The organism is Cytophagales bacterium, from assembly GCA_033344775.1.
Lineage (GTDB): Bacteria > Bacteroidota > Bacteroidia > Cytophagales > Cyclobacteriaceae > JAWPMT01.
Genome location: JAWPMT010000004.1, coordinates 922,745 through 1,384,117, shown reverse-complemented (window position 1 = coordinate 1,384,117; position 461,373 = coordinate 922,745). Strand labels below are relative to the sequence as shown.

The window sequence follows — 461,373 nt, the reverse complement described above, 5'->3', positions numbered from 1 at the left end:
GATTGATTTTGGAATGAATTTGCAGGAAGCAGGTGATGCACCAAGAATGCGACATGTCGGCAGCTCACAACCCACAGGTTCGGTAATGACCAATGGAGGCACGCTCAACCTGGAGAGTGGGTTTACTTACGAAACCATCAGGGAGTTGCGAAAGAAAGGGCACCGAATCGGAACGGGCGTGGGTATCTATGGTGGTTACCAGGCGATAGGGGTGGATCTGGAATCTAAAGTATATTCCGGAGCTTCGGAATCCAGAAAAGACGGACAGGCAGCTGGATATTAATCTGATTACTAGTTACTTCATCCTTTTCGGATTCTCTGACAAAAACGCACCCCAGCTTTTGAAAGATTTCTGGACTTTGCCACCCTGGAAATAATGGCATACGGCTACCGCCAGGGCATCCGTCGCATCCAGGAGCTTGGGTTGCTCCGTAAACTTCAATAGGTTTTTGAGCATGGCTGCTACTTGCTCTTTGGAGGCATTTCCATTCCCAGTTACGGATTGTTTTACCTTTTTGGGGGCATATTCATTGATAGGAATATCGCGAGAGAGGGCAGCGGCCATGGCCACACCCTGCGCCCGGCCAAGCTTGAGCATCGATTGGATGTTTTTTCCATAAAAAGGAGCTTCCAGTGCCACCTCATCCGGATGATAATCGTCGATAAGACTGACAACCCGGTCGAAAATCTTCTTCAGTTTCAATTCATGTCCGGTATACTTGCTGAGATGGATCACGCCAAATTGGACGAGGGAAAGTTGCGATCCTTTTACGAGGATGAGCCCATAACCCATTACATTCGTGCCTGGATCCAGTCCGAGAATTACTTTATCTTTTGTTGATGCACTCACCGCTACAAATAAACGACTTTCGATGGAAAGAAACGGGACTTTGGTTGCTCAAAGTAGTCGTATTGGCGGGTTGCGTCTATTACATCAGTCAGGCGCTGGGGCATCGGTCCTATGAGGGCGTAGCTTGGCAGGAACTGAAGCGTGGAAGATTATGGCTATTAAGTGGCCTGGTGTTGTTGTTGGTACCGCTCAATTGGTACCTCGAAGTAGTGAAGTGGCGGATTTGTGTAGCACCGCTTACGCAAATCACTTCCAGACAGGCCTTATGGTCAGTATTGCGAGGACTATCGCTCAATTGGGTCATTCCGTTCACTTTGGGTGACTTCATCGGAAGGAGCCTCAATTTGCCAAAGAACAAAGGCGCGATCCGTGCCAATCTGGTCAATCGCTTTGCTTCACTTTGGACCACCTTGTTCATGTTTGCCCTGGCTAGTATGTTCTATTGGCCTGATCACAGTGTATGGACAAAAGCAGGTGTGTTGCTTACACTTATTATGCTTGTATTCGCCATCATCTGGGATAAGCATTATTCGATGATTAATAAATTGAAATTGCTGGCAGTTTCCAGTTTCCGATACCTCGTTTTTAGCCTGCAATTCGGTTTGCTGCTATTCCACTTTTGCCCGGACCTATCGAATACATTATTAATGGCCGGTATTCCGGTGGTTTTCCTCATTCGCACACTGGCACCTTCCTTATTAGGAGCGCTAGGTGTCAGAGAAGCGGCCGTGATCTGGACTTTTGCTGCTTACACAGCACTGCCTGGTAGCTTGTTGGTAGCGAGTTTGTTCCTCTGGCTATTCAATTTGGTTCTGCCATCCCTGGTCGGATTGCTACCCATTCTTGCTTACCGATTCAAACTCACTGCATGATTATTGCGGGCATTATCGCATTGGTTCACATCACGTTGATGTGCTGGCTACGGCTCACCTGGAACCGAATCCCTCGTTTTAACCCCGCGGGAATGGCCAATGTGAAAATATCAGTGATCATTCCGGTTCGTAATGAGGAGTCTAATATTGCTCAATTACTGGAAGATCTGAAAAATCAAGATTACCGACAGGATCATTTTGAAGTGATTGTAGTCAATGATCATTCTACGGATGATACCGTTCAGGTGGTCGAACAAGCCATTTCCGAGATTGATCAACAGTTTCGACTGATCCATTTAGCGGATGCCAAAGGAAAGAAAGCCGCTGCCACCTTTGGAGTTCAAGCAGCTTCCGGAGACTTCATCCTATGTACCGATGGAGATTGCCGGGTACCCAGAACATGGATATCAACCTATGCCGCGTTCATCAAGGCTAAAAGTCCTTATATGGTTTCAGGTCCTGTGAAGATGACCGGGAGTCGATTTTTCGATACGATCCAGGCCATGGATTTCTCTTCACTTCAGGCATTTGGTGCCACCTCCCTTGAGCAGGGGATGGCGTCATCTTGTAATGGAGCCAATATGGCTTACAGCAAGGAAGCGTTCATCGCAGTAGATGGCTACAAAGGGAATGAGAACCTGGCTTCCGGAGATGATGAATTTCTCTTGCAGAAGATTTTTGCTCAGTTTCCCGATAAAGTATTTTTCATGAAGTCACCTGCGGCGATCGTAGAGACCTCACCGAAAAACAGCTTGAAGGGATTTATTCAACAGCGCGTACGATGGGCCAGCAAATGGCGATTTTATCAGGATTTCTGGATGCGAGTCAGTTGGGTATTCACCTACGTGGATTTTATGTCGGTCTTTTTCATTACCATCGCCATGTTGTTTGGGTACCTGGCCTGGTTGCCTGGTTGCCTGATCATTGCTGCGCGGTGGATGGCTGAAATGTGGTACCTGAGAGGTCCGGTCAGCTTTCTCAAGATCCGGGGAAATATACTTCATTTGCTTACGGTCAGCTTTATTTATCCCTTCTATGTGCTGTTCTTGGGTTTTGCCTCTATTTTTGGTGCCTACTCTTGGAAAGGGAGGAGGTATGGGTGACTGAATTGGAATTTGATGTGCTGGACGAATTGTATTTCGTTCTGTCCTACCAACAACTTGTCGAGGCTTGTGAATTAACCGAGCAGGAACTGGTTGTTACATTGGCCACACTCTATGAGAAAGGCTGGGTGAAGGTGCTTCAGACGGTAGATGATGAAGCGACCGAACCTTTGGAACTACCGGTCAAATTTCACACCTATTATTATTTAGCGACCAAGAAAGGATTACACGCCCATAATTTGGGGTAGAAAGCATGGCGAAACAAATCGGCGATATCAAAGATCTGGAACTCCGGGCATTGCTCGAGGTAACTCAGGCCATTAATAATAACCTGGCTGAGAAAGATCTCTATCGTATCTACCGATTTACCCTGCTGGCAGACCTAAAGGTGAAGAAGCTGGCCATGTATGTAAAAGGCGATGTGGATTGGGCCTGCGAGGTGCATTATGGCACCAGTACTGACTGGGATTGTGAATTATTGCCCCAGGAATACCTGGATCAGCAAGAAAAGATCGTCCATGCCGAAGGGCCTTTTTCTGAATTCACTCATGTTTTTCCGGTACTTCATAAAAGCCGACTATTGGCGATCGTATTTACAGGAGGCCTTGGGCAGATTGCTGATACAACGTTTTTGACGGCCCTGACCAACATCCTGATTGTGGCCATTGAAAATAAGAAGTTGGCCAGAAAGCAGTTGGAGCAGGAAGCCTATCGCAAAGAACTTGAAATTGCCAAAAAGGTCCAGAACTTTCTGTTCCCTAAAAAACTCCCGGAATCGACCCGATTGAAAATTGATGCGGTGTACCTGCCACATCAGGATGTCGGCGGAGATTATTATGACTACATCGCACTGGATGAAAATAAGTTCATCGTTTGTATCGCGGATGTGTCAGGCAAAGGAGTACCGGCGGCATTGCTCATGTCCAACTTTCAGGCTTCGCTAAGGACGCTGGTCAGGAAGACTCACGATTTGGAAGAGATCATCAATGAACTCAACCATGCCACTTATGCAAGTAGCAATGGAGAAAACTTCATCACCTTTTTCCTGGGGATGTATGATTATTCGGACAGCTCTTTCAATTACGTAAACTGTGGCCATAACCCGTCCTTGATTTTATTCGATGGCGGCACGCAGGTGCTCGAGGAAGGAACAACAGTGCTGGGTATGTTTGACCCTCTGCCCTTTTTGGAGACCCGCAAAATTGAGAACATCAATGACTTCCTCTTTTTTGGATACACAGATGGACTCACCGAAACCTTCAACCTGGAAGAAGAACAATTTGGTTTTGAGCGGCTGGAAGAATTGCTTATTACTCACCAATCAGAGAACCTGAACATACTGCATCAGTTTCTACTCAAAGCCCTGGATGACTTCAGAGAAGATGCGCCTTATCATGATGACATCACCATGATCTCCTGCCAGGTAAACAATACGACGAAAAGTTAGGTCCGGTATGGTTACCGAAATAGCAGTCTTGAAAGTAAAGCCCGATTGGCATGAAGCCTTTGAGCAGGATTTCAAATTGGCAGGGCAATACATCAGTGCGATCAAAGGTTACAAAGGCCATTCACTGAAAAAGTGTCTGGAAGAGAAAGATCAATACCTGCTCATTGCCCATTGGGAAACACTGGAGGCGCATGAGGAAGGTTTTCGAGGATCGAAGGAATACCAGGAATGGAAAGCATTGCTTCATCCTTATTATGATCCACATCCTACGGTAGAGCATTACGAAGACATCATTCCATTCGAATGAGTACCGATTAAATGAATTAGAACAACTTCTTGTCCGACGAGTGATTTGAAGCAGTAATTATTTATCTCAATTATCGTATCTTGTATAAAGTTGCTTTATGGATATTGAACGAGAAAAAAAGGACATAATAGAGCGAATAAAATCGACAAATGATGCTCATCTGATCTTGGAGATAAAGCAAGTATTAGAAAACGACAGACTGTTAAAAGAATCCATAGAAAGAGGTCTTCAACAGAGCAGAGAAGGAAATGTCTTCACACATGAGGAAGTGATGGAAGAGGTTCGCTTGAGGTTCGGTCTTAATGGTGATTGATGAGAACCTACCCTTTTCGCACGCCATACTTATTGACCCAGGCTTTTTCCGGGCTTACCTGGAGAGTAGATGCCAAAAATGAAAAGAACATCTACCTCACGTTCGATGATGGCCCTCATCCGGAGGTAACTCCTTATGTATTGGACTTATTAGATCAGCATAAGGCCAAGGCGACTTTTTTTGTGGTAGGAGCCAATGTTGAAAAATATCCAGAACTCTTACAATTAGTTCAATCGAAAGGCCATGCAACGGGGAATCATACCCAACATCATCTTTCCGGCTGGAGGACTGCCACTGCAACTTATCGAAATGATGTGGCAACATGCGAGACGGCCATGACGCAAGCCATTGGATCGTCAGACCTAAAGTTATTTCGTCCACCCTACGGTCGGATCACGCCCTCCCAAATACGTTCTTTGAAATCAACACACGAGATTGTGATGTGGAGCATGCTCTCGGGAGATTTTGATCAGGACCTGAATATTACAGCGGCTAAAAAGGCATTGGATCAATCAAAACCAGGTGAAGTGATCGTTTTTCACGACAGTCATAAAAGTCAAGGTAATTTGAAACAATTACTGCCCTGGTTTTTAGAGCGCTTTCATCGCAAAGGGTATAAGTTTGCGACTTTATCACCCCTGAAATGATTGATACCCACGCTCATATCTATTTAGAGCAGTTTAAAGAGGATTTGCCCGAGGCAATGGACCGTCTACGTACCAGTGGCGTCAAGCAAGTGCTCATGCCCAACATAGACCATACTTCCATAGAAGATATGTTGGAAGTGGAACAGCGATACCCGCATACCTGCATCAGCATGATGGGACTGCATCCATGTTCGGTCAACGCTGATTTCGAAAAAGAACTTTATCTGGTCGAGGAATGGCTTGGAAAGCGTGAGTTTCTGGCGGTAGGAGAGATCGGTACCGATTTGTATTGGGACAAGACCTTTTATCCACAGCAGGTGGAAGCTTTCAATATTCAGTGTGAATTGGCCCTTAAGCACGACCTACCCATTGTCATTCATTGCCGCGAGTCCATCGATGAAACGATCGCATTGACCCGTCCATTCAGTGAAAAAGGATTGACAGGAGTATTCCATTGCTTCACCGGTGACCTTGAACAAGCCAATCAAATCACCGACCTTGGTTTCAAATTAGGAATCGGGGGCGTGGCGACGTTCAAGAATGGTGGAATGGACAAGGTATTACCTCATGTTGATATCAAACATTTGGTGCTTGAAACGGATAGCCCTTATCTGGCACCAGTGCCTCATCGTGGAAAAAGAAATGAGCCGGCATATGTGCGATTGGTGGCAGAACGCCTGGTGACATTGAAAGGAATGGCATTTCAGAAAGTGGTGCAGCAAACCACTGCCAATGCTCGTGAGTTATTCAAATTGCCAACCCCAGCCTGATCATGGATTATACCATTCAAAATACAAGGACTTCTCGCAAGGCCTCTGATGTCTCTATATTGATCGTGTACACAGGAGGTACGATTGGTATGGTTTACGATGAAGAAGGATCACTACGGCCCTTCGATATTGGCCATGTGCTGGAAAAGATCCCCGAATTGAGGGAGCTGGATCTGCAGATCACTGTGGTTTCCTTTCCTGATCCCATTGATTCTTCGAACGTCAACGAAGAAGATTGGAAAAATTTGGGACAGATCATCTATGAGAACTACAACCGATACGATGGTTTTGTGGTTTTACATGGTACAGACACCATGGCTTATTCTGCATCGGCATTAAGTTATATGTTCGACGACCTCCAGAAGCCAATTATTTTTACGGGAGCACAGATCCCGATCGGTCAGTTGCGTTCCGATGCTCGGGAAAACATGATCACTGCACTTCAGATCGCCTCGGCTAAAGAAAATGGGGAACCGTTAATCAAAGAAGTGGCCATCTATTTCAATTTTGTGTTATTAAGAGGAAACCGCGCTCAGAAAGTGAGGTCAAGTACGTTTGCCGCCTTCCATTCTGAGAATTATCCCAAGTTGGCGAACTCGGGGATATTCATCGAATATTTTCCGTCCAATATTCTTAAGCCCAAAAAGAAAGCAAAGCTCAAGTTTTGTCCCTATTTTGACCCTAACGTAGTGATATTGAAGATATTTCCGGGGATTACAACAAAGGCCATTAAGCACGTGCTGAATACCCCGGATCTGAAGGGTGTGGTACTTGAAACCTTTGGATCAGGGAATACACCCAACGCGGATTGGTTCCTGGATTTAATCAAGGAGACCGTAGATAAAGGTGTGGTTGTTTACAATGTGAGCCAATGCAGTGGAGGCGAAGTGATCCAGGGTCGATATGCCACTAGTAAAAAATTGGAAGAGATAGGCGTCGTAAGCGGAGGAGACATTACATCAGAGGCGGCGGTGACCAAGTTGATGCATTTACTCGGTAAAGAGTCTGATCAAAGAGAGATCAAACAATTGCTGAAGCGCCCACTTCGAGGAGAAATGGACCTTCAATAAGCGCCTAAAATAATTTCAAAATTTGCATAAGCTCATTTTTCTTGATTTATTTGTCGGAATTAGTGGTCGCATGTAGAGACCTAAATTAGAGAGGTGGCCGAGTGGTCGAAGGCGCACGCCTGGAAAGTGTGTATACCCTAACCGGGTATCGGGGGTTCGAATCCCTTCCTCTCTGCAGGACTTAGATGTGTCAAGAATAATTTAGTTACACAATTACTTACGTTTAAAACTTAACCGAAGACTACCAAACAGATTATGAAAAAGTTAATGACTCTTTTGATGCTGACGGGTGTTTTGGCATTCAACATTTACGCGCAAGATGCCGATACAACCTCAGTTGCTGGAGATTCCACATCAGTGGCAGCTGATTCCGTAGCAGCAGAAGAACCAGAGCCAGAGCCAGCACCAGCACCAGTTCAAGAAGTAGAGGCAGTGGCAGAACCAGGATTCCACCAAGTAGTGAAAGATCAGTTTATCGATGGGGGTCCCCAGTTTATGGGAATCGTATTGATCTGTTTGATTTTAGGTCTGGCCATTTCTATTGAGCGTATCATTACGTTGAACCTGGCTACTACAAACGTTAAGAAATTGCTCGCGAGAGTAGAAGACGCATTGAACTCAGGAGGTATCGAGGCTGCTAAAGATGTTTGCCGAAATACGAGAGGCCCAGTTGCTTCAATCTTCATCCAGGGTTTGATGAGAATGTCAGAAGGCATAGAAATGGTAGAAAAGTCTATCATCGCTTACGGTTCTGTTGAAATGGGCCGATTAGAAAGAGGTATGGTTTGGATCTCCCTGTTTATCTCCCTTGCACCAATGCTTGGTTTCATGGGTACGGTAATTGGTATGATCGACGCCTTCGATGCGATTGCAGAAGCTGGAGACGTTTCTCCTACACTTGTGGCAAATGGTATCAAAGTAGCACTTTTGACTACTGTAGCGGGTCTGATCGTTGCGGTAATCCTACAGTTGTTCTACAACTACCTTATTTCTAAGATCGATTCTTTGGTGAACAGCATGGAAGACGCTTCTATCTCTTTGGTAGACGTTTTGGTAAAGCACAACTTGTCTGCTAAATAATTCTAAATCGTAGATTACTATGGGAATTATTGACATTGGACTTATCTCAGGTTATATCCTGATCGGACTGTGCGCCGTTACGGCGATCATCATGCCGTTGATCCAGTCGTTTAGCGATCCTAAAGGATTGGCTAAATCAGCGATGGGTGTTGGCGGACTTATAGTTGTTTTCCTGATTGCTTACGGTTTGGCAGATCCAAACGCAGAAGGCGCTTCAGAAAGCACTTCCAAAATTGTGGGAGCTGGTCTCATCACAATGTACATGGCGGTATTCATTGCGATTGCTGGCATTTTGTATACAGAAGTTTCTAAACTGATTAAATAATGGCAAGAGGCGGAAGAAAACCACCTGAGGTAAGTTCCGGCTCCATGGCGGATATTGCATTCCTGCTGTTGATCTTTTTTTTGGTCACCACCACGATTGCAAATGACAAGGGTATTACCATGCTCTTGCCTCCTCCACCGGATCCAAATCAGGAGGATTTAGAAATTAAACTTCAAGAAAGAAACATCTTTACCATTCTGGCCAACTCCCAGGATAGACTACTAGTCGAAAATGAGCCTTACACAGGCACAATGGAGGAGTTGAAAGATGAAGTAAAGAAGTTCGTTTTGAACTTTGGAGATCCTTCAGCAGAAGGAGTAGAGGTTTATAATAGTTTGCCTTCTTCATTGAAGTCATTTGTGAACCAAAACGGTAAAAACCCGGAATCATCTGATGATCCGACATCCGGAAACGCCGTAGTTTCGTTTAAAGCTAACAGGGGTACCACCTACGATTTGTACATCAACGTACTGGACGCCATTCAGGGAGCTTACAATGAGATCTACGCGGAGCGTGCTGGTATTACCGTAGAGGAGTGGCTCACACTGGACAGAAGCGACGACATACAAAAAGACATGTATGACAGAGCAAGATTCGGTATGCCAAAAGCGATTTCAATTGCAGAACCTGATTAATCATTATTTAAAAGAGCATTATGGCAAAGTTTAAAAAAGGATCAGGTACTTCTCAGGATATTCCAACGGCTGCATTGCCTGACATCATTTTCATGCTGTTGTTCTTCTTCATGGTGACAACAGTACTTCGGGAAGATGAAATTCTGGTAAAGCAGAAGATTCCAAGAGCGACCCAGTTGACCAAGATTGAAAGAAAATCTTTGGTAAGCTACATATACATTGGTGAGCCGAAAAACACGGCGGTTTATGGTGAAGAGCCAAAAATTCAAACCAATGATGTATTCATCGAGAAGGAAGATGTAATCCAGTTCGTCAATACAGAGAAAGATAAACTCTCTGAGGCGGAACGAGATCAAATCACTATGTCGATGAAGGTAGATATAGACGTTAAGATGGGAATTGTTTCTGACGTTCAGCAAGAGCTTAGAAAAGGTAACGCGCGAAAGTTGCTGTATAGCTCCTTGTTACGATCGGACGGGGATTAATTCCAAACATAAATTATTTAAAAGACCCTTCCCGGAATACCGGGAAGGGTTTTTTATTGGCAATACTTTTTGGGTTAGGAACCGGAGATTAACCCTAAAACCTGTGGAGTAATTGCATTAATTGGAGTTGCCATCTCGCAAGGCCCCGGCGGGGGTCCGCTTGATTCATTTTAGTTTTTTGAACTCATGAGAGCAGAAAAGAATGCGAACGGCCAGTTAAAATTCTATTCGAGCTTTTCGAAACTCCATTAGTTCAATTTCATGAAATAGCGAGTTTATTTTATTCCTGCTCTTTTGAGACAAAAAGCGTTAAAAAATGAATCCTGTCCTGGCGGGGAACCGCTAGATTTTTGGCCCACTTTTCATCGCCGCGTGGCGTACCGTGGAAAGTGGGAAGAAAGGCAGCGGTGCTGAAATAAATTAGCCCACAATGTACAATCCATGAGATACGGTCAAATCTGCAATCTGTAAAATTGCATTCAAAAAGGTTACTCTCTATAAATTCCTCTTGATTCGGAACCTGAATGGTGATAACACGGTTGCATCATAACACTATTACATTGAACAGTGGAATCAGAAGAGGTAGTAATACTTGGAGCCGGATTGGCCGGATTGACATTGGCTTATGAACTGGAAAGTCAGGGCATTGCTTATGTTTTGCTAGAGGCCAGAGATCGCATAGGGGGGAGGGTCCATACTACGACAACAGATTCAGGCGCCACTATCGAAATGGGGGCAACGTGGTTTGCCGATAAGCATGTCCACTTGATGGAACTGATCAAGATATTGAATGTACCCTTTCAGCATCAGTATACAGGCAAACGAGTCCTGTACGATTACGCAAACCCTGGAAGAACTGCTCAGCTCTTCGAAGTGCCAGCGGCCACTGAGGCACAATACCTGTTCACTGATGGCTCGCAATCTTTGATAAGGGCGTTATCGGAAAAACTGGATCCCAATCGCATCTTAACTGATCATCAAGTTCAGCAATTAAGCTTTGATGAAAAAGGAGTGACGGTATTAGTCAATGATAAAGCGCTTCGGACTGAACGAGTCATAAATACTTTGCCTCCTAACCTTTTTGTTAATAAGATAGAAATCTCACCTGCTTTGCCAGAAGATTTGCAAAAAGTGGCCAGCCAAACGCACACTTGGATGGGGGAATCCATCAAGGTTGGATTGGAGTATGCGCAAGCTTTTTGGAGAGGGCATGAAATTGGAAGTTTGCTAAGTCAATTCGGGCCTGCGTCTGAATTACATGATCATCAGCATGAGGGCAAAACTGGAAATATACTCAAAGGTTTTATCAATCCAGACCTACATCAACAAGGTACCAAGGTCAGAGAAGAAAAAGTACTGGAGCAAATGAAGTTCTATTTTGGACCAGAGCTACCAAAAGCAACATACTATGAGAAAGACTGGCAAGATGACCCTTCGACTTTTCATCCTTACCAAGCAGAAATAATGCCACATCAGTACAATGGTCATCCGATTTTCAGACAAAGCTTCTTTGAAGACCGCCTATATTTTGCCGGATCCGAGACTGCCCAGGCTTTTCCAGGCTATCTGGATGGAGCGGTGGAACGAGGGCGACAGGTAGCTAAACAGTTAACATCAGCGATTCATATCGAAGCGTCAGCGTAGTTAGGAATAGATCAATCTGTCTCGCCATCATTCTCTTCATTGATTTCCATGCGAAGCATTTCGGCTTTTCTCTGTAATTCCTCATCATCAGGATGTTCAACTGCATCCATATAAGCGCGTACATATTCAGGATGATCTCTGTAAGCATAGCTGACTATCATCCATCCAGGTATTCTCAGGAGCGCAAAAGCTAATAGCCCCCAGATCATTAGACGCCCAAGTAGTTTTAATTTGAATACACTTTTCTGAACTAAATAGGAGATCAATCCCAGTACGAAAAGAATTAGCGCGGCGATTTGCCCATTATATAGAAGTACGCCGTACCCTGGTAATTGTAAAACTTTGAACATGCATCCCGAGGATAATAAGGATAGAATAAATCCTGCTACAAAAGTCACAAAACCATGCCCTGGCGAGATTTCGCGATAAGCTTCTCTTTTAAATACCTTAGAAAGCCCTATTCCATTGATGTGCCAAAACCCCAATGGAAAGTAGATGATAGATAAAATAGTTAATGATAAGCCCAGCGCATATTCTGCGTCATGAAAGGTCATGAGCATGAAGATCAGACTTACAATTGCGACCGCCCCTAACGTAAATTCAGTTCTCATGTTTATTTACTCATTTGGGTGCAAAACTCTTGGGATCGTCATGATCTCTGTTTGACGTCCGTCAATATAGTAGGTCTTTTCTCCATCAAAAAAGGCTTCCTCTTCCAACATGATCCGAATTTCTTTGTCCCAGTCCTCGATAAATACACCGGCATTCAGTTCGATGGAATAAGCGGTATTGGGATAAAGTGGGTAGTCACCTTTCCCTGGAACACCACCTTGTTGGTCCCACAATCCAATCGTCGGTCCGGCACCATGCCCATGAAAACCAATAGGATGGGTATAGATTACTCCTTTCAGTCCTTCTGCAGCACATTGATCGAGCGTGGCCTTTAAGATCTCATTACCGGTGCGACCTGTTTTAAAATGGGATGTGAGGATGTCTTGTACTCGATTACCCTTCTTAAATGCTTCTACCAAATAGGTAGGTGGGCCGGTTTCTCCTGGCTTCAATACATAAGCATGTTGTTGTGTATCCGTATTGAGTCTTAAGTAAGTAATGCCAAAATCTACATGTAACAAATCGCCTCGAGTGATGATGGCTTCTGCAGGTCGATCAGAGAAAGACCTCTCGTGCTCCGTGGATTCAGGGTCTTTCCGCTGGATGGATACAGAAGGATGAAACCATGCCGAAAAACCAAGTTCACGAATACGATCCCGGTACCACCATACCACGTCATCAGTTGTAGTGATTCCTGGTTGGATCACTTTTTCGGAGAAACCTTCAGCAATGATCTGATGTGCCATGCGAACGATGTTTTGATAAACGATCATTTCCGATTCGGTTCGAGTTTCTAGCCACCCAATGGCCAGGTCTTCCGCATTGACTACCCGCGACTTCATTTTCTTGGGCAAATACTCCATGAATAGATCGTGATGGGTAGCAACCATTCCATCAGCAAGAGCGAAGTTTGATGACTTGTTAATTCCAATTTTTTGAGGGTTTTTCTCCTCGATCATTTCTGCCAGGGCCTTCCACTGATCAGGCTCCGTTTCCTTATCCCAGGCTTTTTTGAACAGCTTCCCGACGCCATACCGAGCCATGGCGAAAGTCTCTAAAGGTTTTCCCTGTCCTGGATCATACACGACCAGGATAGTAGTTCTTCTCGCCGACTGCCAGGTGGAAGGTAGAAAGGTCTTCAATACCGGGTCTTCGTTGTATTCTCGTGAAATGATCACCCACATATCGATCCCACTGCGCTGCATCAACTCCGGAAGTACAGTTTGTACCCGTTCTTCCAACCACTGGTCGATGACTTGCGCGCGTTCACGCATGTTCAGCGTTTTTGGGAAGTAAGAATTTTGAGCTTGAGAAGTGAATACTATCAAAAGCAAGAGCAGTCGGAAGGTCGATTTGATCATGAATACTAATTTTCTTCAAATTGCTAAGAAATCACACAACCCGCAAACAAAAAAAGCAGAGACGATGCTCTGCTTTTCCTATATTATTGATTTGACAGTTCTTATACCGAAGTACCTTCTTCTGTCTTTTCTTCTTTGGTAGCTTCAGACTGGCCGTTACTGCTAGTAACCTCTTCCGTCTCGGTTTTAGGAGCTTCTTCGGTTTCTTCTTCCTTGTTATTGAAATCACCGTCAGTAAACGCTTCGTAGGTCGTTTTCCGATCAAAAGGCCGCTTTCCGATCAGTCTTTCCAGATCACTTTGGAACAAGATCTCTTTTTCCAAAAGCTCCTTAGCGATGGTCTCCAGCTCCTGCTTCTTCTCCATCAAAAGATCTTTCGTCTTCTGATAGGCACCTTCAATTAGGCTTTTGACCTCTTTGTCAATCAACTCTGCAGTGGCATCAGAATACGGTTTTGTGAAGTTGTATTCTGATTGCTTGGAATCATAGAAGGATAAGTTACCTACCTTATCGTTCATTCCATAAACGGTCACAATGCTGTACGCCATTTTTGTGATTCGCTCCAGGTCACTCAGTGCGCCGGTGGAGATTTTGCCAAAGATGATGTCTTCTGCAACTCGTCCTCCAAGCGCCATGCACATTTCGTCCAGTAACTGCTCAGTTTGGTACAGGAATTGCTCTTTGGGCAGATACTGTGCATAGCCCAATGCGGCCACTCCTCGAGGTACGATACTTACTTTCACCAAGGGGTCAGCGTGCTCCAGGTACCAACCGGCTACTGCGTGCCCCGCTTCGTGGTAAGCCACGATTTCTTTTTCTTCAGGTGAAATGATCTTGTTTTTCTTCTCAAGACCTCCGATCACACGATCAATAGCATCCTGGAAGTCTACCATTTCCACTTTTTCCTTATCTCTTCTTGCCGCGATCAGTGCAGCTTCGTTACAGACGTTGGCTATTTCTGCTCCGGCAAAGCCCGGTGTTTGTGCAGATAATTTCTTCGCATCGATTTCCTCATGCAATTTGATCGGCTTCAAGTGCACCTTGAAAATGGCCTCTCTGCCCACGATATCTGGCTTGTCGATACTCACCTGACGATCGAAACGGCCCGGACGAAGTAATGCGGAATCAAGTACATCAGGTCGGTTCGTAGCAGCAAGGATGATCACTCCTGAATCTGTGCCGAATCCGTCCATTTCTACCAGCAGTGAGTTCAGTGTGTTTTCACGTTCGTCATTAGAACCGGGCATCTGACCTCTTCCTCTGGATCGTCCAATGGCATCAATCTCATCAATAAATACGATACACGGTGCCTTCTCCTTGGCTTGCTTAAACAAGTCGCGAACCCTCGCAGCACCAACGCCAACAAACATTTCCACGAAATCCGAACCGGATAAAGTAAAGAAAGGTACCGCGGCCTCACCAGCTACTGCTTTTGCTAACAAAGTTTTACCAGTTCCGGGAGGGCCTACTAGCAATGCACCCTTGGGGATTTTACCGCCCAGTTTGGTGAACTTGCTTGGGTTCTTCAGGAAATCAACAATTTCTTTGATTTCTTCCTTGGCTTCTTCCAGGCCAGCCACATCTTTAAAGGTGATCTTTACTTTGTTTTCAGCATCGAAAAGTGCCGCTCTGGATTTTCCAATATTGAAGATCTGTCCACCAGGACCTCCGCCGCCAGTCATTCTTCTCATAAGGAACCAGAATCCAAAAATGAACAAGAAGAAAATACCGTAGGTGAGTAAGAAGTCTGTAAAATCAGATCGCTCATCAGTTTCATAACCAATTCGCTGTTCTTGAGGTAGCTGCTCAACAATTCTTCTGAAGTCATCCACGAAAACTTTCGTGTCGACCACATTGAATTGATAGTGAGGGCCCTGATTGTTATTGAAAGGATTGCTCTTTTCAAGTTCAATCTTATATTTCGTGTTTTGCAACGCCTCAGGCTTAAGGGTTACCTCTACGAGTTCTTTATTTTTGATCAGCACCACACGTTGAACGTCGTTGCTGAGCACCATTTCTTCAAATCTCCTATCAGAAATTTTTATAGCAGAGGAGTTATTGCTGAAATAGGTGAAGCCAATGATGGATGAAATCAATATGATGATCACCCACATTTGATAGTTACTTCGACCTGGCCCGCCCATCAAACTTCTCTTCTGTCTCGGTTTATCTGCCATTTATTGCTTATTTCTAAAATATCCTTATAAAACGCTTTGAGAGTGATTAAGTTCTCAAACTTCTACCGGGGTGATCATAGCATCGCCCCAAAGTTCTTCAATCGCATAAAAAGTTCGTTTATCCTGACTGAATACATGTGCAACCACATCTACATAATCAATCAAAATCCACTCTCGGTTCTGCTGTCCTTCTTTCTTCCACGGCTTTTGTTTGGATTGCTCGCGTACGTGCTTTTCGATGGAGTCAGAAATTGCGTCAATTTGAGTGTCTGATGTTCCTGAACAAATGACAAAGTAATCGGAAACCGCATGCTTGACATTTTTTAGGTCCATAACCACGATATCGGAAGCCTTCATTTCTGCCATCCCCTCGACCACTAAGTCACAAAGCTTTTTTGAATTAATTTCTTCCTCAACCAGATTTGTCATTCACTAACTTATTTTCGAGCTTAAAATTACTAAAATTATAGTGCATAAATTCTTTGCCAAAACTGCGTTCCTGGGGAAAAATGTAATAAGTCTGCCAGAATGTCATTCTACCAACGATTTATTGATGGACTATGCGAGAATGGGTAAGGTAGAAGAAGGAACAATTGTCATAACTGACTACCAGACTTTAGGTAAAGGGCAGCGAGGAAATCATTGGGAAAGTGAGCCTGGAGCAAATTTGTTGTTTTCTGTCTTATTACGACCACAGTTTCTCGAACCCAGGTCGCAATTTTATATTGGGTTGTGTATGGCAGTGGCCACCGTCAATGCCATTGAAGCCCTTTCAAGCCCTCAGGCTGGCCTGCAGGTGAAGTGGCCGAACGATCTGTACCTGAACGATAAAAAACTGGCAGGTATCCTTGTTGAATCAAGTCTTGCTGGTAGTAAAGTTGATTTTGTGGTGTTGGGTATGGGACTTAATGTAAGACAGATGGACTTTGTCCATCCTGCAGCGACCTCTTTGTTAGCGCAACAGATTGATGTGCAGAAAGATGAATTGTTAGAGGAAGTCTTACTACAACTTGAAAAACAACTCTATGCGTTACAAGAAGGATTTAATTTCATTCATTCAAATTACTATCAACGATTAAGGTGGTTGGGAGAAGAACATGAATTTGAAGCTGAAAATCAACGGTTTCTGGGTGTAATTACCGGTATTGACGAGCAAGGTCGTCTTCAGGTTACCTCAAATGGGCAGGCGTTGATGTTCGATATTAAAGAGATCAAATTTATTTCGTGAAAGCAATTGATTAAGTTTGCGGCCTAATTCAAACGACAATGTCAGAAGTAATAGAAAAATTCAAGGTTAAGGATATTGCCCAGGCAGATTGGGGAAGAAAAGAAATCAAATTGGCTGAGGCAGAAATGCCTGGCTTAATGGCACTTAGAGAGGAGTATGGCGATTCAAAGCCATTGGCCGGTGCCAGAATCGCAGGTTGTTTGCACATGACCATTCAGACTGCTGTATTGATCGAGACACTGACTGCTCTTGGCGCAGAAGTGACCTGGTCTTCTTGTAATATATTCTCTACTCAGGATCATGCTGCTGCTGCCATTGCAAAATCCGGTGTTCCTGTTTATGCCTGGAAAGGAATGAACGAAGAGGAATTCGATTGGTGTATCGAGCAGACTTTGTTTGCTTTTGAAGGTGGAAAACCCTTGAATATGATCCTTGATGATGGGGGAGACCTGACCAATATGGTGCTGGACCAGTACCCTGAATTGGTAAAGGACATCAAAGGACTTTCTGAAGAGACGACTACTGGTGTTCACCGATTGTATGAGCGCATGAAAAATGGAACTTTGCCCATGCCTGCGATCAATGTGAATGATTCTGTGACCAAATCGAAGTTTGATAACAAGTATGGATGTAAAGAGTCGTTGGTAGATGCAATCCGACGAGGGACAGATCTGATGCTTGCAGGTAAGGTCGCTGTTGTTGCAGGATACGGTGACGTAGGAAAAGGATCTGCTGCTTCTTTAAGAGGTGCGGGTGTTCGTGTGATCGTCACGGAGATCGATCCTATCTGTGCACTTCAGGCAGCAATGGACGGATTCGAAGTAAAAAAGATGTCTAATGCGATCCCAAGAGCTGACATTGTAGTAACTGCTACAGGAAATAAAGACATTATCCGGGCGGAGCACTTCGAAGCGCTGAAGGACAAAGCGATCGTTTGTAATATCGGTCACTTCGACAATGAGATCGACATGGCCTGGTTGAACAGTAATCACGGCGCTTCTAAAGTGGAAGTGAAGCCTCAGGTTGACATGTACACGATTGACGGTAAAGATTTGATCGTATTGGCAGAAGGAAGACTGGTGAATCTTGGTGTAGCTACCGGACACCCTTCATTTGTTATGTCCAATTCTTTCACCAACCAGACGTTGGCGCAATTGGAGTTGTGGCAAAATGCTGACAATTACGATAACGCAGTTTACATGCTGCCTAAGCACCTGGATGAAAAAGTAGCTGCATTGCACTTGAATAAGATCGGTGTTGAATTAGAAACACTTTCTGAAGATCAGGCAGATTACATTGGAGTGACTGTGAAAGGTCCTTTCAAACCTGAGTATTACAGATATTAAATCATTTTTTTGTAAGACCCGGATTGATGTTATCGTCCGGGTTTTATTAGTTCTTTCATTAATTCCACGTTCTGTCACGTTGATCAGTGGCTAATTTTGGGGTAATGCCTATTCACACCCGATCTGCTTTTGAATCTTTTGATCGTCTCAATACAGCTTTAGCAACGGGAGAGCGGACTTTTTATACCCGATATGGGGACGGAGATGTGTATCTGCTTAGAGGAGAAGGCATTTACAATCATCAATACGATCCCAAACTCACACAGGAATTAACGGATTCAATTTTGATTGAGGAGCCTGGCTATCTCAAGGCCATGTGTGTCAATTACAATCTGGATCCGGGCATGGAAGCAGGGCTGTTTACCTGGTATCCGGACAATGACGACATGGCTGCTTTTTTGTCAGACAAATTCAGTCCCGATAAAGTCTGGGAATTTGAGCACCACTTTACCTTACCCTATTACGCCATTTTTCAACCTGATGCTTTCATAGAATTTTTTGAAACGCATATTCGGCCGAAAAAGAAGCTTTTTGTCGGAGGGGTGAAGAAAGAAGTAGCGGAACAACTTTTCGGACCCATTGATGAATATGTGCAGACACCTTTAAGAAATGCTTTTGGTAAGTTTGATGAATGGGTGCCTGCAGTATTGAGTAAACTGGATAAAGTAGATCTGGTCTTACCTACCGCCGGTGCTGCCGGCAAGATCCTCAACAAACGACTATGGGAAATGGGCTATGAAGGCAATAGCTTGGACATTGGTGCGCTGATCGATTGGGTGGATGGACGCAGAACCAGAAAATGGATCAAACTCAAAGGGCACAAAATCAATGATGTATTGGTTCCGGAGCATCGCAGGACTTCCTTGCCTTTTAGAACAGCGTACGCCTACCGGGAAGCCTACTACAAAGTCCGCAGGGTCTGGAAAGGATTGAGAGGGAAGTTGTGAAACCTCAATGTGTTCTTTCGTTTAGCGATAGAAGGGTTAAATAAGCACATCATACCGTTTTTGATGACATATATTTCTTTAAGAGTCAGCAAAATAACGGACACGCGGTTAGGGTATCTCTTTCACGCGCTTCCCAGTCTTATCATTCGGAATTCGTTGACCGTTACAGTTTCCCATACAACTTCACATACTTCTGAACCATTTCTTCTACATAAAAATGAGTTACAGAATCAAGCGCATTAGCTTTCAGCTTATTCCTTAAATCATCATTTGATACCACTTCCATGATTTTGTGGGTAAACTCTTCTTCATTCTTTGCGTCACTCAGTAATCCCGTTTCCCCATCAGTTACGATCTCTCGAATGCTTGGTAAATCACTCGCGATTACCGGAACACCTACTTGCATGGCTTGCAATAGGGTAGTAGGAAACCCTTCCGATAACGACGGGAAAAAGAGTACGTCAAGCGCTGTAATCCAGGATTGTATGTTGGCTTGAAATCCTGGGAGAAAGACCCTACTTGAAAGTCCTAACAGATTAATTTGAGCTTGTACGGTCTCTTTTAGCTCGCCATCACCAATCCATAGAAAACAACAATTTTTGTATTTGGCAAGTACTGCCCTGGCTGTCTCTAAGAATACCTCAGGGTTCTTCTCCTCCGTTACCGCAGCTACATAACCAATGACTTTTCTGTCCCTCGTTTCAGGAATGAGTTGGTCTAGCTCAATGGGTACGACAGGTTCTGGTTTTTCAATGGCACTGTGAATGACCTTAATATTTATATCAGGAAGTTGTTTTTGTAAGACATTGGCTGAAGCTTGAGAGACACAAACCACCTGATCGGTTTTTCGGTATTTGAATTTGGAAAAAAAGTTACTGCCAATCGGAAATGAAGTTCGCTTGGTACAAATGACCGGCCTATTACAGCCTAGTAGTTTAGCCAGTATGGCAATGGATTGAGCCTTTGGCGTATGACAATGGATCAGGTCCGCTTGTCGCGCCAGTTTTTTCAAACGAAGTGCCGCTTTGAAATCAAATCCATTCTTAATGGACAGGTCTACTACTTCATGAGTACCCTCCAGGTGTCGGTTTAATTGCCCCCTCTGATCGCATGCAATGATGGAGTCTACATCCTTAGCACCGTAGTTGGTTAGCAATTCTACTTGCCTTTCACCCCCACGCCAGGACAGTTCACTATTGACATGCAATACCCGCATGGTTATCGGATGCGGTATTGAAGACCACCCATGAATGCCAGGAAGTTTCCGAAACCACGTTGGTCAAATCCTACCGCTCCTGTCCAGGTCAACGGAAGCTTTTCCATGTCTTTTTTCAACTCAAGGTAGAGGTATTGAGCATTGATGCCATTGCGAAAGAAATAAGTTCGATCTCTGTTCCAGCTACCGATAAAACCGCCATAAAACCCTGCGTAGGTGCCTTCATTTCTAGTGAAAGTGATCAGCATTTTGTAATCAAGGTCCAGAGGCACAATTTTTCCTTTGAAGCCGATGTGTTGTGCCTGAATTCGATTATTCACAATAAACTCTGCATCGAATGCTCGAATACCATTCAATTCGAATAGTCGGTCAGAGGTCAGGAACAGCGGATTGCCAATGGTAAATCCCTGATAAGTATTGCCTCTGGGAAATCCACGATTATTGTAGTAGGAGTCCCGGCCGCCATACTCAAGGTTGTTGTTGGTTTCGAATCTTATAATATCGAGAAATTCATCAAAAGTCAGGTTATCTCCTTGCGGTGGATTGCGGTCTAGCGCATCTTGACCTAACTCGTCGATGATGAACTGATCGTAATTCTCAATCGCTTGTAACTCTCCAAAATTGTAGCCTACATCGTTGATGATGGGATCGGGCAGTCCCGGTCCACTTTGATGGATTGTATTGATGTTTTCATAAAGAATCTCCGTAAGCCATTGCTGGTTTTTTAGCCTAACCCGAATTCCCAGCATGTAATCTTTATTACTCGCCGACCAATCCTTTATACTCGAGCCATCTGTCCAAGGTTGATGATAATAGAAGTCAAAGTCTGCTTCTGTTGTTTCAAGGCTTAACCCATAGTCGAAAATGCCAAAGTGTGCTCCGGCAGCATTAATTGAATCCCCGTTCACATTAGATGTGGAAGAACGTTGGCCCAGGAAAACTTCCAAATATTTGGTGGATTGCTTTTCACCGTTGAATTCTCCTCCAAAAAGCGCATTGTGCATGAATCCGATGTGAAAATTGATAGGAAGCTTTCGGGTGCGGATACTTGCATACTTTTCATGGTAAAGTGCATTGGAGACAGGTCGATCACTTTCGAGAATACCTTGTGAAAGTGCACCGCGGTATTGTAAATAGCCTTTTGTCCAGGGAACATCCGAATATTCCAGCACACCTAAAGTCACTTTGGGGATCGTGCGTGCATTCCTGCTGGCAAACATATGCCCGGTAGACAGATCGTCTGGGAAGTACTGGTTGTTGATTTCATTGAGGCCCATTTGCAAGGACCAGTTTTTCCATTGCAGATTGACATATGCTTCGTGTATGAATACATCGCTTGTATTGGCGATCCCATCAAACTCTGTAGAGACCTTAAAATTTTCACCGATGGAAAAAGGTCGTTTGATTTCCAGTCTGGAGTAGGCACTGCTTTCACCCGTAGGCAAAAAACCGTATCTATTGAAGGCCATCCAGTGAGGTAATGCTTTATCGATAACAGAAGCAGCCCCCATGGTTTCGACCATGAGTTTCAAGGAATCCTGAGCTTGAACAGCGAACCCGCTGAAACAAGTGAGTACAAACAGGAAAAATTTAATTGTTTTCATACGTGGTATCTTAGCGGTGGCAAACTTACCTAATGTAATTGCTACGACCTTACTTAAGGAACTATTAAGCGCACTTCTCGTACAATCATGTATCAACATGTATTTTGAAAAGAGAGGAAGAAATGCAGGTACTAGATATGGTAGACACACAAGCGACGCTTTCCGATGGAGAGGAAGAGCGTGGTACGAAATATACATACTCCGAAAAGGAGCGGCTTGAAATCTTTAACAACGAATTCATGCCTCACATCGACTCGATGTACAATTTTGCCTACAGGCTCTCATTTGATGATGACGACAGCAAAGACCTGGTACAGGACACTTACTTGAAGGCTTATCGATTTATCAACAGCTTTCAGCGAGGGACCAATGCCAAGGCCTGGTTGTACCGGATCTTGAAAAATAGCTTCATCAATGAGTTCAGGAAGAAAGGAAAAGAACCTTCTAAGGTCGATTATCAGGAAGTAGAGAACTTCTACAACTCAGATGATGTTGACGATACCAGAACGGTAGACCTTCGGGTAGATACGGTGAAAGATATGATCGGTGATGAAGTGACGAATGCACTGAATTCATTGGCCATAGATTTTCGAACTGTGATCATCCTTTGTGACCTTGAAGGGTTTACCTACGAGGAAATGGCGAAGATATTGGACATTCCTATAGGAACAGTACGCTCCAGGTTACACCGGGCGCGAAACCTCCTGAAGGAAAAGCTGAATACGTACGCCTCTTCAATGGGATTTGGTAATAATTGATTAGTTAGATAATGGAAGAAAATAAGGAAGGGAGATCAGAATGCAAGGATTCGTCTGAATGTGAAAAATTTCTGAGTCTGGTCAATTTAATGCTCGATAACGAAGCTAATCAGCAAGAAGAACAATATATATCCGATCACATTGAAGAATGTTCGCCATGTTTCAAGCAATTGGAACTGGAAAAACAACTCCGTGAAACGCTGAAAAGCAAAATAGCGCACAAAGAAGTGCCATCGGAGCTTGTAGATCTCATCAAGACTAAGATAAAATCCTTAGCTTAGCGGCCTTAAAAATTTGAATGGAAGGGATTCCCTTCCATTCACTTTGATAATGGCTATGAGCGAAGGCAAGGCTTTGATCTTTTCAGCACCTTCTGGTGCAGGCAAAACGACGATTGTCAGACACCTGATGTCGATCACTTCGGAACTGGATTTCTCCATTTCTGCCACTACACGGGCGCCGCGCGAAGGCGAACAACACGGAAAAGACTATTACTTTCTTGATGCCGAGGATTTTCGTCAGCGAATTGATTCCGGCCAGTTCCTCGAATGGGAGGAAGTGTATGAAGGCACCTATTACGGTACGCTGAGATCGGAACTGGATAGGATCTGGAATGCAGGAAAGCATGTCGTGTTCGATGTGGATGTAGAAGGTGGGTTGAACCTGAAAAAAGAGCTAGGAGGGCAAGCCATGGCCGTTTTTGTGAAAGTCCGGGATCTTGAGGTACTGCGTGGCAGACTAAAAAAGCGCGGATCAGAAACAGAAGAAAGCCTGGACCGGCGTGTCAAAAAGGCTGCCATTGAAATGAGCTATCAAGATCGTTTCGATTTTGTATTGATCAACGACGACCTGGATCAGGCCAAACAACAAGCAGAAAGAGAAGTGATCACCTTTATTCGATAGCCATGGAAATTGGTTTGTTTTTTGGCTCATTCAATCCCATACACGTTGGACATTTGGTGATTGCCAATGTTGCTTACCAAACGACAGACCTGGATCAGGTTTGGTTTATTGTCTCTCCTCAGAATCCATTCAAAGCGAACAAGAACCTACTGCACGAATTTGATCGCATCGATATGGTACGTGCAGCGATTCATGATCAATACCATTTTCAGGCTTCCGATATTGAATTCAACATGCCCAGGCCCAGTTATACCATCGACACCCTGGTGCGATTATCCGAAAAATATCCCCAACACAAATTTCATCTGATCATCGGAGAGGACAACCTCGCAAGTTTTCCAAAGTGGAAAAACGCGCATATGATCCTCGAGAACTATGGGTTAGTGGTATATCCGCGGATCAATAGCAAACCTTCGGAATTGAAGGATCATGAAAAAGTAAAATGGATCGACGCGCCACAGATCAATATTTCTGCCACATTAATTCGCAAGTTGGTTAGCAAGGGGGGATCCCCGAAATATCTGGTCACAGATCCGGTACTGGAGATCATCGAAGGCCGAAAACTGTTTTTAGATTGATCAAACCAACGACACCCGTGAGGTAGACAATTAGCAGTCATCGTCACTAAAAAACGGTGAATACCTATCATTTATCTAATTTTACGGGCAATTGTTGAGGGTTTGAACCGAATCCTTTGACTTTTTTGAAAATTCACCGATTAAGATATATGAACGCCTTCAAGAAATTATCGCTGGTTTTAACGGGATTGATGTTGTCTTTTCAATCATTTAGCCAGGCTGAGTACACTTTTACGGACGGGACATTCACAGACTCCAGGGATGGTCAAACCTACAAGACCATCAGTTTCAAGCTTGACAAAGGTGGTGGAGTATTCGTTGAGCGAACCTGGTTTGCTGAAAACCTGAATTATAATGTCAAGGGTTCTTATTGCTACAATGATGAGCCTGCGTATTGTGAAAAATTTGGTCGGCTGTACAACTACAAAGAGGCCATAGCGGGTTGTCCGGAAGGATGGCATTTACCTACCATCGATGAATGGGTGCATTTATTCGATCATTTTGGGGGCAGACATCATGCAGGAGAAGTCCTCATAGAGGGCGGCGGAAGCAACATGCACATGCTGTACGGAGGCTTTGGCGAACCTGGCCATATTTTCAAAGACATTACGATCAGTGGCAACTGGTGGGACTCTGAAAGAAAAGGAGGGGAGGCCGCAGGGATCATTACGCTCGAGAAAGATTCTGGGGAAATCTTCCATGAAGTGATCGGAGATTATCACCGACTGAGCAGTCGCTGCGTCAAATTCCACGCGGATTAAAATAAAAAACTCCGTGTCTTTTGATGAGCACGGAGTTCTAAAACCTTTACGTAGAAGGTGCATTAAATCTTATTCAGCATTAGATCGTCATGATATCTTCTTCCTTCTGAGATAGAATATCATCTATTTTCTTGACATGTGCATCCGTCATCTTTTGCACTTCATCTTCAGCGTCTTTGATCATATCTTCGGAAGCTCCATCTTTTAATAACTTCTTCAAGGAGTCATTGGTGTCCTTTCGAGCGTTTCGAACACTGATTTTGCCATTTTCCGCTTCTGCCTTAGCCTGCTTTACCAGTGCTTTGCGTCTTTCCTCTGTCAAAGCAGGGATATTGATCCGGATCAGTTCGCCATCGTTCTGAGGGTTGAATCCTAAATCACTGTTGATGATCGCTTTTTCAATTTCCTGGATCATGTTCTTTTCCCAGGGCTTGATGGAAATGGTCCTTGCGTCAGGCGTGTTGACCGTGGCTACCTGGTTGATCGGGGTAGAATTACCGTAATAATCAACGGATAAGCTGTCCAGCATATTTGGACTTGCCTTACCTGCCCGGATCTTTCCTAATTCTACGACCATGTGAGACACGGACTTATCCATGGATTCCTGAGCATGTTCCAGATAAAAATCTATTTCTTCCATTGCTTATTTGATTAATGTACCAATTTTCTCACCCTCAATCAGTCGATCCAGATTGCCAGGGCGATTCATATCGAAAATGATGATGGGCAGATCATTTTCCTTGCAAAGCGTAAAAGCCGTCATGTCCATCACGTTCAATTCTTTCTGGTATACTTCGTCGAAAGAAATGTTATCATATTTTGTGGCCTTCGGATCTTTTTCCGGGTCTGCAGTATATACACCATCGACGCGTGTACCTTTCAGTACCACTTCTGCTTCTATTTCTATGGCTCTCAAACTTGCTGTCGAGTCTGTCGTGAAGTAAGGATTACCCAATCCCGCACCAAAGATGACGATCCGACCTTTCTCCAGGTGTCTGATGGCTCTTCTGCGAATGAAAGGTTCGCAAACCTTTTCCATTTCAATACCACTCATTAACCGTGTATACATGCCGTTTTTTTCCAGCGAGCTTTGTAGTGCCATGGCATTTATTACGGTGGCCAGCATGCCCATGTAGTCACCCTGTACCCGGTCGATCCCGGCACTTTCGGCCTGAACCCCTCTAAATATATTGCCACCTCCGATAACGATGGCAAGTTCTACTCCTTTATCGTGGACTTTTTTGATTTCCTGTGAATATTGTTCCAGCCGATTCGGGTCAATTCCAAATTGCTGATCGCCCATCAAGGCCTCGCCGCTAAGCTTCAGTAGTAGTCTTTTATATTTCATACAGAACTAAGGAGGAAAATCTCGGCCACAAATATATAATTAGTTGGCACTATGCCTTTTTGTAAAATCAGAATTTGATCAAAGTGTCATTCTTTTGGACCACACTTCCAGGTGTAGCCACAATCTCAGTAACAGTTGCTGCCGAAGTAGCTCTAATGATGTTTTCCATTTTCATGGCTTCCAATATTAATATAGGATCATTCGCTTCGATATCTTGTCCTTCTTTCACCAGGATATCCACAATTGTTCCGGGCATTGGTGCCTTAATTTCTGAAATACTGCTCTTGGCATCTTCCTGATAGCCGATTTTTTCAAATAGATCGGCCAATCTTTCACGTTTTTCAATTTTTATTTCAACACCATCAATATTTAATATTCGGTAGCCGGGTTGTTCTTCGACTACCCATATTTCGAAGGTTTGATTCCCGTTTGAGACCACCGCATGATTGCCTTCGAGAGACAATAACTCCACAGATTGATCAGATTCGAAGATTTTGGCATTTTTTGCCTGAAGATCGACGGTATAATTTTTTTCGTTGATGGTATAGGAATAAGACATGTTTGGATCAATATTATTGAGTAGCTCGGACAAAGATCAAAAATATTTATTGAACTTTTTAATCAGTAATGGATTCAAAATTTGATTAAAATAAAAATCCATATAATTTTGCAATCCCTTTTTCGCACATGTGGAAAAGAGAGTTCTTTGGGGGGATACCAAAGCGGCCAACTGGGGCAGACTGTAAATCTGCTGACTTATGTCTTCGTAGGTTCGAATCCTGCTCCCCCCACGTATTGAGGAAGTAATGATGAGGGTGTTGCTCTGACAAGGAGCTGACACCTGTTCGTAAAGTAAAAAGCGGGTGTAGCTCAGTTGGTAGAGCGACAGCCTTCCAAGCTGTAGGTCGCCGGTTCGAACCTGGTCACCCGCTCAATTTTCGTTCAGGACTTTCATGGTTCCCGAATTTTTGCCTCCTTGATCTGTTCTGTCAGGTCAATGCCATCTTTCTTTATTCCTATTGAATAAGAGGAGGCGATTCCTGCAAGCCGACGTAGCTCAGGGGTAGAGCGCTTCCTTGGTAAGGAAGAGGTCACGGGTTCAATTCCCGTCGTTGGCTCTCAATAGAACGCTATTAGAAAAGAATTATTTAAGATTATAATAGACTAATTTAAAAACCGAGGATTATCAAATATGGCAAAAGAAACCTTTGATCGTTCCAAACCACACGTAAATATCGGTACTATTGGTCACGTAGATCACGGAAAAACTACGTTGACTGCTGCTATTTCTTCAGTACTTGCGGGCAAAGGCCTTGCAGAGCAAAAAGACTTCTCTGCGATTGATAATGCTCCGGAAGAAAAAGAAAGAGGTATCACCATTAACACTTCTCACATTGAGTACCAAACTGACGCTAGACACTACGCTCACGTAGATTGTCCTGGTCACGCGGATTATGTGAAGAATATGGTTACTGGAGCGGCGCAAATGGACGGTGCGATCATCGTTGTAGCTGCGACTGACGGTCCTATGCCTCAAACTAGAGAGCACATCCTGCTTTCTCGTCAGGTAGGTGTACCTGCACTTGTAGTATTCATGAACAAAGTTGACCTTGTTGATGACGAAGAGCTTTTGGAACTTGTTGAAATGGAAATCAGAGAATTGCTTTCTGATTACGATTTCCCAGGTGATGACATTCCTGTTATTCAGGGTTCTGCTCTTGGCGCATTGAACGGCGAAGCTGAGTGGGTAACTAAAGTAGAAGAATTGATGAATGCTGTGGATGAGTACATTCCTCTTCCTGAGCGATTGATCGACAAAGACTTCTTAATGCCTGTTGAAGACGTATTCTCTATCACTGGTCGAGGTACTGTTGCAACTGGTAGAATCGAAAGAGGTGTAATCAACTCTGGAGACGCTGTTGACATCATCGGTATGGGAGCAGAAGATCTTAAGTCTACTGTAACTGGTGTTGAGATGTTCAGAAAGATTTTGGACAGAGGTGAAGCAGGCGATAACGTAGGTCTGTTGTTGAGAGGTATTGAGAAGTCTGAGATCAGAAGAGGTATGATTATCTGTAAGCCTGGTTCAGTAACTCCTCACGCTCACTTCAAAGCAGAGGTTTATGTGCTTTCAAAAGAAGAAGGTGGACGTCATACTCCATTTTTCAATAAATACCGTCCTCAGTTCTACTTGAGAACAACTGACGTAACTGGAGAGATTGTTCTTCCTGATACTATTGAGATGGTAATGCCTGGTGATAACGTCACAATTGAAGTGAAGTTGATCAACCCTGTAGCCCTTGAAAAAGGATTGCGATTTGCGATCAGAGAGGGTGGTAGAACCGTAGGTTCTGGTCAGGTTACCGAGATTCTTGACTAAGAAATAAATAACACAATGACGCTCGGAGATTTTCTTCGAGCGTTTTTGTTGTTTTGAAGTTATTTTTTTCTAAATTTGCAGCCCTTTTGGGGCGCTGTTTTACGGGTGTAGCTCAATTGGTAGAGTAGCGGTCTCCAAAACCGTTGGTTGGGGGTTCGAGTCCCTCCTCCCGTGCATTTATAAAATTATTATGTCGAAGTTAGTAGAGTTCGTAAAAGATTCCTACCAGGAAATGATAAGCAAAGTGTCCTGGCCAAAATACTCTGATCTGCAGAACAGTTCAATTTTGGTGTTGGTTGCTTCAATTATCTTTGCCCTATTTATAGGAGCGATCGATTACGGTTTCGACAATTTGCTTACGTGGTTCTACGACGAGTTCTAATTATAGGTCATGGCTGAATATAAGTGGTACGTCGTTCGAGCAGTAAGCGGACAAGAAAAAAAGGTAAAGACTTACCTTGAAAATGAGATTTCCAGAAGAAAGATGGAGGAAGCCATTCCTCAGGTTCTGATCCCTTCAGAGAAGGTTTATGAAATGAGAAATGGTAAGAAAAGAGTTCGAGAAAGAAACTTCTTTCCCGGATATATTCTTGTTTCTGCCGATTTGACAATTGGAGAATCTCAACATGTAATCACTGAAATACCTGGGGTAATAGGCTTCCTGGGTGCCGGGGGCATGGGTGCTTCCAAAGATCCGGTACCGCTGCGCCAGAATGAGGTGAACCGAATACTTGGAAAAGTCGATGAGATCGAAGAGTATGAGGAGAAATTGGATACTCCTTTTATAGTAGGGGAATCTGTCAAAGTAATGGATGGACCATTCAGTGGGTTCACAGGTACGGTGGAAGAGGTGTTTGAAGATCGCAAGAAGCTTAATGTTACGGTTAAGATTTTTGGAAGGAATACACCTGTTGAGCTCAATTATATTCAAGTAGAAAAACAGGATTAAAAAGACGATGGCAAAGGAAATATCCGGTTATCTGAAATTGCAAGTAAGGGGTGGAGCCGCAAATCCATCACCACCGGTAGGCCCGGCGTTGGGAGCGAAAGGTCTCAACATCATGGAATTCTGCAAGCAATTTAATGCGCGTACGCAGGAAAAGCAAGGCCAGTTGTTACCGGTTTTGATTACTATTTATGCAGACAAGTCTTTTGACTTTGTTATCAAGACCCCTCCTGCAGCAGTAATGATCATGGAGTCCATTAAGTTGAAGAAAGGTTCACCCGAGCCTAACCGAAACAAGGTTGGATCAATCTCCTGGGATCAGATCAAAGAGATCGCTGAAGTAAAAATGCCTGATTTGAATGCATTTGAAGTAGAGTCAGCGATGAGAATGGTAGCTGGTACTGCCAGAAGTATGGGGGTTAAAGTTTCAGGTACAGCTCCTTGGAGCTAAAACAAGACATTGATGGGTAAGTTAACCAAGAATCAAAAAGCGGCTTTAGAAAGATACGATCCTACCAAGGAGTATTCTATAGAAGAAGCTGCCAAGATCGTAAAAGACATTACGTTCACCAAATTTGATGCATCAGTAGACATTGATGTCAGATTAGGTGTGGATCCAAGAAAAGCGGACCAAATGGTTCGTGGAGTAGTATCTCTGCCTCATGGTATTGGTAAAGATGTGACCGTACTTGTGCTTTGTACGCCTGACAAGGAAGAAGAAGCAAAAGCTGCCGGAGCAGATCATGTTGGACTAGATGACTTCATCAGTAAGATCGAAGGTGGCTGGACTGACATTGACGTGATCATCACCATGCCAACTGTAATGGCGAAAGTAGGTAAACTGGGACGAGTATTGGGACCAAGAGGCTTGATGCCTAACCCTAAGTCCGGAACAGTGACCATGGACATTGCGAAAGCAGTAAAAGAGGTGAAGGCCGGTAAGATCGATTTCAAAGTAGATAAGTTTGGAATTATCCACACCAGCATTGGTAAAGCATCTTTCGATGCTGATAAGTTGAAGGAAAATGCATTGGAGATGATCAACACCATCAACAAGCTCAAGCCTTCTTCTGCGAAAGGAACGTATTTCAAATCAATTCACTTGTCCTCTACCATGAGTACTGGTGTGTCAATCGATAAAGCTAGTGTCCCTGGCGCATAAGTTATGACAAGAGAAGAGAAAGCACAGATCATTGCTGAGCTGACGGACAAGCTCAACGAGAATAGCCACTTCTACATTACTGATACGTCAGGGTTGACTGTGGCTGAAGTAAATAAATTTCGAGGAATGTGTTTCAAAGAAGGTGTAGAATACCGGATTGTAAAGAACACATTGATTCAAAAAGCGCTGGAAAATCTCGAGGCGGATTATACAGAGATGTATGACGTCTTGAAAGGAACTTCCGGGATCATGTTCTCCGTGGAGAACGGAAAAGCTCCTGCGAAGATCATCAAGGATTTCAAAAAAGGAGATCCTGAACAGCGCCCTGCGTTTAAGGCTGCTTCCATAGATACAGATATATTTTTAGGAGAAGACCAACTTGAAGCACTTACTAAGATCAAATCTAAGCAAGAGCTCATTGGAGACGTCCTTACCTTATTGCAATCCCCTGCTAAGAATGTTATCGCTGCACTTCAGAGCGGTGAGCAGAAGATAGCGGGTATTGTTAAAACACTTTCAGAAAAAGAATAAAAATTAGAATTTTAAAGATCTAGAATAATGGCGGATTTAAAAGAATTTGCAGAACAGCTTGTTAACCTTAGTGTTAAGGACGTAAACGAGCTTGCTAACATCCTAAAAGAGGATTATGGTATCGAGCCTGCTGCTGCAGCTGCTCCTGTTATGGTAGCTGGTGCTGGTGGAGAAGGTGGCGGAGACGCTGCTGAAGAGAAGACTGAATTCGATGTAATCTTGAAAGCTGCTGGAGCTTCTAAGCTTGCTGTTGTTAAGCTTGTGAAAGAACTTTCAGGACTTGGTTTGAAAGATGCCAAAGAATTGGTAGATGGTGCGCCTAAGCCTGTTAAAGAAGGTGTAGCGAAAGATGAAGCTGAGGCCATTAAAAAGCAGCTTGAAGAAGCTGGCGCTGAAGTCGAATTATCTTAATAACACGACATATTTTCAAAAATAGACCTGGCTCCCAGCCTCAACTGGGATCAGGTCTTTTGCTGTTTGTATATACACAACAGCACAGATTAATTTCTAACAAAAAATTGTAAGCCTTGGCTAACGTTGTAACAACCAATCGGATCAATTTCTCATCTATAAAATCCGTTATAGATTACCCTGATTTCCTAGATGTACAACTTAAGTCGTTTGTCGACTTCTTTCAGTTGGATACTCCGGCTGAAAATCGTGAGACAGAAGGACTTTATAAAGTATTTAAGGAAAATTTCCCCATCACGGACTCCAGAGAAAACTTCGTCCTTGAATTCATTGATTATACAGTGGATCCGCCTAAATACTCTGTGGAAGAGTGTATTGAGCGGGGGCTTACTTATTCTGTGCCTCTGAAAGCAAAGCTGCGACTGCTTTGTAATGATGAGGACAATGAAGATTTTGAAACCATCGAGCAGGAAGTGTTCCTTGGTAATATTCCTTACATGACTGCTAAGGGATCTTTCGTAATCAATGGAGCGGAACGAGTGATCGTTTCACAGCTACACAGATCTCCGGGAGTATTCTTTGCTCAGAGCAAGCACACCAATGGTACGCTGCTCTATTCAGCACGGATCATTCCTTTCAAAGGGTCATGGATCGAATTTGCGACAGACGTGAACAACGTCATGTACGCGTACATCGATCGTAAGAAAAAATTCCCGATCACTACCCTGCTTCGTTCAATCGGATACGGTTCAGATAAAGATATTCTAGATCTGTTTGGCCTTTCTGAGGAAATTGAAGCCAAAGAATCTGAACTGAAAGCCATTGTCGGAAGACGATTGGCTGCAAGGGTTTTGAGAACCTGGACAGAGGATTTTGTGGATGAAGATACTGGTGAGGTAGTTTCTATTGACAGGAATGAAGTAGTTCTTGAGCGGGATTCTATCATTTCTGAGGATGACATTGTGACCATCCTTGATTCAGGATCTAAATCTGTTATCCTGCACAGAAAAGATGTGAACATCACTGATTACTCAATCATCTACAACACCCTTCAGAAGGATAACTCCAACTCTGAAAAAGAAGCGGTTGAGCAGATTTATCGACAGTTGAGAAACACAGAGGCACCTGATGAGCAGACTGCCCGTGACATCATCCAAAGCTTGTTCTTCAGTGATAAGCGATATGACCTGGGTGAAGTTGGTCGATACAGAATCAATAAAAAATTAGGACTGGATGTTCAGTTCGACAAGAGAGTGCTTACTACTGAGGACATCATCCTCATTGTGAAGTATCTGATTGGATTGATCAACAGTAAAGCAGTGGTTGATGATATTGACCACTTGAGTAACCGACGTGTACGTACTGTAGGTGAACAGCTTTATTCTCAGTTCGGTGTTGGTCTGGCCAGAATGGCAAGAACGATCCGGGAGAGAATGAACGTTCGTGACAATGAAGACTTCAAACCAGTTGACCTGATCAACGCAAGAACTTTGTCTTCTGTGATCAACTCCTTCTTTGGTACCAACCAGCTGTCTCAGTTCATGGATCAAACTAATCCACTGGCAGAGGTAACGCACAAAAGAAGAATGTCTGCCTTAGGGCCTGGTGGTCTTTCCAGAGAAAGAGCCGGTTTCGAGGTTCGTGACGTTCACTACACGCACTACGGTCGACTTTGTACGATTGAGACGCCAGAAGGTCCAAACATTGGTCTGATTTCTTCTCTTTGTGTGCATGCGAAAGTGAACCCTATGGGATTCATTGAGACACCTTATAGAGAAGTTGATCAGAAAACTGGAGTAGTAGACATGTCAGGAAATGTAAAATACCTGACCGCTGAAGAAGAAGATACATACAACATCGCCCAGGCAAATGCGCCTTTGAAAGACAGTGGAGAATTTGTAAACGATAAGATCAAAGCAAGATTCGAAGGTGATTTCCCTGTGGTAGGACCAACGGATCTTAAATACATGGATGTTGCGCCAAACCAGATTGTATCTGTAGCGGCATCTATGATCCCATTCCTGGAGCACGATGATGCAAACCGGGCCTTGATGGGATCGAACATGCAGCGCCAGGCGGTACCGTTGTTACGTCCTCAGGCACCAATTGTAGGTACTGGACTAGAGCAGCGGGTTGCTTTGGATTCAAGAACACTGGTTGTGGCTGAAGGCGATGGCGAGATTGTTTATGTAGATGCGGATCAAGTTACCGTGAAGTATGAACAGACGCCAGATCAGGAGTTGATCTCATTCCACGATGACATGGTGACTTACGAGTTCATCAAATTCCGTAGAACTAACCAGGACACTTGCATCAACCTGAGACCAATTGTAAGAAAAGGTCAAAAGGTTGTTAAAGGAGAGCCACTTTCAGAAGGATTTGCGACTGAAAAAGGCGAATTGGCACTCGGTCGTAACCTGCAAGTGGCTTACATGCCATGGCAAGGGTACAACTTCGAGGATGCGATTGTAATCTCTGAGAAAGTGGTTCGAGAGGATATTTTTACTTCCATTCACATCGATGAGTATGAACTGGAAGTACGAGATACCAAACGAGGTGAAGAAGAATTGACTTCAGAGATTCCTAACGTAAGTGAGGAAGCGGTGAAGAACCTCGACGAGAACGGAATCATCCGAATCGGAGCAGAGATCAAGGAAGGTGATATTTTGATCGGTAAGATCACTCCAAAAGGAGAATCTGATCCTACACCTGAAGAGAAACTGTTGAGAGCGATCTTCGGTGATAAAGCAGGTGACGTAAAAGATGCTTCTTTGAAAGCTTCTCCTTCACTAAGAGGAGTAGTAATCGATACCAAGTTGTTCGCTCGTCCTAAGAAAGACAAAGACTTGAGAGCTCGATCTAAGAAAGAGGTAGAGATCCTGAAGAGTACTTATAGCAAGCAATTGTTGGAAGTAAGAGGGCAGATGATCAGCAAGATGACTGCTCTGTTGGAAGGAAAGACCTGTCAGGGGATCAAGCACAAGTTCGGTGAGGAGGTAATGTCGAAAGGCGTTAAGTTCTCCAGAAATAATATCGAGCAGAACCTGTTCCCTCCGAAGAACATCTATAGAGATGAGAGTACTTACAACGTACCTGAAGAGGCGAACTTGATCAGTGACCTGAGCATTGATAGCTGGGTTGATGATTCAGAAGTGACCGAAGGAGGTTCCAAGACCAATGATCAGGTATTAGCCCTTATTAAGAAATTCATTGGTAAACGAAACGAAATTGCTGGAAACTTCAAGCGTGAGCGATTCACACTGGAAGTAGGAGATGAGTTGCCTGCAGGTATCGTGAAACTGGCCAAAGTATACATCGCTAAGAAGCGTAAGCTGAAAGTAGGTGATAAGATGGCGGGTCGTCACGGTAACAAAGGTGTGGTTGCCAAGATCGTAAGAGAGGAAGATATGCCTTTCATGGAAGATGGAACTCCGATGGATATCGTACTGAACCCACTGGGTGTACCTTCGAGGATGAACATCGGACAGATCTACGAAACTGTATTGGCATGGGCAGGATTGAAGTTGGGTAGAAAATACGCTACTCCGATCTTCGATGGTGCTTCCGAAGAAGATGTACAAAGCGAATTGAGAGAGGCTGGATTGCCATCTTTCGGACGTACGTACCTCTACGATGGTTTGACAGGAGATATGTTTGACCAGCCAGTAACGGTAGGTATCGCGTACATGCTGAAACTAGGTCACCTGGTAGATGATAAGATGCACGCAAGGAGTATCGGACCTTACTCGCTTATTACGCAGCAGCCTCTTGGAGGTAAAGCGCAATTCGGGGGTCAGCGTTTCGGGGAGATGGAAGTATGGGCACTGGAAGCATTTGGTGCGGCACACGTCCTTCAGGAGATCCTTACCATCAAGTCGGATGACGTGATCGGTAGAGCGAAGGCCTATGAGGCAATTGTTAAAGGTGAGAACATGCACAAGCCGAACATTCCTGAATCATTCAATGTACTGGTTCATGAATTGAGAGGTTTGGCCCTTGAAATCACCCTTGACTAATCATTTTTAATCACCGTCCGAAAGGACACTTTCGATAGATTTTGAATTATGGCATTCAGAAAAAATAAAAAACTGACCAACGACTTCTCGAAAGTCACCATTAGCCTGGCTTCTCCCGAATCAATTCTGGAGAGCTCTCATGGTGAAGTGACTCAGCCGGAAACCATCAACTACCGGACTTATAAGCCGGAAATGGGTGGTCTTTTCTGCGAGCGAATTTTCGGTCCTGTTAAGGACTGGGAATGTCATTGCGGGAAATACAAGAGAATTCGTTACAAGGGTATCATTTGCGACCGATGCGGTGTTGAAGTAACTGAGAAAAAGGTGCGTCGTGAGCGAATGGGTCATATCGAATTGGTAGTACCAGTAGCTCACATCTGGTATTTCAGATCGTTGCCCAACAAAATCGGTTACTTGTTAGGTCTTCCTACCAAGAAACTGGATCAGATCATCTACTATGAGCGTTACATCGTAATCCAACCCGGTGCAAAAGAAGAAGATGGTGTGAACAAACTCGACTTCCTGACAGAAGATGAGTACCTGGACATCCTGGATAAGTTGCCACGTGAGAACCAAATGCTGGACGATAGCGATCCGCAAAAGTTCATCGCGAAAATGGGAGCTGAAGCATTGGAAATGTTGTTGGCAAGAACGGAACTGGACGAATTGTCGTATCAGCTTCGTCACCAGGCAGCTACCGATACTTCGCAGCAACGAAAAGCAGAAGCATTGAAGCGATTGAGAGTTGTTGAGGCTTTCAGAGATGCCAGAACCCGAATTGAGAACAAACCTGAGTGGATGGTGATCCGAATGGTGCCAGTAATTCCACCGGAATTGCGTCCATTGGTGCCCTTGGATGGTGGTCGTTTTGCGACTTCTGATTTGAATGACCTTTACAGAAGAGTGATCATCAGAAACAATCGTCTGAAGCGACTGATCGATATCAAAGCACCGGAAGTGATCCTTCGAAATGAGAAGAGAATGCTTCAGGAAGCAGTTGATTCCTTGTTCGATAACTCCAGGAAAGTAAATGCGGTAAGATCTGATGGAAACCGCGCCTTGAAATCTTTGAGTGACATGCTTAAAGGAAAGCAAGGACGATTCCGTCAAAACCTACTTGGTAAAAGGGTAGATTACTCTGGTCGTTCAGTGATCGTTGTAGGTCCTGAATTGAAAATGCACGAGTGTGGTCTTCCTAAGTCCATGGCAGCGGAACTTTTCAAGCCTTTTATTATCAGAAAGCTGATCGAAAGAGGGATTGTTAAGACCGTAAAATCTGCAAAGAAAATCGTAGATCGCAAAGATCCGGTTGTTTGGGATATTCTGGAAAATGTATTGAAAGGACATCCTGTTTTGCTTAACCGGGCTCCTACGCTACACCGATTGGGTATCCAGGCATTCCAGCCAAAACTGATCGAGGGTAAAGCGATCCAGTTGCACCCACTCGTATGTACAGCATTTAACGCTGACTTTGACGGTGACCAGATGGCGGTACACGTTCCTCTTGGACACGAAGCAGTATTGGAAGCTTCTCTGTTGATGCTTTCTACGCACAATATCCTGAACCCTGCGAACGGAGCACCTATCGCGGTACCTTCTCAGGACATGGTATTGGGACTTTATTACGTGACCAAAGGAAGAAAGAGCACAGAAGAAGAGCCTGTAGCAGGAGAGGGGATGACCTTCTACAATGCTGAAGAGGTGATCATCGCGCTTAATGAGAAGACCATTTCTAAGCACGCACATATCAAAGTAAGAACCAAGGTTCGAAATGAAGAAGGTGAGCTTGAAGATAAAGTGGTCGACACAGTAGCAGGACGAGTTCTGTTCAATCAGTTCATTCCTGAGGAAGTAGGATACGTCGATGCCCTACTGACGAAGAAGCAATTGCAGAAAACCATTGCATTGGTATTCAAGATCTCCGGAATGGCCAGAACGGCACACTTCCTGGATGATATCAAGCACCTTGGGTTCCAGATGGCCTACAAAGGCGGTCTTTCTATGGGACTTGGTGACATCAACATTCCTTCAGCCAAAGAAGAGTTGGTTGCAGAAGCGAAAGCTGAAGTGGATGTGGTATGGAACAACTACTTGATGGGATTGATCACGGATAATGAGCGATACAATCAGGTAATCGATATCTGGACAAGAACCAATACACAGCTGACATCAACTTTGATGCAGCAGCTGGAAGAAGACAAGCAAGGATTCAACTCTATCTATATGATGATGCACTCAGGAGCCCGGGGCTCAAGAGAGCAGATCAGACAGCTTGGAGGAATGAGAGGGTTGATGGCCAAGCCTCAGAAAAACTTGCAAGGTTCCGTAGGTGAGATCATTGAAAACCCGATCCTTTCCAACTTTAAAGAAGGACTGGATGTAATCGAGTACTTTATCTCTACTCACGGTGCACGAAAAGGTCTTGCAGATACAGCACTTAAAACAGCGGATGCAGGTTACCTGACACGTCGTTTGGTGGATGTGGCGCAAGATGTAGTGGTGAACGAAGAAGATTGTGGTACACTCAGAGGACTGAATGTGTCAGCGATCAAGGACAATGAGGAAGTGGTAGAATCCCTTTCTGAAAGAATCCTCGGTCGAGTTTCTGTTCACGATATCTATGATCCTATTTCTGATGAGTTGATCATCGCATCAGGTGATGAGTTCACCGAAGAGATTGCGGATCAAATTGATACGACAAGCATTGAAGAAGTAGAAATTCGTTCTGTACTGACTTGCGAAACCAAGCGAGGTGTATGTGCGAAATGTTACGGTCGTAACCTGGCAACAGGCAACATGGCCCACAATGGAGAATCTGTTGGAGTGATCGCCGCACAGTCCATTGGAGAGCCTGGTACGCAGCTAACGTTGAGAACCTTCCACGTAGGGGGTACTGCATCTAACATTGCTGTGGATGCTAATATCAAAGCTAAATTCTCTGGTACTGTTGAATTTGAAGAACTCAGAACAGTAAAATCTGTTGATGAGGACGGAAACGACATCCAGGTAGTAATGGGACGTTCCGGTGAAATCAAGATTGTAGACGAGAAGAAACAGCAGATTTTGATCAGCAACCACGTTCCTTACGGTGCCATGCTGAAAGTGAAAGATGGAGATAAAGTAGATCAAGGTGCTGAACTTTGTAACTGGGATCCATACAATGCGGTAATCCTTTCTGAGTTTGATGGTGAGATTGATTTTGATGCAATCATCGAAGGCATCACTTACAAAGAAGAGTCGGATGAGCAGACGGGTCACAGAGAGAAAGTGATCATCGATACCAAGGACAAGACGAAGAACCCTGCCATTGTTGTCAATGGTAAGTCTGATACCAAGTCATATAACATTCCTGTGGGTGCCCACCTTGCAGTGGACAAAGGAGATAAGATCAAAGCGGGTCAGGTACTCGTTAAGATCCCTAGAAAAACAGGTAAGTCCAGAGATATTACAGGGGGTCTACCTCGAGTTACTGAGCTTTTTGAAGCACGTAACCCGTCTAACCCAGCTGTAGTAACTGAAATTGATGGTGTAGTAACCTATGGTGGTATCAAGCGTGGTAACAGAGAGATTTTCATCGAGTCGAAAGACGGTGTGAAGAAGCGTTACCTGGTGCCATTGTCTAAGCACATCCTTGTTCAGGACAATGACTTCATCAAGGCCGGTGAGCCACTTTCAGATGGTGCGATTACGCCAGCAGATATCCTTTCTATCCAGGGACCTACTGCAGTGCAGGAGTATCTGGTGAATGAAATTCAGGAAGTGTACCGACTGCAAGGTGTGAAGATCAACGATAAGCACATTGAGGTAATCGTTCGTCAGATGATGCAGAAAGTGATCATCATTGATGCTGGAGATACCAACTTCTTGACGAATCAAGTAGTGGATCGTTTCGCCTTTATGGAAGAAAACGATGAGATCCTTGATAAGAAAGTGGTTGTAGACGCGGGTGATTCTGAGTCACTTCGTCCGGGACAGATAATCACCAGTAGAAAACTTCGTGATGAGAATTCTAACCTGAGAAGAAGAGACCTTAAGGGTGTAGAAGTGAGAAATGCGGAAGCGGCGGTTTCGAAACCAACACTTCAAGGTATCACGCAAGCATCTTTGGGAACTGAATCATTCATTTCTGCAGCTTCCTTCCAGGAAACGACCAAAGTATTGAGTGAAGCATCTATTCGAGGTAAGTCTGATAGCTTGATGGGCTTGAAGGAAAATGTGATCGTTGGTCATTTGATCCCTGCAGGTACCGGACAGAGGAAATTCGAGAACTACATCGTTGCTTCTAAAGAAGAGTACGACACCATGGTTACTTCCAGAGAGGAGTTCGCTAGAACAAGAGAATACGTTGCCGAATAAACATGGCAGATAAAGACGAAAAGAAGCCCAATCAGTTGAACATTGAATTGACTGAAGAAACTGCCGAAGGCACTTATGCCAATTTGGCAATGATTGCACATTCCAGTAGTGAGTTTGTGATTGACTTCATTCGATTGATGCCAGGTGTTTCCAAAGCAAAGGTGAAATCCAGAATTGTGATCACACCTGAGCACGCAAAGCGATTATTAATGGCTTTGCAGGAAAATGTGGTCAAGTATGAGGCGAATTTTGGTTCGATAAAACAAGCCGAGGAGCCACCAAAATTCCCAATGAATTTTGGTGGCACTGTTGGTGAAGCTTAAATAGAGAAAATTAAATTGGGATAAAAGCTTAGAATCTCTATCTTTGCGTTCCCAAAAAATTGAGGTATAGAAAATAGAATTATAAAATATGCCAACTATCCAACAATTAGTCCGAAAGGGAAGGAAGAAGTTGACGTCTAAATCAAAGTCTCCTGCATTGGACTCCTGTCCACAAAGAAGGGGAGTTTGTACAAGGGTTTACACGACAACACCTAAGAAACCAAACTCAGCAATGAGAAAGGTAGCTAGGGTAAGGTTGACCAACTCAAAAGAAGTTAACGCATACATCGGTGGAGAAGGTCACAACCTTCAGGAACACTCAATTGTATTGATCAGAGGTGGTAGAGTAAAAGACCTTCCTGGAGTAAGATATCACATCGTTCGTGGCGCGTTGGATACCGCGGGTGTGAGCGGTCGATTGCAAGGTCGATCAAAGTATGGTGCTAAGAAACCAAAAGAGAAGAAATAAGAATTTTAGTTTTTAAATAATGAGAAAGGCTAAACCTAAAAAACGATACATCCTGCCGGATCCCATCTATTCGGATACATTGGTCACCAAGTTTGTGAACATGATGATGGAGGATGGTAAAAAAAGTATCGCTTACAGTATTTTCTACGGAGCTGTTAAAATCGTAGAGGAGAAGACAGGTGAGAATGGTTTGGAAACCTGGAAAACTGCTTTGAGTAACATCAGTCCTTACGTGGAGGTGAAAAGCCGACGTGTAGGAGGAGCAACATTCCAAGTTCCAATCGAGGTTCGGCCTGATCGTAAAATCTCTTTGGGAATTAAGTGGATGATTCGTTACGCTCGTACAAGAGGTGAGAAGACGATGAGAGAGAGATTAGCGGGCGAGATCATCGCAGCTTCCAAAGGTGAAGGAGCTGCAATCAAGAAAAAGGACGATACGCACAGAATGGCGGAAGCTAACAAGGCGTTTTCACATTTTAGATTCTAAACTTAATTAAGCTTACCTATCACTAATGGCGAAAAGAGACTTACGCTTTACCAGAAACATCGGTATTGCAGCGCACATTGATGCTGGAAAAACCACCACCACTGAGCGGATCCTGTACTACACAGGAGTTAGTCATAAAATCGGAGAGGTACATGATGGTGCTGCCACCATGGACTGGATGGAGCAGGAGCAGGAGCGTGGTATCACGATCACTTCCGCTGCAACGACCGTATTCTGGCCTTACAAAGGCGATGAATATCACATTAACATCATTGATACTCCAGGTCACGTTGACTTTACTGTTGAAGTAAACCGATCGTTACGAGTATTAGACGGATTGGTTTTCTTGTTTAGTGCGGTTGATGGTGTTGAGCCTCAGTCTGAAACTAACTGGAGACTTGCTGATAACTACAAAGTAGCTCGAATCGGATTCGTTAACAAAATGGATCGCGCAGGTGCTGACTTCCTGAATGTTTGTAAGCAAGTAAAAGAAATGTTAGGTACCAAAGCGGTGCCTTTGCAATTGCCTATCGGAGCAGAAGACACTTTCAAAGGTGTAGTTGATTTGGTAGAGAACAAGGCAATTGTCTGGAACGAAGACGATAAGGGAATGACTTTCGAGGAAGTTGAAATCCCTGCCGATATGGCCGACGAAGTTGAAGAGTATCGAGGAAATCTCGTAGAAGCTGTAGCTGAATACGACGAAGAATTGCTCGAGAAATACTTCGAAGATCCTGATTCAATCACCAGAGATGAAATCGTTGCAGCCTTGAGAGCAGCTACCATCGATTTGGCTTTCGTGCCAATGATGTGTGGTTCTGCCTTTAAAAATAAAGGTGTGCAAACCATGCTCGATTATGTAATGGAGCTGTTGCCATCTCCTCTGGATAGAGATAACATTAAAGGAACTGATCCTGATTCTGAAGAAGAAGTGACAAGAAAGCCAGATCCTACCGATCCTTTCTCAGCGCTTGCTTTCAAAATCGCGACTGATCCATTTGTAGGTCGACTTTGCTTCGTTCGTTCTTATTCAGGAATGTTGGATTCCGGTTCTTATATCTATAATACAAGAACCAGTAAGAAAGAGCGTATCTCTCGTATCTTCCAGATGCACGCTAACAAGCAAAATCAAATTGATCAGCTTCATGCTGGTGACATTGCCGCGGTTGTTGGTTTCAAAGACATCAAAACAGGAGATACACTTTGCGATGAGAAGAACAAATTGGTTCTTGAATCAATGGACTTCCCTGATCCGGTAATCGGATACGCGATTGAGCCAAAGACTCAGGCGGATGTCGATAAATTGGGTATCGCAATCGCGAAACTAGTAGAAGAAGATCCGACACTTCAGGTAGAAACTGATCACGATACAGGTCAGACCATCTTGAAGGGTATGGGTGAGCTTCACCTGGACATCATCATTGATCGATTGAAGCGTGAATTCAAAGTAGAGATCAATCAGGGTGCACCTCAGGTGGCTTACAAGGAGACGATCCGATCTACGGTTGAACACAAAGAAGTTTATAAGAAGCAAACTGGTGGACGTGGTAAGTTTGCCGATATCGTTTTTGATCTTGGTCCTCAGGATGAAGATTACGAAAAGGAAGGTCTCCAGTTTAAGAATGATATTAAAGGTGGTGTAATTCCTCGAGAATTCATCCCTGCTGTTGAGAAAGGCTTCAAAGATGCCATGGCTAATGGTCCTCTTGCTGGATTCCCTATCGATAGCATGAAAGTAAGATTGCACTTTGGATCCTTCCACGATGTGGATTCTGATTCACTGTCTTTCGAACTTGCTGCCCGTCTTGGTTTCAAAGCAGCTGCTGCTAAAGCAAAGCCTGTGATCCTGGAGCCTGTGATGAGTGTAGAAGTTGTAACACCTGACGAGTATACCGGTTCTATCACTGGTGACCTCAACAAAAGAAGAGGTATCATGAAAGGAATGGATACCAAAGGAAACTCACAGGTAGTTAAAGCCGACGTGCCACTTTCAGAATTGTTTGGTTATGTGACGGATCTGAGAACAATGAGTTCAGGACGAGCAACTGCTTCCCTGACCTTCTCTCACTATGATCCTGTTCCTAACAACATTTCAGAAGAGGTGATTGCTAATGTAAAAGGCCAACCTGCCTAAAATTGAGTTGTCATGAATCAGAAAATTAGAATAAAGCTTAAATCTTACGACCACAATCTGGTAGACAAATCTTCAGAGAAAATCGTGAGAGCGGTAAAAACTACTGGTGCGGTAGTAAGCGGACCTATTCCACTTCCTACTGAGAAGGAAAAGTTTACTGTACTACGTTCACCTCACGTGAATAAGAAGTCCAGAGAGCAGTTCCAACTGTGCACCTACAAGAGATTGGTAGACATTTACTCAAACAGTGCAAAAACTGTTGACGCATTGATGAAGCTTGAGCTTCCAAGTGGAGTAGATGTAGAGATCAAGGTGTAGTTTTTACTCCATAAGAGTATACAAAAAGAACCAGCGAGAGTTGGTTCTTTTTTTGTGTCGAAAGACGAACCAAATATTTGGTTTAGGTTGAGGAATTGCTATCTTTGCAGTCCTTTTCCGAAAATGGAAATAGAGGGGTTTAATTAATAATAAAACGCAGAATGCCTGGAATAATTGGAAGAAAAATTGGTATGACCAGCATTTACAACGAGGCGGGCAAAAATATTGCCTGTACAGTCGTTGAAGCGGGACCCTGTGTCGTTACGCAAGTAAAGAATCTGGAAACTGACGGTTATAGAGCTGTTCAGCTTGCCTATGGCGAACGAAAAGAGAAAAATACACCTAAGGCCTTGAAGGGACACTTCGCTAAAGCCAAAACTACACCCAAGCAAAAAGTGGTGGAGTTTAGGAAGTTTAGAGATGAGTTTGCTGAGCAAATTGCCTTAGGAAACACCATCACTGCTGATGAGGTTTTCTCTGAAAATGATTTCGTTGACGCTATCGGTACCTCAAAAGGTAAAGGATTCCAGGGAGTTGTAAAGAGACACGGTTTCGGTGGTGTAGGTCAGAGTACGCACGGTCAGCATAACAGGTTGAGAGCACCTGGTGCGATTGGAGCATGTTCATTCCCAGCTCGAGTTTTCAAAGGATTGAAAATGGCGGGTCGTACGGGAGGAAACAGGGTCAAAGTCTTGAACCTGAAAGTAATGAAAATTTATCCCGAGAAGAATTTGTTGCTGGTGAGTGGTTCCATTCCTGGTGCAAAAAACTCTTTCGTAATACTGGAAAAGTAATCATGAAATTAGCAGTAATTAATTCGAACGGAGAAGATACCGGCAGAGAAATTGAGTTCAAGGACGAAGTTTTCGGTATCGACCCAAATAGTCATGCAGTGTACCTGGATGTGAAGCAATACCTTGCTAATCAGCGTCAGGGAACAGCCAAGACGAAAGAAAGAAACGAAATCGCAGGATCTACGAGAAAGATCAAAAAGCAAAAAGGAACAGGTACCGCACGTGCAGGTTCTTTGAAAAACCCGATTTTCCGAGGTGGGGGAACCATTTTTGGTCCACAACCACGTGATTTTGGCTTCAAGCTCAACAAGAAAGTTAAGCGCCTTGCTCGACGTTCTGTTGTAGCGCAGAAGATCAAAGACAATCAGGTGAAAGTTTTGGAAGATTTCAGCATGGAGTCTCCTAAAACTAAGGAGTTTGCTGGCATCCTGGACAAATTGTCTATTGGTGGCGACAAAGCACTCTTTGTGGTAGCAGTTGAAAATAGGAATGTATCGCTTTCAAGTAGAAATATTCCTAATGCGAAAGTGATCTCTATCGATGAGATCAATACTTATGATTTGATCAATACTGACGTTCTTGTATTCTTCGAGAGCTCAGTAGAAACACTAACTAACCGGTTGAACTAAGAGAAATGGGAGTTCTAATCAGACCACTCGTTACTGAGAAATTTTCTGCTTTGAATGAGCATGGCAAGTATGGATTCGTAGTTGCTAAAAGCGCGAACAAAGTAGAGATCAAGAAAGAGGTTGAGAAGACCTACGGAGTAACAGTAGAGGATGTCAATACCATGATTCATCCGGGAAAAAGTAAGTCCAGATATACCAAGTCAGGTGTTATCAGCGGAAGCTCGCCTATGTACAAGAAGGCTATCGTGAAAGTTGCTGACGGGGACATCATTGATTTTTATAGCGAAATATAATAGATAATGGCGGTTAAGAAACTAAGACCAACCACGCCGGGTCAGCGATTTAGGATAGCTCCTGTCTTTGATGATGTAACATCGGACAAACCAGAAAAGTCGCTGATCAGATCGCATAAAAGCAAAGGGGGTAGGAATAATCAGGGGAGAATGACTGTTCGCAACGTAGGTGGCGGTCATAAGAAGAAACTGAGAGAGATTGACTTCAAAAGAAATAAAGAAGGCATCCCTGCAACAGTTCACTCCATTGAGTATGATCCGGGACGTACAGCTCGAATCGCCCTACTACATTATGCGGACGGTGAGAAAAGATACATCCTGGCTCCTAATGGCCTGGAAGTAGGAACAAAGTTGCTTTCGGGACCTAAAGCGGCTCCTGAATTAGGTAACGCGTTACCTCTTGGAAATATTCCTTTGGGTACGATCATCCACAACATTGAGTTGAAGCCTGGTAAAGGTGGAGCCATGGCACGAAGTGCAGGTTCTTATGCTCAGATAGTTGCGAGAGAAGGTAAGTATGCTACTTTGAAGTTACCTTCCGGAGAGATGAGAATGGTGTTGATCACTTGCTATGCTACCATTGGTACCGTAAGCAACACAGATCACATGAATGTTAGACTGGGTAAAGCTGGTCGAAACAGATGGCTTGGAAAGCGTCCTCGAGTAAGAGGTGTTGCAATGAACCCTGTCGATCACCCAATGGGTGGTGGTGAAGGACGTTCATCCGGAGGTCACCCAAGATCTCGAAACGGCAGATACGCGAAAGGTGAGAAAACCCGTAAGCCGAACAAGTACTCAGATAAATTCATTGTAAGCAAAAGGAAATAATGGCAAGATCGCTTAAAAAGGGACCCTACATAGATTTCAGACTGGAGAAGAAAGTTGATACAATCAATGAGTCTGGAAAGAAGACCGTGATCAAGACATGGTCCAGGAGATCTATGATCTCTCCTGATTTCGTAGGACATACGTTTGCTGTTCACAATGGCAATAAGTTCATCCCTGTTTTCGTGACAGAAAACATGGTGGGCCACAAACTAGGTGAATTTGCACCTACGCGGAACTTTAGAGGTCACATTGCCAAAAAAGATAAAGGTAGAAGATAATGGAAGCTACTGAACAGACCAAAATCAAGAAGTCTGTAAGAATCAGACTTGAGAAAGAAGCTCAGAAGGAGTGGAAACAAGCTAACGCAGGTAAACTTGGTGATGTGAAAGCATCATTGAGAAACGTGCCTACAGCTCCACGAAAAATGAGACTGGTAGCTGACATGATCCGTGGCGAGCGAGTGAATGTGGCATTGAACATTTTGAAGTTCGATCATAAGCATGCATCTAATACCTTAGAAAAGTTGCTTCTAACTGCGATTGCAGACTGGCAACAGCAGAACGAAGAGGTCAAAATCGAAGAGGCTGACCTTTACGTGAAAGAAGTATTTGTGGACAGTGCACGAATTTTGAAAAGGCTTAGAACTGCTCCTCAGGGACGAGCTCATCGTATCCGTAAAAGATCAAACCACATCACAATAGTGGTTGCAGATCGAAACGCGGACAACAGTACAATTTCTAACGAAAACGAAAACGAGTAACGATGGGACAAAAGGTAAACCCTGTAGGATTTAGATTAGGTATCGTCAAAGGATGGGACTCTAACTGGTTCGGCGGAAAGAACTTTTCCGACAAAATCGTTGAAGACCATAAGATACGTGAGTACATCAAGGCAAGGATCCCTAAAGGTGGGATTTCAAAAGTTGTCATTGAGCGTACATTGAAAAGAATCACCCTTACTATTCATACTGCCCGACCAGGAGTAGTGATCGGTAAAGGGGGAGCAGAAGTAGATAAGATCAAAGAAGAGTTGAAGAAGATTACAGGAAAAGACCTGCAAATCAACATCTTCGAGATCAAACGACCTGAGTTGGACGCGGTATTGGTAGGTGAGTCTATCGCCCAGCAATTGCGTGCGAGAATCTCTTATCGTAGAGCGATGAAGCAAGCGATTGCTTCCTCTATGAGAGTAGGTGCTCAAGGTATCAAGATCAAATGTTCCGGACGTCTCGGTGGAGCTGAGATGGCAAGAACTGAGCAGTACAAAGAAGGCAGAATTCCATTGCATACTTTGAGAGCTGATATCGACTATGCAGTATCTGAAGCACAGACTGTATACGGAAAGATCGGTATCAAAGTGTGGATCTTTAAAGGAGAGGTATTCGGTAAGAGAGATCTTTCTCCTAATGTTGGAATGGGTAATAACAGCAACTCTGGCGGGCCAGGAGCTTCTCGTAGAAGAAGAGGTGACGGACCTAAAAGGAAGCGATAACAGACGAAAAGTTTAGGAAATGTTACAGCCTAAAAGAACAAAATTTAGAAAAAAGCAAAAAGGCCGCGTTAAAGGTCTTGCGCAAAGAGGTCATACATTGGCATTCGGAACTTTCGGTATCAAGTCTTTAGAGCCAGGTTGGATTACTAGCCGGCAGATCGAGGCTGCTCGTATCGCGATGACCAGAGCCATGAAAAGGGAAGGGCAAGTTTGGATTCGAATTTTCCCTGACAAACCCGTAACTAAGAAGCCTGCTGAAGTAAGGATGGGTAAAGGTAAAGGAGCGCCAGAATACTGGGTAGCTACTGTTAAGCCTGGTACCATCTTGTTTGAAGCATCAGGAGTAAGCGTTGAGCTTGCAAATGAAGCATTGAGACTGGCGGCTCAAAAGTTACCTATCAGTACCAAATTCATTGTCCGTAGAGATTATCAGGGATGAAAAATTCTGAAATTAAAGCCTTAACTCTCGAAGAACTTAACGGCAAGATCGCTGTTGAGGTAGAGAATTATAATAAGCTAAAGTTTGCACATGCAGTAACCCCGATCGAGAATCCCATGAAGATTCGCGATTCGAGAAGACTGATTGCAAGGTTGCATACTGAATTGTCCAATAAGAAAAATCAACAAGCGGATTGATGGAAAGAAATCTAAGAAAAGAACGAGTTGGGCAGGTGGTTAGCAACAAAATGCAAAAGACCATAACTGTATCAGTAGAAAGAAGAGAGAAACACCCTATTTACGGGAAGTTTATCCGAAAAACTTCTAAGCTTACTGCCCACGATGAGAACAACGATTGTAACATCGGAGATACAGTACGACTTATGGAAACTCGACCTTTGAGTAAAAACAAAAGGTGGAGATTGGTTGAAATCATTGAAAGAGCGAAGTAATGATCCAGCAAGAATCAAGATTAAGTGTAGCGGATAACTCCGGAGCAAAAGAGGTTCTCTGCATCAGGGTACTTGGCGGTACCAAGAAAAGATATGCTTCTATCGGTGATACGATAGTAGTTTCTGTCAAATCTGCTTCTTCTTCAAGTGCAGTTAAAAAAGGTACTGTTTCTAAAGCAGTAGTGGTTCGCACTAAGAAGGAGATCAGAAGAAAGGATGGTTCTTACATCCGATTTGATGATAACGCAGCTGTTTTGTTGAACACCAACAACGAGCCTAGAGGTACGAGGATTTTCGGCCCTGTAGCTCGTGAGTTGAGAGAAAAGCAGTTCATGAAAATTGTTTCACTGGCACCTGAAGTACTTTAAACGATGGGACAAGTAAAAACACACATCCGAAAAGGCGATACGGTAAAGGTGATCGCTGGGAACGATAAAGGTTCTACTGGAAAAGTGCTTGAGATTTTCTTGAGCAAAAACAGAGCGATCGTTGAAGGAGTTAACATGGTAACTAAACATGTGAAGCCTTCTGCGAACAATCCTGAAGGAGGTATCCAAAATACAGAAGCAGCGGTGCACATCAGTAACCTGATGGTGGTTGATCCATCAACCGGCGAGACTACCAGAATTGGTAGAAAACTCAATGACGATGGAAAGCTACAGCGCTATGCTAAGAAATCCGGAAATTTTATATCTGTTTCTGACAATGGCTAATCCAAGATTAAAAGATAAGTATCTGTCGGATATCGTTCCGGCATTAAAAGATAAGTTTCAGTACAAGTCTGTAATGCAGGTTCCTAAGATCGAGAAAATCGCGATCAACAAAGGAATTGGTGCTGCGGTGGCAGATAAAAAACTGATCGACGTAGGAGTTGATGAATTGACAATGATCGCTGGTCAGAAGGCAGTTCCAACCAAAGCGAAGAAATCCGTCTCTAACTTTAAGTTGAGAGAAGGAATGCCTATCGGTGCAAGAGTTACCCTTCGAGGAGATCGTATGTACGAATTCCTTGACAGATTAATGACTGTCGCACTTCCTCGAGTAAGAGATTTCCGAGGTATCAAAGAAAAAGGTTTCGATGGTAGAGGAAACTACACCTTGGGTGTAGAAGAGCAAATCATTTTCCCTGAAATCAGTATTGACAAGATCAACCGTATCTCAGGTATGGACATCACATTCGTGACGAGTGCGGGTTCAGACGAAGAGAGCCTTGCCTTGTTGCGAGCGTTCGGATTGCCATTTGTTAATAAAAACCAGAAAGAAGATTAAGTCATGGCAAGAGAAGCAGTAAAAGCCAGAGAAAGAAAAAGAGAAAAGCTAGTTGCCCGATACGCTGCAAAGCGTAAGGCTTTGAAAGAAGCAGGTGACTATGAAGGACTGGATAAACTTCCAAGAAACTCCTCAAAAGTAAGATTGCACAACCGATGCAAGCTTACCGGTAGACCTAAAGGCTACATGAGAAAGTTTGGAATCTCCAGGGTTACTTTCAGAGAAATGGCATCCGAGGGCAAGATCCCAGGGGTCACGAAAGCAAGCTGGTAATCTTTTTTACTTTTTCTTTCGAATAAAATTTACAATAAACTAACTTTGCACCCCTTTTCGGAGGGGCAAAAGAAAATATTATGGTAACAGATCCCATAGGAGACTACTTGACAAGGCTGAGAAATGCCATTAAAGCGAACCATCGCGTGGTTGAGGTCCCTGCTTCAAATTTGAAGAAGGAGGTCAGCCGTGTACTTCGTGACAAAGGTTATATCCAAAACTTTAAGGTGGAGGAAGATGGAAAACAAGGAGTGATCAAAATTGCTCTTCGTTATAACCCTCAAACGAAACAATCTGCAATCACAAAATTGCAGCGAGTGAGTACACCTGGCCTTAGAAAGTATGCGAATGCAAATGAGTTGCCTCGCGTATTAAATGGTTTGGGAATAGCTGTTTTGTCTACTTCGAAAGGAGTATTGTCAGACAAGGAAGCTAGACGCGAACACGTGGGTGGTGAAGTTCTCTGTTACGTTTATTAATCAGGAGTCATGTCAAGGATAGGAAAAGCACCCGTAAGCATACCCGCAGGAGTTACCGTTGATATCAAAGGAGGTAACGTAACTGTGAAAGGTCCTAAAGGAGAGTTGTCTCAAGATATTGGTGTAGAAATTACAGCTAATATCGAAGATGGTCAGGTTGTGGTTGCAAGACCAACTGAGCAAAAAAGACACAAAGCACTCCATGGTTTGTATCGTTCTTTGATCAATAACATGGTCGAAGGAGTAAACAGCGGATATAAGAAAGAGCTTGAGTTGGTAGGGGTAGGATACAAAGCGGCTTTGCAAGGGAATGTATTAGAGTTAAATCTCGGATACTCTCACAGCATCTATTTGGCGATACCACCTGAAGTAAAAGCAACAGCAGTTACTGAAAAAGGTAAGAACCCAGTCGTAACATTGGAAGGGGCTGACAAACAATTGGTAGGTCAAATGGCCGCTAAATTGAGATCCCTTAGAAAAATCGAACCTTACAAAGGAAAAGGTATTCGATTTGTTGGTGAGCAAATTAGAAGGAAAGCAGGTAAAACTGCAGCTAAATAATCTTAAGAGATGGCAATTTCTAAAACTGAAAGAAGATCCCGGATCAAAAAAGGCATCAGATCAAAAATTTCTGGAACTGCTGATATTCCAAGGGTCTCAGTTTTTAAAAGTAATAAGGCGATTTACGCACAGATCATTGATGACGTATCGGGTACTACCCTTACTTCTTCATCTTCGGTAGAAATCGGAAAAACAGGAGTAAACATCGAAGTATCCAAAGAGGTTGGGAAAGCCCTTGCTGAAAAAGCAAAAGGCGCTAACGTGGAGAAAGTTGTCTTCGATCGTAATGGATATCCTTATCACGGAAAAATTAAAGCATTGGCTGACGGAGCACGCGAAGGCGGCCTAAAATTCTAAATCGGATATGTCGAAAAGCAACATAAAAGCCGTGAAGGCGAGTGAGATTGACCTTAAAGAAAAGGTTGTAGCAATCAAGCGAGTAGCAAAAGTTGTAAAAGGAGGTCGAAGATTTAGTTTCTCCGCTATCGTTGTTGTCGGTGACGGCCACGGTGTAGTGGGATATGGGCTTGGAAAGGCCAATGAAGTAACTGATGCGATCACAAAAGGTATCGATGATGCCAAGAAAAACCTGGTAAGAGTTCCTGTGTTGAAAGGTACGGTTCCTCACGAGGCACTTGGTAAATTCGGTGGCGGTCTCGTCTTATTGAAACCTGCTTCTGCGGGTACTGGAGTAATTGCTGGGGGTGCGATGCGCGCTGTACTGGAAAGTGCAGGTATCCACGATGTACTGGCAAAATCAAAAGGTTCTTCTAACCCACACAACGTGGTAAAAGCAACCTTTGATGCACTGAACAGGATGAGAGATCCCTGGTCTGTAGCGAAGCAAAGAGGTGTTACACTTGATAAAGTTTTTAACGGATAAGAGTAATGGCAAAAGTAGCAATTACACAAGTGCGTAGCACGATCAAACGTCCGTCTAATCAAAGACGCACCATTGAAGCTTTGGGACTGGGAAAAATCAACCGGACCGTAGAAAAAGAATTAAATCCTCAAATCCAGGGGATGATTGACACAGTAGCTCACCTCGTTGAGGTAAAAGAACTTTAAGAATGAGACTAGAAACATTAAAGCCCGCAGAAGGTTCGACTAAAAGTCGAAAGCGAATTGGTAGAGGCCAGGGATCTGGTAGAGGTGGTACTTCCACAAGAGGCCATAAAGGAGCTAAGTCTCGTTCAGGATACTCTAGAAAGATCGGTTTTGAAGGTGGACAAATGCCTCTTCAAAGACGTGTTCCTAAGTTTGGATTCAAGAACAACAATAAAGTTGTAATGAAGCCAATCAACCTTGATACGCTTCAGAAATTGAACGAAGACAAAGGCATCACTGAGATCAACACTACGGTATTGAAGGAAAATGGCCTTGCAGGATCAAATGATGTAATCAAGATCTTAGGTAGGGGAGAGTTGACTGCTGCATTGACAATTACTGCCAACAAATTCTCAGAGTCTGCAAAAGCGGCTATCGAGAAAGCTGGTGGAACCATTACGATCGAAGAGTAGATGAAAAGATTTTTTCAGACCATAAAAAACATCTTCTCCATTGAGGAGCTGAAAATGAAAATCCTAAACACCTTAGGATTTCTTATTATTTTCAGACTAGGGTCCTTCGTGACGCTACCTGGAGTTGATCCGTCTAAATTGAATGCCTCAGCTGAAGGTATTTTCGGTTTGTTAAACACCTTCCTGGGCGGAGCTTTCCTAAAAGCTTCCATCTTCGGATTAGGGATCATGCCTTATATTTCTGCATCCATTGTGTTGCAGCTGATGACAGTGGCTGTTCCTTATTTCCAGAGACTACAGAAAGAGGGCGACAGTGGTCGAAAGAAAATCAATCAAATCACTCGAGTATTGACGATCTTCATCTGTTTGGCTCAGTCTTTTGGTTATTTAACCACTATTCCAGCAGAAGCCATCGTTGTTGCTAACCCATTCTTCTTCAAAATCTCGGCAGTAATCATCCTGACTTCAGGAACGATCTTCTGTATGTGGTTGGGAGAGAAAATTACTGACAAAGGAATTGGAAACGGAATCTCGATGCTAATCATGATCGGTATCATTTCCAGATTCCCAGCAAGTATTGTCGCAGAAGCTTTATCAAGAGGATTAAGCCAGGCGTTGATTCTTGTTATCGAATTAGTAGCCTTGTTCTTTGTAGTACTGGTAACGGTAGCATTGACGCAGGCTATTCGACGGATTCCCGTGCAGTATGCCAAACAAGTGGTTGGTAATAAGGTGTACGGAGGTCAAAGACAGTACATTCCATTAAAAGTGAATTCTGCAGGGGTAATGCCGATCATTTTTGCACAGTCTCTTATGTTCTTACCTTCCATGGTAGCAGGATACTGGGCAGATAGCAGTGATACAGCGAGCTACATTGCCACTACCTTCTCTCAAATTGAGACTTGGCAGTATAACGTAGCGTTCGGTACCTTGATCATCCTTTTCACCTTCTTCTATACAGCAATCACCATCAATCCAAGTCAGATTGCCGATGACATGAAGAGAAACGGTGGATTCATTCCTGGTGTAAAGCCAGGTAAGCAGACTTCCGAATTCATAGATAGAATACTGTCTCGGGTAACCTTACCCGGGTCTGTTTTCCTGGCGGTCATCGCCATCCTTCCTGCCTTTGCAATTATTGCAGGGGTAAGCAGAGACTTTGCAACCTTCTATGGAGGTACGTCATTGCTGATCATGGTAGGAGTGATCCTTGATACGTTGCAGCAGATCGAAAGCTATCTGTTGATGAGACACTATGAAGGAATGATGAAGTCCGGAAAAGTAAAAGGTAGAACTCAAAACGCGGCAGTAGCATAATGGCAAAGCAGCAATCCATAGAACAAGATGGAAAAATTGTAGAGGCTTTGTCCAATGCAATGTTCCGCGTAGAGTTGGAAAACGGTCACGAAGTGATCGCACATATCTCAGGAAAGATGAGGATGCACTACATCAAGATTCTACCTGGAGATAAAGTCAAATTAGAAATGTCTCCGTACGATCTAACGAAAGGAAGGATTGTATACAGATATAAATAAGCCCTTGAGGAAGGTAAAACTGCCAACAGGTCTAAAAGAAACTGAAAAATGAAAGTTAGAGCATCCATCAAGAAGAGAAGTGCAGATTGCAAGGTTATCCGACGCAAGGGTAAACTTTATGTAATCAATAAGAAAAACCCAAAGTTTAAACAAAGACAAGGATAAGACATGGCTAGAATCGCAGGCGTAGATGTGCCAGATAACAAAAGGGGTGAAATCGGCCTTACCTACATTTTCGGAATAGGTAAAAGTAGTGCCCAAAGTATCCTTGCTGAAGCTGGGGTTGATCCAAACAAAAAGATCCACGAGTGGACTGAAGAAGAAGCAGGTAAGATCCGTGCTATCATCGCAGAAAACTACAAAGTGGAAGGTGTACTTAAGTCTGAAGTGCAGCTGAGCATCAAACGATTGATGGATATCGGATGCTACCGAGGTTTGAGACACAGAAAAGGACTTCCTTTGAGAGGTCAGCGTACCAAGAATAATTCCCGAACAAGAAAGGGACGTAGAAAAACAGTTGCTAACAAGAAGAAAGCAACTAAATAATAGTTAAGCATGGCTCAGAAAAGAAAAGATAAAGCGAAGAAGAGAGTTGTGGTTGTAGAACCTGTTGGACAGGTTCACATTCAAGCAACCTTCAACAACATCATCATTTCTATGACCAATCTTCAGGGTCAGGTGATCTCTTGGGCATCCGCAGGCAAAAAAGGATTCAAAGGTTCTAAAAAGAACACTCCTTATGCGGCTCAGGTAGCGGCACAGGATTGTGCTCAGGCTGCTTACGATTTGGGAATGAGAAAGGCGGAAGTATTCGTAAAAGGCCCTGGTGCAGGACGTGAGTCTGCAATCAGAACCATCCAGAACATTGGAATTGATGTGACGATGATCAAAGACGTTACGCCGCTTCCTCACAATGGATGTCGACCACCAAAAAGAAGAAGAGTTTAAAGGTTATATAAGAGAAAGATATGGCTAGATACACCGGGCCGAAAACCAAGATTGCCAGAAAATTCAATGAGCCAATTTTTGGACCAAGTAAAACGCTCCAAAAGAAGGCTTATCCTCCAGGACAGCATGGTCGTGGTAGAAGAAAAAAGCAATCTGAATATGCAATACAGCTTGCTGAAAAGCAGAAGGCCAAGTACACTTATGGCGTATTAGAGCGACAATTCTCTAATATCTTCGACAAGGCGTCAAGAAAGAGTGGTATTACAGGTGAGGTTTTACTTCAGTTATTGGAGTCAAGACTCGATAACACTGTATATCGCTTAGGAATTGCACCTACAAGAAGAGCAGCTCGTCAGCTTGTACTACATAAACACATTACAGTAAATGGAGAGATTGTAAATATCCCTTCTGTCACACTACGTGCCAACGATGTAGTAGGTGTGCGTGAAAAATCAAAGTCACTTGAGGTAGTGTCTAACAGCTTAGCAGCTCATAGTGCACAGAAATACTCATGGCTTGAGTGGAATCCGACCGATTATTTAGGCAAGTTCCTAAATGCTCCTTCAAGGGAAGAAATTCCTGAGAACATCAAAGAGCAGTTGATCGTCGAATTGTACTCTAAGTAATAATTATTAACAATATTTAATTCCTAAGAATATGTCTATTCTAGCATTTCAAATGCCGGAGAAAGTGGTGATGGAAAAGGCAGACGATTTTCATGGTCTGTTTACTTTCAAGCCACTAGAAAAAGGATACGGAGTAACAGTTGGTAATGCGTTAAGAAGAATTCTCCTTTCTTCACTGGAAGGATATGCCATCACTGGGGTGAAAATCCCTGGTGTATTGCACGAATTCTCTTCAATCGAAGGAGTAGTTGAGGATGTTACTGAGATCATTCTGAACCTGAAAATGGTTCGTTTCAAGAAGATCACAGATGTTGTTGATAATACCATTACTGTATCTGTAGCGAACAAGACGCAATTGACTGCTGGTGATCTGGCAGCTGTTACGACCTCTTTTGAGATCCTGAATCCTGACCATGTTATCTGTAACCTAGATAATTCAGCACAGTTCGAGATGGAATTGACCATCGAGAAAGGAAGAGGTTATGTGCCTGCTGAGGAGAATAAGCCCGCAGAGCAGAACTTCGGCTCTATTGCCATCGACTCGATCTTTACGCCAATCAAAAACGTAAAGTACAGCGTTGAAAATACGAGGGTTGAGCAAAAGACTGACTATGAGCAATTGATCATTGACATAGAAACAGATGGCTCTATCCACCCTGAAAATGCATTGAAAGGTGCAGCAAATATTTTGATCCAACACTTCATGTTGTTCTCTGATCAGAACATGATCCTTGAGACACAAGAGAAAGGTGAGCCAGAGCAGGTTGATGAAGAATTGCTTCACATGAGAAAGCTGCTTAAGAGCTCTCTGAATGACTTGGATCTTTCAGTTCGTGCTTACAACTGCCTGAAAGCAGCTGACGTACGAAGCCTGGGTGATTTGGTGTCATTGGAAATCTCTGACATGATGAAATTCAGAAACTTCGGTAAGAAGTCTCTGGCGGAATTGGAACAATTAGTAGCTGACAAAGGTCTGACTTTCGGTATGGATCTTTCAAAATATAAACTGGACGAGGAATAATGAGACACGGGAAGAAATTCAATCACTTGGGGAGAACGGCTTCTCACAGAAGTGCCATGCTATCTAATATGGCCTCCTCGTTGATCAAGCACAAGCGGATCAACACCACAGTTGCTAAAGCAAAAGCTTTACGAAAGTACATCGAGCCTTTGATCACAAAGGCAAAGAATGATACCACCCATTCAAGAAGAGTAGTATTCTCTTACTTGCAGGACAAAGAGAGCGTAACTGAGTTGTTCTCTAACGTTGCTGAGAAAGTAGCAGCAAGACCTGGTGGTTACACAAGAATCTTGAAGTTAGGCGCCAGATTGGGTGATAACGCGGAAATGTGTGTCATGGAGTTGGTAGACTTTAACGAGTTATTGCTTGAAGAAAAAGCACCTGCTAAAGCGAAGACCAGAAGATCAAGAAGAGGTTCTGGTAAGAAGAAGGAAGAAGCAACTACAGCTGTTGAAGATGCAGTGGTAGTGGAAGATGCACCAGAAGCAGAAGTAGAGGCAGAAGCAGAAGCAGTAGTTGAAGAGGCACCTGCTGCTGAGGCTACAGAAGAAGCTCCGGAAGCCCCTGCAGAGGATGCGGAAGGAGAAGAGAAGAAAGAAGGAGAGTGATTTAATCACTTGATCATATTAGAAGGGAACAAGCTATCTTGTTCCCTTTTTTTATGCCTTTTCGTTACTAAGTACTGCAAGTTGCGCTCCTATCATTCCGTATATGTCACCTTTGACCCTTTTCCCTCTTATAAAGGATCGTACATCCATATAGAGAAAGCTTCACGGGTTTTAAGCAAGGCTTTTGGTGAAACAATGTTACTTACACTCAAGGGGCAGCGAAGGCAATGGATCAGGTCCCCTCGAAAACATATAACTTTTGACAAAGAAGAAAGTAATTTCCTTCGACGCGCCACGGCTTTTTCGGAATGGGTGGATGATATTTTGGAGTCGCAATATCAATTACGATTAGGACACTTTAGAGATATCTGGGGAGGGTTACCCTTGCTGGAAAGGCCACATATTGAAACGGTTTTTGAAGTCAATGGCTTACCATCCATTGAGTTGCCTTATCGGTTTCGGCATATTGCCAAGGAAACACTCTACAAAATCCAGGACCTGGAAGATAGGTGCATCCATGAATCGGATCACCTGATTTGCCCTTCGCAAGTGATCAAGTCCCACCTTGAAAAGCGTGGTGTTCAATCGGAGAAAGTTACGGTGATATCTAATGGGGCGGAGCCTGTCAAGTCATTTAAGAGACCCAGGAGTTTACCGGAGAATTATGTGGTTTACTTTGGCGCCTTACAGCCATGGCAGGGAGTGGATGTGGCCATCAAGGCTTTGCAATACTTAAGGGACAAACCTGACTTAAAGCTGGTGATTTGCTCAGCGCATAAAGAAAAATTTGCTCGCCCCTATCAGAAACTAGTGCGGCGTTTGGGACTGGAAGATCAGGTGATTTGGAAACATCAGTTATCGAAACCTAAGCTGTTTCAGATCCTACAACACGCAGTGTGTACCCTGGCACCTTTGACGGAATGCAGTCGTAACCTGGAACAAGGTTGTTCGCCGTTGAAGATATTTGAAAGCATGGCCTGTGGAACGCCAGTGATAGCTTCCGATTTACCTGTAGTGAGAGAAATCATCAATGACAAGCAAGCAAGGTTTGTGCGACCAGATCGTCCGGCCGAATTGGCTCGTGCGGTCCGGGTTCTAGTGGATTACCCGCAGCATGGTATCGAATTGGCTAGTAGTGCCAAAAGTCAATTCGAAAAACAGTACACCTGGGATAAGATAGATCAACAACTTTCTGAGTTTTATCATAACTTACTTGTTGCAGACTTTCTGTAGACAATGACCAACTCTAAACAAGTAAAGGTCTCGCTTTCAGAGGAACTACCAAGATGGCTCAGGATTATCTTTTGAACAGTATGAAGCTTAAGAAGATGTTGTGATGAAAAGATCGATCAACAACTTTCTAAGTTTTATTTTAACTTGAGCCTAGCCGAACAAATACTGCATTAAATGCCGAAAGCCAAGAAAATACGGGCGTCGCTAACTCCAGACCAACTCGCCTTTTATAAACAAAAAATTATCAGTGATACCCGTAAGGTCAAAGAATGGGTCAGCTTCTTTAAAAACCTGACACTTCTTGATAAGCTTGATGATCTTAATCACACCATCTTTAAATGGATCACCATTACGGGAATCGTAGGTATCATTGGTTCGATCATTTTCATGGTTGTTCAAAAAGAGAATTGGATCATTGCCCTGATAGGTCTGTCGATAGCGATAACAGGTTTTGGCTTTTGGAGGATCCGAAAACTTGATGAAGAAGACCTTAATAACTACCTGAGATTATTCTTTTTCCCGATCCTGCAGGTCTTAATGGATAAAGCGGGTGGTAATGCCAGACTTGCGGCCACGTTGGATTTTCGGGATTCTCGGGACACTTCACCCAGGAGGAGTACAGTTATGGGAGGCAGGGAACAGAAATTGTATTCGCCGACTTATATCCTGGCCAGAACACAATTGCTAGATGGTGTCAAGTTGAACTTCGCAATGCAAGATGAAATTAAAGATCAAAATTGGACAAAGACCAACTATCGAGGTAAAGTCAAATACAAATCAAAAACCAAGACCACTCATCATTTACTGATCAGGATGTCTTTCCCTGCAGATAAGTATACTTGGAATGGAGATACTACCGAAGATCTGGTAATCGAACAAAATGGAGAACAATTTGAAGCAAAAAAGAAGGTAAAGATCAAGCAATTGGGGGACGAAGTTTTATCAGTAAAGCATTTCTTTGATGCGATTCAATCCGTTTACGCAAAGTTTACGCCCCAAGGAGAACAACCGGTTCGGGAACGAGAAGGTGATAGCGAGGAAATCTACGATGATGGAGATGCGGTAGTGGCTGCTTATGTGTGGCATGGCGCTTATTTCAACCGGTATGATTACGATTCAATGGATTATCAGGATTCTTCGGATATGTCCTACGAGGACGATGAAGGAACTGTCTTTGATAGCTAATTGGCGGTGAGACTACTCTGGCTTACGGAAAACTATCCGCCGCAACGTGGAGGTATGGCGCAATCGTGTGACCGAATTGTAGATGGCTTGAGGAAGGCTGGATATATCATAGAAGTCATTCATTTTACGAGCCAAAAACAACCGATGGTAAGGGTACAGCAACAAGGGGGAGGACGGACGCCAGTTTATTACTATGAAAGTGAGGCACATACGCTGAATGTCACCTGGACCTATCTCAAAACATTAGGCGATTTTGATTACATCGTGGCATTTGGAGGTTACCTTTCTATGATTGGTGCCCCGATTTTTAAAAAGTGGCTAGGAATTGAACTGATCACTTTTCTTCGGGGCAATGATTTTGATACATCTATTTTTACTCCACGGAAAAGAGACACGCTGGAATATGCGTTGAAGGAATCAAGAAAGGTATTTTCAGTTTCCAGAGAAAAAGCGTGGAAGGTCAATCAGTGGTTGCCAGAAGTTGAAGTGCATTTTGTGCCGAATGGGATCGCAATTTCCGATTGGGATCCTGCTCCCGGAGAGCTGGACTTTGCGCGCAGATGGAAGCAAGAACTATCAGCGCAACTGACCTTAGGTTTTATGGGACAGCTGAAAGCCAAGAAAGGAATAGACTTCTTCTTGGAAGCATTTAGTAAGACCAACCTCAAAGAGCAATTCCATTTCCTGTTCATTGGTGACATTGACCCGGATCTGCTAGAAGACTTGACCCATAATGAAATTCATTTCACACACATGGCCTTTTTGGATCGGTACGAGTTAATGAAACATTACCTCTGTTGCGATGCGGTGATGATTCCCTCATTTTATGAAGGGATGCCCAATGTCATGCTGGAAGCAGGTGCACTAGGCATCCCCGTGATTGCGTCAGCAGTAGATGGTATGAAAGACCTGTTAGAACATAATAAAGATGGCCTCCTATTTAAAGCCGGTGATCTTGACGCCTGTCGCAGGGTACTATATGATTTTGCTGCCCATGAATTTCGAGAAGAAATGGGGAAGGCACTTCAACAAAAGATTCTAAATCAATATACCTCGGAACATGAGACCGAAGAATACATCAAACATTTGCAGTAAATCATTTTGGGCGGCTGTTATCCTCCTTGTTTCCACTATGGGTTGTTCCGGTGAACGTTCGGCGAAACAAACCGCAGGAGTTGCGACAACCACTCCGCGAGAAGAGGCCTCTGCACAACTAGCTGAATATTACATCACTTCTTTAGACAATGCCCTGATCGGTAAAATTGCCCTCGATGAGAATGAAGTACGTGTTGCGATTGAAGGTAAGGAACTATGGGGCATTCAATCTCGGGAGGATAAACGGAAGTACAGGAATAGCTCCGATCAGGTGGCTTTTGTGATCAAGTATTCGGATGCAGGATTCAAACTGAGAGACGCGCAAGAGGAATTGATCTGGAAAGTAAAACATTATGAAGATTACCTTAAGATCAGTGATAATGAAGAAATGCAAAATGCCTTTCGAGTAGGCTTTTCGGATTCAGATAAACTAAAAGTGAAAATAGACGGGGAAGAACAATATGTGGCCATATTTGATCCGAAATCGGCACAATTCAAAATGGGAAATTATAACCTGAGGAATTTTAAAAACTCTCTGGCTTCAGGGATGCTATTGATTGAAGAAATTCCACTCAAGGAGCGCGTGATTTTGGCTGCGGAAGTCTTGAAATCCGGACAGTGATTGTCTTTTATGCGCTCGGGGGAGGTTGGGGTCATTTTACACGGGTTCACTCCTTTATTCAACAAGCAGGTTTTGATGTTCCTAAAAAGGTCATCGTCGCTAACCCAAAAGCAGCTACTTATTTCGATACGGATGAATTGATTGTCGTACCGGAATTGGCTCAAAAGGATGCTGTGGCATTGCGATCCTTTCTTTTAGAAATCTCCAGAAGCAATGACATTGAAAAATGGTACATCGATACGTTCCCTGTGGGAATCCTAGGAGAACTGGAGGTAGGTATTTTTCAAGGGGCTGAAGTGAATTTACTGGCCCGTCGATTGATTTGGGAAAATTATCTCCCAATGATTCAAGCGCCTATTCAATTCACAAATGTCTATCGGTTTGAATCGCTGGAGGCGGAATATCAGGAATATCTAGACAAGCATAGCCGGGCAATTACTTCAGTTGATTTTTCAGCTTCTTCATTCGCGGAAGAAAACAGGCACCCTTTAGGTCAATCAGAGCAACCCATCTGGTTAGTGGTTCATAGTAGTTCGGAAGAAGAATTAGCATTACTGATTGACCATGCGTTTGATCTGGCATTTATAGAAAAGAAACGTCCCCGAATAATTGTTTTATCTGATTTTGAGGCTTCAGTCCCTAAAGGTAGTCACCTGCTTTTAGGTGAAAATCCGAGGGATTGGTATGGTCTCGCTGAGCGAATTTTTACAGCGGCTGGCTTCAATACCTGGTACGAACTGGCCCACTATCGGGAGAAACATATTTGCCTGCCATTCAAACGAAAATATGACGATCAATTCTGGCGTAGCAGGCAGGGATAAGTACTGCAATCGTTGCGGTAAATTATAGCTACGCATCGGCAATTTATTTTATAATTTTGCTCCCCATGACAAAGCACGACCTAAACCCTGAAAGAATCAAAGCAGTGCTATTGCTTGAAGATGGTTCTTTTTTCGAAGGCTATGCCATTGGTAAGATCGGCACTTCAGGTGGCGAGATTTGTTTCAACACGGGAATGACCGGATATCAGGAGATCTACACAGATCCTTCTTATTATGGTCAGATCATCATCAACACCACAGCACATATAGGAAATTACGGTGTTCATCCTGAAGAGGACGAATCAGCACATCCTATGATCAAAGGGTTGGTGGTCAATGAGTTTACTCAAAGACACAGTCGTTTGACCTCTGAGGAGTCATTAGATGACTATCTGAAAAGACATGATACGGTAGGAATTGCGGGTATTGATACCAGAAAACTGGTCCGTCATGTACGCAAGTCCGGTGCGATGAACGCGATCATTTCCTCGGAGCTGGATGAAGTTGAAGCGTTGAAGTCCAAACTTGCGGAGGTACCCAACATGGAGCAATTGGAGTTGTCTTCCAAAGTAACCACTGCAGAACCTTACGATCTCAATGAAGACGCAGATGGGTTGAAAATTGCGGTGTTGGACTTAGGTGTGAAACGATCCATCTTGAAAAACTTCGTCAAAAGAAATTGTAAAGTACGCGTATTCCCTGCCAAAACTTCCTATGAGGACTTGAAGGCCTGGAAACCTGATGGATATTTCTTATCAAACGGACCAGGAGATCCAGGTGTAATGGATTATGCCGTGGATACGGTAAAAGCCATTCTTGATGATGATCAGCCTACTTTTGGTATTTGCTTAGGAAATCAGATCCTGGCACGCGCGGTAGGAATCGGTACTTATAAAATGCACCATGGTCACCGGGGATTAAATCACCCTGTAAAGAATTTGAAAAGAGGCCTGGGTGAGATCACTTCCCAAAATCACGGTTTTGCTGTGAACATGGAAGAACTGGAAGCATCTGGTCGGGCCGAATTGACCCACATTGACCTCAATGATAATACTGTGGAAGGCCTTCGGGTCTTAGACAAGCCGGCGTTTTCTGTACAATATCACCCCGAGTCTTCGCCAGGCCCACATGATTCTACCTACTTATTTGATGATTTTATAAACTTAATAACAGAAAACAAATCATGAGTATCATAGAAAGCGTGCATGCCAGACAGATTCTGGATTCGCGGGGAAATCCTACTGTAGAAGTAGATGTGGTTACTGAAAATGGCATTCTTGGTCGTGCAGCGGTACCATCAGGGGCTTCTACCGGGGAAAATGAGGCTGTAGAGCTAAGAGACGGTGATAAGTCCAAATACCTGGGCAAAGGCGTACTCAAAGCAGTTGAGAATGTGAATGAGATCATCGCACCTGAGATCGTCGGATACTCTGCATTGGATCAGAAACTGATCGATGACCTGATGATCGAACTGGATGGTACTGAAAACAAAAGTAAGCTGGGTGCCAATGCAATCCTTGGCGTTTCTTTGGCAGTAGCTAAAGCGGCGGCAGAGGAGTCTGGTCAGTCTTTGTTCAGATACCTGGGGGGTGTAAATGCGCACACCTTGCCTGTTCCTATGATGAACATCATCAATGGCGGATCGCATTCTGACGCACCGATTGCATTTCAGGAATTCATGATCCGCCCTGTCGGAGCACCTACGTTTTCTGAGGCATTGCGGATGGGAGCTGAGATTTTCCATCACCTGAAAAAGATTTTGAAAGACAAAGGCTTGAGTACTGCTGTTGGTGACGAAGGTGGGTTTGCTCCTAACTTCACTGGTGGTACCGAAGAGGCCCTGGATAGTGTATTGAAAGCCATTGACAATGCCGGATACAAAGCTGGTTCGGACATTACCATTGCAATGGACTGTGCATCTTCTGAGTTTTTCGAAGATGGCCAATACAACTACAAGAAGTTCGAAGGAGATAGCGGAAGTGTAAGGTCTATCGAAGAGCAAGTAGATTACCTGGCTTCACTTACTGAAAAATACCCAATCGACAGCATCGAGGACGGTTGTGATGAGAACGACTGGAAAGGGTGGGCATTGCTTACTGAGAAAATCGGCGACAAGTGTCAGTTAGTAGGAGATGACCTGTTGGTTACCAACGTGAAGTTCCTGAAAAGAGGAATCGAGGAAAAATGTGGTAACTCAATCCTGATCAAAGTAAATCAGATCGGTACCTTGAGTGAGACCCTTGCTGCGATCGAAATGGCCCATAAAGCCGGCTGGACTGCTGTGGTTTCTCACCGTTCTGGTGAAACAGAGGACAATACGATTGCTGATATTGCCGTTGCTACGAATGCGGGGCAGATCAAGACCGGATCACTTTCAAGATCGGATCGTATGGCGAAATACAATCAATTGCTCAGAATTGAGGAGGAATTGGGCGAGATCGCACACTACCCTTCTAAATAGACTTATTGAAACGTCAAAAAATGAGAGCCGGCGTAAGTCGGCTCTTTTTTTTACCTTTATGGCAGCATGAGAAATATTTTAGATCGCATACCATCTTATTTGAAAAATTTTTACGTGCTAACCGCCCTGGTTTTTGTGGTGTGGATGGTATTTTTTGATTCCAATGATTTCATCTCTCAGGTCAAGCTCAGCTCCCAACAAGCTGAATTAGAAGAAGCTAAGTCCTTTTATGAAGAGAAGATCGTAGAAGTAAAGGAAGATCGGGATGCCTTGTTGAACAACAACGAACTGCTTGAAAAGATTGCCAGAGAGAAATATTTCATGCAAAAACCGAACGAGGACGTCTTTATCGTCGTTGAAGAGTGAGGAAATAAAGTGACTTGCACGATTATTGTAGGCCATTCCACATTTTAAAGTAATTCCTAATTTCAGATGAAACGAATCCTATTCCTCGGAGCATTCTTCTTATTGGCATTTTCTTCTTTCAGCCAACAATGGAACATCACGGATAAACTTTATGTCGGTGGTGGTGTTGGTTTGAACCTTAATTCCAATGTGACCAGTTACAGTGTCTCGCCTTATGCTGGCTATAAATTGACGGATCGGCTTTCAGCTGGTTTGCGATTCACCTATCAACACACAAGGTTTTCTCAAACGGATTTTCGCATCAATAGCGTTGGTGTTGGCCCGTTCACCCGTTTTCAAATCAACGAAAAGTTCTTTGCCTACACGGAATACGAATACCTTAACTTCAAGGTGACCAATCCTTCATTGAGTAATGAGGCAGCCAGGGAAGGCTTCAATAGCTTTTTTGTAGGAGGAGGGATGTCTCAACCCATCGGAAGAAATGCTTCTTTCAATGTGATATTCTTGTATAACCTTTTGTACAATGACGGCACTAATTCTCCTTATAATAGCCCGATTGTGATCAGAGGAGGAATTGATTTAGGCTTCTTTAATTGATATAAATTTCTTTCCAGTCACCATAGATCCAATTACCCGGATCAGAACGATTATTGCTTAAGAAGAATGCTTCAAATGCCTGGATCATTTCAAATTTAGAAATGTAGCCATCATCATTTAGGTCCAACAAGGCGAAATTATCCTCGATCTCATCCAGGTTCAGGCCATAGGCTCGGATCATGTTCAGGTACTCTTCCCGAGAGATATAACCATCGCCATCCTGATCAAACAATGAGAAGATATATCGTGCAGTTGTGGAGATGTATCTGGAAGGGCGGGAAAGAACGATATTCATAAAGAAGTCAATCCATTCTTCTCGGGTCAGCGTGGTTTCTTCCTTGCCAATATCTGTGGTGATTTGAATGAATAAGCGGTAAGACCTGGAAGAGAGATTGGTTTTCTGATCGGCACGATTAAATAGGACCAGATTGCTGATACGGTCCGCCACCAGTAGAAAATCCGATGGTTGCAAAACTCCATTACGATCTGTATCCAGCACACTAAAAAAGTAGTGCCATTTTTGTTCTAATAAGCCATCTGTCATCTTTCTGATGGTGGTTAGGTAGGTATAACTGGGTTGTAGGCGCTAAAAGCAACCATCCAAATTATTGATCAGAAAGATAAGAAATAAAGTTTAAACGACAATCGATTGTAAGTTTGGAATCAGGCCTTTTTACAGTGTAATGCCGAATCGTTCTTCAAGCGAATTCAGGTCTTTTACAACGGCTGGTAGCAACTCTATGCCATGTTTACGTCGGTGCGCCTCCATGGCTCTTTCGGGATCACCCGGTACCAATACCTTTTCCTGACCTGGTACAGTCTTAGCGGACCGAAACCTTTTTAACCAGTTGTCCATATGATCTTTAAATTCCTGAACTGGCCGGAATCCATCTACACGTAGCGCGCCAAAGAAATGACCAATGCCCTGCCCAACAGGATCATTAGGTGGGTCGAGGAACGCTACGAAAGGAGGAACCCAGGGGCCGTAATTGGCACCGGAAAGTACAGCGGATAGAATATCCACCATGCCGCCGAGGCCATACCCTTTATGGGAGCCATGTTCTTTATCTCCACCTAGAGGTAAAAGCGAACCTCCGGCTTTTACATCTCCAGGGTCGGTACTGGAAAAGCCTTCTTTATTTTGGATCCACCCGGCAGGAGCCTCATCACCTTTACGTTGGAGGACTTCCAATTTTCCATTAGCGGCGGTTGTGGTTGCCATGTCCAAAACAAATGGCAGCTCTTCGCCGGCAGGGATGGCCGCAGCAATCGGATTGGTACCCAGCAATCGATCATTGGCGAACGTGGGCGAAACCAGAGGACTTGCATTAGTCATGGCGAAACCAATACAATCATCTTCCAACGCCATCATGGCGTGATAACCTGCGATGCCAAAGTGATTGGAGTTTTTAACGGATACCCAGCCACTCCCAACATTCTTTGCTTTAGCAATGGCTAATTCCATGGCTTGGGGCCCAACAACTAACCCAAGCCCTTCGTCACCATTAATGACCGCTGTACTTGGGGTTTCGTGTTCTACCTTAATAGCTGGAGTAGCATTGATCCTTTGTTTGTCATACAGTCGAATGTATCCGATCAATCTGGCAATGCCATGTGAATCAATACCTCTAAGATCTGCATTGACCAGTACTTTGGCCGCGAGGGCAGCGTCTGTTTCGGGACATCCGATTTTGATGAAAACGGAACGAGCAAATTCGTATAAAGTGTCGTAGCTAACCGTCATTATAATTATTCTCCCTGATGAGCCTGAATCATTTGTAATAGAAGTCCTTCTTTCAGCGCAAAAGAAGAGACACGTATTGTATTTAGGTTGAGTGTATCGATCACAAAAGATACGAGAATCGAAGCAACCACTATCATGTCCACCCGCATTTCAATCATGCCAGGTATCTGAAGTCTTTGCTTCCTGTTTTTTTGGACCAATTCCTGGTGTATCTTCCGATAAGCTTCCATGGTAAGCGGAGGCTCAGTTGCTGTACTGGATTGTTGCTGACCATTGGACTGCAGATAAATGTCGCTAAGGGTATCAAAAGTTCCTGAAGAACCAATCAGTACCTCAGGCTTCAATTCTTGGGCCTTTTCAATCAGTTCCTGTAAAGAACGTTCCAGATACTCTTCTAATTCCTGATGAGCGGAGGTGCTTATCGGATCGATTTGATGGAATTTTTCAAATAACCGCTGGCCACCGATCTCAAAACTTTGTTTCCAGAAAATCTCATCGTGAGTGCCAATGATAAATTCGATACTACCTCCCCCAATGTCCATGATCAAAGCCGGATGCTGTCCGATGTTTAGCGCTTCTTTTACACCATTATAAATGAGTTCAGCTTCTTCCAGTCCGGAAATGATCCTTGGGTTGATGGCTGCTTTCCGAAGGATACTGGAGGCCACTGCTGCACCATTTTTGGCATTGCGAAGTGCACTGGTAGCGGTGGCCTGTACATGTTGTACTTGATGTGCATCGATCTTTTTTCTAAAATCGACCATGGCATCTACAGCTCGCTGGTGAGCTTCGGGTGTGATGAAACCTTCATTGATCCCTTTTTCGCCGATTTTCACCGCTTGCCTTTCCCGCAGGATCAATTCATACTTTCCTTTAGTGATCTGAGCAATGATCAAGTGGAAAGTATTGGTACCCATATCAATTACCGCAACTTTCAATGCCGATTAGCCTCCGAATTTTGACCGGCGCAAGATATAAACAAATGTTTAACCCTTCTTTGTCAAGTAGAAAATATCAGGAATCTCTTTTTAGTACTTTTTTCAAAACTGTCATAAACATAGCACGGAAGACTGTAGAAGCTTGTTCTTAGGTCAATACTTGCCCCTATCTTTGAGTCAACAATCATTCCTATGCAATACGAGAAACCCAAAGGCCCCTCTTTTATCGTTCCAACCACGGAAAAAATTGCCCGGCTTGAGCAATTGAATCAGGAAGCGTTGAAAGGTGGGGGAGAGCAAAGAATCCAAAAACAACATGAAAAAGGAAAACTGACTGCCAGAGAACGACTGGAAGTATTGCTTGACGAAGGTACTTTTGAGGAGACAGGAAAACTGGTAAAGCATCGTTCCAGTGATTTTGGCCTGGATAAGCAGCGCATCCTGGGAGACGGTGTGGTGACTGGTTATGGTAAAATCGACGGTCGATTGGTTTATGTCTTCAGTCAGGATTTTACCGTTTTCGGAGGATCATTATCAGAGACGCATGCGGAGAAGATTGTGAAACTCATGGACATGGCCATGAAGAATGGTGCTCCGGTTATCGGGTTGAATGATTCAGGAGGAGCCAGGATCCAGGAAGGCGTGGTTTCTCTGGGAGGGTATGCGGATATTTTCTATCGCAATACCCTGGCATCGGGTTTGGTGCCGCAGATTTCTGCAATCATGGGACCTTGTGCAGGAGGAGCTGTTTATTCTCCTGCGATCACGGATTTTATTTTCATGGTGCAGGACTCCAGTTACATGTTCGTAACCGGACCAAATGTGGTAAAAACAGTGACACAGGAAGAAGTTTCTTCAGAGGCACTTGGTGGAGCGAGTACGCACGCATCCAAAAGTGGTGTCAGCCATTTTACCGCTTCTAATGAAATAGAATGTCTGCGCAACATCCGAAAGCTTATGGGCTACATCCCGTCCAATTGTGATGATGAGCTTCCGGTATTGGACTATCAAGCTGAAAATGAGCTCAGAGAAGCACTTGACGATATTATCCCTGATCAATCCAGTCAGCCTTATGACATGAAAGATGTGATTGGGCATTTGGTCGATGAAGATTCATTTTATGAAGTACATGCTGACTTTGCGGAGAACATCGTAGTGGGTTTTGCCCGATTGGCCGGAAAGAGCGTTGGAGTCGTAGGCAATCAGCCACTTAGCATGGCAGGTGTGCTGGACATAGATAGCAGTACCAAAGCTGCAAGGTTTGTGCGGTTTTGCGATTCTTTTAATATTCCATTGTTGGTATTGGTAGATGTGCCAGGTTTCTTACCAGGAACTGATCAGGAGTGGAACGGTATCATTAGCAATGGTGCCAAATTGTTATACGCTTTCAGTGAAGCAACAGTGCCACGGATCAGCGTCATCACGCGTAAGGCGTATGGCGGTGCTTATGATGTGATGAACTCCAAACACATAGGAGCAGACCTTAATTATGCCTGGCCAACAGCGGAGATCGCGGTGATGGGGGCGCAAGGTGCTTCGGAGATCATTTTCAAAAAGGAAATTTCTGGCTCAGAAGATCCGGCGAAAACACATCAGGAAAAAGTGGATGATTACACGCAGAAGTTTGCTAATCCGTACATTGCTGCAGCCCGAGGATTTGTAGACGAAGTAATTTTCCCAAGAGAGACCCGCCAAAAGTTGATCAATGCCTTTGAAATGTTAGAGAATAAGGCAGATCGTATTCCACGAAAAAAACACGGAAATATTCCTTTATAGTGAAGCATAAGAAAATTGCAATTGTCACCGCCGCCAGTAAAGGAATGGGGGCTGCCGCCGCGCGAGCATTGGCCAAAGATGGTTACCGCCTGGTATTGATGTCTCGAACCGAGGCCATCTATGAGATCGCCGATGAATTGAGCGCACGACCGTTGATGGGGTCTGTCGAAAAAACCGAAGACCTCAAGCGCGCCGTGGACCTGGCCTATGAAAAGTACGGCCGCATTGATGTTGTAGTAAACAATACCGGTCATTCTGCTAAAGGAGAGTTGCTTGAGATCTCGGATCAGGATTGGGCCAAAGGATTTGAATTGTTACTCATGAATGTAATTCGCGTGTCCCGAATGGTCACGCCGATCATGAAAGAACAGGGTGGAGGAAGCTTGATCAACATTTCTACGTTTGCTGCGCAGGACCCTTCTTTGAAATTCCCGGTTTCATCAGTGGCAAGGGCATCGCTAACGGCTTTTTGTAAGCTATTTGCCAGAGAGTATGGTGCATTCAATATTCGGATGAACAATGTTTTGCCAGGGTTCATTTCCAGCTATCCCGCGGATGAAGAGACCATCAATACCATTCCTATGTTACGGCAAGGAAAACCACCGGAAGTCGCAGATCTCGTTGCATTTCTTGCTTCGGATAAGTCTTCCTACATCACTGGACAAGATATTTTGGTGGACGGGGGACTAGTCTGAAGTAAAAGTATCTTATTGAGTGCTAGCGTTCTTCTTTTGATTGAAACAGGAGATGACTTCTTCATGGCTGTATACTCTTCCACTTGCAATGTCATCCTCTCCTTCTTTGATGAATGCTTCATAGGTTGATTGATTTAATGCTTTTACATCGATAGCATAATCCATAACATTTTTAGCTTCCAAAACCTTATCATCTCCAAATTGATGTAGTTGATCTTTGATGCTATTCATTCTGTTTAGTTTATTTCAAATTAACAATTTCTCGGAGTTAGTCAGTACATGATTTTTTAGCAAAAGACGTTAATAGGGTATGAAAGCCATAACAACCTATTTCGTTTTTGTTTTTAGTTCATTTATCATTTCAGCTCAAGACCAACCACCACTTAACCCGGAGCCTAAGGTGAAATTGAAACGGTGGGAAATTGTACTTTCCACCAATGCCAAGTTTGCCCATTCCGATGGAGACAGAGCCCGTCAGGGCAGGAGTGCCTTACAAGTGGGATACCATTTGAATCGTGTGCTTATCGTAGGAGCGGAATCTTCCGTTGCTGCGAATGGCCGATCAGTTTTTGCCCAAGGTTACGTGAAGTTCCGCAAAGGTATCAATGATGATTTCTTTTGGTACGTCCAGGGAGATGCCGGTTATGAGTGGTCTACCTTCACCCGCTCTGATTACGATTTCATCGATGGAGAATTTGTGATAGTATCTGAAAGGGAAGGACGTAGAGATCGTTTCCGATCAGATGTAACCATCGGTTTTGAGTACCTCATCACGAAGCAGTGGGGTATCCTTACCAATCTGAATTTCATGGAAGGTGTAGGAGTAGGAATTCGTCACAACTTTTAAGACAACTCAACCAATGACCAAACAAATTAAATTAAGCAGTCTTTTATTGCTATTCGCGGTTTATGCGTTGGCACAAGCTTCTGAAACTACCCCATTACCCAAATGGGAGATTGTAGCCCTGGGTACGCCGGTATTTAATGATGATAGTTTTGATGAACAGGATGGCGCCCGTTTTTCCTTACAAGTCGGTAAAATCATCAATAGAAACCTATCTATTGGATTGCGTCCTTCCTATGAATTTCATGGGCACCGCGCGATCCGAGGAGCCTTGCAGGTTTATGGTAAATACCGAAAATGGGTCAACCCCAAAACCAATTGGTTTGTACAATCCGAGGTGGGGTATGGATTCGAAGAACGATATTCGGTTCAATTTTCTAGTTTCGGTATTGGGCAGGACCCGAGGATTACCCGTCAGCACCAGGGACTGTATTGGGAGACCCGAATAGATTTTGGGATCGGCCTTGAGTTTCATTTGTTCAAAGGCATTCAGGGGCTTTTGGTCCTGAATTCCGGACAAGGCATTGAAATGGGCTTAAGAAAGACGATTTGACACCAGATCCGGATTAATTAAAAAAAATTTAAACCTTAAAAAACAGAAGCAGCTCTCGGTCGGGAGCTGCTTTGCTTTTCTGGAATTGTGACTACTTTTTTTGCAGTTCGTTTATTGATTTTTTCAGCATTTCAATTTCTTCGGTTTGCTTTGTCAATTGACTGGTTAATGCTGCTGTGTTTTGGCGCATTTCCCTGGCTTCCTTGTCTTGTTGGATCAAGTGTAACGTCAACTCTTCGACTTTCTGTAAAAGCAAGATATTCATCTCCTTGAGGGCTAATCCATCTTGTGCCATTTCTGCGGCGGAAGGGACTTCAGGTAGGTGTTTATGTATTTTGATGAATGCTTCAGTTTCTTCCAAAGAACGCAGGTCGTAATCTTCTTCGAATACGAAATCTGCTCCATTCACATCCTCGAGAATAATTTCTTCTGCTATGATTTTTCCGTCCATCGTCATTTTATCCTGATCAAGGTATAAACGTGATTGTCCATTGATAAACCATTTATGATTATCAGCATTAATTTGATAGACGTCATTGGTAGAATCATCTCCGGTATATTTACCCGAAATGGACCTGAAGTAAGTGGATGCTCTGATACTTCCCAGCACGTCAAGGTCTGCAAAAGGAGTGGTTCTCCCGATACCTACTTTTCCTGACGTAAATAGAACATCCGTATCTGACCGATATGAGAACTTATTTTCACCGAGCGCATTTCTGACGTTGAATATTGTTTCATTGTTACTCAAGGTGCCAACTTCAAAAATCTCATTCGAACTGGAGTTGAAAATGTTCAACGCATCATCTCCTACAGCAGCTGTTTTTATAGAGAGGACATTGTCGGGAGCAGTAGTCCCTAGGCCGAGTTTTCCATCCAGCGTCATTTTATCCTGTTCAAGTGATAAAGGTGATTGACCATTGACAAACCATTTATGATCATTGGCATTAATTTGATAAAGATCATTGGTGGAATCATCTCCGGTATATTTCCCTGAAATGGATCGGAAGTAAGTAGATGCTCTGATGCTTCCCAGCACGTCAAGGTCTGCAAATGGCGTGGTTCGCCCGATGCCCACTTTTCCTGAAGTAAAAAGAACATCCGTATCCGACCGATATGAGAACTTGCTTTCACCAATCGCATTTCTGACGCTGAATATTGTTTCATTGTTTCCTAAGGTACCAACCTCAAAAATCTCATTTGAACTGGAGTTGAAAATGTTCAATGCATCTTCTCCAACTGCAGCCGTTTTTATGGAAAGCACATTATCGGGAGCAGTAGTTCCTAGACCGAGTTTTCCATTCGTCAAGGTCATTGGGTTTTGCCCATTGATGTACCACTTGTGATTCTCCGGATTAATTTGATAGACGTCATTGGTGGAGTCATCTCCGGTATATTTTCCCGAAATCGATCGGAAGTAAGTAGATGCTCTGATGCTACCCAATACGTCAAGATCCGCAAAAGGAGTGGTACGCCCTATCCCGACTTTTCCTGATATATAAAAAACATCTGTATCCGTTCGAAAGGACATCTGCGTAGTTCCTGAGGCATTTCTCAGTGCGAGTATCGTTTCATTATTACTTAGTGTCCCTAAGGTTAGAATTTCATTCGATGCCGAGTTGAAAATGTTAAAGGCATCCTGGCCGACCGTGGAAGTTTTCAGGGATAAAACATGGTTTGGGGTAGATGTTCCGATCCCCACATTCCCAGCATTAAAGTAAAGATCTCCACTGTTAGTTGACCAGCTTTGTGCGAGAAGCCCTGTACTGCATAATAGCAAGAAGAAAATGATATTGGCTTTTTTCATGAAATTGTTTTTTGAAATATTTAGTTCTTTCGGAAAACAGCCGTTAAAGAAGTTGTTAAGATAATCTTCGATGAATTAGTTGTTTCCTCTGTTGTCTATCAAAAATAGGTATAAATCGAAAAGTTAATGTCATCAACTAAACCATTGGATAATTTATTTTATCCATTGAATCACACTTTATGATTCAGGTGTTATCAGCGTTGATTAAATTTCGTACTTGATTAATCTGAAACAAGAACTTAATGGATAATAAAAGCAAGGAATTTCTCTACAACTATCTAAATAACGCTGCGCCTACAGGTTTTGAATCAAGTGGACAACAAATTTGGTTGGACTACCTCAAACCCTACATTCATGAGCATTTTACGGATGTTTACGGTACCGCCGTTGGGGTCATCAATCCTGATCATGAATACAAGGTAGTCATTGAAGGGCACGCGGATGAAATTTCATGGTTTGTTAATTATATCAATGACAAAGGATACATTTATGTCATTCGAAATGGTGGTTCAGATCACCAGATCGCTCCTTCCAAAAGGGTAAATATCCATACCAGGAGAGGTATTGTAAAAGGTATTTTCGGGTGGCCTGCCATTCACGTGAGAAAGGAGAAAGAAGATGCACCAACCCTTAAAAATATCTTCATCGACGTAGGAGCCAGCTCCAAAGAAGAAGTGGAGGAGATGGGCATCCACGTGGGTTCCGTGATCACTTTTGATGATGAGTTGATGGAGCTCAATGAAAAGTATCTGGTGGGAAGAGCCCTGGACAACCGCATGGGTGGATTCATGATTGCCGAAGTAGCCAGAAGGCTGAGCGAGAATGGAGTCGAACTTCCTTTTGGGTTATACATCGTCAATTCCGTACAGGAAGAGATTGGGTTACGCGGTGCCGAAATGATCTCCAGGACCATCGAGCCAAACGTGGCCATTGTTACAGATGTGACACACGATACGAATTCTCCGATGTACGATAAGATCAGGAGCGGTGATATTTCTGCTGGAAAAGGTCCCACCTTGTCGTATGCTCCTGCTGTTCAAAATAACCTGCGAGACCTGATTTTGTCAGTTGCGGAGGAAAAAGAAATTCCATTCCAGCGATTGGCTTCCTCACGTTTCACGGGAACAGATACTGATGCTTTCGCCTATTCGGGAAAAGGCGTGGCATCTGCGTTGATTTCTCTGCCGTTGAAGTACATGCACACTACTGTGGAGATGGTCGATAAAGCTGATGTGGAAAGTGTGATCAACCTGATCTATGAATCCTTGTTGAAAATTGAGAATGGACAAGACTTCCGATACATCAAGTAATTGGCGGGTCAAAGATCAGATGGGGCGTGAGATTGATTTACCTCACACGCCCCAACGTATCATCTCTCTGGTCCCATCGATTACAGAATACCTTGTGGATTTGGGCCTTGGTAGTCGTTTAGTCGGGCGGACCAAGTTTTGCATCCACCCGGAAGGAAAAGTCAAGAGTATCGAACGGATCGGTGGAACTAAGACCTTTAATTTTGAAAAGATAGATGCGCTACAGCCTGACCTGATCATCGGGAACAAAGAAGAAAATTACGAGGAGGGTATCAATCAACTGTCATCGCAATATCCGGTCTGGATGAGTGATATATTGAACCTTGAGCAGAATTTTGAAATGATGGTGGCGCTTGGTGATATAACAGGAAAGCGCGAGGAGGCGGCTTCCTGGATCCGTAGGGTTCGGCAAAATTTTGCTCGATACCATCGGAAATATTCCGGGCGTGTGATCTATATGATCTGGCAAAAACCGTACATGGTTGCTGGCCGTGGTACGTACATCAATTCAATATTGGAATACCTCGGATATGAAAATGTAGTCTTACAGAAACGATATCCGGAAATTGACGAGTACATCCTGCGTAAGCTCCAGGCAGATCGGGTTTTCTTAAGTTCTGAACCGTTTCCCTTCAAGGAAAGCCACAAAGAAGAGTTTAAAACGCTTTTTCCCGGATCACTGACCCAATTAGTGGATGGCGAGGCATTTTCCTGGTATGGAAGCCGACTCGCTAAAGTCGACTTTGAGTTCGGGTAGTAACTTATTTCAAAAATTCCATTGCATGCTTCACCATATCATTGGACCCTACGTAGAAAGGAGCCCTTTGATGAAATGAAGTAGGCTGTATTTCTACAATGCGTTGGTGACCATCCGTTGCCATGCCGCCCGCTTGTTCTGCGATAAACGCCAGGGCATTGCATTCGTAAAGTAATCGTAGCTTTCCGTCAGGAGCTTTGGTACTTCTTGGGTAAATGTAGATGCCACCTTTGAGCATATTTCTATGGAAGTCGGCAACCAATGAACCAATGTATCGAGCGGTCAAACCCTGCTTTTTACAATCTTCCAGGTATTGTATGGTCCCTGCTTCAAACTGATGCCAGGATCCTTCATTGATGGAGTAAATCTTTCCCGTTTCGGGGTAGGTCAATTGATTGTGTGACAATACAAATTCTCCTAATGAAGGTTCCAATGTGAAGCCGTGAACGCCATTTCCAGTGGTGTAAACCAACATCGTAGACGAACCATACAAAATATAACCGGCTGCTACTTGTTCGGTGCCTGGTTGGAGCACATCTTCATCGGTAACCGGCCCACCTACTGGAGAGATCCTGCGATAAATGGAAAAGATGGTTCCGATAGACACATTCACATCAATGTTTGAAGACCCATCGAGTGGATCCATGGCCACCACATATCGGCAGTTGGGATTGAGATGAACTATTTCCTGCTCTTCTTCGGAAATGATCGCACAGGTCATCCCTCCATTTCGCAAAGCACGTGTAAAACGGATGTTGGCAATTACATCCAGTTTTTGTTGGTCTTCACCTTGTACGTTTTTCGCACCATAAGCACCTGCAATGTCCAGTAAACCTGATTTATTTACTTCACGGTTGATAATCTTTCCAGCAAGTGCAATGTCCCTAAGCAGTTGGCTTAATTCTCCTGTTGACTCTGGGTGCTCGTCTTCTTTTTTCTTAATAAAACGATCAAGAGTAGTTCCGATTGGGAGTCCCAGGCTAATTTTGTTCATACAGATATAGAGTTCGTCTCTTCAACTTTTGAAGTGCGAAAATAGGCCAAAATAGTGAAGTAAAACGTTTGCATAGTGCGAATTTTCAAATTCGGCGGAGCTTCCGTCAAGAATGCAGCGGCCATTAGAAACCTGCAGGACATTCTTTCCAATTACGCTGATGAAAAGTTATTTGTTGTGGTATCCGCTATGGGTAAAACAACGAATAAATTAGAGCACCTGGCAAAGCTTGGGTTCGCACAAAAGCCTTATGAAATGGCCATTCATGAAATCGAGCAGGAACATATTGAAATATCGGAGGAGCTATTGGGAGAAGTACCAGCTCCCATTAAAAAGTTGTTTGCATCTCTGGCAAATACGGTAGCCCGAGGGATGGAGTCTTGGCCGGAGTATTACGATCAGGTCGTTTCGCATGGAGAGTTACTGTCAACTTCATTGATCGTTCAATTTCTAAAACGGACGATGCCTGTTGAATGGCTGGATGCGAGGGATTTTATTGCTACTTCGGAACATTATATGCAGGCTAAGGTTGACATTCAGGCAACCAAAGAAAATATTTCAGCCATACTAGCATCAGAAAAAACCTTCCTGACCCAGGGATTCATTGGAAGATCTGCCAATGGAAAATCAACCACCCTTGGAAGAGAGGGGTCTGATTATTCGGCAGCGCTTTTTGCCAACTTTCTGCAAGCAGATGAATTGGTGGTATGGAAGGATGTCCCGGGAATCATGACGGCCGATCCCAAGTTGTCTAGCGAGGTGAAGCAATACGATCGCTTGACTTATCGCCGGGCGGTAGAAATGACCTACTATGGAGCCAAAGTGATCCATCCCAAAACCATGGGGCCGCTGGCGAAAGCCAATATTCCGATGACGGTGCGTTCCTTCCTCGATCTGAATCAAAAAGGGACTTTGATCACTTCCGATGAAGCATTAGCGGAAGAAGTATTACCATCTATGGTTTACAGGTACGATCAGGTGTTAGTTTCTCTACGAATTCCAGATGGCAGTACCATCGATCATTTATTGATGTCGGAGGTCATGCAGGATTTAAGTCAGTTGGAGGTACAGATCAATCTTATGCAGCATTCGGCACTGTCATTTTCTTTTTGTCTGGATGAAGACAAAGCACAATTGGAGAATATGAGAGGACTTCTTGGTCGTAAATACAGCGTGCTGGAAAACAATGGGTTGCATCTGGTAACTTTCATGAATTATGAAAAAGGTAAAGGACAGACCATGCCTGCCATGAAAGAAATATTTTTGGAGCAAAGGACCCGACATCACCATCGTATCCTTTATCGGCCTTAGGTATATTTCCTGATCACTTTTTCAACACCTGTCAAATAAGAGGTGCCAAACAGATTGACGTGTACCAGTAACGGATAGAGGTTGTGAATTTCAACACGTTCCTGAAATCCAGGTGCCAGTGGCCAGGTGCGCTGGTAGCTTGCGTAAAACTCCGGAGAAAAGCCTCCGAACAGATGGGTAAAAGCTAGTTCGATTTCCCGGTTGCCAAAGTAAATAGCAGGATCAATGAGTACTGCTTGCCCATTTGGTCCGCTCAAAAAGTTTCCACTCCAAAGGTCACCATGGATCAAGGAAGGAGGTTCTTCAGGGAGTAATGCTGGTAGTTCGTTATAAAACTTGTGGAAACGCTTGAGGAAATCATCAGAGATGAGTTGATTATCACGAGCCAACGTGGCTTGAGGCTCCAAACGATTTTCAATGAAGAATTCGATCCAATCAGTCTTAAAATCATTTTTTTGAGGCAGTTCTCCAATGTAATTATCAAAGGTCAGGCCGAACTTTTGATTGGCGGGGGTAGTCCGATGAAGTTTGGCCAGGTTTGCCCCCAACTTTTCCCAGAACTCATGGCTTACGGGTTTTGGCTGGATGAACTCCATTAGCAGGTATGCCCGGTTTTCATGTGTCCCAATTTGCAGTACTTCAGGAACATCAAGTGTGCCTGTCTCTCGCAGTATGCTGAGTGAATCAGCTTCTTTTTTGAACTGAATTTCGAATTTGGCCTGATTGTGCTTCAGGAAGAAGTCACCTGCTCGAGAAACTATTTTGTAGGATTCATTGATGCATCCACCGGTCAGCCGCTGTACTTGAAGGATGGAAGTACTTTTTCCCAGGTATTGACAAAGAATGGTACCTGCAAAAGACCTAAGTACTTCCTCACGCATTAGCTAGCATGAAAGAAAGGTTTGATTTCGCGCTGGATAAAAGCGTCGATCGAGCGGTCCAGGATCTGATAAACCTCCTCGAAATCAGACAGGTCTCCGTAATATGGATCGGGTACGGCAGCACCGGCGTGCCCTTCATCATAATCCCGCATCATCAGGATGTTAGTCGTGCGGAATTTCTGTTTGAGATCAGCTTGATTGGAACTGTCCATCGCTATGATATGATCGAATTCCTCGTCATCATTAGCTGAAACTTGTCGTGCCCGATGGCTGGTGAAGATGTTGTTGGATTCAAGTACCTGAAGAGTTCGGTGATCTGGTCTTTCTCCGATATGGTAGGCGGCTGTCCCGGCAGAGTCTGTTTCCACCTTATTTTCCCACCCAAACTCTTCGATCTTATGCTGGAAAATGGCTTCGGCCATGGGCGATCTACATATATTTCCAAGACATACAAATAAAATCTTCATTTTTTTTAAATCGAGGGGTTACCTTTTTATTCCAGGGAGTATTAACCTATGCATAACACAAATTTTATTCATACACCTGTTTGACATCTTAAAAGAAAGTCCCGATCTCAGATCGGGACTTTTCTTTTTTATTTCACTTGAAATTTAGCGCTATCGTGTCTGTGCTTAACGAACACTAATTCCTACGCCAAGTGTCAATGTGTTGTATTCCTGGATAGCATATTCTCCATGAAGGGTCAATACCAATAACTTTAATCGAGCACCAATGTTGGCTCTTGCTCCACTTGAGCTGAAATCAAAACTTACCGGATCAACCAATGGGGCACTTCCTGACTGAATGTCATAAGATCCTCTCAAGGCGAAATCCGTATTGGAGCTGATGAATCCTACGCCGCCATAAACAGTAAGTAAAGCAAGCTTTTTAGAGATCACCGCCTGGAAGGTAGTTCCGCTCACGTTCAATTCACCCATCTGATCAGGATTGTCCGCATCAATAGCGAAGGAAGATTTGATGCTCGTATAACCGATGAAAGCAGACAAGTCGAATGGTAGAAGCTTCATGCCGGGGATCCACTGCTTGAAATCATGCATTACACCAATACCAAATACATTGAATTTGAATTCCTCTCCTGGATCACCAATGGTTTGTTCGGGAACGAATCGCAATTTTAATTCCGTGTTTTTGACCAAACCTATGCCTAATTGGATCATTCCTGAAGGGACAGCATTAGGTAAGCTAGTCTCATCAATTCCTAATCCAGTAGGAGAGGTGATACGAAGTACTTGCGACCCATCATCAGGATCCAGAAAGGTCAGTTCTGGAATTTCGTCAGCGTCCAGATTAGGTCCGAAAATGGTCGGCAGTTGATTGTCCGATGGATTGGATAACCGTACGTTATTGTAACTCGCATCATTAAAGGTAAAAAATCGTGATGCATCAGGGACATACGCCATGTTTACTGTGGCTGTGATATCGAATCCGAATAATTTGTGAGGCTTGGCAGTATTGTACCAGCCACTATTAAGGCCATAACCAAAACCTACAAAGGCAGGCTCCATATAACCTCTAAGCAACGTGTTTGCATCGTCAACTCCACCTTCCAAAAAAGTACCCAGGTCAATTTGACTAAAACCTGAAAAGGAGATAGAAACGAAAGAAAGTATTATTAATAATTTTTTCATGATTTTCAGATTGGCGGTGAATTAAAGATCTCTTGCTTTTAGCGTTACATCAAAATACAGCGTGAAGTCAAAGATCAAGTCCTCTCCACTATCAGGGATATCACTCAAATCGAATACTACGGAAGCATCGATGCGGTCAGAGTTGAATAACTCATTCACGATAGAAGTTCTTTGAGCTTCTGTAAGTGTGATAGGGGTTTTACTCTGGTTGGCCAGTGTATTGGTTTGTCTAAATATTTCTAAAGGAGACCCCCCAACATTGATAGTAATGGTCAACTCATCCAGAGGAACTTCTTCGGAAGCACTGATATTCTGGATCTCGTATGCGAGCTCGTTCACAATGATGTTGTCTTGACCGCCAAGTTCATCTAGCGCATCATCAAAAGCTCCCACTTCATTGAGGTTATAATTGAATTCCTCACTTGGTGGATTTATATCCAGGAGATTGGCGATTTCAGAAGGTACGGTTGGGATTTCTATTGTGACCGGTACTGTCACAGGAAACTCCGTCGATACATTAAAGCCAATTCCTGCATCGCCACAGGACAGCATTAAGATCGCACAGCTTACGGTTAGTGCCATGCGATTAAAAATTCGTAAAGGGTTTTTCATAATCGTTGGTAGTGTCATTAAATGGCTTTTTCATGCCAAGGCGTAAAAATAGGTGCTTGATCCACGCAAACTTTTATTAAAAATCGAATTTTTTTTGGTGATATACTAATTTCCTACGTTAAACCCATACATAGTTTTTGTGCGGATTTTGCTGAAATAACCGCAGAAACGCTGGAAATCTATTTTTTTTGTACCGGTGTACCACTTCTTTTACAATGCATTCATTTCCATTTTTCAATGGGTGATCTTCGTTTGGGGGCAATTCAACTCGAAGGTGAAGCGCTCCATTGAAGGGCGTAAAAGAACAATCCCACAGTTTCAGCAGTTTCGAGCTAACTATAAAGGAAAAGTTTTATGGGTCCATGCTGCCTCTTTGGGAGAATTTGAACAGGGTAGGCCTGTGATGGAAAAATGGCGTGAAAACTTCGCTGATTATGGTATTGTGCTCACTTTTTTTTCTCCATCTGGATATGAAATCCGAAAAGACTATCCGCATGCGGATTTGGTTACCTATCTACCTCTGGATACGCCAGGGAAAGCTAAATCTTTTTTGGAGGTATTGAAGCCGGAAGTTGCTTTGTTCATCAAGTATGAGTTTTGGTTCAATCTGTTGAATGAAGCTGTTAAGCGACAGGTGAAAGTGGTTTTTATCTCTACAATATTTCGAAAAGATCAGGTTTATTTTCATCGAGGGAGTGCCCTGTTTCTTCCTCTTTTACGGAAGATCCAACACTTTTTTGTGCAGAACGAACAAAGTAAGACCTTGTTGGAACAGCATGGTATCGAAGCTGTAACTGTTGCTGGAGATACGAGATTGGATCGCGTGCTGTCAATCAAAGAAACGCCTTTTAGTTACCCATTGATTGAGGAATTTGTTGCTGGAAAACCTGCGATCATCTTAGGTAGTACCTGGTATTCCGATATTGAATTCTTAGCGCCTGTTTTGCCAAAACTTAGAGAGTGTTTCTGCTTGATTTTTGCTCCTCATCACATTGACGAAAGAAGCATTGAGCAAATTGTGGAATTGGATCCTGAAGGGACTACTTTGCTGTCGAAAGGTGATGTCTCAGGTTCATCCCATACCCTGATCATTGATGAAATTGGCTCGCTTGCCAAGATCTACAGATATGGACGTTATGTTTATGTCGGTGGGGCCCTTCATGAGGGATTACACAATATTTTAGAGCCCGCAGTTTATGGGTTGCCGATCTTTTTTGCCCGTCACACAGGCAATGCCAAGTTTCAGGAAGCCCTTGCGATGGAAGTTTCCGGGGGAGCATTAAGTCTCGAAGCACCGGAAGAAATGCTGCAAAAGATCGAACAACTGGAAGCGGATGATGAAGCGTATATATCTACGGGGCAAAAAGCTTCGACCTATGTAGAAGAACAAGCTGGGGCCACAGACCTTATCTTTGACTACCTAAAAGCACTTGCGTGAATGAATGAAGGAATAGTGATGAAGTCGACTGGCTCGTGGTACTGGGTCCGAACGCTGGAAGGAGAGGTCATCAAATGTCGGTTGAGAGGTAAAAACAAACTAGTCGATAAAAAGATTACGAATCCTATTGCTGTGGGAGATCGTGCTTTACTGGAATTCACGGAAACGCAAGACTGGGTGATCAAAAAGATCCTGGATCGATCAAACTATGTCATCCGGGAATCACCCCGCAAGCGTGGACACCATCATTTGATTGCGGCTAATATTGATCAGGCGATGCTCATCACTTCTTTACGACAACCCAAAACTTCGCTAGGCTTTATCGATCGATTTCTGGTGACTTTAGAAGCATTCAGGATTCCGGGTATCATTGTGATCAATAAGACGGATCTGTACAACGAAGCGGAGATGGAGGCGCTGGAACTTACCGCGGCTTTGTATCATCATATTGGTTATCCGACTGTTTTCACTTCTTTTCAGGAGGGAGAAATGGGCCATCTCGATTCCTACTTCAAGGATAAAACTACGCTGTTGTCAGGTCATTCTGGTACCGGTAAATCAACCCTGGTGAATCTAATGATCGATGAAGTACATCAGAAAACCATGGAAGTCTCGGAATTTGCAGATAAGGGGGTACACACCACCACTTTTGCGGAGATGTTTGAATTAGAACAAGGAGGATTCATCATTGATACACCTGGGATTAAAGAGCTTGGTCTGGCAGAGATTGAGCACAGTGAGCTTTCGCATTATTTTCCCGAAATGAGGCAATACATTGGGCAATGTCGCTTCAATAACTGTATGCATACGGGCGAACCCGGCTGTGCTGTCATGGAAGCCCTGGAAGAAGGAGAAATCCCGGAAAGTCGCTTTGAAAGCTACCTCAGTATGCTGGAAAATGATGATAATAGGAGGTGAGGGCTATCCGGAAATGTTTCTGATAAAAGACAATGTTATCTTTTGCGGCTCCTTCGCTGCAGTGAAATAACACCAAACCGTTATCCTTTCATTGGCAAATTCATTACTTACATGAAGTTTTTTGATACGTTCATGAAGTTGTAGGTGAAATAGTCTGGTAATTAGCGGAACTTGTGAGTGTATTACACAAAACCGCATGTTACCGACCAAATCAACTAATGTAATCAAGCCCCCTTTGGTGTTATCACCAAAAGGTTTTTTTGAAAGGCCCTCTTTTGTGTCTCGACAAAAGATTTTATTCCTGCTAAGTCTCTTATTGATAACCAACCTCACCACTGCCCAAACCACCACCCAGAACTACGTCCAGACCCTGACGGCACGAGATACGATCTCTGGTGCACTGATCCATGAGCAGAACTATCCTCAAATGGTGCAAACGGATGTGGTGTACGTCGATGGACTGGGCAGGACCATCCAGGCAGTGATGCAAGGTGCTTCTCCTGCCGGCAAGGACCTGGTGAAGATGCACACCTACGATCCTATCGGTCGGCAGGACAAAGACTACCTGCCCTTTGAAGCGAGTTCGACTTCAGGAGCTTATCAAATTAATGTGGGCGCTGGACAGCAAGGATTCTATGCCAATCCACCTACAGGTGTAGCCACTAATAGCTATCCCTACAGCCAAACCCTGTTCGAAAGCTCACCATTGAACCGACCACTGGAAACCAGCGCTTCTGGTACAGCCTGGAGAAGTTCTTTGCATGGAGGAACACATACGGTAGATTATGCCTATCGATTCAATACAGTCGCTGACGAAATTCGATTGATCACCGTGGATCAGTCTTTAGGTCAGACCATGACGGCCACTACCGATTATGCCGCCAATCAACTTCGAGGCACAATGATTACCGATGAAGATGGCAAAAAGAGGTTGGAGTTTACCGACAAAGCCGGCAAGGTCATATGTAAGATCAATGCAATAGGTACTGCTGATGAGACACATACCTACTATGTCTATGACAATCGCGACCTGCTGACTTTTGTAATCCCACCACAAGCCGTTGTAGAAATAGGTACCAACTGGAACCTTCTCAACGATGCTACCTTCCGCAAGCAATGGCTATTTCGCTATCAATACGATCATCGCAACCGCATGATCGAAAAACAAGTGCCCGGCGCAGAGAAAGTAGAGATGGTCTATGATAAAAGAGATCGACTGGTCATGACCCTGGATGGCAACCGAAGAAATGTAGCGACTGTTTCAGGAACTAATTCGTCTGGCAATGTTGAATATGTGGAAAACGGAGAGCTCATTGTCGAGAACTACCAGGGCAAAAGCTATGTCCGCGCTCCCGGAGCCAAGATTCGATTCAAAAAGCCAGACATCTACATCACCAAGGCACAAGACTTTACCGCAAGAAAAGCCACCAGTGCCATCACCAATGAAAACCAATGGCTATATACCAAGTATGATGCCCTGAACCGGCCTGTCATGACCGGGATCAAATCCTTAGCCCTCAACCGACAGGAGGTACAAACCCTCATTGATACCAACAGCAACTATGACTTCAGTGTGGACTATATCGGAAATGCTAATGGCAACATCCATGGCTATGATGATACCAGCTATCCCCAAGCCTCAGGAACACAAGTACTCACTGTAACCTACTACGACAACTACGATTTTGTGACTGATTTCACCTGGGGAGCCAACTACACCCATTCCGGTCATTATTCAAATACCATAGGACTGGTGACCGGAAGCCTCACCCTGCTATTGGATGATCAAAGTACTTCAACCCAGGCTAAACACCTGAAGTCAGTCACTTACTATGATGACCGATTACGGCCCAAAGCCCAAATGGCAGAAAACTATTTCGGAAAAGTAGATGAGATCGTGACCACTTACAAAAATGACGTAGTGCCACTGGTTGCAAGTACCAAGACAAAACATCGAAAGGATGGATCGACCACTACCGTCGATGAAACATTCACCTATGACCACCGGGATCGGTTACTTACCCATACACATGCTGTTGTAGGAAATGGTACAAAAACGCTGGCTAGCAATACCTACAATGCCCTTGGGCAGTTGATCGAGAAAGACCTGCATGATGATGGGGCACCGGCACAGTCGGTGGATTATCGTTATAATGAGAGAGGTTGGCTCACAACCATCAATGGAGGGTCTGGCACATTCGATGATGGCAATGATCAATTTGGGATGGAATTAAAATACGATGATGCTCCAAATCCTCAGTACAATGGAAATATTGCACAGTGGTTCTGGAAAACAAATGGCGGAGGCCAAAATGAAAACGAGCAATTGTATCAATATTCCTATGATGCCTTGAATAGAATTACTAATGCCGGCTATGGAAGTACAGATAAAAATGGGTATTTTGCTGTAGGAGGTATCTCCTATGATTTGAATGGCAACTTATTGAGCCTGACGAGAAGAAGCGACTTCATTAAAATTGATGAGTTGGACTATTATTATGAAGGGAATCAATTGATTCAGGTAGAAGATAGTCGAAGTGCGACCAAAGGCTTTAAGGATCTGGACTCTCCAGTAGGAACCATAGAGTATACCTATGATGACAATGGCAACATGATTACGGATACCAACAAAGGCATCACCAACATCCAATACAACTACCTGAACCTGCCCCAGCAAGTCACGCTCACAGATAACACCAAGATCCACTACACCTATGATGCGGCCGGCATCAAGCACCGCAAGACAGTAGATGATGGTTCCCCGGAAACAACGACATATTCCAGTGGCTTCCACTACAAAGACAATGCTATACAATTTGTCCAGCATGCCGAAGGCAGGGCCAGATACAACAGCGGTTCATGGTTATACGAATACAACCTCACTGACCACTTAGGTAATGTGCGAGTATCCGTCAATGAATCGGGGAGTGTGGTACAGAGACAAGACTACTATCCTTTCGGCCTCACGTTTAATAGTTCGGCGGATAGTCCAGAAAATCTGTATAAGTACAACGGGTTCGAAGAACAGAAAGAGACAGGATGGTACGATTACTTAGCCCGTAAATATGACCCAGAGCTCGGGCGCTTTACGAGTGTTGATCCGGCAGCTGATCTGATGAGAAGGCAAGGGCCTTACAATTATGCTTTCAATAATCCGATTAGGTTCATTGATCCTGATGGGATGATGCCTCAGGAGTCTGCGGCTTATGATGTTACCAATCAAACAACCAGTGTGAAATCGACGGAATATAATGGTAAACAAGTTACTCAAGTCACTTCAACTTCAACACAGACTAGTGCTGGGGAATTCAAAATCACGAAAAATAATGGTCCAACTCCTGTAGGTAATATCAGAAGAACTATTTCTACAACTACTGTTTATATTAATGGAGACGGTGAAGTTGTAAATAGCGATTTTTCTCAGTCTACTTCAATCAAGAAGGATGGAGAAGACAGTTTTAACGAAATATCTAGTCAAGGAGGCACAGTTGAAGTTAGTAGTGGTACGGTTGAGTTGGATGATGGTTCAACATTTGATGTCGGGCCAAATTTTAGTTCAGATGTCGAAGGAATTGCCAACTTTAACGCAACTAACGATATTGATTTTCCTAGAGCCGCGGCTCAAGATGAACTAGACCAAACAAATACTGCCTTAGGCATAATAGGGTTAACTCCGCAAGGAAAAGGCGCAATTGGTGTTCTGTCATTTATCACTTCACAGACACTGCCAAGTAGTAAAGAAATAGCAAAAGATGGCTTTCAAATACAGTCTTCTCAAGCTGGGAATGTTGGCCCAGTTGGTCTAGGTGAACCTCCTGTTGTTAGTAGAGGTATTGTGTCCAAACATTTAAAATAGCTATTAAATGAAAAAAATACTGATTGTTATATTAATAATAGCTGGTTGTTCCTCAACTAAGAATGATGATAACTCTCTGAAAGAAGAAGAATTAATCAAAAATGGATACAAGAGATGGCAATCTTTCAATATCTACTTTAAGAAAAAGGATGAATTGACCATCTTCTTTACGCTGGAAGAGAAATCTGATCAAGTAGTAAAAAAACATTTTTACTTGGAAATCGATCAACAAGACACATCAAACTTTAGAAGAAATTATATATTGCTTTCACCTGAAGATAGTCCAGACACATCGTACTATGCATATAGCAATGCTTCTGATATGCTATATAAACTAGATACAATTGGTGGATTTATCGCCTTAACCCAAATAAAAAAGAGCTTTACACTAAAAGAAATGCCCTAATAATTCTTGATAAGAGTGGAATCATAGGACGTCAGTAGAATGACTATAGAAATGACTGGTTCCGATGAACTTAGAAGTAATCTTTCCGAAAATTTATCTGCCGCAAAGAACAATGGAAACTGGACAGATGGAGTTGAGTAGAATTTGAAATAATGCGGCAGGTATTTGATGAAGGGGGCAAAATTCGCCGATGGGAATACATAAGAATATTTGTTATCGAATTTACAAGTGGATATCATTCCTTGGGATGGATAGTTCTCTACACCAGACTAGTTTCATATTTATGATTGCTTTTAGTTTCAGTAATCTATTACTATTAAGTTGGCTAGGCAGTTTTATTTTTGGAATTCAAAATCCAACGAAAAATTGGTCATACCTTGAGGTAATGATGTCGATGGTAATTCTGGGAATACCTCATTATTATGCCTATCTGGCGAAATCAAAGTATAGAGAGCTTATCTCAATTTATCAGGGAGAGAATAATAGCGAATTTATTGCTGGAAATATCATAGCAGCCACTTACGTAGTTTTGAGCTTTATATCCCCTGTTTTTGTAGCATATTATGGTCAATAGGTCAAAAATTCAGAAATTCAAACAAGAAGTTCAATCGGTTCATAAGTAGTTCACTAACTAAAATGAACCACTTATCAGCCTTTGCAAGCTAGAAACTCTCTTTGCAGTCGCTCGGCTTCTAAGACCGAGTGATGTCTATTTTTAGGGCTTTCAGCCCGACGATTACGATCTGCATTATGACTATTTTGGGAATCAGTTGAGTCATGTTGAAGATGGGACCAACAACACACAAGGATTTAAGGACGTAACATCTGCAGTGGGAACACAAGAATACAGCTACGACGCGAACGGAAATATGATCAGTGATACCAATAATTACGAACATGTTAGCCTCAACCCCTCCGAATACCCCTCAACAAAGCAAAAACATTCCACCGCAACCGACTGAACAGCAACCAAAACCTGGAAGCCAAATCGGGCGGCTGTATTGAACTTAGAAGCTCATAAAACTCCTTGGCAGCGCTACGGCTTCCGGTAAGGCACGCGATTTTCAACTCGTATTGTATGCGTTCCGCAAGTGCGATATCTTCAGCTTCGTTTTGATTGAGGGCTTTGATCTTTTTGCACACCGTTAAAGTAGAATCGATCAAAGGGCTATCACGGACATGGAATTTAGAAGAAAGCGATCCGCTTGTTTTTCTGATCCGGGTGAGCGGTTCGTTAACAAAATCGTATTTCCAGTTCCTTGCTGAACGCACCCAAAAATCAAAATCTTCATAGGCCAGGGCTTCATTATACCCCCCCAATTCCATTAAGACCTCCTTTCGGATCATCATGGTAGGTGGCGCGATAAAATATCGACGAACCAGTTCGGCATATACTTCCCCCTTTGTGGGAGAAAAGCTACTAAAATGATCGCCTAAAGGTTTTCCCTGCTCATCGATGTAGGTGGCATCCGAATAAAGTACCCCATAATCATTCGGAAGCCTTTCAAAAGCTGCGACCTGTTTTGTAATGCGGTCCGCTTTAAGTTCATCATCACAAGAGAGGTCGATGATGTATTTGCCAGTTGCTTTTTTCAATCCCTGATTAAAAGCTTTGCAATTTCCAATATTTTGAGGAAGGTCCAGAAATAGAATCTCAGGATGATCTTTTAATATTCCTTGTATTACGTCAGTGCTATTATCAGGACTAGCATCATTGATAATGATGACCTCAATATTGGGATAAGTTTGATTCAGTACCGAAAGTATGCTACTTCGTACAAAAGCTGCGTGGTTGTAACACAAACAGATGACACTGACTTTTGGTAAAGAAGTGTTATCCTTAGCCATGAGCGTTACTCGGCCGTAAGGGCTTCATAATCCGAAATGATGGTATAGAGGAGTTTTACATCCGGTAAGTCCGTCGTGATTTGTAAGATTTCCTTGATCTTATTGGCTAGTTCGGTCACTCCTTCGCCATTGTGGCCATCGCGCCTTGTTTGCAGAGCTTTGCGGATCAGGTTGATCTGTTTATCGTTCAATCGCCTTACTTGCGGGAATTGTACTTCATGAGATTCTTTTTTTACAGCCTTAATGTCGCTGAACTGTACCCTCCGTGTGGCTTTCACAACCGTAGTACCCGCTACAAGATCACCCAATCGTTGACCATTCTTGGTAAGAATAATGGTCACAATCGCTACGGCGCCATTCATCATGATGTCGACTGGCCGGATCAGCCATCTCAATAAGTAATTGGCAAATGTGGGAGATCCACCATTCAGCCGCACGACTTTGATATTCCTGACTTTTTTACCTGGAGATTGACCATTGCTAAGCGTTTCAAAGGCTAGACTATAGAACATCATAGGTATTAAAATTACCGCGACCATTACTTCGTCACTGATCCCGATAATACCAAGGGCAAGGATGGCATAGGCCAGGATGATGGCTCCGTCAATAAGGAAAGCTAAAATACGATCGCCAAGACCAGCCAATTCCAGCTGTATTTCTATGTTCTGATTAGTAATAAATTTGGCCATGAGCAATGAGCGTGCTAATTTCCGATTTACAAAGCTAAGGTAACATGCGGCAGGCCGTATTTGTCAAACAGAACGAAGAAAAATGGAAATCCTACGAAGCCAGGTCCCAGCAATTGCAGGGCGTGTCTACGGATGAGGTTGCTGAGATGTATGTGCACCTTACGGAAGACCTGGCTTATGCCAAAGCCAAATATCCGGATACCCAGTTGTATCAATACCTTGCGGAACTGACCCTCAAAGTTCATCACCATCTCTATCGGAACAAGCCCGAGCAAAAGAGTAGATTCGTTACTTTCTGGACCCGGGAACTTCCTCAAGTGCTTTATGAGTCCAGGGAAAACTTGTTGTACGCCTTTCTGATTATGGCTGTCGGTGTTGCTATTGGCGCCCTATCTGCTTCCAATGATGCTGGTTTTGCCCGGTTGATCCTGGGAGATCCGTATGTGGAAATGACCTATGAAAACATAGAGACTGGAGATCCTATGGCGGTTTATAAAGGGCATTCAGAGTCGTCCATGTTTTTTATGATCACCATCAATAACATCCGTGTTTCTTTCTTTGCTTTTGCTGCCGGATTGATGTTTAGCCTCGGCACAGCCTATGTACTCTTTACCAACGGCGTGATGATTGGTGTTTTTCATTACCTGTTTTTTTCACGAGGGTTGTTTGATGAAACCATATTAACCATTTGGATCCATGGAACATTGGAAATATCCGCGATCATTATTGCAGGAGCCGCGGGTTTATCGATGGGTAATGGCTTGCTTTTTCCAGGAAATTACCCCAGAATGCATGCCTTCAAAGTAGGAGCCAGGCGAGGGCTGAAAATCATTCTCAGTCTGGTGCCTTTCTTTATCGTAGCTGGCTTTCTGGAATCAGTCGTTACCCGAAACACTCATTGGCCTCTTTGGGCAAAACTTTTGATCATTGGCATTTCTTTGATCATTGTTATTTTCTACCTTGTAGGACTTCCTATGATGAGGAAGCATAAGATGGAGGAAGAACCGAGTGAATAACATTTATTTAATCCTTAAAACAACATGTCACAACGAATAGAATATTATCGAATCCGGGATTTTAGTCAGAAGTTCAATGCCACGATTGAATACTTACGACAACACTTCCTGTCCTTGTTTATATTGATCCTTGTGGTTACGGTGCCATTTACCGTGGTAGGAGGATTCATTCAGTATTACTTTTTTGCGGAGTTGCAAGGGATGACGTTTGGCGCTAACGATCCGTTCGAGATATTCAACCTGATCGGGGAAGCGGTACCCGTATTTCTGCTGTCCATGACTCTTTCTCTGGTCTTGAATTCAGCATTGTTTGGCTCAATATTCACCTACATGCGGATGACAGAAAACAATGAACAGGAAGTGCGTCCCCTTGAAGTGATAGAAAAACTAGTTCCAAAATTGGCTGGAATTGTAGTCATTTCTGTTGCTACCTCCATTATTTCCGTGATGGGTATGTTCTTTTTCCTTATTCCGGGTATCTACCTGGCTGTGGTCTTTTCACTGACCGCTCCAGTATACGTGTTTGAAGACATCTCCATAGGAGAGGCGATAAGTAAGCCGTTTACGCTCATCCGTGGAAAGTGGTGGAGTACTTTCGGATTGCTGGTTGTCACGATCATGTTAGTTTCTATACTCACTTTTGCAATTGCTCTACCTATTGGGATTGTTATTGGAGTAAACGAAGTGTTTGGTTCGGAGGATTTGTTGAGTGACCAAAGTGCCCAGTTTTGGCAAGTAGTCAGTAGCTCAGTGATCAACTCTTTGTCTTATGTATTATTCACCTTGCCCAGTATCGCACTGGCGTTTCAGTATTTCAACTTGACCGAAAGGACAGAAGGCCGCGGCCTTAAATCCGAAATCGAAGGATTTGAAAACATCAAATAGCGTTTTTCTTTTTTGTGGACTGGTGTTGTTCCTTTTCTGGGGCCATCCTGCATATGCTAATAATACTGTTTCAGACAGTCTTGCTCAACAAACAGTCACAGTTGCTCCGGCGTTACGTCAATTCGACCAGGAAGCCTTGGCGGATTATAAGGAAGATTCAGCATTTGATTATTCTTCAGAAATGGCTGCCGGACCATCCTGGTTTGGAATTTTTCTGTTTTGGCTGTTGAGTCAACTGGCGGAGATCCTCGGAGAAGAGAATGCAGCGTGGTTAATGGATAACTTGTTCAAACTGGTGGTTATTCTCATAGTCATCTTTGGAGTGGTATTGATCATTCGAATGCGCTACGGCCCTTTGATGATAGGGACTGGTGAAAAGGGAGGCCCGATTCCAGTGGTAGCTGAACTCGAAGAGGAAAAGGACTATGAACAGCTTTTTCAACAGACTTTGAGTGCTGGTGACCGTAAACTAGCCGCCCGGTACCTGTATATCAAGACCCTGCAAGCCATGCATCGAAAGGGAGTGGTCAAACTCATGAAGTGGAAAACCGTACTGGAATATACCGAAGAACTCCCTTCTGAAAAACGGCCACTATTCCAGAAAATCGGATTGCTATTCGAGTCAACATGGTATGGGGACTATGAACCAACGGAACAAGATTTTGAAGCGGGAATTTCATCATCAAATCAATTGATCAATTGAGTAAAGAACGCTGGATATACATCTTCATCGGAGTACTGTTCTTACTATACGTGCTGATACAATACTATTCCCCAACTCCAAGGGTTTGGGCGCCGACCTATGATGTAAAGGACAAAGAGCCATATGGTGCTTTCATTTTAGGTGAGCGACTACCCGATCTATTTACAGGAGAAGTGACTTTTTCCAGTACCACTTTGTATCAGGAAAAAGAAAGGCAAGGAAATGTGTTGATCTTAACAGAAGAATTTGCTCCGAGCGAGACAGATTTAAATGCAATACATGAACGACTGGAACAAGGTCATTCTGTATTGATCGCAGCAACCCAATTCTCAGGGCGTATGCAGGATAGCCTTAATGTGAGGACCAACGTCAAGGGGCAGCGATTGATTCCAATCTATTCCGATACATTGGAACTGCATTTCAATGACGAGAGTCATGGTTATAGCTCGGCCCTGGTTTATGGGGAATTTACGAGGCTGGGAGAGGATTGGGAAACGTTAGCCAAAGCCGGTCGACCAGTATTAATCCGAAGGAACATCGGAAATGGACAGTTGATCTTGTGCTCGGCTCCCTTATTGTTTAGCAACTATGGGATGTTACAGAATTCAGCATTTGCAGCATTTGCCTTAAGTCAATTGGATGAGCGTGGTGTACACTATACGCAGTATTATCATGCCGGAAGAAGAGAAAATACATCGCCATTCCGATATGTTTTGACAGAGCGGGCGCTTACCTGGGCCTTGTACCTGACGCTGGTGACTTTGATATGTTTTTTGATCATCAATAGCCGTAGAAAACAGCGGCCTACTCCTGTGCTTGCTCCTCCGGAAAATACCACCGTGCATTTCATCAAGACCATGGGAGCATTGTTTTTTCGGGAAAAAAAGCATGCGAAAGCTGCTCAAAAATTGGCGGCCTATTTCTTTCTGGACCTGCAAAAGCGCTATTTTGTTAAACCCGCTTTTACGGAAAAATATTATCAATTCATCACATCCAAGACGGGATTGGACAAAGCAGAAGTAATCAGGACTTTTGAGCAGATTGAGGCTTTACCCAAGACAACTTATATGGCCAGTGAAGACCTTAGAAATTTTCAGGACCGATTGCGGAAATTTAATTATCAACGTTGAAGAACAAGGAAATTATGGATCTATCCACCTTTTCACAGAAAACCGAAACCATCAAGGCTGAAGCAGCCAAGGCGCTTATTGGACAGCAGAAAATGCTTGATTTGTTGCTGACCGCCTTATTTGCCAGAGGCCATGTGCTGATCGAAGGGGTACCCGGTGTTGCAAAGACCCTCACTTCAAGATTGATGGCCGCCATCACGGAATCGGATTTTAAGAGGATACAATTTACTCCGGACCTGATGCCTTCAGATATCCTGGGCACTTCCATCTTTAATCTGAAGGAGCAGAACTTTGAATATAAGAAAGGGCCGGTTTTTGCCAACCTGGTGCTTATCGATGAGATTAACCGCGCACCTGCGAAAACCCAGGCATCATTGTTCGAAGTAATGGAAGAGAAGCAGGTCACGAATGATGGTATTGTCTATCCTATGGAAGGTATTTTCATGGTCATTGCCACCCAAAACCCTGTAGAGCAGGAGGGAACGTATAAGTTGCCTGAAGCCCAACTGGACCGTTTCCTGTTCAAGATCAATGTTGATTATCCTACCTTAGAAGAAGAACAACAGATCCTGGAATTGATCAACAAACAAGATGGCTTCAAAAAACTGGCGTTTATTGAAAAGGTACTGTCCAAAGAAGAAGTAGCTGGTATACAGGAGTTCATAGGTGGAATCCTGATCAAGCCAGATTTATTGAAATACATCGCGACATTGGTGCAGCATACCCGTGAACATCCGAGTTTGTATTTAGGTGCTTCACCAAGAGCATCGATTGATCTGATGAACGCTTCACGGGCTTTTGCGGCTATTAAAGGAAGAGATTATACGACGCCTGAAGATATTCAGTATTTATTAAGGCCAGTCATCGAACATAGGGTGGTACTTACTCCTGAAGCAGAATTACAAGGAGTCACGCTTGAGGAGATCAGCAGGCAGATCATTCAACAAGTAGAGGTGCCGAAATAGATCCTGGGATTAACAGAGAAGTGAGTTGAAATTTTTTCCGACACGTAGGTTTTATTTTTTGCAGATAGTACTGATCGTACTGTTCGTGCTCGGCTATTATTTTCCGGTCATTTACAGCGTCGCTCAATTACTGTTTGCTGTTGATATGGTCGTGTTGGTCATTGACTTTTGGCTGCTGTTTGGTCAAAAAGGGTATGTGGAGGTGCAGCGTCATGCACAAGATCGCCTCTCCAATGGAGATGTCAATACCATTAATCTGTCCATTCAAAGCCATTATCGGATCCCGGTCTCCCTTGTGATCCTTGATGAATTACCCGATCAATTACAGATCAGGGATTTTGAGATGACATTGGATTTGAAACCAGGAGTTTTGTGTGACCTATCGTACGATATCATTCCAAAGACCCGCGGCGAATACCACTTTGGTGTCACCAACGTTTTGGTCAGTAGTCTCCTTGGGATGATACAGAAACGAGAAAAGGCCGGCGAGGAAGTGACCATTAGGGTTTATCCTTCTTTTATCCATATCAACCAATTGGAATTGGCGGCCATTTCCCAGCAGTTACAAGTGCAGGGGCAAAAGCGCGTACAGAAAGTGGGTAACAGTCAGGAATTTGATAGCATTCGCAGTTATGTGCTAGGAGATGATCCACGCCATATCAACTGGAAGGCTACCGCTAGAAAGAATACCCTGCAGGTCAACCATTTTACCGATGAAAAATCGCAGGGCGTTTATTGTTTGCTCGACAAAAGTCGTTCCATGCAGATGCCCTTTGAAGGCATGACCCTGCTGGATTATGCCATCAATGCGACCCTGGTTTTGAGTCATGTGGCCCTCCGAAAAGGGGACCGGGCAGGGTTGATCTCCTTTGAGGGAGAGCCTTCATCCTTTGTGAAAGCCAACCGTCAGGCCAACCAGATCCATAAATTGATGGAAGCCTTGTATCACGAGCAAACCTCTTTTTCGGAAGTGGATTATACTTCGCTCTATACCTTTTGCCACAAAAACATCAATCAGCGAAGTTTATGCTTACTGTTCACCAACTTTGAATCGAAGCATTCGCTGGAGCGTCAATTACCTTACCTGAAAATGCTCAACCGTCAGCACCTTTTGCTGGTAATCTTTTTTCGAAATACCGAAGTAGACCTGGTAATGGAGGAGGAATCCTCTTCGATTGAAGGTATCTATCAAAAGGCCATTGCAGCTCAAATGATCCGGGAAAAGGAATTGATCCATGAAAAACTACACCATGCGGGTATCCTAAGCTTATACACCACACCACAAAACCTGAGCGTGGAAGTCTTGAATCGCTACATTCAAATTAAGAATCGTAGGGTTTTATAAGTCGAGCAATAATTCCGGAAACATCTGGGAATAGTGAAAGTCTTGGCCCAAAAGAATAAAGCCAACCCGCAATAAAGAACCACCCAAAATGGTTCACCATGCCTTCGGCAGGAAATCCAGAATCAAGAGATAACAATTTCAGGTGTAGGTAAACTCAATAACCGATTAACATTTTTACTTCTTGAATAATCAGATGAAAAATTAATACCAGCGTTATCAGATTTTAGGAGTGATGGCGTAAAACGTTCAAGGACTACTGTCCATCCGATTCATTGATTAGCGAGAATTCGTGTCGCTCAAAAATATTGGTTGGCGTCACCTTAAAGTGCTTCTGGATGTTTCCGCTGGTAAAGGTGACGTCCATGTCATCTACACCAAATACGTAAACATTCGATTCTATGTTGAGGTGTGCATTGTGGGATAGCGACTTCTTGATGAGACTCCAAGAACTGGTGATCAACTCGCGCTCTTCCTTGCTTAATCCACGAAGATCTGTTGTTACTTCGCTGGTGGACACGTAAGTTTCATGCAGTTGAATTTGCATTTCACCCATGCCTGTTAAGTCCAGGTGTTTATCTGCTTGATAAGCGATGTGCTCTTGTAGAAGAGTATGCGTTTCAGAGGCCAGCATTTTTGCCTTGGCTTCTTCGGAAGGGATTTGCTGATGGAAACGATCTTCCAGCCATTCATCACTCACTTCCAATGAAGCAAAAAGTAACGTGTCGTATATGCTTAGATTGTAGAAACTCACTGGAAGCATCAGCAGGGTGAAAGATTGATGTTCACTAAAGTGGGTTACATAAATGTCTATGTCTTCACCAACACTGACGTCCTTCTTTTTGAATTTCACATTGTCTACATCGACATTGTGACCATTCTTTAACAATATGTTTAGGAACTCGTTGGATTTTGCCAATCGATGCACAACGATTTCTACATCCTCAAGGTGATTTTTTTTGATCAGTGCTTTGATGTTTTCGGACCTTTCCTGTTTCGTTTGGGCAATCAGAGCAATGTTTAGGAAACACATCACACCTGCCATAAGCAGCTTTCCTCTCGTGTCCATGGTATTAAATGTCTAAGTGTTGAGCTATTAAGCCAAATTTAAATAAATATTATACTCCCTCCAGATGATTGCGATGACACGTACTGAAATCTCGTTCAATCGGCATAAAATGTGGATAATGACTGAAATAGAAACATTGAGGAGGTCTTTTATCCCCGTCCGCAGATCTCTTTGTAAGGACAAAAACGACATTTGCTTTCGTCTTCCACCTGATTGAAAGGCACCTCAGCATCATAGATCTCTGTTAGTAATTCTGTTACGATCTCCTCGAAAGACTCCAGATAATCTCGGAACTCATTGACCGAATGAGCACTTCGTCCCGCTTTTTCTACCAGCTGCCAACTGAATTTATCGTCAAACAAGTCCCGGCTATTAAATAGGCCTGGTTCAATCTGTGTGTATTCTCCTTTGTAGGTTTTGTAAAACAAGTAGCTGTAGAAAAAGACCTGAAATGCGGCTTTATTGCGCTTGGGATCATCTCGATCGATCATGGACGATACACTACCGAATTCTTTGGCATCTTTTCCGGTTTTGTAATCAATGACCCGGACCTTCCCTTGCTTCTGATCCAGTCGGTCGATCTTCCCTTTGATCCCAATGGTGAGGGTTTTTCCATTGACGGTCACCGGGTAGTCCAAAGTATATCCGTCTTTGGTACTGGTTTCCAGGCCAATGATCTTGAAAGGTGCATACTGCTGATCGAAGTGCAGGATTTTTAGGGCGGTCTTTCTAATGATTTCTGCCGCGATGATGTTTCGCCCCTCCAGTTTGAACTTGGTCTCGTTCTTTACATCGTAGTGTTTGATGAAGGCTTTATTGATCGCTCCATCTACACCACTTTCCAGTCCGAAGAAGTCATTGGGTTCTATGATTGGACGTTTGTTTTTCTTGATGAATTGCTTGTAAAGGATCTCCATGGCATCATGCAGGATGTTGCCGAAGACCATAGGGCTTAATTCTTCCTGCAATTCATCAGGCTCATAAAGCTCTTGTACATATTTGAAATAAAACCGCAATCGACAATACAGATACGTGTCCAGGGCTGAAGGAGTTAGCCGAGGTGTCCATTCTCCAGGCCTTACCTGGAATCGGCCCAATTTGAACATGACTTCAGGTGACTTTTCGATATTAATGGGCTGTGCAGGCGTAATCGCTATGGGATTGGCCAGGATCTGATAATCTATCTCATGTTCGGTTTCAAATCCCAGCTGTCGGATGTAGCGACTGATTTCTCCATTCACATTGAACTCCGATACGGTATTGTAGTAAAACCAAACTTGTTTGGACCGCTGCAATAATCGGTAAAACAAATAGGCATAGATCGAGTCCTGATGTTCAAAGACTGGAAGGTCAAAAGCCTTTCGGATATTGTAGGGAATGAACGATCCTTTTTTCGGAGGAGCTGGCCAGCTACCCTCGTTCATGTTCAGAATAAATACATTTTCAAAATCCAGGTTCCTTGTTTCCAGTACCCCCATGATCTGTAGCCCTTCCAGAGGTTCTCCACCGAAAGGAATTTTCAGACTTCTGGATAGTCTCCGGAACAGCTTGATCAGGAAGTCATAACTCAACTGCTCGGCTTTTTGACCGATCATTTCTTCCAGTTTTGCGGTGTGTTGATAGAACCGGCTGATGAACTCTAATTCCAGGTCATTTCCCTGATCCTTCCAGCAATGGTGCAATTCTTTGAGAATGTCCAATAAATAGACCAGCGGTTTGATCGGTTTGGCAAAGATCAGCTCGAATAAGCGCTTAGGAAGTTTGAGCTCGGATTGATAGACAAAGATCAGGTTGCGTTTGGTAATGTCTTCAGTGATCATTTCTCCCGCTTCTTCAGCGATAGGCAGGATGAGTGGGTGTCCCAGAATCTCAATCACCGGCCGGTGATAAAAAGAGCTTCCATTAACCACATTTTCCCGGGCGGAACTTTGTAATTGGAGCAAGCTCTCCAGCAAACTGAACACAGGCGTGTCTTTCATCGGATAGCCCATGGTAATGTTCAGTTGTTCGATGCTCGGAGGTATCGCATGAAGCAATGGAAACAACATGTACTCGTTGGGGATTACAATCACCGTTTGCTCCGGTACAAAATCTGGTGAAGAAGCCAATGTTTCCAGGTGCTCCGCCATGGCTTTTACTTGTCCCACTTCTAATGAAACACCGATCGCTTTAAACTTCTTCGGTGCAGCGATGGCTTTGGGTGGCGCTTCAGGGAATGTCTTGCCGAGTAGCGTGTCTTTTCGATATAGCCTTAAGAAATGCCCGGCCTCCTGCTTATCATCTTCGAGGTAATGCGCATCCAGGTCCCAGAGAATTTCCGTATTGTTCTTTTCGACCAGCAGTTTGATGATTCGTTCTTCCGCACTGGTCAGGGCATTGAATCCGGCAAGGATCAATCGTCCTTGAATGGTCACTTGATCGTTTTTCAAAGCTTCCCAAAACAGACGATAGATTTGACCACCATAGCCTTTGCCTGATTCGGACAAATGCGTCTTGAATTGATGGTAAATGGGCTTTAGTATTTTCCAGGTTTCCAGAAAAGCCATTTGCGTTTTTGAAGCATCAGGAAGGAATGTGCTCCAGAACGACCGAATGACTTTCAGTTCTTCTTCATCAAGAAAATAGAATTCCTCATCCAATTCTTTCTGACTCTTGATCGAAGTGAACAGCTGATCCGCTTCAACCAGATACTGATCAATTTCATCGAAATCGCGTAGGATCATTTCACCCCAGAAAAAGAAACGGTCAAATGATTCTTCTCGGGGCTGTTGGGCTTTGTAGACATCATACAGTCTCAAGATTGCTTCCAGAGTATCGATCTTTTCCAGCTCGGAATGAAACAGTATGAAATCCTCCAGACTTGTAACTCGAGGCATCCAGATGGGCTTGTCAATCAGTTGCCCAATGGCTTTTCGGAAAAATAGTCCTGCCCTTCGGTTCGGAAAGATGATCGTTACCTGATCAAGATGATCCTTGTGTTGGGTCAGCACATGTTGAGCTACTTCCTGAAGGAATGTTTGCATGCCGCCAAATTAAGATTTATGCGGCGAACGGCCCATGATTATTAGTATTAGGCGATAATTATTTTAGTTACCCTCAGGAGTACGGTTTTCCTCTCCTTGCGAAAATATCCGGTCAAGCACCAGGCCAAGTTTTATGGTCACGTTTAATTGAAGTCGATTAGGCCCAAAAGAGTTTTCCTGCCAGAAACGTCCTCTTTCAACCAAACTTCCGTCATTGATCTGAGATCGGTCCAGTCGGTGATCGCCTACGCCAACCCCGAGGACGGCATCATAGTAAAACCAATCGCTGATGAAGGATTTAGCCCCCAGGATCAGCTGAGCTTCGTGATACCTTGAAGTCAAGCGCCCGGTGTATTCCATGTACCGTTCACAATCTCGGGATTGCAAACCCAGACAATTGAACCCTAGGACATAGGTATCCTCGATCTGGGTATGACGATATTGATAGGATACACCAATAAAAACCAATCGATCTTCACCTTCTTTGATGTATTGCCGTAGTTCACCGTAATGCTTCCTACTATTGACAAATGGTTCGTCAGATAATCTACCTGCACCGATGAATCCAATTTCTCCTGTTATCGAAAACTCACCAGGAATAGGAAAGTATTCCACACCCAAATTTTGAGAAGGATAATTAGGGTGGATCAATGCAGTGGTGCGATGAAATACATTCCATCGGTCTTTTTGCGCTAGTATTAGCCCAGGGAGACCAATTAGTAGCATCATTAACAGGGTCTTTCTCATCGCAATCGGCTTAAAATGCTCAAACCATTTTCCTCGATGAGGAACTGATCAACGGAGTTAACTCCTACACTGATCAACACTGAGTCGAGGGCAATCAGGTCGCTGGAAAAAGAACCGCTTGGGGTATCGATCAACTCTGGTGAGAACTTATCTGTGATATCGAATTGGCGAATACCTGCAATACCATCGCTCACAAAGAGCTTATTCCCGTTGATGGCCAAGCCTCGTGGACTTGACAAGTCTATCTCGTTCATGGGAATGGGATTGGTAGGATCAGAGATGTCCAGGACCACCAATTGATCAGAGCGATCAGGGCCGCAGCCATTGCCGGATCGGATAGTGAAATAAGCCACGCCATCTCTGGCAATTACCGGATCACAAGCGGTTTGATGGAGGTATTCGGAGAGAAAAACCGGATCGGTAGGGATTTCACTTACATCGTAAACAGAAACGCCGTTTTGCCGCCCGAATAAGAGATAGTTTTGATAGCCAAAAATAGTTTCGCTATCCGTAGGAATTTCTATCCGATTTTCCAGTACGATCTCACTGCTATCGCTGACATTGTAGATGGTAAGGTCTTTGAAACTCAGCGCATACAAATAATCTCCGATCATGGTAAAACCCGTATTAGAACCAGAAACTGCCGAGAACCCATCTCCGGATCCCAGATAGATGGAATCTCCATCTTCGCTACAGCCGATCACCATGATTGCTAGCGCGAGGCATAGGTATTTCATTGATTTGATCATCTTCTTTTGTAGCATTTTGGGTCCATTAATGTAGTTGTTCTCCAGAATACGACGGGTCCTCTTTCAGGGTCCGGGCATTCGTAGTATACGTCATTTTCACTGGGGAATTCACTCAAGTCAAGCTGGTCAAAATTCATCAAACTTCTGACACGAGAAACCTCAACAAGTGTATCGATGGTCACTTTTAAGGAAACCAAATCAGGGCCATTGTCTAAATAGATCAACCCGTTTCGGATGGTGACGTCATTGTTGTCAAGCACCTCCAGGAAAAATAAATTGACCGGATTGGCAGGATCAGAGTTATCATAAACATGGATGCCTTGCTGCCTTTCGGTCACAAGCAGGATCGGCCCATAGGAAAGGATCTTACCTGGATTGATCAGATCGCGACTTCCGGTTTTTTCGATGATCAGGTCTTCTTCATAGACAGGCTGCATGCCTTCAACTGCACCCCTGTCAAAAGTTGGGACCGGACCAACGTAGCAACCCATCAGGAACCCCAAATAAGCCAATAAGCAAACAAAAACGCTGGTCTTAATTCTTTTCATTCGATGTTTTGAGCTGAATTCAATATAAAACTAAAGCCTCATCCGCCAAATATCAGGGACTAGCTTGATTTTTAACATCATTTCAATTTGTTACTAGATTGTAGAACAAAAATGATATACTTGCCGTACATTAGTTCTACAATCTAGTATTAAATCAATGAAAGAAACACGACTTGGCGAATTTGAAGAAGTGATTTTATTACTGGTAGGTATCCTGGATCAGCAAGCTTATGCCTTCAACATTGCAGAGGAGTTTGAGAAGCAATCCGGTCGCCCAGTGGCCATTGGTGCGGTTCATTCCACACTGAATCGGTTGGAAAAGAAAGGATTTCTAACCTCCGCCATGGGTGGAGCCACCAAAGAAAGAGGTGGACGAAGAAAGCGCATTTACACCATCACCGCTTACGGTCAGCAGATCCTTCAGGATGCCAAAAACTTCAGAATTTCGCTTTGGAGTCAATACCCTGCCTTGCAGGGAGGACTTAAGTTTTCAGTTTAAAAGCCTCCCATGCACCCTTCCAATATCCAACCTCCAAGACTTGCTGCACAACTGCTAAAGTGGTTGCTCAAGGAAGAATTGCTGGAAGAGATATCGGGCGATCTACTAGAACGATACGAAATAAAAATTCAACAATATCCGTCCTGGCGTGCGCGTCTGCACTATTGGTATCAGGTCATTCATTACCTGCGTCCGTTCGCCATTCGGCAACCTTTGGTCTTCAACTCAACATTTTTCATCATGTTCAAAAACTATTTATTGATTGCCACACGCAATCTGACAAAGCACAAATTTCATAGCAGCATCAACATCCTGAGTCTGGCAATTGGAATAGCGGCCTGTCTGGTGATTTATCTTTTCATCGCTGACGAACGAAGCTTCGATTCCATTCACCAGAAAAACATCTACCGCTTGTGTGAGGTGCAAAGTTTCCCCGGAACCAATACCCAAAATGTGGCTTTATCCATGTCAGCGATGGGCCCAACTTTGAATGCGGAGTATCCAGCACTCAAGCAGTTCACCCGCTATTGGAACAGGGGTAAACGCATCTTTGAAATTGATGAAAAGCAAATCGCTATTGAAAGTGTAGCGTTTGTGGACAGTACATTCTTTCATGTTTTTGATTTTCCCTTGCTTTCAGGAGATAAGTCCGAAGTATTGGTGGAACCTAAAAGTCTGGTGGTTAGTGAGGAATCCGCCATGAAACTTTTGGGTAAACTGGACGTGATCGGGGAGAGCGTCATACTATGGGACCAGTCTTTTAAAATAACTGGTGTCATGCAGGATATCCCTGAAAACGCTCATTTGCAATTTGATGTACTCGTTTCCATTGCGACACAGTTGGAGGACAATCCGGACTTCAACAACCAATGGGGATCGAATTTTCTGATCACTTACTTCGAAATTGATGAGGGAGCAGACATTGAGCAACTGGAGACGCAATTTGCAGAAATACTGCCCGAGAGATCCGGCTGGGCCGAAATGAATGATATGATCATTACCTATTTGCAACCACTTTCGGAGGTGCATTTAGGCTCCACAGATACACAACACGATTACCAGAACTATCGCAAATTCAATGGTGCTTATCTGGATATCTTTTCATTGGTGGGCATTTTTATTTTGGTGATTGCAGGTGTAAACTTCATGAACCTTTCCACTGCACGGGCCAGTAAACGTGCCAAGGAGGTAGGCATCCGAAAATCAGTCGGCGCTTATAAGCCACAATTGTTTTGGCAGTTCATTGTTGAGTCTACTTTGCTGGCAATGGGAGCGCTGGTCTTAGGTGTGCTGATTGATGTCATTGCCTTGCCGTTCCTTAATGTAGCGGTAGATCGTCAACTATCCTTAATGACCATATTGACAGATCCCATGTTGTTGTTGATGGTATTAGCGGTGGTCATCGCTCTGGGGATGCTGGCCGGGCTATATCCTTCTCTGCACTTGTCCTCTTTCAAGCCAGCTGTGGTACTCAAAGGAAGTGCCATGACTGATCGAAAGTCTATACTTCGAAGCTCTTTGGTGGTTACTCAATTTAGTCTGGTCCTGGCAATGATTGTGGCCACATTCATTGTATTGAATCAACTCAATTTCATGCGGAGTAAAGACATTGGTTTTGATACTGAACAAATGTTGTTGATCGAAATGGGGGGCAGCTCCAATGAGAAATTTGATGTGATCAAATCCGAGATCAAAGCATTAAGTCACGTGAGCGGCGTGACCGCCTCTGGTCAGCGGTTGGGAAACAACCTTCATCAATGGGGCTTTAAAGTTGCTGCAGATACAGGAGTCATTGACATGACGACCTCCAATACCTGGGTGGACTATGACTACCTCGAAGTATACGGTATTGAATTGCTGGCAGGAAGGGGCTTTTCTAAAGACCATGCACGTGATGATGGACTTTCATTTGTGATCAATGAGTCATTGGCGAAGGAATTGCCTTTTGAAGATCCGCTGGGTAAAAGTGTAGGTCATGGATTTTACCCAAACGATTCACTAGGTACGGTGATCGGAATTACCAGGGACTTTAATTACAATTCCCTGCATCATGAAGTCAATACTTTGTCACTGGTGGTTCATGAAGAATGGGGTTTCGATGAGATGTCTGTGAAAATCACTGGAAATGTTGATGCAGCGGTTAGAGAAGTAGAAGAAATTTGGAGAACTCACGTGCCGGAATATCCATTCAGCTACACATTCCTGGACGATCACTTTGATGAATTGTATAAATCCGATCAGCAGATGAGCACGGTCGTCTCCATCATTGCCGTTCTCTCGATTCTGATCGGTAGTTTGGGCTTATTCGGCTTGTCTGCTATTTCTGTTGAGAGACGTATCAAAGAAGTAGGGGTAAGAAAAGTACTGGGAGCATCCATTAGCCAGATACTGGTGATCCTTTCTTCGCATTTTGCCTGGCTGATCCTGATTTCCTTTCTCATCGCGGCTCCGGCAACGTATTACTTCTTGTTCCAATGGCTGGAAAACTTTGCATTCCGAGTGGAGATCAACCCGATGATCTTCCTACTGGGAGGCTTCCTGGCATTTGCCATCGCCATGCTGACCATTAGCTTTCACACTTTGCGTGCGGCGAATACCAATCCGGTGAGGTCGTTGAGGTACGAATAGGTATCCTATTTGTTCCCTCTTGCCATCGTTTGAGTCCTCTCAAACGATCATACCCTCAGAGTCATTCTTTGTAGACTCTGGGGGAATGGATCAAGCCATTTCCGACAATTCCAGCCACCGCATTTCCTTTTCTTCCAGTTCTTCGTCAATGGCGGTGACTCTTTCCGACCATTGCTGTAGTTCTTCAAAGCCGCCCGAACCACTGTTCATTTGTTCAACCAACTGGCTCTTCTCAGACTCCAGTTTAGCAATTTTAGCTTCCAGTTCTTCCAGCTCTTTTTTCTCTTTGAAAGAAAGTTTACGTGTCTGTTCTTTTGGCTTAGCCGCTTCTTTCTTAGGTGTTTCTTTTTTCGACTCGGCTTTCTTTTCCTGAGCTATGCTTTCTCGGTAGTCGGTGTAGTTGCCTGGAAAATCCCTAATCAGGCCTTGCCCTTCAAAAACGAATAAGTGATCCACCAATCGATCCATAAAATACCGGTCGTGAGAAACGATCAATAAACAACCATCATATTTTTCCAGATAGTCTTCCAGCACATTTAGTGTCATGATGTCCAGGTCATTGGTCGGCTCATCGAGGATAATGAAGTTAGGATTCTCCATCAAGACGCGAAGTAGTTGTAACCTTCGGCGTTCGCCGCCACTAAGTTTACCTACCAGGCTGTATTGTAATTCCGGGGAAAACAAGAATTGATGCAGTAACTGAGAAGCCGTAACTTCTGACCCATCAGCAAGTTTGATGTATTCGGCCACTTCCTGTACAATGTCAATCACCCGCTTGCTCAGATCGAACGATTGTTCTTCCTGCGTATAGAAGCCAATTTTAGTATTGAGTCCCTGATCCAATTCGCCTTCGTCCGGTGGGAAGTCACCCGCTATGAGTTTCAGGAATGTTGATTTTCCTACACCATTGGGACCGACAATGCCAATCCGATCACCACGCTTAAAGACATATTCAAATTGATCGACAAATGGCTGTCCATCGAAGCTTTTGGTGATTTTCTGCAACTCCAGGATCTTTTTGCCCTGTCTGTTGGCTTTTAGTTTGACTTCTAGCTCCGCACTATCTACTTTTTTCGAAACGGTCTCTTTCAGGTCATGGAATGCATCAATACGGTATTTGGCTTTGGTGCCTCGTGCTTTGGGTTGGCGCCGCATCCATTCCAGTTCCTTCTTCATCAGGTTCCTGGCCTTGGTAATAGTGACCTGTTCCATGGTTTGCCGCTCTTCTTTCTTCTGCAGAAAGTAACTGTAGTTGCCCGTGTATTTGAAGATCTGCCCCTGATCGATCTCCAGGATTTCGTTGGTCACCCGATCCAGGAAGTAGCGATCGTGTGTTACCATGAGTAGCGTCAGATTTTGCGTTGCCAGATAGTTTTCCAGCCACTCGATGATTTCCAGGTCCAGGTGGTTGGTTGGCTCATCGAGGATCAGAAAGTCGGGTTGTGTAACCAGTACTTTTGCCAAAGCCACTCTTTTCCGCTGACCACCCGACATGGCGCCCAGTTTTTGTCCAAAATCATGAATGCCCAACTTGCCTAGGATCTGCTTGACATCACTTTCGTAATCCCAGGCTCCTTTAGCATCCATTTGCTCAATGATTGGCGTAAGGTCGGGTGCATTTTCAGGATCTGATTCCAGTTTTTGGAGGGCGAGCTCATAGTCTTTGATGAGCTTCAAAACTGCATCTTCTCCTTCAAATATGGATTCTTCTACCGTGTCTTCATCTTCCAGAACGGGTGTTTGAGCCAACATGGCCACTTTGATGTCTTTGCGAAAAGAAACTTCTCCTTGATCCTGGGTCTCGAAACCGGCGATGATCTTGAGCAGGGTAGATTTACCACAACCATTCACACCCACCAACGCTACTTTTCGCCCCTGATCGATCCCGAAAGTCAGTTTTTCAAACAGTTGACGCTCATCAAAGCTTTTTGCGAGATTTTCTGCCGACAGGTAGTTCATGCGGCGAAATTACTAAAGGCTTTCTTCAAATTTGATGCTTGGGTCGAGGTTCATTACTCTGCTAGCCATTCCAAAACTCGGGCATTAAGGTCCATGGAATTATTGAGCAACTCATCAGGACTAACTTTCTCACCGAAGGAGTTCTGCTCCCGATCAGCCATGATCGCTGTGGTAAGATTGAAAATGGCTCCGTTGGACAATTCAAAAGCAGTGTTTCCAGTAGACAGTCCACAACTTCTTTGACCGAAAATCCGTGTATTGGCTCTACCAATGAATGAGATGGCCGTGGCTTCTCCTGCGCTGGCTGTTTCACTGTCAATGATTACGGCAATTTTAAGCTCTGGATTGATGACTTCAGCGGGTTCCGAAACGGCGGCAAAGACATTGCTGCGATCTCCAATATAGGCATCACCGTCTTCATAACCCCATAGGATAGGGCCATCGTTCGGGTCGAGGAAGTATCCATGAATATCGTTGCCTAATAACGGACCAACGCTCGCCAGCATTATGGGGAATGAACCTCCTAAATTTTCTGTCAGGTCGAGCACCCATGCGGTTACACCCCTATCCCGGCCTTCTTTCAAGGTATTCTTGATCTCATCCAAATAGTTCTGTTTTTCTTCTTCAGGTGATCGCGTGGCAATAGCTCTTATAGCAACATATCCTATTTCATCCGGTAGGTTTTCTATGAACAATTGTGAAGGGATGCATGTGATGAATGATTCCCGATAGAGCCAGTTTCCAAATCTGTAGGAGCTATGACTGTCTGATAATACCCGAAGTAAAACCCTTACGGCTGGTTGGAAGCCACTACGATCATATTCACTGTTGACAGATCGGTAGTATTTTCCCAATTGATATCTGCGCTGTACAGGGCATGCTCCTGAGCGATATCCAGCATTTCAATCAATATGTCCCGGGAGGTTTCATCTACTTCAAATGAAGTGTCATCACAGGCAATAACCACACCGCATAGTAGACATAGGAGCCAAATTCTTTTCATGTCAGGAAGGTTTCCATTCCCGATATCAAGCATCATGCCAGCTTAGCGCTAAGTAAATACGTAAGCCCAATAGATGAGGACAAACTGCAATGGCAATCTCACCCATAATCCCCAAATCGGTATTTTCATGCCGGCACCTTTTTGTTGTAAGTGATAGATATTGGCGGGAAAAACAGCAATGAGCAAAGCGATGATCCCCCAGGCGGCCCATGGACTGAATGGAGTAAATAGCAGTACACCCAAGATAATCTCTGCTCCTCCGGAAATCACATTGATTAATGGTTTGTTTTTCAAAAACGGTGGTGTGATCTTATAATAGAACTTTGGGTTGACGAAGTGATTTATGCCAGCCAGGATGTAGAGGACGGCCATGATGTATTTGCTTATTTCCATGTGAGGGTCAATGATGTAAGTCAGTCCTTAAATATACGATTCAAATGCATCCGTAAGATTGAAGAGGGTTTCAGAAAATCAATGGATTTTATCAAAAGGCCGGACTATCTAGCCTTTATGAAAACAGCAAGTTCGTAGGGCCGATTTGAATTTTGAGCTGTCTTTTGGAGTATAAAAGCGACTCATGCCTAGTGAAAGCAACGGAATTGACGTTGTAATGAGTAAAGCAGAAAAGTAACAATCAATTAGGTAAGTACACCATATTTTTCATTCACCTTTACATTTAAAGGTTTTGATGTAGCTTCGTAGCCTTATTGCAAAATAAGCTACTCTTGGATTTCACTTCATTTGGATTAGACGATAGACTCGTAGACGGCATCAACGCCATTGGCTTTACCGAAGCTACACCCATTCAGCAAAAGGCGATCCCCAAAATCATCGATGGGAAAGATATTATTGCCTCTGCTCAAACCGGAACGGGTAAAACTGCAGCTTTTTTATTGCCACTCATCCATAAAATCATTTCGGAGGGCGATTCTGATACAACGATCAAAGCACTGGTCATTGTGCCAACTCGAGAGCTTGCCATACAAATCGATCAGCAGCTTGAAGGATTGTCTTATTTCACCCCGATCAGTTCTATTGCGATCTACGGTGGGAACGATGGCGATAGTTTTAGCCGAGAGAAAAAAGCCATTGTAGAAGGAGCTGATTTTATCATCGGGACACCAGGTAGGCTAATTGCACATTTGTCCATGCCCTATATGGAGCTGAATAAGTTGAAGTATCTGGTGCTGGATGAAGCAGATCGAATGCTGGACATGGGCTTTAATCAGGACATTACCAGGATCATCTCACATACACCCAAAGAACGACAGACGTTACTATTTTCGGCTACTATGCCTCCGAAGATTCGCGCGTTGATGGATGCCGTATTGACGGATCATGAAGAAATTAAAATAGCTGTTTCCAAACCAGCGGAGAAAGTGGTGCAAGCTGCTTTTTCGGTATATGAGGATCAGAAGATCCCCCTGATGAAATTTTTACTGACCAGGAAAAAGCTAAGTAGCGTTATTGTTTTTTCTTCGACGAAAGAGGGAGCCAAGGAGCTTAATCGCGCCTTGCAAAAACTGGATCTTATGAGCGAAGGCATTCATTCTGATTTGGATCAGGAAAAGCGTGAGGAAATACTCACCGCCTTCAAGAACAAGAAACTCAATATCCTTGTGGCTACGGATATCCTTTCCCGTGGGATTGATATCGAGGACATAGAACTGGTTGTTAATTATGATGTACCTAATGATGGCGAGGATTACATTCACCGCATAGGAAGGACCGCCAGAGCCGCCTCACAAGGAGCAGCATTTACGTTGATCAGCGAAAAGGAGCAAACGAAATTTGCCAAGATTGAAAAACTGCTTGGCCGTGATGTGATCAAGGCGAAACTGCCCGCAGAAATTGGAGAAGGACCGGTTTATAATCCAAAGCCTTTTCGGGGAGGACGTAGAAAACCATCCCGATCCAGAGGAAAAAAATAGTTCTTGCTGTAAATACAGAATTTTGTAGGTTTTTTGCCTTAAATTTTCTATATTCGCGTCTTGAAAGTTCGGCAATTAGCTGTAGTGTCATTCTCCTCTTGCCAACCTAACAGACCTACTTTTATTGCTGTTTTCATTAGTGGATGTTTCAGACTTAAGCCCATTTTTTCCTTAAGGCATAAAAGTCAAAATCCAATTTTAAGCTGATAGGCATGAACTATTACATGGTTATTAGCATTATTAGACATTAAAATAAGTAGGCGTATCGCAAACGTAGGGAACCATTTAATCGCAGCGGCAAATTCAAAAAATTGCCCTAATCGAACAAAAAACAGCTTATCAGTCCGAATCACAGGAGAGGTCCCCACCAACAACGCATTTAAATTATTGAATAAAAACTCAGCCATGAAAGGTATTGATATGCTTTCATGGGCCGGGAATTTCAATTGGCGCATTCACAAGGCATTAGAAATAGCTGCTCAGGTGGCTGAAGAGCTGGACACTATCGGACGAGATCATGTCGGAGGGTGCTCTTCATTTTTAAACAGGGTTTCGGTGGCCAGACCGTAATTCAGACGAATAGATAGGATATGGGAAGATCGCAGAATAGCTTTATTAAAGCTCAGAAACAGAAGGAAAAGTTGAGGAAGCGGCACGAGAAAGAGCTGAAGAAGAAAGAACGGCAGGAAAATAATGCCAAGGGCGGAAGCCTCGAAGATATGATGGCATATATCGACGAAAACGGAAATATTACCAATACGCCACCAGAGCCTGTGGTAGAACCCAAAAAAGGGGAGAAGTAATTTTCCATCGTTGGCCAATGAGACCTGGATCTCAGTTGGTTTACGACCACTTAAGAAAATAAAAATATACCTTCGGAAGAAGGCATTTGAAAGAGTTTGGTTTTAATAAACAATCATTATGGCAAGACCATTATCAGCCCCAATTAAATTAAAAGCGGGCTATTACATTGAGCTGAGAAGGCAAGGGGAGAACAAAGGAGTGAAGATCAGAAGTGAAAATATCACTCAATTGTACGAGTCGATCAAAAGATATGAAGGTTTTTACAACGTCGTGTATTACGGTGAAGTGAAGAACGGAAAAGTGATCGACAACAAGCTTCCTAAGAGAAATTAGGAATAAATATCCTTCAATATAACGTGCCAGCTGCGACTTACGTAGCTGGCATTTTTTTGTTTAAAATCGGATCGCCAATAGAAGGCCCGACGAACCAAATACAGGTCAAAGCAGTTAGGAATCTGATTGATTATTAATTATTAATGAGTTACCTGGTTAGAAAGTGAGGTCGCAATTTGCGTCCATCAAGTTTTGGTACAGTCATTAGGTCAATTTGATTACCTTGGCGAAAATTTAAAAAAACCTTGCCCGTGATTATGAAAACCCCTTACAGGTTTTCGAAAGATAGTGATGCCGAGTTTGAAAGCATTCTGAAATTTCGAGTAAACGAGTACTTCCGCGTCAATAACGTGAGCAAGCATGGTAATGCACAGCTGGTTCTAAAAACAGCGATCATGCTTTCGGTTTTTCTTACCCCACTGGTCTTGCTTTTGAGTGGCGTAGCTTCCAATCCGTGGTTCTTTTTTGGACTCTGGGTCCTAATGGGTGTGGGTAAATCGGGCTTAGGACTAAATGTCATGCATGATGCCATTCATGGCGCCTATTCTAAAAATGCCAAAGTGAACAAGGCCATGGGCATGGTACTCAACCTCATTGGTGGACATACGGAGATTTGGCGACTCCAGCACAATGTGCTACATCATACCTTCACCAATATCGATGGAGGTGACGAAGATATCTTCATTACACCAATATTGCGATTCTCTCCAAATCAGAAACTGATGGGCATACATCGGTTCCAGCACATCTATGCATGGGTGCTTTACGGCATGATGACCATGAGTAAATTGGTCAATGATGTGCTACGTGCATTTCGATACCGAAAAATGGGTCTCATCAAGAGTCGTCAGGAGTTTTCAAAATTGATCACGGATCTGGCCATCTGGAAAGCCGGATACCTTACGGTGATGTTGATTTTACCGATTGTATTGCTTTCGACGCCCTGGTGGTGGGTGCTGTTGGGCTTTGGCTTGATGCATTTTATTACGGGATTTGCCTTATCGGTGGTCTTCCAAAGTGCACACGTGATGCCTGAATGTGAATTTCCGTTACCTGATGCCGAAGGGCAAATGGACAATAACTTTGTCGTACATCAATTGGCCACAACGACCAACTTTGCTACCGGCAACCGCATATTGTCCTGGTTGATTGGTGGATTGAACTTTCAGGTAGAGCATCACCTGTTTCCGACCATCTGTCACGTGCATTATCACAAGATCTCCAAGATCGTTGCGGCGACAGCAAGGGAATTTGACATCCAGTACAACAGTCAGAGAACATTCCTTTTAGCGATCCTGAACCACGGCCGTATGTTGGCGTCATTGGGTAAAGTGGAACCTCAATTAGAGCCAGCAGGATAATTGTTATAAGTTACTATCAATGGTAATTGTCCGCTTATAAGGGGACAAAAGGGCTGTATTGCAAAAACTGTTTTACCTGATTGCGTCTTTTCTTGATTTTTCTTCCTAAAATCACGTTGTAATCATTTTTAGTTTCATACTTACAACGATGAACAAGCGCTCATTTTTTAAAAAGGCTTCAGCGGCGGTGGCCGCGATAGGATTAGCTCCAATAGCAGTAGAAGCAAAAAATACCCTTCCAGGCAGATTTGTGCACATGGTTTTTTTCTGGATGAATGATCCCGATGATGAAAAGACCATCGAGCAATTCATGAAAGGTACAGAAGCCTTCTTCAAGAAAGTAGAGACGATCAAAACTTACCATATCGGAGAACCGGCAGGAACACCCCGCGATGTTGTAGATGGCAGCTATCAGGTTTCACTGGTTGTGACCTTCGACAGTAAAGAAGATCAGGATATTTATCAAGCGCATCAGGCGCATTTAGAATACATCGAGGAATACAAGCACTTGTGGAAAAGAGTTCAGGTTTACGATTCCTGGGCATGAACATCATGAAGTCTTTTCTATTCGCGCTTCTGATCCTCATCCCCTCGTTTTTGTGGTCACAAGGCTTTATTGATATTGCTCGACTGGATGCTACTCGTGGGCTGATGGGCAATGACTATGATGAGTTGAATGGACTTAATCTGGCGCTGCAATTCCCGATCCTACTCCCTTCCAAGGACGCCATATTAACAGGTTTTTCAATGGAAGGAACAGGTGTCGAAGATGTCTTCTCCGATTACAAAGCCAGAAACATAACGCTCAGCCTTGGGGCGAATATCAATCTGAAGGAAGGTCGTCCATTGACTGTTGCTACCTTCCATCGCATGAACAGTGATCAGTTTACGATTAATGGATCAGCATATCAGTTTGCACTAGTGGCCTTGTATACTTATAAAAAGACAGAGAATGCCGAGTTTCGTTTAGGATTCTATACGAATACAGAGTTTATGGGACAGTTAGTAACGCCATTGTTCGGCATTGACTGGAAGATCAGCCCTAAAGTTCGTTTTTATGGCGTACTTCCGGCTACAGGAACTTTATCCTTTCAACAAAACGACAAATGGTACATCGGTGCGGATTTTTTAGGCGTTTTTCAGACTTACAGGCAACCTGCAGATGGTGATTTCTATTTGCAGCGGGCGGTGAACTTATTGAGCTTTTTCTCAGATTACTACCTCACTGATAACATCGTTTTCAATGCCAAAATTGGCTTTCTATTAGGCAGTGGCTATAAATTATTCGAAGAAGGAGATCAGGTCGACTGGGCACTGAACCTGGTAAAATTTGGTGACGATCGAACCGAACTGGACCGCATCAAAACAGACGGCCTCGTTGCTAAAGCCGGACTTGTATTCCGCTTCAATTTGGAGAAGAAGTAGATCAACTTTCCTATTCCCCTCTTGGGAGGGGTCAGGGGTGGGTTACGTCTGTCATCCACAGCCTTTCCTTTGAAGACGTTTCCATGCCGTTTGTCTTAGTTGTGCTTCCCGCTGGTGGATATTGTGGCCACAATTCCTTAAGACCCCTAAATACTTATTAAATTGAGGAGGATTAACTCTTGAAAATTCAATGGCTACTTTCAATATCAAAGTAAATGGAGCCTCCAGAAAGGTGAACGTAGATGAAGATACTCCCATGTTGTGGGTACTTCGTGACGAGCTTGATCTGGTAGGAACAAAATTTGGCTGCGGGATTGCACAATGCGGTGCATGTACCATTCATTTAAACGGAACGGCCGTCAGGTCATGTCAACTGCCGGTGGCTGCAGTTGGAGATGGTGAGATCAAGACGATCGAAGGACTTTCAGAAAAAGCAGAGAAAGCTGAACATGCAGTGCAGCAAGCCTGGTTGGAGCATGATGTTCCTCAATGCGGTTACTGTCAGGCAGGTCAGATTATGAATGCTGCTTCTTTTTTAGCCACAAATCCGAATCCTTCGGATGAGCAGATCGAAAATGCCATGAACGGTAACCTTTGCCGGTGTGGAACTTACACGAGGATCAAAGCTGCGATCAAAACAGCGGCATCTAAAATGAGTTAATCACCGAAAACCTGGAATCATGACATTAATCAAAGAGAAATATAATCGTCGATCTTTCATGAAAGTGTCCACCATGGCTGGTGGAGGGATCATGTTAGGTGTAAGCTGGCTACAAAGCTGCGCTCCGGAACAAGCCGAAGTGCTTGGTATTCCCGAGACCTGGGTCGACATGAATGCATTCATCAAAATTGGTGACAATGGCGTCGTTACCATCTATTCGCCTAATCCTGAGATCGGACAAAATGTGAAAACGTCTATGCCGATGATCATAGCGGAGGAATTGGACGTTGATTGGAAAAATGTGGTGGTGGAACAAGCACCCTACGACATTTCCAAATACACCCGTCAGTTGGCCGGAGGTAGCCAGTCCATTCGTCAAGGCTGGACCAGTTTGCGGACTGCAGGTGCGACCGTAAGACGCATGTTAATGGAAGCAGCCGCGAAAGAATGGCAAGTTCCTGTGGGTGAGTTGACGACCGAGAATGGTGTGATCAAACACAGCTCAGGAAAATCAATCGGTTATGGAGCAGTAGCTTCGGCGGCTTCAGGAATGGAAGTTCCTCAAGATGTTAAACTGAAAGACCCCAAGGATTTTAAGATCATTGGCCAGTCCAAGAAAAATGTTGATGCACCTAAGATCGTTACCGGACAGCCTTTATATGGTATCGATATCAAACGAGAAGGCATGCAAATCGCAGCTATTGTGCATCCGCCGGCGTTTGGAATGAAGGTGAAATCTGTGGATGATACTGCCGCCCGAGCGGTATCGGGTATCACTGATGTCGTAATTGTAAATACCGAACCTGCTGAGAAGCAATGGTCTGATACCAATGCATTCACAGAATTGGTTGCAGTTGTAGGTAAGTCTACCTGGCAAGTGATGAAGGCTAAGAAAGCCTTGAAAATTGAATGGACACAGGACACGCCTGCTGAAAGCACCATTGATCACAACCAGAAACTCGCCAGTGCTTTGGCAAAAAGTTCTGAAGCAGCTCGCGAAAATGGTAACCCTGGTCGCGCATTTGCGAATGCTGCTCAGGTCGTAGAAAGAGAATATTCAGCACCGTTCCTGGCACACAATACCATGGAGCCTATGAACTTCTTTGCCGATGTGAAGGAAGGAAGTGCTGAGTTGGTCGGACCAATCCAGACACCAGAATACCTGAGTAAAAGTGCGGCTAGTCTGCTTGGAATTCCTGAAGAAAACATTTCCATAGACATGACCCGAATGGGGGGAGGATTTGGACGTAGACTTTACGGACACTTCGCATTGGAAGCGGCTGCTATCTCTCAAAAAGTTGGAACACCGATTAAGATGGTTTACACCAGAGAGGATGATATGGCGCAGGGTACTTATCGACCTGCTTACCAGGTGAAATACCGTGCAGCTTTAGATGCGAACAATAAAATGACCGCTTTACATGTGAAAGGATCGGGTATTCATGGAAGTCCGGTGTTTGCCGATCGTTTCCCTGCAGGTTCCGTGGATAACTACCTGGCGGAAAATGAAGGTGTTGAATCCAACATTTCGGCAGGAGCATGGAGAGCACCTCGTTCTAACTTCATGGCAGGTATCGAAAATGCCTTCCTCGATGAAGTAGCTGAAGCGGCTGGTAAAGATCCGATCGATTTCCGGCTGGAACTGTTTGATCGTGCGATCAACGATCCGATTGGAGAGAGAAATGATTACGATCCTAAACGATATGCGGGCGTTTTGGAAGAAGTGAAGAAGAAGGCCAACTGGGGTACGGCAACACCCGGCGTTCATCGTGGTGTCTCTGCTTACTATTGCCATAATTCCTATGTGGCTCAGGTGCTGGACATTGAGATGAAGAACGGAACACCTCGTGTGAAAAAAGTTTGGTGTGTGGTGGATTGTGGTGTGGTAGTAAACCCCGGAGCTGCCAAGAACCAGATCGAAGGAGGAATCGTCGATGGCATCGGACATGCGATGTACGGTCAACTGACATTCAAAGATGGGGCTCCTGAGCAGCAGAACTTTGATCGTTACCGATTGATCCGTCAGCGAGAGGCGCCACTGGAGATTGAGACTTTCTTCATCAATAATGGAATTGATCCTACTGGATTGGGAGAACCATCGTTGCCACCAATCATGGGGGCACTAGCCAATGCTTTGTACAAAGCCACAGGTGAAAGGTTCTACAATCAGCCATTCATTCAGAATGAGATCAAATTAGGATAAGCGTTTAATAACCAACCAATTACTAGACCCAGGCTGTAACGCCTGGGTTTTTTGTTTTGCGACTCCCTCTTAACTTCTAGCTCAATATTTTTTATCCGAAGGACTGCTGCCTGTCACTAGAAATTCCTTGCTGTTCTCTGTCATTCACAAGGGCATAGCAGATGTCATAGTTGACCAATTAGGAGGCTATCTTCAGGAAAGAGGAGGCATGTTGCTGATCACGGAAGTGAACTACTGCAGTAGAAAATAGTTGATTGGAAGGTGTAAAGTCTCCCATTTTTTTGCTTACTTCATGTTGTATAATTCAGCATAGATATGAAAGCAACTGCAATACCCGCACACGAAGACCGATTTGTCCGTTCTGGTGAAGATAGTGCCAAAAAAAGTTTTGTATTCACACCCAAAACATTGGATATTCCCGGTACGGATGAATCATTTGAAGTAATCGAGTGCAAGCCAGAAACCGGAGACAAGTCCTTCTATTACGAGGAAGAAACACCCAAGGAAAGGATCACCATTCACTTTACGGCTGGTTATCTGAAGGGAGATATCGCTGCATTGACCACTCCTGATAATCATGTTTCTGTTCCATATGTGATTGCTAGAAATGGAAATATCTATGAATTGTTTGACCCAACCTTATGGAGCTATCACCTGGGTAAAGGTGCATTAGGCGGCAATACTACAGGAAGTAAAGCTTCTATTGGTATAGAGCTGTCTAATATCGGGCCGCTGACCTTGACGGGAAATGAACTGGAAACTTCTTATGCCGGTGATATTTATTGCTCACTGGATGAATCGGAGTTTTATGTAGAAACAGAAGAATTTCGGGGCAGAACTTATTTCGCAACTCATACAGATGCCCAATACAATAGCCTTTTGCAATTGCTGAAGTACCTGACAGCAAGGTTTGATATTCCTTATGCCTTCCTGCCAGAACCTCAGCGCTATGAGCCTAGCTTAGAAGCCGCACAATTCAAGGGTATCAATACCCACATCAATTCAAGGGAGTCTGGTAAGTGGGACATTGGACCTGGTTTTGATTGGGATCGAATCGCGGAAGGTGCCGAGATTGTTGATGTTTCCGTACCTGACCTAGGAGATAATACTAATTACGTTGTACAAGCTGGCGAGTCACTGACCGCCATTGCCAATAAGTTCAATGTAACCGTAGATGCCTTGAAAGCAGCGAATGAATCCAAATTGCAAACCTGGGGCTCTGTACAAGGCTTCAATGCCGATGAGGAGATAGAGATTCCTTCTTGAAATAATTAACATTAAATGTCATGCCGGTTTTTTTAGTCTTAAGTTTTATCAGACTAAAAAATACCGGTATCTCTTTTGATGCTTATTGCAGCATTATAGCAACAACCACGTCGCACTTTCCACTTCATTGATCAGACACTCAATAACTCCATGATCCTCATAAATCTGAACGTCATTCATGATAAGTGGGAATGCCCGCCGATCAATGACCTTGCCGGTCTTCGAAATTTCCATGGCATTTCCTTTAAACGAAATCTGGCCTTCATTTTTAGGTAAGAAAACACTTGGCTGAGTTGAGATATTTACCACCAAGGGTTCAATGTCCGTGATCAGCTCATGAATCAAGTATCCGTTCCGTAATTTGAGTTTCCTTGGGCTACTCATGATCCCACTCCAATTTCTGTTGTGTGGTTCATTGGGGGTCAACCAATTGGTGCACCGGGCCATCATGACGTTTTCAGAACCTATTCCTTCAAAGGTGATGCCTGCGTAAAAATTCTGTCCAATGACAATGAAATCAGTTTTATCAGCTCGCCAGATTACGAAAATCCAATGGATGCAAATGTTGACAATGTTTATCTGTTGGATTTGATGGCTGAAGATGGTGCAGGGAATAGTACTATGCTGGAGTTGTCGATTACCGTTCTGGATGTGGCTGAATCTGCTCCTGAAATCACTTCAAGTTCGGCGATAGCGGTGGCTGAAAATACGGAAGGAGTAGTGTATGTCGCAACTGCAAATGAGACGGTGATCTTCACGTTGGGAACGTCGAAAGATGAGGCACAATTTGCACTTACGAATGGGACTGAGATCAGCTTCGGAACCACTCCTGATTTTGAGACTCCTCTGGATGCTGATAAAGACAATGTTTATGAGGTAGACTTGAATGCAACAAATGGCGGTGGCCTGTCATCAACATTAGAATTCACCTTCACCGTACGTGATATGGATGAGGTAGCACCTTCCATTACTTCTGGGTTGACAGCTTCTTTTGAAGAAAATGGAACAGGCGTAGCATATAGCATTACCGCTGATGAGAGTGCTACGTTCTCTTTAGGAACAAGTAAAGACGAAGCACTATTCCTACTGGAAAATGAGAACGAGATCAGCTTTACCACCATCCCGGATTTTGAAACTCCTGGAGATTCTGATGGGGATAATGTTTACCTTTTGGATATCTCGGCCATCGATGTGGCAGGGAACTCAACTACGATTGAATTGTCAATTAGCGTTACGGATGTCAATGAAGATGTATTGTCAACCATAATACCTGTTCGGAGTTTGAAGGTGTACCCTAATCCGGCTACCAATATCCTTTCGTTTGAAGCAGATCAAGCGGAAAAAGTAACTGTGGCTGATTTAACGGGCCGAGTGATGTTTATTCCTGCCGGAGAAGATGAGCAATTGCTGGATATTTCTGATTTAGCAGAAGGAGTCTATGTCCTTCGCATTGAGACAGCAAACCGTATTTATCATCAGAGATTCACAAAAAGATAAAGCCACAACAACCTCCCGGGTTGAGTATACAGCTCGGGATCGGTTATAAATTTCATGCATCAAAAAAGCCGCTCCCCAATGGAAGCGGCTTTCGTATTTTTAGGATTTTTCTCGTCAGAATATTGCTTCTCAAAGCTCGAAATGACGAGAAAAAATCAACTAAAACTAGCTTTCAAATACTCTCTGTTCATTCTTGCGATGTTCTCTAGTGAGATGCCTTTAGGACACTCTACTTCGCAAGCTCCGGTGTTGGTGCAGTTACCAAAACCTTCTTCATCCATTTGGTTCACCATGTGCTGTACTCGCTCTTTGGCTTCCACCTGGCCTTGAGGTAACAGAGCAAATTGAGATACTTTGGCAGAGACGAATAGCATGGCAGAGGCATTCTTACAAGTTGCTACGCAAGCGCCACAGCCAATGCAAGTCGCTGCATCAAATGCCTTGTCTGCATCTTCCTTTGGAATGGGAATGGCGTTGGCATCCTGGGTATTTCCAGACGTATTTACACCGATGAATCCTCCTGTGGCCATGATACGGTCGAATGCACTTCGATCTACGACCAGGTCTTTGATTACCGGGAAGGCTTTTGCTCTCCAAGGTTCGATAAAGATCGTATCACCGTCTTTGAATTCACGCATATGTAACTGACAGGTTGTGATTTCTCTGCCCGGACCGTGTGCTTCTCCATTGATCATCATGGAGCAACTTCCACAAATTCCTTCACGACAGTCATGATCAAAAGCAACAGGCTCCTTTCCCTCATCAATCAACTGCTCATTCAGGATATCCATCATTTCCAGGAAAGAACTATCCGTAGAAATATCTTTTACCTGATATTCCTCCATTTGGCCCTTGTCCTTGTCATTTTTCTGTCTCCAAACTTTTAAAGTAAGGTTTAATCCTTTTCCTGACATAGTGCTATTATTTGTATGACCGTGTTTTCAATTCAATGTTTTCGTAATTCAGCGCCTCTTTATGCAAGACCGCTTCAGCAGGTTCCCCTTTAAATTCCCAGGCGGAAACGTGGGTGAAGTTACCATCGTTTCTTACCGCTTCTCCTTCCTCCGTTTGGTGCTCTTCACGGAAGTGGCCCCCACAAGATTCTTCTCTTTCCAGTGCATCCCTTGCGAACAGCTCTCCTAATTCAAGGAAGTCTGCGACTCGGCCTGCTTTTTCCAGTTCAAGGTTCATGCCTTCAGCTACACCCGGAACTTTTACCTCTTTCCAGAACTCATCTCTTAGTTCTTTGATTTTGGCAATGGCATCCTCAAGACCGGCCTTATTCCTGGCCATTCCTACCTGATTCCACATGATCTTACCCAGTTTCTTGTGATAATAATCCACTGAGTGCGACCCTTTGTTATTCAGGAAGAAATCGATTTGATCTTTCACTGCTTTTTCTGCTGCTTCAAATTCAGGGGAATCCGTAGAGATGGCACCCGTTCTAATGTCATCTGCCAAATAATCACCAATGGTATAAGGCAAGACGAAGTAACCATCAGCTAGTCCCTGCATCAAAGCAGAAGCTCCCAATCGGTTAGCACCATGGTCTGAGAAGTTAGCTTCCCCTATTGCGTAGCAACCGTTGATGGTGGTCATCAGGTTGTAATCCACCCAAACACCACCCATGGTATAGTGTACCGCTGGATAGATTTTCATTGGTGTTTTATATGGGTTGTCCGCAGTGATCTTTTCATACATCTGGAACAGGTTGCCATACTTGGCCCTCACCATATTCTCACCGAGTTCTTTTACGCGTTCTTGTGAAGCATTGTGTTCCCCGTTGATGTTGGCTTGCTCTTGTCCGTAGCGCATGATCGCGGCCGAAAAATCCAGATAAACTGCTTCTCCGGTCTCATTTGTTCCTACTCCGAAACCAGCGTCACAACGTTCTTTTGCAGCTCTTGACGCTACATCACGTGGAACCAGGTTTCCAAAAGATGGATATCGACGCTCCAGGAAGTAATCTCTGTTTTCTTCCGCAATCTCAGTAGGTTTCAGGTTGCCCGCACGAACGGCTTCAGCGTCTTCTTTCTTAGCAGGGACCCAAATTCGTCCGTCATTTCTCAGTGATTCACTCATCAGAGTCAGCTTAGACTGCTGATCTCCGTGCTGTGGAATACATGTGGGGTGAATTTGCGTGAAGCAAGGGTTCGCAAAGTAGGCGCCTTTCTTGTGGATTTTCCAACCGGCCGAAACATTCGATCCCATTGCATTAGTCGACAAGAAAAAGACGTTGCCATATCCTCCAGATGCGATCACCACCGCATGTGCTGAATGTCTTTCGATTTCTCCATTTACCAGATTTCTGGCAATGATGCCTCGTGCTTTCCCATCGACAATGACCAAATCCATCATCTCGTGACGGTTGTACATCGTGATCTTACCCTTCCCGATTTGCCGAGACATAGCAGAATAACATCCTAGCAAGAGTTGCTGTCCGGTTTGTCCTTTGGCATAGAAGGTTCTGGATACCTGGACTCCACCAAAAGAACGGTTGTCCAACAACCCACCGTAATCCCTAGCAAAAGGAACACCTTGTGCCACACATTGGTCGATGATGTTGGTCGATACTTCTGCCAATCGATGGACGTTCGCCTCTCTTGAACGATAGTCACCCCCTTTTACTGTATCATAAAACAGTCGGTGGGTAGAGTCACCGTCACCCTGATAGTTTTTTGCCGCATTGATACCTCCCTGAGCAGCAATAGAGTGTGCCCGACGGGGAGAATCCTGATAGCAAAATGCTTTTACGTTGTAGCCCAACTCAGCCAATGTAGCTGCTGCTGAACCTCCGGCCAGTCCTGTTCCCACCACGATGACATCAATCAGTCTTTTGTTCGCAGGGTTGACCAGCTTAATGCTATTTTTATAATTGGTCCATTTATCCTTCAGTGGACCATCTGGGATTTTGGAATCTAAAGTGCTCATAGTTTAATGTCCGCTGAAATGGTGAAACAATGCGATGAAGATGAATCCTACAGGGATCACGATCGCGTAAAGCTTTCCTAGTTTTTGAATGACCGGCGTGTATTTGTTGTGATTTACACCCACACTTTGGAATGCCGATTGGAATCCGTGTAACAAATGCAATGACAACAAGACAAAAGACACACAGTAGATGGCCACTCGGATGGGGTCATGAAACTTCTCTACCATTTCGTGGTAGTACCGCAGTTTACCATTGATCATACCACTCATATCACCTTGAATGAATTTTGTATTGATCTCAGGGATCCAGAAATCATAGAAGTGAAGTCCCAGGAACGCCAGGATCACCACGCCACTCAGGATCATGTTTCGAGAAAACCAGCTCGCGTTTGCCGCACCATTATACTGGGCGTACTTCACATTTCGAGCTTGTTTGTTTTTGATGTCCAGTACGAATCCCATGATGAAATGGAAAACGACACCAAAGATCAAAACGGGCTGTAGGGCAAACTGAACCAACGGATTAGTGCCCATAAAATGGGACAAATCATTGAAGACTTGTTCGCTAAATACAGAGGTGAAATTGATGGCAAAGTGCTGCAGCAGGAATATAATCAGGAACAAGGCCGAAGCTGCCATCGCATACTTTCGTCCTATGGAACTCCCGAAGAATTTTTTGGTCCAACTCATAGGTTTTTTCTAATTCTCAAGCAATTTCGTCAAAGGTAAGTCCCGATGATCTCCTAAACCAATCCGAGGGGATATTTTGAAATAGTCTAAATAACCTCCGCCTTCTTTCCTTACTCCTCGACTATCATTGGACAAACCAAATGATTTTTGTTTTTGTTAAGAAAAAGCCGATTTATTTCATTCAGACATTGATTTTGGCAGGATATGTGCTGTGAAATAGTCCTGACCTCTCACCCAAACACCTAAATTGATGATGAAGAAAATTACGCTATTGGAATTTTGGCGACACTTATTCATTAAGTCCTGCCTGACTCTTTTCCTGTTTGCACTCCTTATTTCAGACCTTGAAGCCTCTCATATCAGAGCCGGTGAGATCATCGCAACGAGAATTGATCCCTTCGAACGTACCTATGAATTTACCTTTATTGGTTATCGTGATGACCTTACGAGTGTGAGATTTGGGAATGGTATTTTTCGCTTCGGCGATGGTGAAATTGAGGAAATTCCGACGATCTTCAATGAGGTACAAATAAGAGAGAATTTATTTCGTGTAGAATTTAGATTGGTTCATACCTATCGAGGAAATGGAGCTTACACAGTTTCATATGAGGAAGAGTACAGAAATAGAGGGATAGCCAATATGAATGATAGTGGAAACACACTGTTCTATGTTGAGTCTCAAATTGTAATAGACGGATTAGTCGGGTTGAACAGTACCCCCAGGTTTACTTATCCACCCATTGACGATGGTACTATCGGATTGGCCTATCACCATAATCCAGTAGCTTTTGATCCGGATGACGATAGTTTGAGTTATGAATTGGTCACCCCTCAGCAGGCAAGAGGTATGTCTGTGACGAATTATCGACTACCAAATGCACCGGAGTTTTATGTGGACATTCCCTTTTTTGATGGGAATGAAGGTGGTGGTAGTGAACCTTCATTTTCTATTGATCAGGATGGGAATTTGATTTGGGACGCACCCGGAGATTTCCTTAACCTGGCTGGAGGAAATGAGTGCCCTCCCGGAGTGGAAAGGTGTGCCGAATACAATGTGGCCTTTAAGGTGACAGAGTGGAAAAAATTAGGTGCGGAATACGTTCCTTATGGCTACGTGATCAGAGACATGCAGATTACGATCAGTGAAGGGGATAATACACCGCCGGAGTTGAAATTTCCAGCAGACATATGTGTAGAAGCAGGAACTAATATTTCCGAGATCATATCCGCCACCGATGTAGATGGACATCAAGTAGAACTGAGTGCCTTTGGTGCTCCCTTTCAAGTGCCCGGTCCTGCAACCGTTTCTCCTTTTCCATTTGAATACCAGGATAGTCCTGCAGAAATGACCTTTGCCTGGAATACCCTTTGTGGACATGTAAAAGGAAGTCCTTACATCGTCGGGTTCAGGGCCAATGACCTGCCCGAGGAAGATGGTGAACGCGTTGGTCCTTCCCTAAGTGATGTAGGGTTTTGGTCCATTACCGTGGTTGGTCCGGCACCACAAGGTTTGGTGTTGCAGAATAATCAGGAGGGTATATCCGTGGATTGGGAATCCTATTTCTGCTCAAATGCTGATAATATTCAGGTTTGGCGACGTATCGGGCCCTATGCGTTTGAGCCGGATGAATGTGAAGTGGGGATTCCGGAAGGAGCAGGCTATCGCCTGGTAGGTCAGGTTACAGGAACAGAAAATTCATTTTTCGACCAGTCGAATGTGGCCGCAGGAGCGCTATACTGTTATCGATTAGTGGCCTCTTTTCCTCAGGAGGGTATCAGCTATGCCTCTGAGGAAGTGTGCATCACCGTTCCATTGAATACGCCAATCATTACTAATGTGGACGTTGCTAATACCTCAGTAACAGATGGAGAGATCATTGTGAAGTGGTTGCCTTCGGAGACAGATAATGGTTCTTTTCATAAGGTATTGCGGTTCGATAACTTAAATGGAAAAGGAACTCCTGTGGAAGTTGCAAGCGGTTTAACGCAGCTGGAATTTGTAGATCAAGGATTGAATACGGATCGAAACCAATACAGCTATCAGGTGTTGAGTGGAACCGATTCAGCAACGGTAGCTTCACAAGTTCATTTGGATTTACAACCCGGAATCGAGCAAATTGAGCTCACATGGGTGGCCAATGTTCCCTGGACTAATCAAAGCCAGCGTTTCCCGTATCACTACGTTTATAGGAATCAAATCAATGAAGCGGATCCTGATCAGGTGGTACTTGTTGATTCGATACGCGCTGACCTTGTTCAGCTGCAATATCTCGATAACGGAGCCATTGGCAACACCCCTTTGCAATCAGATTCAACTTATTGCTACTTCGTAACCACGCAAGGGACGTATGAGAACAGTCCGGGACTTCCCGAACCTTTATTGAATCGATCTCAATTAGCATGCTCCAAACCCAATGACATTACACCACCCTGCGAACCATCCTTCCCTCAAATTGTGAATTTGAAATCTTGTGAGGAGAACCCACTTTTTGCCACTTGTCCCAATGAATATTTCAATGAGTTGACCTGGGACATGGGTGCAGAAGCCGAAGGTTGTGATGAGGAGGTGAGACTTTATAACGTGTACTTTTCACAATCAGGATTAGTCAATGAATATGAAGTGGTGGCAACCGTAAATACCAATGCATTCATTCATCAAGATTTAAGTTCCTTTAAAGGTTGTTACCGAATTTCGGCAGTGGATAGGTCGGGCAATGAAAGCGAATTGTCGGAGGAAGTGTGTAACGATAATTGCTCTTCTCTAGAGCTACCAAATGTCTTTACGCCCAATTCGGATGGGAAAAACGATACATTTATTCCATTTGCGTCGTTCATTGAAGACAATGAGTCGCGAGATGAGTTTTGCGACCTGTTCATTGATCGGGTGGAATTTCAGGTGTTTGACCGCACGGGTAAGGAAGTATTTGCCATGAACTCAGATAATCCTGAAAATAGCAAGTTCATTCAGTGGGATGGTCGATCCAATAATGGAAATTCTTTACCCACAGGCATCTATTATTATCAAGCCAACGTACAGTTTGATGTACTTGCCAGTTCCGAGTCACATAAAATTTTCAACGGCTGGGTACAGATATTGAAGTGATTGATTGTTGTTAGATCAGGGCCGGAAATGGATATCAGTATAAATATTTAAAACATGTTTCTATATCGATTTTAGAAAAATCAATTGTATTTGCCCCACCCCCTAAAGGGTGTTCAATTGATTTTCGACCTGTCCCTTCAGGGAACTAAAGGGTAAAACAGGAAAATTGATATCGAATAACAATATTGATTATGTACTGGTTTCGATGGATATAATTTTGCAGTTATCGAACTTAATTCGCCAAATTGCATTAATACATCAGAGGCACTTTGTTGTTAATCCTATTAAGTTACTGATTTCGCACCAGTGAAGTAGGGTAAACGTAAATGTGAGAGTAGAATCATTAATAGATGAATTTTATCAAAATCCGTATTAAAAAGAGAATCGCCAGCCTACTTGCCTTATTATTATGCACGGCATTCGTGACGGAGCTAAGGGCCACCCACATTCGGGCGGGGGAGATCATTGCCCGAAGGATCGATAACCTGGCATTGACCTTTGAGTTTACATTTATCGGATATAGGGATACCGAGTCTGGAATACAATTTGGTAATGGAATTTTTGATTTTGGAGATGGCAATTTTAGTGAAGCGGATTTCCGGATCACAGAGATACAGATTGCTCCGAACATTGTTCGTGCCGAATTTCGAGTCATACATACTTATCAGGCACCTTCAGCTTATACTGTAAGCTATCAGGAAGATTTTAGAAATGCCGGGATTGCCAACATGGCCAATTCCGTAAATACGGCCTTTTACGTCGAGACTCAGATTGTAATCGATCCTTTGATCGGTATCAATAATACGCCTGTGCTTACTGTTCCGCCAATTGATGATGGTTTGACCGGCGTACGATTTGTACACAATCCCGGGGCCTTTGACGAAGATGGGGATAGCCTTGTATTCAGATTGGTTCGACCTAAGCAAGCGAGAGACGTGATCGTAACTGATTACCGTTTCCCAGCGGATCCTTCTTTTTACAACGAACCAGCCTGGGCTATTGCGAGTGAGGGAGGTGACGAAGCTACATTTACCATAGATGAAATAACCGGTACACTCACCTGGGATGCGCCGGGAGACTTTTTGAATCTCTCGGGAAGCGATTGCCCGGAAGGAGCAACGAATTGTGCAGAATACAACATTGCTTTTGTCGTAGAGGAATGGCGAAATATTCTCGGAACACCGGTCCGGCTGGGCTTCGTGACCAGGGATATGCAAATCATCATTACCGATGGCGATAATGAGCGACCTGAATTAGAAGTTCCTGATCCGATATGCGTTGAGGCGGGAGAATTGGTGGAAGAAACCATCTTCGGCACCGATCCTGATGGCCATCAAGTTCGTCTGGAAGCTTTTGGTGGTCCGTTTGAAGTGCTTTCTCCTGCATCGGTCATTCCTGATCCGCCATTGTTTCAGACCCCACCTGCAGAATTGGATTTCTCATGGAGTACGGTTTGTGGGCACGTAAGAGACGCACCTTACACCGTACAATTCAAAGTGACTGATGATCCTGTCAATCAATTTGGTGAGAAAGTAGGACCATCACTGGTTGAATTTGGCTCATGGGAAATCACGGTAGTCGGTCCGGCACCAACGGGACTGGGAGCAGTTGCAGGTTCTGGAAGGTCTATCCAGCTTGATTGGGACAGTTATTCCTGTCCCAATGCACAGACCATTCAGGTTTGGCGTAGGGTGGGAGACTTTGGATTCGTCGCCGATGATTGTTTGGTGGGTATTCCTGAAAACTCAGGATATCAGCTCATAGAAGAAATACCTGCATTTAATACCAGTTATCTGGATGATGATAGAGGTAGAGGCCTTGCTCCTGGGGCGAAATACTGCTATCGCCTGGTGGCAAAATTTCCATTGCCTGAAGGTGGTACGAGTTACGCTTCTGAAGAGATTTGTTTAACGCTGGAAGCCGACAGTCCGGTCATGACCAATGTGGATGTGAATCGGACCGGAGAAGATGGAGAGATCATTGTACGATGGACGCCTCCTTATGAGATCAACGATGGGCAATTTCCACCACCTTATCGATATGATCTGTTCAGAGCTCCTGGATTAGGCTTGACAGGAACGCCAGAATTAATAGCCAGCAATCTGACCGACACGTCTTTTGCTGATTCAGGCATCAATACGTTGATTCGTGGCTATAGCTATCGCGTGGCCTTGTTTGATGGTGGTGGGACTTTTGTGGATTCTTCAGCTATTGCTTCTTCCGTTCGTTTGGAACTTTCTCCGAGTGTCAATTCCATTGAAATGGATTGGTCGGCGAATGTCCCATGGAGCAACAATATTCAGGATTATCCTTATCACTACATTTATAGAAACAACGTGCTTTCGGACGCCACAGAGATTGTGCTAATCGATTCAGTTCGTGTAGCAGGTGGAGGCTTTACTTATTTAGATGATGGCTCTTTTAATGGAGTTGCACTGGATGAAGACACGGAATATTGTTATTTCGTAACGACCTTCGGAGCATACGACAACAGCCCGCTCATCCCGGAACCTTTGATCAACAGATCTCAAATTCTTTGTGCACAGCCCAGTGATATCATTCCTCCATGTGAGCCAATATCGGTGCGCTTAAATGACAATGTAGATTGTGAGTCCCGATTATTGGGGGCTTCCTGTACACGAAACAGTTTCGAGAACAACCTGGCCTGGGAGGCTGATCCGGCCGAAGGGTGTGACGATGATATTGAAAGTTACAATATCTATTTTTCGCCTACGGGACTAGAAGAAGATTATGCTGTAGTAGCCAATGTCGTGGATCAATTCTTTACCCATGACAACCTGAGTTCTTTCAAGGGATGCTATCGCATTTCTGCGCTGGATCGTTCAGGAAACGAGAGTGAATTGACTGAAGAGATATGTGTCGACAATTGTCCGAATTTTACATTACCCAATGTGTTCACGCCGAACAATGATGGGAAAAACGACCTGTTTACACCTTTCTTTAGCAATCCCTCATCTCCAATCAGTGGATTTGATAACAATGATTGTCCGAGATTCATCGAGCAGGTGGTGTTTATGGTTTTTGATCGAAATGGTAAGACCATTTTTGATTACGATAGTTCCGAAGATGCCGAGACCGGTATTTTGATCAATTGGAATGGAAAATCTAATGATGGCAGTGATCTGCCTGCTGGGGTATATTTCTATTCTGCAGAAGTGCAATATGATGTGCTTGCTGCCAGTGAAGATCAGATCACATTGAATGGATGGGTTCAAATTCTTAGGTGATGGCTGATAAGGAACAAGTCATTTTGTTTGATGGAGTTTGTAACCTCTGCAATTCGTCGGTCAACTTTGTGATTGATCGTGACACACAGCAGCATTTCAAGTTTGCGTCTCTACAATCTGATTTTGGACAGGATCAAGTGCAAAAAATAGGAGACGATCCGAGCCAATTGAATTCCATTGTGTTGATTGAAGGGGATCGCTTTTATAGAAAAAGTACGGCTGCTTTACGTGTGGCTCGAAAGCTTTCCGGTGGCTGGCCAATGCTGTATGCTTTCATCATTATTCCTCCTTTTCTCCGCGATCTGATCTACGATTTCATCGCCAAAAACCGCTACCGTTGGTTTGGCAAAGAAGATGCTTGTCGCATTCCCACTCCCGAGTTATCGCATCGATTTTTGTAATTTCCGTAAGACGGCTCGTTACGATCCGCTAGCGAAAAATCGGTGATCAGAGACCTACTAATTTTTCGTTGCCTAATTTTGCGCAAAATTTTATGATTCGCTTTGAAAGGCGATTAAGAACAAGATCAATATGAAAGCATTTGTATTTCCGGGTCAAGGGGCGCAATCACCAGGAATGGGAAAGGAATTGTATGAAAGCAGTGAAGCTGCTAAAAAACACTTTGATCAGGCAAATGAGATCCTAGGTTTCAACATTACTCAGGTGATGTTTGAAGGAACCAAGGAAGAATTGATGCAGACCAAAGTGACGCAACCTGCTGTTTTTCTACACAGTGTTATCAATGCGATGGTCAAAGAAGGATTCGAACCTGAAATGGTTGCCGGACACTCTTTAGGAGAATTCTCTGCCTTAGTTGCTGCAGGTGCCTTGCCTTTCGAAGATGGTCTGAAGCTTGTGTCTCAAAGAGCCATGGCCATGCAAAAAGCGTGTGAATTGGAGCCTTCTACGATGGCTGCCGTATTAGCATTGGCTGATGATGTAGTGGAGCAAATTTGTGCTGAAGTGGAGGGAATCGTTGTTCCGGCGAATTATAACTGTCCGGGACAATTGGTGATTTCCGGGGCGGTACCGGCTGTCGAAGAAGCTTGTGAAAAATTGAAAGCTGCCGGAGCAAAACGAGCGATGCTATTGCCTGTAGGTGGTGCTTTTCATTCGCCTTTGATGGAACCTGCCAGGGAAGAATTGGCTTCAGCGATAGAAGCGACCAGTTTTTCTGTGCCTACCTGCCCGGTTTATCAGAACGTTGATACGATCGGACATACGGATATCGTTGAGATTAAAGCCAATTTGATCAAACAACTCACTGCGCCAGTCAAATGGACGCAGAGTGTACAGCAAATGATCAATGATGGCGCGACTGAATTTATTGAGTCAGGTCCCGGAAAAGTACTTCAGGGTCTCGTGAAGAAAATTGACCGGGGCATGACCGTATCAAGCTTTTAATCATGAAACATTTAAAAAGACCGTTTTTCCTGGGAATGTTTTTCCTTTCAGTGCTGGTAGTAGCACCTACTATGCAGAGCTGCAAAAGAAACCCTTCCCGTCAGTACAAAGGCAAAATCAAACGAGGTAAGCCAATTCCTTGTCCGGTAAAAGATTGCTAGTGAATAAGATTGCTGTTGCTATCGATGGATTTTCGGGTTGTGGGAAGAGTTCCACGGCACGTGAATTGGCCAAAGCCCTGAACTATCTCTACATAGATTCGGGAGCGATGTATCGAGGAGTAACGTATTTACTGACAGATGCTGGAATTGATCCGTCGGATCATGCGGGGGTGTCACAAGTGCTAGATCAACTGGACTTACATTTTGAGACCAACGAAGAAGGAATAGCACATCTGCACAATGGCAATCAGGATTTGGAGCCTTTTTTAAGAACCATGGACGTAAATAACCGGGTAAGTGAAGTGAGTGCGATCCCTGAAGTTCGCACCAGATTGGTCCGTCAGCAGCAGGAGTTAGGGAAAGCTGGTGGCATTGTAATGGATGGTAGGGATATTGGCACTGTCGTGTTTCCGGATGCCGAGCTGAAGCTTTTTTTAACTGCGGACCTTAACGTCCGGGCGGAGCGAAGAAAGAGAGAATTGGAAGGTAAAGGAATAAACGCTACTTTAGATGAGATAATAAGGAACTTTAATGAACGTGATAAGTTAGACTCAAAGAGAGAAGTCAGTCCGTTGACGAAGGCAAAAGATGCCATCGAATTAGACACTTCTTTCCTTACTTTCGAAGAGCAGATCAATAGGGTATTAACAATGGCGGAGGAAAAAATTTATGGAGATTGAGATTGATCAGAATTCAGGTTATTGTTTTGGGGTAGAGTTTGCCATTCAGATGGCGGAAGATGAGATGGCCGAGGGCCATGGCCTGTATTGTCTTGGAGATATCGTGCACAATCGCATGGAAGTGGAGCGGTTGCATCAAAAGGGGTTGCGGGTGATTGATCGGGAGGAGTTGACCGAAATCAAAGATGCCAAGGTGTTGATCCGAGCCCATGGGGAACCACCTGAAACTTATAAAATCGCGCTTGAAAACAACCTGGAACTCATTGACGCCAGTTGTCCGGTCGTATTGAAACTTCAGAATCGTGTCAAGCACGCTTATGATGAAGTGGTCAATAGAAAAGGGCAAATTGTTATATATGGTAAGCCGGGGCACGCAGAAGTGATTGGCCTCACAGGTCAGACAGCAAATGAAGCGATTATCGTATTCGAGGAGAAAGACCTGGAACAAATCGACTTTGACCGACCTATTATTTTGTTCAGTCAGACGACAAAAAGTACCAAAGGTTTCTATAACCTGAAGGCACAGATTGAAGAGCGCATCAAAAACACCAAAGGGGAATTATTCGATGGGGACTTCAAGGCCAATGATAGCATTTGCCGACAGGTATCCAACCGGGAACCACAAATGCAGAAGTTTTCTCAAAAACACGATGTGGTATTATTTGTGGCTGGGAAAAAGAGTTCCAACGGAAAAGCGCTATACGGCGTATGCAAGCAGTTCAACGAGCGATCTTATTTCATCGAAAGTGAGAAAGACCTGAACATGAATTGGTTGAGGGAAAACGACTCTATTGGCATCTGTGGAGCTACATCCACGCCTCGTTGGCTAATGGAGCAGGTAGCCGCTCATATTGAAGCCCAAATGGAGCCTTCAGAAATGCTCTGAAAGGCCCGTTTGCAGGGTGTTGCAACCAGTTTTCATGATTTCCATCAAACATTTTATTTCAAGGCATTGTTAATGTAGTTTTGCATCGGTTTTTGAAAAGACACCAATAGTAGAACATGTCGCAGACCATCAAACTGAAGAAAGGTTTTGACATCAATTTGGCAGGGAAGGCTACAAATACGACCCACAATATTGATCAACCGGAGACTTTCGCACTTAAACCCACCGATTTTCACGGTATTACCCGACCTAAGCTTCTTATTAAAGAGGGAGACAATGTAAAAGCAGGTACGCCCATCATGTATGATGCGGTCATGGAATCTGTTGTTTTCTCGGCTCCTGTAAGCGGAGAGGTAGTTGAGGTGAAAAGAGGGGCAAAGAGAAAGTTACTCGAAATTAAAATTCTGGCCGATAAGGAAGTAGAATTCGAGGCATACGCCAAGCACTCTATTTCTGATATTGCTTCTCTGTCCCGAGAAGAAGCGGTAGATAAATTGAGCAAAGGCGGTGCCTGGGTAAACCTGACCCAACGGCCTTTTGGTACCATCGCTAATCCTGCTGATAGCCCAAAGGCGATCTTTATTTCAGGATTTGATACGCATCCTTTAGCTCCTGATCTTGATTACGCACTAGCTGGTGAAGAGCAGAGCTTTCAGGCGGGACTTGATGTGTTGAAAAAACTAACTGATGGTAAAGTACACCTGAATGTGGATGGAAGCGGCGAAGTACTTCGTATTTACTCTGCTGTTTCAGGTGTAGAAATCAATAAGTTTAGCGGACCTCACCCGGCGGGTAATGTTGGTGTTCAGATCCATCACCTGGATCCGATCAACAAAGGAGACATTGCCTGGACTTGTACGCCTCACGGTGTGGTTCAAATCGGTAAATTCTTCCTGGAAGGAAAATATGATACTTCTAAGCTGGTTGCCGTTACAGGTTCTTCAGTGAAGAATACCGGATATGTGAAGACATATTCTGGCGCATTAGTAGGCAAACTGGTTGCCGATAATGTTGAAGGAGATCATAACCGATTCATTTCTGGCAATGTATTCACAGGAGAGTCTGTAGGTGAAGAGGGATATCTTGGATTTCAGCATACGCAAATCACGGTGATCCCTGAAGGTGATGAAGAGGAGTTCCTTGGTTGGTTGAAGCCTACGACCAAAAAATTAAGTTTCCACAAATCGATTGGTTTGCTTTCTTTCCTGAACAAGAAAGAATTCACAGTGGATACAAATACACACGGGGAGGAAAGAGGTTTCGTGATGACCGGAGCATTTGAGAAGGTCATGCCAATGGACGTATTACCTACCTATTTATTTAAGGCGATTCTGGCCAATGATTACGACGAAATCGAGGCCTTAGGCATATTTGAGTTGTTGGAAGAAGATATAGCTCTTTGCGAATTCATCGATGTATCGAAGAATGACTTGCAGCACATCTTAAGAGAAGGGATAGAATTAATTAGAAATAGCTGATCATGAAATTTCTACAGAACGCATTTGATAGTGTAAAGCCGCACTTTGAAAAAGGAGGGAAGTGGGAAAAATACTACACCCTTTACGAAGGCCACCGCACCATTTTCTTCAGACCTGATTTGGTAACCAAGAAAACAGGGGTTCAGGTACGGGATGCAGGTGATTTGAAAAGAATGATGATCACCGTGGTACTGGCATTGATGCCTTGCCTGATCTTCGGAATGTGGAATGTTGGACATCAGCATTTCCTGGCAACAGGTGTAGCAGACGCTACAATTATTGACAAGTTTTTGATTGGCGCATTGAAAGTGATCCCTATACTCGTTGTGAGTTACGGAGTAGGACTATCAGTAGAATTTACTTTCTGTGTTATTCGTAATCACCCCATTGAAGAAGGATATCTGGTCACCGGGATGTTGATTCCTTTGGTGATGCCAGCATCGATTCCATTGTGGCAGGTTGCTTTGGCGACTGTATTCGCTGTAATCATCGGAAAAGAGGTATTCGGAGGAACAGGGATGAACATTTTAAATGTAGCCCTACTAGCAAGAGCATTCCTCTATTTCGCCTACCCATCTCAGATCTCAGGTGATGTGTGGACCTATTTGGGCGATGCGCAAGCTGTTGATGGCTTCTCAGGAGCGACTGTATTGGCTTATGGAGCAGAAGCTGCTGCAAATGGTACAGATATGGTTACCGCAGTTGCGGGACACTGGTCTGCAGGCATGTTTGATTTTATGAACATGTTCATCGGAGCAATCCCAGGTAGTATTGGAGAGACTTCTACACTCGTGTGTCTGCTAGGCGCAGCGATCTTGATCGGAACAGGTGTTGGAAGCTGGAAAATTATTGTTTCTGTTTTCGGTGGAGCATGGGCCATGGGCCTTTTGTTCAACGCAGTTGGCGGAGATAACTCATTCATGATGATGCCTGCACATCACCACCTGGTGATCGGAGGTTTGGCTTTCGGTGCAGTCTTCATGGCGACAGATCCGGTATCTGCTGCTCATACTGAGCTAGGGAAATGGATCTACGGGTTTTTAATTGGAGTAATTACAGTATTGATCAGAGTGGTGAATCCTGCATATCCGGAAGGGATCATGCTGGCGATCTTGTTCATGAATGTATTTGCGCCATTGATCGATTACTTTGTAGTAGAGGCAAACAAGAAAAGAAGATTACAACGTGCAACAGTCTAACGCTTACATCATCATTTTCACGGGCATATTGACCGTGATTTTGGCAACGTTACTTTCTGGTACCAGTGTTTTACTCAAAGACAAGCAGGACCAGCAAGTGAAACTGGATACCCAAAAGAAGATTTTGGGTGCGGTAATGGATATCTCGGACATCATTGATGATCCGGCAGCCGTTGAGAAATTGTACAGTGAGCGAATCAGCTCCATCGTGGTAGACCATCAGGGCAATGAGATCAAAGAAGATGCAAAAGGTCCTTTGGTTGCTGAGAAAGTAAACATTCAGAAATTTTACAAAGCGGATCCTACCGAACGTCAATACCCGGTATTCATGTTCAAAGGAAACAATGGTCAGGTTGAGTCCTACATCTTCCCTATGTTTGGTGCGGGACTGTGGGATTGGATCTCCGGTTATATCGCTTTGGAGAACGACTTAAATACGATCGTGGGTGTGGCCTTTGACCACAAACAAGAGACGCCAGGACTTGGTGCAAGAATCACCGATCAGGTAGTACGAGATCGATTCAAGAGCAAGAAGATTTTCGATGGTAGTGAGCTGGTCTCTGTTACCATGGTAAAAGGTGAAGGGAATGCCGGTCTAACGGATTATGAAGTAGATGGCCTTTCCGGAGCTACGATGACAGCCAAGGGCGTCAACAAAATGTTGGAGCACTACCTCGGTTGTTACACACCTTTCATTGAGAAAGTAAAGTCAGGTCAGAAATTAGCAACAAACTAATCAGAGGGAGATGAGCACGGATACTTTAGAATTAGAAAAGGAAGTAGTCAAAGAGCCTGCTGAGCCTTTATTGTCCAAGCGAAGAAAGAAGTTCGTAACGGACCCGCTTAATGAAGATAACCCGATCACTGTACAGGTATTGGGGATCTGTTCGGCCCTGGCCGTTACCGTGAAATTGCAACCTACCATTGTGATGTCTATTGCTGTGGTTTTTGTAATCGTATTCTCTAACCTGATCGTGTCTTCCATTCGTAATCTGATCCCGAATCGGGTACGGATTATCGTACAGCTGGCTATCATCGCAACCCTGGTAACCCTGGTAAGTGAGGTGTTGAAAGCATACGCTTATGACATGTACAAAATCCTGGGCGCTTACGTAGGACTGATCATTACAAACTGTATCGTGATGGGACGGCTGGAAGCTTTCGCCATGGCCAACAAGCCCTATGATAGTGTACTCGATGGATTGGGTAGTGGATTTGGTTATGCATGGATCATCCTGGCAGTAGCCTTCTTCAGAGAGTTGTTTGGCTCAGGAAGTATCCTGGACGTGAAAATATACGAGCCTATCGGAAATGCATTGGGAATAACCTTGCAGACTAATGGCTTGATGGTAGATTCAATTGGAGCCTTCATGATCCTGGGAATTATCATATGGATTCAAAGAACTAAAACCGGATACGTAGAAGATCATTAATTATGGAAGCATTTAACATTGCCCTTCGAGGCATCTTTATCGATAACATGATCTTTGCCTATTTCTTAGGCATGTGTTCATTCCTTGCGGTATCTAAGAAAGTGAAGACGGCCATTGGTCTTGGAGCTGCCGTAGTATTCGTATTGACCATCACTGTGCCTTTGAACTGGCTTCTTCAGGAGTCTGTATTGAAAGAAGGTGCGCTATCGTGGTTAGGAGCCAGTTTTGCTGATGTAGATCTTACCTTCTTACAGTTCATCATTTTCATTGCGGTAATCGCAGCGATGGTACAGCTGGTAGAAATGATCATCGAGAAAGCATCTCCTGCACTTTACGGATCACTGGGTATCTTCCTTCCTCTGATCGCTGTGAACTGCGCCATTTTGGGATCATCCCTTTTCATGGTACAGAGAGACTACACCATCGTGGAAGCGACAGCATACGGATTCGGTTCCGGAACAGGTTTCATGATGGCAATCGTAGCATTGGCAGCCATTCGTGAGCGCTTGAAGTACTCAAATGTACCTAAAGGACTTAGAGGACTTGGCTTGACCATGCTCATCACTGGATTGATGGGATTGGCCTTCAAATCCTTTATCGGAATTGCCCTGTAAGCAACTTACAGATTAAGAAATGAGAAAGCCCCGCAGCAATGTGGGGCTTTTTTTGTGGTCTGTAATAGATCTCTTAACTCTTCGACCTATTAGGTCTTATTCAGTGAGGTCACTGGACCCTCAGAAAAAGACCGCCATGTTTTTCAAAATCATCGCCATGTTTTCTTGAAGGGACGGTGATCATATTGAGAATGTCCACCAATCTGAAAGGTCTGATCAATAAAATGAGGAGATTCATACTCTCGTCGCTCGGAATCGTGGTATTTGAATCCCAACAGGAATGGTATAGGTGAGTATCAATTACCAGTTCAATGTAGTATATCGAAAAAACACTTTTGTTGATTTTAAAACCGCTCCATACGTATTATTTCATGTTTCTATTTGTCTAGATAGAATTGTAGAGAGCCTCATAACAAAGGATAGCGATGATTGATCATGAAGTCTGACTCACCTCACCCGTTCCCTCAACTCCAAAATCAATCTACTCAACACCGTATCGGCGAAGTAGTGGCGGGTGAGGTTTCGGTCAAGACCTCCTATCTGGATTTTGTTGGCAATCACCGTTGGTGATTCAGAGGGTTTAAGGTGAAGGTAAAGAGCGTAGAAACAATAGGGTATGGTCACTTCTTCTTCTGGGTAGGGTTCTGCGTATCCAGTGGTGCCTATGCCAATGTTGGATCCAAAAATTCTGGAGACATGGGTGGCCATTTCTATTGCCACTTTCTTAGAAACACAATTGACACTCTGTGCATGGAATTCATCGACACACAGAAATTTCACCTTTTGCTCGAGGTTATAAGTGGTGATTCCGCCTTCCAGAAACCCTGAAGCCCCTGATATCTCACCTAATTTGGCCTGTACCAATCCACATGTCAGGCTTTCCGCCACAGCAATGGTCAGTTTATTTCCAATCAGTAAATCTTTCAGTTCCGCAAATCTGGTCATGATGGGCGTGTTTCCTTCATTCAATTTATAGCTTGCTACAGCAGCTTTCCAAATGTGTTGCTTGATATTTTCGAAATTGAAAAGAACGCATGGAATGATGTAATAGGGTGTCCGGTTCCTTTAATTGGCTGAACATATTCGAACGGTAATTTCATTGTGAATTAGGTGAAATGTGCTTTTAAATGATTCAGCTTATGATTCTTAGCTTTGGCAAAGAATTTGTTCTACAGAATTTGAAATAATAGGTATGCGAAAGACTTACATCGGTGAACTGGAAGAAATTGTGCTGTTAATGATCGTGCTGCTGCAGGAGGAAGCTTATGGGGTTTCGATCACACAGGAGATCAAAGGGCAGCTAGACAGGGACATTAGTGTAAGTGCGGTTCACGCCACGCTTCACCGGCTCGGGGAGAAGGGTTATGTGACTTCTTTCTTTGGTGGAGCAACTGCGGAAAGGGGTGGGCGCCGTAAACGTTATTTTAAGATCACAGTATCCGGCAGTAAGGTGTTGCGAAAACTCCGCGAAGAGCGAGAACTTATCTGGAAGCAAATTCCACCAAATGCCCTGCCAGTATGAATAATTCCCACAACTCACCGCCCAAGTGGATTGCGCAGACGATAAAGCTATTGTGCAAACAAGCTTTTCACGAGGAGATACTAGGAGACTTATATGAGTTTTATGACCTGTGGATTAGCAAATACGGAGAAACTAAGGCTCGTAGACTCTATGTGTGGCATGCTATTAAATTTCTCCGGCTTTATGCCCTAAAATCATTGTTCCTAAAACAAAAAACCACAAGCCTTATGATCAATCATCATTTTCGAATCGCCTGGAGAGGTCTCATTAATGGAAGAGGTAATAGCTTAGTAAATATCGTTGGACTTAGTCTGGCGTTTGCCAGTAGCTTACTCATCTATTTGTGGAGTTATGGAGAACTGAATAAGGATCGGTTCCATGAAGCGAATGATCGGATATATGGAGTCTATAGTCGGGTGATTTACCCAGGAGGAATTCAAACATCCATAAATACACCGGCGAAGCTGCCTGCTGAATTAAAAACAGCAATTCCGGAAATTGAATATGCAACTGGCTTTGCAAAGAGTTTTAGACTAAGCCTACAGGGTGTGACGGCCGAGACTTTCCAAAAAGGCGACATTATTTTGAAGATGAAAGGATCACGTGCAAGTCCGCAGTTCTTCAATATTTTCAGTTTTAAGATTCTTCAAGGTAATAAAGAGAATGCACTATTAAAGCCGGAGGCCATTGCTATTTCCCGAAGGATGGCTGAGATTTTTTTTGGTAGCGCGGAAGCTGCCATCAATCAATCCATACGTTATAAAAATGAGCGAAACCTGAACGTTACCCTGGTATTTGAAGACGTGGGAGACGATTCTTCCTTGCAATTTGATTACCTGACTAATTGGGATGCCTGGGTGGATATGGATGAGTTCAAGCCATCCTGGAGACATTTTGGAACCCAGACGTACCTCAAATTGAAGACCGGTGCAGATCCAGTTGCTGCAAAAGATAAAATCCAGGATTTTTTAAAGGGCTATATCAGTTTTGAAGAGAACGAGCGAGGTGAGTTAGGACTTCAGTTATTCAGCGAACAATACCTCTACGGGAATTTTGAAAATGGACAACCAGCAGCAGGAAAGATCAAATCTGTACGGTTTTTTCTTGGGTTAGCGACATTCATCCTGATGATTGCCATCATCAATTTTGTGAACTTGATGACTGCTCAGGCTCGAGAACGAGCCAAGGAAGTCAGTTTACGGAAAGTTGTGGGAGCCAGTAGAAGTAACCTGATGCATCAATTTCTCTTGGAGGCAATGCTTACTTCTATTGTCAGTTCATTTATAGGTGTATTGCTCGCTGCGTTGGCGCTTCCTTTAATGGCCGAAATTAGCCAAACGTCATTAAGGTTTCCGTTGGGTGATTGGAATTTTATCCTGCTCCTTGTCGGAGTGGTATTATGTTCGGGACTATTGGCTGGTGCGTACCCGGCCTTAGTGTTGTCCAGATTCAGGTTTGTGGCGCTAGTTGACCGCTCGAGTACAAAAAGCTCGGGATTGGGAGGACTAAGGAAGGGGTTGGTCGTTTTTCAGTTCAGTTTGTCTTTATTTCTCACGGTCGCTACGTTAGTGTTCAACAATCAATTGGATTACCTGCTGAATAAAAGCCTGGGATTTGACCGGGAACACTTGATTTACGTTCCCATTGAAGGTGCTTTAAAATCGGACTACCGGACTTTCCGCGAAGAAGCGGTGAAGGTGCCGGGCGTCTTGAAAATTGATCGCAGTAGTCAGACCCCACATAAAATGGGTTTCAGTGGGCAGTTTTTTAATTGGGAGGGAAAGGAGGAGAGCGATAATGTCGTCTTTACACCTTCATCAGTAGGGTTTGATTTTGTAGAAACCATGGGGATCGAACTTGTGGAAGGTAGGGATTTTGACCGTTCCAGGCCTGCGGATATCAATAATTTCCTGATCAATGAGACCGCTGCCAGAGCCATGGGTGGCAATGTGCTGAACAAGGATGCCACCATTTTTGGTAAGGAAGGTAAAGTTATTGGGGTGTTCAAAGATTTCCATTTCAATTCACTGCATAGTTTCATTCAGCCTATGGTACTGGATGTAAAAGAAGGACTCAATTTTGGTACGATCACTATTCAATTGAACTCAGATCAGGTGAATTCTACTTTGCAAAGACTAGAAAAGCTACACGCGGAATTGAACCCTGGTCATGCGTTCGATTATTCGTTTGTAAAAGGAGTCTACGAAGAAGAATACCAATCGGAACAGCTTGTAGCGGCGCTAGTACCCTTCTTTTCTGGCCTTGCAATTTTTATATCGTGCCTTGGACTATTTGGTTTAGTGACCTTTACCTTACAAAGTAGAGTAAAAGAACTTGGTATACGAAAAGTACTAGGGGCCTCATTCTCCCAACTGGTCAGGTTGATATCCAGAGATTTTGCCATGCTATTGATCGTTGCTGCCATTTTGGCTTTGCCATTAAGCTTCTTTGCCATGCAAGATTGGTTAGCAGGCTATGCTTACAGTATTGAGTTAGACCTTTGGGTTTTTGCTGCTGCCACGATATTATCCACGGTCATCGCCTTTGCCATCATATTCGGCAAAGTGGCAAAATCAGCCATGTCCAATCCGGTTGATAGCCTCAGGAGTGAGTAGCACTCTGCTTTTACGGGGTTTTGAAGTTTATATTATTCTGCCCTCAAAGAATCAACTGGGTTAGCTTGAGCAGCGACAAGGGTCCGGTGACTTACCGTGAGTATAGCAATCAAAATCAGGATACATCCGGGAATGATGTAGAGATCAGGACCGGGGTTCGTCCTGAAGGCATAGTTTTCCAGCCATTTATCTCCAATAAATGAAATCAATGGAAGTGCGAGGATAATGGCAAGTGCCAATAATCGGAAGTATTCTTTTGACAGTAAGATCATAAGTTGTGTCAAGGAAGCTCCCAACACTTTTCGAATGCCTATTTCTTTCACTTTTAGGGTCACCGCGTATGAGATCATGGCAAACAGGCCGATACAAGCGATGAGGATCGCCAAGACCGTTAAGGACAGAAACAGATTCCTGAATTGAAGTTCCGACTGATACTGCTGATTGAATTGAACATCCATAAAGAAGTATTCAAATGGATTTCCAGGATATAATTGATCATAGATCTCTTGAATTTGCGGAATGGTCTTTTCCAGGTTGAGTGCATTTAATTTCATCGAAAGGTATCCGGGTGTGGAACCTGTTAGCCAAATGATCCAAGGGAAATGATCTTCTTTAAGCGAATGCCAATGAAAGTCTTTGACTACTCCCACAATTTTGAGTGGTTTCCTGAAGTACAATTGATCGCCAACGGCTTCTTCGGGAGAATCAAATCCAAAAGCCTGGACCGCCTTTTCATTGAGTATAATTGCCCGACTGTCAAATAGATCTGGTGTGAATTCTTTTCCGGCAATCAACTTCAGATTATAGGTCTTTATGAAGTCAAGTCCTGTTTGTACGAGTCTTACGGTTTGGTTTTCACTTTCTGGTGATCCCCATCGTCGGATGTCATCCTGAAGATCAAAATTAGGATCGCCGGGTACATACCAGGAGCCTGTTATTGAACCGACAGCCGGTATTTTCTGTACTTCATCCCGAAAGATCTTGTACATTTTTCGGTTGTACTTTTTAAAAGCCTGTAATCCTTCATAGTCAGTCAGTTGAGGCCCTCCGTCCAAGACTTCAATATGTTTGGGGCCATGAACAACCAATACCTGATCTATGTCCATGCCCAGGTCCTCATTTTGCATGTAATCAATTTGTTTATAGATCAGGAAGGTCCCTGCGATCAACAGAATGGAGATCAGGAATTGGAAGGTAACCAGCACCTGACGTAAGTTGTATTTAGGAGAAATCAGATTCGTTTTGCCCGATAACATGCTAATGGGTTGATGTCCGGACATAATAAATGCAGGGTAAATACCAGAAATCAGTGCACCGCCCAACAGGGAAAGGCTTGTTATGAGCCAGAATTCGAATTTAGAGAACAGCGTGAAGGATAGTTCTTTCCCAAGTAGATCTCCGAGAATTTCCAGCGCGAGGAAGCTTATCCCTAGTCCACAAATAGCTGCCAGCAAGTTGATGGTAACCGCTTCGGAAAGAAATTGAAACACCAATTCGGCTCTATTGGCACCCATTGATTTTCTTATCCCAACTTCTCCGGCTCGTTTCATGGATTGAGCGGTTGAGAGATTGATATAATTGAACCACGCAATGACCAAAATGATTGCGGCAATGATCAAGTAGCTGTTCAGGTCTGAAGGATTCCCTTTGTTAGTTACATAGTCGCCATTGGCATAGCGATTATTATCAAGATGAATGTCTGATATTGGTTGTAGTGACGAGCTTTCCGTGAGCATCAATTCAGGATTCCATTCGGGTTTGTGCCGATGAATGATCTCATCGATTCGCTGTTGAATGATCGTTTTGTCTGCGTGAGGAGATAGTTCAAAGTAATTCACAAACCAGGGGATATGCGGATTGCGCTTGACAGCTCCCATCCAACCGTATGTTATGAAATTCTTGATGGGAAATAGAAAGTCAAATTGTAAATGGCTGTTTTCTGGTTGATCTGCAATTACTCCGGTGACCAGATAGTCACCATGTGAGGCACCACCACCAATGCTAAGCGTTTGCCCGATTGGGTTGCTATTTCCGAAATGCCTTTTCGAAATTCGTTCAGAGATCACCACATTGAATAGATCGTCCAGTGCATGACTGGGATCCCCCAATTGTAGCTTCAGGTGAAAGAAATCAAGGAAATTCCGGTCTACATAGTAAATCTCGCTTGGGTCCATGCTGATTGGCCTTTGATCATAGCGAGAAACAAAAGCACCTTCATCGGGGACATATAACCGGGTAAATGAGGCAATTCCTTGAATTTCTTCGCTAGCAATCGTGCCAAGTGAATGAGCAGTTAACAAATCTCTGTCTTCCAGCGAACCTTCCAGGCTTCTTTCCAATGTAAGTCTATAAATGTGTGGATGGTCACGCAGGCTAGGGTCGTGATTGAATTCAGAGAAAATATACTGAGCCAGGGCCAAACAGATGCCCATGCCCACTGCCAGACTGGAAATATTGACGAGGGAATATCCTTTATCCTTTGAGAGGTTGCGGCAAGAGATCACGAAGTAATGCTTAAACATTGACCAGTTATTCATAGGCCTTACTTCTTTTCCCATGAAGCCAACTGAAAGGTGTAGCATGTCTATCCAATACATGAGTGAGGCATAGAGTCGTCCTTTACTGGCAATCCTATCCTGATATACTTCTTGTAAATCGCCTTCTATTTCTTCGAGCAGGTACTTACTTAAAAATTTGTTTAATAACCAATGTGCTAAAAACGGAGGCTGATGTGGTTGTTTTAGATTCATATCAGTATTTAGTTGTTCAAAACATGTATTCCCAGTCGTATTCTATTTGTTATACAATGTATGTTATACAAAATTATAAATAATCACAAGAATTCCAAATTCCTCTTAAAGCTGTTACGTAAGTGCTTGTCATTTGCCGATGACCTACATTAATTCATCGAAGAATGAATCGTTTGAAATTGAAAATTGTCAGCTTTACGCTAGTTTCGTTTTTGCTATAAATACCAACCAATCTTAAATCCCCTATGTTAAAACAGTTCTCACATTCGGCGCTCACTCCAGAAGAATTAGTAACGATGGCAGAGCGGCTGATCCATTGTGTAGCTAAGTCTGAACATAAAGAGATACTTACGAATCGGATTGCGAAGACAACTGACGCAGCCAACTACCTCACCGAAGCATTGAATGAGAGTCTTTCGAGTGTTCATGCTTCACGGGTACAACAAGCGGACCTTGAACGGGATGATGCTTTCCAGGCCTTTAAATACGGAGCACTTTCTGCGTCTTATCGTTCCGAATTAACGATTAAGAAGGCCGGAGAGACTTTGGTGGAGATTGTAAGAAAACAAGGGTTTAGCCTTTACAACCTGGGGTACATTGCCCAGAGTGAAGCCATGCGTACGCTCATGACGGATCTGGAACAATGCCAGGGGGAGATCATGGTGACGGGCATTGCCGATTTGCAAGAGGAGATGATGGAAGCCAATGATCGTTTCAATCAGATCTATCATGAAAAACTGGATGAGAATTCCGATCAGGAAACGCCTCAAATAGTAGTTGGTAAAGGAGAATTATCAAAGCAGATCACCCTGTTCCTGAACCATGTGGAATTGTTGGAAGAGGATCACTTAGGTGGGGTAAGTGAATTGGTCGAGAACATCAATGAACTGATCCAGGACATGGTGACCCAGGCAAGGGACAGGCAGCGAGGTTAGTTCGCCACCTGTCCATAAACAGTAGTTAGGTTAATCCTATTGCTGTTCTTCAATTTCGGTTTGCAATGCCAACAAACCATTCAATACCTTCATTTCATCTCGTATGCCTTTCCGAATGGAGAAGCCAAAAATGGCTGCAGCGGGTAAATAGGAGAGACCGATCAAAATCACCATTCCACGGGTCATATACTGGACAAATTCCGGGATCAAAAAATAGAAACCGACGGTATATCCGATCAGGATGCTGATCGTTACTGGTCCGTGAATGTGCTTTCTGTAGGAATAATAACTCAGGAAACCACTATTGTATGCTTTCGCCGAATGGCTGATTTCAATGCGATTGGCTCGAACAATACTGTATATTTCAATGAGAATTCTGATAGCCAGGCCACCAACCATTAAAGTGATCCCGAGATGGCTTGTGGTCAGTTGGAAGTGGTAGGCATAGAAGAAATAGACGGAAAGGCCGATCAAAGTAATGGCCAGAATGATCATGTTCTTGAGTTGCATGATCACCGTACTTCTCAACTGCTGTTGGGATAGTGTAATCAGGTTTTTGGCACTTTTTGAAGGAGTCGATTCTTTCTGCCTGGCTTCCTTCCATTGGCCTTTATATTCGTCTAAAATGTCAGTCATGATGTAATAATTTTTTTAAGTTCTTTTTAATGCGGTGGATCTTCACCCTGAGGTTCCCTTCACTCATGCCCATCACTTCAGCGATCTCCGGATATTCCAATTCATCGAGCACCATCATGATGATCAGGCGATCTACTTTACTCAATTGACCAATGGCCTGATAAAGCTCCTGGTAAGGCTTATCTTGAGTCTTATGTGTTGGTTCCTCATCCGAAAGAGTTTGGTAGTCACTTAGGGAAGTTTGATGCCTGGCCTGATCACTGCGAATGAATTTGAGGCAGGTATTTACGGTAATGCGATAGATCCATGTTTTATAACTGGAGGCACCCCGAAATTTGTCGAGGGACCTCCAGATGTTGATGAATGTTTCCTGTGTTAGGTCTTGTGCCAGATCCTCCTGTCCTTTCATGAATCCCCTACACATCTGATGGACCATGGCATGGTATTCCGTGTGAAGGGATTCGAATCTTTTGCGATTATTGGACATTCGCTAACAGGTATCCATTGATTTGCTCGTAAAACCATTCCGGCTGATCAAACATGATGAAATGTTTGCTGTTGTCGGCCAGATTGATGGTTTTATTTTCCAGCTTTTCATATTGGGTTTCAAAGGTCTTTTGAGTGATTTCTTTACTCGGGAAAGTAGCTCCAAGGATCAGCGTATGGGTTGTGATTTCCGGCAATGAAGGACGCAGGTCCAGCTTTAGCAGATCGGTGTATCCATACACATACGTTTCACGGTCGGAGTTGATAGACCAGCTAGCCATTTCTTCCATTCTACCTTGATCATTGGTCATGTTGCTCGCCATGCCGATGGCAACCTGACTGAATTCATCTTTATTCATCGCCAGCATGCGATTGTTATAAGGGCTATCATATTGTAAAGCGTTGGCCGGAACCCCGGGCATCATCAGTTCACGCATACAAGGTAAAGCATCGACGATAATCAGGCCAGTCACTTGCTTGTCTAGTGCTGCAGCGAGTTCCACGGCAAGATTCCCACCCATGCTGTGTCCAATGACCGTAAGGTTAGTCAATTCAGTCTCGTTGATATATTTGAGCAATTGATCTTTGATAGGACTGTACCAGGGTGTGCCAATGGGTTCCATGCCATTGAATCCTGCGTAGGACACGACGTGGGTTTCATAGGAATGATTCAGGTTCGCGATGGTTTCATTCCAGACTGATCCCGGAGTGGTGAATCCTGGTAGGAACAGAATGGCATCGCCTTGTCCCTGCTTTTCAACCTGAATGGCGTTTTGACTGAATCCAACTACTGCGAGTAAGATTCCGATGATGATTAAGCATGTCTTTTTCATAATTGATCAGTTTTGAATGTTCTTGACTTAGGGGAAAAGGACCGTCATTACGAGCTAGTGAAGTAATCTATGTTGGTATTTCGAGCAGGTTTAAGGAGATTAGATTGCTTCATCCTTCGCAATGACGAATTCTTAAGTCAAGGACATATAGCTTTTGATTAATATTTCACCTTTGATCCATAAAGGCCTCAGCTGTTACAGGAGTCAGAAAAAAAATGTTAATTCACTTATGGAAGCCGCCCAATATAGATTCATCGTATCTCAGAAGAAAGGCAATGTCAAAGCAGTGGCCTTATTCATGGTTGTTTTTACGATCGTGATGTTGGTAATGGTAGATTATTTGGGTAAAAGAGATTTGGGTGAGTCGGCAGAACTGACTGTGATCTCCATCGTGGTGTTCGGTCAGTAATTGGTCTTGCTACCAGCATTACTTGGTATCAGCAGGGGAGAAGCGTCCATAAGTTTAACAAAGGACCACCTGGTCATTAAGCTGGACAAGCCCAAAATGTTGTTGAGTTTTACGGAACTTCAGGTGCCCTTTGGTACGATCAAATCCTATGATCTGGCAGTTGAAGGCAATTCCGGCCTGGTGATCAGATTAGAAGAGGGGAAACAGAGCTTCAATCTGCATGAGATCAAAGGTCAGGAGACGTTCGCAGCAGACGTTGATCAAATTCTTCAGACAATTGAATGCTACAATGCTAATAGGGATGAGGTCCATCAGATACCCTATAGGAGTGTCTATGCTTCTGGTGGAATGCGATTGGTCGCTGGTATTTATCTACTCGTCGTTCTCATTTTTGGAGTTGTGCTATTCACCCAGCCCCAAGCCGAGCTCACCTATCAAGCAATCTTCTACCTAGCGATTGGGATTCCGTTTCTTTGGCTGGTAGTGAGGGGGGTGAGGAAGAAATAGTCACTTTTCAAGTCACATTTTTTCTAGAAACGGTTTTAAGGGAACTGTCATTATTGACTGTCTTTACAGTGAAAACCTGCAGAACTAACTTATGAAACAATTGTGCTCACCGAACAGGTACGTTCCTAAATGCGTATTCCTCTCCATCATTCTCGGTCTTATTATTCTAAACTCTTGTAAAGAAGAAGAGCTTCCTGCTGATAGGCGTCATGTTTATGAAGAAGGTTCCTTTTGTGAAAGAACTTTCGAGGATACACAACTTGTAGAGGAGGAGTTAAACCAGTTAATTTATCCATTAGAAGGGTCCAGCCCTGGTTTATCTATGGATGCTTTGGTAGCTATAGGGGAGGCTGTCGGCGATACTCCTTTAGTTGGTTTGGGTGAAGCAACCCATGGCACCAAAGAGCATTTCGAAATGAAGGATCGACTTTTTCGTTACCTGGTAGAAAACCATGGTTTCCGGGCGATGGGTTTTGAGGCTACCTGGGGTGGTGCTTTGTACGTCAATGACTATGTGGTGAATGGAAATGGAACTGCAAAAGATGCCATCGGCAGGATGCAATTCTGGACCTGGTACACAGAAGAAGTTCAAGCGCTTGTGGAGTGGATGCGCGACTATAATTTGGACAAATCAGATGACGAGAAGGTATATTTTTATGGTTTCGACATGCAATCTGGTGTAGAAGAACCCGAATGGATTGAACGATATCTACTTCAAAATCAACCGGCGCTGGTACAGCAAATCCTGCCTAATATTAGGGAGGTGCTAGATATCATTGCCGCACGTAATTATCAGAGCTTAACCAATGCCCAGCGTAACAATTACCGTTCTGGAATTAGGGCTGCACAGACGATTTTTGAGGCGAATTCAGCGTCATTGATTGCCAGTTCATCTCAGTCGGAGTATGATTTAATGTTAAAAGCTTTCGATGTTTTATTACAGTTTGAGGATTATTCACGACCTGAGCCAGATCGGATCAGAGATGATTACATGGCTGAGAATAGTGAATGGATTCGTGAATACCTTGGGGAGGATACAAAAGTAGCCTTGTGGGCTCACAATGGACATGTGACCAAGGATGAATCTTACCCGACACAAGGACAGTTTCTGGAGGCTTCGGTCGGTGAGGCTTATAAGAATATCGGTTTTAGCTTCAATACAGGAAAGTTTCAGGCATTGGATGGCGATTGGCGTTTGAATACAGAAAATGAAGTCACTGAAATTCGATGTAATACCGTAAATGAAGTATTTGAAGCATTGACCGATGCAAATTTCTACCTGGTCATGGCTGACTTAACTTCAACCATCCATGCGAAGGAATATTTCAGTGAAGATCGAGATGTGCTAAGTATTGGCGCCTTGTATGATGAGGCCAACCCCAATTCTTATTATCGTCGATATAATCTGGCAGAAGCCTATGATGTAATTGTCCATTTTGAAGTTTCAACCTCAGCTGTACCGCTAAGATGAAAAAGCTCAACATACTATCGATTATTTGCGTCTTCATTTTATTCGGTTGTTCTGAAGACCTTAGTGATTATTCAGAGCCGGAGGGCCTTTATGTAGGGTATTCCTTTGAATCAAGACCAGACGAATTTTACATTTATCGAGGAGCCAATTACGACGTGGAATGGACACAGGAAGATTCATTTGATGGGACAGGTTCACTGAAAATAGCAAGCGATAATGAGGAGGGTCAAATTTTTGCCTACTGGACCTTACGACTTTACGACCTCCCCGTAGACAAGACAATTAAGATACGCGTACGGGTCAAAACCAAAGATCTCAATGGAGATGGCTGGACCATTTCAATGGGGACCCGATCTCAGGACGAATCGATCGTTGAGTTTACAGGATTAGGAGATAAGGGAGCCACCGATGGTTGGGAAGAATACGGCCTTAGCTTGATTAATCCTATCCCCGAAGGTATCGACTACATGGATTTTTACCTACTGCTATTAGAGGAGACTAGCGGTACAGTCTATTTTGATAAAATGGAGGTCATTGCTGAATAGGGGCTGGCATTTAGCTTGTTTAGATAAATCCTTAATAAGTAGCTTTTAGCCCAGGATGTAGTTCAAACCAAATTGAATGACTAAGGTCATCAGGTGTTTCTACAATGGTGCCGTAGGGATGTTATTGTTTGCTAGCTCCATTTCATCTGCCATGTATGATATAAGCGTTGAAGCTTTGTCTACTACTTTTGAAACCTTGCCAGTCTTGTCTATGACTAGGTGTATCGGATAAATCGAGAACCCAAGTTTTCGCTCAATTAGGTCTTCTTGATCTGGAATAACCTGATAGTTAAAGTCTCTTTTGCTTATAAACTTCTCCAGTTCGGTAGCTGAGTCCGTTGCGAGACTCAGGAATAAGATATCATCTCTTTCCTTATAATTTTCAACGAACTCATTTAATTCAGGGAATTCCAGAATGCAGGCTTTACACCTGATGAACCATGTTTTTACGACCAAGAATTTCCCTTTTGTAGATGCAGTGGTATAGGTATTCCCGTTCAAGTCCGTGAACTCAAATTCAGGAAACGCCATACCTTCCATTTCAAAGTATTTGAGACTTGTACGAGCCACATTTTTAATGGTAGATTTAATACTATCATCGGCCTTGTTTCCTAGCTTAAATAATTGGTATGTTTGAATTTCCTCATTAGATCCTACTCTCAGAGGGATGTAATTTTCGGTGACCAGTTTTATCAGAAAAAGTTGTTTTGAAATGGTATCCAAATCCTCGTTTATTCCAATGAAATTGGAAGACAGCTTAATATTCGTTGTATGATATGTCCACCATTTACGAAAATCAGATTGAATTTCCTCCGTATTGACTTTTGGATCCTGCATGCCAACTTCTTCAGACTTTGGCACTTGCTTATTGCTTTCTTGTTCGTTGCAGGCAAAGAGTATAAGTGAAAGGATGAATAATGGCAGGATGGTGGAAGTTTTCATTTGTTGTATTGGTCGATTACGTCTTACTAAACTTTGTTGGTTATAGTCTGATGTAACAAAACACTTCGCTATGGAGATTCCTTTATTATTGAAAGTAATATTAATAACAGCGAACTCGACCATGATCTGTAAAAACAACTTTAGTCTGTATTCCTAACTTTACCTTATGCGCATCGCCCCCTACACCACCTACGGTACCGGTAACTCCGTACTGTTCACTTTCCATGGCTATGGGATGGATGGTCGACAGTTTCAGGTGCTGAGAGAATCGCTTTGTGTGGACTATCAGATTGTTGGATTCCATCTGCCTTATCATCAAAAGGGGGCTGACGATCATGAAGGCTGGTTGAAATCAGTGATTGAGACCGTCAAACAGGTTGTAGCAGAACAGGGTGCAGATCATTTCTCGATTGCCGGTTATTCCATTGGAGTTAAAGTTGTATTGGCTTTACTTCCTTATTTTGATAGACAGGTTAAGGATGTATTTCTGTTTGCACCATATGGATTGGTTCGGCATTGGGGAATAGCCTTTCTGGAAAGTGGCTTTGGAAGAGGGTTGTTTCGTTTGATTGCTGGGTCGATGTTGCCAATCAGGATCATCAATGGGGTTCGTGGTTTAGGAATCATTAGTTATGCAGATCATGATATTCTCATAAGAGAACTAGCCACAATGGAGAAACGTCAAAACCTGCGCAAGACTTTTCTATTAATGAGTGAACTGAATTTGGACCAACATAGGGTCCTCAAATCTTTAAGTAGCATAAGAGGAAGGGTCCAGTTGGTCTTCGGGAAACAGGATAACATTTTTCCTTTATCAGGATTGAAAGGAACCAATGAATTGGATAACCTGGATATTTTGGAAGTGGACGAGGGGCACTGGTTGATGACGGAGAAGTTGGATGCTAGATTAGTAGCTTTTAGAGAAAAGATTTTGATGAATGAGTATTATTCTTCAATCAAACCCTAAGTCCCCTAAATGAGACTTTGCTACTCTCCTCTTTAGGGTTAAGGGGTATATTTGAAGGGACTTCAAAATCTTTTTTTAGTAATAGAATTAGAAAATCCGAGATTCTTCATTGCAAGTACTAGTGCTTTGCTAAATAGGCTTGGACGTACATAACCGATGATCATACCTACCTCCACAGAATGGACCAAACGCCTCTATCATTTCATAGAGTCCCGATGGGTATTGCCGCGTAAGTTCCGGAAAGTCCATGTTCATGGAGTAGAGTTGAAGCCTGATCATTCTGTTCTTTTATTGCAAAACCACATGTCATGGTGGGATGGTTTTTTGGGGAGTCACCTGTGCTATGAACATTTTCATAAAAGCTTTCATGTCATGGTTCAGGAGGAACAGCTCAGGAAATTTCCCTTTTTTCGGTACAAAGGCGCTTTTTCGGTGAAGAAAAACTCAAGAGAAGCATTTGACTCACTGGCCTATGCCGCTGAATTGCTGAATGAATCAAGAAACCTGGTGTTGATCTTTCCACAAGGGAGGTTGCAGAGTATGCACGTGCCGGACATAGCTTTTGAACAAGGTGTGTTCAGGTTACTCCAGCAAATTCAAGGTCCCTGTCAGGTTATTTATTGTTCGTCAGTCATTGAGTATTTGGAGAGTTTTAAACCTTCAATTCATTTGCATCTCATGGATTGTGGTGTGGCCAGTGAATTAGATATGGAGAAGCTTCCCGAACAAGTGTCTGCTTTTCATCGAGAGGCATTACAGAAACAGGTGAGAAAGTAATTTGCATTTTACTTATGTTGCCGGATTGCTGCATCAAACGTGATCATAATTGAATTACAATGACGGCAACATAATTTCTCGTCTTTGCAAGTAAGACAAGTCTTATGCGGCAATCTTTGACGAGAACTAAGCTTCTGTACTCCTAATATCTTTCACAAAGACTTCAATGACATTCCCTAACTTGTAGTTAAACAAATCCAAAACTCATGCAAAGACGATCATTCCTTACCGCCCTGCCGTTGATCTCCTCGCCGATGTTGCTGGAGGCTGCAGGTCAGCCTCTTGAGCCAATCCAGTCAGATTCGCCCTATTTTATCGGTCCAAAGCCTGGGTACACGCCACACATTGGTGTGCTAGTGGGCAAAATGAATTACATCCGCAATACGGTATTGTATTTGGTGGAGGGAATGTCTACCAGGGATCTGGATTATTTGCATGACGAAAATTCCAATACCATCGGCGCGATGTTGTTGCACCTTGCTGTAACGGAAAAATATTATCAGGAAGAAAGCCTTTCTGGTAAATTTTCAGGTTTTAAGGATGACCTTGGGGAAGCGGCTAGTGATTTGGGTGACAGAGGAAGATCTATGATCAAAGGAAATCCACTGAACTTTTATTTGGATGCTTTGGCTGAGGTAAGGGAAACTTCATTAGTGGGTTTGAAGGAGAAGGATGATGAATGGCTCATGGAAATAATCGATGAAGAAAATCAGGTCAATACCTATTTTGCCTGGTTTCACGTATGTGAACATGAAGCGAATCATCGCGGATTAATTGCCTATTTGAAAAAACGGATTTCATGAAGGAACAAAAGACAGCTGAAGCAGACGAAGTGATCGATAGATCAGGTCACAAATGGTGGCTAAAAACCGGGATGACCTGGGGGGTATTGATGTGGGTTGCCATGTCTATTCTTTTGCCGATGCGGACAAGCATCAACTTTTCGGTACACTTCGTCTTGATCAACCTGCTAATATGCCTCGTATGTGGATTGATTTTTGGTTTTGGTATGAAGTTGATCAAAACATATTTGAAACCACCAGGTAATAAGGAAACTCGAGTAATTCCAGAAGATTAAGTACCGCATCTGAATTATTAAAATTCCGGGCTTTTTTACCACTTTGTATAATGTCATGAACTTTCTGACGTTATTCTGCCTGTATTCGCCTTTAGGTCCTTCAGAACCCTAATTCCTACTTTTTTTGCGTTTGAGGTAGGGCTTTTTACTGGAACAACTGTAAGTCAAAAGGAAGGATGCTATTCAAGATTTCTGATTACCACAAAACCTACCTCTACCTTGAGAACGCTACTTATTGTTCTGTTTTTATTACCCACTTTTTGCTTTGCGCAGAAATTCACCATCAGCGGATATGTCCGGGATGCAGAAACCGGTGAAAACCTTATCGGTGCGACTGTTTATGATTTAAAATCCAAGAGTGGCACCGTGACCAATATCTATGGATTTTTTAGCCTGACTTTACCTTCAGACAGTGTGGCCTTACGAACTTCTTTTGTAGGCTATCAAGTCCAGGAAAGTGCCTTTTACTTGAGTAAAGATCAAGTAATGGATTTTTCCCTTGAATCTGGCGAATTACTGGATGAAGTTGTAGTCACAGCTGAAGAAGCCATTGAATTACTTCCACAAATGAGCACGGTAACCGTTCCGATGGAGCAATTGAAACAGGTGCCGGTATTACTGGGAGAAACCGACATTTTGAAAACCATTCAATTACTGCCCGGAATTCAAGGGGGGAATGAAGGTGCTAGTGGTGTCTATGTACGTGGCGGCGGGCCGGACCAAAACCTGATTCTTATTGATGGTGTGCCGGTTTATAATGCCAATCATTTGTTTGGCTTTTTCTCGGTTTTTAATGCAGATGCCATTAACAATGTTTCAGTCGTGAAGGGAGGATTTCCTGCTCGATATGGTGGGCGATTATCTTCGGTGATTGATATTTCGATGAAAGAAGGGAACAACCAAAAAATTTCAGGCAAAGGATCTGTTGGGTTGATTTCCTCCAAGTTCACTTTAGAAGGTCCGATTAAGAATGAGAATACTTCTTTCATTCTGTCCGCAAGAAGAACCTACATTGATATATTGACCCGACCTATCATAAAAGCTTCCTCCGATGGTGATGTGATCGCTGGTTATTTTTTCGAGGATTTCAACGCCAAGATCAACCACCGGTTTTCGAGAAAGGACCGCTTGTATTTGAGTTTCTATGGAGGAAAGGACAAGTTTTACTTTAGAGATCGGTACGCCAGTATCACCAGTAACGATGAGGTGCTGGAAGAATCAGAGGACGAGGGTGGATTGAAATGGGGGAACCTGATCAGTGCCATAAGGTGGAATCATCTTTATTCGCCCAAGCTATTCAGCAACGTTACCGCAACATTCAGCCGATATCGTTTCGATGTTTTTTCCAATTTCAAACAAACTGCGGTAGGAGAACCTACAGAGGAAGAGCGCATTCGCTATTTATCTGGCATTGAGGACATGGCGATAAAGGTAGATTTTGATTACTTGCCGACAACTAATCACAATATCAAATTTGGCGCATCCGTAATCAATCATGCCTTTCGACCAGGTGTATTTTCTTACAAGTCTGAAGTAGAAGCAGATACCACTTTTGGAGCACGGACCATCAAAGCCAATGAATTATCTGCCTACATCGAGGATGATTTTCAGATAGGGGATAAACTACGCTTCAATGCCGGACTGCATGGGTCAATGTTTTTTGTTCGCGGAGAATCTTTTCTTTCTCTGCAACCCAGAATATCAGCCCGATACCTGCTGGGGCAGGACATCTCGTTGAAGGCTTCATATGCTGAAATGAGACAATTCATTCATTTGCTAAGCAATAGTGGTGTGGGATTACCTACGGATCTTTGGGTGCCGGCCACAGATCTGGTAAAGCCACAGGAATCCAGGCAGGTTGCCGTGGGAGTAGCCAAATCTATTCAGGGGTTTGAGATAAGTCTGGAGTCCTATTACAAGGAAATGGACAATCTGATTGAATACCTTGATGGCGCCTCCTTCTTCAATACGGATGATGATTGGGAAGATAAAGTAGCCGCCGGCTCGGGAACCAGTTACGGTACGGAGTTTTTGATACAGAAGAAAACAGGCAGACTCACCGGTTGGATAGGGTATACCTGGTCCAAGACCACTCGACAATTTGATGACCTCAACTTTGGGAAAGAGTATCCTTATAAATATGACCGACGCCATGACCTGAGTGTCGTTTCTGTTTATCAACTCAATGACCGAATCTCCATATCAGGTACCTGGGTTTACGGAACAGGCAATGCCATTTCTTTACCAGAATCTACATTTCAAAATTTCGATCCGACCTTTAATAGCTTTTTTTCTCAGGGACTTGATTATTATGGATCAAGAAACAACTACCGGATGCGGGATTACCACCGGTTGGATGTTGGAATTTCCATGTCCAAGCAGAAAAGAAGAGGGGTTCGTACCTGGTCTTTTGGTGCTTACAACCTTTACAGCCGAAGAAATCCATTTTATATCGACACACGATCGACAGGGGACGGACAGCAATTCGTACAGACCAGCCTGTTTCCAATTATCCCTTACTTGACTTATAGCTTCGAATTCTGATGAAAAAATTAATCTACATCTTAATATTGATCACTAGCGCCTGTGAATTGGTGATAGACGTTGATCAGCCTCCTTTTCAGCCTTCAATTGTAGTTGGCAGTTTCATTGGTACGGACACCACCATCACGGTCAATTTGAGCGAAGATCGAGATGTGCTTGAAAGGCCCAATGAGTTTAACCCCATTACAGGAGCTACGGTACGATTATTTCAAGGAAACCAGTTATTGGGCATGCTTGAGGAAGTTGAAATTCCGGAACCAATGGATGTTAATTCAAATGAATTAAGAGGGCGTTATGGCCTGGATTTTCGTCCGACAGCTGGCGTAGAATATAGACTCGAAGTAGAAAAAGAAGGATTTGCCTCCGTGCATGCTACGGATCGATTACCGGCTATTGCGCCTGAATTTGAGGTGGTGGATATGGAGCTGGATGATCTTTATGATTCTGAAATTGATCTTAGAATATTGGATCAACCTGGAAGAGATTATTATGAGGTGCGGGTATATCTATCAATTTCTCAAGTGGCTTCGGCTACTTTCGACGGAAATACTGAAGAATGGACTATTAATCGTATCGCCAGGTACACCCGTCCGATTGATATCTATACTGAAAATATTGCGGTAGAGGAGCACAATGTTTCTATATTCAGTGATCGATTATTTGATGGTCGTTCTTACGAACTGAGCTTAGAAACGTATATCTATATTCATGAACAAGATGAGCCCAAAATCGATCGCAATCCTGTCTTGACTGTTGAAGTGAGAAGAGTTTCGGAAGCGTATTACAATTATGTCAATTCAGCTGCATTGCAATGGTGGGTGGATGGAGACCCTTTCTCAGAGCCGGTTCAGGCATTCTCAAATGTGGAGAATGGAAGAGGAATTTTCGGTTCATATGTTTCCACCAGGCAGGATTTTCCACTGGATGTGGATTAGGAATCATGAGTGTGCTCCATGTTTTACAGGCCTTATTCAGGCAGTAGTATTCAAATAATTGCAAAAAAGAGCCTGATTTTATGAGATTTCTTAAAAAATCATCGTTTTCGGATTGTGCGATGTTAATTCTCTTGCACGTTATGAAAACCTGATTCACATTTGCGCCGTTAGTGAAACACTAAGTGGAAACAATCTTCACGATATCACCCGCATCTTTTTCTTCTCTCAGGAGACCATTCTTCCCGAGGCGGTAGCCTTGTATATTGCCTAAGACTGTCTACGTGACAAGTCGCCTCTCCACACCCTTATATTCTTTTTTCAACATTTTATCATCCAGGATCATGGATCAATTTGTGGTTTCACCCGCTACGGAGGACCATATCAAATACAGTGACGAGATCGTCCAGGTAATCGCTGACAGTGCCAAAAAACGAGGTACGGGTATTGCGAAGCGTACGCCCGAGTACATTACCCAAAAGATCACTGAAGGAAAGGCAGTCATTGCTTTGTCTAAAAGTGGCGTATTGGCAGGCTTTTGTTACATCGAGTCATGGGGTCATAATCGCTATGTCGCCAACTCGGGGCTGGTGGTTGCAGAACAATTTCGCAATGCAGGACTGGCCCACCGCATCAAAGAACGAGCATTCAAACTATCACGGACCAAATTTCCGGATGCCAAGCTATTTGGATTAACGACTAGTCTGGCGGTCATGAAGATCAATTCTGATCTGGGCTATCGTCCGGTCACTTTTTCCGAATTGACGGATGATGAGAAATTCTGGAAAGGCTGCCAAAGCTGTGTGAATTTCGAAATTCTTCAGAGCAAAGAGTATAAGAATTGCCTGTGTACAGGCATGCTGTTTGATCCTGAGGAGAAAAAGAAAAAGCGGGACAAAAAGCGTCAGCAAATTAAAGAGAAATTAACCCAATGGGTAAAACCCAACCTAAAGAAACAAACCAAATGAAGAAAGTCATTTTAGCGTTCAGTGGTGGCCTGGATACCACATATTGTGCAATCTGGCTCCGTCAGCAGGGATATGAAGTCTGGACTGCTTCCGTCAACACCGGAGGATTCGATGAACAAGAAGTGAGCCGACTCGCTGAACGAGCCAAGGAGTTAGGCATTGAAAACCATGTGATGTTGGATGTGCAGGAGGAGTATTATCAGGACTGTATCCGCTACCTCATCGCCGGGAATGTGTTGAAGAACAATACTTATCCATTATCAGTCTCTGCGGAGCGCGTCTTCCAGGCTACGGCCATTGCGAAGTACGCCAAGGAAACCAATGCCGATGCGATTGCACATGGAAGTACGGGTGCTGGGAATGATCAGGTACGTTTCGATATGGTCTTCAACACCATTTATCCTGAAGCGGAGATCATTACTCCAATCCGAGACCACAAGTTGTCACGAGAAGAAGAGATTGAGTTCCTAAAAACCGAAGGAGTATCTGGAAATTGGGAGAAAGCCCTTTACTCCATTAATGAAGGCTTGTGGGGGACATCCGTAGGAGGGAAAGAAACCCTGACTTCTGATCAGTATTTGCCTGAAGATGCTTTCCCAACCCAATTGAAAGATCAGGATCCAATAGAAGTTACCATTAGCTTCGAAAAGGGCCAGCCAGTTGCTTTGAACGGAAAAAAATACGCTCCAGTAGATTGCATCAAAGCGCTGAATGAAATGGCAGCCCCTTATGCGATAGGTCGGGACATCCATGTAGGGGATACGATCATAGGCATTAAAGGGCGAGTCGGTTTTGAGGCAGCGGCTCCGGTGATTTTAGTCAAAGCCCACCACTTGCTGGAGAAGCATACGCTGACCAAGCATCAGCTTTTGATGAAAGATCAATGGTCCATTTCCTACGGGAATTTCTTGCACGAAGGTTTGTTTTTGGAACCTGTATTGCGCGACATTGAAGCGTATCTGGATAGTTCGCAACAGAAAGTGAGTGGAGAAGTGACTCTTGAATTGCTACCTTATCACTTCATACTGAAAGGAATAAACTCTCCCAACGACCTGATGCAATCCGAACACGGGAAATACGGAGAAATGAACAATGGCTGGTCCGGTCAGGACGTCCGGGGGTTTTCAAAGATATTCGGTAATCAGGCGATGATCTACCACAAACTGCACGGAAGCCATGAGTAAGATCAAAGTAGGAATTTATGGTGCAGCCGGGTACACGGCTGGAGAGTTGATCCGATTGCTGGTGCATCATCCGGAAGTGGAGTTGGTTTTTGCGCAAAGTGAAAGCCAGGCTGGGAAACAAATTGTAGCGCTACACAAGGACCTGATCGGTGATATCGATTTGACCTTTTCTAAAGAGTTGCGACTAGATCGTATTGATGTACTGTTTTTATGCAAAGGTCACGGGGAGTCTACCGATTTTGTGAAGGAAAATACGGATGCTCTGACGGGTGTCAAGCTGGTAGACCTGAGCCATGATTTTCGAGCACGTGGCAACGATGAAAATTTCATTTACGGCTTGCCGGAAATCAACAAGGCAGGTATTGAAAAAGCCAGTCGAGTGGCCAATCCAGGATGTTTTGCCACGGCCATTCAATTGGGACTCATTCCTGCGGCCCATCACCAACTCATCGACTCTACGATCAATGTATCCGGAATTACGGGAAGTACCGGAGCGGGCCAAAAATTGACAGAAACGTCCCACTTTTCATGGCGAAATGGTAACATGAGCGTCTATAAAGCTTTCAAACACCAACACCTTGCCGAGATCGGAGAAAGCTTGGTGCAAATGGATGGTGGTTTTGATGAAGCGATCCATTTCATCCCCTATCGGGGGAATTTCACCCGAGGCATCATCATTACTTCATACTTTTCATGTGATGCGGATGAGCAGGTGATCAAAGCCTATTACAAGGAATTCTATGCGGATCATCCATTCGTGCATGTGGTGGAAACCAATCCTGATGTCAAGCAGGTGGTCAATACGAATAAGGCCCTGATCTATCTGGAGAAGCATGATGATCAATTAATGGTTATTTCTGTCCTTGATAACTTGTTGAAAGGTGCCTCGGGGCAAGCTCTACAAAATATGAATCTCATGTTTGGTCTGGAAGAAAAGACAGGACTGAACCTAAAATCCATTGCTTTTTAATCATGGAAAAACTAACCATCATCGGGGCAGGGAATCTCGGTATCGCGATCGCTAAAGGCGTTGTGAATGCAGGCCTACTTGAAGCAAGTAATGTTGTGCTAACCCGTAGAAATCTACAGCATCTGGATGCGTTGAAACAAGAGGGGTTTCAGGTGTCAGACAATAATCTAACAGCCATAGAAAGGGCAACCTTTGTGGTCCTATGTGTACAACCCAAACAATTGGAAAGCGTACTGGAAGAGATCAATCCAGCGCTTGTTGATCAAGTATTGGTTTCTGTGATCACGGGAGTTTCAGTGGAACTTATCGCCGCGAAGGTGGATTCCGGAACAGCCATCGTTCGGGCGATGCCCAATACGGCGGTAGCCATTGGCGAGTCCATGACTTGTATTTGTAGCTCCAACGAAGTTTCGAAAGCAGTTGAACAGCAAGTGGTACAAATATTCGAATCTTTAGGCGAAGTACTCGTCATTGAAGAGCGATTGATGAAAGCCGCTACGGTATTGGGGGCCAGTGGGATAGCCTTTTTTATGAGATACCTGCGAGCCGCCACGCAAGGAGGAATAGAGATGGGCTTCCATCCCGAAGAAGCTCAGCAAATTGCAGTACAAACTGCCAAAGGGGCTGCTAGCCTCATCATCTCTCAGGGCAATCATCCCGAAGTAGAGATCGATCGGGTGACTACCCCTCAGGGTTGTACCATTGCTGGCCTCAATGAAATGGAACATCAGGGTTTCAGTTCCGCCCTCATCAAAGGCCTCTTGACCTCTTTTGAAAAGATCAACAGCATTAGTTCATGAAAAAACGTGTCAGATTGAGCTTGTCGAAATCGGCGAGTTTTTTAGAAGAATATTTGATCAATCAGAAATTGAATCATGAATCCAATTGACGTTTATCCGGTCTACGATATCACTCCTCATAAAGCAGAAGGAGCTTATGTTTGGGATGATCAGGGCACGAAATACCTGGATTTCTACGGAGGGCATGCTGTAATTTCTATCGGTCACACCCATCCCCACTATGTCCAGCGGATCAATGATCAGTTGGGGAGACTCGGTTTTTACTCGAACTCCATCAGGATGCCTATTCAGCAAGAGCTTGCTACAAAACTTGGTGAGCTTTCGGGATATGCTGATTATGACGTGTTTTTCTGTAATTCCGGAGCGGAGGCCACAGAAAATGCGATCAAGGCTGCGGGATTTAGTCAGCCTGAAAAGTCGAAGATCATCGTATTTGAGAAAGGATTTCATGGGCGTACCTCCATGGCCGTGAGCTGCACGGACAACAAGAAAGTACAGACCCAGTTCGATAATCATCAGGACATTATTAGACTACCATTGAATGACCTTGAATCTCTTAAGGCAAATTTCAATGATCAGATCTGCGCAGTGATGGTCGAAGGTATGCTCGGGATTGGAGGAATTCATGTGCCATCGAAGGAATTTTTAGCAGCCATCCGAAGCCTATGTGATGAACACGGGGCTGTCATGATCCTGGATGAGATCCAGTCCGGATACGGTCGTAGCGGGGTATTTTTTGCACATCAATTGCAGGATGTGAAAGCGGATGTCGTCACCATGGCTAAAGGAATGGGCAATGGTTTCCCGATAGGCGGTGTGTTGGTCAGTCCTGAAATGACCCGTTGGAAAGGGATGCTAGGTAGTACGTTCGGAGGAAATCACCTGGCTTGCGCTGCTGGTTTGGCTGTGTTGGAAGTAATGGAAAAAGAAAATTTACTGACGAATGCACAGGAAAAAGGAGCGTACCTGAAACAGGAATTGTCCAAGATTGAGCAGGTGAAAGAAATTCGAGGAGCAGGGCTGATGCTGGGGCTGGTCATGGATCAGCCGGTTGCTGACATCCGCAAGTCCCTTGTTTTTGACCATCAGGTCTTTACAGGTTCGTCTTCCGAGCCTAATGTATTGCGATTATTACCCCCGTTAAGTATTGATGATCACGATTGTGATCAGTTTTTAGAAGCTTTTCGAAAAGTACTGGCTTCATAATTTGTTAACTCAATGAGAAATTTTCTATCTGTCAACGATGCACCGAATGTGCCCGAATTAGTAGCGAAAGCTGCTCAAATGAAAGCCAACCCCTTTGGATTTGAAGCATTAGGAAGGCGGAAAACATTGGGATTACTTTTCTTCAATCCCAGTTTGCGGACTCGCATCAGTACAGTTAAGGCAGCTCAGAACCTGGGTATGGAGACCATCGTGATGAATGTTACACAGGATTCCTGGCAGCTGGAAACGGAAGACGGAGCGGTGATGGATGGAGGAAAAGCGGAACACGTCAAGGAAGCTGCCGCGGTGATTGGAAGTTATTGTGATGTTCTGGCGGTACGGTCCTTTCCGGGGTTAGTAGATCGAGAGGAAGACTATCAGGAAAAGATCCTGCAGGCATTTGTGCAATATTCGGGTAAGCCGGTCATCAACATGGAGTCTGCTACGTTGCACCCACTCCAGTCATTGACGGATCTGTTGACCATCGAAGAATTCAAAAAAGTGGAAAGAGCCAAAATAGTCTTGAGTTGGGCGCCTCATGTGAAGCCGCTACCACAGGCGGTTTCCAATTCGTTTGCTCAATGGGTAAACCACACCAATCATGAGTTGGTCATTGCTGCACCTGAAGGAATGGAGTTGTCAACTGAATATGCTGGGAAAGCGGAAGTGCTAAATGATCAGGCTGTGGCATTGGATGGTGCTCATTTTGTCTATGCCAAGAACTGGAGCAGCTACCAGCATTATGGGCAAATAGCGGATCATCCGGATTGGATCATTGATCAAACAAAAATGAACCTGACGCAGGAGGCATTTTTCATGCATTGTTTGCCTGTACGTCGAAATGTGGTCGTGAGTGATGAGGTCATGGACAGTGATCAGGCCATCCATATTCAACAAGCTTCAAATCGTACCTGGGCGGCGCAGGCCGTTCTCCATTCCATACTTGAAAAACTATGAGTACCGAACCAATATACATCGTAAAAACCGGAGGAGCGATCCTTGAAGATAGTTACAAGTCACAACAGTTACTAAATGCTTTTTCGGAGGTGGAAGGACCCAAGATCCTGGTGCACGGCGGAGGTCGCAGAGCTTCCTCTTTGGCAGAAAAACTGGGTGTAAAAGCACCGTTGATCGAAGGGCGTAGAATCACGGATGATGACATGCTTGAGGTGGCGGTGATGGTCTATGGAGGACTCATGAATAAGCAACTTGTCGCTGAATTGCAGGCAAGAGGTGTAAATGCCCTCGGACTTACTGGTGCAGACGGTAACTTGATCAAGGCGCATAAAAGAGCGGTCAAGGCGGGTATTGATTATGGATGGGCAGGTGATGTGGATCAGGTGAATACCGAATTCCTGAGTTTGCTTTTTGAGCGTGGATTTGCACCCGTTCTAGCTGCTATTACACATGATAAGATGGGGCAATTATTGAATACCAATGCGGATACCATTGCCACCCAGGTGGGCTTAGCCCTGGCTAAATCTCATGAGGTTCATCTCATTTTCCTTTTTGAGCAGCCGGGTGTAATGGAAAGTCTGGAGAATCCTGATTCATTGATCACAAGTATCAATGCTCGATCTTATCGCAAGTTGAAAGAAGCTAAAAAGATCCATAGTGGAATGATCCCGAAATTAGACAATGCATTTGCTGCGCTGGACAAGGGAGTGAAAAGCGTCAGAATAGGACAGTATGATCGCCTGGGCGATATCATCAATAATCAACAAAACTTTACCCTTATTTCCTCATGAAACAATTGTATGACGATTCGTTGGCCCTATTGAAGCAACTGATAGCCACGCCAAGCATGAGTAAGGAAGAGGATGAAACGGCTCAAATTCTGGCCGAATTTCTTAAAGGGCATGGAGTGGAATTTCATCGTTCTGGGAATAATATCTGGGCTCAAAATAAAGAATATCAGGAAGGAAAATTGACCATTTTGCTCAATTCCCATCACGATACGGTAAAACCCAATAAAGGCTATACCAAGAATCCATTTACACCTGTCATAGAAGAAGGTAAGCTTTATGGATTGGGAAGCAATGATGCCGGAGGATGTCTAGTCAGCTTGATCGCTACTTTCCTTCATTTTTATGAGCAGGAGATTCCTTTTAACCTGGTGCTTGCCGCTACAGCGGAAGAAGAGAATTCCGGTCGGGGAGGAGTTGAGTCCATTTTGTCGGAATTGGGGCAATTGGATTACGGGATCATCGGGGAACCTACTGAAATGAACATGGCCGTTGCTGAAAAAGGCCTGATGGTCCTGGATTGTAAAGCCCAGGGTGTAGCCGGACATGCAGCACGAGACATTGGGAAAAATGCCATTTATGAGGCTTTAAAAGACATTGAATGGTTCCGAACCTATCAATATCCGGTGACTTCCGAATATTTGGGGCCCATCAAAATGTCGGTCACACAGATCCAATCCGGGTACCAACACAATGTGATTCCTGATAGTTGCGAATTTGTGGTGGATGTGAGAACTACTGATGCTTATACCAATGAGGAGGTTTTATCCACGGTACAGGAGCATGTGTCCTGCGAAGTAAAGGCCAGGTCTACGCGATTACGCCCTTCACAGATGCCTGAAGGAAGTCCAATTCGAAATGCTGGGGAGGTGTTGGGAATTAAGGTTTTTGGTTCACCTACCACATCGGATCAGGCGGTGATCCCTATTCCTACCATCAAAATGGGACCAGGACGATCAGAGCGTTCCCATACTCCGGACGAATTTATTTACCTGCAGGAAATTGAGAACGGAATCGTTGGGTATATTCGATTGTTGGAAGAATTGAAGAGTAATGTGTAAAGTGCAGCCTAGAACGAAATCAATCAGAATGTTATTTTGGGGTAAATGCCGCCATCAACTTAACGTCATTCCGGGCGATAGTCCCGGAATCTCAATCAATAGAAGTATAAATAATTTTGAGATTCCTGTCTGCGCAGGAATGACGGATAATTTTTTTGGTTAAGTTGAAGACAATGTTGTTCAATGAGATGATGGGATCGTAAATCCTCACTTTTGAAAGCAGATCTAGATTTTTAAATTATCGACCATGAAACTTTGGCAAAAAGGAGAAGACATTAACGAACTGTTTGAACGGTTCACTATAGGACAAGACCAGGAACTGGACCTTTATCTGGCGGCCTATGATGTCCAGGGATGTATTGCACATGCACGGATGCTGGGAAAGATTGGCATTCTGACAGAGCTGGAGGTCAGTGGTCTGGTAAATGAGCTGGAAGTAATTGGTGAGGTCATTGCTCATGGTGATTTCAAAATAGAAGCTGGAATTGAGGATGTTCATTCTCAAATTGAGCTGATGCTAACTCAAAAGTTAGGAGACCTGGGAAAAAAAATCCATACTGGACGTTCTAGAAATGATCAGGTACTGACCGCCTTGAAACTATTTGCGCGTGCGGAGCTTCGGCAAGTAGCCGATCGAATGATTTTTCTATTCGATACGCTGTTGACAAAAAGTGAACAGTATAAAAACGTATTGATGCCAGGCTACACACACATGCAAATTGCTATGCCGTCTTCTTTTGGTTTATGGTTTGGTGCTTATGCTGAAAGCCTGGTGGATGACATGATCATGCTCAAAAGTGCGCACCAGATCACCAATAAAAACCCACTCGGCTCTGCTGCAGGATATGGTTCTTCATTTCCAGTTGATCGGGATTTTACTACTGAGGACTTGTCTTTTCAGGAGCCCAATCACAATGTGGTATATGCGCAAATGACCCGCGGCAAAATGGAGAAGTCCGTAGCAATGGCCATAAGTTCGATTGCCGGAACCCTGGGAAAACTGGCCATGGATATTTGCATGTTCAGTGGACAGAATTTTGACTTCTTCAAAGTTCCGGTACAATTCACAACAGGTAGTAGCATCATGCCTCACAAGCACAATCCTGATGGTTTCGAATTGCTGCGTGGCAAAGCCAATCAATTGCAAGCATTGCCTTATGAATTGACCTTGATTACCAATAACCTGCCTTCCGGTTATCATCGTGATCTGCAACAGCTGAAAGAACGTTTCATTCCAGCATTTGATCAAGTGAAAGATTGCTTGGACATGGCCTCTTTGATGCTTAAGGATATCGCTGTGGCCGATGGTATTGTAGATGACCCTAAATACGACTTAATTTTCAGTGTCGAACTGGTAAATGAATTGGTACAGGATGGAACTCCATTTAGAGATGCTTATCAACAAGTCGGTAAACTCATTGCTGAAGGAAAATATGATCCTCCGAAAAAACTCAATCATACCCATTTGGGTAGTATTGGGAACCTGGGCAACGACCGCATCCGCCAGAGCTTCATGAATGAGTTTGCGTATTTTGAGAGAGTAGGCTAAAATTGTCCTCCTCGAACGATGTTCCTTAGAAAGCTCTTTTCCTCAAAAAATAAGTTGATGTGGGTCATGATCGACCTACTGATCGTAATCATTGGGGTGTATTGTGCTTTTCTGATTCAACAATCTGCGGAGCAGAGAAAAGACAATGAAAGCCGTGATCGGGTGCTTACGGCGCTAAAGTTTGAATTGGAGACCTTTCGATTCACCATGAGCCGCGTCAATCGGTCCATGATCGCAAGAACGGAAAGGCTGGAAAAAATTCAGGCGAGAGGCTCTTACAGCAACTATTCAAAATTCCGATTTATCGAGCCACAATACGATTATCAGGCCATTGAGTATGCGCTGAATATGCAAGACATTGCTATTGTAGATTTTGAACTGACCGAAGCGCTGCAAACTCTTTGGGTTCAGATCAAACGTGTTGAGCATGTGGAACAGTTGCTTACAGCTACCTCGGAGAAGTACCGGTCTATTCCTCCAGGTTTAGATCAAAAGTCAAACGAATATCAATTGTTATGGTCTGAGAATATTGATCACTTTAGCTGGTACATCTTTTACATGAACGATCGTGCTTCAACTTCGGAACAGGTGGTAATAGCCGCCAATGCGGCTTTGAGCGTGCTAAATGATCAACTAGGGGAACAAAAGAGGCTAGCATCGGAGTATGAGATCATTCAAAAGCGGATTCATCAGGTCGCATCAAGTGAAGATGAAGCGGTTGGATTGGCAAAGGTTTTCTATCCTCACATTCCTGAAGAGGACATACGAAAGATCTATCGCGAGACAAATCAATAAGGATTCATCTTAAAAGTGATCCACTATTTACTTCAGGTAGAATAATTACCTAAGACTAACGTTTCATCATTAGTCCATCCAATTAGCAATCACCGTGATGATACCTTACTTCGCCCGAATGAGGTGTCTATTGCATTGATCAATTCCAATTAGAAAGAAAACCAAAAAAAAACGCAACCTAATTGCATTGCATTGCGTAATGATAGTAATACTATCGAAAATAATTGAAAGACTGTTTTTATGTGTAGGGGTGCTATAGTGATGTTTTTGATGTGGAGTGCTACGATTGGAGTAGCCCAAAGCAACCTTTTGATTGAGGATGAATTTGATCTAATTCTCGAGGACTGGTTTGAGAGATCTGAAACCTTACGTTCCTATGAAGGAGTAGGTAATTACTGCGTCAATAAGCGCTATCGAGAGTCTGTGAACCTGATGTTGGAGGCATTGCATCATTACGACTCTATTGTGATGGATCGCCTTGATGATCCATTGTTCGTCGCAACGCATGATTCGAAAGAGCAAAAGAAGACTTTAAAAGATATCAATAAGCTCGAATCGGAATATGGGATGAAGGATTTTATCCAACACATGCGTACCGCGTGTAAGGATCGTGCAGCAATTGAAAAAGATCGGGAAAAACTCAGGAATGGATTAGGTTCAGAGACCTATGATGGCAAGATTCTTGTACTGGAAACCGACCAGCATCGGTATTTAAATCATATTGATAAGTTGGTGGATCGCATCAGTGATCACCTTCATGTACTACACATTGAAGACTAATCCAATATTTAAATTGAGTATGAATTCTCATCGTCTGTTAGTTTATGCATTAGCCTTGTCCCTGCTGGTATTCCCTGCAGTTGGGCATGCATATAGCTACGAGATATTTGCCGATGAAACGCAGGAAGAGGTGGAGCGTATCGTCGAAACAAAAGACGAAAGATTACTTGCTCGATCAGCACCGAACAACTTCATTTCATTTCCGAAAGCCTTCTCCGTTTGGAAATGGGATTGCATCGTTCAAGAGGAGAAGCCATACGTCGTTTCTAAGAAATTTTTGGTTTTACGCGTACTTAGACTGTAGCCAAAAGCTACTTCTAAGCTAGCATAGACAGACAAAACCATTAAGAATTTCAAAGAAACAAAAGATGTTAACACAAGAAGTAACAAGAGTACACCGATCCAGAATCATTGAATTGTCCTTTAGACAAGATGATGTGCTTTCTAATGAGGCTGCGAAATCCAATAGAAAAGAAGCTTTGCTTCGGGCCATGAATCTGGGAAACAATTTCAAACAAGCAGTCACCTTACAGTTCAGGACCTTTGATGGTTCACTTAGGGAGACGGAAGCCACTGTATGGGCAGTGACGGATAAAAACGTGGAATTGAAAGGTGGGAAGATCATCCCGATGGCAGCCATATTTCACGTTGAACTTTGATACCACTCCGTATAGATGAAAGATATGAATTCACAATGGTCTGAATTTACGGTCAAGGAAATGGTAGAATGTGCTACGATAGCCGTAGGGATTCTATTGGGAGTTTTAATTAATTGAACTTTAGTAGTAAAGTGTTCTTCATATTAGATTGGAAAAGCGGCTTTTGGAATTAGGCCGCTTTTTTAATGCATTGATTTGAGTAATAAGAATCATCCGAATTCCTGTTTAGGAATGTCATTCTTCATTGATCAAAAAGTTATTCAGTTAATTGGTTTTTCTACTTCGAAAAAGTGATTACTTGGTTCGGGATTTCCTGCTGGAGGTGTGGTGAACTAACTCGAGTATTTCTTTATTGCAAGTTGGCAGGCAGTCAGGCTTCTGCAAAACGAAAAAGGCCGATACCCTGACGGATACCGACCTCTTTTCGCAATCAAAATTGATTATCTTAAATACTTAATTCAAATATGAATGGTACCTTAATTCTTGAATAAATCGCTTTGCCATTCTCATTCTTGGCAGGTGTAAATCGGAACTTATCGACGTTCTCAATGATGTACTCCTCCAGTTTAACGTGCGAGGATTGTTCGACTCTGTATTTTTTAACAGCGCCTTTTGTGTCCAGCCAGAAAGAAACCATTACCTCCCCTTCAATACCTAACGCTCTTAATTCTTTAGGATAAGGATTTGCCTTCAGGACCTCTTCTACATTAACAACCTTCGCACTTTCTTTTTCACCTTCGTTCTTCTTGTTTTCAATCCCATTGGCGAAAGAAACACTGATAGCGAGACAGACGATAATGATTGTGCTGAGTAGTTTCATATGCTAAAATTATGTTAATGTTAATGCTAAGTTAAGCAAACAAATCCAATTTGTTAACATTGGCGTAACATTAAATTCAATGTAGATTAATCTTTCCAATTAAAAAGTTCCTTTACATCAAGGAAATGCTCTTTTAATGATAATATAACGTTTGATGAAAGGTTTGTATTTAGCATAAACACTTGTCATAACTTTCACTACGGGATTGAACCTCAATTCCACTACTAATCACTCTGAAGAAGAATGTTTGTTTAATGCTTTTGGATATATTTTTGAATTAATTCCTTCGAATGGGTTTTTAATACCCGGAGCATTTGGGTTTCTTGTGACATTCGATTAACAATTACGTAACATAGGTGAGCGACACAGAAAACTTTTTCAGTCAAGACAAGTCCTTTGTGGTGTATCGCGCTTCTGCGGGTTCGGGCAAGACGTTTACCTTGACGTTGGAATATTTGAAGTTGGCCCTGGAACAGCCTCAGGCATTTCGTAAAATACTTGGGGTGACCTTCACCAATAAGGCTACGGAGGAAATGAAGACCCGTATCCTACAGGTATTGAAAGATATCAGCTCCGGCGAGGATCATCCAATGGTGCCTTTGCTCTTAGAAGCATTGGACCTTCCGGATCGGCAAGCACTCAAATTAAGAGGGCAGGAGGCGCTGATCCAGATCTTGCATCACTATGGTCAGTTTTCGATTGTAACCATAGATAGTTTTTTCCATCAGGTCATTCGATCTTTTGCCAGAGAAATGGGTTTGCAAGGCACTTTTGCGATCGATCTGGACATTGATAAAGTCATACAGGAGGTGATCGACCTCATGCTGGCCGAGGTAGGTAACGAAGATAAAAAAGAACTACGGGGCTGGCTGACGCAATTTGCAGAGTCAAAAGTAGAAGAAGGCAAAGCCTGGGACTTCAGAGGAGACATCACCGCATTGGCCCGTGAGCTGATGAAAGATCATTTCAAGCCATTTGCACGTCAGGTACTGGCTCTGGGAGAGGAAAAAGGCTTTTTCGGCAAGCTGATCAAAGACCTGCATCAGGAACAACGTGCATTTGAGAGGAAATGCGATCAATATTGTCAGACTGGTCTGGAGGCCATTCAGTCGGCTGGGGGAATTGATCAGTTCAGTCGCAAAGCCAGCGGACCAGCAGGATTATTCCTCAAAGTCAGTCAAAAGGACTACACGATTTCTGATGGTCGTCGAAATGCATTGGGTGAACCCACCAAGTGGCTGACCAAAGACGGAATGAAAAATGCCGCATTGCAGGATACACTCACGACCAGGATCCTGCCGGTTTATAAAGATCTGATCCATTACATTGATGAGCAGATGGAAGAATACCAATCCATCGGAGAGGTTTTACGGCATTTCTATGCTTTTGGTATCTTGACAGCACTCGATAAAAAATTGCAGGACTATCGGGATGAAAAGGATGTGATGCTTATTGCAGACTTGCCGGACTTCCTACGGCTGATCATTGACGAAAGTGACACGCCCTATATCTATGAGAAAATCGGGGGGTATTATAGCAACTATCTGATTGATGAGTTTCAAGATACCTCAGGATTTCAATGGAACAATTTCAAACCTCTGGTCAAGAATAGTGCCGATACGGGGGATAAAAGCCTGGTGGTCGGGGATACGAAGCAATCGATCTATCGTTGGCGTGGCGGCAATTGGAAGCTACTCAATGGAAGTGTAGCTCAGGATGTGGGCGAGCATCATGTACGCTTCGAAGGGTTAGGAGTCAATTGGCGCAGCGCGGCGGAGATTGTACAATTCAACAACTGGTTTTTCGGGAATCTGAAAACTTTTGCAGAAGCCTATTTTGGAGAAGTGCCTGATGAAGGCCAGGCTTTGTTGGAGCAGGTGATTGCTGTGTATGACGGGGTATCGCAGGAGGTCGCTCGAAAAGAAGTAGCGGGCCTGGTGCAGATCCAGTACCTGGAAGAAGAAAACTGGCAAGAGACTTCTATTGCCAAAACCATCGCATTGGTAGAAGACCTACAGCGTCAGGGATATCAACTTCGGGACATGGCTATCCTGACCCGAACACAGCGTGAAGGAAAACGAATAGCAGATGCCTTCATGCTACATAAATCCTCGTCCGAAGCTGATGATGAGTTGAAGTACGATGTAGTAAGTTCTGAAGCATTGTATCTCTACTCCAGCCATGCTGTGAAGTTCCTGATCAGCATGATCACCTGGCTGAATCAGGAGAAAAACACAATTGCCCTGGCGGAATGGGTACATGAGTACCGCAGATTTGTAAAACATTCCGAAACCGGATTACATGAAATATTTGGAAACGTAAACGAATGGGCACAGGTGGTTCCTCCTGCTTTTGTTGAACAAAAGAATTACCTCAAAAGGCTGCCACTGTATGAATTAGTGGAGTCCCTCGTTCGGATTTTTGAGTTAAATGAACTGCACGAAGAATACACTTACATTCAGGGATTTCAGGATGCGGTGCTCGACTATTCCAAAAATGAGCGTGGAGATATCCCGTCCTTCCTGATCTGGTGGGACAATGTGCGGAAAGAACGTGCCATTCAGGTAGCCGATCAAAATGATGCGATCAAGATCTTAACACTGCACAAATCCAAAGGTCTGGAATTTCCGATTGTCATCATTCCGTTCCTTAATTGGAAATTGGATCATGATGCTTACTCGAAAGATGAAATCTTATGGGTTCAACCTCCTGAACATGAGATATTGGAACGCCTTCCCGTAGTGCCACTGAAATATTCTAGCAAAATGGAATCCACGTATTGGCATGAGGCTTATTGGGAAGAAAAGATTAATGCCTTTCTGGATAGTGTGAATCTGCTCTATGTCGCTTTTACTCGATCCGTGGATGCCTTGTATGTCTTTGGGGAGATGCCCAAGACCGCCCGAATTGCACATATAGGGCAATTGACGAAACAAATTCTGGATGGGGCAGAAGCCTGGAATGAAGGCACCCTGACCTATACCAGGGGAACATTGCCCACCAGAGAGGTGGAACCTTCCATTTCGCTTGAGTATGGTTTGATCGCCTATCCTTCTCATTCCTGGCGCGGAAAAGTAGCAGTACAAATGAAAGGCGCAGCTGAGTTAAGTGATCGAGATTTTGAAGCCCAAAAAGCGGGGATAGACTGGCATTCGGAACTTGCCAGAATCGAGACTTATGCTGAAGGGGAACAATACGATGTTTCAGCACCTGTTTTGACCTTGATCCAATCATCAGCATGTCGTCCATTCTTCGAAAAGGTAGACGAGGTAAAAATGGAAGTGCCGGTTCTTTTACCTGGAGGTGTATATTATCGGATTGATCGATTAATTCGAAAAGGGGATACCTGGTATGTCATTGATTTCAAGACGGGTGAGCCCAAAAATGCCGATCAACACCAAGTTCGTCGCTACATGGAAATTCTACAATCCATGGGATTTAATGACCTTAAAGGCGTGTTGATCTATCTTGATCCGATCGATGTAAAAGAAGTGGCCTGAAACTTCCAGACCTTTCCTTCTCCTTATCTGATTTCAAAAGTTAGCGGAGCATATTGTGTTGAGCGAAGACCAACCAGGCCGTATACGGTTTCACCTCGTTGAACGGTCTTGTTCAAAATATCTTTGGTTTCTAGTTCATTGAGGAATTTACTGTTGGCAGAACCTGCCATGATCATATTGCCTGCGGCAATCGGAATCCCAATAGGATAGATGGTTGTTTCACAGTCACCATTTTCGCAGGATTGAGTATTGAACGATAAGAGAAAATACAAAAGATAAATTGGTACATTCTGTTTTAGAAAGCTTTGTGTTGATTTCGGGTCTAACGGCAAAACGACTTCATTATTGGCAATAATATTCACGTCTTTCGCAAGTGTTAAAGGTTGATCACTATTGTTGGTAATGCTTAGACCGATTAACTGGACCTCTTTTTTGGTTTCTCGCTTTGCGTACTTTTTATTTCCTGATTCTCGTAGTACATCGTACTTGTATTGAAAGGTAACACCATTGTGCTCATGGCTGCCGTTATAATTTAATCCATTCGGGTTGATGTTTCGATAGCTACTGGCACATGAGGCGAGTAAACCTGAGAGTAGCAGAAAAGCGATGCTTTGCTTGAACTTGTTGTGTTTCATTTCAAAGTTGTTATCGTGTTTGCAATTAGAAGGAAAGATAAGTTCGTCTTTTATCTTGCCAATCCTTCAGTCTGTTTTCAATTGTTGTTCTTACGGCAATAATAAAAACAAAATGGGATTTTGATTCCGGTTGCAGGAGATTAATTCGATATGGTCCGATTTTTGGTAAATTCAGATACAGATTAGAACCAACCAGTTTTATTCCCCACCGTATTTATCTAATATTATGACCTCATTCATTCGCCAACAAAACCTAGCTTGTTCTATGCCAAGACTTCACCGAATTTTTCTGATCGTATTTGCCTTTTCGCTGTTCTTGGATTTGCAAGCGCAAAACAACAGAAAGTTCTACGCCAAAAACGCAAAAGAAATTGATGAGAAGCGATACGATGATTATCGCGGCAGTCCTTACTTTTTTTCAGAGTTTGTTGAGGGTACGATTGTGGACAATGCAGATAATGAATATCCGAATGTTAGACTCAATCTGAATGGGTATACTGATGAATTAGAAGTGGAGGATGCTGGTTATTATGTGGCGTTGCAAGAGTCGTTTTACAAGAGCTTCACCGCAAAAGACAAAGACGGAACAGAATACCTGTTTAAGAGTAACCTGCATCCGAATTTCAAAGACAAGTTTTTTCAGGTTTTACATGAATCTGATGACGTGCTGCTGATCAAGGAATTCGACGTGATCCCCAATGAAAAGGTGATCAACAATGTGGGTGAAACCCTGACTGTTAAGATTTTCGGGGAGGTGAATGACTACATGCTTTTGACAGGACTCGGTAAACAAGACGTGACCAAGCTTAAGGTTTCTAAGAAAAAGCTGCCAGAAATTCTTGGCAAGAAAAAGGAACTTGCTGACTTTATCAAGTCTAACAAATTGTCTTTCAAGCAAGATGATGACCTGGTGACATTGATCAAACATTACGAGACATTACTCTGACTCAAATTCCCTGTTTTTGAATTTATGATTCGAACCGTATTGACAACCGCCATGTGTTGGGTAGTTTTATTCAACTCCTTTGCTCAGGTAGATCAGGTCAAAGTAGAGGCCTTCATTTCAAAGTATGCTACCTCCAGAGGCGTGAGTGAAGCGGAAGTCCGGGAGATCATCGGTCAGGCAGAATTTCAACTTTCTATCGTCGAGAAATTCAATCGGCCTGCGGAGAAGACGATGACCTGGAGCCGATATCGCAACATTTTCATGAAAGAAGAGCGCATTGAGTCAGGTCTGGCTTTCTGGAAAACACATGAAACAGCTTTGCAAAAAGTAAGTGCCGAAACAGGAGTACCGGAACATATCATTTTGGGCATCCTGGGCGTAGAATCTGCTTTTGGCGACAACAAAGGCTCTTATCGAGTGTTGGACGCACTGTATACGATCTCATTTGGGATTCCACGGCGGTCAAGCTACTTCACCAAAGAACTTGGAGAGTTTTTGGATCTGGTAAAAGCGGAAAAGCTTGACCCTTTGCAGGTATTGGGAGGTTACGCAGGTGCCATGGGTTATTGTCAGTTCATGCCCAGTAGCTATCGGGCTTATGCAAAAAGCTATGATGATGGCGGAACAAGAGATCTGATGGGTTCACCTGAGGATGCCATTGCCAGTGTGGCCAATTACCTTAAGGTACACCGATGGAAGGCTGATCAAAAAGTAGCTGTTCCTGCTGTTGCAAGTGCCAATGCTAATCCTCCCGCCAAGTTTTCTTCAAAGGTAAAATATGATGTGGCCCACTATCAAAACCTGGGCTTTGATCCCGAATGGGAATTGACCCCAACCCGAAAAGTTTCGCTGTTGGAATTCCAATTAGATGAAGGTAAAGAATACTGGTTTGGTCTCTACAACTTTTACGTAATCACCCGCTACAATCATAGCTCCATGTACGCATTGGTCGTCTATCAATTAGGCGAAGCGATCAACAAAAGAAGAGGTGGGTTGTAGTTGATAAATTATTCTAAAGGTGAAGGTCAACATGTGCGTTATGCCAGGCGACCGGTAAGGGAATTTTTCAACTGAAAATTCCGAAGGAAGTTGAAAAATTTCAGGTATCTCTCATTCGCACATTATGGTGGTTAAAAATTGATTTAAACAACTTTAATTCCTCCAATCAATCTCAATCGCCTGCTTCCCAATTAAAACAGTAGTAAAATCCGCATCCTTTTCACGCCAGATCTTCACCTTCTCACCCTTGATTCTTGAAATTTCACGTAGCACGACCCGGCTGGTATCTTGTTTATGATAGACCGCCATCAGGTCACCTTTATTTGCAGCGAGTTCATATGTATTCTTATTCGCGCTAACCATTTCTGGTTGAACCACCTCTTCACCAGCCAGGACTTTCAATAATCGACTGACCTGCGGGACTCCCTGACCGAGATGATTGTTTCCATAAGGATAGAGATTTCCAGATGCCACAATAGCTGCTTTGACTTCCCGGGCCGTGAGATCCGGATATAATTCCATGACACAGGCAGCTAACCCCGTGATCACTGGTGTGGCATAGGAGGTACCATAGCTGGAATAGCAGGATATGTCTGGTTTGGTGTAATTCAGGAAATCGGGACCAATGCTACTGTATTCCATGCGGTCCCAGACTTTGAGTTTCGTTGCCCCAACGGTCAATGCGCCTTTAGAATCGCCGGGGGTGGATAGTAATCGCCATTTTTTGTCATTACCTTCATTACCTGCGGCTACCACCACAAGCATGTTTTTCTCAAAGAAGGCATGGTCTACTGCTTTGGCAATCATCGAAGAGCCATCCATGTCTTCAGGGGTGTAATTTTCAGAGGGGTTTTTGTAACCCTTGGCATATCCTAATGAAATATTGACCAGTCGTACGCCGGCTTTTTCCATCTCTTCCAGTGCCTGGATCAACAGGTCTTCTTCCAGGCGCTTTTCATAAGCGCCATGATCCGTTCTGGCGAGATAGTAAGTCGCTTCGGTAGCCAGACCAAACTGGATTTTGGAAGCAGGATCAATCCCGCCAATCATTTTAAGCACACCAGTGCCATGTTGATCATCCAGATTGCCACTGCCTGCATAGTCGGGTAGGTCCGGTGTGATGTAATCTTTGTAACTGGCAATGTGGTCATTTTCAAACAAGTGATGTAGCGGTGGTGAATCCGGAGCATTAAGGAACCCTCCGTCGATCACGCCGATCTTTACGCCTTTCCCAGTAATGCCACGATCGATCAACAGCTGCCCTTCAATTTGCTCAAGAGCAAAGCTTAAGTTTTTTTTCTTGGGTGCGATTGCCAGTGGTTCAAACTGAAGTACCTGTTCTTTTCGACTCAATCCCAGGTTAGAAACTTCAGCTTTTGTAAGCTCATATGAACAGGCCTTTAACCATTCGGAGCAATACCGAGGTGATTTGTTCAACCATATATCACGATCAACCCAATAGTAGGATTGTCCATAACCCAAATAGCCCCCCAGGCACAAGCTTAGAAAGAAGATCAGTCTCACACGCATATTCCGAAACAAGTTATACACGCAAGGTCAAGATTGGGTTACACTTTTAACAAGGTTTAATCATGGAAGTCAGTTTGACATAAACCCCATTACTTTTGAAGATCAATAATCATTCATGAGATACAAACCACTTTCGGCTTCTTTCTATCAGCGCAACCGGGCAAGATTACTCGAACGCCTTCCTAAAAACTGTGCAGTGTTGATCACCTCCAATGACATCATGCCTACCAATGCGGATGGGGTCATGCCTTTTCGCCAAAACAATGATTTGTTTTATCTGACGGGGATTGATCAGGAAGAAACAACCTTGCTATTGGCACCGCAATTTCCGGATGAGGATTTGCGAGAAGTTTTGTTCCTAAAGAAAACCAATGAGCACATCAAGGTTTGGGAAGGTCAGAAATTTACCCAGAAAGAAGGTGGCGAACTTTCTGGGATCTCAAAAGTGAAGTGGTCAGATACGTTTGAGTCTACGCTGGGGACTGTACTGCCACATGTAGAAGAGATTTATGTATATCGCAATGAGCAGGACCGTAGCGATAGTCCGGTTCAGACACGCAATGACAAACTCATTCAGGTATTAAAGCAAAACTATCCGCTGCATCCGTTGAGACGTTTAGCACCTGCGGTGAATGATCTGAGGACTTGCAAAACAACCGAAGAGATTGATGCCATTCGGGAAGCTTGTAAAATTACCGGAGCAGGTTTCGAAAGCGTGGCCAGGCAAATGAAACCTGGGATGCATGAGTATGAAATTGAAGCGATCTGGAGCTATGAGTTTTTGAGAAGAGGCTCACGGGGTTTTGCATACCAACCCATTGTTGCTTCCGGTGAAAATAGTTGTGTCCTGCACTATGTAGAGAATGACCAGGTCATGCAAGATGGTGAGGTGGTCTTGATGGATATCGGTGCCGAATATGGCAATTACAACGCTGATCTTACGCGCGTGCTTCCAACAAATGGTCGCTTTACTGATCGTCAGAAAGCAGTCTATGAAGCCGTACTTCGTGTGAAAAATGAAGCTACCAAACTGCTTGTTCCGGGTGGAAATTTGAAAGACTATCAAAAGTCAGTGGGCAAATTGATGGAATCAGAGCTTATCGGTTTAGGGCTGATCACTAAAGAAGAAGTAGCTAAACAGAATGAAGATAGTCCAATTTATCGGAATTACTTCATGCACGGCACATCGCATCATTTAGGGCTCGATGTGCATGATGTGCCTTCCAGGTATCAGGATTTCAAAACAGGTATGGTGTTTACCGTGGAGCCGGGTATCTATATCCCAGAAGAAAATCTGGGCATTCGATTGGAAGATGACGTGGTGATTACGGAGGGTACCCCACAAAACCTGATGCATGACATTCCAATTGAAGTAAATGACATTGAGGCGTTGATGAACGCTTAAATATATGGATCACCCCAAAGTCTCAATCATCATGGCGGTGAAGAACACCGCACCCTATCTTCCTGCTTGTATTGACAGCATTTTATTGCAATCTTATTCCAATTGGGAGCTGATTGCCATCAATGACCACTCAACCGATAAATCCCATTTTATTTTGGAATCTTATGCCGCGAAAGACGATCGTGTCAAAGTGGTCACTAGTAAAGGTCAACGTTTGATCCCTGCCCTTCAAACAGGAATACGTGTGGCAGCGGGAGAGCTGATCAACCGCATGGATTCGGATGATAAAATGCCAGCAGATAAACTGGAAGTACTTGTCAATGAGTGGTTGAAACACGGGAAAGGAACTGTGATTGCCGGAGGTACCGAGCATTTTGTGGATGAAGGAGAAGTTGGAGATGGCTTCCGTAGATATGAGCGGTGGCTCAATGAAGTGGCCGCGAATAGGCAGCATTTTCAGGAGATCTATCAGGAGTGTACCATTCCTTCACATAGTTGGATCATGCATCGCGAAGATTTTGACCTGGTAGGAGGGTTTGAGTCTCCGGTCTATCCTGAGGATTATGACCTGACTTTTCGGATCTATCGGCAAGGCTTGAAAGTCGAAGGGATTGATCATGTCCTGCATCATTGGCGAGATCGATCCGACAGGATTTCGCGTACCTGGGACGAATACAAAGACAATCGCTACTACGATCTGAAATTGCGGTTCTTTTATGAGTTGGATCGCGATAAGAACAGGCCTTTGGTGGTTTGGGGCGCCGGAAGAAATGGCAAGGACCTGGTGAAATTGATCCTGAAACAAAACGAAAGACAGGTGCATTGGGTATGTGACAATGAACAAAAAGTAGGTAAGGACATTTATGGGATCATCATGCAAGGCCTGGACGATGTACCTATGATCGAAAATCCTCAAATCCTAATAGCTGTGACCTCACCAGATGCGAAAAAAGAAATCAGGCAACAGTTAGAGATTTGGGGTAAGAAGCCGGTGAAAGATTATTGGTTTTTTGTTTGATGCTTCTAATTATTTAAGGATAATCCGGGATATTCAATCCCAAAATGATGTCTCTTTCAACGGAAGGAATCCCATTATCTTTTCTGATAACAACTATGCCCGATCCACCGCGATTCTTTCTGGACCTTCTTTTTTGTGGGGTTAGGAGCGGGTCATCTTCAAACAGGAAATCGTCGATGTAGTATTCGTTGATGTCAGGCTCTTTCACCGTGATGTGAATGTGTTCCGCTTCACGTCCGTTCGGATAGGCAGCGGGTCGAAAAGTGTAGAAAGTATATCTGCCATCATTGCCCGTTTTTACCCAGCCTCTTAAATAGCCGTGTCTCCGCCCCCAACCGCTTTCGTTACCTATCTTTTCGTAGATCCCGTCACGATTGGTGTGGTAAATGTAGAGGATCACATCTGCTGCAGGAGTCTGGCCATCTTTTTCATATACCGTTCCTGAAAGCTTTAGTTTAGGTTCCGTCTCAAGGAATTTCGGAAGTGTATCAACGTAATTTAAAAGTCGATCACCATATTCATGAATGGCTTCACAACCCTCGCATGGACCACCAACTAGTCGGGTCTGTGCGGTACAATAGGCATTGAGCAGACCTAAGGTCAGGATGCTAATGAAGACTTTCTTTGTGTCCATCAAATTAATTTAAGGCTTTCTAATGGTCTTTAAGCTGTGTATGAGACCAATAGCATGCTACAAATGACAGACTATCCAAATATGATCATATACTTCATTAGGTTAGATCTTTTTCATTGGCTGACTTTTTCCGTAAGTCACTGATCTCCAGAGCCATTCCAAAGGGCCGAATCGATATCGTGCCAGCCACGGTTGCGACCACAGAAATTGGGTTGCCCAAACGAAAAGAATGACCAAAACCTGTCCACTTCTTTCAACCTGACCAAATAGGCTAAGCCCAATCCCGTGAAAAATGAAAATGCATAGGATAGATTGTGAGATATAATTGGTGAGTGCCATTTGTCCTATCGCTGCAATTCTGTTTTTGAGTTGGTGGTACTTGTCAGATTTCGCGATCAACATCACAAGGCAGATGTATCCTAAACTTACAAATAAACTGCCCCAATAATTCCACTGTGAACCTAGAAACATGGAATACTCAAAACTCCATCCAACCTCAAAGTTTTTCATCATGCCATAAATCACGAGAGGAAACCCAATAATCCAACCCAGGAGGATTCCTCTTTGATAAAATGAAGTGCTTTTCTGGGCAGATAAAACACCCATTTTGTAAATCCCCATTCCGATCAGCATCAAGCCACCGGCACGCCAAAACATGAACGATAAGAATACCATGGTTTCTAGAAATAATGCACTTTCCGAGTTGTGACTGAGTTGTTGTGAGAGGGGACCATTGACTGTCTGGATTTCTAGCTGGATTTCGGCCTGAGAGGGCATCCAACTAGCCTTCGCTTCAATGACAGACTCAGCAGGCCAATTAGGGATGGAAGTGCCAAAGAACCAATAGATCAATGAATGTATGGAAAACAGGATCAATCCAAGGATAATCAGTGTGCCGGGTTTCTTCTTTCTAAACAGATAGACCAAAAAACTACAAAGCGCATACGTCACCAAAATATCGCCATACCAGATAAGATGGGCATGAAGAAGGCCAATGAGCAGTAAACCAAAATTTCGCTTGTAATGCAGTTCTGCGGAATTACCATATTTGGATTCGGCATTCTGGGTGACAAGCACAATCCCGGCACCAAAAAGAATTGAAAAAATGGTCATGAATTTTTGATCAGCCAGTACATGGCTAACCATCCAAACCCATCGATTGAATCCGGAGAAATCCCCATAACTGGAAGGGTTCATATAGGCAGCTCCCGGCATGGAAAAGCTTTGAATATTCATGATTAGAATGCCGAGGATCGCAAATCCTCTCAACAGATCCAATGATTGTATGCGGTTGTCTGAGCTTACAGGACGGATGATTGATTCCTTCATCACAGGGTTGGTTTAGAATTTGAAATCAATCTAGTGCAACTGGTACATGCCTTCAAGAATCAATCACTGAATTGTTATGAAACGGGGATGAGTTGAAGCGTTAAATTCTGGCTGGCATTAGTCATATTGGCCTTGATTGTCAGAAAGAAGGGATTAGATCAATACCGTACCTGACTCTGAAAATGAAATAATTCGTCATTTATTCCCCAAAACCAGCTCTTATCTTTGTCAGGTGAGTAAGACAAAAGTTATCATCGATTATCTGCAGGCCAATCATCATCGGCCTGTGAATGTAGATGAATTGGCTGATGTTGCTTGTCTTTCCAAAGTTCAACTGTTCAGGACCTTTAAATCTGAAACAGGCATTACTCCTGTTCAGTACCATGAATACTTAAGGATTCTGAAAAGTACCGAGTTACTGCAATCTGATGCACAAGTACGTCAGGTGGCCTATAAGCTTGGTTATGAAAACTATGAAACCTTTAGTCGAGCGTTTAAGAAACTCATGGAGATTTCACCAAGTGATATGCAGACCATCTATTACCGATTTGCGGATCAAGCGAACCTCGACTATGCTTTAGTGGTCAAGGAACAAGCTACGCTACTACAGATCGATGATAAGATCAAAGAATCATTCGGTGACAGGCGACATGAGTTAGATCTGGAAATCTACCGACTGATTTTTGAAACGAAAAAGAAATGGGTGCTTCATCGTGACCAAAGAACAGAGGACGCAATTCGCCGCATAGATCCTAAATAGTAAAGACTTTTTTGAATGAATATGTCAACTTCGGCAAAGGCTGTGGACAGGACCCGTATGTCCTTTTCGCTTCGAGATCAGCGGACGCTCAGTTATGCAATTTATGGGCCAGAAGAGGGAATACCCTTTATCATGTTTCACGGCACACCAGGTTCCAGGATTTCCATGGATGACGAGATTCTCCATGAGATTGGAGTAAAAATGATTTATCCCGAGCGTCCGGGTTATGGCCTTTCAACTGCTAATCCCGATGCGACGCTGATGAGCTGGGTAGCGGATGTTCAGGCATTATTGGATCATTTGAGAATAGAAAAATTTGCCCTTGGTGGAGGTTCAGGTGGAGGCCCGTACGCCATGGCTTGTGCTGCCGCCTTATCGGATCGTATGTCATCCTTAACATTGATCAGCAGTGCTGCGCCGCAAGATATTCCCGGTATTCGAAAAGAGATGGCCTGGGGAAATGTTCTAGGTTATTTTCTGAGCAAATACGCCCCATTTTTGATGCGGTACGCAAGTAGAAGTTTTGCCAAAAGCATGCTTAACGATCCTGAGAAGGCCTTTGACCAGTCAGTGATGAAACAAGTTGGTGATACGGATCGAAGAACCATTCTTGCGATGAAAGAAAACGGCACATTTCAGGTAATACTGGACCACTGCCGCGAAGCTTACATCAACGGAGCAGAAGGTCATATTGCTGATATGCGAATCCTGTCGAAAGACTGGAAGATCAATTACGATAAGATCGACTGTCCTATTCATATTTGGCATGGAGAAGAAGATACCTTATCACCCATCCAGGGGGCCAGGGCCATGGCAACGTTTTTACCCCAGGCCGAGCCACATTATGTTACAGGTGCCGGACATCTCCTGATGGAAATTGAGGCTGTGTTTCAAGACATTTTGATTTCAGTAAAAGAAAACTTTATTGATAGCTGAGAATGAAAAAAAGCCCACCATGATTGGCAGGCTTTCGCTGGTTCGAAATAAGAAAAATTTAAAATTCAAATACGCCAACAGCCTTCTCACAACCATCCCAATTGGTGTTGATTGTCTCCTCTGAATACAAATAGTCCTCAGGGGTCAATTTATCGGGGAAGCCATTCCAGCCTGCGGTAGGTCCGTAGAAGTCCCCGGAGGTTGAAGCTGGATCCATCGCAGCACGGATGATGCCTGTTGCACCATCTTCTGCAGATTGTGCTTGTTGCATAAAGGGACTATTACTTTCCATGCCTCCATCAGCGGCAGTAGTCACCTGAAGGCTCGTTGCGGCTAATCCAGGATGGGCGAGCAAAGGAAGTATATGATCAATACCATTCGCAGCTAGCTTTTCTTTCAAGCCGTAGGTAAAGGCACAGTTTGCCAGCTTCGTTTGGTGATACCGTTCCCAACGTGGCCCCTTGAAGCTGCTATTTTCTTCCTCCGTTCCATCACCACCCAGGTTGCCACCTTTCGCCTCCAAATACTTCATGTCTAAAGGTCCACCTAGTCTTGCCATGGAAGAGTGATTGACGATCCTTGCTTGTTGACTCTTTTTCAATAACGGAAATAGCTCTTTGGTCAACAGGAAGTGCGAGATCACATTAGTTTGCATCTGCACATCGTATCCGTCTCCGGTTGCACCGTCTTTGAGTGCCATCACACCGGCATTGTTGACGAGAACATCTACCACTTCATATTTCGTGCTGATAGCATCAGCCGCCGCGCGGACACTTTCAAAATTTTGAAGATCACAATCGATGGCTTCAAATGTAGCTGATGGTACAGCCGCTGTTAATTGTTCAAGTGCATTGGCTGAACGTTCACTTTTTCGATTTAACAATAGGACTGTGGCCCCTCTTTTGGCCACTTCACGTGCGCAAACAAACCCAGTACCGCTGGTGGTACCTGTGATGGCAACCACTTTTCCGGTCATGTCCTGAGAATGTTTTGCTATTACTTCCTCCAGATGGAGGGTTTTGATTGCTTGACTCATTTTTGTTGTGTTTTTAATTTGATGAGGTAAATGTCGTCATCCTGCATATGGTTAAACGACACAGCTTGCAGAGGGAATAACACAAAATGCAGGTTTCCAAATTTCCTTACCCTTTAGGGAGACGAAGCGACTAGCGAAGTAGGGTAAAAGGTAATTTTGATAAGGTGTGCTAATTCCCATTCCGGTACTCCACCGGAGTTTGACCTGTTTTCGACTTAAACAACCTTGTGAAATAGTGCGGATAGTTGAACCCCAGGTCATAGGCAATTTCGCTGATCGAAAGCTCCGAACCCATGAGCTTGTTTTTTGCTTGCTCCACAATGTGTTCATTAATATGATCCTTGGGCGATCGGCCTGTTTCTTTTTTGATCAAGTCACTGAAATAGTGTTGCGATAAATTGGCTTCTTCTGCAAAATCCTGAATAGAAGGAACTCCCTGGTTCAATGCTTTATTCTCTCGATAATACCGCTTGAGTGACCGTTCAAATTGGGCAACGACATCTTTACTTTGATTGGTTCTGGTATTGAATTGCCTCTCATAGAATCGCAGGGCATAATTCAAAAGCAATTCCAGATTAGATACAATCACTCGCTGACTGTGGTTGTCGATGCGCTGCTCGTACTCGCTTTTGATGTTTTCCAGACATATATTGACACGCTGCTCTTCCTCTTCGGAGAGGTGCAAAGCTTCAAAGACATCATAGTTGAAGAAAGAGTATTGATCGATGATACTGCCCAGGTGAGTATTGCGTATCAAATCTGGGTGAAAGTATAACATCCAGCCTTGAATATCTCCTCGATTCACTTCACGGCGATTGGTGTAGACCTGACCAGGTGCTGAAAAAACCATGACCCCTTCATTGAAATCAAAACTGTTTCTACCGTAATCAACCCCACAGTTTTTATCTTTAATCGAGATCAGATATAGGTTAGAGGCAGACCTTCTTCCCACAGCACTTGCCGGAACTTCTAATTGGGAAGTGTCCAATAAAGAAATCAGAGGATGCTTAGGTTTGGGATAGCCCAGACTGGCGTGAAGGTCAGCTAGGGTTTCATTTCTATGGATGTTCTCTGTCATGATCAAAAGGATAAGCAACAAAATTGAAGCTACGGCTTTTACCTGACTAACACAAAATGCAGAATGGCTAGCAAAAAATGCTCGAAAAGTAACGTCTTGAGACAGGACAATCCACTGAAAGCGACAATTAGCCCTTTCGGAATTGAAATCACGGTGAATTAAGGCGTTTTAATTAGTTTTATCCGTTGGCAAGTCACTTATAATCAACTAGAAGTATTACGACGGATGAAGCTCGAACAGAATAAATGGTCCGAAAGCGCATTATGGGACAATGTTCCGGAAATGTCTTTCACCGCAGATTTGGTCCTGGTATTTGGAAAAAGACAATTGCTTGAAAATACTGATCGTTTTGATGAGATCAGGTCGTTTTATCCCGCAGCAGATATTGTTTTATGCTCCACCGCAGGAGAAATCCTGGATATTGAAGTGTTCGATGATACAATTGTTACGACGGCCATCCAATTTGAAAAGACGGTCATCAAAACAAGACAATTATCTATTTCCGACAATTGGACTTCTGACAGTGATCTGGGAAAAGAGCTGGCGACTTTATTCCCTCAAGAACACCTGTCACATGTGTTGTTGTTGTCTCACGGACTGAATGTGAATGGGACACGGTTGATCGAAGGAATGAAATCAGAGCTTAACCAAGACGTTAGTATCAGCGGGGGATTGGCTGGTGACGGCCCCGATTTTGTCAAGACCGTCGTAGGATTGAATGCAACTCCTTCCGAAAACAAAGTTGTTGCTGTCGGCTTTTATGGCGGTAGTATCAAAGTTGGTTATGGTTCTTTTGGGGGATGGGACACGTTTGGACATACCCGAAGGATTACGCGTTCGGAAGAAAATGTGCTGTTTGAATTGGACGGCAAACCTGCCTTGGACCTTTACAAGAACTATTTGGGTGAAAAAGCCAAAGATTTACCAGCAAGTGGTTTGCTGTTTCCGCTAAGTATCAAGACAGACGAAAATGCAAGTGATGAATTGGTACGGACGATACTTTCGGTCAATGAGGAGGAAAAGAGTCTGACGTTTGCCGGAGATATTCCCGAAGGGGGAGAAGCCCGGTTGATGAAAGCCAATTTTGAAAGTTTGTATGAGGGAGCCAGTAAGGCAGCAGAAAATAGCATTAGTATCTTGAAAGATAAGGCACAGTTGGCGCTACTGATCAGCTGTGTGGGCCGTAAACTCATTCTAAAACAGCATACTGAAGATGAAGTAGAATCCGTGAGAGAGGTGATTGGTGAAGAGGCGATGATGACTGGTTTTTATTCTTACGGAGAACTAGGGCCAGACCGTCAGGGAGATTCCTGTTACCTGCACAATCAAACCATGACCATTACGCTATTTAGTGAGTAGCAGCGATTACCATAGAGTCCTCAAGCGGCAAATTCGGAAGACATTTGGTGGCGAAGAAATAAGCGACCCTAAAGTCCTCAAATTGCTCGAACTAGTCAATCGGTCTTATCATGACAATGATGAGGACCGGAAATTGCTGGAGCATACGATGGAACTTAACTCCCAGGAGCTCATTGCTTCCAATAATGACCTAAGAAAACAGGGAGATGAACTGAAAAAAGCCTATTTCGTACTGGATTCTGGTCAAGAGAAAACACAAGGATCGGAAACCTTGGCATCTTTGGCCATTGCTTTGAAGTTCAAGAACAAAGAGCTCAATCGACAGGCCATTCAACTAAAAAAGGCCAATAAAGAGATCAAGGACACACAATCCAAGTTGATCCATACAGAGAAAATTGCGGTTTTGGGGCAGCTGATCGCTGGGGTGATGCACGAAGTGAATAACCCGATGGGTGTGATCAAAGGGGGTACTCAGAACCTGGAGCATGTGATCAGTGAAGTGATTGGTGGCGTCAAAGGATTCCGAGATGCATCATTTACCTCGGTCCATCACGATTTGTTTAGGGATTTGATAGCCGTTTTTCAGAACAAGAAATTTCGGTACATGACGAGTCGCGAGGAACGACAATACCGAAAAGAGATGGAGGCTTATCTCCTGGAAATCGGCATGACCGATGTTCGATTTCTGGCCAGGGAAATGGTGTCCGTTGACTTACTCAAAGAGGACATTGTACCGATTATCGATGCCAGGACTTCTATAGGTATAGCAAAGGACATCATTGGATTTGCGGTCGGATTCGGCAAGTTGTTTGCCAATGTAAGTAACATGGGAATTGCCATTGGTAAGATGCAGAAGATTCTTTTTGCACTAAGAAATTATACCTATTCCAATGACTCGAAGAACCCCGTCCACTTTGATTTGATTGATAATTTGGAGACTGTTTTGACGCTGTACCACAACAAACTCAAGCGCGGAATCCAGATTGAGCGAAATTATTGTGGTGAAAGAGTTGAAATTTTGGGATTTCCTGACGAAATTAATCAGGTGTGGACTAATCTTGTGCAGAATGCCATCCATGCCATGGAAGGGGAGGGTATTCTGAAATTAGAAGTTTGCGATGAAACAGCCGGTAGGGTTGTTCGTATAACAGATAACGGTGGTGGAATTTCGAAACAAGGATTGAAAAAAATCTTTGAACCTTTTTACACTACAAAGATTAAAGGAGAAGGAACCGGTCTTGGATTGAGTATTTGCAAAAAGATTGTGGAGAAGCATGGTGGGCTCATGGAAGTGAGTTCAAAGCCAGGTGAAACTACTTTTTGTGTAACCTTTCCGAAAGAAATCGCCGCCAGCGAAATCAAAGAGGAAGCCGTACTAACCTAACCTAGAGTGAACGACGTGATTATTTGTGTAGATGATGAAAAAGAAATTCTTGAAATCCTGCAGCGCCAGCTGATGATCATGTTTGGTCAGGATTTTGAGTATGAGTTCGCCGAAAGCGGCGAAGAAGCGCTGGAACTGATCGAAGAGATAGAAACGACCAGTGACACCAAAGTGAAGCTAGTGATTTCCGATTGGTCCATGCCCGGACTCAAAGGGGATGAGCTTATTATGAAGTTACGTGAGCTACGTCCGGAAATCAAAACCTTGTTATTAACCGGCCAGGCCCCCGAAGACGTGATGAAAAAAGTCTGCGAAAAAGGCTCCGGCAACTGCATGCTCAAACCCTGGGACCAAGATTCCCTGAAGGGTAGGATTGAATTGCTGATGGCTTCATAGTCACATTTCGAGAGCCCTGTCTGCCGACAAGGCAGGCTCAATGTGACAATTGTAGATAAGATCGTCATTCCAGAATTTTTCGACTTAGAATTCTGAAAAAAGTCAGCAAAAGACCGGAATCTCTTTACCGATTTGTGAGATTATAAGGTTGAGAACAAAGCTAGTGATCAGTCGACTTGGATCTTTCTAGAAGAAGTTTTCATTTATCAGCAAATATGTTTGTGGATATCCTCTAGTCCAACCACCTTATCCACTGCCCCTAAACCAATGGCTTCTTTTGGCATGCCGAAAACCACAGAAGATTCCTCGTCCTGAGCTACCGTTGTTGCACCTGCTTTTTTCATTTCTAGCAGACCTTTGGCACCGTCAGACCCCATTCCTGTGAGGAGAATTCCGGTACTGTTGTTTCCTGCATAATTTGCAACAGAATGAAATAGTACGTCAACTGATGGCCTGTGCCTGTTCACAAAAGGCCCTTCGATCAAGCTGACATAATATCGGGCTCCTGATCTTCGGACACACATGTGTTTGTTTCCAGGTGCAATAAGAACTGTCCCGGTGATCAATGAATCACCGTCTACGGCTTCTTTCACGTTGACCAGACAATGTTCGTTTAGGCTACTCGCAAAGTAGTGAGTGAATTTCTCTGGCATGTGTTGTACCACGGCTGTTGCTGGGGAATCCATCGGAAGTTTAGATAAAATGGTTCTTAGTGCTTCTGTACCACCGGTTGAGGCTCCGACTACTACTATTTTTTCAGTTGTCCGGAGCAGACTGGTACCTTCTCGTCCTTTGTCCGGTGATTTAAGCGGTTTGAAGGAACTTACATTTGATGGCACCTTTTGAAAAGCACTTCGTCGCTTTGCTGATGCCATGGAAGCTGCTTTTATGGCCTCCATGATCCGGATTCTATTCTCCTCGATTTCCAGTCCGACACCATGGATATTGGGTTTACTGATGACTTCTACAGCTCCAAATTTCAAAGCCTGTATCGCAGTTTCAGAACCTTTTTTTGTAAGCGAGGAAATAATCACCACAGGTATTGGGTATTGTGACATTAAGGTTCTGAGAAAGGTGATCCCATCCATTCGCGGCATCTCAACGTCCAGAGTGATCACATCTGGTATCTGTTTTTTAAGAATTTTTGCTGCGAAGTAGGGATCCGCCGCTGTAGCCATTATTTCAAAGTCAGGAATTGATTGAATAAGCCCGGACAAGCTTTTTCTTACAAGAGCGGAATCATCAATGATCAATACCTTTTTCTTTGCCATTAATACTCAGATCATTTTGTGTTTCGATCAGAATTAAATTCAATTTTTCAAGTTATCCAGTTCCTCAATTTCATTCTTAGCAAATAGCTTATTGATGTTCAGGATCAGGATGAATTTCTCCTCGTGGTTGATCACTCCCTCGATATATGGGGCTCTTTCGTAATCTTCCAGACTCGGTGGAGGCTGGATCTCTTCAGTATTTACGGAGATGACTTCCTTAGCCAGGTCCACAATCGCACCAATAGAGAGTATCTTGTTTGCGCTGTTGATATCCAGGACCAGTATCCGGGTTTTGGGAGAATGGTCAGCCTCTTCCAATCCTAGCTTTAACCGAGTATCCACAACAGGTAAAATATTGCCGCGTAAGTTGATGATACCTTTCATGAATGCAGGAGATTCGGGTACTCTTGTGATGTTGGGAACTTCCAGGATTTTGACCACTGCGTTCACTGAGACACAGAAAATTTCCTGATCCAGCATGAATGTTAAATATGCTTGTGTGCGAATATCCGTCACCTGATCTTCCATAAGTGTGATGATTAATTGATTAGTTTTTCCATATCCAATACGAATGCCAGATTCCCATCTCCGAGAATAGTACCGCCAAGGATAAAGTCTTGTTTTTCATAGTACTCACCCAAAGGTTTAAGAACGGTCTGTACTTGTCCTTTAATTTCATCTACCGCGACACCTTTCTGGATATTCCCTATGTTAACAGTAATAACATCCACTGTGTCTTTTCCAGAAGAAGCTATTTGATATTTTTCTTCAATGGAAACTACGGACAGCTGTTTCCCGTCAAACTCTAAAATATCTGACCCTTTGGGGCGGTCATAAAATGTTTTCCGGTCAAAGCGATGAATCTCCCGTATCGTGTTCATAGGCATGATCAAGTGGGTATTACCGACTCTTGTATGCAGACCTTCCAGGATCGTTAGGGATAATGGCAGTTTTACGATTGTCTTGGTGCCTTTACCGGGTTCGGAAGAGATTGAAACCTCGCCTCGTAACTCCATAATTTTCCTGCGCACTATGTCCATACCCACCCCACGACCCGAAATATCGCTAATGTTATCAGCGGTTGAAAGTCCTGGGTGAAAAACCAGTTGTAGGATATCGTCATCCGTGTAATGATCATCCGTATTTAGCAGGCCTTTTTCTTCTGCTTTTTTTCTTAAGGTCAGTGGATCAATACCTGCTCCATCGTCGGTTATCTCGATGAAGACCAGGTTGCCACTGTAATAAGACTTAAGCATAATATTGCCACTAGCCGTCTTTCCAGCTTGCTTCCGAATATCGGGTTTCTCAATTCCGTGATCAATACTATTTCTTAAGATATGAAGCAGAGGCTCCTTTAGGTTGGCAATTACTTTCCGGTCCAATTCCGTTTCGAAACCGGTGCTTTGGAAAGTGATTTCTTTACCTAGATCTCTGGATAAATCCCGAACCAGTCTGGTGAATTGTGTCTCCAGCGTTTTTAAGGGAACCAGGCTGATGGAGAAAATGGTATCTCTGATGTTTTCAGTGATGAAATGCAGGCTCTCTGAGACATTTAGAAGTGCTTCGGAATCAGTTTTCTCAGCCTGATTTTTGAGTGCTGCCTGGATGGTGACCAATTCACTAATCCAATTCATGAGGTCATCAACCTTGCCTTGCTCTACTTTGATGAAATTTGTGGTTCTTGAAACCTCCTGAACCTTCATTTTTTCTTTTTGCCTTCTCAGATCATCAGGTTTACGGAAATCGGATTCCTTGAATGCTTTGACGAATTGCTCGAGTTCCGGAATGAGTGCTTTGGCTTTTTTGATGACAAGTTTTTTCCTGAATGATTCAAGTTTTACCTCTTTTATGGAAACACCCTTGATGGGAAATTGAGTAATCGAGAGGTCCAGGTCTTCTTCGACAAACAAGAATATTGCCCTGATTTCGGCTTCATTCAAGTTTGAAACAAAAAGCACTCGCCATTCAAGGATCGAGGTGCCTTGACTTTCAATATGACCTAACGATTCATGCTCATCCAGAAGATCTCTGATGATAAAATGCAGCGGATGTCCATCCTGATCTTTTATGCTGATCCTGGGTTTGATCATTAAAAAGTACAGCGAAGTGACGAGTTCACTACTTTGGCTTTCGTTTTCGACAAACTTCAGGGTGCTTTGTGCGGCCGACGAAATGGTCGAAGAAAACATTTCCAATAGATCTTTCTGATCATCAGTTTGGAGTTTGGGTTGGTGGAAAGTTTCGCGAATAAAATCCACGGCATTCAGCATCAGCTGAGTAACGTCCTCAGATAATGGATAATTTGCTCCATTAAACGCGTCAAAAACCGACTCCAACTCATGCGTAAAGTCCCCAAGTTCTTTTCGATCAAACATGAGAAGGGACCCTTTGATGGTATGTAGCAGCCTAAGAATAGATTGCATGAGTTCCTCATTGAAATGATCGGCTTGAATCGCAAGCAGATTTTCTTCAAGTTGGTTCAGGACCTCCCCGGTTTCCTCGATGAAAAGTTCCTCGGCCTTACTCATTATTTCTCCAGAGCGTAATTGATTTGTGATAAAAATGAATCCACCTTGAAAGGCTTTTTGACCCACGCGGAAAGCCCTATTTCTTTTGCGGCTTTCATCTTCTCTGGTTCGGTTCTGGAGGTCAACATGATGAAAGGTTTGTTTTTCAAGGCAACATTAGACCTCACCTTTTCAAGTAATTCGAGCCCATTCATTTTGGGCATATCAAAATCGCTGAGGATAAGGTCGAAATACTCCGGTGCATCAGTTAATATCCTGAGTGCTTCTTCCCCGTCATGGGCTTTTGTGATTTCAAAGCCTTTGATCCTGAGTCTTGCACTGACGATATTCCTAATGGCATCTAAATCATCCACTAACAATATTTTCTTCTTGGGGTCATTCATGTTGTTTATTTCCGTTTAATCAATGATTGCGTCATAACTTATGTACTTCATTTTCACTAGTCCTGATTTTGTATCGAAAATGATTTTTCTTGCCTTTTCTCCTCCCACACTTTTGGCGACGATCCTAATGTGATGCCTTGAAAGGGTTTCTTTCGCCTGCTCAAAATTTTGATGACCGATTTTGTTGTAGGAGCTATTTCTGTGGCTTCCGCCAAAAATCTTAGCCACCAGGTTCTCCTTTAAAGAGCCTCTGAAAATCATTATTTTGATCAGTTCTTCAATGGAATAATCACCGAACATGTGACTGGCTTCTTTTTGGTGATTCCATTTTGGCAACATAAAGTGATTGATACCTCCTTTTCCTTCAACTTTATCGAAAAGACATACCGAAATGCATGAGCCTAAAACTGTCGTGACAATCGTCGTTTCCCTCGGGACGAAGCAATTGGAAGGATGCAGGTAGTGGCTTTGCATTGCTAAGGATATTTTGGGAAACTGGATCATAGTTTTTGGTAAATCGTTGGATATACCTGCTTTAAGGGTGCCTTCATTCCAGTAATGGATTCCGAGTGTCCTAAAAAAAAATAACCTCCTTTTCTTAGTGTGGAGCACTGTTTTTTGAGGACTTCCTCCTGTGTTTTTTTATTGAAGTAGATCATTACATTTCTGCAAAATATCACGTCGTATTTTTGATCTTCCCCGTAGTAAGGCCGCATAAGATTCAATCTTGAGAAGGCTGTTTTTTGTCTTATTTTAGGCACTATTCGAACCTTTTCAAGACTTCTGTCTTTGCTTCTTAAGAAGTATTTTTCCCGTAAGTGTAATGGGATGTCTTTTATGGCACCGTGTGGATACACTCCGTTGATGGCCTTTTTTAGTATCTCATTAGAGATATCTGTTCCTGCTATTGAATAATTGAAGGCGCAGTGTCTTTGATTGTATTCCTCTATAGTGATGGCTATGGAATACACTTCTTCTCCACTCGAACAAGCAGAACTCCATATTTTCAGCGGCCTGAAGGTACCATTGGCTTTTGCATATTTGGGAAAAACGTGTTGATTCAGGAAATCAAAATGTGCAGGTTCTCTGAAAAAGTCAGTTTTGTTTGTGGAAACCTTATCCATCATATAAACGGTTTCCATCTTACCTCCTGGGCTTTTGATAAACTCATAATACTGGTCGAAGGACCTGAATTTATGGTGCTGAAGCCTTTTTTGGAGCCTTCCTTCCAACATGGTTTTTTTTGAATGGGGAAGAGAGATCCCATAGTCATTCGAAATGAACTTGCTGAGTTTTCGAAACTCCGAATCCTTAAGAGATATTTTGGTAGGAAGCCTCAATATTTTTCGAAATCACTATCCTTATCGAATTCTGTCATATCCAAACTCACGCCTTCACCGTTATGATGCTCGAGTTCCAATGAAGCAGGTTTCAACTGATCGTTGGTCGGTTTATCTTTTTTATACGAAGAAAGTTTAATCCCTGAAAACCGGTCCTGTTCCAGGTCAAAATAGCTGATGATCGAACGCATAGAATCGGCCTGACTGGACAACTCCTCGGAGTTGCTTGCCAGCTCTTCCGCTCCTGCAGCATTTCTTTGGGTAATATTATTGAGCTGCTGAATGGCTTCGTTGATTTGTTGTGCACCCAGATTTTGTTCCCCACTTGCAGCGTTGATTTCCTGCACCAATTGCGCTGTTTTTTGAATATTGGGCACCAGTTCTTCAAATAATTTGCCAGCCGTTGCTGAAATAGAAACACTCGATTTTGTAAGGCCTTCAATTTCAATCGCTGATACCTGGGATCTTTCCGCCAGTTTTCTGACCTCTGCCGCTACTACGGCAAATCCTTTACCAGCCTCTCCGGCTCTAGCTGCCTCGACAGCAGCATTCAGGGCCAGTATGTCTGTCTTTTCGGCAATTTCACTGATGATAGATACCTTATCGGCAATGTCCTTCATCGACACCACAGTATTATTAATGGCTGTTTTGCCCTCCTCAACGTCTTTTGCTGCTTGCAAAGCGATGGCCTCGGTTTGCCTGGCATTATCGGAGTTTTGCTGAATATTGGCGACCATTTCTTCCATTGAAGATGATATTTCCTCCATTGAAGCTGCTTGTGTGCTGGCTCCTTCCGAAATAATCTGTGCTGATGAATTCATTTCGCCGCTGGCAATCGTGACGGAATCAGCCCCATTACTTACCTCTGAGACAATTCCTCTAAGCTTTTGCACCATGTTCTTCATGTTCTCATAAAGACCCGTATGGTCCTTGCTTGAAAACTTGAGGTTAAGATTACCACCAGCAACTTCATTGGCCATATCCGCGACTTCTTTAGGTTCCCCACCCAGTATGGTCATGGTATTTCTTCCGATATAGAGGATGATCGAAATGCCAATGATAAAGGCCAGAATAGATCCCAGAAGAATGACACTTTTCGAGATGTATTCCGTTCTTTTTTGATTATCGAGTCTGATGGCAAGAAGGCGTGTTTCTTCATCACTGAACTCATTCATCACATCGCGGATTTTGTCCATGTATTGTTTGCCTTCCTTTTTGCTGAAAAGGTCGTAGAGTTCGATCATGTCGGCTGTTTCGGATTCCTGCCTGCCAATGGCTATAAGTCTTTCTGCATAACCATTGATCCAGTTATAGGCGGCACTTCTGATCGCCCCATTGGCCTTCGCTGAAATCAGGTGGCCTTCCAGAGCAGCCTTACCCATATTATACGGTTCCAGGTATACCTGTCCTTCGTTCAGTAAAAAACCACGAAGCCCTGTTTCCATATTAATCATGTCCAGAATAATCAGGTTTTGATTGGCAGTAGACAGGTTGGAGGTGGCGACCAGGTTTCGCAATTCGTCCATGCTTTGCTTACCAATTCCGGATTTTATTACATCGTATATTTCTCTTTCCAGGTCCTCGCCCTCTCTGATCGACCTACGCAGGTTGATGTACTTTTCGGAAACGTTGGATCGCCAGCTATCCGATAGTCTTTCTACTTCCCTAAGTTTGGCTACCTGCGGGGGATTATCACTCACCGTTTGTTTCATCTCATCGATGAGGTCGTCAAACGAAAGCTTCCCTTCATCGTACGGTTCCAAAAATTCTTCGATTCCGGTAACGGCAAATCCCCTCATTCCTGTCTCCTGATCGATCATATAACCTTTTAGTTGATTCGCCTTGCCGATCACCTTGTAAGTGTGTTCAACCCAGTTGGTATTCTCCACGAGGTTATTGATGCTGAAGAAAACGGTCAGCCCAATGATCAATAGCAGACCCAGGGTAATCCCATTTCCTAAAAATAGTTGTGATTTAAATTTCATGGTGGTGCGGTTAGTCTTAGTAAGGATACCTGTTCACCACCATTGGTCGAATAACAATGAAGTCATCCGGTATAATTCAGGGATCAAAGGAGGAAAAAATGCTAACGTTTGCAATGAATCATTCCTCGATTTTCTGCTTTTGTGAGATTATTAGAAATCATCTCACTGTCAGACAGTTAGAGGGAATTCCTGAGCTTTCAGTTAACGGGCGAAAAGCTTTATCGACCATTTATCAATTTCCTCTGATAATCTTTTATTTCCCGAACAATCTGGCCGTGTAAGTGCTTTACCTTTGTTGATACCCTAATCTACTTATATGAGTCGTAAAGCCATTGCTTTTATCGTTGTGCCCATCCTGTTGTTTGGAGGATGGCGTTTTAGTGGTTATCTCGCTGACCAAAAGGAATTGCCACCTGAACGTCCCAAGCCTGTCGCAAAGAACTATGTCAAGGTCCGCCCTGTGTCTTATAGCAAGATGCCCGTGGAGATCGAGGCGTTCGGTCGTTTGAATTCCTTGCAGCAGATAAACCTGATCCCAGAAGTAGGAGGGAAGCTATTACGTGGACAGATCGCGTTAAAAGAAGGGGCAGTTTTCCGAAAAGGACAAGTCCTGATCAAGGTCGACGATGCAGAAGAGAAGTTAACGCTACAGTCTCGTAAGAGTAATTTCCTGAGCTTATTGGCTTCTATATTACCAGACTTAAAAATTGATTTTCCCAAGTCCTTCGATCAGTGGCAGATGTATTTCGATGGGATCGATCTAGATAAGCCGCTACCGGAAATTCCCAAAGAGCATGAGACCAAGATCAAAACTTACCTCGCTTCTAAAGGCATACTAACGGACTATTATGCGGTAAAGAGCCTGGAAGAGACCCTGAAACGACATACGATTTATGCACCGTATACAGGAACTGTCCAGTCGGTGAACCTGGAAGTGGGTTCGGTGGTGAGTCCTGGGGCAGTGATTGCCACGATCATTCGTACAGATCAATTAGAACTGAAAGTGCCCATTCAAAAACAAGATGTCGCTTACGTTTCGATCGGTGAAACGGTCAAAGTGATTCAGGAAGAAACCGCCAAGTCATGGTTTGGGAAGATTGTTCGTAGAGCGCCTTTCATTGACCCCAATAACCAATCCTTGAATGTGTACATCGCGGTAGACAATACGTACGGGGACTTGTACGATGGGCTTTATTTGAAAGCAGCTATTTCAGGAAAATATGTAGAGCAAGGCATGCTGATCGAACGCAACATCATTCGCAACAAGAATGAAGTATTTGTGATTGCGTCGGACAGTCTCTTGCATACTAAGAAAATCAACATTGCTAAGATCACCGAGAACGATGCCATTATCCATGGCCTTGATCCTGGCGACTTACTGGTGGTGGATGCACCCTCGAATGCATCAAATAACATGGTGGTAGAAGTAGTGAATGAGATAAGATGAGATCAATAGTCACCTTTTTTGTCAAGTATCCAATCTGGGCCAACGCGATCATTGCGACGGTGATGGTTATCGGTGCACTGAGTTATATGTTCGGCTTGAAAAAGTCATTCTTTCCCGAACGTGAACCACGTAACATTACGATCAGTGTGGTATATCCCGGAGCTTCCCCTGAGGAGGTAGAAGAGGGTGTGACCATCAAAATAGAGGAAGCCATCAAGGGCATTGTAGGAATTGAGGAAGTGACTTCCGTATCTTCTGAGAACTCTGCCAGTATTTCTGTCTTGACCTCTGGTGATTATGACCTGGATGAGGTGACTACCGAGGTTAAAAACGCGGTGGATCGGATCAATTCCTTCCCAGTAAGTGCCGAAAAACCGGTCGTTTTTAAGCAGAAATCGACCAGTACGGCCATGTTCATGGGGGTCAAAGGAGATGTTTCTTTGATGGATCTTAAAAAGGCGGCTGAACGGGTCGAAAATGACTTCTTGAACTCAGGAAAGATTTCACAGGTGCGTGTTTCTGGATTCCCGGATTTGGAGATCACCATCGAAGTATCGGAGGAAAACCTTAGGCGGTATGGTGTCACATTCAGTACGGTGGCTAATGCGATTCGATTGAACAACCGCGACATTTCAGGAGGATCGATCAAAACGACGCAGGAAGAGATCAAAATACGAGCAAATTCTAAGGAATACGACCCTTCGGAGATTGAAAACATCACGGTTCGTGCCAATTCTGACGGAACCAAAATCCGATTGATGGACATTGCCGACGTGCAAATGAAATTTGCGGATATTCCGAACAGCGTTTATTCGAATAACGAGAGGGCAGTCAGCATCATCGTTCAGAAGCTTCCTGAAGAAGACATCACAGCGATCAGTGAGTATGTGGCGGAATACGTGGAAGAATACAATCGCAAAAGTTCCAACATCGAGCTATTCACCTACTTCAATTTCAACGACGTACTAAAGCAACGGCTGGAATTACTGACCAAAAACTTTGGTGTTGGACTATTACTGGTATTGCTTACGTTGGGCCTATTCCTGTCACTTCGATTATCATTCTGGGTAGCTTTCGGTATTCCCTTGTCCTTCCTAGCGATGTTCATCGTGGGCGATTTGGCGGGTATTACCATCAATATGCTTTCTCTATTTGGAATGCTGCTGGTAGTTGGAATTCTGGTGGATGATGGTATTGTGATTGCGGAGAATATTTTCACGCATTTTGAGAAGGGGAAAGAGCCCAAGCAAGCGGCCATTGACGGTACCATGGAAATGGTTCCCTCGGTATTCACTTCCGTAACTACGACGATCATTGCCTTCATACCTCTGTTGTATTTGGATAATAATGGGTTTACCAAAGAGATGGCCATTGTGGTGATTGCCTGTCTGGCGTTCTCCATGATTGAAGCCTTTTTCGTATTGCCAGCTCACCTCGCCAGCAACTGGATCTTGTCCAGACGTCCGGATGATACCAAAGGTGCCTTCGGAATGTATGTGAAATTTAGAAAAGCCATGGAATCTGTGATTGATTTCCTTCGATTCAAGCTGTATGCGCCGACTTTACGATTCCTGATCGACTGGAAGTGGATCTCTTTTAGCTTCCCGGTATTGTTCATGATGATCGTGGTAGGGATGTATCGTGGAGGGATGATCCGATCAAGCTTGTTTCCACGACCGCCAGCGGATGACATCAACGTAAACCTGAAATTGAAGCCAGGAACCCGCGAACACGTGGTGGAAGGTATGCTAAGGAAATTTCAGGTTTCTGTTTGGGAAGTACATGCGGAAATGCAAGAGCAATATGGCTTCCAGGATTCTGTCATCACCACTGTTGATTTGACTGTAGGAGCGAACTCCAGCCGACAAAGCGGAAGCCATTTGGGCTATCTGGGGATTAACTTTGATAAGCTGGAAGAAAAGAACATTTCCGGATTTGAAATTGCAGAACGAGTCAGGAAGAAAATAGGTCCTGTTCCAGAGGCGGAAGAGTTCACCATCGGTAGTGTGAATTACTTTGGGAAACCGGTTTCTATTTCCCTTCAGAGCACCAATATCGAGGAACTGGAGGCTGCCAAGGTTGAATTGAAGGATAAACTGGCGGAGATCAGTGCCATCAAAGACATCACGGACAATGCGTCCATTGGTCAGCGTGAGATTGAATTGGAGTTGAAACCACTGGCATATTTGCTGGGCTTTACACAACAGGACATCACCACACAAATTCGGCAGGGCTTCTTTGGTGAAGAAGTGCAGCGTTTGCAGATTGGAACGGATGAAGTGAAGGTCTGGGTGCGTTACCCGGAAAAGGACCGTTTAAGCATCACCCAATTGGAGTCCATGAAGGTGAAAACCGCCAATGGTCAGGAGTACCCTTTGACGGAACTGGCCGACTATGAAATTGGTCGGGGTGTAATTGCGATCAATCACTTTAATGGAAAAAGAGAAATTCGTATCGATGCAGAATTGGCTTCCTCCGACACGAGTTTGCCGGATGTGCTCGAAAAAATTTCCCTGGATGTCTTGCCTCCCATTCTTCAGAAGTATTCAGGTATCAATTACACTTTCGAAGGACAGTCCAGCCGAGGACAGAGAGAAGCAGGTTCCCTGGCACAAATCGGACCTTTGGTGTTGATCTTATTGGTGCTGACCATCACCCTCAATTTCAGATCATTCTATCAGACCATACTGATCTTCTCACTCATTCCAATTGGGGTGATCTGTGCCATGTTTGGTCATTGGGTAGAAGGAGCCATGTTTTACGTGTTTGTGAGTGGATATGGTATTCTTGCTCTGACAGGAGTGATCGTCAATGATGCAGTGGTGATGCTTGATCGGTTCAATCGCAACCTGAAAGAAGGGTTTGGCATCCAAAAGGCAGCTTACGAAGCAGGTATTGCTCGTTTCCGGGCTATCGTATTGACTTCCATGACGACTGTTGCAGGGCTTTATCCATTGATTCTGGAAACGAGCTTTCAGGCGCAGTTCATCATTCCGATGGCGATCTCATTGGCGTGGGGTGTATTACTAGGTACTTTCTTTATCCTGTGCTTCTTCCCGGTATTTATATTGGTTTTCAATGATATCCGAGTATTCTTCTTCTGGTCTTTACGTCTATTTGACAAGTCAGAAAAACCTACCAAGGAAGAAGTGGAGCCTGCGGTGAGAGAGCAACAACGGATGTTGCAGTTTTGATTCGATTTATGCGTCATTCCCCGCCTGCCTGCCGGTCAAGGCTGGGATCACCTTGGAATTATGAATGATTCCCCTTTTCGATATTGATCGTAGGGGAATCTCAAAGATTGTAGTAGAATTAAGTGGTTTGAGAAACCTCGATTCATCTTTGATTGTCCTAAGTACAGATTAAAAGCGACTATTGAGATTGCAGGGACCTGCCTTGCCGCAGGCAGGTATTTTTCGGTCTTTGAAAAATTAGACCGAAAAATTCCGCCTCGCCTCGCTGCGAAGCGGGAATGACGCTTATTTTAATCCGTTACCCTAAATCCCTCCAAAACCCTTCCAGCTTGCTTCAACAAAACTTTATCACCTTCAAATTCAAGCAACACATCTGGCTCCCCAATGTTGAATCCATCCAGGAACAATCCCCTATTTTGAGTAGGGTAGGCGAGCATGGGTTTTACTTCATCGAATGGATAATACCTATTTTCAAAGATACCTTTGATCTTACCTTCTTCATCGAAATAAGCAATCAGGTCCGCGGCTTGTTTGTCCCCGATGAGCCGCAATAGGCCATACCTTTCTTCCACGAAATACGCAGTGACCTTTTGCATGGCGCCTGTTTTTTTTCGGATCATTTTCATGCCTACACCCATCAATCCTGAGTAGCAAACGAATTTCATTTCACCATTACAATGTTTAGCCAAACCCCAATGCTTTTTTCTGAGTAATAACTCGGCAACATCATTCATCATATCTTCTTGCGTTGACGATCCTTCCAGGGCGGAGGCAGGTATGATTCTCGAGGGAGTCATGTTTGATCCTGTTACCCAATATGTACTGTCACTGGCTTTGCGAATGTTTATTTGAGTGCCGTTAACAAATTGAAAATTCGTAGGTTCCAGGGATAGCTTTCCATGCTTAGGAAGCGTTTCAATCGACTTTCCTTCGAGTATACGCCAGGTCTTGTCAACCAGGTTTCGAATATAATTGGAGCTTTCTCCGAAGCGATCAATGGCCTCAAAACTTCGGTTACTCAATACAATCACATGGCTTGCTGTAGCAGGATCAAAACTGATGAAGCTGATATAACCTGCCGTACCGCCATCATGTTGAATTTTACCGTTAGCAAATTGCCAACCGTACCCATAACCGATCGATTCATGTTGCTTTAGATAAGCTTCTCGTAATTCCTGATTTAGAAAACCATCAGATTGAATGATTTCCAGCCAATTGGATAGATCGGTCAGGTTTGTTTGAATACCTCCTGCACCAATGGCCCAACTCCAATGGGTAGTAGCCGCTTTTCGGGTGAGGTCAGTTCGATAGCCGAAATAAGGTTGGGCAGTATTTTTATCAATCGAGAAAGAGGTACTATTCAGGCCATATCTTTCGAAGATCTCACGTTGCATGAATTGATCATAAGATTGCCCGGAAACCTGTTCAATGATTGCTGCCAGCAAGACGTATCCGGAATTACTGTAACTGAATTCTGACCCGGGTTTAAATAACAATTTGCCTTCGCTAAATTTGGCAATCAGTTCTTTCAAAGCAATGGGCTCTTTTTCAGGCATAAAAATCGGAATCCCTTGTTCTGTTTGGTAGATACTGGGAATACCTGAGGTGTGGGTTAATAATTGGTAAACCGTGACCTTTTGCCATCGATCTGATGCGAATGCTCCCAGATGCGTATTGATGCGATCCTGCAATTTAAAATTACCTTCATCTACCAATGACAAGATGGCCGCGGCTGTAAATGATTTACTGATTGAGCCGATATCAAATCGAGTTTCCAGCCCAGATGTGATGCCGCTATTTGTTCCACCTAAAGCCTCTTCGATGATGACCTTACCTTGATGACTCACCTGAACTGATCCGCTGAATCTTTCATAAGATGCCTCAAGTGAATAAAGGTCTTTAATCTGTTCCAGATTGCTTTCGGAGGGTTGACGTTCCGGTTCTTTTGTTATCTCATTTTCCGTCTGAACTGGTTGGGATGAGCAGGATAAAGAACAGCAAACGATCAAAATCACAGAAAGATGTGGGATAATTTTCATTGGATGATGGATAAATTTTAAGTTGCGAATTGAATGAATCAATCGAAGGAAATTGTGCCCTGGTTGCGGTGAATAAGGGATTTGGGATCAACGACCGAGATAAGTGGACAAACGAATGAAGTGGAATGAATCCTTGCGGGTAGGTTTAGCGGGACTCACACGAAAAGAGCGGTGGGTGCACGGTGTACTATGGTGCCTGGGATTGTTAATCCTCAACTGGCCCGGTCAGCAGATTACGGTTGGGCCCTTTCATAGTGATGAATATGGCTTGCTATTCCCTTCGCTTTACGGAGGTGTGATCAATGCGGTGATGGTCTACGGAATCATTGGTTTTTTCCTGCTTCATGGAAAGCCCTTTCGCTTTTCGCTGTTTTATCAATCGCTACTCTTCTATGTTACCGTATCTTTTGTGGAATCTCTGGTCGATGGAACCTATTATCAGGGAGTGATCAATGAACTCAATCAAGTGGTGATCAGTGAAATATGGCAGGGAAACCTGATCATGAATTTCTTTATGTTCTATGTGCCAGCATTGGTGTATGGTATTGTGAAAAGTGCCATGGTTTCTGAAATGCCGAATCAACGGATCATCGTTCATGATGGTCATCAAATGGTCTATTTAGAACCGAATGAATTGCTGTACCTCGAGAGTGATGGTAACTATGTAAAGTATCATCAGGAGGAAAAAACCATTATGGAACGGAGTACACTCAAACAAGCGGAGGATGGACTTCCAGATCAATTCATACGTTGCCACAAGTCATTCATCATCAATCGAGACCTGGTGGATCAACGATCGGCCAATGAGGTGGTGATAAAAGGAAATCGCATTCCGATTGGTCGGAAATACAAGGAGAATTTGAGTTTATAATAACTGGAGCTTGGCGAAAAAGCTCCTTACAAGGACAATGGATTGAAGATTTTTCAGTTAATTGGACATAAACCACTTCCGCCATGTCACTCACCAGATCATTATCAGCAGTTTTCTGCTTGTTAGCGTTACACGTTTCCTGGGCCCAGTCTCCTCAGCGTGTCAAGGCATTTGCGATGAAATATGCAAACCGCTATTGCAGCAATGCGCCGGAAATCCTGGCAGCAGAGGATGCAAAGAGCATTGCTTTCTACATGGACAATGAATCGCAGGAAATAGATATTGGAAACTTTGGTACTGCCGTTCATGAAGGTTTGCACAACTACGATTGGGACCTTGGCAATGAAGCTGAAAATGCTACACCGCAATGGAATGATCGCTGGAAATCATATTTCATCAACACGGGCATTGTATTATCAACTGAAGAAAAGCCTGTTTTCAAGACGTCTACCATGCATCGGAATTATTTCCCCCAGGCCGTAAGGGAGATGTCCCGATATGGAACGTACATTCAACAATGGGGAGATGATGTTTCTGATGAAAACAACCAGCTCAGCAAGAGTGAATTGTCGGCCTACGGTGTAGAGGAACTGCTACCTGGAGAGGCGAGGACCACTTCCAATGTCAAAGGAATTTATGGCCTGATGGAAGAATTCAATGCCTATCATCATGGGATCAAAGCAGAATATGAATTGATTACCGGAATGGAAGATCCGAAAATCAGTGGTTCGACCAATAGTGTCGCTTCTTATTTTGAGTTCAATGTGTTCATTGCCTACTACCTGAAGTATGCGCGCGAACGAGAGCGTGAAACGTATCAAATGCTGATGAATGACAAGAATTTGCGGATCGCTTACACCTTGATCGAGCTCAGTTGGCGCGAATTGATCACGCAGGTTTATGATCATGAACTGACAACCGGGTACTTCATGTATTGGCAAGGAGAACCGGATCTGTTAACCGATGAGCTTAGAGGAGTATTGAACAGTTTTATGATTCCGGTTTCGGAGTTAAGGGAGTACGCTCAATATGCCCGTTCCAAACAATTTGATCCGGATGTGAAGGCATTGATTTTGAGAAAGATCGACGAAGACGGAAATAAATCTGTTTCCTGGTCGTCTTCTGATGATGATGATTGGGGGAATTGGGACGATGATGACAGAAATTCATCTTCGGCAGAATTTACTATCGATCTGGAACCAATGATCGAAGGCAGGCACTACGTGGTGGTGCATGTTGAGAAAGACATGTTCGAACTGATGTCCAAGATCAATGAATACGAAGGATCCGACATGAAAATCGGAACAGGCTCAAATATGCGTACTTACTATTTCTTCCTTGGGGAATACAGAAGCAAAACGGATGCACAGGCTGCACTTCGGAAGAACCGCGCAAAGTACCCAAACATCAAAGTCGTGACCTGGAAGTGAACATTTAATTGTCATCCTGAGCCTGCCTTGTCGTCAGATAGGCCTGTCGAAGCGTGACAATTATTCCCAAGACTACTTCTCTAACGGACCTTCCCAGATCACTTGTTCGATCATCCATTTGTCATTCCTTCTTGCCAATAGCAAATAATCGGTACCCCACCAGGCAGTGACTTTCGCAGAGGCGATCTGATTCATGACATCCAGCACTTCTACTTTTTTGGGTGCATCTGCTTTCGCGAAACGCTGTTTTTCACGGACATTATTGGCGTAGGCCTTGGCTTGATCAAAGGACATGAAGCTATCGAATTCGTATTCACCGGTTTCCTTACTTTTCCAGAAACCGAATTTGTGTAAGGATGAATTAACACTTCTGATGAGTTTCGTCGTGTCGCCTTCATAAAAGCCTTCCAGATAATCCAGGCAGGCGCTTTCAACCAATTGTTGGTGATCGGTTTGTGCGTGAACAGTAAATACAATTAAGATGGAAAACAGGAGAGTCGTTAGGGTTTTCATAGGAATAGGTTTGAGTAATTGACAACCTCTCTAACGAATCACAAGGACTCAAGTTCAAAAGTCTTCCATCTCAAATTCGTATTGAGCAGAGAAGGATTCGCCTTCAGCCGTGATTCCCTCCACATAAAGAACGAAATATCCCAGATCATCAGATGCCGTATATTCAAGTGTTACTTTGCCATTTTCGATGGTACGAATCGAAGACCAGTATTGTGTAGTTCTCAGGTCTTTTGCGAGGGCTTCTTCGATGGTCATTTCATCATAGTTCGGCGTATAGAATTCTCTCGCCTGGTAATAGCCGGGATGTCGAAATGCAATCATGCCCCGAGGATCTTCCTCCTTTTCCGGAATGAATCCCCTTTTGGAATAGATAGCGATGATACCGCCTTGGGTTCCATAAAGCACAGCTGCAGAATTTCCACGAATGATGTCGATGAATTCAATTTGTCTGGGGTCCAGATTGTTGATAAAAGCCGCATCTACTTCTGTTCCATCATAAAGAAAAGAAGCCTTAGAAGTTAGAGGATCACCACCACGGATCAATGCATTTCTTTCGAGGCCTGAACCGGTAATTCTAACTCCTGGAAATTGTCCACTGATGAGTTCAAATACATTGGTGTAATTTTCATAACCCACGACAGAATCCATCACCATCCTATTGTCAGGTTCTTTGTAAAGCACACCAGGCCTTTTGAAGGGATCGTTGCTGTCTTCCACTTTTGATCGATAGGCGGTGACGACAAATTCGTCCAGCTCAATGACATCATCAGTTTTGTAGACGAACTCTTCTACATCTGCCAGTACTTCAGCAAATTGTTCATCGCTTTTTCTGTCCAGAATAGTGAGCATGGTGACTTCATTGGACAAGGAATCAGACTGTTTAATAACCACGTATGCTCCCGTTTCTCGTTTTAACTTATCTTTTTTGGTGGGGCGCATTGCTTGCACTACTACGGTAACTGTGTATTGAATGCTGAGCCCGTCAAAGTAAAAATTACCTTCAGCATCTGTCTCAACCTCTTCGTTGAAGAGCAAATTCTCCATGAAACTCAAGGCTACTGTTCCAGGTTTTGACTTTTTCCTTTTGTAGTAATCCACCAATTTACCTTCGATAGAGAAGCCTTTCTCCGCGAAGTAGTTAATCTCTGTTAACTGCCCATCCAGTAGGTCAGACCAAACAAATCGGCGCCATCCTTGCGTCAACATGAGCAAATCCAGATGTTGCATACGGTCCGGGTTATTCTTATCGAAATAATAAGCGGGATCTTGTATCGGCCCCTTGAGGTCAGAAAGCGCATTGAGATAGCTGTTGATAGTGACTTGATTGGGGCGGATGCTCTCACCTAGAACGGAAGCGGAAATTTTTCCTGCCAAAGGGCTACCATCCTGATTTAATAGGGTAATCTCCAATTTGGTGTTTTGCCTTCTTTGCTGGTTGGAAGAAGCAAATTGCAACTTAGGAAGCAGTTCAGTATTCTCGTTGTAGACCAATCGCTCTTGAATAGGGTCTCCTTTATAAAACAACGTGAGGTGAATGATGCCATTGGGCATGCGATTGAAGGGTACTTTGGCATAAATAAATTCCTTACCTTCTGGCTTGGCCAGAAGGTAGACTTGTCCACGTACGTGCCCCACGACCAGGCAATCTTCGATGTTCAAACCACCGATTACATTTCCAGTGAGGATGAACGCCGAATTGGTCAACCTAACCGCTAGTTTGGCTCCTTTTTCCAATGGACTTTTGATGGGCTTGTTGTATTCATTTCCATTGATCGTGTATTTGAAGGAATATGTTTTTCCTGCTTCGGGAGTAAACAAAAGACGGCCCATGCCATGGTGCGCCGATTTGAAATCGACGATCGGATTTCCTTTACTATTGACAATGCTTCCTACAACGTCGACACCCATTCCTTTGTCATCGGTACCTTTGATGGCTACTTGATTGACTACACCCACGATCAGGTCACCGCCTTCTGGGAAATACTGAAAGTCATATGTCTCCGAAGAAGCTTGCTTTTGATCCTCTTCTTTAAGTACAGTCGCGTCGACCAGAAAAATGGATTTTGAAAAAATAAATGCAGGATCGAAGTTTCTTTGGTAGTGCGAATACCCACGAATGAAATACTCACCAACTGGAAGGGTATCCCCCAAAATGATATCTCCAGCGCCAGTACCTTCGGCCATTTTAAGCGAGATTTTCGACAATATAGCGTCATTAACGTCCAGTAATTCCACATGAACTATTTCACTTAGATCGGACGGGAGGTGGTTCGTGCCTTCTACCAGATACGCTGCAAACCAGAGAGTCTCTCCACGAGCATAAACTTCTTTGTCTGTGTGGAGATATACTTTTTCTATTGGGTTGCCACTTCTGTATTTTTCAAAAGCTTCAAGGATTTGTTTTTCTTGTCCATGGGCCATGAAACTTGATAGACCAATGGCAAGCAGCAGCAGTCGTGAAATAAGAGTTGTCATGAGGTCCAAGTAGTCTTAATAATTCAGAGTAAATCAGCTTCGATTGGTCTTACAATGAACCAGAACTGAAGTTTGTTAATTATAACGCATGAGCATGCATTAAACCTTATTCAGACTTGGAGAGGAGCGTATTTGCGCGCTAAAAAGACTCAGAAATCCTCTATTTCAAATTCGTATTGTCCGGTGAATGATTCACCCTCAGCAGTGATCCCTTCTACATAAAGAATGAAATATCCCAGATCATCAGATGCGGTGTATTCTAGTGTTACTTTGCCATTTTCGATGGTACGGATCGAAGACCAGTACTGCGTGGTTCTCAGGTCCTTTGCCAGTGCTTCTTCGGTGGTCATTTCATCATAGTTCGGCGTATAGAATTCTCTCGCCTGGTAATAGCCGGGATGTCTAAATACCTGGATACCCCTCGGATCATCATCTGCACCTGCTACATAGTCCTGTCGGGTGTAGAAAGCCACAATTGGTCCGCCAGCCCCATACACCGCTGCTTGTATAGCACCAACGACCTCCACAAACTCGATCGAGCGAGGGTCCATCAGTGAGATATAATCATTGGTGGTTTGCACACCATCTACCATAAAAGCGGCTTGTGTTCCTCGGATAAATGCCTGACGGTCATCTCCTGTACCACGTATTTGGACACCTGGCAGTCTGCCTGTGATCATATCGAACACATGTGTGTACGTCTCAAGGCCTGGGACCGAATCCATCACCATACGTGTTTGTGGCTCACCGTGCAACTTACTGGGACGCCTAAAAGGGTTTTCTTTCTTTGTATTTATTTTATTTGCCTCGAAGGTGAATCCTTCTAGTTCGATGACATTGTCTGTTTGGTAGGTTTGCTCCTCGACCTTGCTGATGATTTCCGCAAATTGTTCATTGGAAGACCCTTCCAATTGGGTAAGCATGGTCACTTCATTGTCTGGTGAATCAGGAGTGGTCAATTGAACAAAAGTTCCGGTTTCTCGCTTGGATTTGTCTTTTTTTCCTTTTCGCATCGCCTGTACCATGACGGTTACTGAGTCACTGATCGTCAAACCATCAAAGTAGAAATTTCCATACTCATCGGCCGAAGCTTCTTCATTGAACAGCAAGTTTTCCAGAAAACTCAATACAACTGTTCCGGATTTGGTTTTGCTTCTTTTATAATAATCGACAAGTTTTCCTTCGATAGAAAAACCTTTTTCAGCGAAATAGTTGATTTCTGGTAGCTGTCCATCGAGCAAATCGGACCAGACAAATCGACGCCATCCTTGTGTCAACATGAGTAAGTCCAGATGTTGCATGCGGTCAGGATTGCCCTTATCGAAATAATAGCCCGGATCCTGAATTCGTCCCTTGAGGTCAGAAAGCGCATTGAGATAGCTGTCGATGGTGACCTGGTTGGGGCGAATGTTTTCACCCAGTACGGAAGCGGAAATTTTACCTTGCGTGGGACTGCCATCTTGATTCAAAAGGGTGATTTCCAATTTGGTTTTTTGTCTTCTTTGCAAGTTGGACGAAACAAATTGCAAATTAGGAAGCAGTTCAGCATTCTCGTTGTAGACCAATCGCTCTTGTATCGGGTCTCCTTTATAAAACAGCGTGAGATGAATGATGCCATTTGGCATGCGGTTGAACGGTACTTTGGCATAAATAAATTCCTTTCCTTCTGACTTGGCCAGTAGATAGACCTGTCCACGAACATGCCCCACGACCAGGCAATCTTCGATGTTCAAACCACCCATTACATTTCCAGTGAGAATGAATGCCGAATTGGTCAACCTTACCGCCAATTTGGCTCCTTTTTCCAGTGTGGTTTTGATGGGCTTGTTGTATTCATTTCCATTGATCGCGTATTTGAAGGAATACGTTTTTCCTGCTTCGGGAGTAAACAAAAGACGGCCCATGCCCAGGTGAGCCGATTTGAAGTCGACAATGTTCTTTCCTTCCTGGTCAACGATGCTGCCAGCAACATTTACACCCAATCCTTTATCATCGGTAGCCTTGATTGCCACTTGATTTACCACACCAGCGATAAGGTCACCGCCTTCGGGAAAATACTGAAAGTCATGAGCTTCCACGGTCGAAGTAGTTTCTTCTTCTTTTTCCGACTCATTGGCATCGATCAGAAAAATGGACTTTGAAAAAATGAATGCCGGATCAAAATTTCTTTGGTAATACGAATAACCACGGATGAAATATTCCCCGGTTGGGATGGTATCTCCTAATGTAATATCCCCGGCACCAACACCTTCAGTCATTTTGAGAGAAATCTTGGTAATCAGGGAATCGTTAGCGTTGAGCAATTCCACATGGACCACTTCACTTAATTTGGACGGTAGGTGGTTGGTTCCTTCGACGAGATAAGCAGCAAACCAGAGGGTTTCTCCTGGAGCATAGACTTCTTTATCCGTATGCAGGTATACTTTTTCGGTGGGGTTTCCTATTCTATATTTTTCAAAAGCTTCAAGGATTTGTTGTCCCTGTCCGTAGGCTGTTAGTGAAAAAAATCCAGCCAAAACCAGCAAGGCTTTGCATATTCGAGTTGTCATGAAAAGGCTAAGTAGTTAATCTTAATGTAATTAAATCACCTATTGTGCGATTTGCAAAGAAGGATGGTTAAAGTTTGTGAATGGAATTGGCAAAAAGGTAATCTGATTTTTAGACGTCATCCCTGTCATCATTATGATGCTATCGATCTTAGAGTCATTCCAGATTGATGTGCCGCCTGGCGGTATTTCTCCGCGATGCTCCAAAACCGGATGGCCAAGAAGATTAAAAGATAGATTACGTGAAATTCCTAGCATGTGATCAAGACGGCTCGCCAATCACTCATACTCATACTCCAGCTGATAGCTTTCTCCTAACCTGGTGACACCTCTTGCGGCGATGGCTTTTCCCTCCTCATTGTATTCCGTTGTTTCAAACTCAATGATCTGACCAGCCAGTGATCGTGTTTCTGTGCTGATCATCTGCTTGTCATCATTGTATTCATTGATCACTTCGAAATGATAGCCCTTGAGGAAATTCTCTTGCTTTTCGTAAGTCATCAGTTCTCCATCGTATTGGTATTCCCGATTGGAAAGTACCTGGCCTTTGAGGTTTTTGATTTCTTCCTTGATCAACTCTCCTGCCTCGTTTTCGATCCTTATCATCGTAGAGACTGGATTTCCGTTGCTGTCTTCTATCGCTACTTCGTAGGTACGTGTTTCGGGATCAAATTTGGCCTTTTGTCGTTGTAGCAGTTCGCCTTCGTCATAAATTTCCCGAACAGAATCATTCCCATCTTTGACCTCATTTCTCCGCTCGATTTCATCACCAAAACGCATTTTTTGCATGGTGACACCTTGTTCGGTGTACTCGTGAATGACTTCCTCGAAAATCTCATCTGCCACGAACTGTTTCGTGTGGATCAAATTACCTTTTTCATCGTATTCGAAGACCATTTTGGAAGCCTCTACACCATCGACCACTTCTCTCTCCAGTATCATGTTGCCCTGCTCATCGTATTCGTAGTAGCCTTCTGTGCGCTCAGGTGCATCATAGTTGATGTAAGCGATCAGGTTATCGGCCTCGTCACGGGTTTCCTCATAGATCAATTCCCGTTCTTCCTCGTCCTCGTGAATGCGATAAGTAAGTCTTTTGGTCATGTTAGCGCTTCTATTATGCTGAATGCGAAGCTAAGCCAGAAAGACATTGTTGGCCAATAGTCCAGTCGTATTTGATGATTGGAAGTCCTAAATATTGGAGCACCAACTCGCCATACACGCTCAGCGGCGGTATGGCGAAATGATGGTTCACGGCCAGTGGTGCGGTGGGGCGTCCTAATAGACTAGATTTAAAGGTCTATTACTCAAATTGCAACGTATCTGCCGGATTGGTCAACGCGGTTCTCATGGAGATATAAGATACAGTTATACTGGTCAGAACAAAGGTAATTAGAAAGGCAAGGGAAAAAACCTGCCAGCCTAATGGGATTCTATAGGCATAATTACTCAACCAGAATTCCATTCCCATGTAAGCCAATGGAGCAGCAAAAACAAAGGCAATGAAGGTGAGGATAAAAAATCGTCGCGAGAAAATATAGAGAATCTGACCGTATGAGGCTCCCAACACTTTTCTAATGCCTATTTCTTTTACTTTACGATTGGACATAAAGGAAACCAGTCCATATAATCCCAGACAGCCAATAAGGATAGCGATGAAGGCAAAGATCCTGATGCTCTTCAGCATGATATTTTCTACGAGATAAGCGTCCATCATATGATCATCGACTGTATCAAATTCGAAGGATCGGGTTGGAAATACCTCTAACCAAAGCGCCCGCAACTTTGGGAGAACAGCGACCAACTGATCAGGATGAACGGCAAGGTTAGCATTGTTAACCTGATTTCTCCAGGGGAACATGACCATCGGTTCGATGATCTGATCCAGTTTATCAATGTGGAAATCTTTGGTCACACCAACAATGCGGGCTTGTACCCCATAACATTTGATCTGCTTTCCTATAGCTTCTTCAGGGCTATTGACTTCCAGTCGCTTAATTAATGCTTCGTTTACAATGAATGCGTCGATACTGTCATTGTACTCATCTGATCGAAAATTTCGGCCAGCGACCAATTCAATATCGAAGTTTTCCAGAAATCGATGATCCACGAATTTGTTTCTGACTCTCATGTCACCTTTGTCTTCATGTCCAACTTCTCTGAAAGAAGTCGAATATCGACCTGCATCCATTGGTGGACCCGATGACAATGAAAAACTTGAAACTTCTGGCATTGCCTCGAGCCCTTGAACAAGTCGGTCGACTTCCTGGCTAGAAGGCTTATAAGTTGTAACAGTAATGATGTTTTCTTTTTGAAATCCGAGATCCTTGTTGATGAAGTAATTCATCTGTCGCGCGATAACGATGGTACCTATGATCAATACTTGTGTGATGACGAATTGTGTGATTACCAAAATTTGACGTAACCCCAGACCGTTTTTCTTTTCGTTGAGCAATGAAAATCCACTTCTCAGGGATTCTGATGGCTCAAATGAGGATAAGCGATAGGCAGGATAAATGCCAGCGACCAGACTGACAACAAAGATCAATCCGATCCCGAAAATGATAGACGCTCCTGTTAATTGGACATTCATTCGTACAATGGACAGTAATCCATTCCAGCCATCCAGTGCCAATTCTGTGATCCACAAGGCCAGGATGAATGAAATGAAAGTGAGAATGAAGGTCTCGATTAGGAATTGAACGATCAATTGCCGACGGGTGCCACCCATTACTTTTCGGATGCCCACCTCTTTGGACCTATTGATGGCTTGTGCCGTTTGCAAATTGATAAAGTTGATACACGCGGATAGCATGATGAATAGCCCTACTGCGATGAATCCGATTGACATGGACTTAGGGGAGGTATAGTTTCCGGAAAATCCCCATCCTTCGGAGGTATGCAGTTTTTTCAGGTTCAGCAAGCTGTAGGATGTGATTGCCGCATCTTCTTCTGAGCGGTACTTCTTGACTAAACCCGGGAAGCGCTGGTCGATTGTGTTCGGATCCATTCCAATTGGCAATACTGCAAATGTTAGTCCTGCAGAGATGTTGCCCCAATTGTCCCGATCCCATTCATTGAGCTGATAGTAGATTTCTGAAGAGACTAACAATTCAAACGGGAGATTGCTATTACTTGGTGGATTTTCAACTACTCCGGAAATGTATACCCGCAGTGAATCAAAAATGCCCATCTCAACACCCAATAATTCAATTTCTCGACCTACATAATCCGGATAATATTTCTCTACCTGCTTTGAAGAAAGCACAATGGCATTTCTGCTATCCATTGCAGTGCGGGGATTGCCTGCGATGAAATCATAATCAAAATACTTGAGGAAGACACTGTCCGCATAAAACATGTTGAATCTCTCCTCAAATACTTTTTCTGATTGTGTTCCAGGCTCAATTCCAATCAAGGCGTCGTTTGGCCCGATTACCTGAAAGACATTTTCGAGTTCCGGAAACTCGTTGCGCATAGCCTTGATTAGCATCGATTGGGTGTTTCCATTACGGTTTACGCGGTTGGGGTAATTCTGGGTCACATTCACCCGATAAATTTGATTGGCCTTCGGTTGATCGACATCAAAACTCCCTTCGTACATTTCCTGCACGAACAAAAACATGATACTGCTCAGTCCAAGGGTCAGTCCAAGGATATTGATGAAAGAAGAAATTCGGTTTTTCCAAAGATTTCTGAGAATGGAATTGAAGTAAGTCTTCAGCATGGTAATTCAAATTTGATCTCTTTAGGTCCAAAATGCTACCAAAATTTATAAGTTACTGTAAGTCAGGTGATTAAAATGATAATTTATAATTGGTGCTCGTTTTTTGATCATGGGAGGACACTAAAGTGTTCCGGGGTGGAACAGTAAAATCCCTATCTTTCCCCCGTGGAAATACTTGCTGTTGATGATGACCCAATTTTGCTCCATACCTTACAAATGGTGTTGGAGGATGATTTTGGTGAAATATTGACGGCCACAGATCCTAACCGCATTGAAGACATCCTTTCTCAAAATGCCATTGAGGTGATTTTGCTTGATCTGAATTTTTCCAGGGGAGATGAAGATGGGAAAGAAGGGCTGGCCTGGATCAAGCGTACCAAAGAAAAATATCCATTGATCTCTATTGTTGTTTTGACGGCTCATGGATTTTTAGAGTTGGCGGTAGATGCACTCAAAATAGGAGCCAATGATTTTCTTGAAAAGCCGTTTTCAAATGAGAAGTTGGTGGCCACAGTACAAGCTGCGAAAAACCTCGCCCAGTCTCAAATGGCGTTGAATGAGGCCAATGAAACCAAGCAGCAACTCGCACAACAAATGAATCAGGTCGGGGCGGTAGTGCTTGGAAAATCTCCTGCAATGCAAGTTTTGCATCAGACCATTCAGAAAGCTGCTCAAACGGACGCCTCCATTTTGGTGTTGGGTGAACATGGAACAGGAAAGGAGATGGTGGCCCGGATGATCCATCAGCATTCGGCTAGAATTCATCAGCCATTGATCCAGGTTGATCTAAGTGCTACGACAGCATCACTCTTTGAATCCGTGCTATTCGGTCATGTGAAAGGAGCTTTCACCGATGCGGCAGAGGATAAAATGGGCATGATGGAAACGGCGAACGGGGGTACCTTGCTGTTGGACGAAGTGGGGGACCTGCCTTTGCATCTGCAAGCCAAGTTATTGAGTGCATTACAGAACAGGACTGTGACCAAAGTTGGGGATCATCGTCCACGTCCGGTGGATATACGGGTAATCAGTACCACACATTTGCCCTTGACTGACCTTTCTGATCCTAACCGCTTTCGCCAGGATCTGCTCTATCGCATCAATACGATCGCAATAGAGATTCCTCCTCTACGTCACAGGCCCGAGGACATCAAACCATTGGCGCTTCACTTCTTAGAAACATATAATCTCAAGTATCAGAAGCGTGCGGTACTGGAGAAACAACAATTGAATGCGTTTAAGGAATACGAATGGCCTGGAAACGTGAGAGAACTACAAAATACCATTGAAAAAATGGTGATCATGGGGGAAGCAATTGATCCGGTATCAGCTGCTGCTCGCCTGGTTCAACAGGAGGATAATCTATATGAACTGGAGAAGGAAAAAATCAGGGAGATCCTTCATCGACACAGTGGCAATATTTCTCGGGCTGCGGGTGAGCTTGGGATTGGTCGGAATACACTTTATCGTAAAATGAAGAAGTATGATCTTTAGCAGAGGCTTCTTTCAGATCTTGTGGCGGGTCTTGTTGCTGGCTGTTTTCGCCTGGTTAATGAGTTACAGTCTCGTGAAAACTGAATTTGTGGTAACCCCTGCGATTTTTGGCCTTTTCTGTTTGATTTCAATTACCGAGTTGTATTGGTTCCTGCGCAGACAGGAGCGGAACTGGTACCGGTTTTTGCTCTCCATTGAACATCAGGACTTTACCCGAAGCTATCAGCAGTTTCATGAGAGCAAGCAACTAAGAGATGCATATGAGTTGATCACGCGTTCTTTCGAACAAGTGAAACGTCAACAGGAATCTGATCATTTGCTACTAAAAACGGTGTTGACTCATATTCCTATCGGACTCGCTTGCTATGATGCAAAAGGAGAATCGGTTTTTGCCAATGAACTATTCCTCAATTTGATCGGCCGAAAATTGGCGCCCAAAGCCCGTCAGCTAAAAACATTCATTCCGGGGATAAGAGATGAGGTTTGGAAAGAGGAAGCACCACCTGCGGAACTGATTGAGCAATTGTGGCAAAAGCGGGTGTTGATCAAGACCGAAAGCTTCAAATTGCTGGGACATTCTTATAAGCTATTTTCCTTCATGGACATTAGTCATACCCTGGACTCCAACGAATTGGAGAGTTACCAAAAGCTCATGCGGGTCATGACTCATGAGATCATGAACTCTACTGCACCGATTTTGTCGCTGATACAAGTAGTCAACAAGAAGCTGGTAGCCGAACATGGCTTGAATGAGCTGGAGCCGAAAACACAATTGAATATTGGGAAAAGCTTGTTGGCCATCGAGGATCGGACACAAGGGATGCTTGAATTTGTGGAAGGTTACCGAAAGATCAACAAATCCATCACTCCTCAATTGGCAGAAGTGCCTTCCTCCGAATTGTTGGATGGTTTAGCTCCGGTTGCCATGGGGGTGGAAATTACGCTGACAGATCGCTTGAACACTACGCTATTGATCGATAAAACCCTGATGATGCAGGTATTGATCAACCTGATCACCAATGCCAAGGAAGCTGTATCGGAGGTGGAAGAAGGCTCTATTAAGCTCAGTATTTACCCTGTCGCAGATAAAGTCCACATGGATGTGTCGGATAATGGGCCTGGTGTAAAGCCAGAGCACTTGCATCAGATTTTCATACCTTTTTACACCACGAAAGAAACGGGTTCGGGGATTGGTTTGGCACTCAGTCGCAAAATTGTAAAAGCACATGGTGGGAGTATTGGTTACGAAAGGGTGGGGGGGATGGAGAGTAGATTTAGGATTATCCTGTAGGTTACTCTTGCGTGATCAGAAAATAGTGGCAGGAAACTCATCTGGTTTGTAGTAATTTTGAGCCTTTGATCAACAACTTAGAGTTCCCATTACAATGTTCAGCTTCCGAGGTTTTTGTTTACTGCTGTGTTTTTGCTTGTGTCAATTGATTGATTCGTTCGCTTTTCAAGCGGAGGAGCATGACGATATTACAAAGGCAAAGGAATTGCAAATTACCGGGGATTTTGCAGCTTCTAATGAAACCTTGAATAAGGTACTAGCCTCGAATCTCACCCCATATCAACAGATACTGGCCTATCGCCTGGCAGGTCGAAATCTAGTTGGTCTTGGGCTCATGGATTCTGTGAAATATGTGATGGAGCAAAACATCGAGCGCGGGCTCAAAGCGACTGATAAAGCATCAAAATATGAACTGGCGATGAGCTATCGTTTGCTTAGGTTCTATTACCAAAGGCAGGGAGATTATACATCTGTGCGCGATTGCCTGAATAAGGCGCTGAAAATATTCGAGAACGATACAAGTAATGCAATCATCCTGAGAAAAACGTACTACGATATGGGAGCAGCCTATTCTCGAGATTTTATGCCAGATGAGGCGCTCCCCTGGTTAAGAAAATCACTGGAGATTTTGACGAATAGTGATGATCCAGAAGTGGAGAATGACCGTAGAGCTTGTCTGTTGCAGCTGGCGGCAGTTTATTCGGACAAAAGAGAGATGGACCGAGCGATCACCCAGTTCAAGTTGGTGCTTGATTTGATCAAAGGCAAAGAAAAAATACTCGTTCGTGATTACATGGTGGCTTGTGGGAACCTCGGTATTTCCTACGATGAATTAGGAGAGCTGGACAGTGCTTTGGTGTACTACAAGAAAGCCTATGACAACCTGGACAATATGGAAAATAGTTCTTTCAATGCGATTGTTCCCAGATTCAGGGCCAAACTCCAAAGCGACATTGGAGTTGTTTATCGCAAAAAGCGCGATCAAAAGGAAGCGCTGCGGTATTTGAATAGAGGGCTAAACTTAGGTGTTGATTTCTTTGGTGAAATACATCCTTTGGTTGGGGAATTCAGATACCAATTAGGTTACGCGGAGATGGAGTTTGGGCTATTTGATGATGCGGAAAAGACCTTATTAAAGGTGATTGATGTGTATAAAACCGTAGAAGGGGGAGTTGGCTACCGGACGACACAAGGTTATAATGAGCTAGGGCGATTGTTCGGTAAAAAAGGAATGATAAATGAGTCACTTGTCTATTACGATAGTGGCCTGATCAGTAATCCTCAAGTGATACTTGATGGAAAAAAACTTTATGGTTCAGTAACCGGTGTGCTTCGATCTTTCGAAGGCAAACTTGAAATTTTTGACCAGATTGATTCTGACTCTTTGAAACTATCAATTTTGACAGATATCAGAAGAGAATTGATCCATCAGGCGAATTACAGTATCATCAATAATCATGATCAAGCCATTATTGATGAAATACAACACATATTTCAAATGATGATCGCCGCTTATTTCGAAATCGATGAAAGAATGGACACCAATCACGCAGAGGTAATATGGGAGCTTTCGGAAGCTAATAAGGCCAGGAGACTCAATGCCAGGATCAAGCATGAAGAGGCCCTGTCAAGTAAAATACCTGTGGAAATTCAGGAGGAGGAAACCGCCATAAGGGAGCAAATTACACAAGTGATGAATGAGCCCGAGGGGCCGCAAAAGGACTCTTTGATGATTGCTGTGAATTTCAAATACGATAGCTTAATTCTAGTATTGGAAAAGGAATATGCAGCATACTATCTATGGAAATACCAACAGGATATACCCGACTTTGAAGACATACGAGAACAAGTGCTGGAAGAGAATCAACAATTGATTTCTTACTTCCTAAGTCCTGATTATATATTCATCCTGGGTCTAAATGCACAAGAGGTGGATGTTCAACGGGTATCGCGTACAGAAGCATTCGATGAAAACTTTGATACTTTTCGAAGGGCGATTAATAACCCTTCATCCTTTGAAACCTTAGAAGAGAACTTTAACGCTTTTACGGAAAGCGGTTACTTTTTGTATCAACAATTAGTCGAACCGCTGGACCCTGGAAATGAATCAATTGTGATCATTCCTGATGATAAGTTGTTCCTGTTGCCATTTGAAATTCTCATGAAGTCTCCGGCGAAAGAGGCTGTGTCGAACTATAAGGATCTGGCCTTTCTTCTCAAAGATCATACGATCAGTTATTCGACTTCAGGTACAACACTTTTCAATTTTAAGAATAACACCTTGCCTGCTGAGGTGAATCAGGTGCTGACCATGGCACCCTCTTTTGCGTTAGACAGTGATCAAGACCAACTTCGATCGGGGCTTAAAGATCTGAAATGGAGCACCGATGAAATACAATCAGTCGCTGCTTACTTCAATACCCATGCTTTTGTTGCAGAGCAGGCTACAGAACAAGCTTTCCTCGAAGAAGCACAGAACTATGAAATTCTGCACATTGCTTCACATGGTATCCTGGATGATTCGGAATCAGGCTCATCAAAAATTGCGTTCGCTTTGAATCAGGAAGATAGCTTGAGTGATGGGTATTTACATGATTATGAATTGATGCGTGTGCGTCTTGATGCCGAATTAGCGGTGTTGAGTGCCTGCAACACCGGATATGGAAAAGTAGCGAAAGCGGAAGGTGTTATCAATCTTGCCCGGGGATTCTTTATCTCAGGATGTCAATCAGTCGTGATGACCTTATGGTTGGCCAATGATCATTCTACCGCAAGACTCATGGATAACTTTTACGACGGTTTGGCTAATGGGTTGAGAAAAGACCAGGCACTAAGGTCAGCGAAGTTGCAGTTTTTAGAGTCTGCTGATCGTGTGCAAGCTCACCCTTTTTATTGGGCTGCATTTGTGGCTTCAGGGAATATGCGTGCCATTCCTGAAAAGCCAGGATCAGGGTTCATGTACATGACTTTATTGTTAGGACTGATTCCATTTTCGCTGTTTTTATACCGGCGATACAAAGGAAGCAACACATGACCCTGTTGCTTAAAAGCTCTTGACTTATCCTGCAATTTGAGATTTAATAGGATCAAGCAATTTTTCTGGGGAGACTCTAAACTGAGCGCAATTCTTAAAATCTAAAATTTAGTTGAAGTATTGAATAATCTTCTGTGGATTCATCGAGGTTTGGAGCACTGTCTCTCATTCCCACTTTTCCATCGATGAAAAATGGGGGAAAAATCTAGGCCGGATTCATTTCTTAACGCTTTTTGACTCAAAAAAACTAAAATGAATCAAGCGGACCCCCGCCGGGGCCGATGCGAAACGAAAACTCCTTTCAGTACAATCCGTGCACAGAAATTCAGATTGATCCATTTATCGCGCTATTATCTTGATAAAACCGAGTGGATTTAGTGGGTCCGCGATGAAAACGCGGACTGGGTAAAAAAAACGCGGACCAGAGACAGGACTGAATTTTCGTATTTTCAATGCGTGAAATGTGTTTTATAGGGCAGTATCAGGTAGCATTAATAGTTTTTTTAAATATTTATTCTCAAAAACAGAAACATATCTCAAAAACCTTCCGTTTATTTGTTCTTAAAAGTAGAATATTATAACTCATGAAGGGATTCATAGGTGAATTTGAAGAGCTGGTCCTGTTGACCATCGCCAATTTGGCCTCCGAGGCTTATGGTGTTTCTATCCTGAATGACATTTCGGAGCGGGCCAGTCGAAAGTTGAGTATTGGTGCACTACACTCGACTTTGACCCGGCTCGAAGAAAAGGGTTACATCACTTCTCATTTGGGTGAACCCAGCCAAAAACGAGGAGGCCGCAGAAAACGATATTTCCAATTGACCGATAGTGCGAAAGTAGAGTTGACGAACATGAAATCGCTACGAGATCAATTGTGGGCGGGAGCCAACCTTAATCTGTCAGCCAAATGAGACAGCCTCCAAAATGGGCCAGGAAACTGCTGTTTTGGCGGGTGGGAAATGCGGATGCCGAAGACATCATAGGTGATCTGGATGAGGTATACTATGATCAATTAGAAGCGGGAAGGTCACCGCTTAAAGCAGGATTGAGTTATTGGAATCAGGTGTTCCATCTGATTTTTTCTTACGGACTGGAGAAAAGAAAGTCACAGGCTGCATTTTCTCCTTATTACTTCACAAACCATATCAACATGTTTAAAAATTATTTCAAAATAGCCATACGAAATTTTTCCAAGCACAAACTTTTTACCATCATCAACATCGGAGGATTGGCACTCGGTATGAGTATCTGTTTATTGGCATTGACGCTTTCGGTTGCGATCTATCGATCCGATGATTTTCATGCCAATAAAGATCGGATTTATCAACTGAATACCTACCTGGCAGACAAATCCAAGGACAAGACCTATGCTTCTACCTTTCATGCGGTAGGGGAGCACCTCAAGGAAAATTATCCTTTTGTTGAGGAGGTGGTTGACATGCGCTCCGACTTCAATGTAGACATCAGACATTTCGGGAATGATATTCCGGTCAGAGGTTACATGGCTGCATCGGGATTCTTCCGTTTGTTCGATTTTCGGATGATCGATGGGGACCCGACTACAGCGCTGGAACAGCCTTTTAGTATTGTCCTTACCAAAGACATTGCCGAACGCCTGTATCGGGACGAAGACCCTCTCGGGAAAACGTTGGAAATTAATCAGGAATCATTCACGGTGACGGGAGTAGTAGAAAACCCAAAACAGACACATATGGCTTATGAAGTTTTGGTGTCTTATTCGACTTACGAAACCATGGTGGCAAATCCTGAGAATGACTGGATCAATTTCAAGAATCACTACGTCTATGTCATGTTGAGAGAAGGTGTGAAAAAGCAGGAATTGGATCATGCACTCATGAACATTGCTGAGATAGCAACAGAATTTCATCCGGAAAAAACCGTGAAAATTGAATCTATGGTTTTGACAGGGGTAGTCCCTCGATGGAACATCAGCAATTCGATTGGCATTGGCTGGGATCAGCCGTCATTGATTTTCTTCCTGACTATCGGTTTTCTGGTATTACTTCCTGCGATCTTTAACTACACCAATTTATCCATCGCTCGTGCCCTTAAACGCGCAAAAGAGATTGGTATACGCAAGGTGGTAGGTGCAGAAAAATCACAGATCAAGTCACAATTCGTGGTAGAAACGGTGGTGATGGCGCTCCTTGCGTTGATCGGTTCTTTCTTCATCATGTTGCCCTTAAAAAGGGAATTCCTAAACATGGTCTGGAAATCCCAGGTGCTGGATACTGATCCCGAATTCTACCAAATTACCACCTATGTCTTTTTTGCGATTGTTGTGGGGCTTTTAGCGGGACTGTTTCCGGCGCAGTATTTCTCACGACTTAACCCCATGCAAATATTGAAAGGTGAGATCAAGGATGGGAAAAATCAGGTAACCGGATTGAAAAAAGGCCTGTTTGTTTTTCAGTTCTTTTTGTCATTGGTGTTCATCATTGGCGTGGCCAGTCTCGCACGGCAGTACCGATATGTCCTCAACGAAAATCATGGATTTGATTCAGAAAACGTTTTGGTTGTGCCATTTAAAGGATTGGACGAGCAAATAGTGTTAACCGAACTAGCAAAACATCCTGCGGTAACAGGGATCACGGCGACTTCAGGATTACCCGGTGTGGGTATTCAGCAACTCGTTGATGTGACTTCAAATGATCAGGACACCATTAAAGTGAAGCAAGTGTATATTGAAAAGGATTTTGTGGATCTCATGGATATGAAACTTGCCTGGGGTGACCATCAATTGGATGCCTCGAACCAGACCGAAGAATTGGTGTTGGTGAATGAGCGCTTTTTACAAGCCATATCGGTATTCAATGAGCAAAAAGACACCCTGCGCTTCACATTGCCCGATGGAACGCACTGTAGAATAGCGGGCGTACTGGAAGATGCAAACTTTGAACCCTTGAGCGAGGCCATTCAGCCTTTGGTGTTCAGGAATGCTTTAGAAAAGGTGGAGTATGCATTGATCAAAGTAGCCTCTGAGGATATTCAACGGACGCTTGTAGGACTTGAGCTGGCCTGGGAAGCAGTGGATCGCGAAAGTCATTTTGAGGCCACATTCCTGGATGCCGAAATTGAGGATGCTTATTACTTTCTACAAGTACAGATCAAATTTTTCACCGTTCTAAGCACCCTGGCGATTACCATTTCGTGTTTAGGGTTACTGGGCATGGTCACTTTCTCGACGGAAAACCGAACCAAAGAAATTGCAGTACGAAAGATCATGGGAGCATCCAATTCTAGTTTGTACTATCTGTTGACCAGAGATTTTATCAAATTGATTGGGATATCTGCACTCATTGCCATTCCCTTTAGCTACTTCTTTTACGACATGCTTTTCCTATATTTCGTTATTCAATACGGTACGGGACTAGGAATCGTGGAGGTCTTACTCAGTGTCCTGTTTCTGATGACTGTAGGCTTCTTGTCCATCTACTGGCAAACGTCGAAAGTGGCCAAATCTAATCCGGCGACTAAGTTGAGGTACGAGTAAAGACAGTATTAGAAATGTCCTTGGTTAGAATTCTTTTTGCTCATGGTAGTCGAATGGTCACCGAGATCAAAAATATTGTATAGAAAGTGACGTCAAAAATAGGCATGAAAAGGCCCTCTTTGGAGAGCCTTTTTTTAAACAGCAGGTTCCAATAAATTAATTTTTGGGTGTTGTCTTGTTAAACATGTAGCGAGCGATTTTCCATTGACCTTCTACTTTTTCAAAAACGAATAACTCCCGATTGGCTTCCGGTACTGTGGTACCTGTGGCATGGATTAAAGTCGTGCCTTTTGAACTTGTAACGGCGTAGGCAAGGTTATTTTCAACAAATATTTCTTCAATGTAAAATTCAATGGTCAACTGAATTTGTGAGAATATGAATTCGTAGGACTTCAGAATGTTTTCGGTTCCGATAGCCGAGGGTGCTTCCGTGGGCATGAAAATCCCGTCTTTGGTGTATAAACTTGCTGACAATGTTGCGTCAGAAGTATTCAAGGATTTTTTATAGGTCATCAATAGGGCTTCAATGGCTTCTTTATCTACTTTTTGCATGTTGAATGGCTTTTTATGTTGAATATTTAATGAATGGGTCGTTGATGCTTGTGCCTCTGAAATGAGCAAAAACATGGTGAGGTATATAAGCTTTTTCATCTTGTTTCTCTTTTAAATTTGTACAAGACAAAGCTCCGGAGAGTGGTCAAATTGAACCCTATAACTACTTTAAGAAGAAACCTTAAACTAGTTTAAGACTGGCTTAACTTCTTGCGGATATTGCTCAGAAATTCTGGGGTAATTCCGAGATAGGAAGCAACTTGAACGTTCGATACACGGTTGAAAAGGTCGGGGTACCGGTTCATGAAGTCCAGATATCGTTGTTCTGCGGTCATACTGATGGTCTGCAATAATCGATGTTGTAATTGCACGAACTCATTCTCCACCAATACACGGAAAATACGGTTGATTCGTATACTGTTTTTGTAGAAAAAGATCAGGTCGCTTTTCTCAATCTGAAGGATAATTGAGGGTTCTATGGCTTCTATGTAAAGTTGACTTGGTTGATCGGTATGAAAACTGCCAATATCCGTCACCCATTGATTCTCTACTGCGAAATGGATGTTATGTTCCTTCGCTGCTTCATCCACTTTATACATTTTAAAACACCCTTGATCAATGAAGGTATAATGTTTGCAAATTTCACCCTGTGCAAGCAAGTATTGCCTTCTCTTGATTTTTCTTGAAAAGACGCGATTCCGCAATTCTTGTTCTTCTTCCTTTTTGAGTGGAAGGATATCATTCAAATAATGTCTGAGTGATGCAAATGCCGTTTCTTCAATCATATCGTTTTGCCATGTCATAAGCCGCATCAAAAATGAGGCTGGAAGGGGGTATTTTCCAATCGCCATTGTACAACACGATCATTGCCCATGATTTTTCGGGGAGTATTCCCAGCCAGGATTGATACCCGGTATCCTGGCCCGAGTGTGTGATCCGACGCCCATCATTTTTTCGCCAGCTAGCAGGCCCCATAAACCAGCTCAATCCGACACCATATTCTTCATCAAAGCTCCAGTGTTCGGTTGTGATCAACTCATACGATGCTTCAGAAAATAACCTTTTACCATTGAATTCGCCCTTATTCAGGTACATCAGAGCATAGTGGAGCATGTCTTCCACATTAGAATTGAGGGTGCTGGAAGGGGCATGCTCACGATTATAGGGATAGACTTTGCTCACTTTTATACCAGGTCGCTTGACATGTGGGCTTGTGGCATACTTTTCCTGAATTTCGGATCGAATAAAACTCGTTTGGTCCATACCCAAAGGCTCGAATATTTGGGTTTTAATATATTGTTCGAATGACATACCTGAGGCCTTGGCAATCACATCTCCCAACACTTCAAATCCATTGTTGGAATAGCTCCAATCGCTACCAGGTGTGAACTTGATCCCTCTCTTTTTTAATTTCCGAACATATTTTTCTAAGGCGTCTTCTCCATGCTTAGGCTTATTCCAGCCATAACCGAGTACGTCCGGAACTCCTGCCGTATGAGTCACCAGATGTTTAATGGTGATGTCTTTATATCTCGGATCTTTTAATTGAAAGTAGGGCAAATGTTTGGTGACTGGATCTTCTAAATCAATCTTCCCAGCTTCTGCCAGCTGGGCAATGGCAGTGGCCACGAAGGTTTTGGAAATGGAGGCCAGATGAAAATTGGATTGTGTTGTGACAGCATCCTGAGTATCTATGTTTTTGACACCAAATCCTTTTGCATAAAGGACTTTTCCTTTACTGACAATGCCTACTGCAATGCCTGGGATTTTAGACGCTTTCAGGTGTACTTCACACAAGGAATCGAGTAAAGCCGCGTCGGACGAAGTTAGTTCAATGCGCTCCTGGGCAGAGACAACTAGACTAGTTACAAATAGAAGAAGGCTGAATAGCGTCGAGACTTTCATGAACGTTGATATCAGTTATTTCATTCTGAGACGAGAACAACCTCTAATATCTGAACTTGTCAATAAGAATTACGGTGTTTGCTGAAGATTTTTTGGAAAGGGAAGTTGTCATCATCAACGGATAACTTAAGTGAATGTATTTGATCTGCAGATGCTCAATCTTTACGTCAAAAAATGATCTTAAAGTCTAATTTTATCATTCTCATGGCATTGAGCCTAACCAGTTTGGGTGCTTATGTTTGGGTTGATCAACCATATAATAGAACAATGAAAAGTCAGACGGTATCAACGTTTAAAGTAGTGGGAGTTGCTACAAGAATAGCCAATGTGGAAGGTAACTCAGTAGAAGAGGTCGAAGCACTTTGGGGAAAATTTTGGGGGAATGATATTCGTAATAAGGTCCCAAATCGACTTGGAGAAGAATTTTATGCGGTAAGCACGGACTATGCGTCGGATTACCAGGGACCTTACACATTAATCATTGGCGTCGCTGTGGAATCTTTCGATGATGTTCCGGAAGGGCTCGAAGCAATAATCATCGAAAGCGATACGTATGAAAAGTTTGTTTCTAAAGGGAAAATGCCAGATGCCATTTTACGAACATGGTTTGAGATTTGGGAAGACAAATCACTTACACGAGCTTACCGAACTGATTTTACCGTGCATGGAGCAAAGTACATCGATGGCGATCATGCGGAGGTAGAAACATTCATTTCGATTAAGGAGTGATTGCGGTACTTTCCGCCTGTTCAACAGATGCCTGATGATATGTTGTGGCAATCAGCAGGTTCTGTTTGATCTGATTGAATCTTTGGCCCACTTCGTGTCAAAAGGTGACAATAGTGATTTTTCCAAATACTTGCTTATTTAATCTGTACTTTTTGATGCGGTAGATTCCATGCAATTCGAATGATTGAGATAAAAGCAAACAGTTCTGCGATCAGGAAAAATAGATCATCCATATCCGCACTGGGAAGCGCACTCAGTAGAACGAGCATAGTAAGCGCACTGGCTACAATATTGGCCCATTTATTTATTTGGTTCGTAAGTATCCTGGAAAGCAATACCATCAGAATAGGTATTTCAGCAAGAAATCCTCCAAGTAACATCAGTTCTTCTGTTATTACCACTCCATTGACTACCCCAGTCATCATTTCCTCCAAAAAACCAGCGTGACCGAACTGGTGAATGTCACGAAAAACCATATTAAGAAGAATAAACACCCATAGAGTAGATATCAGTGTTTGGGGGTTGATGTTTTTGTTGATTACAGCCATACTCATTTTTTTTATCAAAATTGAATGAGTTGGGACTGTCATCCATTCACTTTAGTTAATGAAAAACATTAATCACTCTGCCCATTCAAAGGTTGGGTTTCCTTGTGAAATACACGTTTGCGAATACGACTAAGTGATTGAGGTTGCATGCCCAAATAGCTTGCGATCTGGTGATGTGCCACTCGATTAAACAGGGAGGGCCGACTTTCCATTAAGTCAATATATCGCTCTTCGGGAGAGGAGGTGATAAACCTGGTCCATTCTGATTTGGCTTTCTTTAATTCCTCTACCATAAATTCTGGCATTACTTCTGCCAGTCTGGGGAATGATAATAAGAGCAGTCGTTCAAATTGCTTGTCTGTAACGGAGAGGGTTGAGTTTTCCAGACATTCGAGGAAGTGATCCGAAGGTTCACCACTTTCATGATAGGTATGAGGAGCAATCGTATCCCCCTCGGTAAAAAAGCCAGTCGTTTTTTCTTCCCCTTTGCTCATGGTGTATTCTCTGACACAGCCTTCAAGGACCGTGAAACACTTAGTTGGGACTTGTCCTTGTCGCAGTAGTATCGTCCCTTTGCTGAACTTTTCTATGATTGTATTTTCAACAATGAATTTCTTTTCTTCAAGCGTCAGGTAGCTGACACGGTTGAATAACTCTCTTACTTTATCTCTTGCGTTCATTTCACTGTTCTGGATACGGATACTATTGCCACATTTAACAGAGATTATCTTTAACGAAAGTTAATGGTTTTAAGGTTCAAAGCCGCTTTCTTTGATAAATTAGTGTTCCAAACACAATACTTATGAAAAACAGAGATCTCACATCAATCCAAATCATCATTTATACCTGGCTGTTTGTCGTCCTGTTCGGGAATAGCGAACCGAATGAAAAGATACTGCTGACATTAGTCGCTTTAGGAATTGCTTTGGTGCTACGAATTGCTGATGGAAAGCTTGGGAAAACTTCGTGAATCGCGGAGAATGGTGGTCATGAAACAAAAAAGGCCCCTAAGGCCCCTAAGGCCCCAATCTAAACATAAAGAGAATTTGTGGTGAATTCAGTTACACGAAAGCTCGCTCATATTAAGACGATACATACCAAACAATCCATTCAAGGCTCCCTGAGAATCTGCGATGTAGACATACTCCTCGGTGCTGTCGATGTAGATCCCATCGGGACGAACCAAACCAATTGATGTGTTCAGTGTGATGGTGCAATTTAAAGTACCGTTAGTATTGTAGTTGTAGATACTTTGACTGGCGCTTCCTCCTCCAAAGGCCACCATATAAATACTTCCGTCACTAGCTCCGAAAAGCCCACTAGGTGGATTGTTTGTATCAAAAGATGATAGTGCGGTTACTTGTTGATAATTGACATCCTCTGGATCTGTAGCATCCAGATGCAAGTCTAGTTCGTAGATTCGGGTTTCTTCTTGAATACCAGCATAGAAGTATCCATTGAGATAAGTGATGGCTTCTATGCCTCGATCTGTAGCCGTACTCAAGCCAATATCTGCCAGATCCCATTCTCGAGTTACAGCTCCGGTAGCCAGATCCAGCTCATAGATGAAATTATACTCGTCTCCAATGTAGAGTTTGTCCATTCCTTCGGCAAAAGTCAGCCCTTCCATGTCTACTTCTCGGCCAAGTGTATTGGCATCAAAAGACCAGACATTCACGATTTCGTCAGTTTCCAGCGAAGCTTCCACAATGGACTTAGTGTAGTAAGAAGAGTAATCACCATTATTGACCGGATGGACGCCATTGACCGCAAAGTACGTGTTCGTTGTTTCGTTGACCACTACGCCGCTGTTACGAAAATAGTTGTCTATGCCATTGCCATCACCATTACTGATTTGATCACTTAATGCATCCCCAAAACTTAGGAATGTTGCAGTGGGATCATCAGTCAGCGTGACTTCATCTGCATCACTGTCGCTACAACTGATCAATATAAAAGCGGCAACCACAACCCCCAGGACCAGATAAGATTTCTTATTCATTGATTTCATTTCGAGCTTCCATTAAGATTTGTCAGCATTACGAGATGAAGGGGGAAGATGGTTGCCAATGTTTTTTGACTTAATGAAAGTTCATGTAATTCGTATCAGTCATGATATTATTTTCAAACCTTAATTCCTACCTCAATCCAAATTCACCACCTCTCTTTTAGGGTATTTCACCACATAGGAGAAGGCTATTTCTTGTTGCTGTTGTGGTTTTAAGGTCATGTTCCAGCGGATCAAACCAGTTGATTCTTCTAATGTTGCCGCAGAAAGTGCTTTGATATCTACGGAGATGTCATTGATCACAGGGACAGGGATTTGGTCTGTCAGGGTCAATCTGATTTCCTGATTTTTCTTGTTTCGTACCTTAATTTGATAACCTCGGCTTTCTACCCTATTGCTGCCAATGGATTTCACTTTCGTGAAGTCATCAATTTTTGTTCTTTCAATCACAATGCTTTTGTCTCTCCCCATGGAAATGCTCAGCGTATCTTTCAGGGCCTGAGCATCAAGAATAGAGCGGCCGACATAGGTGTCTTCAAAATAGAGATTAGCTTCTCCTTCGAGTAAATTGTATTGACCCCAATTGGTGACGTATGCCATTAAGAAAGCGTCTTTATCCAGCTTTGGAGCGGCCAGGTATTCGTAGTTGGCCTCAATCTCATATGCGGTCAGGTCTACGGTTAACTTTTCGCCATTGGATTGGATAGAATAAGGCTGCTCAACTTCGAACTCCACCGTGGTTTGGTTTTCGATGATAGCAGTCGTAAGGAAGTCTGCATCTTCCTTGGGTGCGCTATATCCCCGTATTCTGATGTCGTCAAATCCATCTGATTTGACGGCTACAGATTCGAGATACATTACTTCTGAAACCATTTGAGTGGATATGTTTGTGGAATTGATAGGTAGTTCTTTCGAGGCCATCCCGATGAATGAAAATGTCAGTGTGGTTGCTCCATTCGGAATGGTAAGCGAGTAATTGCCGTTAATATCCGTTATTGTACCTACTGTGGTTCCTTTTACCACGACATTTACACCAGGGATCGGTGCTTGATCATCATCCAGGACCGTACCTCTTACATGCCGAATATCGTTGCGAATCTGACCATTTTGGTAACGTTGGTAGATCGTGTGCCGTGCATAATTAAGGTTCCATTTCTGCAATTCGGGAGCCAAACCACTTTGATTGGGTGTTCCACTGGACAACCGAAGGTTAACGTCTTTCCAATCTACACCGGTATTTTGGTGGATCTCGGCTTTATAACGCAAGTTCAAAGGAGCGTCAATAGAAGTTACCCGAACATCGTATTTAGGAAACCAGCCCGCATTGGCCACCAGGTAGGTTATTGAGAAGGTGCCTTTGGTTTGGCTAGGAACGTCCACTCGAATTTTGATCTCTCCGGTTGGAAGTTCTTCCTGGCTTTTGATCGAAGCAATCTGTAAATCAAGGTGATGACGCATACGGGCCCACTTTTCATGTCTGGTATTCAACTCATAGATTTCTGTCTTGATGGCCATGAGTTGTGCATCGTAGAAATCAATGGCTTCTTTTAATTCCGAAACGCTGGCTCCATTATTTTCCCCACCGATGTTTTTGTTAGTGCCGAGCAAGCTTTCCTGTTCTTTGAGTACATCTAGCCGTACACGATTGAGTTTCATCAAAGTGACCAGCGAATCAATGGAGAACTGAAGGGCTTCCAGTACTTTGTCTTTTTTCAATTCATCGAGGTGATTGAGTACATGATTGACGGAAAGGATGGTGAAATCACCTGTTGCTTTAACCTGGATGCTTTTCTCATCAATGTGTGGTGAAAGCTGTTTGATGATCATCTCCGATCGTCCTGCAGGAAGACTGATCTGACCTTGTCGTGTGACTTGCGCACCCTCGATAAAAACAGTGGCAGCAGTTAGTTGTGTTTCAAGTGTGTTTTGTTGGAAGTTTTGTGCTTTGCTGTCTACCAAGGGGAGGAGAGACAGAAAGAGAATTAGGTAAGTTCTCATGGTGTTTTTTCTTATTGAGATGCACGCATGAGTGGAATTCCATAAATGAGGTTGAAAAAATTGAAGCAAAGCGTTCACCACGCATTAAAACGTTCACGACGCTTGGAGACCCTTTTTCTTAGCGTCGTGAACGTTGAGCGTAGATTACGCTACCTCATTCAACTGCGCTGCTGACATGGTGTAGACCTGAACGATTTTATTTTTCAATTCCGAAAAGGTTTCTTCTCCCTCTACATCCATTTCAACATCCCAATATAGCCGAGTGCGACTTTCTGTGATCGGTTCTACTTTGATGGTTCCTACAATATTAGTCGCTGGGAAGGCCGCTTGTTTGTCGATGCTATACATGAAGGTTCTTTTGGCTTCAGACTTTAGGAAAGTTTCTTCCAGATCACCCCCTTCGTGCATTTCGCAAAACCTGCGATTACCATTCTCGATTTTTGAAGACTTGATGATGGGAATCCAGGATTCTACACCATCCCCCTGAGCAATTAGTTTCCATACATTATCCACAGGGGCTTGGATTTCGTGTTCCGTGTTTATGACTCTTTTCATTGGACTTTGTTTTAAAAATGATGAGTCAAAGTTGATCAAAGCCTTCACCGATCATTTACTGAAAAAGTCCAAAGTCTTGGGGATTTGGATCATAAGTAGCAATAAGGCGATTATGTGTTTTCCAGACTTAGATTCAACCTGTTTTGCACATATTCCAATTCCTCTTCTGTGAGTTTATCCGCACGTTTTTTGATCATCGCATTCACCTTGGCCAAATCTTCATAGTAGGCAGCTTCTACGCCATATTCTTCTTTCTTCAATACATAATCATATGGCCCTCTGGACGAGATCAACTTCACGAAAATCGGGGCGGTTTCTACGGCCAGGAAAAGCAACATAATGAACCAATGCGCGATGGATATGGCTTCACTTTTTTCAGTCAATCGGTCCAACGCTTCAATACGAGAGGCCAATCCAGTTAATTGACTTTTCTTGATTTCAGCGAGGGCATCATCTTCTTGTTGTTCAAGCGTAGAAAGTGTGTTTAGTTTTTCATTGATCAGTCCCTGGTTAGTGGTCGTTAATGATGCCAATTCCTGGTCCACTCGATCCGCATCAGCCTTTTTGATTTGATAAATAGGACCAGGATTTCGTTTTCCACTTCCTCCGGTACCGTCTGCTTCTTGTTGTGCCAGTAATCGGAGCTCGTCCCGAGATTGTGTTTTATTGGTAATTTCTGCTTTTAGGGCAGTAATTTCGGCGTTCAATTGTTCCTTGGACTCCTGAAATCGTTCTTTGATGTCGCGTTCCTGCGCGAGGAGGTCTTCCTGGACCATGTGCGTGATCTCCGCGTCCACTTCCTTCTCAAAGATCTTCAATTCTAAAGGTTTGGCAATCACAATGGAAATAATGATAGCCAGGACTAGTCGGGGAGCAGCCATCAACCATTCGCGTTGGGTGTTGCCATTTTTGCGCATGCTTGAGACGATGAATCGGTCCAGATTGAAAATCATCAATCCCCACAATAGCCCGAATATGGCAGCGACGAAATAATTGTCAAATACGGTATACAAGGCGTAGCCTCCTGCCAGAGCAGCGAAAATCCCTGTAAACAAGATGGTAGCTCCAATCCCGGCGTATTTGCTGGATTCAGAAGGGCAATTTTCGAGCACAGGACGATGTACTCCTGCGCATTGCCAGAGGAATGTTTTGAGTTGACCCATAATAATGCAACGACGTGGAATAAGGTTTGTTATGCTAACCGCCAAATTCCAGCTGTTTCAATTCCTGGGCTTTTTTACAATTTCCTGAGTTTTGCTACCTGAACATGCTCAATTATCAATTTCAGAAAATCAATTGTAATTATCGCAGCGGTGGACCGCCCCTACCCTGAAGGGAGTCCAATTGATTTTCGACCTGTCCCTTGGCCGGGTAAGGCTTTAGGGAATGAAAAGGGTAAACAGGGAAATTGATGAAGTTATTTTACTTCAATTATTATTAATAGAGGGGACTTCACTTTACTCATGCCGCAACGAACTAACGATATCTGCACTGGCCGATTTCCAGATGATACGCCCAATAGCTATGATCGACAAGGTTGCACAGATCAGGAAAGAGAATCCAAATAATGCAGGACTAAGACTTGTCGCAAAAGGAAAGTTTTGAAGCCAGGACTGTCCAAACTGCCAGACGATCGGTATTGAGATAAGATTGCCGATTAGGACAATAAAGGTGAGCGGCTTACAGAATTGCCACGAAATCTGTTGAAAAGAGGCGCCGAGTGTTTTGCGAATGCCCACTTCACGGATTTTATCCTGAGCGATAAATCGGGTCAGTCCCATGATTCCCATGGCTGAAATAATTGCGACAATCAGTGTGGAGTAATCCAACAGGTCGCTTAAGCGTTCTTCATTTCGATATTGGTTTTCGTTGATGTCGCTGAGAAACCGATAATCAAATTCGGCATCAGGTAAAACCTTATTCCATGCCTCAGCGATGTTTTCGAGGATGATCTCGGAATGACCTGATACACGAATGCTCAGAAAGTTCCTTCTTTGTCGGTTAGTCATCGACAAGATCAATGGCTGAATAGGAACATGAAGACTCTCAAAATGAAAGTCAGAGGCCACCCCGATGATATTGCCAATGATAGCTGACTCACCTCCCATGTTCAGGTTTTGGCCAATGATGCTTTGAGGGTCAACAAAACCCAGTTTTCTTGCAGCAGATTCATTGACGATGAACCTCGCAGAATCACCGAATTCAAAAGGACGACCATGCAGCAGGTTTACCTGGAACGTATTAAGAAATCCTGCATCCACTTCGTGATAATTCAATACCTGAAAGTTTTGAGCAGAATCTTGCGCCATCACGAATGGCAAACGAGGCATTTCAAAACTTAATTGAGAGAGGGTCAATGTGGTGTGATCCACGCCACTCAGGTTTTGTATTTCTGATTGCAAAGCCTTTTTCGTATTCAATTCTACACCCGGAATGTTCATGATGATACTGATCACCTCCTTGCTGTTGTAACCCAGGTCTTTTGTTTTCAGGAAGTTCAATTGGTCTTTCACCAGAAATACACTCGAAAGCGCAATGGAAGTAATCAGGAATTGTAGGGTCATCAAGACTTTCTTGACCCGAAGCCCTTTGTTCAATTGTGATTGTTTATGAATAATACTCGCATGTTTAGATAAATAGAATGCCATATAGGAACCTGAAAACAGCGACAGTACGATCAATAAAACGAACATGAAAGTCACTACTTCAGGGTTAAAAAGCCCAATGGTTGATAGCGGAAGACCAACAAATTCATCGAGCCAGGGAGCCAGTAGCTTTGCAAAGAAAATACTGACAATCAGTGCCATCAATATGGTCATAAAAGTCTCCACATAAGATTCGATGATGATGTGCCGTTTACTATCACCGAGTACTTTTCGAATGCTCATTTCTTTGAGTCGGCTGACCGCTGCAGCGGTAGATAAGTTCATAAAGTTCAGTCCCGCCAGCGCCAACAGAAAGAAGGATAACCCGATGAGTATGTGAACATTTGTTTCATTACCTCTCGCACCCAGATCATAGGTGAGTGTATTGTCGAAATACATGGCTCCAAAGGGCTGAAAAGCGTAGCTAATGATCCCATTGAGTCCATCCAGCTGCGCTTCATAAAATTCAGGAAGCCTCGCTTCAATACCCGCTACATTTTTAGGATCGATGAGCAGAAAACTATTTATGGCACCAACATGTCCATGTGATGGACCAAAGGTATTTTCTACTTGTACAAAGTTGACAATGGCGTCGTACTGGATGTTGGTATTTGCAGGAGGTTGGCGAAGCACTGCTCCGATCTTCAAGCGTTTGGAGAATCGCCCACTTTCGATGGTCAGGAACTCACTGATCACATCAGTTCTGTTGAAGAATCTTAAAGCCGCAGAATCAGTGATGGCAACGGCGTTAGGATCGTTTAAAGTTGATGAAAAGTCGCCTGCAAGCAAGTCGATGTTGAAGATCTGATCAAAGGTGCTGTCCACTGCCAATATCGATTGACCTTCAAATCGTCGATCATCCAGGTGAATGGTGCCCGGTTCACCATTGGTACGACAGAATTGTTTTATTTCTCCGAAGAATTCAGTGATTTGAGGAGCTCCAATCTTGGGTGAAATGGCAAAGTGCGTTTCATTCCCGGCATTACTGATCTTAGTGGTGAGGCGGTACAGCTGATCATAGTTGTCATGCTGCTGATTAAAGCCTAATTGATAATAAGTATAAGTGTTGATGATAAAGAAGGCGGTAAGTCCTAAGGTCATGCCCAACAGGTTCCAGATACGGAAGAATGGCTGGCGGTAAAAGATGCGAAGGAGGAGACGTAGCGTGCTCATGAACTATTAATTTAGTTTTAAAACTAAGTAATTAGTTCTATAAACTAAAATTTTGGTAATAAAACACGAGTAGGGTATGGGAATTACATGGTTAACCTTCTAAAACGGTGGGTCCTTGTTTTATTTCCAGCTGATTCCTGTGAATATGTCATCCTATTGCGCCCCTAATCCAGTTCCTGCTTTTCCGGTTGAAGCTCCTTTGATGGCTTTCGATTGTTGTATAGATAACTTTTTCATTACTTTTTTGATGTGAATAATGGCTTATTGACTTAAAAGTTGCCAAAATATTACGTTGGCAATGGGGTATCGGTAGTTGCAGATCCACCTTTGACTACCTGGGATTGATATTTGTTGAGCTTTTTCATGATGTTAATATTTGATTGCTAAAATGATTATTATCCAACCGCGACGGCCCCTGTAACAGCTCCGGCACTGAGTTTAACATTAGTTGTTGTGTTAACAGCTCCTGTTACTGAGTCGGCAGTGCCGTTGGTTATACTATTACTTCCCGTGATTGTTTGTGATTGTTGCTTAGTTAGCTTTTTCATTTTCTTGATTTTAATGGATTCCAAGTTAACTGTTTATGGTTCGGTATACAATCATCCTGCTAATTGTCCGTTCTGGGCTTTAGTAAAAAGCAAACGAAGTTTATGTTTGCATTCAGCTTACACAAAGCAAACTCCACCATGTTGATAAGAAGATTAGCGGCGTTTTTGGTATTTGGGATCATTTCATTGAGTGTATCTGCGCAAAGTTTGAATTGGTCAGATACGAGGGCACAAGCTGCAGAAGAAGACAAGAAAGTACTATTGGTGTTCAGTGGTTCCGATTGGTGTCGGGGATGCATTCTTTTCGATCAACAAGTTTTACAAGATTCAAAATTTCAGGCTTTGGCATCAGATCGACTTGCACTGTACAAAGCGGACTTTCCTCGTAAGAAGAAGAACAAGCCTGAACAGACAGTCATTCGACAAAATGAACAACTGATCCAGCAGTTCAATCCGACAGGTACTTTTCCTTTTGTGCTTCTGCTCAATGAGGAAGATGAAGTCCTGCTCAAAGCGGAGGGCACCATCGATCGGGATGAATTCATGGCATCCATTCGAAAAGCCACTGAATGAAAGCGTTCGTCACTTTATTGATCCTATTTGGTGCAATACTGGGACATGCACAATCCAAACCTGAATTAGGCTTCAATGTCCAATTGGGCAATAACCTGACCTGGTGGAGGTATAATCGCGGTGTGGGATTAGGATGGGATCGAACGGATAACATCCGCGTACCTATCGTTGCAGCAGGAGCGTATTTGGAAACTGAAAAATGGCGTATTTATGCCGGACTTTCCAGAGAATGGTGGAGTGAGGAACGTCTGGAACTGTTTGAGGACAATACCCGGCGCCAAAGAAGGCTAACCATTTCCGATCGCAGTTTTCCCATCACGGATATAGAGATCAAAGTAGCGCACTATCTTGTGAGTAACGATAAATACAAATTCGGGCTTGGAATGGGAGTCGGGACGTTTTTTCTGGATACGGAATTGGAACTCCAGGACAATTTCGGGTCTCAGTGGATGTGGAGTGCAGATGTGATCAATCAGTTTCGGTTCAAAAAGCGTTGGGCCTGGCTGCTGGGCATTAACTATGAAAAAAAGATCATCTTGCCAGATATCGAACAAGCGCCAAACGAACGTCATGAGCTGTTCTCTTACGGTCTTTGGTTAGGACTCAATTACAGGTTGACTCCATGAGAATTTTGTTGTTCATTGGCTGGATGTTGGTATATGGGAATAGCCTGGCGCAACCTCATTTGGCCAAAAAACAACTCCTGTTAATGGGCAGTGCCTTCGAGTTGATTGCTACGGATAAAGAAGAAGCCACTGCCTGGGAAGCGATAGCGGCGGCAGAAAAAGAAATTCGTCGAATTGAGGCCATGATTTCCAGTTGGCAGGAAGATAGTTACACCTCCGATATCAATCGAAAGGCGGGTATCGAGTCAGTTCCTGTGCCAAAAGAGATGTTCCGATTGATCAGCCGGGCACAGAAAGTAAGTGATTTGACCCAGGGTGCTTTTAGTCTGGCTTTTGGTTCAGTTTATCACTTGTACGACTTCAAGAAGGAAGCAGTCACTCTACCCTCTGACTCCTTGATTGATGTACATGTGCCATTGGCAGATTACCAGAACATCACGTTGAATTCGGATAATCAGACGATCATGCTGCGACTGAAAGGCATGAAAATTGGCTTTGGGGCCATTGGCAAGGGATATGCTGCCGATCGGGCAAAGACGATCATGTTGGAAAGGGGCATTCAATCGGGTTGTATCAATGCCGGAGGGGACCTCACCACCTGGGGCAGCCGACCCGATGGTTCAAATTGGGTCATCGGCATTTCCGATCCCAAAGATCAAGAAGAGATCGTGGCGTATCTGCCCACAAAAAATAAAGCCATTGTTACTTCCGGCGATTATGAAAAGTACTTTCTTTACAAAGGAGAGCGTTATAGCCACATTGTCGATCCACGTACTTGTAGGCCCGTACGGGAAATATCCAGTGCGACGATCATTTGTCCGAGTGCGGAGTTGGCAGATGCACTGGCTACAGCGGTTTGTGTGTTGGGGAAAAAGGATGGGCTCGCGCTCGTCAATAAATTGAATGGAATAGAGGCGATCATCATTGATCAAAATGGGAATAAACTGGCATCAGAAAACATCGTTTTGGAGGAATATTAGTGTCATAATGGCATTGGGCCTTCTGGTTAGTTGTGCATCGGTCAAAAGCTACCAAAAGACTTTCGTCAACGATGAGGAAATGAACATTGCAGGTCACAAGACCGATTGTTTTGACCATTTTCAGTTGTATCGGGAAGGTGCTTCCGGAGGCATTGAGGTAGGGGAAACCGGTGGAGGATGCGGCTGCAATTAATGCTTCGACAAAGTGCCGATGATACGTTGAGTTCGATCGAAAATCGGAAATACTTCCTCCCTGCTTCGCGAGTATGCGATCGGATCGCCGAAGCGACAATCTTTGACGGGAGTATTTCGAAAAGCAGTAACAAGATTGCTTCGCGTGCTCGCAATGACGAACTAAACTATCATCTAATATGGGGAGTTGGTCTAAAAAATTGTAAATCATATTTTTCACAATCATTGTTAAGAACCTTGCTTTGTGTTTTTGTTTGGTTTGCTCATTGTAGTTCTTACGGCCAAAACAACCAACCATACGAAAAGTCACTCCTTTTTGACACCACCAAAATCGAGGTGGATTTCCTGTTTGGTTATTACGAGCAGGAAGGCAATCATTCTGTAGTAACGGGTGGAATTGGCACCGAGCAACTTGCTGATCAAGATTACAAAGTAGTCGTACGTGTACCTGTTGATTCGACAAGGAGGATCACCTTTCGACCCAACGTTAATTATTACACCTCGGCATCTACGGACAATATCGATAGCAAAACCTCAGCCTCCAAGTCCGACATCCGGGTGCAGTTGTATTTCGATTATGAAAAGGTCAATCCTTATACCCGACAGTACTGGAAATTTTCTGCAGGAGGGTCCGGGGAATCAGATTATTCAAGTAAAGGCCTCCAACTGAGCTGGACCCAATATCGTAAAGATTTGAATGCTAGTTTGACACTCAGTGGAAGCGTCTTCTTCGACGATTGGGTGATGATCTTCCCTGAAGAATTACGAACAGATTCGACACTATTACCTACTGACGATAAACGGAACTCTTATTCATTTGCCTCGACCTATTCCGGAATCATCACTCCGCGGATGCGTGGAAGTATTTCCGCCAGTTTGACCTATCAGGACGGACTGCTTTCCACTCCCTTTCACCGGGCGTATTTTGTAGAGGAAGAGCTTCCACGCATTGAAAAACTACCAGACAGCCGGATCAAATTCCCAATTGCCGGGCAATTGAATTTCTTTCCAATTCCACAACTGATCCTGAAGCTCTGGGGACGTCAATACTGGGATGATTTTGGGATTACTTCCAGTACGGTGAGGTTGGAATCGATCGGAAAACTAGGGACATTTTTCAGTCTTTACGGATTTTATCGTTATCACAACCAATCCGGATCGGAGTTTTTTGCTCCATTCAAATCTCATTTGACGGGTAGTGAATTCTACACTTCAGACTTTGATCTGTCTACGTTTGACAGCCATCATTTCGGAGCAGGCTTACGATGGAAGCCGTTGAATGGATTGGCTAACTTCCCATTTTTCAGATGGCCGACTCAAATTAGTTCGCTGAATGTCCGATTTGGTCGCTATTATCGTTCTGATGGCTTGAGTAGCTATCAAATTTCCGGGGCTTTGGGATTTGTGTTGGGTAAGTGAATCTGTTTTACAAGTTTTAGAGAATCAATTAGCTCCCTTTAGGGTGTAGGGGTCGAACAATTGATTTTAGTCTTTCTTTCTCAGCGCACGATTTAACGAAGAGTCGATTTATGTTTTCGCACTGCTTCCCAATCTTAGAATCACAATCAATTCCAATATCACAATAGGAATGACGAACATCAATAGCGTCTCCCAACCGAATGAAAAGATGAACCATCCTGCGGTGAGTGCGGCAGTGGCTTGAGATCCAAAAACCACAAACTCATTCAGGGCCTGTACTTTGAAACGCTCATGCAGCTGATAGCTTTGCGGTAGTAAAGTGGTTCCTCCAACAAAGAGGAAATTCCAACCAATGCCGAGGGCGATCAGAGCTACCCAATAGTTGATCAGGTCGTGGCTTAAGAATGCAATTCCCACACAGACCAAATAAGACAAGAGCCCTAAGATCATCATCCATTTCAAGCCAAGCTTCCGAATGATCCAGGCAGTGAACAAGGATGGTAGGAACATGGCGACTATGTGACTTTGAATCACAGATTTGGTGTCTTCCAGAGAATGGCCATCCATGACGTGCATACTTACAGGCGTGGCAGTCATCACAAAAGTCATGATCACATAGCCAATGGCTCCCGCTGAGAGTGCCAGCCAGAAAACAGGCTGTTTTGCGATTTCCCTGATAGGTCTGGGACTTTGATTACTGGCCGAAGCTTCAATCTCAGGATTTACAAATCCCTGAAGAATCAGGCAAGCCAGGGCAAAAAGCACTGCAAGCCCAAGAAAGGAACCGCTGAATTCCGCACTTAAGAGATCTTTGGCCCGAACCGCCAATTCCGGTCCTAGGAAAGCCGCAACAATTCCTCCGAGCAAGACAAAGGATGCTGCTTTCGGAATGTCCGAAGGACTCACGCTTTCAATGGCTGCAAACCTGAATTGCATCACACCCGCATTCGTGATACCAAATAACAAAGTACTCATACAGAAGCCATAGAAAGAACCGATGCTCAGCATGTAAGCCGCCAGTCCAGCAATGCCCATAGAATACAAAAGCATCATGGTAAATGCCCGCTTGCGACCAACTTTGCGCATGAACAAGGTCACAGGAACTGTAGATAAGGCGGTGCCTACTACCCCCAAAGCCACGGGCAACGTACTTAATTCTTCTTTCGGGGCCAGCTGAGCACCAACAATGCCTCCGACAAATACGATCACAGAATTAACTGTCAGAGAGAGGGCCTGTGCTGCCGTAAGGAGCCATACATTGCGATGAAGTCCGAGCATGTGGCAAGGTTAGCTGTTTTTGGATTGTAATGAGGAGGTTAAAGCTGGTTCATTTTAAGGTAAATCGCATTTTGTCATGAACCAGCAATACACTCAGGTACGATTAGTTTCCTGAACCCTCATCGGTCGAACTTTCTTCATTTTCATCAAAAAGTCCACCTGAAGGGTAGGTTCCCCAATTCGTTCTGATCTGTCCATCTGGTGGGATGCCATCACTATCACCGTGTGCTCTTCCGAAATTGCCGGCAGCTGAACTAGTGATGTTATCCGGGGGGATGCCATTGATATCGTGCATGTCCCTGCCCCAATACCCGTATTCAACTTCCTGATCTGAAGACTTGCTTAACGCATTGTCTGGTGGTATACCATCATCATCTCCATGATCGCTGCCAGGAGTGATTTTCGTTGAATTTAAATCCTCACCAGAGTAAGGACTCTCTGAATTCTTGTTCGATGCATTAAAAGGGACAGGAGCTGTTGATCTACGTAAACCATTGCCCACGCCTATGCCATTAGCATCGTTTGGTGCTTCTCCAGCTTGATCACCGGAATTATTTCCATATGTGGTACGATCACCAGTATCTGGAGGAATGCCATTTGTGATTTCCGACAAGTCATCGGTTAATGCAGTACAGGAAGCAAGAAACGTTATGCTCACTAGATAAACCGAGATCATTCTAAAGTAGTTTTTCATGTTTTGTGTATTTAATTGAAATGAATACTCTTTTCAATATAATGGAATTATATATGAGGATAACTCCAGCTTGATTTAATCCATTCAATTTTTGGCAAAAAAATGGTTGTCCAGGAATAATCACTTCAATAGAACATCATTCATTCAATTTTTCTAGTTTCGTTCTTACGATGAATCGATTTCAGGATGACGGCCGCCGGATGAGAGATTTTATTGATCATGCAATCGTGGTTTGCCCAAAATGTAATAGTCCGATTGACCTTACATCTGTTAAAATATCGTGTACGCATTGTGGTTTCAACGAGTCGTTTGATCGTGGAGGGAAGCATGTCGATGAGTTGAATATCTTTCCGATGGCCTATGACTATTATTGTTTTTTAAGTATTCGCTGTTGTGGAAATGTCCTTTTTGCCAATAATCTGGATCATTTGGGTTTTCTGGAGGGCTATGTGAGAGCAGACCTAAGAGTCCGTGAGCCAAACATCAATAAGAGCCTTGTGAGTCGAATGCCTCAATGGATGAAGTCAGCCAAAAATCGTGAAGAGATTCTAAGATGTATTGGAAAACTGAGAAACCGTCTGAGTAGAAGCAATTATACAAGCGCGTTTCGCCGTTAATATTACAAGTAATTCTAATCGCTTTAAGGGATTTTAATTTGTAAAAATGCCGGTTTGAATTGCGCTCTTCGTTCACTAACTTAAAAAAAAAACGCCCATGACTACCGCCATCAAGGGTGCTTCTGTTGGTGCACGTATTGACTTTGTAAAACAACGATTTGGGGAAGATACCTGGCAAAAGGTACTGTCTCATTTAAGTGAGGATGATCAGAAAACCCTGACCGGAAACATCATTGTTCTTTCGTTTTATCCACTGGCATTGAATGCACGTCTCGATGAAGCCATTGCCAAAGCCACCGATCCGAATAATCCTATCCGTGTTTATCGGGCTTTGGGTCGTGCTTCTGCTGAGGCCAACCTGACGAGTGTACACAAAACGTTTATCCTTGGAGATAGTCCACATAGGGTATTGAAACGATATCCGTCCGTCAGGAAAATCTACTACAGTGACGGCACGGGGCATTACGAAAAGGTAGGCGAGAAAGAAGGTTTCCTGGAGTTGAAAGACGCTGATTTTACACTGGAAGACGATGAAAGCACAGCTGGATATTTCGAGAGAGGTATTGAGCTAATGGGAGGTAAAAACGTAAAAGTCGAGGTGACGAGAAAGCCCCGAAGCTGTGAATACCGATTTAGTTGGGAATAAGGTTGATCTCGGATAATTTCGGCCTTGATGAAGAGGCGTTCAAATTTTAGAAACAAGATCAGACAACATCCACCACTTGATCTAGCCAAAGCATGCAAACTAGCAGGGATCAGGATCAAAGATGATCCGGCTGAATTACGTATCAGTTCTACGTTTAATGTACTTGGAGATGGAAATCCAGGATTGTTGTTATTTACAATGCTCGGAGTATTTTATTGGAACTGCGTCTATTATACAATCCCAGGAAATTTATTCAACCCTACTTGGCTGTATTCTGGGATTTGGTATTGCTTGCGCCTGCGTGATTGTTATAGCCATCCGACTTACAAATTATTTCTGTATTCGAGGAAATCGAGTTGAAAGCATCAATGGATTTACGCGATAAAAATTCTACCTGTCACCCGGTTGTGCTGTATTCCATCATATGGAATCGGAATATACTAAACTATCGAAGGGCACTGGTTCCTGGCATCGAATGGTGGACATATTCATCAATTCACCTAATTCAGGTGAACATCGGATCATGGATTTTCAAGTAGAAGAAAAACATTCGGGCCTTGCTATTCAATTAGGAAATGAAATCGTTCGTCTCATCCAAAAGCGGTTACCCTAATACTACCTCCGGTCCAATAAGGTCAGCGGATATATCCTTTCGTTGTATTCTGAGTTGCTACCTCTTAAAACAGGCAAAATGGCTTGATTTTGACTACCTCGAATAAAAATACATCAAATATTGAGGTATTTTCTTTTAATATATCAAGAATTGATGTATTGTTGCATTATGTATTCAAAGGAATTACTAAAAGGAACCCTGGAGGTCATCGTTTTGAAGCTTCTGGCTGAACATGGCAAGATGTATGGCTATGAGCTATCGCAGAAGGTGAAAGAACAAACCGATGGCAAGATCCATTTGAAAGATGGATCACTCTATCCGGCGTTACACAAAATGACCAAAGATGGTCTGCTTACCTATGAAGAGGTCAATATTGGTAAGCGTGTTCGCAAATACTATAAACTCACCATGAAAGGTGAGGAGCAGAAAGAAACATTACTCGATGAGATGAAGGATTTCATCAAGACGATCGAGAACGTAATTTTCAATGATTTTAAACCTATCCCTGCCTTATGATTACTGAAGATCAGGAACAAGTCATCATTGATGATGTAGAATCTAGCAAAATTAGGAATCAAAGCTTAAAGGAAGATCTGATTGATCATCTGTGCTGCATGACAGAAATCCAGATGGACAAAGGCAGCAGCTTCGAAGATGCGTTAAAAGTTGCGATGGTCCAGACGGCTCCCAATGGGCTCAATGAAATCGAAAAAGAAACCATTTTTTTACTCAATTACTCAAAAATCATATTTATGAAAAGGTTGACTTACCTCTCAGGCTATTTGTTTTCGGTCACATGGATAGCCGGTGTTTTATTCAAAATCCTGCACCTGCCTGGAGCATCCATGATGCTTTCAATTGGTGGATTAGGACTGGCCTTTATCTTTTTTCCATTGTTGCTCATCAATCGGTACAAGAGCATTGCACGGCAAGTGCTTTCCGAACGGCTGAAGTGGATTTTGGGAGCGATTACACTAGGGCTGCTAATTATCTCCATCTCGATGAAAATGCTTCATTTTATGGGAGCGGGAGAAATGTTGGCACTCAGCTTTCTGGTTTTCGGATTTGGATTTTTGCCCTTCTTTTTCTTTAGGATGTACAAGAAATCGGTCGATGAACTCTAAGGTTAAATAACTCAGAATAAGGGGGCTACTTGATTCAGGTAGCCTTTTTTGTTGTCTGTCTGGAGGTAACCCTATGTTGATATTTCCGTTCTCAGCTAGAACAATTCAACAATCGCATCTTAACGATAGAACCTGAACATCATGCAATACACAATCATCACAGCACATCAAGCACAACTACTTTCAGAAAAGGTATCAGAAAAAATTCAGGAAGGTTGGGTACCGCAAGGTGGAGCATCTGTCACCAATGCAGCGACAATCATATTCGCTCAGGCGATGGTGAAGGAGTGAATCTCTTGGTTGTTTTGGTGATAACACCAAAATCGGCTTGTAAAGCGTCACGATATCCTGAAGGCTACTTGAATCAAGTGGCCTTTTTTATTCCTCTCAGTTTATGATGAATCCATTTATTATGCATATATGAAACATATATATTAATTTCACGTTTGCATAACAAATAAAATGAAGACGAAAGGAGATTTTCTCGGAGAATTTGAAGAACTCATTTTGGTCGCAGTGGCTTCACTTTTGGATGAAGCGTATGGCGTCGCAGTAATGAAATACATTGAGAAGGAAGCTGGTCGTTCCTCGAATATCAGTGCAGTTCATGAAGGACTCAAACGGCTTGAGAAAAAAGGCATGGTCCAATCAAAAATGGGCGGTGCCACTCAAGTTCGGGGTGGCAGACGTAAGCGCTATTTTGAAGTCACCGATTTCGGTAGAAAAACACTTGAAGAGCTGATGCAGATGAAACTCCAGTTGTACAGTAAGGTGCCCAATTTCAACCTCAAGCTATCGTAAATGCAAAACCTGCCACCTAAATGGATGGACCGGTTTCTCAACTGGTTTTGTAAGCCTGAGTTGGTCGAAGAGATCACCGGTGATATGCGTGAGCTGTATTTCGAGCGTATGGAGATCCAGGGAAAGCGGACTGCACAAGCCAGGTATGCATTGGACATTCTTCGGTTCTTCAGAAGATCAAACATTCGTTTTTTTCAATCTTACTGGTCAAGTCAAAACTCAATTTCAATGGTCAAAAACTACTTAACAATTGCATTTCGCAATCTCCGAAAGAATCCACTGAACACAGTGGTCAACTTGTTGGGGCTTACTATCGCTGTATCTTATGGGATTCGTGCCTATGCGTATTATCAGTTCATCGACAAAATGGACCAATTCCATGACCAGAAAGAGCAAGTCCATCTGGTTACCTATTTTTCAGATAAAGAGGGCGAAAGGCTGCTATATGGCAATCCTCCGCTACCCCTTGGAGCCGTTCTCGATCAGAACTTTCCTGAAATCGAAGACGTTTGCCGGATCAAGTCAGACAACATCGTTGTTAAGCATCGGGATAACGTATTTTATGAACAGATCTGGTACGGTGACCCTTCCTTTCTGAACATGCTCACGTTCCCCTTGAAATGGGGGTCTAAGGAGGCATTATCCGATGTGAAAAGTGTCATTATCAGTGAGCAGGTTTCCAAGAAATATTTTGCAGAAAACAATCCTGTTGGCGTGGAGATCGAATTGATTTTCTCTGCTACAGATAAACGAACCTTTAAAGTGGGTGGAGTGGCTTCCGAACCCCAGGATGGTAGTACCATGGATTTTAATTTCCTGATCCATTTTGACAACCTTCAGCAGGCCCAGCCTGAATATCGGTCAGGAAATTGGGAACAACTACTGGATGGAATGCTTGTCAAGCTTAATCCGAATGCCGATCCAGCAGCGATCGCCCATCGAATGGAACCTTATCTCGAAACTTATAATGAAATCGATAGGAACAGAACCATTTCGGCTTTTCAATTAGAACCCATTAAAAATGCTTATCGCAAAGAGATTAAGGATCGATTTTCCGATGATTACCTGATTGATGGACCCTATATGATTCTAGGGACTATTGCTCTCTTCTTGCTCATTCTGTCTTGCCTGAATTACACCAACATCGCCATTTTTACAGCCACAAAACGGCTGAAGGAGATCGGAATCAGAAAGAGCCTTGGTGCTGGCAAAAAAATGATCATTTCCCAATTTCTGATAGAAAACATCTTCGTTGCCTCTATCACGATCGTTCTCGGCTATTTATTAGCTGCCGGATATGTCGTACCTGATTTTGAAAAGGCCATTGGAGAAGAATTGGGCCTGTCGATTTTCGATTGGGGCACCATCGCATTCCTCGTGGCCATCCTGTTTGTCATTGCCTTGTTGTCTGGTATTTATCCCGCTTTCTATGTGTCCAGGTATCAGGTTTCAGCCATTTTCAGGTCGAATACGAGTTTTGGTAAGCGAAACATATTCACGAAAGTATTTCTGGCCATTCAGCTGATCCTTGCAGCAAATGCCATTGCTTTTTCTACCATGACCGTGGAGAATGCCACCTACGTGAAAAGCAGAAGTTGGGGATTTGACCATAAGTACGTGAGTTATATGCCCATCCCTGATGCTCGTCAATTTGAATCCGTGAAAAATGGGTTGTCAGAAGTAGCTGGAGTTAGTGCTATTTCGGGTTCGGCGCATCATTTGGGAAGGCAACATCACGAAACCAGCGTGGAAGTGAATGAAGCCCCTCTGAGTGTGAACTTGTATGAGGTAGATGATCAGTATTTTGAAACCATAGGGTTTAAGATGCAGGAGGGTCGTGCTTTCGAAAATGAAACAGCTGATCTAAAGTCAATGGTAGTTAATGCCACCTTTGTGTCAAGCATTGGCCTGGAAAACCCACTGGGTACATCTGTCCTGATGGATGGAGAGAAGTATCGCATCATCGGCGTTGTAAAAGACTTCCACTCCTATTATTTCGAAGCTGACATTGAGCCAACTATCCTGAAACTGATGCCTGCGGAGAACTATGGTTACCTGAGCATTCGAAGTGATCATGAAAATCACGAAGAGCTCCAGGAGGCCATGAAAGAACAGTGGGCAATAGCTTTTCCGGACATTCCTTATCAAGGTGGACATCAAAGAGACGTTTGGGGTAATACTTACTGGTCGCAGATTGATGGTGCACAAGGGTTTTTCCATCAAATCGCCATCATTTGTGTGTTGTTGGTATCGTTGGGTTTATATGGTTTGGTTACCCTCAATGTAGGCGGCAGGATCCGGGAATTCAGCATCAGGAAAGTACTGGGAGCTGAGGCGTTGAACGTTACTCAGACGATCTTAAACCCGTATACGATCTTATTTATTGTAGCCTTGGCAATCGCCGTACCGCTCAGCTACTTCTTCGTTGATTCGGCACTTGGCGTCATTTGGACCTACCACGTTCCAATGAATTTCAAAGGGATTACACTGGCTACGGCAGTATTGGTTTTCGTACTGGCTTTTGTGGTCTTCTTTCAGGTACGAAGGGTGATGAGATCCAATCCGGTGAATGGTCTTCGGGTGGAGTGAGAAAAGGAATAGTATAAACACCTTAGCGTCATTTTTTTGATGGCGCTGAGGTATAGCTTTACCCTAGCGTCGACTGATTGAAGTGTATTCTTGAAAGAACCGATCAAGTTTGTTGTCCGATCCCAAAATGATCAGGTGGTCATCTTCACCAATGAAGGTATCTTTACCCGGACTTGGGATAAGGCCTTTCAAATCGTCTTTGACTCCAACTACTGTCACCCCAACTTTACGATCAATATCCAATTCGGCAAGAGTTTTGTCCCGGTAGGCGGGCTTTAGGTTTTGGAAGCTTACTTCCTCCAAATAATACTTGGTCTCAGAGACACCATTGAGCAGGTCCAGAAACTCGATCACAATGGGTTTGGTGATGAGTTGTGCCATGAACATGCCTCCGAGTACATCGGGCATGATCACTTTATCCGCCCCGGCTTTGTACAATTTACTCTCCGTTTCTGGATTGGACGCTCTGGAAATGATGGATAGGTTTGGGTTCAGATGTCGGGCAGTCAAGGTAATGAAGACATTGGACGCATCGGAAGGAGTCGTGATGATGATGGAAGAAGCCTTTTCAATGCCGATTTCCTTCAGTTTATCATCCTTAGTAGCATCTCCCAGTAAAGACTTCATGTCTTCCGGGATCATTTCATGAATTTCAGCATTCAATTCAATGATGATGAAGTCCTTGCCACTCTTTTTTAGCTCGGCACAGGCTTGTTTGCCATTCCGTCCAAATCCACAAACAATCACATGCTGGTTCATCTTATTAATTTCTTTGACTGATACATAATCCTTGAATATCGATCGAAGTTTCCCCTCAAAAAAATAGGTGGAAAACACGGAAACCACATAAGCAAATATCCCCAGATTCATCAGGATATAGATGGATGTAAATATCCTGCCGGCGTGGCTCAACTCTTTTACCTCAGTAAATCCAACTGTACTGATGGTAATGATCGTCATGTAGGTAGCATCTACGAAATCCATGTTCTCTACAAACAAGAACCATATGATTCCAATCACGATGCTCCCCGCGAATAATCCTAGTGCTGTAACGAAACTATCGAGTCGTTTATTCATTGGAGGAAAGATAAGAATTAAGGGTCAATCCATGAGATTTATCTCCAGGTTATGAAAATATCTTCAAGGCTTTGTCCAATATTGTTAAACTCATTCGACATTTATTTAAAAGTTCGTCAAGATGATCACAAAAGCCTACTCCTCCTTTTTTGCAGAACTAGAATTAAATAACACGAGGGATTGGTTCCAGGCCAATAAGTCCCGATATGAGAAAGATGTAAAAGCTCCGTTTTTGGCATTATTGAAGCAAATTATTGATAAAATTCAGGCTTTTGATCAGGAGATTTCAACTGACCCAAAAGCAGCTGTGTTTCGTATCAATCGGGATATTCGGTTTTCAAAAGATAAAACACCCTATAGCACGCTGATGAAAGCAGGTATTTCTCCGGGAGGAAAGCGCTCGGAGCTTCCAGGGTACTATTTGGGGATAAGTTCAGCTACCATTCATATTGGAGGAGGAATGTTTGGAATAGATAAAGATCAGCTGAAAAAGATCAGGTCTTCCATTACATCCGAGCACGAGGTGCTCGCCGATATTTTAAATGCTACGGACTTCAAGGATCGGTTTGGGGAATTGAAAGGAGAGCATGCAAAGCGACTTGCACCTGATTGTAAAGCGATGTTGGAAAAAGCACCTTTCATTGCGAATAAACAATTTTATGTGATGACTGAAATTCCCATGGCGGATTATTTAAATTCAGATGTCTTGTCGTCGGTGCTTATGGAATATTATAACGCAGTTTATCCCTTGAACCGGTATTTAAAGGGCTTGCTGATATAGTTCGTTTTCAACTGCCTTCGATCAAACATTCTTCTTTAAAATAGCGTACTTAATTATCGAGTTAACGTCACAAAACACATACGGTAAAATGAACACAAAACAGAAATCCAATTTACTCATCGTCCTCGGCTTATTGTTTGTTGCTTTCATCAAGATTCTCGCCTTCTATGTACAGTTTGGAGACGTGATGGAAGGTTTTTTAATGGGAGCTGGAATTGGATTGATGGTCATGGGATTATTGACTAAAAGACAACAGTCAGCTAGTCGTAATTAGGGTAAGGTGCTTCTCTTCTTCATGATCCAGTAAAAGAGGGATTTTCATTTCCTTTATGGACAGCACTCATTGATCATTGGTAGGTTGAGCAGTTATACTGTTGCGAGTGCAACAAGATCAAGAGATGCTGTAAAATCCTTGATTAGAGAGGTTCTAGAGAGAAAGAACATCTTTTTTGTAACATTATTACTACAAATCAGGTATGTAATTTTATTATTACTACATTTAAGGTATCAAACGTAGTTATTATGGGAAAACACAACCTCGGTGAATTTGAAGAGATCGTTATGTTGACCGTCGCCATTCTGGGAAATGATGCATATGGATTTGGCATCATCGATGAAATGGAAAAGCGACTCAAACGTTCGGTAAGCATCGGTGCCTTACAGCAGGTACTCAAACGCCTGGAGCAAAAAGGATACTTAAAATCCGAATTAGGTGAAGCAACTGGAATAAGAGGAGGGAAGCGGAAAAGGTATTTCCACTTGACCAATTCGGGGAAAGAAATTCTGAAGCAGACCAAAGAACAACGCCTTGGACTTTGGAATGCCATCCCTGAGTTTGAATTGAAGTTCGTTGAGTGGTTTTCATCCTAATGGATAAGAATTAACTAAGATGTACTTTAGTGATGGACAGTAGAAAAATGTTTTATGGTGCCAATCCTGATGTCTTTGAGAAAGCAAAGACACTTAGGAAACATATGACTAAAGAGGAAAAAATACTTTGGAATGAGTTAAGAGCAAATAAGCTGGAAGGTTTAAGATTCAAGCCTCAGCACCCGATCCAATTTTTCATGGCTGATTTCTATTGTCATAAAGCTCGTTTAGTGATTGAAATTGATGGCGCTTCCCATATTGATCCAGACCAACAAGAATACGATGAGCAAAGAACTTTACAATTGGAATCACTTGGTCTAACTGTGATCAGATTTAAGAATTGGGAAGTCAGCAATGAATTAGAGGGGGTTTTATCTACTATCAAGCGAGTTACTGCAGATCTGATAGTGCGAAATCAATCCTTAACCCCGACCCTAAAGGGGGGGATTGATTATCAAGCAGACCCTAACACCCCCCTTCAGGGAGTTGGGGGCAGTATTAACCTAGCGCACAAGATTGGATTTGAGCGTAAATCTGAGTCCCATGAATAATCCCCGCATCCCAAAATGGCCCTTTCGATTGTTGCGATGGTTCTGCGACCCTGAGATCGCGGAGGACATTGAAGGTGATTTGAAGGAAAGATATGAGCGACACTACACACAAAAGAAATTTTCCAATTGGCGTTTGGTACGGGACGTAGTTTTCCTGTTCAGACCCGGCATCATCAGATCAATCATGAGCTCCCAAAACCACAATTATGCTGGTATCATGAGATATCACGTCAAATTCGCCTTACGCAATTTTCACCGACAAAAGCTGGCATTCCTGATCAATGTGATCGGATTGGCCAGCGGCCTGACCTGTGCTATGTTGATTTACTTGTGGGTGAGCGATGAATGGCAAGTCGATAAACTATTTGAGGATGATGAGCTGATCTACCAGGTCATGATGAATGATCCGAATGGTAATTCAATCCAAACAATGACCTACACTCCTCACTTGCTGGCCCGGTCACTGGCGGCTGAAATCCAGGAAGTCGATCACGCGATAGCCATGATCCCAAGTGAACTATCCAGTGATTTTTTAGGAGATTTTACGCTCACGCTCGATGATAAAAAAATCAAGGCAGGCGGCCATTTCTCGGAGAGTGACTTTTTCAATATTTTCTCTTATGAGCTCCTTGCAGGACATGCTGATGATGTCTTGAAACAGCCTAACACGATTGTAATTTCCAGATCATTGGCGGAGAAACTTTATCAGGAATACGGTTCTGCCTTAGGCAAATCAATTACCTGGAATCTCGCTAGTTTCAACGGAGAGGCCATGATAACTGGTGTTTTTGAAGACATTCCTGCCAGTTCGACCAGTCAGTTCGATTTTGTCCTGGATTTTGATACCTGGTATGAGGTGGCCAAAGAAATGCAATTGGACGTCAATAATTGGGGGAACCATACCCCTGCTACTTTTGTGAAGCTTCATCAGGAAAATGATGTTAACTCCTTAAGCAAAAAACTCAGCGCATTTACAGAGACTCAACCTAAGATTGCGGATAAGCAACTCCTGCCTGTACAGTATTCCAGCTTGTATTTGTATGGGAAATTTAAGGATGGCCAACAAATGCCGGGGAGGATCAAGCAAGTTCAGACATTTGGAATCATCGGCTTATTGATTTTGATCATCGCTGGTATCAATTTCATGAACCTGTCTACGGCAAGGGCATCCAAACGGATGAAGGAGATAGGGATCAAGAAGGCACTCGGTATCAGAAGAAGGTCCTTGACGAATCAGTTTCTGGTAGAATCCATTTTGATTGTTTTTATTGCTACTGCAGTGAGTTTAATGATGGTCCATTTGTTGTTACCATCCTTCAACCTATTCACCGAAAAAGAGTTGGTGATCAATTATGATCCTGTTCTTGTACTGCAGCTGCTTGGTATTGTATTCGGTATAGGTTTTTTGGCGGGAGGCTATCCGGCACTTTACCTGTCTGGTCTCGATACCCTTGCGATCTTGAAAAATAAATTGCGTACTTCTTACGGAGAGATCTGGTTACGCAAGGGATTGGTGGTCTTTCAGTTTTTGATCACCACTTTGCTTATTTCTACTGCCTTGGTTATCTACCATCAGATAAGCTATATACAGTCTAAGAGTCTTGGATATGAGGGAGAACAAGTGATCTATTTCTCTTCAACGGAAAATATCGCTAACCAAAAATCAGCTTTTTACGCTGAGTTACGTCAGATCCCTGGCGTAGTAGAAGTGTCTGGAATGGCTGGAAATCTCAGCGGGATTCATAGTGCCACCTCTGATTTTTCATGGGAGGGGAAAGATCCGGAATTCAATATAGACTTTATTCAATTTCAAGGAGACTTCAGATTGGCCGAAACACTGAATTTGAACCTGCTTGATGGCCGAACTTTTTCGAGCGAATACAATGAAAAGCGAAACATCATATTTAATGAGACGGCCATTAAAGTGATGGGACTAAAAGAGCCAGTGGGACAATCGATTAAACTTTGGGGCATGAATTATAAGATCGTAGGAGTGGTGCAGGACTTTCATTTGGAGTCGCTCTACGAAACGATCAAACCTGTTGCCATGATGATTGATTACTCCACACTATATCGACTGGTGGTAAAATTGGAAGGAGAAAACCAATTGGCCACCATCAACCAAATAGAGGATTTGTTTCAGTCGTTCAATCCGGGAACATCTTTTGATTTTCAGTTTCTGGATCAGGAATATCAAAACCTTTACACCTCAGAAAGACGAGTTGCAACTTTATCAAGGTTGTTCTCAAGCCTGGCTGTAATAATCTCCTGTTTGGGATTATTGGGATTGGTCATCTTCACAATCCAAAATCAATACAAAGAGATTGGTATTCGTATAATTTTCGGTCTGAATAGCTCAGGAGTAGTGATTTTGCTTTCTAAGAGTTTTTTCAATCTCGTGTTGATCGCTATGCTAATTGCACTTCCATTAGGGTATTTTCTTGCCCACGGATGGTTACAACAATTTGCCTATCACACCGAATTGAAGGTGTGGATGTTTGGATTGGCAGGTTTGATCTCTTTGCTAATTGCCATGATCACCATTGGCTCTCAGGCTTTGCGAGTGGCACATATGAATCCCACAGAAGCGATCAAATATGAATAGTCCGTTTGCACATATCGCTATTCGATTTTTGCGCTGGTTTTGCGACCCTGAGATCCTGGAGAGCCTGGAAGGTGATCTGGTAGAACGCTTTGAACGAAAATATAAGGTTAGGAAATATGCCAGTTGGTACCTGGTGCGAGATGTAATACGCTTGTTCAGGCCAGGGATCATACGTTCTTTTTCGTCAACTCAAAAAAACAATTACACCATGTTACTCAAGCACAACTTGCTCATCACTTTACGCGGTTTTAAACGGTACAAGACCACATTCGCGATCAATTTATTGGGATTAACCATCAGCCTGACAAGCGTGCTGTTTATCGGCCTATGGGTGTCAGATGAATTGGGAAAAGATCGATTTCATGCGGATTCTGATCGGCTGTTTCAAGTTTACACACGGCAGGTAGAGAACAATAGCATTGATGTTTGGCATGGTGTTTCCGGGATGCTCGCGGATGAAATTGAAGCGCAAATCCCGCAAGTAAACCATACGCTTGCTACGACGGATGTGCATGAATACACCTTAAGTACGGATAAGAAAGGAATTCGCGCCAATGGTATGTTTGCGGATCGTGATTTTTTGAATGTCTTTTCATTTGAGTTGATAGAAGGGAATCGACATGCCCTCGAAGATCCCTCGAGTATTTTTATCACCAGGGCCTTAGCCAAGCGGCTCTTTGATAAGGAAGATGTAATGGGAGAGGTGCTCACCTGGCATCAATGGGGACAAACCAAGCAAGTGCAGGTTGCAGGTATTTTGGAAGATCTATCCAATGATACTTCCGAACCATTCGAATTTGTCATGTCCTGGAAGTTTTATCATGATGAATTTATCACGTTTAAAGGTTGGGGTAATTTCTATGGACGAATCATTGTAAAGCTGGATGATCCAAGTCAGCTGGCTCAAATAGAGGAAAAATTAAATGCCATCATTCAAGAAAATCTTCCGGGAACCAGGACAGAACTTTTTCTTACAAGTTACGCTGATCGGTACTTGTATGGGCGTTATGAAAATGGTGTACAAGCCGGTGGACGAATAGATTACGTGTATGTCCTAAGTGTAATAGGACTATTTATTTTGCTGATTGCCGCGATTAATTTCATCAACCTCACCACAGCCAATGCCGCATTGAAATCTAAAGAGATTGGATTAAAAAAATCTTTTGGAGCTTCGAGAAGTGTGTTGGCTTTTCAATTCTTCATGGAGTCACTGCTGCTGTGTGCCATGGCGGCTACACTGGCCTATGGCATAATTTATTTGCTGTTGACGCCATTCAATCAATTGGCGCAAAAAGAATTGACGTTAAGCATGGATTGGCCCCTGATTGTTTCCATGGTTGCATTTCTTTTGATAACGGGGATTTTGGCAGGAGTTTATCCGGCGATCTATCTGTCCGGTGTGAAAGCAATCAACGCCCTGAAACAACAATTTGGAAGTAGTGGAGAGCCAATGCAAGGTCGAAAGATATTGGTCGTGATTCAATTCACGATATCCATTGTCATGATTGTCGGCACCTTGATCGTTGGTGAGCAGATGAACTATGTGTTGAACAAGCAATTGGGCTATGATCGTCACAATGTCATCTATTTTGAAAGAGATGGTACTTTACTTCAGAACTATGATGCTTTTCTTGGGGAGTTGAACAATACGTTGGGGATTGAGATGGCAGCTTTGACTGGTTTCTCTTTGGATTATCAAAACAGGACTGCTGGCATAGGCTGGGAAGGTAAAGAAGAAGATCAGGTGGTCAGTTTTTGGGAAAACTCCGGTGATGAGAACTCATTAACGGTGCTAGACCTTCAGCTCAACGAGGGCCGTTTGTTTGACGCATCTTTCAATGACGAAAACAGCATCATCTTCAATGAAACTGCCATTCGGATCATGGGGCTGGAAGATCCCATTGGTCAGACCGTCCAACATTACTCCGGCGAAAAGAAGATCATAGGTGTCATCAAAGACTTCACAACGGAATCGCTGCACAAATCTGAGGAGCCGGCCATGTTCTTTTATCGACCTGATTATGCTCCTTTTATCATGGCGAGAATTGATGGGAAGTCTACAGTGGAAACGCTACATCGTGTCGAGGAGCTTTACCATCAATACAACCCTAGTCATCCATTTGATCCGACCTTTTTGGATCAGGACTATCAGGCCAAATACGATTCCGAAACCAGGCTATCCAAGCTGTCTGCACTTTTCACTGGATTAGCGATCTTGATCTCATGTCTTGGACTATTCGGCTTAGCTGTATTCAGCGTAGCCCGCAAAACCAAAGAGATCGGTATCAGAAAAGTACTGGGTTGTAGTGTCCGACAGTTGACTTTTTCCATGACTTACGGATTTACCAGACCTGTTTTATGGTCCATGTTTATTGCCGTGCCTACCAGCTATTTTATTGGAGCTCAATGGCTTGATTCTTTTGCAGCACGCATTGAAATTTCCTGGTGGTTTTTTGCTTTAGCTACCATCACGGCCATACTGATTGCATGGTTGACAGTAGGTATTCATACTTTGCGTGCCGCCAGTGCCAATCCTTTAAATGCCCTGCGAGATGAGTAAGCAGCCGCCAAAACTCCCTTTGCGATTCTTGCGCTGGTTTTGCGATCCCGAGATGGTAGAAGACATTGAAGGAGATTTGGTCGAGCGTTTTGAACACAGGAACAAGCAAAACAAATCTGGAAGAAGACTCTTCACGCTTGATGTGCTGAAGCTCTTCCGTCCTGGGATCATTCGGCCACTAAACCTCTTTCCTCAAATGACCAATATAGGCATGATCGGTCATTTCTTACTACTTACTATCCGTAGTTTCAAAAAAGAAAAAAGCTACGCCTTCATCAATTTATTGGGGCTTTCCCTGGCATTTTGTGTTAGCCTAATGATCGGTTTATACGTCTACGATCAGGAACAATTCGACAGCTATCACCTAAATGCCCATAACAAATACCGGATCAATTATAATTTCCTCAAAGATGGAGAACTAGTAACCAATGCCAACACCACCTATGGCCTGGGGCCCGAGGTTATTGAAAAAATCTCAGGGATCAAACAAATGAGCAGAGTCCGTCCCGTTTTCGAGGATGAAAGCCCGGTGATTTCCAATTTAGACAACTCAAGAAAATTCCAGGAAAACGGAATTTATTATGTAGAGAAGAATTTTCTGCAAATGCTCAATTACCCGATGGCGCATGGTGATGCAGAAACAGCCCTGATGGAACCTAATAGCATGGTCCTTACCCAGGAAACCGCACAAAAGTTTTTTGGTGACGAGAACCCAGTTGGAAAGCAGCTTCGAATGGGAGCAGGACCCATGTCGGGTAACTTCATCATTACAGGTCTGCTAGATGATTTGCCTGCTGGAACACACCTGGACTTTGATTACCTGCTACCAGTGGACTATCTACTGGCAAATTTTGGTCTTTATGTCCGAAACGATGGCTGGGCGTGGGAAAACTTCTATACTTATTTTGAATTGGAAGAAGGGAAATCACCGGGAGAAATAACCCCATTGATTGATCAACTGGTCGAAGAACGGATTGGACACATCTTGGAAAGCATGGAACTGACTCAGGAAAGTTCTTTCCAACCTATTGCTGACATTTATCTGGATCCACATATCCCTGGAGATGGCGGGCTTTATAAAGGAAGCCCCAGAAATCTGCTGCTCTTTTCGGTGATATCGTTGGTCTTATTGGTAGTAGCCAGTATCAATTTCATTAACCTGGCCTCTGCACGAGCCTTCAAAAAAACGGGGGAAGTCGCATTAAGAAAGGCTTTGGGAGCGAACAAAAGGCAATTACTCGGTCAATTTCTTTTTGAAGCACTTTGCTTTATCCTGCTTGCTATTGGTTTAGCCTTCTCAGTTGCCTATGTGTTGATACCTTATGTCAATGATCTGTTGAATCTTCAACTGTCCTGGTCGTTGCTCGATAGTAGCTTCTTTTGGCAGGGTTTATTGGTCGCCGTTTTCGGCCTCACACTGGCTACTGGAATGTATCCTGCCTTGCTCAGCGTCAAATCTGCCTCCAGCCGAAATACCATTCAGTTGGGGAAAAATGGACTCATGATCAAAAAGGGTTTGATCATTTTTCAACTCCTTACTTCTTTGCTATTGATTGCCGGGACCTGGTTGGTTTTTCATCAACTTCAATTCATGCAAAATCAGCAGTTGGGGATGGAATTGGAGAAATTATTCGTGGTGAAGGGCTCCAGAACGGTCGTAGAAGAAGGGCATGAAGTAAGGATCCGTAAGCAAAATCAATTCAAACAACGCTTGCTGGAAAGGTCCGATATTCAGGCGATTAGTGCAACCAGCAATGTGCCCTCAACAGGTGAAGTATGGAATGGAGGTATTCGAAAACTTGGTGACCCCAGGACGGAAGAAACAAGTATGGATGCCATTATGGTCGATCGGCAATTCATCGATACTTTCGGTTTTGAATTGGTGGCTGGTAGTACTTTTCCTGCGTACATGGGTGATATGGATGCGGTCATCATCAACGAAAGAGCGCTTAAATCACTGGGACTACAAAACCCAGCCGAGGCGTTGGAACACAGTGTCGTATTGGAAGATATGGATACTATTCGGATATGGGGAGTCGTAAAGGATGTGAATTGGAATTCACTGCATGATTTCACGAATCCTACCATTTTTTGCGTGAATGATTATGCGGCTTTTCTGACCATCAAGATCAACCTGAACCATGTTCATGAGACGTTGAGCTTCATCGAAAATACTTATCGGGAATTGTATCATAGAGAGCCCTATATTTCATTCTTTCTGGATCAGGAATTCAATTTGCAATATGAAGAGGAGGCAAGATTCAGTCAGGTTTTCGGAACCTTCTCAATGATCACCATCCTCATTTCCGGAATGGGCATCCTTGCGCTTATCACATTCACATTGTCGCAAAGGATGAAAGAGATAGGGATCAGAAAGGTCCTGGGAGCCAATGCCCGACAGCTTTTCCAGTTGCTATCCAATGAGTACATCCAGATTCTAGGATTGGCGTTCTTATTGGGTGGCCCGATCATTTTCTGGGGTGCCCGGACCTGGTTGAGTAATTATGCTTATCGCCTCCCGATTGGATGGGAACTCTTTTCCTTTCCATTGATCTGTGTTGCTCTCATGACGCTCTTGTTGATTAGTGGGAAAATCCTTCGTGCCATGCGAGTCAATCCAGCTAAACAATTGCGCGATGAGTAAAACGCCTCCGAAGTTCCCTTTTCGCCTATTTCGCTGGTATTGTGATCCTGATATTGTGGATGATATCGAAGGCGATCTTTTGGAGCGCTACGAGCATCATTACCAATACCGACAAGGGGCATCCTGGCTTTTGTTAAGAGATGTTTTACTGTTATTCCGTCCTGGAATAATCGGGTCAGGGAGACGCCATCAAAAAGCAGGATTGTGGAGTTTTTTCGGATTTTTCCTCAAGGTGGGATGGAGAAATACCAAACAAGCCAATAGCTTTTCGATGTACAATATCATCGGGCTGAGTTTGGCGTTGGCAAGCACCTTCCTGATCCATCAATATGTAGCGCAAGAATATCAAACTGATTCATTCTTTAGTAATAAAGAGCGATTGTATAGGGCTGTCCGAACATCTAACTCGGCTGAAGCTTCCTACCGTACGCCATTATTATCTGCTCCATTCAGAGACTGGTTGATAAATTCTCTTAGGGTTGAGGAAGATGATCTGGTTAGAATACTCCAGGAGGATGAATTGGTGACTTATGATCATCATAGTTTTTTTGAAAGTCAGTTTTTTTATGTGGATCCTTCCTTTTTTCAATTATTGGACTATCCGTTTTTATACGGAGATGCATCCGTTCTTCAGCTGCCAAATACGGTAGTCATCTCCCACGAAATGGCCATGAAGTATTTTGGGAAGATCAATCCGATAGGTGAAATACTGGAAATTGATAACAAGGGCCTGTTGAAAGTGGCAGGGGTATTGGCTCCATTACCGCATCAAAGTCACCTTGATCTGCAATTCGTGGCGCCGATTACTGCAATGGGGTATACTTCAAGGGTACTTAATGAAAAGGATGCACATTCTTTTTCGTACTATCTGTTTTCGGAGGCTTCACCCAGGACTTTAAGTTTGCCATACCTGCAGGGAAATCAAACCATCAGTTGGCAACCAATGCAGAACGTCTATTTCGAAGAGGGCCTTGAGATGGATGTCGCCAAACATGGAAACGAAAGCCTGATCGAGAGCCTGATCCTCATCGCTGTGGTGATTCTCCTGATGGCTGGGGCGAATTTCCTGAACCTTGCTTTATGCGATTTTCTCAAAAAGATCAGAACCCTGGGGGTAAGAAAAGCCATCGGATCCAATACCAGGTTGGAAGTATTGAAGCAATTGGTAGAAACTTATCTGTCCATTGGAATCGCCATCCTAATTGCTTTTGTGGTCGGGTTTATATTGGCAGAAACCATGTTGAAGCCCTATATCCATTCCCTCTCCCTGGATTTTACCTTTTGGCTGTTAATTCCTGTGGTTGCTCTAGTATTGGCGTTGCCCTATTCCCTTTACTCATTCATGATTATTTCTGGCACATCTGCCGCTCAGGCAATGGCAAGAAAGGTTAGCAATATCAGGATCAAGGCTTTGCAGCAAGGCGTATTAAGCTTTCAATTCGTAGTAGTCATGGTGCTCATGGTAATGAGCCTGTTGATTTCCAGACAGTTTGTGTTCATGCAGGAACGAGAGTTGGGGCTTAATCCTGAACAGATCTTTTACTTCAATTCTAATAACAAACACTCTTTTCGTAATGCGACGACTATCCTTGAAAGAGTGAAAGCACTACCTGGTGTGATCGGAGTTGCCATGTCGACTGGTGCATTACCGCATTCAAATGCGGAAACATCTAGCATCAATATCAATGGAATTGCTTACGAGAAACGCCTGACCACTGTTTATTGTAGTGCGAATTTTCCTTCATTAATGGAGCTAAGATTGATAGAAGGTCGAATGTTTAATCTTTCACTGCAGTCGAACACGAACCGTACAGCGGTACTTAATGAAACCGCAGCGAAACAATTGGGTTGGCCCTCACAAAACCTTATAGGAAGTACAATGAAGATGCTGGATTTACCAGGGGAAGAGGAGGCTGAGCCGTGGAAGGTCATTGGGATAGTCAATGATTTTCATAGCGAGTCTCTTCAAAAGACCATTGCGCCTATGATCATGCTACGTTCAAATCAAGAGGAATCTTTCGTTGTGAAAATGTCCGCTGCTTCAGCGATGCAGGTTGTAGATCATATTGCGAAAATTTGGGAAACCTATGTGCCCAAATATCCCTTTACTTACCATTTTTTGGACGAACAATTTGGACATATGCATGATGAAGCTACTCAGCAACGGAAGATCCTATATGTCTTTTTAGGTTTGGCAATGGCTATTGCGATGTTCGGAACCCTTGGGGTGAGTACTTACCTGATGCAGGTAAAAAGAAAAGAAATTGCCTTAAGGTCGGTGCTAGGCGCTCCGTTGCCGGATTTAGGCATCCTTCTTTTTTCAGGTTATATGAAAACACTTCTGATTTCAATGCTAATCAGCCTGCCTTTATCAATCTACTTTTCCAAAATGTGGCTCAATGAATTCAGTTACCGCATTGATTTTACGCCCGGCCTTTTTGTGGGCAGTGTCGGTGCAATTGCATTGTTGGTTTTTGGAGTCTTGGCGATTCAGATGAGGAAGGCTTTGACACTCAATCCGGTAAACGAATTAAGTGATGAGTAAAACACCTCCGAAGTTCCCTTTTCGTCTTTTTCGCTTGTATTGTGATCCTGATATCGTGGATGATATCGAAGGTGATTTGCTGGAACGATTTGAGCGGCATTATCAGCATCGAAAGTTTGCAAAATGGCTATTGGCCAAAGACGTTCTATTGTTATTCAGACCTGGGATCATCCGGTCTTTTGAAGGATATCAACAACTCAATTATTACGGCATGTTCAAAAACAATGTAAAAATGGCTTTTCGGTCATTTCGAAGAGAAAAGGCCTTTACGGCTATCAATGTTATCGGTCTCACTTTTGGCTTATGGTGTGCTTTGATGACCATGATCTGGATTCAGGACGAGCTCAAATTCGATCGGTTTCATGCGAGTGGAGACCAGCTGCACCGGTTATTGATGAATTTCGAATGGCAAGGGGAAATGCATACGGAAGAAGCTTCTGCCTACCCTACAGGTGATGTGTTTAAAGAGCAATTGCCTGAAGTGCTGGAACGGACGCGTTATAACTTTCCGGAACGTTTTACTTTGGTGTTGAATGAGGAAACCAGAGAAAGTAATGTAGCTGCGGCCGATCCCAACTTTTTCGAGTTGTTTTCATTTCCCGTTATCGAGGGTAATCCATCATCGTGCCTCGATCAGCCCCAAAATGTTGTAATTTCTAAAGCCATAGCTGATAACCATTTTCCAGGAAAGTCAGCGATCGGGCAGACCATCATCATGCAGGAAGGGGTTCATGAGATTTCGTTTACGGTCACTGCAGTCGTAGATGTTCCCTATCATTCTTCCATGCAATTTGATGCAATGATTCCATTGGAAGTGATTCTGAGTTTTCAGAACGGTTACGACAACTGGGGAAATACCTACTTCGCTACTTATTTAAAACTGGCACCGGGATCCAACATGGAAGCTTTCCATGCCAAAGCCAATGAAATCGCTGTTGCTAACGATGCCTGGTACACCCTCATGGCCCAACCTTTTCAGGATCAACGGCTGTATGATAGTTTCCAGAATGGAGCACCAAGTGGTGGAAAGATCAATACCTTGATCATGTTTGCTTTGGTGGCTTTGTGTTCCATTCTCATTGCAAGTTTCAATTATATCAATCTGGCTACAGCAAAAGCCCTAAGAAGAACCAGGGAAATAGGCTTGCGTAAAATCATTGGTGCCAACAAGTCAAACCTCATTTGGCAATTCCTCATAGAATCGTCGATTCTGGTGATCATGGCTTCTTTTCTTGCGTTGGTACTGTGTTCGGTTTCCATCCCGTTCTTCAATGCCCTGGTTTACAAGCAAATCACGATTGATTTTAGCGACCCAATGATCTACCTTTTTTTGGGAGTCATGTTTGTACTTACGGTAGTACTTTCAGGGATTTATCCGGCGGTATTTCTGGCATCGTTCAATCCCTTCAATGCGCTCAAAAACCTGATGCCGAAGAAAGGCTTCCAGCCCATATTGCGTAAAGCTTTAGTGGGTTTCCAGTTTACCATTTCCATTGTACTGGTTTCAGCAGCATTTGTAGTATCTCAGCAAATGAAATACTTCACTTCCAAGGAACTGGGTTTTGACAAGGAACAGATTGTGTATTTGGAGTTGGATCAAAGTACATTCGATAAATATGAGGTGATCAAATCCAAGTTACTGGCGCATTCAGGTGTGGCTGGCGTAGCCAGTTCCAATCACGATTTTGTTGGCGCTGGAATTGGTTTTACCAGTGATGTCAGGTGGAGATTGCTCGACGCGGAAGAGCAGATCTTTTTTGGGATTCAGGAAGTCGATGCAGGATTTGCTTCCTTGACTGGAATGGAACTTGTTAGTGGTCGTTACTTCAACACGGAACTGTCCGACGGCTCTCGTGAATTTCTGATCAATGAAACCGCCGTGAAGGCCATGGGGTTTGAAAACCCAATTGGTGAACGCCTTTCCTTTTGGGATCGTCAAGGTGAAATTGTAGGGGTTGTCAAAGATTTTCACGTGACCACTTTGCACGACAAGATTCAGCCGGTGATCTTAATGAATAAGCCAAATGGTACTTATGTGTTTGTGAAAGCAAAGCCAAATCAATTGAATGAAGTCGTGGATCACTTGATTGATGTACACGAAGAGTTAAGTGGCTTCCCGATCCAGTACAATTTCCTGGACCGACGAATTGCGAATAGCTATGAACAGGAGATGACGCTTCAAAAACTTACCAGCTATAGTTCTATGCTTGCCCTGATGATCAGCCTTTTAGGATTGTTTGGACTTGCAACTTACGCTTGTCAGCGCCGGATGAAGGAAATCGGGATTCGAAAAGTATTGGGTAGTGATACCTGGCAGTTGATTGTGCTGCTTACCAAAGACTTCACCATGATCATCGTGCTGGCCTTATTGGTTGGTGCTCCGATTGCTTATTTTTCTGTGAATGACTGGTTGGAGAACTTTGCCTATCGTATCAATATCTCCTGGTGGCCGTTCGCACTTTCAGGACTATTGGCGATGATATTAACCTGGCTCATCGTTGGTTCGCAGACCATGAGAGCAGCAAGTGTCAATCCGGTAAGGTCGCTGAGAGATGAGTAATTGATCCAGCTGATCCTCTTTCATGTGTTTACCTTTGATAGGCATACTGAAGAATAGATGACTAACACGGAACCGGAACACTGCGAGATTTGTGAGAAAGACCTCCCTCTGACATTCCATCACCTGATCCCGAAGAAATGCCATAGCAACAAATGGTTCAGGAAAAGGTATACCCGAGAAGAAATGAATACGCGGGGCATTTACGTCTGTCGAAAATGCCATACTTATATTCATGCGATTGCAGGAAACAAAGAACTGGGGCGTGATTACAACACCCTGGAAAGCTTGTTGAATCATGAGAAAATGATCAGTTTCAAAGCCTATGCCATAGGAAGGAAGGGGTGATGGTCCCAAAAACCCGTACTTACTCTTAACAAAGAAAAGTCAAATCGAATTGATCAATATCCGTTCAGCCAGACAAAAAACAGATCTAAAGCAATCAACTTGCGCAGATCATTCTTCCCACTTATCCCACAAAACACCGGTTCACTACCTAAGCCGAATAACTTTTGGTACGATCTATACGTGAACTAAAATAATTTCGTTCAAAAGGAAATTTGTGTTATGTCCGCCTGTATCCACCTCACCAGGCGATGGATGGTATTGTTATGCCTACTGTTCATCGCAAGTATTTCCTATGCCTCGGAAATAACCTTCAGAGATCTTACCGTTGATGAAGCACTTCAAGAGGCGAAGAGTCAGCAAAAATTCGTTTTTGTAGACCTCTACGCCGAATGGTGCCGTCCATGCAAATGGATGGAAAAAGAAGTCTTTTCAGCCGATACCGTCGCTGAGTTTTTCAATGATCATTTCATTTCACTACGCATCGATGCGGAGAAGCAACAATTGGATTTTGTCGATTTGATGAAGGTCAATGCTTACCCGACGATGTTGTTTTATGAACCAAAGGGTCGGCAAGTGCTACGTGTTGAGCAAGCCATGGATGTGAATGAATTCCTGGAATTGGCTCATAGCCTCGTAAATCTTAACGATTACCATGATGCGTATGCTGATAAGCCCAAGAAACAGGAACATGTTTTTGCCTACAGCAATGCCATGAAGTGGGTAAATCAAGGAAAAGCTCAAGGTGCTGCTAGAAAGTACCTGATCGATCTGTCTGAGAAAAAGTATGCCGATTCCCTGAATTGGTCGATGATCCAGGAATTTGTAAAGCCCTGGGATCGCGTCTTGTTTCCTCGCGTGGTGAACAATGAACGATTGATCGAAGCGAGGAAAGAACAGTTTTCCGGTTACATGGAAGTGTCGATGGAGCAACTACTTCATAAATCGCTGGAACGAAAAAACAGTGTATTGCTACGATCTCGTGAGCGATACATTCGTTCTCTTGCCGAGTATTTAAGTAATCCGGATAGCCTGGTGCTGGTGGGACAGGTGTTTTTCAGCGGACTATACAAAGTAGAAGATTATGCGAGGTTGCTACGTCAGTATGTGGAGAAGTATGTAGGAAACAATGCGACTATGTTCGCTAATATGTCACTGACTATCGCCGAAGATTATTTCCAGAGAGATATTTTAAAGTATGGCATTGAATTGGCAGATCGTAGCAACCTGTTGAATCCAAACATGAGGGCCTACTTCGCGGCAGCATTGTGCCATGAAAAACTCAATCAGTTCAAAAGCGCCTATGCTTACATGCTGCTTGGCTACAACTATGCCAACGATGAAGAGAAAGCCATCCTTGACGAGTTTGAAGAACGGATCAAGTATAAGATGGAATTTGAGCTTCGGGAAGGTGTGAATTACGCTGGAAGATCCAGTGAAGATGGCCGCTTTACCCTGGGTGCAGGTATGAGCCGATTGATGTATGGCTATCCTGTTCCACAATCTACCTCTCATTTTGTGGTCAATGTAGATGGAAAGCTAGCTTCCAATACACCCATGTCAGGAACCAAATACCTGACCGGCCATGTCACCTACGATGGCACAGGAATCACTCCAAGAACTGAAATTGCATTTGATTTTGAAGATATCAGGATCGTTCAGTCGCTTGAGCCTGTAGACAAAGACGGGAAGCCAATAGTGGATGGTCTTGCTCAGTTCTACAAGATCTCGTATCATTTTACCACGAAGGGGATGAAGTTGAAGAAAGTTGGATTAGGAGTCTTGTTTGATACAATGATCGATGACAATGATGCATGTGTCATTGCTGCAGATGGTAAGGTCATACCTCATGAAATTGGTTTTGGAAAAGGAGGAATGCCTTCAGAGCTACTGTTCTATCGAACGAAAAGCGATACCTCTGATATGATGGGAGCTGCGATCATCAAAGGCATGGAGGCCACGCCGCCAGATAAGGTGGTGGTAGGTAGATGGCCCGTATTACATCGGGTGAGGTGGAAGATGAAGCCTCGCAAAGTCAAATATGGCGATAGTGCTTACCTGATGCAGTGGAGCCCTAAAGGGATGAATCGCTTAAGGGATTTGAAATTTGTGACCTATTATGGCTTGCCTCGACACAAAGAACCGGAACTACGCTTGATCATGAAGGATGAAGGGGGCAATTTGGTGATGGAGAAAGAATTCTTTTTTGAAAACAATCAGGATGAACTGGACCTCAATGGCAAGATGATGATCTCCGAAATTGTGTCCAATCCCAATATCGAGATCCTAGGAGTCCTGCTCAATGGATATGCCGATGTTGTAGGGGAAAATGATTACAATTTTGCACTGAGCAGACGTAGAATTGCCGCAGTAGGGGAGACTTTTAAAAAGCAGGGAATTCCTTACATCCCCAAGCCTTATGGAATAGAGAAATCAGAAGACTCGAACTACACCGCACAGTTTGGAAATCCCTGGGACCGAAAAGTACAGGCCATGATCTACTACCGATTGAAACGAGATCGTAATGAAGCACCGCTATCGAATTGATCAGAGCTCGAATATAATTAAGATCGTCATGCCGGTTTTTTTCAGCTTAAATTCCGTAGGAAGTTGAAAAAAGACCGGTATCTCTTGCACGATCTTTTCAATCCTTTCGAATCTTAAAAAATGTTTTATAGCAGCTTTTAACAATAAATGACAAGCTAAAACCCTGGACGAAGCCAGGGATAAGGTAGCCTTCTTATATCTTGTGACCACTACAAAACCGCAAGACGTGAGGAGGCTATTTTTGATTTTATTGTTTATTCCCAACTTGAGCCTAGGTCAATTCACGAACCTTGATTTCGAATCCTGGGATACGCAATCCAAATCTTTCTCTCAGTGGTTTGGAACAGAAGGTGCTATCATTCAGAGGGATACCAATGCTTTTGAAGGTGAACAAGCTTTAAGGTTGGAATGTGATTCGAACTCAAGTGCTACCTATTTCTTACAGGTACAAAAGTTGGAGGTAGGAGTCCCGCGAAGAATGACCTTTTCCGGGATCGTGAATACCCAAAATCTTGATGGCCAGGCAGGGATTTATGTCACGGTAAGGGGACCAAATGGAAGAACTTATTACAGTCAGGATTTGTCTGAAACAGGTGAGCATTGGATCAAATCTGAAATAGAAATCGTGGTGGATGACCAGTCGGATCAGATTTACATCGGAGGTATAGTCACGGGTGAAGGTTACGCCGCATTTGATCTATTTGAGTTGAAGGAGAAAGCACTTACAGATTCGGTTGACTCTGAAGCCACGCAGTATATCGATGAAATTGGAGCTTTGATTCGGGAGAACAGCCTGGTGGCTGGCGAAGTTGACCTAGATCGCTTAATCAGTTTAGGAAAGCGATTGGTTTCAGCAGATACTACACTAGAAGCTTCCCGCCCGGTAGTTGAATTCATGGTAAATAAGCTTCGGGATGGACACAGCCGTTTTATGGCCCCTCAGGTTTATCGAAAGTGGCAATCAGCAGGTACATCCATTACATGGAGTAAAGGTGAGATGATGGACAATTTAGCCTATCTGGAAATCCCGGGATTCAGGTCTGGTAATGCCAGGCAAATCACTGCCTTTGCTGATCATTTAAGGAAATTGATTGAGAAATTAGCTCTGAATAATCCGGCTGGCTGGATCATTGATTTGAGGAAAAATACAGGAGGAAATGCCTACGCGATGTTGTCAGGTTTAAGTCCATTTTATCCTTCAGACACCTTGGCCTCCATGGCTTATCGAGATCAAACTCGAAAACCTATTTTGCTTAAAAAGAAAGGTGTTTGGTTTGATGGGACGAGACATGCTAAAGTTAGAAAGACAAAGCTTGAACTTCATCAACCAAGGGTTGCCGTATTGGTAGGGCCAGAAACCGCAAGTGCAGGAGAATTGGTGACTATTTCTCTAAAGAGTCTTGCTGACGTTGTGGTCATCGGCCAGCCTACCGCTGGTATTTCCAGCAACAATGAACTTTTTGAGTTATCAGACGATGGGGCTTTATTCCTTACGACCTCAAATTATGCGGATATACATGAGGAGGTATATACAGATGGTTTAGAGCCTGATGTTTCGATAGAAGAATTGGAAGGGACAGACCTGGTACTTGAAGCGGCTAAACAATGGATATTAGAAAAGGACTAAGTGATGGTTGATTGTTTTTCCCTAAGTATCTTCTTCTCTGCTTCAAGTGGAGCTAAAGCTATGGCTTTTTCTAACGCTTTAATAGCTCCGACAGGATCTTCATTTATCAAGATTTCGCCTTTTACTGCGAAATACAGATAATGCCCATGTAATTCAGTTATCGAGTCCAACATCTCCAGCGCAATATTGGCTCCTGCTACTTTGCTCAATACGTATGTTTCGTTTAGCAGGACCATTGGACTTGCTTTGACTTTAGATAATCTGCGATAAAGCGCTAATAAACCTTCCCATTTTTGTGGGTGATCTTCCATGGTATGGAAGTAGGCAATGGCTGCTTCCAATTCATACGCAGAAGCCAGTTCATTCAAGTTCAGTCGCTGCAAATAGTTCAACCCATGCTCGATCAGTTCCTGATTCCATTTTGAATGATCTTGCTTACTCCATGGGATCAGATCTCCTAATTCATTTAAGCGACATTCAAATCGGGACGTGTGGAAACACATCAGCGCCAGCAGCGCCCAACAGTCTTTGGTAATAGGTAAGTCAGACTGTTCCAATAGTAAAGCTAATCTCATGGCTTCCAGGCATAGGTCCTTTCGGATCACTGCTTCCTGACTGGACGAGTGGTACCCTTCATTGTACATCAGGTAGATCGTTTTCAAGACACTTCCGGTACGTTCGCTGAGTTGGTTAGGTGATGGAATTTCGAGTCGGATATTTTCCTTGCGGATCTTTTGCTTCGCACGAAATAACCGCTTGTTGATGACTTCTTTGTTCGTCAGAAAGGCACTGGCAATTTCCTGGATACCAAATCCTCCCAGGGTTTTCAGGGCCAATGCCAATTGTGCTTCCTCAGGGATGGCTGGATGACAAACACCAAACAGAAGTTGTAGTTGGCTATCCGTGATGTCATGAAAAGCTTGTTCCAATTGCGCAGTGATGGTATATTCTACCGGAATAGCAGTTTTGACCACATCATCTACCTTCCTGCGGGTTTGCTGTCGCCGGACATAATCAGTCGCTTTGTTTTTGGCGACGGTGTACAGCCAGGCCAGAGGATCGTCAGGTGTGCCGTTAAATTTCCAGCTTTCAAAAGCACGAATAAACGTGTCTTGTACCAGGTCTTCGGCCACCTCCAACTGGTCAAAACCAAAAAGTTTGGTCAATACGGCAACCATCTTTCCCGACTCATGTCGAAAAAGATGGTCAATTTTATCGTTAGATGGTGCCGAGTTCTTCAACTCAAACTTCGAAGTTGGCGATCTTTCGAACTTCTACCGATCCTCCATCATCAGCAATGATAGGGCAACCTTTGGCAATCTCTATGGCTTCGTCCATGTTGTTGGCCTTGCACGCTACATACCCAAGGATCAATTCTTTTACTTCTGCATAGGGCCCGTCCGTGGTAGATTGCTTGGTCAGGAAAGCGCCTTCTCGCTCGAGAGGAGCGGTGGAAATTAGTCGGCCTTCTTCGGCGATCCCGCGGATCCAACTTTGCCAAGATGGTATTGTCTTTTCCATTTCTTCAGGGCTGGAGGAATAAGCTTCAACGGGAGCCAGGTTGCGGAACAGTAACATGTATTCTTGCATGATCTAAAAGTTTATTTGGAGTGATGACGATCGAGTATCCAACAATTGGACACTTAAATTAAAAAAATCATCACAGGAATAAACTTTAGCGAGTCACATTGATGATCACATTGCCTTGTTTGAGTCCCGTTTCAGTAAATTGATGTGCTTCAATTACCCCCTCTAAAGGATATCTTTTATCAATCACAGGGTTGACTTTTCGTTTAGCAATGAGGTTGGCCAGATAGTCTAAGTTTTCAAGTGTTTCTCCGGCAAAATCCCATTTGACTTTTTGCTTACTTCGTAGATTGGTCCAAATACTTCGAAACATTTGTGAGGTTGCTGGATTACCAAGAACCAGCGTTCCGTTTGGTTTCAGCGACCGCAAAGCGCGACTATATTGAACGTGCCCTGAGATATCGATGACGGCATCGTAGAATCCGGTTTTCTCTGTAAAGTCGTCCTTTTCATAATCCAACACGTGATCAGCGCCATTGGCAGTGAGCATTTCTAATTTAGTAGCATGATCAACACAAGTTACTTCAATACCCATGTTTTTGGAGAGTTGCAGGGTATAAGTTCCGATGCTACCGCCTGCACCATTGATCAATAGGTGTTGCCCTGCTTTCATGTCAGCATTCTTTAGAAAATGAAGCCCGTTGATACCGCCGGTAGGAATGGTTGTGGCTTGTTCAAAGCTTACTCCTTCGGGTATATGGGACATGGGAGTTGATGCTTTTTGACATCTGTATTCGCAGTAGGTGCCAAAGTTCATTCCGGTACTGGCGAGTACTTTATCTCCGGGAGAATAGGTGGTCACTTCTGATCCCACCGCTTTAATAGTACCTGAGAATTCCTGTCCGAGAAGTGGTCGCTTAGGTCTGGTGATGCCCACTATTAATCGGAGCGGTAACCAAAACAAAGGATGGATCTGGAATCTTCGAATTTCACAGTCACCAGCAGTAACCGTGGCGCAATGGATTTTGATCAATACTTCATCGGGTTTTGGAGTGGGCTTCTCCAATTCTCCTGGCTCTAATAATTCAGGAGGACCATACTTTGTCCAGAGAATTGCCTTCATGATCAATCCGGCAGTTCCTCACATTGGAATCCATGCCGATGGCATAACTGGACCACATCCATCAATTGTAATTGCTGGGAGGCCTCTATACGCAGTACATTATCAATGTCTTCGATATCCACAAACCAGCTGCGAATGCCGGGATGGTCGTTAAATATCGTCCCCATAAAATTGACCATGCCTTTGGTTTCAATGTTTGTTCGGAAAATCAAGATACTCATAATTCAAATGGTAAGTAGTGGATAAAAAAGGGCATAGCTCTCTTGTTTCGAAATTTTCAGTTTTCGATGATTCTGTACTCATTTTGGGGTAGAGTAGTGGTATTAACAGCCCTAAATGGAGTCTTCGAATCTATAAAAGAACGGCCCGCGAAAAATGATTTACAATAGTGTTCTTATCGTGTTATATCAGTTTAACATTTCTTTTTTACAACATCTATATCGGTTTCAATGAAGGTGAAAACTTCATCGATCTTGGTCTCAAAAACCTGTGCCATTCGAAAAGCCAATTCCAGAGAAGGGGAATACTTTCCCTTCTCGATAGACATGATGGTTTGACGGGTTACCCCAACGGCTTCAGCCAATTGCTGTTGCGTCATTTCATCTCGCTCGAAACGAAGCCTCCGTATGTTATTTTCAATCTTGATCTGCTTCACTTCATAACCCCTTTCGATAAAAGTACAGTTTGGAAATACTCCACACCAAAGAGGCGGCCATCATGCCATCGACAAGAATGTTGAGCATGATGTAAGGAGGATAACTCATCGCCAGGGAAGCCATGGAAATCAGGAAAATTGCCATGAACGTGTTGTACGCATTGCGATTGGCCCGCAATTCAATGGCTTTGTCAAACTCATCTTCAAAAGACTCAATGTCCTCATTGGTTGCCATTTTATGTTGGATCCCCACGAGAATATGAATCAGAATATTCGCCACAATCATTCCCGGAATGATCAATAAAATGGTTACGCCATAAAATTGAAAATCAGTTTCTGGTCCGGCACTACGGTCTGCATTGAACACAAATACATAGAGGCAATACCAGAGTATTACAACGATTGTGCTTGAAAGTGAGGCGATACTTTTTTTCTCCTGATAGGTCATAACTATTGACAGCAGTTATTCAAGTGCTGTAAAGTATTACGTACACAAAGTTAAATAGGTTTAACTCAATGTAAAAAATATTTTACATTAAGTAAAATATGATGTACTTCAGTGTTTTGTGGGATTGATGTATTTGTTTAATTAATTGAGCACACGTTGAAGACGCGCTCTATCAGAGCTATCAGATGCTCAAATCACTCCCTAGAAGACTTCAGCCAATGAGGGATCTCACGAATAGAAGAAGGATCATCAAAATAATTTTCCCTGAAGTATTCCATTGCTTCTTTTGGGGGAGAATTATAGCCACTTTCCATTAACCAGTCTTTTACACTGCCGGAATGATCTTTCAAAGTACACTTATAGTGCATGATGGCCGCCATTTTGAAAGATGACTCATGATGGATTAAATCTTCATCATAAATGTCACCATATTCTTTGAAGAAAGACTTTAATATATGTTCTGACCTTGATTCTGAATAATCAAAATATTGTTTCAAAAAATTCATAGCGATATCAAGAATTTTATGAGTATCATCATCCTCGAACTTATTGACTAATAAAATTTTGGATTTCAGCATGATGTTATGACTTCATTAGCTCATTCACCTTAAAACAAACTCCCCTGACTCGTTTCCAACTCTGGGTAATACGCTCGGTTCAGGATTTCCGGTACGTTTCCTAAATAAGTCCTGTTCAGCTTTTTGTTCGATTTGATTGGTTGACTAGGATAATATTCCAATAGATCATCTGGTAGTGGTTTGATGACTTGTTTGGCTTCTTCTGCTTCTCCAAAAAGCCAGGCATCTTCTTCGCCTTTCTCTACGATGTAAATCATACGGCTGGTCGCACTGTAGGCCGGCTCATTGTGTACCCAGGCCATTTCTTTGTTGGCGGGTCCGGTCACCATGGTCACGGTATTGACGGAAAATTCCTCGTCAGGGACTTTAAAAGATTGCCACAGGCCACCTACTAAGAAAGGTTCATCTGTTTTTAATTTGACATAATGTGGATAGGCAATACCATCCTTCTTGTGATGGTCGAAAAAGCCGTCGATCATGACCAGGCATCGCTGTTGCTTGGCAGAATCCCGGAAGACACTCCGGCCAGTAAAAATCTTATCGTCTCGGGCATTCAAGGTATTCATGGGCCTGCCCTGCATTTTTGGGGCATAAACCATCGGTACAAATCCCCATTGAAAGGCCTGTATCTCATCCGGGCGATCGTTGGTGATCACAGGAAGATCTGGCTCCGTAAAACCTGAAGCATGATAGGTAGGAGGAAGTCGCTTTTTGATGTCTTCCCAATCTTCTGCTTTACCGTATCGTTCGGCGTAAGCTTTGGCTCTTTTCGTCAAATAGGCTACATCGTAACACATGGTATGAAGTTAAGGAATCCGAGTGAAATTATTTGATAGAAATAGCCGCTTAAGGTGGAACTAAATTCAATTTTCAGAAAATCACTTGTATTTACCCCGACCCCTGAAGAGTGTACAATTGATTTTCGCCTTCTCCCTTTAGGGAAACTGAAGCGACCCACGCCGGGGGTAGAGAAGGTAAATTGACATCTCATAATTCTTAATTTAAATATCCCGAAAATCAGGCTTTCCTTAACACACAAACCCGTTCACTGTTGTTCCGGTATTGAAAAATGGTCCTTTTACGAGGAGGTAAGTATTGCCAGCTTGATTGAGTAGTCAATTCTGGGCAATGAAAATCTATGCGATTTACCGAATCCAGAAAGTCGATTTCAGCGAATGCATGTGGTGATTTTATCGTATCTGTTTCTCGTATCGATTTAAGCAAGGTGCGGGTATTCAAAACCTTCATGCTATGAGACCGACTTTCACTTACCGGATCATCTTTCCCATTATCATCCAGGTCTTCGATGATGTATAACCCGCCGGAGTTCAGTTTTGGGAAGAGAATGCTTAACGTGAGCTGTTGATGTGCCGGATGGTGACTGCCATCATCAATGATCACATCAAACGAAGCTTGATTAGAGATAAAGGCACGGAGTTCTTGTGCATTAGATTGATCTACAACAAAAGTCTGTACACGGTCATTGTCCAAATAGGAAGCATGGTTGATATCAATGGCCGCAATATCAGCTTTTGGGAAGTAAGCCTCCCACATTTTGATAGAAGCGCCGCCGGAATTTCGTCCATGCACAATCCGTGCATCCCATCGGTCCCCGGTCGCACCGATGCCAATTTCCAGCAGACGAATGGGTTGATCACGCAAGGGTTCCAAATAGGCATCATACACATCGGTATAGTTCAGCGCCTGCCAGTTGTCACTAGGGCCTATGGTTCCTTTATCCGAGCCAAATTGATTAGCCAATTCCGTTAAGGAAGGTCGGAAACTATGCTTCATTTTCCAGTTCCATTTTCATCAGAATATCTGTTTGCAAGTCATCGCCCAATTGAAAATCATGGCTACCAAATGGTTGAAATCCATTTCGTTCATAAAGCTTAATGGCTCCCGGATTTTGGTCCCAAACACCCAGCCAAATGGTTGATTTATTCCATTCCTTGGCCATTGAATAGGCGAAATTCAGCAGTTGTTGACCAATGCCTTGCCCTTGTTGTGTACTTATCACATAAATCCGCTCTAATTCCAGACTTTTTGGTCCTAATGGTTCATTTTGTGCCTGATCAATGTTGAGTTTTAGGTAACCAATCAACGTGCCATTCATTTTTGCAAAATAGAAAAAGGAACCATCGGTATCCAGCTCCTTAGTCATGTAATTAATGGTCACTCGTTCATCGAGATATTGATTCATATCAGATTCGGTATTGTACGAACCAAAGGCCGCAACAAAGGTGTCACGGGCTAAGGTCACCAAAATGTCAACTTCCTCTTTATTAACAAGTTGTATGCTGATTTCCGAGTGTTTTTCCTTTTTAGTCATGAGGGAAATCATTAATTTGAGTCAGCTTTTTTAAATCCACTATCTAATGCCTAAACTATACGTAGATCGGTCGATCAAAATTGATGCACCTGTGGCCGATGTTTTTTCGAAACTCAATGATTTTAATCACTGGCAGCCCTGGTCACCTTGGCTCATTCAGGAACCTGAGGCTAAAGTTACGGTTGCCGAAGATACCAAATCTTATTCCTGGGAAGGTAATCGCATAGGATCTGGTCAAATGAAGATTGAAAATGAAGAAGAAAACAAGAGTATTCATTATGACCTTCAGTTTTTAAAACCCTGGAAATCCAAGGCCAAAACCTGGTTTGAATTTGCTGAGGATGGTGATGGTACAAAGGTGACCTGGTACATGGACAGTAGTTTACCCTGGTTCATGTTTTGGATGAAGAATCAGATGAATGCATTTATCGGGATGGATTATGAACGTGGCCTAAGTATGTTGAAAGACTATGTGGAGAAGGGTTCCGTTCCGAGTTTTGTAGATCTGAAAGGTGTGCAGTCTTTTGGTCCGGCCCAATTTGTGGCTAAATCGACTAGCACAACCATCGAGGAAATGGGTTCCGCTATGGAAAAGGATTTAGGGGAGCTCATGGGATGGGCTGAGGAAAATGGCGGATACAATGGCTATCCGATCACTGTTTATCATAAATGGGATATGGTTAACCGTAGAGTGGATTATACTACCGGTGTTCCTGTTGATGAACTGCCAGGTGAGCTTAAGCCGGGATTTACCACACTGAACATTCCTGAGATACAGACCTATACGGTCACGCATGAAGGTGAATACAAACACCTTGGAAATGCCTGGAGTACCGGGATGAATTTGAGCCAGAATAAGGTTTTCAAAGGATCCAAATCCCAGCACCCGTTTGAGTTGTATGTCTCAGATCCAAAAGAAACCAAACCAGAGGAATTGGTAACGGAAATACGTTTTCCCATAAAGTAGCATCTGAAGCCCATTTTAGAAGTGCTCTGTCAGATTGACTAGTTGTCCCCGAGCCTGTCGAAATCTAACAGAGCACTTTTAGGACATCTTATTCTTGAGGAATTATCCACTGATCATTGTCCAAATCAAGTTCGCCTGCCATTTCTTCTTTCACAACGCGATCCACGATTTCAATCCCTTTCTGAGCCATGGCCTCAAACGTATCGATGCCTTCATTTGGGAAATTCTGCCGGGTACGATGAATATTGAATTGGTTAGATAGATCATCACCGAACGCTTTCTCAACACCTTCTTTTCCAATCATGAAGCCAATGAGTCCTCCCCAGGTAGCAGTTGGGTTGTCAGAATCCCATCCGGTAAGCGTCCCGATCTTGATGGTTTCCTTGAGATCTCCTTCTCCATAGAATAAGCTGATCAGGCTGGCAGCGAAATTGATTCCGGCAGCAAAACAACCATTGCAATAGAGGTTCTGACCAGTAATATCATAGCCATCTTGCTGCTCCACCTGGTACCGAATGTAGACTGAATCCCGTGTTTGCTCCCAGGGTATTCCGGAATCATACTTGGCTTTTACATAATCATACATTTTGATGGGATAGGTCGCTGGTTTCAAAACCTGTTTAGCCGCTTCGGCCATCAACATTAATTGTTCTCCCGTGGTGCCAGTGTAGGTACTGGCCAATGAATGCATGACAACATAGAATTCAGCGATTTGAGCAGCGTTTTTCTGTGCTGAAGTGCGTATAGGTAAATGCGCCATTTTCAGTGCGACTTCTGGCTGAGTTGGAGAAAATAGCCCAAATATTTCAGTGGTCAATTGTGCATCGATCATGTCGTAATGCTCATTATTGGCAGGATCGCTGGTGGCTGGAGGAGTTAACCCAGTTTGCATCAGATCGAATGCTTTTTGATTAGATACCCACAAATAGTTTTCTTCTTCCGCTTTGATATGTTTCAACCAACCATCCCGAATTTGCTCTCCGGTTAGTTGGGTAGTTTGATGTGTATACAGCAGGTGCTGATAAATGTATTCTATGTCTGTGTCGTCATCAGCACCCCAGACTTCCCCTTGCCGGCGCAGGACAAAATCAATGGTAGGGGAGAGGTCACTTGCCGAATCGGACCAAATGTTAGGGAAATCGGGTTTGCCCCAGTCCTCACGGGTATAAAATGGCCCGGTTTTGACCTCCCCAATGTTGCCAATTTTATCCATTTCAGTGACTAATCCCGTCCAATTAGCAATGCATTGACCCAGCCAAAACCCGTACAGTTGATCTTTGTATTGAGATCGTGAGATAGTGATGGATTCTGGTTCCTGGTTTTTTGTGGATTGGCAGGAACTAAGAACCAAAAACATCAAACTTATGCGTAGAAGATACTTCATCTGAAGTATAAAATAATTCGTTCGAGGTTCTATGCTCATTTCAGCTTTTGAATCCGTTTCTCCAAAACACGCTTCACACCAGGACTTAAGCTCTCCATGTAATGATCTTGGGTCAAATGATCTAGTTCCGTTTTCAGTTCAGGATACTTTTTAACCGTTTCCAGAATAAATAAAAAAGCCGTCATTCGGGTGGAGGGAATTTTGCCAGGAGACTCCCAAATACTCATGCACACATCGAATAGTGGACCTTCCATTGATTCATTGACAGACATATTTTCCAATAACTTCAAAATTTCTCTTTGATGCCCATCTGGTAAATCGGGTAACAACTTTATCGCACGGTCAATGAAATCATCATAATTGTCCTGTTTACTTACTGCTCCCTTCAACAACCAGGCGGCTCTCCAGGCATATTCATTTCTAAGCAGCGTGATCTCCAGAAAGTGTTTCCGGGTTTCTTGATGTTCTTTTAGGTGTGCGATGATTGGTTCACGATCGAACCGGCCATTTAATAAAGTCTCCCATTCTTGTTGCGATTGCGGGAAATCCATGATCACATTTCTTGATTGATCAGTTTAAACTTGAATACCACAGGCAGGTGGTCGGAAATTTCCCCTGCTCGGGGAACATAAGCATGGATCGGTTGAATATGAGAAGGATTATAGAGAACGAAATCGATCATCTCCGTAGGGGAATCACTACTAAAGGTGGAATAGTTCAAGGGATTCGAAGCATATAAGGAATCAGAAACTGCAGAAGCAATATTGTTGGCAGACATCACGATATCCATGCCATCTTCTCCTGCCTTTATCGCCGGAGGACTATTGAAATCTCCCATGAGAATGACGGGCATGTCGGAGGCAAAGGATTCATACAATTGCTTCACTGCCTTCGCATGAATGATCCGGGTTTCTTTATCGAATGCCTCCAGGTGCAAATTCATCACTTTGATGGTCGTACCACCAATTTCCCAGTCGGCAATCTGGATCAAACGATCCAGGTAAAAAGCATTGTAATAAAAAGGGGCATTGATCGGTTTAGGCAAAGTCACCACCTGGTCGGTGCTGAGGGTTCCTTTTGCCAGGATAGATTGTCCGGACAGCATTTTACCAAAGTGATGTTCCGGAGGCCAGTAGGGAAATGGAACATATCGTCGGTCCCAATTGACCGATTGTAAAGCTTGCGAGTAATTACTCGACCTGGCCAATTCATCTAGTTGCTGTACATCATATGATCGATTAGACTGGTAGTCGATTTCCTGAAATCCAATGATGTCCGGGTTAATCAAAGCAATGACCGTCTTGGCCTGGCTCAAATTTTCGTCAAATAATGCCTTGATTCTGGGAATAGATAAATTGTTGGTCATGCCGGATAAGTAACCAATGTTATAGGTCATGGCGACCAGTGTATCACTCGGTTGAGTCGCAGGGCGTTCCCAGGACTTCAATTGATGATAATTGGCCTCAGATTCCCAGCTCGAGGAGGCCGTAAAGTAAAAGGCAACAACGGCTAGAACGACGATGAATACTAATCCTCCAATAACCTTTTTGAGCATCTTTATTTTAGCATTTGATCAATTCCCGAAAGGTATGGATTTTTTGATATAACTGGAGGGAAATAAAAAAGCAACCCCCGTAGAGGTTGCTAGTGAGTATCCAAAAAAAATAGCTTATACTAAGCCGTTTGCGCGACGAATCCTGCCGGTCGAAGACCTTCGAGGATGCGTGCGGTTTGAGGTATGGATTCTAACTGTAGCTTGTTCACTTCTTTGAGGTATTTTCTCGGACTCAGGTCCACGAAATACCTGAATTCTTTGATGAGGTGGCTCTGGTCATAGTACCCACTTTTGAAAGTGAGCTGCGTCAGGGTCATCTCGTCTTTGTGTTGTTGGTAATTGCCAAGAAATTGATTGATCTTCTCGATTTTACAGAATTCCTTCGGCGAGAGTCCAAGATTCCGGTTAAATTTTTCTTCCAGTGTGGACTTGCAAACACCTAACTCTTCGTTGAGTTCCTTCACTCGTATATCTCCATGTACGTGCCTGATCAATGCGATAGAAGCTTCCACCACAGGATCAATCTTCATGTGTTGATCCATTTTCTTTTGCATGAATGCTTCCAGGTCCTGAACGACTTGCTTGGTGCTGGGAATTACAACGCTGTGCAATTTTTTCGACCATTCGCCAGCCTCTAATTTCAATAGACCATTTCTGGTTTCGAATTGCCTTCTGCCGAGCAAGACTTGTTGGAAATGCGGTGCAATTTTGACAAGTATAAAAGTGACATCTTCATTGGCTTGAAGAATGGTGCCCTTGCTTCTGACCGGTGCCAGATAGGCGTGTCTTTCTTCAAGCGTTGTGGATTGCCGGGTTCCGATGACGGATCGCTGAATGTCTCCTTTTAAAACAATGATGATTTCGGAGTAGTTATCAGGAAGTCGGTAATATCCGGTTTTTGCTTTGCGTAAGTCGAGATCTACCCGCCACACGCTTTCTACCATATCTAAATGGTTAGGTACATTTAATTGGATCGCTTTCATTTTGAGTTTTTTGACCTTGTACACTCAAATACGTTTCACCGATCCAGACACTTATTTTTTTACCATTAGGTATGTTAACAATTGAATTCTGCTGGTTAATAATCGTGATTCCTTACAATTTTTGGCCTAATTGTTTACAGAATTAGGCTGTTTTGGCGGGTTTAAGGCGATTCCAGGAAATTCCCACCCCCTATGCTTTCCTGAATTTTTTTAAAGAATTTTCTTAAAAGAATGAATGGAGCAGTCCGCATTGAAGTGCTAAATCAGGATTGCGTACCTGAAATAGCTATGATTTTCCACACTATGGACGAGGCTCAAAAACATTGGCGAATGTCCTACCTGAGAGTCTCATAAAGATTAAATAGATCGATCCGCGAACCTTGTAATTGTATTAATTGGAGTTGCCATCTAGTATCGCCCTTGATTTATTTTAGGTTTTTGGATCAAAGAAAAGCAGAAAAGAATGCGGACGGCCAGTTAAAATTTTGTTTGAGCCTGTAGCATCTCATTTGATTTGATATCGCGAAATGGCGAGTTTATTTTACTCTTGCTGTTTTGGTTAAAAAATGAATCCGGTCCCGGCGGGGAACCGCTAGATTTCTTTCCACTTTTCATCAATGGAAAAGTGGAAAGAAAGGTAGTTCTGTTTGCAAATAACCCACTAGAGAAAACTCGATCAACACAACTAAATCTAATTTTTGCACAATTGTATTATGAGGAGTAATAGATTCGATTCATTGGATTATAAGCGGATCCTTGGTCAGTTCCCTATGTGTAGCAATACACAGAGGTCGCTGCTTTGCTAGGCTTCCTGAGAATTTTCCTTACGATATTCACTAGGTGAGATGCCCTTGATCCGTTTAAAAGCCTTGTAGAAAGATACTTTGTTGGCGAATCCCGCTTCCTCTGCTATGGCATCAATGGTGTAATGGCTATGTGTATCACTAAGAATCAGGTCTGCCGCATGATCGACTCTGTAGCGATTGATGAATGCATTAAAATTTTCCCCTGCATGTTCATTCACTGCTCTGGATACACTTTTCTCGGGTACGGATAATTGCCTCGCCAGATCTGAGAGTTTGATGTTTTGACTCAGGAATAGTTCCTCTTCGGTGATCTTCTGGACCAGACTTTCATAGATCGGTCGTAGATCAGGTTCAATCTTTTGCGTTTCTGATTTAGGCTTTGCCGCGGTTTCCGTCTTTTTAACAGATTTGGAAGAAGGTGCAGTGGGGGTGTTCTTTGCGAACATCGATGATTGCCTTAAGGCAACATAAGCCATGTAATTGATGGAAAAAGCCATTCCAGCAAACAAGACATAGTTTACTATGTTGTAATCGCCTTCAAATCGATAAAGTAAATAAAACAAACTGATGATCCACTGAAGGGAGAAGAAGGTGATTAACAAAGCCTTAACGCGGTTAAGTTCTTTGCGGAATTGCCAGGAGACGAAGATCAGGTAAACAATCTCATGCGTCATCTTCGTGATGAACACGTAATACCCAAAGGAGTAGTTCCCAGAGCCGGTGATCAGGATCTTTAGATGATTACTGACGACAAATAGTAACAATAAAAGGGCCGGAAGATAGTGCAACCACTCCCGATTCAATTTCTTTGAAGCCAGGCGATAGAAACAACCGAGGACCAGTGGACCCATTAATAATTCTACAGGCCTCAGGATTTCTGCTAAAAATCGTTGTTCGGGCAAAATCTCACACCAATAGCCCAAGTATTTGAGCAGGATCAGGCAGTAGACCAATATTCCTGCCGCCATAAAACGGCTGCGCCTGGCGAACCAAAGAATGGCTGCAAGCATGGTGCCATTAAAAATGCCAATGGACAGGATGATGCTTCCTATCAGCATGGGAGCGGGTTTAAGTTAGATAGTTTAATTGGTCAGGGTCGGACGGGCTTATTTACATAAATCCACAATTCCTCCCTTTTTACAATTCCTCTAGACCTTTATACCCCTACTTTTGGACCCTATAAATCCAAAACAGCGTGTGATACGAACATCCATTGATGTTGTAAGTTTCTGACCTTTTACTATTATTAGTATTTTTCGGTGTTTAGGTTGCATTTTCTTGCATTTAATTCTCGCATATTTACATTTTCGGGCATTCTTCCTGAAAAACGGAATCAAAAATCATGATTTGACCTATAATGATGCATAGCGAGGAGTTTAGAAAGTACGCCCATCAGGCAGTGGATTGGGTAGCGGATTATCTGGAAGGAATTGAAGAATTACCCGTTAAGTCTACGGTGAAACCCGGTGAGGTCATTGAGCAGATTCCTGCTTTACCTCCGGAAAATTCAGAGCCCTTCGAAGATTGGATGAGTGATTTGGAACAGAAAATTTTACCCGGAATCACCCATTGGCAACATCCACACTTTCATGCCTATTTCCCGGGCAATAGTAGTTATCCTTCTGTCATAGCAGAGATCATTACTGCCGGATTAGGTGCGCAGTGTATGGTTTGGGAGACCTCACCAGCAGGGGCGGAATTGGAAGAGCAAATGATGAACTGGCTGAAACATTTGCTGGACCTTCCCAAGGCCTGGGATGGTGTGATCCAGGATACTGCCAGTACGGCTACATTGGCTGCATTACTTACCGCTAGAGAGCGGTGTTCCGACCATAAAACGAATACGCAAGGATTCGATCACAATTGCTATCGGATTTATTGCTCAACAGAAACACATAGTTCAATTGATAAGGCAGTTCGCATTGCGGGTTTCGGAAGTGACAATCTTGTGAAGATCGAAGTAGATGAGGCCATGTCGATGATTCCTTCAAAACTTGAAGCAGCCATCAGTCAGGATCTGGAAGATGGGAAAGTACCTTGTGCGGTAGTCGGTGCATCCGGGACAACAGGAACACTGGCTTTTGACCCATTACAGGCATTGGGTGAGATCTGTACGAAATATGATATTTGGTTTCATGTGGATGCAGCTTATGCTGGGACCGCCATGATTGTTCCTGAAAAACGCGTATTATTTGAAGGAGTGGCTCTGGCAGATAGCTTCGTTTTCAACCCACACAAGTGGATGTTCACCAACTTTGATTGTACGGCCTATTTTGTAAAGGACAAAGAGCAACTCATTCGCACGTTTGAGATCCTGCCGGAATATTTGAAAAACAGTACCCGTGGGATTGTCAATGACTACCGGGATTGGGGAATTCCATTAGGTAGACGCTTCAGAGCGCTGAAATTGTGGTTTGTGATGCGTGCTTATGGTCAGAAAGGTCTGGTGGAGACATTGAGTAAACACTGCGAGTTTGGTGATTGGGTGGCGGAGCAGATCCGAGGCCACGAGCAATTCGAATTATTGTGCCCTCCTCAATTGAACATGGTTGTATTCCGGTGGAAAGGGGCAGCCGAAGAACAACTCAACGAGTTTAATACGCAGTTACTGCAAACGATCAATGATACTGGAAAAGCGTACCTCTCACATACCAAAGTACGTGGAAAGTACGCCATCCGTTTAGTAATGGCCCAGACTCGTTTGGAAGAACATCATGTGCGTGATATATGGAACCTGATCCAATCCAGTGCGGCCTCTTTGAAGGATTAATAGCCACCTAAGTGTTTATAATGAACACGTGCCAGGATCTCATTTTTCACCGGATCACGATCCCAATGGGTAAGGCCATTGAAAAAAGCTCGTACTTCGAAAAAGTAAAGCTTATTGTTCTGGATCTTGTAAATCGTGAAATCTGGTCTTTTCAACACTTCATAAACCAATGAGATTGCACACCATCCGTCCAGGGCAGGCCAGTATCGCTCTGGGTATTGCTTGAAAAGATTCAGGTTTTCTTCTGAAGAGAAATGCATCGTGATACCTTGATATTCATAAGCATATGTTGCATTTCCAGTAACGGGTCCTTCCTGATAATAGGAGACCAAATCAAATCCATCAAAGGCCACTTCTCCCGGTTTGAAGAGTTCTTTGGGATCGGTATCTAAGGCCAAAGTGGCCAAAAAAATCAAAAGGGTTTTCATTTTCGTTTAGTAACTGGTTCTGTACCTTTCACGAGAAAAGAGACCGTAAAGTGACAAATGATAGTGAAGGAATGGAATGTTTGTCAGTGCCATTTCTTACCGTTAATTTGATGAAACTTAAGCTCCGTTTACTTTGTTTCTGTTAGCTGTATTAAAGTCTTGAACGAGGAGAATTCGACCACCGAGGCACCTGCCAGAAAGATCATTCATATTGACATGGATGCATTTTATGCTTCTGTTGAGCAGATGGATAATCCTGAGCTTCGAGGAAAACCAGTCGCGGTGGGTGGAGGAGGTCAAAGAGGTGTAGTAGCTGCTGCCAGCTATGAAGCCAGGGTTTATGGGGTGAAATCCGCCCTGCCCTCTGTGTCAGCTATTCGGCGTTGCCCGGATTTGATTTTCGTAAAGCCACGTTTCGATCGTTACAAAGAATTGAGTGATCAGATCAGGGAGGTTTTTTTCTCCTACACGGATATTGTTGAGCCCCTATCATTGGATGAAGCCTTCCTGGACGTCACCACAACCAAAAAAGGGAAGCCTTCAGCTACTTTGATTGCCAGGGACATTAAACAGGAAATCAAGTCCGTAACCGGATTAACTGCTTCGGCAGGAGTGTCGTTCAATAAGTTTCTGGCTAAAACTGCCTCTGATATGGATAAGCCAGATGGCCTTTATGTGATTTTGCCGAAGGACGCGGATGCTTTCACAGCAAGATTACCCATCAATAAGTTTTTTGGCATTGGTAAGGTGACCGCAGAAAAAATGAAGCTAGCTGGTATCCTAACAGGTAAGGATTTGCGGAAATACGATTTGTCAGAAATGGCCCGGAGGTTTGGTAAGGCAGGAACTTACTATTACAACATTTGTCGGGGAGTGGATCTTAGGGGAGTAAAAGCCCACCGGGAACGCAAATCAGTCAGTGTTGAAAACACTTATCGTGAAAATTTCATGAAACTGGAAGATGTACTGGCTGCTCTTAATCGATTGAATGAATCTTTATTCAAAAGGTATAACCGGCATAAAATAGGGAAGACCCTGACCATTAAGATCAAGTACGGTGACTTTCAGCAAATTACACGCAGTAAGACCTTAGAAAACGGAATCCACACCCCTGAACAAGTCGAGGACATGACCCAGGAATTGGTCACAGAAAAGTTATTGCGTCCTGAAGGTATTCGTTTGCTAGGTGTAGGCATATCCAACTTCATCGAAGAAACCCAGGAACCCCAATTAACCCTTTCTTTTTAAGAAAAGCGTCATGCTGGGCGCCCGAATAGGGTTTTCACCATTTAAATTTTGTAAGACATGGAGAAATACCGGCGGCCCGCGTAGGGTATCTCCTTTGGACATATAATTTAATATGAATATTTTTGGAATTCATATACCGATCGGTATATTTGTAGTATGCGCACCCCTGAACAGACCCGAGATCTGATTACCAGAAAGGCACTTTCTCTTTTCAATACCAAGGGATATAAAGCCACTTCACTTTCGGACATTACGAAAGAAGTGGGCATGACCAAAGGGGCGATCTATGGTCATTTTGGCAGCAAAGATGGTGTGGCCGAAGCTGGGTTTGAGTATGCGCTAAAATTTGTGAAAGACGATTTGAATAAGCGGATCAGTGCGGCAAAGACTGCTCCTGAAAAACTTAAGGCTATCGTTAATTACTATTCGGATTATATTTTGAATCCGCCGATAAAAGGAGGTTGTCCAATCATTAATACGGCGATTGAGGCGGATGATAGCTTGCCCTTGCTGAGGACCAAGCTGGTACACTTTATATCCATGATGAAACAGTCCCTGATCAAGATCATCTATCGAGGCGTGACGGAAGGGCAGATCAGAAAGGATACGAATGTGGAAGAAACAGCGGTGCTTTTGTATACGGCTGTAGAAGGTGGGATCATGTTGAGCAGAGTAGAAGGAGACCCGCAAACATATGAGACGTTGAGGCGTAGACTGATCAAAGAGATCGATCAGATTACAGCCTGATATTTTTTTAAACCAACAAATACCGATCGGTATATATCTATGCACACTACTTATATCGATGTTGGGCAGATAGACAGAAGTCGTCCTGCCAACCGCCCTGCCAAGTCAGGATGGAAAATAGAGTTGATGAAGAAGGGCATACTCGCACTTCAGCATGTTTCACCGAAGAAAGCTGCCGAATTGATCTGGCATCAATTCACCAAACCTGGGAAACCGCACTTTACCGAGCAGCAACAACAATTATTGGCTTCTGCTGAAGTGTCGAAATTGAGCTATTTCGGATATGAAATAGTAAGCTACAAATGGGGAATTGGGCCCAAAAAGGTATTAATGAGTCATGGTTGGCGCTCAAAAATTGCGGACTTTCGTAGAATGATCACCGCTTTGATCGAATTGGGCTATACCGTAGAAGGTATTGATATGAAAGCCCATGGTCAATCCAGTGGCAGGCATACTGCGCTACCTGAGTTTAGGGACATTCTCAAAAATTACTATGTGCAGAATGGGCCTTACGATGCGGTCGTTGGCTATTCATTAGGTGGTTTGGCTTCCGGGGTGATGCTTTCGGAGTTGTCAGCTGATTTCCGCCCAACCCAATTGTTTTTAATTGCTACGCCGCCTTATTCCAAGTACTTTTTCAAGGAAGTGGTCAATATGGTGGGGTGCAAGGAAGAAGTATACCATGAAATGTGTCAGTTGGTAGAAAAGAATTATCACCAATCCATCGATTACTTCGATCTGAGGACCAAGTTGGAACAGATAAAATCAATGGACCTGCACCTTATCTATGACGAGCATGATGAAATGATCCCACATGATCAAGGGTTGGAATTTGCACATTCCATTCCTGCAGACATCAATCTTGTGCATACCAAAGGATTAGGACACTACAAGATCATTTCACACTTCGAAATCGTGAATTATGTCAAAGAGAAGCTAGCTGTTTGCAGCTAGCCTTGACATATTAATCTTTCACCCGATTGAGGGCCATTGCATGTAAAATGTAATTCGGGACAGGTTTGCGCTGGTCTTTCTTTCTTAGGTCCAGGTACCAGCCAAGCTTCTTCATGACTGGGATTTTGTGCGTTTCCACAAACTCGATGAGCGCCCCATCAGGATCTTCGATGTATGAGAAGTGACCAGCAGCTTCACCCATGTCAAAGGAGTCATCCAGATTGGCAAAGCTGTCCACGGTGAATGGATGACCTGCGGCCTCACATCTCTCCTTCAAGGCTTGCATGCCGACAATATCAAAACACAAGTGAATGAATCCCAGGTCTCCCCAGAAACGACCTTCGAAAATTTTCTTCGGTGTGCGATCCACGACTTGCACCAACTCGATTTCACTGTCTCCGAACAACTTGCTAAAGCCGCCGGTCCTGGGCCCGTGACCAAGGATTGCCCGCTTGAAAGTGGCATCTCCACCAGGTAGTACTTTGAAATCTTCGTACTGACCTTCACCTTCATAAAGTACCTGATCGTAACCTAGTACCTCACCGTAAAATTTCTTAGAAGCTTCGATATCCGAAACGCCGATGATGCAGCCAAAGGTGCCTCCAGTCGGTTTCTTTTCATTCTTGAACCAGCTTTCATTTTCTACTGCATCGAAAATGTTACCGTAGGGGTCTTTGATGAATACATGACCTTTATTTCGTGGATCTTTCTGTGCACCTTTCAAAACATTTCCATCTCTGCCTTTCCAAAATTCGGAAGTCCTTTGCGCGTTTTTGCACTTGATCTTGCCAGAATAGAGTCCAAGATCACCTAACAGGATTTCATCTTTTGGACCTTCTGGTGTTCTGGAAGTGTATTGCCAGATCTCAAATCCACCACCGCCCTGCATGTTGATGGCCAGGGCCGCATGACGACTTCTAGGTTCACCGCCGGTATAAGGTAGCATCAGATTGGCTTCAGCTGCCTCTTCAAAAACTTTGACGTCCACTCCGAATAATTTTCGGTACCATTTCCAGGCTTCTGGCATATTGGCCACACCTACTCCCATTTGTTGAATTCCGCAAATGATAAAGTCGCTCATGTATCTCTTGAATTTTGAAGCGGCAAATATAAGAACATCAACAATGCTGACTACCTATTCTTTATTAGCCCTTTCCGAATACTCTTTTTCAAAGACTTCATCTACAGGCTCCCACAATTCCAGTTTGTTGCCTTCCGGGTCCATGACATGCACAAACTTGCCATATTCAAAGGTTTCGATTTCATCTACGATGGTTACCCCTTCATTTCGAAGCTTTTCGACCAGACCTTCTATGTTCTGGACACGGTAATTGATCATGAAGGCTGCCTGCGATGGATCGAAATAGGTTGTGTCCTGTTTGAATGGGCCCCATTGGAGGTATTGCATTTTTTCAGGATCCGTGGATTGCCGTGCTTCGAAAAGGGCGCCATACTCATCCACATTCAAAGAAAAACTTTTGGCATACCAGTTTTTGAGGGATATTGAGTTCTGAGACTTGAAAAATACGCCACCGATCCCGGTGATTTTTGGTTCTTTATCTGACATATCGATTGATAATTGTGTTGACAATAGATTGCAAGTAAAAGCGTACCTTTGGCGACAAACGAAGCGCTTAACTCATTGTAAATTACAGCGATTCGAACTTAAAATATCCTATGTATACCTTTCTACTCTATACACATTCATGGTTGAGGTGGGTGGTTTTCATCCTGATGATCCTTGCTGTATTCAAATCTCTCATTGGCTTGTTTAGTGGAGGGACCTATCAAAAGCTTGACAATACGTTGGCAGCTTCTTTTGTAGGTACAATGCATTTGCAGTTGCTTCTGGGCTTGATCCTGTACTTTTTTTTAAGCCCATTGGTTGGAGAAGCAAGAGCCATGGGTTACGGAGCAGCCATGAAAGAACCTGATTTGAGGTTCTGGGCGGTAGAGCACCTTGCACTCATGATCCTTGCAGCGGTTTTTGCTCAAGCAGGAAGAAGTATTTCCAAGAAATCTGAAGACAGTGTAGTCAAGTATCGGTTTCAATCTATCTTTTTCGGAGCTGCCATGTTGCTTATCATACTAGGTATTCCATGGGCTGAAGCCGGCCGCATGTTTAGATTCTAAGATCCGATGAAAATTGTCGTGCTAACGGGAGCGGGTGTGAGTGCCGAAAGTGGCATTCGTACCTTTCGAGATTCCGGTGGACTTTGGGAAGGACACGACGTGATGGAAGTGGCCTCTCCGGAAGGCTGGCGGAAGAATCCTGAAATGGTGATGGATTTCTATAATCAGCGCCGTAAGCAAGCACTGGAGGTAAAACCTAACGCGGCACATATCGAATTAGCACAACTAGAGCGTGACTATGAAGTGCTCATCATTACTCAAAATGTAGATGACCTGCATGAAAAGGCGGGTTCTGCCAATGTGATGCACTTGCACGGAGAACTGTTCAAATGCAGAAGCTCTGTGGACGAATCTTTGGTTTACGACATGGATGGTTGGGAATTGAAGATAGGAGACACTTGCGAAAAAGGAAGTCAGTTAAGGCCACATATCGTTTGGTTTGGAGAGATGGTGCCAATGATTGAGCCTGCTGCTGCTGAATGTATGACGGCAGATATTTTTATGGTGGTAGGCACTTCACTGCAAGTTTACCCTGCTGCTGGGCTGATTGATTATGCCCGACCTGATATTCCGAAATTTCTAATTGATCCCAATACCCCATCGCTTTCTGGCTACCAAAACCTGAAAATCTATCAGGAACCTGCCACAACAGGTGTGAAAGAAGCGGTTAACTTTATCAAGGAGCAATATCCGGTTTAATATGCAGGAACACCACGATCTTATTGAGAAATTTTATACGGCCTTTCAGGAGCAGGATGCCGAAACCATGGCAAGCTGCTATCATGAGGAAGTCACCTTCTCAGACCCGGTTTTTAATCTGAAAGGAAAAGAAGTGGGTGCCATGTGGGCCATGTTAATTGAAAGGTCTAAAGGAAATCTGGTGATCCACTTTGATCGGGTCATGGCAGATGAAACCAGTGGATTCTGTCATTGGGAAGCTCATTATCCATTTTCAAAGACTGGTCGCAAGGTCCATAACCAAATCAAAGCAACTTTTCGATTTCAGGATGGGAAGATCATCGAACACCACGATCACTTTGACTTCTGGAAATGGAGTAGGATGGCCCTTGGAGTTTCCGGTACACTGATGGGATGGACGCCAATGGTCCAGAATAAAGTCAAGGCCATGGCAAATGAGGGACTTCAGAAATTCATGGCGCGTTGATGGACTTTGAACTTTGGATTGACATTTTAGGCTGGATCGGGTCGGTGGAAGTGATTCTGGCCTATGCGCTGATCAGCAATGGGAAAGTACATGGGAAATCGGTTTCGTATCAATTACTTAATTTGACGGGTTCCATATTCTTAACAGCCAATACGGTCTATTATCGGGCGTACCCTTCTACTGCAATCAATCTCGTTTGGATGGTAGTGGCGATTGTGGCATTAATTCAGGCGTGGACTAAAAAAAGTGATTAATCTTTTACTTCTTTCACTTTCAATACCGCGTAAACCGGAACGCCCAACAGCAGCATAATAAACCCCCAAAAGACAACTTCCTGGCCAGAACCTATGATGGCCCATAGACCGAAGAGAAAAGCAAAAGTTGCGATGAGTACTTGTCGGATCAAGGCAGGTCCCCGGATACCTTCCCGATAGGCGGTCAATGCCAGTGAGACGGCTGTGTACAGATAGGCAATCAAAGCGGTCATACTCGCAAGTAGCAATGCAAACTTGAACGCTCCAACCAGTCCTCGGGTGTAGTTCATGAGCATCAATACGGAAATGAACACACTGGAAATGATCAGACTGCCTACTGGCGCATTTCGTGAGTTGAGCTTGCCAAAAACCTGAGGGAATAGTTTGTCTCGGGCCGCGATGGCCGGAATTTGACCTTGAATAAGTATCCATCCATTCAAGGCGCCTAAGGTAGAAAATACCGCTCCTGCAGCTACGATCCATTCGCCAGGTTTGCCCCACATGCGTCGAGCGACTTCTGCAAAAGGTGCCGAAGACTCACTCAATTCGGCATTAGGAATGATACCCATCACCACGAAGGAGGTCACGAAATAGATGATCACAGTGAGGATGAAGCCGAATAAGGTGGCTTTCGAAACGACACGTTTGGCATCTGCGACTTCTTCGGCCGGGATAGTGGCGCTTTCTACGCCTAGAAAGGAGAATAAAGTCAGTGCTGCACAAGCGGTAATAGCTTCAAAATTGCCGACTAGACCAGTATTAAATGGGGTAAAGTTCTGCCATTGGACAAAGAATATCCCGAAGATGCCAATCGCAACCAATGGAGCAATTTTTAGGACGGTCGTGATTAGCTGGAAGATGCCGGCTTCCTTGATCCCGCGTGTATTCAGCCAAACTAGTGACCAGACAATCGCTAGTCCAGTCAAAACGGCAATGAGTAAATTCTCTTTTAGAATAGGGAAGAATACCCCCAGGTAGCCGATGGTGGCAATAGAAATCGTCGCGTTAGTAGCCCAAACAGAGATCCAGTATCCCCATGCGACCTGAAAGCCACCGAAATCACCGAGACCAATGCGACTGTAGGTATACGGGCCTCCGCTCTTCCCTGGGACGAAATCATGGAAGTTGATGAAGACACGCGCCAAAAAGTAAGCGCCAAGGGCAGAGACCAGCCATCCGATCAACCCGATGCTTCCGTATCGGGCCAATACCGCGGGTGCCAGGAAAATACCAGAACCGATTGTATTGCCGACGACCAAGGCGGCTGAGGTCCAAAGTCCGAGTTTTCGTTTTTCCATAGTCAAAAATGCACGCGCTAAAAATGCTTAGTTTTGATGCAATCCATGAAGGTATGAGCAGACAAGTTAACGTGAATTCCGACATTTCTAAGAGCGAGACCCTTCCAGCCTGGTTTTATAGAGATGTTCATGTGTTCGACTCCTTGAAGGAATCAATTTTTTACCAATCCTGGCAATGGGTAGGGGATTCGTTTGATGTACGACTGGAAGGCCACATTCATCCTTTTGTGCTCATGGATGGTTTTCTCACCGAACCGATGTTGCTTTCACGTGACCAGCAGGGATATTTACATTGCCTAAGCAACGTATGTACCCATCGGGCCAATCTGGTAGCAGCAAACCCTGGAAAGACTCGAAAACTGGTCTGTCCTTACCATGGAAGAAAGTTTGACCTGAATGGTCAATTCGAAAGCATGCCGGAGTTCAAGGACGCTAAGGATTTTCCGAGAGACTGTGATGATTTACACCGCTTTAATTTAGAGAGCTTCGGTCCGTTGTTGTTTGCGCAAATGGGAGGGGAGATCGATTTCAAAGGAGTACTTGCGGATATCAATGAGCGAGTTGGGTTTTTGCCGTTAGATCAAATGGCATACCGACCGACCTTATCCAGGGAATACCTGGTCAATGCCCATTGGGCCTTGTACTGTGATAATTACCTGGAGGGCTTCCACATTCCATTCGTTCATCCGGACTTGAATCAGGCGCTAGATTATAAAAACTATACCGATATCATTGGCGATCACTACACGTTGCAAGTCGGCTATTCTGATGCATCTGTAGACTGCTTTGATTTACCTGAAGGGCATATCGATCACGGCAAGCATGTGGCAGCCTACTACTACTGGGTATTCCCGAATATGATGCTGAACTTCTATCCCTGGGGGCTTTCCCTGAATATTGTTCGGCCACTGTCCCCTAATCAGACCAAGGTAATCTTCCGAAGCTACGTTTGGGATGAGTCTAAGCTAGACAGTGGGGCAGGAGCTCTACTGGATAAGGTAGAACGAGAAGATGAAACTGTTGTAGAGTCCGTACACAAAGGTCTGAAGTCCCGGTACTATCCCGGAGGACGTTTCTCGCCCACTCGTGAGAAAGGTGTGCACTATTTTCATCAGTTGTTGGCGGATTTTATAGGAAGATAAATTTGATAACAGATTATGGAAAGTTTCAATTACGGCGGGATCAAGCACTGTTGATCGGACTAATCCAGTCAAATATCTAATAGGTGATCAGACACGATTTGAAGTGAGTTTGGTAAGCTAACTTTATCGAATCAAACTGATTTTGATTGATAGATCGTGTTTGATGAAATCCTATCCTAGATTACATGTTTAATTTCTTCAATCCAAGTGAGGTAGCAGATAAACTTGAACGGCAAAAGGCAGAAGCATTAAAATGGATTCTTCTATCCGTATTCCTGCTCATGGTAGTGCTCATTGTTCAATCCTTTTTTACCGAACAGGAATGGACGGCCTCCGATTATTTTTTATTGATTGGGCAGGCCTTTGTAGTATCAGTATTGTTTATTCTTCGAAAGCATGGTTTGATCATCGCAGGTACTACGTTTTCAATAGGTTCTGTGGTAATCATGACCATCGTGATCAACCTATTTGATCAGGATACGGTCTTTACCAAATACAACGAGGAGTTCTATCTATGTCTTTTTGTATTGGTTTTTATCTCGCTCTTTTCTACTCGAAAGGTACTTATTGTTGCGGCAGGTATTTTTTTCATCAGCTCTATCCGGGTCTCTTTCTATTTGCAATCAACTTTTAGCGATCAGGTGGGCCTCTTGCGGGAGGTGCAGATTTTCTATTCTTTCACGCTGATCAATATCTCCATTATCCTATACTTTGCTACTAAGTTTTCAGATCAAGCCCTTGAGCGAGCGCGCAGAGATGCGGATATTAAGGAAAAGCAAAATCGTGAATTATCTGAAGCCAGGAAAAAGCTGGAGGAAAGCGAGCTCTTGTATCGAAGCATTGTTAACAATCTAATAGGCGGTTTCTATAAAATTAACGCGGATGGTATTATTGAATTGGTAAGCCCATCGGCAACAAAGATCATAGGCTTCAGTGAACAAGAACTCGTTGGTCAGCCACTCAATTCCTTTTTTGTCAATCCAGAAGAGGCTCAGCTTTTGTTGGATAAAACCAGAGAAGATGGCAAAGTGGAAGGCTATGAGACGCTTAGCAAAACAAAACACCGGGGTGATTTGGTCATGGAAACGAACGCCACGGTCGTACAGTCTGCCAATGGTGATTATGAAGGTGTAGAAGGCTTGTTTTATGATGTTTCAGAAAAGCGAAAAATGGAAAAAGAACTCGAAGCTTATCGCCATAACCTGGAAGAGCTAGTGGAGCAAAAAACCATTGATTTGAAGCGAACCCAATCGCAGTTGATACAGGCCGAAAAAATGGCTTCACTTGGGGTAATGACGGCAGGGGTAGCTCACGAAATAAATAATCCACTCAATTTTATAAAAGGCAGTTTTGTAGGCTTAAAGAATTATCTGAAAGGTGAAAAAGACAAAGAGGTTTCGCTGTTACTAAACGCTTTGGAAACAGGGGTGACCCGGGCCTCTGATATTGTAGAAGGTCTGAATCAATTCAGTGCAAGTACAGAGGATAATAACGAAAGATGTGAAATTCATGAAGTACTTGATAATTGCTTGACCATTCTGAGGCGGGAGATCGAGGCAGGGATTGAGGTTCAGAAGCAATATAGTGTCGGAAATCTGGAGGTGATGGGAAATAAACAGGACCTGCATCAGCTTTTTCTCAATCTGTTGACCAATGCGATTCAGGCCATTGAAACTCATGGAAAGATAACCATCAGTACTTATCCTAAGAATGATCATGCGGTCATTGAGATTAAGGACGATGGTGAGGGGATTGAAGCCAATCTGATACCGAAGATCATGGATCCCTTTTTTACAACCAGAGATCCAGGTAAGGGTACCGGATTAGGTCTGTCAATTGCCTACACGATCATTCAGGATCATCAGGGAGAAATTAACTTTATGTCTGAGAGAAATGTTGGAACCACTGCTACGGTTCGGCTATTGATTGACCCTTGATGACTCGTCTATCCCTCAGCTAATATCCGATACAACTCCAAATTCACGTAATAATGATGACCACTAATGGTGCGTTTTTCCAAAACATGCATGTCCGTCAACTGATTAAGATAGTCCCGCGCTGTGTTTTCTGCATACAGTGATTGGTCAGTCAGGTGCTTTACCTTGGTATAAGGTTGCTTGAAGATCTCGTCTACCAATTGCTCAGGTCGGCGAATATCAGTTTCTTGTTGAATAGCCTCCAGAATACTTTCTCTGGTTGTAAGAATATCATTGATTTTTTGATAGGTAATGTTAGCGGTCACCTCAATGGCTTTCAACATGTACTTTAACCATGATCGCCAGTCACCGCGCTGTGACACACCCGCCAAATGGGCGTAGTATTCCGCCTTGTGATCAATGATGAATTTACTTAGATACAGCACCGGAAAATCCAATAGGCCTGCGTGAGTCAGGTAATGAATATTGAGCAAGCGACCAGTTCTTCCATTACCATCACGAAAAGGGTGTATGACCTCAAATTGATAGTGTGCCATGGCCATTTTAATCAGAGGATCAACGCGGAGTTCTGTATCATTGAGAAAACCGGAAAGACGATCCAGTTTTTCTTCCACAAGACCTTTGCCTTGAGGTGGGGTATAGATGACTTGACCGGCCTGCGGACCAGTATTTCCTCGCTTGATCGTGAGTTGAACGAATGGTGGACGAATCCCATCAGAAGCCTGTTTTACAATCTGATACATGCTGATGAAGTAATCGTTGCTGAAGGTACCATTCGATTTTAGATGATTCATGCCTTGCCAGATGGCTTCCCGATAGTGTAGGACTTCTTTGGATTGAGGATTGGTCGCGGTAGCTGCTTCGCTGGAAGCTTTGTACAGATCATCGTCAGTGGTGAAAATGTTTTCAATTTCACTGGAGGCCTTGGCTTCCTGCAAACTGATCGCATTGAGCAATAGGTCCTGATGTGGGATGGCGATACTCCTGCCCTGAAGTCGGCCGATGGCATGTTTTGCCTGCCCTAACGCTTCGTAGATCTCTACAGACGTATACAGCGATGCATCAATCGGAAGATCAGGGAGCTGGTTCCAGGGTTTGTTGCGGTCCGGGTTTACTGGATAGGCAAGCATTAATTATTGATATTTTTGATGTTTACTATAAAGGTAGGCATTAAATCGAACTTCAAGGAATTAAGCAAACATTATTTAAGTTATTAATTGATGTTTGCTGTTTGATTAGACCTTGAAATTGAGGTTTACTATCATGTAAACTTTAATTATGAGTCTATTTAATGTTTAGTGTGGTATTTGGCCTTAATTTCCAAATTGTGTTGCGCTTCTAAAGCTATCGGGTGCCTATATTCATGACTGGCACTGCCCTTAAGAGTTGAGGTACGGTTGTTGCAGGTAAAAGAATTGAACTTGAATGACCTTAATTGCAAATGACTTGAGTTTGGAATACATCATCGGTAACGTCATCTCGGTTTCTGAGGCGCAGCGGAGGAATACCGAGATCTCAAGATTTAAAGCAGAATTAATTGAGCTTCTATTCAAGTTAGAGATATTCCCTGACTATTAAAGTGCGATTGTTGCAGACAAAAGAATTCAACGGAATCTTCGTTTAGTATACAAAACCAAACCAACCATCCCACGATGAGAACATACACTTTCTTATTGATTACCCTGTTTTGGTACGCTGGTCATAATACTCACGGACAGCTTCTAGGACAATATTACGACGTACTGGAAGCGAAAAAGGCTTATCGAGAAAATGGAGATAAGCTCAAAAAAGGGGAACGTGTCGATCGAAGGGATGTAGTTACTGTCAAAAGCAAAGGTGAGGTATTACTGAGGTCCCGGACCTTTGTCAATCCGCGTCTGAAGCCTGGGAGATACAACATCGATTCCCTGATGACTTTCGATTATGCGCGGCACAAAACCCACGATAGCCTGAAGAACGTTTTAAGAGACAAGAAACTCCTTGGATGTAAGTTCAAGTACAAAATGATGGTTGTGCCCGGCTCCAACAAGCATTATGAAATGGGTAGGATCGACGTAGATAGTAAACCTGTCCAAAACATCAGCAAGCGGAAAGGAAAGCCCAGAACCATCAGATGGTCCAATCCTGATAGTAAGTACAAAGGCAGTTACGTAGTAATCGTACAGGATGCCTCTTCCAAGTCCTTTTTAGACGTCTACGAAACAGAAGAACAAGCAATACCCATCGACTTTTTGAGCTACAACCATCCCCTCATCCAATTTTCCATCAAAGCCCAGGACTGCCGGTCCAGCCATACCTATGGGGTGCGGGTTGTGCCTTGATGCAGGAAACCTTTATCGGTTTTGGTAGGAAATGGTTTGGTTTGATTGCGTTGTGTTTTAGTTTAGGTGTTGAATTGATTGTAGAATAGAAATAACGTTTAAATACGTGTATTCTACACTTAGATAACTTACAGGAAGTAAATGAAGGCACTGCTAGAAGAAATATTTGTAACTGAAGGGATTCCGCAATTTACCTTCGTGAAACCACCAAACTATAACGAAATTCTCCTGGATATACGAAGGAAAGGCAAACCTGTGATCATTGAGGGACAATCAGGAACAGGTAAGACCACAACAGCTAAAAGGATATTGAATCAACTATCGGCAGATATACCGATCAATTACTTAACAGCTCGGCAAACAAACGATCTTGAAAAAATTGTACACTTGGCCCAAAACAAACCTTCTGGGCATTTCATTATCGATGACTTTCACAGGTTATCCACTGAGCTACAAACTGAACTTGCAGATATAGCAAAAATAGCGGCCGAAACCCAAGACGAAAATTTACCGAAACTTATATTGATCGGAATAAATCAAGTTGGCTCGTCCTTAATTAATCTTGTCCATGACATTGCTAAAAGATGTGGAATTCATAGAATACATCCGGGAAATAAGATAACAATTAAAGACCTAATAAACATTGGAGCTGAAAAGCTCAATGTCCAAATTGAAAATCCAGATAATATATTTGAAGAAAGTCGTGGTGATTACTGGCTTACTCAATCGATATGTCAAACAATTTGTGCTCAGAATGACATACTGGAAGAACAAGATGATGTGAAATTTCTTGACTATGATTTGAAGGCAATTCGAACTTCTATGGTTAACAGATTATCTCACGCCTATAAAGACCCTGTTAAGGAATTTGCCAGAGGTAGACGGTTTAGACCAAGTAATGACCCTTACTTCAAGTTACTTAAATTAATTGCAGGTCAGGATAGTTCTATCGTCGATCTCAATGAATTAGCAAACGCTTATGAAGAGATGAAAGGAAGTATTAACGGGATTAAAGAACGAAGACTAAACATACTTCTAGAATCAAAGCCAGTCTGTAGCCGTTACTTCTTTTATAATTCAGAAAACAAAAATTTCGCAATCGAAGACCCAGCTCTTTTCTATTTTATGAAGCATGTTAACTGGGAAGATATCAGAAAGGAGTGTGGATTTAGAGATGGTGGGCAAGACAAGGAATTTGATATAGCTATTTCCTTTGCAGGAGAAAATAGAAAGTTAGCAAAGTATATCGCTGAGCAATTGGAATTGATAGATGTTCCAGTCTTTTATGATGAACTGTATGAGTCCAATTACCTCGGAAAGGCTTGGAGCAAAGAATTTGAAAGGATTTTTGTACATGCTTCACAATTTGTGCTGTGTCTTCTAGACGCTAATCACAGAGACAAAATCTGGCCAACTTTTGAACGAGATTGTTTCAAGAAAAGAGTTCCCAATGAAGAAGTTATTCCTGTGTATTTAGACGATACTGTGTTCGCAGGAATACCTGACGACATTGTTGGAATCAAATTTAAATGGGATGAAGAATTGCCAGGTTGGCAGGATACTGTAGAAGATGAAATCGTCTTTAAAGTTTGGGAGAAATTAGAATAAACATATCTAACAGATATTACATACCATCCCCCACTTTCCTGATGTTCCTCAAGGGCAACAAGAATGAAGGTAAAGTTGGATCTCAGGCCCAATTCTTGCCATAACCAGTAAATGCCTTTGGGTGATCGTACCCGACTCTCCTCGATTTTTAAGTGGCGTAAAAGGCGTACTGCGAAGGGAAGAGCATTGCTTAAAAAGCAATAAACAATCTTTTTAAAATTCCGTAACTTTACCTTTATGGTGACTAAAGAAAAACTCAGGAAATCAATCCTCAATAAGGTCAAGAAGCTTTCGGATGACAAGCTATCAAATCTTGATTCGTACTTGAATGACCTGAACTCAGAGTTTTCAACTGAGCAATCAACTTTATCCTTCAGTGGTATTTTCGAAGAGCTTGAACTGAATGAGTTAACCAATGAACTTCATCAGTCCAGAACAGACGATAATAACAGGATCCCACAATTTTGAATCCGTCTCTTATAGACACAGATATCCTTTCATACTTTTTGAAGGGTGATAAGGAAATAGCTCATAATTTTGAGATTTATCTTCACGATTTCAGTAAGATTACTATTTCTGAGATCACCTATTTCGAAATTCTATCCGGTCTAACTTTTAAAGGAGCTACTAAACAAATTGAAGCCTTTGAGAGATTTATCTCAACTTGTGAGGTCCTAAAACTATCAATGTTATCAATAAGGACTTCTGCAAACATCTATGCTGAATTGAGGAAGAAGGGAATTACCATAGGAACCGCAGATCTGCTGATTTCTGGAATTGCGATAACAAATAGTCTGACATTGGTAACGAACAACCAGAAACACTATCAACCTATTTCCAGACTTTCTACTGCTAACTGGAGAGAATAAACCTACCAACCCCTCTTTCCTAATATTCCCTTAGCCCATATCAATAAAGGTTTACTGGCTTCAAACCCAATTCTACCCCTAACCTCCAATCAAACAAATCCACAGAATTCAATACTACAAAATAGTATTATGAAATATTTTCCTATCTTAGCAATACTACTTTATAGTAATTGAGTATGAAACAGTATCAATTAGGCGAATTTGAGGAGATCGTTTTACTGACTGTCGGTATCCTTGATGGCGATGCTTACGGTGTGACGATCCGGGATGAGATCGAAAAAAGACTGGACCGAACCGTCAGTGTGGGAGCGCTGCAAACGACTTTAAGGAGACTAGAGAAAAAGGGATTCCTGGATGCCAATCATGGGGAAAGTTCGGAATCCCGCGGTGGGAGGCCTAAGCTCTTTTTCACCTTGACAGCTTCCGGCAAGAAAACGCTGGAATACGTGCGAGAGAAAAGGAATGAGCTTTGGAACGCATTGCCACAAACCATCATCAACCTTTCGTAACATGAACGCTACTAAGCCCCCTCACATCTTGCTGCGTATCTTGAAGTGGTTTTGCCGGTCCGAGTATCACATTGATATCGAAGGTGATTTGCTGGAATTTCATGAACGCAACGTTGAAAAACACGGGAAAAGGAAAGCGGATTGGTTGCTGGCCAAAGAGATCCTGTTGTTGTTCCGGCCTTCCATGATCAGAAACCTAAGTTTTGGCTCCCAAAGCCTACACACAAGTCTGCTGGCGAACTATCTGAAGGTCAGTTGGCGGAACATCATGCGACAAAAGCGCTACAGTTTTTTCAACGTCGTTGGGCTCGTCATCGGGATCACCTGTTTCATTCTTGTCTCAGTCTTTGTTGCCCATGAGCGCTCTTTTGATGGCTTTTATGAAAATGTGGACAACATCTATCACATTTTTGACCACTCTCCGGAAGATACCTATCTCGGGTCAAGCTACTACGCGGTAACGCCGGCACAGCTTGCTTCCACCTTGGTGGCGGATTATCCTGAAGTACAACATGCCACCACGGTTGCGGAGGGCAAATCACTCCTGTCATATAATGACGAAAATCATTGGTATGAGAAAGGTTTATACACAGATAAGGAGTTCTTCCAATTGTTTTCTCATCCGAAGTTCATTGAAGGCGATGCACAGACCGCTTTTGAACATCCGGCGAGTATCGTCTTAACCACGTCTTTGGTGGCGAAAATGTTTTCAGATGGAAGGGCCATGGGTAAGACAATCGTCTATAAAGATAAGCCTCATCTCATTACAGGGGTGGTAGAAGATCCTCCCGCGAATGCTACTTTTCAATTTTCATTTATCGCCAACCTTCAGAATGATCGCAGGTATTTAAGTGAATTCAAAAAGGATAAGTGGGACGGCAGCAATTACTACACCTTCTTTTCATTGCATCCTTCTGCTGATCCCAGGGCGCTTGAAGGGAAAATGGATAACCTCATTGATCAGTACTGGACCAAGGATCGGCCTTTTGATTTCTACTATTTACTTCAGCCTTTTCAGGCGATACACCTGAACAGCAACATCAACAATGATTTTGAGTTGAAAGGGAATCCCCAGCAGCTCTATTTGTTTGCCGCCGTATCCTTGTTGATCCTAATCCTGGCTGGAATCAATTATGTCAACTTGTCCATCGCGCGTTCGATGATTAGGGTAAAAGAAGTAGGTGTTCGTAAATCTTTTGGTGCCGGACGAAAACAGTTGGTCTTCCAGTTTTTATTGGAGTCGGAATTACTAGCCGTCATGGCGTTTGTTATTTCATTGATCCTCGCCAAGTTCCTGATCCCCGCCTTTGGCCTCATTTTAGACCGACAGTTGGAATTGAGTTTTATCCATAACCTGGATCTCTTACTGATCCTTACCGGAGCAGTATTTCTTCTTGGATTTTTCGCGGGAATTTATCCGGCGCTGGTTATTTCTTCTCCCTCTATCATCAGCACTTTAAAAGGAGGCTCACAAGACAACCTCAAGGGCAAAGGGACCCAAAAATGGTTGATTGTTTTTCAGTATACCGTTTCGATCGCCCTGGTGATTTGCACGCTGGTCATGTACCAACAATTCCAATTCATCGGAAAGAAAGAGCTTGGGTTTGAAAAGGAACAAATCCTCACCATGGAACTGCTGGATAGTAAGGTGATCAAAAATTTTGATGTGATTAAGGAAGAATGGCTTGCCAATCCCGACATCATTCAAGTAGGAACTTCACAGGACTTGCCTCATAATGTACAGTCAGGAACGCTGGTCAACGATGACGAAGGGGGTGATCCGGATGATGATTTGGCGATAACGAGGTTGCGGGCTGATAGGGATTTTTTAGAGGTATTTGAGATAGCGCTTTTAGCAGGTAGAATGCTCCCAGATCAACCAATATCGGGTAAAAAGGAATGTCTGATTAATGAATCCGCAGTTAAGGCGCTTGGGCTTACTCCGTATGAAGCGATTGGTCAGGTTTTGACTGATGATACTCCAAGTGAATACAGGACTGTTATAGGTGTCGTTAAGGATTTTCACATACATCACATGCATTTGGCAATCACGCCGATGTTGATCGAGACTAAACCCTATTTTGAGTACATTTCCCTCAAAGTTCATGCGCAAAATATACCAGAGCTGCTTCGGTTTCTGGACAAGTCACTCAAGGAACATACAGATTATCCAGCTGATTTTAAGTTCATGGATGACCGGATCAATCAATTGTATGAAAGCGAACAAAAGAAAGCGAAGCTATTCGGAACATTGAGTTTGTTGACCATTGTCATCGCTTCGTTAGGCTTGTATGGATTGGCTGCGCTAAGCGCACATCAGCGGATCAAAGAGATCGGGATTCGTAAAGTACTAGGTGCTTCCATTGCCAATATCCTTGTGCTGATATCAGGAAACTTCATGAAGCTCATCATTGGAGGTTTTATGGTAGCTATTCCTATTGCCTGGTTTTCGATGCAAGGTTGGTTGGATAGTTATGCGTATCGAGTAAGTATAAGTTGGTTGCCCTTCTTCATCGTGGGTTTTGCTGCTTTGATGATTGCACTATTGACCATTAGTGGGCAGTCGGTGAAAGCTGCGTCCGCTAATCCAGTGGATTGTCTTCGGAATGAATGAGTCATTTTATTGGCAAGATGGAGGAAGAAATCCTTGAGGAGGGGGTATCTTCATTGCTATTTCTCTGAGTTTAAGTCAATAGATATCTACCTATCTTGGTGCCATGCAGAAACTCCATTTCATCCTTTTGATTTTCATACTTACTGCTTGTGATCAGTCATCAGGCCCTGGAAAGCAAATTCTTGTAACCGAGGGCCGTTCTCAAAAAATAGTGGATGCTTATTGGCTGTATTTGCCCAAAGCGTACGAACAGAAACGTAAATGGCCGATGATCATGTACCTGCAAGGCGGTGAAGCCTCGGCTTCTCCAAATCCCAATACGGTACGAGATGCAGGCCCGTTTTACTACATTACGCAACCTAAGAGTGTATTACCGGACTCATTTGTGATCGTTAACCCACACATGAGGACGGGGAGTCGAGCAGATCGCCAATGGTACAAGAACGCAGCCGAATTGGCCCAGATCGTTGATGAAGTAGTAGCCAATCACAACGTCGATCCGGATCGGGTATACCTGGCAGGGCTGAGTAGGGGAGGCATAGGCACCTGGGGAACAGCCAAAAGGTTTCCAGAAAAGTTTGCGGCGATCATTCCGGTTGCAGGGGCATTGACCTGCAAGTCGCGCTGTGAGGAAATCAAGAACATGCCGATGTGGATCATGCACAATACCGGTGATCCTGTAATTGAATACGACTATGCTGAATCAACGGTGATCCACTTCGAATCGGAATTTGGAAAAACTTTTGTACAGCGATCAGACGTCAACATCCCAACTAGTAAAATCGAGCATCCGAATATCTTTTCAAGCATTGATAGCAACGACCATGGTGTAACCGAAGCATTTTCAACGGCTGTTGTCTATGATTGGTTATTGGATAAACGAAAGGACTAAAGTTCTGACAGAGTAGTTTGCGATAGCTTCTGGAATGCAGGAGCTAAATGTTGATCAATCTGATCAGCAATGAAGCGATGACCTTTAGGATTGGGGTGATCGTCATAAGGGTGATTGGTCATGGTTGTATCAGAGAAACTGTATCCCACGTCTAGCCAGGGGATATTTCCAGTTTTCATTTTGAGTTGTTGTGTGGCTGGCGAACGATCAAGACAGACGACATGGAATATGACGCCATTGTCTTTACATATCTGTGCCATTTCCTGAATCAGACAAGCTGCCACTTCGATTTGCTGATCGACATCCTCCAGCAGGCGATCATAAGTCTTTTGCATCGAGTGAACCGTAGCCAGTGATTCTCGTCCAGGCCAGTGATCATAGATGTCATCCCATGCTACTAGTTGAAGGCTGTTTTCGCAACTTCTCATAAAAGGGAAACGGGCAACTGCCATTTGCTGTTGGGCACTTTTAGAAGCTCGACTGTAGCCAATTTTTAGATGCGAACGATATTGCTGAGAAAGCGTATTGCGCATGAAATGATACGAAGAGAAATTGAGCAATACCATTTTCGGATGACCTTGAATCATCATCTTTTTTAACCTCATGAGTGCCTGCACGGTGCCGTGCCCGATTACGCCTGCATTTCTGAAATGTACCCGAGGATATCGGTTCTGGAGCAGGCTTGTGAAGTTTTCTTCGTCATTTACTCCGTAGCCATACGTGTAAGAGCATCCTAGCATCCATACATCAGCTTGAGCAGTGCGGGGCGCTTTGCTCACATTTCTGTAGCCTCCCGGCTCGTGAGTGGCATGAAAAGTCAGTTGATCATTGACGGTGATGTCAAAAACACCTTCATTGAGTTGTATGCCCAATGAAGGGTGTCCGGTATAGGCATTTGGTGGATTTGAAATCACCTTGAAGTCAGTATGCTTATAAGGTTGAAATCCGAGAACTCTAAGTGAGAACTCTAGAAGAACAAAGACGGCAACTGGATAGTAAAGTCCATATTTTATCAGACGAAGAATCTTGGATTTCATCATCATATGAGCCTCAATGCCATTAAGCTAAGGTCACTCCGCTTCCGCGTACGGCCTAGTGAGTCTTTGCTTAAAAAGATATGTTCATTACCGATTTTCAAAGATTCCATCCAAGGAATAACTTCTGTACATTAAAATTTCAGCCTTAGCTTCATGGCATCGATATGGGCCTGGACAGGAAGGAGACTACTCCCTTATCACACGAATGCCTGTATTTTTTGCTTCAGCACCGGTTTCCTTATTGAATGGGTCTACGAAATCGTATCCGCTGTAATCATAGGTCCTCAGAGCACCGTTTGCTGAGTAATATTCTGCGACATTTCCACCCAGATCAAAAAGCAAGTCCTTATTTTTCAATTTGATGGCAGGATGACTACCTACTGGCTTGATCAGATTTTTTACGGTTGTTAGTGTCAGATTTAACTTGTCCGCATCCGTAGCGGTCAAATCGTAACCTGCCCAGTAATTAAGGTTATTCTGACTCTTGGCACTTTTTCGCCCTAGCGCGTGTAGTTTCTTCGCTTCTTTTTCATTTGGAAGCCGGTAAGTAGTTCCCGTTTTTTCAGACAGCCAGCTCAAATATCCCTGGATATCTGAGGACGATAATCCTGTGATTGGATGATTAGCATGCAGTGCAGAGTATGTGTCGCCGGTGTAGCTATGGTATTGAGCAATCGTAACTTCAAATCGACCGATAGCAATGCTATCTTTTCCTACTTCGATGACTTCTGGTATTAAAACACCGTCCTTTTCCATGCCATACTGACCGTCTTTCGTTGGACTTTTATCCAAAGTCATTTGTGTGGCCAATGGACTGTCGGGCTTCAACGCTTCATTCCTTTCTTCTGCTTTCCCAAACAGGTGTTGATCAATCCATTTGATTTCTTCTTTCATTTTGCGGAGTTGATGCGTGATTTTTTGAAGACCATGCGGCTGACCAGGAAACCAAAGAAATTTTACTGGTGCAACACCAACTTGTTGTAAGCCCCGGTAATATTCCCAACTTTGATCACGCGGTACGGCCCGATCTTCGCTTCCGTGAAAAATAATCGTAGGTGTTTTGATCTTTTCAATCTCGAAAATGGGTGAATTGTTGATGTACCATTCGTTGTAGTGCTTTCCGTTGGTATCGTCCCAGGGTGCGCCTCCGAAATAGCTCTGATCAAACGTAACCCCAAACTGACAAGTCCCATAATCGGAAGTCCAGTTGATGTCTCCCGCACCTGGAGCAGCCACTTTGAACATATCTGGGTATTTGAGGGTCATCCAGGTGGCTAAAATCGCTCCGTTGGACCATCCCATCAGCCCTAGTTTGTCCATGTCAATCCACCCTTTTTCATTGAGGTGTTGAATACCATTATAAAGGTCAATCTGCTCCAGGTGATAGTAATTTCCGTTTTTGATGGACTCGATGAATGCCAGGTTGTGACTGCCTGAACCATGATAATTGGGCTTGAGGACAAACGCTCCTTTATCCGTGTAGATCTGGGGATAAGTTGACCAACGCTCAGACCAGGAATCATGATCAGCCCCTGTTGGCCCACCATGAATAGAAAGGATCAGCGGGTATTTTTTACCTGGCTCATAATTCTTAGGGAAATACAAGATACCGTTGACCTCTTCATCTTTGGCACCAGTCCAATAAATGATTTCAGATTTGGCGACGGGTTTCTTCTTCAGTCCGTCATTTAAAGAAGTCAGGGTTTCCTGATTATTAATGCTTATGGACCTTCTGCTACTGGTCAAATTAGCGACGTAGTACTCCGGCAATTGAGAAGCTGTGGAATGATTATAAATTATCTTATCTCCTTTTTCACTCACGGACATGATGACTACATGATTAGCCATGTTGCCAAAGTCCAGTGCATGCTTGGTCCAACCGGTATTGGATTTCCTGTAGTACGCTACTTCATACAATGGGCCATTGGGCAGCTGTGCCACTACATCATTTCCGGATAGCCAGAACCGGCCCATCCCGTTTTCCCAATCCAGCGCTACCTTCTGATATTCATTGGTGCTTAGATCGAAATAATACAATTCATTGATGCCAGCACCATTCCATTGGGGATTGGATGATTTTGTAGCAGTGAAATAGAATCCTTCTCCACTGTTCGGAAATTGAAACTGACCCGGCTCTTGCATGCCTTGAAGGACTTGCATGGTTTCATCAGAATTCAGATTTTTGAGAAAATACTGTGGTTTGGGATTAGCATCTGCACCATAATTTGGACTAAGGATCAACTGATAAATCAGGTACTTTCCATCCTTGGAAGAGGCATACTGTCGTACCCGAAACTTGTTGTCCGTAAGCCGGGTGATTTGTTTTTTCTTCACATCAAAGCTGTACAGTCGGCGGGCATTCCAATGCGCAGTATCTTCGACGATTTGCGTATTATCTTTCTCGTTTTCAATATCGTAGAGTGATTTTCCTTCGCCTGAGGTGTAGGCAATAATCCCAGGTTTGAGCCAGGAAATGCTACTGATTCCTTTTTCAAAAGTGTGCACTTTCTCTGGCTCTCCACCCAACAAATTCAGACGCCACAAGACTTTGCCTTTTTCTCGCGAGGAAAGAAAGTACAGCTGCTCACTGTCTTGCGAAAAGAGTGGGCTGTTATCACTGTCATCAGTGTTGGTCAGTTGGAAGGTTCTGATCTTCCCATCCTTCTTCATGTCTAGTCGTGCCAGGTAAAGGTCACTGACAAACTTGTCAGCTTTCTTAACGCCTTTTCGTTGCGTCCAGACAACCAGTTTTCCATCAGGTGAGAAAACCGCATTCGAAACAGATTTGGTGTATATGATTTCTTCAGGAGTCCAGAGATCCTGGGTTGACCCCAACAAAGTGATGCTGATGAAAAGTAAAGAAAGGAAGTACTTCATGCGTTTTAGATTGATCCCTAAAATTAGCATGAACCAAACGACTTCAAGCAAGCCAAATATTTAGAAAGTGTAGGAGATTCTGATCAGTGGTAAATTACAGATGATGAGCTTCTTACGTGCTTTTTGCTAGGTCATTCATGAGGAATGCGAAATATAACTTGCCGTGCAGATGCAACCTTCACAAACATAGACTCGTAGAAATAGACATATTCGAAGTTATTATTTGAATATTTAAAGAAATTCACTACTATGTTTAACAGAATAACCTCATTGCTCGAAGAAGATGACGAACCTCCCAGTCGGGTGGAACAGTTCATCGAAGAAATTAAAAAAGGTGTAGAAGCACTGAAAGCACAGATCACAGCGATTGAAAGGACAGCTGCTGACAACAACGACAAACTCCTTCAATTGAAGGAGCAAAACAAAACGATCAAGGAGAATGCGAAGCAGGCCTATAGAAAACAAGAAAAAGCCAAAGCCCAGAATCTTTGGGAAGAATTGAAAGTAGTTGAGCACAAGATCACGCAATATCAACAGCTTCAAACTACCATAGATCAGTCCCGGATCAAATTCCAAAAACAGCGAAATGAGCTGGAATTCAAGCGGGACCAACTATTGGCCAAGGTGAAAGTCGGCGAGATGGATGCCAATGCGTCCAGAAATTATGCGGAAATCATGGAAAGTCTCATGCTGCTCAAAAACAGTGGGGAACTGACCCAATACAACGAGGCCATCGAGGCATCCGAATGCAAAGCAGAAGCTTTAAAAGAACTCACGGATGAACCTACAACAGAATCACCCACAGGAGAATCAGGTGACTTAGGGACTCTCATTGAGGTAGAAAAGAAGATCGACGATCAAAAAGCGATTGATCAACTTCAAAAGAAATATGGAGACTTCTTTGACAATTCTCCAGCAAAAGAACAGACAAGCAAAAAGGAAGAACGCATCAAAGCATTGGCGACTCAATCGGTTGCCATAACCAAAGCAGACAAATTCTTTGACAAAGAAGACGAGGTACCCAAGTCTTCAGAACAGGCAGACCGTATCAAAAACTTCTTCGGTAAGTGACCTAAGTCAGTTACCTGGATTTTGAATTTTTCATTACTAAAACCCTTATAATCATGGCTATTGAGCTCAAGAAAGGTCACTCCTTTGACCTGACAAAGAAAAAACCGTCACTTAACAAAATAATTGTAGGACTGGGGTGGGATGTACGACCGGGCAACAGCCTGGACCTGGATGCAGTCTGTTTCATGCTTGCTGCAAACAACAAACTGGTAGCGGACGACTACTTCGTTTTTTACAATAACCTAAGATCAGGTGACCGGTCGGTAGAGCATACTGGAGACAACCGTACCGGACTGGGAGATGGGGACGATGAAATGATCCTCGTGAACCTTGCAAAGGTGGACCCAAGGGTAGAGGAGATGCTTTTTGTGGTAACCATCAACGACGCGTTCACAAAGCATCACCACTTTGGCATGGTGGAAAATGCCTTCATCCGAATTGTGAATGTGGAGACGAATGAAGAGATCCTACGCTACAACCTGGATGTCGATTATTCAGAAGCGACAGAAGTGGAGTTTGGTAAACTGATCAAAGAAGGATCAGAGTGGAAATTTGATGCGGTGGGAATTTCTACTGAAAAAGGATTGCAGGGCTACGTTGACATCTACGCGTAATGATAACATTAGATAAACATACTGGAATAAACCTCAAGAAAGGTTCTTCCATACGCCTCGAAAAAGAGGGCAGAAAACTGGAGCGTATTTGTGTAGGCCTAAACTGGGGAGCGATTCCTAGAAAAGGCCTGATGCGTACACTGATGGGTAATTCGGTTGCCGTTGACCTGGATGGTGCGGTGAGTACTTATGCTGCAGGTCAACTATATGAAACGGTCTATTTCAATCACCTCATGTCTGAGGACCGGGCGATTGGCCACTCCGGAGATGACCTGACGGGAGACCTTGATGGTGACGATGGATTGGACAATGAAGTGATCACAATCAATTTGAAGCGAGTCTCCCGGGATATTGATACCATTTTCATTTACCTCAACTCTTACGAAGGGCAGGATTTTGGCGACATTCCTTATTCCAAGCTCCGAATCTACGAAGGCAGTCCGGATCGGGTAGATGATACCCTGGCGACCTTCAATTTGTCAGTAGAGCAGAAGTTCAAAGGATACGTCTCCATGATCATGGGCAAACTGGTCCGATCTGAAGATTCCTGGGCCTTCCACACCATCGGTGAGCCGGTGAATCCCCAAAAGATCCCCGCTATCGCTCAACACATTAAACAGGTGTATTTGTAGTGAGAGCCCCGAAAGGGGCTTTTTTGCACCCGGATTTATTCGGGTTCACTTCACAATCCCTACGTACACTCCTTATTAGCAAAAACGCATGCTGGATAATAAAATTAAGAATCAACAATCTGTATATTCGGGAACAGTGTTCAAAGAACAACAAACATGTCAAAATGGAAATCCGAAATCATTGAGTCTTCTAATGGTGTCTATCGCATAATAATGACACATGAATTTGGTTCAATAATAGATATGACAGGAACAGACATTGAAGTATTGAAAGCCCAAGCTGCCGAAGAGGCGTTGAATATTGAAAAGAAGATAGGGGATAAATTGAATGGCTAGTAGGAATAAAATTTATGCCGTTTGATCTTTGGTTGTCCACAACTCTGCAATCCCTCGGTTTCACCGAGGGATAAAATATTTTCTCGGCTCAGCCGAGATTATGCTAGCCAGTTTGGTCGCAATTGAATTGCGACTGCTCCCTACTCACACTCCTTATTGAACAAAAACACATGCGCAGCAAAATCCCGGAATTTAGGTTTGTCTTTGTATTCATTCAGCGCTTCGCAACCATCGAAAATCTCTGGAAAGCTTTTTCGATAACTCGCTTTTTTCACTTTAGCGGATTTAGCACCATCCTTGACCATCAGGTAGGAAGTGTCTTCACCACCCGTCACCGCGAAGCCACCAATGGAAGTCTCCCCAGTTTCATTGGCATCTGGATTTTGATAGATCTTGATCCGGCTATCGAATCCGGGGTTCAGTAGCTGCAGCAAGGCATATTTCGTCTTTTTCTTGGGTAAAAGGGCTTGTTCGTAAATAACCCACTCACGGCTGATGATTTCCTCAAAATCTGCATTCAACATTTCCATCAGAGAGGAACTGGAGTTACCGATAGATTCTAGTTTGGCTAGCTCGGTCATTCGGACCTTCATGACTTGCATTTCCTCTGCTTTGAACTTGAATTTGTTTTTATCGACATCTCTGACTGTTATGGATCGGATTGTCCCATTGACGGACATGACACTCGTAACACGTCCCTGGATTTCATTGCCATCCTTCAAGGTGATTTCCACATCGGCGGGTGTAGGTAATTCTTCAACAGGTGCAATCAATTGACCCGTTACATTATAGGCCACAAAACAAACGAGGAAAAGTGCGAGGAGGTGTTTCATTTTTATCATGGTTATGAGAGGATGAAGATATGGAAATTCTGAATACATCAATAATGTAGCATCTAAATAGCCTTTAAATAGGTATTTTCTAACACTAGCCTTAAATAGCAGGGCACTATCTCCTATTCTTCGGACATTACTTTACTGCCTGCTACTTCCTTCAATTTACTCACCATTCCGGCACAAAGCACATCCCAGTTTTGGTTCTGTGCGTATTGCACGGCGTTTTTAGCAAACTTTTCATGGAGTTCCGGATCATCAATTATTTCGCTGATCTTTTGGTAGAAACCCTCTTCGTTTTTGGGTTCCACGACGTACCCAGCTTCACTTCTTGTGACAATTCCTTTCGGTCCCCCGGCAGCAGCAGCGACTACAGGTATGCCACTGGCCATCGCTTCCAGAACCACATTCCCGAACGTTTCAGTAGTAGATGGGAAAATAAAGACATCCGCCGTGGCATAGAGTCTTGCCAGTTCCTCTTTGGTTTGTTTACCCGTAAAAATGGCATCGGGCATGCGTTTCTCCATGTACCTTTTGAATGGGCCATCTCCGGTGATCATGAAGGTAACATCCGATCTTCGTTCCTGAAACAAGCGATTGGTACGGATCAGGGTATCCAGCTCCTTTTCTTTGACGAGTCTACTGACAAAGAGCACGATCTTTTTGTCCTTAAGTCCGTAGGATGCTCGGAGTTCCGCACTGCGATAGGATGGGTCAAAATGCTGGGCATTGATCCCCCGCCGGAAATATTCAATTTTCGAACCCTCCACACCCAGGTCCAGCAGGAATTGACGCATGGGTTCGCTCGGAACAAATGTCGTATTCACTCGGGTGTAATACCATCTGCTTAGTCGTAGGGCAACATTTCCCATCAATTTCTCAAGAGGCCTGAAAAAGCCGAAGTAGTACTCCATATAGGAGTGAAAATGGGTATGATAGGTGGTCGTAACCGGGAGATTATGCCTTTCAGCGTATTTGATGGCGAATTTTCCCATCAGTGTTGGTGAAGTAAAGTGCAATAACTGCGGCTTGAAATCGGCCAGCAGTTGCTCGAGCTCTTTCATGCGGCCTGGTTGGCCGATACGGTAGTCTTTGTAAAGGATCCAACTGATGTAGGGGCACTGATAAACAGGGAATGGAAAATCATCCTGCGACGGTGGATAAGTGGTAATGAAAATCGCCTCTACCTCGTCTCGCGGAATTCGATGCGCCAGTTGGTGCATGGTATTACTGACTCCATCAAAATGCCTTTCGAGGATGTCTACAAAAAATACGATCCGTGTTTTATTTGTCATGTTGCTTGTCGCAATACCACAACGGCAAAAATAGAGGAATGATTCACGGAGCGACCATTTTGATTGCAGCAAATACGGTAACTTGTTGAGGAAATTTAAGATATGAACGCGATCTACGTTGAAGACTATAGTGCCTGGCCCAATCTAGGCTATGGCGAATTAGAAGACCCTCAGGTACAACCAGGCCATGTGGTGGTGGATGTGAAGTATGCCGGGGTGAATTTTCCGGACATGCTCATTGCCAAAGGGTTGTATCAGTTCAAGCCTGACCTGCCTTTTTCTCCTGGGGGAGAAGTGTCAGGAGTGATCAGTGAAGTAGGAGAGGGTGTTCAGCATCTTAAAGTTGGTGATCGCGTTATTGGAGCCAATTCTCACGGCGGGTTTGCTGATAAAGTATTACTTCATGCCGGCAGTGTCTATTCGATTCCGGAGGCGGTAGATATGAAAGCCGCTTCATGTTTGCTGGAAACCTATGCCACAGCCATTCATGCCTTGAAAGACCGGGCAAATGTGAAAGAAGGTGAAAAATTATTGGTTTTAGGAGCAGCGGGCGGAACCGGGATTGCTGCCATCCAGGTAGGGAAAGCCATGGGAATGGAAGTCGTTGCGGCATGTTCTACGCAGGAGAAGATCGATCTGTGTTTGCAGAATGGTGCCGATGCCGGTATCAACTATACCGAAAAGTCATTGAAAGATGAATTGAAAGTATTGGGAGGCGTAGATGTGATCTTTGATCCGGTTGGCGGAGAATACGCTGAAGCAGCATTTCGTGGTATCAAACCGGGAGGAAGACATTTAGTGATTGGATTCACTGCAGGAAAAATTCCAGCATTGCCCTGGAATTTGGCGCTATTGAAACAAGCGGCCATCGTTGGGGTATTCTGGGGTGGTTTTTGGCGCGTCGATCCGAAAGGAAACTATAAGAACGTGATGCAACTCCTACAATGGATGGGAGAAGGCAAAATTACGCCACAAATCACCGAGGAACTTCCGTTATCCGAAGCAGCCAAAGCCCTTCAGAAGATCGAAAACCGGGAAGTAAAGGGTAAGATTGTGTTGAAGGTAAACTAGATGTCACATTTCGAGAGCCTCAATGTGACAGATATTTACACCATCTTCTGTCGCTTGATCAGATAAGCACTTAATACCTTATCGAAGGTGTCATCGGTATTCGTTTCAACCAGGTCTACTTTTAGCTGTCCGCACCGAAGTTTCACATTCTCAAAGAATTCAGTCATGGCTTCCTTATAGCTTGATTTGATCAACGCAGGATTAATTTTCACCGATTCGTTCGTTTCCAGGTCCACAAACTGATAAGGGCGGTCCTTGAATTCGAATTCTTTTTCAGTCTTATGGTCGTTGACGTGGAATAAAACGACCTCATGTTTGCGGTGCTTCAAATGTTGCAAGGCAGTGAACAATTCCTCCAAATCATTACCTGCCTGGAACATATCAGTGAAGATGATCACCAGCGATCGCTTATGAATTTTGTCTGCCACACGGTGCAGTACGGATGCAATATCTGAAGTTTCACTTTTAGTTGGCGGCGTATCCAACCAGGGCGTAAGAATGTTTAGCAGGTTATTCAGGTGTATCCTCGTTGATTTTTGTTCCGTCTGCACATCAATTCCTTCCGAAAACGCTGTTACTCCAACCGCATCTCTTTGCTTCACCAGGAGGTAGGCCAAGGCTGCAGCAGCATAAATGGAGAACCTGATTTTATCATTTTCCGGGGCCGGATAGTACATGGAAGAACTCGTGTCGATGACCAAATGAGCTCTGAGATTGGTTTCTTCCTCGTATTGTTTAGTATAAAGTCGGTCTGTACGAGAAAAAAGTTTCCAGTCAATATGGCGCGTGCTTTCACCATAATTGTAGAGTTTATGCTCTGCAAATTCAACTGAAAATCCGTGATATGGAGACTTGTGCAAGCCAGTAATAAATCCCTCTACTAGCTGTCTAGCAAGGAGTTCCAAACTTTCGAACTTCCTGATCTCCGTTATGTTCACTTTGAATTCTGTTTAATGAATGGATTGTTTTATTGAACGATATTAAGCATTTTTCGACTATTGCTTAAATGGCTTTACACGAAATAGGTTGATTTATGTTTGTATTTTCCAAAATGGAAATACTATCTTTAGATTGATTTTTTAATAACATTGCGAAGTTAATTTTTTTAGTTTCGACCAAATCCGGCAATTACGGTGGAAGACAATAAGGATAAAAGTAGAGATGAAATCTACTCCGAAAGGGTACGCGCTGGCAAGAGAACATACTTTTTCGATGTAAAGTCAACAAGATCTAACGATTATTATCTGACGATCACAGAAAGCAAACGACGCTTCAAGGACGATGGATTTGTCTATGAGAAGCATAAAATCTTTCTGTACAAGGAAGACTTTAACAAATTCATGGATGCACTAAATGAAACGGTCAACCACGTTAAAAACGAGTTGTTACCAGATGTGGATTTCAGTGAATTTGATCGTGAAGATGAAGTACGCGAACAAGTGGCTGTCAATGAAGACACAGAATTGAAGTGGGATTAACCTGAACTAACCAAAATCTATATAGATGCCCCTTTCAATTTGATTGGGGCTTTTTTCTGTCTTTCAGAAAATACGAAACTTTCGAAGTTTTGGTGATTGAGTTCATTGGTTATTTACTTCTCTGCTATTAAGATGATCATTGCAACGCTCACGATACCAATCGGGAGGTGACATTGGAGGTTTTACGGACTCAATTCTCAAATGCAAATTAGAATCATAACTTTCTCCTCAGTCCCGGTTGAGGAATCGGACTCAATCCCGGCTGATTTTCCAGCATTTTCTTGAGCGTATCCAATTGCATAGAAAGGCTGTCGATCTGTCCATTAAGAATATCCAGGCTCAAGGTTTTATTGCTAATCCCAATCAGAGAATCGATCTGAACATCGATCTTTTTGGTGATCGTATCAGCCATCCTGATTCTTCTACTGATTGTGTCAAGTTTGAATAAAAGCATTCTCACAGAATCCCTGTAAGCCGGGTTGAAGACTGTCGAATCGAGTTGATCGATTTTCGCTAAAGGATATTCGATGTTTTTCTTGAAATAGGCGAGCTTGAATTCGGCGACTTTTTCTACGTCGTTCTCGATATCTTCGGGTATATCGGGGACCTCAATTTTTTTGTCGTAGGTGAAGATGAAATTCACATTACTTGCCAGACGTTGTACTCGTTCAGATTCTGAAATTAGATACCCTCCGTAGGCAAGACCAAACAGTAGTACGAGGAGCGCTACAGGCCATAGGTAATAGTATTTTCTAAAATCTGGAAACATGAGTACGCTGGATGCTTGCAGCTAAAAATAAGAATTATCTTGTACATTGTACACAACCTACATAAATATGTGCGATGAATCCTGATCTGAGCAAGAATTTTCAAGCAATTGGGGCCGAAATGCAATGGCTTTCTCAACTGATAGAGTCAAGGATCAATCATTATTTCAAGACTTCCGATGACCTGCCTGCGATTGAAGAAATCACTCCTCCTCCGTATGCTGAAGGTGCCTTTTTACACCAATTCATTGCTGAATTAGCGCTTTCCAGATCAGAAAGAATGGTACTAGCCCTGGCACTGGCGCCACACGTCAGTCCTCAGGTACTGGATACGTTTTTCATTAAGAATAAAAATTTTGATCGAGGGTTTACTGAATTCGGAGGGATCAAAGGAGTAAATCATGGAGGGTTCTTGCCTACCGGCGAGACGGCTTTGTTTCTCTTGGCCGGTGATGACATTCAGGGACGGGTGCTGTCCAATGAGATCCTTGCTCCTGCAGGTAAACTCCGCGCCAGGGGTGTAATCGAATATGGCAAAGTGCCGGATGGGGAACCGCATGCCAGTGGCTTGTTATTGCTGGACAAAGAGTACGTGGACTATCTGACAGCAGGTAAGCCTTATGAACCCGAGATGAATCACGAGTTTCCTGCGAAAAAGATTACGACTTCTTTGGAATGGGATGATCTGGTATTGAATGAAGAGACCTGGGATTCAATCGCGGAGATCAGAACCTGGCTTGAGCATGAAGAACTGCTCATGCAAGATTGGGGACTTGGACAGAAGGTAAAGGCGGGCTATAGGTGCCTGTTTTATGGACCTCCCGGAACAGGAAAAACAATAACAGCTACGTTGTTAGGTAAGGCCACAGGAATGCCAGTCTATCGTGTGGACCTGAGTTTGGTCGTGTCAAAATACATTGGAGAGACGGAGAAAAACCTGTCCAAAGTTTTTGAAGTGGCTGAGAGCAAAAAATGGATCCTGTTCTTCGATGAAGCAGATGCGCTATTCGGAAAACGAGTACAAGCCAATTCTTCCAATGATCGATTTGCGAATCAGGAAGTAGCTTTTTTGCTGCAGAGGATCGAAGATTTCAATGGCCTGGTCGTACTGGCCTCCAATCTTAAAGGAAATATTGATGAAGCCTTTGCCCGGAGGTTTCAATCCATGATCTATTTCCCGTTGCCGGATAAGGATGAAAGAAGGTCGCTGTGGGACTTTTATTTCAACAGTCAGGTGCCCAAATCAGCAGAGATCGATTTTGATCATCTTGCGGAGGAATATGAAGTGACCGGAGGAAATATTGTCAATGTGTTGCGCTATAGCTGTATCAAGGCAGTGACCAGTCCGGAGAAGCAGATCATGCAAGGCGATATTGTGGCGGGATTGAAAAGGGAGTTCAGGCAGTTAGGAAAAACAATTTGATTTTTGTTTCCAGTTCCATGTATGATTACTTCGTTTTTGCAATTTATTTTCCTTCGTTTTAGGTTTCAAGTTTTTATGTAAGGAACTACCATTTAGTTTGGATATAATATTGCCTTTGTTGGCAAATGAATTTTCTTCTTGTTTATGCTAGAGGAATTTCCAGAAACTACAAAGCAGGAACTAATCAGGCCTTATGCTGCATCGCTTTCGCACCCATCACATCCGCTTCTTTCTCTAACGAAGCACTATCATTGACAGCTACACCATTTACGGAAGTGGTTGGCTGAACACGACCTTGCTTTTGCTGCACCGTGTGCCAGGCTTCATGAGCCAGGTGTTTTTCTTGTCCGGGACCCAAATGAATGCTGGAACCTTGCGCATAAGCATGCGCCCCCACGGAAGCAGGTTTAGCAGAATTGTAATGAACTTTCACATCCGACATGTCCATGCCCGAAAGATTCTCAATACCTGACTTAAGGTCGTCTGGCATGCCCGTTTTATTATCGACTTTTTGGATGGCCTCCGCTTGTGCTTGCTGACGAGCACTGCGGTCTATTTTCATTTGGAGCTCCGAATTAGGATTGTTGCCCACTTCTTGTGAAGCAGGTTTACGTGTTCTTGACTCCTGAAAAACGGATGATTTTGAATCCATGTTTGAGCAATTTAACGATTCGTTGTGTTTAAGTCAAGTTTTCATCAAGTCCATGCGGCATACATGTGGCTGTACTATTGTATTTTTAGCAGATGTCATGGAGTGAAATCGTCAACGCGCCAGAATACGTGGTGCTGGTCCTGGTATTCAATGTTTGGTTGTGTGAATGGCTGTGTCGAAACACCCGGTTAAAGGTGGTCAGTTCTTCACTGCTGGTGATCATATTGACTGCCATCATGGCCAATTTGAAAATCGTTCCTTCTGCCAGTAATCCAAGTGTGGTCTATGATTTCATTTTTCAATACATCGCGCCATTGAGTATTTTCTTTCTGCTATTGGGAGTAAAACTCATCGATGTGAAGAAAGCTGGAGTTCCCATGACCATTGGCTTTGCATTAGGAGCGTTAGGAACACTGGTTGGTAGTTTGGTGTCCATCTGGGTATTCGATGGAGAGGAACTCTTTGGAGATAAGTTTTACGCCATTGGCGGGATGATGACCGGAACCTATACTGGAGGAAGCGTCAATTTCAATGCGATTGCCTTGCATTACGATGTGGTTCGGGATGGAGCTATATTTATTGGTGTGGTGGTTGCGGATAATATTTTGACCGCCTTGTGGATGGTAGTGACCATTTCTGCTCCTGGACTGTTGAGAAAGTATTTTCCAGACCGGGAATCGAAAGCTGAAAACAAAGAACTGGCTACTTTGAGTGAAACCGAGTCGATCGATCCGCTTTCTATGGCTGCGTTGATCGTTTTAGGATTGGGTACGGTCTTGCTATCCAATTACCTCCAGGGACTCACCACCATTCCTTCGGTGCTCATTTTGACCACCATTGCTTTGATCCTGGCGCAAACGAAAGTCATTCAACAATTGGCGGGTGCTCAGGTGTTGGGATTGCTATCCGTATATTTATTTCTGGCAGTGGTAGGTGCCTTTTGTGAGATCGGAGCATTGGCAGATGTAGGAGACAAGGCCATTTCCATTTTTGGTTTCACCGTTCTGATTATCATCATTCATGGACTGGTGATCTTTGGCGTTGGCAGACTATTCAAACTAGACTGGAGTTTGTTGTCAATCAGCTCGCAAGCCAATATTGGTGGAGCATCTACGGCCCTTGCATTATCCAGGAGTTTGAAGCGCGAAGACCTCTTGTTACCCGCCATCTTGATGGGAACCGTAGGCGCCGCATTGGGCACCTACCTTGGTTTTTTTGTGGCTTATGTGTTGCAGTAGTGCCCGTCTCTTTAGCATCCAGGGTTATGCTTCTTCAGAGTCACTCGACGAGAACTCTGAGAAAATAAAAAGTCATCCCTTTTCAAGGATGACCTATCATTCTTATGACCTCCTCAGAATCAATGATCCCAGAAATGGAGGTTGAGAACTAAACTTAAGCTTCTAATGCGGCAACTCCGGGAAGCACTTTGCCTTCCATGTATTCGAGTAAGGCTCCGCCTCCTGTAGATACATAAGAGACATCATCTCCGTATCCCAGGTTATTGACTGCAGCGGCCGAATCACCACCACCAATGAGTGAGAAGCCGCCATTCTTTGTGGCTTCTACGACAGCTTGTGCGACTTTATTGGTTCCACCAGCGAAGTTGCTCATTTCGAATACACCCATCGGGCCATTCCAAAGGATCGTTTTTGATTCCTTGATCAGGTTGGAAAATACTTCAGAGGATTCTGGTCCCAGATCCAGTCCCATCCACCCATCGGAGATGCTGAAGTTATCTGCCACTTGTGTATTGGCGCCATTGTCAAAAGCGTCGGCAATTACCGAATCTTTAGGTAATTCCAGGTTCACGCCTTTTTCTTTGGCCTTGCTGATCAATTCCTTTGCAAGATCTAGCTTGTCTTCTTCCACCAGAGAGTTTCCGATTGAGCCGCCTATGGCTTTAAAGAACGTATAGGACATGCCGCCACCTATGATCAGGTTGTCCACTTTGTCCAGCAGTCTTTCAATGATCAGGATCTTATCAGAGATTTTCGCTCCACCCATGATTGCAGTGAAAGGACGCTCAGCATTGTCAAGTACTTTCTTAGCATTGTCGAGTTCCGCGCTCATCACATACCCACAGCATTTTTCGTTAAAGTGCTTAGCAACAATAGTTGTAGAAGCATGGGCTCGGTGAGCGGTGCCAAAAGCGTCATTCACGTAGATGGTTCCTAATTTGGCCAGGGATGCAGCAAAGTCTTCATCGCCTTTTGTCTCTTGTTTGTAAAAGCGTACATTTTCCAATAGTAGTACGTCGCCACCGGACAAAGCTGCAGCCTTTTCTTCGGCTTCTGCACCAATGCAATCACCCGCGAACTGAACGTCTACGCCCAATTTTTCCGAAAGATTAGGAATGATGTGCTTGAGAGAATACTTTTCTTCTGGTCCTTCTTTTGGACGGCCGAGGTGACTCATCAAAATAGCTGATCCTCCATCAGCGATGATTTTCTTAATGGTCGGGATGGCCGCTTTGATACGTGTTTCATCGGTCACCTCAAACGATGCATTCAAGGGAACATTAAAGTCCACACGGATCAGTGCTTTTTTCCCGCTGAAATTAAAATCATCTATCGTCTTCATCTCAAAAATGGTTTGTTCATTGAAAATGTTGCACGAAAATGAGTGCTTTTATCTAAACGCCAAAAGGATCAATGTGAATTTTTGATGAAATCGAAATGAAAAGGTTTTCCGTCTGGTGCCTTATTTCGCTGCGGCCCTTTCCAGCCGGTCATTGATGGCTCTGCCCAGTCCATGATCCGGGACCTGCTCAGCAAGTATGACATCCACATGATCCGTATCAAGTTCTCGCAGGGCTTTGAAAAGATTTGCCGCTGCTTCCTGCATATCACCAGTAGTAGAAAGTGTCACTTGAGGGAAATTCCCATACTTTTTATCAAAGGCAATGATCCCGATTTGCTGATCCCGATGTTCGTTGATCAAGGCTTCAATCTCACCTAAAATTACTGGTTTACCAGGCGAATAATGTGATTTGAGCATGCCCGGTGCTTGTGGGTTAGAACTTTTATTCAGGTTTACTTTGACAGGGCCGATCACTTTCTGGATTTCTTCCAGAGGGAGCCCTCCCAAACGGTATACAATGGCGTCTTCTCCTTCAAACCCCACGATACTTGATTCCAGGCCAATGGTACACGGACCTCCATCCAAAATGTAAGGAATATTCGGCCCTAGTTGATCGGCAACATGTTGAGCGGTGGTTGGAGAAACATATCCAAAGGGATTCGCACTAGGAGCAGCCAGTGGAAAGTCCAGTTGTTGTAGCAATTCCAGGGTCAGTGGGTGATTGGGCATGCGCACAGCCACTCGCTCAGAACCTGATGTCAAAAGATCAGGAACGTCCTCTCTTTTGGAAAGGAGTAGGGTTAGCGGACCAGGCCAAAATTTTTCAGCCAAACGTTGGGCCTTTTCAGGAAACGAGTGGACCAGCTTTTCCAACATACGCTCATCTCCAACATGCGCAATCAGCGGATCAAACTTCGGCCTGCGCTTTACGGCAAAGATTTTGGAGATAGTCGTTTCATTCAGGGCATTCCCTGCCAATCCATACACTGTTTCGGTGGGTATGGCTACTAAATCGTTAGCCTTGAGTAACTTAACTGCCGGGTCGATATGTGCGGAGATATCAGCCATGAAAAATCACGCAAGTATCGGTAGATTCCTCAGAACAATTCTAATATCTTTACTACAATCAATGATTTTTCCCCAATGACCAACTCAACCCGAAATATTCTCCGCATCGTTTCTGTCGTTATCGTCGTTTTCGTAGTACTCGAAAAATTCAAAGTACTCCCTGACGTAGGTGTGTACGATTTTTGGTTGATGTTAGTGGCTTACGGCCTACTATTGTTTACTACCCTAAAGCGATAGATCAAAAGAAATATAGTATGGGCCGTCACGCTATGGCTCTCAAAGCCATGCCTTGCCGGCGGCGGGCGTGAATCTTTCTTACTCAATCACGACATTTACCCGGTTCACCCGGCCCTCTTTCAGTTTATCGGTTTTGGAGCCACGCCCATCATTATTCAGATCTCCCTTTCGAGCATCAATGTAGTAGGAGCGAGGTTTCATCTTTTTGAAAATTACCTGCCCTTTTTCGTTGGTCTTTTCGCTAAGGATTGATTTTTTGTCATCAATGTAATCTTCCTCACTGAGGAACAAACGGACCGTCGCATTTTTCACCGCATTGCCTTGTCCATTGATCACGGTGACCTTGAGTTTGGTCGGTAAAAATTTCTGGGCGTAACTGGTTTGAGGAGACAGCACGATACCGAGAAGCATGATCAATTGAATCAATAGTAAGTATTTGAATTTTCGGCTATTCATAAACAGGTTTTAATAAAAAATTAGTCAGTTCTTCGAACGGTCGGTGCGGCTTGTACATCCGGTCCATGTAGTAATTGGCCGTCACTTTCATGTAAGAAGGTTTGGTGCCAACGACGAAATTTTCAATGAGGATGTTGCCAAATTGTTGATCAGCGGGCAGTTCTTCGGTAGCAATGGGTTTGAGGTAGATTTTTTCAATGGTCTCCACGATATTGTCCCGTTCCCTGATCATGACATCCCCATTGGCTTTTTTGTAAGGTAAGTTTTGCAATACGTATGCTGCAAACCATTCTGTCAGAAACTGCAATTCTTCGGCTCCCATATCTGATGAAAAACTGACCGCAAAGGCATTGGAACCTGAGAATTTCAAAACATGGGTAGGCGGATCTTGTTCAATGCCTTTGGTCTTCAATTGAAGAGAGGTGTCGATCAATTCCAGCAGCTCATCTTTCCGACCTTTTTTCCAGGCTTCATATTTCTCAAGAAAGGAACCCGATCGTTTCAGTAGTTTATGAACGAAAACCGGATCAGGAGTTTGTTCCTTGCCAAAAACCCGGTCATATATGTCATCGAAGAAGGCCATAAATAGGACAACACCAATTATCGGATCAAAGTTACCGATCCGTATTGTTCAATGCCCCCGAGTTCGGGTTCTTCAATGCTGGTGAACTTGATCACATATGCATACGTGCCTTCAGGTAAAAGTTTGCCACGGAAAAAACCATTCCATCTGAAGCCAAAATCATCTGAATAATAAACGATTTCACCCCATCGAGAGTAAATAAAGATCTCAAAATTGTCTACGAAATCATTGGGGAAAACGAAGAACTCATCATTTTGATCATTGTTGTTCCCTGGGCTGAAGGCATTAGGCGCACGAACAAACGGCTGGCAATCAATATCCACGGGATTCGATATGGCATCACAACCAATAGCAGGATCGGTGATCCTAACCTGATACAACCCTTCTTGCGAAACATTGATGCTTTCGGTTTGTCCTAATTCTGTTCGGTCGGACCCAAAGAGCCACTGGTAGGCAAAAGGACCACTCGACGTACTTTCAATGACTGCCGTAAGGGTAACTTCACCAAAACAAAGATCTCCTGTTACTTCAATCTCCACCAGTGGTAAAGGATTGATGTTGATTTCAATCATTTCCGTCCGAGGACAGAGTTGATCTCCTGTTGCCGTAATGAAGTACGTACCTTCCAGTGGAATGTCCACTGAAGTGCCAATGCCGATCACTTGGCCATCACTGTTTTGCCAGAAATAGTCAGTGATACCATTGGTCCCCGGCCTGATCTCGGCCTGATCTCGGTTTCCACAAAGTTCCTGGATAGGGTCAAATGTAAAATTGGATCTGGGGAATTCTTCACCCAATTGTACCGAGTCTATCTGAATACAACCTAGTCCGCCAATCTCTTCAATTTGAATCACATAAAGTCCAGTATCGAAATCCAGCAGGTCGGGAAGTGGGAGGGCTACATCATTCAGCGAACGAATTTCCATGCCATCTTCATCTCGTACAGTAATGTTTGCACTGGTAGGCGCATCGCCGGTTACGAGGAGGCCAATATCTCCTTCGGCACCACATCCGGGAATAGCAGATGCTTCCAGATCAAATCGAGCAATATCCTCCACCTGTACAGGTTCATTCGTAATACATCCGGTCACAGTATTGGTGATGTTCAGGGTATAAATTCCTGCATTTAGTCCAGTCAATGGTGCTGGTGTTCCGGGGCCATCAAAAGATTGGTCCGCGATGGCTACCGGACCAGTGAGGTTGTAGACAAAGCTGCCATTGGAGTCGATCGTGAAATTGATTGCTCCGTCATTGGCATCACAGGTGGTAGGCGGTGTGCCAGTAGCCCGGATAATCGGAGATTCAAAAATGGTGATTGCTACCGTATCCCGTGCCACACACCCAGTTACTTCTTCGGTGTATTCCAATGCATAACTGTACACGCCGGGTATACTGGTGTCTATCTCCTGAAAACGAGTATTACTGGCAATAGTGGAGTCACCATCAATGGTCCAGTTGAAATTACCGACGGCATTTTGTGAGTCCAGATCAGGTGCATCGTCATCCTGACAGAAAAACAGGTCTTCCCCAAGGTTCACGGTTATTGCTCCTGCTACTACGCCACTCCTCGGTTCGGATGAACAGCCATCTGCGTTGGTAATGGTTACAGTATATGCTACTGGCTCGGTTACTGAGATCGTTCTGGTGGTCTGATTGGTGGTCAACCCAGACCCGTTGGTTATCGACCAGAGATAGGTCAGGTTTGGATCTTCATCCGGCCATGCTTCTAAGATCACTTCAGGTTCGTCACCACAGAAAGCGACTGTTTCTGGCGTGGTGGGATTCTCTGGTGTAGCAAATACCTCAATATCTTGAACGAATGTAGAGTCATAGCCACACCGATTAAATATTCTCAGCATGATGGTGTGCGGGCCGGTAGTAGAATACGTTACCTGGATCGAATCTCCAACCCCTGATTGAGGACTGGCAAATTCATCAAAGGTCCATTCGAACTCATCAATGATGGAAGTTCCTGTAGCCATGAGTGTGAGAGGCTGACCAAAACAAGCGGATTCTACCGTGAAGCCAGGAGGCTGTAATGGATCACTGACATTTTGCACAAAATTGGGTAATCCCAGTCGACTGATCCTACCGCCCAGGTCCACACCATTTTCCATGAAGTTCGCCAGGTCATCGTCTGCAGATGGGGAATTGATGGCCCCGACGGAAGTAGCATTGTCAATGGCCATGTAAATGACCCCATTGGGCCCGCGCTGAATGGCGCCATACCCACTGCCTTGCGTATAGCCATCAAACTTGGTAGCTTCTATGTCCGCAATTTCATCGTCCGTATCAAGACTGTCCAGGTCGTATTGGATCAACTTGGAGACTGCTCCATTGGTTGTGACGTACATTTTGTCGCCGCCTCCGGAGAATTCAAGGCCGTACAAGGGGGTACTGGCAGGTTCATCTATATTGATGTTTCGAGCATTCGATAATACACCTCTATTGTTATCAAAATCCAGAATGTCCACAGTATTGGCTCCTGGAATCATATTGGCTGCCCGCATGATGCCCGGTTGGAACCTGAGATAACTGGTGGCACTCTGCTCATCCAGAAAGTTAAGGTATTCTCCGGCAGGGGAGTGCACCGTAGCCGTAATCCCAGTTTCGTCGAGGAAATTCGCTTTGAAATTGTTGTTACCGAATTCATGGGTCATGAGCCATCCGTTGGTCCCGAAGTTGGAGCCAGTCACCCGTTCCGTGTTGTAATCAAATAGCCGGATGCCTTTGACAACCACAGAACCGCGGGCACTGTCGTCTTTGATGTCCACAATACTGACCAGCATTTCATTGTCCAGTTCGCCATAGACTTCCTGTGTGGTAAAAACATAGAACAGGGTTTCGTCATCCGGGAAGGGGAGGATCATAGCTGATTGCGCCGCAGTACTGTCTCCACCAATGCTATCACCATTGACCATGATCATGTGTTCTTTGTTCCAGACCGTTTGCCCGTTGGTGTAGAACAGCAGGCTACCGTCGGAATCTGAGATGGTCGCACAACCCTCCGGAGAGTCCATCAGGTTGTCATCTACCAGCGCCATAGGTGGGTTCTGGTTGAAGTCCAGTCCGGCCATTTCTCCGAAATACCATTGGTTGGAGAGTTGGCGTTGAATGCCGTATTCGGTCACCGTAATGGCATCAAAAGTCGTACAGCCATTGGGCAGCGTTACTTCCACCCAATAGGTTCCTGTGGTATCTACTTCAATGGTCTCCGTGGTTTCACCTGTACTCCAGACAATTTGCCCTTGAGGAAGATCCATGCCACTTGGGGTGGGAAGCGTGAGTATTTCATCGATACAGATCGTGGTATCCTGACCGATCATGGCTTCTTCCATATTGGCGAGTACTTCCACGAATTGCGTAGCCACTGAAAAACGCCCATTCAATTCCACAGCCAATGTGACCATGTAACCGCCTGCGGCATCATAGGTATGTACAGGAGCCGGATTTCTGGAGCCGGAACCATCCCCAAAGTCCCAGAAATAATTATGAGGGACCGGATCTACCATCGGGTAGAACTTGGTCGATAAGTTTTCGCAATTGTCGAATTGAGTAAAGGCGACAGAATTGAATCCTGGGAAAAAAGGAGGGGCGAAGGCTGGGAACTGACGGCCCTGGAAGTCGGGCTCCAGCACAATGTTTTCGTAAACGACCGAATCTGCTAGACTGTCGGCACGCGTGAACCGGCCCAGGTTATAAGCTGATCCTGGTGTGTCCTGATACAGGTGTAATATATGGTCATCCAGACCTCTTTTCAAGCCGTAACTCCTGAAGATCGGATTGGCGAAAAGTGGCGACAATACCAGTGAATCAAAATCATATTGATAGACATTGGCATCCAGTCCGGCACTGCCGAATCGTGAGAAATATAATTTGCGACCACTGTTGGACCATTCTACATCGTAGATCGATTCTCCCTGTCCATCATCTACACCCGTCCGGAGGATCTGCTGATTGAAGGCCAGCTCTCCTGTTGCTGCGTCGAAATCAAGGATCGCGACGTTTCTATTAGCGGTTTTTGGGGCGATGGCCAGCCAGGCGGAATCCGCATTGTATGCAAAGTGTGCCACCTCTACATTGGGATAGGCGGGAGAAGTTACTGTGAAAGTTTGTGTGCTGTCAATGCCCGTACTATTGATCGCTGTGACCCGGAAATCAAAGGTGGTTCGGTCTTGCGTGATCAACCAGTATTCATTCCCGTTATTCCCCGCTTCGATAATGATGATGCCTTCTGATGGGTTGGTCAGCCCTGTGGACTGATTGACGGATGTCATTGCTCCGAATGGGAATCGGCCATCGGTAGAATTTCCTTGTATAGAAGCATCGATCTCTGTGAATTGGATCTCATTGGCTCCACCATTACTCGGGTTAGTAAATATGTAATAGAGGTCTCGACTGGAAGGATTAGGAACAACTACCGCAGGTTGGTTCAGTGAAGAGTCGCCATTGAGCGCACTGTAGCCTGCCACCAGTTGATGTGATTGATCAAATACTTGTACCCCGTCGGTATAAAAAAGCAGATTTCCATTGAACTGGTCACTGATTACCGCCGAGCCACCCATTCCGAAGGGCGCAACTTGCCGGTCTTCCAGATGTACGTCCCGACCGTTTTTATCAAATACAAAGTTGTCGGTCGTGTTTCCGAAAAAATACTGCGTGTCCAAAATGCGTTGACCCGAGCCCAATTCGGGGACTGCCAGGATCAAGGTCGTCAGTAAAAGGACTTTTGTCCACCTGTTACATCTCATGCGCTGAATCTGCAAATTCATTGATTGGTAAATGTAGATCATTCAAAAAACAACCCTTTTCCTAATACCCATTAAAAAGAAGTTTCCCTAATTTTTTCTTTTTTGTCTGAGGCTTTACGGTTTTAATTAAAATACTAACGCCAGATGTGACGTTACATTACACAAATCATCGAAACTATGGATATTAAGGGTATGAATGTCGGCTTTGATCAAAAAACATCTAAAATCAGTTTATAGGGTAAGTTGAAGTCATGCTGTTTTGCGTTTGTGTCTTTCAATAAAATCATCAATGTTTGCCATTAAGATCACAGGTGAATGAGTAGAATACTGATTATTTTAACAGTTTTCGTGTTTTTCGGGCTATCGTCGGAGGTCCATGCGCAGGATCCGCAGTATTCTCAATATTATGCGGCGCCCCTGAACCTGAATCCTGGCCTCACCGGAATCAATCAAAAAGGCAGGGTGGGGCTGAATTACAGGAATCAGTGGCCTTCCATTGATGCATCATTCGAATCTTACTCGTTTTATGTGGATTACAATTGGGTCGACTACTACAGTAGCCTGGGACTGATTGTTAATACGGATCGGGAAGGGATAGCAGGTCTTCGTTCGACCATGATTGGACTGCAATATGCTTATCAGTTGCAACTAAATTATAATTGGACTTTTCGGCCTGCCGTTCAGCTGGCGTATTATCAGAGAGATATCAATTTTGATCGCCTGACATTCGGAGATCAATTTGATGCGACAGGTCAGGTGGTACTTGCCAATACCAATGAACAATTCAATACTGGCTTGAATGCTAATTTTTTCGACATCTCATTCGGTGGTATTTTATTTAATGATAAAATTTGGGGAGGATTTTCTATTTACCACGTCACAGAGCCCAATCAGGCACTGGCAGGAGGAGAATCACCGTTATATCAGCGAAGGTCTTTTCACGGCGGGATCAAGATCCCATTTCATGATATTTCCAAACGGGCGCAGAATAAACCTTTGAAAGAACGGAGCCTTACGCCAACCTTCAATTATCGTTCACAAAGTGAATTTGATCAATTAGACCTGGGCGTCTATTTTACACTAGAACCCTTATTGCTTGGAGTTTGGTACAGGGGTATTCCTGTAAAATCTCTGGAAGGTATTCCTAATAACGAGTCTGTGATCTTCATGACTGGCCTGACCACCAATAACGTTTCCATTGGCTACAGTTTCGATTTTACTGTGTCTGATCTGGGGATCAACAGTGGAGGCGCCCATGAAATTTCACTGACCTACACGTTTAGCCTGGACCCTCCTGGTAAACCTCCAAAATCCGTTCGGGAGGTCAAGTGTCCAGTTCCTTTTGGTTTTTAGGCCAATTTTTTCAACTTCTCTTTACTAATCATTCTTATTGGCGCTTCAATTAGCGGCTCAAATTTTGGATTTGAAACTCAGATAACTCCCATCGCGAGATTGTCTTAAAATCGACGGATAAAAGTGTGTTTAAAAGTTAATTCACTAAAAGCGGTTCACTATATGTGTGAAAAATAAATAATATTGAAAAGTATGCCTTTTTAGCTCGTGATTGGTGAAATTTCTAATCTTTTAACGGTTTTATTAGTTTTTGAAGTATGCGTTATCTAACTTCACTCAAGTGAGTGTGCTTCTTGGTAGTGATCAGGAAGAATTGATCGGCTTTCAGAGTAGAGCGGACAACTAAAATCTAAGAAACAAAAAAGAAATTGCTCGGTTTACGCCCGAGTGGTGCATTTATCTATTGGTTGTGAGAGAAGGAGACCTTCGGGCCTGGGCTTCAAGCCACTCCTTCTTTTTTTGTAAATCATTTTCTTGTAATACGATAAGAGGAAATTTTACTCTTTCCATTCTCTACTGGTTTTTATCCATTCAATTTTTCGTATCTTCAGGTTTTACAACCTAATAGATATGAAATTTCCAACCTATTCTTACCGTGCAATAGTCACGCTTGGCCTGCTATGTTTTATGACGGCCTGTAAACCCGGAGGTGAGACAGATTCTGATTCGCAGGAAGCTACTTCTCATTTTCAGGCATTGTTGTCTTCAGAGGCACCGACAGTTACTCCGGCCACTGGTTCATCAGTGATCAACAAAGTGACCGTTAATACCATCAACGCCGAGCAGAAAGAATTGTCCATTACATTGGCTTCAGTGTCCATGATGCAACTGGTGATTCATCTGCCAAAAGATGCAACTGTTTTAGATGTGGACGTAACCGTGAATGGAAAAGCCTACACGACCATCAAGGTTAACAGACAATATATCGTTTCGGATGAAGTACAATATATTTTTGGTAGCCTTAATATCCAGAGAGATCATCTCAAAGCTGGAGTAAATAAAGTAGGGCTGAAAGCTTCCGGTTCTCTGGAAGCAGCTACTGTGAAACTGCTACCAAGAGAGATTTATGCCGATGAAAATGGTGTCCTGACAACCACTTTGTACACACAATTTGCGAAAGTTGATAGTCTGATCTATCAAAATACAGGTACAAAAGCAGATCCTAAATATGAACCTTTATCCATTTGGACCAGAGCTTATGGTTTAAGCCGGGGTGTTCAGATGCTTCCTGGACCAACCTTACGATTCAAGCCCGGTAATTTGGTGCAGGTCAATATTGTGAATGAATTTAACCCTATTAAATACAGTCAGTTAGATGTCTTCGATAATGTTCAGAACACTGATCTCGGTAAAGACGAAGAACTGGCAGGCATGACGCTACATGGTGAATTGAACATTCCGCACAATCTGAACAATACCAACCTGCACGTGCATGGTTTGCATGTGGATCCTTCCAAGGATGATGTAACCACCGTGATAGTTCCCGACGGACTAAGTACCGAGGATTATGACGCACCGGATACCGATGAGCCAGTCGTTAATCTTGATTCCTTGAATGAATATTCTGTTTCTGATCAATCAGTGAAGGCCGGAAACTGGAATTATCAGTATAAGATCCCAGTCAATCACTTGCCAGGCACACATTGGTTCCATCCGCATAAGCATGGCGCGACCAGTGCACAAGTTGAAAATGGTATGGCGGGAACAATTGTGATCGAAGAGTCACAAGACAATTCTATCATCGAGTATACGGATCAAAAGACCTATGACGCATGGAGTGATCAAAATGATCGCGTGTTTGCCATTCAGGAGATTACCAACTATGGTTTTCAGCGAGGCGAAGGAGATGCGATGGGTATCAATCATAATGACTCGCTCACGTTGACGGTAAATGGATTGACCGATTACTCCTATGATGTGGCTCCAGGAGAGATGCAGAGATGGCGATTGGTGAATGCGGGAACGAATCATAAATCTTTTGCTTACGTCTGGCTAGGTAGACAGGATGCGACAGATAAGAGTACTTTTTACGTTGAGCCTATTTATTTGGTAGCTGCTGATGGGATCACCTTTGCGAAAATGGATACCATTACAGCTGAGAAGCCCGCGCTTCTGGCTCCAGGGAATCGATCGGATTTTCTGGTAAAGCTATCAACAGCTGGTACCTATAAATTCTTTAAGAACTACCCAACAGACATTACCTTAAAAGATGCTGCGACTGGGAAAACGCTATATTCCAAGGGTAGCAAGCAAACCGGTTTTCTCCCAGCCACTGTGAATGGTAAGAATAATCCATTGATGTTTAAGTACCAGTATTCAGGATTTAGTCAACCATGGGTGGGTGGTAGTACGAATGTTGTACCGCTGATACAAGTGAAAGAAAGCAGTAGCGATGCTGATTTTCTGGATGTGAAGATCAATACAAGTAGCGATTTTGGAGTAGGAAATTCAGGATTTCAGCCTTATGGAATAGTATCCGGGCAGCAATCACCAGCGGTGATCATGACGGTAAACGTAACTGGGGATGCGGTAGATTCCTATGATTATCCTTCCAAGGAGCGTATGAAAATGCTTTCGCCTATTACCATGGATGAACAAACTCCCCCGGTCAAACCCCCGAGTTATGTTTCTCCGATCTCTAAGTCTGATATTTTGCAGTCGCGCCCGGTGATTTTCGATGTTTCAGGAATCAGGGTCAAGCTGACCCAGACAGACGGTTCAGCAAGCAGTAAAGTGAATCAGTTTACCTTGAACGGAAGGTTTTTTGTCTTGAATGATCCATTAGGCAATCCAAAAGCCGAAGATTTCATTCAAACAGGGTTTAAAACTCCCTCTGATCTGGCCTTTAATTCTAGTACTACACATGCCCATACGGCAACACCAGTTAATGATGCGGATACCATAGGTACCTATGATAATATGGCATTTGAGAAGTCCGGAGGGGTGCAATGGCCGAATACGAATCAAGTGGTCAATCCCCCGGGTGATACGTCCTACTATTTCATGAATCCAGGCTATTTCCAAACGATTACAGAGGCTAATGGAAAATATACCTGGACTAACACGAACAAGCCGAGCTGGAAAGCACTGACCGGTATCGATGGTCCTGCATTGGTGAACAAGAAATATGAAGGATACTCGTCTTCATGGGATCTTCCTGGCCTTCCTCGTGCTACTACTGCAGAAGAGTATTACCTGATCAATAACTCTGATGTAGGTCATCCATTCCATATCCATATCAACCCATTCTTTGTGGTAGAAGTAGGGCAGTTGAGCTACGAGACTAATCCGGTAACAGGGAGTAAGGATTGGTATGTGCGTGCACAAACGGCCAGTTCTGAGCCACAACGTCCAACCAAAGCCAATGCCAAGTCCGGTGATGTCATTGCCGTGGAGAAAGGCAAGGAAATTGGTATCCAGGGTTTTGTTGGCAACTGGTGGGATACCATCACCATTCCACCTCACGGCTATGTGAAGGTGCGGTATTGGGTCAATGTACCTAAACAAAATGGTACTACTCCTGGGGCAATTACCGTGACAGATGACGATAATCGAAGAGGTATTTGGGTGTATCACTGTCACATCCTACGTCACGAGGATCGAGGTATGATGATGCCTTATGTTACTTCACCATTTGAAGGAAAGAAAGACTGATCGAATTCATGAAATTGATAAAGGCTCCGAAGGGGCCTTTTTTGTTGGTGGGTGTTGGTGTTGCTTGTCTACCTTTCGACGGAACTCAAGATGACAAGCCAAGGAACTTCTGCCTTCGCCGAAGTACGTGTCTCCACGAACTTCTTGTTGTTTATTATTAGAGAGGACTCAAACGAGGGCATTACTTCCTTCTCTTCCAAGACATCATTCCACGCCTGCCTGCCGACAAGGCTGGGATCAATTGGGAGGCTAGTATTTTGTTTCTGAGTCCCATGTGATCTCGCCAAAGTTTGTGTCTCCACGAACTTCTTGTTGTTTGAGAGGACCCGAACCACTACGATGTTCAAAGTGATCTATCGGAATCTGGATTTTATAGGAATTTCCTTACAAATCCACCACACATCGAAACCCGGTGTGATTCAGCCCCGAATCCATACTCGTTCCCATCCTGCGACTGGTCCGGTAACCTGAGCAATAGCTGTCATTGCACAAAAAACTCCCACCGCGGGCCACATGCTTTGAGGTGCCGGGTTCCGTAGGGTCATTAAATCGGGGGGAACCCTGTGGGTTGATGATCTCCTTTTGCTGTGCCTGTTTAGAAAACCAGGAGACATCATATTTATCTGCGCACAGTTCCCAGACATTGCCAGCCATATCGTAGAGACCATATCCATTGGGCGAATAAGATTTGACCGGAGCGGTACTCCCATAACCATCTAGTTTCCGGTCTTCGTAGGGGAACGACCCCTGCCAGAAATTTGCTTTATCAGTAGCCTTATCTGCAGGATCATTTCCCCAGGGATATTTCGCATCTTTCGTGCCGCCCATTGCTGCCCATTCCCATTCGGCTTCTGTCGGTAGTCGCTTCCCGATCCATTCAGCATAAGCCTGTGCATCTTCATAGGCAATGTGCACCACCGGATGGTTCATGCGATCATTGATGTCGCTGCGAGGACCTTCAGGGTGTTGCCAATTCGCTCCGACAGTCCATTGCCACCATTGCGTATAGTCATTCAGGTTAACGGCTCCTTTAGTAGCCTGAAAAACCAGAGAACCTGCACGCAAGAGTGAATCATGAGGTTTTTCTACGCCGGGAGGGAGTTGTTTTTTAATCTCTTCCCAATCCACATCTCGTTCTGCGACCGTTTGGTACCCCGTTGCATCCACAAACGCTTTGTATTCGCGATTGGTCACTTCAGTTGCATCCATTAAGAATGAAGCCACTTGTACTTCGTGAGCAGGCAATTCATTCCAGTAGGCATCATCTGTTTTCCCTCCTAACATGAAATTCCCTTCTGGAATCAAAATCATGCCTTCCGGTGCTTGCCTTGAGGACTGTTCTTTGATCGTGCAGCTGCTTACAACGATCAGGAATCCGATCAAAATTTGAGTGACTTTCATGAAAGGCAATAGTACATCAAATGAGTCGACTTGAGTGATAATTTTGAAGAAGGCGTTACTTTAGACCCATGCCCAAAGAAATCTCTACTTTTATCGTCGATTCATTTACGGATCAGGCATTCAAAGGCAATCCGGCTGGTGTTTGCCTATTGGAACAGCCTTTGAGTGATTGGGAAATGCAATCGATCGCCACTGAACTCAACTTATCTGAAACGGCTTTCCTTAGTCAGGAGCAAGACCATTGGAACATCCGCTACTTTTCTCCGAAAATGGAAATCCCATTGTGCGGACATGCTACTTTGGCGTCGGCCCAGGTATTGGTGGAAAAGTATGCTCCGGAAACCATCGACTTTATCACCGGGCACGGACTGAAACTCAAAGTAAAACCCGAAGCAGAAAGTCTGGTCATGGAATTTCCCCGTTACCGGACGTGTGATGCTGAAATTCCGGCAGGCATGCTTCAGGCACTAGGCATCGACAAGGCTATCAATAGTGTTTTCAATGAGGAAACACGGATCCTGATGATCGAAATTGAAAGCACCAAGAAGCTCAAAGAACTTGCTCCTGATTTCAATGCTTTGCTGCAGACTCATGATTCCCTGCATGGGGTACTAATTACGACCAAAGGCACAGAAGAATATGATTTTCATTCACGCTACTTCTGGCCATGGAGTGGTTCTAATGAAGATCCGGTAACCGGAGCTACCCATACTTTCATGGCCCCATATTGGGGTGAACGACTAATGAAGAACAAAATGAAATCTTTTCAGGCCTCCGCAAGAACCGGATTCATGGACCTGGAATTGTTAGATGATCAGTTACTGATCAAAGGAATGGCAGTGATGGTGCTGGAAGGATTTTTCAAAATTTAACGGAGGACCGTGTCCGCTTTAACATGCGTTAACCGAATATAACGACACTTAACATCTGTTTTTGGGAGCTTAGTGACCTAGAACTAACGCACAAACAATGAAACGCTTACTATTGCTCCCAATCTTCTATGTATTACTTACAGCTACTGTCTTTGCACAGGAATCCGATGACCCTGTCTCATTTAAAAAGAACTACACCGGACTTGCATTTCGGGGTGGTTGGGGTAGGTCATTTGGTTTCGTGGGTGATATGGAACTGCGCTATGGTCGATTCATCAATCCTCACTGGCTGGTAGGAGCGGCTGTCGATTTTAGGTCCAATACTCGCTTTGAGCAGCAGGCCTTTGGTGCTTTTGCCCGGTATTATTTCAATAAGAAACAGAAGGGCTTTTTTGTCGAAGCATCTTACAAGGCAGGCATAGCGCAACAACAAGTTGTCGACTCTTTTACGAATCAGGTACTCGATATTACCTCAGGTTCCATGTATCACACTTTTATCGGTGCAGGGTATGCCATGGTCAATAAGAAGAATTTTGGACTGGAATTATTTGCTGGATGGGAATCCACGCGATATAACCTTAGCCACAACCTGTCGGGGAATTCCACCATTAGCCTTGATCAAGGGTTTACTTCTGGTATCCGATTCCAGTACAAATTCTAGACTTTTACTAATCTTGAATTGCTCCCAAACAACTATAGCTTTTCTCTGATCTAAAATTGAATAACTTAAGAAAGGATACTTCTTGTTCCAAGAGCACACTAATTGATGTGCGATTGTAGATCCTTCGCCATAATCTTTTGTAAGTAGATTCGCTCAAACCTGCCAGAAACATAGGTGGTGCCAAGGATAAGGAGATTATTGTCTGTATCTACCCGGACTTGAGAAAGGGTGAAAGGATTGGCAAATCCAATAATCTCCGTGCCTGTCAATTCCTCCGAGTTGAGGTTGTAGAAATATAGCACCACTTCACGGCTTTCCGTTTCGGCTGCCAGGATCACATGTTGGTCGCCATAAGGTGTGATGGTGGCGGGTGTCTGGTCCCGTAGTTCGGCCTGGCGGCTGGCTAAGAGTTCAACGCTGGAACTCGTGCTACCAGCCAGTAATTGTGTGACAGGTAGGAGGTATGTTTCATTGAACTGATAGCGGATCACTGAAAAAAGATTTCCTGAAATCCAATCAATAGCCTTTAGACCCCCATTGTCCGATTGACCTTGAATCACTCCTGTTGGGGTGTTGCCAAAGTCTGTAAAGACAGTGGAAAGGCTGAAATTGTAAAAGCCATTGAAGAAATATTGCCCGGGAGCAGCTTCGCCACAGAAAAAAGGTAGGCGGCTTTGCCTTTCCAAAAAGTGTTCGTTGATTCTTTGTTCAACATCTTCTCCTACGCCTATCGTATAGCCAACGGAATTGAGGATCGTGCCATCAGGACTTATTTCCGAAAGTACCGTGAGCAGGTCAATAGGATCATAAGAAACCAACAGGAAATTTCCAGATGAGTTGACCGATGCACTCAACGGATAGAAGAGATTATTCAGCCTGGTGGTTTGCAGATTGCCGAGATTTGTTTGTATCGACACCATTTCTACCCGAAGGGTCGTGCGATCCATGGCAAAGAACCGGAAAACACTGTCGGACAACAATAGGTCACCGGTTGGGACAACCAGGTTATCGGGTAGATTCTCCGTAGTTCGGAAATTCCCTGACAGATCTGTGGTGATCAACTGAACCCCTTCAAAATTGACTTGATCCAGGGGCCTTCCGGTTAGGATGATATAGCCATCTGCGGTTTCACCGATATCAATAGGGTGAAACCCAAGTTCTCCATCGGAATGATCGTAGATCCTAAGCAATGAGGAGGAAGTCAGGTCGATATCTTCACTACAGGAAGTGAGTAACCCCAGAAATATTATGGAAAACACGAATGGTTGCCTTAGCCAGCTTAGGATGCGAGAGGATTGTTTTTTGAGAAATGTCATCATCTTCCGGACTTAAAAGTGGTGTCGATAAAGCGCAGTGGGAATAAGAAACTCAAGTTGCCTTGCAGATTGGTCAAACGGATATCATCATTGATGTCTCCTACTGCTGTCAGCTGATTTTCGGTAAAAAGCCTTTCTTTTTCAATGATGCTCGTAAGACCATAATGATAACTGAAGTCCAGACTCATTCGGATATTACCGATATCGAAACTGGCACCGATCCCTGCCAGCGCTGCGGCAAAACCCTTGAAATCCTTTTTGGTATCGATCGAAATGGTGCCCCCTGAAGTGGCTGCGGGCGTGCCTTCCTGGTGGTTAATGGTCAATGATTTTTCTGCTCCGATGGCAAAACCCCATTGGATGCCCAATTGAACAAAGGGGCGGAGGTTGCCAGATTTTAGAACGTCATATTTCAAAACAAGAGGTACCTCCAGATAATCCAGGTTCTGAGCTACCTGATATTTGGTTTGGAAAATGTCTGTTGCAGTGATCCATTCCAGCGAGTTGTCATAATCGTACCGGTACCGCTTGAAAGTAGGCAGGATACCAATCGAGATGCCACGATGGTAGTAGGTCAGGTCCAATCCTAACTGTATGCCTGGTGCCTGAAAAGATTCATAGTTTTTCTTCAGGTTTTCGGCATCATAATCGATGGCACTCAGTACCGAGTAAAAGGATTCGGTTTTCGGGTTGGTCAGGTTGCTGCCTGCGCGCAAACCCAGCCACCATTGGGTATCTAAAAAGGCTTCTAATCCACCCTTGGCATCAAGTTTTCTTTGTGCTGGAAGTGTCAATGTGAGCAGGCACAGCAACAGACTAACGAGCAACAGTCTAATCCCTGATGATGAGTTTCTTGGTGTCATTCAATTTTTCTGATTCGGCTTTCACAAAGTAAATGCCAGGTGATACAGTGGTTAGGTCGATGGCTAGTTGATGAGTCCCGGGTCGTAAATGGTGTTTGACATCCAAAACGATTTTGCCAGATTGATCAATCAATGAGAGGGTTACTTGTTGGCTGTCATTGAGGAATAATTTGATTTCGGTGGCGTCAGTTGCCGGATTAGGAAACACTCCGTCTATTTTGAAGAAATCCTGTCGGAATTTATTGGTGGAAAGGATTTCATCACGAATGACATCCAGAGGTTCAAAATTACCACCTTCGGGGTTGGGTCCACTGATGAAATCACCGAAGAAGATGTCATTGGCAATGACCTCCCGATCTACGCCCATCCATTCATGCAACAGATTCGCATAGAGTTGTCGGTAGTCAAATTGCATGGCGACATTGTTGTCTTCCATGTTGGGGTTGGTCCCATAAATACCCGGATTGACTCCTGAGCCAAACATCATGACGGGGCCGCCTGTCCCATGATCAGTTCCGTAACTTCCATTAGATCCGATGCGTCGACCAAATTCAGACATGGTCATGGTGAGCACTCGTTGTGCCAACCCACGACTCGCCAGGTCTTCGTTAAAAGCACGGATCGCTGAACTGAGGTGATACAACAACGCAGCATGGGTCCCCATGGTAGCGTCGTAGGATTCGGCTTGTTGCGCATGACTATCAAAGCCGCCCATGCGCACCAGAAATACTTTAGTTTTTACCCCACCACCCAATAATCTTGCTGCCAATCGAAGTTGATTACTTAAAGGATTTCTTCGAGCGCCTTCCGGTGCATTAAAGGGGTAGAGGTCTGGATAATCAACACGGGATTCAGGAGCGTTTTGATAGATCTCGGAAAGGCGTTGGATGTAGGTTTCGGATTTATCTTCCAGGCCCAATATCCAATCCATTTCTGTGTTGTAAGGTGAGCCATTTAGGAAGGAAGGAGGCAAACCTCGCGGGTCAAGTCCCTGATCCAGAAAACCTTCCAGGTTAGCTATCGTATTCGCGACCTGATCAGGAGAGGCACCTAATGACAATGAGGTAGGAATATTTCCTGTCTGATGGAAGATCAGGGATAAGTCATTGCCCATTTCCAGTGCCAAAGGGTCAGGCATTTCTTCTGTTGGGAAATCCGCAGGATAGGTTAGCGGAGCGAATTCTGCATTCAGGTACCGACCTACCCAGCCGGAAGAAAAGTAATCGTCGGCGCCACCCCCCATGAACCAAATATCTCTACCTCGGAAGTGGGAGCCATTGTTGTTTTCGTAGGAGACCCCTTGATAAACCGCGGCTCGGCCCGTGTCATACATGTGCTTGAAGTCCACCATGTCTGGATGGAGTCCAACCTGATCTGCAAAAGGGATCGTACTGTCTAGCGGGATGGCAGTACGTGTTCCCACTTGATAGGGTATGGCAATATTGGCTCGTCTGCTGTAGTACTGATCGTACTGTTCCAGCGGAATGAAGGTGTTGATGCCGTCATTTCCACCGTGTAATTGCACAATGACAATGACATTATCATTATTGCTTTGCGAGGCCAGCCGTTGCAGTGGTTTGTGCTCTGCCATCAGTCGGAGTGGTACACCCTGAAACGCCAAAGGGGCGCCCGCCGCAAAACCAGCTTTTTTTAAGAAATTTCTCCTCTTCATACCTACATCAATTGATATTCGGGTGATTGCAACATGGCATTGAGTAAATCATTGAGTTGTCTGCTGACGTCCTCCCGGTCGATGCCAAGGGTCCATCGCTCAGTCCAGTAAGCTTCCGGATCTGGATTGCCATCGAATAGTAACTTTTCTTTAAAGAAATTGAGCCTCTTGGCCGTCAACTCACTGGCCTCCGCGTCGAATGATAATTCCTCTGACATGGGCAGAAAGTATTCTGCAAGTGCGATCACCAGGCTTTCCGTATCACTGGCTTCTGATTCGGGAATGTTATTCCTGACGAAATCATACACATTGACCTGACCTGTCATGGCATCGTCGACAGTGAATCGTTGCGCTACAAATTGGTAGCGGAAAGTCAGATAGTTCGTGGTGATCCAACTGCGATTATAGATTGGGAACTGATGATAAGCTGGATAACCCGCCACTTCAAAAGGCTCATAATAATCCAGTCCCATCACATTGATCCGGCCCGTGAGATCACCCATGAATTCATAGAATCCATTGAGATCTGTTTCATAAGAAGGAATGGTGATATCAAAATTCTTAATGAAACCCAACGTGAGATCGATAGGAGATTTGATCAGTGCACCAAACTTATCATCTGTTCTGCCATCTGCACCTTCGTAAAATTCAACACTGGTAAACAATGCCTCCAGTACGGGTTGGATTTTGCATTGATTGGCTTCAAAAATATCGGTAAGATCCTGGATGAGGGTGTTTTGTAGATCTTCGTCAATTTGATGGTAGACAAAGTATCGATAGAGTTTTCGACAGATATGTCTGGAAGTTTCCGCTTGTGCGTAAATGAGGTCAATGAATTGCGTGATTTCATCCAGTACACTGGCCTCTACGGCATTACTGTTGATCAGGAGTGTTGGGTCAGGACTGATGCTCCCAGCGCCCATTCTATCGCTAAATACCTTAGTACTATTGTCGTGTTGCGTTGCAAAATTGGTTCCTTTCACCACGCCACGTGGAAGGCCCGTTTCCTGATCGATATTCGAAAAGGTCCGGTCGATATTGAAGCCACTCAGTACTTTAGCCCCTTCCTGCACGTCCTGTTCCGTAAAAGTGAAGTAATCTCCGTCAAAAGCCGGCTCTGGTATGGCACCTTCCAGCCCTCTGCCAATGGTGAAGAGCTCGAGTAGTTCTCGGGCATAGTTTTCATTGGGGTTGCCCCGCACATTGAGACGGCCATCCAAAAACACCAACATCGCATTATCTACAGAGACCTTCTCGCTCAGTTTTTTAAGGTCTCGTCTGTAAATTGTGTCCGGCACCTCCTCTTCTTCGGAAGGTATGATCACGTCTTGCTGATCAAATGCGAATTGTCGGAACAGTGCATTCTGAAAATAGATGGCCCGGCTATTGTTGACTACCGATCTTTTCGTGGTAAAGAGGGTATGGAGAAAAGTAACGATCCGTTCCCGAAGTGTATAGGCCAATCTTTGATCTGCAGGAACATCTACGGCTAGCATTTGCCCGATCATCCATCTGTTCAGGTATTGACCCAGTTGAAATTCTTCACTGTTGGCATCTGTGACCTCTGAGATCCATTCGGTGCCTGTGGCTGGATCAATAGGTAAAGGGGGATCAGGAAGATCTGTTCGGAAAAGCTGCGTGACGGCTTCCTCAGCGGAGATATTAGCAAAAGCATCAATCTCCGCGGTGGAAGCACCGATGCAGGCGCGACGGAGCAGGTGAGCGGCCCTCTTTTTACCAAGAGGTCCGGCAAGTGGCGTTAATGGCATACAGAGCGAGTTTGCATCGTGAATATAGGTCAGAATTATTAAATTAATTATATTTTATCTTTAAATAATTAATTAATTGCAAATCCCTCCGTTTTCCAATCGTGTCATCTACAACTGTATTCCCACCGAATATCCCGGCCAAACCTGATAATTCAATTTACCAAAAGGTCCATCTAACCATTTGAGGTGAGTCTTTAATGGTTGATCATTGCTAAGATGCCCGTTGATCGAAATGCCTCCAAAAAGATAAAACCCAAGAAATCTCATGCCCACTTCTGTGTGAAGCCTGCTCAATAAACTAAGGTCTTTTTGTGGTTTGCGTGTTGTGCTCAGGTGCATCATTCGTAAGCCAGCTGAGAAGAAATATCGCTTGTTCCGTCGGTCGGTTGGAACCATGGATGATTTGTTGTAAAACAAGCGTTCGAATCCATATCCAATCCCAATTCTTCGATCGGTACCGAAGGCATCTGTAGGATTGTAAGCCAGGATCAAGGCATTTTGATTCATGATCATGAATCGACCATCAAGTGGCATGCTGGATTGGGTAAAGCTGCAATTGAGACAATTACCTGTAGTGTATTCTATCGACGATAAGAAGAGATCATCACTGTAGAGTCGGGTATGTGAACCTCTACTGCCTATGTTAAACAAGGCGATTGGTGTGCCATAATTTTCTATGACTGCTCCTTTGAAAGGTCCTACACTGTATTTATTGATCAGTCCGATGCGTGTTCCTTGTGCCTTGCCGCCGAAGTTGATCAAGCCCAGTTGAAAACCGTCCATGGTTTTGGCACGATTGATCAAGCCAATTTGTACGCCCGTAACGGGAACACCTGCTTTGCGGACTCCACCACTGGATTTTTTCACTGTGTTGATCATGCCAATTTGGATGCCTTTCAGTTCCCAACGAGTCTGATTGAAGCCCAGACTTACTTGCACACCGGTGGTGGTCCGATTCACACGATTGAACAAACCGCCTATTTGCAGACCATCGAAGCTGTGACCTACTTCATTGCCCAATCCTGCAAATTGAAATGCCTGTGTATAAGCCTCATTGATATTGAACCCTCCTGATATTTGAATACCCACAGCATTGGTTCTAACAAAGTTCATGAACCCTGATACTTGTATGCCTTGTAGTTTCGGTGCGTCTTTGCTCCGTCGGATTTCACGTTCTTCCCATTGGGTGAGGTTCACATAGGCGTTGCCACCAACGATATTTGCCAGGCCTGAGATCTGAAGACCGCTAACGGACCTTAAACTCATACTGGATATGAGACTCAAATTGAAGTAATAGCTACCTGCTGATACCCCACTGGTTAGGTTGATAGAAATATCGTTGAAATAATGACCGCTTTCCAGGCCATTGGTTCCGATGCCGGGCAAAAGAGAGAATTCAAATGATTTGTCGCGATACCTGAGTTTTCTCTCTTGAGCATTCGCGATCATGGGTCCTAGAATGAGTAACCAAAAGAGCATAGCTCTCCTTTGTTTACTCCATAAGCTGTTTGACATGGGTTGTAATTTGCATAACACATGCGTAGCTTCTCACTACGCACTAAACATCTAACGAGTATTACACTTGAATCTTGAGTGCGTTCAATGAAAAACACAGAAAATTTTCAATTCAGGATTTTTTTGTTTAGCTATTACATGTGTGTAAAAGTTTGGACAATCATTTTTATTGGAATTTTAGGATATTTCAGATAATGGATGCCGTTTTGATTCTTCGAATAGCGGAGTATATTTACAGTTAGTGGGTATTACCCCAGTATCCATACATAGCCAAGGATCAATTGCCACTTTCAAGAGAATTAAATACGCTTAAGAGGATATTTTTCCTACTGCTGGCCAGTCTCACCATCATGGCCAGTTCAGCCTTCGTATATATTTTCAGTGATGCCAAGCGGGATCAGGTCAGCGACCTGATGTATACCGTCAAAGTGATCAGAAGTTACTATGAGCTAAGTTTTCACCAGTGGGAATTGAGCTTGCTAAGTGTAGGTAATCGGCTGATGGAAATTGATGATCCGGGTGAGCGTTTGGCTTATGCCAACCGGGCTCTTGAAGTTTATCAAAAGGAATTATTGGCATTTGGTTTAGCGGATACTTCAGGTCAAGTTTTGACTTTTACAGGGAGGCGCCTCAATGATACGCTACCAGATTTGAGGTCGTCTGAGGATACCCGGAGATCTTTTGATCTTACTTTAGAACGAGACGGGATTACGCTGGGAGAAAGTTACTATTTTGAAAATGTTGCTGACTGGATTTTGCCTATTAGGGTCCCTATTCGAAATGATCAGAATGAGATCATTGCCGTGAATACGTCTGCCATTGATTACAGTTCGCTGGTTTCGGAATTAGCCGCTTTTGGATTCAATGAAACGTATCTGATCCATCTAAAAAATATTGATTTCAATACAACTCAACTTTATTACCCATTAGCTTCAGATCAATACAAAAACGTGCTTGGTTCGGATAAATTGGATTATCAGAACATTGATACGGTAGGAGTCACCGATGGCATCCATATGATGGTAGGAAAACACCCTTTGACGGGATCAGATTGCATGATCGTTTGCACAGATCTTAATCCATTCAATCATCGCTTGATCATTACTGTACCCGGGTCATCGGTTTATGGTTTGATCTTCGAGCGGTTCAAGATCGGGCTGATTGTCTATCTGATATTATTGATTTCTTCGTTCATATTATATTGGTATTTGAGGAAGAACTTAAAAACCTCACTATCGAAAGTCAGGACTGAACAAGCCAACCTGAAGTCCATCTTTGAAAGTACTTCCAGCGTGATCGGATTATTTGATCGAAAGAAACAGTTGTTGGAATTTAATAGTGCTTTCAACGACTATTCAGTCATGACTGATGACTTGCCATTACATAAAAACATGGATCTGTTAAAGCAGATCAAACATCAGGAGTCGGCAGCGGTATTTAGTAAGTTCATGGACCGTGCCTTAAATGGTGAGAAGTTTCAGGAGGTCATTTCTTACCCAGGGTCCCAGGGTGAATTGACTTTTCGTTTCACTTACAATCCCGTATACGATGAAGAAGAGGTAGTCGGATTCGCCTTTTTTGCAGAGGACATTACGGAGATCCGTAGTTACCAGCAACAGCTCGAAGAGTACAATAAAGGTCTGGAACAGAAAGTTTTTGAACGTACTCAGGAGCTGGGTAGAAAAAACCGCGAATTAGAAGAAGGGTATCAGAAATTACAGACTACCCAGCAGCAGTTGATTCGTGCCGAGAAAATGGCTTCATTGGGTATCCTTTCGGCAGGTATAGGCCACGAGATCAACAATCCACTCAATTTCATCAAACACGGTGCGATTTCATTGAAGGAACAGTTGGAATCCGTTCCTAATAAGAAGGATTACGATCAGTATTTTGAAGTCATCGAAGAAGGAGTCAAGCGAGCTTCTGCGATTGTGATGGGGCTCTCACACTTCAGTCGGACGGGTGAGGCCATGGATGAGTCCTGTGATTTGCATCAAGTATTGGATAATAGTTTAACGCTATTGACCAATCGTTTGAAATCCAAAAATATTGAGATCATCAAATCTTATGATGCGGACCCATTTGTGATTCCTGGTAATGAAGGGAAGTTACATCAGGTATTCACCAATATCATTAAAAACGCGGAGCAAGCGATTTTCGATAAGGGAGTAATTAGAATTGTCAGTAGCAACAGGAAGGACCGGGTCGTGATTGAAATTTCAGATACAGGTACCGGGATCGATCAGTCGCTGTTGCAAAAAGTCACCGATCCTTTCTTTACAACCAAGGGGCCCGGAGAAGGAACAGGATTAGGATTATTCATATGCCAAATGATCATCGATGATCATGACGCTCAATTGGAAATCACTTCTGAAAAGGGGAGAGGGACTACTTTTGTGCTGAGTTTTAAAGCCACTTGAATGAGAAAGTGATGCTGAGGCTCTCGAAGCACACTAGACCAACTTCTCAAACGTCAGTTTCGGATTCTTCAATGCTTTCATGCTGCTGGCCAGGCCTTGCAACGTGAGTGGGAACATACGGTTGTTGAAGAATTGCTGGAGCATCTGCGTCGACTCAGAATACTGCCAGTAGGAAAGATGAGTCGGATTAAGCCAGATCACACTCTTGAAATGATCTCTTAGGCGTTCTAACCAAACAAACCCAGCTTCCTGGTTATGGTGCTCCACCGAACCGCCGGCATAGGTCAGCTCATACGGTCCCATAGATGCATCTCCAACGATGATCACCTTATAGTCAGGGTTATATTTATGGAGAATGTCATAAGTGGAGGTTTTTTCATTCCATCTTCGGCGATTGTCTTTCCAAACGCCTTCATAGATGCAATTGTGGAAGTAGAAATACTCCATGTGCTTGAATTCGTGACGAGCCGCAGTAAACAGTCTTTCACAGGCTTCAATGTGACCGTCCATAGATCCGCCAACATCAAAGAACAGCAGTACTTTGACGTTGTTTCTTTTCTGAGCTTGTAGCGCAATATCCAGATAACCCGCATTTTCGGAAGTCTTTCTGATCGTATCGTCCAGGTCCAATTCGGTAGGTAAGCCTTCCCGTGTCAGGATTCGCAATCGCTTCAGTGCCATCTTCATGGTACGCGTATTGAGCTCCACATCGCCTGACAGGTTTTTGAACTCGCGTTTGTCCCATACTTTGGCCGCCCTGCCTGCTCCTGAACCTTGTTGTCCTACCCGAATGCCTTCGGGATTGTAACCGTACGCTCCAAAAGGAGAAGTACCGCCGGTACCTATCCACTTGTTGCCGCCACCATGTCTTTTTTCCTGCTCTTTCAGCAGCTCCTTCATTCGCTCAATGAGCTTATCCAACCCACCCAGGGCTTCTATCTTCTGCTTGTCTTCTTCTGATAGGTCCCGGACCTGCCCTTTCTTCAGCCATTCCTCTGGGATGTTTGCGGTAAAATCTTCCGCATCTCCTTCAACGCCATGGAAAAAGCTGCCAAATATCCGGTCGAACAAGTCGTATTGATGTTCACTTTTTACCCAGGTGGCTTTGCATAGATAGTAGAAGTCATCGACGCAATTGCCCACTACTTCTTTGTCCAGTGCTTCGAGGAGGTGAAACAGATCCACCATCGTAATGGTCAGTCCGGCACGTTTCGCGAAATAGAAGAAGCTAATGAACATGATGGATCAATTTAAGAAACTTGAACCAAATCGCGTCACAAACTCAATGTCCTGCTCATTCTTGAGTAAAGCCCCGCGATAGGGGAAATCATCTTCTGAGATTTTGGTGTTTGCCAAATCTTCGTCAGTGGCTTTCACAGCCATCAGCAGCCGTATCCAGTCGATCAGTTCGCTGGTGGACGGTTTCTTTTTCAGCTGAGCAATGTCTCGCACTTCATAAAATCGAGTCAATGCACGATCGATCAAGGTGTCCCGGATTTCAGGGAAATGCACTTTGACGATTTTGATCATCGTTTCAGGTTCCGGGAATCGGATGTAGTGAAAGAAGCACCTTCGCAGGAAAGCATCGGGTAATTCTTTTTCGTTATTGGAAGTAATGATCACAATTGGTCGCTTTTTGGCCTTGATCGTGGATTGAGTCTCGTAAACGAAAAATTCCATACGATCCAATTCCAACAGCAAATCATTTGGGAATTCGATATCTGCCTTATCGATCTCGTCGATCAACAAGACTACTTGCTCTTCTGCCTCAAACGCTTCCCAAAGTTTTCCCTTCTTGATGTATTTGCTGATGTCAGCCACATTGTTATCTCCCAATTGGGAATCTCTCAAACGCGTCACCGCATCATATTCGTAGAGCCCTTGTTGGGCGGTAGTGGTCGATTTGATGTGCCAGGTGATGAGCTTTTTATTCATGGCTTTGGCAATCTCGTAGGCCAACAATGTCTTTCCTGTGCCGGGTTCTCCCTTCAGGATAAGGGGTTTTTCCAAGGTAGCTGAAGCCTCTACGGCAATGCTTAATTCTCGAGTGGCTACGTATGAATCGGTTCCTTCAAATTTCATCTTGCTCATATAACACCTATAGTACTGCTGAAAGTTACCGCTTCTTTGGCATACAGCTAATTTTAACTCGGGTTATGAACAAATACGGGATTAGTTTTGCCGTTCTTATTGACATGAGGGTTCGAATCATCATTTGGGTAATAGGTTTAAGTCTGTCCGTCATCGGCTACGGTCAGTCACGTACGTATGTAGGCCTTCGGGCAGGGGGACAGGCTTCCTCGGCATTTATTGTGCACACGATCTTTCCGGTGAACATGGATGTGAGCTTTATTGAGACCGCTCATGTTGGAGCAGTATTCAAGCATTTTAATTTCCGTTCGACCAACCCCAGTGCTTTACAAGCAGGTTTCCAATCGGGAATCAACTATATAGAAAGAGGCTGGCAACAAAACTTCCCTGATGCTGCTGAGCTTGAACCTTACCAGACCCGACTGGGGTACTTGGAGGTGCCCATTGAAGCGGTACTCTACTGGGGGCAAAAGAATACCAAGTTTTACCTGACCATGGGCCTGTATTATGAAAGGTTGATTTCTGATCGGTCCAAAAATCGTCCAACTGCTGAACAAATTGCTGAATTGGATGATCTGCAAACTGATTTCTGGGAATACGAAGCCGCCCGGGATCGGGTCAATGGCTATGGGGGGCGTTTTGCACTAGGGGCATTCACGGATTTGCCATTTGGAACCATTCAACTTGAGGTATTCTCATCGGTCAGTTTTAGCGGGGTTTTTGAGTTTACCAATCGAACAACTGAAATTCCCGATCAATCTAACCTGTATTCCATAGGCCTTTCCGCTGCTTATCTCCTTCGTTTCGGGAGTCTGGAATTCTAAAGCTTTTTATCTGCACTCGTTTTCGGTAATTGAGGTTACCCGGGGTTATTCGTCAGTTTCCGCTTGTAGGAGAAGTTGTAATTCGAATGAATTTGCAATAACAAACGATTGAAATTATAAATTTTAACAGAAAAGAAACATTTTGTTGTTTTTCTAATTAATAATTCGAATAATTTTGCGTCAAATTCATAATTAACCACCACAAAGGTTATGGCAGTATCTGTTGAAAAAATCGAACAAGCTTGTGTTGACGCAAAGGATAAGTTGACGAAGCTGAACATTGAAGAGCAACTAGTTGGAGAACTAGAATGGTGCTTGGGTAGCTACGCGAACGATGGCAATCCTTCAGGATTGGTATTGAAAGGAAAAGAAGCTTTAACAGCTTTGGAATCTTTCAAAAAGGACAACCCAAGAAAAGTAGCCAAGAAATTGATCGACGACTTGGGCAAAGCATTCGCTTAATTTTTAAAGATTTTAGTCGATAAAAATCCCGGGTACTGTGAAAGTGTCCGGGATTTTTTTTGCTATGCTCAGATTCTCTCATAATCAACCCAGGAACTGTATCGAAAAATAGTTACAGAATGAATACTGGAATGACGGTCATGCTGAGCTTGCCGAAGAACGTCATTCCCGGGATTATTATACGACTTATGAATGCTAGTGTTTGTGAGATTAATCGTAGGGGAATCTCAATCTCGGATATTGGGACTTACTAGCTCACAAAGAGCCTTCAACAAATAGGTATCAAAGCACATCAACCAAATAACCAATTAACCCACTAACCAGAGAATCAGGTCGCTATTTCATTGCCTTCAGGCAATCCAGTAATACTTAGATTCTCTAGATATTAAGCCAATAAGAAAGCTTCACTACCAATGCTCTGTTCCGTGGAGTTAAGGTAAATCGATCCGAGATCGGGTTTTCAAAGTCATCTCCGGCAGTAAAGTAATTATCTGTATAGACAATGAACAGATCCGATACTGGCGCAAATCTCCATTGCAATCGGGTATTGATGTTCATGTTGTCCCGTTGATTGTTGTACTGCACAAACGTTGTGATGAACAAATTGGTACTTAGCGTTAAATCTACTCTTGGACTGATTAGGAAGAAGTCTGTGCTGTTGAATGGAGCTGGAAAGTCCAGTCGGTTATATTCGGCTCGCATCTCAATGGCCAGGAAGGGCTGATATCGGAAATTGATCACAGAAGCCAACCTTAACCGAGTGCCATTGAAAAATCCTCCGTAAGTGATCCTGCTCCTGAAATTGAACAGTTTTCTGTTGTCCGAGAAGTAGGCAATACTCACATTTCCCCAAGAATACAGTTCTCCCGCAGGAAGTTCTGCTCCATCACTATTAGTTGGGTCAAAGCCATCAAGCAGCTGCACTTCATTGTAAGAGCTTCTAAAATTGATCCCGGAGTTGTTCAAAAAGTTCACGTCATATTCCAGCTGCGCTTCAAGATCTAGGTTGCTGAAGTTATCGTCTGCAGTTCTGGTGAAATTGAACCCAGGGCCATGTCGCTGAATGGTTCCCTCAGGCCAAAACGTGTATTCGAAACCAGAGCCAAATCGCATCACTTCATTGCGAGGGACGAACCCAACTTCCGCATTATAGCCTTCACCAACGAAGGCGTGAAAGCCAAAAATGTTGATATTTCTTGTTTGATATCCGAGGAATCCACCGTGGGCCCAGGCGTTATCCGATTTTTCAGGATCTTCTGACCGGTGATAAAAGAAATTGCCTTCCCACCGGTTGTCTAAAGATGCGAGGTTATAATCGATTCCGTACACCCGGTTGAATCTAGTGGTGTTTAATGAGGTGTCATTCGGATCAAAGTTGGTGGCTTGCCGATTGACAAAAACAGCCCCTATATTCGATCTGCCTGATATCTGCCGCTGGAATACCCCAACAGAATAGTTTTGTCCCGGCTGCTGGATACGATCATCTGCTCCGGTTTGCATATTGAGCAATCCTACCCGCCAGTCCCTTCCGATTTTTCCACTCAAACGCGCTCCTGCTCTGATAGGGACTTGTACCGTATTTCCGTCACCATCAGTTGCGATCCCGATTCTTCTACTGAAAAAGGGTCGTGCGATCGGAAAACCATTCCGAGCAAACAGATCCTGGTTTTCTAAAAAGAACTGTCGTCGTTCCGGGAAGAAAATTTCAAATCGATCCAGATTAGTGACCTGACGGTCTACTTCTACCTGGGAGAAATCAGGATTGACCGTAATGTCCAGGTTCAAAGAATTGGTTAATCCGACTTTGGCATCAAATCCGACATCACTGGTTGTAGATACGTCAGTGCCTTCTTCAAAATCTTTAGAGAGCCCGCCAGTTACGTAAGGGATGAATGAAATATTGGTCCCGGCTTCGGGAGGTGGCGTATCCCAATTCATTTGGCCGGTGTACAACAGATCCGAAGGACGGTATTGCTGTGGGACACTGATCCATGAAGAACGCTCGTTTTCCTGGCGGTTGTTTCTAAGTATTTGTAAGCCCCAGTTAGGAACACTGTTGTATCGAATCGATTTGAATGGAATGGCCATTTCTGCCGTCCACTTATCATTTTCAATCGTAGCAGCCGAATACCATTTATTGTCCCAATCATCTGAGACTTCTCCGCCAAGTGTTACCAGCCCTTCACGCTGAACATTATAAGGAGTCACCTGAAAAGTAAAGCCATTGGTTTTGTCATTGAAAGGGTCGAAGTAAACACTTACATTGTCATTTCGCATCCATTCAAAATCTCTTCTCAAGGATTGTGCGATGGGACGGCCATTACTTTGCTGATAACAGACCAGGGCGATGTAAATGAATTGATCATTGTAAGTGATCTTGAATTCCGTGCCCTTTTCAGCAGGACGGTTATCTGCCGGAAAATTTTGTGTAAACTCACCGCCTGTAGGTATTTCACTCCAGGCTGATTCATTGAGTCGTCCGTCCAAAGTAATTTCGGCGGCTGTTTTTCTTACCTCATAAGTGGCAGATTCCGGTAGATTTTGTGCAAATAAGGCCTCTTTAGTAACAAAAAGGCACAACAGGAGCAGGGGTGTTACTCGCGTCACAGGTCAAATATGTTGGGTGCTGAGTGTTTAACAGACTTAGTCCGCCTTTCGTTTCATCGGAATGAGATGACTGTCTGCAATTGATCTCAAATAAGCAGGATTAGTATTGATGTCCGGATCTGAATAGATGTAAGCAGAAAGGTCAGCGATCACGCCGGGCTTATAGCCCAATTTGTAAGCCACCTTTTCACAAAACTCAATTTCCGTCTGATAGATCTTGCCATCTACCTTCATCAATTGAATGATATGGAACAAGTAGGAAAACTTCTCATCTGGTGGAAGATCCTTTAAATTCTTGATCGGCTTAGGGTTGTCAATGATATTTTCTATCTGATCTGCGGTGAGTCCGCCTCTTTCTCCGATTCTGTGAATAAGTTCACTTTCTTCTTCAGCGACAAATTTATCTGCCTTGGATAGGTGAACTAACAAACTAACTTGGTCCTCGATTGGTAACATCGCTACAAATTAAAGTATAGAATGGTAACGAAAAAAATAGCATTACCGCATTTTTTTTATTCCCTTTTCAAAAACGTAGGATATAGGGGTAAATGTTCCGTAAAAAGCAATTGTAAAAAAAAATGCTGATGTACTTTGAAATTTACTTTTCCTCAAACTACTTTAGCGGCGAAATGAAAATGACACAAAATACATATTGGTGGTGGTACAGCGATAAAACCTTATCTCTGTGACTTGCTGATATGTCTGAAAAAATATAAAAGCCTGCTGTTCACAGCGGGCTTTTTTTTTGATCCAATATGCAAAAATTTAAAATATCCATTCGTAAAAGAAAGCTACTGGCAGATACCATTACTCCAGTAGCGATTTACCTGAAAATCCGGGACAGGTTTGCTAATTCATTCCTGCTGGAGAGCTCCGATTATCATGGAGAGGAGGACAGCTACTCCTACATTTGTTGTGCACCCATGGCTTCTTTTGAAGTAAATGGTGGCAACGTTTCGGTGAGCTTACCCGATGGTCAACAAACGCAAAGCCAAATCAGTGATGACCTCAATGCGGTTGGCCATTTGAGGAATTTCATCAATTCCTTTGAAGCACCTGAGGCGCAGGCCAAGCACATTGAGAACGGCCTCTTTGGTTACATGGGGTATGACGCGGTGCAGTATTTCGAAGACATTGAAATCTCCGGTAAGGACGCGCTAGAGATTCCGGAGATCCGCTATCACTTTTTCAAATATGTGATTGCACTTGATCACTTCAAGAATGAGTGTTTCATCATTGAAAACTACCTGGAAAAACCTAATGATGAAGAGTTTGATGAGATATCTGACTTGATCCATCAACGCAACATTCCTTCCTTCGATTTTAAAAAAGTAGGGGAGCTAACCTCTAATCTGACGGATGCTGAATTCCTCGAAAATGTCAAGAGCGGCATTCACCATTGCGATATCGGAGATGTGTTTCAGGTGGTATTCTCGAGACGATTTTCTACTGATTTTCTGGGAGATGAATTTCAGGTGTATCGAACATTGCGTTCCATCAACCCGTCTCCCTATTTGTTTTACTTCGACTATGGCAGCTATAAGATCTTTGGTTCCTCGCCGGAAGCTCAGATTGTTGTGAAGGATCAGGAAGCGATCATTTATCCGATTGCGGGTACTTTCCGACGGACAGGAGACGATCAGGCCGATGCGGAACTGGCAAAGAAGCTACTCGCAGATGAAAAAGAGAATTCCGAGCACATCATGCTCGTTGATCTGGCAAGAAATGACCTGAGCAAAAGCTCAGATGAAGTTAAGGTAGAGACCTATAAAGAAATTCAGTATTACTCACATGTCATTCACCTCGTATCAAAGGTAACAGGGCAGTTAAGGGCCGACGCAGATCCCCTGGAAATTGTAGCCTCGACTTTTCCCGCAGGCACACTTTCCGGAGCTCCCAAACACAAGGCCATGCAACTCATCGATCAGTTTGAAAACAAGTCCCGTGGATTCTATGGCGGGGCGATCGGTTTCATGGACTTCAAAGGCAACTTTAATCACGCGATAATGATCCGTACCTTCCTGAGTCAGACCAATCAATTGATCTTTCAGGCGGGTGCGGGCATCGTTTCTAAGTCCAGCCCAGAGAGCGAAGTGCAGGAAGTGTACAATAAACTGGCGGCATTACAGACAGCCATGGAAGAAGCCGAAAAATTATCAGCCCGATGAGACGAGTCCTGGTTTTAGATAATTACGATTCGTTCACCTACAACCTGGTGCACATTCTGAGAGAATTAGGATTGAGTGACCAGATGGAGGTGCATCGAAATGATAAGATCTCCCTCGATGCGGTGGATCAATTCGACGATATTTTGTTATCTCCGGGTCCGGGTGTCCCGCAAGATGCCGGGATTATGCCGGAGTTGATCAAGCGATACGCGCCAACCAAAAATATCCTGGGCGTTTGTTTAGGCCATCAGGCCATCGGAGAAGCATTTGGGGCTACATTGTATAACCTGCCACTGGTGTATCACGGCGTGACCACTGAAGTGGAAATAGATGCTGCGGGTGATGTGCTCTTCGAGGATATTCCTGAAAAGTTCACCGTCTGTCGCTACCATTCCTGGGTCATCGAGCCAGATAGTCTACCGGCGAATTTGAAGATTACCGTACGTGGTGAAGAAGGCAGGATCATGGGACTGGCACACAAACAATACAATGTGCGAGGGGTTCAATTTCACCCTGAGTCTATCATGACCGAGCACGGAAAGAAAATGATTGAAAACTGGTTGAAACAAGGCTGAAATGAAGGCAATATCTACAATAATCAAGCTTCAAAAAGATTTTGGTTATGCGCCAGATGTACTTGGGATTACTCCAATGTCCCCTAAAGGGGAGTGTGATATTTCCCCTTCAGGGGCTAGGGGTTTATTCAAAGGAGGCCCCAAAATCTTTTTCATGAACCAAGAAAAGAACATTAGCTAATGAAGGCAATACTCAATAAACTATTCAGGCATCAATCTCTTGACAAACAAGAGGCCAAAGAAGTACTCTCGAACCTGGCATCAGGGAAGTACAACAACAGTCAGATGGCGGCTTTTTTGACCGTTTACCTGATGCGAAGCATTACCGTAGATGAGTTGGAAGGATTTCGAAATGCCATGTTGGAACTTTGTGTCCGTGTGCCATTGGAAGATTTTAACACCATCGATCTATGTGGGACTGGGGGGGATGGGAAAGACACCTTTAACATTTCGACACTATCCTCTTTTGTCACAGCTGGTGCGGGTCAGCATGTGACCAAGCACGGAAATTATGGTGTGTCCAGTAAATGTGGTTCATCCAATTTGTTAGAATCGTTCGGATGCAAATTCGGTAACGATCAGGATGTCATTAGAAAGAGCCTTGACCAGTCAGGAATCTGTTTCCTGCATGCTCCGATGTTTCACCCAGCCATGAAAAATGTAGGGCCCGTTCGGAAAGAACTAGGCGTGAAAACGTTCTTCAACATGTTGGGGCCTATGGTGAATCCGGCATTTCCTCAAAATCAATTGGTAGGAGTGTTTAGTCTGGAATTGGCCCGTTTGTACGGCTACCTGTATCAAAAAGGCGATGCCAATTTCATGATCGTGCATGCACTGGATGGCTACGACGAAATCTCCCTGACCGGTGATTTCAAAGTGATCAGTAACAAAGCAGAGCAAGTCATGAGTCCAAATAATCTGGGACTGCCTCAACTAAAGATGGAAGAACTCAGTGGTGGTGAAACCATTAACGATTCGGCGACAATTTTCACGAATGTGCTGGAGAATAAGGCAACGGAAGCGCAGAAGAGTGCGGTACTTGCCAATGCAGGCCTTGCTATTTCGGTGGCTAAGAAAGTCAGCACCGAAGAAGGGGTCAATCAGGCACGGGAATCCATCGAATCAGGAAAAGCATTACAATCATTCAAAAAATTCATTGAGATCAATAGTTAAAATGAACATTCTCGATCAAATCGTTGCGGATAAGCAAAAGGAAGTACAGGAGCGAAAAGAGCTTTTTCCGGTAAAACTGCTGGAACAAAGCATCTACTTTGGAGGCAATCCGGTTTCGCTGAAGAAGTACATCAGAAGGGAAGATAAGGCGGGGATTATCGCCGAGATCAAGCGCAAGTCCCCTTCGAAGGGCGTCATAAACCCTAAAGTATCCATCGAGCGAACTTCCATTGGTTACATGCAGGCTGGTGCATCTGGCTTGTCAGTTTTGACCGATAACAAATATTTTGGAGGAAAAAGTGAAGACTTGAGTGAGGCCAGAAAGTTCAACTTCTGTCCAATCCTGAGGAAAGACTTTATTCTGGAAGAATACCAGCTCATTGAAGCGAAATCAATTGGAGCGGATGTGATCTTGTTGATCGCAGCCATCCTTACACCTGAAAAAGTGAAGTCTTTGGCAGCGTTCGCGCATACCCTGGGCTTAGAGGTGTTATTGGAAGTGCACAGTGAAAAAGAATTGCAGGATTTCATTTGCCCGGAGGTAGATCTATTGGGAGTGAATAACCGCAATCTGGATACGTTTGAAACGACAGTTGAAACATCAAGGAAGCTGGCTAGCCTGATCCCTGATGATTTCGTGAAAGTTTCAGAAAGTGGTATCAATGATCCTCAGGTCGTTGCTGACCTCATTGAACATGGATTTGAAGGCTTTTTAATTGGAGAATATTTCATGCAACACGGAACACCCTCCGCAGCATGTGGTTCCTTTATTAAACAGATTAAGTCTTTAAGGTCCTGATTCTCCCCTCCTTGGAGGGGCCGGGGGTGGGTCCTCTTGAGAGAGATTCAATTCTCATAAGTTAATAGAAATGGATCGTCATTGCGATGCTAAGAAGCAATCTCAAATATGGTTTCGAAGCAGAAATTCAGAAAGACTGCCGCTTCGGTGTTGACCGACCAGGCGGTCCGATTCATTTCTTCGCAGTGACCGGGTCGTAGACGAAACTTAACTTACGAGAATTTGTAGAGGATATTTAGGGTGTGTTAAATGAAATAGAATTATAATCAGAATGAAACTCAAAGTCTGCGGCATGCGAAATCCGGAAAACATAGAAGCCATCAGTGCGCTTCAACCGGATCTCATGGGCTTCATCTTTTACGAGAAGTCCAAACGATTAGTCACTCCTGATGCCTGGGTATTGGAAAAAGTCTGGGCCTTTCAGGGACATAAAGTCGGCGTATTTGTCAATGCAGAGTTAGAGGAGTTGTTGGAAAACGTCGCTGCTTTTCGCCTGGACTATGTACAACTACACGGAGATGAGGCCCTTGAGTATGGAAAGAAACTTCATGCAAAAGGTATCAAGATCATCAAAGTGTTTGGTGTGCAAGACCAGATGCCCAGTGAAGCGATTAAGGAATGGGAGCCCTACACGGACATCTTTTTGTTCGATACCCAAACCAGTAATTACGGGGGAAGCGGACGAAAATTTGATTGGGCCATATTGAATGAGTATCCATCCGAAAAACCATTCATGTTGAGTGGTGGCATTGGACTGGAAGATATAGAAGACATTAAAAAACTAGCCATCCCAAAACTCTGGGGGATCGACGTGAATAGCAAGTTTGAGCTGGCGCCCGGAATGAAGGATGTCGAAAAAGTAAAAGCATTAAAACAAGCATTATGTTGAAGGATACGGAGCACTTTGCAGTAGATGGGAATGGATATTACGGGAAGTTTGGAGGAGCCTACATTCCCGAGATGCTTTACCCGAATGTGCAGGAGTTGAGAGAGAACTATGAGCGCATCATGAATAGTGATGGCTTTCAGGAACAGTTCCGGGCGCTATTGAAAACCTACGTGGGACGCCCGACACCCTTGTATTTCGCACAGCGATTGTCGGAAAAGTACGGGGCGAAGATCTACCTCAAAAGAGAAGACTTGTGCCACACCGGTGCCCACAAGGTGAACAATACGATTGGACAGATCCTCATGGCGAAAGCTCTCGGTAAAAAGAAGATAATTGCCGAAACAGGTGCTGGACAGCACGGAGTGGCAACAGCTACCGTTTGTGCACTCATGGGCATGGATTGCATCGTGTACATGGGTAAGCTGGATACGGAACGTCAGCGACCCAATGTAGAACGCATGAAGATCCTTGGGGCGGAAGTTCGGCCGGCTACATCCGGCAGTCAGACCTTGAAGGATGCAACCAATGAAGCCATGCGGGCCTGGATCAGTGATCCGGTGGGAACGCACTATATCATTGGTTCGGTCGTCGGGCCACATCCATATCCTGATATGGTGGCAAAGTTCCAGTCGGTGATCAGTGAAGAAATCCAGTCACAGTTGGAGGAAGAGGAAGGAAGAAATGCCCCGGATCGGGTAATTGCCTGTGTAGGCGGAGGATCCAATGCAGCCGGTGCTTTTTATCACTTTTTGGATAATAAGTCCGTGGAACTGATCGCGGTAGAGGCGGCTGGATTAGGGAACACCAGCGGTAAATCCGCAGCAACCACAACCCTGGGAAAAGAAGGCGTATTACATGGGAGTAGAACCCTGTTGATGCAAACAGAAGACGGTCAGGTAGTGGAGCCATATTCTATTTCCGCAGGATTAGATTATCCTGGTATTGGTCCGATTCATGCTCACTTGTTCGATTCGGGTCGTGGCACCTTTTTGAGTGCGACCGATGAAGAAGCCATGCAAGCGGGCATTGCGTTGAGCCGATTAGAAGGGATCATTCCCGCCATCGAAACGGCCCATGCCTTCGCAGCATTAGATCAACTCGATTTGGTCAATGACGAAGTGGTGGTGATCAACCTGTCGGGAAGAGGAGACAAAGATTTAGACACCTACATCAAGTGGGGGAAATATTAGTAAAAGCCAATAGCGAAGAATCCATAGTCGACAGTCTACTTAAGGGTGCTAAAAACTATGGACTTTCGACTACTGACGGATAATTTGAAATAAGTATTAATGGAGAGTAGGATTAACATATGTTGTAATCCCTCTTCACAGAATAAAATGAACAGAATTGATAAAATATTTGAGGAACGCGGAAAAGACCTCCTGAACGTGTATTTCACAGCAGGTTATCCTGAGCTTGGAGATACGCTTCGTATTGCGAAGGCCCTTGATCAAAACGGAGCCGACTTCATCGAGATTGGGGTGCCATTTTCTGATCCGGTTGCAGACGGCCCAACGATCCAGGAAAGTTCAGAGACTGCTTTGGCCAACGGCATGACCCTGGAGTTGCTTTTTGAGCAGCTTGCTGAATTAAGGAAGGAAGTAAATGTCCCAGTGCTGCTAATGGGTTACATTAACCCAATCCTGCAATATGGTTTTGAGCGCTTTTGCCAAAAGTGCCAGGAAGTAGGAATTGATGGCCTGATCTTGCCAGACTTACCGATGTATGAGTATCAAACGCATTACAAGGCGGTATTGGCGGAGTATGGTTTGTACAACATCTTCCTGATTTCACCGCAGACGGGAGAGGAGCGTATTCGAGAGATCGATGAGCATTCGCAAGGGTTCATTTACATGGTGAGCAGTGCGGCCATCACCGGAGCCAAGTCGAACATCTCTGAAAATCAGGAAGCCTATTTCCAGCGCATCAACGACATGAATCTGCAACGAAAGCTATTGATCGGTTTCGGCATCTCTAACCACGAGACTTACACCAAAGCCTGTCAATACGCCAACGGCGCCATCATCGGCAGCGCCTTCATCAAGCAATTGAAAGAAGACAGTTCCGAAGCAGCCATTAAAAACTTTATTGAAAACATTAAAAAGAATAGCCCGCAAGAAGTTTAGAATAATCCCCACTTTTTAGGGATCAAGTCCCCCTTCTAAAGGGGGTGCCCGAAGGGTGGGGGATTTGAAAGCTCAAGGACTATAAAAAATGATAACCCATGATCATCCAATTCAATAACACCATCAACCCGACGACCAAACAAGACGTCATCAATCGAGTAAACGAACTCAAATACAAAACCACCGAAGTAAAGACCCAAAAAGGAGACTACCTGGTGGGCATCGGTAAAGCCGCATTCGACGTACGCGAAATCGGTCACTTACCCGGAATCGAAGACATCCACATCGTAAGCGACGATTACAAACTCGTCTCCCGCAAATGGAAAGTAGATCGGACGGTCATTGATTTAGGTGATGACGTGAAAATAGGCGGAGGTCACTTCGGTTTGATGGCCGGACCTTGCAGCATCGAAGGCGAGGAGAACATCCAAAGTACCATCGATCACCTGAAAGCCAATGGCATCACCTGTATGCGAGGTGGTGTTTATAAACCAAGAAGTTCCCCTTACTCTTTCCGAGGTTTAGGGATCGAAGGATTGAAAACCTGGTACAAACTCGCGCGCGAGGCAGGCATTAAGATCGTGACCGAAGTAATGCAAGTTTCCCAGATCGAGGAAATGTACGATTACGTGGACATCTACCAGGTCGGAGCCCGAAACACCCAGAATTTCAATTTGCTGGATGAACTCGGTAAAGTGGATAAAGCTGTGATGATCAAACGCGGTATCTCAGGTACTATCGATGAGCTATTGTACAGCGCAGAGTACGTATTCTCTGCTGGAAATGAAAACCTGCTGTTGTGCGAACGAGGTATCCGTACCTACGAGAAAGCCTCCAGAAATACCTTCGACATCAACGCCATTCCAATACTAAAGGACAAGACTCACCTGCCAGTAATTGCAGATCCTTCACACGGGATAGGAATCAGAGACCATGTCGAGCCAGTAGCGTTAGCATCCGTCATGGCCGGAGCTGATGGCGTCATCTTCGAGACCCACAACATCCCCGAAGAAGCCTTCTCCGACGGCCAACAAACCCTCAACTACACCGAAAGTGCCAAACTGATCCGCAAGGTCAGGAAGTTGTTAGAGGTGAAGGACGAGATGTAAGATACAAGCTTCTATGCGATCCAGTCATTCCGGCATTTTTCGATTTAGTTTTTATTTGAAATTGAAAAATGGCCGGAATCTCTTTGCGCTTGTTGTCGGGATTAGATTTCAAATTCTGTCATGTGTCTTAGGTTCGAAGATAACGAGGCCACCAAATGAGGAAAGTATTTTTAGAGTACTTTTCCTTTTCTTTTTCCTCTTTGTAATGAGCTGATAGTGTGGATATTACATTGAAATATACGTTTACTCTTTCGGTTTGAACTTCGTCTTTTTCTCGATTATACCTGATTCCTTCTGGAAATACGAGGGATTGAATATCTTGCTTGAGCTTCGTCTCCTGTATGTCTTTCTTTTCTGATATTGAGCTTTGCCGTATTTGTTTTGATTCACATCTATTGAGAACAAGTTGAGGTCAACCTCTTTTTCTCAATTAATCAGTCATACGTGATAATATTCCGTGATAATATTCCGTGATAATATCCCTTGAATACATGAGAATATCGATGTAATTTTTACTTCGGTAGTAAACTTCCTTGTCGGCAATAAGTTAGATTTGCGTTTTTTTATACAATCAATATCTTTCATCGGAATTGAACTAAAAAATAAACAGCCAATATCTATGCATAAGCGAATCTTTAGTCGTGCCTGGAGTACCCTGGTCGTAATGGTAGTATTTTACTATTCACAGGGTCAGGATTTTTCGGCCTTAGCTCAACGTGCAATTAGGGACGGGTACAGTATAGAACAATTGGAGCAACTGGCTCGTCAAAATGGTCTAAATGCAAGCCAAATCGCTGATTTAAGGTCTCAGGTATTTTCAGCAAGCCCGGCACAAAACCAACCAGTGAATCCAGTCAGAGACGCGCCGGTTATTACGAATACCAGTCCACCTCAAATCCGAGCTAATTCTGCGTCAACCGGTGGAAATGTGGTTTTTGGAATCAATATATTCCGTTCGCAAAATTTAACATTCCAACCTAATTTGAATTTACCGACACCAACGAATTACATCCTTGGTCCAGGAGATGAGATCAACGTGGAATTATGGGGAAAGACGGAACTTACCATGAATTTGGTGGTACGGCCTGACGGCTTTATTAAGCCTACTAACCTAGGGCCCGTTTATGTTAATGGGTTAAGCATCCAAAGGGTGAGATCGGCATTGTTGAAGAAATTGAATTCCATTTATCAAGGATTGATACCGGATGGCAATGGCAATGCCTCAACTTTTGCACTAATAACCTTAAGCCAGATTCGATCCATCAATGTGACAGTGGTGGGGGATGTTGTACTTCCAGGAGATTACACTTTAAATTCTTTGTCCACGGTATATACAGCCCTGCACGCTTGTGGCGGACCTACTCCTAACGGTACCATGAGAGCAATTGAATTGATTAGAGATGGGAAAATCAAATCTAAGATTGATATTTATGGATTTTTGACTGATGGCATCAAGGAGAACGATGAACTACTAAGACAGGGCGACGTGATTCTGGTTAAGCCATATCTTTCCAGGGTAGAAGTTCGTGGGGAGTTTAAAAAACCGGGTTTCTACGAGTTAAGATCCGAGGAGACCCTTGCTGATTTGATCCGCTTTGCCAGTGGATTTACAGATCAGGCCAGACGTGATCAGATTATTGTGGAAAGAATTGAGAGTAATGGGCTAAACCTCATTGAATTAGATTCAGGTGATTTAGAAAGTTTTCAATTAAATGCTGGAGATGCAATTAGGGCAAGAACTAGAAATGCCGCTTATACGAACCGAGTAGTCATCGAGGGAGCAGTAAAGCAGCCTGGAACATATCCATTAGAAGAAGATATGACTTTGAAAGATCTGATTACTAAAGCAATGGGCTTGCGGGGTGATGCATTTGAAACACAGGTTTTTGTATACCGACTAAATGACAAATACGAACAAGAATTGATTACACTAGACCTATCCGAGATCATGAATGGCACAAGGTCTTTAAAACTTGCCCCTGAAGATGTGGTCGAGATTAAATCGATATATGGTTTATCTCAGGAACCGTACTTACAGATCACGGGTCAAATACGAAACCCAGGCTTATATCCATTTTTGAAGAATACGACATTAAAAGACCTGATTTATATTGCCGGAGGATTGCAGATATCTGCCAATCAAGTGGTAGAAATCACAAGATCGGTAAGAGATCAAAATGAACTAGATAACGACGTTTATCGCATAGACCTAGAGAATTCTTCAGATTTTGAATTGACTCCTTTTGATCGAGTCCATGTTAAGCGCAAGCCTGGTACTTTGAATGAAGAAGTTCTGATCGTGGGAGAGATCAACTCGCCTGGAAGGATGTCAATTTTGAGCTCAAATGAGCGCTTGTCTAGTATTGTTTCAAGGGCTGAGGGCTTTACCCCAAAAGCTTACCCAAAAGGAGCAATCCTCGTAAGAAGAAGCGAATTTTACTCGGGTCCCAACAATCTGAATCTGGATCTGGAAAACTTGCAAGAACTCCGCTCAAATATTTTCGAAAATTCAGGTGTAATTATTGGTCAAGGGAACCCGATTTCCAGCAGGAAAGAAAGGATAAGTTCGATAAATGAAAACTCTGGTACTTCCCCTTTATTTGATGTAAGAGCTTCACTTATTAATACGTCCAAGGATTCTTTGCTTTCTTCCTCATTCTCCAATTATGAGGTAGTGGCCATTGATCTTGATAAAGCGATAGAAAATCCGGGTTCTGAGAGTGATATTTTTGTTAAAACTGGAGATATAATTTCGATTCCTACAGAGTTACAAACCGTTCGGGTAAGTGGTGCTATCAGAACCACCATGAATTTGAAGTTTGAAGAGAATAAAAGTTTCAAGCAATATGTAGGTGATGCCGGCGGTTTCCTTAAAGAGTCAAGCAAAAGGTTCAGTGCCGTTCTTTACCCCAATGGTAAGATGGCTCGGGTAAAGCGATTTTTATTTTTCAGAAACTATCCTGATATCGAACCAGGCTCCACGATCATCGTAGGTAGAAAAGGACCAAGAACACCATTTAATCTAGGAAATACGATAACATCCGTAGGTTCCGTTGTAGGTTTAATATTATTAATCCAACGTCTCTAAAGTCATCGTTTAAAAAAGAGGTTAATGAATTCGTTTGAAGAGGAAGATTTAGATCTAACGAAAACAATTAAGATTATTTGGAAGCGGAGGAAACTCATTATTATAACTGTGGCCACATGTCTCCTATTAGGACTTATTTTCAGTCTGCTGTCGCCTGATGAGTATGCCTCTAAAACGGTGATTCTTCGAGAAGTAAGTCCTAATTCTGCAGGAAGAGGATTTTCAAGATTAGCAAATCTTGCAGGCATATCAAGCGCTGGCCTAACTAGTACTGGTGAGATGTCTCCTGCTGTTTATCCAGATATTCTAAATTCACGTCCATTTCAGGAGGAAGCATTAGCTATTATAGTTAATTCAAAAAAGTATGGTGATGGTATTGTTTTGAGAGATTACCTCCTTAAAACTGATGAAGACAACTTATTGAAAGCCCTGAGAAGATACACTATTGGACTCCCTTTCAAGATCCTCAGAAGTTTCCGGTCATCCAGTGCAGACAGAGGAAAAAATCAACTTAGTGTTGAAACTGAAAGTTTTATCAAATTAAGTCCCAGTGAAGTAGTGGCTTCCTCTCTTTTGGCGAAAGCTATTACCATAGATACCGATCAAACTACCGGAGCGATTACTATCGAATGCTTTTTGAATGAACCGGAGCCATCGGCTATTCTTACGGATCACGTAAAAAAGAAATTGGAGGCATTTGTCCGGGATTACAAGACACAAAAGATCAAGCAAGAAGTTGAATTTATGCAAAATTTGCATGATGAAAAGAAAAGAGAATACGAGAAAGCACAGCAAGCCCTAGCCACTTACAAAGATTCAAATAGGATTGTTTCTAGTTCTTCAGGGCTCACAGAAGAGCAAAGTCTTAATGATAGTTACCGGCTTGCCTATTCCCTATACAATCAGATAGCTGCTCAACTCGAAAATAAAAAAATAGAACTTCAAGAGGTAAAACCTGTTTTTACAACCATACAGCCAGTTATTCTCCCGAGAAAACCGGCTTCCCCCAATATCATAAAATCATTATTCCTTTCGGTATTTATAGGGTTTTTCCTGGGTTTTTGCCTGTTGTTTGCCATTGAGTCGAAGTTATATATTCAATCAAAATGGTAACCTAAGCACATGCTTTATCTGATTCGAGGAAATGATTTCAAGGCCAAAAAATGGAAAGAGGCTGCCCCGGAAGGTGTCAATATACATTTGATTAAGGGATCCAGAATTTCCTTTGGCCTGAAGGTTTTCAAAAAAACAATCAAGCTAAAAGCAAGAGAAGTTGTCGTAATTCAACGGTACTTGAATGATTACCCGAGTCTACTCAAAAGTATCCTACTCTTGTGTACAGAAATATGCCTACTGTTCTACTTAAAACTTAGGGGTATTAAATTTTATTGGGTATGTCACAACATTAATCGCGAGTCTCATGAGAACTTCCCAGCAATACTGAGAATTCGGAGGAAGTTAACGATACGTGATGCCCGGAAGATTCTGGTACTTGACCCTATTTTGGTAAAGTATGCAAAGGAGAAATTTCATGACTTTAGGGGTGAAATCTTACCCATAAGCTTTGGTGAGTATGAAAGAAACGTTTCGATTCATTCCACTAAAGAGGCTGGTGAAAAGAAGATGCTCAATGGTCCAAATGCCTTTAGATCCCTATCATGGACAGATTTGCTCACGAGCATAAAGTCATTTCGACCTCAAAATGGATATTTAGGGTTTTGCGCCGGATCAGTTTTAGAAAAGAAAAAATATTTGGAGAACATTCCTAAACTAATTGAAGCGGCTAAAAAACAAGGCAAAAACCTCAAACTTTTAGTCGTTTCAGATTTAAGAGAAATTGAAAACCAGGAATTACATCAATTTTTGGTTTCGGCCCCTGAGATTTTCTTCGTGAACAGTTTAGTGTCGCTTGATTTATCGGAGTTAGCACATCACATTGATTTTTATTGGACCGGTTATGATGATTGGTCTATGCCATACAGCGTTTACACTGCAGTAAGTACCAGTACTCCTACCATCACGATGAACATCGGTGTACTACCTAGAGTAATGGAAGAGTATGAAATAGGTTTGACATTGTCTGAGAATTTTGAAAACCTAAATTTTTGCCTGGAGCAGTTGAATGAAAAAAGGTTTGCTTACACAAGTTTTTTAGGGACCCATAAATGGGAAAACTTTGGAATAATTATTCAATGAAACCTGAAATTGTACATATCGGATTTTCAAAATCTGCCTCCACATACTTGCAGTCTATTTTTCAGGAGGTCAATGATGTTGACTATTGTTACAAGTCTGGAAAGTTTGATGTTGAAGAACCTAAGGAAGGACAGAGGGGCGCAGAATTGGGTTTGATTAGATTAGAAAGTGATGAACATATTATTCTACCGGAGTGGCATCCCATTTTACATCGTGTACGCGTTACAAGATTTAGTGCACTCCCAAAAGTTTTCACCAGAATAATCGATCGTTCAGAACATCCCAAGGTGATCCTTGTTATTCGGAATCAGTACCACCTCATTGTATCCAGGTATTCACAATTTATTGTCGGAAGTGGGGGTAAACTGCATTTTCAGGAATTTTTAGATGCAATGATTGAAGGTGATGAGAATTATTTCGATAATCGCTACCATCGTATTCAGTGCGCACTTAATGACTCATTTGAAGAACAAAATGTGAAAGTTCTGATTTACGAAGAAATCAACAAGCGTGGTGCTGAAATCGTTGAAGAGCTAAATCAATTCACGGGCTTAACTTTCACCTATAAACCAGCAAAATTCAGGTCTCGACGCAAAGGGCTATCTAAAAGAGCACTAAACTGGGTTAGAATATTGAACAGTCTGTTGATCCGATCAAAACAACCTAAAATTGATCAAGTTCGAACAAGAATACCAAAGTTGATCTACGTTTCCCTTGTTCGTGTCATCAGGTTATTTGACAGTATATTTCCTGGCGATAAGTTAATCCTTACTAATGAGCAACATGAGAGAATCTCTGCTTTATTCAGTGAAGATAACGAGCGATTAGCTAAATCTTTGAATCGAAACTTGTCAGAATTAGGATACCACTAAAGCATTATCATGAAACGGATTTTTGTGATTTATATCCTGTCTACCATTCTGATCGTCTTGATTTTAGGTGTCGCTTTTTTCGATCGCTACCTTGAGTTTTGGGATGTATTCGTGATCAACCTTGGATATATTTTGGCTTTCACAATGGTGGTCTTATTTCTGCTCTCGAGGAAAAATATCCGGGTCCGACACCTCTTATTCTTCTCTTTTGTAGTTCCTTTCACGGCAGGTTGCATCTACGTGTTTTCAATTAATCAACATACAGATTTACTATTCCAATATGTTCCTAGCGATGCACCATTTTATGATCAGGCAGGAAGACAAGTTTCCAAGGACAATGTGTTTATGGGAATTAACGAGCTAATGTCCGAAACCAAGTATGGTCTGGATGATATGGGTATGATTTTTTATGTGGCTAATCTCTATAAAATAATCGATTCTCCGCTTTTTGTAAAGTTTGTGAACTTACTAGTGAACCTGTTAAATACTTTTCTGATTTTTAAGATTAGTCACAAATTCATGCTAAAGAGGTACGCTATTTTTGCGGCCCTTTGTTTTTCCATATCCTCCTTTAACATTTGGTTTTTGATCTCTGGGTTAAAAGAACCAGTGATGTTGTTTTTCATTCTGGTGTTCTTTTACTTCATGCTTCAATTCTCGTTGAATAATCGTAAGGTGTTCCTTTTCCTTATGCTATGCAGCGGCTTGATGTTGGGCTTTTTTAGAATAGAAGTAGCACTTTTCTTGTTCATAGCCGCACTTGGAGGAATGCTCTTTCGCAATGGGCTGAATCTAAAAAAAATACTGGTGGCCTCCGTATTATTCCTCAGTGTGCTATCAGTCATATTTATTTTCAGAGAACCATTAAAAATCGTGAATTTTAACCGCCAAAATGCAACCGTCTATAAAGGAGAGGAACAAGCATCCAAGATTAGTCTTCCCATTGTCGTTGTTTCAGGAGTTATTGGTCCGCTCCCCACACTCATACCACACGCCAGGAAAAGATTGTCGGATGTTTCTGTTTTTGGCGCCTCTTTAATCCTGAAAATGGCCATTTCTTTCTTTGCCATCATCGGGCTGTTTTATGTATTCAGGGATAGTCATCATCACCTTTTACCTATCGTTTCTTTTACGTTACTAGAAACCCTGGGGTTGATCATCATTGACAGTACTTTTAAATTACGTTATTCATTACCCCATCTACCCTTCATGTACATATTAGGCTTTTTTGGCATGTATTATTTATTCGAAAAAGGAATAAAGTATAAAAAACTAATAATTGAAGTCGCCCTGGGTTTTCAAATAGGTACAATAGGACTAGCATTGCTTTGGAATGTATTGAGAATGTAGATTCAATTGATCAACAAAATGAAAGGTGATCGTATGGTATTTTTCCTTGGATGCTCGAGAACGGCGAGTAAGGGCTATATGCACGTGCTCAATGAACACACAACATATAATGTGACGAGAGAGCTACACCTACATAAAAAGAACAAAGGAAATACAGTTTACAAGTGTTATCAGAAGTTTAGCAGTAACAAAAACGTTGGATTGCTCGCGCAAGAACTGGAAAATCTTAAAAACGCTTCCTATTGGAAATCTGATGATTTTGTTGCCCAAAAATTTCAAAAATTCCTGGAAAAAACCAATACTGCCAACTTAACATATTGGGGGTTAGTGAGCAAGATATTGGAATTCGACTCGGATCAAAAAAATAAGGAATTCTGTGGGGCAAAGTTTCCTCTACATATTGCTTATTTTCCCACGCTGAAAAAACATTTCCCTAAAAGCCAATTTGTGTTTCTGGCCAGGGATCCACTTACAATGGCCTTTTCCCAGTTTAACAAACACAAAATGACTTCATTTTCTCGCAGGTTTACTATGCTTTTATACACGGCAATCATGTTTAATTGTACAATTTTGTTCGGAAATATTTTCAGGCCAAAAAATAGCACATTTATTAGCTACGAAAATTTCAAAGCTGATAAACGTAAGATCATTCAGGATTTATGCAAGTTTTTAAATATCACTTTTGATGAAGAGATGTTGGACATTCCTGTACTTGGCTCAAGAATTCAGACAGATTCTAGTCCTTATAAATTAAGTAAACTTGAATCACTGGGACTAAAGGTTTTTACCTTCCCATTTTTAATTGTTTACCGTCAATCGATGATTTAAGTGCAAAAAGTAACCTTAGTATTACCAGTTTTACCTCATTACAGAATTGACTTGCTTACTTTGTTAAGTAGTGAGTACGAGAAAAAAGGCATTAAGCTTACCGTGATCACTGGCACCAATGCAGGTAAAAAGAGTGTCAAGGAAGTGAAGGCTGAAGGGTTTGAACTTATTCATAATGAAACAGTAGGCCTGACAATAGCCAAGTTCGAGATCCAATGGCAAAAGAAGCTCATTTCAAGTGTAATGAGAACCAGTCCAGATAAAGTGATTATTCTTTATCACGCCGGCAAAATCAATTACAACCTCCTGCTACTAAAATTGCAGCGTCGGCGTATACCATATGTGTTATGGGGCTCCGGTTCAGGTGACCGCCGAACGGACTTAAGTCCTGTGCAACGCTACGTGAAAGCTTGGTTTAAATCTACTTTTATTGAAAAGTCCCATACCTACCTTACTTATGGGACGATGTTCAAGGAACAGCTTATTAAACAAGGTTATCCAAAGGAAAGGATATATGTAGCACAAAATACCATCAACGTGGAAGGCATCTACAATCAGGCAGAAGCGAAGCAACTGAGGTCCGCAGGTGTACCGTTGAAGTTCCTTTTTGTAGGTGTAATATTCAATAACAAGCGGTTGGATACGGCCATTGAGGCATTTCGGATTCTGGCTGAGAAAGGTTATGACTTTAGGTTTGATGTGGTGGGGAATGGTGAGATTATTTCGACACTACAGCAGATGGTTGATGAATATGGGTTGTCAGATAAAATAATATTTCACGGACCTAAATACGGTGACGAGGTAAAAGCATTTTTCCAAGGTGCAGATGTATTTCTATTGCCAGGTACCGGAGGGTTGGCTGTAAATGAGGCCATGGCTCATGGACTTCCTGTAATCACCACACCCGGTGACGGAACCGCCTATGATTTGATCGAAAACAAGGTGAATGGCTTTATCCTGGATTTCGATTACAAAGTCGAGGACCTTGAAAAGTGTTTGTCTTTTTTTGCCGAGCAGTCCCCAGAGAGTATTTTGGAAATGGGTACAAAAAGTCGTGAGATCATTAAAAGTAAGGCTAGCCTTGCCAATATGGTGAATCAGATCGTTAAGAGTTCAAAGCATATTGTCTCCTGATGTTCCTCTCAGCTTAATTCAAAAAATCGTAAGTTTCAGTTACCCATATCATTGCATTATTATTAACTAAGCTCATTAACAAACGTTGCAAAATGAATGAAAACAATACCGAAACCGCCAATCGGTTGTTTGACCATATCAAAAAATTAGAATCCTACTGCTCGAAACAGAATTACAGAGGTTACTCTTTGTATGACTCACATAATTCCGTAATTCCATTTGAGAAGTTCGGGCATTGGATTTCCTTTCTAACGAACCAGGTAGTGAAACGGTCGCCGATCAATTTACGAAGACTCTTAGGAGTGAAAAAGGGGATTAACCCAAAAGGGATGGGTCTTTTGTTGCATAGTTATTCTTTATTGATAGAGTCTGAAACTGTTGATATACCACAAATTGAAAACAAGGCGAAGGAAATTTTTCAATGGCTTTATGATCATAGAAGTGAAGGATACAGTGGGGCTTGCTGGGGATACAATTATGATTGGCCTCGAAGCGATAGATCCATATTTCATGCTTTTACACCCAGTGTAGTGGTTACTGCTTTCATTGCACGCGGACTTATGGCTTATTACCGGGTCAGTCGAGACGAAAGGGTCAAGGAGTTGATTAAATCTGCAACCTCTTTTGTTAAAAATGACGTGCATTGTACTACTTTTGAAGGGCATTCCAGGTGCTATTCATACACTCCGGTTCAAAGAGATCTGGTTATCAACGCGAATTTGCTTGCTGCGGAGATATTAGCTTATGACGATGAGCTTTCGGATACCCAGGAGCACTTGCCAATCGTCAAGGAAGTACTCCAGTATACTTTGAATACACAAAATGAAGATGGCTCGTGGTACTACAGTCATTCTCCGGATACGGGCAAGCCTAAAAAACAGATCGATTTTCATCAAGGTTATGTAATAGACTCGATAGACATTCTAACCAAGATCTATAATCTCTCTGATGGTAATTATCAGGAGGCGATCAAAAACGGGCTGAGCTATTACAGGGAAAAACAATTTCATACAGATGGATACGCCTATTGGCGAATACCTAAGGTTTATCCTGTAGATATTCATAACCAAAGCCAGGGTATTATCTCGCTAGCCCGGTTTAGAGCGATAGAAAAGCAAAATCTTGGACAGTCCCTAAATGTTTACAAATGGACTATTCAAAACATGAGAGCCACTTCCGGTCGATTCTACTACCAGAAATACGCCTGGTTTACAAATCGAACAGACTACTTTAGATGGAATCAGTGCTGGATGTTGTTGGCGATGGTCAAACTTTATCTGGCTTTAAAACAGTAAGAAATGAAGGCCTTAGTCGACATAGGACACCCCGCTCATGTGCATTACTTCAAAAATTTCATCCGTATTTTTCAGGAACAAGGTAATGAAGTATTAGTTACAGCAAGAAGCAAAGAGATCAGCCACGAACTATTGAAGCTGGCAAATATCCCTTTTGTCTCGAGAGGCAAAGGGAGTAACGGAGCTTTAGGCAAACTACTCTATATCGCAAAAGGTGACTGGATCATCTATAGAGAAGCTCGAAAGTTCAAACCAGACATTTTTCTAAGCTTCAGTTCCCCCTATGCAGCACACGTCTCTTCGTTGATGGGAAAACCGCACATCGCCTTCGATGATACAGAACATGCCAAACTTGGGCGGCTGCTTTACAGACCATTTACCGATTTAGTATTGAGCCCCAAAGCTTACAACGGAAAGATCAGTAAAAAGCAAAAACTGTTTGATGGGTACATGGAATTGTGTTATCTGCATCCAAATTATTTCTCACCTAATCCTGACATCAAAGACCTGATGGGGTTAAAACCCGATGAGAAGTTTTGTTTGTTTCGATTTGTCTCATGGAATGCAAACCATGATTTGGGACACAATGGCATCAATCTGGAGATGAAGCGCAAGATGGTTCACGAGTTATCTAAGATTTTGAAGGTCTTTATCTCCTCTGAGATGGAACTGCCGGATGACCTTAAGCCATACCAATTTAATGCACCTATTGACCGTATGCACGAGGCGTTATATTATGCGGACCTGGTTTTGGGAGAAAGTGCCACTATGGCCTCAGAATCCGCCTTACTCGGAACTCCCGCGATTTACCTGGATGATATTGGAAGAGGGTACACAGACGATTTAGAAACACATGGGCTGGTCTGGAATTTCACTGAAAGTATTGAGGATCAGGAAAAATCGTTAGAATGCGCCATTGAGATCCTTCAGAAAGCCGAGATGATGAAAGCGTTTAATGAAAATCATCGAAAGTTAATCGCTAACAAAATTGATGTTACACAGTATTTACTTGAGGAAGTGACCAACCAGTTGAACAAATAGATTATCCAACGAAAATGTAGAGGGATATTGTTGGAGAACATGTATATTCGTACTGATTTTGAATGGTGTCGCCACATTTTTCAAAGCCATGCAAATTATCAACGCCAACACGCCACTAGAATCTGGGGATACGACTGACCCCATGCTGCTTCTTGACTTCAGGGAAGAACAAGAAGTGATAACGTTAGACCGTAGTATTCAGACTACTGAGGTACGGGATATACAAAACCGAAAGGATGTAGATCGCTTATTCTATGATCTTAACCAGGAACTTAAGGTATCTGACTACATTCAGGTTTCGTTCAGAAGCTTACAAGGCAGAAGAAATCTACTGCACAGGAAGTTCACGCCACTTTTAGGAACTATTTGGTTCTATACTTTTGATTTCTTAGTTTATCGAATCCTGGCCAGACTGAAAAGGACTAGAAAAATATTTCTGTTCTTGACAAAAGGTAAGAATCAGGCGATTTCAACTTCTGAGGGGCTGGGTAGAATTGCCTCTTGTAATTTCAAAATCGTAACCTATATATCCAGAGATGGGTTTACGCATGTTCTTGCTAAGAAGGTGGAAAATCAAAATACGATACCTCGTAGTAATCAAGGAATGATTATTGGTTTGTCAAGAGTTGGATATCAAGGGAAGTTGATCAAAGTTTATAAGCTTCGAACGATGAGGCCTTATTCAGAATTTTTGCAAACTTACCTTATTGAAAACCACGGTATGGAAAAAGGAGATAAAATCATCAACGATTTTCGTATAGCTCGTTGGGGAGAGTTATTAAGAAAAGTATGGTTGGATGAAATTCCTATGATTTGGAATTTCCTTAAGGGTGATTTGAAACTGGTTGGTGTCCGCCCATTAAGCAAAGCCAAGTTCAGTGTGTATCCTGAATCCTTACAAAAGCTTAGGATAAAAGCAAAACCAGGTTTACTCCCCCCCTATTACGCAGATCTTCCAACTACACCTGAAGGCTTTTTCGAATCAGAAGAAATTTATACTAATTCCTATCTAGAAAACCCTTTATCAACGGATTTTAAATATTTTCTTAAAATCGTCAGAAATATTATTTGGAGAGGAGCCAGAAGTAAATGATCTAAAGGAGTAGAGATGTCCTTAAATCTCAAATTTCGAATTTGTTAGGATCGCTTAACGCAGCTTATTCAAAATTTCAAATTTTACCTGCGTACTTACATATTTTATAATTTCTTTTGCCTAATAAATCATTGACTGAGTGTTAAAACTTATCGAAATAGGTATTTATGGCCAATATGACATCTGATGTTAACAATAATTATTCAATAATGAACCGGTAGATGGTTAAAAAGGGATTGAAGCAACTTTATTCTCGTTTAAAATACAGCGGGCGCCAAAAGTACTTTTGTATTGGTAAGAATAAAACCGGAACGACTAGTTTGAAGGTGCTTTTTCAAAAACTAGGATACAAAGTTGGAAATCAGCAAGAAGCTGAAATGCTTGTGTTTGATTGGGCAAAAAGGGATTTTAGAAAAATTATTGACTATTCAACTTACGCAGGAGAAGTATTCCAAGACATTCCATTTAGTCTCCCGGAAACCTATAAAATTTTAGATCAGCAATTTCCTGATGCGAAATTTATTTTAACTGAAAGAGATAGTCCTGAAGCCTGGTATAAGTCATTGGTAAATTTCCATACAAAACTATGGGGTGTCGATGGAAATTTACCCACTAAAGAGCATTTAATGAAGGCAACGTATCGATATCCAGGATTTGCATGGGACGCTGTACGTCTTACCCGGAACAACCTGTCGGAAACCGACCTTTACAATAAAGAATCACTGATTCAGGATTACGTCACTTACAATAATGAAGTAAAAAATTATTTTGAAGGACAGGATGATAAATTGCTCGTATTGAACCTTAAGGAAAAGGAGGCAACCTCAAAAATCTCAGAATTTCTCGGGATTGTGCCAATTCAAGAGATACCTTGGGAAAACAAAGGCACATCAGGTAACTAGAAACTGGTTGAAGTACATGATAATTACAAATGATTTTGTTCTTTTGAATAATCCTAAAACGGGAAGCACTTATTGTCGGAAGATCATTAAACAGTTGTATAAGGACATGCCCAGATGGAAAGTACATTTAGGACTCACACTAGATGAAAAATACTTTTTAGAGCTTAAGTCACCGAATTTATCTTTCCCTGATCGCCCTAAAAATCAGCATGGAAGGTTCAGTCAAATACCCAAAAAGTATCAAAACATTAAAGTGGTTTCGGTTGTCCGAAATCCATATGATAAACTTATTTCAGCATATGAATACAAATATCACCTGAAGAGACGTCCATCCCCGGAAATCTTGGAAAAAGCAAGAATTTCTGATTTAGAGAAAATTTCTATTGACCAATTTGTTCTTATCAACTCGATTTCCATTGAAATGCAATATCCATCTTTGCAGGGAAAGGAAGTTGGGTCTCAAACGATTCGATTTATGGAAATGTTCTTTAAGAAGCCCGAAGAGGCCATTTCTAAAATATGTACTGAATATTTTGAAAGCAGGGCTTATAAATCGGATATGGCGGTTACCACTTTTTTTGATCAAAGAAACTTAAAATCAGATTTATTTTCCTTCCTTCGATCTGTTGGAAATTACGATGAAGAACAACTTATACTCCTTGAAAATACTCCCGCCATCAATAAGAATAAGAATAGGACCCCCTCCGAGCAATTTGTATGGAGTGATTATTCAAAATCTTCCGTACAATACGGGGAAAGATTTCTATTTCTCATGTTGAAAGACATGGGCTTCAACTATGATTCTATTTAGTTTCTATGATACCTGTAACCAAACCTTTTTTTCCTAATAGCGACGCTTATAAAAGGTACATAGACCAAATATGGGCTAATGAATGGATCACCAATAATGGTTATTTCGTAAAGAAATTCGAAAGTGAACTCGGTAAAGAATTAAACACACAGAACCCAATATTGGTAAGTAATGGCACTATTGCTATACAAATGTGTATAAAGGCGCTAAACTTAACAGGAGAAATCATTACCACCCCATTTACCTATGTGGCGACAACCAGCAGTATAGTATGGGAAAACTGCAAGCCTGTTTTTGCGGATATTGATGAAAATACGTTAAACATCGATCCTTCAAAAGTTGAGTCTTTAGTCAGTGGAAAAACTTCGGCCATTATTGCTACTCATTGTTTTGGCAATGCTTGTGATATTGAAGCCTTGGTAAGCATCTGCGATAAACATGGCATAGCTTTAATTTTTGATGCAGCACACTGTTTTGGAACGCTTTATAATGGGAAAAGCATTTTTGAGTTTGGAGACTTATCAACCTGTAGCTTGCATGCAACAAAGCTGATGCACTGTGGTGAAGGAGGCCTCATATTTTCGAATAATACTGATAAATATGAGCAATTGAAGTATATACGTAATTTTGGGCATGATGGTCCTGAGAATTTTCATGGACTAGGAATTAACGGTAAAACTTCAGAATTGCATGCTGCTTTAGGTTTGTGTGTCCTGGAAGAGCTACCGGCGATCTTAAGTTCCAGAAAGAAGCAAAGTGAGATTTATGATGATCTTTTACAGGGACTAGAAGTGACAAGGCCTATTGTTTCTGCAAAATGTGAACCCAATTATTCTTATTATCCAATTATTTTTCCGACAATGGAAGCTTGTTTGAAAGCTAGAGACCTACTTGCAGATTCGGGTATTCAGGCTCGCAGGTATTTCTTTCCTTCATTGAATAAACTAAACTATATTGAGGCTCAGGAAGTACCTTCCTCAGAGTCAATTTCATCGAGAATCTTAAGCTTACCACTTTATTTCAATCTGCCTTTCGAGATTCAAAAACAAATCGCTGGAACTTTGATGTCTATGTAATTACGATGCTTCCAAAAGATTAGAATGATAAAAGTAGGTAGGTAATGTCGCTTAAAAAACAAGGAGCAAAAAGTGTTAAATGGAATTTCATTCAAAACATTATTCTCCAGTTTTTCACTGTTCTTACCACCATAATTCTAACAAGATTTCTTCTTCCAGAAGATTTCGGATTGGTTGCTATTATTTCTGTTTTTCTAACTGTTGGTAAAGCAGTCATTGATGGTGGGTTAACTGCCTCCCTAATCAGAGATAATGAGGCAGATGATGAAGATTACTCGACGGTCTTCTTCACAAATTTGGGCATCAGTTTTCTTCTTTACGGTTTGATCTTTATCGCTGCCAATGATGTCGCTGAGTTTTATGAGGATGATCGATTGGTTGCTTTATTGAGAATACTTTCCATCAACTTAATATTCTCTGGCTTTTCTGTCGTTCAGGAAAAACTCTTGATCAAAGAACTGAAATTCAAGAAGCTTGCCGTTATGAAATTACCCGGTATTTTAATTGGTTCCGCCGGGGGTATCATAGGGGCTATTTATGGTCTTGAGTTTTGGGCAATCATAGTTAGGGAACTTCTTAATAAAGGAATTGATACCGTTGTTTTCTGGTCTAAATCAAAATGGAAACCAGAACTACGATTTAGTGTGCCTAAGTTTAAACATCACTTTAACTTCGGTTATAAACTCCTACTTACGAACATTCTAAATACGCTTTTTACAGAGATTTATTCTTTAATCATAGGCAAGTTCTTTTCTATCTCTGTTTTAGGCTACTTCAACAGGGCCGAGAAATACAATCAACTTCCGAGGAAAACAATCACAAACGTGATTTCTACCACCACGTTTCCGATTTTATCTAAAATACAGGATGACCAGAAAAAAGTTAGTGATTTCTACAAAAAGCTAATTATGGGCCTGTTCTTTGTGTTGGCACCAACATTCATGTTGTTAGGGATTATTGCAAAACCTTTGTTCGTGCTGCTACTCACAGAACGATGGATAGATATGATATCTTATTTCAAGATCATTGTCTTTGCCAGCATGATTCATCCGGTTATTCAAGTAAACGGCAATGTGTTCAAGGTTTTCGGTAGGACAGATCTTACCCTAAAGCTGGCGCTGTATTCTAAAATACTAGTGGTGATGAATTTAGTGGTTGGGTGGCTATTTGGGATTACTTATCTGTTGTGGGCACGAGTCATTAGTTCTTATATTTCCTTTTTTCTGAGATCACATTTCAGCTCGAAATTGACACAATATACAACGCTGCAGCAGATGAAAGACATAAGCCCTACTTTGATTACTGCCATTGCAATGTATCTATTTGGTTCTACTGCTATCGAGTTCATCGAAGATTATTCGAGATTGGCACAAATTGGGATATTAATTGTTACTTCGCTACCATTCTACATTTTTTGCAATTGGATAATTAAGAATCAGGCTTTGAAGATTTTTTTAGAACTTAGCACTCCAGTTTTTCAGTCTTTCCTCAAGGGAAAGAAAGGATAATACTGTATAAAATAAAAGGAGCGGATAGATGCTGGAAAAATTTGTGGAGGAGTATCAAAAGGTACCGTTAAATGAATATGCCAACAAAGTATATGATGATGGCTGTTTGTTGACAGTTAGGGTTACCACCTATAATCACGGTAGCTTTATTGCAGCGTGTTTGGATTCAATTTTAGCACAACGAACCAACTTTAAGTATCAAATATTGATCATGGAAGATGATTCTGGTGATCATACAAGGGATATCTGTAAAGAGTATGCCGATAGGTTTCCAGAAAAGATCAGGTTGATCCTAAATAGCAGAGAAAACAACATTCAGATCAATGGAAAGCCGACAGGACTTTTCAACTCCGTCTATTCATACCTGATTATTAATACGCCTTACATTGCAATTATTGAAGGAGATGATCTCTGGACAGACCCTGAGAATTTACAGAAGAAGGTAGATGTGCTTGAAAAAAATAAGGAATTAAGTTTTTGTTTTAGTGATGGTGTGAAGTTTTCTGAGTCATCCGAAATAACCGAAGCAAAGTTAATGCTTGGTCTGGGAGAAAGTCGAACAATGGGAAAATCACAGGCCATATCCATTGCGATACCGACGGCTTCTTTGGTTTTCAGAAATATAGTTGAAGATAAGGTCCATGAAGAGACTTTTCAAATCTTTCATGCCGATTTGCTTCTCCGAAGTAAGCTGCTTCACTATGGTCAGGGATATTTTTTGTCGAATGTAAAACCTATAGGAAGACGCATACATGAAGGTGGAAGTTTTTCATCTTTACGTCAAGACGAAAAACTTGATGGAATGATCCAAACAAGGAAAAAAATCCTTGAATATTTTGATAGGAAAGGATGGGAGAGTGATTTTGTTTTCGATGATTTGTGTCGCGTGCTGAAGAAAAAGATACGATGGCAAATCACAAACCTGAAACCGAGTATAGGGTCAATTATTGAGTATTTTAGACTTTCCTTGAATATTCACCCAAAATTCAGGAAATAGTTTAACCTCGGAATGATCTTCGGGATCGGAAGATCCAGATTAAGGTTATCGTACCATCAGTCTTCATCATTTACTGATAGCTTCCATCGCTCTTGTATGAAAACAATTATCAACTTTTGTCCAACGGGTATGATTCCCACTAAATCTCAGACGGAGTGTGTGCCAACATCACCTGACGAGATCATTGAACAGACCCATGAGGCATATGAGTTAGGTATTACCATAGTTCATTTACATGCCAGGGATTCAAATGAGGTTCCGACCTATAAGAAATCGATCTATCACAAAATTATTGAAGGTGTCCGCGCTCATTGTCCTGGCCTAATTATTTGTTGCAGCACTTCAGGAAGAAATTATCCGTCATTTGAACATAGGTCTGAAGTAATTGAATTGCAACCTGATATGTGTTCTTTGACATTATCTTCATTGAACTTTATCAAAACTGCTTCAGTAAACTCACCAACGATCATCGAACAATTATTGGATATGATGATCCGGTACGGCGTTCATCCTGAGTTAGAATGCTTCGATATGGGAATGATCAATTTCGGCAAATATTTAATCGGGAAAAAAGAACTTACCGGTCCTTGTTATTGGAACTTATTATTTGGGAATATTGCTGGCCTTCAGGCTAGTTTTAGTCAGATTGGGACCGCTTTAGCTGAAGTCCCTGATGGACATTTTATCGCCCTTGCCGGATTAGGGAGCTACCAATTACAAGTCAATGCATACGCCGTGGCGGCGGGATTAGGTGTAAGGGTTGGGCTAGAAGATAACATTTGGTTTGATAAGGGCAAGACACTTAAAGCGACGAATTTAAGTTTACTTCAAAGGATACACACGCTGATGAATATCCATGAAAAAAAACTGATGCCGAGTCGGGAATTAGGTTTGTATAATAGAAAAAATGGTTAAAGATCCCTTAAATATATTGGGTTGTGTCCCCTCTTTGCTCAATATACTTATTGAACTCGCCAATGAAGCAAGACATTACACTGAATTTAAGGTCATTCAAAACATTCCTGTTGATCTCACTGGGACTTATGTAATGCTGGAGGAATGGAATGTGAAGTACATGGAATTCAGCAAGGACTCAATAAAACTGTCACCTAAAGACCACTTTGCCTTATCTGTGGTCGGTACGAACTCTAAAAAACAAGTCTACGAGTTTTTTAAAAATCATATTCAAATGCCAGAGGAACAATTTTTGAATATGATCCACCCTACATCATATGTCTCCCGGTCAGTTAAGTTGAGCCATGGATTGCAAATGGAACCATTGTGCAGTATTTCATCTTGTTCCTCTATCGGAGCATTCGTAAACATAAAAAGGAATAGCACTATTGGACACCATTGTGAAATTGGGGATTATTCGACGATAAACCCTGGTGTAGCCATCAGTGGTGAAGTCATTATAGGAAAACAGACCATGATCGGGACAGGAACGGTGATCAAAGATCGTATATCCGTTGGGAATAACTGTATCATAGGTGTTGGAAGTGTGGTTGTTAAAGATATTCCGGACAATTCAATAGCCTATGGGAATCCTTGTGTGGTACATAAAATCAACAAGAAAAACTAACCCAAAGACATTATTTCCTTTCCTGGATAACTCTTGCAGGATTTCCCACTACAACTGAATTGGAGTCTACGTCCTGTAGAACTACAGCGCCAGCACCAATTAGAGAATAATCACCGATATTGACCTTTTCGCGGATGGTCGCATTACTCCCGATATGAACGGCCTTTCCTACTCGAACATTTGCTCCGATCACTCCATTTGTTGCGACGTGTGCAAAGCGCTCAAGTGTACTGTCGTGCCCAACAAATGAATTAGGTAATAAAATACAGTTGTCTTCTAATGTTGTGTCCGGCGAAAGTTGACTTAACGGGGACATCATGACACCATTACCAATATGACAAAACCCCCGAGGGATAATGGCCGTGGGATGAATTAGGTTTGCGTATCTGTCTGCCGGGATTTTTAGTGATTCAATTTTTTCAAAAGTCTCCTTCTCTTTCGATAAGCCTACATAGGCAATGAAGATTTCAGTATTATCTTCTTTTAATAATGATTCTAAATCATCTGTTCTCCCTATAACCGGAATTTTATTGTACTTCCCGATCGAGGAGCCCACTTCAACTACATCATTTAAGAATCCTTTTACTTTGTAATTGCCAAGATCATGTGCGACCGATGCGGCAATCATGCCGATTCCACTTCCTCCAAGTATTACAAGATTCTTCATCTTTTAGAATTTTTTGATTCAATCTTACGGTTTCTTTCCAAAACGCCCTCCGCAAGTGTCACCATAGGCGGCCCTATAAACTTATTGTTCTTTATAGCCACACCAACATTATTTTTTTTGCTTTCATTGTACAATTGTATGGTGTCAAGAGCATCATTTACCTCTTCAGGGGTAGGTGAGAAATATTGATGAACAATAGGAAGTTCTTTAGGGTTTAGCACGAGCATTCCTTCAAAGCCTAAGTTTCTGGCGATCTTCAAGTTTCTTTCCAGATCACCAAGATCATGTACTTTGATATGGACCGTATCAACGGGGATCACATTATTAGCCCGGGCAGCCATCGCAATTAAAGCTCGAGGAACAAACAGACTCATTCCCTCTGCATCATGAATCCCTTCTAAATCTGCAACGAAATCTTCACACCCATAAGCAACGGCCACAACTCTATCCGAACAAGCACAAATTTCATTAATATTGACGACAGCAGCGGAAGTTTCAATCAAAGCTATGATCTTGAAATGGCCTTTTTCAATTCCCTTTTCAAATTCAATCGTTTCCAATAGTTTGTCGAAGAAATATATATCCTGAGCTGTTCGGGATTTCGGATACATGAATCCAGCAATACCCGGAATGGTCAATTGATAAACATCTTTAAGTAATTGACCACTTTCTCTATCATTGACCCTGGGGAAAATTGATCGACCTTCAAATCGACCATCATTCAGATACTGCTTTATTAGGTCCCGTGCCACTTGTTTTGATTCCTCGGGTTGGACGGAATCCTCTAAATCCAGCAAAAGAACATCTGCATCGGATCTACTGGCGCTATTTAATAACCGCTCGTTATGTCCAGGAACGAACATCAAACTACGCATTAAATATGGATTTTTCATGCTTTTCTTTTAACTAATACTTTTCTTCTGAAGCTCATCACTACTACTTCCTTTTGATTGGTAACTACGGTCTCCACGTATACAATTCCTCGATCATTTTTGGATTTTGATGGTATTAAATCAAGCACCTCAGTTTTAGCATATATCGTATCATTGATAAAAGTCGGATGGAGGTGCTTGATCGACTCATAGCCCAAATTGGCAATGGCTTTTCCACTTATATCTGGAACTGTAAGTCCCACAGCTAATGAAAAAACCAGAGTGCCGACTACTAGAATTTTTCCATGTTCATTTTGTTCAGCATAGTGACTATTTAAGTGAACTGGATGATGATTCATCGTTAATAAGGAAAAGAAATTATTGTCGCTCTCGAAGATTGTTTTTGAAGTTTGGTGATTGATAATCGATCCTTTTTCAAAATCTTCAAAATATCTTCCAAATCCATTATTTACAGTCATGAACTATTAGTTTAATTGAGTTGAATGCTTAATAAATATTAAGTCACTTGAATCCTTGTCCAGAGATGTTTTGGTTGGTGTAAAAATACTTGATTCCCCTGGTACATTAAGTTCGGGAAATGCCAGAAGGTAAAAAAATATCAACATTGATTAATAGAAAATATTCCCAAAGTTCTATCTACTGAATACAATCTCATATATGTGGTGCGAAGATCTTTAATTTTTAAGTGATATTATCGCTGAAGTACATCATTTGATTTAGATTCGTAATTTGATTCTTCGGGAAATTACTCAATAAATTAAATATGCTTTCCTTCGGTTTGGAAACTATTGCTTAATTGGGCTACCGAAGAATATAAATAACTTCGAACATCAGTTGGGAAGTTAAGCTTAGACAATATAATAACCTGTAACTCTTCGTGACGTAGATGAAAATAGCGATCATGCAGCCCTATTTTTTGCCATACATAGGGTACTTTCAGCTTATAAGCTCCGTCGATAAATTTGTTTCTTACAGTATAGTTGATTATCGTAAATCCAGTTGGATCAACAGAAATAGAGTTATCAATTATTCGAATCAAAATGTCTCATACATAGGCTATCCTATTAGAAAATTTCGTAGTGGAACGATCATTTCTAATGTTCAGATTAATGAATTTTCAGACTGGAGGACAGGAGCAAGAAAATTCATATTCCATAACTATAAGAGGTCTCCATTTTTCGATGAAATTTTCCATGTATATGAATCTATATTGGAGAATTCCTCAGAATATGTGGCGGAACTAAATAATCATGCCATTAAGTCAATTTGTTCTTTTTTGGATATCAAGACAGTTATCGAGGAGAACAACAAGCCATATGAGGAAATTGAGGAAAAATTAAAAAGTGATATAGAAAGCGGTTTGCCACCTATGACCGCACGTATCGCTGGAATTTGCGCATATGAAGAGGCTTCTCATTACATCAATCCTATTGGTGGGCAAGGTCTATACAAGCCAGAAGATTTTCAAAAATTTGGAGTCGATCTGTCATTTTTAAAAGTCAATGATCTGAATTATGATCAGCACCTGGATGTTTTCCACCCTAATTTATCAATTCTAGATGTCTTATTCCATAATGGGAGAGAGAAGGTGAAGTCAATGCTTTCGGAGTTCGAGCTAATCACTTAGGTATGCAGGAACTAATAGATGCTTTAATTGCGGAGAGGAAATTGTATTTCAAACAGTGGACTTTCGATCAACCGGTGGTCATCAGTCATGAACATCATCATCAGATCGAAAAGTTACAGAAACTTCTTAGTCGGTTGATCATGCATTTTGTGTCTGAGTATGACAAATACAGTCACTTGATGCCTCTGGATAAAACTGTGACAGAGGTTTTGGACCTATATAAAGGGAAACCTTACAAATGCGGTACTTTTCGTACGGATTTCATCTATGACGAATCAGATCAGATGAAGTTGCTGGAAATTACCTGTCGTTTTGCTTTTAACGGATACTTTCAGCAAGCGATTTTTGAACAAATGTCAAAGGATTATTTGAAGGTTCAACGTTCGAATGTAGCTACCGAACATCCTTATGATGAACTCTTTGGCTACCTATTCCCCTCTATTTCAAAATATAACAAGCTAATCGTCTTGCAAGGCGAGGATCAAAAAAACGAGTCCAAATTGATTGCACCATATCTCTCAAAGATAGGTGTTGAATTGATTCGTGTTCCTTATCAGGAAGCCTCAACATTGAATGCTAATTTAGAGACAAGTATTATTTTATCGGAATTGGGATTCGATGAAATCCTGGCGATGGAAAAGTCAGTGCTCTCAAGGATGATCCAGCATAATTTCTGGAACGATTTGCGAACAGTTTTTCTAATTCACGATAAACGTTTTTTCTCAGTTCTTTATAACGACTCCTTTAGAAAGGATGTGTTGTCTTCACAAGAAGACGAATTTTTTAAGTCATTTCTATTGCCATCGTATAATTATGCTGTTGGCAGTGACATATGGCGTGAGGCGAGGGATAACCGAAGTTGTTGGATTATGAAGAGTTCCTCTCTTGGAAAGAGTCAGGGGGTTTATGCCGGGGCATTGACATCAGAGGAAGAATGGCACCAGCTGTTTGCCTCAAATGCAAAGGAACAGATGGTATTGCAAAAATGGGTTCCAACTACCCGGGTTTCGGGCACAATTGGAAGCCAAAAATACCATGACTACTTGACGGGAACACTATTATTTCTTGATGATCAATATTTTGGATTAGGTGAGTTTCGCACCTCTTCATATCCGATTACTAATAAAGTGGATCATCGGAAAGCATTTTCAGTCACGTTAAGGGAGACAGTTGAACCTGATTTTCAATATTTAAAATTCATATAGTTTTTGAGAATATGTTAATACTTGAAAGCATTAAGAAAGAATATTCCCATTTGCTTCCGAAAGATGAGGATATTCTCTTTTACAAAAAACACGGCTGGTATACGTCACCTGTGATGCTTGATGATATGGTAATTAAGGAAGCACTGGACGGTACTCAGGAATTCTATAGAGGAGAAATCGATAAAGAGGTCTTACACCAAAGAATTGCTTCCAGTGTTGATAATCAGGAAGGAACATTATTCAACGATGAGTTTGTCACATTGCAAAAGGAATCTCTTGCAAATGCGGGATTTCATCCCTTAGTCGTGGCAACAGCTGCCATTCTTGCTGAAACCGATGAAATCAGACTTTTTGCTGATTCCCTGCTCACTAAGAAACCATCTTCTGACCGTTCAATCAACACGGTAGGTTGGCATTCCGATAAAGCATACTGGCCCACCTGCACGTCCAATAATATGTTAACAGCTTGGATTCCTCTCCAGGATTGCACATTGGACATGGGGCCTCTATTTCACATCGATGAGAGTCATCGTTGGAGGACTGATGATCAAGTCAAGAAATATTTCAACTTCACAAATATGGATCTTTCCGGATTCCAAGAGTACCTACAATCCGATCGACCCGAAGCGAAAGAAGTCCCCATGTTACTGAAAAAAGGACAGGTAAGTTTCCATAACTGTCATACGATTCATGCCAGCCGATCAAACCTCAGTAGTAGAGATAGAATCGCATTGGCAATACATTTTCAGGATGCAACAAATAAATACCAGCAAGTATTTAAACCCAATGGGGATCTCATTCGAATAGGTTACGATTATCTTTGCAGAGAAGATGCCGCTGGTAATCCTGATTATAGAGACCCGAGCATATTTCCTACACTCTTAAAATCTAACAAGTAATTCAATATCAGATCTGTCGACAGATGTAGTTGTTTTACTGTTCGTTTCCAGCTATTTTATTTCTTAGACATAATCAACATCCATGAATTTAGTACAGGACCAAGACTTGAGTTTACCATCTCTGGCACTAAGCATACGCGAAACGTTAGAAAATAAGGGATTTATCTTGATTCCTCAATTCGCCAAAGACATAGAAGACCTTGATGAATTAAAGGAAGTGTATCTTGACCTTTGCCAATTAGTCGGAGTACCTATATCGCATGATACTTCAGATAGCATCATATGGGACATCAAGATGAATGAAAAATCGAGGAGTTTTGTAAAAACATACTCAGAGCATTCTCATGAGGCTGAGATGCACACCGATAGCCAATATAGCGAGTATCCTGAGGACTTCTTTGGTCTATTGACTATTAAAAAGGCTAATTGCGGTGGTGGGTTATCTTATGTGTTAAGTCTCGACGATATCCTTGAAGAATTTCAAAGTAATACCAAGAATAGGCGGTATGAGGAAATATTACGAAATACTAATTATCCTTTTATTGTACCAAATGTGTTCAAAAAAGATAACCGGAAAGAAAGAGAATACAATTTTGGTCCTATCCTAAGAGACAATGAAATTAGATTCAGGGTCGATACATTTGAAAAAGCAATCTTATTAAACCCTGAGTTGTGTACCACAGATCAAGTCGAGGCATTCAAAGCTTTAAAGAAAATCATTTTGAACTCTGAGAAGACTCAAAAATTCTATCTGGAAGATCGCGACCTCATTTTTATTAATAATAAAACGATGCTGCATGGGAGGTCTGCATTTGAAGACCCAGAGCGACACTTACTGAGAATCCGGATGAATCGACATTGAGTCGGTGCGAATTGATTTGCCCTGACTCATATGACATTTTTAAGAAGGATTCTTACTTCTTTAGAAGATTGTGAGGATGAATGTTAACATTAATCCTAAGATAGAAAACGAACTTAACCGTCAGCAAAAGTTTCGACTCTTGTTGCATCATTATACGCATATCTTTGCTGGGTAAGTTCGTCAATACTAATAGTGATGAGAGACCAATACATTTTTGCTGAATTCATCCGAGATCTGAATCGTAGAAATGTAGTCATTCTATTTGCTTTGTTCCTCCTGCTACTCCTCTCCATATGCCCGATTAAGGCTCAGGATAACGTTCTCCTTATCTATGTAGATGATTTAAAACCCGCATTAAATGCATATGGTGATTCCTTGGCCATAACCCCTCATATTGATAGCCTTATTACGAAGAGTACGACTTTCCTAAATGCTTCTTGTCAAATGGCTATCTGTTCACCATCAAGAGCAAGTATGTTGACTGGTAGATACATTGATGACATTTCAATCTACAACCTTAGTACACCAGTAAGGCAACAAAACCCCGGTATAATTTCAATTCCCCAGCACTTTAAGAATAGTGGTTACGCTACTGCAGGAACAGGGAAGATTTTTCATAGAGGATCCGTAGATGCAACTGGTGATAGTCTTTCCTGGTCTCATGGATTTGAAGAAGTTCCCACCGCTTATTTCAATTCAAACACAGGATCAGGTTTTAATGGTTATCATAACCCTGAAGTAAAAGAACAATATGAGGCTTTTCAGGAGTATGTAACACAAAATGAAATTACAGATGCCGCGGAAATCAATCGGGCATTGAAACTTTTTCCATTAGCCAGACCTAGTGATGAAAGCATCGAATTACCGGATGATGCCTATTTAGATGGGGCAAGGACAAAGTATGCAATAGACAAAATGACTGATCTTGCCGCAGGTAATTCACCATTTTTCATGGCCGTTGGCTATGGGAAACCTCACCTTCCGTTCGTTGCTCCAAAACAATATTGGGACCTTTATGACAGAGATGAAATTCCTATTAACCCCTTCCAGGATCGAGATGAGAGTATTCCGGGTTTTGCATTTAACAGTTTTGGTGAATTAAGAAAGCAATATTCTGATACGAATTTGGGTCAAAAGGTCAGTGAACTCAGGCAAAAAAGATTGATTCATGGATATTATGCGTGTGTATCCTACATTGATGAGCAGATCGGACAACTCTTAGATCATTTGCAAAAACTTGAGCTTGATAAAAATACGATTGTAGTATTTGTTAGTGATCATGGGTGGCATTTGGGTGATCATGCACAATGGGCTAAACATTCAGTTTTTGAACAAGCAGTACGAACGCCGCTTACGATTTACGATCCCCGGACGGCACATGAATCACCGAATATCTCAGACTCTCCTGTCGAATTAGTTGATTTGTTTCCGACGCTTGTGGATATGACCGGAATACAGGGAATAGAAGGCCTTCCCGGAAAGTCCTTGAAACCCATTTTAAGCGATCGTTCTACTGCAATTAGGTTCGCCGCTCTGAGCCAGTATCCCAGAAAAATGAATGGGCTCCCCGTAATGGGTTACTCCTTGCGCAGTAAACGATACAGATATACTCGTTGGATTCAAATTGATTATATTAATAAGCAACGTTGTGGTGAGTTGGTGGGGAGGGAGTTGTATGACTATCAGGTTGATCCGAATGAGACCAGGAATCTTGTCGAAGACAAGGAATATGAGGAGATTGTTCAGGACTTTGAGCAGATTTTTCAAGAGCGGCATATTGCGCAGAGCCCAAATTTAAGTCCGATTGAAATTGACTTAACCGTGTGTTCTCAGTATACTTTTAATGGTAAAGAGCTATTTGAATCTGGTACATATACCGAGACCTTTCGCTCTCAGGCAGGATGCGACAGTACGGTCACTTTAAATTTGGAGATTGACCCACTGCTTGAGTTGAATGTAGATACAACGACTTGCGGACCCATGTTTTTCTATGATAAAGAACTATTTGAGTCCGGTACCTATACCGAGACCTTTATTTCTCAGGCAGGGTGTGATAGTACAGTCACTTTGAATTTGGAAATTGTTGACAAACCAGATTCTCTTTCTCTGGAAATCAGAGAGAATACTTTGTATGCCCCGGGAATTGAAGGGGAGTATCGATGGATTGACTGTTCTAAAAATGAAATAATTGGTAGTGGAAACCAACCGTCATTTATGCCTCCTTATAGTGGGGAGTTTTCAGTAGAACTGATGATAGGCAATTGCTCAATTTTATCTGAATGTGTGACATTGGACCTGTTACTTGGAGCTCAGAAAGATGGACATCACTTAAGGGTATATCCAAACCCTGCTAAAGATTTCTTTAGTGTACAGTTAGCACGTAAGTTCGGGAGTGTAAGGATAGACCTATTGGATCTGTCGGGTAAAAACATTTCGAGTATGGAATATAGCCATGTTGAGCATGTTGAGATGATACCAATGCCTCGAAACAAGGGCGTTTATTTCGTAAGAGTGGTACTAAATGAAGAAGTTTACTCTTATCGAATACTTCGCATGTGATGATTACAAATTCGCTAATTTTTCTTCTCAGAAGACCTCTTGCAACCTACAGGACTAAGGCCCCAAATTCATATTGAACGCTCCTTTATCATCGAGTCCATATAAGTTTAGCGATTCACAATATCTAATAATATTTTGGCGATTCTCTCCGAAGAAGCTCCATCCCATAAATCGGGAATCCCACCTTTCTTCCAGTTGCCATTCATGATGGTCTGAATCGCTGTGCTTAAACCTTCCAAATTGGAAGTTCCGATCAATTCATTGGTGCCTATGGTAGCAGTTTCTGGTCGTTCAGTATTGTCCCTCAAAGTAAGACAGGGAATTCCTAAAACGGTTGTTTCCTCCTGGATCCCTCCCGAGTCGGTGATTACCGCTGTAGATTGCTTGAGTAAACAGATAACCTCAAGATAGCCCATGGGTGAAGTAGTAACAATGTTATTAGGTATTTTTTGGAGGTTTAGGCTTTTTAGTGTCCTTGGATGAACTGGGAAAATGCCAATGGCCTTTTTCCCAATATCCTGACTTATCTGATTTAGTAGGGATTCTAATTTCTGTTTTTCGTCTACATTGTAGGGGCTATGTAACGTTAACACAAAATACTTTTGATTGAGATCGATACCTACAGGCTCTCGCAATTTAGGCAAAGCATGTTGCAAAGAATTGATCATTACATTGCCTGCAAGGTGTATTTGTTCCGTCTCTTTCCCTTCCTTCAATAGAATCTCGGAAGCATCCTTGGTCGTTGTGAAGAAGATATCTGTGATGCTGTCGATTACAATCCTGTTAATTTCTTCAGGCATTTTCCGACTACTGGACCTTAAACCAGCTTCAACGTGAATGAGGGGAACGTGACACTTGTTGGCTACAATTCCACAAGCCATTGATGAAGTCACATCCCCAACTACAAGCACATAATCTGCAGGGTGACTTTTCAGGTCCTTTTCGAAAGAGGTCATGATGTTACCTGTTTGTTCGGCTTGGCCTCATGAACTGTTCAAGATTTAAGTAGTGGAGAAAGGGACTCTGATTCCTGACGGTCTTTAAGACAAATGACGAGAAATAGTCTTATTCTTTCTCCTCCTTTTCTGAGTTAAACAAATCCTCAATTTAAGGCTTGTTCAAACGTAGGATGACGGAAAGAAAATTAGCCTTAAACTCCGAAAGCAGTTGCAAGTCCCCCTTTATTAAAAGCCGTTCGCGGATGCGACGGTGCCTGAAAGACCGGGGGATTTTTCATCCCAACTAAATTCCCTTCCACGGAGCATCCCTTCCCGTTTAGCGAAAAGCAACGACGAATGGACCGGAATCGTCGACAAATGCTTTGAAAAAAGGTGATCGCACCCTTATTTCCGAAAACCTACCGATCGACTCACTTTATCGAATATTACCGTTATTCAGCGGGTCTCAAAATAGTATTGCTTCATCATTTTGATCTTGTATCACGAGCAATCGAAGAAGCTTATGGAACTTCATATCAACCAACCCGCCCGAATTTTAAGTCTGATCTGTTTGGTCTTACTGCCAATGATTGTGAATGCCCAGTGCCCCACAGAAGCCCAATTAGAAAGCGGCGGAACGCTCAATATTCCTACGAATAATGATTGCAGTTCTGCTGTGTCTTGTACAATTACTTCTGCTGACTTCTGGGATATCGATGGTAACATCACGGTTGAATCTTGTGTCACCCTTAATCTCAATCAAAATTCAAGCTGGCTATATATCCTGGGGGGTACCTTCACCATCAATGAGGGCGCAACGGTAAATACCAATCGCCGCCTGATTGTAGATGGAGCGACTGTGATTGTGAATGGTGATTTGAATGTCGGGGATGGAAATGGTACCGATAATCTTGTTTTGACCAATGGAGGGTCAATCACAGTAGCGACAACAGGTTCGGTAGATGTGGGAAATGGTAATATAAGAGTAGGCGGAAACAACGGTGGAAATACAGGGACTTTTACCGTAAATGGGTCGGTTACATCTAGTGGTAACATTAACATTCGTAATAATGGGACCCTGGAAGGAAGTGGTCAGGTAAGCTACGGAGGTACTTTTTCAACGTCCGGTGAGACGACTCAATCCTTCACAACATGTACAGAAGGAAGTAGTAATACTTCGTGCGGAGCAACCACACTTCCTGTCAAACTCTTGAGCTTCAAAACGAGCCTCGCTTCACCAGGTACCGCTCAATTAGATTGGTCTACTGCCACAGAATTGAATAACGAAGGGTTCTATGTAGAGAAAAGTACGGACGGTATTGACTTTGAATCCATTGGATTTGTAGAAGGGAATGGAACTACCGATGAACAAAAACACTATCAATTTTACGATCGGTCTGTACATGGTAACAGCTATTACCGACTGAGACAAGTTGATTTCGACGGTCAGTTCGAATTCAGTCCTATTGCCTTTGTGCAAGCAGCTGAACATGATGCCATTCCTCAATTAGGAATTTATCCTAATCCGGTCGTTTCGAGCTTTCAATTCACAAAATCTCTTGAAGGTGTGTTCGATTGGGCATTGGTCAACACTTCCGGTCAGAAATTATTCTCTCAACAAAATTTAACGGTTCCTCAAGCAGAGCTTCAATTGAATGAAATGATCAATCGATTGGATGCGGGTACCTATATGATCCTGATGCAAAATGGCGAAGGCCGGCAGCACATCCGCATGCTGAAGCAATAATACTGTTAAATACAAACGACCAGATTAGAATTTATAGCGTAATAAAAATCCATTGCAGATTAAGTCCCCCTTCGAAGGGGGCTAGGGGGATGTTTTGATTTCCAAAAAAAAGGAATTTTATGTTTTACATAAAATATTATACTTTTAAAGTAAATTATTTTATATGAAACAAAATAACAGCCTGCTAATTGCTTATCGTATCCTGCAATTCTTCTTTGGGTTTTGTGGCCTATTATTCGTGGTATTCACCATTGTGATGATCATGGGAATAACTGATGCTGCTTTTGCTGAGCAATTCAACATTCCTGATGCGGGACAACCTGGCGCAGGTGTAAGCCTGAATTGGTGCAAAGCAGATTGCAATGATTCCGTGAATCAGCTGAGTGTGATCCCTACGGCAACGAAATGGTGGATCCTGATTCGAGCCAGTATTTTTTTCGTGTTGACATTACTGATCATGAGACGAGCAGCAATTCTTCTTAAAACGGTGATCGATGGGAAGACTTTCTATAGGGAAAATATCGAAGCGTTTAGTCAAATGGCTAAATACGGATTATTGATTGCAGCGCTAAGTGCCTTCAATTTTTATTATAAAGGGGATGTAGAGGAAGCATCATTATTCTCTTGGTCTCTCGACGTTCCTTTCGTGCCTTTAATGTTTGCGTTGGGCTGCAAGGTGCTAGCCGAGATATTCAAGCAGGGGCAATTGTTGAGCGAAGAGAACCAGTCATTCGTATGAAGATTGTTGTAACGCTGGATGTGGTGATGGCACAGCGCAAAATGAAACTTTCTGAGCTGTCGGAGAAAGTGGGCATTTCCATGACTAATCTCTCGCTGCTAAAGACAGGCAAAGCCAAAGGCATTCGTTTTGGGACACTGCTTGCCATTTGTGAAGCCCTGAATTGTGAACCCGGAGATGTCATTCAAATTGAAAAGTAAGAAAAGCAATCGCTTAGTATATGGCTATACCCAATTTTCCCTTCCCCTTTAGGGAATGAAAGGGTAGAGAAAGGAAATGGGCCATCGCGTCAAAGCTTATTTATAGAATATCTAAATGGAATAATCATGATCGAAACACTACTCAACGCCATTAAACAAGTATTGGCCTTTGCAGCAATACCCTTTATAGTTTATCTGATCCGAGAAAAGAAGGTCGCTGGTTTTCTAGATTACATAGGACTCAAAAAATCTTCACGAAAAGCCAATCTATATGCCCTATTGCTAATGCTTGTGTTAGCTTCTACCATGTTCATTGCCATACTTGTTGATAAAGGGTTCATTGAAGTTTTGCATGATCCCAGGAGCGTAACGGGTAAACTAAGAATGATGGGTTTCGGAACGGAATCTATATTCACATTGTTGGTTGTGGCCAGTCTTAAGACCAGTCTTTCAGAAGAGATCTTTTTCCGTGGTTTTGTGGCCAAAAGACTAATTGCAGTTACTAATTACAAAACAGGCAACATCATTCAGGCGGTGATTTTTGGAGGCATTCACACACTGCTTTTCCTTGCGATTACTCAGAATGTCTTATTTCTGGTGATCATTTTTATCATTCCCACCATTGGAGCGTATGTCAAAGTCCATTTGAATGAAAAGCTTGCTGATGGTAGCATTATTCCAGGCTGGATTGCCCATGCTTCTGCCAATTTGCTGGCTTACAGTTTGATAGCATTTGTGTTGTGAGCAAAATCCCTCTTGAAGCCGTTCGTGGAAACGAGGGAAGGGGGATGTTTCTATGCATCTAGGTAAAATCAATTCAAAATAATATTTGGAATTTGGGCACTATTCGTGCTTCGATACAGTTACTTTTGTCTGATAATCATTGTTGAACTTCTAATTTATTTGTCATTGCAACAGATTTATGCCAATTACAGAGAGGAGGATTTCCAGGTGTGGAATGTCCTTTTCGAACGCCAGCAGCAAAACCTTCCTAATGCGGCGAGCCAGGCTTATCTGGATGGTCTGGACAAAATCGGATTTGTGGCAGATCGTATTCCCGATTTCAAGGAAGTCAACCGATTGTTGAAAGAGATCACCGGCTGGGAATTGGTGGTGGTTCCGGGTATTGTGCCCGATTACACCTTCTTTGAGTTGATGTCCAATAAACGCTTTCCGGCTACTACGTGGCTGCGAAAAATGAAGGAGCTGGATTATCTGGAAGAGCCAGACATGTTCCATGATGTCTTCGCCCATGTGCCTTTATTGACCAACCAGGCCTTTGTGGATTTTCTGGAAGCTTTAAGCAATATCGGCCTGGAATACCATGACAATCCTTTTGCCATTGATATTCTTTCCAGAGTTTACTGGTACACCGTAGAATTTGGCTTGATCCGTGAGTCAGTCGGTACGCGTATTTATGGTGCCGGGATACTGTCTTCTGCGGGAGAAACAAAATTCTGCTTGTCCGATGAGCCACCTCATTATGACTTTTCGGTACAACACATTGCGGATACAGGCTACACCAAAAGTGTATTCCAGGACCGATATTTCGTCATCGAATCCTACGAGCAATTGTATGAGTCTATTCCTGAGGTTAAGGCGGTTGTAGAAGAAATGGCGGCCAGCAAAGCGGGAGCCGTTCCCGCTTGATTTTGTGCCACACTGAGCCCATCGAAGTGTGCTTCAATGAAGATTTCGATGGTCTCGGAGATGACGGCCCAGTCTGACGTCAATTCTTTTTAGCAGCTCTTTGTTCGAAATAGATGACCTTTTTTAGAACTCTGAGGTTATCGAAGAGTTCTTACGATTAACTTCGCACCTTCATTTCAAGCACAAGCATGAACATTGCAATTGTCAAGTACAATGCGGGCAATATCCAGTCCCTGACTTTCGCGCTCAATCGCCTCGGCATCACACCAAAAGTGACCGATGATCCGGAAGAATTGCGTGCTGCGGATAAGGTGATATTTCCCGGACAGGGAGAAGCCAGCTCGGCGATGAATTACCTGAGAGCGAGAAAGCTGGATCAAGTACTGGTTGATCTACATCAGCCGTTTTTGGGTATTTGTCTGGGCATGCAATTGATGTGCAAACATCTGGAAGAAGGAGATACGCCGGGACTGGGACTGATAGACGCAACGGTGCGCAAATTTTCAACCGATCATAAGGTTCCACACATGGGATGGAATGATATTTCTAAAACCCAAGGGGCATTGATGCAGGATATTGAAGCTGGTAGCTTCCTTTATTTTGTGCATAGTTATTACGTAGAGGAATGTCCACATACGGTAGCTACCTGTGACTATGGTGTACCTTTTTCAGCGGCGGTGCAAAAAGATAATTACTATGCCATTCAGCCGCACCCTGAGAAAAGCGCAGAAAGCGGCTTGAAGATCTTGTCCAACTTTATCAACCTCTAAGATGCACATCATTCCGGCCATCGATATTATTAACGGACAATGCGTTCGACTCACGAAAGGTGATTATGAGCAGCAAACTACCTATCATGACAATCCGGTTGAGGTGGCCAAAAGCTTTGAAGCAGCGGGATTGAACCGATTGCACCTGGTAGATTTGGATGGCGCTAAGTCAAAGCACATCGTGAACGAAGCCGTTTTGGAGGCCATCACCAGGGAGACCTCTCTTACGGTAGATTTCGGAGGAGGATTGAAAACTGATGCGGATTTGCAACAGGCTTTTGCTTCGGGGGCTACGCAAATTACTGGAGGATCTATTGCCGCGAAGGACCGAGAGACTTTTCTGAACTGGATCAAAAATTACGGTGGGGAGAAAATCATTCTAGGAGCGGATGTACTGAATGAGAAAATCATGGTTTCAGGATGGCAGGAGACTTCCGAATTAGGACTATTCGAGTTTCTGGAATTCTACCTGGAGCAAGGGCTCGAATATGTGATCTGTACAGATATTTCTAAAGATGGAATGCTGACCGGCCCGGCTGTCGGTTTGTATAAAAAAATATTGGATCATTTTCCGGCGGTCAAATTGATCGCCAGTGGTGGCGTTTCTTCGATGGAAGACCTTCATGCCTTACGCGAGGCTGGATTATTTGGCGCCATCGTGGGCAAGGCCATTTACGAAGGCAAAGTAACTTTAGAACAATTGTCGGCCTTTCAAAGTCAGAACTAATATGCTTACCAAGCGAATCATACCTTGCCTCGATGTGAAAGACGGTCGAACCGTCAAAGGAGTCAACTTTGTGGATTTGAAAGATGCCGGCGACCCTGTTGAACTTGCGGCCAGATATGCGCAGGAAGGAGCCGATGAGCTGGTTTTTCTGGACATATCTGCAACACTTGAAAAGAGGAAAACGTTGTTGAAGCTTGTTTTTGATGTCGCATCTACGGTCAACATCCCATTTACGGTAGGTGGAGGTATTAGCTCCATCGAAGATGTTTCAGCCTTGCTGGAAGCCGGGGCGGACAAAGTATCGATCAACTCTGCAGCAGTGAGGAACCCAGGCATCATCGATGGCATGGCTGCGCATTTCGGGTCCCAATGCATCGTCGTTGCGATTGATTCCAGAAATGTCGATGGCACAGATCTGGTTCATACCCATGGTGGAACGAAACCCACTGATATTGAAACAGTACCCTGGGCAATGGATGTGGCAGAGCGAGGCGCAGGAGAGATCTTGTTGACTTCCATGGATCACGATGGGACCAAAAGCGGATTTGCTAATGATCTTACAGCCCGTGTTTCAAATGCCGTTTCTATACCAGTCATTGCCTCCGGAGGCGGAGGTACAGCTCCACACTTTTTGGATGTGTTCAAAGACGGAAAGGCCGATGCTGCTTTGGCGGCGAGTATTTTCCATTATAAAGAAGTAGAGATCAAAGACCTGAAAAAGGACTTGCAAACCAATCAAATACCCGTTAGACTGAAATGAAACCGAATTTCGATAAAGGTGACGGCCTGATTCCGGCCATTGTACAAGATGCAGAAACATTGAAAATTCTCATGCTTGGCTACATGGATGAAGCCGCCTGGAAACAGACCCAGGAAACGGGGAAAGTGACTTTTTTCAGCCGTAGCAAACAGCGTTTATGGGTGAAAGGAGAAACTTCCGGCAATTTCCTGATGCTGGAAGAGATCTTGCTCGATTGTGACGATGATGCACTGTTGGTCAAGGCGAAACCGGTTGGACCTACTTGTCATACAGGAGCGGATACATGCTTCAAAGAAGACAATGAAAATCATGTCCAGTTCATCAGCTACCTGGAGTCCATCATCAAAGATCGCAAGGAGAACCCATCGGATAAATCTTATACGGCGAGTTTGTTCCAGAAAGGGATCAATAAAGTGGCCCAGAAGGTAGGAGAGGAAGCGGTGGAGTTGGTCATTGAAGCCAAGGATGATAATGAAGACTTGTTTTTAGGAGAAGCCGCTGATTTGTTATTCCACTACCTTGTCCTACTGGAGGCCAAAGAAATTCCTCTGGAAAAGGTCATTGATGTTTTGAAAAAACGCCATCGTCCTTCTTAGAATAGGCTCCAGACGCTGTGAGGGTCCAAATTTGTCTCTCAATTAGCCAAAGTAATGGCCCAAGTTAGTGTCCTCCAAACTTGCCCTACACTGGATTAAGTCTGGGACTTAATCCAAATAATAAAACCAAGTCTGAGACTTGAATCTAATGCAAGGCTCTGGCTGAAATTGAACTAATGCCCAAGTTTGTGTCCCCACAAACTTGCTTTGCCCATATCATTTGAGCAAACTCAAACGATGGCTTGAGACAAGGAATTAGTAGGTTTTAGTATTCCTGGAAAAATTCTACCTCCTCAAAACAAGCAAATCCTCCAAATTTTCCGTAGATTCCATGACGCTACACCAAATATCCGCCATGGAAAGATTCGACGTTTGTGTCATTGGAGCCGGTCCGTCCGGTTACGCCGCCGCCATGAGAGCCGTTGATTACGGCAAAAAAGTACTCCTTATAGAAAAAGATAAATTGGGAGGAGCAGGTATTCATCAGGGAGCTTTATGGAGTAAAACCTGGTGGGAACTTTCCCGGGAAGCATTTTTCATTCGACAACACGGAAAGTCATTTGGGATTGACCATCCGGACTTTTCTTATGCGAAAGTCGCTGGAGAGGTGGCCAAGGCCGTTGACGATCGGCAGGGCATGCTGACGCATCACATGAATAACATCAACGTGACGCTGGGGGATTGCTTTCAATTTTTACATGGAACAGCCCACATCCTGGACACCCATCGTGTGGAGGTGGTGAATAGCGAAGCAACGCATGAGATTGAGGCCGATAATATCATTTTAGCCACAGGAAGCCGACCCAGGAAGTTACCTCACATTCCAATTGATGAGGAGCACATTTTCACCAGTGATGGACTCGGAAATTTGAAGGACTTCCCAAAGAGCATGGTCATTCTTGGAGCAGGAGTGATCGGATGTGAGTTTGCCACGATCTTTTCCAATTTCGGACATACGAAGGTTCATCTGATTGACAAAGGTGACCGAATTCTCCCTTTTGAGGACGAAGATGTGGTGCAAATTGTAGAGCAAAATCTGGAAGCTAAAGACGTCCTGATCCATCGAAATTCCCAATTAGTAGAAATGAAAGTGGAAATGGGGGAGGTCGTTTATACACTGGAATACAATGACGGGACCAAGGAAGTTTTTAAGGTAGAGAAAGCATTGGTTTCCGTAGGTAGGGTACCCAACTATGACGACCTGTTCAGTGAAAACCTCCATATTGACATAGATAAGCGAGGAATCAAGGACAAAGACACCCAGACGAGTATTGATAACATCTATGCGGTAGGAGACATCACCGCGGACATTTCATTGGTTAATGTCGGGGAACTGGAGGGTAGACATGCCATAGAGAAGATCTATGGTAACCCTGAACCGCTGATCTACGAGAATATTTCCACGATCATGTTCCTTGCGCCAGAAATCGCAGGAGTAGGTATGAATGAGGTGCAGGCCCAGCAACAAAAGCTTGATTATAAAGTCGTAAGCCTCGATTATAGCACCATTTCCCGTGCAGTAGCCATGCGGAATGTGCAGGGCTTTATCAAGATACTTGTGACCAATGATGACGAAATGAAGATATTGGGCATGCGTGTCATCGGGGAACATGCCTCCAGTGCCATACAAGCCGCAGCGTTATTGATCTCCATGGGCAAAGGCATCAAAGTCCTCGCCGAACTGATCCATCCCCACCCAAGCATCATCGAAGGCATCCAGGAATGCTGTCGCATGCTGCAAGGCAAATCCATGTTCAAACCATCAGTCCTACGAAAAGCGATGAATTACAGAGTCTATGAGAATGGAGCATATATAGATGCGGTTTCTTGAATGAGATGAAGTGTCGGTGAAGGTTGTGTCTTGGCGGAAGGAACTTTATGCAGCATGCTTTTTTACTCCATCGTTCTTGGTTTCAATAAAGAATTGGAAGCTTCCATTTTGATTTAATAACTCATTGGCTCACCGGAGCCATTAAAGAAATTCATTTGTCGAAGGGTCACTGCCAGCTAATCTCCGGAACATAGAAATGATCGTTGTTGAACTCCTGATCAAATTCGATATTTGTTGCAGTAGAAACTACGTTTAATGTAGCAATACGTTGTTCACGCTTTAGGATGAAGCCATCGTGGATCCAAAGCCGTTGAATTAACCCTCTGGGGAACTCCCAAACCGTGCATAACCTTCCGAGTATATTTTCTTCTCCTACGATGGTTCCGTTTCTGGATTCAAGCATGGTTTTGGAAACTTCTTCTCTGGATTTGTAGCGAAGCATGGAGCTTTCCAGTTTCTTTTCTGTCATGGAACCTTTGCCTGTATTGAAATTGCCACGATAGAAGAAATCACCATTTCGCAATTCAACACGATTTTCATCGCTGGAGATGCCGTACTTGCTGTAAGTGTATTTACGGATGGTCTTTTCCAGCCAGCCCCATTCATCGAAATAATAGACTTCTGTACCTTCTACATCCCCCGACAATTCATAAGTGATCATGCCAGACTTGGCAGATACACGTTTCAGTTCTTTACCTACCAGTGCCGAGTAATTGCCCTTTTGGCCAATACACACGAAAAAACTAAAGAATAACAAGCCGAGCAGCAGTGTTTTTATCATCCCTGGGCGGTTGAAAGAGGTCAATTTACTAATGTTTAGACAAAAAGAAAACCCTGAATCCTTCTGATCCAGGGTCTCAACCAGCTATAGACAAAAATACTTCTGACGAACAGAAGGATTATTTTAAATCAATTCAAAGATTATTGTTGAACAATCATGAAGCTAAGGTCAGGCATGTGGAATTTTCATATCTGCCAAAAGACTTAACGATCCTGCCAATTCAATAAAAAAGGCCCTTTTTGGGCCCCTTGAAGATAAATACGACTAAGTTTTTTGATGAAAGTGGCAATATTATGAATAATAGGCAGCTACCTCATCCAGGCTTTTTCTTTCCAGTTTTGGTACGAATACTTCATCTTCAGGATAGCCGACGGGGAATAAAATGTATGGGCGTTCATTGCCAGGCCGCCCCAGTAATGAGGATAGAAAATTCATCGGGCTTGGCGTATGCGTTAATGTCGCCAGTCCAGCATGGTGAATGGCCGCAATGAACATGCCTGCTGCAATTCCTACCGACTCATTGACATAGTAGTTGTTTTGTTTTTCTCCCTCTTCCCCGGTTTCATACACTCGTTTGAACAGGACCACTATCCATGGAGCCTTCTCCAAAAAAGGTTTGTTCCAATCTGTCCCGATCGGTTGCAGATCTTTCAGCCATCGGTCTGACATTCGGCCGTGGTAACTGTCGTACTCCTCTTGCTCTGCGGCTTCTCTGATTTTTTGCTTCATCTCTGCATTGGAGATGGCACAAAATGTCCAGGGTTGTTTATGTGCGCCGGATGGGGCAGTTGAGGCTGCCATGATCAAGTTGTCAATTACTTCCTTGCTGACAGGCTTGTCGGAAATTTCACGAACAGTCCTTCGCTGCTCCAGCCATTGATGAAAGTCGTGCGTTCGCTGCTCTACTACGTCAAGGGGGTAGGTTTCTCTCTCGTATCTAACGTGTTCAAATCCTTGTATGTCGATTGATTCTTGGGCCATGCGCTTAGGGTTAAAGCAACCAAAATTAAACTTATTTGTTATAGCATTTATATCTATCTTCATATCAAGTGAATCACTGTAAGCCAACCATCTCATGACCTACATTTTGATCAAATACCTACATTTCATTGGCATATTCCTGGTAGTCGGTTCCCTTTTTGCCGAAGCATGGTTGCTGAGAATGTCCATGTCCCGTGCTCAGTTGAAGCAACTGGGAAATATTGATGGCATTTATGGTTTCGCCTCAATCATCACGGTGGCAGCAGGCTTGATCATGTGGTTAAGTGACATTGGTAAGCCGGCAGCGTTTTACAATGACAATGGTCTGATCTATTTGAAATTGGGGATATTCACGATTGTGGGATTACTGTCAATTTACCCCACCGTATTTTTTGCCAGGCAGAAGCAATCAAAGAAAAATCCTGATGCTGAAGAAATGATTCAGATTCCAGGACCTATCAAAACTGTGGTGATTGTTGAATTGATTTTGGTATTTACATTACCATTTTGGGCCGCGATGATGGCGCAAGGTATTTCGATTTTTTAGACTTTAGAAATGGAAACTTACTGTAGTTGGAATGTCACTTATGAGTAGAGCTGTGCTAAAATGCTATTTAGTTAAGCGTCATTCCTGACGTAGTTCAGGAATCTCAAGATTAGAAATGCTAAATGAGTATGAGATTCCGGCATTCGCTCGGAATGACGGTTATAATTATAAGAGGCTTAACTCAATAGCATCAGAAAAGAATGTGATCTATCTGATTCAAACCCGTGAAGCCTCCATCACTGCCTGATAGCCTACTTGAGCCTTTTCCTCAAAAACAACTTCCTGAGTGCCTTGAAAAGCAGAGAATTCCCTGATCGCTTGTTGCCATGCAGCTAAAAAAGCATCATTCAGGTCAATGTTCAGTTCAAGATTACGAATCAATAATTGTTTCGTTTTGCGATCCGCCTTCATATCTACCTGACCCACTAACCGGTCTTTCCATAAAACCGGTAAAGCATAATAACCAAACTTCCTTTTTTCAGCAGGAACATAAATCTCTATGATGAAGTCAAAGTTGAAAAGGCGTGTCGTGCGCGCGCGATTGATAAGGGCGTTATCAAAAGGATTTAGGAATTTTAGTCGCTGCCCATATCGCTGATTCAGGACTTCCAGGCTTTCAGTCGAGGTATAAAAAGGACGATCCAACTTCCCAATTTGAATGCTGAATATTTCCGCTTTTGCTTCTAATGCTTCAATTTGACCTTTAATTTTTGGTTTGAGTCCTTTAAGAAGATACCCTATGTCATCCAGTGCCACTAACCCATGTGCCTTGATATCTCTTTTGATCAAGTACTGAATGTATTCGTCTTCAGTAGGAGTGGAAGTGTCGATGGACGAGGGAATAACCCTTTCGGTAAGATCATACACTTTTTGAAATCCTTCCCGGCTCTTGACCATGATCTTGCCTTCCATGAAAAGGTTCTGCAAAGCTTGTTTTGCGGGATGTGTTTCCCACATGGCCCGATCTTTTTTCTCCGCTTCAAAATCACGTGAGCGTAGCGGCCCTTCCATTTTCATGCGATCCAGGATATTTTGCATGAGTTGATGGTCTTTCTTGAACCAAAACTTTTCCTTTCCCTGAATCTCCAGTTTCAAAGGCAGCGAATACCGGTAATCACTCATGGGTAGATAGCTTGCCGCATGGCTCCAGTATTCAAAAATGGATCGGTCACTTTCCAGTTTTTCCAATACGGCTGGTTGGTAGTGCGGAACCCGTGATTGGAACACATGGTGATGTGCCCGCTGCACTACCGAAATGGTGTCAATTTGAACATACCCTACCTTTTCAATGGCTTCCAAGGCCAGCCTTTTAGCTGATTGACCGGTGGTGGAAGGATGTTTCAGACCCTGGTTGGCTAAAATTACTTTTCTCGCTTCTGCGAGAGATAGTGAGGTTTTGAGATCAGGCATTTCCTGAATATAAACGATTTAAGATCACGATAATTCCAAATTTCGTATGGCACATGGAAGGCGTCAAAATGTGGACGCGAAATTGTAAAATATTACTAGACATATTATCTTCAAACTTATGGGAAAAGTAATTCGTCTTCCTTCTGCATATGTGCTCAATACCAAGACTGTGGGCGTGTCTAAGGAAAATGCCGATGGCTCTTCTCGACAGGAAGTCATTAAAAATGAAGTAGCAGAAGACGACCCGATCCGATTGGAACACGAGCCCGACAATCCACATGATTCACATGCGATCAAAGTTTTGACAGAGACCGGCAAACAAATTGGTTATTTATCCAAAGATGTGGCTCCTCGCATACAATCAGCCATTGAAAATGAAGCCCATATCTACGCCAAAGTCAGTTGGGTTAGTGGCGAAAAAGTCATGGGAGTAGGTTTACGGATTGAGTTGATCAATTGATCATGCCGTTAAATTCTCCTTGATCTTTTGATCATGATGTTGCACATGATAAATGGTGAACATGAGCATTTCTCTTAAGGTAAATGGTCCCATGACCGGGTGCGGGATCACCAATTGTTCCAATTCTTCTTCTGTATATTGATCTAGTTCGGAATTGATGGACTTCATGTCGTTGGTGATTCCAGTGATCAGCGTGGTTTTTGCGGAGAATGGAGTCACATCAGGGGTGAACCTTGGTCCGGCTTTTGCTCCGCCATCAAGCACCTCCAGATAATCCGCAACTAAACGGTCATAACTACGACTTGGTCGATCCAGTGTGCCAAATTTTTCCTTCATCACTCCTTTATTGGCGACCAACTTCGCGACGGGGTGCACACTTATATAAATATGTTCTATTTGCTGGCCGGCACTCCATTTATCATTCGGGGTGGCCAGGTATTCGGCTTCGCTTAATTCATCAATGTAGGTAGTGAATACCTGATGGTGATGAATGAGTTGCTCTTTTATGTCTGTTGTGTTCATGATTGCTATTTCGCTGATCTTCCTGCGCGATATCCATAGGAAATATATCTTGGTCCACCTGACCAGGCCCCGTAAAATCGATAACCAATAGGCGAGTGGGGATTTAAGTCCGTGTAAGCAGTGCCAACCTCATAGTAGCCACCACCACGGTAACCAAATCCACCTACTTCATCGTCGCTTGTGGGCCAATCGTCATTGGTGGCTTTCCCAAAATCCAATTGACCATCTCCGTGGGTTCCTCGGAAAGCTCTGCCGATGGGATTTCCTACAGTGATCACTTTCTCCCAAACGCTGCCACTAAGGTCCATGACCCAATAATAAGAGGCGCCATAAACCGGTCGATTGGCATCATTTAAGTCACTTTCTTTGACACCATTCGCAAAAATGGCTTCCGATTCCGGGTTGATGTAGCGTTCTAGTTGATCGTAGTTGGTGGTTCCCCAAACAAACTCAGCATCCTTTGGTTTCTCCGGCCCGCGGGCTGCTTTTTCATATTCCAATTCGGTGATTGGTCGCAATGCTGCCCAGTCGGTGAAAGCCAAACCATCGGTGAAACTCACATAATTCATCGGGCGGTTTGGCGATTTGGCGAAGTACTTTCCTGCTTTAAAATAGATCCCGCCTCTTTTTTTATAATAATTACGGCCACCAGTCGGAGATCTGGAATACGTCCAGTTGTCGGGAATGTCATTCAGGAATGCGGCATATTGACCTTGTGTCAGCTCGTACTTCATCACGTAAAATGCATCATAACCTTTCGGAAAAGCGGATGGAATCGGACCTTTTTGATCGCCATTATAAAGCGGACTTTCACTCCAGTAATAAAGCGCACCTTTTTCTGGCCCCACCCTGATTTCATCTTCCCCCTTGATTTGGACTAAGCCATCAGGGTTTCCCTCTTGGTCACTTTTGTAAAAACTGGCTCGTTTGATCGCTTCCTGATCAGGGCTTCCCACAGTAAATGACCCTTCAGGAATGTAGACCATTTCGATGCCATGTACTTTCATGCCTCGTACTTTGTTCCACTGAATTTTTTGAGTGGTCGTATCTAGTTCGATTTGCAGTTTAAAGTTCACATCGCCTCGATAGGATTTGGATGGGTAGATAAAGAAGCCCAAACTATCTGAAGAAACCTCGATGGTAGGTTCCACACCTTTCCTCACCTGCAGTACTCGGTGACCGGAAGGCTTCAACTTTACATGATTATTCCACTGACTGTTGAATTTCATGAATACCCAGACCGCATCATGATTTTTAGCATTATTCCAGGCATTGTTCCATTGGATATCGAAAATGACACTGATCGGTGTACCTGCTACACCATCTCGATTAGCAGCTCGTACATTTTCAATTTTCAGTTCTGAAGCAATAAGTGAGCAAATCCAAAGGATTGCTAAGGAAAGGAGGAATGACTTCTTCATAGGTGTATGGTTGGCTACCTATCCAAACGCAATAGGAAATTTGAAGTTTCTGAAAGCCACATACATGCATTGAAAAAAATATCTGTTGCGGTGGCAACCATTTCTCAATCACTGCTCGTAATACCGCCGAACTACAAGAAAAAGCTGTATGAACATTTTTGGAACAAACACAATCACCTCCCTAACCTTACCGAAAGTGAAGTTCCTGATGATAGGTATTGCTAGTCTGCTTTTATGGGCTTGTAATCCCGATTCTGAAGTAGTAAATATTGATGACGATTCGGATGATATCATGAATGATGATCCCGTGAATCAGGTGGATACCCGCTCTATTACCGAAGTATTTGGTGAAAGCCTGAGCCTGGAGAGCCCATTGAATTATGCGGATCAGTCCATCCCGAACTATATCAACGAAGACAATACGACCCGAGGCAATCAGATTGAAAATGAAATTGCCACCCTGGGAAGGGTCCTGTTCTATGATAAGAACTTGTCTTCGGATAATTCCACGTCCTGTGCTTCGTGCCACAAGCAAACATTGGCATTCGGCGATGATGCCGTATTGAGTCAGGGAGTGAATGGTGTCACCGGCAGACATTCCATGCGATTGGTCAACGCCCGGTTTTCAGAAGAAGAGCGTTTCTTCTGGGATGAGCGTGCCAATTCTTTGGAGACGCAAACCACCATGCCTATTCAAGATCACATCGAGATGGGATTTAGTGGTAACGAAGGCGATGACGATATCAATGGTCTGATTGCCAAGATGGAAGGTATTGATTACCTGGTGAATTTGTTCGAATATGCCTATGGAACCAATGAGATCTCCGAAGAGCGTATGCAATTGGCCCTGGCCCAATTCGTGAGAAGTATTCAGTCATTTGATTCTAAGTATGATGTTGGCCTGGCCCAGGCTGGAGATGAGGATGATGATTTTGACAACTTTTCGGTGCTGGAAAACATGGGTAAGGATCTGTTCATGGGAAGAGCCGGTTGTGAACGATGCCACAATGCACCCGAGTTTTCCATCAATGATAACAGTCGGAACAATGGTGTGATCACTGTGGCAGGAGATCCCGATGCCGTTGATACGGAAGTGACTCGTTCGCCTACATTAAGAGATATATTTAATCCTGGTGGTACGCTTAATGGTCCCATGATGCACGATGGGGGCTTTGCGACCTTTGAGGAAGTGCTCAACCACTACAGTACAGTAGGGCCAACACCCGAAAATAATAACCTCGACGACCGATTGGAAGGAAGAAGAGGAGGAAACCGAAACCTGGATAATCAGGACATAACCGCCATCATCGCCTTTGTACAAACACTCACCGGTACGGAAGTATACACCGACGAACGTTGGTCGGATCCTTTCCTGCCATAAAAAATGCCTAACCTATGACCATTGATGAACCTAAATTGGTAATTTCGATCCTTTCCAGTAAAACGGGAGAATCATACCTTGCTAAAAGACTTAGAAGACATAATCGCCAGGTGCCAGGAGCACGATCGGTCAGCTCAGGAGAAGCTTTACAGGGAATTTTATTCGACAGCCATGACGATTTGCACACCCTACAGTAACAGCACTTTTGAGGCCGAGGAAATGGTCAATGACGGGTTCATGAAGGCTTTCAAAAGCCTGAATAATTACAATCCGGAATATCCATTTGGTGCCTGGTTGAGGCGGATCATGATCAATGCTGCAATTGATCATTATCGCTCGCAGAAGAAGCATTACTTCAATCTGGAGTTGAGTTCTGCCAGAGAACTATCTGGTGATGACTTATCCATCATGGATCAGTTGTCGGCAGACGAGTTGATGGAATTGGTTAGATCACTTTCAACAGCGTATCGAACCACCTTCCTGCTCTACGTAGTGGAAGGATTCAAGCATCACGAAATAGCGGAGCAATTGGGCATTACGGAAGGAACGTCTAAGTCCAATCTTGCCAAAGCGAAGAAGCGGTTGCAGCAAATGATCCTCAAAAGAGAGAAAGGAGGGCGTCGTGGATAAGTGGAATGAAAAGTTCAAAGAGAAACTTGGTGAATACCAACACCAGGGGGAACTCACTGATGATAAAGTAGCGAGCTTTTTCAACCGGATGGATAATCCCACGGAAGAGAAAAAAGTAGCTGAACAATCTTCCAATTTCTTGAGGATTGCCGCGAGTGTCACTGTTTTTCTGGTGACAGGCTTTGCGTTATACTTTTTTGGTTCAGTGACCGTCACTACAGGTGCAGGAGAGTTCGCTTCCGTGGAATTGCCAGATGGATCCAAGGTTGACTTGAAGTATCAGTCGTCCATATCCTACCATGAAATAGGCTGGATGTTCAATCGTGAGGTTCAATTCGAAGGTGAAGGCTTCTTTGAGGTAGAGAAAGGCTCAAAGTTCAGTGTGATTTCAGCGGCAGGCACTACGGCTGTTTTGGGCACTTCTTTCAATATCAAAACCCGGGCGGCTCGATACGAAGTGAAATGCTATACGGGACGAGTTTCGGTGGTATCTGGAGCGGAGGAAAGTATGTTGACACCTGGAGATGCTACGATGTTCCAGGATAGAAAGAAGATACGTGACTTCAAGTTTGATGCTCAAACACCCAATTGGAGTCAGGGAGAGATCCATTTTGAAGACCAGCCTTTGAGGGTGGTGATAGACGAACTGGAGAAAGTTTATGATCTTTCTGTGGAATATGCAGATTCACTAGGGTTGATCCGATATACGGGCTTTTTCCCAACGAATGACCTGCAGATGGCCTTAAGGTTGACTTGTGAGCCTTTGGACCTTGGATACAAAATAGAAGACAAAACGGTTTCGTTGTTTTTGAAAGAGGATTAAGACATTGGTTTTATTTATTCATTAATTAGTTCCTCTGAATAAAGTCATATGTCGGGATAGAGAAAAATGGTCATTCCGGTTTTTTTCGGCTTAAATTCCGAAGGGAGTTGAAAAAATACCGGGTGCCCGACAAGGGTATCTTTTCAACGATTTTTTAATCCTATATAACAAGGATTTAAGTGAATAAAAGATTGATAGTAGGGAAGAGATAATTTAAAATGCGGATCGGAATAATCATATGGATCATGTGCTTGGGTAGCTTCTTTTCAGCGGCCAATAATCCCTCCGTGATCAATGAGCGATTCGAAAACCAACAACTAAAGCGCGTATTCAAAAAACTCAAACAGAAGTATGGACTTAAGATCGCTTTCAGTGACCGTTTGGTGTCCGACAAACAGATCACTGTTGATATTCAGGAAAAGTCCGTATTCGATGCATTTGAGATCATTCTGGAAGGAACAGGGCTGTCATATGAATACATCGAACCAAATGCGGTGATCATCAAAAAAGGCAGACCCGAAGCTACTTCTTTTGATCTGATCGGGGAGGTATATGATCACGCTACTGGCGAAAGATTACCCTTTGCCCTGATCAAAGTCGTTGGGCAGCCAGGGGGTACCACTTCCAATGAGGATGGGATCTTTTCGTTGCAGGGACTAAGCGATACATCCAAAGTAGAAATCACTTATCTCGGATATAAAACTATAATTCGCCCGATCACGTCATCGGACCGCAGGAGTCGATTACTCATCGCCATGAAAGCTGCCGTTGAAGACCTGGATGAGGTGACCGTAGCAGCCATGCAAAATCAAATTGAGGTAATGGATGATCTGTCCAGGGTAGCTTTCGATCCGGGGCTGGTAGAGAATATACCGGCTACGGCAGAAAAGGATGTATTCCGGATGATGCAACTGATTCCGGGAGTGACCGCTACCAATGAATTGCAATCTGGGTTGGAAGTGAATGGGGGTAATGTCAATCAAAATGTGATCACATTTGATGGATTTCGTGTCTATCACATGGACCACTTCTTTGGTTATTTCAGCGCCATCAATCCTTATTCGGTAAAATCCATGCGGTTGTTCAAAACCGGGTTTGATGCCCGGTACGGGGGAAGTGCCTCCAGTGTCATGGAGTTCACAGGAAAAGACGGAAATAATTCGCAAGTCAGTGGAAGACTCTCCGTTAACCCTTTGAGTATCAATACCAGTTTGGAAGCTCCCATTTCTGAAAACACCACCTTGTTCTTATCGGGTAGGCGCTCTTACTCGGATTTGTTCAATGTCTGGCATTTCAATCGAATTTTTGAACAATATGAACAGCAGGTTCAGGGATCAGAACAAGTTTTGACAATTATCAATGATATTTCTTACCAACCTGAATTCACTTTTGGTGACCTGAACTTTAAGGTATCTACCAAGCTTGGGGCTAAAAACCTGCTTTCTTGGAGTGTTTACAATAGCAATGACCTCCTCAATTTCGAGAACAGTTTTCAGATTGAACATAACATGGACAGTTTGGTCGATGTGAATAACCTCGGTTTTGTGAAGTGGGGAAATTTTGGTAGTTCGGTCCGGTTTTCACGGCTATGGAACGAATCAAATTATACGGACATGTTCATTTCTTATTCAAAATACGGAAGTGAGTTCAGTGAGAAATCGACTCAGGATATCATAGATGGAGGTGAATTAGTGGAAACCCAAAGATCGGATGCCATTCAGGATAATGGTATTGAAGATGTAAGTCTTCAAGTTGAGCATGAATGGAGCAGTCCGAATGTTACGCTGGTCGCCGGGCTCCAAAATTCACTTTACCGTACGAATATCAACAGTGCAACCAATGGGGAGGTAGTAACCGAGAAAAACCAGGGGAATGTGCTGCTATTGACACAATTCGTTCATGTTGATCTGCCTGTTTCCTCGATATTGGACATCAATTTTGGCCTCCGAAGCAATTACCTGTCCAGTAGAGGCCAGGTTTATCTGGAACCCAGAGCCTCATTAAGCTATCAATTCAATGATCATTTGAGGTTTGGGGTCGCAGGTGGTATTTACTCACAGTTTGTCAATCAGGTCAACACTCAGAATGTATTACAGGGAAGCAGGGACTTATGGACCCTTGCCGATGAAGAGATCCCCGTGCAGATTGCTGAGCATTTAATCGCAGGGATTTCTTATAGTCGATCCTCCTGGAGTACGGAGCTCAATTTTTTTCGCAAGCAGTTTTCCGGGATCATGGATTATGCCTTTCGTTTTGGCAATCGGATCACTGAGTATGAGAATTATGATGAGCAATTCTTCGAAGGTGATGGCCGTGCTCAGGGCATTGAAACATTGATCAAACATGAATCCAATCGTTTTACTGGCTGGTTAGGCTACACCCTAAGCAAAGTGGATTATCGGTTTGATGACATAGATGAAGGGGAGTGGTTCTCTGCCGATCATGACCAGCGACATGAAGTGAATTTGTTTGGTTCCTATAAGTTAGGTCCTTTACGTTTACAGGCGACCTGGTATCTCGGTTCAGGTCGACCTTTTACTGTATACCGACTGAATGGGACTCGAAATAACAATCGCAGAGGGAATCGGCCAGGAGTGGCAATTTTAGAAGCTGATGAACGAAATGGTCGAAGATTGAATACTTATCATCGGTTGGACCTGGGCGCTTCCTATGTCCATCAGTTGGGGAATGCCGAACTGCAGTTCAATGCCAATATCTTTAATGTCTACGATCAGAACAACATATATGGTAATACGCTAAGGACGATAGAAAATCCCAATATCGATTCTCCTCCCGGCGATGGTCCTGGAGGCATGGGCCCCGGAGGCATGGGTCCTGGTGATGGCCCGGGAGATGGTCCCGATGGCATGGGCCCTGGAAATCAATCCCCGACCATACTTCAACCTGTTGACTATGGCCTGATGGGTTTTACACCCAGCCTTTCCGTGGAGTTGAGGTTTTAGGTAGTAAACTCCCTAAAAACAAGGAATTTCTTCATCTGAAAAAATACCGGTTTCCTAGTATTTTTACCATCACCCATCAGTTTATTCCGCTTTAGGCGAATGGTTTACATGGTCAAAATCTACCTTTAACATGAACCAAGTAGACTTATCATGTTCGACACACTTCGCCAATTCAGGTCCGCCTTAAGGGCATTCCTCCTTATTTTCATTATTGTTATAAATGACCAAATCAGCTTCGCCCAGGCCACAATTCCTTTCGTGACCACCTGGGAAGTAGATGCCAGTGACCTCTCGATCACACTACCACTTTCGGTAGATCCCTTTGCTATTTTACCCGAACTCAATTACAACGTGGATTGGGGAGACGGTACGACGGCATCTGGGCTGACTGCCTTTGGGGAGCATACCTACGCAAGCCCCGGTACCTACACGGTTTCGGTCACCGGGAGTTTCACTCGGATATCCATGAATACAGGAGATGCGCAAGATGATCAGGATCAGTTGATCAGTGTAGATCAATGGGGCAATGCCCCCTGGAGTGCTATGGGAAGTGCATTCGCCAATTGTTCCAATCTGGAAATCAATGCCCTTGATGCCCCGGACCTCACTAATGCAGAGAACATGGCCAATATGTTCCTGAATTGTATTGCTTTCAATCAGTCCATTGATCATTGGGATGTCAGCACCATTGAATTCATGAACAGTACATTCAGTGGTGCCAGAGCCTTCAACCAACCACTGAACAGTTGGGATGTGAGTAGCGTCAGTGAAATGTCTTCGATGTTTTTCCTGGCTCAGGCCTTCAATCAGCCGTTGGACGCCTGGGATGTAAGTCGTGTTGAAAAGATGGGAGCGATGTTCAGAAGCGCAACTACTTTCAATCAGCCACTCGATACTTGGCAGGTAGGCAATGTGCAGTTCATGGGCCAGATGTTTCGAGATGCCGAAGTTTTTGATCAAGACTTGAATAGCTGGGATGTAAGCAGTGTCACAGGTATGAGCAACATGTTTTCCCGTGCTTTTGCCTTCAATGGTGCCATTGGACAGTGGGACATGAGCAACGTGGAATCTACCAGTGGCATGTTTAATCAGGCCTCCGGTTTTAACCAACCCATCGGCAATTGGAACATGTCCAAAGTAACTTCAATAAGTTCCATGTTCGCAAATGCCACGGCTTTTGATCAACCGATTGGGAATTGGGATGTGAGTGCGGTGACCAACATGAACAGTACGTTCCGTGGAGCAGCGGCCTTCAGTCAGGACATTAGCTCATGGAATGTCAGTAATGTCACGAACATGGCTTCCATGTTCAGCCGGGCTTCGGCCTTTAATCAACCATTGAATTCCTGGCAAGTGGGCAACGTAACCACTTTCAGTGCGATGTTTCAATTGGCCAGTGCATTTGATCAGGACCTGAATTCCTGGGATGTGAGTCAGGCGACAAGAATCGATATCATGTTTGATCGTGCAACGGCCTTCAACGGATACATCAGCAGTTGGAACACAGCCAATGTCGATCGCATGCGAGATATGTTTTTCCAGGCCCGAGCCTTTAATCAGGACATTACCAATTGGGATGTGAGTAAGGTCACGACCATGAACCGTATGTTTCAGGGAGCTAATGCCTTTGACCAAAACCTGGGAAGCTGGGACATGAGTACAGTATCAGACGTGGATGCCATGTTCGCGGGAAATGCCATGACCGTCTCCAATTATGATAGTACCCTGATCGGGTGGTCACAGCAAACATTACAGCCCAATTTGAGATTTGCAGCAGCGGGATTAGAATACTGTAACGGAGAAGATGCCAGACAAAAAATTATTGACGATTTCAATTGGGAGGTGATTGGAGACTCAAGGAAATGTCCATTGAACTTTATATCATCTACGGATACGACGTTTGCTGAGAATTCTGAAGCAGTGGTTTATGTGGCGGTTGCAATTGACAACTTTAACCGTCCCCGATACTCCTTAGGGAACACAAATGATGAAGCGCTATTCAGGATCAATGAAGATACGGGGGAATTGTTCTTTTTATCTGCTCCCGACTTTGAAAACCCACTGGATGCAGACGGGGACAATGTTTATGTGGTAGAGATCATCGCTGATGATACCCGTGAGATCATCAGCCTTACCTTAAACATCACCGTGGAGGATGTCAATGAAGCGTTTGCGGATGCCTTTATCACCACTTGGCAAGTGGATACGGATGACTTAACCATCACCTTACCGCTGGCAGTTCAGGTGAATTCCGGTGATGTATTGAATTTCGATGTGGATTGGGGAGACGGAACCATTGATGTGGGACTTACTGCCTCTGGAGTTCATAGTTACACAAGTCCAGGTACCTACACGGTAAGGGTGATAGGTACATTCACTGCTATTTTCATGAATTCCAGCGAGTCCCGGGATGATGCCGATAAACTACTGAGCATTGAGCAATGGGGATCAGTTTCCTGGTATACCATGGGCAGCGCGTTTCGTGGATGCGTCAATATGGTGATCAATGCCATCGATGCACCGGACCTTTCCCGTGTCGAAAACATGGCCAACATGTTTTATGGTTGTGAAGCTTTGAATCAACCGATTGGACACTGGGACGTAAGCAATGTCCGATTCCTCAACAGTACTTTTCAGAACGCAGTAAACTTCAATCAGCCGTTGGATACCTGGGATGTAAGCCGCGTTGAGCAATTCACATCCATGTTCTTCAATGCAACTGCTTTTAATCAACCTATCGGTAACTGGAACATGAGTTCCGCAACGAATTTAGGAGCCATGTTCAGAGAAGCACATAGCTTCAATCAGCCACTTGACAACTGGGATGTGAGCAATGTCACCAATATGAACCAACTCTTTCGGGGAGCCCTGGCTTTTAATCAAGACCTGAACAGCTGGGATGTGACCAGTGTGATCGGGATGGTGAGTATGTTTGATCGGGCCGAATCCTTTAATGGAGCCATTGGTCAGTGGGACATGAGCAAGGTGCAGGGCATCGGTGGTATGTTTGCTCAGGCCAAAGTTTTTAATCAACCGATTGGAGATTGGGACCTTTCAGGAGTAGTGAATGGTTCTGGTATGTTCGGTGGCGCCGAGGTATTTGATCAGCCCATAGGAAACTGGAATACGTCAGGATTCACCAGGATGGCCGGGATGTTTACCAATTGCCTGGCATTCAACCAGGACATCAGTGGCTGGGATGTGAGCAACGTCACCGATATGAACAGGATGTTCAAAAATGCCCCTGTTTTTAATCAGCCCATGGATGCCTGGGATGTCAGTAATGTGACCAATATGAGTCAAATGTTCGATGAAGCCAGCGTCTTTGATCAGGACTTGAATTCATGGGATGTCAGTAAGGTTGAAAATATGAACGATCTATTTGCTCGTACTGCGGCCTTTAATGGGAACGTCTCTGATTGGAACACTTCTTCGGTTACTACCATGTGGGAAATGTTTTGGCAAGCCCGATCCTTTAATCAGGATATCGGGGACTGGGATGTTAGTCAGGTGACCAGAATGGATGAAATGTTTGCCAGTGCCAATGCTTTCAATTTTAGCCTGGGCAATTGGGACATCAGTAGTGTGACCAGCATGGTGGCCATGTTCTCCACGACCAGTATCTCTGTCGCCAACTACGACAGTACCTTGATTGGTTGGTCTCAACTCAACTTACAATCCAATGTGACTTTGGGTGCTGGAGGGTTAAGGTATTGTAATGCTGGTACGGAACGACAAAGCATTATCGACACCTACGGTTGGAATATCACCGGGGATTCACAGGATTGTCCATTGTTCTTTACATCAGTCAGTGACACTACGGTGCAGGAAAATGTCGAAGGAGTCTTCTATACAGCCACTGTCACGGAGAACTTTGGCCAAGTAACCTTTTCTCTGGGTAACGGGAATGATGCAGCATTGTGTAGCATCGATCCTGATACGGGTAAGATTACCTTTTTGAATTCCCCGGATTTCGAGAATCCGGAAGATGCTGATGGGGACAATGTCTACATCCTGGAAGTGATCGCGGAAGACCAAAGAGATCGGGTAAGCTTTACACTGACGATTACCATTGAGGATGTCATAGAGTCTTCAAGTGCATTCATCACCACGTGGGATGTCACTGATCCGGACCTTACGATCACCATTCCAATCAATGTCAACCTCACTACTTACAACTATACGGTGGATTGGGGAGATGGGATCACCAATACTGGAGTAACAGGTGAAATCAGCCATGCCTATGCCGTAGCAGGGGTATATACCGTAAGTATCATAGGATCATTCCCAAGGATCGTTTTTAACAATGGACCAGAGGCCATTAAACTGTTGAGTATTGAACAATGGGGTGACATCCAATGGACTTCCATGTGGAATGCCTTTTCTGGGTGTGAGAATTTGGTAATCAATGCCTTGGATGTACCTGATCTCTCACAGGTGCTTTCTACGCAGACCATGTTCTTGAATTGTAAAGTGATGAATTCCCCGATGGACGATTGGGATGTAAGCCATGTTACCAATATGCAGCGAATGTTTCAAGGGTGTGAATTGTTCAATCAAGACCTCAATAGCTGGAACACCAGTCAGGTGACGAACATGTCTCAGACTTTCACCAAAGCCAGGGCCTTTAATGGAGACATTAGTTCCTGGAATGTATCTGGATGTACCAATATGTCATCGATGTTTAGTGAGGCATGGGCATTCAATATTGATATTGGAAGCTGGGAAGTCAGCAATGTCACAGCGATGGCAAACATGTTTTTCCAGGCAAGGGCTTTCAATCAGGATATCAGTAGGTGGAATGTGAGTAGCGTCACCGGAATGGGGAGTATGTTCTTTGGTGCGACAACCTTCAATCAATCGATTGCCTCGTGGAATGTTAGTCAGGTGACTTCCATGAATAATATGTTTAGAGGTTGTCCGGTTTTCAATCAGGACATCAGTGGTTGGGACGTTTCGAGTGTACGAAGCATGAGTGGCATGTTCAACGGAGCCGGAGATTTTAACCAGCCTGTCGGTGCCTGGGATGTAAGAAGTGTAACTAACATGAACAACATGTTTCTAAATGCCGTGTTCTTTGATCAGGACATAAGCTCATGGAACGTTTCCAATGTAACTCGGATGGATGGGATGTTTCAGGGAGCCAGAGCGTTCAATCAAAATATTGGTAGTTGGAATGTATCACTGGTCACGCGGATGGATGGGATGTTTAGCAGGGCGGACGTATTTGATCAAGACCTTGGAAGCTGGAATATCAATCTGGTGAGTAACATGACCAACATGTTTGATGACTGTGGACTTTCTACCGAGAACTACGACCGCACGATCATCGGGTGGACTTCTAGTACTTCCTTGCAAGTGGGTATCAATATTGGAGTTGTTGGCTTGAAGTATTGTACGGCAAGTAGTGAACGACAGTCACTGATCGATACCTACAATTGGATATTTACCGGAGATATTGAGGAATGTCCTTTTTCCTTCTCATCTGGAACTACCGTGTCTGTAGATGAGAACACAGAAGATGTGATATACACTGCATCAGTTTTAGGTGCTTCCGGTTCGGTAACTTATTCTCTGGGAACAGGATTAGATGAATCATTTTGCTCGATAGATCCGGTAACAGGCGAGTTGATTTTCAACTTGCCACCGGATTTTGAACGCGCCCAGGATGGTGATGGAGATAATGTCTATGAATGTGAGATCATTGCTACGGTTGGTGGTGTTTCCATTACTCAAGTCATTTCGATTACCATCAATGATATCCCTGGAGATGGGACCACTTACTTCGTAACCAATTTGAACAATTCCGGTCCAGGCTCCTTAAGACAAGCGATCCTGGATTGTAATGGAAGCTTGGGGCCCGACAAGATCTTTTTCAATATCAGTGGGACCATCAATTTAACGTCCACACTTCCTGCGATTGTAGAAACGTGTACCATAGATGCTACCGGAGCTCCAGGCGGTCCGGGCTCGGTAAATTTATCTTTCTCGGGTAACACGGCCATTCAGATCACTAGTGCCACGGGAGTCATGATCAAAGGCATTGGCTTTACGGGCTTCGGAGGCCAATTGGGAACAGGTATCCGCTGCGACGCTTGTATAGAACCAGTGATAGAAAGCTGTACGTTCAGTAATTTGAGCATTGCCGTCGACATCAATGGCGGTACTGATCCGATAGTTCGGAATAATGACCTACGAGATTGTGGAACTGATGATGATCACCCAGCTCTGCGCTTAACATCTGTAACTGCTTTGCGAGTGGGAGCGGTGACAGGCAACATATGGGGTGGCTCTAAAAGCAATGCCTTCTTCTGTCTGCACAGTGTTTCCTCTGCCACCGGAAGCATCTTGATCAACAATGGCAGTTCTGGGAATCCGCATTTGATTATCCCTGATAAATCTGCTGAGACCGCTGGAAGTACAGGCTATCTGGGTCAAATCCGTGATTGTGATAACGTCACGGTCGCAGGGATTAAGTTTTCTCGGAGCACAACAGTTCGCAGCGGTTTTGGTTTAAAACTGGAAAATTGTAGTACTTGTATTGTCGAGAGTTGTGACTTTGGATTTACGGATATCGGTGTATTTGCCAGAAGCTCTTCAAGAGTCGGTGTTCGAAATAATATCTTCCTGAATGCAGGGAAAAGTTCAGCAGAACCTGCCCTCTATCTGGAAAATTGTACGAACCTTGAAGTAGGTGCGGTGACTGGCAATACCTGGGGTGGAGCTCTTTGTAATTCGCTGTTCTGGATGAATCAGTGTACAGCAGCATCAGGTAGGTTACTTTTTAATGATGGCAGTTTTAGCGGAGGCGTGATTGAAATACCCGATGGTGTGAGCGAGACGTGTTCTATAGAAAGAGACTTCCTCATCCGAGTTTCAGATTGTCCTGAGGTGACCATCGATGGTCTGACACTCACCAGATCTACCACACAAGCAGGAAAAGGAGTATTATTTGAAGGCAGTACAGGTGGTATTTTCTTGAATTGCGATTTCAGTCATTTGGTGACAGGCTTAGAATTGTCGAATACTTCTGAAGTCAGTATTACCGAAAATAATTTCACCAACTCCGGATTCTCTTCTTCAGAACCTGCTTTGAATTGTCAGGGCTGCTCAAACCTTGCTGTTGGCGCCATTACCGGTAATGTCTGGGGTGGAATACAAAGCAATTCCTTCCTTTGGATGCAAGGATCAAGAGCGAACAATGCTGCAAGACTGATTGTCGGGAATGAGGGTGATGTCTCAGCACATGTGCAAATCAGTTCAACCTCCTCGATTGGTTCGGGAACGGCTAATGCATTACTTCGGATCAAGGACACGGATCAGGTCACGGTTCGTGGAGTGAACTTCAATCGAAGCACGATTACTCGTGCCGGTATTGGGGTGATTGTTGATAATTGTAACAGTTGCATCATCGAAGACAATGACTTTAGCTACCTCGACAATGGTTGTTTGATCGGAGTAGGAACTAATCCTGTCATCAGACGCAACAACTTTAGGAATGCCGGGAAAGATGAAAACAGTCCGGCCTTGCGACTCTTATCTGTGGATGACCTGGCTCCGGGCTCAGTAATCGGAAACTTCTGGGGTGGGGCATTATGTAACACGCTAATCCGCATGGAATTGGTGACTTCTTCTACGAGTAGCCTTCTAATTGATGATGGTAATTCTGGAAGTGCACATGTTGTGATCCCTGATTCGGTTTCCGCAACCTGTGGTTCAGATGCTTATTTATTATCCTTCAGTCGGGTTGCCAATCTGGAAGTCAACAGTGTCAACTTCTTCCGAAGTAAAACCATTCAAACAGGACGCGGTGGTATTCGCGCCGGATTGTGTGACAGCATTCGAATCGTGGGCAATGACTTTAGCTACCTCGACCAGGGATTGGTCCTGACTTCAGGTGCCTTTCCGTATGTGAAGCAGAACGATTTTCGTAATTCCGGTTCCAACCGGACCAATGGTGCGTTCAGCTTATCTACCAGGGATCTTTTGGAGCGAGGTATCGATGAAAACTTATGGGGTGGCGCATTGTGTCAGTTGGTTTTAGGTGTTGGCGGCGTGAATCCGGGGCAGGACAATCAGGTGATCATCGGAGATGGCTCTGATCCAGGGCATCATATCGTGATCCCCGATGGTATTTTCTCATCCATCGACCCTTTAGGTACTTGTCTTTACCTGACCAATGGAAATCATTACACGGTGGATAATTTAGATTTCTCCCGGAGCAGTTGTAACCGGGACGGGATCGGGATAGAGGCCATCAATGTGATCCGACTTAGGGTTTTGAATTCCAGTTTTTACTACAATCGCTTTGGGATAAGCATGCGCCAAAATAGCCCAGATTTCATTGCCAACTGCAATTCATTTGTGGGGAATGAAGTGGGTATCCACTTACGTGAAAATGATACCGGAGCAGGTATATTCCAAAACAATTTTGTGGACAATGATGCAGGAATCAGCTCGATCAGTGGCAATATTCTCGAAGGCAGAAGCAATTACGCCGTGAGTTCTCCTTTTATAGGAGCGATCAATTATGGCCCCCGTCTGACGGAGCCTGCGGCTTGTGCACCTGAATTGATTTTACCTCAGATCGCAGTTTCAGGAAATGGTGTAGCCATTGAGCAAAAAACCACGCCTGTCGAGTCTAATGGAACCGATTTTGGATCAGTGGCTCTCCCAACAACGTTTACCTACGAAGTAGTCAATACCAGTCAATTCCCGATCGCCTTTACCAATGTCATTGTGCCCTTAGCAGACACGGCCAATTTTAAAGTGACAGGAATTACGATAGGGGATTCGATCCCTGTTCGAGGGACTCTGCCATTTGAGGTGACCTTTACAGCTGATGTCGATGGGGATTACGATACGAGGATTACCCTGCTATACGGCAGCTGCGTCGAGGAGGAGTTTCGATTCGATGTAGCAGGTTCTTTTCTGCAAACAGATGATGTAGATCAGGACGGAATTCCCGAAGACATAGATCAGTATCCTACAGATGATACCAATAATGGTAAACCCGCTGTTTTTACACAGGTATGGGATGATTTGGATGGTGACGGCCATTTGGATGAAGGGGAGCCGGGTATTCCAAATGTTACGGTGAAACTGTTGCGATCTGATAATAGCAAGATTCGTGAGAGACGCACGCAGGCAGATGGATTAGTAGCGTTCTTTGACCTGGCTGTAGGACAGCAGGTGAAATTGCAATATGTGCTGCCCAATAATCATCATTATACGTTACGAAACGTCATAGGAACCATCAATAGTGATGCGAACCGTTCCAATGGCATCACTTCAAAATTTAGATTGGAGGAGGGAGTGAACACCGGCGTAGATGCCGGACTCTGGTCCCCGGGAGAGGTTCGTTCTTTTGTATGGGATGATTTGAATGGCGATGGTTTGCAGGACTCGGAGGAACCTGGGATTGCAAACGTTACGGTGAAACTACTGAGATCAAATGGTACCAAAATCCGGGAAGTGAGGACTGATTCGATAGGAGTAGCAACACTCACTGGTGTACCTGCTAATCAGGCGGTTCGATTAAACGTGGTACGTCCTTCCAATCACCGATTCACCATACGATTAGAAGAAATGGATGAAGCATTGGATAGTGATGCGAACCGAAACAATGGCCGCACTCCGAAATTCAGAGCCACTTCCGGGCAACAAGTTTATGAATCCTTTGATGCGGGATTGTGGTCTCCGGGAACTGCAGAAGCGTATGTTTGGGATGACCTGAATGGTGATGGATTGCAGGATGTAGATGAGCCAGGTGTGGCAAATGTCACGGTCAAATTGCTCCGATCCAATGGAACAAAGATCCGTGAGGTCAGAACCAATAGTGATGGATTGGTCACATTGACGGGAGTTCCTGCAGATCAGGCAGTGAGGCTTCAGGTGGTAAGACCATCAAATCATCGGTTTACCCTGCGTTTAAATGAGGTAGATGAGGAGTTGGACAGTGATGCCAATCGGAAAAATGGTCGCACCCCAAAATTCCGAGCGATCTCAGGGAATCAATTGCATGATTTGAATGATGCGGGACTGTGGTCTCCGGGGCAAGCACAGGCTTTCGTTTGGGACGACCTCAACGGTGATGGTATGCAGGATGTTGGAGAACCGGGTATACAAAATGTGACCGTGAAACTCTTACGCGAAAATGGAACGAAGATCAGGGAAGCAAGAACGGACGTAAATGGATTGGTGACCCTCACAGGCGTGCCCGCGGATCAAAAGGTTCGCTTACAGGTGGTTCGACCGGCCAATCATGACTATACGTTGAGGAATCAGGGAGAGGATGAGGCTAAAGACAGTGATGCGCATCGCAGTGATGGATTATCCCATAAATTTCGGGCCTCTTCAGGGGGGCAAGTTTACGATTTGGCAGACGCAGGATTATGGTCACCAGGTACGGTTACCTCATATGTCTGGGACGATCAGGACGGTAACGGCATCCAGGATGCTGATGAGCCGGGTGTTCCAAATGTTACGGTCAAACTCTTGCGTGAGGATGATACCAAAATCCGTGAAGCGAGAACAGATGCCAACGGCCAGGTGATCTTAAAAGGCGTACCCGCGGACAAGTTCTCCAAGCTGCAAGTGGTCCGTCCGGCCAATCATAATTTCACTTTCCGAGAAGAAGGTGCCGATGGAACGATGGATAGTGATGTCAGTCGTGGACCAGGTTTTACCTTCAAGTTCAAGCCCAATCGCGGACAGCAATCCATTGAGGATTTTGATGCGGGCGTATGGACTCCTGGAACAGTACAGGCATTTGTCTGGAATGATGCCAATGACAATAGCTTGCAAGATACAGGAGAATCAGGTGTTGCCGGCGTGACGGTGAAATTGATCAGAAGTGATGGTACTAAGATCAGAGAAGCACGTTCGGATGCGAATGGTATCGCGACCATTCACAACGTGCCAGCTGATCAGCAAGTGGGGCTGCAATTTGTAGCACCGGCGAATCGTACCTGGACTTTGCGTGGTGTGGGAGAAGATGCCACGATTGATAGTGATGTCAGTGTCGGAAGCGGAAAAACCTTCTTGTTCCTGGCACAAAAAGGAGCACAATTGTTCGAGAACTACGATGGAGGACTGCTTGCCGTTGCTGCAAGACAAGTGGTAACTCAAACTACACCGGCAATAGAAAAAGTCTTCGAAAATAACATGGAGATCTACCCTAACCCAGTTGAAAATGTGCTGAAAGTAAGGATGACTGCTGCCTCGGAGGAACAAGTCGAGTTGGAACTGACAGATTTAACCGGGCGAACACTCCTGAAACAAAAAGTGAACCTGTCCAGAGGAATCAACCTCATTGAACTGGATGTGTCTACATTGGCACGAGGCCAGCTGCTGTTGATCACCAGAACTACTGCGGGAGAGCAGGTAATGAAGGTTTTAAGAGAGTAGGTCCGATAAAAAGCGTCAAAAGAGATACCCTAACCGGGCGTCCAGCCTTTTCTCAACCTCCTTCGAAATAAAGGTTGAGAAAGACCCTGGTCGGGCGCCCAGTATGACGCTCTTAATAACACTCACTTAACCAAATGTTCCGTCAGATAGGCATGGGCATTGCCATCCACATCGAAGATCCATTGTAGACCTTCTTCAGAAAAAACCAGCTCATAGGAAGAGATGTCTGAGAATGCCAGATCCACATTGACTTTTCCACCCACTTTCGAATCATTCAAAGCTTCCATGATTTTGACGTCCAGTTCATCGAGCACCTGAGATAGTGGGATAGTCGAGTGAGCTACCAGAAATTCCGTCAACCGATTGTCGGCAATCCATTTGGCCAAATTCATCAGTTGATTATCGCTGGTGATGTCATATTCGATCTCATCAATGATGAGACTATGATCCGGACCCAACTTGGGGAGTGCGTATGCATTGATCTGCGCATCCACTGTTCCAGTCACATCAAATTGGAGGTGTAGCTTTTCCCGGGCAGTGTTCACATTGAAATGGGTCAACTGTACTGCTGCTCCCTGATACGAAAACTTCTTGCCATCCAGTTTTGATCGGAGGATTTCATTGACTTGGTCGTACGGAAGAAAAACATCCACTTTCACATCCAGCTTATTTTCGTCTTCGAGTGCTATTTGTGCGTTTTTAGGTAGTGGGGGCCTCTGTGAGTTGATTCCTTTTTCGGGAGTAATGTAAAGATCAGATTCAGTATGGACAATCACGCGAAGGGTATCAGCCACATCTTTTGAAAAGTGTGCAGATAAAAAACTGGGCTGACTGGTGAGCCAAATATCGATAGGCTTTTTACTCACGCGATGCGTATTCCCGAGCAGTCCCCATATTTTATTGACTTGCTTTTTCAATGGCACCAGCTTTTGCACTGCCTCACAAACCGCGTCCTCAATGACCGGAGCCTTGGCTTTTAGTTTTTTATCCACCGGTTTCTGCAGATTGATTGCCACGCCTAATACTTTCACTTTTGGAGGCTCTATCCAATGGATTTGTTGGATGCGACAAGTTGCGCTCAAGTTCCAGTTTTCATCCACGGCCAGTTTTGTGTTCATGTCGGCCCGAAGTTTGACTTTGATGGGCTTCTTCAATTTCATACCCAGTACTTTCTTCTGTACCCCCACAGTGACCTTCATCGGGATCGACACGTCAAGGTTATTGCTGTAGGAAGCCAACATTGCTTTCCCGATCGGCTCGACTTTCAAAGTGACATAACCCTTCTTGATGTTGAGCGTATCGTCCAGCAGGACTTTTGGGAGGGATTTATTGATCAGTTTAGAAAGGTCAGAAATAGGGAAATCCAGCGGAAACGTAAGACTGGAAGTAGCATGCTCCAATTCCATGTTGCCTGCTTCGCTATTCCTATCGTGTTGTTCTGTATTGTTCGTACAAGCGCTGATGAAAATCAGAAGGAAAAGGAAGGTCCGGTGCATCTCAGGCAATTTACTCCTGAAAATACAGTAAACTTTGGAGAAGGTCTATCGAGGATGTGAATTCCTATCGGAAACGCACATCCAGGCTGAAATTCTCTGGGAACTTACCCTGAAAGTCCTTGTAGAAATCCATGATGGTTTTCATGTCATCTTCGAGTACCCCAGTAGGCATGAAGCACATACCAATGCCACACGTTTTCTTTTCATAGTCCATGAAGGAGCAGCAGATGGGCACATTGGCTTCTAGTGCTGTATAGTAAAAGCCCAATTTCCATTCCTCCACTTTTGATCGGGTGCCCTCCGGTGTAACCACCACGGTAAGTGGACTGTCATCTGTTGGGAAGAGTGTCGCCATGTATTTGGTCCAGCCACCTCCGGCCTTGGCTTTCTTGCGATCGATCCATAGAGCACCTAGGTTCGTGATCATGCCGCCGAGGATAGGAATGTTCATTTCCTTCTTGATCGTGAATTTCGGATCCAGGCCCAACTGATCCATGGCAGAAATGGCGTATACAAAGTCCCAATTACTGGTATGTGGGGCCGCAATCATCACTGATTTGAAGGCTTCCTTGGGAGCAGGAGCGAGTAACTTCCACTTGCCAATATTGAATAATACCTTAAAAAGGGCTTTGAGCATGGGGTGTTAATTTAAGCAAGGTTACTACACTTTGTCCGATGTTTGGGTTCGGTAGCTCACGCATTTATGCGCTATTTTATGGGTGATATGAAAAGAGACGATAGATACTTTTAGAGACAGGACGCAAGGTCGGGCATTGAAGCTTCAAAAGGACGGAAAGCATCCTCGAAAAGGTATGTCCTTATTTACTTGCTTGATTGTAGTTTCATTTTATATTTAACCCTGATTATCAATTGTTTACATCGGAAACGTTTCCGATAACCCAAAGGTGAAATTCATGCGAAAATTCTGGACCTTTTTTTTGTTGATTGGGGCTTTTACAGCTTTTACTCAATCTTTTACTGGCGATCAAAAAACACAGGGATATGGTGTGTTCGGCGACAAGCTGACCTTCATTTTCGATGAGGCCCTGTACCAGGTGAAGCCAAAGCAAGTATATGTGACCGGCGAGTTCCGGAACTGGGATCAAAGCCTGGATCCGGAGGAATGGAAACTGAAGCAGACGGGTGAGCAGTGGTTGCTGACCATTGATAATTCAGACTTTGCCATCGTGAAACCCAATACCAAATTCAAATTTAGGATTGATGATGGCGAATGGCTTGACCCTGCAGCAGCGTCCACTAATGTGAAGGGGAGCGATCTCGTCTTTATGATGAGCAATGACAAAATTCCTTTGCTCGCGGAATTGAAAAGCGAGACCCTGATCTGGGCCGAGATCAATGTGGAAAGGCCCCTGGTGCCAGAAGCCTATGTGATCAAAGACGCGAAAGGAAATGAAATCAAAGTGGCCGGCGTTCTTCCAAATGGTTCAGCTACTACGTTGATCACACCCGCGGAACCACTAGACAAACGTCGGGTCTACTTCCTTGAGATCCCAGAACAAAACTTGCGCACACATTGCTCGTTTGATGGGTGGTTTCGCGAAACCTATTCCACGAAAGAACTGGGGGCTAATATCGATAATGGACAGACCACTGTCAGGTTATTTGCACCACGTGCGGAGTTGGTCAAGCTTTATTTGTATGAAGGTAAGGATGATGAGACTGCCAGAGTAACCATTGATATGAAAGCAGATCGTGATGGGGTATGGGAGGCTTCATTTGCTGAAGACCTGCATGGAACTTATTATGATTTTACGATTCACGGGTCGGATGATCCCGGAAATCATTTCTTTGAAACCAATCCGGTACACATTAACGACCCCTATGCACGCGTAAGTGACGATACCTGGGGCAAAGGCCGGATTTGGAGAAGGACGACCCCTGCAACGCCTTTGAAAGGAGGCATTCCCAGGATGGAAGATGTCATTGCCTATGAAGTACATATACAGGATTTCACAGATCGATTACCTGTTGCTGATAAATACAAAGGAACCTTTCAGGGAATGATCACAAAAGGGCTGAAAAATAGCCGCGGCAATAAAATTGGTTTTGATTACATCCTCGATTTAGGGATTAATGTGGTGCATTTGATGCCCGTTCAGGAATATGTACATTTCCCAACGGATGACTGGAAAGCTTCTTTCAAAGATGACCCCTACATGATTGAACAGGGAGTAGCCGAGGAAAATTATCAGTGGGGGTACAGGACTTCATTCGCAATGGCAGTGGAAGCCAGGTATCGTACGAAAGGAGGTGAACCAGGGACAGAGCGTGATGAATTCCGTGATTTGGTTCAAGCGTTTCATGACGAGGGTATTGCGGTGATCATCGACATTGTACCCAATCATACCGCTGAAAACATGGATGCCAATGCCTGGTATTTCAACTTTAATGGAATTGATAAGCAGTACTATTATCGGACCAAGGATTTTGATCACATCGGAGCATACGGCAATGAAGTAAAAACTGAAAACCGTCCCATGACACAACGATGGCTGATCGATCAGTGTAAATACTACATCGATGAGTTTGGGATTGATGGATTCAGGATTGACCTGGCGGGTCAAATAGATCAGCAGAGCCTGATCGCTTTGAAGCAGGCCATTGGTGAGGATAAGATTGTTTATGGAGAAGCCTGGATTGGATCCAATGACCCTAATTATGAAGAGAATCCCGACTGGGACTGGTACAAAGAAGATGCGCCCATTACTTTCTTCCAGGACGATTCCAGAAATGCCTTCAAAGGACCTGTTTTTGAATTGAAAGATCACTTGAAAGATCGCGGTTGGCCCGGTGGAAAATTTGACGAACGAGCCAATGTAATGAAAGGACTGGCCAATAAATTCCCGGATGACAAGACACCTGTGAGTGGTATCAGCTACCTCGATATTCACGACAATTTCGCGCTTGCCGATCAATTTGGCGGACCTGGATTCGATGGGCGTTATGATGTAGATGAGGATGAGTATAAGCTAGCGGTCACGCTGCTTTACACCACGCTGGGGCCCATCGTTACTCATGGAGGATCTGAGATCATGCGTAGCAAGGCCCATGCACCGCTTCGAGAGGTCGTGAAAGAAACCCAGGCTGGCTTTAAGACTTATATGCATGGGTACCGGGATACCTACAACCATCGCACGGCCAATCAATTTGTATGGGAGCAGGTAGGGCAAAAGCCAACTGGGAATAACAAGAATGATTACGAGAACATGTACAATTTCTGGAAGGGAATGAATCAATTTCGTTTCACGGATTATGGGGAATTGTTTCGTGTCGCTGATCCAGTAGAGGAGGGATATTACGAATGGATCACTCCTGAAAAAGAAAGCATGTTAGGATATGTGGTCGATAATAAGGTCATGGTTTTACTGAATGCTGATCAAGATGCCCAAACTTTTACGCAAGTCACCATACCACAAGGAAATTGGAGGCTTATCGGAACCACGGATCAAATCAATCACCTTAAAGGAGTGAAAGGACCGAAAGGCCTGACTCGTTTAAAGGGTGGCAAAACTATAGATGTTGAAATGGATGGCACTTCCTTGTTGATCTGGATAAAGCAATAGCTGCATCCGATTGCATTCCCTATTTGGAACGTTTTCCTTGAGCATTCCAAAGGGATTGTCCTATTTTCGGGTTTTAGTCTAATACATAGTTTGTCAGCATTTGTAATACTGATGGGACTTGCAGGCATTTTAAATGCCGAATAAGACCTGATCGCAATGCAATTGCGATCAAACAGGTTTCGACAGGCTCAACCTGACATAGGTAAGGCTTGAAGATTTCTTAAGCCGAACTTTAACCGACCTAAAGAAAATGGGAAAAACCCTTTATTATTCGATCACTGTAGCCCTGGCTGGCTTTCTTTTTGGTTTTGATACGATTGTTATCAATGGGGCCGAACAAGACTTACAGCAACTGTGGAGTTCCTTTACTTTATTTGGCAGCAATGATGCCTTCCACGGATGGGTTGTCGTTGCATCCGCTTTATGGGGTACTGTAGTAGGGGCCATGTTTGGAGGTATTCCTAATGATCGAATTGGTCGAAAAAATACGCTGATCGTTATTGGTATCCTCTACACCGTTTCAGCGATTGGCTCATCATTAGTCAGTGATCCCTGGCTATTTGCGTTCTTCCGGTTTCTGGGTGGCCTTGGTGTAGGGGCCTCTACCATTGCCGCACCTGCATTTATCTCTGAGATTGCTCCGGCAGCCAAAAGAGGTCAATTGGTCGCACTCTATCAGCTAAATCTTGTTTTTGGTATCCTGGTCGCATTCGTTTCTAATGGATTGATCGCGACTTATGTTACGGCAGAAGCCTGGCGCTGGATGATAGGCATGGAAGCTTTACCAGCCTTGGCCTATACATTGATGGTTTTTAATGTGCCCAGGAGCCCACGCTGGCTGATCGTGAAAAAGGGAGCTATTGACGAGGCCAGGAAAGTATTTCAGACCTTGTATCCGGCTGATGAAGTAGAGAAAGAGATCCAGAGTGTACAGGCGAGCATGTCTCAGCCTGAGAAATCCTCAGATCGATTATTCTCAAAGAAATTCAAAATTCCCCTGGCACTGGCCTTTGCTTTGTCCTTCTTCAATCAATTCAGTGGGATCAATGCCTTGTTGTACTACGCCACAAGAATATTTGAATCTGCTGGGTTAGGAGAAGAGTCGGTGGTCTTGAGTACCATTGGAATTGGTATCGCTAATTTTATCTTCACGATTCTGGGTGTAGTACTCATCGATCGACTGGGCCGTCGCCAGTTGATGTACATTGGCTCCATCGGGTATATTCTTACCCTGGCGACCACTTCTTTGGCTTTTGCCAATGAATGGTCCAGTATCGTACCTCCGGCCTTATTCCTATTTATTGGAGCCCATGCCATCGGGCAAGGAGCGATCATTTGGGTATTCATTTCTGAGATATTCCCGAATCATGTCCGGTCTTCCGGGCAAGCTTTCGGAACCTCAGTTCATTGGGTGCTCGCTGCGATCATTCCGGCGATGGTGCCTGTATTATTCTCCAGCATTGGAGCAGCTACTGTTTTTGCCATTTTTGCCGGATTCATGGTGCTGCAGTTGCTTTGGGTGGCATTTCTTATGCCAGAAACCAAAGGAAAATCCCTGGAAGAACTGGAGCAGCAACTGGTCAAATAAAAATCACATGATCAAATTCCAAAAATCTGCGATATGGTATCTGGCGCTAAGCTTGTTGCTTTTGGTTCGTTGTGCTACCACTCCTGAAAAAGAAGAAAGCCCAGTTGAGATAGTTGAGGTGAAATATGATTATGATCAACCTCATCGCCCACAATTCCATTTTTCGCCAGAAGAAAAGTGGATGAACGACCCCAATGGGATGGTCTATTATCAGGGAGAATACCACCTGTTTTATCAATATTATCCAGAGAATACGGTCTGGGGACCCATGCACTGGGGGCATGCGGTGAGCAAAGATCTGGTTACCTGGGAGCATTTGCCGATAGCCTTGTATCCAGATTCTTTAGGGTACATCTTTTCAGGCAGTGCGGTCGTGGACTGGGACAACACTTCAGGTTTTGGGACGGCTGATAATCCACCCATGGTGGCTATTTATACCTATCATGACTCCAAAAGGGAAGGGGAAACCAACTTCCAGTATCAGGGCATTGCTTACAGTACTGACAAAGGTCGTACCTGGGAAAAGTATGCGAAGAATCCGGTATTATCAGAGGAGTCCAGTGTTGATTTCAGAGACCCTAAAGTATTCTGGCATAAGCAAAGTTCGAAATGGGTGATGGTCCTTGCGGAAGGCAATCAGGTTGGGTTTTATGGATCGGCGGATCTGAAGAATTGGGAGAGTCTCAGTAAGTTTGGGGCTGATCAGGGAAGTCATGACGGAGTTTGGGAATGCCCGGATTTGTTTCAGTTAATCGATCAGTCTGGTGTTCCGAAATGGGTCATGCTGGTTTCTATAGGACCGGGTGGACCAAGAGGGTCCGCGACACAATATTTTGTTGGACAATTCAGTGGAAAACGCTTCATCAATGACAATGAATCGGATCGCGAACTATGGCTTGATCATGGTTGGGACAACTACGCCGGAGTAACCTGGTCAGATATCCCGGATCAGGATGGAAGGAGAATATTCCTGGGATGGATGAGCAATTGGCTCTATGCGACTAAAGTACCTACTGAAAAGTGGCGCAGTGCCATGACTTTACCCCGGCAGTTGGCCATTTATCCAACACAAAAGCATGGTCATTTGATCGCCTCAAGGCCGGTTGAAGAGATGCAGTTACTCCGAACCAAAGCTGTAGACATCAATCGGACAGTTGTTGCTGGTGCTTCGGATTGGACGGATAAATTGATGGGTGATAGTACCCTACTCAATTTTGAATTCACGGTGACGGATATTACCAATGGTAAGGACCGATCCTGGAAGTTGAATTTCAGTAATCGTTTTGGAGAACAGCTGGCCATAGGGTTCAGGGATAGTACGGATCAGTTTTTCATCGACCGTAGATCCGCACAGGATTCTACCTTTCACAATGAATTTGAGCAATTACATCTCGCAGATCGCATTTCGGAAGTCCCCCAGATGCCGATCAATATCTGGTTGGACCGATCAAGTGTGGAAGTCTTCTTTGATAATGGCACCGTCGTGATGACGGACTTATTTTTCCCCTCATCATCCTGGAATACTTTGACTTTTCAGTCCGGACAAGAAGCTGTGCTGGTAGAAGGTAATGTGTATGAATTACGATCGATTTGGTGATCTGCAAGTTCATATCACCTTAAGTCACATTTGAGTTCATAATCTCCCGAATTTCAATGAAATTGCGGTAACTATTTGTTGTAACAACAATTAATCCATTTTCATGAATAAAGTAGTCAGTGGCGCCAGGGAAGCCATCGCTGGTATACAGGACAACATGACCCTGATGTTGGGTGGTTTTGGCCTGTGTGGCATTCCCGAAAATTGTATCCATGCATTGGTCGAGGCAGATATCCGTGGCCTGACCTGTATTTCCAACAATGCGGGTGTCGATGATTTTGGTCTCGGATTGTTGCTTCAAAAGAAGCAGATCCGAAAAATGATCTCCTCCTACGTGGGAGAGAACGAAGAATTTGAGCGGCAAATGCTCAGTGGAGAATTGGAAGTGGACCTGATCCCACAAGGTTCCCTGGCTGAGCGCTGCAGGGCTGGGGGAGCCGGAATACCTGCTTTTTTTACCCCGGCAGGTTACGGAACTGAGATCGCTGAAGGAAAAGAAGTTCGGGAATTTGATGGTAAGCCACATATCCTTGAAAGCGCATTGACCGCTGACTTTGCAATTGTGAAAGCCTGGAAAGGAGATATAATGGGTAATCTCATCTACAAGGGAACTGCCAGGAACTTTAACCCACCAATGGCCATGGCCGGTAAGATCACCATTGCGGAGGTAGAGGAGTTGGTGGAGCCTGGAGAATTGGACCCAAATTTCATTCACACGCCAGGAATTTTCGTACAGCGGATTTTCCAGGGAGAGCAATACGAGAAAAGAATTGAACAGAGAACCGTAAGATCAAAGGAAGATGCTTGATAAATTAGGGATTGCTAAAAGAATCGCTCAAGAATTACAAGACGGCTGGTACGTGAATCTGGGTATTGGGATTCCAACCTTAGTTGCCAATTACATTCCGGAAGGGATCAGTGTGGAATTTCAATCTGAAAATGGTTTGTTGGGTATGGGCCCATTTCCTTTTGATGGCGAGGAAGATGCTGATATGATCAATGCTGGCAAACAGACTGTTACGACACTAGCAGGTGCATCCATTTTTGATTCTGCGACCTCATTTGCTATGATCCGGGGACAGCATGTGCAGTTGACTGTGCTAGGTGCGATGGAAGTAGCCGATAATGGAGACATTGCTAACTGGAAAATTCCAGGAAGACTGGTGAAGGGAATGGGTGGTGCCATGGATTTGGTGGCATCTGCGGAAAACATCATTGTAGCGATGATGCATACCAATAAAGCCGGAGAGTCCAAGCTTTTGAAGGAGTGCACGCTTCCGATTACCGGTGTAAAATGTGTGAGGAAGGTGGTCACCAACTTGGCGGTAATGGACATTACCGAACATGGCTTTAAACTACTGGAACGTGCTCCTGGTGTTTCCGTAGAGCAAATTCAGCAAGCCACAGAGGGTCGACTCATCGTAGAGGGTGAAATACCTGAAATGAAAATCTGAGGAAAGAATTATTTCTCGTTGGGATAGGCGATGGGCAGCAAATTAGCATTGGTAAAGCCTTCGTTGTAACGATTTGAATAATCAGGGTTCTCGAGAAAAAGCTCTCTGGAACCCTGAAAGTGTTGAACATTCTTTCTCAGCAGTAATCGATTCTAGCCCTTAGAAATTTTGTTTTTCCTGCCAAACATCTTGTAATCTCTTATTTTGAGGATTTCAAGTTTACTCGCTTGCTCAATAGCACGCCCACGAAGGCTAGTGCCACAGAGACTATTACTATTATTAACTTTTTAATCATAACATCTATAAGACAAGCTACAAGGGTAAAACCCCCAAAAATTGTGCCTTTTTTGATGTCAAAGAACTTTTTTGCAAGTCTCTGAAGCTTGATTAAATAGTGCGACTAATGATCTCTATTCATCCAGTAACACCAATTCTGAAGAAGAAGAGGAGATACAGCCAAAAAAACCCAGCACGATCTGGTCGGGATCAGTTCGGTTGCGCAGGTTGCCAGAAATCGTAGCAGGAAGGGTGCCTGAAGCAGTTCCCAGTAGCGTCGTTTGGTTTTTGAGTAAGGTCAGGAAGTCAAAAGCGTCTTCACTCAACGTTTGCATTTCCATGGTCAACGTATCTCCAAATTCATATCGAAAACTTCTAAATTCGTTTGGGAAGAAATTGCCATTGATGGCGGAATCATCCAGTAATTCCAGGTCATTGGGAGCGCTGAACAAAGTGTCATTTCTGAATATTCTCCATCGGTAATAGTTACGGATATCCGGCGGGTCCTGGGCCCAGGAGACTGGGAAATTGAAGGTCTCTAACAGGTTCGCATTGTCATCAGACAACTCTTCGTCTTGTCGAAATATCAAACTGTCAATTGTCACGATTCGGGGAACGGATTCAAAGGGAGAAACAATTGTATCTCCATCAGGAAGAATCACTTCCAATTGATAAAACAAGGAATCCACACCTCGGAACTCAACATTAGATCGATAGATACCATCTTCATTTTGTTGAAAAATGAACTGATCTGATTGATTGTTGATCACGGAGACCCTGGCACCCATAATCAAGGAAGGTCCGGATTGGTCATTGAAGCCTTGCGTACGTGATAATACAATTTCCTGATTGGTCACCTGATTAGAGATCCATCCCTGAACTACTACCAGATTCGCATCAGCCGTAAGGTCGATCTGGATGGGGTCCTCACAACCTAACAATACGAGTGAAATCAATAGGTAATAGATTTTCCGCATGCTAAAACTTAAAATTATAGGTCAGGGATGGAAAGATGAATCCTAATACGGAGTATCGTACCACTTGTGTCTGCCCGGTGATATCAGGATTTTCTCTAAAGATGTAGGAGAAGGCATTTCTACGCGCATAGACATTGTACAAGGTCAGGGTCCAGGAGTCTGCGAATTTCCGTGTTCTTCCGTCGGGGCGAACTTTCTTGCCTTCTAATCGAGCAGACAGGTCCAGGCGGTGGTAGTCGCTTAGTCGGTCCTGATTTCTTCCCGCAAAGTGCGGAATGGGATTTCCTTCAAAGGTGTATTTGCCTGTAGGTAGGGTGATTGGCCTTCCTGTGCTGTAATTGAAGGTAGAGGAGAAACTGAGCCTGGGGGAATGTTGGTGTAGTATCACCATCGAGAAATCATGCGTTTTATCATTGTTGTCCGGGAAGAATGCACCGTCATTAATGGTTTCTTCGATCAGGTCACTTTTAACTCTCCGTTCCGCTCGAGATAGGGTGTAACTGGCCCATCCTCGAGTTTTACCTGTGTTCTTTTTGAGGAAAAATTCCAGACCGTAGGCACGTCCACGGGCGTTGAGAAATTCTGTTTCAGGGTTCGGGTTGAACAACAAGTCGGCACCGTCCTTGTAGTCGATGATGTTGCGCTGTTCCTTATGGAATAGCTCAAGTGAAGATTCCCAGCTATTGTCGGCAAAATTGCGGTAATAACCTAGAGAGAAGTGATCCGTCTGGGTAGGTTCTATGTTGCGGTCACTGAGTTTCCAAATGTCTGTTGGGCTAGGAGTAATGGTATTGGAGATCAAATGGATGTACTGATAAGTTCGGTTGTAGGCAGCTTTGACTGCAGTATTGTTAGTGATCCGCCAGTTCAGAGAGGCACGCGGTTCTAGGTTGAAGAAGTCCCGCACCAGTTCCCAATTGCCAAGTCGGACCGTATCAGCAATGGTATCGTCGCGTTTAGGTCCACCTGGAATGTAACGGTAAATCTCAGAGTCACCCAAGCTGATATTGTGCATGCTACTGAAGCGAGCACCATACAATATTTCAAGGTTGGGAAGTACCTGCCATTGGTGGGACAGATAAATACCTGATTCGAATCCGTGTTCAGAGTCCAGTTCCAATGGGTTCGTAGAGGAGTCGTCGGGATCAAATGGAGTTCTGGTCCCAGGAGATAATCGGTGGAAAGTGGTGGTGGCTCCGAAATCGAATTGTGAGGTCGGTGAAACGAAATAAGAGAAATCTGCTTTAAGTGAATAATCCGTTACGCGGAACTGGCCTCTAAAGCTGCCGGCTTCCCTTGGGTCTTCGATCGTGTATTCATAAGTGCTTAACACGCCTGAGAAATGCCCAAATATCCGTTTAGCGAATTGCTTGTTCCAGCGAAGTGTCAATGTGCTGTTTCCCCAGTCTCGTCTGGAATCAAAGCTCGTCCGGTTACGATCGCGGCCAAGGTAGCTGGATACATAAAAGGTATTGCGGTCATTGAGCTTCCAGTTCATTTTGATGTTCAGGTCCCCAAAAGAAGTATTGGAGTTTCGGTTGACATTATCCGGGCCTAATTCTGTAGGGTCAATGATGGACTGTCTTCCTGAAATCAAAAAAGAGCTTTGACCTCTTTTGATTGGTCCTTCGGCCAACAACCTGGCTGAAAGAAGTCCCAAGCCTCCCGCAAAGTGAAATTCCTGATCATTGCCTTCTTTCTGGTGAACATTGATCACCGAGGAAGCGCGGCCACCGTATTGAGCGGGGAAAAAGCCTTTGAGGAACTGAATGTCATTGACTGCTTCGGGATTGAAGACGGAAATCAGACCGAAAAAATGCGTTGGATTGTAGATGGGTGCTTCGTCTAAAAGGATCAGGTTTTCATCGATGTTCCCACCTCGAACATTGATGCCAGCGGCCTCTTCGCCAAGCGTTTTGATTCCGGGTAGCAGCAGGCTGCCTTGAAATACGTCTACTTCTCCCATAAAGTAGGGTATATGATTGTCTGTAGTAAAGTCAATGGCATTGATGCCGGGAATGATCCCATTGATATTGAAGGAGGGCGGACGTGAAGAAATGACCACTTCCTCTAATTCAGCCACACTTTCAGACATACGGAAGTGATGGGTTTTGTTCTTCGTCAGATGGATGCTATTAGGTGGGGTGTCAAGTCCAATGAAGGTGGCGTGGATCTCGTACTCACCTTCTGGTAGTGTCATGGAATAGTAGCCATAACGATTGGTGATCACGCCGTGTTTATTGTCCGTTGTGAAGACATTGGCGCTGATCAATGCTTCTCCGGTTTGGGCGTCTCGAACGTACCCGGATAAAGTGAAGCTTTTCTTTTTTACGGGTAAGTCGATGCTGGTGAGTAGGATTCGGTCATTTCTAACCAAGGAAGCAACACCTTTTCTTTTCAGAACTTTTAAGATCTCTCGCTGGGAATAGCTGCTCTTTTTAAGCTCAATAGTGATTTTGGGCAACTTATCAAGGCTGTAGACCAATGTAGAAGCTAGTTGTCGATCTAATTCTAAAACAAGCGCTTCAACGGTATAAGAGCGTTGATCGAGGTACACCGTAGCATTACCCTGGCCTTTTGTGTCGAAAAGAAAAAAGGTAATTAAGACGAAAAATACGTAGAAGGCTCCTAACGGACGATTCATTCAGCTCGTTTCCAGAATCAAACGAGCGCAAAATTAAAAGGATGTCAACAACCCTCCCCAGAAATCTGGAAGGATTCTCCCTTATTTGTTACTTCTGCGGAAAGAATGATAGAAATCTCTTGCAGTACTTCTTCCAAAGGAAGCTTATCGAAGGTTCCGGTTACTGTACAAGAGGACATTTGATCATCAATTTTGATCTCATGCTTGTAGTAACCATTCAAGTAGGTTACGACTTTCGATAATTCGGTGTTCTTGAAAACGAATTTGCCTGTTTTCCATGACATGGCATTCACGTCTGGATTTTGATTCAGGGAAATCGAACTGGACGCTTTTGTAAAGACCCCTTCCTGACCAGCAGTGACTTTCGTTTGTTGATCTTGAGCAGAAAACGCTACGATCCCTTCGGTTACGGTTACGGTTGTGGAAATTTTGTCTGATGTGTTCAGATTGAATGCGGTACCTAAAACTTCTACCTGCGTTTGAGGAGCGTCGATGATGAATCGCTTACCATCCTTGGCTACTTCAAAATAGCCTTCACCACTAAAATGAATTTTTCTTTCAGAGCCAAATGCTTCAGGATAAGAAAGAATACTTCCCTCATTTAGGAAAACCTGGGTTCCGTCTGGTAAAATGACTTGTTGTCTGGCAGCATCAGCTTTCACCTCAATCATTGCCAATTGATCGGAAACGTGTTCGCTACCCAGAAAATTGTAAGTGAACAACCCAATACCAAAAGCAAAAATGACCGCAGCAGCTACTTTCATCAATGGTTGCCAGTTGATCAGCCTGGTAGGCGTTTCTTTTTCGGCTACTTGTGAGGAGAATTTAGACCAGGCCTGATCCACATCAATATCCTCTAAATCAACAGGTTGTGTCAATTCGTAGATATCCAGAATTTCCTGATCTACCGCTTCCGAGGATTCCTCCTGGTAGTGCTTTTGATTATATGTTTGAAGGATTTGGTGGTCCATTACTACAGACAGGTCAATTCAATTGGAAGGCACCCCTAAAAAATGTTTCACTTTTTTCAACTTTTTTTCAATATTTCCATCACGGGCCTCAGAGACTCTCGTAATTTCTTAAGGGCGATCCCCATTTGATTCTCCACAGTTTTTTTAGAGAGGTCCATGTCCTCGGCAATTTCATCGTAAGTCAATCCGGCATTTCGGCTGAGCACGAAAATCTCCCTGCATTTTTTAGGAAGATCATCGATCGCGGCCTTCACCGCTTTTTCAATGTATTGGCTACGGTCCTTTTCTACATACTCAGAATGGATTCCGATCTCAAATTCTCCGATATCCATTTGTGCCTGAATTTTTGGCAATTCCAGTTTTAAGTAGTTAATGGATCGGTTTTTTGTTGCAGAATAGAGATAGCTCTTCAGCGAACTCTGAACATTGATGACTTCACGCTTTTCCCAGAGGTACATGAACACTTCTTGCGCTATTTCTTCCGCAATGAGTTTATCACGTACAAACTTGTGAGCATACCGAACGATTTCCGCGTAGTTTTTCCGAAAGAAGTTTTCGTAAACCCGTAAATCCCCGTTTTTGATTTGCTGAAAGTCAATCAGGTCTTGTTCAGACATATACTTTATGGCACCAGTGTCCTCACGATTTCACCGTAGAGGAACATCGGATTGCTAATGATATTCAATGCAATGTTTTCGGTGCTAAAGGTAATAAGAAGGTTTTGAGATGGATTGATATAAATGTGTTGAGAGAAGAAATAAGTGTCATTAGGCTGTAATAAGGGGATAAAAGTGATATTATCCGAAAACACCTGCCAGAAATAGCCGTAGTTCACGTTGTTGGTAATGACAGATTGTGGTGAACTCACCGTCTCTATCCATTGGCTGGATACGATCCTTTCATTTTGCCAGAGACCTTCTTTTAGGTACAGGTACCCAATTTTCGTTAAGTCAATGTTTCTTAAGCTAAGTCCGGTGGCTGCATTCACATTTCCAGTCGGATCGGTTGTCAGGAGGTAATCGGTGATGCCCAGTGGCTGGAAAATACGTTCCTCGACAAATTCCGTAAAGGGCTGTCCTGAAACCTCTTCTACAATTTTGGCCAGAATGATGGCTGAACCAGAATTGTAATTGAATCGAACCCCAGGATTGGCTTCCATGTCTTTTTCGAGAACGAAACGGACCATGTCATTCTCACTAAGAATAAGATTTAGGTCATTGTTGAAGTTTTGAAGGGAAGTGATGTTTTCATTCCACGAAAAACCGCTTCTATGAGTCAATAGGTTTTCAATTGTAATTCCGGTTTTTAGCGCATTAGCTGCGAATATGTCATCATACTCATCACCCAATACACTTTGGATAGGAATGTCCAGTCTAGGGATCCATCCTTCATCAAACGCAATGCCGATGGCGAGGATGGTAATGATCGGAGAACTCCGCAATAAGCTTCTTCCTGAATTACGGTCATCGCCCACATAATAATTTTCAAAGACGAGTTTGTCATCCTTGACGATGATCATGGACCGAATAGGTTCGAATGTGCCGAAAGAAGTAATAGTATCTAGATTGATCAATAGATCGTCGCTCATGCCTACTTCTGAAGGCAAAGCATATTCCCAGATGTCCTGATCCGGTGGCGTTTCTTCTCCTACAAAGCAACTGCTGAATAGCAGTGCGATCACGATTAGATTAATTGCCTTCTTCATCCTCGGAGCTCACTGTTTTTGTTTTTCTAAAAAGACCCAGACGTACACCAAACTGTATTACGAGTCCCGAAAAGTCGTCTGAGGTAATTCTTGGTAATTCCAGGCCATTGACTTGCCGGTACCCGACATTGACATATCCAGCGATCAGCAATTCGGGATTGAGTTCTAATTGCAGGGTAGGTTGCCAGATAGTCATTTTGTCCCGAAATACATCTTCACCGGTACTGTTCCTTTGCCATACCACATCGCCATGAGACCATTGTAGCAAAGCATTGATATGAATGAGGTTGGTACGCCAGATGTCGCGACCGATGTAAACACCGCCATGGCGATACAGCATGTCGAATTGATTGGGGAAGATCAGTCGCTGTTGGTATTCTCCTACATAATCGAGCATGGTGAAGCCCACATGAAACTTCTTATACTCTGCGCCCAATTGGAGCTGAACAGATGGCTCAGTGCCATCAGTCGTGGGGGCAGCTTCTACACCAACTCCGACGTAGAGTGACGTTATATCGTACCAAAATCCTTCTTTAACTTCCGTTTCTGTTTGTAAGGTGTCTGTTTCCTGTGCCAGGCTGATGAACGAGGCCAACAGCAATATCCAAAGTATTGAAAACTGTTTCATCCCCTATAAGACAATCATAAAAGCATTCTCCATACCCAAGATTAAAAAGATATTGAATACATTATGCAACCGCGCCGTGATTAATATGTCTTTTAAAAGAATTTGACAGGAAATTGGCTACTAGTACGTTGAATATTCACCAGGAATTGATCGATAAGTGTCGTGATAATGATCGCGTGGCACAATATCGTATCTATCAACTGTACAATAAAGCCATGTTCAACACGGCCTTGAGAATTTTGGGTAGTCGTGAAGAAGCAGAAGATATTTTGCAGGATGCATTTGTGAGTGCGTTTAGAAACCTGGATAAATACCGGGAAGATGCGCCTTTTGGGGCCTGGCTGAAACGGATCGTGGTGAATAAGTCCATCAGCCGGACCAAGCAACGAAAAGAGACACAATTGCTTACAGAGTCCGAAGGAGAATTTTACTTTGAGTGGAATGAGGATGATGGGCCTGATTTGAACCTGGAATTAGTCAGGCAGGCCATTGCGGAATTGCCGACGGGATTCAGAACCGTGTTGACGATGTATCTGTTAGAAGGATTTGATCATAAAGAAATTGCAACCGTACTGGAGATCACAGAATCGACTTCCAAGTCCCAGTACAACCGGGCCAAGAAAAAGCTCAGGGACATCCTGGGAAAAGTATTGAATTATGGGTGACAAATTAGAAAAGTTCATCAATCAACATCAGGGAGCCTTCGATGCAGAAGCACCTTCGGAAGGTCTATGGGATCGTATCGAGCAAGACTTGCCAGAAGATCAAAAGAATTCGTGGTGGTCGTACTGGAAGGTAGCAGCGATGCTCTTCCTGGTCTCAACCATTGTGTTGATGGTAGACCGGATCGATCAACCCGACCAACAATTGTCCGTTGCGACTACTTTATCAGTGGAGTTTGTTGAGGCGGAACAATTCTACAGTCAATTGATCGCTGAACGCAAGGAGCAGATTGGCGCGTACGATATTCAAGGGGATTTGCATCGTGAATTCCTGGATGATATCAATGAGTTACATGATCTATACCTGGAATTGAAGTCTACTTTTGAAATTAAAAGCGGTGATCAAAAATTGGTTGATGCCATGATTTCCAATTTGCAATTAAGAATGCGTGTGCTGGATCGACAAATAGAAATTTTAGAAAGAATTAACGATTATCATGATGAGGAAGCTGCTTCTATTTAGTTGTGCGCTAATATTTATGGCTTACACCTCTGCTGATACAAGCCGTGGGGAGAAGAGCAAGACCATCAATAAGACCTTTGAGGTGGATAAAAATGATATCATCAGCATAAAGAATTCCTTTGGTCAGGTGCATGTGACCACCTGGGATGAGTCAAATGTTGCTGTGGAGATAGAAGTTTCTGTGGAAAGTAGGTCTGACAGCAGGTTGCAGCAATTACTGGATGACATCAGTGTGGAGTTTGATGAGCAGAGTGACGGTATTTACATGCGAACCAATTTGGATGTCAATACTCGCTCCTATGAAGATTTTGAAGTCAATTATACCGTTAAATTGCCAGGGGAGAATAAACTGGATGTTAAAAATGAACACGGTGACATCTATATGGATGACCGTTCGGGTGAAGTGGATGTTGATTTAAGTTACGGTGACCTTAAAGCTGGGAAGTTGGCTGCAGGGGGTGAGTTAAAACTTGCTTTCGTCAATGCGGACATTAAAGGATTTGGAAAAGGGCAAATTGTGCTGAAACATGTCAATTCGTTCTCGCTGGATGAAGCAGAGGACATTGTATTGGATCAACAACATTCCGAAATAGAGATTGGAAGTGTATCAATCATTGATATGAGAAGTCGTCATGGTGAGGTTGAATTTGGCACGGTCGGAGAGATGGATGTGAATATTCAACACACTGATTTTGTGATTGAATCGCTAGAGAAGTCACTGGACATGTTCGCCAGGCACGCTTCAGATTTTAGCATTGATAACGTATCAGAAAATTTTGAATTCATCGATATTGAAGGAAACTACGGTAGTTATCGCATCGATCTGGATGACGGGCTAAAAGCTGACTTTCAAGCGGACTTTCAATATGCGACCATGAAGGCATTGGGGGTAGATATTGATTACAGTCTTCATTCTAAAGAACAAAACAAAGAATCGTACGAAGCCAAAATCGGAGGAGGCCATGCTTCCAAGCGAATTCGTATTACTTCAACTTACGGAGATCTCAGGTTAACACAGTGAAAGTCTTAAAACTTCGGATATTAATTCATCTTTCTTTGACTCTATGGCTATCAATTTTAGTGTTGACGTCATTTCTGACGTAGTTCAGAATCTCAAGGTTTGAACTGCTAAATGAACTTGAGATTCCCCCCCCCCTCCCGGCCGGGAACAGGCTGGGAATGACGAATATTTTTTTGGCTAAAGTTGAATGCTTAGCCCGCAATTTCTAAGTTGCGCGGCATGGAGCTTCAGGAAGTCATCGATCAGTTTCAAATCGAAGGGGGAATCAATCAAATCACATCACATGGTAATGGACATATCCATGAGACCTTTCATGTGATCAATAAAGACAAAGGAGCTCCAGATTATCTGCTTCAAAAGATAAATCACGAAGTTTTTAAGGATGTTACGGGGATGATGAATAACATCCAGCTCGTCACTAATTTTTTGAAAAAAAAATCACCTGAAAGGATCAATCTGACATTAGTTCCTACCAAAAAAGGAGCTGCTTATTTCGAATATGGAGGTTCCTTCTGGCGTGTTTTTGTCTTTCTAGAAGGATTGATTTCTTACGATACTTTGACCGATGAGAACCTGGTATATGAAGGTGGACGAATGCTGGGAGATTTTTTAAATCGCTTAAGTGGTTTAGAGCCTGATAAACTTGTTGAGACGATTCCTGACTTTCACGACCTGTCCTCGCGATTTCAGCAGTTTAAATCCGCTGTAGATGTCGCGGATGAATTGATCAAGTCCCGAGTTGAGCAAGAGATAGCGTTTGTTCAAAAGTTGATGCGATCCTCTGATTTCGAATTTGTGCCTCATATGCCAATTCGAGTGACACATAATGATACCAAACTTAATAATGTCTTGTTTGATGCGCATGGCAAGGCACAATGCGTTATCGATTTGGATACCGTAATGCCAGGGTTGGTCCATTATGATGTGGGTGATGCCATCCGAACAGCTTGTGCAACTGCTCCTGAGGACGAGGCAGACTTGCAATTAGTAGGATTGGACCTGGACCGGGTTCACGCCTTTAGTGTGGGGTATCTTGAAGCTACTCGAGACAGTTTGACCAAAGAAGAAATAGAAACGCTACATCTGGCGATCCCGCTCATGTCATTGATCATGGGGGTAAGGTTTCTGACGGATTTTTTACAGGGAGATAGATATTACAAAATCAATCACCCGGATCAGAACATGCATCGAGCGAAAGCCCAACTTCGTCAAACAGCCATTTCCATGGATCAGCTTATTGATCTGAAGCGAATGATTAACCGTGCTTAATTACCAATTACCGGATATTCCCATGGGTTGTGGAAAAAGGTGGTATCATTCAAGCCTTTGATCTTAGCGTCAACTTTCAATTTCGACTCTTGTAAAGTAAACGTAAGCACACCATAGTTTTTCATTCCTATTAGCGGGCTGATCCGGTACTTATTCACCTCGGCACCTGCTGCTTCATAAGAATGCGTTAACCCACTGGAAGTGATGTCACGAAGTGAATAGGAGACACCTTCATAATCCAATTCAGACACTTCAGCAATGTGACGATCACCGGTAAGGAAGATCACCCCAGGCGCCTGTGTCTTCTTAACGAGTTCAAATAGACGTTCACGTTCGTTGGGGAAGTTTTGCCACTTCTCGAAAGGGTGTTCCATGGAAATCACCTGAATGCCATTTCCAATTAAATGAATATCCGCGTCCGAATTGGTCAATTCATTTTCCAGCCAAGCCCATTGTACTTCTCCCAGGACTGTGCCTGTTTCATTGGGATAGTAAACCTCATCGATTCTTTCAAGAGCACCTCTGTGATATCTGGAGTCCAATAGGATCACTTTTACCTTGGCACTCCCTACCGTATAAGAATGAGCGCTGTAGACACCTGCTTTATCACGAACCGGGTCATCAGTGGCTACCCCCAGGAAATCAAACATGGCTTGCTGACTTTCTTCTTTCGGTAAAAATTCTTCTCCACCATCATTTTTACCATAGTCATGGTCGTCCCAGGTGCCTATGATGGGGGTATTGGCCAATAATTTTTGATAGCCTTCATTTTCAATTTGCCGATTGTACTTGGCAATCAGCGTATCCACGATCTCGGAATCTCCATAGATATTATCTCCCAACCAGATCCAAAGATCAGGCTGTTCGTCGACGATCTCATCCCACATGGGCTGTGGTAGGTCTTGATCATTGCAAGAACCAAAGGCGATCGTAAAGCTTTTGGGGTTTGCTGGTGCAGTATGCTTCTTTTCAGTAGGCGGCTGGCACTGAAATAGCAGTAAAGTGATTAGGATAATTGGCAGGGATTTCATGCCACGAAAATAGGAGGAGAACTGCCTATTTTTACTTGCCGTAACAAAAAAATAATGTCATGCATCCATAATGATTACCAAAGGTGATTTTTGTGGTGATTAATTAATTTAGGCCTCTCAAAGCGCATGAAATATTCCACTACCATTGAACACTTTCAGGACAGCCCAATTTGGGGGTTTCATATGCCTGTATCCCACGAGGTAGCTGAACAATTCATTGAAGGGAATGATCGCCGGATCATTTGCACGATTAATGGTCAGGAAACCATCCAGGCTGCACTGATGCCGTCTCCATTGGGGTATTTCATCATGACGAATAAGAAGCTGGTGGGTAAGCTTGGGTTATATGCCGGAGCTAGCGTGGAGTTGGTCATAGAAAAAGATACAAGTGAGTATGGGCTGGATATGCCCGATGAATTGAGAGAATTACTAAATCAGGACGATGAAGGCAGCGACCACTTTCATGCATTGACAAAAGGAAAACAACGCAGCCTCATATACATTGTTGCGAAAGTGAAAAACACCAATAGCCGCTTGAACAAGGCTTTAGCCATCGTTCATCACTTAAAGGAGTTTCAGGGAAAACTGGACTTCAAAGCCTTGAACGAAACGATTAAATATTACAATAATCTGTAGTTGATGATCCAAACTGAATCGTTGACGTTTCAATATGCCAAAGAAACGTCTTTTGCTTTCCCGGACATTTCCCTTGACAAAGGGGAGCACCTGCTGATGCTAGGTAAGTCTGGAGTCGGAAAAACCACCTTGCTCCACTTGTTGGCAGGAATTCTCAGCCCCAAAAGTGGGAAGGTCGTCGTGGAAGCGCAGGAATTGTCGGCACTATCCAAAATCAAATTGGATCGATTCCGAGGGCAGCATGTAGGTCTGATTTATCAGAAACCACATTTCGTTCAGTCCCTGACGCTTAAGGAAAATATGTTTCTGGTGCAATACCTGGCCGGAAAGAAGCAGGACCTAATTCGTGTAAAAGAGGTGTTGACGCAATTGGACATGCAAGACCAATTGAATAAATCTCCAAATAAACTCAGCCAGGGCCAACAGCAGCGTGCTTCTATTGCCATGGCGATGTTGAATAAGCCAGCCGTTATTCTCGCTGACGAACCTACTTCCAGCCTGGACGATGAAAACTGCACAAATGTCATTCAATTGTTAAAAGACCAATCAGAGGAAGTTGGAGCATCATTGATTGTGATCACCCACGACGCCAGGTTGAAAGATCAATTTCAAAACAGCATTGCCCTATGAATATTTTTAAGCTGAGCTGGAAAAACCTGTTGGTCAAACCACTCAATACAGGCTTGAGCATTCTTCTATTGATGTTGGGTGTAGCGATGATTTCGTTGCTGATGCTCATGAGTAGTCAGTTGGAGGAACAATTCAAGAAAAATATTACCGGCATTGATATGGTGGTAGGGGCGAAGGGCAGCCCACTTCAATTGATTTTGTCAGCAGTTTTTCAGGTGGATAATCCGACCGGGAATATCAGTTTGGCCGAAGCCGAGGAATTGAAAAAGAACCGTCTTATCGCGCTAGGGATTCCGCTTTCTTATGGAGATTCCTATCGGGGATACCGTATCGTTGGAACTACTTCTGAATACCTGGATTTGTATGATGCCAGTTTACAAGAGGGAAGAGTCTGGCAGAAGTCCCTGGAAGTTGTCATCGGTTCAAAAATTGCGGTTGCTACCGGATTAAAATTAGGAGATGAATTTGCGAGTGCACACGGATTCGCAGAAGGAGGTGATGTACATGATCATTCACAGTTCAAGGTGGTGGGTGTGTTAGAAAGATCCAATTCTGTGGTTGATCAATTGCTCCTTACTGCTACCGAAAGCATTTGGGATGTCCACAATCATGATGGAGCTGAAGCAGATGATGATCCTCAGATCACAGCCATGCTCATCAAATTTCGTGGGCCTATGGGTATCATTCGCTTGCCCAGAATGGTCAATGAAGAAACCAACATGCAGGCGGCTGTTCCTTCTTTTGAAATGAGTAGATTGATTGGATTGATGGGCGTAGGGATCGATACCTTGAATCTCATTGCCTATCTGGTCATGATCGTTTCTGCGATCAGTATTTTCATCAGTCTGTACAATGCGATCAAAGAGCGCCGCTACGAAATGGCCTTGATGAGATCTTATGGTGCGACTGCACGACAATTATTTTTGATGGTCGTGTTGGAAGGAGTGTTCCTTGCTGTTCTCGGGATTATTTTAGGAACACTGACCAGTCGTGCAGGATTGTTGATCGTTTCTGGTCTGGCAGAAGAGCGTTTCCATTTTGATTTCAATAACCTGGCCATTCTCTCGCAAGAATATTACTTGTTTGGAGCATGTATGGCGATTGGATTTGTAGCCTCCGTCATTCCGGCTATTCAGGCGCTAAGGATTGATATTTCAAGAGCGTTGGCAGAGGGTTGATTTACTTCAAACTCCAGTTCAGGCCTATATAAAATTCACGCCCATGAATAGGAGCGAAGGCATATGACGTATCGAAACTGTCACTAAAACCAGGATTGGCATTAGGATCATTGAAGCCGATCAGGGGCGAACCTGGTTGCACAAAATCGAAGATGTTTTGGACGCCTCCATACAGTGAAAATTTTGCTCCTAAAGTCTTCGTGATTTGCAAATTGTGAATAACGAATGCTTCCGATATTGTAGCTCGAGAATCAGCTAGTGGATTTCCTGTAGCATCCAAATCGAACACTTCAGGTAATGTCATTGGACCTGTAGATCGCCAGGTATAAGCCAGGGAAAGTCCTTCTTTTTTGAATTGATAATTGGCGGTGAGAATCCCTGTCCAATTTGGGGCAAATTCTATGTTTCGGGTTTGGTTGATTCCGTTCCCATCCGGTTCTGTTTCGGTTACGTCCTGAAAATTCATTCCAATGTTCACTGATAAAGGGAAGGTAAATTCGGAATTTACATTGAATCCTATTCCACGACTGACTGCATGCCCCGCGGCATTGGCATAGATGATCTGCGTAGGATTTTCATAATCCGGTATGATCTTATTGGTGAAATACGTATAAAACGCGTCAATGTCTATCATGCCCTGAATAGGCCCGAGCACAAATACATGATTCAGGTTTAAAGAAGCATTGTAAGACTCTTCCGGATTCAATTCTTCCGCAATCACGACTTCACGTTGCCCTGTGATGAAAGCATGGTCTTCAGTAAATAGATTTACGACTCTGAATCCTGTGCCGAAATTTGATCGCAAAGAGGTCCATTCATTTAAGTCTACCTTCAAGTTCAACCTTGGTGCAGCAATCAGGCCATGTCTTTTGTAATGATCCAGTCGAGCCCCAGCCAACACGGTGAACCGGGGATTAATTTCCCATTCATCTTGCGCAAAGATGCCTGGGATGTATTGTCGGTCTGGATCGTTGACCACAGTGGAGTTGATTTCACTTTCCGTAGCCACGGTGTTGTCATCGTAGGATTGATATCGTGAAGTAAAACCTGAAGTAAGGTGATGATCTTTCAGTCTTTTATTCCAAACCAGGTTAGCAAATGCGATCTGCTGTTGGGCCTCATAGAAATCTGAACCGTAGAAGCTGTTTTGATCATGCCCACTTAGGGAGTAGTCTATTTTGATATTTTCGCTGACGGGTAATTCGTAAGAACCAAAGACCTCAAAACGATTGGTATAAATGCTTTCTCCATAGATCTGATCACTGCCACGAAGCGTTCGATAGTTTCGGTCCCTTAAAAATTCTGCTACGCCATTTCTACGATCTTCATAATAATACTTTGCCGCGATGCTGAATTGCTTACCTGATCTGCGATGAATGTTCCATTTGGAGAAAAGCGAAATGCGATCCAGGTTGATGTTGTCTCCAAAACCATCATCATTCCTGTCAGTAAAGTCATTGATGAAGGCATAATTCAGTCCTATGAACCCTTTGGACTTGCCGATTTTTGGCGCAACCGCAAAATTTCCAAATGATTCCCTATGTGAGGTTGCCATGACATCAGCAGCGACCAATGGTTGACCTTCCGGATCTTTGGTGATGATATTGATCACTCCAGCGACTGCCTCAGAACCATACAAAGTGGAGCTTGGTCCTTTGATCACTTCGAACCGATCAATGATCATACTCGGTATACCATTGAGACCATAAACCGAAGCAAGATTTCCATAGATCGGCGTACCGTCCATCAGGATAGCGGTATACGGGCCAGGTAACCCATTGATGCTGATACTGTTTGTGAAACACACCCCACAGGCGACGACTTCCTGAACGCCATTGACTAATGTGATGCCTTCCACAATACTGGAAGCAGCCATGGGGATGTAGGTATTCAGGTGTTTACTGGTGATGACATCTACTTTGATGGGCGATTGCGTAACAAAGGTGGGCTGCATGGTTCCTGTGACCACCACGGCATCCATGTCGAGGGTGCTTTCCTCCATTTCCACTGCCAGATCAATGATGTTCTTATTGAGATAGATATCGATGATCTGACTCTTGAATCCCACTGATCTTATTTCAATTTTATAAGACCCATTGGGGATATCGGAGATACGAAATACTCCTGCTACGTCTGTAACGGTGGCAAAGTCCGTATCCAATATGCGGATCGTTGCGCCGGGAATAGGCCCTTCTTCAGCAACCACTTTTCCTTCCAATACTTGGGTAGTTTGAGCAAATCCCGAAAGGCTCATTAATAGGGCTATGGCTAATAGTAATCTCATTGCTATCCTTAAGATAACTCAAAGGTATAGCTAATCGGTAAATTAGGCAAGCCTAAAAATATTCTTAGTGCTATTTTGATTTAATTTTGAGGTATGCATTCGGAAAGTACCGAGAATTACCTCAAAGCAGTATATAGCCTCCAGCAGCGGCACGATAATTTTATCAGTACCTCTGAATTGTCAGGGTACCTGAGTATTAATCCGGCTTCTGTATCTGAAATGGTGAAAAAGATGCATGAGAAGGAGCTGCTGGAGTACAAGCGGTCGAAAGGTGTAAAGCTGACGGAAGTAGGTGAGCGGGTGGCCTTGAAGATCATACGCCGGCACAGACTTTGGGAGACTTTCTTGGTAGAGCGACTGGAATACAGTTGGGACGAAGTGCACGACCTGGCAGAGCAACTGGAGCATATCAATTCCCACGACCTCATTGATCGGATTGATAAGCTATTGGGGTTTCCTAAAACGGATCCTCATGGTGAGCCAATTCCCGATAAGGACGGGGTAATTCTACCTGAACGTCAGGTATTGTTATCCGAGATGCAAACTGGCGGGGCTGGCCGACTAAGCATTGTTCACAATCAAGAACCTGATTTTTTACGCTACTTCGATGAAATCGGACTGAAACTCGGGGCAGATATTCAAATACAAAAAGTGAATCAATTCGACGGCTCTGTACTATTGACATGTGCAGACAATAATTGCTTTGTAAGTCAGCAAGTGGCCCAGCAGGTTTCCGTGGTTCCTAAATCCTGATCCCGGGGCAGATACACTGAATTTTAGGTCCTTGTACCTTTCTACCCTTAACAATGTTTAATTTTGCGCGCTGATGGAAATTCTGGTCATTTCACACAAATACCCACCTTCGATCGGAGGCATGCAAAAGCAGTGTTTTGAATTGGTGAAAGGCCTTAAGAAGAACAACAAAGTCCATCATCTCATCCATGAACACGGCACCTCCAAACTAGGCTTCCTGATATGGGTGAGCTTCAGGGCCAGAAGTATTTTGAAGCGTTATCCGAATATCGATTTGGTGTATGCCAATGACGGGTTAATGGCTTTCTTTCTCACGCCACTTTTCTGGATGACCCAAAAACCCATTGCTGTAACTATCCATGGACTTGATGTGGTTTTTCCACTGGGTTTTTATCAAAAGTGGGTTCGGAAATACTTGAACAGGAGTGCCGCAGTAATCGCGGTAAGCGATGGCACCACCGAAGAAATCAAGAAAAGGGATGTGATGCCGGAACGTGTTTTCACCGTGAAAAATGGTTTTGACCCTGATTTCAAACCATTGGAACCCGATGTTGCTTTCAAGGCTCATCTGGCAAAAAAGCTAAGAGTAGATTTTGAAGGGAAGAAAGTTTTAGTTTCTATCGGTCGCAGTGTGAAGCGCAAAGGATTTTCCTGGATGGTTGAACATATTATCCCTCAATTAGAAGATGTCATTTACATCATTATCGGTCCTACGCTGGGTGATCACGATACGGTTCGTAGGACGGAAAAAATGTTACCTGGTGCTTTATGGAATACCTTGGTGCTCTTAGAGGGAAAGCCGCTTGATGAAATCACAGTCCATGAAAAGATCACTGAATTGAATTTGGGTGATCGGGTATTTCATGTGTCGGACCTGGACAATGATGAAGTGGCTCAGACATTGATGTTAGCGGATCTATTTGTGATGCCGAACCTTTCCGTTCCCGGTGATTACGAAGGTTTTGGTTTGGTGGCATTGGAGGCAGTCATGTCTGGCACGTTGAGTGTTGCCTCCAGAGTGGATGGCATCCCTTCTGCCATAACAGAAGATAAAAACGGTATTTTGCTAGAGCCAGGCAATGTGGATCTGTGGTTGCGGACCATCAAAGATTTGCTGGCCGATGATGGGAAAAGGTTAGCTTTGGCCGAAGAATACCGAAATTATACCATTGAAAACGCTTCTTCCTGGGAAAATATGGCCACTCAATACGAGCAAGTCTTCCAAAAAATATTAGTCGACTCATGAAATTTGTGACTGTAGCTACTCAGGAAAATAATGGCTTGCGTTTGCTCAAGCAGTCCTGCGACCATTTTGGGATCGAGTTGGAAGTGCTTGGTTTCAATCAACCCTATCAGGGAAATGGGACCAAAATCATCTACCTGACCCAATTCCTCAAAGCGCAAGATCCTGAAGAGATCATTTTTTTTACAGATGCTTATGATAGCTATTTTGTGAAGGATGTTTCGGATCTTGAGCAGGAATTCAAATCCTTCAATCACCCCATCCTTTTTTCTTCAGAAGACAATTATTACTTCCGTATCCAGGGTGTTCCACACTTGTTTTGGAACCGGTATTACTATTACCGCTATCCTGCGAGTCAGTCGAAGTACAAAAAGTACCGCTACCTTAATTCCGGGGGTTACATGGGGTATGCAGGAAAAATCCTTGAACTTTTCCAGGCCTCAGGGATCAATGGCAAGATGCGCAGCGATCAAGTCAATTTGCACAAGCACTTTGTTAAGTATCCCGATTCCATTCAGCTGGATTACAATCACGACATATTTACCAGCTATGGTAAGTTTTCTCAGCCCGATCGATTTACCGTCACTAACGACGAACTAAAAAATAATTTTACGGGTTCTAAGCCCTATATTTTCCATTTTCCAGGACCCAAACATAGAGGGATGTATGAGTATGCCGCTCAATTTTCATTCCTAAATCCATCAATATGAATTTAAGTATTGTAGCATTTTCAAGTTTGCAATATCCTTTGTCCGAGGAATTGAAATCCTATTGTGATAGTCATGAGGTGGCTTTGCACGAGTTGACGTTGGCCGAAGACGTATGGACAGAGAAACTAAAAGTGGTTCGGCTGCATGAATTTCTTGGAGAAAGCCGCTTGCAAGAGAAATCTCTGATTCTGGTGGTAAATGGTGTAGGGACTCATCTGACAGGTAAGCCTGAGGCATTGGTGGAGAAGTTTCAACAACAGGATGCCGATGTGCTATTTGCTGCGGATGCTAACTTCAATTATCCCGATGGTCCCCTGCAATATTATCACTGGAAATTCTATCCAAGGAATCACAAATACAATTATCTGGATTCAGATGCTTTTATCGGAGAAGTAGGGGCTGTTAGGGATTTGACCCGAGACATCAATAGTGCCTACCATCTGTCAAATGGCGCGTCTAAAAATGATTTGTATTTCACGAGATATTATTTGGATGTATTTCTCGAAATAAGGACGTCAGCTCACAAGATCGCTGTAGATGGTGATCAGCAAATATTGGCAGCTACCAGAGGTAGTCTTGGTGCTACGAAATTGCCGTATTTCAATTGGGTGATGGACCATTTTGTGGCCTTGGCAGAGGTTGAACGAAGTGCGAAAGGTAGTTATGTACGTAAAAAAGTTCGAGGACTGAAGTTTGATGCTAAGAGCAATAGTTTCAAAAATACACGTACTGGGACTAATCCAGGTGTAGTGACAGTTCCCAGGGAATATGCCGCCGATGTAGACTTTAAGGGTTCTTCAGGGTTTGGGAATGCGTTCAAAAGCTGGATTTCTTACAAGATTGCCTTTTGGCGATTTATCCTTGTTTTTATCGTCAATCGGTTCTCAATCAATCAGCGTCAGACCTTCAGATTTGAGAAGCATAAAAATCCGGATTATGAGGAGACCATGCAAAAGTTTCTTGCATTTTTGAAAACAGGGAAGGCCTTTACATTTGCGCACTTCAATGATGGCGAACTTAACTTCATTAGGAAATACCTCAACGATGATCATAAGAAAACCTGGAATGGTCGGATTCAGGATCAATATGACATTCCCCTGGCAGAAAGGCTTTTAGACTCCATTAAGTACCAACAAGAAAACTACTTTATTGGTGTTAGTTGCTCTACTTGTGCAGCTCCCCGGAGGAAGGTAGCCGATGAACTTATGGGTGATTATGTAGGTAAGATAGGGGCGATGGTTTTTCATCATAACCTCTTTTATCTGCCGCAGATCATTTCACAAATGATACATCGTGAGATGTATTTCGTGATGAACGATTACCAAAAACTTGATATCCTGGAAAACCTGGGTGTGACTGTGAAGGAAGAAAATAAGATCAAAATCCCATTTGTCAATTCGCATAAAGAATACGATAATCTGAAAGATCGTAAATTCCCCGAGGGTTCGTTTGTGATCCTTATGTGTGGCATGCTGGCCAAGGTGCTGATCCGAAATTGGTATGAACTCAATCCAACCGTCACGTTCATCGCATTGGGCTCTACCATGGACGATTTTATTCAGCTTTCTAATACGAAATACCGACCATATCCGAAGAAGTTGCCACTTACGAGAAATGTGCACCTCATTAAGTCGTTTTTGTTTGGTAAGAAAAAGGAGTGCCCAGAGTGCTACAATATCACGTTAGGTTGATTTCATTGATGATATGAAGATTCTTTTTACCGGTAACGATGACTTCAATTATAACAAGACACGCATATTACTCAATGGGTTGTCGGAAAATCCAAAGGTAGAAGTCATTCAATATCCTTTGAACAAAGAGGGGTTTTCAAAGGAGGAGTTTCAAAAGCACGCCGAGGAAGCTGATTACATCTATATTGGTTCCATGCGACACAGCGATGTACGTCCGGTAAGGAAGATGACTTCAACTCCGATCGTATTCGACCCTTTGATCTCTAAATACCTGACCCGGACCATTGATCATGGTAAATGGTGGACTGCTCCTGAAAAGTATTACCGTGACTGGATTGCCTTTAGGAATTGTGACGTGATCATGATGGATACCCAGGGAGACATTGACTGGATTGTCAATAAGTATAACCTTGATCCAGCTAACATCTTTGTGTTACCCATCGGGGTTGATACTTCCATTTTTAAACCCGCGCCTGGAGAAGCCAATGAGAAGTTTACCGTAGGCTTTCACGGTGGGTTCATTCCTCTTCAAGGGTTAGATAAAATTGTCGAGACGGCACGTGTCTTGAAAAATGAAGCAGATATCAATTTTGATATCGTTGGGGCAGGGTCGCAGTATAAAAAGATCAGAAAACTGGCAGATGGTTATCAGTTAGAAAACATGCAATTCCGGGGTTGGGTGAATTACGATGACATCAATCCAATCATCAATGCTTTTGATGTGTGCCTCGGAATCTTTGCTGATTCGATCAAAACGGACCTGGTGATTCCTAACAAGGTCTATGAATATGCCGCACTAGGTAAGTGCATTATCACAAAGGATACTCCTGCGATCAAAGAAGTCTTTACCAACGGTAAAGACATTCAATTAACAGAGGCCTCTCCTGAAAAAATGGCAGAAGCCATCCTGTCCATGAAGGCAGATCAGGAGAAAAGAGCGAGCATTGGCAAGAACGCCTATGACCTCATTGTCAATGGCTATGATCCATTGCACATTGGTAAAACCTTTGTTAAGAATATCGAGCAATGGGAGTCTTCAAAATAAGTCACACTTCGAGTACCTCAGCGTGACAAAGAAGATTATTTCATTTTTAGGTTAATGTTGGACGATGCTCTATGGTGGCAGTGGATGTCAACCTGAGGGGGTAATTTTCGGTTTCCTATAAACACAAAACAGAAATGACATTACTAAAGTAAGCTTGTCTTCGGACCCGGTCATGCCGGAATTTTTCGGTTTAAGATCCGAAGGAAACCGAAAAATATCCGGCGGCCCACGCAGGGTATCTCTTTTCCGCGCTTTATACCGAATTCATTGAAAAATCTTCAATCTGTCATAGATAGCCTGTCGAAGGATCAATCCTCCAACCAAATCGGAGGTAACTTCTCTAAAATCTCAATGTTTTCGAATTTGTTACTCTTGTTGATGCCTACGGTTTTTGCCCAATCAGCCATCTTTTTCAAACCTTCAGCCAGACTGGTTTTGGCATACTCACCAAAATATTCTTTCGTCTTAGCGTGATCAGAATAAGCGTGTAATACTTCGTTTCGGGCTTCAGTAAATCGGAGTTCTCCGTCGATTTCCATGGCCGTCATTACTTCAGTCGCCAGGTCTTTTACCGAATAGTTCTTGTCTGCTCCAACATTGAATACTTGCCCGTAAGCCTTGGGATCATTCACGCAATTGGCAATTACAGGAGAAATGTCTCCAACGTAAGTAAATGCCCGGGTTTGTGAACCATCACCGAAGATGGTCAAAGGCTTGTCTTGCATGAGTTGGTTCATAAAGATACCTACTACGTTTCTATAGCGATCACCAAGGTTTTGATATTCACCATAAACGTTGTGAGGACGGAATACGACGTAATCCAATCCAAACATTTCGTGAGAAACGCGTAATTCCTGCTCTACGGCCAGTTTAGCGATACCATAGGGATCTTCCGGTACTGGCGTCATGGCTTCTGTCATTGGAGGCTCCAGCGCGCCGTATACAGCGATGGAAGAAGTAAAAACGAAACACGATACCTTGTGCTTGATCGACTCATTGATCAGGTTGACACTACCGATGAGGTTGTTGTTGTAATTGAATCGCTTGATGAAGTGACTCAAACCTTCTGCGGCATACGCAGCGAGGTGATAGACGTATTTGATCTTGTGATCATTGAAAAGTTGCTCCAATAACTCATGATCTGTGATAGAACCTTTGATGAATTTGGCTTCCTCTGGAATATTCTCCTCAAAACCTCCTGAAAGGTCGTCCAATACAATCACATTGTGGCCAGCGGCTAATAAGTCCCGAACTACATGTGCTCCGACAAATCCAGCACCACCTGTTACCAAAGAATATTCCATTATCATTCAAAAGTTTGCCGCGAAATTAAGGAAAGTTCCGCGAAGAAAAGACCTTATTAATATTGTACTACCTTCCCAAATAAAAGCAAGCCCGACAACCGCGTTCCTCTTTATTCAGCTGCTCCACTTCTTTTTGGTAACGGGTTTTTTCTTTTTGCAGGTCTTCAGGAGTAGGATCATTGGAGGGAATATCCCTTTTCCACTTTTCACTACCGATTATTTCGAAAGCACTGGAATCATACAAACGATGATACACCTTCATGCCATGTCGGCCAGCCATGAGGTCCATACTCTCCTTGGTGTGGAGGAAGAAATGACGCGGAGGGTCCAATTCCACCCAGTTGATGCCGTAGTTTTCCCAGGCAGCACTATCGGAAACAGGAACACGGATCACAATTCTGCCCTCCGGATTGAGCAATTCTCGCAGTTTTCCAAACACTGCATCCTGATTGGGCATGTGCTCCAATGAATGGTGCAACATGATCAGGTCGTAGGTGTCTTTTACTTCCTGGATTTCTTTCTTCAGTACGGTTACGCCATTGGAATAATTGATGTCCTTTTCGATAAAGGGATCCACTCCAGTAAGGTTCTTGAAACCGTATCGATGCATTTCCATGAGGAGATTACCCTGACCACATCCGACATCCAGAATGTTAGAATCGAAATTCACATTGCAGTGTTCATTGAGCCACAATAAGTGACCTGGGAATGCTTTTCGCAACAGCTTGCCAAGTGGATTAGTCGTCTTGAGCGTGTTGAGGGAGATTTCTTTTTTTGCAAAAGCTTCAAAGGCCCCCATTTTTTTAGGCTGGAATGAATAATAATTTTGTGGATAGTAAGCGTCCATCTCTTCGGGAAATTCAGCGATCTGGAGACAGCCACATTCCCCGCACTGGAAGTACTCAAATTCTTCCCGTAGCCCGTACATCATTTCGCGAGCGATGTGCGTGGTATTGTTTTCCGCATTTTGGCAAATGCGACAATAGTCTGGTTCAATTTCCGTGTGTTCTTCTGTATTCTTCATAAACGCCACCAAATATTCCGTTAAAAGTGCCTAACCCCTTCATCCAGATTCGTTGCGCATGCAAACGTAGCATTGGACCCAGAGGTAGGGTGATGATCGATAAAAGTCCGCCCACAACCAATTGGAAAACCCCATTGAAAAATTGCGTGGCAGCTGCTCGTGCATAGCCGTATTCCAATCGCTTCCGTATGAATTTAGAGTTGGTTCTTCGATAAGCTCGTTTCAAGATCCATTCTCGGGTCACGCGAGAAGGAGGGAAGTACTCTTTGACCAGGCGATCATCGAGCCAGACAATTTTTGCTCCTTTCAACGCGGCCTGACGAAATAGAAAAGTATCCGAAGCCCCTGCAAAGTTCAGTGCCGGATGAAATCGTAATCCCCATTCGTCAACCAATTTTCTCTTGAAGATCACGTTGCTTGTACTGCCAGATTGCCTGATCGATCCGGTAGGAAAGCTATGCCAGTCCAGGAACCTGCCTTTCACGATCCATTTAGGTGTTTCGGGAGGTAATACTCGCTCAACAGCCCCGTCCACCGCATCTGCCTCGTACTTCAGTAGTGTTTCATACATGCCCGTCAGCCAGTTCGTATTGACGGTTTCGTCATCATCCACAAAAGTGATGTAATCAACTTTCATGGCGATGGCTTCTTCCAAAACCCGATTGCGCATATGGATGATGCCCCGTTCTGCAACGACGAGGTACCTGGCCTGGAATGGAAACTGATCCTGGTACTTTTCGAAGACAGCCCGTGCGCTTTCCTCTGAATCATTGTCGGAGAGCAGGAGTGTGGCTTCCGCATTTTCCGGCAAGTCAATCTTAGTCAATGAAATGACCGTATTCTCCAGCATTTTGGGCCGCTGGAAAGTGCCTAATCCCAATGCGAATGTGATTTTACTCATTTGCAGTGACCGTATTTTGAGGTTTTGCTAAAAGTGTTTGCAGGAATGCAACATAATAATAGACGCCTACTCCCAGATGGATCAGGCCAAATGCCCAATGTGGTTTGATGATGCGAATTGCATACCCGATGAACATCAATACGAAGGGGATGTATTGTTTGCGCTCCAGCGTGAGCATGATGACAAATGGCATGGACCAAACCAATAGCTGTCGATGGGTGACAAAGGTGAACCACGCCAATGTGACCATGACCAGGCCTACATAGTAGATGTAATTATGTTCATTCACTTTGAGAGCGGGTAAACCGATTATCAGAACGAACAAGCCGAGCCAGACCATTTTAGCCCCTGGAATGGATAAATGTTCAAAAAGATCTTTTACTGTCCCAATACCTACTTTGGTGCTCGCAGCCCCTTTCCAAAGTGGGTGTCCCAATAAATTTTGAACGAAGGTTTCCGGACACTTCAGAATAAAGGGTAAAAACCCAAGTACGACCACTCCAATGGTGATCACACCGAGGATAAATGCTTTTTTGAAATTCCAGTTCCTGACAAAAGAGAACAGGACAATGGCCAGAGGGAATTGTTTGAGGAGTACACCAAACCCTGCAGCCAATCCTGATTTGAAGAGTTTGTCTTCATGCATGTAAAACAGGGAAAGGAGCAAGAAAAACGTGGTGAATCCATCCCAATGTGCAATACCAACTTCAATCAGAGCAATGGGATTCAACGCATAGATCATAGCAGCTGTAGCCGCGATGCTTTCCTTTCCTATTTTTCTGAACAGGGCAAAAATTACCAGGGGAACAAGCGCATCACCGAGCCCTAGAGGTAAGGTGATCAAAAAGCCTTGTAAAAGTGGATGTCCTCCGGAAAACCAATTCATCAACGCACTCAGGTAAGGATAGAGCGGCGTGTGGTTATAGGCACATTCACAGTACAGCCATTTGCCAGATGTGATACATTCTGCAATCGGGAGGCGATACCCCACATAATCAGGTGCGGTGATCACGAAAAATAGTGCTACTAACCTTAGCACAAGACCGATCATCCAAAATCGTTTGACCGGGGTAGGAAGCGAAGCAAAAAAGTCTTTGATCAAGTGCTTTAATATCTACTTGGCTGCAAATATGGTGGAATTCGCCTTGGCTTACGGCAAGGCCTTTTACTTTTGTGCTGAAGTTCGGAAAATGGTTGCCTGATCCTGGCAATCCGCCGAAGCTTGAAACGTTAATTAGACATGCATAATATCTTTAGATCCGCCTGCGTTTTCTTGTTCTTTTGTTTGGTGATGATCGCCTGCAGGTTTCCCAAGTTTGAAAAACCTGCTGATAAGGGTGAATCTTATGAAGCCCCGCAATATGGAATTGTATTCCATGAAATTGATAATGAAGCTCAGGTTTTTGTGAATGATCAGTTAGTCTGGTCGACGGATGAATTGTTGAAAGCAGACATGGACAAAGTGGTGGTCAATCTCCGACCTAACTTAAGAAGGGGAATCAATACCATTAACATCAAATTATTAGATCATCCGGGATCTAGCTGTCTGAATAATGAGTGGAAAGTAAACTACGATCTGTACAGTGCAGGCGAGATCTTCGACTACTGGTCACAGGACAGTAAATACGAGATGGATTGCACCGAAGGCGTGAAAGTGGACAAAACCCACGAGCTGACGATTTAAAAATATTCCCTTGGTACCTTCAAATTCTTGTACCCCACCAATTCGGCCGTAGCCCTACCAATGCCAAACTTGGCTGAGATTTTTAGTGGTAATTGATTTTCATCGGCCGTTATCCAAACAGTCACAGGCTTATCTTCAGGGAAAACCGTACTGTTAGGGAAAAGGATGTACAATTTGTAAGTCGTGATCTTCTTTCCTCGGAATTTGATGCGTTCCTGACCTGCATACTCTACTCCGAAATTGTAGATTTTCTTGCCATAGAAGGTGTTGACCATCACCGAGTCCTGCACATTTCTTTGTGACCAGTCGACACTTCGTAGATAAAGGTAGGAGCTTAGAATGTCGAAAGTTGGCTCCGGGATTTCTATGTCTCTATTGACATTTTTTGAAGTATCCTTATAGTCGATGATATCGACATGTACCTGAGCGTCCTCATGTTTGAATTTATTTTCCTGATGTCGCCAATACCTGCCGTCTTTGATGTCCCTTACGGACGATAGTGGCTTTAAGGTAGTAGTATCCACATTAGCGTAGAACTTGTCATCCAGGTTGGCAAAGATGCCGAGTAATCCCACCGTTTGTCCTTCTGCATAGACCGAATAGTGTTCAGTAGCATCGTCAGAAAGTCGTACCAAACCTTTTCCGATTTTGAACCAGCCATAGCTCAATTTAAAGTTCAGTTCTTCTTTCTCAGTGAAGGGCCTGAATGCAGTGGTGTCATTGCCATTGGCCAGGATACCAAAGCTGATCAAAATCATCAGTCCAATGAGGGGCAGTCGAGTCTTCAAGGTATTCATGATTTGCTGTTTCAAAGAACGCTATAAATTCCCGCTTTGTTGTGATTTCTTCGATTAGAGGTCATAAAAAAAGGGCTGCCCGACATTCAGACAACCCAACTAACCACTATGTTTTTGAATTTAAGCGCTTGAAAGTGGTTGGAAACAAGGAAAAGCCTGCACCCCGAGAGGGAGCAAGCCTTTCACCAACCAACTCACCAATTATTATTAGTCTCCTGTATTTTCTTCTTCGTCATCATTGTAGATAGACGATAATAGCACTTCATTGCTGCAGC

General features: G+C 43.5%; 426 protein-coding genes, 5 tRNA genes and 2 pseudogenes (2 of these 433 only partly in view). 291 read left to right on the top strand and 142 right to left on the bottom strand.

Features of this window, described 5'->3' with window-relative positions; all coding sequences use genetic code 11:
* On the top strand, positions 1–283 hold the end of the coding sequence (gene ggt / locus R8G66_14805; GenBank protein MDW3193638.1) for a gamma-glutamyltransferase. The gene continues 1,415 nt to the left of window position 1, outside the view; 283 of the gene's 1,698 nt are visible here — the last part of the coding sequence; its start codon lies off the left edge, out of view; the stop codon is at positions 281–283.
* 12 nt (positions 284–295) lie between these two features.
* Here ggt and ruvC read toward each other — a convergent pair whose 3' ends face one another.
* Positions 296–850: a crossover junction endodeoxyribonuclease RuvC gene (gene ruvC, locus R8G66_14800; GenBank protein ID MDW3193637.1), complete on the bottom strand. Its 555-nt coding sequence runs from the start codon at positions 848–850 to the stop codon at positions 296–298.
* Between ruvC and R8G66_14795 the strand changes: the two genes are divergently transcribed.
* The 15 genes from R8G66_14795 to R8G66_14725 all read left to right on the top strand — a co-directional run bounded on the left by R8G66_14795 (position 841) and on the right by R8G66_14725 (position 11,548).
* Entirely contained in the window at positions 841–1,722 is an 882-nt protein-coding gene (locus tag R8G66_14795) for a hypothetical protein (GenBank protein ID MDW3193636.1), read from the top strand. The two genes, ruvC and R8G66_14795, sit on opposite strands and share 10 nt — an antisense overlap.
* Positions 1,719–2,825, top strand: a complete 1,107-nt coding sequence (locus R8G66_14790) for a glycosyltransferase (GenBank protein MDW3193635.1) — start codon at positions 1,719–1,721, stop codon at positions 2,823–2,825. The genes R8G66_14795 and R8G66_14790 overlap by 4 nt, the downstream gene beginning before the upstream one ends.
* On the top strand, positions 2,801–3,073 hold the full coding sequence (locus tag R8G66_14785) for a transporter (protein MDW3193634.1): 273 nt from the start codon (positions 2,801–2,803) through the stop codon (positions 3,071–3,073). Before R8G66_14790 ends, R8G66_14785 begins: the two co-directional genes overlap by 25 nt.
* Positions 3,074–3,078: 5 nt before the next feature.
* Positions 3,079–4,272: a PP2C family protein-serine/threonine phosphatase gene (locus tag R8G66_14780; protein ID MDW3193633.1), complete on the top strand. Its 1,194-nt coding sequence runs from the start codon at positions 3,079–3,081 to the stop codon at positions 4,270–4,272.
* 7 nt (positions 4,273–4,279) lie between these two features.
* Positions 4,280–4,579, top strand: coding sequence for an antibiotic biosynthesis monooxygenase (locus R8G66_14775; protein ID MDW3193632.1), 300 nt, complete (start codon positions 4,280–4,282; stop codon positions 4,577–4,579).
* 97 nt (positions 4,580–4,676) lie between these two features.
* The gene (locus tag R8G66_14770; GenBank protein ID MDW3193631.1) at positions 4,677–4,892 is read left to right on the top strand and encodes a hypothetical protein; all 216 of its coding nucleotides are present in this window, start codon (positions 4,677–4,679) and stop codon (positions 4,890–4,892) included.
* A complete protein-coding gene (locus tag R8G66_14765; protein ID MDW3193630.1) occupies positions 4,892–5,539 on the top strand; it encodes a polysaccharide deacetylase family protein in 648 nt (215 codons plus the stop codon). Before R8G66_14770 ends, R8G66_14765 begins: the two co-directional genes overlap by 1 nt.
* Entirely contained in the window at positions 5,536–6,309 is a 774-nt protein-coding gene (locus R8G66_14760) for a TatD family hydrolase (protein ID MDW3193629.1), read from the top strand. The genes R8G66_14765 and R8G66_14760 overlap by 4 nt, the downstream gene beginning before the upstream one ends.
* A 2-nt stretch (positions 6,310–6,311) precedes the next feature.
* Positions 6,312–7,379: an asparaginase gene (locus R8G66_14755; protein MDW3193628.1), complete on the top strand. Its 1,068-nt coding sequence runs from the start codon at positions 6,312–6,314 to the stop codon at positions 7,377–7,379.
* Positions 7,380–7,466: 87 nt separating this feature from the next.
* Positions 7,467–7,554 (top strand) — tRNA-Ser (locus tag R8G66_14750).
* Positions 7,555–7,634: 80 nt separating this feature from the next.
* The gene (locus R8G66_14745; GenBank protein MDW3193627.1) at positions 7,635–8,459 is read left to right on the top strand and encodes a MotA/TolQ/ExbB proton channel family protein; all 825 of its coding nucleotides are present in this window, start codon (positions 7,635–7,637) and stop codon (positions 8,457–8,459) included.
* 19 nt (positions 8,460–8,478) lie between these two features.
* Positions 8,479–8,784: a hypothetical protein gene (locus R8G66_14740; protein ID MDW3193626.1), complete on the top strand. Its 306-nt coding sequence runs from the start codon at positions 8,479–8,481 to the stop codon at positions 8,782–8,784.
* Entirely contained in the window at positions 8,784–9,419 is a 636-nt protein-coding gene (locus R8G66_14735) for a biopolymer transporter ExbD (GenBank protein ID MDW3193625.1), read from the top strand. Before R8G66_14740 ends, R8G66_14735 begins: the two co-directional genes overlap by 1 nt.
* Before the next feature lie 20 nt (positions 9,420–9,439).
* Entirely contained in the window at positions 9,440–9,904 is a 465-nt protein-coding gene (locus tag R8G66_14730; GenBank protein ID MDW3193624.1) for a biopolymer transporter ExbD, read from the top strand.
* A 567-nt stretch (positions 9,905–10,471) separates the two neighbouring features.
* Positions 10,472–11,548 (top strand): FAD-dependent oxidoreductase, encoded by a 1,077-nt coding sequence (locus R8G66_14725; GenBank protein MDW3193623.1) that lies wholly within the window; start codon positions 10,472–10,474, stop codon positions 11,546–11,548.
* Between the two features lie 11 nt (positions 11,549–11,559).
* Here the strand turns inward: R8G66_14725 and R8G66_14720 are convergent, their stop codons facing one another.
* The 4 genes from R8G66_14720 to rsfS form a co-directional block, all read right to left on the bottom strand.
* Positions 11,560–12,159: a hypothetical protein gene (locus R8G66_14720; protein ID MDW3193622.1), complete on the bottom strand. Its 600-nt coding sequence runs from the start codon at positions 12,157–12,159 to the stop codon at positions 11,560–11,562.
* 6 nt (positions 12,160–12,165) lie between these two features.
* Entirely contained in the window at positions 12,166–13,521 is a 1,356-nt protein-coding gene (locus R8G66_14715; GenBank protein ID MDW3193621.1) for a M24 family metallopeptidase, read from the bottom strand.
* 101 nt (positions 13,522–13,622) lie between these two features.
* Positions 13,623–15,698, bottom strand: coding sequence for an ATP-dependent zinc metalloprotease FtsH (ftsH, locus tag R8G66_14710; protein MDW3193620.1), 2,076 nt, complete (start codon positions 15,696–15,698; stop codon positions 13,623–13,625).
* Between the two features lie 54 nt (positions 15,699–15,752).
* Positions 15,753–16,127, bottom strand: coding sequence for a ribosome silencing factor (rsfS, locus tag R8G66_14705; protein ID MDW3193619.1), 375 nt, complete (start codon positions 16,125–16,127; stop codon positions 15,753–15,755).
* Positions 16,128–16,167: 40 nt separating this feature from the next.
* Between rsfS and R8G66_14700 the strand changes: the two genes are divergently transcribed.
* From R8G66_14700 to R8G66_14690, 3 genes are all read left to right on the top strand, one after another.
* Positions 16,168–16,926, top strand: coding sequence for a biotin--[acetyl-CoA-carboxylase] ligase (locus tag R8G66_14700; protein ID MDW3193618.1), 759 nt, complete (start codon positions 16,168–16,170; stop codon positions 16,924–16,926).
* Positions 16,927–16,964: 38 nt separating this feature from the next.
* A complete protein-coding gene (ahcY, locus tag R8G66_14695) occupies positions 16,965–18,272 on the top strand; it encodes an adenosylhomocysteinase (protein MDW3193617.1) in 1,308 nt (435 codons plus the stop codon).
* 104 nt (positions 18,273–18,376) lie between these two features.
* Complete coding sequence (locus R8G66_14690; protein MDW3193616.1) at positions 18,377–19,219, top strand: GT-D fold domain-containing glycosyltransferase; 843 nt, start codon at positions 18,377–18,379, stop codon at positions 19,217–19,219.
* Between the two features lie 163 nt (positions 19,220–19,382).
* Here R8G66_14690 and R8G66_14685 read toward each other — a convergent pair whose 3' ends face one another.
* Together R8G66_14685 and R8G66_14680 are read right to left on the bottom strand one after the other, a co-directional pair.
* Positions 19,383–20,435, bottom strand: coding sequence for a glycosyltransferase (locus R8G66_14685; GenBank protein ID MDW3193615.1), 1,053 nt, complete (start codon positions 20,433–20,435; stop codon positions 19,383–19,385).
* 2 nt (positions 20,436–20,437) lie between these two features.
* The gene (locus R8G66_14680; protein ID MDW3193614.1) at positions 20,438–22,039 is read right to left on the bottom strand and encodes a capsule assembly Wzi family protein; all 1,602 of its coding nucleotides are present in this window, start codon (positions 22,037–22,039) and stop codon (positions 20,438–20,440) included.
* 137 nt (positions 22,040–22,176) lie between these two features.
* Here R8G66_14680 and R8G66_14675 point away from each other — a divergent pair, with 137 nt between their 5' ends.
* From R8G66_14675 to R8G66_14655, 5 genes are all read left to right on the top strand, one after another.
* Complete coding sequence (locus tag R8G66_14675) at positions 22,177–22,797, top strand: sigma-70 family RNA polymerase sigma factor (GenBank protein ID MDW3193613.1); 621 nt, start codon at positions 22,177–22,179, stop codon at positions 22,795–22,797.
* 11 nt (positions 22,798–22,808) lie between these two features.
* Positions 22,809–23,078, top strand: coding sequence for an anti-sigma factor (locus tag R8G66_14670; protein ID MDW3193612.1), 270 nt, complete (start codon positions 22,809–22,811; stop codon positions 23,076–23,078).
* Positions 23,079–23,133: 55 nt separating this feature from the next.
* A complete protein-coding gene (gene gmk / locus R8G66_14665; protein MDW3193611.1) occupies positions 23,134–23,700 on the top strand; it encodes a guanylate kinase in 567 nt (188 codons plus the stop codon).
* Between the two features lie 2 nt (positions 23,701–23,702).
* Positions 23,703–24,278 (top strand): nicotinate (nicotinamide) nucleotide adenylyltransferase, encoded by a 576-nt coding sequence (gene nadD, locus R8G66_14660; protein MDW3193610.1) that lies wholly within the window; start codon positions 23,703–23,705, stop codon positions 24,276–24,278.
* Positions 24,279–24,427: 149 nt separating this feature from the next.
* Complete coding sequence (locus tag R8G66_14655; protein MDW3193609.1) at positions 24,428–25,039, top strand: FISUMP domain-containing protein; 612 nt, start codon at positions 24,428–24,430, stop codon at positions 25,037–25,039.
* Positions 25,040–25,118: 79 nt separating this feature from the next.
* On the opposite strand, the gene frr is transcribed toward R8G66_14655, so the two are convergent.
* From frr to R8G66_14640, 3 genes are all read right to left on the bottom strand, one after another.
* On the bottom strand, positions 25,119–25,679 hold the full coding sequence (frr, locus tag R8G66_14650) for a ribosome recycling factor (GenBank protein MDW3193608.1): 561 nt from the start codon (positions 25,677–25,679) through the stop codon (positions 25,119–25,121).
* A 3-nt stretch (positions 25,680–25,682) separates the two neighbouring features.
* Complete coding sequence (pyrH, locus tag R8G66_14645) at positions 25,683–26,387, bottom strand: UMP kinase (GenBank protein MDW3193607.1); 705 nt, start codon at positions 26,385–26,387, stop codon at positions 25,683–25,685.
* A 67-nt stretch (positions 26,388–26,454) separates the two neighbouring features.
* Positions 26,455–26,979: an acetyl-CoA carboxylase biotin carboxyl carrier protein subunit gene (locus R8G66_14640; GenBank protein ID MDW3193606.1), complete on the bottom strand. Its 525-nt coding sequence runs from the start codon at positions 26,977–26,979 to the stop codon at positions 26,455–26,457.
* Between the two features lie 116 nt (positions 26,980–27,095).
* Here R8G66_14640 and R8G66_14635 point away from each other — a divergent pair.
* The 55 genes from R8G66_14635 to R8G66_14365 all read left to right on the top strand — a co-directional run bounded on the left by R8G66_14635 (position 27,096) and on the right by R8G66_14365 (position 66,065).
* Positions 27,096–27,178, top strand: a tRNA-Tyr gene (locus tag R8G66_14635).
* Between the two features lie 68 nt (positions 27,179–27,246).
* Positions 27,247–27,319: transfer RNA gene (locus tag R8G66_14630), tRNA-Gly, on the top strand.
* 114 nt (positions 27,320–27,433) lie between these two features.
* Positions 27,434–27,505: transfer RNA gene (locus R8G66_14625), tRNA-Thr, on the top strand.
* 74 nt (positions 27,506–27,579) lie between these two features.
* On the top strand, positions 27,580–28,767 hold the full coding sequence (tuf, locus tag R8G66_14620; protein ID MDW3193605.1) for an elongation factor Tu: 1,188 nt from the start codon (positions 27,580–27,582) through the stop codon (positions 28,765–28,767).
* A 101-nt stretch (positions 28,768–28,868) separates the two neighbouring features.
* Positions 28,869–28,941: transfer RNA gene (locus tag R8G66_14615), tRNA-Trp, on the top strand.
* Positions 28,942–28,957: 16 nt separating this feature from the next.
* A complete protein-coding gene (gene secE / locus R8G66_14610) occupies positions 28,958–29,149 on the top strand; it encodes a preprotein translocase subunit SecE (GenBank protein ID MDW3193604.1) in 192 nt (63 codons plus the stop codon).
* 9 nt (positions 29,150–29,158) lie between these two features.
* Positions 29,159–29,716 (top strand): transcription termination/antitermination protein NusG, encoded by a 558-nt coding sequence (gene nusG, locus R8G66_14605; GenBank protein ID MDW3193603.1) that lies wholly within the window; start codon positions 29,159–29,161, stop codon positions 29,714–29,716.
* A gap of 7 nt (positions 29,717–29,723) precedes the next feature.
* The gene (rplK, locus tag R8G66_14600; GenBank protein MDW3193602.1) at positions 29,724–30,164 is read left to right on the top strand and encodes a 50S ribosomal protein L11; all 441 of its coding nucleotides are present in this window, start codon (positions 29,724–29,726) and stop codon (positions 30,162–30,164) included.
* Between the two features lie 12 nt (positions 30,165–30,176).
* Positions 30,177–30,875 carry a 50S ribosomal protein L1 gene (gene rplA / locus R8G66_14595; protein ID MDW3193601.1) on the top strand — a complete coding sequence of 233 codons (699 nt, stop codon included), beginning with the start codon at positions 30,177–30,179 and terminating at the stop codon, positions 30,873–30,875.
* Positions 30,876–30,878: 3 nt separating this feature from the next.
* Complete coding sequence (gene rplJ, locus R8G66_14590) at positions 30,879–31,406, top strand: 50S ribosomal protein L10 (protein ID MDW3193600.1); 528 nt, start codon at positions 30,879–30,881, stop codon at positions 31,404–31,406.
* 27 nt (positions 31,407–31,433) lie between these two features.
* On the top strand, positions 31,434–31,817 hold the full coding sequence (rplL, locus tag R8G66_14585) for a 50S ribosomal protein L7/L12 (GenBank protein ID MDW3193599.1): 384 nt from the start codon (positions 31,434–31,436) through the stop codon (positions 31,815–31,817).
* Positions 31,818–31,933: 116 nt separating this feature from the next.
* Complete coding sequence (gene rpoB / locus R8G66_14580) at positions 31,934–35,833, top strand: DNA-directed RNA polymerase subunit beta (GenBank protein ID MDW3193598.1); 3,900 nt, start codon at positions 31,934–31,936, stop codon at positions 35,831–35,833.
* A gap of 48 nt (positions 35,834–35,881) precedes the next feature.
* Positions 35,882–40,189, top strand: a complete 4,308-nt coding sequence (gene rpoC / locus R8G66_14575) for a DNA-directed RNA polymerase subunit beta' (protein MDW3193597.1) — start codon at positions 35,882–35,884, stop codon at positions 40,187–40,189.
* 2 nt (positions 40,190–40,191) lie between these two features.
* On the top strand, positions 40,192–40,512 hold the full coding sequence (locus R8G66_14570) for a DUF3467 domain-containing protein (GenBank protein ID MDW3193596.1): 321 nt from the start codon (positions 40,192–40,194) through the stop codon (positions 40,510–40,512).
* 88 nt (positions 40,513–40,600) lie between these two features.
* Positions 40,601–40,981, top strand: coding sequence for a 30S ribosomal protein S12 (gene rpsL, locus R8G66_14565; protein MDW3193595.1), 381 nt, complete (start codon positions 40,601–40,603; stop codon positions 40,979–40,981).
* 19 nt (positions 40,982–41,000) lie between these two features.
* Positions 41,001–41,468 carry a 30S ribosomal protein S7 gene (gene rpsG, locus R8G66_14560; protein ID MDW3193594.1) on the top strand — a complete coding sequence of 156 codons (468 nt, stop codon included), beginning with the start codon at positions 41,001–41,003 and terminating at the stop codon, positions 41,466–41,468.
* A gap of 25 nt (positions 41,469–41,493) precedes the next feature.
* Positions 41,494–43,602, top strand: coding sequence for an elongation factor G (gene fusA, locus R8G66_14555; protein MDW3193593.1), 2,109 nt, complete (start codon positions 41,494–41,496; stop codon positions 43,600–43,602).
* Positions 43,603–43,614: 12 nt separating this feature from the next.
* A complete protein-coding gene (gene rpsJ / locus R8G66_14550; GenBank protein ID MDW3193592.1) occupies positions 43,615–43,920 on the top strand; it encodes a 30S ribosomal protein S10 in 306 nt (101 codons plus the stop codon).
* 161 nt (positions 43,921–44,081) lie between these two features.
* A complete protein-coding gene (rplC, locus tag R8G66_14545; protein MDW3193591.1) occupies positions 44,082–44,714 on the top strand; it encodes a 50S ribosomal protein L3 in 633 nt (210 codons plus the stop codon).
* A gap of 2 nt (positions 44,715–44,716) precedes the next feature.
* Positions 44,717–45,343 carry a 50S ribosomal protein L4 gene (rplD, locus tag R8G66_14540; protein MDW3193590.1) on the top strand — a complete coding sequence of 209 codons (627 nt, stop codon included), beginning with the start codon at positions 44,717–44,719 and terminating at the stop codon, positions 45,341–45,343.
* 5 nt (positions 45,344–45,348) lie between these two features.
* The gene (rplW, locus tag R8G66_14535; protein MDW3193589.1) at positions 45,349–45,636 is read left to right on the top strand and encodes a 50S ribosomal protein L23; all 288 of its coding nucleotides are present in this window, start codon (positions 45,349–45,351) and stop codon (positions 45,634–45,636) included.
* Positions 45,637–45,642: 6 nt separating this feature from the next.
* Positions 45,643–46,464 carry a 50S ribosomal protein L2 gene (rplB, locus tag R8G66_14530; protein MDW3193588.1) on the top strand — a complete coding sequence of 274 codons (822 nt, stop codon included), beginning with the start codon at positions 45,643–45,645 and terminating at the stop codon, positions 46,462–46,464.
* Entirely contained in the window at positions 46,464–46,742 is a 279-nt protein-coding gene (gene rpsS / locus R8G66_14525; GenBank protein MDW3193587.1) for a 30S ribosomal protein S19, read from the top strand. Before rplB ends, rpsS begins: the two co-directional genes overlap by 1 nt.
* Positions 46,742–47,224 (top strand): 50S ribosomal protein L22, encoded by a 483-nt coding sequence (gene rplV, locus R8G66_14520; protein MDW3193586.1) that lies wholly within the window; start codon positions 46,742–46,744, stop codon positions 47,222–47,224. Before rpsS ends, rplV begins: the two co-directional genes overlap by 1 nt.
* A 2-nt stretch (positions 47,225–47,226) precedes the next feature.
* Positions 47,227–47,955, top strand: coding sequence for a 30S ribosomal protein S3 (rpsC, locus tag R8G66_14515; GenBank protein MDW3193585.1), 729 nt, complete (start codon positions 47,227–47,229; stop codon positions 47,953–47,955).
* A gap of 19 nt (positions 47,956–47,974) precedes the next feature.
* Complete coding sequence (rplP, locus tag R8G66_14510) at positions 47,975–48,394, top strand: 50S ribosomal protein L16 (GenBank protein MDW3193584.1); 420 nt, start codon at positions 47,975–47,977, stop codon at positions 48,392–48,394.
* Positions 48,391–48,591 carry a 50S ribosomal protein L29 gene (gene rpmC, locus R8G66_14505; protein ID MDW3193583.1) on the top strand — a complete coding sequence of 67 codons (201 nt, stop codon included), beginning with the start codon at positions 48,391–48,393 and terminating at the stop codon, positions 48,589–48,591. Before rplP ends, rpmC begins: the two co-directional genes overlap by 4 nt.
* Entirely contained in the window at positions 48,591–48,845 is a 255-nt protein-coding gene (rpsQ, locus tag R8G66_14500; GenBank protein MDW3193582.1) for a 30S ribosomal protein S17, read from the top strand. The genes rpmC and rpsQ overlap by 1 nt, the downstream gene beginning before the upstream one ends.
* Complete coding sequence (rplN, locus tag R8G66_14495) at positions 48,845–49,213, top strand: 50S ribosomal protein L14 (GenBank protein ID MDW3193581.1); 369 nt, start codon at positions 48,845–48,847, stop codon at positions 49,211–49,213. The genes rpsQ and rplN overlap by 1 nt, the downstream gene beginning before the upstream one ends.
* 3 nt (positions 49,214–49,216) lie before the next feature.
* Positions 49,217–49,558 carry a 50S ribosomal protein L24 gene (rplX, locus tag R8G66_14490; GenBank protein MDW3193580.1) on the top strand — a complete coding sequence of 114 codons (342 nt, stop codon included), beginning with the start codon at positions 49,217–49,219 and terminating at the stop codon, positions 49,556–49,558.
* The gene (gene rplE, locus R8G66_14485) at positions 49,551–50,114 is read left to right on the top strand and encodes a 50S ribosomal protein L5 (protein ID MDW3193579.1); all 564 of its coding nucleotides are present in this window, start codon (positions 49,551–49,553) and stop codon (positions 50,112–50,114) included. The genes rplX and rplE overlap by 8 nt, the downstream gene beginning before the upstream one ends.
* A 3-nt stretch (positions 50,115–50,117) precedes the next feature.
* Positions 50,118–50,387: a 30S ribosomal protein S14 gene (gene rpsN, locus R8G66_14480; GenBank protein MDW3193578.1), complete on the top strand. Its 270-nt coding sequence runs from the start codon at positions 50,118–50,120 to the stop codon at positions 50,385–50,387.
* 80 nt (positions 50,388–50,467) lie between these two features.
* The gene (gene rpsH, locus R8G66_14475) at positions 50,468–50,866 is read left to right on the top strand and encodes a 30S ribosomal protein S8 (GenBank protein ID MDW3193577.1); all 399 of its coding nucleotides are present in this window, start codon (positions 50,468–50,470) and stop codon (positions 50,864–50,866) included.
* Between the two features lie 9 nt (positions 50,867–50,875).
* Positions 50,876–51,427, top strand: a complete 552-nt coding sequence (gene rplF / locus R8G66_14470) for a 50S ribosomal protein L6 (GenBank protein MDW3193576.1) — start codon at positions 50,876–50,878, stop codon at positions 51,425–51,427.
* Between the two features lie 9 nt (positions 51,428–51,436).
* Positions 51,437–51,784 (top strand): 50S ribosomal protein L18, encoded by a 348-nt coding sequence (gene rplR / locus R8G66_14465; protein ID MDW3193575.1) that lies wholly within the window; start codon positions 51,437–51,439, stop codon positions 51,782–51,784.
* Positions 51,785–51,791: 7 nt separating this feature from the next.
* Positions 51,792–52,310: a 30S ribosomal protein S5 gene (gene rpsE / locus R8G66_14460; GenBank protein ID MDW3193574.1), complete on the top strand. Its 519-nt coding sequence runs from the start codon at positions 51,792–51,794 to the stop codon at positions 52,308–52,310.
* A 5-nt stretch (positions 52,311–52,315) separates the two neighbouring features.
* On the top strand, positions 52,316–52,495 hold the full coding sequence (rpmD, locus tag R8G66_14455) for a 50S ribosomal protein L30 (protein ID MDW3193573.1): 180 nt from the start codon (positions 52,316–52,318) through the stop codon (positions 52,493–52,495).
* A gap of 2 nt (positions 52,496–52,497) precedes the next feature.
* Positions 52,498–52,947 (top strand): 50S ribosomal protein L15, encoded by a 450-nt coding sequence (gene rplO, locus R8G66_14450; GenBank protein ID MDW3193572.1) that lies wholly within the window; start codon positions 52,498–52,500, stop codon positions 52,945–52,947.
* Positions 52,948–54,264 carry a preprotein translocase subunit SecY gene (secY, locus tag R8G66_14445; protein ID MDW3193571.1) on the top strand — a complete coding sequence of 439 codons (1,317 nt, stop codon included), beginning with the start codon at positions 52,948–52,950 and terminating at the stop codon, positions 54,262–54,264.
* Complete coding sequence (gene infA / locus R8G66_14440; GenBank protein ID MDW3193570.1) at positions 54,264–54,482, top strand: translation initiation factor IF-1; 219 nt, start codon at positions 54,264–54,266, stop codon at positions 54,480–54,482. Before secY ends, infA begins: the two co-directional genes overlap by 1 nt.
* A gap of 48 nt (positions 54,483–54,530) precedes the next feature.
* A complete protein-coding gene (ykgO, locus tag R8G66_14435) occupies positions 54,531–54,647 on the top strand; it encodes a type B 50S ribosomal protein L36 (GenBank protein ID MDW3193569.1) in 117 nt (38 codons plus the stop codon).
* Between the two features lie 3 nt (positions 54,648–54,650).
* On the top strand, positions 54,651–55,028 hold the full coding sequence (rpsM, locus tag R8G66_14430; protein MDW3193568.1) for a 30S ribosomal protein S13: 378 nt from the start codon (positions 54,651–54,653) through the stop codon (positions 55,026–55,028).
* Between the two features lie 9 nt (positions 55,029–55,037).
* Complete coding sequence (rpsK, locus tag R8G66_14425; GenBank protein ID MDW3193567.1) at positions 55,038–55,430, top strand: 30S ribosomal protein S11; 393 nt, start codon at positions 55,038–55,040, stop codon at positions 55,428–55,430.
* 20 nt (positions 55,431–55,450) lie between these two features.
* On the top strand, positions 55,451–56,056 hold the full coding sequence (rpsD, locus tag R8G66_14420) for a 30S ribosomal protein S4 (GenBank protein MDW3193566.1): 606 nt from the start codon (positions 55,451–55,453) through the stop codon (positions 56,054–56,056).
* A 31-nt stretch (positions 56,057–56,087) separates the two neighbouring features.
* Complete coding sequence (locus R8G66_14415) at positions 56,088–57,077, top strand: DNA-directed RNA polymerase subunit alpha (GenBank protein MDW3193565.1); 990 nt, start codon at positions 56,088–56,090, stop codon at positions 57,075–57,077.
* Entirely contained in the window at positions 57,077–57,685 is a 609-nt protein-coding gene (gene rplQ / locus R8G66_14410; protein MDW3193564.1) for a 50S ribosomal protein L17, read from the top strand. The genes R8G66_14415 and rplQ overlap by 1 nt, the downstream gene beginning before the upstream one ends.
* A 195-nt stretch (positions 57,686–57,880) precedes the next feature.
* Entirely contained in the window at positions 57,881–58,918 is a 1,038-nt protein-coding gene (locus R8G66_14405) for a glycosyltransferase (protein ID MDW3193563.1), read from the top strand.
* 174 nt (positions 58,919–59,092) lie between these two features.
* A complete protein-coding gene (locus R8G66_14400; protein MDW3193562.1) occupies positions 59,093–60,103 on the top strand; it encodes a hypothetical protein in 1,011 nt (336 codons plus the stop codon).
* A gap of 6 nt (positions 60,104–60,109) precedes the next feature.
* Positions 60,110–61,198: a glycosyltransferase family 4 protein gene (locus R8G66_14395; GenBank protein ID MDW3193561.1), complete on the top strand. Its 1,089-nt coding sequence runs from the start codon at positions 60,110–60,112 to the stop codon at positions 61,196–61,198.
* Complete coding sequence (locus tag R8G66_14390) at positions 61,164–61,820, top strand: hypothetical protein (GenBank protein MDW3193560.1); 657 nt, start codon at positions 61,164–61,166, stop codon at positions 61,818–61,820. Before R8G66_14395 ends, R8G66_14390 begins: the two co-directional genes overlap by 35 nt.
* The gene (locus tag R8G66_14385) at positions 61,817–62,641 is read left to right on the top strand and encodes a hypothetical protein (GenBank protein MDW3193559.1); all 825 of its coding nucleotides are present in this window, start codon (positions 61,817–61,819) and stop codon (positions 62,639–62,641) included. The genes R8G66_14390 and R8G66_14385 overlap by 4 nt, the downstream gene beginning before the upstream one ends.
* A 65-nt stretch (positions 62,642–62,706) precedes the next feature.
* Positions 62,707–63,828 carry a glutamine-hydrolyzing carbamoyl-phosphate synthase small subunit gene (gene carA / locus R8G66_14380; protein ID MDW3193558.1) on the top strand — a complete coding sequence of 374 codons (1,122 nt, stop codon included), beginning with the start codon at positions 62,707–62,709 and terminating at the stop codon, positions 63,826–63,828.
* Positions 63,825–65,102, top strand: coding sequence for a phosphopyruvate hydratase (gene eno, locus R8G66_14375; protein MDW3193557.1), 1,278 nt, complete (start codon positions 63,825–63,827; stop codon positions 65,100–65,102). The genes carA and eno overlap by 4 nt, the downstream gene beginning before the upstream one ends.
* Positions 65,103–65,168: 66 nt before the next feature.
* A complete protein-coding gene (locus tag R8G66_14370; protein ID MDW3193556.1) occupies positions 65,169–65,468 on the top strand; it encodes a septum formation initiator family protein in 300 nt (99 codons plus the stop codon).
* Between the two features lie 66 nt (positions 65,469–65,534).
* Positions 65,535–66,065: a hypothetical protein gene (locus R8G66_14365; GenBank protein MDW3193555.1), complete on the top strand. Its 531-nt coding sequence runs from the start codon at positions 65,535–65,537 to the stop codon at positions 66,063–66,065.
* Here the strand turns inward: R8G66_14365 and R8G66_14360 are convergent.
* From R8G66_14360 to R8G66_14350, 3 genes are all read right to left on the bottom strand, one after another.
* A complete protein-coding gene (locus tag R8G66_14360; protein ID MDW3193554.1) occupies positions 66,058–66,609 on the bottom strand; it encodes an EF-hand domain-containing protein in 552 nt (183 codons plus the stop codon). The two genes, R8G66_14365 and R8G66_14360, sit on opposite strands and share 8 nt — an antisense overlap.
* Before the next feature lie 129 nt (positions 66,610–66,738).
* Entirely contained in the window at positions 66,739–67,809 is a 1,071-nt protein-coding gene (locus R8G66_14355; protein ID MDW3193553.1) for an Ldh family oxidoreductase, read from the bottom strand.
* 5 nt (positions 67,810–67,814) lie between these two features.
* On the bottom strand, positions 67,815–68,747 hold the full coding sequence (locus R8G66_14350) for an exopolyphosphatase (protein MDW3193552.1): 933 nt from the start codon (positions 68,745–68,747) through the stop codon (positions 67,815–67,817).
* 192 nt (positions 68,748–68,939) lie between these two features.
* Here R8G66_14350 and R8G66_14345 point away from each other — a divergent pair, with 192 nt between their 5' ends.
* Entirely contained in the window at positions 68,940–70,523 is a 1,584-nt protein-coding gene (locus R8G66_14345) for an acyl-CoA carboxylase subunit beta (GenBank protein ID MDW3193551.1), read from the top strand.
* Complete coding sequence (locus R8G66_14340; protein ID MDW3193550.1) at positions 70,523–71,218, top strand: SDR family oxidoreductase; 696 nt, start codon at positions 70,523–70,525, stop codon at positions 71,216–71,218. Before R8G66_14345 ends, R8G66_14340 begins: the two co-directional genes overlap by 1 nt.
* 12 nt (positions 71,219–71,230) lie before the next feature.
* Here the strand turns inward: R8G66_14340 and R8G66_14335 are convergent, their stop codons facing one another.
* Positions 71,231–71,449: a hypothetical protein gene (locus R8G66_14335; protein MDW3193549.1), complete on the bottom strand. Its 219-nt coding sequence runs from the start codon at positions 71,447–71,449 to the stop codon at positions 71,231–71,233.
* A 79-nt stretch (positions 71,450–71,528) separates the two neighbouring features.
* Between R8G66_14335 and R8G66_14330 the strand changes: the two genes are divergently transcribed.
* A complete protein-coding gene (locus R8G66_14330) occupies positions 71,529–72,065 on the top strand; it encodes a hypothetical protein (GenBank protein ID MDW3193548.1) in 537 nt (178 codons plus the stop codon).
* A 13-nt stretch (positions 72,066–72,078) separates the two neighbouring features.
* A complete protein-coding gene (locus tag R8G66_14325; GenBank protein MDW3193547.1) occupies positions 72,079–72,615 on the top strand; it encodes a hypothetical protein in 537 nt (178 codons plus the stop codon).
* A 91-nt stretch (positions 72,616–72,706) separates the two neighbouring features.
* Here the strand turns inward: R8G66_14325 and R8G66_14320 are convergent, their stop codons facing one another.
* Complete coding sequence (locus R8G66_14320; GenBank protein ID MDW3193546.1) at positions 72,707–74,419, bottom strand: hypothetical protein; 1,713 nt, start codon at positions 74,417–74,419, stop codon at positions 72,707–72,709.
* A gap of 242 nt (positions 74,420–74,661) precedes the next feature.
* Here R8G66_14320 and R8G66_14315 point away from each other — a divergent pair, with 242 nt between their 5' ends.
* Positions 74,662–75,729, top strand: coding sequence for a M42 family metallopeptidase (locus R8G66_14315; GenBank protein MDW3193545.1), 1,068 nt, complete (start codon positions 74,662–74,664; stop codon positions 75,727–75,729).
* On the top strand, positions 75,701–76,486 hold the full coding sequence (locus tag R8G66_14310; protein MDW3193544.1) for a helical backbone metal receptor: 786 nt from the start codon (positions 75,701–75,703) through the stop codon (positions 76,484–76,486). The genes R8G66_14315 and R8G66_14310 overlap by 29 nt, the downstream gene beginning before the upstream one ends.
* Positions 76,487–76,490: 4 nt before the next feature.
* Here R8G66_14310 and fbp read toward each other — a convergent pair whose 3' ends face one another.
* A complete protein-coding gene (gene fbp / locus R8G66_14305; GenBank protein MDW3193543.1) occupies positions 76,491–77,480 on the bottom strand; it encodes a class 1 fructose-bisphosphatase in 990 nt (329 codons plus the stop codon).
* A gap of 75 nt (positions 77,481–77,555) precedes the next feature.
* On the opposite strand from fbp, the gene R8G66_14300 reads away from it, so the two are divergent.
* A complete protein-coding gene (locus R8G66_14300) occupies positions 77,556–78,791 on the top strand; it encodes an aspartate kinase (GenBank protein MDW3193542.1) in 1,236 nt (411 codons plus the stop codon).
* On the opposite strand, the gene R8G66_14295 is transcribed toward R8G66_14300, so the two are convergent.
* The 4 genes from R8G66_14295 to R8G66_14280 form a co-directional block, all read right to left on the bottom strand.
* Positions 78,788–79,672: a fructosamine kinase family protein gene (locus R8G66_14295; protein MDW3193541.1), complete on the bottom strand. Its 885-nt coding sequence runs from the start codon at positions 79,670–79,672 to the stop codon at positions 78,788–78,790. The genes R8G66_14300 and R8G66_14295 overlap by 4 nt on opposite strands.
* Positions 79,672–80,139: a low molecular weight protein-tyrosine-phosphatase gene (locus tag R8G66_14290; protein MDW3193540.1), complete on the bottom strand. Its 468-nt coding sequence runs from the start codon at positions 80,137–80,139 to the stop codon at positions 79,672–79,674. Before R8G66_14290 ends, R8G66_14295 begins: the two co-directional genes overlap by 1 nt.
* Before the next feature lie 165 nt (positions 80,140–80,304).
* Positions 80,305–81,321, bottom strand: a complete 1,017-nt coding sequence (locus tag R8G66_14285; GenBank protein ID MDW3193539.1) for a DUF6588 family protein — start codon at positions 81,319–81,321, stop codon at positions 80,305–80,307.
* 21 nt (positions 81,322–81,342) lie between these two features.
* Positions 81,343–81,933 (bottom strand): hypothetical protein, encoded by a 591-nt coding sequence (locus R8G66_14280; protein MDW3193538.1) that lies wholly within the window; start codon positions 81,931–81,933, stop codon positions 81,343–81,345.
* A gap of 196 nt (positions 81,934–82,129) precedes the next feature.
* On the opposite strand from R8G66_14280, the gene R8G66_14275 reads away from it, so the two are divergent.
* From R8G66_14275 to R8G66_14260, 4 genes are all read left to right on the top strand, one after another.
* On the top strand, positions 82,130–83,371 hold the full coding sequence (locus tag R8G66_14275) for a glycosyltransferase N-terminal domain-containing protein (GenBank protein ID MDW3193537.1): 1,242 nt from the start codon (positions 82,130–82,132) through the stop codon (positions 83,369–83,371).
* Positions 83,372–84,289: a ribosome small subunit-dependent GTPase A gene (gene rsgA, locus R8G66_14270; protein ID MDW3193536.1), complete on the top strand. Its 918-nt coding sequence runs from the start codon at positions 83,372–83,374 to the stop codon at positions 84,287–84,289.
* Positions 84,290–84,566: 277 nt separating this feature from the next.
* Positions 84,567–88,145, top strand: a complete 3,579-nt coding sequence (locus tag R8G66_14265; protein MDW3193535.1) for a DUF6443 domain-containing protein — start codon at positions 84,567–84,569, stop codon at positions 88,143–88,145.
* A gap of 7 nt (positions 88,146–88,152) precedes the next feature.
* Positions 88,153–88,551 (top strand): hypothetical protein, encoded by a 399-nt coding sequence (locus R8G66_14260; protein MDW3193534.1) that lies wholly within the window; start codon positions 88,153–88,155, stop codon positions 88,549–88,551.
* 906 nt (positions 88,552–89,457) lie between these two features.
* Here the strand turns inward: R8G66_14260 and R8G66_14255 are convergent.
* Positions 89,458–90,399: a glycosyltransferase gene (locus R8G66_14255; protein MDW3193533.1), complete on the bottom strand. Its 942-nt coding sequence runs from the start codon at positions 90,397–90,399 to the stop codon at positions 89,458–89,460.
* A gap of 5 nt (positions 90,400–90,404) precedes the next feature.
* Positions 90,405–91,088, bottom strand: a complete 684-nt coding sequence (locus R8G66_14250; GenBank protein MDW3193532.1) for an RDD family protein — start codon at positions 91,086–91,088, stop codon at positions 90,405–90,407.
* A 44-nt stretch (positions 91,089–91,132) separates the two neighbouring features.
* On the opposite strand from R8G66_14250, the gene R8G66_14245 reads away from it, so the two are divergent.
* From R8G66_14245 to R8G66_14220, 6 genes are read left to right on the top strand one after another with little or no spacing between them, the layout of a single operon-like run.
* On the top strand, positions 91,133–92,104 hold the full coding sequence (locus R8G66_14245) for a stage II sporulation protein M (GenBank protein ID MDW3193531.1): 972 nt from the start codon (positions 91,133–91,135) through the stop codon (positions 92,102–92,104).
* 24 nt (positions 92,105–92,128) lie between these two features.
* Positions 92,129–92,989: a hypothetical protein gene (locus tag R8G66_14240; protein MDW3193530.1), complete on the top strand. Its 861-nt coding sequence runs from the start codon at positions 92,129–92,131 to the stop codon at positions 92,987–92,989.
* The gene (locus tag R8G66_14235; protein MDW3193529.1) at positions 92,973–93,692 is read left to right on the top strand and encodes a DUF4129 domain-containing protein; all 720 of its coding nucleotides are present in this window, start codon (positions 92,973–92,975) and stop codon (positions 93,690–93,692) included. The genes R8G66_14240 and R8G66_14235 overlap by 17 nt, the downstream gene beginning before the upstream one ends.
* Positions 93,689–94,822: a DUF4350 domain-containing protein gene (locus R8G66_14230; protein MDW3193528.1), complete on the top strand. Its 1,134-nt coding sequence runs from the start codon at positions 93,689–93,691 to the stop codon at positions 94,820–94,822. The genes R8G66_14235 and R8G66_14230 overlap by 4 nt, the downstream gene beginning before the upstream one ends.
* Before the next feature lie 14 nt (positions 94,823–94,836).
* On the top strand, positions 94,837–95,787 hold the full coding sequence (locus R8G66_14225; GenBank protein ID MDW3193527.1) for a MoxR family ATPase: 951 nt from the start codon (positions 94,837–94,839) through the stop codon (positions 95,785–95,787).
* Between the two features lie 58 nt (positions 95,788–95,845).
* Positions 95,846–97,132: a DUF58 domain-containing protein gene (locus tag R8G66_14220; GenBank protein MDW3193526.1), complete on the top strand. Its 1,287-nt coding sequence runs from the start codon at positions 95,846–95,848 to the stop codon at positions 97,130–97,132.
* Positions 97,133–97,385: 253 nt separating this feature from the next.
* Here the strand turns inward: R8G66_14220 and R8G66_14215 are convergent, their stop codons facing one another.
* The 5 genes from R8G66_14215 to R8G66_14195 form a co-directional block, all read right to left on the bottom strand.
* Positions 97,386–98,198, bottom strand: a complete 813-nt coding sequence (locus R8G66_14215) for a hypothetical protein (protein ID MDW3193525.1) — start codon at positions 98,196–98,198, stop codon at positions 97,386–97,388.
* Positions 98,199–98,347: 149 nt separating this feature from the next.
* Positions 98,348–101,221 (bottom strand): PD-(D/E)XK nuclease family protein, encoded by a 2,874-nt coding sequence (locus R8G66_14210; GenBank protein ID MDW3193524.1) that lies wholly within the window; start codon positions 101,219–101,221, stop codon positions 98,348–98,350.
* Positions 101,222–101,284: 63 nt separating this feature from the next.
* Positions 101,285–101,968 (bottom strand): hypothetical protein, encoded by a 684-nt coding sequence (locus tag R8G66_14205; GenBank protein ID MDW3193523.1) that lies wholly within the window; start codon positions 101,966–101,968, stop codon positions 101,285–101,287.
* Positions 101,965–102,705, bottom strand: coding sequence for a hypothetical protein (locus tag R8G66_14200; protein ID MDW3193522.1), 741 nt, complete (start codon positions 102,703–102,705; stop codon positions 101,965–101,967). The genes R8G66_14205 and R8G66_14200 overlap by 4 nt, the downstream gene beginning before the upstream one ends.
* Before the next feature lie 8 nt (positions 102,706–102,713).
* Complete coding sequence (locus R8G66_14195; protein MDW3193521.1) at positions 102,714–103,265, bottom strand: hypothetical protein; 552 nt, start codon at positions 103,263–103,265, stop codon at positions 102,714–102,716.
* A 157-nt stretch (positions 103,266–103,422) separates the two neighbouring features.
* On the opposite strand from R8G66_14195, the gene R8G66_14190 reads away from it, so the two are divergent.
* Together R8G66_14190 and R8G66_14185 are read left to right on the top strand one after the other, a co-directional pair.
* Positions 103,423–103,764, top strand: coding sequence for a PadR family transcriptional regulator (locus tag R8G66_14190; GenBank protein MDW3193520.1), 342 nt, complete (start codon positions 103,423–103,425; stop codon positions 103,762–103,764).
* A 9-nt stretch (positions 103,765–103,773) separates the two neighbouring features.
* Positions 103,774–106,392 (top strand): ABC transporter permease, encoded by a 2,619-nt coding sequence (locus R8G66_14185; protein ID MDW3193519.1) that lies wholly within the window; start codon positions 103,774–103,776, stop codon positions 106,390–106,392.
* Between the two features lie 90 nt (positions 106,393–106,482).
* Here the strand turns inward: R8G66_14185 and R8G66_14180 are convergent, their stop codons facing one another.
* Genes R8G66_14180 through R8G66_14165 form a run of 4 tightly spaced genes read right to left on the bottom strand, consistent with a single transcriptional unit; the run spans position 106,483 to position 109,747 of the window.
* Positions 106,483–108,351: an ABC-F family ATP-binding cassette domain-containing protein gene (locus R8G66_14180; GenBank protein ID MDW3193518.1), complete on the bottom strand. Its 1,869-nt coding sequence runs from the start codon at positions 108,349–108,351 to the stop codon at positions 106,483–106,485.
* Between the two features lie 53 nt (positions 108,352–108,404).
* On the bottom strand, positions 108,405–109,205 hold the full coding sequence (locus R8G66_14175; GenBank protein ID MDW3193517.1) for a S41 family peptidase: 801 nt from the start codon (positions 109,203–109,205) through the stop codon (positions 108,405–108,407).
* Entirely contained in the window at positions 109,142–109,354 is a 213-nt protein-coding gene (locus tag R8G66_14170) for a hypothetical protein (GenBank protein ID MDW3193516.1), read from the bottom strand. Before R8G66_14170 ends, R8G66_14175 begins: the two co-directional genes overlap by 64 nt.
* 48 nt (positions 109,355–109,402) lie before the next feature.
* Positions 109,403–109,747 carry a DoxX family protein gene (locus tag R8G66_14165; GenBank protein ID MDW3193515.1) on the bottom strand — a complete coding sequence of 115 codons (345 nt, stop codon included), beginning with the start codon at positions 109,745–109,747 and terminating at the stop codon, positions 109,403–109,405.
* 332 nt (positions 109,748–110,079) lie between these two features.
* Here R8G66_14165 and R8G66_14160 point away from each other — a divergent pair, with 332 nt between their 5' ends.
* Positions 110,080–111,285, top strand: a complete 1,206-nt coding sequence (locus R8G66_14160; protein MDW3193514.1) for a DEAD/DEAH box helicase — start codon at positions 110,080–110,082, stop codon at positions 111,283–111,285.
* 185 nt (positions 111,286–111,470) lie between these two features.
* Here the strand turns inward: R8G66_14160 and R8G66_14155 are convergent, their stop codons facing one another.
* Positions 111,471–111,692, bottom strand: a complete 222-nt coding sequence (locus R8G66_14155) for a hypothetical protein (GenBank protein MDW3193513.1) — start codon at positions 111,690–111,692, stop codon at positions 111,471–111,473.
* On the opposite strand from R8G66_14155, the gene R8G66_14150 reads away from it, so the two are divergent.
* From R8G66_14150 to R8G66_14110, 9 genes are all read left to right on the top strand, one after another.
* Positions 111,691–111,855: a hypothetical protein gene (locus R8G66_14150; GenBank protein ID MDW3193512.1), complete on the top strand. Its 165-nt coding sequence runs from the start codon at positions 111,691–111,693 to the stop codon at positions 111,853–111,855. The two genes, R8G66_14155 and R8G66_14150, sit on opposite strands and share 2 nt — an antisense overlap.
* Positions 111,856–111,875: 20 nt before the next feature.
* Positions 111,876–112,088 carry a cold-shock protein gene (locus R8G66_14145; protein MDW3193511.1) on the top strand — a complete coding sequence of 71 codons (213 nt, stop codon included), beginning with the start codon at positions 111,876–111,878 and terminating at the stop codon, positions 112,086–112,088.
* A gap of 118 nt (positions 112,089–112,206) precedes the next feature.
* Positions 112,207–112,422 (top strand): hypothetical protein, encoded by a 216-nt coding sequence (locus tag R8G66_14140; protein ID MDW3193510.1) that lies wholly within the window; start codon positions 112,207–112,209, stop codon positions 112,420–112,422.
* A gap of 257 nt (positions 112,423–112,679) precedes the next feature.
* Positions 112,680–113,783, top strand: coding sequence for an acyl-CoA desaturase (locus R8G66_14135; GenBank protein MDW3193509.1), 1,104 nt, complete (start codon positions 112,680–112,682; stop codon positions 113,781–113,783).
* Positions 113,784–113,931: 148 nt separating this feature from the next.
* A complete protein-coding gene (locus R8G66_14130) occupies positions 113,932–114,330 on the top strand; it encodes a Dabb family protein (protein ID MDW3193508.1) in 399 nt (132 codons plus the stop codon).
* Complete coding sequence (locus R8G66_14125; protein MDW3193507.1) at positions 114,294–115,208, top strand: hypothetical protein; 915 nt, start codon at positions 114,294–114,296, stop codon at positions 115,206–115,208. The genes R8G66_14130 and R8G66_14125 overlap by 37 nt, the downstream gene beginning before the upstream one ends.
* A 190-nt stretch (positions 115,209–115,398) precedes the next feature.
* Complete coding sequence (locus tag R8G66_14120) at positions 115,399–115,869, top strand: (2Fe-2S)-binding protein (GenBank protein ID MDW3193506.1); 471 nt, start codon at positions 115,399–115,401, stop codon at positions 115,867–115,869.
* Between the two features lie 19 nt (positions 115,870–115,888).
* Positions 115,889–118,072 (top strand): molybdopterin cofactor-binding domain-containing protein, encoded by a 2,184-nt coding sequence (locus tag R8G66_14115; protein ID MDW3193505.1) that lies wholly within the window; start codon positions 115,889–115,891, stop codon positions 118,070–118,072.
* Between the two features lie 315 nt (positions 118,073–118,387).
* Complete coding sequence (locus tag R8G66_14110; GenBank protein MDW3193504.1) at positions 118,388–119,338, top strand: N-acetylmuramoyl-L-alanine amidase; 951 nt, start codon at positions 118,388–118,390, stop codon at positions 119,336–119,338.
* 93 nt (positions 119,339–119,431) lie between these two features.
* On the opposite strand, the gene R8G66_14105 is transcribed toward R8G66_14110, so the two are convergent.
* A complete protein-coding gene (locus R8G66_14105) occupies positions 119,432–119,722 on the bottom strand; it encodes a hypothetical protein (GenBank protein ID MDW3193503.1) in 291 nt (96 codons plus the stop codon).
* A gap of 21 nt (positions 119,723–119,743) precedes the next feature.
* Between R8G66_14105 and R8G66_14100 the strand changes: the two genes are divergently transcribed.
* Positions 119,744–120,835: a T9SS type A sorting domain-containing protein gene (locus tag R8G66_14100; protein ID MDW3193502.1), complete on the top strand. Its 1,092-nt coding sequence runs from the start codon at positions 119,744–119,746 to the stop codon at positions 120,833–120,835.
* A gap of 155 nt (positions 120,836–120,990) precedes the next feature.
* On the opposite strand, the gene R8G66_14095 is transcribed toward R8G66_14100, so the two are convergent.
* The 3 genes from R8G66_14095 to R8G66_14085 are packed head-to-tail and all read right to left on the bottom strand — an operon-like array spanning position 120,991 to position 124,456.
* Positions 120,991–121,749, bottom strand: coding sequence for a succinate dehydrogenase/fumarate reductase iron-sulfur subunit (locus tag R8G66_14095; GenBank protein MDW3193501.1), 759 nt, complete (start codon positions 121,747–121,749; stop codon positions 120,991–120,993).
* A gap of 7 nt (positions 121,750–121,756) precedes the next feature.
* The gene (locus R8G66_14090) at positions 121,757–123,766 is read right to left on the bottom strand and encodes a fumarate reductase/succinate dehydrogenase flavoprotein subunit (protein MDW3193500.1); all 2,010 of its coding nucleotides are present in this window, start codon (positions 123,764–123,766) and stop codon (positions 121,757–121,759) included.
* Between the two features lie 3 nt (positions 123,767–123,769).
* The gene (locus R8G66_14085; protein MDW3193499.1) at positions 123,770–124,456 is read right to left on the bottom strand and encodes a succinate dehydrogenase cytochrome b subunit; all 687 of its coding nucleotides are present in this window, start codon (positions 124,454–124,456) and stop codon (positions 123,770–123,772) included.
* 250 nt (positions 124,457–124,706) lie between these two features.
* Here R8G66_14085 and R8G66_14080 point away from each other — a divergent pair, with 250 nt between their 5' ends.
* The 11 genes from R8G66_14080 (at position 124,707) to nqrE (ending at position 138,662) form a co-directional block, all read left to right on the top strand.
* The gene (locus tag R8G66_14080) at positions 124,707–127,559 is read left to right on the top strand and encodes a gliding motility-associated C-terminal domain-containing protein (GenBank protein MDW3193498.1); all 2,853 of its coding nucleotides are present in this window, start codon (positions 124,707–124,709) and stop codon (positions 127,557–127,559) included.
* Positions 127,560–127,909: 350 nt separating this feature from the next.
* Complete coding sequence (locus R8G66_14075) at positions 127,910–130,807, top strand: gliding motility-associated C-terminal domain-containing protein (GenBank protein ID MDW3193497.1); 2,898 nt, start codon at positions 127,910–127,912, stop codon at positions 130,805–130,807.
* Positions 130,807–131,208 carry a thiol-disulfide oxidoreductase DCC family protein gene (locus tag R8G66_14070; protein MDW3193496.1) on the top strand — a complete coding sequence of 134 codons (402 nt, stop codon included), beginning with the start codon at positions 130,807–130,809 and terminating at the stop codon, positions 131,206–131,208. The genes R8G66_14075 and R8G66_14070 overlap by 1 nt, the downstream gene beginning before the upstream one ends.
* A gap of 130 nt (positions 131,209–131,338) precedes the next feature.
* A complete protein-coding gene (fabD, locus tag R8G66_14065) occupies positions 131,339–132,211 on the top strand; it encodes an ACP S-malonyltransferase (protein MDW3193495.1) in 873 nt (290 codons plus the stop codon).
* Between the two features lie 160 nt (positions 132,212–132,371).
* Positions 132,372–133,052: a (d)CMP kinase gene (gene cmk / locus R8G66_14060; GenBank protein ID MDW3193494.1), complete on the top strand. Its 681-nt coding sequence runs from the start codon at positions 132,372–132,374 to the stop codon at positions 133,050–133,052.
* Complete coding sequence (locus R8G66_14055; protein MDW3193493.1) at positions 133,042–133,938, top strand: 4-hydroxy-3-methylbut-2-enyl diphosphate reductase; 897 nt, start codon at positions 133,042–133,044, stop codon at positions 133,936–133,938. The genes cmk and R8G66_14055 overlap by 11 nt, the downstream gene beginning before the upstream one ends.
* 116 nt (positions 133,939–134,054) lie before the next feature.
* Positions 134,055–135,416 (top strand): Na(+)-translocating NADH-quinone reductase subunit A, encoded by a 1,362-nt coding sequence (locus R8G66_14050; protein MDW3193492.1) that lies wholly within the window; start codon positions 134,055–134,057, stop codon positions 135,414–135,416.
* Between the two features lie 2 nt (positions 135,417–135,418).
* Entirely contained in the window at positions 135,419–136,615 is a 1,197-nt protein-coding gene (locus R8G66_14045; GenBank protein MDW3193491.1) for an NADH:ubiquinone reductase (Na(+)-transporting) subunit B, read from the top strand.
* Positions 136,602–137,351 carry an NADH:ubiquinone reductase (Na(+)-transporting) subunit C gene (gene nqrC / locus R8G66_14040; GenBank protein MDW3193490.1) on the top strand — a complete coding sequence of 250 codons (750 nt, stop codon included), beginning with the start codon at positions 136,602–136,604 and terminating at the stop codon, positions 137,349–137,351. Before R8G66_14045 ends, nqrC begins: the two co-directional genes overlap by 14 nt.
* A gap of 10 nt (positions 137,352–137,361) precedes the next feature.
* The gene (locus R8G66_14035; protein MDW3193489.1) at positions 137,362–138,048 is read left to right on the top strand and encodes an NADH:ubiquinone reductase (Na(+)-transporting) subunit D; all 687 of its coding nucleotides are present in this window, start codon (positions 137,362–137,364) and stop codon (positions 138,046–138,048) included.
* Between the two features lie 2 nt (positions 138,049–138,050).
* Positions 138,051–138,662: an NADH:ubiquinone reductase (Na(+)-transporting) subunit E gene (gene nqrE, locus R8G66_14030; protein ID MDW3193488.1), complete on the top strand. Its 612-nt coding sequence runs from the start codon at positions 138,051–138,053 to the stop codon at positions 138,660–138,662.
* Between the two features lie 447 nt (positions 138,663–139,109).
* On the opposite strand, the gene R8G66_14025 is transcribed toward nqrE, so the two are convergent.
* Positions 139,110–139,607 carry a CinA family protein gene (locus tag R8G66_14025; GenBank protein ID MDW3193487.1) on the bottom strand — a complete coding sequence of 166 codons (498 nt, stop codon included), beginning with the start codon at positions 139,605–139,607 and terminating at the stop codon, positions 139,110–139,112.
* A 247-nt stretch (positions 139,608–139,854) separates the two neighbouring features.
* On the opposite strand from R8G66_14025, the gene R8G66_14020 reads away from it, so the two are divergent.
* A complete protein-coding gene (locus R8G66_14020) occupies positions 139,855–140,184 on the top strand; it encodes a PadR family transcriptional regulator (protein ID MDW3193486.1) in 330 nt (109 codons plus the stop codon).
* Complete coding sequence (locus tag R8G66_14015; protein ID MDW3193485.1) at positions 140,181–142,799, top strand: FtsX-like permease family protein; 2,619 nt, start codon at positions 140,181–140,183, stop codon at positions 142,797–142,799. Before R8G66_14020 ends, R8G66_14015 begins: the two co-directional genes overlap by 4 nt.
* 32 nt (positions 142,800–142,831) lie before the next feature.
* Here the strand turns inward: R8G66_14015 and R8G66_14010 are convergent, their stop codons facing one another.
* Positions 142,832–145,549, bottom strand: coding sequence for an FtsX-like permease family protein (locus tag R8G66_14010; protein ID MDW3193484.1), 2,718 nt, complete (start codon positions 145,547–145,549; stop codon positions 142,832–142,834).
* A 245-nt stretch (positions 145,550–145,794) separates the two neighbouring features.
* Here R8G66_14010 and R8G66_14005 point away from each other — a divergent pair, with 245 nt between their 5' ends.
* Positions 145,795–146,484, top strand: coding sequence for a DUF6261 family protein (locus tag R8G66_14005; GenBank protein MDW3193483.1), 690 nt, complete (start codon positions 145,795–145,797; stop codon positions 146,482–146,484).
* Positions 146,485–146,520: 36 nt separating this feature from the next.
* Here R8G66_14005 and R8G66_14000 read toward each other — a convergent pair whose 3' ends face one another.
* Genes R8G66_14000 through R8G66_13990 form a run of 3 tightly spaced genes read right to left on the bottom strand, consistent with a single transcriptional unit; the run spans position 146,521 to position 148,439 of the window.
* Positions 146,521–147,120 (bottom strand): hypothetical protein, encoded by a 600-nt coding sequence (locus R8G66_14000; GenBank protein ID MDW3193482.1) that lies wholly within the window; start codon positions 147,118–147,120, stop codon positions 146,521–146,523.
* Positions 147,113–147,607, bottom strand: a complete 495-nt coding sequence (locus R8G66_13995; GenBank protein MDW3193481.1) for an RNA polymerase sigma factor — start codon at positions 147,605–147,607, stop codon at positions 147,113–147,115. Before R8G66_13995 ends, R8G66_14000 begins: the two co-directional genes overlap by 8 nt.
* Positions 147,597–148,439, bottom strand: a complete 843-nt coding sequence (locus tag R8G66_13990; GenBank protein ID MDW3193480.1) for an alpha/beta hydrolase — start codon at positions 148,437–148,439, stop codon at positions 147,597–147,599. The genes R8G66_13995 and R8G66_13990 overlap by 11 nt, the downstream gene beginning before the upstream one ends.
* A 229-nt stretch (positions 148,440–148,668) precedes the next feature.
* Here R8G66_13990 and R8G66_13985 point away from each other — a divergent pair, with 229 nt between their 5' ends.
* The 4 genes from R8G66_13985 (at position 148,669) to R8G66_13970 (ending at position 151,371) form a co-directional block, all read left to right on the top strand.
* Positions 148,669–148,848, top strand: coding sequence for a hypothetical protein (locus tag R8G66_13985; GenBank protein ID MDW3193479.1), 180 nt, complete (start codon positions 148,669–148,671; stop codon positions 148,846–148,848).
* Positions 148,849–148,854: 6 nt separating this feature from the next.
* On the top strand, positions 148,855–149,355 hold the full coding sequence (locus R8G66_13980; GenBank protein ID MDW3193478.1) for a hypothetical protein: 501 nt from the start codon (positions 148,855–148,857) through the stop codon (positions 149,353–149,355).
* 91 nt (positions 149,356–149,446) lie between these two features.
* Positions 149,447–150,826 (top strand): erythromycin esterase family protein, encoded by a 1,380-nt coding sequence (locus R8G66_13975; protein MDW3193477.1) that lies wholly within the window; start codon positions 149,447–149,449, stop codon positions 150,824–150,826.
* On the top strand, positions 150,823–151,371 hold the full coding sequence (locus R8G66_13970; protein ID MDW3193476.1) for a hypothetical protein: 549 nt from the start codon (positions 150,823–150,825) through the stop codon (positions 151,369–151,371). Before R8G66_13975 ends, R8G66_13970 begins: the two co-directional genes overlap by 4 nt.
* Positions 151,372–151,470: 99 nt before the next feature.
* On the opposite strand, the gene R8G66_13965 is transcribed toward R8G66_13970, so the two are convergent.
* Complete coding sequence (locus R8G66_13965; protein ID MDW3193475.1) at positions 151,471–152,313, bottom strand: TlpA disulfide reductase family protein; 843 nt, start codon at positions 152,311–152,313, stop codon at positions 151,471–151,473.
* Between the two features lie 166 nt (positions 152,314–152,479).
* On the opposite strand from R8G66_13965, the gene R8G66_13960 reads away from it, so the two are divergent.
* From R8G66_13960 to R8G66_13870, 19 genes are all read left to right on the top strand, one after another.
* A complete protein-coding gene (locus R8G66_13960) occupies positions 152,480–153,280 on the top strand; it encodes a hypothetical protein (protein ID MDW3193474.1) in 801 nt (266 codons plus the stop codon).
* 156 nt (positions 153,281–153,436) lie between these two features.
* Complete coding sequence (locus R8G66_13955; GenBank protein ID MDW3193473.1) at positions 153,437–154,057, top strand: lysophospholipid acyltransferase family protein; 621 nt, start codon at positions 153,437–153,439, stop codon at positions 154,055–154,057.
* A 206-nt stretch (positions 154,058–154,263) separates the two neighbouring features.
* Positions 154,264–154,860, top strand: coding sequence for a DinB family protein (locus tag R8G66_13950; GenBank protein ID MDW3193472.1), 597 nt, complete (start codon positions 154,264–154,266; stop codon positions 154,858–154,860).
* Positions 154,857–155,135, top strand: a complete 279-nt coding sequence (locus R8G66_13945) for a hypothetical protein (protein ID MDW3193471.1) — start codon at positions 154,857–154,859, stop codon at positions 155,133–155,135. The genes R8G66_13950 and R8G66_13945 overlap by 4 nt, the downstream gene beginning before the upstream one ends.
* Positions 155,136–155,354: 219 nt before the next feature.
* Positions 155,355–157,679: a TonB-dependent receptor gene (locus tag R8G66_13940; protein ID MDW3193470.1), complete on the top strand. Its 2,325-nt coding sequence runs from the start codon at positions 155,355–155,357 to the stop codon at positions 157,677–157,679.
* Positions 157,679–158,614, top strand: coding sequence for a DUF4249 domain-containing protein (locus tag R8G66_13935; GenBank protein MDW3193469.1), 936 nt, complete (start codon positions 157,679–157,681; stop codon positions 158,612–158,614). Before R8G66_13940 ends, R8G66_13935 begins: the two co-directional genes overlap by 1 nt.
* Before the next feature lie 341 nt (positions 158,615–158,955).
* Positions 158,956–159,579 carry a GNAT family N-acetyltransferase gene (locus R8G66_13930; GenBank protein ID MDW3193468.1) on the top strand — a complete coding sequence of 208 codons (624 nt, stop codon included), beginning with the start codon at positions 158,956–158,958 and terminating at the stop codon, positions 159,577–159,579.
* Positions 159,576–160,763, top strand: coding sequence for an argininosuccinate synthase (argG, locus tag R8G66_13925; protein MDW3193467.1), 1,188 nt, complete (start codon positions 159,576–159,578; stop codon positions 160,761–160,763). Before R8G66_13930 ends, argG begins: the two co-directional genes overlap by 4 nt.
* Positions 160,756–161,733, top strand: coding sequence for an N-acetyl-gamma-glutamyl-phosphate reductase (gene argC, locus R8G66_13920; GenBank protein ID MDW3193466.1), 978 nt, complete (start codon positions 160,756–160,758; stop codon positions 161,731–161,733). Before argG ends, argC begins: the two co-directional genes overlap by 8 nt.
* 2 nt (positions 161,734–161,735) lie before the next feature.
* Positions 161,736–162,533 (top strand): pyrroline-5-carboxylate reductase, encoded by a 798-nt coding sequence (gene proC, locus R8G66_13915; GenBank protein MDW3193465.1) that lies wholly within the window; start codon positions 161,736–161,738, stop codon positions 162,531–162,533.
* 75 nt (positions 162,534–162,608) lie between these two features.
* Positions 162,609–163,739 carry an aminotransferase class III-fold pyridoxal phosphate-dependent enzyme gene (locus tag R8G66_13910; protein MDW3193464.1) on the top strand — a complete coding sequence of 377 codons (1,131 nt, stop codon included), beginning with the start codon at positions 162,609–162,611 and terminating at the stop codon, positions 163,737–163,739.
* A 12-nt stretch (positions 163,740–163,751) separates the two neighbouring features.
* The gene (locus R8G66_13905; GenBank protein ID MDW3193463.1) at positions 163,752–164,696 is read left to right on the top strand and encodes an N-acetylornithine carbamoyltransferase; all 945 of its coding nucleotides are present in this window, start codon (positions 163,752–163,754) and stop codon (positions 164,694–164,696) included.
* Entirely contained in the window at positions 164,693–165,487 is a 795-nt protein-coding gene (gene argB / locus R8G66_13900) for an acetylglutamate kinase (protein ID MDW3193462.1), read from the top strand. Before R8G66_13905 ends, argB begins: the two co-directional genes overlap by 4 nt.
* Positions 165,484–166,545, top strand: a complete 1,062-nt coding sequence (locus R8G66_13895; protein ID MDW3193461.1) for a M20 family metallo-hydrolase — start codon at positions 165,484–165,486, stop codon at positions 166,543–166,545. Before argB ends, R8G66_13895 begins: the two co-directional genes overlap by 4 nt.
* A gap of 247 nt (positions 166,546–166,792) precedes the next feature.
* Positions 166,793–168,094: an argininosuccinate lyase gene (gene argH / locus R8G66_13890; GenBank protein MDW3193460.1), complete on the top strand. Its 1,302-nt coding sequence runs from the start codon at positions 166,793–166,795 to the stop codon at positions 168,092–168,094.
* Positions 168,095–168,160: 66 nt separating this feature from the next.
* Positions 168,161–168,889 (top strand): hypothetical protein, encoded by a 729-nt coding sequence (locus tag R8G66_13885; GenBank protein MDW3193459.1) that lies wholly within the window; start codon positions 168,161–168,163, stop codon positions 168,887–168,889.
* A gap of 240 nt (positions 168,890–169,129) precedes the next feature.
* The gene (locus tag R8G66_13880; GenBank protein ID MDW3193458.1) at positions 169,130–169,669 is read left to right on the top strand and encodes a hypothetical protein; all 540 of its coding nucleotides are present in this window, start codon (positions 169,130–169,132) and stop codon (positions 169,667–169,669) included.
* Between the two features lie 19 nt (positions 169,670–169,688).
* Positions 169,689–169,973: a hypothetical protein gene (locus R8G66_13875; protein ID MDW3193457.1), complete on the top strand. Its 285-nt coding sequence runs from the start codon at positions 169,689–169,691 to the stop codon at positions 169,971–169,973.
* A 64-nt stretch (positions 169,974–170,037) separates the two neighbouring features.
* Positions 170,038–170,328: a hypothetical protein gene (locus R8G66_13870; GenBank protein MDW3193456.1), complete on the top strand. Its 291-nt coding sequence runs from the start codon at positions 170,038–170,040 to the stop codon at positions 170,326–170,328.
* A 445-nt stretch (positions 170,329–170,773) separates the two neighbouring features.
* On the opposite strand, the gene R8G66_13865 is transcribed toward R8G66_13870, so the two are convergent.
* Complete coding sequence (locus R8G66_13865) at positions 170,774–171,148, bottom strand: energy transducer TonB (protein ID MDW3193455.1); 375 nt, start codon at positions 171,146–171,148, stop codon at positions 170,774–170,776.
* A 356-nt stretch (positions 171,149–171,504) separates the two neighbouring features.
* Between R8G66_13865 and R8G66_13860 the strand changes: the two genes are divergently transcribed.
* Positions 171,505–174,648 (top strand): UvrD-helicase domain-containing protein, encoded by a 3,144-nt coding sequence (locus tag R8G66_13860; protein ID MDW3193454.1) that lies wholly within the window; start codon positions 171,505–171,507, stop codon positions 174,646–174,648.
* Positions 174,649–174,671: 23 nt separating this feature from the next.
* Here R8G66_13860 and R8G66_13855 read toward each other — a convergent pair whose 3' ends face one another.
* Positions 174,672–175,283, bottom strand: a complete 612-nt coding sequence (locus tag R8G66_13855; protein ID MDW3193453.1) for a hypothetical protein — start codon at positions 175,281–175,283, stop codon at positions 174,672–174,674.
* A 265-nt stretch (positions 175,284–175,548) separates the two neighbouring features.
* On the opposite strand from R8G66_13855, the gene R8G66_13850 reads away from it, so the two are divergent.
* On the top strand, positions 175,549–176,229 hold the full coding sequence (locus R8G66_13850) for a hypothetical protein (GenBank protein ID MDW3193452.1): 681 nt from the start codon (positions 175,549–175,551) through the stop codon (positions 176,227–176,229).
* A 24-nt stretch (positions 176,230–176,253) separates the two neighbouring features.
* Positions 176,254–177,228, top strand: coding sequence for a lytic murein transglycosylase B (gene mltB / locus R8G66_13845; GenBank protein MDW3193451.1), 975 nt, complete (start codon positions 176,254–176,256; stop codon positions 177,226–177,228).
* Positions 177,229–177,381: 153 nt separating this feature from the next.
* Here the strand turns inward: mltB and R8G66_13840 are convergent, their stop codons facing one another.
* Positions 177,382–178,758 (bottom strand): S8 family serine peptidase, encoded by a 1,377-nt coding sequence (locus R8G66_13840; protein ID MDW3193450.1) that lies wholly within the window; start codon positions 178,756–178,758, stop codon positions 177,382–177,384.
* 115 nt (positions 178,759–178,873) lie between these two features.
* Between R8G66_13840 and R8G66_13835 the strand changes: the two genes are divergently transcribed.
* Positions 178,874–180,163 (top strand): aminopeptidase P family protein, encoded by a 1,290-nt coding sequence (locus R8G66_13835; GenBank protein ID MDW3193449.1) that lies wholly within the window; start codon positions 178,874–178,876, stop codon positions 180,161–180,163.
* Between the two features lie 4 nt (positions 180,164–180,167).
* Positions 180,168–181,181: a glycosyltransferase gene (locus R8G66_13830; GenBank protein MDW3193448.1), complete on the top strand. Its 1,014-nt coding sequence runs from the start codon at positions 180,168–180,170 to the stop codon at positions 181,179–181,181.
* A gap of 13 nt (positions 181,182–181,194) precedes the next feature.
* On the opposite strand, the gene R8G66_13825 is transcribed toward R8G66_13830, so the two are convergent.
* Together R8G66_13825 and R8G66_13820 are read right to left on the bottom strand one after the other, a co-directional pair.
* A complete protein-coding gene (locus R8G66_13825; protein ID MDW3193447.1) occupies positions 181,195–181,815 on the bottom strand; it encodes an intradiol ring-cleavage dioxygenase in 621 nt (206 codons plus the stop codon).
* A 102-nt stretch (positions 181,816–181,917) separates the two neighbouring features.
* A complete protein-coding gene (locus tag R8G66_13820; protein ID MDW3193446.1) occupies positions 181,918–183,144 on the bottom strand; it encodes a DUF418 domain-containing protein in 1,227 nt (408 codons plus the stop codon).
* A gap of 232 nt (positions 183,145–183,376) precedes the next feature.
* Here R8G66_13820 and R8G66_13815 point away from each other — a divergent pair, with 232 nt between their 5' ends.
* On the top strand, positions 183,377–183,904 hold the full coding sequence (locus R8G66_13815; protein MDW3193445.1) for an AraC family transcriptional regulator: 528 nt from the start codon (positions 183,377–183,379) through the stop codon (positions 183,902–183,904).
* Between the two features lie 15 nt (positions 183,905–183,919).
* The gene (locus R8G66_13810; protein ID MDW3193444.1) at positions 183,920–184,840 is read left to right on the top strand and encodes an alpha/beta hydrolase; all 921 of its coding nucleotides are present in this window, start codon (positions 183,920–183,922) and stop codon (positions 184,838–184,840) included.
* A 58-nt stretch (positions 184,841–184,898) separates the two neighbouring features.
* Here R8G66_13810 and R8G66_13805 read toward each other — a convergent pair whose 3' ends face one another.
* Positions 184,899–185,876, bottom strand: a complete 978-nt coding sequence (locus tag R8G66_13805; protein MDW3193443.1) for an SDR family NAD(P)-dependent oxidoreductase — start codon at positions 185,874–185,876, stop codon at positions 184,899–184,901.
* 169 nt (positions 185,877–186,045) lie between these two features.
* Positions 186,046–186,954, bottom strand: a complete 909-nt coding sequence (locus R8G66_13800; protein MDW3193442.1) for a helix-turn-helix transcriptional regulator — start codon at positions 186,952–186,954, stop codon at positions 186,046–186,048.
* 225 nt (positions 186,955–187,179) lie between these two features.
* Here R8G66_13800 and R8G66_13795 point away from each other — a divergent pair, with 225 nt between their 5' ends.
* From R8G66_13795 to R8G66_13785, 3 genes are read left to right on the top strand one after another with little or no spacing between them, the layout of a single operon-like run.
* Positions 187,180–188,313 (top strand): FIST C-terminal domain-containing protein, encoded by a 1,134-nt coding sequence (locus R8G66_13795; GenBank protein ID MDW3193441.1) that lies wholly within the window; start codon positions 187,180–187,182, stop codon positions 188,311–188,313.
* The gene (locus tag R8G66_13790; protein MDW3193440.1) at positions 188,306–189,697 is read left to right on the top strand and encodes an ATP-binding protein; all 1,392 of its coding nucleotides are present in this window, start codon (positions 188,306–188,308) and stop codon (positions 189,695–189,697) included. Before R8G66_13795 ends, R8G66_13790 begins: the two co-directional genes overlap by 8 nt.
* 6 nt (positions 189,698–189,703) lie before the next feature.
* On the top strand, positions 189,704–190,093 hold the full coding sequence (locus tag R8G66_13785) for a response regulator (protein MDW3193439.1): 390 nt from the start codon (positions 189,704–189,706) through the stop codon (positions 190,091–190,093).
* 206 nt (positions 190,094–190,299) lie between these two features.
* On the opposite strand, the gene R8G66_13780 is transcribed toward R8G66_13785, so the two are convergent.
* From R8G66_13780 to R8G66_13750, 7 genes are all read right to left on the bottom strand, one after another.
* A complete protein-coding gene (locus R8G66_13780; GenBank protein MDW3193438.1) occupies positions 190,300–191,364 on the bottom strand; it encodes a chemotaxis response regulator protein-glutamate methylesterase in 1,065 nt (354 codons plus the stop codon).
* A gap of 39 nt (positions 191,365–191,403) precedes the next feature.
* Complete coding sequence (locus tag R8G66_13775) at positions 191,404–191,892, bottom strand: chemotaxis protein CheW (GenBank protein MDW3193437.1); 489 nt, start codon at positions 191,890–191,892, stop codon at positions 191,404–191,406.
* 11 nt (positions 191,893–191,903) lie between these two features.
* The gene (locus R8G66_13770) at positions 191,904–193,892 is read right to left on the bottom strand and encodes a chemotaxis protein CheA (GenBank protein ID MDW3193436.1); all 1,989 of its coding nucleotides are present in this window, start codon (positions 193,890–193,892) and stop codon (positions 191,904–191,906) included.
* Positions 193,892–194,275, bottom strand: a complete 384-nt coding sequence (locus tag R8G66_13765) for a response regulator (protein ID MDW3193435.1) — start codon at positions 194,273–194,275, stop codon at positions 193,892–193,894. Before R8G66_13765 ends, R8G66_13770 begins: the two co-directional genes overlap by 1 nt.
* A 15-nt stretch (positions 194,276–194,290) precedes the next feature.
* A complete protein-coding gene (locus R8G66_13760) occupies positions 194,291–194,749 on the bottom strand; it encodes a chemotaxis protein CheD (protein MDW3193434.1) in 459 nt (152 codons plus the stop codon).
* A 26-nt stretch (positions 194,750–194,775) separates the two neighbouring features.
* On the bottom strand, positions 194,776–195,402 hold the full coding sequence (locus tag R8G66_13755; protein MDW3193433.1) for a CheR family methyltransferase: 627 nt from the start codon (positions 195,400–195,402) through the stop codon (positions 194,776–194,778).
* A gap of 209 nt (positions 195,403–195,611) precedes the next feature.
* Positions 195,612–197,600 (bottom strand): CHASE3 domain-containing protein, encoded by a 1,989-nt coding sequence (locus R8G66_13750; protein ID MDW3193432.1) that lies wholly within the window; start codon positions 197,598–197,600, stop codon positions 195,612–195,614.
* A gap of 316 nt (positions 197,601–197,916) precedes the next feature.
* Between R8G66_13750 and R8G66_13745 the strand changes: the two genes are divergently transcribed.
* Positions 197,917–199,047, top strand: a complete 1,131-nt coding sequence (locus R8G66_13745; protein MDW3193431.1) for an efflux RND transporter periplasmic adaptor subunit — start codon at positions 197,917–197,919, stop codon at positions 199,045–199,047.
* A complete protein-coding gene (locus R8G66_13740) occupies positions 199,044–202,241 on the top strand; it encodes an efflux RND transporter permease subunit (GenBank protein MDW3193430.1) in 3,198 nt (1,065 codons plus the stop codon). Before R8G66_13745 ends, R8G66_13740 begins: the two co-directional genes overlap by 4 nt.
* A gap of 290 nt (positions 202,242–202,531) precedes the next feature.
* On the opposite strand, the gene R8G66_13735 is transcribed toward R8G66_13740, so the two are convergent.
* On the bottom strand, positions 202,532–204,280 hold the full coding sequence (locus R8G66_13735) for a serine hydrolase domain-containing protein (GenBank protein MDW3193429.1): 1,749 nt from the start codon (positions 204,278–204,280) through the stop codon (positions 202,532–202,534).
* A gap of 115 nt (positions 204,281–204,395) precedes the next feature.
* Between R8G66_13735 and R8G66_13730 the strand changes: the two genes are divergently transcribed.
* The gene (locus R8G66_13730; GenBank protein ID MDW3193428.1) at positions 204,396–205,151 is read left to right on the top strand and encodes a LytTR family DNA-binding domain-containing protein; all 756 of its coding nucleotides are present in this window, start codon (positions 204,396–204,398) and stop codon (positions 205,149–205,151) included.
* Positions 205,152–205,234: 83 nt separating this feature from the next.
* Entirely contained in the window at positions 205,235–206,581 is a 1,347-nt protein-coding gene (locus R8G66_13725; GenBank protein ID MDW3193427.1) for a hypothetical protein, read from the top strand.
* A gap of 72 nt (positions 206,582–206,653) precedes the next feature.
* Here R8G66_13725 and R8G66_13720 read toward each other — a convergent pair whose 3' ends face one another.
* The 5 genes from R8G66_13720 to R8G66_13700 form a co-directional block, all read right to left on the bottom strand.
* On the bottom strand, positions 206,654–207,094 hold the full coding sequence (locus tag R8G66_13720) for a nuclear transport factor 2 family protein (GenBank protein MDW3193426.1): 441 nt from the start codon (positions 207,092–207,094) through the stop codon (positions 206,654–206,656).
* A 54-nt stretch (positions 207,095–207,148) separates the two neighbouring features.
* Entirely contained in the window at positions 207,149–209,569 is a 2,421-nt protein-coding gene (locus R8G66_13715; protein ID MDW3193425.1) for a TonB-dependent receptor plug domain-containing protein, read from the bottom strand.
* Between the two features lie 149 nt (positions 209,570–209,718).
* On the bottom strand, positions 209,719–212,118 hold the full coding sequence (locus tag R8G66_13710) for a TonB-dependent receptor plug domain-containing protein (protein MDW3193424.1): 2,400 nt from the start codon (positions 212,116–212,118) through the stop codon (positions 209,719–209,721).
* A gap of 276 nt (positions 212,119–212,394) precedes the next feature.
* Positions 212,395–213,216, bottom strand: a complete 822-nt coding sequence (locus tag R8G66_13705) for a hypothetical protein (GenBank protein MDW3193423.1) — start codon at positions 213,214–213,216, stop codon at positions 212,395–212,397.
* Positions 213,217–213,415: 199 nt separating this feature from the next.
* A complete protein-coding gene (locus tag R8G66_13700) occupies positions 213,416–215,839 on the bottom strand; it encodes an FtsX-like permease family protein (protein ID MDW3193422.1) in 2,424 nt (807 codons plus the stop codon).
* A gap of 165 nt (positions 215,840–216,004) precedes the next feature.
* On the opposite strand from R8G66_13700, the gene R8G66_13695 reads away from it, so the two are divergent.
* The 5 genes from R8G66_13695 (at position 216,005) to R8G66_13675 (ending at position 225,172) form a co-directional block, all read left to right on the top strand.
* On the top strand, positions 216,005–217,333 hold the full coding sequence (locus tag R8G66_13695; GenBank protein ID MDW3193421.1) for a sigma-54 dependent transcriptional regulator: 1,329 nt from the start codon (positions 216,005–216,007) through the stop codon (positions 217,331–217,333).
* Positions 217,323–218,624 carry a sensor histidine kinase gene (locus R8G66_13690; GenBank protein ID MDW3193420.1) on the top strand — a complete coding sequence of 434 codons (1,302 nt, stop codon included), beginning with the start codon at positions 217,323–217,325 and terminating at the stop codon, positions 218,622–218,624. The genes R8G66_13695 and R8G66_13690 overlap by 11 nt, the downstream gene beginning before the upstream one ends.
* A 145-nt stretch (positions 218,625–218,769) precedes the next feature.
* On the top strand, positions 218,770–221,658 hold the full coding sequence (locus R8G66_13685; protein ID MDW3193419.1) for a CHAT domain-containing tetratricopeptide repeat protein: 2,889 nt from the start codon (positions 218,770–218,772) through the stop codon (positions 221,656–221,658).
* 584 nt (positions 221,659–222,242) lie between these two features.
* Entirely contained in the window at positions 222,243–222,569 is a 327-nt protein-coding gene (locus R8G66_13680) for a helix-turn-helix transcriptional regulator (protein MDW3193418.1), read from the top strand.
* Positions 222,566–225,172 carry an FtsX-like permease family protein gene (locus R8G66_13675; GenBank protein ID MDW3193417.1) on the top strand — a complete coding sequence of 869 codons (2,607 nt, stop codon included), beginning with the start codon at positions 222,566–222,568 and terminating at the stop codon, positions 225,170–225,172. The genes R8G66_13680 and R8G66_13675 overlap by 4 nt, the downstream gene beginning before the upstream one ends.
* A gap of 156 nt (positions 225,173–225,328) precedes the next feature.
* Here R8G66_13675 and R8G66_13670 read toward each other — a convergent pair whose 3' ends face one another.
* The 3 genes from R8G66_13670 to R8G66_13660 all read right to left on the bottom strand — a co-directional run bounded on the left by R8G66_13670 (position 225,329) and on the right by R8G66_13660 (position 227,629).
* A complete protein-coding gene (locus R8G66_13670; protein ID MDW3193416.1) occupies positions 225,329–225,823 on the bottom strand; it encodes an SgcJ/EcaC family oxidoreductase in 495 nt (164 codons plus the stop codon).
* Between the two features lie 92 nt (positions 225,824–225,915).
* Positions 225,916–226,509, bottom strand: coding sequence for a Crp/Fnr family transcriptional regulator (locus R8G66_13665; protein ID MDW3193415.1), 594 nt, complete (start codon positions 226,507–226,509; stop codon positions 225,916–225,918).
* Complete coding sequence (locus tag R8G66_13660; protein MDW3193414.1) at positions 226,502–227,629, bottom strand: serine hydrolase domain-containing protein; 1,128 nt, start codon at positions 227,627–227,629, stop codon at positions 226,502–226,504. Before R8G66_13660 ends, R8G66_13665 begins: the two co-directional genes overlap by 8 nt.
* A 204-nt stretch (positions 227,630–227,833) precedes the next feature.
* On the opposite strand from R8G66_13660, the gene R8G66_13655 reads away from it, so the two are divergent.
* Entirely contained in the window at positions 227,834–228,358 is a 525-nt protein-coding gene (locus R8G66_13655; GenBank protein ID MDW3193413.1) for a GyrI-like domain-containing protein, read from the top strand.
* 134 nt (positions 228,359–228,492) lie between these two features.
* On the opposite strand, the gene R8G66_13650 is transcribed toward R8G66_13655, so the two are convergent.
* Together R8G66_13650 and R8G66_13645 are read right to left on the bottom strand one after the other, a co-directional pair.
* Positions 228,493–228,906, bottom strand: a complete 414-nt coding sequence (locus tag R8G66_13650) for a DUF6326 family protein (GenBank protein ID MDW3193412.1) — start codon at positions 228,904–228,906, stop codon at positions 228,493–228,495.
* Between the two features lie 68 nt (positions 228,907–228,974).
* Positions 228,975–229,586, bottom strand: a complete 612-nt coding sequence (locus tag R8G66_13645; GenBank protein MDW3193411.1) for a Crp/Fnr family transcriptional regulator — start codon at positions 229,584–229,586, stop codon at positions 228,975–228,977.
* Positions 229,587–229,708: 122 nt separating this feature from the next.
* On the opposite strand from R8G66_13645, the gene R8G66_13640 reads away from it, so the two are divergent.
* Positions 229,709–229,876, top strand: coding sequence for a hypothetical protein (locus R8G66_13640; GenBank protein ID MDW3193410.1), 168 nt, complete (start codon positions 229,709–229,711; stop codon positions 229,874–229,876).
* Between the two features lie 87 nt (positions 229,877–229,963).
* Here R8G66_13640 and R8G66_13635 read toward each other — a convergent pair whose 3' ends face one another.
* The 5 genes from R8G66_13635 to R8G66_13615 all read right to left on the bottom strand — a co-directional run bounded on the left by R8G66_13635 (position 229,964) and on the right by R8G66_13615 (position 237,285).
* The gene (locus tag R8G66_13635; protein MDW3193409.1) at positions 229,964–230,908 is read right to left on the bottom strand and encodes an esterase-like activity of phytase family protein; all 945 of its coding nucleotides are present in this window, start codon (positions 230,906–230,908) and stop codon (positions 229,964–229,966) included.
* Between the two features lie 141 nt (positions 230,909–231,049).
* Positions 231,050–232,912: a mucoidy inhibitor MuiA family protein gene (locus R8G66_13630; protein ID MDW3193408.1), complete on the bottom strand. Its 1,863-nt coding sequence runs from the start codon at positions 232,910–232,912 to the stop codon at positions 231,050–231,052.
* Between the two features lie 144 nt (positions 232,913–233,056).
* On the bottom strand, positions 233,057–233,467 hold the full coding sequence (locus tag R8G66_13625) for an SRPBCC family protein (protein ID MDW3193407.1): 411 nt from the start codon (positions 233,465–233,467) through the stop codon (positions 233,057–233,059).
* A gap of 110 nt (positions 233,468–233,577) precedes the next feature.
* Positions 233,578–234,630 (bottom strand): DUF4407 domain-containing protein, encoded by a 1,053-nt coding sequence (locus R8G66_13620; GenBank protein ID MDW3193406.1) that lies wholly within the window; start codon positions 234,628–234,630, stop codon positions 233,578–233,580.
* A gap of 294 nt (positions 234,631–234,924) precedes the next feature.
* Positions 234,925–237,285 (bottom strand): FtsX-like permease family protein, encoded by a 2,361-nt coding sequence (locus tag R8G66_13615; GenBank protein ID MDW3193405.1) that lies wholly within the window; start codon positions 237,283–237,285, stop codon positions 234,925–234,927.
* Between the two features lie 650 nt (positions 237,286–237,935).
* On the opposite strand from R8G66_13615, the gene R8G66_13610 reads away from it, so the two are divergent.
* The 5 genes from R8G66_13610 to R8G66_13590 are packed head-to-tail and all read left to right on the top strand — an operon-like array spanning position 237,936 to position 241,623.
* Positions 237,936–238,406, top strand: a complete 471-nt coding sequence (locus R8G66_13610) for a thioredoxin family protein (GenBank protein ID MDW3193404.1) — start codon at positions 237,936–237,938, stop codon at positions 238,404–238,406.
* Positions 238,403–239,032, top strand: a complete 630-nt coding sequence (locus tag R8G66_13605) for a hypothetical protein (protein ID MDW3193403.1) — start codon at positions 238,403–238,405, stop codon at positions 239,030–239,032. The genes R8G66_13610 and R8G66_13605 overlap by 4 nt, the downstream gene beginning before the upstream one ends.
* Complete coding sequence (locus tag R8G66_13600; GenBank protein ID MDW3193402.1) at positions 239,029–240,012, top strand: FAD:protein FMN transferase; 984 nt, start codon at positions 239,029–239,031, stop codon at positions 240,010–240,012. Before R8G66_13605 ends, R8G66_13600 begins: the two co-directional genes overlap by 4 nt.
* Before the next feature lie 7 nt (positions 240,013–240,019).
* Positions 240,020–240,205 (top strand): DUF4266 domain-containing protein, encoded by a 186-nt coding sequence (locus R8G66_13595; GenBank protein MDW3193401.1) that lies wholly within the window; start codon positions 240,020–240,022, stop codon positions 240,203–240,205.
* Positions 240,190–241,623: a DUF3570 domain-containing protein gene (locus R8G66_13590; GenBank protein MDW3193400.1), complete on the top strand. Its 1,434-nt coding sequence runs from the start codon at positions 240,190–240,192 to the stop codon at positions 241,621–241,623. The genes R8G66_13595 and R8G66_13590 overlap by 16 nt, the downstream gene beginning before the upstream one ends.
* A gap of 108 nt (positions 241,624–241,731) precedes the next feature.
* Here R8G66_13590 and R8G66_13585 read toward each other — a convergent pair whose 3' ends face one another.
* Both R8G66_13585 and R8G66_13580 read right to left on the bottom strand, forming a co-directional pair.
* Positions 241,732–242,901: an MFS transporter gene (locus R8G66_13585; protein MDW3193399.1), complete on the bottom strand. Its 1,170-nt coding sequence runs from the start codon at positions 242,899–242,901 to the stop codon at positions 241,732–241,734.
* A 103-nt stretch (positions 242,902–243,004) separates the two neighbouring features.
* On the bottom strand, positions 243,005–243,595 hold the full coding sequence (locus tag R8G66_13580; protein ID MDW3193398.1) for a hypothetical protein: 591 nt from the start codon (positions 243,593–243,595) through the stop codon (positions 243,005–243,007).
* A 714-nt stretch (positions 243,596–244,309) separates the two neighbouring features.
* Between R8G66_13580 and R8G66_13575 the strand changes: the two genes are divergently transcribed.
* The 7 genes from R8G66_13575 to R8G66_13545 all read left to right on the top strand — a co-directional run bounded on the left by R8G66_13575 (position 244,310) and on the right by R8G66_13545 (position 249,985).
* Positions 244,310–244,858, top strand: coding sequence for a DUF2378 family protein (locus R8G66_13575; protein ID MDW3193397.1), 549 nt, complete (start codon positions 244,310–244,312; stop codon positions 244,856–244,858).
* 424 nt (positions 244,859–245,282) lie between these two features.
* Positions 245,283–245,471, top strand: a complete 189-nt coding sequence (locus R8G66_13570) for a hypothetical protein (GenBank protein ID MDW3193396.1) — start codon at positions 245,283–245,285, stop codon at positions 245,469–245,471.
* Positions 245,472–245,639: 168 nt separating this feature from the next.
* Positions 245,640–245,987 carry a helix-turn-helix transcriptional regulator gene (locus tag R8G66_13565; GenBank protein ID MDW3193395.1) on the top strand — a complete coding sequence of 116 codons (348 nt, stop codon included), beginning with the start codon at positions 245,640–245,642 and terminating at the stop codon, positions 245,985–245,987.
* The gene (locus R8G66_13560) at positions 245,984–246,595 is read left to right on the top strand and encodes a hypothetical protein (GenBank protein ID MDW3193394.1); all 612 of its coding nucleotides are present in this window, start codon (positions 245,984–245,986) and stop codon (positions 246,593–246,595) included. Before R8G66_13565 ends, R8G66_13560 begins: the two co-directional genes overlap by 4 nt.
* Before the next feature lie 141 nt (positions 246,596–246,736).
* Positions 246,737–246,886 carry a DUF1737 domain-containing protein gene (locus R8G66_13555; protein MDW3193393.1) on the top strand — a complete coding sequence of 50 codons (150 nt, stop codon included), beginning with the start codon at positions 246,737–246,739 and terminating at the stop codon, positions 246,884–246,886.
* A 171-nt stretch (positions 246,887–247,057) separates the two neighbouring features.
* On the top strand, positions 247,058–247,396 hold the full coding sequence (locus R8G66_13550) for a PadR family transcriptional regulator (protein MDW3193392.1): 339 nt from the start codon (positions 247,058–247,060) through the stop codon (positions 247,394–247,396).
* Positions 247,397–249,985 (top strand): ABC transporter permease, encoded by a 2,589-nt coding sequence (locus tag R8G66_13545; protein MDW3193391.1) that lies wholly within the window; start codon positions 247,397–247,399, stop codon positions 249,983–249,985.
* A 63-nt stretch (positions 249,986–250,048) separates the two neighbouring features.
* Here R8G66_13545 and R8G66_13540 read toward each other — a convergent pair whose 3' ends face one another.
* Positions 250,049–251,062 carry a potassium channel family protein gene (locus R8G66_13540; GenBank protein ID MDW3193390.1) on the bottom strand — a complete coding sequence of 338 codons (1,014 nt, stop codon included), beginning with the start codon at positions 251,060–251,062 and terminating at the stop codon, positions 250,049–250,051.
* A 121-nt stretch (positions 251,063–251,183) separates the two neighbouring features.
* Between R8G66_13540 and R8G66_13535 the strand changes: the two genes are divergently transcribed.
* The 12 genes from R8G66_13535 (at position 251,184) to R8G66_13480 (ending at position 270,694) form a co-directional block, all read left to right on the top strand.
* Positions 251,184–251,843 (top strand): DUF2461 domain-containing protein, encoded by a 660-nt coding sequence (locus R8G66_13535; GenBank protein MDW3193389.1) that lies wholly within the window; start codon positions 251,184–251,186, stop codon positions 251,841–251,843.
* Between the two features lie 88 nt (positions 251,844–251,931).
* On the top strand, positions 251,932–252,117 hold the full coding sequence (locus R8G66_13530) for a hypothetical protein (protein MDW3193388.1): 186 nt from the start codon (positions 251,932–251,934) through the stop codon (positions 252,115–252,117).
* A 248-nt stretch (positions 252,118–252,365) separates the two neighbouring features.
* Positions 252,366–252,713 (top strand): helix-turn-helix transcriptional regulator, encoded by a 348-nt coding sequence (locus R8G66_13525; GenBank protein MDW3193387.1) that lies wholly within the window; start codon positions 252,366–252,368, stop codon positions 252,711–252,713.
* Between the two features lie 32 nt (positions 252,714–252,745).
* Positions 252,746–253,264, top strand: a complete 519-nt coding sequence (locus tag R8G66_13520) for an endonuclease domain-containing protein (GenBank protein ID MDW3193386.1) — start codon at positions 252,746–252,748, stop codon at positions 253,262–253,264.
* Positions 253,257–255,869, top strand: a complete 2,613-nt coding sequence (locus R8G66_13515; protein MDW3193385.1) for an FtsX-like permease family protein — start codon at positions 253,257–253,259, stop codon at positions 255,867–255,869. Before R8G66_13520 ends, R8G66_13515 begins: the two co-directional genes overlap by 8 nt.
* Entirely contained in the window at positions 255,862–258,429 is a 2,568-nt protein-coding gene (locus R8G66_13510) for an ABC transporter permease (protein MDW3193384.1), read from the top strand. Before R8G66_13515 ends, R8G66_13510 begins: the two co-directional genes overlap by 8 nt.
* Positions 258,422–261,073: an FtsX-like permease family protein gene (locus tag R8G66_13505; GenBank protein ID MDW3193383.1), complete on the top strand. Its 2,652-nt coding sequence runs from the start codon at positions 258,422–258,424 to the stop codon at positions 261,071–261,073. The genes R8G66_13510 and R8G66_13505 overlap by 8 nt, the downstream gene beginning before the upstream one ends.
* Complete coding sequence (locus R8G66_13500; protein MDW3193382.1) at positions 261,066–263,618, top strand: ABC transporter permease; 2,553 nt, start codon at positions 261,066–261,068, stop codon at positions 263,616–263,618. The genes R8G66_13505 and R8G66_13500 overlap by 8 nt, the downstream gene beginning before the upstream one ends.
* On the top strand, positions 263,611–266,178 hold the full coding sequence (locus tag R8G66_13495) for an ABC transporter permease (protein MDW3193381.1): 2,568 nt from the start codon (positions 263,611–263,613) through the stop codon (positions 266,176–266,178). Before R8G66_13500 ends, R8G66_13495 begins: the two co-directional genes overlap by 8 nt.
* A gap of 57 nt (positions 266,179–266,235) precedes the next feature.
* Positions 266,236–266,523: a hypothetical protein gene (locus R8G66_13490; protein ID MDW3193380.1), complete on the top strand. Its 288-nt coding sequence runs from the start codon at positions 266,236–266,238 to the stop codon at positions 266,521–266,523.
* Positions 266,524–266,742: 219 nt separating this feature from the next.
* Entirely contained in the window at positions 266,743–269,067 is a 2,325-nt protein-coding gene (locus R8G66_13485; GenBank protein ID MDW3193379.1) for a thioredoxin family protein, read from the top strand.
* Between the two features lie 226 nt (positions 269,068–269,293).
* Positions 269,294–270,694: a S41 family peptidase gene (locus R8G66_13480; protein ID MDW3193378.1), complete on the top strand. Its 1,401-nt coding sequence runs from the start codon at positions 269,294–269,296 to the stop codon at positions 270,692–270,694.
* On the opposite strand, the gene R8G66_13475 is transcribed toward R8G66_13480, so the two are convergent.
* From R8G66_13475 to R8G66_13430, 10 genes are all read right to left on the bottom strand, one after another.
* Positions 270,691–271,935 carry a sigma-70 family RNA polymerase sigma factor gene (locus R8G66_13475; GenBank protein MDW3193377.1) on the bottom strand — a complete coding sequence of 415 codons (1,245 nt, stop codon included), beginning with the start codon at positions 271,933–271,935 and terminating at the stop codon, positions 270,691–270,693. The two genes, R8G66_13480 and R8G66_13475, sit on opposite strands and share 4 nt — an antisense overlap.
* Position 271,936: 1 nt before the next feature.
* Complete coding sequence (locus tag R8G66_13470; protein MDW3193376.1) at positions 271,937–272,284, bottom strand: YciI family protein; 348 nt, start codon at positions 272,282–272,284, stop codon at positions 271,937–271,939.
* Between the two features lie 85 nt (positions 272,285–272,369).
* Positions 272,370–273,344, bottom strand: a complete 975-nt coding sequence (locus R8G66_13465; GenBank protein MDW3193375.1) for an NAD(P)-dependent alcohol dehydrogenase — start codon at positions 273,342–273,344, stop codon at positions 272,370–272,372.
* Between the two features lie 2 nt (positions 273,345–273,346).
* Positions 273,347–273,565 (bottom strand): hypothetical protein, encoded by a 219-nt coding sequence (locus R8G66_13460; GenBank protein MDW3193374.1) that lies wholly within the window; start codon positions 273,563–273,565, stop codon positions 273,347–273,349.
* Between the two features lie 191 nt (positions 273,566–273,756).
* Entirely contained in the window at positions 273,757–273,984 is a 228-nt protein-coding gene (locus tag R8G66_13455) for a helix-turn-helix transcriptional regulator (GenBank protein MDW3193373.1), read from the bottom strand.
* Between the two features lie 16 nt (positions 273,985–274,000).
* A complete protein-coding gene (locus R8G66_13450; protein ID MDW3193372.1) occupies positions 274,001–274,447 on the bottom strand; it encodes a hypothetical protein in 447 nt (148 codons plus the stop codon).
* Between the two features lie 194 nt (positions 274,448–274,641).
* Positions 274,642–275,025 (bottom strand): hypothetical protein, encoded by a 384-nt coding sequence (locus tag R8G66_13445; GenBank protein MDW3193371.1) that lies wholly within the window; start codon positions 275,023–275,025, stop codon positions 274,642–274,644.
* Between the two features lie 29 nt (positions 275,026–275,054).
* Positions 275,055–275,822, bottom strand: coding sequence for an SOS response-associated peptidase family protein (locus tag R8G66_13440; GenBank protein ID MDW3193370.1), 768 nt, complete (start codon positions 275,820–275,822; stop codon positions 275,055–275,057).
* A gap of 220 nt (positions 275,823–276,042) precedes the next feature.
* Positions 276,043–276,819, bottom strand: a complete 777-nt coding sequence (locus tag R8G66_13435; protein ID MDW3193369.1) for a hypothetical protein — start codon at positions 276,817–276,819, stop codon at positions 276,043–276,045.
* Positions 276,809–277,357 carry a GNAT family N-acetyltransferase gene (locus R8G66_13430; GenBank protein ID MDW3193368.1) on the bottom strand — a complete coding sequence of 183 codons (549 nt, stop codon included), beginning with the start codon at positions 277,355–277,357 and terminating at the stop codon, positions 276,809–276,811. The genes R8G66_13435 and R8G66_13430 overlap by 11 nt, the downstream gene beginning before the upstream one ends.
* A gap of 46 nt (positions 277,358–277,403) precedes the next feature.
* Here R8G66_13430 and R8G66_13425 point away from each other — a divergent pair, with 46 nt between their 5' ends.
* Positions 277,404–278,324: an SRPBCC family protein gene (locus tag R8G66_13425; protein MDW3193367.1), complete on the top strand. Its 921-nt coding sequence runs from the start codon at positions 277,404–277,406 to the stop codon at positions 278,322–278,324.
* An 88-nt stretch (positions 278,325–278,412) separates the two neighbouring features.
* On the opposite strand, the gene R8G66_13420 is transcribed toward R8G66_13425, so the two are convergent.
* From R8G66_13420 to R8G66_13400, 5 genes are all read right to left on the bottom strand, one after another.
* A complete protein-coding gene (locus R8G66_13420; GenBank protein ID MDW3193366.1) occupies positions 278,413–279,708 on the bottom strand; it encodes an ADP-ribosylglycohydrolase family protein in 1,296 nt (431 codons plus the stop codon).
* A gap of 35 nt (positions 279,709–279,743) precedes the next feature.
* The gene (locus R8G66_13415) at positions 279,744–280,259 is read right to left on the bottom strand and encodes a hypothetical protein (protein ID MDW3193365.1); all 516 of its coding nucleotides are present in this window, start codon (positions 280,257–280,259) and stop codon (positions 279,744–279,746) included.
* 2 nt (positions 280,260–280,261) lie between these two features.
* On the bottom strand, positions 280,262–281,263 hold the full coding sequence (locus tag R8G66_13410; protein MDW3193364.1) for an endonuclease/exonuclease/phosphatase family protein: 1,002 nt from the start codon (positions 281,261–281,263) through the stop codon (positions 280,262–280,264).
* A 119-nt stretch (positions 281,264–281,382) separates the two neighbouring features.
* Entirely contained in the window at positions 281,383–282,246 is an 864-nt protein-coding gene (locus R8G66_13405; GenBank protein MDW3193363.1) for a helix-turn-helix domain-containing protein, read from the bottom strand.
* A gap of 802 nt (positions 282,247–283,048) precedes the next feature.
* Positions 283,049–284,110, bottom strand: coding sequence for a helix-turn-helix domain-containing protein (locus R8G66_13400; protein MDW3193362.1), 1,062 nt, complete (start codon positions 284,108–284,110; stop codon positions 283,049–283,051).
* Between the two features lie 299 nt (positions 284,111–284,409).
* Between R8G66_13400 and R8G66_13395 the strand changes: the two genes are divergently transcribed.
* On the top strand, positions 284,410–285,822 hold the full coding sequence (locus R8G66_13395) for a pyridoxal-dependent decarboxylase (protein ID MDW3193361.1): 1,413 nt from the start codon (positions 284,410–284,412) through the stop codon (positions 285,820–285,822).
* On the opposite strand, the gene R8G66_13390 is transcribed toward R8G66_13395, so the two are convergent.
* Positions 285,819–286,250, bottom strand: coding sequence for a YHS domain-containing (seleno)protein (locus R8G66_13390; GenBank protein ID MDW3193360.1), 432 nt, complete (start codon positions 286,248–286,250; stop codon positions 285,819–285,821). The two genes, R8G66_13395 and R8G66_13390, sit on opposite strands and share 4 nt — an antisense overlap.
* Before the next feature lie 159 nt (positions 286,251–286,409).
* Between R8G66_13390 and dinB the strand changes: the two genes are divergently transcribed.
* The 3 genes from dinB to R8G66_13375 all read left to right on the top strand — a co-directional run bounded on the left by dinB (position 286,410) and on the right by R8G66_13375 (position 289,199).
* Positions 286,410–287,498: a DNA polymerase IV gene (dinB, locus tag R8G66_13385; protein MDW3193359.1), complete on the top strand. Its 1,089-nt coding sequence runs from the start codon at positions 286,410–286,412 to the stop codon at positions 287,496–287,498.
* Between the two features lie 156 nt (positions 287,499–287,654).
* Entirely contained in the window at positions 287,655–288,245 is a 591-nt protein-coding gene (locus tag R8G66_13380; protein ID MDW3193358.1) for a TetR/AcrR family transcriptional regulator, read from the top strand.
* 39 nt (positions 288,246–288,284) lie between these two features.
* A complete protein-coding gene (locus R8G66_13375) occupies positions 288,285–289,199 on the top strand; it encodes a hypothetical protein (protein ID MDW3193357.1) in 915 nt (304 codons plus the stop codon).
* Positions 289,200–289,209: 10 nt separating this feature from the next.
* On the opposite strand, the gene R8G66_13370 is transcribed toward R8G66_13375, so the two are convergent.
* Together R8G66_13370 and R8G66_13365 are read right to left on the bottom strand one after the other, a co-directional pair.
* On the bottom strand, positions 289,210–290,280 hold the full coding sequence (locus R8G66_13370; protein MDW3193356.1) for a VOC family protein: 1,071 nt from the start codon (positions 290,278–290,280) through the stop codon (positions 289,210–289,212).
* Positions 290,281–290,334: 54 nt separating this feature from the next.
* Entirely contained in the window at positions 290,335–290,766 is a 432-nt protein-coding gene (locus R8G66_13365) for a VOC family protein (GenBank protein MDW3193355.1), read from the bottom strand.
* A gap of 110 nt (positions 290,767–290,876) precedes the next feature.
* On the opposite strand from R8G66_13365, the gene R8G66_13360 reads away from it, so the two are divergent.
* The 4 genes from R8G66_13360 to R8G66_13345 are packed head-to-tail and all read left to right on the top strand — an operon-like array spanning position 290,877 to position 292,751.
* A complete protein-coding gene (locus R8G66_13360) occupies positions 290,877–291,332 on the top strand; it encodes a hypothetical protein (protein MDW3193354.1) in 456 nt (151 codons plus the stop codon).
* 6 nt (positions 291,333–291,338) lie between these two features.
* Entirely contained in the window at positions 291,339–292,031 is a 693-nt protein-coding gene (locus tag R8G66_13355; protein MDW3193353.1) for an NAD-dependent deacylase, read from the top strand.
* Position 292,032: 1 nt separating this feature from the next.
* Positions 292,033–292,497: a nuclear transport factor 2 family protein gene (locus R8G66_13350; protein MDW3193352.1), complete on the top strand. Its 465-nt coding sequence runs from the start codon at positions 292,033–292,035 to the stop codon at positions 292,495–292,497.
* Positions 292,497–292,751, top strand: coding sequence for a hypothetical protein (locus R8G66_13345; GenBank protein ID MDW3193351.1), 255 nt, complete (start codon positions 292,497–292,499; stop codon positions 292,749–292,751). The genes R8G66_13350 and R8G66_13345 overlap by 1 nt, the downstream gene beginning before the upstream one ends.
* On the opposite strand, the gene R8G66_13340 is transcribed toward R8G66_13345, so the two are convergent.
* The gene (locus R8G66_13340; GenBank protein MDW3193350.1) at positions 292,748–294,049 is read right to left on the bottom strand and encodes an amino acid permease; all 1,302 of its coding nucleotides are present in this window, start codon (positions 294,047–294,049) and stop codon (positions 292,748–292,750) included. The genes R8G66_13345 and R8G66_13340 overlap by 4 nt on opposite strands.
* A gap of 53 nt (positions 294,050–294,102) precedes the next feature.
* Here R8G66_13340 and R8G66_13335 point away from each other — a divergent pair, with 53 nt between their 5' ends.
* Together R8G66_13335 and R8G66_13330 are read left to right on the top strand one after the other, a co-directional pair.
* The gene (locus R8G66_13335; protein ID MDW3193349.1) at positions 294,103–295,191 is read left to right on the top strand and encodes an aromatic ring-hydroxylating dioxygenase subunit alpha; all 1,089 of its coding nucleotides are present in this window, start codon (positions 294,103–294,105) and stop codon (positions 295,189–295,191) included.
* A gap of 185 nt (positions 295,192–295,376) precedes the next feature.
* Positions 295,377–297,128, top strand: a complete 1,752-nt coding sequence (locus R8G66_13330; GenBank protein MDW3193348.1) for an ATP-binding protein — start codon at positions 295,377–295,379, stop codon at positions 297,126–297,128.
* Positions 297,129–297,136: 8 nt separating this feature from the next.
* Here the strand turns inward: R8G66_13330 and R8G66_13325 are convergent, their stop codons facing one another.
* Positions 297,137–298,258 (bottom strand): Fic family protein, encoded by a 1,122-nt coding sequence (locus tag R8G66_13325; GenBank protein MDW3193347.1) that lies wholly within the window; start codon positions 298,256–298,258, stop codon positions 297,137–297,139.
* Between the two features lie 295 nt (positions 298,259–298,553).
* Between R8G66_13325 and R8G66_13320 the strand changes: the two genes are divergently transcribed.
* From R8G66_13320 to R8G66_13285, 8 genes are all read left to right on the top strand, one after another.
* Positions 298,554–298,706 (top strand): hypothetical protein, encoded by a 153-nt coding sequence (locus tag R8G66_13320; protein ID MDW3193346.1) that lies wholly within the window; start codon positions 298,554–298,556, stop codon positions 298,704–298,706.
* 74 nt (positions 298,707–298,780) lie between these two features.
* Entirely contained in the window at positions 298,781–299,449 is a 669-nt protein-coding gene (locus R8G66_13315; protein MDW3193345.1) for a hypothetical protein, read from the top strand.
* A 141-nt stretch (positions 299,450–299,590) separates the two neighbouring features.
* Entirely contained in the window at positions 299,591–301,057 is a 1,467-nt protein-coding gene (locus R8G66_13310) for a TIR domain-containing protein (GenBank protein MDW3193344.1), read from the top strand.
* A gap of 237 nt (positions 301,058–301,294) precedes the next feature.
* A complete protein-coding gene (locus R8G66_13305) occupies positions 301,295–301,525 on the top strand; it encodes a hypothetical protein (protein ID MDW3193343.1) in 231 nt (76 codons plus the stop codon).
* On the top strand, positions 301,522–301,926 hold the full coding sequence (locus R8G66_13300; protein ID MDW3193342.1) for a type II toxin-antitoxin system VapC family toxin: 405 nt from the start codon (positions 301,522–301,524) through the stop codon (positions 301,924–301,926). Before R8G66_13305 ends, R8G66_13300 begins: the two co-directional genes overlap by 4 nt.
* Before the next feature lie 176 nt (positions 301,927–302,102).
* Entirely contained in the window at positions 302,103–302,435 is a 333-nt protein-coding gene (locus R8G66_13295; protein MDW3193341.1) for a helix-turn-helix transcriptional regulator, read from the top strand.
* 1 nt (position 302,436) lies between these two features.
* Positions 302,437–305,049 (top strand): ABC transporter permease, encoded by a 2,613-nt coding sequence (locus R8G66_13290; protein ID MDW3193340.1) that lies wholly within the window; start codon positions 302,437–302,439, stop codon positions 305,047–305,049.
* A 103-nt stretch (positions 305,050–305,152) separates the two neighbouring features.
* Positions 305,153–305,941 (top strand): PHB depolymerase family esterase, encoded by a 789-nt coding sequence (locus R8G66_13285; GenBank protein MDW3193339.1) that lies wholly within the window; start codon positions 305,153–305,155, stop codon positions 305,939–305,941.
* Here R8G66_13285 and R8G66_13280 read toward each other — a convergent pair.
* Positions 305,938–306,855 carry a hypothetical protein gene (locus tag R8G66_13280; GenBank protein MDW3193338.1) on the bottom strand — a complete coding sequence of 306 codons (918 nt, stop codon included), beginning with the start codon at positions 306,853–306,855 and terminating at the stop codon, positions 305,938–305,940. The genes R8G66_13285 and R8G66_13280 overlap by 4 nt on opposite strands.
* A 309-nt stretch (positions 306,856–307,164) precedes the next feature.
* Positions 307,165–309,855: a prolyl oligopeptidase family serine peptidase gene (locus R8G66_13275; protein ID MDW3193337.1), complete on the bottom strand. Its 2,691-nt coding sequence runs from the start codon at positions 309,853–309,855 to the stop codon at positions 307,165–307,167.
* A 249-nt stretch (positions 309,856–310,104) separates the two neighbouring features.
* On the opposite strand from R8G66_13275, the gene R8G66_13270 reads away from it, so the two are divergent.
* The 4 genes from R8G66_13270 (at position 310,105) to R8G66_13255 (ending at position 312,508) form a co-directional block, all read left to right on the top strand.
* A complete protein-coding gene (locus R8G66_13270) occupies positions 310,105–310,926 on the top strand; it encodes a hypothetical protein (protein MDW3193336.1) in 822 nt (273 codons plus the stop codon).
* Positions 310,927–310,979: 53 nt separating this feature from the next.
* Positions 310,980–311,540, top strand: coding sequence for a TerD family protein (locus R8G66_13265; GenBank protein MDW3193335.1), 561 nt, complete (start codon positions 310,980–310,982; stop codon positions 311,538–311,540).
* Positions 311,540–312,172, top strand: a complete 633-nt coding sequence (locus tag R8G66_13260) for a TerD family protein (protein ID MDW3193334.1) — start codon at positions 311,540–311,542, stop codon at positions 312,170–312,172. The genes R8G66_13265 and R8G66_13260 overlap by 1 nt, the downstream gene beginning before the upstream one ends.
* A gap of 156 nt (positions 312,173–312,328) precedes the next feature.
* Complete coding sequence (locus R8G66_13255) at positions 312,329–312,508, top strand: hypothetical protein (protein MDW3193333.1); 180 nt, start codon at positions 312,329–312,331, stop codon at positions 312,506–312,508.
* A 140-nt stretch (positions 312,509–312,648) separates the two neighbouring features.
* Here R8G66_13255 and R8G66_13250 read toward each other — a convergent pair whose 3' ends face one another.
* Positions 312,649–313,341: a hypothetical protein gene (locus tag R8G66_13250; protein ID MDW3193332.1), complete on the bottom strand. Its 693-nt coding sequence runs from the start codon at positions 313,339–313,341 to the stop codon at positions 312,649–312,651.
* 122 nt (positions 313,342–313,463) lie between these two features.
* Positions 313,464–314,636 (bottom strand): glycosyltransferase family 1 protein, encoded by a 1,173-nt coding sequence (locus tag R8G66_13245; protein MDW3193331.1) that lies wholly within the window; start codon positions 314,634–314,636, stop codon positions 313,464–313,466.
* Between the two features lie 102 nt (positions 314,637–314,738).
* Between R8G66_13245 and R8G66_13240 the strand changes: the two genes are divergently transcribed.
* The gene (locus R8G66_13240; protein MDW3193330.1) at positions 314,739–315,707 is read left to right on the top strand and encodes an NADPH:quinone oxidoreductase family protein; all 969 of its coding nucleotides are present in this window, start codon (positions 314,739–314,741) and stop codon (positions 315,705–315,707) included.
* Between the two features lie 35 nt (positions 315,708–315,742).
* Here R8G66_13240 and R8G66_13235 read toward each other — a convergent pair whose 3' ends face one another.
* Positions 315,743–316,645, bottom strand: coding sequence for a DUF58 domain-containing protein (locus R8G66_13235; protein ID MDW3193329.1), 903 nt, complete (start codon positions 316,643–316,645; stop codon positions 315,743–315,745).
* A gap of 195 nt (positions 316,646–316,840) precedes the next feature.
* On the opposite strand from R8G66_13235, the gene R8G66_13230 reads away from it, so the two are divergent.
* Positions 316,841–317,185 carry a DUF3276 family protein gene (locus R8G66_13230; GenBank protein MDW3193328.1) on the top strand — a complete coding sequence of 115 codons (345 nt, stop codon included), beginning with the start codon at positions 316,841–316,843 and terminating at the stop codon, positions 317,183–317,185.
* Between the two features lie 214 nt (positions 317,186–317,399).
* On the opposite strand, the gene R8G66_13225 is transcribed toward R8G66_13230, so the two are convergent.
* Complete coding sequence (locus tag R8G66_13225; protein MDW3193327.1) at positions 317,400–317,954, bottom strand: hypothetical protein; 555 nt, start codon at positions 317,952–317,954, stop codon at positions 317,400–317,402.
* A gap of 74 nt (positions 317,955–318,028) precedes the next feature.
* On the opposite strand from R8G66_13225, the gene R8G66_13220 reads away from it, so the two are divergent.
* Entirely contained in the window at positions 318,029–319,375 is a 1,347-nt protein-coding gene (locus tag R8G66_13220) for an ATP-binding protein (protein MDW3193326.1), read from the top strand.
* 184 nt (positions 319,376–319,559) lie between these two features.
* Here the strand turns inward: R8G66_13220 and R8G66_13215 are convergent, their stop codons facing one another.
* A complete protein-coding gene (locus R8G66_13215) occupies positions 319,560–320,027 on the bottom strand; it encodes a DUF4157 domain-containing protein (GenBank protein MDW3193325.1) in 468 nt (155 codons plus the stop codon).
* 92 nt (positions 320,028–320,119) lie between these two features.
* On the opposite strand from R8G66_13215, the gene R8G66_13210 reads away from it, so the two are divergent.
* Positions 320,120–321,265 carry a DUF819 family protein gene (locus R8G66_13210; GenBank protein ID MDW3193324.1) on the top strand — a complete coding sequence of 382 codons (1,146 nt, stop codon included), beginning with the start codon at positions 320,120–320,122 and terminating at the stop codon, positions 321,263–321,265.
* A 154-nt stretch (positions 321,266–321,419) separates the two neighbouring features.
* Here the strand turns inward: R8G66_13210 and R8G66_13205 are convergent, their stop codons facing one another.
* Positions 321,420–322,607 (bottom strand): phosphoglycerate kinase, encoded by a 1,188-nt coding sequence (locus tag R8G66_13205; GenBank protein MDW3193323.1) that lies wholly within the window; start codon positions 322,605–322,607, stop codon positions 321,420–321,422.
* A 120-nt stretch (positions 322,608–322,727) separates the two neighbouring features.
* Positions 322,728–323,675 (bottom strand): L-threonylcarbamoyladenylate synthase, encoded by a 948-nt coding sequence (locus tag R8G66_13200; protein MDW3193322.1) that lies wholly within the window; start codon positions 323,673–323,675, stop codon positions 322,728–322,730.
* A gap of 75 nt (positions 323,676–323,750) precedes the next feature.
* Between R8G66_13200 and R8G66_13195 the strand changes: the two genes are divergently transcribed.
* Positions 323,751–323,912: a hypothetical protein gene (locus R8G66_13195; protein MDW3193321.1), complete on the top strand. Its 162-nt coding sequence runs from the start codon at positions 323,751–323,753 to the stop codon at positions 323,910–323,912.
* A 78-nt stretch (positions 323,913–323,990) separates the two neighbouring features.
* On the opposite strand, the gene R8G66_13190 is transcribed toward R8G66_13195, so the two are convergent.
* From R8G66_13190 to R8G66_13180, 3 genes are read right to left on the bottom strand one after another with little or no spacing between them, the layout of a single operon-like run.
* The gene (locus R8G66_13190; protein MDW3193320.1) at positions 323,991–324,368 is read right to left on the bottom strand and encodes a hypothetical protein; all 378 of its coding nucleotides are present in this window, start codon (positions 324,366–324,368) and stop codon (positions 323,991–323,993) included.
* A complete protein-coding gene (locus tag R8G66_13185) occupies positions 324,361–324,951 on the bottom strand; it encodes a hypothetical protein (protein ID MDW3193319.1) in 591 nt (196 codons plus the stop codon). The genes R8G66_13190 and R8G66_13185 overlap by 8 nt, the downstream gene beginning before the upstream one ends.
* Before the next feature lie 17 nt (positions 324,952–324,968).
* Positions 324,969–329,702: a PKD domain-containing protein gene (locus R8G66_13180; protein ID MDW3193318.1), complete on the bottom strand. Its 4,734-nt coding sequence runs from the start codon at positions 329,700–329,702 to the stop codon at positions 324,969–324,971.
* A gap of 315 nt (positions 329,703–330,017) precedes the next feature.
* Here R8G66_13180 and R8G66_13175 point away from each other — a divergent pair, with 315 nt between their 5' ends.
* Both R8G66_13175 and R8G66_13170 read left to right on the top strand, forming a co-directional pair.
* Positions 330,018–331,055: a type IX secretion system membrane protein PorP/SprF gene (locus R8G66_13175; protein ID MDW3193317.1), complete on the top strand. Its 1,038-nt coding sequence runs from the start codon at positions 330,018–330,020 to the stop codon at positions 331,053–331,055.
* A 570-nt stretch (positions 331,056–331,625) separates the two neighbouring features.
* Positions 331,626–334,709: a multicopper oxidase domain-containing protein gene (locus R8G66_13170; protein ID MDW3193316.1), complete on the top strand. Its 3,084-nt coding sequence runs from the start codon at positions 331,626–331,628 to the stop codon at positions 334,707–334,709.
* A gap of 384 nt (positions 334,710–335,093) precedes the next feature.
* Here R8G66_13170 and R8G66_13165 read toward each other — a convergent pair whose 3' ends face one another.
* Positions 335,094–336,110 carry a formylglycine-generating enzyme family protein gene (locus R8G66_13165; protein ID MDW3193315.1) on the bottom strand — a complete coding sequence of 339 codons (1,017 nt, stop codon included), beginning with the start codon at positions 336,108–336,110 and terminating at the stop codon, positions 335,094–335,096.
* Between the two features lie 68 nt (positions 336,111–336,178).
* Here R8G66_13165 and R8G66_13160 point away from each other — a divergent pair, with 68 nt between their 5' ends.
* Both R8G66_13160 and R8G66_13155 read left to right on the top strand, forming a co-directional pair.
* Positions 336,179–336,982 (top strand): PhzF family phenazine biosynthesis protein, encoded by an 804-nt coding sequence (locus tag R8G66_13160; GenBank protein ID MDW3193314.1) that lies wholly within the window; start codon positions 336,179–336,181, stop codon positions 336,980–336,982.
* A gap of 97 nt (positions 336,983–337,079) precedes the next feature.
* On the top strand, positions 337,080–337,643 hold the full coding sequence (locus R8G66_13155) for a hypothetical protein (GenBank protein MDW3193313.1): 564 nt from the start codon (positions 337,080–337,082) through the stop codon (positions 337,641–337,643).
* Positions 337,644–337,741: 98 nt separating this feature from the next.
* On the opposite strand, the gene R8G66_13150 is transcribed toward R8G66_13155, so the two are convergent.
* From R8G66_13150 to R8G66_13130, 5 genes are all read right to left on the bottom strand, one after another.
* Entirely contained in the window at positions 337,742–338,962 is a 1,221-nt protein-coding gene (locus tag R8G66_13150; protein MDW3193312.1) for a hypothetical protein, read from the bottom strand.
* Complete coding sequence (locus R8G66_13145; GenBank protein MDW3193311.1) at positions 338,959–339,822, bottom strand: porin family protein; 864 nt, start codon at positions 339,820–339,822, stop codon at positions 338,959–338,961. The genes R8G66_13150 and R8G66_13145 overlap by 4 nt, the downstream gene beginning before the upstream one ends.
* The gene (locus R8G66_13140; protein ID MDW3193310.1) at positions 339,791–341,494 is read right to left on the bottom strand and encodes a DUF1501 domain-containing protein; all 1,704 of its coding nucleotides are present in this window, start codon (positions 341,492–341,494) and stop codon (positions 339,791–339,793) included. Before R8G66_13140 ends, R8G66_13145 begins: the two co-directional genes overlap by 32 nt.
* Before the next feature lie 2 nt (positions 341,495–341,496).
* Positions 341,497–343,263, bottom strand: coding sequence for a DUF1800 family protein (locus tag R8G66_13135; GenBank protein ID MDW3193309.1), 1,767 nt, complete (start codon positions 343,261–343,263; stop codon positions 341,497–341,499).
* Positions 343,264–343,371: 108 nt separating this feature from the next.
* A complete protein-coding gene (locus tag R8G66_13130; GenBank protein ID MDW3193308.1) occupies positions 343,372–344,778 on the bottom strand; it encodes a hypothetical protein in 1,407 nt (468 codons plus the stop codon).
* A gap of 350 nt (positions 344,779–345,128) precedes the next feature.
* Between R8G66_13130 and R8G66_13125 the strand changes: the two genes are divergently transcribed.
* Positions 345,129–347,198 carry an ATP-binding protein gene (locus R8G66_13125; protein ID MDW3193307.1) on the top strand — a complete coding sequence of 690 codons (2,070 nt, stop codon included), beginning with the start codon at positions 345,129–345,131 and terminating at the stop codon, positions 347,196–347,198.
* A 33-nt stretch (positions 347,199–347,231) separates the two neighbouring features.
* Here the strand turns inward: R8G66_13125 and R8G66_13120 are convergent, their stop codons facing one another.
* Both R8G66_13120 and R8G66_13115 read right to left on the bottom strand, forming a co-directional pair.
* On the bottom strand, positions 347,232–348,437 hold the full coding sequence (locus tag R8G66_13120) for a VWA domain-containing protein (GenBank protein ID MDW3193306.1): 1,206 nt from the start codon (positions 348,435–348,437) through the stop codon (positions 347,232–347,234).
* Between the two features lie 6 nt (positions 348,438–348,443).
* Positions 348,444–349,280 (bottom strand): MoxR family ATPase, encoded by an 837-nt coding sequence (locus R8G66_13115; protein MDW3193305.1) that lies wholly within the window; start codon positions 349,278–349,280, stop codon positions 348,444–348,446.
* Between the two features lie 74 nt (positions 349,281–349,354).
* Here R8G66_13115 and R8G66_13110 point away from each other — a divergent pair, with 74 nt between their 5' ends.
* Together R8G66_13110 and R8G66_13105 are read left to right on the top strand one after the other, a co-directional pair.
* Positions 349,355–350,113, top strand: coding sequence for an outer membrane beta-barrel protein (locus R8G66_13110; protein ID MDW3193304.1), 759 nt, complete (start codon positions 349,355–349,357; stop codon positions 350,111–350,113).
* A 210-nt stretch (positions 350,114–350,323) separates the two neighbouring features.
* A complete protein-coding gene (locus R8G66_13105; protein ID MDW3193303.1) occupies positions 350,324–350,575 on the top strand; it encodes a hypothetical protein in 252 nt (83 codons plus the stop codon).
* A 378-nt stretch (positions 350,576–350,953) separates the two neighbouring features.
* Here the strand turns inward: R8G66_13105 and R8G66_13100 are convergent, their stop codons facing one another.
* A complete protein-coding gene (locus R8G66_13100) occupies positions 350,954–353,182 on the bottom strand; it encodes a DUF5916 domain-containing protein (GenBank protein MDW3193302.1) in 2,229 nt (742 codons plus the stop codon).
* 36 nt (positions 353,183–353,218) lie between these two features.
* Positions 353,219–353,638: a TerB family tellurite resistance protein gene (locus R8G66_13095; protein ID MDW3193301.1), complete on the bottom strand. Its 420-nt coding sequence runs from the start codon at positions 353,636–353,638 to the stop codon at positions 353,219–353,221.
* A gap of 299 nt (positions 353,639–353,937) precedes the next feature.
* Here R8G66_13095 and R8G66_13090 point away from each other — a divergent pair, with 299 nt between their 5' ends.
* From R8G66_13090 to R8G66_12970, 25 genes are all read left to right on the top strand, one after another.
* The gene (locus R8G66_13090; protein ID MDW3193300.1) at positions 353,938–355,350 is read left to right on the top strand and encodes an anthranilate synthase component I family protein; all 1,413 of its coding nucleotides are present in this window, start codon (positions 353,938–353,940) and stop codon (positions 355,348–355,350) included.
* Positions 355,347–355,925 carry an aminodeoxychorismate/anthranilate synthase component II gene (locus R8G66_13085; protein ID MDW3193299.1) on the top strand — a complete coding sequence of 193 codons (579 nt, stop codon included), beginning with the start codon at positions 355,347–355,349 and terminating at the stop codon, positions 355,923–355,925. Before R8G66_13090 ends, R8G66_13085 begins: the two co-directional genes overlap by 4 nt.
* 180 nt (positions 355,926–356,105) lie before the next feature.
* Complete coding sequence (gene trpD / locus R8G66_13080; GenBank protein MDW3193298.1) at positions 356,106–357,098, top strand: anthranilate phosphoribosyltransferase; 993 nt, start codon at positions 356,106–356,108, stop codon at positions 357,096–357,098.
* Between the two features lies 1 nt (position 357,099).
* On the top strand, positions 357,100–357,897 hold the full coding sequence (trpC, locus tag R8G66_13075) for an indole-3-glycerol phosphate synthase TrpC (protein ID MDW3193297.1): 798 nt from the start codon (positions 357,100–357,102) through the stop codon (positions 357,895–357,897).
* A 271-nt stretch (positions 357,898–358,168) separates the two neighbouring features.
* Positions 358,169–358,786, top strand: a complete 618-nt coding sequence (locus tag R8G66_13070; protein ID MDW3193296.1) for a phosphoribosylanthranilate isomerase — start codon at positions 358,169–358,171, stop codon at positions 358,784–358,786.
* Positions 358,780–359,976, top strand: a complete 1,197-nt coding sequence (trpB, locus tag R8G66_13065) for a tryptophan synthase subunit beta (protein MDW3193295.1) — start codon at positions 358,780–358,782, stop codon at positions 359,974–359,976. Before R8G66_13070 ends, trpB begins: the two co-directional genes overlap by 7 nt.
* Before the next feature lie 147 nt (positions 359,977–360,123).
* Positions 360,124–360,912, top strand: a complete 789-nt coding sequence (trpA, locus tag R8G66_13060; GenBank protein MDW3193294.1) for a tryptophan synthase subunit alpha — start codon at positions 360,124–360,126, stop codon at positions 360,910–360,912.
* Positions 360,913–361,010: 98 nt separating this feature from the next.
* Positions 361,011–362,021 carry a 3-deoxy-7-phosphoheptulonate synthase gene (aroF, locus tag R8G66_13055; protein MDW3193293.1) on the top strand — a complete coding sequence of 337 codons (1,011 nt, stop codon included), beginning with the start codon at positions 361,011–361,013 and terminating at the stop codon, positions 362,019–362,021.
* Between the two features lie 619 nt (positions 362,022–362,640).
* Positions 362,641–365,109 (top strand): SLBB domain-containing protein, encoded by a 2,469-nt coding sequence (locus tag R8G66_13050; GenBank protein MDW3193292.1) that lies wholly within the window; start codon positions 362,641–362,643, stop codon positions 365,107–365,109.
* Positions 365,110–365,133: 24 nt separating this feature from the next.
* The gene (locus R8G66_13045; GenBank protein MDW3193291.1) at positions 365,134–366,222 is read left to right on the top strand and encodes a Wzz/FepE/Etk N-terminal domain-containing protein; all 1,089 of its coding nucleotides are present in this window, start codon (positions 365,134–365,136) and stop codon (positions 366,220–366,222) included.
* A 9-nt stretch (positions 366,223–366,231) separates the two neighbouring features.
* Complete coding sequence (locus R8G66_13040; protein ID MDW3193290.1) at positions 366,232–367,305, top strand: hypothetical protein; 1,074 nt, start codon at positions 366,232–366,234, stop codon at positions 367,303–367,305.
* A complete protein-coding gene (locus tag R8G66_13035) occupies positions 367,275–368,177 on the top strand; it encodes a sulfotransferase domain-containing protein (GenBank protein ID MDW3193289.1) in 903 nt (300 codons plus the stop codon). The genes R8G66_13040 and R8G66_13035 overlap by 31 nt, the downstream gene beginning before the upstream one ends.
* 9 nt (positions 368,178–368,186) lie before the next feature.
* Positions 368,187–369,527 (top strand): hypothetical protein, encoded by a 1,341-nt coding sequence (locus R8G66_13030; GenBank protein ID MDW3193288.1) that lies wholly within the window; start codon positions 368,187–368,189, stop codon positions 369,525–369,527.
* A gap of 18 nt (positions 369,528–369,545) precedes the next feature.
* Complete coding sequence (locus R8G66_13025; protein MDW3193287.1) at positions 369,546–370,355, top strand: sulfotransferase; 810 nt, start codon at positions 369,546–369,548, stop codon at positions 370,353–370,355.
* The gene (locus R8G66_13020; GenBank protein ID MDW3193286.1) at positions 370,356–371,489 is read left to right on the top strand and encodes a glycosyltransferase family 4 protein; all 1,134 of its coding nucleotides are present in this window, start codon (positions 370,356–370,358) and stop codon (positions 371,487–371,489) included.
* Between the two features lie 92 nt (positions 371,490–371,581).
* Complete coding sequence (locus tag R8G66_13015; protein ID MDW3193285.1) at positions 371,582–372,784, top strand: hypothetical protein; 1,203 nt, start codon at positions 371,582–371,584, stop codon at positions 372,782–372,784.
* 3 nt (positions 372,785–372,787) lie between these two features.
* The gene (locus R8G66_13010) at positions 372,788–373,825 is read left to right on the top strand and encodes a DUF354 domain-containing protein (protein MDW3193284.1); all 1,038 of its coding nucleotides are present in this window, start codon (positions 372,788–372,790) and stop codon (positions 373,823–373,825) included.
* 88 nt (positions 373,826–373,913) lie between these two features.
* Complete coding sequence (locus R8G66_13005; protein ID MDW3193283.1) at positions 373,914–374,918, top strand: sugar transferase; 1,005 nt, start codon at positions 373,914–373,916, stop codon at positions 374,916–374,918.
* A gap of 221 nt (positions 374,919–375,139) precedes the next feature.
* On the top strand, positions 375,140–375,820 hold the full coding sequence (locus tag R8G66_13000) for a sulfotransferase (GenBank protein ID MDW3193282.1): 681 nt from the start codon (positions 375,140–375,142) through the stop codon (positions 375,818–375,820).
* A 16-nt stretch (positions 375,821–375,836) separates the two neighbouring features.
* Positions 375,837–376,631 (top strand): hypothetical protein, encoded by a 795-nt coding sequence (locus tag R8G66_12995; protein ID MDW3193281.1) that lies wholly within the window; start codon positions 375,837–375,839, stop codon positions 376,629–376,631.
* A gap of 5 nt (positions 376,632–376,636) precedes the next feature.
* Positions 376,637–377,707: a DegT/DnrJ/EryC1/StrS family aminotransferase gene (locus tag R8G66_12990; protein ID MDW3193280.1), complete on the top strand. Its 1,071-nt coding sequence runs from the start codon at positions 376,637–376,639 to the stop codon at positions 377,705–377,707.
* 44 nt (positions 377,708–377,751) lie between these two features.
* Positions 377,752–379,215, top strand: coding sequence for a lipopolysaccharide biosynthesis protein (locus R8G66_12985; protein MDW3193279.1), 1,464 nt, complete (start codon positions 377,752–377,754; stop codon positions 379,213–379,215).
* 28 nt (positions 379,216–379,243) lie between these two features.
* The gene (locus R8G66_12980) at positions 379,244–380,212 is read left to right on the top strand and encodes a glycosyltransferase family 2 protein (GenBank protein MDW3193278.1); all 969 of its coding nucleotides are present in this window, start codon (positions 379,244–379,246) and stop codon (positions 380,210–380,212) included.
* A 96-nt stretch (positions 380,213–380,308) separates the two neighbouring features.
* Complete coding sequence (locus tag R8G66_12975; GenBank protein ID MDW3193277.1) at positions 380,309–381,127, top strand: 3-keto-5-aminohexanoate cleavage protein; 819 nt, start codon at positions 380,309–380,311, stop codon at positions 381,125–381,127.
* On the top strand, positions 381,120–381,794 hold the full coding sequence (locus R8G66_12970) for a hypothetical protein (protein MDW3193276.1): 675 nt from the start codon (positions 381,120–381,122) through the stop codon (positions 381,792–381,794). The genes R8G66_12975 and R8G66_12970 overlap by 8 nt, the downstream gene beginning before the upstream one ends.
* Before the next feature lie 10 nt (positions 381,795–381,804).
* On the opposite strand, the gene R8G66_12965 is transcribed toward R8G66_12970, so the two are convergent.
* From R8G66_12965 to R8G66_12955, 3 genes are read right to left on the bottom strand one after another with little or no spacing between them, the layout of a single operon-like run.
* Positions 381,805–382,461 carry a NeuD/PglB/VioB family sugar acetyltransferase gene (locus R8G66_12965; protein MDW3193275.1) on the bottom strand — a complete coding sequence of 219 codons (657 nt, stop codon included), beginning with the start codon at positions 382,459–382,461 and terminating at the stop codon, positions 381,805–381,807.
* Positions 382,458–383,354: a CoA ester lyase gene (locus tag R8G66_12960; GenBank protein ID MDW3193274.1), complete on the bottom strand. Its 897-nt coding sequence runs from the start codon at positions 383,352–383,354 to the stop codon at positions 382,458–382,460. The genes R8G66_12965 and R8G66_12960 overlap by 4 nt, the downstream gene beginning before the upstream one ends.
* Positions 383,351–383,812, bottom strand: coding sequence for a MaoC family dehydratase (locus tag R8G66_12955; GenBank protein MDW3193273.1), 462 nt, complete (start codon positions 383,810–383,812; stop codon positions 383,351–383,353). The genes R8G66_12960 and R8G66_12955 overlap by 4 nt, the downstream gene beginning before the upstream one ends.
* 443 nt (positions 383,813–384,255) lie before the next feature.
* Here R8G66_12955 and R8G66_12950 point away from each other — a divergent pair, with 443 nt between their 5' ends.
* The 5 genes from R8G66_12950 (at position 384,256) to R8G66_12930 (ending at position 390,506) form a co-directional block, all read left to right on the top strand.
* A complete protein-coding gene (locus tag R8G66_12950) occupies positions 384,256–384,981 on the top strand; it encodes a WbqC family protein (protein ID MDW3193272.1) in 726 nt (241 codons plus the stop codon).
* 284 nt (positions 384,982–385,265) lie between these two features.
* Positions 385,266–386,186: a hypothetical protein gene (locus R8G66_12945; protein ID MDW3193271.1), complete on the top strand. Its 921-nt coding sequence runs from the start codon at positions 385,266–385,268 to the stop codon at positions 386,184–386,186.
* 11 nt (positions 386,187–386,197) lie between these two features.
* Positions 386,198–387,085, top strand: coding sequence for a phytanoyl-CoA dioxygenase family protein (locus tag R8G66_12940; GenBank protein MDW3193270.1), 888 nt, complete (start codon positions 386,198–386,200; stop codon positions 387,083–387,085).
* An 82-nt stretch (positions 387,086–387,167) separates the two neighbouring features.
* Positions 387,168–387,947 carry a TauD/TfdA family dioxygenase gene (locus R8G66_12935; protein MDW3193269.1) on the top strand — a complete coding sequence of 260 codons (780 nt, stop codon included), beginning with the start codon at positions 387,168–387,170 and terminating at the stop codon, positions 387,945–387,947.
* Positions 387,948–388,142: 195 nt separating this feature from the next.
* Positions 388,143–390,506, top strand: coding sequence for a sulfatase-like hydrolase/transferase (locus R8G66_12930; GenBank protein ID MDW3193268.1), 2,364 nt, complete (start codon positions 388,143–388,145; stop codon positions 390,504–390,506).
* Between the two features lie 107 nt (positions 390,507–390,613).
* Here R8G66_12930 and wecB read toward each other — a convergent pair.
* Positions 390,614–391,474, bottom strand: a pseudogene (gene wecB, locus R8G66_12925) (UDP-N-acetylglucosamine 2-epimerase (non-hydrolyzing)).
* A gap of 493 nt (positions 391,475–391,967) precedes the next feature.
* On the opposite strand from wecB, the gene R8G66_12920 reads away from it, so the two are divergent.
* From R8G66_12920 to R8G66_12875, 10 genes are all read left to right on the top strand, one after another.
* The gene (locus R8G66_12920; protein MDW3193267.1) at positions 391,968–393,191 is read left to right on the top strand and encodes a T9SS type A sorting domain-containing protein; all 1,224 of its coding nucleotides are present in this window, start codon (positions 391,968–391,970) and stop codon (positions 393,189–393,191) included.
* Between the two features lie 163 nt (positions 393,192–393,354).
* Entirely contained in the window at positions 393,355–393,930 is a 576-nt protein-coding gene (locus tag R8G66_12915; GenBank protein MDW3193266.1) for a DUF2975 domain-containing protein, read from the top strand.
* Positions 393,927–394,130, top strand: a complete 204-nt coding sequence (locus tag R8G66_12910; protein ID MDW3193265.1) for a helix-turn-helix transcriptional regulator — start codon at positions 393,927–393,929, stop codon at positions 394,128–394,130. The genes R8G66_12915 and R8G66_12910 overlap by 4 nt, the downstream gene beginning before the upstream one ends.
* 126 nt (positions 394,131–394,256) lie before the next feature.
* On the top strand, positions 394,257–394,874 hold the full coding sequence (locus tag R8G66_12905; protein ID MDW3193264.1) for a CPBP family intramembrane glutamic endopeptidase: 618 nt from the start codon (positions 394,257–394,259) through the stop codon (positions 394,872–394,874).
* A gap of 159 nt (positions 394,875–395,033) precedes the next feature.
* Entirely contained in the window at positions 395,034–395,780 is a 747-nt protein-coding gene (gene phhA, locus R8G66_12900; protein ID MDW3193263.1) for a phenylalanine 4-monooxygenase, read from the top strand.
* Positions 395,781–395,968: 188 nt separating this feature from the next.
* Complete coding sequence (gene hisH, locus R8G66_12895; GenBank protein ID MDW3193262.1) at positions 395,969–396,550, top strand: imidazole glycerol phosphate synthase subunit HisH; 582 nt, start codon at positions 395,969–395,971, stop codon at positions 396,548–396,550.
* A gap of 1 nt (position 396,551) precedes the next feature.
* A complete protein-coding gene (gene hisA, locus R8G66_12890; GenBank protein MDW3193261.1) occupies positions 396,552–397,277 on the top strand; it encodes a 1-(5-phosphoribosyl)-5-[(5-phosphoribosylamino)methylideneamino]imidazole-4-carboxamide isomerase in 726 nt (241 codons plus the stop codon).
* 1 nt (position 397,278) lies between these two features.
* Positions 397,279–398,037: an imidazole glycerol phosphate synthase subunit HisF gene (hisF, locus tag R8G66_12885; GenBank protein MDW3193260.1), complete on the top strand. Its 759-nt coding sequence runs from the start codon at positions 397,279–397,281 to the stop codon at positions 398,035–398,037.
* Positions 398,034–398,633 (top strand): bifunctional phosphoribosyl-AMP cyclohydrolase/phosphoribosyl-ATP diphosphatase HisIE, encoded by a 600-nt coding sequence (gene hisIE / locus R8G66_12880; GenBank protein MDW3193259.1) that lies wholly within the window; start codon positions 398,034–398,036, stop codon positions 398,631–398,633. The genes hisF and hisIE overlap by 4 nt, the downstream gene beginning before the upstream one ends.
* A 355-nt stretch (positions 398,634–398,988) precedes the next feature.
* Positions 398,989–400,464, top strand: coding sequence for an NAD(P)/FAD-dependent oxidoreductase (locus tag R8G66_12875; GenBank protein MDW3193258.1), 1,476 nt, complete (start codon positions 398,989–398,991; stop codon positions 400,462–400,464).
* 166 nt (positions 400,465–400,630) lie between these two features.
* Here the strand turns inward: R8G66_12875 and R8G66_12870 are convergent, their stop codons facing one another.
* Complete coding sequence (locus tag R8G66_12870; GenBank protein ID MDW3193257.1) at positions 400,631–401,245, bottom strand: hypothetical protein; 615 nt, start codon at positions 401,243–401,245, stop codon at positions 400,631–400,633.
* Positions 401,246–401,536: 291 nt separating this feature from the next.
* Positions 401,537–402,226, bottom strand: a complete 690-nt coding sequence (locus tag R8G66_12865) for a nitroreductase family protein (protein ID MDW3193256.1) — start codon at positions 402,224–402,226, stop codon at positions 401,537–401,539.
* A gap of 94 nt (positions 402,227–402,320) precedes the next feature.
* Here R8G66_12865 and R8G66_12860 point away from each other — a divergent pair, with 94 nt between their 5' ends.
* Positions 402,321–402,773 carry a DUF2214 family protein gene (locus R8G66_12860; protein ID MDW3193255.1) on the top strand — a complete coding sequence of 151 codons (453 nt, stop codon included), beginning with the start codon at positions 402,321–402,323 and terminating at the stop codon, positions 402,771–402,773.
* 216 nt (positions 402,774–402,989) lie between these two features.
* On the opposite strand, the gene R8G66_12855 is transcribed toward R8G66_12860, so the two are convergent.
* The gene (locus R8G66_12855) at positions 402,990–404,183 is read right to left on the bottom strand and encodes a crosslink repair DNA glycosylase YcaQ family protein (GenBank protein MDW3193254.1); all 1,194 of its coding nucleotides are present in this window, start codon (positions 404,181–404,183) and stop codon (positions 402,990–402,992) included.
* Between the two features lie 118 nt (positions 404,184–404,301).
* Here R8G66_12855 and R8G66_12850 point away from each other — a divergent pair, with 118 nt between their 5' ends.
* Entirely contained in the window at positions 404,302–404,643 is a 342-nt protein-coding gene (locus tag R8G66_12850) for an HIRAN domain-containing protein (protein MDW3193253.1), read from the top strand.
* On the opposite strand, the gene R8G66_12845 is transcribed toward R8G66_12850, so the two are convergent.
* Complete coding sequence (locus tag R8G66_12845) at positions 404,644–405,165, bottom strand: DinB family protein (protein MDW3193252.1); 522 nt, start codon at positions 405,163–405,165, stop codon at positions 404,644–404,646.
* A 5-nt stretch (positions 405,166–405,170) separates the two neighbouring features.
* Positions 405,171–406,586 (bottom strand): SUMF1/EgtB/PvdO family nonheme iron enzyme, encoded by a 1,416-nt coding sequence (locus R8G66_12840; GenBank protein MDW3193251.1) that lies wholly within the window; start codon positions 406,584–406,586, stop codon positions 405,171–405,173.
* Positions 406,587–406,734: 148 nt separating this feature from the next.
* Here R8G66_12840 and R8G66_12835 point away from each other — a divergent pair, with 148 nt between their 5' ends.
* The 5 genes from R8G66_12835 to R8G66_12815 all read left to right on the top strand — a co-directional run bounded on the left by R8G66_12835 (position 406,735) and on the right by R8G66_12815 (position 423,792).
* Positions 406,735–407,967, top strand: coding sequence for a cytochrome c peroxidase (locus R8G66_12835; GenBank protein MDW3193250.1), 1,233 nt, complete (start codon positions 406,735–406,737; stop codon positions 407,965–407,967).
* Between the two features lie 78 nt (positions 407,968–408,045).
* Positions 408,046–408,597 (top strand): sigma-70 family RNA polymerase sigma factor, encoded by a 552-nt coding sequence (locus tag R8G66_12830; protein ID MDW3193249.1) that lies wholly within the window; start codon positions 408,046–408,048, stop codon positions 408,595–408,597.
* On the top strand, positions 408,590–409,420 hold the full coding sequence (locus tag R8G66_12825) for a FecR domain-containing protein (GenBank protein ID MDW3193248.1): 831 nt from the start codon (positions 408,590–408,592) through the stop codon (positions 409,418–409,420). The genes R8G66_12830 and R8G66_12825 overlap by 8 nt, the downstream gene beginning before the upstream one ends.
* Positions 409,421–409,638: 218 nt before the next feature.
* Entirely contained in the window at positions 409,639–412,383 is a 2,745-nt protein-coding gene (locus tag R8G66_12820) for a TonB-dependent receptor (protein MDW3193247.1), read from the top strand.
* 150 nt (positions 412,384–412,533) lie between these two features.
* Positions 412,534–423,792 carry a BspA family leucine-rich repeat surface protein gene (locus R8G66_12815; GenBank protein ID MDW3193246.1) on the top strand — a complete coding sequence of 3,753 codons (11,259 nt, stop codon included), beginning with the start codon at positions 412,534–412,536 and terminating at the stop codon, positions 423,790–423,792.
* A gap of 122 nt (positions 423,793–423,914) precedes the next feature.
* On the opposite strand, the gene R8G66_12810 is transcribed toward R8G66_12815, so the two are convergent.
* Both R8G66_12810 and R8G66_12805 read right to left on the bottom strand, forming a co-directional pair.
* Entirely contained in the window at positions 423,915–425,288 is a 1,374-nt protein-coding gene (locus tag R8G66_12810) for a DUF4403 family protein (protein MDW3193245.1), read from the bottom strand.
* 64 nt (positions 425,289–425,352) lie between these two features.
* A complete protein-coding gene (locus tag R8G66_12805) occupies positions 425,353–425,925 on the bottom strand; it encodes a 1-acyl-sn-glycerol-3-phosphate acyltransferase (GenBank protein MDW3193244.1) in 573 nt (190 codons plus the stop codon).
* Between the two features lie 277 nt (positions 425,926–426,202).
* Here R8G66_12805 and R8G66_12800 point away from each other — a divergent pair, with 277 nt between their 5' ends.
* From R8G66_12800 to R8G66_12780, 5 genes and pseudogenes are all read left to right on the top strand, one after another.
* Positions 426,203–428,872, top strand: coding sequence for an alpha-amylase family glycosyl hydrolase (locus R8G66_12800; protein ID MDW3193243.1), 2,670 nt, complete (start codon positions 426,203–426,205; stop codon positions 428,870–428,872).
* A gap of 244 nt (positions 428,873–429,116) precedes the next feature.
* Positions 429,117–430,460: pseudogene (locus tag R8G66_12795) on the top strand (sugar porter family MFS transporter).
* A gap of 7 nt (positions 430,461–430,467) precedes the next feature.
* Complete coding sequence (locus R8G66_12790; GenBank protein MDW3193242.1) at positions 430,468–432,057, top strand: glycoside hydrolase family 32 protein; 1,590 nt, start codon at positions 430,468–430,470, stop codon at positions 432,055–432,057.
* Positions 432,058–432,160: 103 nt separating this feature from the next.
* A complete protein-coding gene (locus R8G66_12785; protein MDW3193241.1) occupies positions 432,161–432,865 on the top strand; it encodes a CoA transferase subunit A in 705 nt (234 codons plus the stop codon).
* The gene (locus R8G66_12780) at positions 432,858–433,511 is read left to right on the top strand and encodes a 3-oxoacid CoA-transferase subunit B (GenBank protein ID MDW3193240.1); all 654 of its coding nucleotides are present in this window, start codon (positions 432,858–432,860) and stop codon (positions 433,509–433,511) included. The genes R8G66_12785 and R8G66_12780 overlap by 8 nt, the downstream gene beginning before the upstream one ends.
* Positions 433,512–433,921: 410 nt before the next feature.
* Here the strand turns inward: R8G66_12780 and R8G66_12775 are convergent, their stop codons facing one another.
* The 6 genes from R8G66_12775 to R8G66_12750 are packed head-to-tail and all read right to left on the bottom strand — an operon-like array spanning position 433,922 to position 440,712.
* Positions 433,922–434,764, bottom strand: coding sequence for a DUF4249 domain-containing protein (locus R8G66_12775; GenBank protein MDW3193239.1), 843 nt, complete (start codon positions 434,762–434,764; stop codon positions 433,922–433,924).
* A 1-nt stretch (position 434,765) separates the two neighbouring features.
* Positions 434,766–437,408, bottom strand: a complete 2,643-nt coding sequence (locus R8G66_12770; GenBank protein MDW3193238.1) for a TonB-dependent receptor — start codon at positions 437,406–437,408, stop codon at positions 434,766–434,768.
* A 44-nt stretch (positions 437,409–437,452) separates the two neighbouring features.
* On the bottom strand, positions 437,453–438,379 hold the full coding sequence (locus tag R8G66_12765) for a FecR domain-containing protein (GenBank protein ID MDW3193237.1): 927 nt from the start codon (positions 438,377–438,379) through the stop codon (positions 437,453–437,455).
* Positions 438,380–438,435: 56 nt separating this feature from the next.
* On the bottom strand, positions 438,436–438,996 hold the full coding sequence (locus R8G66_12760; protein ID MDW3193236.1) for an RNA polymerase sigma-70 factor: 561 nt from the start codon (positions 438,994–438,996) through the stop codon (positions 438,436–438,438).
* 5 nt (positions 438,997–439,001) lie between these two features.
* Complete coding sequence (locus tag R8G66_12755) at positions 439,002–440,084, bottom strand: serine hydrolase (protein ID MDW3193235.1); 1,083 nt, start codon at positions 440,082–440,084, stop codon at positions 439,002–439,004.
* Entirely contained in the window at positions 440,068–440,712 is a 645-nt protein-coding gene (locus R8G66_12750) for a hypothetical protein (GenBank protein MDW3193234.1), read from the bottom strand. Before R8G66_12750 ends, R8G66_12755 begins: the two co-directional genes overlap by 17 nt.
* A gap of 113 nt (positions 440,713–440,825) precedes the next feature.
* Between R8G66_12750 and R8G66_12745 the strand changes: the two genes are divergently transcribed.
* The 4 genes from R8G66_12745 (at position 440,826) to R8G66_12730 (ending at position 444,187) form a co-directional block, all read left to right on the top strand.
* Positions 440,826–441,377, top strand: a complete 552-nt coding sequence (locus R8G66_12745; GenBank protein ID MDW3193233.1) for a sigma-70 family RNA polymerase sigma factor — start codon at positions 440,826–440,828, stop codon at positions 441,375–441,377.
* Complete coding sequence (locus tag R8G66_12740) at positions 441,370–441,897, top strand: hypothetical protein (protein MDW3193232.1); 528 nt, start codon at positions 441,370–441,372, stop codon at positions 441,895–441,897. The genes R8G66_12745 and R8G66_12740 overlap by 8 nt, the downstream gene beginning before the upstream one ends.
* Complete coding sequence (locus R8G66_12735; protein ID MDW3193231.1) at positions 441,872–442,918, top strand: DUF4097 family beta strand repeat-containing protein; 1,047 nt, start codon at positions 441,872–441,874, stop codon at positions 442,916–442,918. Before R8G66_12740 ends, R8G66_12735 begins: the two co-directional genes overlap by 26 nt.
* A 219-nt stretch (positions 442,919–443,137) precedes the next feature.
* Entirely contained in the window at positions 443,138–444,187 is a 1,050-nt protein-coding gene (locus tag R8G66_12730; GenBank protein ID MDW3193230.1) for an aminoglycoside phosphotransferase family protein, read from the top strand.
* Here the strand turns inward: R8G66_12730 and R8G66_12725 are convergent.
* Positions 444,184–445,218 (bottom strand): alkaline phosphatase D family protein, encoded by a 1,035-nt coding sequence (locus R8G66_12725; protein MDW3193229.1) that lies wholly within the window; start codon positions 445,216–445,218, stop codon positions 444,184–444,186. The genes R8G66_12730 and R8G66_12725 overlap by 4 nt on opposite strands.
* A gap of 126 nt (positions 445,219–445,344) precedes the next feature.
* On the opposite strand from R8G66_12725, the gene R8G66_12720 reads away from it, so the two are divergent.
* From R8G66_12720 to R8G66_12710, 3 genes are read left to right on the top strand one after another with little or no spacing between them, the layout of a single operon-like run.
* Positions 445,345–445,854 carry a YdeI/OmpD-associated family protein gene (locus R8G66_12720; GenBank protein ID MDW3193228.1) on the top strand — a complete coding sequence of 170 codons (510 nt, stop codon included), beginning with the start codon at positions 445,345–445,347 and terminating at the stop codon, positions 445,852–445,854.
* A 3-nt stretch (positions 445,855–445,857) separates the two neighbouring features.
* On the top strand, positions 445,858–446,484 hold the full coding sequence (locus R8G66_12715) for an ATP-binding cassette domain-containing protein (GenBank protein MDW3193227.1): 627 nt from the start codon (positions 445,858–445,860) through the stop codon (positions 446,482–446,484).
* On the top strand, positions 446,481–447,662 hold the full coding sequence (locus R8G66_12710) for an FtsX-like permease family protein (protein ID MDW3193226.1): 1,182 nt from the start codon (positions 446,481–446,483) through the stop codon (positions 447,660–447,662). Before R8G66_12715 ends, R8G66_12710 begins: the two co-directional genes overlap by 4 nt.
* A gap of 1 nt (position 447,663) precedes the next feature.
* Here the strand turns inward: R8G66_12710 and R8G66_12705 are convergent, their stop codons facing one another.
* Positions 447,664–449,946, bottom strand: coding sequence for a TonB-dependent receptor (locus R8G66_12705; protein MDW3193225.1), 2,283 nt, complete (start codon positions 449,944–449,946; stop codon positions 447,664–447,666).
* Between the two features lie 93 nt (positions 449,947–450,039).
* On the opposite strand from R8G66_12705, the gene R8G66_12700 reads away from it, so the two are divergent.
* The 5 genes from R8G66_12700 (at position 450,040) to R8G66_12680 (ending at position 455,388) form a co-directional block, all read left to right on the top strand.
* Positions 450,040–450,699: a metal-dependent transcriptional regulator gene (locus tag R8G66_12700; protein MDW3193224.1), complete on the top strand. Its 660-nt coding sequence runs from the start codon at positions 450,040–450,042 to the stop codon at positions 450,697–450,699.
* Positions 450,700–450,772: 73 nt separating this feature from the next.
* Positions 450,773–451,945 (top strand): glycosyltransferase family 4 protein, encoded by a 1,173-nt coding sequence (locus R8G66_12695; protein ID MDW3193223.1) that lies wholly within the window; start codon positions 450,773–450,775, stop codon positions 451,943–451,945.
* Positions 451,942–452,652, top strand: coding sequence for a hypothetical protein (locus tag R8G66_12690; protein MDW3193222.1), 711 nt, complete (start codon positions 451,942–451,944; stop codon positions 452,650–452,652). Before R8G66_12695 ends, R8G66_12690 begins: the two co-directional genes overlap by 4 nt.
* A complete protein-coding gene (locus R8G66_12685; protein ID MDW3193221.1) occupies positions 452,649–454,343 on the top strand; it encodes a hypothetical protein in 1,695 nt (564 codons plus the stop codon). Before R8G66_12690 ends, R8G66_12685 begins: the two co-directional genes overlap by 4 nt.
* 13 nt (positions 454,344–454,356) lie before the next feature.
* Positions 454,357–455,388, top strand: a complete 1,032-nt coding sequence (locus R8G66_12680) for a glycosyltransferase (GenBank protein ID MDW3193220.1) — start codon at positions 454,357–454,359, stop codon at positions 455,386–455,388.
* Between the two features lie 308 nt (positions 455,389–455,696).
* On the opposite strand, the gene R8G66_12675 is transcribed toward R8G66_12680, so the two are convergent.
* The 4 genes from R8G66_12675 to R8G66_12660 all read right to left on the bottom strand — a co-directional run bounded on the left by R8G66_12675 (position 455,697) and on the right by R8G66_12660 (position 459,668).
* Positions 455,697–456,692 carry an NAD-dependent epimerase/dehydratase family protein gene (locus R8G66_12675; protein MDW3193219.1) on the bottom strand — a complete coding sequence of 332 codons (996 nt, stop codon included), beginning with the start codon at positions 456,690–456,692 and terminating at the stop codon, positions 455,697–455,699.
* 67 nt (positions 456,693–456,759) lie between these two features.
* Positions 456,760–457,716: a class I SAM-dependent methyltransferase gene (locus R8G66_12670; protein MDW3193218.1), complete on the bottom strand. Its 957-nt coding sequence runs from the start codon at positions 457,714–457,716 to the stop codon at positions 456,760–456,762.
* Complete coding sequence (locus R8G66_12665) at positions 457,685–458,617, bottom strand: glycosyltransferase (protein ID MDW3193217.1); 933 nt, start codon at positions 458,615–458,617, stop codon at positions 457,685–457,687. The genes R8G66_12670 and R8G66_12665 overlap by 32 nt, the downstream gene beginning before the upstream one ends.
* On the bottom strand, positions 458,610–459,668 hold the full coding sequence (locus R8G66_12660) for a glycosyltransferase 87 family protein (protein ID MDW3193216.1): 1,059 nt from the start codon (positions 459,666–459,668) through the stop codon (positions 458,610–458,612). Before R8G66_12660 ends, R8G66_12665 begins: the two co-directional genes overlap by 8 nt.
* 189 nt (positions 459,669–459,857) lie before the next feature.
* Between R8G66_12660 and R8G66_12655 the strand changes: the two genes are divergently transcribed.
* Positions 459,858–460,301, top strand: a complete 444-nt coding sequence (locus tag R8G66_12655; protein MDW3193215.1) for a hypothetical protein — start codon at positions 459,858–459,860, stop codon at positions 460,299–460,301.
* On the opposite strand, the gene R8G66_12650 is transcribed toward R8G66_12655, so the two are convergent.
* Together R8G66_12650 and R8G66_12645 are read right to left on the bottom strand one after the other, a co-directional pair.
* The gene (locus R8G66_12650) at positions 460,298–461,098 is read right to left on the bottom strand and encodes a DUF3108 domain-containing protein (protein ID MDW3193214.1); all 801 of its coding nucleotides are present in this window, start codon (positions 461,096–461,098) and stop codon (positions 460,298–460,300) included. The two genes, R8G66_12655 and R8G66_12650, sit on opposite strands and share 4 nt — an antisense overlap.
* A gap of 207 nt (positions 461,099–461,305) precedes the next feature.
* A protein-coding gene (locus tag R8G66_12645) for a hypothetical protein (GenBank protein ID MDW3193213.1) crosses the window boundary here: on the bottom strand, positions 461,306–461,373 show its end. 1,339 nt of this gene lie beyond the right edge of the window; the window shows 68 of its 1,407 coding nt (coding positions 1,340–1,407); its start codon lies beyond the right edge, outside the window — the gene reads right to left on this strand; its stop codon occupies positions 461,306–461,308.

Coding starts and splice junctions, on each gene's coding strand:
- R8G66_14795 (MDW3193636.1), top strand. CDS start 841: ATGCACTCACCGCTACAAATAAACGACTTTCGATGGAAAGAAACGGGA.
- R8G66_14790 (MDW3193635.1), top strand. CDS start 1,719: ATGATTATTGCGGGCATTATCGCATTGGTTCACATCACGTTGATGTGC.
- R8G66_14780 (MDW3193633.1), top strand. CDS start 3,079: ATGGCGAAACAAATCGGCGATATCAAAGATCTGGAACTCCGGGCATTG.
- R8G66_14775 (MDW3193632.1), top strand. CDS start 4,280: ATGGTTACCGAAATAGCAGTCTTGAAAGTAAAGCCCGATTGGCATGAA.
- R8G66_14770 (MDW3193631.1), top strand. CDS start 4,677: ATGGATATTGAACGAGAAAAAAAGGACATAATAGAGCGAATAAAATCG.
- R8G66_14765 (MDW3193630.1), top strand. CDS start 4,892: ATGAGAACCTACCCTTTTCGCACGCCATACTTATTGACCCAGGCTTTT.
- R8G66_14760 (MDW3193629.1), top strand. CDS start 5,536: ATGATTGATACCCACGCTCATATCTATTTAGAGCAGTTTAAAGAGGAT.
- R8G66_14755 (MDW3193628.1), top strand. CDS start 6,312: ATGGATTATACCATTCAAAATACAAGGACTTCTCGCAAGGCCTCTGAT.
- R8G66_14745 (MDW3193627.1), top strand. CDS start 7,635: ATGAAAAAGTTAATGACTCTTTTGATGCTGACGGGTGTTTTGGCATTC.
- R8G66_14740 (MDW3193626.1), top strand. CDS start 8,479: ATGGGAATTATTGACATTGGACTTATCTCAGGTTATATCCTGATCGGA.
- R8G66_14735 (MDW3193625.1), top strand. CDS start 8,784: ATGGCAAGAGGCGGAAGAAAACCACCTGAGGTAAGTTCCGGCTCCATG.
- R8G66_14730 (MDW3193624.1), top strand. CDS start 9,440: ATGGCAAAGTTTAAAAAAGGATCAGGTACTTCTCAGGATATTCCAACG.
- R8G66_14720 (MDW3193622.1), bottom strand. CDS start 12,159: ATGAGAACTGAATTTACGTTAGGGGCGGTCGCAATTGTAAGTCTGATC.
- R8G66_14715 (MDW3193621.1), bottom strand. CDS start 13,521: ATGATCAAATCGACCTTCCGACTGCTCTTGCTTTTGATAGTATTCACT.
- ftsH (MDW3193620.1), bottom strand. CDS start 15,698: ATGGCAGATAAACCGAGACAGAAGAGAAGTTTGATGGGCGGGCCAGGT.
- rsfS (MDW3193619.1), bottom strand. CDS start 16,127: ATGACAAATCTGGTTGAGGAAGAAATTAATTCAAAAAAGCTTTGTGAC.
- ahcY (MDW3193617.1), top strand. CDS start 16,965: ATGTCAGAAGTAATAGAAAAATTCAAGGTTAAGGATATTGCCCAGGCA.
- R8G66_14690 (MDW3193616.1), top strand. CDS start 18,377: ATGCCTATTCACACCCGATCTGCTTTTGAATCTTTTGATCGTCTCAAT.
- R8G66_14685 (MDW3193615.1), bottom strand. CDS start 20,435: ATGCGGGTATTGCATGTCAATAGTGAACTGTCCTGGCGTGGGGGTGAA.
- R8G66_14680 (MDW3193614.1), bottom strand. CDS start 22,039: ATGAAAACAATTAAATTTTTCCTGTTTGTACTCACTTGTTTCAGCGGG.
- R8G66_14675 (MDW3193613.1), top strand. CDS start 22,177: ATGGTAGACACACAAGCGACGCTTTCCGATGGAGAGGAAGAGCGTGGT.
- R8G66_14670 (MDW3193612.1), top strand. CDS start 22,809: ATGGAAGAAAATAAGGAAGGGAGATCAGAATGCAAGGATTCGTCTGAA.
- gmk (MDW3193611.1), top strand. CDS start 23,134: ATGAGCGAAGGCAAGGCTTTGATCTTTTCAGCACCTTCTGGTGCAGGC.
- nadD (MDW3193610.1), top strand. CDS start 23,703: ATGGAAATTGGTTTGTTTTTTGGCTCATTCAATCCCATACACGTTGGA.
- R8G66_14655 (MDW3193609.1), top strand. CDS start 24,428: ATGAACGCCTTCAAGAAATTATCGCTGGTTTTAACGGGATTGATGTTG.
- frr (MDW3193608.1), bottom strand. CDS start 25,679: ATGGAAGAAATAGATTTTTATCTGGAACATGCTCAGGAATCCATGGAT.
- pyrH (MDW3193607.1), bottom strand. CDS start 26,387: ATGAAATATAAAAGACTACTACTGAAGCTTAGCGGCGAGGCCTTGATG.
- tuf (MDW3193605.1), top strand. CDS start 27,580: ATGGCAAAAGAAACCTTTGATCGTTCCAAACCACACGTAAATATCGGT.
- secE (MDW3193604.1), top strand. CDS start 28,958: ATGTCGAAGTTAGTAGAGTTCGTAAAAGATTCCTACCAGGAAATGATA.
- nusG (MDW3193603.1), top strand. CDS start 29,159: ATGGCTGAATATAAGTGGTACGTCGTTCGAGCAGTAAGCGGACAAGAA.
- rplK (MDW3193602.1), top strand. CDS start 29,724: ATGGCAAAGGAAATATCCGGTTATCTGAAATTGCAAGTAAGGGGTGGA.
- rplA (MDW3193601.1), top strand. CDS start 30,177: ATGGGTAAGTTAACCAAGAATCAAAAAGCGGCTTTAGAAAGATACGAT.
- rplJ (MDW3193600.1), top strand. CDS start 30,879: ATGACAAGAGAAGAGAAAGCACAGATCATTGCTGAGCTGACGGACAAG.
- rplL (MDW3193599.1), top strand. CDS start 31,434: ATGGCGGATTTAAAAGAATTTGCAGAACAGCTTGTTAACCTTAGTGTT.
- rpoC (MDW3193597.1), top strand. CDS start 35,882: ATGGCATTCAGAAAAAATAAAAAACTGACCAACGACTTCTCGAAAGTC.
- R8G66_14570 (MDW3193596.1), top strand. CDS start 40,192: ATGGCAGATAAAGACGAAAAGAAGCCCAATCAGTTGAACATTGAATTG.
- rpsL (MDW3193595.1), top strand. CDS start 40,601: ATGCCAACTATCCAACAATTAGTCCGAAAGGGAAGGAAGAAGTTGACG.
- rpsG (MDW3193594.1), top strand. CDS start 41,001: ATGAGAAAGGCTAAACCTAAAAAACGATACATCCTGCCGGATCCCATC.
- fusA (MDW3193593.1), top strand. CDS start 41,494: ATGGCGAAAAGAGACTTACGCTTTACCAGAAACATCGGTATTGCAGCG.
- rpsJ (MDW3193592.1), top strand. CDS start 43,615: ATGAATCAGAAAATTAGAATAAAGCTTAAATCTTACGACCACAATCTG.
- rplC (MDW3193591.1), top strand. CDS start 44,082: ATGCCTGGAATAATTGGAAGAAAAATTGGTATGACCAGCATTTACAAC.
- rplD (MDW3193590.1), top strand. CDS start 44,717: ATGAAATTAGCAGTAATTAATTCGAACGGAGAAGATACCGGCAGAGAA.
- rplW (MDW3193589.1), top strand. CDS start 45,349: ATGGGAGTTCTAATCAGACCACTCGTTACTGAGAAATTTTCTGCTTTG.
- rplB (MDW3193588.1), top strand. CDS start 45,643: ATGGCGGTTAAGAAACTAAGACCAACCACGCCGGGTCAGCGATTTAGG.
- rpsS (MDW3193587.1), top strand. CDS start 46,464: ATGGCAAGATCGCTTAAAAAGGGACCCTACATAGATTTCAGACTGGAG.
- rplV (MDW3193586.1), top strand. CDS start 46,742: ATGGAAGCTACTGAACAGACCAAAATCAAGAAGTCTGTAAGAATCAGA.
- rpsC (MDW3193585.1), top strand. CDS start 47,227: ATGGGACAAAAGGTAAACCCTGTAGGATTTAGATTAGGTATCGTCAAA.
- rplP (MDW3193584.1), top strand. CDS start 47,975: ATGTTACAGCCTAAAAGAACAAAATTTAGAAAAAAGCAAAAAGGCCGC.
- rpmC (MDW3193583.1), top strand. CDS start 48,391: ATGAAAAATTCTGAAATTAAAGCCTTAACTCTCGAAGAACTTAACGGC.
- rpsQ (MDW3193582.1), top strand. CDS start 48,591: ATGGAAAGAAATCTAAGAAAAGAACGAGTTGGGCAGGTGGTTAGCAAC.
- rplN (MDW3193581.1), top strand. CDS start 48,845: ATGATCCAGCAAGAATCAAGATTAAGTGTAGCGGATAACTCCGGAGCA.
- rplX (MDW3193580.1), top strand. CDS start 49,217: ATGGGACAAGTAAAAACACACATCCGAAAAGGCGATACGGTAAAGGTG.
- rplE (MDW3193579.1), top strand. CDS start 49,551: ATGGCTAATCCAAGATTAAAAGATAAGTATCTGTCGGATATCGTTCCG.
- rpsN (MDW3193578.1), top strand. CDS start 50,118: ATGGCAAGAGAAGCAGTAAAAGCCAGAGAAAGAAAAAGAGAAAAGCTA.
- rpsH (MDW3193577.1), top strand. CDS start 50,468: ATGGTAACAGATCCCATAGGAGACTACTTGACAAGGCTGAGAAATGCC.
- rplF (MDW3193576.1), top strand. CDS start 50,876: ATGTCAAGGATAGGAAAAGCACCCGTAAGCATACCCGCAGGAGTTACC.
- rplR (MDW3193575.1), top strand. CDS start 51,437: ATGGCAATTTCTAAAACTGAAAGAAGATCCCGGATCAAAAAAGGCATC.
- rpsE (MDW3193574.1), top strand. CDS start 51,792: ATGTCGAAAAGCAACATAAAAGCCGTGAAGGCGAGTGAGATTGACCTT.
- rpmD (MDW3193573.1), top strand. CDS start 52,316: ATGGCAAAAGTAGCAATTACACAAGTGCGTAGCACGATCAAACGTCCG.
- rplO (MDW3193572.1), top strand. CDS start 52,498: ATGAGACTAGAAACATTAAAGCCCGCAGAAGGTTCGACTAAAAGTCGA.
- secY (MDW3193571.1), top strand. CDS start 52,948: ATGAAAAGATTTTTTCAGACCATAAAAAACATCTTCTCCATTGAGGAG.
- infA (MDW3193570.1), top strand. CDS start 54,264: ATGGCAAAGCAGCAATCCATAGAACAAGATGGAAAAATTGTAGAGGCT.
- ykgO (MDW3193569.1), top strand. CDS start 54,531: ATGAAAGTTAGAGCATCCATCAAGAAGAGAAGTGCAGATTGCAAGGTT.
- rpsM (MDW3193568.1), top strand. CDS start 54,651: ATGGCTAGAATCGCAGGCGTAGATGTGCCAGATAACAAAAGGGGTGAA.
- rpsK (MDW3193567.1), top strand. CDS start 55,038: ATGGCTCAGAAAAGAAAAGATAAAGCGAAGAAGAGAGTTGTGGTTGTA.
- rpsD (MDW3193566.1), top strand. CDS start 55,451: ATGGCTAGATACACCGGGCCGAAAACCAAGATTGCCAGAAAATTCAAT.
- R8G66_14415 (MDW3193565.1), top strand. CDS start 56,088: ATGTCTATTCTAGCATTTCAAATGCCGGAGAAAGTGGTGATGGAAAAG.
- rplQ (MDW3193564.1), top strand. CDS start 57,077: ATGAGACACGGGAAGAAATTCAATCACTTGGGGAGAACGGCTTCTCAC.
- R8G66_14405 (MDW3193563.1), top strand. CDS start 57,881: ATGTTACTTACACTCAAGGGGCAGCGAAGGCAATGGATCAGGTCCCCT.
- R8G66_14400 (MDW3193562.1), top strand. CDS start 59,093: ATGCCGAAAGCCAAGAAAATACGGGCGTCGCTAACTCCAGACCAACTC.
- R8G66_14390 (MDW3193560.1), top strand. CDS start 61,164: ATGAGACCGAAGAATACATCAAACATTTGCAGTAAATCATTTTGGGCG.
- carA (MDW3193558.1), top strand. CDS start 62,707: ATGACAAAGCACGACCTAAACCCTGAAAGAATCAAAGCAGTGCTATTG.
- eno (MDW3193557.1), top strand. CDS start 63,825: ATGAGTATCATAGAAAGCGTGCATGCCAGACAGATTCTGGATTCGCGG.
- R8G66_14370 (MDW3193556.1), top strand. CDS start 65,169: ATGAGAAATATTTTAGATCGCATACCATCTTATTTGAAAAATTTTTAC.
- R8G66_14365 (MDW3193555.1), top strand. CDS start 65,535: ATGAAACGAATCCTATTCCTCGGAGCATTCTTCTTATTGGCATTTTCT.
- R8G66_14360 (MDW3193554.1), bottom strand. CDS start 66,609: ATGACAGATGGCTTATTAGAACAAAAATGGCACTACTTTTTTAGTGTG.
- R8G66_14355 (MDW3193553.1), bottom strand. CDS start 67,809: ATGACGGTTAGCTACGACACTTTATACGAATTTGCTCGTTCCGTTTTC.
- R8G66_14345 (MDW3193551.1), top strand. CDS start 68,940: ATGCAATACGAGAAACCCAAAGGCCCCTCTTTTATCGTTCCAACCACG.
- R8G66_14335 (MDW3193549.1), bottom strand. CDS start 71,449: ATGAATAGCATCAAAGATCAACTACATCAATTTGGAGATGATAAGGTT.
- R8G66_14330 (MDW3193548.1), top strand. CDS start 71,529: ATGAAAGCCATAACAACCTATTTCGTTTTTGTTTTTAGTTCATTTATC.
- R8G66_14325 (MDW3193547.1), top strand. CDS start 72,079: ATGACCAAACAAATTAAATTAAGCAGTCTTTTATTGCTATTCGCGGTT.
- R8G66_14320 (MDW3193546.1), bottom strand. CDS start 74,419: ATGAAAAAAGCCAATATCATTTTCTTCTTGCTATTATGCAGTACAGGG.
- R8G66_14315 (MDW3193545.1), top strand. CDS start 74,662: ATGGATAATAAAAGCAAGGAATTTCTCTACAACTATCTAAATAACGCT.
- R8G66_14310 (MDW3193544.1), top strand. CDS start 75,701: ATGGACAAGACTTCCGATACATCAAGTAATTGGCGGGTCAAAGATCAG.
- fbp (MDW3193543.1), bottom strand. CDS start 77,480: ATGAACAAAATTAGCCTGGGACTCCCAATCGGAACTACTCTTGATCGT.
- R8G66_14295 (MDW3193541.1), bottom strand. CDS start 79,672: ATGCGTGAGGAAGTACTTAGGTCTTTTGCAGGTACCATTCTTTGTCAA.
- R8G66_14290 (MDW3193540.1), bottom strand. CDS start 80,139: ATGAAGATTTTATTTGTATGTCTTGGAAATATATGTAGATCGCCCATG.
- R8G66_14285 (MDW3193539.1), bottom strand. CDS start 81,321: ATGAAAAAATTATTAATAATACTTTCTTTCGTTTCTATCTCCTTTTCA.
- R8G66_14280 (MDW3193538.1), bottom strand. CDS start 81,933: ATGAAAAACCCTTTACGAATTTTTAATCGCATGGCACTAACCGTAAGC.
- rsgA (MDW3193536.1), top strand. CDS start 83,372: ATGAATGAAGGAATAGTGATGAAGTCGACTGGCTCGTGGTACTGGGTC.
- R8G66_14260 (MDW3193534.1), top strand. CDS start 88,153: ATGAAAAAAATACTGATTGTTATATTAATAATAGCTGGTTGTTCCTCA.
- R8G66_14255 (MDW3193533.1), bottom strand. CDS start 90,399: ATGGCTAAGGATAACACTTCTTTACCAAAAGTCAGTGTCATCTGTTTG.
- R8G66_14250 (MDW3193532.1), bottom strand. CDS start 91,088: ATGGCCAAATTTATTACTAATCAGAACATAGAAATACAGCTGGAATTG.
- R8G66_14245 (MDW3193531.1), top strand. CDS start 91,133: ATGCGGCAGGCCGTATTTGTCAAACAGAACGAAGAAAAATGGAAATCC.
- R8G66_14240 (MDW3193530.1), top strand. CDS start 92,129: ATGTCACAACGAATAGAATATTATCGAATCCGGGATTTTAGTCAGAAG.
- R8G66_14225 (MDW3193527.1), top strand. CDS start 94,837: ATGGATCTATCCACCTTTTCACAGAAAACCGAAACCATCAAGGCTGAA.
- R8G66_14215 (MDW3193525.1), bottom strand. CDS start 98,198: ATGGACACGAGAGGAAAGCTGCTTATGGCAGGTGTGATGTGTTTCCTA.
- R8G66_14210 (MDW3193524.1), bottom strand. CDS start 101,221: ATGCAAACATTCCTTCAGGAAGTAGCTCAACATGTGCTGACCCAACAC.
- R8G66_14205 (MDW3193523.1), bottom strand. CDS start 101,968: ATGAGAAAGACCCTGTTAATGATGCTACTAATTGGTCTCCCTGGGCTA.
- R8G66_14200 (MDW3193522.1), bottom strand. CDS start 102,705: ATGAAATACCTATGCCTCGCGCTAGCAATCATGGTGATCGGCTGTAGC.
- R8G66_14195 (MDW3193521.1), bottom strand. CDS start 103,265: ATGAAAAGAATTAAGACCAGCGTTTTTGTTTGCTTATTGGCTTATTTG.
- R8G66_14190 (MDW3193520.1), top strand. CDS start 103,423: ATGAAAGAAACACGACTTGGCGAATTTGAAGAAGTGATTTTATTACTG.
- R8G66_14185 (MDW3193519.1), top strand. CDS start 103,774: ATGCACCCTTCCAATATCCAACCTCCAAGACTTGCTGCACAACTGCTA.
- R8G66_14180 (MDW3193518.1), bottom strand. CDS start 108,351: ATGAACTACCTGTCGGCAGAAAATCTCGCAAAAAGCTTTGATGAGCGT.
- R8G66_14170 (MDW3193516.1), bottom strand. CDS start 109,354: ATGAAAAGAATTTGGCTCCTATGTCTACTATGCGGTGTGGTTATTGCC.
- R8G66_14165 (MDW3193515.1), bottom strand. CDS start 109,747: ATGGAAATAAGCAAATACATCATGGCCGTCCTCTACATCCTGGCTGGC.
- R8G66_14150 (MDW3193512.1), top strand. CDS start 111,691: ATGAAAGGTATTGATATGCTTTCATGGGCCGGGAATTTCAATTGGCGC.
- R8G66_14155 (MDW3193513.1), bottom strand. CDS start 111,692: ATGGCTGAGTTTTTATTCAATAATTTAAATGCGTTGTTGGTGGGGACC.
- R8G66_14145 (MDW3193511.1), top strand. CDS start 111,876: ATGGGAAGATCGCAGAATAGCTTTATTAAAGCTCAGAAACAGAAGGAA.
- R8G66_14140 (MDW3193510.1), top strand. CDS start 112,207: ATGGCAAGACCATTATCAGCCCCAATTAAATTAAAAGCGGGCTATTAC.
- R8G66_14135 (MDW3193509.1), top strand. CDS start 112,680: ATGAAAACCCCTTACAGGTTTTCGAAAGATAGTGATGCCGAGTTTGAA.
- R8G66_14130 (MDW3193508.1), top strand. CDS start 113,932: ATGAACAAGCGCTCATTTTTTAAAAAGGCTTCAGCGGCGGTGGCCGCG.
- R8G66_14120 (MDW3193506.1), top strand. CDS start 115,399: ATGGCTACTTTCAATATCAAAGTAAATGGAGCCTCCAGAAAGGTGAAC.
- R8G66_14115 (MDW3193505.1), top strand. CDS start 115,889: ATGACATTAATCAAAGAGAAATATAATCGTCGATCTTTCATGAAAGTG.
- R8G66_14110 (MDW3193504.1), top strand. CDS start 118,388: ATGAAAGCAACTGCAATACCCGCACACGAAGACCGATTTGTCCGTTCT.
- R8G66_14105 (MDW3193503.1), bottom strand. CDS start 119,722: ATGAGTAGCCCAAGGAAACTCAAATTACGGAACGGATACTTGATTCAT.
- R8G66_14095 (MDW3193501.1), bottom strand. CDS start 121,749: ATGTCAGGAAAAGGATTAAACCTTACTTTAAAAGTTTGGAGACAGAAA.
- R8G66_14090 (MDW3193500.1), bottom strand. CDS start 123,766: ATGAGCACTTTAGATTCCAAAATCCCAGATGGTCCACTGAAGGATAAA.
- R8G66_14085 (MDW3193499.1), bottom strand. CDS start 124,456: ATGAGTTGGACCAAAAAATTCTTCGGGAGTTCCATAGGACGAAAGTAT.
- R8G66_14080 (MDW3193498.1), top strand. CDS start 124,707: ATGATGAAGAAAATTACGCTATTGGAATTTTGGCGACACTTATTCATT.
- R8G66_14075 (MDW3193497.1), top strand. CDS start 127,910: ATGAATTTTATCAAAATCCGTATTAAAAAGAGAATCGCCAGCCTACTT.
- R8G66_14070 (MDW3193496.1), top strand. CDS start 130,807: ATGGCTGATAAGGAACAAGTCATTTTGTTTGATGGAGTTTGTAACCTC.
- fabD (MDW3193495.1), top strand. CDS start 131,339: ATGAAAGCATTTGTATTTCCGGGTCAAGGGGCGCAATCACCAGGAATG.
- R8G66_14055 (MDW3193493.1), top strand. CDS start 133,042: ATGGAGATTGAGATTGATCAGAATTCAGGTTATTGTTTTGGGGTAGAG.
- R8G66_14050 (MDW3193492.1), top strand. CDS start 134,055: ATGTCGCAGACCATCAAACTGAAGAAAGGTTTTGACATCAATTTGGCA.
- R8G66_14045 (MDW3193491.1), top strand. CDS start 135,419: ATGAAATTTCTACAGAACGCATTTGATAGTGTAAAGCCGCACTTTGAA.
- R8G66_14035 (MDW3193489.1), top strand. CDS start 137,362: ATGAGCACGGATACTTTAGAATTAGAAAAGGAAGTAGTCAAAGAGCCT.
- nqrE (MDW3193488.1), top strand. CDS start 138,051: ATGGAAGCATTTAACATTGCCCTTCGAGGCATCTTTATCGATAACATG.
- R8G66_14025 (MDW3193487.1), bottom strand. CDS start 139,607: ATGACCAGATTTGCGGAACTGAAAGATTTACTGATTGGAAATAAACTG.
- R8G66_14020 (MDW3193486.1), top strand. CDS start 139,855: ATGCGAAAGACTTACATCGGTGAACTGGAAGAAATTGTGCTGTTAATG.
- R8G66_14015 (MDW3193485.1), top strand. CDS start 140,181: ATGAATAATTCCCACAACTCACCGCCCAAGTGGATTGCGCAGACGATA.
- R8G66_14010 (MDW3193484.1), bottom strand. CDS start 145,549: ATGAATCTAAAACAACCACATCAGCCTCCGTTTTTAGCACATTGGTTA.
- R8G66_14005 (MDW3193483.1), top strand. CDS start 145,795: ATGTTAAAACAGTTCTCACATTCGGCGCTCACTCCAGAAGAATTAGTA.
- R8G66_14000 (MDW3193482.1), bottom strand. CDS start 147,120: ATGACTGACATTTTAGACGAATATAAAGGCCAATGGAAGGAAGCCAGG.
- R8G66_13995 (MDW3193481.1), bottom strand. CDS start 147,607: ATGTCCAATAATCGCAAAAGATTCGAATCCCTTCACACGGAATACCAT.
- R8G66_13990 (MDW3193480.1), bottom strand. CDS start 148,439: ATGAAAAAGACATGCTTAATCATCATCGGAATCTTACTCGCAGTAGTT.
- R8G66_13985 (MDW3193479.1), top strand. CDS start 148,669: ATGGAAGCCGCCCAATATAGATTCATCGTATCTCAGAAGAAAGGCAAT.
- R8G66_13975 (MDW3193477.1), top strand. CDS start 149,447: ATGAAACAATTGTGCTCACCGAACAGGTACGTTCCTAAATGCGTATTC.
- R8G66_13970 (MDW3193476.1), top strand. CDS start 150,823: ATGAAAAAGCTCAACATACTATCGATTATTTGCGTCTTCATTTTATTC.
- R8G66_13965 (MDW3193475.1), bottom strand. CDS start 152,313: ATGAAAACTTCCACCATCCTGCCATTATTCATCCTTTCACTTATACTC.
- R8G66_13960 (MDW3193474.1), top strand. CDS start 152,480: ATGCGCATCGCCCCCTACACCACCTACGGTACCGGTAACTCCGTACTG.
- R8G66_13955 (MDW3193473.1), top strand. CDS start 153,437: ATGATCATACCTACCTCCACAGAATGGACCAAACGCCTCTATCATTTC.
- R8G66_13950 (MDW3193472.1), top strand. CDS start 154,264: ATGCAAAGACGATCATTCCTTACCGCCCTGCCGTTGATCTCCTCGCCG.
- R8G66_13945 (MDW3193471.1), top strand. CDS start 154,857: ATGAAGGAACAAAAGACAGCTGAAGCAGACGAAGTGATCGATAGATCA.
- R8G66_13935 (MDW3193469.1), top strand. CDS start 157,679: ATGAAAAAATTAATCTACATCTTAATATTGATCACTAGCGCCTGTGAA.
- R8G66_13930 (MDW3193468.1), top strand. CDS start 158,956: ATGGATCAATTTGTGGTTTCACCCGCTACGGAGGACCATATCAAATAC.
- argG (MDW3193467.1), top strand. CDS start 159,576: ATGAAGAAAGTCATTTTAGCGTTCAGTGGTGGCCTGGATACCACATAT.
- argC (MDW3193466.1), top strand. CDS start 160,756: ATGAGTAAGATCAAAGTAGGAATTTATGGTGCAGCCGGGTACACGGCT.
- proC (MDW3193465.1), top strand. CDS start 161,736: ATGGAAAAACTAACCATCATCGGGGCAGGGAATCTCGGTATCGCGATC.
- R8G66_13910 (MDW3193464.1), top strand. CDS start 162,609: ATGAATCCAATTGACGTTTATCCGGTCTACGATATCACTCCTCATAAA.
- R8G66_13905 (MDW3193463.1), top strand. CDS start 163,752: ATGAGAAATTTTCTATCTGTCAACGATGCACCGAATGTGCCCGAATTA.
- argB (MDW3193462.1), top strand. CDS start 164,693: ATGAGTACCGAACCAATATACATCGTAAAAACCGGAGGAGCGATCCTT.
- R8G66_13895 (MDW3193461.1), top strand. CDS start 165,484: ATGAAACAATTGTATGACGATTCGTTGGCCCTATTGAAGCAACTGATA.
- argH (MDW3193460.1), top strand. CDS start 166,793: ATGAAACTTTGGCAAAAAGGAGAAGACATTAACGAACTGTTTGAACGG.
- R8G66_13885 (MDW3193459.1), top strand. CDS start 168,161: ATGATCGACCTACTGATCGTAATCATTGGGGTGTATTGTGCTTTTCTG.
- R8G66_13880 (MDW3193458.1), top strand. CDS start 169,130: ATGTGTAGGGGTGCTATAGTGATGTTTTTGATGTGGAGTGCTACGATT.
- R8G66_13875 (MDW3193457.1), top strand. CDS start 169,689: ATGAATTCTCATCGTCTGTTAGTTTATGCATTAGCCTTGTCCCTGCTG.
- R8G66_13870 (MDW3193456.1), top strand. CDS start 170,038: ATGTTAACACAAGAAGTAACAAGAGTACACCGATCCAGAATCATTGAA.
- R8G66_13865 (MDW3193455.1), bottom strand. CDS start 171,148: ATGAAACTACTCAGCACAATCATTATCGTCTGTCTCGCTATCAGTGTT.
- R8G66_13855 (MDW3193453.1), bottom strand. CDS start 175,283: ATGAAACACAACAAGTTCAAGCAAAGCATCGCTTTTCTGCTACTCTCA.
- R8G66_13850 (MDW3193452.1), top strand. CDS start 175,549: ATGCCAAGACTTCACCGAATTTTTCTGATCGTATTTGCCTTTTCGCTG.
- mltB (MDW3193451.1), top strand. CDS start 176,254: ATGATTCGAACCGTATTGACAACCGCCATGTGTTGGGTAGTTTTATTC.
- R8G66_13840 (MDW3193450.1), bottom strand. CDS start 178,758: ATGCGTGTGAGACTGATCTTCTTTCTAAGCTTGTGCCTGGGGGGCTAT.
- R8G66_13835 (MDW3193449.1), top strand. CDS start 178,874: ATGAGATACAAACCACTTTCGGCTTCTTTCTATCAGCGCAACCGGGCA.
- R8G66_13830 (MDW3193448.1), top strand. CDS start 180,168: ATGGATCACCCCAAAGTCTCAATCATCATGGCGGTGAAGAACACCGCA.
- R8G66_13825 (MDW3193447.1), bottom strand. CDS start 181,815: ATGGACACAAAGAAAGTCTTCATTAGCATCCTGACCTTAGGTCTGCTC.
- R8G66_13820 (MDW3193446.1), bottom strand. CDS start 183,144: ATGAAGGAATCAATCATCCGTCCTGTAAGCTCAGACAACCGCATACAA.
- R8G66_13810 (MDW3193444.1), top strand. CDS start 183,920: ATGAATATGTCAACTTCGGCAAAGGCTGTGGACAGGACCCGTATGTCC.
- R8G66_13805 (MDW3193443.1), bottom strand. CDS start 185,876: ATGAGTCAAGCAATCAAAACCCTCCATCTGGAGGAAGTAATAGCAAAA.
- R8G66_13800 (MDW3193442.1), bottom strand. CDS start 186,954: ATGACAGAGAACATCCATAGAAATGAAACCCTAGCTGACCTTCACGCC.
- R8G66_13795 (MDW3193441.1), top strand. CDS start 187,180: ATGAAGCTCGAACAGAATAAATGGTCCGAAAGCGCATTATGGGACAAT.
- R8G66_13780 (MDW3193438.1), bottom strand. CDS start 191,364: ATGGCAAAGAAAAAGGTATTGATCATTGATGATTCCGCTCTTGTAAGA.
- R8G66_13775 (MDW3193437.1), bottom strand. CDS start 191,892: ATGGAAGATCAGGTGACGGATATTCGCACACAAGCATATTTAACATTC.
- R8G66_13770 (MDW3193436.1), bottom strand. CDS start 193,892: ATGAGTAAGGCCGAGGAACTTTTCATCGAGGAAACCGGGGAGGTCCTG.
- R8G66_13765 (MDW3193435.1), bottom strand. CDS start 194,275: ATGAATGACCCCAAGAAGAAAATATTGTTAGTGGATGATTTAGATGCC.
- R8G66_13760 (MDW3193434.1), bottom strand. CDS start 194,749: ATGCAAAGCCACTACCTGCATCCTTCCAATTGCTTCGTCCCGAGGGAA.
- R8G66_13755 (MDW3193433.1), bottom strand. CDS start 195,402: ATGATGGATAAGGTTTCCACAAACAAAACTGACTTTTTCAGAGAACCT.
- R8G66_13750 (MDW3193432.1), bottom strand. CDS start 197,600: ATGAAATTTAAATCACAACTATTTTTAGGAAATGGGATTACCCTGGGT.
- R8G66_13745 (MDW3193431.1), top strand. CDS start 197,917: ATGAGTCGTAAAGCCATTGCTTTTATCGTTGTGCCCATCCTGTTGTTT.
- R8G66_13740 (MDW3193430.1), top strand. CDS start 199,044: ATGAGATCAATAGTCACCTTTTTTGTCAAGTATCCAATCTGGGCCAAC.
- R8G66_13735 (MDW3193429.1), bottom strand. CDS start 204,280: ATGAAAATTATCCCACATCTTTCTGTGATTTTGATCGTTTGCTGTTCT.
- R8G66_13730 (MDW3193428.1), top strand. CDS start 204,396: ATGAAGTGGAATGAATCCTTGCGGGTAGGTTTAGCGGGACTCACACGA.
- R8G66_13725 (MDW3193427.1), top strand. CDS start 205,235: ATGTCACTCACCAGATCATTATCAGCAGTTTTCTGCTTGTTAGCGTTA.
- R8G66_13720 (MDW3193426.1), bottom strand. CDS start 207,094: ATGAAAACCCTAACGACTCTCCTGTTTTCCATCTTAATTGTATTTACT.
- R8G66_13715 (MDW3193425.1), bottom strand. CDS start 209,569: ATGACAACTCTTATTTCACGACTGCTGCTGCTTGCCATTGGTCTATCA.
- R8G66_13710 (MDW3193424.1), bottom strand. CDS start 212,118: ATGACAACTCGAATATGCAAAGCCTTGCTGGTTTTGGCTGGATTTTTT.
- R8G66_13705 (MDW3193423.1), bottom strand. CDS start 213,216: ATGACCAAAAGACTTACTTATCGCATTCACGAGGACGAGGAAGAACGG.
- R8G66_13700 (MDW3193422.1), bottom strand. CDS start 215,839: ATGCTGAAGACTTACTTCAATTCCATTCTCAGAAATCTTTGGAAAAAC.
- R8G66_13690 (MDW3193420.1), top strand. CDS start 217,323: ATGATCTTTAGCAGAGGCTTCTTTCAGATCTTGTGGCGGGTCTTGTTG.
- R8G66_13680 (MDW3193418.1), top strand. CDS start 222,243: ATGAAGGGATTCATAGGTGAATTTGAAGAGCTGGTCCTGTTGACCATC.
- R8G66_13675 (MDW3193417.1), top strand. CDS start 222,566: ATGAGACAGCCTCCAAAATGGGCCAGGAAACTGCTGTTTTGGCGGGTG.
- R8G66_13670 (MDW3193416.1), bottom strand. CDS start 225,823: ATGAAAAAGCTTATATACCTCACCATGTTTTTGCTCATTTCAGAGGCA.
- R8G66_13665 (MDW3193415.1), bottom strand. CDS start 226,509: ATGATTGAAGAAACGGCATTTGCATCACTCAGACATTATTTGAATGAT.
- R8G66_13660 (MDW3193414.1), bottom strand. CDS start 227,629: ATGAAAGTCTCGACGCTATTCAGCCTTCTTCTATTTGTAACTAGTCTA.
- R8G66_13655 (MDW3193413.1), top strand. CDS start 227,834: ATGGCATTGAGCCTAACCAGTTTGGGTGCTTATGTTTGGGTTGATCAA.
- R8G66_13650 (MDW3193412.1), bottom strand. CDS start 228,906: ATGGCTGTAATCAACAAAAACATCAACCCCCAAACACTGATATCTACT.
- R8G66_13645 (MDW3193411.1), bottom strand. CDS start 229,586: ATGAACGCAAGAGATAAAGTAAGAGAGTTATTCAACCGTGTCAGCTAC.
- R8G66_13640 (MDW3193410.1), top strand. CDS start 229,709: ATGAAAAACAGAGATCTCACATCAATCCAAATCATCATTTATACCTGG.
- R8G66_13635 (MDW3193409.1), bottom strand. CDS start 230,908: ATGAATAAGAAATCTTATCTGGTCCTGGGGGTTGTGGTTGCCGCTTTT.
- R8G66_13630 (MDW3193408.1), bottom strand. CDS start 232,912: ATGAGAACTTACCTAATTCTCTTTCTGTCTCTCCTCCCCTTGGTAGAC.
- R8G66_13625 (MDW3193407.1), bottom strand. CDS start 233,467: ATGAAAAGAGTCATAAACACGGAACACGAAATCCAAGCCCCTGTGGAT.
- R8G66_13620 (MDW3193406.1), bottom strand. CDS start 234,630: ATGGGTCAACTCAAAACATTCCTCTGGCAATGCGCAGGAGTACATCGT.
- R8G66_13615 (MDW3193405.1), bottom strand. CDS start 237,285: ATGAGCACGCTACGTCTCCTCCTTCGCATCTTTTACCGCCAGCCATTC.
- R8G66_13610 (MDW3193404.1), top strand. CDS start 237,936: ATGTTTGCATTCAGCTTACACAAAGCAAACTCCACCATGTTGATAAGA.
- R8G66_13605 (MDW3193403.1), top strand. CDS start 238,403: ATGAAAGCGTTCGTCACTTTATTGATCCTATTTGGTGCAATACTGGGA.
- R8G66_13600 (MDW3193402.1), top strand. CDS start 239,029: ATGAGAATTTTGTTGTTCATTGGCTGGATGTTGGTATATGGGAATAGC.
- R8G66_13595 (MDW3193401.1), top strand. CDS start 240,020: ATGGCATTGGGCCTTCTGGTTAGTTGTGCATCGGTCAAAAGCTACCAA.
- R8G66_13590 (MDW3193400.1), top strand. CDS start 240,190: ATGCGGCTGCAATTAATGCTTCGACAAAGTGCCGATGATACGTTGAGT.
- R8G66_13585 (MDW3193399.1), bottom strand. CDS start 242,901: ATGCTCGGACTTCATCGCAATGTATGGCTCCTTACGGCAGCACAGGCC.
- R8G66_13580 (MDW3193398.1), bottom strand. CDS start 243,595: ATGAAAAACTACTTTAGAATGATCTCGGTTTATCTAGTGAGCATAACG.
- R8G66_13575 (MDW3193397.1), top strand. CDS start 244,310: ATGACTACCGCCATCAAGGGTGCTTCTGTTGGTGCACGTATTGACTTT.
- R8G66_13570 (MDW3193396.1), top strand. CDS start 245,283: ATGGAATCGGAATATACTAAACTATCGAAGGGCACTGGTTCCTGGCAT.
- R8G66_13565 (MDW3193395.1), top strand. CDS start 245,640: ATGTATTCAAAGGAATTACTAAAAGGAACCCTGGAGGTCATCGTTTTG.
- R8G66_13560 (MDW3193394.1), top strand. CDS start 245,984: ATGATTACTGAAGATCAGGAACAAGTCATCATTGATGATGTAGAATCT.
- R8G66_13555 (MDW3193393.1), top strand. CDS start 246,737: ATGCAATACACAATCATCACAGCACATCAAGCACAACTACTTTCAGAA.
- R8G66_13550 (MDW3193392.1), top strand. CDS start 247,058: ATGAAGACGAAAGGAGATTTTCTCGGAGAATTTGAAGAACTCATTTTG.
- R8G66_13545 (MDW3193391.1), top strand. CDS start 247,397: ATGCAAAACCTGCCACCTAAATGGATGGACCGGTTTCTCAACTGGTTT.
- R8G66_13540 (MDW3193390.1), bottom strand. CDS start 251,062: ATGAATAAACGACTCGATAGTTTCGTTACAGCACTAGGATTATTCGCG.
- R8G66_13535 (MDW3193389.1), top strand. CDS start 251,184: ATGATCACAAAAGCCTACTCCTCCTTTTTTGCAGAACTAGAATTAAAT.
- R8G66_13530 (MDW3193388.1), top strand. CDS start 251,932: ATGAACACAAAACAGAAATCCAATTTACTCATCGTCCTCGGCTTATTG.
- R8G66_13525 (MDW3193387.1), top strand. CDS start 252,366: ATGGGAAAACACAACCTCGGTGAATTTGAAGAGATCGTTATGTTGACC.
- R8G66_13520 (MDW3193386.1), top strand. CDS start 252,746: ATGGACAGTAGAAAAATGTTTTATGGTGCCAATCCTGATGTCTTTGAG.
- R8G66_13515 (MDW3193385.1), top strand. CDS start 253,257: ATGAATAATCCCCGCATCCCAAAATGGCCCTTTCGATTGTTGCGATGG.
- R8G66_13510 (MDW3193384.1), top strand. CDS start 255,862: ATGAATAGTCCGTTTGCACATATCGCTATTCGATTTTTGCGCTGGTTT.
- R8G66_13505 (MDW3193383.1), top strand. CDS start 258,422: ATGAGTAAGCAGCCGCCAAAACTCCCTTTGCGATTCTTGCGCTGGTTT.
- R8G66_13500 (MDW3193382.1), top strand. CDS start 261,066: ATGAGTAAAACGCCTCCGAAGTTCCCTTTTCGCCTATTTCGCTGGTAT.
- R8G66_13495 (MDW3193381.1), top strand. CDS start 263,611: ATGAGTAAAACACCTCCGAAGTTCCCTTTTCGTCTTTTTCGCTTGTAT.
- R8G66_13490 (MDW3193380.1), top strand. CDS start 266,236: ATGACTAACACGGAACCGGAACACTGCGAGATTTGTGAGAAAGACCTC.
- R8G66_13485 (MDW3193379.1), top strand. CDS start 266,743: ATGTCCGCCTGTATCCACCTCACCAGGCGATGGATGGTATTGTTATGC.
- R8G66_13470 (MDW3193376.1), bottom strand. CDS start 272,284: ATGCAAGAATACATGTTACTGTTCCGCAACCTGGCTCCCGTTGAAGCT.
- R8G66_13465 (MDW3193375.1), bottom strand. CDS start 273,344: ATGAAGGCAATTCTCTGGACAAAGTATGGTCCTCCTGAATTATTAGAG.
- R8G66_13460 (MDW3193374.1), bottom strand. CDS start 273,565: ATGAGTATCTTGATTTTCCGAACAAACATTGAAACCAAAGGCATGGTC.
- R8G66_13450 (MDW3193372.1), bottom strand. CDS start 274,447: ATGACCTATCAGGAGAAAAAAAGTATCGCCTCACTTTCAAGCACAATC.
- R8G66_13445 (MDW3193371.1), bottom strand. CDS start 275,025: ATGCTGAAATCCAAAATTTTATTAGTCAATAAGTTCGAGGATGATGAT.
- R8G66_13440 (MDW3193370.1), bottom strand. CDS start 275,822: ATGTGTTACGATGTAGCCTATTTGACGAAAAGAGCCAAAGCTTACGCC.
- R8G66_13435 (MDW3193369.1), bottom strand. CDS start 276,819: ATGAAGCATAGTTTCCGACCTTCCTTAACGGAATTGGCTAATCAATTT.
- R8G66_13430 (MDW3193368.1), bottom strand. CDS start 277,357: ATGACTAAAAAGGAAAAACACTCGGAAATCAGCATACAACTTGTTAAT.
- R8G66_13425 (MDW3193367.1), top strand. CDS start 277,404: ATGCCTAAACTATACGTAGATCGGTCGATCAAAATTGATGCACCTGTG.
- R8G66_13420 (MDW3193366.1), bottom strand. CDS start 279,708: ATGAAGTATCTTCTACGCATAAGTTTGATGTTTTTGGTTCTTAGTTCC.
- R8G66_13415 (MDW3193365.1), bottom strand. CDS start 280,259: ATGGATTTCCCGCAATCGCAACAAGAATGGGAGACTTTATTAAATGGC.
- R8G66_13410 (MDW3193364.1), bottom strand. CDS start 281,263: ATGCTCAAAAAGGTTATTGGAGGATTAGTATTCATCGTCGTTCTAGCC.
- R8G66_13405 (MDW3193363.1), bottom strand. CDS start 282,246: ATGAAAGCGATCCAATTAAATGTACCTAACCATTTAGATATGGTAGAA.
- R8G66_13400 (MDW3193362.1), bottom strand. CDS start 284,110: ATGCTGATAGGAAGCATCATCCTGTCCATTGGCATTTTTAATGGCACC.
- R8G66_13395 (MDW3193361.1), top strand. CDS start 284,410: ATGATGCATAGCGAGGAGTTTAGAAAGTACGCCCATCAGGCAGTGGAT.
- R8G66_13390 (MDW3193360.1), bottom strand. CDS start 286,250: ATGAAAACCCTTTTGATTTTTTTGGCCACTTTGGCCTTAGATACCGAT.
- R8G66_13380 (MDW3193358.1), top strand. CDS start 287,655: ATGCGCACCCCTGAACAGACCCGAGATCTGATTACCAGAAAGGCACTT.
- R8G66_13375 (MDW3193357.1), top strand. CDS start 288,285: ATGCACACTACTTATATCGATGTTGGGCAGATAGACAGAAGTCGTCCT.
- R8G66_13370 (MDW3193356.1), bottom strand. CDS start 290,280: ATGAGCGACTTTATCATTTGCGGAATTCAACAAATGGGAGTAGGTGTG.
- R8G66_13365 (MDW3193355.1), bottom strand. CDS start 290,766: ATGTCAGATAAAGAACCAAAAATCACCGGGATCGGTGGCGTATTTTTC.
- R8G66_13360 (MDW3193354.1), top strand. CDS start 290,877: ATGTATACCTTTCTACTCTATACACATTCATGGTTGAGGTGGGTGGTT.
- R8G66_13355 (MDW3193353.1), top strand. CDS start 291,339: ATGAAAATTGTCGTGCTAACGGGAGCGGGTGTGAGTGCCGAAAGTGGC.
- R8G66_13350 (MDW3193352.1), top strand. CDS start 292,033: ATGCAGGAACACCACGATCTTATTGAGAAATTTTATACGGCCTTTCAG.
- R8G66_13345 (MDW3193351.1), top strand. CDS start 292,497: ATGGACTTTGAACTTTGGATTGACATTTTAGGCTGGATCGGGTCGGTG.
- R8G66_13340 (MDW3193350.1), bottom strand. CDS start 294,049: ATGGAAAAACGAAAACTCGGACTTTGGACCTCAGCCGCCTTGGTCGTC.
- R8G66_13335 (MDW3193349.1), top strand. CDS start 294,103: ATGAGCAGACAAGTTAACGTGAATTCCGACATTTCTAAGAGCGAGACC.
- R8G66_13330 (MDW3193348.1), top strand. CDS start 295,377: ATGTTTAATTTCTTCAATCCAAGTGAGGTAGCAGATAAACTTGAACGG.
- R8G66_13325 (MDW3193347.1), bottom strand. CDS start 298,258: ATGCTTGCCTATCCAGTAAACCCGGACCGCAACAAACCCTGGAACCAG.
- R8G66_13320 (MDW3193346.1), top strand. CDS start 298,554: ATGACCTTAATTGCAAATGACTTGAGTTTGGAATACATCATCGGTAAC.
- R8G66_13315 (MDW3193345.1), top strand. CDS start 298,781: ATGAGAACATACACTTTCTTATTGATTACCCTGTTTTGGTACGCTGGT.
- R8G66_13310 (MDW3193344.1), top strand. CDS start 299,591: ATGAAGGCACTGCTAGAAGAAATATTTGTAACTGAAGGGATTCCGCAA.
- R8G66_13305 (MDW3193343.1), top strand. CDS start 301,295: ATGGTGACTAAAGAAAAACTCAGGAAATCAATCCTCAATAAGGTCAAG.
- R8G66_13295 (MDW3193341.1), top strand. CDS start 302,103: ATGAAACAGTATCAATTAGGCGAATTTGAGGAGATCGTTTTACTGACT.
- R8G66_13290 (MDW3193340.1), top strand. CDS start 302,437: ATGAACGCTACTAAGCCCCCTCACATCTTGCTGCGTATCTTGAAGTGG.
- R8G66_13285 (MDW3193339.1), top strand. CDS start 305,153: ATGCAGAAACTCCATTTCATCCTTTTGATTTTCATACTTACTGCTTGT.
- R8G66_13275 (MDW3193337.1), bottom strand. CDS start 309,855: ATGAAGTACTTCCTTTCTTTACTTTTCATCAGCATCACTTTGTTGGGG.
- R8G66_13270 (MDW3193336.1), top strand. CDS start 310,105: ATGTTTAACAGAATAACCTCATTGCTCGAAGAAGATGACGAACCTCCC.
- R8G66_13265 (MDW3193335.1), top strand. CDS start 310,980: ATGGCTATTGAGCTCAAGAAAGGTCACTCCTTTGACCTGACAAAGAAA.
- R8G66_13260 (MDW3193334.1), top strand. CDS start 311,540: ATGATAACATTAGATAAACATACTGGAATAAACCTCAAGAAAGGTTCT.
- R8G66_13255 (MDW3193333.1), top strand. CDS start 312,329: ATGTCAAAATGGAAATCCGAAATCATTGAGTCTTCTAATGGTGTCTAT.
- R8G66_13250 (MDW3193332.1), bottom strand. CDS start 313,341: ATGAAACACCTCCTCGCACTTTTCCTCGTTTGTTTTGTGGCCTATAAT.
- R8G66_13245 (MDW3193331.1), bottom strand. CDS start 314,636: ATGACAAATAAAACACGGATCGTATTTTTTGTAGACATCCTCGAAAGG.
- R8G66_13240 (MDW3193330.1), top strand. CDS start 314,739: ATGAACGCGATCTACGTTGAAGACTATAGTGCCTGGCCCAATCTAGGC.
- R8G66_13225 (MDW3193327.1), bottom strand. CDS start 317,954: ATGTTTCCAGATTTTAGAAAATACTATTACCTATGGCCTGTAGCGCTC.
- R8G66_13220 (MDW3193326.1), top strand. CDS start 318,029: ATGAATCCTGATCTGAGCAAGAATTTTCAAGCAATTGGGGCCGAAATG.
- R8G66_13215 (MDW3193325.1), bottom strand. CDS start 320,027: ATGGATTCAAAATCATCCGTTTTTCAGGAGTCAAGAACACGTAAACCT.
- R8G66_13210 (MDW3193324.1), top strand. CDS start 320,120: ATGTCATGGAGTGAAATCGTCAACGCGCCAGAATACGTGGTGCTGGTC.
- R8G66_13205 (MDW3193323.1), bottom strand. CDS start 322,607: ATGAAGACGATAGATGATTTTAATTTCAGCGGGAAAAAAGCACTGATC.
- R8G66_13200 (MDW3193322.1), bottom strand. CDS start 323,675: ATGGCTGATATCTCCGCACATATCGACCCGGCAGTTAAGTTACTCAAG.
- R8G66_13195 (MDW3193321.1), top strand. CDS start 323,751: ATGACCAACTCAACCCGAAATATTCTCCGCATCGTTTCTGTCGTTATC.
- R8G66_13190 (MDW3193320.1), bottom strand. CDS start 324,368: ATGAATAGCCGAAAATTCAAATACTTACTATTGATTCAATTGATCATG.
- R8G66_13185 (MDW3193319.1), bottom strand. CDS start 324,951: ATGGCCTTCTTCGATGACATATATGACCGGGTTTTTGGCAAGGAACAA.
- R8G66_13180 (MDW3193318.1), bottom strand. CDS start 329,702: ATGAGATGTAACAGGTGGACAAAAGTCCTTTTACTGACGACCTTGATC.
- R8G66_13175 (MDW3193317.1), top strand. CDS start 330,018: ATGAGTAGAATACTGATTATTTTAACAGTTTTCGTGTTTTTCGGGCTA.
- R8G66_13170 (MDW3193316.1), top strand. CDS start 331,626: ATGAAATTTCCAACCTATTCTTACCGTGCAATAGTCACGCTTGGCCTG.
- R8G66_13165 (MDW3193315.1), bottom strand. CDS start 336,110: ATGAAAGTCACTCAAATTTTGATCGGATTCCTGATCGTTGTAAGCAGC.
- R8G66_13160 (MDW3193314.1), top strand. CDS start 336,179: ATGCCCAAAGAAATCTCTACTTTTATCGTCGATTCATTTACGGATCAG.
- R8G66_13155 (MDW3193313.1), top strand. CDS start 337,080: ATGAAACGCTTACTATTGCTCCCAATCTTCTATGTATTACTTACAGCT.
- R8G66_13150 (MDW3193312.1), bottom strand. CDS start 338,962: ATGATGACATTTCTCAAAAAACAATCCTCTCGCATCCTAAGCTGGCTA.
- R8G66_13145 (MDW3193311.1), bottom strand. CDS start 339,822: ATGACACCAAGAAACTCATCATCAGGGATTAGACTGTTGCTCGTTAGT.
- R8G66_13140 (MDW3193310.1), bottom strand. CDS start 341,494: ATGAAGAGGAGAAATTTCTTAAAAAAAGCTGGTTTTGCGGCGGGCGCC.
- R8G66_13135 (MDW3193309.1), bottom strand. CDS start 343,263: ATGCCATTAACGCCACTTGCCGGACCTCTTGGTAAAAAGAGGGCCGCT.
- R8G66_13130 (MDW3193308.1), bottom strand. CDS start 344,778: ATGTCAAACAGCTTATGGAGTAAACAAAGGAGAGCTATGCTCTTTTGG.
- R8G66_13125 (MDW3193307.1), top strand. CDS start 345,129: ATGGCCAGTTCAGCCTTCGTATATATTTTCAGTGATGCCAAGCGGGAT.
- R8G66_13120 (MDW3193306.1), bottom strand. CDS start 348,437: ATGTTCATTAGCTTCTTCTATTTCGCGAAACGTGCCGGACTGACCATT.
- R8G66_13115 (MDW3193305.1), bottom strand. CDS start 349,280: ATGAAATTTGAAGGAACCGATTCATACGTAGCCACTCGAGAATTAAGC.
- R8G66_13110 (MDW3193304.1), top strand. CDS start 349,355: ATGAACAAATACGGGATTAGTTTTGCCGTTCTTATTGACATGAGGGTT.
- R8G66_13105 (MDW3193303.1), top strand. CDS start 350,324: ATGGCAGTATCTGTTGAAAAAATCGAACAAGCTTGTGTTGACGCAAAG.
- R8G66_13095 (MDW3193301.1), bottom strand. CDS start 353,638: ATGTTACCAATCGAGGACCAAGTTAGTTTGTTAGTTCACCTATCCAAG.
- R8G66_13090 (MDW3193300.1), top strand. CDS start 353,938: ATGCAAAAATTTAAAATATCCATTCGTAAAAGAAAGCTACTGGCAGAT.
- R8G66_13085 (MDW3193299.1), top strand. CDS start 355,347: ATGAGACGAGTCCTGGTTTTAGATAATTACGATTCGTTCACCTACAAC.
- trpD (MDW3193298.1), top strand. CDS start 356,106: ATGAAGGCAATACTCAATAAACTATTCAGGCATCAATCTCTTGACAAA.
- trpC (MDW3193297.1), top strand. CDS start 357,100: ATGAACATTCTCGATCAAATCGTTGCGGATAAGCAAAAGGAAGTACAG.
- R8G66_13070 (MDW3193296.1), top strand. CDS start 358,169: ATGAAACTCAAAGTCTGCGGCATGCGAAATCCGGAAAACATAGAAGCC.
- trpB (MDW3193295.1), top strand. CDS start 358,780: ATGTTGAAGGATACGGAGCACTTTGCAGTAGATGGGAATGGATATTAC.
- trpA (MDW3193294.1), top strand. CDS start 360,124: ATGAACAGAATTGATAAAATATTTGAGGAACGCGGAAAAGACCTCCTG.
- aroF (MDW3193293.1), top strand. CDS start 361,011: ATGATCATCCAATTCAATAACACCATCAACCCGACGACCAAACAAGAC.
- R8G66_13050 (MDW3193292.1), top strand. CDS start 362,641: ATGCATAAGCGAATCTTTAGTCGTGCCTGGAGTACCCTGGTCGTAATG.
- R8G66_13045 (MDW3193291.1), top strand. CDS start 365,134: ATGAATTCGTTTGAAGAGGAAGATTTAGATCTAACGAAAACAATTAAG.
- R8G66_13040 (MDW3193290.1), top strand. CDS start 366,232: ATGCTTTATCTGATTCGAGGAAATGATTTCAAGGCCAAAAAATGGAAA.
- R8G66_13035 (MDW3193289.1), top strand. CDS start 367,275: ATGGGAAAACTTTGGAATAATTATTCAATGAAACCTGAAATTGTACAT.
- R8G66_13030 (MDW3193288.1), top strand. CDS start 368,187: ATGAAACGGATTTTTGTGATTTATATCCTGTCTACCATTCTGATCGTC.
- R8G66_13025 (MDW3193287.1), top strand. CDS start 369,546: ATGAAAGGTGATCGTATGGTATTTTTCCTTGGATGCTCGAGAACGGCG.
- R8G66_13015 (MDW3193285.1), top strand. CDS start 371,582: ATGAATGAAAACAATACCGAAACCGCCAATCGGTTGTTTGACCATATC.
- R8G66_13010 (MDW3193284.1), top strand. CDS start 372,788: ATGAAGGCCTTAGTCGACATAGGACACCCCGCTCATGTGCATTACTTC.
- R8G66_13005 (MDW3193283.1), top strand. CDS start 373,914: ATGCAAATTATCAACGCCAACACGCCACTAGAATCTGGGGATACGACT.
- R8G66_13000 (MDW3193282.1), top strand. CDS start 375,140: ATGGTTAAAAAGGGATTGAAGCAACTTTATTCTCGTTTAAAATACAGC.
- R8G66_12995 (MDW3193281.1), top strand. CDS start 375,837: ATGATAATTACAAATGATTTTGTTCTTTTGAATAATCCTAAAACGGGA.
- R8G66_12990 (MDW3193280.1), top strand. CDS start 376,637: ATGATACCTGTAACCAAACCTTTTTTTCCTAATAGCGACGCTTATAAA.
- R8G66_12985 (MDW3193279.1), top strand. CDS start 377,752: ATGTCGCTTAAAAAACAAGGAGCAAAAAGTGTTAAATGGAATTTCATT.
- R8G66_12980 (MDW3193278.1), top strand. CDS start 379,244: ATGCTGGAAAAATTTGTGGAGGAGTATCAAAAGGTACCGTTAAATGAA.
- R8G66_12975 (MDW3193277.1), top strand. CDS start 380,309: ATGAAAACAATTATCAACTTTTGTCCAACGGGTATGATTCCCACTAAA.
- R8G66_12970 (MDW3193276.1), top strand. CDS start 381,120: ATGGTTAAAGATCCCTTAAATATATTGGGTTGTGTCCCCTCTTTGCTC.
- R8G66_12965 (MDW3193275.1), bottom strand. CDS start 382,461: ATGAAGAATCTTGTAATACTTGGAGGAAGTGGAATCGGCATGATTGCC.
- R8G66_12960 (MDW3193274.1), bottom strand. CDS start 383,354: ATGAAAAATCCATATTTAATGCGTAGTTTGATGTTCGTTCCTGGACAT.
- R8G66_12955 (MDW3193273.1), bottom strand. CDS start 383,812: ATGACTGTAAATAATGGATTTGGAAGATATTTTGAAGATTTTGAAAAA.
- R8G66_12950 (MDW3193272.1), top strand. CDS start 384,256: ATGCAGCCCTATTTTTTGCCATACATAGGGTACTTTCAGCTTATAAGC.
- R8G66_12945 (MDW3193271.1), top strand. CDS start 385,266: ATGAAGTTGCTGGAAATTACCTGTCGTTTTGCTTTTAACGGATACTTT.
- R8G66_12940 (MDW3193270.1), top strand. CDS start 386,198: ATGTTAATACTTGAAAGCATTAAGAAAGAATATTCCCATTTGCTTCCG.
- R8G66_12935 (MDW3193269.1), top strand. CDS start 387,168: ATGAATTTAGTACAGGACCAAGACTTGAGTTTACCATCTCTGGCACTA.
- R8G66_12930 (MDW3193268.1), top strand. CDS start 388,143: ATGAGAGACCAATACATTTTTGCTGAATTCATCCGAGATCTGAATCGT.
- R8G66_12920 (MDW3193267.1), top strand. CDS start 391,968: ATGGAACTTCATATCAACCAACCCGCCCGAATTTTAAGTCTGATCTGT.
- R8G66_12915 (MDW3193266.1), top strand. CDS start 393,355: ATGAAACAAAATAACAGCCTGCTAATTGCTTATCGTATCCTGCAATTC.
- R8G66_12910 (MDW3193265.1), top strand. CDS start 393,927: ATGAAGATTGTTGTAACGCTGGATGTGGTGATGGCACAGCGCAAAATG.
- R8G66_12905 (MDW3193264.1), top strand. CDS start 394,257: ATGATCGAAACACTACTCAACGCCATTAAACAAGTATTGGCCTTTGCA.
- hisH (MDW3193262.1), top strand. CDS start 395,969: ATGAACATTGCAATTGTCAAGTACAATGCGGGCAATATCCAGTCCCTG.
- hisA (MDW3193261.1), top strand. CDS start 396,552: ATGCACATCATTCCGGCCATCGATATTATTAACGGACAATGCGTTCGA.
- hisF (MDW3193260.1), top strand. CDS start 397,279: ATGCTTACCAAGCGAATCATACCTTGCCTCGATGTGAAAGACGGTCGA.
- hisIE (MDW3193259.1), top strand. CDS start 398,034: ATGAAACCGAATTTCGATAAAGGTGACGGCCTGATTCCGGCCATTGTA.
- R8G66_12875 (MDW3193258.1), top strand. CDS start 398,989: ATGGAAAGATTCGACGTTTGTGTCATTGGAGCCGGTCCGTCCGGTTAC.
- R8G66_12870 (MDW3193257.1), bottom strand. CDS start 401,245: ATGATAAAAACACTGCTGCTCGGCTTGTTATTCTTTAGTTTTTTCGTG.
- R8G66_12865 (MDW3193256.1), bottom strand. CDS start 402,226: ATGGCCCAAGAATCAATCGACATACAAGGATTTGAACACGTTAGATAC.
- R8G66_12860 (MDW3193255.1), top strand. CDS start 402,321: ATGACCTACATTTTGATCAAATACCTACATTTCATTGGCATATTCCTG.
- R8G66_12855 (MDW3193254.1), bottom strand. CDS start 404,183: ATGCCTGATCTCAAAACCTCACTATCTCTCGCAGAAGCGAGAAAAGTA.
- R8G66_12850 (MDW3193253.1), top strand. CDS start 404,302: ATGGGAAAAGTAATTCGTCTTCCTTCTGCATATGTGCTCAATACCAAG.
- R8G66_12845 (MDW3193252.1), bottom strand. CDS start 405,165: ATGAACACAACAGACATAAAAGAGCAACTCATTCATCACCATCAGGTA.
- R8G66_12840 (MDW3193251.1), bottom strand. CDS start 406,586: ATGAAGAAGTCATTCCTCCTTTCCTTAGCAATCCTTTGGATTTGCTCA.
- R8G66_12835 (MDW3193250.1), top strand. CDS start 406,735: ATGAACATTTTTGGAACAAACACAATCACCTCCCTAACCTTACCGAAA.
- R8G66_12820 (MDW3193247.1), top strand. CDS start 409,639: ATGCGGATCGGAATAATCATATGGATCATGTGCTTGGGTAGCTTCTTT.
- R8G66_12815 (MDW3193246.1), top strand. CDS start 412,534: ATGTTCGACACACTTCGCCAATTCAGGTCCGCCTTAAGGGCATTCCTC.
- R8G66_12810 (MDW3193245.1), bottom strand. CDS start 425,288: ATGCACCGGACCTTCCTTTTCCTTCTGATTTTCATCAGCGCTTGTACG.
- R8G66_12805 (MDW3193244.1), bottom strand. CDS start 425,925: ATGCTCAAAGCCCTTTTTAAGGTATTATTCAATATTGGCAAGTGGAAG.
- R8G66_12800 (MDW3193243.1), top strand. CDS start 426,203: ATGCGAAAATTCTGGACCTTTTTTTTGTTGATTGGGGCTTTTACAGCT.
- R8G66_12790 (MDW3193242.1), top strand. CDS start 430,468: ATGATCAAATTCCAAAAATCTGCGATATGGTATCTGGCGCTAAGCTTG.
- R8G66_12785 (MDW3193241.1), top strand. CDS start 432,161: ATGAATAAAGTAGTCAGTGGCGCCAGGGAAGCCATCGCTGGTATACAG.
- R8G66_12780 (MDW3193240.1), top strand. CDS start 432,858: ATGCTTGATAAATTAGGGATTGCTAAAAGAATCGCTCAAGAATTACAA.
- R8G66_12775 (MDW3193239.1), bottom strand. CDS start 434,764: ATGCGGAAAATCTATTACCTATTGATTTCACTCGTATTGTTAGGTTGT.
- R8G66_12770 (MDW3193238.1), bottom strand. CDS start 437,408: ATGAATCGTCCGTTAGGAGCCTTCTACGTATTTTTCGTCTTAATTACC.
- R8G66_12765 (MDW3193237.1), bottom strand. CDS start 438,379: ATGGACCACCAAATCCTTCAAACATATAATCAAAAGCACTACCAGGAG.
- R8G66_12760 (MDW3193236.1), bottom strand. CDS start 438,996: ATGTCTGAACAAGACCTGATTGACTTTCAGCAAATCAAAAACGGGGAT.
- R8G66_12755 (MDW3193235.1), bottom strand. CDS start 440,084: ATGAAGAAGGCAATTAATCTAATCGTGATCGCACTGCTATTCAGCAGT.
- R8G66_12750 (MDW3193234.1), bottom strand. CDS start 440,712: ATGAAACAGTTTTCAATACTTTGGATATTGCTGTTGGCCTCGTTCATC.
- R8G66_12740 (MDW3193232.1), top strand. CDS start 441,370: ATGGGTGACAAATTAGAAAAGTTCATCAATCAACATCAGGGAGCCTTC.
- R8G66_12735 (MDW3193231.1), top strand. CDS start 441,872: ATGATGAGGAAGCTGCTTCTATTTAGTTGTGCGCTAATATTTATGGCT.
- R8G66_12730 (MDW3193230.1), top strand. CDS start 443,138: ATGGAGCTTCAGGAAGTCATCGATCAGTTTCAAATCGAAGGGGGAATC.
- R8G66_12725 (MDW3193229.1), bottom strand. CDS start 445,218: ATGAAATCCCTGCCAATTATCCTAATCACTTTACTGCTATTTCAGTGC.
- R8G66_12720 (MDW3193228.1), top strand. CDS start 445,345: ATGAAATATTCCACTACCATTGAACACTTTCAGGACAGCCCAATTTGG.
- R8G66_12715 (MDW3193227.1), top strand. CDS start 445,858: ATGATCCAAACTGAATCGTTGACGTTTCAATATGCCAAAGAAACGTCT.
- R8G66_12710 (MDW3193226.1), top strand. CDS start 446,481: ATGAATATTTTTAAGCTGAGCTGGAAAAACCTGTTGGTCAAACCACTC.
- R8G66_12705 (MDW3193225.1), bottom strand. CDS start 449,946: ATGAGATTACTATTAGCCATAGCCCTATTAATGAGCCTTTCGGGATTT.
- R8G66_12700 (MDW3193224.1), top strand. CDS start 450,040: ATGCATTCGGAAAGTACCGAGAATTACCTCAAAGCAGTATATAGCCTC.
- R8G66_12695 (MDW3193223.1), top strand. CDS start 450,773: ATGGAAATTCTGGTCATTTCACACAAATACCCACCTTCGATCGGAGGC.
- R8G66_12690 (MDW3193222.1), top strand. CDS start 451,942: ATGAAATTTGTGACTGTAGCTACTCAGGAAAATAATGGCTTGCGTTTG.
- R8G66_12685 (MDW3193221.1), top strand. CDS start 452,649: ATGAATTTAAGTATTGTAGCATTTTCAAGTTTGCAATATCCTTTGTCC.
- R8G66_12680 (MDW3193220.1), top strand. CDS start 454,357: ATGAAGATTCTTTTTACCGGTAACGATGACTTCAATTATAACAAGACA.
- R8G66_12675 (MDW3193219.1), bottom strand. CDS start 456,692: ATGGAATATTCTTTGGTAACAGGTGGTGCTGGATTTGTCGGAGCACAT.
- R8G66_12670 (MDW3193218.1), bottom strand. CDS start 457,716: ATGAAGAATACAGAAGAACACACGGAAATTGAACCAGACTATTGTCGC.
- R8G66_12665 (MDW3193217.1), bottom strand. CDS start 458,617: ATGAGTAAAATCACATTCGCATTGGGATTAGGCACTTTCCAGCGGCCC.
- R8G66_12660 (MDW3193216.1), bottom strand. CDS start 459,668: ATGATCGGTCTTGTGCTAAGGTTAGTAGCACTATTTTTCGTGATCACC.
- R8G66_12655 (MDW3193215.1), top strand. CDS start 459,858: ATGCATAATATCTTTAGATCCGCCTGCGTTTTCTTGTTCTTTTGTTTG.
- R8G66_12650 (MDW3193214.1), bottom strand. CDS start 461,098: ATGAATACCTTGAAGACTCGACTGCCCCTCATTGGACTGATGATTTTG.